We start from the raw sequence: 461,373 nt of genomic DNA, 5'->3' as shown, positions 1-461,373 counted from the left end.
TCGGACTCGGACTGTTCTTGGGGGGACTCATCCCCGCCGTGAACTCGCTGATCCGCAAATATACGCCGGACGGGATGGAGAGCAGGGCCTATAGCTTCAACAGCAGTACATTAAGCCTCGGCAACATGATCGGCCCAATCGCTGGAGGAGCCTTGTCGGGTTATATCGGCATTCACGGCCTGTTCCTCGTTTCTGGCGCACTCATGCTGCTTAATGGCATTTGGGTATGGCAGACACTGCTCAAGCGTAGGTATACGAAGGGCATGTCATGACATGACTTAGAAGATTGGCTCGTCCGCAACAGAAAGACGCCTGCAGGTCCGCTTGATCAGCGACCCACAGGCGTCTTTCTTATCATGTATGGATTATCCTCGGACTCTCGCAATCGAAAGACCGTCGTATCCCGGCAGAATTGTGCTTTCCAATCTGGCGTCGCTCGCTATCCGTTCATTAAATGAACGTACCGCAAGGACAGCAGGTCCCTGCTTGGCTTCATCTGTCGTGCGCCCTCTAAGCAGGATGTTGTCGCCGACGATGATTGCGCCAGGATTGGCCAGCTCCAGCGCATAATCCAGATAGATCGGGTATCCTTCTTTGTCTGCATCGATAAAGAAAAAATCAAAGGATCTTCCTTGCTCTTTCAGCACGGCCAGACTTTGTTTGGCATCGCCTACGATATATTCGGCTACACCGCCGAACCCCGCTTCCTCCAGGTGCCGCGCGGCAATATCCGCATAATTCTGCAGCAACTCAAGCGAGACAAGCTTGCCTCCATCCGGCTGCCGATCCATGCCGCGAGCCAGACAGATACCGCTATATCCGCCTAATGCGCCGATCTCCAGCACACTCCTCGCTCCGCTCATTCGCACCAATAAGGTCAGCAGTCTGCCATACCCGTCCGCGATCGAGATCGACGGCATACCCGCCGCTTCGATGCCTGCTTTGACCCGTTCAAGCACCTCGTCAGCTTCATATAATCCGTCTACATATTGTTCATTGTCTGACATTCTCTCGTCCCCTTCTAATTCGAATTTGTAATATTCCCGTCACATGTCCTATACTTAATTGTACGTTTTAATAAGATACGTGACAAGAATCAGGAAAACACGCAGCAACACAGCGTTAGTTCCCGAAATTAATCGGAAGTGAGTGTACGTTTATGAACCAATTGCAATTAATCGCCACCGCTCCAATGGGGCTTGAGGCTATCGTAGCCCGAGAGCTCAAGGAGCTGGGTTACGAGAATACCCAAACGGAGAACGGACGCGTCAACTTCACCGGCGGACCGGAGGATATATGCCGTACCAATCTGTGGCTTCGTTCCGCAGGACGCGTGTTAATCAACATCGGACAATTCAAAGCCACGACATTCGACGAGCTCTTTGAAGGGACAAAGGCTCTTGATTGGTCCGCTTGGATTCCAGAAGACGGGGAATTTCCGGTTAATGGACGTTCCCACAAGTCGCAGCTATCCAGCGTACCGGCCGTGCAAGGCGTCGTCAAGAAAGCTGTCGTGGAGTCGCTGAAGGCGAAATACGGTACCGAGTGGTTTCCAGAGGACGGACCCAAATACGAAATCGAAATTTCGTTGCTGAACGATGAAGCTCTGCTCACGTTGAACACGTCTGGCTCTGGTCTTCACAAACGCGGTTATCGATTGGTTTCCACTGAAGCGCCGATCCGCGAGTCGATGGCTGCTGCGCTTGTCCAGCTTAGCCGCTGGCAACCCGAGAGACCGCTCTATGACCCGTTCTGCGGCTCAGGCACGATGTTAGTCGAAGCCGCCATGATCGGCTGGAATATTGCGCCAGGCTTGCGTCGCACCTTCGTGAGCGAAGGATGGTCTCAAATTACGAAACAGATGTGGGACGACGCGCGCGATGAAGCTTATGACTCCGTTAAGGACGATATTCCGCTCCAAATTGCAGGCTCCGACATTGATCCCTATGCGATCGAGGTTGCCGAGGCAGCCATCAAACGGGCTGGCTTCGCCAAAGAGATCAAACTTAGCCTCGCGCCTGTCGCCAAAGCGAAACCCCAGGGCGATTATGGTGTCATCCTGACGAACCCGCCTTATGGCGAGCGTCTCGGAGACGATGCATCAGCAGAAGCCGCGCTTCGGCAATTCGGTCTGACAACATTACATTATCCAACTTGGTCAGTATTCGCCATTAGCCCGTCTACGCAGGTGGAGCATTACATGGGCAGGAAAGCAGATAAGAAACGCAAGCTGTTTAACGGACGAATCCAGTGTGACTTCTACCAGTTTTTCGGTCCTCTTCCGCCAAGGGAGAAACGTCATGACTAATCAAAGCGGCGGCTTCGGTCGCCTGCTTGCTTGGAGCCTAAACCGGCTGGACCGTTTGGTCGCGGCCGATTTTGTTTTGTTTGCAGGCGCTATGGTATGGAAATTGTATTTTTTCTCGAAGCTGTTATCCGTGCAATACATGGATATGACAATTAAGGATGCCATGATCGAGACGGGCGCCGTGCTGCTCCTTGCCTTCTGGACGCTGCTGTTGCCAACCAGAGGACGGATCGTGTCGCTTATAGCATTAAATTTGGTGCTGTCCTTCCTGCTCTACTCCGATGTTATCTATTACCGCTACTTTCAGGATCTTATCACAGTTCCCGTCCTGCTGCAGCTTAGTCAAGTCGAATCGCTTGGGGGCAGCATCGCTTCTCTGCTCAGCGCGTACGATTTGTGGTTATTCGCGGATATGGTCATCATTCTCCCTTATGCCGTCTTTGTGATCTGGCGTGGACGAGCTGTCCTGCGTCCGGCTCGACTTCTTAAGCGCGTAACTTGGAAGCGTCGCACCCTGCGGATCGGGACATCCATGACGGCACTAGCCCTCGGGTACATGCTGTTTGCTGTCAATCTCAACCATGCGACGGATACATGGGCCAAAGGGTTATTCGAGAAAAATTGGTGGAACTTAAGTATCTACAACGTGGCTGGAGGCCTTGGTTTCCATGGATATGATGTCTATCGCTACGCAAAAATCAACTGGCTAGGCGCAGAAACCGTGACCGCCGCTCAGAAGTCGGAGACGGAGCAATGGATCGAAGAACGCGGAGCTCGTCGAGGCACGGTAGAAGACGATCCGCTGTTCGGCGCTTATGCAGGCAGCAACGTCCTTATGGTGCAGGTCGAATCGCTGCAGAACTTTATGTTAGGCGCATCGATCGGCGGAGAGGCCATTACGCCCGTCCTTAACGGCTTAATGAAGGAGAGCGCCTACTTCAGCAACTTCTACCATCAGACGGCGCAAGGCAGAACGTCGGATGCCGATTTCGCCACCTCCTGCTCCATGCTGCCGATGAAAAGCGGCTCCGTCTTTATCCAATACGCGTCACATGACTTCGATTGCCTGCCGGAGACGTTGAAGGAAAACGGTTATTCGACGGATGTGTTCCATCCGTATCAAGGCGGCTTCTGGAACCGCAATGTCATGTACAAGCAAATGAATTACGACCAGTTCCACAGTCTCAAAAGTTATACGCTGGATGAGCCGCTGGGATGGTCGCTTGGCGACAAATCGTTTTATAGACAAACGATGGACAAGCTCGCTGCGATCCGGGAGGAAAATGGAGAATCGCCGTTCTATGCTTTCTTGATATCGCTCACTAGCCATCACCCCTACCGCATGCCGAAGAAGGAAAAGTTGTTGAACCTCGAGGAGCTGGAAGGTACAGCAATGGGCGATTATCTCCAATCCGTCCACTACGCGGACGCTGCGCTGGGTGAGTTGGTCGATCGTCTCAAGAAGGATGGACTTTGGGAAAATACAATATTCGCGTTATATGGCGATCATGACAACTCGATTACCGACTGGAGCTTGTACGAACGTTTTGTCGACAACGCTACTGACCCGCTCGTACAGGAGATGACGATCAAACAAGTTCCGTTCCTGATCCATTTGCCGGATGGCGCATATGCCGGCACCAGAGATACGGCAGGTGGACAGCTCGATACGACGCCAACCTTGCTTCATTTGCTAGGCATCTCGGCTACCGATCGTTACCTGCTAGGGATGCCGCTTCTTACGGATTCCGCCACAACTGAGCGTCTCGTGGTGCAGCGCGACGGATCTTGGACGGATGGCTCACGTTATTATATCCCTTCGAAGGATGGGTTGCCCGCCAACGGTCGTTGTTACGATATAGCGAGCAGTTCCCTCCTTTCCACCTCTGATTGTCTGGACGGTACGGCATCAGCCGACCTTGAGCTTATGATGTCGGATCGAATCGTCATTGGCGATCTGCTCCCAACATTCAGGCTTAACGGAGCGGTTGAAGCCACTCAAATGTCCGGATCGAGGGAATAACGATTGAAAAGAAAGGCGACGCCGGATCTGAAATTCCGGTGCCGCCTTTCTTTTCATGCTTGATTGTTAGATCGATTGTTCTGATTCGACAACCAATCCAGCACATCATTAATATGATTTACCGGGACGACAGTCAGATCCGGCGCGGCCGCCCTAGCAGCCTCTTCTCCAGCAAGCGGGACAAAGAATACATCCGCCTTCGTCCGACTGACAGCATAAGCCTTCTGTGGTATGCCGCCCACCATGCCAACGGAGCCATCCGCTTCGATTGTGCCAGTACCGGCGATGTGCAGCCCTTTCGTCATGTCGCCAGGAGTCAATTGATCGATTAGCGCCAGCGTTAACATCGCGCCGTGTGACGGACCGCCTACATGTGCCATGTAATTGTTGTATGTTACTAGTCTTGGTGTATCCAGCTTCACCTCAGGCTGGATAGAAATTCCGAAGACGGCACGTCCTGGGTTGTCTGCCGAGGCAGCAGCCGTGACGGTTGTCTCTACCTCTTCGTTACCTCGCCGCAACGAAACGATTACAACGTCTCCCGCCTGGATTTCGGATTCCATCTTGGCGATCAGCTCATCTACCTTATAGATCCTCTCCCCGTCAAGCGCATCGATAATGTCCCCCGCTTGCAGATGACCATCGGCCGGACTATCCTTGACGATGGCAACGATACGAACGCCGTCCGGTACTGCGCCTTTGCCAATACCAGCCTTCTCCATGGCAATCGCTGATGCGACCTTGTTCGCATCCTGCTTCATCGCAACGACCTGCGCGTACGTTTCCGAGAGTGGCGGCTCATTCTCCGGGATCGGCTGGAATTGGTATTGCGGGAACAACGCTCCATACAATCTGTCCGCGAGTACCGCAGGACGATCGAATACAAGCACGCCGTCGATCACCCCGCCAGCCATTCCTCCCTCAATCGCCGCATATCGATTCAGATTAAGCGTCATCCCTGGATAGGTCACATTGTAGGATGTCGGCCAGACCAGCAGCACAAGCGCAGCTGCCGTCCCTGCAAGCCATGTCACGCTGCGCCATGGGAATCTCCGGCGATAGAGGACATCTCCGGCGATAAGATCACCGAACATCAAGATGGCGCATATCACAACTCCGCCAATTCCAAGTTCAAGCTTGTCCGGTGCAGCTGCGATCAGAATGGCCGTCGCCAGATTAGCAGCGGCTATCACGCCTCTGAATAGCTTCAACACTCGACTTGGACGCATCGTCCGTTTATCCATTCTGTATCTGTACAACGCCCCCGCACACCAACACAGCGGCACAATAGCAAGTCCGAAGAAGAGATAGTCGATCCACTCGATCCACTCCATCCCCCCGCCCGTCACGATTGGCGCCGGTACCCAGATCAGCTCAGCTGCTATCAAATAAACAAGTCCTATCAGCAATCCTGCTATGTATAACCCATTACGCGGTGCTTCCCTATCATTTTCGACGTACCTGATTGCCATACCGAACTCCTCCTTCTTGCACATCTTCCTGCATCCCCCGCAGCTCTTCAAAAAAAGAGACAGGAGCACGCCGGTCTCGCCGTCGCATCCCTGTCTCTTGCCCGCAGCATCGTCGCCGTATGACATGTGACTCTATTATTTCTTCAAGTACGTCATCGCTTTTTCGATTGCTTCGTCTTCCGTCGCGCCTTTGACATATCTTCCGTTAATAAATACGAAGGCGTAGCGAGCACACGGCCCGCAATAGGACTTGCAGCTAACCTGCTGGATATCCGCTTCTGGCGCTAGCTTAGTCAACTTGTCCATCGCGGTCTTCATCCGCATGTGCTTGCATTTGTCGCAAATTCGAATATCGTTCACAGCCATGACGAAGCTTAATGATCTCCGTGGTTGCCCTTTGAAGGATTCGTAACGGCGAAGCCTTCTTCCGGCACGTAGAAATAATCGATGCGAATGCCATCCAGGAACTCGTTGTCCTTCTCCAAGATCACATCGATGTCCTTATCCGTGGAAACAACGACGTCATTATCAGTCGGATCGTCCACTCCCATGCCATAGTGGGCATGGTCGCCGTGCGCGTGTGTCACGTAGACGCGAAGCAGTTTTCCTTCATTTTCGGGCTTGTCCAGCTCGAGCTTGATCATCTTGGCCGCATTGCGGGAAATTTTGCAGTTCATGGTCCGACAGCTCCTTCAGTTCTCATAAAGTTATTATAGATGCATCCTGTACCGCAGCTAAATTGCAGCCAGCATATCCCATCAATTATTTGATCAAGTAATATTATACTTCCTGCCCATTCGTACGGCAAACCATTCTGCAATAATCATCGTAAATGCGATATCGTCGATCGGCACGAAAGGCATCACGTCCGGAATGACCCAATACACGATGACCGGAATCAAGAACAGCAGCTTGTCTCGAAGGGCAACTTTCTTGGAGGTCAGCAGCTTATATATAAACACAAACGTATTCTTCCAATGTCTGAGCGAAAACAACTTGCGCATGCCCGCACCTCCCGTCTGTCCATCAACAGCGTTGTTGTAACAGTATACCATAGCGGGGGTAGATCTGCGTAAACGAGGGGAATGTACAGGCATGCATACTAACCACTTCCAGCCCATTCTCATCCGATAGGCGGCACGTGTGCAACTCAGAACTTGAGAGACTCCAGCAAGAGCGGTCGAAGCTCAGCATAAATATTGTCAAGATTGCCGTATGGCAGCGGATTTTCGCCTAATCCCGCTTCTACAGTGAAGCCAGGACGTCGATAGCGATAAATAAACCAATCCTTGTACCCCGCATCGCTGCCGCTTAGCTTGATTGATTGGTAGCCGCTGACCTTCTCCAGACGAAGCGACAGTTCTTCCGATTCTATCGGCTCATAGTCGCGATAATTCCAGTATATCTCCCTGCCCTGCGTATGCAGCGCGATTACCACAGAGAACGAGACGGCTTCCGTTAATCGCGCCATGGCCTGCGCCTCCGGCTCGCTTAGCGGATACGGCCCAGGATAATCGCGCGGCGATGGTCCGTCCACTTCTCTCCGCTTGCATTCTTCTTCCCAATAGGCCGGGAATTGGTCATTCAAATCTACACCTCTTATATTGCTCTTCCAAGCGCTAAAATCACTTAAACCACCGTTCCAAGCCAGCAATTGACTGTATAACGGGTGGCTCTGGTGTACGCCGCGCTGCGCGAGCTCCACGCCATCCGGGTTAACCATCGGTACCGCCCAGATTGTGGTTTCGTTGCAGTAGCGCGCTACGTCTACACCGCCAAGCGGACGTCCCGTCGCATAGCTATGGGACAGCTCCGATATAAACCTAATGAGCAGCGCGGAAGTGATCCATTCGTTCGCGTGGAATGACGCGTTCATATGAATGGCTCTAGAACCGCAGCCGCAGCGAAGCGCCGGGATCGGCTTGCCCATCACGCTCCTGCCGATGCTCTCCGCCGCGATAAAGGGATATCCTATCGCTAGCTGCCGGCAATCCTCCATCATCATTTCGTACGAATAGGTTTGGTTGTCGAACTTGTTCTCTTTCAGGATCCTGCACTCCTTCACGCAGCATAATCGACTCTATCCATCGTATGCGGCGATAGGCGCTCCCATTATAGAGAAATTGTCGACAACCCAAAAAAAACGACTCCTGCCGTATCAACCGATCGTTGATCGTAGAGAGTCGTTTCATTCGCGGGAAAGCTGGCTATGGTCGTCGGTGGCGTTAAATGATGTTGGGAACCTGCCAGACGACAGGCGTTAAATCAATTTGTTCGCCTAGCCACTGCTGCGCAATTTGTTTGAACATAAAGGGATCGCCGCTGCAGAAGAATTGATGAACCGGAATGGGATCATTGGTAGCGAGCTTACGGTTCGTATGCAGGATGGTGCTGATCTCCCGTGCAGTCTCGTCGGCTGAGCTGATCAGAGCTACTTCGCTGCCCATCACCTCTGAAATTGTTTCCGCCAAGAACGGATAATGCGTACAGCCAAGGATGAGACAATCCATGGGATATTGGCGCAGATGCTCAATTGACGAACGAACAACCTGATACGTTTCTTGGGAGCGGAAGTTGCCTTGCTCGACAAGCGGAACAAATTTGGGGCATGCCTCACTGATGATCTGGACATTAGGCGTCAGCTCTCGCAACGCGTTCTCGTAGGCGCCGCTATTGATCGTGCCCACCGTTCCGATTACGCCGATCCAGCCTGTCGTCGTGCGTCCAATTGCCGCTCTTGCGCCAGGATTGATGACACCAACGACGGGTATCGACACTTGTGAACGAATATCTTCCAGAGCAACAGCCGTAGCCGTGTTACAGGCGATGACGATCATTTTGGGCTGAAACTGTATGAGGTATTCGACGATTTCTCTTGTGAAGGCACGCACTTCTTCGGCCGAACGCGGCCCATAAGGCGTCCGAGCCGTATCGCCGAAATAGATGATTTTTTCCCGCGGCAGCTGGCGCATCACTTCCTTTGCGACCGTCAGGCCGCCTACGCCGGAATCAAAAATTGCTATCGGTTGTTGCACATACACACCGCTTTCTTGGACTGGGATGTTGGATGAAGGAGCTAGGGTCAAAATTACCATAACATATGAATAACCCTTCGAAAACGTACCTACATCTTATCGCATAACCGTGTAACGTTCAAGAAAGGAGCAACGATTCCAGGCGCGCCAAAGAGCCGACATCGTCATTCTGACATAGACGTTCGGCTCTTTGCGAGTCAGGCGACTTTCATTATTGCTCTTTGTCCAGGTCTTGATTCTCGTCCGCGCTTGCCGTTACGTATTCTTCCAACTGCTCGACGGATTGCATAACCGTATCCTTTGTTGCTTCCGTAACGGTTTCAACCACTTCGGCACCTGCTTCATACGTTTCTTCGGCTGTTTGTGCAAGTTGCTCTGCCGCCTCCGATGTACGTTCGATAACGCCGTCCGCCAGTTCTTCGGCTGCTTCCACCGCTACGCCAGAGATCGTCGCCACTTCAGCAGCTGTGCCTCTGCCAAAGCTTTTGACATTTCTTGCCATGCTGCTTGCCGCTTGTTTCGTCCGATCGGCTAACTGGATCGCGCTGTTGCCGATCCCCTTTGCAATTTCGCCCGTTTTGTCGCCGACCTTTTGTGCCTGCACGCCGATATCTTGACGTAGTTCCTTGCCTGCTTTCGGCGCAAACAATAGCGCCGCGATAGATCCAAGCACACCTCCAGCTAATGCGCCAAACAGAAATCCTTTTCCTTTATGTGTTGACATGTGATCGTCGCTCCTTTCGTTCTTAGGCTTCCCAGCCTGTTGGTCCAGTCATTCAGAGATACGCGAATTAGCGGCGGCGGTATTGGACGGTGACGGAGTAGGGTCGGGTGATTCAAGCTTGCGACCGGATTGCCACAATTGCCATGCCGTCAGGCCGAGCTCCGCCCACTGAACGGCTGTGTCGACTTCGCTGCGCTTGGCGAGTCTGTCGGCATGACCAGCTGCAGAGCGTGACAACGATGTGGCTACACGTTCGACGGCCGACGTTGTCGCTTCGATCGTGCCGCCCACTTGCCTAGCGGCCTGGAACAACTTTTCGGTCGACTCCACACTTTGCTGCACGGACCTCACTGTCTGTTCTGTTGGTAACAAGATCTGGCTGACCTCGCCCGACAGCCGATGCATATCCTCTTGCACAGCCGCAGCCGAAGCCTGCACCTTTGCCAGCCTCGCGAGCAAAGCGCGAATCGCCAGCAGCGTACCGCCAACCCATACGACAAAAGCTGCCGCGGCCGTCGCGGCAATCCACTCCAGCGTCATCCTTATCTCTCCTCCCGTATAGACAGTGCCCAATCCCGCCTTGATTCATGAATGGGGTCAACAGGGCGAATGCCCATTGCGTAATGACAGTATAAGCAGACTGGGCTTGTCTTGACACAGCCGTGCGAAAGCATACTCAAAAAAATTGCAATAACGGAAATGAGTCAATGCCGCAACAGCACGCAACAGCAAACAGGCTGCCTTTCCCCTCCTGCTTGCGAGAGTCATGGCAGCCTGTTCGATTGAATGTGCTGTATGGGGTTGAAGTTATTGTTTACGGTTGAAGTTATTGTTTAACGGATGAATCACTTTCTTGTGGAACACCACCGATGACATAAGAGCAGCGACTGCCGCCCTTTGCCAAACATTCGGTTCGATTAACCTGAACGTCGAGCAACGATCGGAACAATGAAAGCTCGCAATGACAAGCTTGCTCATACGTTCCTGCAACGTCGGCGATCGGACAATTGTATTCGTGCAGCACGAACTTGTCATCTTCGCCGCGCTCCATCTCCGCCATATAGCCGCTGCTATTCTGAATGGCAGTCAATTCGCTCACCCGCTCCTCCAGTGACTTGCCGGTCATTCTTGGCTCATAACGTTCTTGAAGCTTTCGCTTGCGGCCTTCGAACATTCGGTCAATGAGTGGAGATGTATCCGGATCGACTTCAAGCTCGGCGAGTAGATCGATCGTCAGCGTATGGTAGTTCCGCGGGAAGTAGCGCTCTGCTGCGCTCGTCAGTTCGTAGAGATGGAGCGGCCGACCCTTGGCCTGCCGAATGGGCACGATTCTGATGCTGCCTTGCCGCTCCAGCTCGTGCATGTGCCGGCGGATCGCCATCTCGGTTAATCCAAGCTCCGCTGCCAACATGCCGGCATTCATGCTGCCGCGCGTACGCAGCAGACGAAGCAGACGCCCGCGCGTAGTCCCAAGCGTGGTCGCCCCGCCTTCTTCTTCCATCAAGCCTTCCAGCATCTCTACTCCCCCTTCCCTCGCGTTTGACGCGTTATGTACAATCCAACGATGATCTCCGTTATTGCAATTCCTTCTCCAAATACGCCTCAACAGTCGCTTTGTATTCAGGGAGCAGCTCAGCGAGCTTAGCCGTAAAATGATGAAGCTCCTCACTTGGCCAGTCATAATATTCTTGCACGATCGGTCGGCGCAGCTTGACCAGCTCTGCAAGCGTCTCCGTCATGGCTGCCGGATAAACGCCCTCTGCTCCCGTAATTTCGATGATGTCTTCGTAGCTGCTGGCGTCCCGCATAATAAATCCGTCGATGAGATAACTTCCAACATCTGTAACGATCTCGATAGCCAGATGCAAGGCTCTCTCTTGCGCGAGTCCTTGCAGCAAAGCTCCCTCCCACTCGTTGGAAAGTTTATGCATGGCTTCCGCCAGCGCAGGAATAGCCTCCAGTCTTACGGATATCTGTTCCCGGTTCACATAATACATGTCCATTCCCTGCTTTCCGTTTTACTTCCCGCCTCGACTACCGTTTCCGGTAAGCGACGACTATTTGCGGCTCTTGCGCGCTTTGCGCTTCAGCCAGGCCACCATGATGATGCTGCTAAAAATAATAACAAGCAAATAGGTAAATATTTCGTATACGTCTCTCATATCAGACATTATTAATCCCTCGAACTTTCGTAATCTACGCAGACAGACGCTTCGCGAACCTGTGACATATATTCGATAACCTTCTTGTGGACCGGATGAACTTGATAAATCTCTAGATCGGCCATGCTTTCAAATTTCGTGACAAGCGCGATATCGTACGAACGTTCCGAATGAAGCACATCCACGCCCACCTCTATATATTTCAGCTCGTCGATTTTGCCCTCCATATCGCGCAGAACTGCTACCGCACGATCAACATTCTCTGAGCTTGCATCCTTCAGTTTAAAAAAAACAATATGCGTAATCATGTGCCAAATCCTCCCTAAATTTTGCTGTATTCGGCCGTGCGCATAGCCCGGCATGAGAATCGTCCTTTTGTCACATAATAACCTATGGAAAGACATTACGGCAATCTTTAGTTAAAGGAGCGAAGGCGCGTCATGCGATATACAGTCACCATCATCGCCACTCTTATCGGAGTTGCCATCTGCGCGTTCAATTATACGGGCTACGACATGCACAATATGGTTTTTTTTATGTTTAGCATTCCTGCGTGGTTTGCGGATCTGTTTATGGACATCCACGAGGTCAGCGTCATGCTGCTGTACGTACTCACAGTGCTGACTTGGGCGCTGCTTGGATTCATTACAGATTTGATTATCGCCCGCGACAGAAGAAGGAATCCCAACGCCGCCTGACTCTGCCCAGAAGCGGTCACATAACTTCGAACATTGCCCGCCAACAAGCAAAGGACCTCAATTCCGGCATAACGAGGAAATTGAGGTCCTTCTGTGCGCTCAGTATACATAGAAGTTGATAGTCACGTCGCTGTTATAGCTCCCTTAGGTTCTTGACATATATCCCTTGAGAAGCCGCTCGGATTCCGCCTTGACGAAGCCCCATAACATAAAAAATCGATGATGGTAACCGCGGCATACATATTGTGCATGCAACCCGTCCTTCTCTCTCCTCTCCTCGTAAACCTTGATGCCCGATTCACGAAATTGCTTGCGAGCAGCCGCCAGATCAAGCAGAACTCGATCCTGTACGGCTCTAAGCACCGACTCATAGAAACGAGGCAGCTTCATGCCGGACACGCCGATCGCTCGAATGTCATGATCCAGAATACGCATCACAATACCCAGCAGCACATAACGTTTGACGAACTCCAGCTCCTCTTCCGTCTGAATGGGCGGCACCGTGACGTTGCCCCTTCTACTTGTCAGCGCGGCTTCCTTGTTAGCGGCCATTGCGCTCCTCCTCCATGATCTTCGCGTATATAGACGGCGCACTGCGCGCCAGTCAAAACCCTCCCGAAACAAGAACATCTGTTCTTATTATAGTCAGAATACTCGATTCCATGCAAGGGAAAATAAACCCTACTTATCCTTCTCTTTAAGTATCGCGATCATTTTACGAATCCGTTCCGGTAAAGGCAAGCCCAGTCTCCCGTAATTTTCCGTTATGGAGATCAATTCATTGGCAATATAAAAAAATATGGATGCCCCCATCGTGACGTCATCGGTGTTCAGCAACACATCGATGCGGTGAGCAAGCAAGATCACCAGCAGGCATAAACCCTTGCGCGCTAACCCCCACGCACCGAACGCGCTGTTCAGTCCTTTCCCTTCCTTGATTGATGCTGCAGTACCTGTGACGTAATCCGCCCCCATGGCTATCAACAAAAACGTCAAAGACTCCGACCAGCTTCCAAACATAAATGTTAGTATCGATCCCAGCACCCCACAAGCTGAACTAACCCATACGAGCGGCATTCTCGCCACCTCTTTTCATTTAGGATTTATACTGTACTCTATGCCTCTAATTGCTAGATTGACTGTTGCCTTGTCCCTGTTCCGGCAGCGAAAACCAGATTGGGCCGCCCAAATAAAAAAAGGACTAGCACCATGTGGTGCCAATCCCTATCTCTTATTCGAGCTCATGATACGAAGCTTCGTCTGCGACGCTTTGAATATCTTCAGATGTCACAATGATACAGCGATAGCCGTCATCATGCACCTTGCGCAGTGCACGCTCCTTCATGAAACGCGGACTGCCTTCGTTTGCTTCTTCGTCGTAAACGAGAATGATACCGTCCGACTTGCGAAGCAACAGCTCGTCCCTTGCTTTGAATTGCCAAGGCCCTTCATAAGGCGCCTTGGAGACGGCGGCGTAATAGTCGACGTGACGCAGCAGATCGCGGTAATACTGCTGCTTCTCTTCCTTCCAGCCCTCCTCGGGATTCTGGAATGCCGTCAACACGGATAGCTTAACCTGCGGGTACGACTCCTTCAGCGCAATCACGGCTTCGCAAGCCCACAAATCGACGCCGTAGCCGCCGGGCGTGATGACCCACTCCAGCCCTTCCTCCAGCAGCGGGATAAGCTTGTTCGTAATCGCCTGCTTGATGAACGGTATCCCTTTGTGCTTCTGGCTGAATATCCCCAGCTCGTGCGCGCGATAACCGGTAACGAGAACTGTCTTCATCGGCTAACGGTTGTCGACCTTCTCCGGATACAAATCATGATTCATAAGCCGGTAGCTCGCCATCTCCTCAAATTTCGTCCCTGGGCGCCCCCAGTTGCAGTACGGATCGATCGAGATGCCGCCGCGCGGCGTGAACTTGCCCCACACCTCGATATAACGTGGATCCATCAGCTTAATGAGGTCATTCATAATGATGTTCATGCAGTCCTCGTGGAAGTCGCCATGATTGCGGAAGCTGAACAGATACAGCTTCAGCGACTTGCTCTCCACCATACGCACATCCGGAATGTACGAAATATAAATCGTCGCAAAGTCTGGTTGCCCTGTAATCGGACATAAACTAGTAAATTCTGGGCAATTAAACTTGACGAAATAATCGCGTGCTGGATGTTTGTTCTCGAACGACTCCAGCACCTCAGGCGCATAGTCGAACGGATACTTTGTGCCTTGATTGCCTAGATGCGTAATGCCATCCAGCTCTTCCTTCACTCTTCCTTCCATTCGTGCACTCCCTTCCAACTTCCTTATACGCCTTTTTTGTTGCCCCATACCCAGGTGTGGAGCTGCGGTAATACATGAACGCGACGGAACGCTGCATCCGGCATCGTCTTATTAATTAGCCACTCGTACCGTTCTACGAGGTAGGGCAGCATTCGGGCCGGCTCCGTTTCTGTCAAATTTCCGTTGCCCGCCTGGAGATAGAACGGCACGCCGGGATAACGCCCGTGTACCGCTCTGGCATAATCAAGGTCTGCCTCATCAAAAACAACGACCTTCAGACAAAAGCTGTTGCCGGCAGCCACGAGCCGCTCCACGACGTCGTCCAGCGTCTCCCAACGGGGCGACATACCGGAGCTTGGCGGCTTGGGAGACAAGGTCAGATCGTCGATTTCGACGAACCATGGCTGCCAGCGGCTGCCTTGCGTCTCCAGCGCCACTTGGCAGCCTCGCGCGTGCAGACCCTCGATCAGATCACCAAGCTGGGCCAGAAGCGCAGGATTGCCTCCGGAAATCGTCACATGATCGAAGGAGCTGCCGCCGATAAGCTCCAGCTCCTCCATGACTTCTGAAGCAGTCAATAAGCGGATCTCGTCCTTGCCCGTTCCATCCCAGGTGAAAGCCGAATCACACCAGTTGCAGCTGTAGTCGCAGCCTGCCGTGCGGACAAACATCGTTTTGCGCCCGACAACCATGCCTTCGCCTTGTACGGTCGGACCGAATATCTCCATAACGGGAAGACGTCTTGGTCTAGAGACATGCGAGTCTATCGACTGCGTCGAACTCTGCTCATCAATCATGGCGGCCAGCCTTCCGCTTCGGCCTGTACAGACAGTAGCTCGTCGGCGTCTCCCGCAGATAAACCTGCAAGCATTGCGGACGATTGGATCGCGTGTCCAGATCAGCCTGCACCAGCTCGTAGATCACCCTCGCAACTACCTCGGTTGTCGGGAATCGCTCCGGCGCCGAATTGTCGAAGCACTGTGCGTCCTCGTTCAGCAGCATATGGTCGAATCGGTCATGGATCAACTTCTTAATGATCGCGAAATTGACCAGAAACCCCGACTCATCAAGCTCATCGCCGCCTACCGTTACGTTGGCATAATACGTATGGCCATGCGTGACGCGGCATTTGCCGGCTTCTTCGGAAGGAATGTAATGCGCCGCGGCAAAATGAAAGTCCTTATTTAGTTCATAGCAATAGTCATGTTGAACGGATGGATACGTTTGTTGCAGCATCAATGACCCGCCTCTCTGAGCGCGCGCAAGGCCAAATAATCGTCCAGCCCCTTGCGGCGCAGCGTACAGGCTGGGCAAGCGCCACAGCCATCGGCTGGGATTCCGTTGTAACAAGTGAGCGTCCGCTCCCGCACGAAATCAAACGCGCCGAGCTCATCGGCAAGCGCCCACGTCTCTGCCTTATTCAGCCACATAAGCGGCGTATCCACAACAAATCCGTAATCCATGGACAGATTCAGCGTCACATTAAGTGATTTGATAAACACATCGCGGCAATCCGGGTACCCGCTGAAGTCGGTTTCGCATACGCCGGTCACGATATGTTTGGCGCCGATCCCCTTGGCAAGCACGGCAGCGAATGTCAGGAACAGCAGATTCCGGCCGTCGACAAACGTCGTCGGCAGCTCGCCCTCCTTCTGCTCAATTGCGATATCATCCCGCGTTAACGCATTGGGAGCCAGTTGATTCAATAACGACATGTCGAGGACATGATGTTTAATCCCCAGATGCTTTGCAATTTCGGCAGCGCACTCCAGCTCCAGCTTATGTCTCTGTCCATAATCGAATGTAATGGCTTCGACCTCGGCGAACCTGCTCATCGCCCAGAACAGACATGTTGTGCTGTCTTGCCCGCCGCTAAAGACGACAACGGCTTTCTCTTGTTTCATGATGTTCCCACCTCTCCAAATGTCAAAGATGGAACTTCGCGATCGTCCTGCAGCATAAGAAACGGCGCGTGCGACGCTCCCGCATACGGGAGCGACGCGACGCGCCGAACACAAAAACGACGTCACCAGGTGGGGCAATCGTTTCGTTTTAGTTTTTTATAGAGGGAGTTCGCGAACCTCTCCCGGCAATTGCTGCTATTCGAAGGAATAGACCGATATACCGGATTTCATCTTCAATTGTTCTCTCGTACTATAGCACAGCGCACTTTCGAATGGAATGGAGAGTTTTTCAAAGCCGCTCCAGCTCAGTCAGGGACAAGATCAAATGATCCAGCAGCTCGGGCAAATCCTCCATTTGCTCTTCGCCTATTCCCCTGCCGAAATCCAGCTCGCACATATGCTGGAGACGAGGAGCGTTGTCGCCATACACGCGGCTCAGCGTCTGGATGGGAAGAAGCGGCGTCTGCCAGATGCTGTGGAGACAACGTCCAACAGCATTGCAGAAGTCCTCGGTCCCATCCGACAGCATATGAAACCGCAGCGTCAATCGGCAAGTTGGAGCAGCGCCGGGCTGCTCTAGCAGCTCGGCCGCGAGCTCCTTAAGCGATACACGCAGCAATAGCTCCGCCGTCACGGCCTCGCTTCCCGAGAGGCGGCATGACAGCGACAGCTCTCGCGATAACACCGCCATGTCGATGATATCTCGTCTTCCGACGATATCGATGGTGCGATCTAGGTTATCGAGATCGTAAAGCGCATTCTCCAGCGCTACCTTTACATTCTCGAATACAGTGGGATCAAACATGAGACCTCCAATAAAACGAAATCGGCGTGCCAGCGAGCTTCTCACGTGCTTCCCGCGCCACAAGTCCGGCAATCGCGTATGCTCCACGTTCATTGAAATGAGTATCGTCCTGAGCACCCTCCGGGAACGATACAAATTCACCAGGCAACGCCCACATAAACAGCTCTTTGGAGTCCACTTCGCCAAACTCCTCGTATAACGATTTGCTTGAAGCAGCCAGATCAATCAATGTCACATCCAGCTCCAGAGCCAGCTCGCGCATCGCTGTCAAATAATCGCCGTGTGTATCCACGATGGATCCTCCAACGAACTTACGCCGATGCGGCGATGTAATCAGCACTGGTAATGCGCCTCGCTCGCGAGCAGCTTGTACATAAATGGTCAGCATCTCCTTGTAGCTGCCGAAGGGCTCCGTCGCCCGTGCCGCATCGGCTTTCTGATCATTATGACCGAACTGGATCCACAGCTGATCGCCTGTCTTCAATTCCTTCAAGATCGCATCCAGCCTGCCTTCGTTCATAAAGCTCAACGAGCTGCGACCAGACTTCGCATGGTTGTCGACCGCCACGTCCGCATTGAAGTACAAGGGAAGCAGCTGCCCCCAGCCTGCATAAGGGAACGTTTCCTGATCCGTCACGGTGGAATCGCCCGCGAGATAGATCGTTATCGCTTCTTGCGTCTCTTCAATCTGAAGTGTATTAATGCGCGGCACTTGACCGGAGAAGCTTAAACGAAGTTGCCCGTCCGATACTTTGGCAGTGAATCGTCCAGATGTATATTGGCCCGCGCGAGTCCGCAATTGATGGAACGCGAACCGTCTTTGCCCGTATTGAAGCGTCGTGTGTGTTTCCGTTATTTCGTCGCCGATTGTAACCGATACGTTGTAACAGCCATTAGGCAAATCCACCACAAACACAGCATCCAGCGGGATACAGAATGCGCCGCTTAACCGATTGCCTGTTTTCCGATCGCGCGAACCAATTCGAGCTCCCGGAAGGAAGCCGTAACCGAGGTCTCTATCGTAGTAAGTATCCGGTAATATTTGTTTGTAAGATGTATCCAAGGACTCCCCGATACCAAAGTCGAATTTGTAATTGTTCATCATGCAGCACTGCCTTTCTGCGACAATTTTTTTTACTTTAAATTATACCAAATCATGCCACGCCTTGGTGGACAATATTTGGACACATTTGTGCATGTAAGTACGCCTTCAAACGTTTGCCGATTCCCGTCGAAATCCGTATACTAAGAAGTAGAATTATTTTGTGATAGACTAAGGTAACGTTACAGAGCAAGTCATACAATTGAGGTGACCTAGTGGAGAACAAGGATGAACTGAACAAGGCATACGAAACGATGGGTCTTGAACCGCTGACTTCCAAAGAGGAAGTCGAGAAACGTTACACAACACTGATGCGCAGAGAACGCTCCAGAGCGAAGACACAAGAGGATGAAAGCGCCTCCGACGGGTCAGATTTTACGATCATCACAGCAGCCTACAAACAAATTCTTGCTTATGAGGATCGTAAAGTAACAGATGCTTTCAACGAACAGGAATACGGCAAATATAAAGGTATGGCGGGACAAGCCCAGAAGATGGATCACTTCTGGCGATATTATAGAGTTCATACATTCGTTGCTATTGCACTTATTGCCGCTATCATTTATGGAATTAACAGCTATATCGACAAGCGGGAGCATGACAAATATTTGGCCAGCCTGCCGCCAATCGATCTCGACGTCTCCTTCTACGGCACATTTATGCAGCCCGAAGGCCAAGAGGATATGGCAGACATCAACGCCAATTTGCTGAGTTCATTCCCCGAATGGAAACGCGTAGAGTCCAATATCATCTTTGTGCCGCAGGATGACATGAATCAATACGCCTATCTCCAGAAGGCTGTTGTTACACTGATGTCCGAGAAACCGGATCTGTTTATTATGGATCGTGCCATGTTTGAGTGGATTGGCATGCAGGGCGCATTATTGCCGCTAGACGACGAGCCTGCAATTGCCGGCGCGACCGAAGATCATACGCTCAAGCTCTCAACAGAAGATGTGCCAGAGGAAAAAATTTATGGCATCAGCCTCAAAGATACCAAACTCGACAAAGAACTTCCGATTATGAAATCCGATCTGATCGTCGGCATTCGCATTAACGCTGAACGACCTGAGAAGGCGCTCGAATTCATCGAAGCGCATCTCGAGACGCTGCAGCCGTAACCCACAAACAATAAAGAAAGAAGCTAATCCAACGAGTCGAGGGTAGACTTGTCGGATTAGCTTTTTTTGACCAACCATGCGTTCACTTTTTCATCCATCTCTTTTTTCAAATCTTTCATAATTCCTCTGCTGTGACGAACAAGCCTTAGGTACTTTGAGGGAAACATTTTTTCGATGGATGGCTGATAGGAGTTTCCGTCTTCCGCTTCTGTGTATGCTAACACAGAATAAGTTCCTTCCTTTTCGCTTAGCTGAATGACGGCAGGCAAGGAATGTCCGACTTGCGTATCCAATCCAGTCGATTGATTAAATCCGCCAAAATAGGACCACATATAGACGGTGATTACCCCGTCAGATTCATTCGTGCCATATACGCCATGGACTTCAAATTGTTTTTCTGTCGATTGATATATGGTAGCGTATTTTTGAATAATATGATCCGAAATGATCTCGTTCATTTCCTCGGTTAGTTGGTTATCCCCATCTTGTAAGTTATTTTCATAATGAGAGTTAACCACTTGTCCACTGCAACCAGCCAGCAATAAAGCTCCAACTAACAACAATAATTGGGACGTTAATTTGAATTTCCTTCGCATATGATTGGGTCGCTCTCCTCTCTCGAATTATCCCATTTTATTTTTGCTTCCAATCCGTAATTGTCGCTTTATTATCAATCCAGTCAATGGTATAGCTGTTGTCCTCGTACATGCCCGACGCAAAAACCTCTTGAATAATGATACGTGCCCGGGACCTTTCAATCGTTACATCACTTTCATCCGTTCCTCTGCCGGGCACAACAAATAGATAACCCGCATCACCGTCCGGAATCCTCCAGCCATTATCCGTTTTGTTGTAGAGTGAATCAAAGATCTTGATGCTTAATTCGGGTGCAAAATACGTCTCATACTTCTGGATAATCGAGTCCCTCGAGTCTGTCTCGACTGGTAATTCCCTAATCATTAGTTGTACTTCTTCAAGGAAATGATAAACATCCTCTTCATCCCAAGCTGTGAAATCGTCTTGCCGATTGCCGCTTGAACAGGCTGCCAACACAAGCATACATAATACAATCAACATCTTTTTCAATGGCTCTCCCGCCTTCGATTAGCGTGCGATTAATGTCCATGCGATATAGACGCTAACTAGAGCTGAACTGTTGCAGCAAATATACATTCATTCAATGTTCTACCAATACGAGTCCATCTTAGATGTCGATCAAGCTTGAGGAATAGACGCCGTTCATCATAATTCGAGCGTAATTCGCATACAAATGAAGGGAGACCAACTTGCAGGGAGTGGTAACATGTCCATTCGACGGGCGCTCTTGTGCGTGTCTGCTGGGTTATTAATGGCGATTCTGACGATCGGACTGCTCCCGATTCTGACCATCATCAGCTGGTCGGAGATGATGGGCATCGAGCTGATGGTCACGCCGCTTGCTCTATTCACCAAACGATCAAAAAGGGACTCCAATTCCGATTGTCACGAACAACAGGTACAGCCTCCCCTTCATAGCCACGACATTGACAAAAACCCTTGAAATTTCAAGGGTTTTCTTGTCGGCCAATTATGAATTATGCTTCTACAATTCCAAAAAACATTAGACCATCCTGTAGATCATTATTTACTCTACAACTAGTTTTTTGTCATCATCTCTCTCCTTTCAATTTATAGTCCTGCTTCGTCAACGAAAATCTAAGTTTCCACGTTTAAGAATTCCCGATTATTTTATTTTATCTTCGTATTTCTTCTCCTGCGTTTCCCAATTAATGATGACTGATATTCGATCCTTCTCTATGGCATCAAGTGTCGTATATTCATTACCGTCATTCATCATGGCGTATTCGATGGTAAATTCATTCGTATTTCGCTTTTGGATTTCATCAATAATAATCCCATGCTGCTTCTCATATTCTACCTGATATCCTCCTTTTTCGATCAATTTGGCTTTATAAGCTGGGTCATAAACATTTATGATTTCTGTGCCTAACACCGTCCCTTGCGCAAAGGAAATCTTATCTACTTCACGCAGGTCTTCTAGGTCGCCTTTATATCGATAAGTGATATTAAAATAATGTCTCCCATCGTGTTTAATAACCGTATTCTGAATTGTAGCTTCCCATTGCTCACCCTCGGATTGAAAGATTATGCTGTCTTTAGTTGGCTCTCCACCCGAACAAGCGCTTAATATAAACAGAAAAACAACAAACAGGCATACTTTTTTCACAAGATCTCCCCTTTCAACGAGTTACCTTCTTGCACATAATACGTTCCAATTTTTGGATGGTTGCGGTAACTGTCCACTACATCCACTGATCCAAGCTGCCACGAAGAATACTTCAGTTTACATACATCCCACAAATAGTAAAAGGCAGCTGACCTATTTGGTCAACCGCCTTCATATCAATTCTACCCTACAATAAGCGCATAAACGATGCCGGGACCATGTACCCCAATCGTCAGATCGTTCTCGATGTCAGACGAGCGGCTTGGACCGGTAATAAAATGGACGCCAGCAGGCAAAGCTTCCCGCCCGGCTTCATCCAATCCCACTAAAACTTCGCCAAGCCGCGTCTTCAGCCGCTCCACCGGGATAAGGATAAACAACACCGTAGGCAACAGACTGACAGAGCGCCCCTTTTCCTTCGAAGATGTTACGACGACGGAACCCGTATACGCTACGGCATGATCCGCTTGCACAATGCCAAAGTCGGCTCCCGCCGCAAGCGCCTTCCAATGCTGCTCCGCGTCGCTGTTCCAGACCGATGTCTGCACGCCGGACAGCGCCTCCTCCAATCCGAGATCCGCCAACACGGGATCATCTTGACGGATCAGGTATTTGGCCCCCATCTCCTCCGCTTTGGTCGCAATGAAGGCCGAAGCTTCTTGCATCTCATTCAGCCTTGCAACATGACCGCCAACGGAGAGGAAATTGTCGGTGAACGCCTTAATTTTCTCTTCCTCCGACCAATCCAGCTCGCGCCAGAAGTCCGGGGCTCCCCTGTAGGGATGCTGCGGCGCTTGCGTCATCCGGGGATGCCGCAGACGCTCTGAGATACCATTCATAAACGTGACTTGTTTCTTGCGCGACTGCTCCTCCAGACGGGATAGCCACTGGCTGTGCGTCTCCGTTCTGCCTTGCCCTCTCGACGATGTGCCATCAGCCATGTCAGTGACCCCCTTGCCCTTTGGATTGTTGCTGCTCGCGCGCCTTCTGCTCCATACGCTCGCGCATGGCAGGCGATATCTCGCGCAGCTCTGACTTCAGCTCTTGATCCAGCGTCGCCCAGTTGTCGCGGAACGACTTCTTAGGCAAGCTCGGCGTCACGCGATATGTGTTCCATCCCTTGAGCGGTCCTAGCTTGGTGCGAATAAAGCCGTCACGAACAACAAGCTTCTGACCTATCTTGCCTAGCCGCATCAAGCCGCCCATTACCTTGGAATCGCCCATCACTGCGGCGAAGCCTTGCATCCCCATCCCTTCCAGCTTGCTGCCGTTGCCGCTCTCGACCTTACGGCGACGCAAGTAAACAAGCATGTCATGCAGCGGAATCTTGACCGGACACGCTTCGTAGCAAGCGCCGCATAAGCTGGATGCACCCGCGATATCATCCCATTCGGCGATATTTTTGTTGAGCGACGGCGTCAACACTGCGCCGATCGGTCCACTGTATGTGCTGCCATAGGCATGGCCGCCGATATGGCGGTATACCGGACATGCATTGAGACAAGCGCCGCAGCGAATGCAGTTCAACAGCTCCTGGAACTCGGGATCGCCAAGCTGCAGCGAACGTCCGTTGTCAACGATAATGATATGCATCTCTTCCGGTCCATCGCCGTCGGCCGTCCGTTTAGGTCCTGTGATGCCAGACATGTACATCGTCAGCTTCTGACCAGTTGCGGATCTTGGCAGCAGCGTTGCCATGACCTCAAGATCTTCGAAGGATGGGATAATCCTTTCCATGCCCATCAACGTAATTTGCGTCTTGGGTACGGTTGTGACCATCCGAGCATTCCCTTCATTCTCAAAGAGAACCATAGAGCCCGTTTCCGCAATCGCGAAGTTGCAGCCCGTCATGCCAATATCCGCTTCGAGAAACTTCTCGCGCAGCTTCTTGCGTACGAAGCCCGCAAGCGCCGTCGTATCTGGCGGCAATTCATAGCCAGCTTCCTTCGACAGCAATTCTGCAATCTGATATCGGTTCTTATGAATGGCAGGAATAACGATATGCGAAGGCATCTCTCCCGCCAACTGGATAATGTATTCGCCAAGATCCGTCTCGATCGCTTCGACGCCGATGGATTCGAGCGCATGATTGAGATGGAGCTCCTCCGATACCATCGACTTGGATTTGACCACAGATCTGGCGCCGACATGCTCCGCAATATCCAGCGTCAGCTCCACAGCCTCCTGTGCCGTGTCGGCAAAGTGGACATGGACACCATTCGCTCTGGCATTGTCGACAAACAGATTCAAATAATAGTCCAGATGAGCGATGGTATGAAGCCTGATCTGGCGTCCGCGTTCCCGCCACTCCTCCCAATTGCCATGCTCCTCGGTTGCTTTTTTCTTGCCGTTCCGCAGCCGCTCCGTTGTGAATTTGACCGCCTTGCGCAGAAACTCATCATTCAGCGCCAGCTCAGCTCTCGCCTTAACCGTCGCCCCCGATTTCCCTCCGCTCATGCTCTCTTCACTCCTTCATACAGCAGCTCGGCCAGATGCATGACGCGCACCGGCTCACCGCGATAATGCAGGTTACCTGCGATATTCATCAGACATGCCATGTCGAGGCCAACAAGCACCTCGGCTTCCGTCTCCAGCACATGATCAGCCTTCTCAGTCACCATCGCGCCGGAGATGTCAGCCATCTTGACGGCAAAGGTGCCGCCGAAACCGCAGCAATCCTCTGCAAAAGGCAGCGGCACCAGCTCCATGCCGCGTACACTTTTCATCAGCGCCATCGGCTCGTCCTTCACGCCGAGAATCCGGCTTCCGTGACAGGACGGATGATAGGTTACTTTGTGCGGGAAGGTTGCCCCAACGTCCGTAACGCCCAGCACTTGCACGAGAAACTGGGTGAATTCGTAAGACTTCGCTCGCAGCGCTTCCGCCCGCTCAAGCATGAGGGGATCGTTCTCGAAGAGCTTTGGATAATGATGCAGCATGCCTGTACAAGAGCCGGAAGGAGAGATGACGAAGTCACTGTCTTCGAACGCGTCCAGAATTGTTTTCGCTGAGTCGCGCGCTTCCTTCCAATAACCGCTATTGTAAGCTGGTTGTCCGCAGCAGGTCTGCACCCGGGGGAATTCCAGCGTCACGCCGTAATTAGCCAACAATCTGACCATCGCTTCGCCCACTCTAGGGAATATCGCATCGCTTAGACATGTAATAAATAATGATACCTTCATGGCTGTCCCCACCTGTTAAACCGTCGTAACGGTAATTTGGCGATCCCGAAGCCCTGTTGCGAGCTCCGGACTCAGCCCGTTATCCGTAATGATCCGATGAATGGCGTTAAGTTCTGCCACATGCGTAAAAGCTTGCACGCCGAATTTGCTGGAATCTGCTAACAGCACGACCTCGTCGGCCATGCCGACCATCCGATGTTTAATCCGAGCCTGCAGCTCGTTTGATTCGCTGACGCCGCGGTCCAGGTGGACGCCTTTGCAAGAGAGAAAGGTTCGGTCGACATGGTAAGCATCAAGCGATCGCTCCGCAAGCGGTCCGATATACGACAGGCTTCGTGAAGCGAGTATGCCGCCTGTCGAGATCACTTCGATTCGTTCCTTGCCCGCAAGCTCCATAGCTACTTTAATCGAATTCGTCAACACCGTCAGCGGAATATCCGGCATACACTGTGCCATGTACCACGCCGTCGAACTCGCATCCAGCAGTACCCGTTCATTGGGACGGATCAGCTTGACTGCCTCCTCGGCGATGGAACGTTTCTCGTCCGCACGGACGATTTCCCTCTCGAAATAAGGAATTTCCGGTTGCTGCTCCTTGACGCTTACCGCACCGCCATGCGAGCGGCGCAATCGTCCGGCCTGCTCCAAGCGGTCCAGGTCCCGGCGAATCGTCTCTTCCGTCACCTGGCATAGCTCGCTCAGCTCCGTCACGCGTATACTGCCTCTCTCATTTACCAGCTGTACAATTTTGTCGTAACGCTCAGCAACCAGCATATATCATCCCTCTTCCCGACCTTCATCGATCTCAAAATATATTATTTGGACAATCCAGTAGCCGCTAGGAATTTCGAATATGCTTCGTCCCATAGCTGCTGGTTCTCCGGCTCATAAACATCGATAGGGAACGACTCGCTAACCACTTTTCTGGCTTCCCAGATATCGCCAAGTTCCCCGCCCGTAATCCATTGTACCAGCATATTACCGATTGCGCTTCCTTCTGTCGGACCTGCCCACACGGGCTTGCCGATCGCATCCGCCGTCCATTGGCATAATAATGTGTTCTGAATGCCTCCGCCGACCATATGCAAACCGTTATAGATTTCTCCGGTCAATGATTCCGTTTGTTCCAGCGCATGGCGATATCTGAATGCGAGGCTCTCCAGAATCGCTCGGACAAATGCTCCCGTATCTTGTGGTGCTTGTTGTCCAGTCCGCGCACAATATTCGCGGATTCGGGCCGGCATATCCCCAGGCGGCAAGAACAACTCATCGTCTGGATCGATGAAGCAAGCAAACGGCGCAGCCGCCGAAGCAAGTGCAACGAGCTCGGGGAACGAATAACGAATGCCTGCTCGCTCCCACTCGCGTCTGCATTCTTGAAGAATCCAAAGTCCCATAATGTTCTTGAGCAAACGATAGGTGCCGTAAACGCCGCCTTCGTTCGTGAAATTCAGCTCCTGCGACTTGGCGTCAATGACAGGAGCGCTGACTTCCGTCCCGATCAGCGACCATGTGCCGCAGCTGAGATAAGCGAAGGAGCGATCGCGAGCAGGAACCGCTGCAACAGCCGAACCCGTATCGTGTTCGGCAACCGCGATTACCGGCACCGATTCGATGCCAAGCTCCGCGCATACCTCGGCGCTCAAGCGGCCAACTGGCGTTCCTGGCTGCACAACCGGACCGAACAACGAACGATCGCCTCCGACAGCCTCCAGCAGCTTGTCGTCCCAATCACCCGTCAACGGATTGTAAAGCTGCGTCGTCGAAGCAAGCGAGAACTCGTTGTGCATCTCGCCAGTCAAGAAATAACGAAGCAGCGCCGGGATCATAAGGAAATGTTTGGCTTCGCGCAGGAGCGGAGAATCCGCTCGTTTCATGGCAGCGATCTGATAGATCGTATTAAAGGTCAACAGTTGAATGCCCGTGCGGCCAAATATTTCGTCGACCGTCAGCTCCTCGATCAGCTGCGCCATCACACCGTCCGTATGAGAATCACGGTAATGAATCGGGTTGCCCAACAGCTCGTTAGCGTTGCCGCCAACCAAACCGAAGTCTACCCCCCACGTGTCAATCGCAATGCTGCTTAATACAATGCCTTGATGCTTCGCTTTGAGCAAACTTTGTTTGAGCTCGTGAAGCAGCCTCAAGATATCCCAATGAAGCCTGCCCCCCGTTTGCACGGGATCATTGGGGAAGCGGTGAAGCTCTTCGAGCACGATCTTGCCATCCTCGAGCCGGCCAAGTATCGCTCTGCCGCTGCTGGCGCCAAGATCGAATGCCAGTACGTGCGGCTTTGTCACCAGCTCGCACCGCCTTTGCCACGAACCGCGATATCCTTGCCGTAGCTGGACGCCAAGTAATCGCCCATAGGATCAACCGACAAGCCCTGCTCTTCACGATAGGAGCGCAGAAGCGGCGCTACATCGAATTCGAACGCGCTGCGTACCGCTTGTTCTGCTCCAAGCACGTCGCCGCGATTGGACGCCGCTTCTACTTCTTCGTGGTTGACAAGAAGCGCCTTGGCGAATTGCGTCTGAACGTTTAATACCGAACGAAGCATAGCTGGCACTTTGGCTTCAATATTGTGGGATTGGTCGATCATATACGCAATATTGTCGACACAAGCTTGAATCGCTTCGTCGCGATCATTGGCCGCGCTCAGAATTTGATAGAAGATCAAGAACAACTCGTAAGGGTTGACGGAACCTACGATCAGATCGTCATCCGCATATTTGCGGCTGTTGAAGTGGAAACCTCCGAGACGTTTCTCGTCGATCAAATACGCGACGATATGTTCGATATTGGCACCCGGCAGATGATGACCCGTATCCACGAGCACTTCTGCTTGCGGACCCAGCTTAAGCGCGGCATTGTACGCCATGCCCCAATCCGCCAGATCGGTATGATAGAACGCAGGTTCGAAACATTTGTATTCGATCAGCAAACGCATTTCCGGCGTAAGCGCTTTATACATTTCGCCCAGTGCCTCTTGCATCCAAGCTTTGCGCTTACGGATGTTGCCTTGACCCGGATAGTTGGTGCCGTCCGCGAACCAAAGACTCAAATCTCTGGATCCCGTTTCCTTGGCAATGTCTACGCATTCGAGCAGATGATCGGTTGCTTTGCGGCGGATGGCTGCATCGGCATTCGTAATACTTCCGAGCATGTAGTCATCATCCTGGAACAGGTTCGGATTGATTGCTCCGATAGCCAAGCCCAGGCTCTCGGCATGACTTCTCAGCTTGCTGTAATCCTCAACTTTGTCCCAAGGAATATGGATGGCCACGGATGGAGCCAGCCCCGTCAGCTTATGCACTTGAGCAGCATCCTCAAATTTTTCGAAAGGATTGCGCGGCACGCCTACCTTTTGGAATACTTTGAAGCGTGTACCGGAATCGCCATACCCCCAGGATGGAGTTTCGATGCGAAGGCCCTTCAGCTTTGCTTTCACGTCATTCAGGTTAATCCCTCTTGCAGATTGAATTTCTTCAAAAAACGCATAAGCGCGATCAGTCATATTCGAACATCCTCTCTATATTCACTCTTCTATTTGTGTTGACATTATTTCGATTTAAGCGGATAAGCCATCGTCGACATCAACGCGTTCTCTGCTTGCGTCGCGTCCAATCGGCTATATTGCACGATAACCGGGATATCGCTTTTCACTTCGATCGCATAAGGCACGCCTGATGGAATCCCTACGCCGTTCTTAAGCAGCGAGGTCGTCCGTATATGCTTCGTTCGCCGCGCCGGCACCACGTAGAGTATATCCTCTAACGGCTCCCTATCTTCAAAAAAGATCGTGAATCGCAGCAGCGCTTCTTCTGAGGATGTGTTAAGCACGCATACCGATTCGTGGCTGGTAAGTTCACCAGAGCTGTCTGGCGGTATATAACCGTCCGGAATAACCCAATGCTTCTCTCCCCTAGCTTGGAACATAACCGTTCATCCCCTTATAGGCGGCAGGTCCGTCTTGCGCCCTTGCAGGGTGCAGGACGGACCCTTGCTTACGCCATTATTATCTCGTGAATGCTGCCGGCACGCCGCCATCGATCGTCAGCATGCAGCCTGTTGTTTTGTCCGCTTTGGACGATGCAAAGAATGCAATGCCTTCCGCGATGTCGCGAGGATAGATATTAACAAGCAACGTAGTACGTTTGCGATAATACTCTTCTAATTGATCCGGCTCGATGCCGTAAGCGGCTGCCCGCTCGTTGCGCCAGCTGCCGTTCCAGATCGCCGAGCCTTGCAGAATAGCGTCCGGCAGAATTGTATTTACGCGAATGCCGAATTCGCCGCCTTCTGCAGCAATACAACGGGCCAGATGAGCTTCGAGCGCTTTTGCCGCACTGTAAGCCGAAGCGTTTTTGCCAGCATACACCGAGTTTTTCGAACCGATAAACACCATGTTGCCGCCGATGCCTTGTGTCTTCATCAGCTTGAACGCTTCGCGAGCGACAAGGAAGTAACCCGTTCCGAGCACGTTCATATTCAGGTTCCATTCTTTCAGCGAAGTTTGATCGAACGGGCTCGATGTTGCAAGACCTGCGTTATTGACGATAATATCAACGCCGCCGTAAGCGATAGCTGTCTCCGCATATGCAGCCGCTACTTGCTCTTCGCTCGTTACGTCCATCTTCACCGCAATCGCGCGATTCTCGCCGTACTTCTCATTAATTTCGCCGGCAACCTTCTGAGCACCTTCCAAGTTCAGATCAGCCAACACGACATGAGCGCCTTCGGATACGAGTCTGCGAGCCGTTTCGCTGCCGATGCCGCCGGCGCCGCCCGTAATGAAGGCAACCTTGCGGGAGAATTCAGCTTCAGCCGGTGCCAGAGACAACTTGTAGAGCTCAAGCGGCCAATATTCTACATTGTACGATTCGTTTTCGCTGAGCGAAACGAAATCGCCAAGCGCCGTTGCGCCGCGCATTACAGCGATCGCACGGTGGAACAACGCGCCGCTCACTTGTGACATAGCCCAGCTCTTGCCTGTGTTGATCATACCAACGCCAGGAATAAGAATAACGCGCGGCGCGGCTTCGAACATAACGTCGCCTTCATGTTTATTACGCTCGAAATATTGCGCATATTGTTCTTTGTAAGCTGCGATACCTGCCGTAAGCTTCTCTTTCAGCCCATCTATGTCGTCCGCGTCAGGCGTCCAGTCGATAAAGAGTGGAACAACTTTAGTGTGTACGAGGTGATCCGGGCATGCAGCGCCGACCTGAGACAATTGAGCGGAATTGCTGCCATTGACAAAAGCAAGCACGTCGTCCGCATCGTCGAACGAAAGAATCATTTTTTTGGCATCGCTTACCGCGCCGCGTATCGTAGGCATCACTTCTGCCGCCACCGCTCTACGAATGTCGGAAGAAAGAGATTCGCAGAGCGCGCCGCCGAATAACTTCGCTTCGTTAACACGTGCTTCGATAAACGCCTCAGCTTCGCTAATGATACGGATCGTTTGCGCGTAACAAGCTTCGGATGTTTCGCCCCACGTAACGAGACCGTGTTTCTCCATAATAACAAGCTCGGCGTTTGGATTATTGAGCACGCCTTGTGCGATCATTTTGGAAAGGGTGAAGCCTGGGCGCACGTATGGAACCCATACGAACCGGTTGCCGAAGATTTCTTCCGCCAGCTGACGGCCATTATCCGCACAAGCCAGGCTAATAATCGAATCTGGATGCGTGTGGTCGACATGCTTGAAGGGAAGGAATGCATGAAGCAACGTTTCGATTGACGCACGCGGATGTTTGGCATCGATCATGCAGTTCGCAAGATAAGCAACCATATCCTCATCGGACATCTCCGGAAGTTCGAACAACGGGCGGATATCGTCCATACGCAGACCTGTAAAGTTGCCTGCTTTCATTGTAGCGAGATCGGAGCCGCTTCCTTTCACGTACATCACTTCAATGTCACGGCCACGGAAATCTTGAACGATCGTTTTCGTCGATGTATTGCCTCCACCGTAGTTGCACACTCTGCGGTCTGTACCGATCAAGTTGGAACGGTATACAAGCTCGCTTAATCCTCCGATTTGTTCAGCTGCTTTGGATGATTCCCATAATGATTGCACCATGTAAGCTTACCTCCGAATTTGTTTGTTTTTATTTGTTTATGATTGAACTCAGTATATCACCTTTGTTTGTGTTTGAAAATATGTAGAATCAAAAAAGAACAAAAGTATTTTCATCTACTTTTGTCCGTTCGGCGCTCTGTAGCCCGATTTTTTCGGGCTATCGCGCGCGGCGCAGGCGCTTGGCGCTCTATAGCCCGATTTTTTCGGGCTATCGCGCGCAGCGCAGGCGCTTGGCGCTCTGTAGCCCGATTTTTTCGGGCTATCGCGCGCAGCGCAGGCGCTTGGCGCTCTGTAGCCCGATTTTTTCGGGCTATTGCGCGCGGCGCAGGCGCTTGGCGCTCTATAGCCCGATTTTTTCGGGCTATCGCGCGCGGCGCAGGCGCTCGGCGCTCTGTAGCCCGATTTTTTCGGGCTATCGCGCGCGGCGCAGGCGCTTGGCGCTATGTAGCCCGATTTTTGAGACTGTCGATTAAACAGTCACCAGACTTGCCCTCAACTATCATTCTGTTAAATTTTTGCATTTCATGCCTTTCAACGTCCAACTTCGGTCAAGTCAGCCCGTTTTTCTGTTCCTTTTGCTGCCCTTAACCGTAAATCGGCCACAGTGAGCCAGGGCCTCGCTTACGTTGAAAACTAAGTGTAAGCGAACCCTGCGCGTGTTTCACGATTTGCTTCAGATTTGTCACCACGGCTACAAGCTTCGTGTCTATACGGCGCTTCTCCCGAGAACGTAATCGTGTTCTGCCTAGCCCATTGTGATTTTTCATTTCATTGCATTTCCGTTCAATGTTCGCGCGTTTTTGTAGCAGTGCCTTTCCCGCATCGGTTGCGTTAAATGCTCCTGCTTGCTTGAATTCTGCATAATAGTCACTGATGAAAATGGTTCTCCCGGTCCTTTTGCTCGTGGTACACTCCGATCTGATCGGACAGCTCTTGCATTGGGCTTTGCTGAATATATACTGTTTGCCTGCGTCTTCTCGCATATCGTTAATATAAGCATTTACTTGGCCTTGCGGGCAAGTGACCGACGCCGCATCGGGGTCGTAAAGGAATAAGTCGCTGGACATGAGCCCCTTCGTATTGACGCCAATGGATTTTAACGGCGACACAAGTTGAATGCCGTCTTTAGCCAACGTCTGACGGTGTACCCCGTATCCATACGCTGAATCGCCCAAGACGTACTCCGGTTTGACGTTATGCTCTTCCATCACAACGTTCAAGAGCTCCTGCAGACGGTCGCCATCGGGCTCATTGCCCGCAATCGGTTCCGCATGGAGCACGATGCCATTGGTTTCGGACATGACCACCTGCACCTTGTCGCCAAAGAACTGTAAGGTTTTGCTTTTGAAACCATTTCGCTTCTCTGGGTCGACTGCGCTGCCGATCCGGTCTTTCAGCCGCTTTTTACGCTCGATCTTCTTGAATGGGGTCTTGGGATCATTCGGATCTTCCGGGTACACATTCTCCATTAAAGTCTGGTACATAATCGCTTGAAGCTCTAAAGAATCCACTCGGCGCTCCGGATGGGACCACGACCAGAAGAGGTTGCGGATCGCATCCTTTTCGAACCAGTGTAACAGTTCGTAAGCCATAAGAATCAATTGACTAAACGCAACACCGAGATCCTCCGCGGTCGCATCGGGAGGAAGCTTTGTGGTCAACGGACGCAAGTCAAGCTCCGTTTGGGCACGGTCAAACAAGTGCCGATATGCACGCTTTAGGTGGTTCAGCACGCGGACGAAGGCATGCTTGATGAGGCGATAAGAGGAGCGGTAAACGGCATTGCCCTGCGTGATAAAGGAATCCACAATCCAAATGTCCTTGTTATCGCCCCAAAGCCCTTTTTGCTTCGCTTGCGCGAGAATGTGATGGTGACAGGCATCGAATAAAGCAGAGCCGAGACGGTCGCGATCAAGCCCGATCGTACTGTGGTCGAACCCCATAAAGCTGACCGGAACGCCTAAAAATCGCTTAATGAAGAGATCGCCAATGACGCGCTCCTCCATCTCGCGATCCGAAAGGTTGTAATAGCGCTGGACAACGTGAAGTTTAAATTTGATGGATGGGGCATAGGGTCTAGGACCGCGCGAGGAATACAGATGAGCACAAATGCGGTCAGTGAAGCTAAAGTCCACGAGATCCGCTACTTTGCTCCAAATGGGATGCTCAGGCAACACAGAATAAACCTCGATATCCGCAAATGAAAGCTGCTCAAACTGTTTAAACGCGACTGCCATGACAAATCTCTCCCCTCAGTATAAGTCTATTATACCACGAAATCGGGAGATATTCGGTGATTTATCGAGTAAAAAGGTTATTTTATATAGAATTTGACCATTTTTATTTATAGATTCTTTAGAATTAATCGACAGTCTCTTTTTTCGGGCTATCGCGCGCAGCGCAGGCGCTTGGCGCTCTGTAGCCCGATTTTTTCGGGCTATCGCGCGCAGCGCAGGCGCTTGGCGCTCTGTAGCCCGATTTTTTCGGGCTATCGCGCGCGACGCAGGCGCTTGGCGCTCTGTAGCCCGATTTTTTCGGGCTATCCTATCGCGCGCAGCGCAGGCGCTTGGCGCTCTGTAGCCCGATTTTTTCGGGCTATCGCGCGCAGCGCAGGCGCTTGGCGCTCTGTAGCCCGATTTTTTCGGGCTATCGTGCGCGCGGCGCAGAAGTTAGCGAGTATGTTGACGGTAACAATGTGTTCTAAGAAATTGGAGCGTTACGAAGAGAATCTGTGTCCATGAAAGGCACACTCCAGCAGGTCGACTAGTTTGAATGCGCTACAAAGCCCATTCCAAGTGCAATTGTGGGAAAAGAAAAATTCAAAGAGGAGAAATTCGGAAGTAGTCGGGCAGAATGAAGGGGCATTGATACCCCGAATACTGAGGCCGGTAAAACGGACCCACAATATGCGGAGCCCGGAATTCGGAGCTCAGGAAACGGATCCTCAGTAAGCGGAACTCAGAGCTCAGAAAACGGATCCACGGTATGCCGAGCCCGGAACTAAGAGCTCAGATTGCGGACCCTCATCAATATGCGGAGCCCAGAACTCGGAGCTCAGGAAACGGACCCACAATATGCGGAGCCCGGAATTCGGAGCTCAGGAAACGGATCCTCAGTAAGCGGAACTCAGAGCTCAGAAAACGGATCCACGGTATGCCGAGCACGGAACTCAGAGCTCAGATTGCGGACCCTCAATATGCGGAGCCCAGAACTCGGAGCACGTTAGGTGGCTCTCGGTAGCTGGTGCTCCCCAAACGGAGCACGGAGCACGGTATTCGAAGTGCGGAGTGCTATGCAAGCCTGCCCTCATGTCTTTCGTAGTCGCGCTTGGCACTTGGCGCTTAGCGCTTGGCGTAAGGATAGAAGCAGGCCGAACCCAAATAGAGGATATAGAGATTATAAAGCGGTGATTATTTGCAACGAAGCGTTACCTCAATATCCTGGTTGTAGTTGCCGAAACCTTTGCCAAATAGAGTAACGCCGCCGCAATTGCGTGCCGTCGCGCTGCATGAGATTCGAAATAAGAGCTCCTTATCGTACGACAAAGACAGCTCGCCGATCGTCACGTTGGATACTTTGACACCGTCGATAAACGAACCTTGCGTCGTAATTCGAATCGTTTTCATCAAACCATGATGAATGTTCTTGTACCACCACTCCGGTGTGTAGATGCCGCGATCGCTGCCGAAATTGCCTGGATATGTCCATGTGCCGATGTTGGCGCCATTAATCTGGAACAGGATATCCGTAGGCATATGATCTACCGTGCATGGAGTCTCCGAACAAATCTCGAGGGAAATCTCCAGCAAATCCGGTTTCTCGTTATTCACCATATAATTAGGGATTCGATATTCCACATAACCGGTACCGAACCATAACACTCTTGCATGGACATGCTCCGGATCGGCAAAATATCGAGGATCATCACACATGCCAATCATGTTCGCCGCAGAGGCCAGTCCGCAGGACGGCTTTACCTCGAACGAGGAATAAGCGCCCACCGGCAGCGAAACAAAATATCGGCTGCGCTCCGTCGATGCCGAGCTTCGCTTAAATCTTAATGTCGCATGAGACAGCTCCAGGTGGCAAATCTTTTGCATGCCGCGTTTGCCTGGCAAGCTTTCGGATCTGACGATGCCCGCTTCCTCCAGCATATGAATATGTCTAGTAACGATCGGCGATTTAATTTCGAGCGCCTCGGACAAACTTTTAATATTCATCGGCTCGGTGCCTAACAGCTCAATAATGCGCACACGCGTCGGCGACGAAAAACATTCTAGAAATGTAAGATTATCCGTATTGACTTCGATCTCCATCCTGCGCAACTCTCCTATGTTTGTCCTCTATCGACGAACCCTATTAGATAACTTTAAAGTTACGATTAATAGCATGCTGTACGGCTTGACAGTGCCCGTTCTTACCTATAGAATAAATCGCGTCAACTACATTAGTCAATATTTGATTACCCCAAAAGTTAATTAATCAAGGAGGTTCCCGCATGAACAGCTTTCAATTTCACAACCCTACACGAATAGTATTCGGTGAAGGAGAGACGCGCCGTATCGGCGAATTGACATCTACATACGGACGGAACATTCTCCTCGTCTACGGCGGCGGCAGCATCAAAACCAGCGGACTGTACGACCAGACCTTGCAATATTTGAAAGAAGCGGATATTACCGTCCACGAGCTGGCTGGCATCGAGCCGAATCCGAGACTGACAACGGTACAGAAAGGGATCGACATCTGCCGGAAGGAAGGCGTCGACTTCATCCTAGCTGTTGGCGGAGGTAGCGTCATCGACGCCTCCAAAGCGATTGCGGCAGGCGTGCCTTACAACGGAGAAGTCTGGGACTTCTTTGACGGCAAAGCGCAGGCGCAAGAAGCGCTTCCGATCGGAACGATTCTCACATTAGCGGCAACCGGCTCCGAGATGAACGGCGGCACTGTTATATCACACTGGGAGCAGCAGCTTAAACGCGGCTACGGCAGCCCTCATCTCTATCCCAAATTTTCAATTCTGGATCCTACCGTCACATATTCGGTTCCTCGGAATCATACCGTTTATGGCTCTGTCGACATCATGTCGCATGTGTTCGAGCAATACTTCAGCTTGACGGCAAATACGCCGCTTCAAGAGAGGTTCTGCGAATCCATCCTTCAGACCGTCATCGAAAACGTGGAGCTTGCGCTCGCGAATCCAAGTAATGCTGCTGCCCGCGCCAATCTGATGTGGTGCGGTACGATGGCACTTAACGGCGGCCAAATCAGTTTAGGCATGCAGAACGACTGGTCAAGTCATGGCATCGAGCATGAAGTAAGTGCGATCTATGATATCCCTCACGGAGCCGGCCTAGCGGTTATTTTCCCTAACTGGATGAAATATGTGTACAAAGAACGCCCCGATCGATTCGTCCAATTCGCAGAGCGCGTATGGGGAATCCAGCGTGAAGGACGAACGGACGACGAGCTCGTGCTTGCCGGCATTCAAGCCACACGTGAATTCTTCACGCGTATTGGAGCCGAATCGCGTCTAGCTGACTTCGGCATCGATGCCGAGCATCTCGACCGTATGGCAGAAGAAGCCGTTCGCTTCCATGACATCGGATCCTTTAAACGACTGAACAAACAGGATGTACGGGCAATTCTCGAAATGTCGCTTTAAACCCAACTATTATTCGAACTAATTGAATCAGAGGAGGAACACTGCAATGACAACTGCATTAACGAGCAGCACTGTGCTGCATAATGGTGTGAGCATGCCTTGGCTTGGTCTCGGCGTATGGAAGGTAAAGGACGATGGCGAGACTGAACGTACCGTTCAAGCCGCCATTGAAGCTGGATACCGCCACATTGATACAGCATCGGCTTATGGCAATGAAGTTGGTGTCGGCGTCGGCGTTCGCAATAGCGGAGTCGCGCGTGAAGAGTTGTTTATTACAACAAAAGTATGGAATGCGGATCAAGGTTATGAAACATCGCTTGCAGCCTTCGACCGGAGCTTGGAGCGTCTTGGCATGGATTATGTTGATCTACTGCTCGTTCATTGGCCAGTCAAAGGCAAATACAAGGACACATGGCGCGCGCTTGAATCCATCTACCGCAGCGGCAAAGCCCGTGCAATCGGCGTCAGCAACTTCCAGATTCATCACTTGGAGGATCTCCTCGAATCAAGCGATCTTGTGCCCATGGTTAATCAGGTCGAATATCACCCGCTTCTCACGCAGGAACCGTTGCAGGCATTCTGCAAGAGCAATCGCATCCAATTGACAGCTTGGAGCCCGTTAATGCAAGGGAACCTAGATCATGCAACGCTCGCCGATATCGGTGCCAAATACGACAAATCTCCAGCACAGGTCATTCTCCGTTGGGATCTGCAGAATGGCGTCGTTACGATTCCCAAATCAACAAATCCTGAACGCATCAAACAAAACGGGGATATATTTGACTTCGAGCTGTCCGCTGAGGACATGTCAGCTATTTCTGCCTTAAACCGCAATCAGCGCTTTGGGTCCGATCCGGATAACTTTAATTTCTAAGTCCGCTTTACGTAAGACCGCGGTGCCTTCGGTTTCGCGGTCTTTTTTTATTGCCGTGCTAGAAACTCCCTTGACAGTGCAAGCAAGGCGTGAGTTTTCTGACCAGTGCTCATCACCTTAAATAACGAGATTCGACAAATATCGTCCATTCTCATGCCCGAAAACAAGGATCTTTAATAATTGTTAGACAGACTGTCGTACGAATCTGTGAGAGGTAGGGGCTCAATCCGAGAAGGAAAGTCCACGCCTACTCGACTCAATCTAAAAGAGCCACTCATTATTTTTTCGAATCTGAATATTCTATTTAATTAAGCAATAAATAAAATGTACAATTACTTTCACGTAATCTGAAAGCAAACTACCTAAAACTAGCTACAAATGCACAGCTACTTATTATGGTTTATACAATTCAACGGTAATGCTCTCCCACAATTCTTCATTAATATAAGCACGCAGTTTCCACATACCTTCTTTTGGAAGGTCCAAGGGAGTTGCAATATAATAATTTGCGGACACAGTTTCTGTATTTATACCTGTCACTTCTCTTGCAAGCGCAACATTTTCTTCCAAAACTACTGAATCTCCTGATTCAAGGTGCTCGGCTACTAATGTAAAACTTTTTTCTCCTCCGAGTTCTTCTTCCCCCCCACCCAAATGAAAAACATATATCTTTGGATTATCAGTAATAAAGGAATCATATATAATACTCATTTTTTTTGTGCCAATCATCTCTTTATTTTCAAACATAAAGGTTGGGGAAATACTTGAGCCTTCACTTTTCTCTGATTCATATGAACACGAAACTAACCAAATACAACACATCAGTAGATTTACAAACACCACAGTTTTTTTTAGGCCCTTCATTTTGTTATCACCTCAGATAAAGCAGGAAGGAGCTTCATGTCTTAGCTCCTCCTGCTTCGAAATTAAATATTATAAATCATAGATATCATAAACAATAAAGTTTATTAGATTTGACTGATTTGTAAAACTAATAGAACCCGCTGCTGTACCATAACCTGCTTCAATGCTATAACCAACATTTGTACTCGACCAGGTATGAGAATAGGTAAATTTGAAATTTGCATCTGTGTTTTGCGACGTGTTTTTATGCACGTATACCCACATATGCCCATTACTGGCATCAGAAGTGTATGGGAAATTAGAGGAAGACTCCCTGAATCGATAACCTAATCCACCGTTTAGTTCGACATCAGCGAGTTGAATTAACGTCTGTCCACTTTGATTAGTATTGTAGTTTGTATCTGCAGACCAAGGATACTCTTTAATGTTTACTTCTGCATATCTTTCAGTTTCCAAAGTAAGCGATCCGGCCCAATTCAGAGTCATGAAATCGAAACCATCTGTTGATGGATTATATGTGTAACTTTCATCGGGATTATTGTCCCACAACCAATTAAAAACACCAAACAGCTTATATCTAACAGGATATGTTACGGTAGAGTAGTCCGTAGCCCAGGTCGTAACTGTCATTCCACTGTACGTTTCATCCTCGTAAGCACTGACTTTATTATCTCCTATAATTTTACCGATTTCACTTTTTGAAGGTTGTAGGATGCTTTTGGTTAGTTTTTCTTCATACTCATTTTGATGATTTTTGACTTTCCCCCTAATAATCTCTACATCAGCCTCATCGAGGGGGAGTATTTCACCAGTCTCTGAATCCTTTTTAGTATATACGATGCTTTTTGAAATTGACACGATATCGCCCAAACTTTTCCCGTTTTTATCCAGATCCTCGTATAATGTTTTTTCTTCATATTCGTTTAAAGTATTTAATGCATCTTGTAAATTTAGTACTTTGCTATCTTTATCATACAATTGATAATCCTCTTTATACACAGTGGTATTCTTAGCAGAGACACTTGTTAAACCGAAACCTCCAGATCCAATAAATAAAATCGAAGAAACTGCTACAATTGCAACTTTCATTCCAAGCTTTCGCAATACATTCAACCCCTTAGTATCATTTTGCTCTCCCAATTAATTCGGTTCAAAACATTCCAATAATCAATAATTAATCTACAAACATTTAGAGCAAAAGCATAAAGTTCAATACAACTAATCCATTGTTCTAATCAGCGAATCAATAATTATTAAATTAGGAGAGTATATACATTTTTGCATTCTATATACTTTTTTTGTAAATAGTAATAAACTACCAAAAAATGTCGACAATTGTATGAAAAACTCGAAAATAGTCAAAAAATCAGTTAGTAACGGTGCTCCGCAATTCCTCTTCTTAATAAGTTTGGTCCCGAAATTATGAGGATTACAGATAAATCCTTAGGGGGTACAAGGCGGTAAAAGCAAGCCTGACAACATTAGTAAATATGAAAAAAGACCACTAAATACCCGTAATTTGGGAATAGTTCGACTTTTTCGCTTAACTACAGCATGTACATTTAAAATATTCACTTCTGGCAAATCACTTTTTTAAAATTCAACCAACACCTTCGCATGGAGAAAGCCATTCTCCACTTCCAAGCCCAGGGCCAGCTCATCGAAGCTCCGCCTTGGCGCATATTGCGAACGACGATCAGCTTGTTCGTGGGCATGATCGTGACCCACCTCCTCATCTTGCCGGACGAGACGATAGGAGAAGACGTAGAAATCGACCGCACCGTCGACATCCTGATGTATGCGCTTGCCGGACGGCCGGAGAATTAAATCGGCCACCAGCCGGCAAGCCGAAAAAAACCTCATGAACCGCCCTTTAACAGGGGGAGCATGAGGTTTTTTTGTCGAAGCCTTCGAAGCAACGGTCCTTCCGGCATGGAAGACGGCGATGCGCCTCAGCGCGAAGAACTATGCCCTAATTGGCAACCTCCGGCTTGACGACACCTTTCTTAAGAATCAAATTCGCGTACAATGCGCTTTCTCCCGTCGCTACAACGGCATATGCCCGCTTCGCGCGTTCGTAGAAAGCGAACCGTTCGATCTCCTCGAAAGCATCATCCAGCCCCTCGCGCTGTTGAACGATGGAACGGTACGCCTCCCAGATCGGCGTCTCTGTCTTGTCGCCAGGCATAACGGCCATTAAACCGGCTGGCTGCTCCACGTATTGGTCCAGCGGGAATAATTGCAATATGGCATCGAGCAGCTCGGTGATGCCATGGCCATCGCAGCGCACCAGGCGCTGTGCATGACTTGCCGCCGGGAAATTACCATCGGCAAGTACGATCTCGTCACTGTGGCCCATCTCCATCAGCACTTTCAGCAGCTCTGGTGAAATAATGGGCGGAACACCCTTCAACATCGTTTATCCACCTCTCTAGACTGGCGTTAGAGCCATCGCCGCGAACCTAAGCAGTCCTTACTTCATCTTCTGAAGCAATTGAATCCGATAAGCTTCGCTCTCCAGTGAAGCAATTTCCTCAAATTCTTCTGTCGTAAGCGCCTTGGGCTCGCGAATCGCCTTCGCGATCAGATAGATTTTGGCGCTCTCCTCTACAACCTCCGTCCGGTAATACGCTTCGCGGAGATTGCGTCCAGTCGTCACAAGACCGTGGTTGCCGAGCAATACCGTACTTGCTTGATTGACGACCTCGACATAAGCATCAGCAAGCTTATCCGTTGTCGGCAGCACGTAAGGCAGATACAACGTCTTGCCAACGAGCGCGGCTTGATCCGGGAACATAATGGGCAGCTCCTGCTCGACTAGCGTAAACGCGATGCAATACGGCGGATGCGTATGCACGATTGCTCCGATATTCGGATTAGCACGGTATGCATAGAGATGCATCAGCACCTCCGAAGAAGGACGCAAACCGATATCCGTTATATCACCAGTCTCGATATCCACTTCCACCCATTGCTCCGGCTCGATCTCATCGAGCGCGAAGCCGCTTGGGGACAAATACATTTTTCCTTCATATTTGGCGCTGATGTTGCCACCAGGACCAACTACCAGCTTATTGGTTACTGTTTTGCGTGCGTATTTGCACAATTCTTCGCGTATGGCGGCACTGCTCATGTTGAAACAACCTCCAACGAACATCAAATTTTGATCTAGCGTGGCACAACCTTATATCCCAAGATACCAGCGATGGCATCTGCTTTGAAGCATTACTTGTAAAGCGGTCCGAAATTCTGGCAAGCGCGGAAATCGGCGCTTTCGGCATCTGCCGTACCGAACAGCCCCCATGCGCGCGGACGGAAGATTTGTTCCTCTGTCACATTGTGCATGTTGACCGGAATACGCAGCATTGCAGCTAATGTAATCAAGTCCGCTCCGATATGGCCATAGCTGATGGAGCCGTGGTTAGCTCCCCAGTTATCCATAACATCGTATACCGAGCGGAACGCGCCTTCGCCCGTCAGCTTCGGTGCGAACCAAGTTGTCGGCCAAGTGGAGTCCGTCCGCTTATCAAGCGTATCATGTACATCTTGCGGCAAATCAACGGAATATCCCTCTGCGATCTGAAGCACTGGACCAATACCTTTCACAAGGTTCAGACGGGACATCGTCATCGGCATACCGCCGCGTGTCAAGTAATCGGAGGAATAACCGCCGCCGCGGAAGTATTCGACCGAAGCAGGACGCCAAGACGTTGCATCCAGACACTTCTGAGCTTCGTCGTCGGAAATCTCCCAGAATGGTTTCATGACCGGTTGTCCGTCTCGCGTCTGTTCGCCCGTTCCGTCGAGTGTCGCAGGTCCGGAGTTAATGAGATGCAAGATGCCTCCTTCTGCCGCTCCTTCCAAGCGATGTCCCGTAACGCGTTCAACCGAATCCGGACTCCAGTATGTGCGGACATCCGCAAAGATCTGAGCCGTATTCGTCAGCAAATATCCGAACAGCATAACCGCCCCGTTAAGGCTGTCGTTCTCTGTTGCGACGATATATGGCGCGCGGATCCCGTTCCAATCGAACGATGAATTAAGTATCGCTTCCATGAAATCGCCATTCGGGAAATGATCCGTCCATTGGCGCTGACCTTGGAAACCGGATACGATCGAATTATGACCCATCGCTTCTTCGCCAAATCCAAGCTCTGCAAGACGCGGATTGCCTACCATGAGGTCACGGGCAATTTGGGTCATCTTCACAACCGTTTCCCAATCCTTGTCTTTGCTTTCTCGCGATGTCTGAATATTAGCCGGGTTATTGTCCGGTCCTTCGATACAATTCTCCTTCACCCAAGCGAGCGCTCTCTCGAACTCCTCGCCGTCGTAGATTCCTTCATCCATACGACGCACGAACTCGGACATATCGATGTATTCGGTGCGAAGTCCAAGATATTCCTGGAAGAACGCATCGTTTACGATGGAGCCTGCAATACCCATCGATACCGAGCCCATCGATAGATACGACTTGCCGCGCATGTAAGCAACCGCCAGACCCGCACGTGCAAATCCGATCAACTTGCCTTTGACGTCTTCTGGAATCGATGTATCGCCAGCATCTTGTACTTGCTCGCCGTAGATACCGAAGGCTGGCAGACCTTTCTGCGCATACCCGGACAATACGGCAGCGAGATATACCGCACCTGGACGCTCTGTGCCGTTAAAGCCCCATACCGCCTTAGGAATAGATGGATCCATGTCCATCGTCTCTGTACCGTAACACCAGCATGGAGTAACCGTGATGGACACGCCAACACCAGCTTTAAGGAACTTATCGGCGCAAGCCGCCGCTTCCGCCACTCCGCCGATACAACTGTCCGCGATCACACATTCGACAGGCTCACCGTTCGGATAACGAAGATGCTCCGACAACAATGCCGCCGTTGCCTTTGCCATATTCATCGTTTGCTCTTCTAGGGATTCGCGTACGCCTCTGCGTCTGCCGTCAATGGTTGGTCTGATGCCGATCTTGGGGAAGCCCGCAGTGAATCGCAGGTTATTCTCTGTCATGTGATTACCCTCCAATGGAATAATGTATGAGTAAAATGTTACCGATAACCCTAAATTAACAGCTTGAAGGGTTGCTGTCAACGCTTTCTTTTTAGTATGATAGAAACTAAGATACATCGAAAGGATCTAACAAAATGGTAACGATCTATGATATTGCAGCAAAAGCAAATGTTTCAGCCATGACGGTTTCTAGGGTTATCAATAACTCTGGACGAATAAGTGAAAAAACGAGAGCAAGGGTACGGAAGGTCATGGAGGAAATGAACTACGTGCCGAATCAAACTGCGAGGAGTCTTGTGCTTCAACAGACCAAGCTGTTGTTCTTGCTCATTACGGATATTACAAACCCTTTCTATACCACGCTTGCAAGAGGTGCTGAGGATGCAGCCAAACGCAAGGGCTACCGCCTCTTGTTCGGCAATAGCGACGAAAGTCTTGAGAAGGAAGCCGACTATGTATCAACCATATTGACGACTCGAGTAGACGGCGTGCTGCTTGCGCCTGCCGGCGATCCTTCACTGCCACATCTGGAATCGCTTCGTCGTCACGATGTGCCTTTTGTCTTGCTTGACCGTGAGGTGCCAGGCATCGGCTGCGATATCGTGCTCGGAGACAGCAAAGAAGGTGCCAGACAATTGGTCGCCCATCTCGCTGAAGCCGGACATGAGCGCATCGCCATGGTCAACGGATCTCCCTCCATCTCAAGCGCAAGACTGAGGCTGCAAGGGTATAGGGAAGGCCTCAAGCTGAGTGAGCTTACCTTTCGCGAAGATTATGTGTTCGAGACGAGCTTTGGCTCGCTCAACGATTTATCGGAGATGAATGCTTGGCTGGCTAGTCTAAACCCGCGGCCAACAGCCATTCTGACAGGCAATAACGTGCTCGCCGTAGAGATCATGCGCCTCCTTCATGAGCAAGGTCTCCGCGTCCCTGAGGACATGTCCATCGTATGTTTCGATGATCTCGGACCCTACGCAGACATTGTGCCCTTCCTGACCGTCGCCGCCCAGCAAGCTTATCAGTTCGGTTATATGGGCATGGAAATGCTGATTGATCGCATCCAGAACAAGGAACCCGCCCAGCCGTGGAAAAAAATCGTGTTGCCTGCCGAACTGCTTGTCCGTCGATCTGTTCGGAACATCGACAGGGAGTAACGACAAAGAAGCGTCTACAGTGCTAACTTACACGTTGACCCACAACATCTTCGTCACTCATAACCTTCTATTGGCCCCTCTATGATAGAGCGACGGAATTCAGTCGGCGACACGCCGCGCCACTTCCGAAATTGCTTCGTGAAGAACAATGGATCGTTAAAGCCGACCGAGGCCGCCACCTGCGCGATCGTCAGATCGCCAGAGAGCAGCTTCTCGGCTTTTTTCATACGAATTTTGTTCAGATATTGTTTTGGCGACAGCCCAGTCGTTTCTTTGAATAATTTCGTAAGATGTGCCCGATGATAACCAAGCTTTTGTGCGATGGCGCCTATCGATAGCTGTTGGCCGTATTGATATGACAACATCCTAATAGCCTGATCGACAAGATGTTGCCTGCCGTGAGCCGTATCCTCGATCGGCCGCTCTCCGGGACGTTCCATCACTCTGGCTTGATCTCCGCTCCCGAGAAACATTTCTGTAGCAACCGCGCTGCCTACTCCGTTGGTCAGAGCCGCAGCCCCCATGTCATGCAGGGCAATACGCAGCCACCCCGAGGCCGCTATATTGCAAAGCCCTGGTGTCGTCCCGTAATCTAGGCAGTCCCGAATGCTGTGGAACCAATCCACCTGCTTCTGCATCGACAAACCACGAATGACCGCCGTCTCAGGCGTAAGTCCAATACGAGCCAGCTCCTTCTCTGCCTTGTCTCCCCCGAAACCAATCCACATATAATTCCAGGGATCCCCTTTGTCAGCTTCATATTTGACCAGAATATCCGGAAAAATCAAGAACGCGTCACCTGCTCCAAGCCGATATTTGTACCCCAGCGTCTCGAACGTGCCTTCACCGCTAGTCACGACATGCACCAGGAAGTAATCATGAACGGCAGGACCGACATAATGACCGCCTACCACATCGGCTTCTCCGCTGAACAATACCTCGAGATCCCCCCTCGAAGGAGATGCATTAATCGATATTCCATACTGATAATGTTGCACAGAACCGTCTCCTTCCGCTCGCGTTTATCATTTCATCTTATACTATAGTACGACATTTCTCCATATAATGAACTCTTCTTTCCATATGAATTCGAAGGTTAGCGTTCTATACTGTAAGTGATTACATTGGCTGTGAACTTGCAGGTAGCCATCATTTATCATAACCTATTAGGAGGTTTTATTCCCATGTCCAAAATTACATTCATCGGTGCAGGAAGTACCGTCTTCGCCAAAAACATTCTTGGTGACGTTATGCACACGCCTGCCCTTCAAGGCTTCGAAATTGCTTTGTTCGACATCGATGCTTCCCGTCTCCAAGACTCGGAAACTATGCTGCAAAATATTAAAGTAACGAGCGGAAGCACAAACACCATCAAAGCTTACACGGACCGCAAAGAAGCGCTCCGCGGAGCCAAATATATCGTCAACGCTATCCAAGTAGGCGGTTATGATCCATGTACGATTACAGACTTCGAAATTCCGAAGAAATACGGCTTGCGCCAAACGATTGCCGATACGGTCGGTATCGGCGGTATTTTCCGCAACCTGCGTACGATTCCCGTCATGCTGGACTTCGCCCAGGACATCAACGAAGTGTGTCCGGATGCGCTGTTCTTGAACTACACGAACCCGATGGCTGTCTTGACGAATGTGATGAACACGTATGGCGGCGTTAATACTGTCGGTCTATGTCATAGCGTTCAAGTATGCGTGCCGCATCTATTCGACCACCTCGGCATGGAGTCCGAAGGCGTGAAATGGAATATTGCAGGGATCAACCATATGGCATGGCTGCTCGAAGTAAGCAAGAACGGCGTCGATCTGTATCCAGAGATCAAGCGCAGAGCAGCGGAGAAACAAAAGGAGAAACACGGCGATATGGTTCGTTTCGAGCTGATGAACAAGTTCGGCTATTATATTACGGAATCCTCCGAGCATAATGCCGAATACCATCCGTACTTCATCAAACGCAACTATCCGGAGCTGATCGAACGCTTCAACATCCCGCTCGACGAATATCCGCGCCGCTGTGTCGATCAAATTGAGAGATGGACGAAGATGCGTGACGAGCTAGTAAACGACAAAGGACTGGAGCATTGCAGAAGCCACGAATATGCTTCGTATATTTTAGAGGCAATCGAGACAGACGTACCTTACCGCATCGGCGGCAACGTGATGAATACTGGTCTGATCACGAACCTCCCGAAAGAAGCCTGCGTCGAAGTACCTTGTCTCGTTGACCGTAACGGCGTCACTCCAACGTTTGTCGGAGATTTGCCACCGCAGCTTGCGGCGCTTAACCGCACCAACATTAATACGCAGCTGTTGACGATCGAAGCGGCCATTACGAAGAAACGCGACCATATCTACCATGCAGCAATGCTGGATCCGCATACATCCGCTGAGCTGTCGATGGATGACATCGTATCCATGTGCGACGAGCTGATCGAGGCTCATGGCAGCTGGCTGCCGAAATATAATTAATTCGACTGAATCAATGCGAAACGTAAGCTCCAATAGCAAATAACGAAAGACCGTCATGTGGGTTTACAACAACCCGATATGACGGTCTTTCTTCGTAAAGACAGTTGATTTATAGTTGCGCCTTCCACCCTGCGTCTCCAGGCAGCGGGCAACGCTTCACCTTCAGCTTGGCAGCCACTCGAACGTAACAGCCGCAGACAAGGCAGGTTTCGCCTCCGGACAACTTGGGGCAGGAGCGGCAGTTCGCAAGCCGTTCCTCATAAACAACATCCGGCACGACATGCTGCGCAGAGCGGAACATCGGCGCGGACAGCAAGCGGTCGATATCCGCTTGCAGCCCTCCGAAGGCGGGGTCGCACCCCTTGCAGCCATCGTAGTCGGTTGAAGAACTCATTACGCTGGCCTGCCTTTCCGTTACGACCCAATCCGCAGGACTGTCACCGACATTGGCGACAATGTGACGCGCAAGCTCGTACCTTCTGCCTCAAATCCATAGAACGGTACCGGGGCAACGACAGCGGGCTGTTCAAACGTGTTGTGGGCGTCCATGCTTTGAGCTGTAAGCTCGGTGCCGTTTATGTTCATGCCCGCGACTGCCAAACCGCGCAAATCAATAGCAAGTTCCCCGCTATGGTTTGGATCAACGTTGCACAGACTAATATGAATGTTGCCTTCCGAATCTCTGGACGCGCTCGCCGAAAGTTTTGGGATGCTTTCGCCGCCATACGAATAGTTCTCCCCCGAAGCAAGCTTAAGCTCCAGGCGTTCCGCGTCGTGATGCACCTTGTACATATCGAAGACATGATACGTAGGGGTCAGCAGCATCTGTTCTCCCTCTGTGAGGATAACGGCTTGCAGGACGTTAACGACTTGAGCGATGTTCGCCATACGAACTCGATCATTGTGATCGTGGAAGATATGGAAGTTCAAGCCGGCAACCAGCGCATCGCGAATCGTGTTCTGCTGATACAGGAATCCAGGATTCGTACCAGGTTCCACGTTGTACCATGTGCCCCACTCGTCGATAACGAGACCTACACGCTTCTCTGGATCATATCGATCCATAATAGCGGAGTGTCGCGTGATGAGCTCATCCATACGTAATGTCTTCTTCAACGTCACAAACCAATCAGCTTCTGCAAAGCCAGTTGCGCTTCCCTTATCCGCCCATACGCCAGGCACCGTGTAGTAGTGTAAGGAGATGGAATCCAGATGGCGGTGAGCTTCTCGCATGAGCACTTCCGTCCACTCGTAATTGTCATCGTTGGGACCACATGCGATGCGATGGATTTTGTTGTCGCCATAGTTGCGTACGTAAGTTTGATAACGTTTATATACATCTGCATAATACTCAGGACGCATATTGCCTCCGCAGCCCCAGTTCTCGTTACCAACACCAAAGTAGGTCAGCTTCCAAGGCTTTTCCCGTCCGTTCTTTGCTCTAAGCTCAGCCATCGGAGAGATTCCTTCGAACGTCATATATTCGACCCACTCGGACATCTCCTGTACGGTGCCGCTGCCTACATTGCCGCATATGATCGGTTCACATTCCAACAGCTCGCACAGCATCATAAATTCATGAGTCCCAAAGTGGTTATTCTCCACTACGCCGCCCCAATGCGTATTAATCATCCGTTTGCGCTCTTCGCGAGGACCTATCCCGTCCTTCCAATGATACTCATCGGCAAAGCAGCCGCCTGGCCAACGCAGCGAAGGGATCGAGATTTGTTTAAGCGCTTGCAGGACGTCGTTGCGGATACCATTCGTATTGGGAATCGGCGAGTCTTCGCCAACCCAAATCCCTTCATAGATACATCTGCCCAAATGCTCGGAGAAATGGGCATACAAGTTACGATCCAGCTTGCCCATCGTTTGATCCGCTTGAATCGTCAGCAAATTACTGGTTGTCATCGCTCTAACCTCGCTATTCCATTAAAGTAGGGATGCTAATTGAATTGGTTGTTGGATTAATAACAATATAAATTCAATTAGCTTTTTAGTTAATCCTACTTACAGAATAGTCTGTTATGGTTATTTTAGCAATCCCTTTTTGTTCAGCCAGCTCAAATAATGATTGATTTGCGTGTCCCAATAACCCCAACTGTGATCGCCGGGGCCCTCGGAATAATCAAGCTCGTATCCGACAGCTGAGCAATGATCGCGGAACGTCAAATTCTCCTGGTATAAGAAGTCCTCCGTACCACACCATTGATACAACGGTGGCAGCTTTACACTGTTCTCCCTAGCCCGATTAAGTATCGCCAGCAAATCATTGTCACTGCCTTCAATTGGCGCATCACCGAAGATCAGGCCGAAGGAACGCTCACGCATCTCATCCCTTTTGGTTTTGTGAACAAATGCTGCGACATCAAGCACACCAGAGAAACTTGCTGCTGCAGCGAAACGATCCGGATGTCTGAGCGCCCATTTAAAGGCTCCATAACCTCCCATCGAAAGGCCGGCAACAAAGTTATCCTCCGGCTTGTCCGACAACGGGAACATGGAACGAGCAACAAACGGCAGCTCCTCGCTAATAAATGTCCAGTAATCGCCGCCGTATGCCATATTGGCATAATAACTGCGATGTACATTCGGCATAACTACCGCGATTCCGTAGTCCTCTGCATATCGTTCGATTGATGTTCTACGGACCCAAGTCGTATCGTCATCAGAAAAACCATGAAGCAGGAACAACGTTTTGTATTTCTTGTTTTCCGGCTCCGCTTTATCTCCTCGCGTCTGTTGTGGCAGCAGCACCATCATAGAAGTTTTAAGACCTAACGTTTCGGAGTAGAAATTACATGTGATCAAAGCCAAATCAAATACCTCCTCTAAGCGATTAAAAATGGATACTATCCATATTATGCTAGCAGAAAGGGAAGCGTAGGAAAATGATAATTTGACGACATGATTAGAGTTTTTTCATTTAATTCTCATAAACGCTCAGAATCGCCAGTCAGCCCAGCTTTTAGCTTCTCATTTGCGAAAAAGGGGGTGTTTCAACTGTGATATAGTGATTTTAACAAAAACATGAATCCAGAAAAGAAGGGATATACTGACACCATGAGAAACTTAAACCTGTTTAAACACATCGTAAAAATCGGCACATGCGGCGCTATCGTCTGGTCGGCCATTACGTTCGGCGCAAACGCGGATACAGCTCATGCTGCCACGCCAACCTCGACTGCTCTGATCAATAGCAGCAAACATTACATAGGCACACCATACCTATACGGAGCTTCTGCCAATTCGACTGCAGCCTTCGATTGCTCTTCGTTCACACAGCAGATGTTTGGTGCAATCGGCGTCTGGCTGCCTCGCACCTCTTCGGCTCAAGCCTATATGGGCAAGAAGGTAGACAAAGGCTCGCTCAGTATGGGCGATCTCGTCTTCTACAGCACGAATGGCGGCAAATCAATCAGCCATGTGGCCATTTACGCAGGCAGCGGCAACATCCTTCACAGCTCCAGCAGCAAAGGTGTTACCATAACGAGCATGAATTCAAGCTATTGGAAAACCAAATACGTCACCGCTCGCAGAGTATTGTAATTCTGTTGCGCACATGCCTAAAAGCGGCTTTGCCAATCACCCTTCCATTCAGATTTAGGGTATTGGCGAAGCCGCTTTTATGTTTTATAGCGCGACATTACGCTTATGCGTGATGTCGCGACTTGATTTTGATCCAATCCGGGCTAGCTCCTTCGACGTAACGGCTCGCCTTGGCTTTCCCCATTACGCCCTCCAATCCAAGAGATTCCGTCTTCACGAACAGATCGACTCCTCTCCCGCTTCGGAACGCCATTCTCTTATAATAGTTGTTGTTCTGCAAGATCGCCTGGAGCATCCTCTTACGCGCAAAGAGCGGGTAATTACGCAGATCGATGCCGTCATAATACAGAATATCAAATACGAAATATTGTAAAGGAAGCGTGGACATGGCTTCGCGAATACGCAGATGCCCCTTCATACGGAAACGCTGCTGGAGCGCTGCGAAATCCGTTCTGCCCGTCTCAGGCTCCACATATGCCAGCTCTCCGTCAAGCACGACATCTGCCGGCCTGCGCAGCGGTACTCCGTGGAGCTCAGGATATTGTCTAGTCACGTCATTGCCATGCCTGGTCAGCAAGCTGACTTTGCCTCTCTCCATAACAAGCTGCAAGCGCTGACCGTCGATCATCGGTTCGAATATGTAACGTTCGTCGTCAAACGGCTGATCACTTTCCGTGGCGAGCATAGGTTTCATAAACATAACTGGTGTCACCTCGTCCCCATCTTACCATGTTTATATACACAAATTCCTCGGTAAATACAGGTTCGGCTGACGAATAATACGTTTCCTTTATTCGCATAATACAAGTAGAAAAGGAGGCTGATGATGATGGCAAACAATAATCTTGTTGTACCGCAAGCACGTGCTGCACTTGAGCAAATGAAATATGAAATTGCCGGAGAACTGGGTATCCAGCTCCCTCAAGACGGCTACTACGGCAACATGACAACTCGGGATATGGGCTCTATCGGCGGCAATATTACACGCCGCCTTGTCCAGATGGCCGAGCAGCAAATGGCCGGTCGCCGCTAATTACAGCGACTATATTGTACTGGACAGAGAGCGCCACCTGCGCTCTCTTTTTGCTTTTGACTTCCATTCGTTAAGAAAAATCGGTAAAATGGGATAGAGCTGTCCTTGCTACATAATCAAGTAGTCATTTATGGAGAGAAAGGAATATCCCAATATGATCATTCAACCGAAAACACGCGGCTTTATATGCACGACCGCGCATCCAGAGGGCTGCGCCAAACAAGTTAAGCGCCAGATTGATTACGTGAAAAGCCAACCGGCGCTGCAAGGCCCGCGCAACGTACTTGTTATCGGCGCATCGACAGGCTACGGCCTTGCTTCACGAATCGTAGCCGCTTTCGGCTCCGGCGCGAACACAGTCGGCGTATACTTCGACAAAGCTGCCGAAGGAGCTCGTACGGCTTCTGCTGGCTGGTATAACTCAGCTGCCTTCGAAGAGGCCGCTGCTGCTGCCGGCACAAAGTCTTACAGCATCGTAGGTGATGCGTTCTCCGACGAAATCAAAGCCAAGACAATCGATTTGATCCGTACCGAGCTTGGCAAGATCGATCTCATCGTATATAGCGTCGCTTCTCCGCGCCGCACGCATCCTAAGACTGGCGAGACGTTTGCATCCGTTATCAAGCCGCTTGGCGAGACGTACACAAACAAAACCGTTAACTTCCACTCTGGCGACGTCACGCTGGCAACGATTGAACCGGCTACGGAAGACGAGCTTCGCCAAACCATTGCAGTAATGGGCGGCGAGGACTGGCAAATGTGGATGGACGAGCTCAGCGCGGCTGGCGTGCTGGAGGCTGATGTGACAACCGTCGCATATTCATACATCGGACCAGAAATTACGCATGCCGTTTATCGTGAAGGTACGATCGGAGCTGCCAAAAACGATCTGGAAGAAACGGCAAAACGTCTGAACGCCCAATTCTCGGCAACAGGCGGCCGTGCTTACGTATCCGTAAACAAAGCGCTTGTTACACAATCCAGCTCCGCGATTCCAGTCGTGCCTCTGTACATCTCTGCACTTTATAAAGTCATGAAAGAAAAAGGACTTCACGAGGGCTGCATCGAACAAATGTACCGTCTCTTCTCCGAACGCCTTTATGCAGCTGGCGGTACAGAAGTTGACAGCAAAGGTTTAATCCGCGTGGATGACTGGGAGATGAAACCCGAAATTCAGGCAGAGGTCGCTCAGTTATGGTTGGATCTGACGACCGAGAATGTGTACGAACTATCCGATCTCGAAGGTTATCGCCGCGAGTTCTTCCAGCTGTTCGGTTTCGAAACGGACGGCATTGATTACGAAGCAGAAGCGAATCCGGACGTTGCAATTCCGAATCTGCGATAGAAACAACAAAACGCTGAGCACCGGCAATGTCCGGTCGTCTCAGCGTTTTTGAGAGTTTGAATACGAAATAGAATGATACATACGGAGGGCAATATGCCGAATATTAAAATTTTCGCCGGATCATCGAATCCGGAGCTTGCCGAAGCAGTATGCAAGCAACTAGAGCTGCCGCTCGGCCGTTCGAACATCTCGCGTGCGCAAAGCGGCGAAATCCATGTGTCGTACGAAGAGACGATCCGCAATTTCCATGTCTATATCGTCCAGTCACTGTCGCATCCCGTTAATGAAAATCTGGTCGAATTGCTCGTCATGATCGATGCGGCCAAGCGGGCATCCGCCAAATCCATCAATATCGTCATGCCTTATTACGGATATGCGCGCCAGGAGCGCAAGTCGGCGCCTCGCGAGCCGATTTCGGCCAAGATGGTAGCGGATGTACTTACGACAGCAGGCGCGGATCGTATCATTACGGTTGACCTTCATGCAGATGCGATTCAAGGTTTCTTCAAAATAACGGTCGACCACCTGACGGCGCTCGACCTCATTATCGCATATTTGCGTTCGAAGTCGATCCACAATCCAGTGGTCGTATCCCCGGACGCCGGTCGTGCCACAACCGCGGAGAAGCTGGCCGGATTGCTGGATTGCCCATTCGCGATCATGATCAAGAACAGACCTGCGCATAATCAATCCGAGATTACACACATCATCGGTGAAGTCGAAGGAATGACGCCGATTATTATCGAGGATCTGATCGATACGGGCAGCACAATCGTGAACGTTGTAGAAGCGCTTAAGAAAAAAGGAGCCTACGACGCTTTTATTTGTGCGACGCATGGTTTATTCTCAGGCGAAGCCTTACAGAAGCTCGATCATCCCAACATTCAAGAAATCGTCGTGACCGACACCATTCGTATCGATGGAAACCACTCAGACAAATTTAAAGTGCTGGCTATGGCTCCGTTGCTCGGAACCGCCATCAAGATTATTACCGAGGGCGGCTCTATCGCAACATTGTTTAAGTCAGAATAACGGGTTACGTTTAATTGCCTTAAACCGCCAGAACTTCTGCCTTCAGATCTAGCCAGTCCATCTCTTCCTTCGTCAATTTGATTCGTGAGCCTTCGTCGCAGGACAACAGTTCCTGCGACGTCTGGGCACCAATCAAAGCGCAAGTCGGGAACGGCTGGCTTAACACGTAAGCTAAGGCAATCTGGATGGCGGATGCCCCCTTCTTCTCTCCCAGCTTTCTCGCGCGCTCCAGTCTCTCCCAGTTTCCATCATTGTAGAATACCCGAACCAAATCCGCGTTATCTCTAATTTCCGGCGTGAATCGACCCGTAAAGAAACCTCTCGCTTGCGAAGACCACGAAAGAAGCGGCAGACCTTCACGTTCATGCCACTCGCAGGTCTCTTCATCTGCCGAGACACAACCTGACCAGAACGGCTCATTAGGTTTGGCTAGACTGAGATTCGGACTGCTGAACGTAAATCCTTTTAACCCGTTCGCTGCCGCATATTGGTTAGCTTCCTGAATCCGTTGCCACGTCCAGTTCGATACGCCAATCGCCCCAACCTTGCCGGCATCGATATGCTCATTGAGCGCATCAACGATGACTTGCACCGGAATTTCAGGATTATCGCGATGCAATCCATACAGATCGATAAACCCCGTACGAAGCCTCTCCAAGCTGACAGACAGGTCATATGCAATGTCTTTGCGGCTGACACGTGGTCCATTGGCATCATGATGAGCTCCCTTTGTGAGAATAACGATGGAATCCCGGTTGCCGCGCTCCTCCATATAACGTCCGATAACCTCTTCGCTTTGCCCTTTGCAATAAATGTGGGCAGAATCCAGCGAGTTGCCGCCAATCGCAAGGAAGGCATCCATATTGGCAGACGCTTTCTCATACGCATCATGGTAGAAATAATCAGTGCCTTTCATCAAGAAGGAAACCGGTTTCTCGCAACCTTTTATTTTAATATATTCCATGTACAACACCCTCCTATAATGGTTATCAGATTGTGACTCTCGTTCTTTCTCTTGCGGATTGCAGGCTGGCATCAATTGCTTTCATATTATGGATAGCGTCTTCTGCACCATAACGAAGCGGCTCTTCTCCCCGGATTGCCCGGTAAAGCGCATCGGCTTGTTCCGAATAAGCATTAACATGTTTTACTTCGACCAAACGTCGCTCGCCTCTTGCATGTACATAGAAATCGCCGCTTCCTTCTTTCGGCGTAACGAATGCAGAGGGCACTTCGATGATCCCTTCCGTACCAAGCACCTCGAGCGGATTGCGGAACGCTGCCCACATGCCGCAGTCGAACGTCAGCGACACTCCGCCTTCAAACTCCATCAAGCCGGAAGCCATCATATCCACATCGTCATGCTCTGGTGAGAATATCGCTTGAACGGTAACTGCTTGCGGTTCTTTGCCCAGCAGCAGTCTGGCAGCATTAATCGGGTAACAGCCAACATCGTAGATGGAGCCGCCTCCCCATTCTTTGCGATACCTGACGTTTGTAGTATCCTTCGCATTGTTGAAGGTGAATGCGCTTCTTATTCCGCGCAGCTCGCCAATCTCGCCGGAAGCGATAATATCGCGGATTACGTCATAACGGGGATTCCAACGATACATAAACGCCTCCGACAATTGGACGCCCGCCTTGGTGCAAGCCTCGACCATCTCTTCTGCTTCCTGTGCGTTAAGAGCGAGCGGTTTCTCGCATAACACATGTTTGCCAGCTTCCGCTGCGCGAATCGTCCATTCTCTATGCAGATGATTAGGGAGCGGTATATATACAACATCGATTGATGGATCGGATAATAGTTCTTCGTAGCTGCCATATGCAGTCCCGATGCCATGCTCTTCTGCTGTGCGGGAAGCATTGTCAATATTACGGCTAGCGATTGCCGTTACTTCATTAAATTCGGAAGCTTGTACCCCTGGAATGACGGCACGTTTGGCGATTCCCGCACAACCGAGCACACCCCATTTGAGTTTATTAGCAGTCATTGTCAATTACTCCTTTGCATTTGATTAATACTATATTGTGATTATATGATTACAGCATTAAAATGAAAATAATAATATTTTGAAGTTTTCTAACACAATTTTGTCCTAGAGGTGAAACGAAACAATGATGAGACAAAGCCATTTGTTAACATTGCCGCACAGCCCCTATTTCTGTCTGCCAGAATCCGTCGGGCATTACAGCGATCGAACCGATCATTCCGTTACACGTGAAGCCGGAGCGCTCAACAATTTCAATATTCACTTTGTCGTGTCTGGCAAAGGTTATGTAGAGGTGGATCACATCATTCATACGCTCAGCGCAGGAGACGCCGTCTTATATTTCCCACTGCAATCTAATCGATATTACTCAAGCGAGGACGATCCTTGGGACATACGCTGGTTCCACTTCTACGGCGATAGTCTATTGGGAGATTTTCTGGTCAACCGAGAGCTGCACCGAAGCCAGCTATGGACGTTGCGCCACACCGAGCATTGGATTCAGGCTCATGAAGAGCTGCTCGTCGAAGCGGAGAACAACCGTATGCTCAGACCTCACACATTGTCGACCTTAACTTATGCATTAATTGCCCTGTTCGCCGAACAAGCCGTACCAAGGGAGACTTTCAAATCCAGTTCCTCCGGCAATCGTATATTGGAGCTGCTTCCACTTATGCAGAAAGAAGCGCTGCAGCCCTTCGAGCTTGAGCGCTGGGCGTCACTGACTGGCGTTTCTACCCATTACTTTTGTAAACTGTTTCGTAGTGTCATGGAGATGACCCCGATGGATTTCATAACGCGATGCAGACTGCAGACCGCGAAGCAATGGCTGCTGGAGCGGCGTTCATCTCCCATTGGTCAAATCGCGACAGAGGCTGGTTATCCCAGCATCAGCTATTTCAATAGACGATTTATGGCTCACGAAGGCATGACGCCTACCGCTTACAGATCGTTATTCGGCAATATCGGCAGCAACGGAAAATGATGGTATATTCATGATAATAGACGCAACAAAGGCCGGCTTATGGCCGGCCTAATCCAACGTATTGCAGCCCCGATTCCATTACTTCGTCGCGATTAAGCACATTCCGTCCATCCATGACAATCGTGCCTCTCATCCGCTTCCCAATCTGTTCCCAATCCGCATCGATAAACGCCTTCCATCCCGTCGCAATAATAAGCGCATCCGCACCTTCCACAGCTTCGAGCATAGATCCTGCCCAGACGACACCTGGCAACTCCGGAGCAACTAGCGGATCGAACGCGACAACGGAGCAGCCGCGAGCTGTTAATCGCTTCATTAGTTCTATCGCTTGCGAATAGCGGAGATCATCCGTATTTTCCTTAAATGTAGCGCCTAATACCGCGATACGAGTGTGCTCATTCAGCTGTCCCAGCGTGTTCTCCAGCTTATCGATATAATAATCCGGCTGTGAAGCATTAACCGCGGCCACCTGACGCAGCAGTTTGAGATTAACTTCTCTAGTTGCTGCCGTACCGATCAATGCGTTGACATCCTTGGGCAGACACGAACCGCCGTATCCGATACCCGCCTGCAAGAACTTCCCGCCGATCCGGCTATCCATCCCGATGCCTTGCGCCACTCTTGTAATGTCGGCGCCAAATGCATCACAGACGCGGGACAGCTCATTGACGAAAGAAAGTTTGGTTGCCAGAAACGCATTGGAACCGTATTTAATGAGTTCTGCTTCCGTTGGTCCCGTCCACACGGTTTCTGCATGGATACCATCGTATATGGCACGAACCTTCTGTGCCGCTGCTTCGTTATGGGATCCGATGACGATCCGGTCGGGATGGAGCGTGTCGTGTATGGCTGTACCTTCTCTTAGAAATTCCGGATTGGAGACCACATCGAAGTGATGCTCCAATATACCGCGCTCTAACAAAAATTGCTTAGCCCATACTCCCGTCCCAGGCGGAACCGTACTCTTCATGACGATCGTTTTATGCGTGTGGAGCGTTGTACTGATCGCGAGAAGCACGCTTCTCACATAGATGAGGTCCGCTGTTCCATCCGCTGCTGAAGGTGTTCCCACGGCTATTATAATGACTTCATGCGCGGCTATGCTTGCCATCACATCCGAATCAAACTTCAATCTGCCGACTCCTACATTGTGATCGACAAGTTCTAATAATCCCGGCTCATAGATGGGGATCTGTCCTTTATGAAGCGCACTGATTTTGTTTTCGTCGCTATCGACACAATACACCTCATGACCTAGATCCGCTAATACGGCTGACGTCGTTAATCCAACGTACCCTGCGCCTATGATACAAATTTTCATGAATCCGCATCCTCTCCTGACACCATAGGTACAATATCATGTGCAGAGGCAGAGCCATTGGAAACGGCGTTTGGGGGGATGCTTTACAATTTCTTCATTGTGGTCGCGTGCATTGGTTTGCTATCGCTCTATCCTATCGATACAATAGATAAGATCGAGATACCCAGTAGGAGGAGATCTACATGTACAAGCTATCGCTAGCCGTTATGGCTGCCCTTGTAGCCGTAACCTCTCTCGTCGGTTGCGGCAAAGACGGTTCTTCAAACTCCACGGTCACACCGACATCCGAAGTCGTTACACAGTCTCCTAATCCAACCTCACATAACGAAACGCCCTCTGATCAGGGCGAGCAAGCTATCTGGCAACAGATTAACGCCATGTCAACGAAGGAGAAGGTCGGACAATTGGCCATCATCGGCTTGGACGGCATCTCGATGAATGACACCACGCGATCGTTTATCCGTGATTACCATGTCGGGGGATTTATTTTGTTTAAGGATAACATCAAAGATGCAAGTCAAACGCTGCAATTATTGAATCAGCTCAAAGAAAGCAACGCCAGTGATCCAGAATCTGTTCCATTATGGTTAAGCGTTGACCAAGAGGGGGGCAAAGTAAGTCGACTTCCCGCCGAATATACCAAAACACCGACCGCAAAGCAGATCGCGAGCAAGCAGAATCCCGATTATACCTTTGCCATCGGACAATCACTTGGACTTGCCGTGCGTTCACTCGGCTTCAATATGGATTTTGCCCCGGTGCTGGACATTAATAGCAACCCTGACAATCCTGTTATCGGAGACCGTTCCTTTGGCGCAGATGCCGATACGGTAGCTTCGCATGGCCTCGCAATGATGGACGGTATTACGTCGCAGGGAGTGGCTGCGGTCGTCAAACATTTTCCGGGGCATGGCGATACAGCCGTTGATTCCCATAAGAGTTTGCCTATCGTGAATAAGAGCCTGGAGGAGCTCCGTGGATTCGAGCTGCGGCCATTCGAAGAAGCGATTCGTAACGAGGCAGATGCGATCATGATCGGACATTTGTTAATGAACAAGCTGGATAAGGAGCATCCCGCTTCCATCTCCAAGGTAGTCATTACGGATCTGCTTCGCGAACAGCTTCATTATGACGGCGTCGTGATTACAGACGACATGACCATGAAAGGGTTGACGAATGGCAATGACATTGGTGCAGCCGCAGTGGATGCCATCCTGGCCGGAGGGGATATCCTGCTCGTGTGTCATGAGGATGCATTGCAGAAGAAGGTGCTCGACTCCGTCCTCCAACGCGTGGACGATGGAACGATCTCGCAGGAGCGGCTCGACGAAAGCGTCTATCGCATACTTCGTCTGAAGGACAAATACAATCTAAGCGATGATCGCATTCCATCCGTCGATCCCGCTGAGGTTAACGCCGATATTGCCGACTATCTTGCCCCCTTCAAGGGATAAGCTATTAGTCGCCGATCGCTTTCTCGAAGCGGGTGATATCCGTGTTCTTGCCAATAACAACAAGCATATCGCCTTCGTAGATAAAATCATCAGCTAGAGGCGATACGACAAGCTCGTTGTTTTTTCGCCGAATAGCCATGATATTGCAGCCGAATTTGGCGCGGAAGTTTAATGTTTTTAACGTCTTGCCGCCGAAATTGTTCGGAGCAATAATTTCGACAAGACTATGCTCCGGAGATAACTCCATGTATTCGACCGTATTCTTGGAGGTTACTTGATGCGCCACTCGAATACCCGTATCCCGCTCTGGATGTACGATATGATTCGCCCCTAGTCCCTCAAGTACCCGTTGGTGGTAATCGTTGGTTGCTTTGGCTGTCACGTATGGAATACCCATGTCTTTGAGGATCAGGGTGGTCAGGATGCTTGCCTGCAGGTCTTCGCCAATTGCTACGATCGCATGGTCCATGTTGTGCACGCCCAGCTGCTTCAAGACAGATTCATCCGTAGAATCCGCTTGATATACATGAGAGAGTATCGGCGCAAAATCTTGCACGCGTCGCTCGTCTCTGTCAATTCCCATCACCTCATAGCCGAGCGACATTAACGTCTTGGTGACGCTGCCCCCGAATCTGCCCAAACCGATGACAACAAATTGTTTTTTCATTAACACGCAGCCTTCTTTCTTCTTATCGTATCCTTAAAAATGCGCAACAAAAAACCACAGAGGCGAGTGCGCTCTGTGGTCGTAAACCATACGATCACGAGTGAATTTTCGTTCCTCTCCCGAACAACGCTTACGAGGTTAGCTGTCGGATTCGGGATTTCGAGAATTCCCTACCATTCTGTTCAGAATGGATTCACCCCAGCGGCTGCAGCCGCATTGGTTCCCCCGCCCTTTTTATGAAAAAGGCTCAGCGTGTGGCATATTTGGTTCATCGCTAATGCTACTCCTTTATGAACCAAAAGTAAAAGCTGAAACTCGCAGCCTATTAGCTCGGAATCACCGAAAATCGTTCATTGCAACGTTTACAACAGCCCTTTGATTATCGAAGCGTCGATTATCAAACGTTTGATCCGTTTTTCGCCAAAACACCAGACTCTGGATGCTCGGAAAGTGATGCCGGAGCCGCCACGATTCGATCATGCAAATAATCGACGATATGCATCGCTTCCATCCGGAACGGAGGCTTATGTTTTTCGATCCCGTGTTTCATCTGAAGGAGGCAACCGGGATTGCTGGTAAGCATGTAACGTGCTCCCGTATTTGTAGCATGCTCCATTTTGTGCTCAATAATTTGTCCCGCCATCTCCGGCTGCGTTACGTTGTAGATACCAGCAGAGCCACAGCAGCGGTCCGCTTCTTTCATTTCTACATACGATACGCCGCTGACGCTTTTCATTAGCTGACGCGGAGCGTTTGAGCTTTTCATCACGTTTCGCAAATGGCAAGAATCCTGATACGTTACCGTGCCTTGCTCCGATTCCGCGGCGATCTCGGCGAATGCCGGAATCGTTCCAATCTCAACGATAAGCTGACTCACATCTTTGACACGTTCTGCAAACCATTTGGCTGCTTCACGCATTTCCGGATCAGCGTCTTCTACTAGCAGGTGATCGTATTCGACGAGCAGCGCCCCACAGCCGCCTGCATTGGAGACGATATAATCGACGCCCGCAGCTTTGAATGCCTGCACATTCGTCCTAGCCAACCCGCGTGCATCGTCCATCTCGCCGCTATGCGCATGGAGAGCACCGCAGCAAACCTGTGTATCCGGGATGACAACTTCGAAGCCCGCTTCGGAAAGCAGTTTGACGGTATTGACGTTTGTGCCTGCGAACATCACATCCATGATACAACCTCTGAACAAGGCCACACGGGCAATTGCTTTGCCCTTTGCGGGATAGAACGCACCGATTTGTTCGATGACCCCTTTCGTGCTGGCTTCTGGCAAAATCGCTTCCATTTCTTGCAGATGTTTGGGGAACAGCTTCATGATCCCCGTACCTCTGGCCAGCTTCTGCAGACCCGACTTTTGGTAGAAACCAAGTGTACCTCCAAGAAGTTTAAGCTTGCTCCGACTAGGGAAAACGCCTTTAAACATCACCTTCCTCAGACCCTTGATCGGTAAGCTGTGTTCCGCATGATCTTCGATCGCGTCACGCGCTTGCTCGATAAGCTGTCCGTACTTCACATCGGCTGGGCATGCCGGCTCGCACGCGCGGCATCCTAAACAATGATTCATCTGATCCTGGAACGCTTGATCAGGATCCATAATCCCATCCGCAACGGCCTTCATAAGCGCAATACGACCGCGCGGCGACTCTGGCTCCAGCCCGGTCTCGCGGAAGGTCGGGCATGCCGGCAAGCAGAAGCCGCAGCGCATGCAATTCGTAAGCTGATCGTAGTCAAGCTTGTTCAGGAGCGTTTGCGCCAGTGGATTGGCATGTTTGATCTCCGGTTTCTTGATCATCGTTCCGTTAGCCATGCTGCAGCACCACCCTTTTTCTCGTTTCCTTGGCGAACAACTTGCCAGGATTGAGCAGCCCTTGCGGGTCAAATGCCATCTTGATGCCTTTCATCACTTCAATGCCTGGCGCCCCTACTTTCCACTCCAGATATGGCGCCTTCACGAGGCCTACTCCATGTTCTCCAGTAATCGTGCCGCCTAGCTCGATCGTGGCTTCGAAGATTTCGGCGAACGCCTCCTCTACGCGATGCACCTCCTCGGTATCCCTCGCGTCCGTCGTCGCCGTTGGATGCAGATTCCCGTCTCCCGCATGACCGAAGGTCGCGATGGTGACGTTATACTTGCGCGCGATTTCGTTAATTCGCAGCACCATATCGGCAATTCGGGAACGCGGAACCGTTGCGTCCTCCAGTATCGTAGTCGGACGCAGTCTTGCGAGCGCTGTAAAGGCGCTGCGCCGCGCCGTCAGCAGCTTCTCCGCCTCTTCGCGGCTTTCCGCAACTTCGACGCGGTCGGCAGACTCCATCTCGCAAATTTCGCGGATTCGAGCGATATCGCTTTCTACCGTTGCAGGGTCTCCATCTTGCTCGATTAACAGGATGGCTTCCATATCGCGCGGCAATCCCAATTTCGCAAAATCATCGACTACCCGGATCGTCGGGTTGTCCATAAATTCTAACGTTGCAGGGATAATTCGATTTTCGATTATACGCGAAACGGTACGCGCAGCACCGTACAGATCACGGTACATGGCGATCATTGTTTTTTTCGCTTTGGGAGGCGGGATTAGCTTGAGTGTAGCTTCCGTAATAATGGCAAGCGTACCCTCGGAGCCCACAAGCAGCTTCGTGAGGTCATATCCCGCCACGTCCTTCATCAGTTTGCCGCCTGTACGGAGAATCTCGCCGTTTGCGAGTACAGCTACCAGCCCAATTACATAATCCTTAGTCGTCCCATATTTCAAACCGCGCAAGCCGCCGGAGCATTCTGCAATATTGCCTCCGATTGTGCTTATGCGCATGCTGCTGGGATCAGGGGGATAGAATAGTCCCAAAGACTCCACGTGCGCGATAAGATCAGCCGTAATGAGCCCCGGCTGCACAGTAACCGTCAAATTTTCGGTATCCGTTTCTACGATTCGGTTCATCCGGTGCATGACCATTACGATACCGCCTTGTACCGGGACGGTACCTCCGCATAAATTAGAACCTGATCCTCTGCTGACAAGCGGGATTGCATACTTTGATAATAGCTTCATGATTTGTGATACTTGCTCTGTCGTTTCTGGATAGATGACGCCTTGAGGCAACGATTGAAGCATCGGCGTGCCATCATACGAATGAGCCACAAGCGCTTCCGGATCATCGCGGAAATGTTTGTCGCCGACAATCGCTCTTAATCCTTCTATCAGTTCGCGGTTTAGTTTCATGCATGTACCTCCATAGTAATCGGAATTTATGGATAATAGATCAGGTCATCTGATGACTTTTCAATTATTATAGCTTATGCTTATATTAAAGAACAGAGCAAAATTAAATGAAGGCCCGGCTCAATCGGCCGATCGCATTTATCGTATAGGATGACGGAGGTAACTCGTAATGAAAATCGAAACAGAGAAAGGCCACGAAATCGTTGGCCGCGTTCTGCTGGGGCAAATTCGCGATGGCGAATGGAAGCCAGGTGAAAAATTACCTTCTGTTGTGGAATTGTCGGCTTCCTTCGGCGTCGGCAGATCCACGATTCGTGAAGCGTTAAGCGCGCTAAAAGCGATGGGATGGCTTGATATCAGGCATGGCGGCGGCACATTCGTGAAGAAGGAGCTCCCCCGCGAACGAAGCGAGAGCGGCGACCCGTTTAAGGAGGCTGCCTCCATTATGGAGCTGCTGGAAGTGAGGAAGGTGCTGGAGACCGGAACAGCAACACTTGCTGCACGCAATCGCACCGACGAGGACCTTGATTCGATGAAAGCTGTGCTGCTCAAGATGCGGGAAGCGCTAGACAACGACGATACGACCGCCGGCGAACAAGCGGATGTCGCATTCCATGCCGTCATTGCTGCCGCTTCTCATAATTCGCTGCTAATTGGATTAGTGGACTCCTTGTCGGAGAGGCTTGGGCGGACGATCGGTCAGACGAGGGAGCTTTGGTTCTACCAAGAAGCCTCCACCGCTGCACGTTTGCTAGAGGAGCATCACGCCATTTATGACGCTATTGCAACACGCAACGAAGCTGAAGCGTCTACATTGATTGGGACGCATCTCGCCAAAGTGGAAAAAGTGCTGCGCGAGCGTATGTAACTTCCCTCAACCCTATTCCATTCATACGTGATGCATAGATTACATGGTTACATGAGTCCGATGAGTCCGATATAGTAAATACAGCCTACCTTTTGCCTTATTTTCTGATATAATGGATGGCAACGACATGGGTCTTATGTACTAAGGAGGAGCTTTGAGGAATGGCAAAGTACGGGAAGAGAATCGCAGAGCTGCGCAAAAAAAGGGGGATGAACCAGGAATCGTTAGCTGGATTGCTAGGGATTACAAGAGCTTCATTGTCTCATTACGAAACGGATCGCAGAGAGCCGGACTACGAAATTTTGACAAGGATGGCTAATCTGTTCCGCGTCTCCTTTGATGATTTAATGGGTCGGATTCAGGAAGCCCCTCTCTCCGACCCTTCTATTCATATAACGGAGTTTCTTAATCGCGTTGAGCTTGCCGACGACAGCATTACCAGTCGTTATGAGCTGATGATTGACGGACGTAAGCTAAGTACCGAAGAAACGCAACGTTTTATAGCATTTATTCGTTCGGAACGAGCTGATCGGTTGGGTAAATGATGAGTTTCGCGCCTGTTTCCAGCAATTCTGTTATGGATTCTCGCTTTAAACCTAACCGATCCAGTATATCGCATACGTCTAGGACGATTGCCTGTTCCTTCGATTCGCACACTCCAACCGCCTCTTTCCCGTCCTAATTTGATTGAACGGGTTCATTATACTAACGCAATTCGTTTCCGTAAACGGACAACATTTGTCGAACGGAAAGAAGTTGCGTCGAATCTTCGCGATTACGATCGCATCTATACAGAAACCTTCAAAATCTCGCCCGGAGCGAGCTCAACTCTCTGCCATGTCGGGGACGGACAAGCGCCAAGAGGCGTCAAGCGATCGCTGTCACCCTCTACCAGGAGCTTTACCGTTATTGTCATATCATGTGGATTAGATACGATCAAACCGCTAAGCTCTTCCATCTGCTCCCAGTTGCAGTCTACTCCGTCTAGCGTAACGATTCTGCCGCGAGTTCTATCAACATATATGCCAGGAAGCTCAGCAAAGCTAAGCATCATTGACACCTCGCACCAGCAGGACAGCGGAAGCACCTCACCAACCAACTCCGATCCTTCCCAGTCGCTCATGTTGACTCGCTCGCTCATATAACCTTGCAGCAGGTTATTTCCATCCCAACCCACAATTGGACGTTCATTCGTAGACAAATATTGAGGAAGATGCGACGCAATATCTCGCAGCAGCTCCAAATATTTGAGCTTGCCCGTTGCCCTGTACAACTTAAGCAGCGAATCGCCGGACAATGTACAGATACCAGGAGCGCTATGCTTATTCTGTACGTTGGCAATGACCGAACCTAATGTGCGAATCCCTAATCGTCCAAACGTCGAGTTCTGTGGGAAGCGGAAGTCATAAGCAACGCACCAGGACATCGCTTGATCAGCCGCTTCTTCCGCCCGCTTGCTCCAATGCTTGTCGCCAGTCGACTCCATTAGTACGACAAACGACTCCAGCAGCGCAAATGCAGATTCGCTGTCCGGGCATTGCAATATTTCTCCAGGACCGCCAGTGGATATCCCCTTCGCCGTAAACCTCTCATAATATTGCTCCGCCGATTCAAGTGCAACCTCCCTGTAACTGTGCGCTTCGAAATATTCGGCGCATAACGCCAGACCAGCAGGCACAATCGATCCTGCCGCGGAACCTCCGACCAACAATTCGCCAGTACCTGTGTGCACCCACTGTCCAAAGTCTTTGTATTGATGCCATAGCTTCACGAACGCATCCGCCAATCTTCTAACACTCGCCAGCCATTCGACCGGAATAGGCTGCTCCGGTCGCATCTGCTCCATCCATATCAGATGTTTCATTACAAAATACAAGGCGTCGGCGCTTTTTCGTACAATATGCCATTGCTCGGGGTAATCCCGATCCGGTGAACCGTTAAATTCATCGCCATACCACTCTCCGTTATAGAACACGCCCTGGAAAAACCCGGACTCTGTCTGGCTGCCCAGCATAAACGCTAACGTAGACAGCGCCCTCTCCACGGATAAAGCCGACCCTTCTGCCAGCAGCGCATAACTGGACATCCCGCCGCCAACCCATCCGACTTGCCAATCCTGATGTTTCATGTCAACGGTTCCGACTGAATAATATCCGTATTTCTCTTTCCAGTTCCATGTATTGTATTTGTCCTCCTGAATAGTCCATGCTGCCGAAAATGGCATATAAACTGAAGGGGGCGATACGTTCATTCCTAATTGGCGCACATCGCCGAGACGCTCGAACAGCCCCTCGATGCCGTGACATGGAAATTGAAACAGGCGACATCGTACCGTGACAGACTCGCCATCTTCAAATCTTCTCCCCCTGTCCGGACTATCCACACGGGTTGTTGTCATCTCGTATTTGGTCTCTGGCCGTATGCCAGGCGCCTGAAAAACGAGCCGCGCTTCGCCTCTGTCCAGACTTTCCTCCACATGCATAGAGGAATCTCCGAGCACGGTGCTTTGATCCGTCATGAGCAGCCACCCCATCGCATTGCCTGCATCATACAGGCCGATCGCCGGGACGCTGGCATCTCCAGTCAACAGATGAAAGGCGGATTGTTCGCCGGTCACATTGGACAACCGAGGTACATCCGTTATATACGGCTTCGCTTGCGGCCCTCTATCTTCTCGTGGCAAGAGCGACCAGCATGGCGCGTAAGCCAGAGGTTGAACGGGAAACCGATTTCCGTCATAGACAGCTCCCGGAACCAACACATAATGTGCATCCGACCAACGTTCGCAGCGCAACCCCCACATTACGGCGACATCCTCACATCCCTCTAGCGCATGAAATGTGATTGCAAGCTCTAGCCCCTCCTTATCGTCAATTCTCCCTTGGCTGTCTACGCTGATCTCCCACATCTCGCCTCCAGGCAATTTCGCGCTCCCTTTAGCGGCATTCCAGCTAACGTTCGTTCGGCTGACTTGCCTGCTCCCCTCATATCGATTAACGCACATCTCCATATGCATGCCCCAACGCTCCAATGACTTCCTCATCGCTTCCAAGTCCCTCAACCGCCTCTCTTCGCTTGACCTTACTGATCGTAACGTTATCATGATGGATTTCATGGGGTCTACTGTGAAAAACACGATTCAATGTACTTTATTGGAATGCTCTTGCACCCCTATCCGCAGCCATTTATAACTGAATATAGAAGAGATAATTCGGGGGAGGACTAATCCTATGAAACATAATTACTATGTATCGACGGAAGGCAATGATAAGTATTCCGGATCAGCAAATGAGCCGTTCCGCACTATTAACCAAGCCGTACTCCATGTGCGCAGCTTGCTTGAATCCGAATTACACGAGCCTGTAACCGTATATATTCGCGGCGGACGTTATGAGCTGCATACGCCTTTATGTTTCGACGAGCGGGATTCCGGCACGGCCGAGTGCCCGGTCACATATCGCGCTTATGCTAACGAGGAGGTTGTCATAACAGGCGGTCGAGCGCTGACCGGCTTCGTACGATACGATGGGAACATTTGGAGAGCACCTTTAGAACGTGGACACAAAAGCTCAACAATCTATGCAGATGGCACAAGAGTACTTCAGGCAAGATTGCCTGCGACTGGCTATTATGAAACGGATTGTATACCTGCAGAGGATGACGAGGCTAGACAACGGGGCATTCATATCAGGGAAAGCGACGATGTCACATTTGAAGCATCTCAAGACGGACTCTCCGTTTTTGTCTGGCCCGGTGACGGTGAAGCCAATTGGTTCTCGGAGACAAAAGCAGTTTCTGCATATCACGCGGAGGATCGTTATCTGACATTCAAGAGCCCCGCTACTTGGCCGATTGGTTACGGATCACGGTATTATATCCAGGGCTCGCTGTCATTCTTGCGCACACCTGGTCAATTTCACTTCGATCGCAACGAGGGCTTCATCTATTATTGGCCGGCGAACAATGAAGTCGATCCTAATGAGCAAACCGTTATCATCCCTGAGACAACGCGTTTACTGCATATAGCCGGATCCGCACCGGAGCTCCCAGTCACCGGACTTATCTTCCACGGACTGACCTTTTCCTGCACAGATTTTTTCCCCGAATACCGAATGATGCAGGATAATATGGAGCTGGAGGAGCATCGTGATGGACTTGTCTATATCACCAATGCTGCCAACATCGTTATCGAGCATTGCCAATTGCTGCAGTCTGGCAGCAGCGGCATATTCCTTGATCGAAGCGTAACCGCAACGACAATCGACCATAACGTGATTAGAGGATTCGGTGGTATCGGCATCAGTCTCTGCGGATATGCGCCGGGAGAAGGAGCGTTCGACCATCCTAAGGCAGCTGATCTGAATAACCATCACCGTATCACGAACAACATCATCGAGCAGGGCGGCGAGCTTGTCGGACATGGCTGCGGCATTCTGCTCTATCAAAGCGGTCATAATGTCATTGCGAACAATCGCATTTCACATATGCCGAGATATGGAGTTTCCATGAAAGGATTGCGACAAGGCGCGATGCCGCCATCTCTTTATGGAATTCCCGTGACTTGGGACAATCATTGGGACTTCCTCCATACCCGGAACAATTGGATCGCATACAACGATATCTCCTCTGTGATGGAAGACAGCCAGGATGGCGGCATGATTGAAGCATGGGGAGTTGGGCGCGGCAATGTCATACACGGCAATGAGCTGCATGATAGCGGCATCCACTTCTCCTTTGGCTTCGGCATCTATCTCGATGATGCCTCGGACGACTTCACAGTCAGCAATAACGTCATACGGGGGCTGTACAGCACGGGGAACGGCAAGCTATGGATGTTGATCTTCTCCAAAGGAATTGGCAATCGGATTCACAACAACCTATTAGTCGACAATCCGATGGCGATATCCGCAATCGGCTCTCAGGAAATGGTTGGCGAACAAAATAAACATATCGAAATCGCTTCCAATATCGTTTATAATTCGGGGTATCTCTATTACTTTGTCAATTACAGCAATGAGCGTTTCGCTTATGCCGATCGCAATCTGTATTGGAACGAGGATAAACCATGCCTAATCGCCGGCGAGCTCCCGCTTCCGTCTATTGGGCCCGATGAATTGGACAGGGAATTGTACGATTGGGAGGCTTGGCGTACACTCGCGCAGGGAAGATATGATCAATCATCCGTTCTTGCCGACCCGCTGTTCTTGAGCCGGCATACAGGCGATTACCGCTTAAGACCGGATTCGCAAGCCTACCTTCTGGACTGGAAAGACATCTCTATTGAAAGTATTGGACCGCAATCGTAACGTCCGAATGCAAGCTCGGCTTAACCATCACAAGTTACAGGGGGGCTTGAATCGAATGAAAGGTTTCGGCTTTTATAAGTCCAAAAAATATTTGCAGCGCGTCATGTTGACCATTATGACCTCCATGGTGCTTATCCTGGTCGTATCGTCTATCACGAATACCTACATGATGGAAAAATCAGTTAAGCGCATGCAAGAAAACTCTAACTTGAAGGTATTATCGCAAATTCAATATAACTTGGCATACATGAACGATATGATCACCCGTCTGTCTAACTTTGTTTATCGCGACAACTTTTTAATCCCGCTCATGTTCAGTCAGGACCTGCCCAAGATGGACCTCATTCGGGGACATCGCCAGATGGCCAACATTATGGAAAGCACTTCCTTCCTTGATTCCATGGTGATCTATAATAAGGCGCAGGGCGAATTGTACGGAACCAGCGTCAATTTCATGCTGGATGGCGGCATAACGAAGGACCGCGTCCGGGACAGATTGCTCGGCGAGTATCCGCAGCCGACGAATAGACTGATTCCCATCAGTCTGAGCAATAATCCAGCTGCCATCGATACGTTCGCTTTTATCGTAACCGACTCGTTAAAGTCGTTTACGCCTAACCAATCCGCCATTATTTTGTTCATAAAGTCGGACTGGGTATTCGACAGCCTCAAAAAAATGAATGTCGCCAGTTCGGGCGACCAGGGCGAAGTGTATATCCAGACGCAGGACGGCAGACTGCTGACATCCGACACCAACGCGTCGTATACAGACGCAAAGGATCAAGGGGAATTAATGAACCTCGTTCAATCCGACAAGGCTACCGGCTCATTGACCTCCGGATTCGTCATTGGTGATGTCGCGAACAAAAGCAGTATGGTGACGTATATGGATGACGGCTTAGGCGCCTGGACCATTCTGTATATCCAGGATTACGACTTGCTCATGTCCGAAGTGACGAAGTCTCGCAACAACTCGTTACTCCTTGCCGGCATCTTTCTCCTTCTCGCGATTGCCTTGTCCATCTGGTTATCCTACAAACTGTATCATCCGATTGAAAACATGATTAAACAAATCAATCCATATCTCGGCGCAACAGAACGTAAAGTGGAGCCAATCGTTCGCGACGAACTGGGTTATATGAGCGAGAACTTCAAACAACTGTCCGCCAAGTTAAAGGAAATAAGCTCGGAACAGATCGTTAGCAAATATTATGTCCGCAAGTTTCTGACAGACAGCTTATTATTCTCGCATATCGATATGCAGCATCTCATCGACAAACATCAACTAAAGATCGGTACGCGCGGGGAACTGCTTGTTTGCGTCCTTAAGTTTGACAACTTTGCCACATACGACAGCAAAGCTGCCAGCTCGACGAAACTTCTATACAATTTCGCCATCGTAAACATCGCGGCGGAGATAATGGGCCAATCCTACCCGTGCGAAGCGGCGGAGATGAGGGGCGATCACTTCGTTCTTATTCTGACCAGAGGCAATGACAGCCCAGATCTCGGGCTCGATGGAATTGCCACTAAACTAAAGGAAATTCAACTCACGATCAACAATTATTATGGCCTGTCGCTCACTTGCGGAATCAGCGATCCTATCGAGCAATTCCCTCTGCTCTCCTCTGCTTATGCGCAGGCGCTTCGCTTGTGCCAATATAAGCTCGTGAAGGGGCATCAAGCGATTATAACGACTAACGACGTTCGAGCCAATCTGGAGAGCAAGCAATCGGATCTGCCGGAAACTGTGATGCGCAAGCTTTCCGAAGCGCTTAAGAAAGGCCAGCTTACCAATGCGGGCGGCGAGCTGGAGCGCGCCTTCTCGTTCATTGCCGAATGCAATTATGACGACATGGTTCGTGCGGTATCCAACATCGCATTCCTGCTCAAAAATATCGCTGGCGAAATCAACGATAATCGAATCGTCTCCTTCACCATCGACATGGAGAATTTGCACCAGCTCCTGCAGGAGAAAGAAACGCTGGACGAAATGTATGTTGCCTTGTTGTCTATTTGCACACAAATTTGCGAGGGACAACGACCTGCTAATATGGAACGCAACGAAATGATGCTCGAAACCGTCAAGGAGTTGATCGAACAACGTTTCTCTGACATCAATCTAAGCCAGCAGTCGATTGCCAGCACAGTCAAACTTTCGTCGGCTTATATCGGCAAGCTATTCAAAGAATCCTATCAATTATCCATTACGGAGTATATTAACGAGGTTAGACTCACACATGCTCAGAAGCTCCTTGAAGGCGACAACTATACGATATCTGAAATTATGGACAAATGCGGATACGCCAACCAAAGCTACTTCTTCCGCTTGTTCAAAGGTAAAGTAGGAAGCACGCCCAAAGAATATCGCATGAAAAAATCGATTTCCTAACCCTTCATGGAGAAGGTGCTCGAAGACGCTAAAGACCTTACTGTCTATCGTAATAGACGGAAAGGTCTTTTTTGTCGATTGCCAAAATCCAGCTAATCCCGCATAAACACTGCTCTTTCGCCCCTATTTCAGTGAATCGAATATTATACACTTCTCCATTACAGCAATTCGCAAAACCTATTCTATTCAAGTTTGTTGCCGGCATGGCATGATGGGCTCAAGACAACGAGCCGCAACTTACGGTTATAAGTCACATGGATGGAGGAGATGCACAGTGGCCAATTGGCTCTACAAAGAGTGGAAACATTTAATCAAAAATCGGGAGCTTCTCGCCCTCTCCTTACCGGGTATTATCTATAAGCTAATAATCGCTTATATCCCGATGGTCGGGCTGATCCTAGCCTTCAAGTATTTCCGATACGACCAAGGCATCTTCGGTAGCAAGTGGGTTGGGCTAGACAACTTCGAATTTCTCTTTAAAGCGCAGGACGCGTTCCGTATCATACGTAATACGTTGCTGTACAACGTGACATACATCATATTGGGTACCGTTGTCGCGCTTATCCTAGCCCTGCTGCTTAACGAGCTGCACGGCAAGCTGGTCAAAATTTATCAAACGACGTTGTTCCTTCCTTACTTTATCTCGTTCGTCCTTGTCGGTTATATCACTTCCGCTTTCCTGGACCATAAAGCAGGTTATCTCAATACGATCCTTGAATGGGTTGGCATGGACCCGCATAAGTGGTATCTGGAAACGACGCCCTGGATCTTCATCTTGCCGATTGTAGCATTATGGAAAGGGATTGGATTCTCTACACTCGTCTACTATGCAGGCATTACAGGGATCAGCACCGAATATTACGAAGCCGCCAGACTTGACGGCGCATCACGGATCCAGATGATGTGGCGCATCACATTACCTTTACTGAAGCCGCTTATTATCATTTTGTTCATCTTGGGACTTGGCAACATCTTCAGAGGCGACTTTGGCCTTCACTACTTTGTTCCCAATAATGTCGGCGTCAACTTCCCGACAACGGATATCATCGATACCTACGTATACCGGGCTCTAACCAAGCTTGGTGACATCAACTCAGCAGCAGCTGTTGGTTTCCTGCAATCGGTGGTTGGCCTTGTAACTGTGCTTACAGCTAACTTCATCGTTCGCCGAATCGATCGAGACAGCGCGTTATTCTGAAGAGAGGAGATTTGCAGCTATGCCTACCGCCAAACGCTTTAATTTCATGAATGGCTTTATCACCCTGTTTCTAACGATTCTTTGCTTGATGGTAGCGCTCCCGTTCGTTCTCGTTATCGTCATCTCCTTGACATCGGAGACGAGCCTTGTCCAGAACGGCTATCAGTTCATACCGAAACAATGGTCCATCGAAGCGTATCGCATTACCTTCGCCGAACCTGATCCTCTCATCAGAGGATACTTGGTCACCATCTTAATTACGGTCGTCGGCACAGTCATGTCGCTGCTGCTGACAGCAATGACGGCGTATCCCATATCGCGCCGAGACTTCCGGTATAACCGTCCCATTACGTTCTATATCTTCTTCACCATGCTGTTTAATGGGGGCTTAATCCCCTTCTATATTCTGATGACGCAATACCTGCATCTCAAGAACTCATTATTCGCATTAATCGTTCCCGCCCTGCTTAGTCCATTCAACATCATGATTATGAAGGGTTTCCTGGATAAGATCGGCAAAGAGATTATCGAATCCGCCAAGGTGGACGGCGCTCGCGAGATACGTATCTTCTTTAGAATTATTCTGCCGCTGTCGACGCCGGCGCTTGCTACCTTGGGATTGTTTATCGCTTTCGGCTATTGGAACGAATGGTATAACGCGCTGCTATTCATTGATAATGACCGATTTGTCCCGCTGCAGCTCCTGCTCGTCCGTATTCTGACACAGATTGAATTTCTTGCGAATTCGCCGCTGGCTCAGGTTGCCGATAAGCTGGCCTACGCGAATTTCCCGACAATGTCGGTACGTATGGCCATGGCCATATTGGCTGGCGGTCCCATGCTCATAATTTTTCCTTTCTTTCAGAAGTATTTCGTGAAGGGTATTACAGTAGGTTCCTTGAAAGGATAAGGAGCGACTACTGAGCCGAATATAGAATACAAACATTGGAGGGTTCAAAGTGAAAAAAACAAAAACGACAGTATGGACCAAATGGTTGGCGCTCGTTATCTGTATGGGGCTGGTAGCCGCATGCTCAAACAACAATAACCCGCCGGCTGCTACTAATGCGCCTACTAAAGGCGCCGAACCAACGGCGGCAGCCACAGAAGACACATCATTACCGGAAGTAAAGCTTACCTTCATCTATCCTGTCGCATCGGATCCTGGTCCGGACCAGAAGCTCGTCAATGACGAAATCAACAAATATCTGAAAGAAAAAATTAACGCAACCGTTGATCTGAAGCCGCTCACCTTTGACGAATATGAGCCTAAGCTTAATGCCATGCTTGCAGCAGGCGAGAACTTCGACATCGCTTGGAGCTCCAAGGGCTGGCTTGGCAACTACCAGCCATATATCGACCGTGGCGCCTACCTCGAAATTACTGACGAGATGATTGACAGTTATGCCAAAGAAGCACGCGCTAACATTCCGGACAAATTCTGGCCAGACATGAAAGCCGTTGACGGAAAAGTATACGGTTTCCCGATCTATCAAGTGGCCGCCAAAACCAAAAGCTTGGTTATCCAGAAACGTTTTGTAGACAAATACAACCTGGATTTGGCTTCCATCCAATCTTACACAGATATTGAACCGTTCCTGAAACAATTGAAAGAAAACGAGCCGGATATTATTCCGCTTGGACTTGCGCAAAACTCATGGGGATTGTATTCCAACCGCAATGAAGTCGGCGAAGGAATGTCTGTCTCTTACAAGAAAGACGATGCATCGCTCAAAATGGTATCCGGTCTAGAGCAGCTCGATAGCAAAACGGAGTATTATAACACGATGAGAGCATGGTACGAAGCGGGTTATATTAATGAAGATGCACCAATCATTGCGAACATTAACGATTTGAAGGCAAAAGGTAATGTAGCGGTAGGTCTCGAGTTCACCTCCAAGCCGGGCGGCGAAGTCGGCGAAATGGCAGTTAACGGCGGCAACGAAGTCGTATATGCCCCAATCGCGGACAGCTACTTTACAGGAATCGCAAGCGCTATGCATGTCATTAACAAAGGCTCCAAAAATCCGGAACGCGCACTTATGCTGCTTAATTTGCTCAACACCGACCAAGTACTATACAACTTGATTTGTAACGGCATCGAAGGCAAACACTATACGAAAACCGATGGACAATTCATTGAACCTATCAAGGATTCTGGATACGCACCTAACGGCGACTGGGTATTCGGCAACCAATTCAATGCTTACCTGAAGCCAGGTCAAGCGCCAGACACGTGGGACAGAACGATCGCTTTGAACGATAGCGCCCTCGTCCCTGCTTCCAGCGGTTTCGGCGTCAATGAAGAAAGTGTCAAAGCGGAAGTTGCGAACATTACAGCCATCAATAACGAATATCGCGCTGCGCTCGAAACAGGCTCTGTTGATCCGGTCAAAGTGCTGCCGGAATACCGCGCTAAACTAATCGCCTCCGGTCAAGAGAAATACGATAATGAAATCAACACGCAATGGGAGCAGTTCAAGAAGGATAAAGGCCTCGGACAATAATTATTGTTAGCTGTCCAACCATCTGGAAAGCCGCTGATCAGCCTTTGCTGACGGCGGTTTTCTTCTTTGCAACGAATCAATTATGAACAATGTTTGACAAATGATAAAACCGTATGTAAGCCGTATGTATAGACGACACTGCTTCTTGAAAAAATAGCTAATAAGTGCTAGAATCTGAATTTAGGTGAGCCTGTCATGGAAGGAGGTTATGGGGCATGCATAAATGGATTATGGCAACATTGCTTGGAGTGGCCGGTCTGATGGCCGTATACCTGCTCACGTTTAATCTCCCAGAGAAAGAGGAGCACGTTGCCGAAGAAGAATTTACTGTTCCTGAAGTCACTGTAGATACGGCGGCGGCTGAAGCATTCTACAAAAGCAATTGCATGGGTTGCCACGGTGATCAATACCAAGGCGGCATGGGTCCTGCACTTGCCAAAGTAGGCGGCGTTATGACCAAAGAAGAAATCTACAAAAAAGTGCTGAACGGCGGCGGTGGAATGCCAGCTTTCGAAGGCAAGATCACTGATGAAGAACTGATCAATCTTACAACATGGCTGTCTGAGATGAAGTAATCGTTCTCACAAGCCACAAGCCCTGCTAGGTCCTGATGGACAAGCAGGGCTTATTTATATGTGCAGCACGTTAGGGGCTCGCCTAACGCTTCTCTGCAATCAACACAAAGGGATGTCCCAGCTGGACATCCCTGTTTCAGCTATCTATGCACCTGCTTCAGTCTTCTTACTGGTCAGTGCGGATATGCCGCATCAAACTCCAGCCCGCAAGGTCCACCATTTTCGTTGATATCCATATCGACAGCCGTCCCATCCTCCTTATAGAGAGGTCTGTAGAAGCCGCTGATCTTCGTAGCGGACGAATTGGCGTAGTGGCAGATGAACGCACGACGGAATCGATCCTTTGTCCTGTTGCGATACGAGCCGTGGATCAGATTGCCATTAAAGAACAGAACATCACCCGGATCCATTATCGCTGGCACGACAGCGCGGTCTTTGGGCGGCTTCACATAATGTGTCGTAAAGGATTCGGATTCGTCAGCGAGCTCCGGGCAACTGATGTCATATTCACCTGTGCGCGGAACGACCAGCAAACCTCCATTATCCATATCCGCCGCATCAACGGCGGTCCAAGCCGCGATACAATTACCGGGCTCCACCTGCAGATAAAAGTTGTCTTGATGCAGGGCCTGCCCTCTAGAGCCCGGCGGCTTGTAATAGAACATACTTTGCGCCGCATATGCCTCCTCGCCATACAGATCACGCAGCACCTCCATGACAGGCGCATGCAGCATATACTTTTTGGCTGTTTCGTTATACCGATGAGGATGCATCACCCTCGGAAAACGTTTCAGTGGATCATCCGCGCCTGCCTCCAGATCGGGTTCGAAGTATCCTGGAATCGTCTGCTTGCTGATTTCCTCGAACGTATCCGTAATATCTGTTAGCTCTTTTTCCCCAAACAACCCTTTCACCAAGAGATAACCTTCCTTGCGGAAATGTTCTAGCTGGTCCTGGCTTAATACACGAAGCTGCTTACTCATTCCTATCTCCTCCTCGATTGTTATCGCTGTGGGATTGATTTCTTCTTAGATTCATTATAGAATTTCGAATCATAAGGAGGAATGATCGTAATGGTCGATAACCATAACGATTCTGCTATTCATACATATGCCCCAGCGCCCGGCGTGCTCGTCTCCGGTCACTTCTCGGAGCCTCATGGCTATGAAGTATCTCGCCCTGATGGCACAAGAGACTGGCTCATGACACTGACGCTTAGCGGTCGCGGCGAATATTCGCTGCACGGCGAACGATTCGGCTGCGAGGAAGGTGATGTTGTCGTATTGCCGCCTGGCATCCCGCATCATTATTACACGCCGCATGATAGCCGCTGGGAATTTGTATGGGCACACTTCAACCCGGAGCTGCGCTGGATGGAATTGCTGCGTTACCCTCATAACACGTATGGCGCAATGCGTCTGTCGTTAGGCGCATCCTCTGTGTTTGAACGAACCTCAAGCGCCTTCATGCGGCTTGTTCGTGAGAATCGGCATACCGGTCGATATGCGGAGCTGCTGTCGTTGAACGCATTAGAAGAGGTTCTCGTTCATCTTGCGGGTTTCTCTAGCGCGGACCAACGTCTTGATGCCAGGGTATCCGAAACGCTAACCTATTTGACCGATCATCTCAACGCTCCCCACACGGTCGCCGAACTGGCATCACGCGTCTCATTATCGCCCTCGCGTTTCTCGCATTTGTTCAAGGAGCAGACAGGTGACTCCGTCATGGAAACGCTGCTCAAGCTCCGGCTTAAACATGCTGCAAGACTGCTGGAGCATACCCCCCTGCTCGTGTCGGAGATCGCGGGCCTCACTGGCTTCCAGAGCCCGTTCTACTTTACGAAGCAGTTCACGGCATTATTTGGCTGCAGTCCGACGAACTATCGTAAGCGAACATAAAAAAAGCCCTTTCCTTCTGCATGAGGCAAAGGGAAAGGGGTTTTCGTTTAAATGTCTCGTGCGACGCGGAAACCGCAGTTACCGGTAGAGCTATCCGGCGTATTGGAGCTGCGCGCAGCCACTCGATACCGGTTGCAATAGGAGCGATGACAGAGATAAGAACCGCCCCGCATCGAACGTTTGCCAGTTGGGACATCATACCTCGGATTATGGACAGCCGTTATTTGGTGATAACTTGGCGTATACCAGTCCGAACACCATTCCCAAACATTCCCTGCCATCTGGTATAGGCCATAACCGTTGGGCTTGTACGAGTGCACCGGCGCTGTACCGACATAACCATCGCTTGCATTGTTCTTAACCGGGAACTTGCCCTGCCAGATGTTGCATTGATGCTCGTCATCCTGCTTCAGCAGATCGCCCCAAGGATACGTCTTGCCTTCAAGTCCGCCTCTAGCAGCATATTCCCATTCGGCCTCCGTCAGCATCCGAACGCCTGCCCAGCGGCAATAGGCCTCAGCGTCGTTCCACGACACATGGGTAACCGGATGATCCATTCGATCCTCAATGGAGGAATCAGAACCTTCAGGAGCAGCCCAATAGGAGCCACTCACGACAAGCCACCAAGGTACGCCTTGCGGGACGGTCTCCACCTGCTGCCGGGTTTCCTCCGAAGCTAGCAGATGGAAGACAAACGACCAGCCGAACTTCTCAGCTTCTGTACGATACCCCGTTGCGTCCACAAACGCTTTGAACTGACCAATCGTCACCGCATACGGCGATACGAGGAAAGACTTCATCCGCACTTCGCGTACGGGACCTTCACCGTCATTAGGAAATCCCTCTCGCGTGTCAGTCCCCATCCGGAACGTTCCTTCAGGAATAAGCACCATATGATGGTCGATATCTGGTTTCACTTTGCTTGACACTCTCCGCTCAAGCGTTACGAAGTTATGATTTGCCGGTTGTTCTTGCATGATATCCGATCGAGTTGCCGCGCAACACGAAGGCAGCTTGTCTTCGCTCATGGACCATCCCTCCAACTCCAACTTACATTCCGTCATTCAACTAACTAACTATATAAAGCTATCCCGATTAATCCGGACACGATAATAATCGTAAGCGGATGTTTGCGGAACAGGATTAGCGCCAATAACGATCCGCCAAATATTAACAATTGGCTTAGCGTGAACCACGAGATGGATGACACCAATCCATTACGCACTGCGAATACGACTGCTGCATATAGAATAAGACCTGTAATGACCGAACGCAACCCGTAAAGTGACGATTGCATCCATTTATTTTGATGAAGCTTAAAGAAAAGCGCCCCTACTACCACAATAAGCACGAACGAAGGCAATACCATTCCGATCGCAGCAACCAGCGCACCTCCAATCCCCGCCTGATGCATACCAACGAAAACAGCCATGTTGGTTGCGATCGGCCCCGGCGACATCCCGGCTACTGCAATCATGTCTGTGAATTCACTCACTGTCATCCAGCCATGCCGCTCAACAACTTCCTGTTGGATAAGCGGGATCATGGCGTATCCGCCTCCGAAAGCTACGAACCCGACCATTAGAAACGTCAGAAATAGCTCAAGCAGTATCATTCTGTTCCTCCTAGCCATACTAAATCATATAATCAAAAATTTGTTCCTTCTGCTGCAATGGTTGTTTAGCCGAACGTTCCCGCCCAAGCTTCGCTTTGGCCGACTGAATGACGATTCCCGCTGCCGCACCGCCTATGATCACCAGCATAGGATGAATATAGTTGCTGCCCACGAACAGCACAATTACCGTCGCGCAGATCAGTACTGCCGACGATTTGTCCACTAACGCTTTTTTGCCATATTTAATGGCAGCGAACGTAATAAGCGCTACGATTGTTGCTCGAATGGACATAAATGCCGCTTCGACCTTTGGATTATCCTTTACTTGCAAGAAAACAAATGACAAGGCGACAATAATCAGAAAAGTAGGCAGCAGCATTCCCAATAATGCAGCGATTGCTCCTCGAATGCCGGCCATTCGGTAACCGATAAAGGTCGCGGAATTGATGGCAACCGCACCGGGGATGGATTGAGCCACAGCGAATATATCAGCAATGTCATCGCCTTTCAGCCATTGTTTCTTCTCTACGACTTCCCGTTCCATTGCCGGCATCACCGCAAAGCCGCCTCCGAATGTCGAGGGGGCGATCTTAAGGAATGTTATGAACAACTCCCCTATCATTTTCCCCGTGCCCGTCATGTAGACCCTCTCCCTTATCCGTCTTCCGTGTTGTTGATCTATGAACTAGTATATCATCTTTTTTTCATTTTGGAATTAACTTTTCTTTAAAAGGGCTATAAACTTTAATTATGATGGTTTTTGGCCTAATAATCAGTCATTTATTCTGCTGTTATCTCATGAGATTACTTGGTATTATGGAGGTTTTTTTCATATTGCAAATAAGTCATAAGCTGCAATTGTATTCTAGCTAGCATGTATTTTTTAGGATATGATGAATGGTAAATGTATATAAAGATATAGGAGAAGTAGGGATGAGGATGGACCAGCACGCTACCAAACAATCCGTCAAACAATCGGTTTACCAGCATATTGCGCATCATGGCGTCGTCTCGAAAGCAGACTTGCTTCCTAGTTACGCGCTAACCTCCAGCACAATGAACCGTCTGCTCGAAGAATTAATCAGCGACGGATTAATCGCTGAATCCGGCTTTGGGCCGTCCAATGGCGGACGCAAACCTATACTATATCGTATCAACCAAGATTACGCGTACGTATTCGGGCTCGAAATATCACGATTTTATTCTACGTTAGGTCTATTCGATATGGGGATGAATCCCAAATCCTTGGTACGATGGCGGATGGATGAGGACATGACGCCTGTACACTTTGTGGCTCATGTTGCCAGTCGGATCAAGGCTCTACTCGCCGATCACGGTCTCAGTGAACAAAGAGTCATCGGCATTGGCATTGGAGCCGTAGGTCCATTGAATCGCGAAGAAGGATTGATCCTTAATCCGTTATATTTCCCGGCGAAAGGCTGGAATAACGTACATATCTGCTCACTCATCGAGCAAGCAACCGGCATCGCAGCAACGCTGGACAATGGCGCCAATACAGCCTTGATCGGTGAGCATTGGGCACTCCGGCACGAGCGCATCGAGCATATGGTTTATGTTCACGCCGGCATCAGCATGCGTTCGTCCATGATGTCGCATGGACGTATCGTATACGGCTCTGTCGATATGGAAGGTTCAATCGGACAGATGATTATCCAGAGTGATGGCCCTAAGCTGCACGAAGGAGGCAACTACGGCGCACTCGAGGCATATGTTTCCGTGCAAGCCCTCGAGAAGCAAGCGCGCTCGGATGCCAAGACGGGTCGAGGCGACTTGACGGATATTTATCATATTTCTGCCGAGAATATCGGTTACGACACTTTACTTAGGGAGTTGGCCCGCGATAATACTTATGTATCCGAACTATTCTTGCGAGCCGCACGTTATTTCGGGATCGGGCTGTCAAACGTCATCAACCTATTCCACCCACAGACGATCGTACTCGGAGGCACCTTAGTTAATTCGCATCAACGTTTCTTCCAGACTGCCACCGAAGTCGCCAGCAGCAATGCTTACCATTACCCGGAATATGTACCGATCTTCACCAAAGGCGAGCTCAAAGAAGATGCCGTCGCAACCGGGGCTGCTTTGATGGTATGGAAGGCCATGTCGATCTAACGAAGCTCGTATCCACCTATTCAAAACAAAATCCCTTCCCCTTCTGTCCGGCGGACAGATAGAGGAAGGGATTTTTGATGGGATGTCATCAGGAAACTGGGCTCTGAACTACTTCATATAAATAAATCTCTCGCCAGGGGCGAACAGATGAATGCGCGAGCTAGGATAGTGTTTGTACATATAATCGACGAAGTACGCCGGATTCTCGTCGTTATGGGCGAATAAGCCATAGTGCATTGGAACGGTCAGCTTCGCCCCGATCGCCGCAGAGAGATCTGCTGCTTCGCGGTAGTTCATGTTTCCGACGATTCCTTTCCGCTTCCGCGTATAATCACGGCCATTGATCGGAAGCAATGCGATATCTATACCTTGCGGCTTCAGCCAGTCCTCCAGCTCAACAAACCCGATGGTATCCCCTGCATGCAACAGCTTCAGTCCACCGAATTCGACCACATAGCTTAAATAGAGATGTTCTCCCGCTTCGTCCAACTCGAACTCTTCATGTTTCGCAGCATGCGCACGTAGTGTGATACCAGATTCATCCTCCCCCAAATGAAGAATCTCCTCATGAGAAATACCGATGAGCTGATCATCACTGAACCCCCAGTCCTGCATAAGGCTAAGATGCGCTCTTGGCACTACAAACTTTGTGTGCGCTGATCGTCCGATTTCGGTTAACGTCAGCTTGTCCATATGATCCTCATGATGATGAGAGCAGATGACATAATCCACGTCATGACATTCCTCTGGCAGCAGCGGAGATACAAACGCTCTGTTCCATGGCGCACCTGCCAGTTGGAACACCCAATCGGTCAAGTAGGGGTCCAATAAAACGGAAGTCCCTTTCCATTTCACAAGAAAACCCTCTTGACCGAGCGACCATACGGCAAGCATATCGTCTGGCAGCGAAGTCGCTTTGAATTGTTGAAAAACGGACTTTTCCTGTTTGCATTGCGGATCTTGTGTATTCATGCACATCCTCCTCAGACGAATGGTATACTATGGGTGAATCTATCATATTTGTAGCTAGATTGAAAGGATGACTATTGATGACTACTTTCCATAATCGGCAACTGGATATCGTGAAGCTTATCGCTGAACGAGCTTGCTCGCTGCCGCTGCTTTCCAGCGGACTTTGGTTTCATGGCGATATCCGCGACAACCTGTACCATGCTTCTTATCTGTATGCTGCTGCAATTGATGGCGCACCTCTCCCTCTTGACCATAAGTCCGCTATCGAAACCGCGACGTCCGTGCTGCTCCAAGTGCTTGATCTCCAAGATCACAATCCCGAAAGCGCTACATATGGTCATTGGCCACTTCATCTTGGTGATAAGCCGGCAGATGCGCCTAAGCATATTCTGCCTGTCGAAATTATGAGCTGCCTGCTTTCTGTGTTCCGAACTTCTTACGGGGAAGAGATGAAGTTAGAGTTGCGTCAAGCGCTGGACACTTCCATCGATCATATGTATCACTCTCGTTATTATGATGCGCCTCTTCATATGTACAATCATCATGAGGCCAAACATACCGCTGCCGCATTAATTTTCGGCACGATCCGAGATGACGCAGCACTCCTTCAGACAGCAGCCGAGCGCGTTCGTTCCACGCTAACGCAGCTGGAGACACATGGCATGTCGGAATACGGCATCTTGCCTTGGTTCTGGCATTGGACGCAGTCTTATTCGGCTGCATGGCAGCTTGTGCAAGACGATGCCGTTAAGGAAGATATCGAACGACTATTGAAGTGGCTTTGGCAAGAACGAGCAGACTATTACTTCCATGGCGCTTGGGCAGGGCCGCATTCTCGTTCGCTTCCGTCGGATGCGCCGACTGACCGCTGCGCCGCATTCGACTATGTCCAGTTTGGCGATTTCGAGCTCCCGATGTCGGTCCATCGGCCGGAGTATGCCGGGCTGCTGCTTTACGAAATCCCAGAATATATTCGCCAATCCGCACTGAATCGATCATATCCGCTTGAGATCAAACGTCATTATCCCGCTTCTGCAATCGAAACCGGGACACGACGGAGAAGCGTTGTCTTGCTGGATGAGACCTTTGCGCTCGGCGGCATGCTGGATCGTGTTGTCGAATTCGATAACGAGCAGCATCGTTGGGATATCACCTTCCCAATTGCCCAAGGCGCCGTTAACCAAGCCTACTTCGCGCACCCTGCGGCAAGTGGAGACAAGCTGCGCCACAGCAGCGGTGCAGAAGACATCGCCATCGAAGGAAACTGTTTAATCGCCCTCTACCAGCCGACATCCGATGCCGATCATGATCGACCGATCGTGGGTATCCTTCCACCGGGCGAGTGGATTGTTGATGAGCGAGCGATCTACGGCCAAGTTGGCGCTGCATTACTCGCCTTTCATCTCATGAAACCAATTGCGTTAATAGCTAGAACCGGCGATACAAGCGGCTTTGATGTCGAAGCGCTGGAAGGCGGAAGCAATGGTGTGATCGTTGAGGCGATTTCTCAGCGTCATGCAGCAACACTTGGCATCCATTCCCTGGCTGACTTTGTCGCAAACAGAGGTGCCAATGCGCCTAAGTTCGTCGCAGAGCCACTATCCGCATCGTATATCGGTCTCTCCGGCGCTACTATTAACTTGACACATAGCCGTGGATGATATGTCAAAGCTATAGTTTAACCGATCATTACCCGATCACGCTCTCCTTCGCGAACCGCTCCTGATACATTTGAGGGAGATGCTTGATTTTGTAGTTAATGGTGTCTAGACTGCTTCTTAGCTCCTCCATCTGCTCCTCCACTCGTTTCTTGTGGTCGAACAGAATTTGCATCCCTTTTTCCAGTACAGCATCGTTATCCGTGCAATGCTGAATCAGGCTGCGAAGATCCTTGATGGACATCTTCGATTGTTTCAGACAACGGATGAGGTCGATCCAATCGATATCCTGTTCGGAGAAGATTCGTGTTCCGTTCCGACGGTCTATGAATGGCAGCAGCCCTTCCTTGTCATAATATCGAATGGTATGAATCGACAGTCCGGAGCGTTCGGCCGCCTGCGATATGGTATAAGTCATATTACATTACCCGCTTTCTATATGATTACTAAATGTCTAGAGGTTACGCCAATGACCATGTGATGTCAATTCATTATGAATTGATATTGACCTAGAGTCCACTCTAGCGTTTATGTTGGTATAGAAACGATAACGAAACAACGCCGAAAGGGGCACTACTCCCATGAAAATGATTCCGATCGCGAATACAGATATTCAGGCTTCTAATCTTATTCTAGGCTGTATGCGCATTAAGCAGCTCTCCCTGCAAGAAACAGAAACTCTCGTACGTACTGCAATGGAAGAGAATATCAACTTCTTCGACCATGCGGATATTTATGGCGGCGGAGAGTGCGAGACTCACTTCTCACAGGCTATCGGAATGAACGCGAGCATTAGGGAACAGATGATTATTCAGAGCAAATGCGGTATACGCAAAGGATATTTTGACTTTTCCAAGGAGCATATCTTAGCTTCCGTCGATGGCATTCTTGGGCGGCTAAACACGGATTATTTGGACATTTTGCTGCTCCACCGCCCTGACGCCCTTGTAGAGCCGGAAGAAGTAGCTGAGGCATTTGATCACCTGCAATCCAGCGGCAAGGTTCGCCACTTCGGCGTTTCTAACCATTCGCCACTTCAGATCGAGCTGCTGAAGAAATTCGTGAAGCAGCCACTGGTTGCGAACCAACTGCAATTCAGTATCGCGCACACGCCGCTGGTTGACTCCGGTATCGCGCTGAACATGAACATCGACCAATCGGTTAATCGCGAAGGCGGCATCCTCGATTACAGCCGACTTCACGACATAACGGTTCAAGCTTGGTCGCCATTCCAGCAAGGTTTCTTTAATGGACCTTTCCTTGGTGACTTAGATAACTATCCCGAGCTCAACACCTATATCGACGGCCTCGCCCTCAAATATGGCGTTACCAACACGGCGATTGCCGTCGCATGGATTACTCGTCATCCGGCCAACATCCAAGTTGTACTCGGTACAACTAACGTCGGTCGTCTCAAGGATTCCTACCAAGGCTCCGATATCCCTATGACGCGCGAAGAGTGGTACGGCATCTACAAAGCAGCGGGTAATATCGTGCCTTAATGATATAACGGAAAGTAATTCTTGACCCACTAAACAACAAAGAACGTTCGAAAGCTACCCCATTGGAGGGCTAGTGACGAACGTTCTTTTGGTTTAATGGGACGGTATTGCAGACGTTAATTTTCGAACATTCGAACATTCGGACATTCGAACATTCGGACATTCGAACATTCGAGGAGGAGCATCATTCCTTTATCCATTCACATGCTCAAATTTCCGTACATATGCAGATAATGCAAGCATGGGCCATATGATGTTATTGCTAGGGTAATGCGCGTACATGCTTCCCGGTAGCATCGCTCCGGTCGGGTATGTGGATGCCCAACCTCCCGCACGCAATGATCGCAGCAACGACTCCACTCCCCTCTCCATCTCTGGACTAGGTTTATGGTGTGCAGCAATCAGACCGCTTAGAGCCCATGCCGTCTGAGAAGGCGTGCTCGCGTTCAAAGGTACGTATCGTTTACGCACATCGCTGACGCAGCTCTCGCCCCAGCCTCCGTCTGCATTTTGAATGTCGTATAACCAACGTATGCCTTTGGTTATCGCGGGATGATCATTCGCGAGACCGACAGCCAGCAGTCCTTGCAAGGCCATTCCGGTACCATGAACATAAGCAATCCCCCATCTGCCATACCAGCTGCCATCCCGCTCTTGACGCGACAGCACCCACTTCACAGAATCATCTACCCATTGATGCCCGATCGTCATCTCAAGCTCATGACCTACAAAATCAAGCACTCTGCTCGTTAGATCGATCGTCGAAGGATCGGAAGCAATATCAGACTTACCGTCAAAGGTGAAAAACAAGTCCGTTATCGAGCTTCCCCGTTTCTCGAACGCCGGCCAGCCTCCGTCATCATTCCGCATCGAAAGCACAAAGTTTAATCCCCTCTGCCAGTTAGAAGTCCCATTTTCTAATCGAGTTACGAAAGGTCGAGTCGCTCTAAGCGCGGCAACGCTGTCGTCCACATCGGGGTAGATCGTGTTCACATCCGAGAAGCCCCAGCCTCCCGGTTCGGTATGCGGACTTCTACGAATCCAATCACCGATACGAGTCTGTTGTCTTGCGCTCAGATAAAGTGCTGCATTTTCTAGCGCAGTCGACGTTTCGTATGAAGGCAGACCAGACCCCAGCAGTGCAGAGCTGATCATCGCAGTATCCCACACCTCAGATGATGCCGTCTGAATATGAGCGCGATCCAAACATTGAAGAGACAAAATCCCACTCAGAAGTCGATCCATCAATGGCGATTGAACAGGCTCATGTAAGGCCATCATAGCTAACGCCATCAGAATTGTCGAAGTCGAATAGGTTAGCAGCGTGCCATTAGGTTCAAGTCTCTCCATCATAAATTTTTTGGCTTGATCCATGGCGTTTGGTGAACCTACAACAGGCAAGCTATCAAGCGGTAACGCCGAAAGAAAAACATTAAGCGCGGAGATCCATGTATGATCGTTGGCAAACGACCGCTGTCCATCCGTGAACAATCCTCCCATATCCGGCATCCATTCGTTCCTCGCCGAGAATTGGAGATTCGACATCATGAGTGTAGGGATCAGATGCACGCGCGCGTGTCCCGACAATGAGAATAGATCGAGTCCCTTTTGTGAGAAAAAAAGCTCAAGAGGCAGCCGTAATTGCTTCGGCCACTCTACTTGACCGGTCGCGGCGAAGATCACCTGCGTTAGCAGGCTTTTGGCATTGGTGAGACCTCCTTTGGAGTGAATAAATTGTCTGGCCTTTTCCATTGGTGCATCCGTCATCGTGTAGAAACCTGCGCAAAGAAGCGCGTAATATGCCTCCGAGGTCGCCTCCAGGCTGCCCTCATCGTCATGATACAGCTTCCACGCTCCGTTCGGCTGCTGCAGCGATGCAATCCGGGCGGCGATTGGTCTTATAAAAGCATCATCTCTCCGCCTTAGCGCAGTCAACAATACGATCCAATAACAATCCGTCGAGATCCCCGTGTCCAAGCAAAGACGCCACGCACCATCCGATGATTGCGAAGCCATCGCTCCCATCGCGAGTGTCCGAATCCCAGCCTTGAGCTCATCAAAGTCCATTCCCGACTCATCCTTTGCCGATTTCGTTGCTATATGTATATGCGGGCAAAGGCGGAGATAGGCGCTATCCATATGTCGCAAGGAAACGAATCCATAGGTATCAGATCCAAAAGTAACGAACCCCTTTCTTCGAGCTCTTGTTTCCGAACTTCGAAATACGTATACTGGAATCAACTGACGAAGAACGTCCGATTCCATTCTTTTTAGAATGGGATCCGGGCGTTCTTTTTTTGTGATCAAGAGATGGAGGGAACGAACATGACATTCGATGTGGAGCATGCGATTTTTTTGAAGCTACATTTGAACAGCAGGACTGGGGAGCGACGAGGAAGGCTCGCTAGAGGGCATCGGCATGCCGAAAAGTTATTTTGCGAAAAAGTGTGGTGGCCCTTCTACGGTAGTTTCGAAGGATCATTTCATTCGCTTATGACGATGTTGCCAATCGACCTGAACTATGTATGACATTGCTTAAGCTCGTTCTAGGGATATCACCCAGCTCACCAATTGATTCTGCTAGTCTGAACATTAGCCAGGTAACCGATCGCGAGCTTGTCCGGCTTGCTTGTGTGCTTGCCCGCCCTTTGCGACCGATCGATGTATCTAATCATCTCAGCATCAATCATCGCACCGCCGTCAAACTATTGCAGTCCTTATCGCATCGAAAACTATTCATCCCAGTAAGCGGACCCCAAGGCAAATATACGGTCCAATATGCAATGCAGCAGTCGGCGCTACGGTTGCTGTGAAGGTGAAGAGGGGCGGTTTGTATGGGCGGTTTGTATGGTGCGGATATTGAGGACAGAGTTACAGTAATGGGATGAGGAAGTAGCTGATGCTAGAGTAATTTATGTTACTGTTCTTAGGTTCACATCGAATCCAATCATATTTCGGTCATGTGCAATACCGCTTTATCATAAGATTGTTGCAAAACATACAGGATTCTCGTCAGCACACCTGAATTTTATCGATATTCCTGCATTGCGTACATCAAAATTGGGATATTTAAGTCGCTCGAACGAAATACAAAGAAGAATCCTGCACAAAATGCTGGATTCTTCACAAATATGGGTATATTCCTGGAATTTTGCTGTACAGAATACAGCATTATTACGGAGACGCATCTTCCGCATACATTTCAGCAATCCGAGAATGCGTCACTACTTGAGCAGCCTGCACATGTATATACCTCGCTCGTCCTGCGATTCTGCAAGCCAGGCTTGCACACCTTCACCCCGCACCCACTAATGTCCAGTCCCAGCAACTAACCGCTCAGCTCCACGCCATTGCGCCAAGCATGCTCGCGGTATTGGCCCGGAGTTTGCCCTGTCCACCTCTTAAATGCGCTCTGAAAGGCGCTTGGCTCAGAGAAGTGCAGCGCGTATGCAATGTCCCCAATGGAGATGCCGGGCATTCTCAAGTACCCTTGCGCCATTCCTTTGCGTACCTGGATGGACAGATCGTTAAACGATGTGCCCTCCAGCTTGAGCTTATGCTGCAGAGTGCGCACACTCATGCCCAGCGCTGCTGCCGTTTCCTGGACGGTAGGGAAATACGTTGGCAAGCACTCCCGCATCCAAGCCATAACCTTCTCGCCTGTACCATCGGAAACCTCCAGCGCCAATTGTTCCATTGTGTCCTTAGCCATACGCTCGAACACGCCAAGCTTCTTGGGATCGGAATACAGGACTGGATACTCGAGAACTTCTTTCGGTAATCGCAGTGCCGTCGAATGACTGCCGAAACGCGGCAGCCTGCCAAACGCCTCTTCGTAAGGAACAAGATTGTCCGGCGGATGATGTTCGAAGGACACATCGTGCAGCTCGATTGTTCGATTACTCAGTTTGCCTATCATCTTGTAGACAGAGGCCGTCATATCCTCCGCGCAGTGTCTCGACAGCCCCCCATTCTCACGATTCTGCAGCCGCATCACAAGGAGAAGCTCGTCACCGACAACCTCTAGTAAGATATTAAAACCACTGCATAACAAATCGTTATATCGCATGTAGGCAGCCAGCGCATCTCCAACCGTACGCGAATGCATCATGACGTAACCGAGAATCCCCATATCCGCAAAATCCGTTATCTCACCTTGGAGCAAGCCGAAATGTTGATCGTCCACAAACGCAGCGGCAGCCAACATGAGACGTTCCAGCTCCTGCGAAGGAATTCGTGCTTCCGGATTCCGCAGCAAATCTGTATCCAGCGAGACGGACGCACAATATATGTCGGGATCACCGCCCTTATAAACAATCGTCTTCAGGATGGGATACACCATCGTAATCGCGATATCTGTTCGTGTCAAACGCACTCCCCGCCTTCTATCTTGCGTAAATTCGCAATACAAGTTGCGTTTTCGATCATCAACATAACCCTCCGTATGCTTTATGCTACTTATAGAAAACCGAATAACTATGCGGAGGTTACACACGATGAGTCAATCAACCCAATCAAACATATTGATTATTAACGGTCACCCCAATCCCGACAGCTTCTGCGCGGCGCTTACTCAAGCGTATAGAGCTGGCGCGATCGCCAGCGGTGCGCAGATTCGCAGCATTGAGCTAGGCCAAATCAACTTCAATCCCAATCTGAACTTTGGTTACAGCAAACGTACCGAGCTGGAGCCTGACTTGCTGCAAGCGCAGGAGCTCATCCAATGGGCGGAACATATCGTGTTTGTTTATCCTACTTGGTGGGGTGCTATGCCCGCTTTATTGAAAGGGTTCATCGACCGAATCTTTTTGCCTGGATTCGCCTTCAAGTATCGCGATAATTCGCCGTTCTGGGATAAGCTGCTTGCAGGAAAATCCGCACACCTAATCGTAACCTCGGATACACCGTCTTGGTACAATCGGTTTGTCTACAAGAACGCAGGCCATAACGTCATGCGCAACAATATTCTGAAATTTTGCGGGATCAGCCCCGTCCGTATCACGGAGTTTACGCCGATCAAATCATCCACACCTGAACAACGAACGAAGTGGCTGGAGCAGACTAAGAAGCTCGGTGCCACATCAAATTAATTTATGTTTATACCACTTGTCGCCTTTGTAGCGCCAGTAGAACACGATGCCGCGCACTGCCCATTCGGCAACCATAGCGACCCACACGCCCATCAGGCCATAACCAAGCGTAATACCAAGCACATACCCAAGTATGATGCGGAACAGCCACATCGTCAGCAGTGCGGTGATCGAAGTGAATTTCGAATCACCCGCTGCTCTCAGCGCGGCCGGCATAATAAAGCTGAGCGACCACAGAAGCGGCTGAGCAATCGAGATGAGCAAAATTAACGCAAAGATATCGGGTACTATTTCCTCCGGCGGAGCGTACATATGGACAAGCAACGGGAAAATCGCGAGCAGGACGATCGTTATGAATACAAAAAAGACATTGGACAACGAAAGGAATGATGAAATAAACTTCCTTGCGTCTTCTACATTTTTGCGTCCAATTGATTGCCCTACTACCGTAACGATCGCCGCCCCTAACGCCACTCCGCCAATCTGAAAGAGCATCGACAGCGAGCCGGCAATGGCATTGACCGTAATCGCCATCGTTCCAAGGTGGACGATAAAGGTCTGCGTCAACAGCTTCCCGCCATTAAAGAAAATTTGCTCTGCGGCAAATGGAAGTCCGATGTACATAATTTTGCGAAGCAGGGACAAATGAGTCTGAAGCATATGTTTGAGCTTGAATCGCAAGGTCTGGTTGAAACGCACAAGGTACACAATGGACACAACCATACCGAGAACACGCGCAATAATTAGCGAAATAGATAAACCGACAATCCCTAGATCAAACACCTTGATCAACACGATATTCAGCACGAAATACGATAAATTCAAAACGATCGATAACATTAAACATGCTTTGGTCTCCGCAACGCCGCGCAGCGCGCCTGTTACCCCCTGATAGATCGCAACAAACGGATAGGAGATACAGCTCCCGATCAAAAATATTTTGGCGTTATGCAGCACCTCTGCATCCGCTCCGCCGAATAGCGCCCCAAGCAACGGTGTATGAAACACGATAACAAGAGCGCTGATGACAACAGAGATAATCGCCACGGACGAAATGGATTGAGAGGCCGCCTTGGATACCATCTCTTCGTTGCCGCTGCCCTTATACTGCGCGACGATGACCGTCCCTCCCGTCGCGATCGCAATGAATAAGCTGATCATAAATATATTAATGGAGTCGACCATACTAACGGCACTGACCGCAGCAACACCAGACGAGCTGACCATTGCCGTATTCATGATGGCCATTAATACGATAAAGGCTGAGTCGACAAAAATCGGAATAATGATTGCGAAAATTTGTTTAAAATCCATAGAACTGCCGCTGAAATGTCGGTTTAACAGCATCACGCTGCTCTCGCGCAGTCTTGTTGTCAGGCCTTGCACGGTATCATCACTTCTTTTCTTATTCGATAGCCGGCGATGTGACTCAACTCGGCTTTCTCAGTATAACAAAAAAAGCGGAGCTCTCCCCGCTTTTCATCTAATTAATTCAGCCAGTAAGAGATATGCCCGATTAATATGTAAGTTCCTCGTCATTTCAGCAGCTTCTTGTCCGGTTTGCCGGCTGCCGTGTATGGGATCTCCTCTACCAGAACAATCTCATTAGGCATTTGGAATCTTGCGATTCTCGGGCGGAGCCACTCCACGATAGCCGAAGGCTCCAATTCGGCTTGTTTCACAGGTTGCACAAACGCGATTAGCCGCTGCCCGAACATCTCATCGGCTCTCCCTATTACGATAGCATCTTCAATCATGGGATGTTGAACGATTATCCCCTCGACATCCCGAGGATACACATTCTCTCCTCCAGAGACAATCATATCGTCGCTTCTGCCATAGAGCGTATACAGCCCGCTCGACTCACGAATGCCAATATCTCCGGAATCGATCCACTTTGCTTTCCCGATAATCCCGATCAGCCATGCAGGTCGCGATTGAATACAAAGCCGCCCTGCTATACCGTCCCGTACCTTCTTATCGTGTTGATCGAGCACCATAAGCGGAACACCGACTATCTTTCGTCCGATTGTGCCTGCATGCTGCTTCATCTCCTGCGGAGTAGCAATAGTCGTCAACCCGCCCTCCGTCGTCCCATACAAATTGTATAACACCTCGCCTAGCTGCCTCATTGTCTCATCGGCCAGCTTACCGCTTAGCTCTGCTCCCCCCGAAGCAATGCATGCAAGTGAGCGCAGCGCGACTGGATCATGTTTTAGCATTTTACGCAGCATCAAGGGAACGACCGTCACGATCTCTACTTCATGTTCGCGAATGAGCTGACAGGATGCAGCAGCCTGAAAGCGGGGCGTCAACCAGATTCTGTAGCCGAGCGCTATAAACAGGAACAAATTAGCAAGTCCAAATCCATGCGCGATCGGAGTGGCGATATACACCGTGCGACAGCTCAAATACGGGAGCTTCGTCAAAAGCGCATGAAACGGAGGTAAATATTGGAATAAAGAAGGATGATGCGGAACACGCTTGGACTTGCCTGTCGTACCGCCTGTCAGCAGCATGATGCGGCCCGAGGCGATCCGCTGCGGCACGATATCCCGCGGCTCCTCGTCACTCTCAAGCCCGCTTATAACCTCTTCCACATAAACGACTTTGCACGTTGCCATTGCCGACTGCCTTAAGCTCTCCTCATCTAGCCCCTTCTCCCCGCCAACCAAAAGCAATTGAAGATCATTGTCTTGCACCATTGCCGCCAATTGACTCTGACTGAGATCTGGATGAAGCAAATAAAGCTCCGCCCCCGTCGCAGAAACAGCGAAGATCGTTTGCACAAGCGTCAAGCTGTTATGTCCAACAAGTCCTACTTTCACGCCTTTTCCCACATCATATTGATGTCCCAACCTATGTGTTAGCTTCAAACAATCGTCAAATAGCTGACGATAGGTGATTGAAGCCCCTTCCATCTCAATTGCTGGGCAATCGCCATACCTTCGCTCAGACAGCTTCAGCAGTACCATGACATTGGGACCGTAGCGAATCATTGCGGATATAAGATGCCATATGCCGGCAGAGCTTAGCAGCTTCATGCGGTACATAACCTTAATCAAAAAGATGAGCCCCATTACCTTTTCTCCTTTGCACGGAAGCTGGCCGGAGCAATCCGTTCCCATAGCCCTCTACCCCATAAAGACGCCCATTCACAGACGGGCATCCACCATGGCCGAATCCTCATCCTGCGCGTATAGATCGACTTAGCGATCAGCTCCGCAGCATGCTCGGCGTTCATTGCCGGCATTTTGGCATACTGCTTTGTAGGCTCGATCATCGGCGTGCGTACCAGCGGCAAATACACCGAAGTCGTTGCTATACCGTTCGCATTGAGCTCTGGAGCAGCGGATCGGAGCCATACATCAAAGGCTGACTTGGACGCTTGATACGCCGCCCACTTTGGGAAAGGGATGAGTGATGCATTAATGGTGCTTACGTTGATCATTTGTCCGCTTGATTGCTGAAGCTGCGGTATGAGTGCCAACAAAAGCGTAACAGGTGCCGTATAGTTGATCGCCATCGTCCTTGCAAAGTCATGAGGACGGTCTAGCGAATCCATGATCGATCGACGAATCGACAGCCCTGCATTACTTACGAAAACATCAAGCGTCAGCCCTAACCGATCTACAAATGCGAGCAACGCCGACAACTGACCTTCATTTCGCAGATCCGCTCCAAAGATAGAAACAGCTCGCATTGATCGATGCATCATGGAGTCACCTGTTGATGTCGTATAGGTTTCACCTTCGCCTGTCCATACGCCGATCGGGTCTTTTCCAGTAATCTGACAGGCGATTTCCCGCAGCTTTATGACGTTTCTGCCAGTCAAGATGAGATGGACCTTATAGTGGCCAAGCAAATAAGCAAGCTGCTCTCCGATGCCCGAGCTCGCCCCTGTGATTAGCACTGTTTTCCCTTCCAGCGCATGCTTCAGCTTCTTCTTATCGAGCGAAGCACGGGGAAACAGCAGCCGCTCAAGCAAGGTATAGTCTCTCATGAGGGCAACCTCCTAGTCTATTCGTTCAGCTATCCTCCCGTACGATTGCGTATAGCAACAAATCCTGATGAGTTCCTTTATGTTTCACGACTTTGCGCATCGTGCCTTCATAGGTCATGCCCAGCTTCTCCATGACTTTGGCGGAGCCGATATTCGGAACGAGGCATCTGGCTTCGATTCGGACAAGCCCCATATGCCGGAAACCAAAATCCACAATTTGTTTCGCAGCCTCCGTCATAAGACCTTTGTTCCAATATTCTTTGGACAAGGCATACCCCAGCTCCGCACTTGCGTGTGCCGTCGACCAATGGACAAATCCACAAGTGCCGATAAACGTAGATGTCGCTTTATCCTCGACTCCCCACGGGGCCAGCTCGCCATTCGTATATTTATTAGTCAGGTGTTCAATAAAGCCCCATGTATCCGCCATCGTCTGGTGAGGGTACCACGTTGTAAACTCGGATACGTCCGGATCGGCGCAATAACGGAACATATCCTCCGCATCCTCCCGCGTCACCGGGCGCAGCCTCAATCGTTCTGTCTCCATCACTGGAAATGTTCCGAAAACATCCTGAACTTGCATCGTAATCGCCTTCCTTTCTAACTTTAAGTATTCAACCCCACACAAGAAATCCCTTTTCTTCGACTTATAGAACGATGTACGAATAACGTGTATCATGAAAGCTACAACCCATGTTTTGATGAAGGAGCGAAACCAGAATGCCCAGATACATTGATCAATTTGTACACAACGATCTAGAACGCGCACGCCTCGAAACGTTCGAAACACTCGCAGCGACGTTTGCCGGACGCGCGTCAGCTCATGACAGGGCTGGATCGTTCCCTTTCGATAATTTTGCCGATCTGCAAGCAGCCGGCTACATGAAATTAACTGTCCCTACCAGTTACGGTGGTGATGGCATAAGCCTATACGAGCTTGTTCAGATCCAGGAACGGCTCGCATATGGCGATGGTTCGACCTCACTTGCAGCAGGCTGGCATATTGGTCAAATTTTTCATTACCGTGAGTCCGGCAAATGGCAACCGGAGCTGTTTGCCAACTTATGCCAATCGGTCGTGCAGGACGGCACGATGATCAATACATTTGCCAGTGAAGCCGCTACGGGCAGTCCCAGTCGGGGCGGCAAACCCCAGACGGCAGCCGTGCGAACCGACGGAGGCTGGTTATTGACCGGTCGCAAGACGTTCAGTACGCTGTCGCCCATCCTCGATCGGTTCGTCGTTTCGGCTTACATTGAAGAAGAAGATGTCGTAAGCGAATTTTTAGTCAAGAAGTCCGCAGAGGTCTCTGTCGTTGAAACGTGGGACTCGCTTGGCATGCGAGCGACGGGCAGTCACGATGTTGTTTTGTCAGACGCGTTCGTACCTAACGATGCTCGGATCAAAGGACAAGGGATAGACGATGGCGGAGGCTGGCTTCTCCACATTCCGGCTTGTTATATGGGAATCGCGCTTGCTGCAAGAGATTGCGCGTTGTCCTTCGCGCGTACGTACCAGCCTAATTATACAGATAAGCCCATTGCGTCGTTCCCCGCTGTGCAGGCAATGATCGGAGAGCTGGAGCTTACACTTCGGTCTGCGAGAACGAACCTGTATGCCATTGCGGACCGTTGGGACCGGATGCCTGACGAACGAGCAGCCATGAAACCTGAGCTGGGTATGGCCAAATACAATGTGACCAACGGAGCCATTCGAATCGTCGATTTGGCGATGCGCATCGTCGGCGGCACCAGCTTGTCGCGCGCTAACCCGCTGGAGCGGTATTACCGCGATGTCAGGGCCGGCCTTCATAATCCTCCGATGGATGGGAGCGTTATCCAGAGCTTGGCAACCGCCGCGCTTATGGATTCATTTTCCTAGTTTGTGGTAAAATGAATGAGGTTTCATACATGGTGTTCCAAGGGGGATTTATAATGGGATTGTTCGACGGATTAATGGGCAATGCAACAGAACTCCAGATGGAGGATGTGCAGAAGGAGTTCGGTCATGTTCTGGGCAAATCAGAGCGCTTCGAGAAGGCTTATAAGCTGATTCGCGATTTATTTATATTCACGGACAAACGTCTTATCCTTGTTGACAAACAAGGCCTCTCGGGCAAGAAGGTCGAAATTCATTCGTACCCATACAAGAGCATCACGCACTTCAGCATCGAGACAGCAGGCACATTCGACATGGATGCTGAATTGAAAATCTGGATTTCCGGTTCGGCATTGCCGGTCCAGAAGAAGTTCAACAAAACGCTTAACATCTATGAGCTCCAAAGCGTATTATCCGACTATGTGCTGAAATAATATCATCGATTAGCAACTGCAATGATCATGATCCTCTTTAAGCGTAATAGCAATAAGGCAGCCCCTGACTTCATCGTCAAGGACTGCCTTTCTTATATGCCACGAATTAGTAAATGTACGTTTCCAGGAAGGAATTGCGGAACTTGCCATTCGGATCACAGTCTCGAACAAGCTCTCTAAAAGCAGGCAGCTTGGCATAAGACGCCTTTACCTTGGATGGCTCCATCGTAAAGAGCTTACCCCAATGCGGTATCGCGCCAAACGGCTCCAGCTTCTCTTCGATTAGAGGGAGCAGCGCACGAACAGCCGCCCAGTCGGGCTTCCATGTGAAATGTAGAGCGACGGTATCTTGCCCATAACAAGGGCTCATCCAGAGATCATCAGCTTTAACCGTCCTCATCTCAGAGATGTAGAGCAGCGGTGAGATTAGGCCTGACAACCCAGATAACGAGGTTAACATGTCGTAGGCATAACGCCGTGGCACAAAATATTCGCTTTGCAGCTCTTCACCCGCACTTGGCGTAAAGACCATTCGGAAATGAGGAAGCCGCTCATGCCATGGCCCCTCGATTCCGAGCTGATCACTGCAATTCTCTGCTGATACTCCGAGTACGGGATGCCGTTTCACAGTGGAGCCTAACGCGCCGTAATAACGTTTGGCGTCAAAGCTCAATAACCCATCCCCTGCCGGGACGGCTTGCTTGACCCATACTTGATTGAAGCTCGAGTCCCGCCAATCCGTGAACAAACTAACGCTATAGCCAGATGAAACTACCTCTTCGAATTGCGTCTCTAGCGCGTTGAACGGAAGATCCTCGAACACATGCTGCATCATCTCAAACGCCGGAACAACCTTCAGAGTAAGCTTCGTTACGACACCTAACGCGCCAAGTCCAACTGCAGCGCCCGCCAACCTGCTGTCCCCATACGACAACTGAAGCAGCTGTCCGTCTCCCGTCACAAGCTCCATGCCGCATACGGCTGTCGCCAGATTGCCGTGTCTGACGCCAGAGCCATGAGTAGCCGTCGCGCATGCGCCTGCCACCGTGATATGCGGCAAGGATGCCAGATTATGCAGCGCATAACCTTGCTCGTGCAAATAGCAGCATAATTCTCCGTATCGAATGCCGCCCTCAACGGTAACAGTCATGTTCTCCTTGTCCAGCAACAGAACCCGGTTCAGTCTCTCCAGGGACAGATGCACGGCATCCGTATCTGCAATACTATTGAACGAATGCCTGGAGCCAATTACTTTAACTCTCGCGTGACTTGCAACCAGCGCTTGTACCTCTTCAATGTTTTCAGGAAGGTGGCATTCTTGTGCGCCATAGACGAAGTTGCCAGCCCAATTTTTTCTTCCGCTCATGATGTACATGTCCCCCAAGGCTCAATATGCACGAAACTCAACTAATCTGCCATTTCAATCATAGTGTAGCGCATAATCGGCAGGTTGTCCCAATTCGTTATTAGTTAAAATGAGCCTCCGCCGCATAATCGATCGTTCCACTGTTGGATAGCGGACTTAATCGCAGGAGTTGCGTCAGGAGGCGTTATCGCGCATACCTGACCGGGCTTTCCCCATTCTCTAAACGTTAAAATCGCTTGAGTAGACACTTGTTGTCCGTTTATGTCAAAGATGAGGTCCGCGTGCCCCGTATTATAGCTGCCGTCGTCATACTCCGCCTTCACATTATCATAGCCTACTAATTTCAAAGCGGCTTCATCTTGAAGCTTTTTCATTTCAGTCGGCCAATCTTCATCCATGGTATCTCCTGCGAATAGCTTGGCAGCCTCATCAAACTGCTGTTCCCTAATCCGGTCCAACAATGCTTCGTTATTCTTCTGGATCAGCGAAGGATTCCATAACGCACCAATTGAGTTGTATCCGATATAAAACAGAACATAAATCGCAGCTGCAGCAATACCGAGCTTTACCATCATTTTCATGGATCGATACCATCCTTTCTGTCGAGTGCGGATTCCCATTGTTAAACGCTGTTTCCCCCGCTCCCGATATGCGCGTCGTCGCCATGCAAGATTCGTTGCGTGGTTCTTTTACGCTTGTTTCAGTTTAATTGATTCTTATTTTTGTTTTTCATTTCTTCCCATAACACCGTTCCTTGATTGTCTACCTCGTAAGTCAATTCAACAGTAGCTTTCGATTTAGGCACAACTCGCTTTTTTTCATCATAATGGTAACGAATCAATCTCACTCCACCATAATTACAATAATCGTCCGTGAAGATTTCAATCGTTGGGTCTGATTCAGATTCTGTGAGCGGCAACTCATCCTCATCATGTAAGAGTCTATGAACCACTTCGTCAATACCTACCTGCTTTCGGAATCCCCATTGCAGCCTGCGATATTCAGTATTATCGTAATCCCATATGGAGTGTGATAACTGAATGAAAATGGCTTCATTCCAAAGCTCTTCCACTTTATAAACATCAATAAAGCTTAACAGAGCTTGCCGTGGAATGTATTGAAAATATTCTTTACCGAACCACATCATCCAATGAGCACCAAACCACAATTCTTGATAGAAATGAGCATGCCCTGGCAAAGATTCTGTGTCGACCATCATATCATTCTTAAAGTCAGGATGAGAAATAATATTAATGCCCTCAACAGGCTTATTCTGATATTCATATTGTTTAGGATCGGTGTTATTTTGCCAGAAATAGTCATCAATAGTACAAATTGACCCCACAATACCGGAATGATGTTCAAATAGTTGATTAATAAACATCTCCAATTTGTCCTTCATTTGTTCATAAAGTTCCTTTGTTAACCGACCTGAAATCGATGAATTATTCAAGCTTTTCTTAAATTCCAACTCGTTTTCAACTTCTTTATCACAGAAAATCACTGTGAACTGGTCTCTCTTTAATTCCTTATATAAATTTTTCAGAATAGAACTTTCTTGATAACGTATGAATTTCATTTTTGTTATCATCGTTCCATATACTTCTGATGGTTCAAAGTACAAAATTTCCTTAATCCACTTTAATACATTGTCTTGAGAGAACTCCATTGAGTTCACAGTTATTTGGAAACTAACTAAATTATTTGCCATATCAAAATTCCCTCACTCTGATATTAGTCCCTTGCGAATTCCTTAAAAGTGAACTGATGTCAATTTTTCCTGCAAACCCTTTTGGTACCACAATGTCTAAATACTTATTAGAGTTAGACACTAACTTTTTGTCAATATAAATTTTTGCTGAACTTAATTCGTTGATATAAGATCTAAGGTTCGAATATAACGAAGAACTTGAATACAATCGGGGATCAATAGTTTTAACACTTACAACCTTGTTCCCTTTTTGAAAGTCAATAACAGGAAAGTATCCTCCATTTAAACTTCCAACTTGGAACCAATCGTCGTATTCTGTTTCATCTAGGTATTCTTCTATAAATTCCCCTCTATGTGTCGCTGACAATTTGCCCCACACAAATTTTGACGTCGTCGCAGTAGTACCTGATTTTACAACTTCTTCGACAATCTCTTGAAACATTTTTAAACGGCCAATTTTTTTACCAACTGTCTTGGCACGTTTGGACACACCTTCCCAGTAACTTGGGAACTTTAATTGTAAGACTGTTGGTCGTTCAAATGGTGAAACCTCGAACTCTTTATTTCCAGTCGGATCAATATATCTAAGGGGATTATTTTTTACATACGTATAGAGATTTAAACTCAGCGGATTATCAATCTGCCCCTCATACGTATCCTCATTCAAAAACCGCCCTACACTTGGATCATACCATCTAGCTCGGAGATATTGAAGCTTGGTTTCGTCATCCCACAGCTCACCACTGTATCGGAATGGGTTATGAACTTTTTCATCTGTTGTCAGTGGATTACCCCAGATATCGTAGCTGTACTCGTTCAGCGGATTCCCGAACTCGTCTCTGATCTCAACGACATCTCCGTGGCCGTTGTACAACGGATACACTTTCGTTCCATCCGCGTACGCGATCGCTTCCATCTGGTTACCGCGAATGTACTCCGCCTTCAACTTGGCAACGCCATCCACGACTGTTGCTTCCGCGATGATTTGGTCCCCGTCATAGTAATAACGAGTTGTTTCGTCGTTCTGTGTGCGCTCGATAAGCAAGCCGTCTCCGTTATACTTATATTGGACTGTTGTGTCGTCCGTTTTCACTTCAATCAGACGATCCAGATCGTCGTATTGGTTCTCCATGACCGTCGGAGGAACAAGACTTTGTTCTGAAGTCATCACTTGGCGATTGCCACGTTCGTCGTAGCCATACTCTTCGGCAAATTCCGAAGTCGTAAGGGTCCGATTCAATGCATCGTAGGTGAAGTTATCTGTCTCGCCGTTCTGAGCGCGGTTAATAATGTTCTTATTCCCATCGTAACCGTATGCGTAGCTGTTCAGCGGAGCTTCGTACTGTAGATGCTCCATTCCGGTCAACTGCATGCCATTGAATGTGCGACTGCTATTAACACCGTTGCCCGCATTCGTCTGCTTCGGCAATCCGTTCTGGTAATACGTATATGACGCATCCGGCGCGGATTCGTCCGTACCTACTGTCGTCAAGCGGTTCAAGCTGTCATGCGTGTAATACGTCGTCGCTCCGAACGGGCCTGTCATCTGTGTGCGATTGCCGTTCGCATCGTATTGCAGGTTCAAGGTGTTCTTGTCTGGGTAGGTCATCTCTTCCAGCAACTCGGTGTACGGGTTGTACTTGTATCCTGTCGTGCCCGTCTCGTCCGTCATGCTCAGTCGTTTGCCCGCTTTGTCATACGTATAGCCAATCGTGACTTCGTCTGTTGTCCGAGAAGTTAGACGGTTGCGCGAATCGTAAGCATAAGAAATGGTTTCTCCATTACGATTAATTTGCTTAACCAGATTATTGCTATGCACTAACGGGGAACATTAGTTCCATAACACAACCACGACGAGGCTGCCGAAAAAATCGGCAGCCTTGTTAAACTATTGGGTAATAGAGCATGACGTCATCGAAATGATTATGTGGAATTATTAGGTAAAATAACGCAACGAAATAGAATGTATATGCGTCTAATATGTGAAGAAACGGGGGGTATGCATGATACGAACTAAGATAACGATCGGAGTGCTGCTTGGTATCATCGGGGTGTTGATATTGATCTTGGTTATTCATTTAACGACTGACAAAAATGCGCTTGAAAGAAAAGATAGTATCCTTCACCATTTCAACAAGGTGGATGTAGATCGTTTAAATGAGATGGTTCAGCGCCATAAAAATGGAAAAGGCGACTATCTTATGCTCATTCCACCGATTATCGACGGTGGTTACTGGATACATGATGTGCATTCAAACGGCAGGGAGATCACCTGGTCCATTGATAATACCAGGGATGGAATGAGTTCTGAGCAAGGAAAGCAGGTTTACAGATGTAAGAGAATCAGCATGGATGAGACAAAAGTTCATTACGTGTATACACTTGATCAATGTGACAATGAAGGTGAAAAGAGTATACCAATTTTTAGCCTCCTCAAGGAAGAGGTTTTACGCTCAATGAAACAGCGATAGTCTAGGAGTACATTATCATTATATGAAACATACGATGAGGAGGAGGATTTATGGCTTACAATTTCTATGGGCTAGACCATGTTCAATTAGCAGCCCCAGAAGGCTGTGAAACAGAAGCTCGTAATTTTTTCTTCAACCTATTGGGTTGGATGGAGATTCCAAAACCTGAAATACTAAAAAAGCGTGGAGGCGTTTGGTTTCAATGCGGCATTCATCAAGTACACGTCGGAGTCCAAAAAGATTTTGCTCCAGCTACAAAAGCACACCCAGCATTTCACGTTCAGAACTTGGATGAACTGCGTGAATATCTTTCCCAAAACAATATTCAAATCATTGATGATGATGCAAGGGCAGATGAAGGTGTAAAACGTTTCTATTTAAACGACCCTTTTGGCAATCGACTCGAGTTTCTAGAATGGCTTTCATCGTAAGCAAACGAGCTTCCGGTGGTATCCTCGCGGTTACTAATGATCAGATAAACTCCCTTGTACATCCTTCATTTTATCTGAATACCATTTCCGTTAACAAACAGAGAGGACAAGCAACATGCCGTCCTCTCAAACTCGCTTGCTTATGCTGTTGTAGGTTAAACCTTTTCACGGTCCGAACGTCTCTAAAGGAACCGACAAGGAACCGACAAAACGTTAACGCGCGAGCCGTCCTTGGCGCTGTACTCAAACAACTCCAACATGAGCGTGCCATTAACCGGCTGCTGTGCGGGCGGGATCTCGATGTCGATCGCGAATGGCGACCAGGCGGGAGCTCCTTCAGCCACCATATGGTGACCCTCCAGGAGATAGTTATGGCCATCCTCGACAGTATAGTTCATGACGGCCTCGAACACTCTCGCTTCACCAGACACGATGTAATGTCCTCCCGAGCCGTTAATGCTGATATTGCAGATTGTATTGTTGCAAGGAATGGTAGCCACTCTTAACGTGATGTTGACGCGCCTCAACTTCTCATCCCATTTGACTCCCGCTCCAAGCGTAAATTTGATGATACTGCCACTGGCTGAGCGATAACAAATCGATGCCGATGGCGATCGTATTCATGTACGCATCTACATCGTTTAAGCCGCTTTCTATTTGGTTCATGTACAGACTAAGCCTAATTTTCAGCCACCCGAACCTCAATACCCAGACCCTCTATGGCATCTACCCATTCCTTCGGACAACCAGCATCTGTAATCAGCATGGATATCTCTTCAAGCTTAGCAACTCTTGCAAAAGCAGACAGCCCGAATTTGCTATGATCCGCAACTAGAATGGATTCTTCGGCCCGCTGCATCATTTTCCGGGAAATTACTGCTTCCGCCAGCTGAAAATCAGTTAAGCCATCCGTCAGTGAAATACCGCTGCCAGATATAAACGCTTTGTTCACTTTAAACTGATCTAGAAACTGGTCAGTCAACGTGCCTGTCACCGCCTGGAATGCTTGACTGACTTCCCCGCCTGCAAAAATAATACGCCCACGAAACGTTTCCATCGCTAGGTTAATAATCGGGATAGAATTCGTAATCAGGGTGACATTGGTTTTATCATTTAAAAAAGGGACAATTTCGATCGCCGTTGTGCCATTATCCAGCATGATCGTTTCACCATCTTGAATCAAGGATGCAGCCAGCTTACCGATTGCTGCTTTTTCTGGTTTCATCAATTGAACCCGATTTAGAAAAGGTGGCTCAACGAGCTCCATGCGCATTTTGACTGCACCTCCGTATACCTTGCGCAGCTTTCCTTCCTTTTCCAAACGATCGAGGTCCCGACGCACGGTTTCTGTCGAAACCATGAGTAACTCTGCCAGGTGATGCACCTGAACTTTCCCTTCCATGCCCAAATGATGCAGGATAGTTATCCTGCGATCTTCATAGGTTAAAGACATAACAGCCTCCTGATATGACCAATATTTTATGTATGTTGTTGTTTTATGTTGTTTTCATAATTCTAGAGGTTGATAAAATGGCTGTCAATTGCGTTAAACTATTCACCTGGATTGCCAGTTGACAGTTTTGTCTGAATGGATATACAATTGTCATGAAACAACAAGAATCTTAATTAAAACAACATAATAACACAATTATATAATTTCAGGGGGCCATGATCATGCTCAACCAGCAACCGTTGACCTTTCGCGAGGATCGTACATTTACAATTACTCAATTTACCGATATTCACTGGAAGGATAGCGGTGAACTGGATCAGCAGACACGTCAGCTTATGGAAGATATTCTTGATGCTGAACAACCGGATCTTGTCGTATTCACAGGTGATGTCATCTACACAGGTCGTGTAAACCCCGGAGATGCTACTAACGTAGATCCGCTGCAAGCCTTTCAAGGCGCTGTCCACTCCGTTGAAGCACGCGGTATACCCTGGGCTGTCGTGTTCGGCAACCATGACACCGAATCGATTATTACACGTGAAGATCTCATCCATGCGGTGCTCGAATACCCGCATACGGTAACGCAACGCGGGCCAGTGGAGATTAGCGGTGAAGGCAACTACAGACTTGCTATCCAGGATGCTGCAGGCCAAAGTACATTCAACCTGTACTTCTTCGATTCAGGCGCTTATTCACCAGTCCCTCATATTAGCGGGTATGATTGGATTCGCAGCGATCAAATCGAATGGTACCGAAAGGAATCGTTAAAGATTCGCGATGCTGCAGACACGCAACCGTTGCCTGCACTCGCCTTCTTCCATATTCCATTGCCAGAATACCAACAGGTATGGGACACGAAGACCTGCTATGGACATAAGTTCGAACCCGTCACTTGCAGTCAAGTTAACTCCGGTTTGTTCACTTCCATGCTGGAAATGGGTGATATCATTGGAACCTTTGTCGGACATGATCATATCAACGATTATTGTGGCGAGCTTCATGGTATTCGCCTCTGCTATGGCAGAGCAACAGGCTACAATACTTATGGCAAGGAAGGTTTCCCGCGTGGTGCACGCATGATTCGATTGCGCGAGGGTGAGCGTACGTTCGAAACATGGCTGCGCCTTGCTGATGGCACTGTCATCCATAATCAACCCGAACATCCGCCTACACTGTAATCAGACATAAGTTTGGAGCTGACGCATGTTCACTGTATCGATTCTACTTGTTATCGCATCCGGGCTTGCACATGCAATCTGGAGCTTGTTTACCAAAAGCAGTCTGAACAAGGGCGTCTTCCTATGGTCTATCCTAATGGTAACGACAGTTATCCTGTTTCCTTATCTAATCATAGAATTAATGTCCAAATCATTATCGTTATCTGCTTACGGACTACTCCTGTTATCTGCCTGCTTGCAGGCGATTTATGCCTTATTGCTAGCTCGCACCTACACGATGGGGGACTTGTCGCAAGTTTACCCCATTATGCGAGGCACCAGCACGTTATTTATCCCTATTATTGGTGTCCTGCTTCTACACGAATCCCTATCTCTCCCGGGATGGTTAGGGATATTATGTATGTTGATCGGGTTTGTTTCACTCAGCGGTATATTCGGAGGGCTGCGGTCTTCTTCACGCTTGTCTGTACATTCGATGAAACCCTTTCTAATGGCGCTGAGTGTTGGCATGTGCACAACTTGTTATGTTCTTGTCGATAAACTTAATCTCGCGCATATCTCTCCCATCGCCTTATTAGAAGTAACGAATATCGGATTTGTCGCCGGGCTTACCCCCATCGTTATCGCTTCCAAGCAACTGCGCAGGGAATGGAAGGTAAACTACAAAATGATAGGACTTGGCGCCATACTCAATCCTGCCTCTTATTTGTTATTTCTGTTCGCCATGAAATACGCTCCTGTTGCCCATATTTCTCCTCTTCGTGAGATCGGAACTGTGTTCGCAACCCTTCTGGGTATCTTTATCCTCAAAGAGAAACAAGGCATGTTGCGAATTCTTTGCTCTATCCTCATTTTAATAGGGATATTAATCATTAGCTTCTGGGGCTAATTGTTCAATATTGATTCGACCGACGATATTAAATATCGTCGGCTATATTGCGTATCAAGCTTGTCCCCTTTAATAGAAGCTCGAATGTCCATTCATTCTACTCCAGTAGTCGCAAATAATCCTCTCTCTCCTTTCCTTCCAATTGACGAAATGCAACGGGAGACATCCCCACCACTTTATGAAAAACCTTGCCGAAGTAACTCAAGCTGCTATATCCGCATTTCGCAGCAATAGCTGTAATTGGCAGTTGCTCGTCACGAAGCAGTTCCGCCGCTTTCTCGATCCGACGGTTTCGAACATAAGCCATTGGCGTAGTTCTAAAGTATTGAGGGAACATCTTGCAGAAATAATATTTGTCTAACTTGGCCACGTCCGCCAGTTGCTCTAAGGACAAGTCATCTTCAAGGTGCAACTGGACATAGTCAGCTACCCGTCGATAGGACAGCGGAATCTCTGTTGTAATTTGTGTCCCTCCGTCTTGCAGGTATCGTTGAAGGGAAAGCAGCCATTCATAAATTCGCAGCGAAAGATCAAACCGATCACGAAAATTGTTCGCTGCTGTATCCTTGTACAGCCTCCAGAGCAGTTGTATAGGGAACGCATCCGGATTCAGTTTATACACGTAACCAAAGCTTTGTATGAAATCTTGCCGAAACCACTCATCTCTCATGCCCTCAAATCGAATCCAGATAAACTCCCATTGTTCCCCAAGCGAAGCATCAAACGAATATTCATGATCACTCGGAATGGAAACAAAGAATGCACTCCCGCCTGGTACCCTATAGTTTTCTTTGCCGATACGAATTTTGCCGACCCCATTTAAAGAGTATTGAAAGATATAGCCTTGCCCGCCACGTTGCAAGCCATGCCATTGATAGCTCTCTTGATTAACGATGCTATGACCCATGGAATAGGGTTTAAAGAGATAAGAATTCCCTTCATCCGAATATTTAAACCCAAAGGATTTATGCACAATATTTTACCACCTTTAATCAAAATGTTACTGTATATTCGGTATTTCATTCACTGTATCATAGATATTATATTACCATAATGGAGGCTGTTCATGATATGGAGATTAAAATTTGGAACGATTGTTATGTTCATCTCGAAGATACCATTCTACGTATCGGGAATGAACGTATTGAACGAAGCTGGTCATTTGCAAACGGTTATCCTGTAAATCTCTCCCTATTGGATAAGAAAAACGGCAGTGAATGGCTTCATGCTAGTGCTTCATCCAAGATGCCGATGTTTCAACTTTCCAGCTTATCTGATTCTGATCACATCCATTCTGTTTACGTTTCAAGCCAGATCGATAATGATTTTGGCGTGGCTGAACCGTATTTGCAGACGGATATTGACATGCTGGATGTGCTCAGCAATCCCATACTTCGTTTAACCATTAAAATTTCTCCGAATGCGGCTTTTATTCGTCAAGAAATTTCTGCTGGTTACAACGAAATGACAGTATCACATAAAAAAAATGAACAAGAAAATATGCGATATGTAATATGGACGGCAGATAATCAGAAGGAAAAGTCATTCATTTCAGAAAATCAACTGCAACTGGATGATAATAACAAGCAAAAAAACCGTTCCAAACTTGATTATTGCGATCGCTTCGCTCTGCGAGATCTCCATTGCCGCTGGGAGGCTGTTCAATTCCTTGACCAAACGGATACAAACAACAACTTAGTTCATCACGATCAAGGATTGCTCTATGTGAACGAGAATCGCAGCATACCTGGCAATTTGCTGTTTCTTAACAAAACGCTGCAACCGAGCGGCTTGCTCCTGATCAAGGAAGGTCCGACCTCATTAAGTGAATTCGGCTCTGATGGACTGAATTTCCGTTTTCATGGCATGTCTGTATCGATTGAGGGTACTGGCATCACCGACACGGATCTGTTGACTGGAGAAAGGATCGCCTCTTACGGAACGACAATAGGGGTGTATGATGGAACTTCAATGGGCGGAAAGTCCTTGATTTACGATTATCATCGAAGCATTCGCGCATTTCATCCGAAAAGAGACAGCTTCCTGATGAGTAATACTTGGGGGGATCGTTCGAAGGATGGCGCCATTAGCGAGTCATTTTTAATAAAGGAACTGCATAAAGCGGCCGAGCTCGGATTAACGATCATGCAAATTGATGATGGATGGCAGAAAGGAGTAACACAGAATTCTTTACATGCGGCTACGCAAGCCCATGGCGGACTATGGAGCGATTATTATAGTGGGGAAGGCGATTTCTGGGAGGTTCATCCCGTTCGATTCCCGAATGGTTTGACTCCGATTGTCACGCTAGCTCGTGAATTGAACATCGGGATAGGACTATGGTTTTCCTTGGATTCCGTTCATGATTATGTCAATTGGGAAAAGGATATAGCCACCTTGCTTCATCTTCATTCAACTTATCAGATTATCGCATTTAAGCTGGATGGAATTGAACTTCGCTCCAAGCTCGGCGAAACCCGCTTATTGAACATCATGCGTCAGGTTACTTATGCGACGCAAGGAAAAGTGGATTTCAACATCGATGCGACCGCACAGAAGCGGCAAGGCTACTTCGATCAAACCCAATACGGCAGCATTTTCCTGGAGAATCGATATACCGATTGGAGAAATTATTATCCGCACTGGACGCTTCGCAACTTATGGACCCTTGCGCCTTATATTCCGACCTCCAGGCTGCAAATGGAGTTTCTGAATGTAAATCGCAACAAGGCGAACTATGAAGGCGATCCATTAGCGCCTGCTGCCGTGGGACAAGTATACGCATTTGCTGCTGTTGCTTTCACCAATCCCTTAGCCTGGATGGAGCTCTCTGCATTGGATGCTGACCAAATAACTGGCTTGTCCTCAATCATTTATGGGTTGAAGCCCTATCATTCGGATATATTGGCAGGTCAAGTGCTCCCGGTTGGAGACGAGCCTTCAGGTGTAAGCTGGACGGGGTTCCAGAGCATAACTAGTCCTACAAGCGGATATTTGCTCATCTTGCGTGAACTGCATGCAGATGATTCGGCTTTCATCAAGCTATGGGGAGTAGATCAAAGGATGAAGCTCACAGCGATATTGCGGATGGATGAGAAGGATCAAGTGGTCATCTCGGATTCCCATGAACAATTGGCATTGGAGCCAGATGAGCGAGGAGCTTTTGTATTCTCGCGGCCTGCGCCATTTACATTTGCCATTTATAAGTACGAGATGTAAGGCATAAAAAAGGGACTCCTGCATGACCTTGGGAGTCCCGAACCTACAATTATTTATAATTTTTATTGTGCATAATTTCGTTTGTTGCCCTTCGAGCGATACGAGTTGCGATAAGTCCGTCCAAGCCTGTCGGCATATCACCAGCTTGACCGGATTCAAGCGAACGAGCAAAAGCATCGTACATTCCATAGAAATTTTTTTCTTTGGAGAATGGATATCGAGTCGTTCCTGTTGAATTCCGCACCTCGAATATCTTGGGTTCGCGATCATAACGAATAACTCCGTCTGTTCCGATCAGCTCATATATAAAACTCGAAACCGGCTCTTTTGCCGTAAAACAGTACGAATAACTCATTTCGACCATCGTATGTGCTTTATTGGCATGCTTCATATGGAGATACATATGGTCAGGCGCTTCATACTCATCAACCCAGGCTCCTTCAGAATGCTGGATGGATACATCCGAATTCAGCCACCACCGAGCAAGATCGATCTGATGTACACCACAGTCAACCATAGGACCGCCCTCCATCATTCGTCCTGCGCGTCTTTCGTTTAATTGTTGAGGGATGTGGTCTTGATTGGCAAATTTTCCATGAAAATTCCAGATATAGCTTAACCTCAGGGAGCGCACTTCCCCAATCGATTTGTTTTCTACTAGGTTTTTGATGGTTTGAGCGACTGGACTAAATCGATAATCAAATGCGGTAAATAACATTAACCCTGCATCTTCCATAACCGCGATCATTTCAGCAGCTTCTTCGTCGTCCATAGCGAGCGGTTTCTCACACAGGACATGTTTGCCATAACGCGCAGCATCTAGTACATTCTGATAATGAAAAGGCGCTGGAGATGTAATGATAACGGCATCCATTCCTGATTGGAAAAACGGCTCTGCATCATGAAACACTTGTACATGATGTTTATTCTGCAGCTCTTCCTTTCGAGAAGTATCCGGTTCATATATAGCAATTAGTTCAAAATCCTTTGAATCCATGATAACAGGAATATGACCGTAACTGGCAACCGCTCCACAGCCCATCAAGCCCAACTTAAACATAATTTCCCCCTCCTTTGATCAAGCTCACTCGGCTAGAATGGCATCAATGGCATCCAGAACATCGCTCGACAGAACGATTCCCGATGCCGCGACGTTCTGCTCCAATTGCTCCGGACGCGTCGCGCCCACAATGCATGCCGAGATGCCCGGCAGCCTGAGGTTCCAGGACAGCGCAAGCTGGGACAAGCTAATGCCGAGTTCTTCAGCAATGCTGATCAGCCCTTCTATCTGATCCAGGTGGTGATCCGACAGCAAACCTTGGCTCTTGATCCACAAATTATGCTCCGGATTGGCTGCTCTTGAGTTGGCCGGAATTCCCTGTCCCTTCCGGTATTTGCCGCTGAGTACACCATGGGCAAGCGGAGAGAAGACAACTTGTCCGATGCCCAGATTCTCGCTGCACGGCAATATCCCCGATTCGATCCGACGTGTGAACATGTTATATTCCGGCTGATTCACAATGATACGATCCAGCCCGAGTCTCTCAGATATCGTCGCCGCCTCTGCAATCTGCGTTTCCTGCCATTCGCTGATGCCTACGTACAAGACCTTCCCCTGCGTAACCAAGTCGTCCATTGCCCGCAGCGTTTCGTCCAGCGGTGTATCCGCGTCATAGCGGTGGCAATAATAGAGATCGATATAATCAACACCAAGCCTGCGCAGGCTCGCCTCGCATTGCTCCATAATATGTTTGCGCGACAAGCCCTTCTGATTGGGCTTATTCCCCATATCATAGAACACTTTCGTACCAAGGACGTAGGTGTCACGCGGAAATTCAGCCAGAGCCTTGCCCATTACGCTCTCCGCTGCGCCCGCGGCGTACATATTGGCTGTGTCGAAATAATTAACACCAAGCTCATAGGCTCTATGGATGACCTTTGCCGCAGCAGCCGCATGTGCAGGATCATCATAAGTCAACCAACTGCCTAACGCGATTTCGCTGACCTTGAGGCCGCTATTGCCTAGTTTCCGATATTTCATACTGCGTTTTCCTCCATATTGCCGTTATTATGTGGTCATACGCGGATTATATATTATACATCCACATCAGCAGGCTCGATGATATAGCTTATGCCTTGGCGCGCCTGGAACCGAATCGTTCCGTGTTCTTTGTTCGCTGTCATGGCAATTGGCATGCCTTCGCAGGTTACCTTCAATGCTTCGGAGCCAGCACAACAAACTTCACACCAGCCTTCCACTTCAGGAAGAATTGTTGCCTGTTGCAGCGCTCCAGAGCTCCACGATATATCGATCGAGAAACCTCCCCGTGCGCGCAGACCCCTCACTGATCCGCTTGCCCAAGCTCCCGGAAGTGCCGGCAACAGCTCCAACCGATCCTTGTGCGATTGAAGCAGCATCTCGGCCATACCAGCGACGGCTCCGAAATTCCCATCGATCTGGAACGGCGGATGATAATCTAGCAAATTCGGATAGATCGAAGATGTTAACAGATGATGCAGGTGCTCGTACGCCGTATCGCCCTCATGCAGCCTGGCGAAGAAATTAATAATCCACGCACGGCTCCAGCCTGTATGGCCGCCTCCGTTCATCAACCGTTTCTCGAGCGTCTTTCTGGCCGCTTCGGCTAAGTCTGGTTGCTCCTTTGGATGAATCGCCTGGCCGGGATGAAGGGCAAATAGCTGTGAGATATGCCGGTGACCTGGGTCAAATTCTTTGAGTTCCTCGAGCCACTCCTTGATTGTTCCATCCTTCGCAATCTCCGTTTTCGGAACTTGCGACATCGCAATTCGCAGCTGCTGCAAGAAGCTCTCTTCTTCGCCAACCAGCTCGCCAGCCTTCAAGCAAGCATCGAACAGCTCAAATGCGATCTGCGAATCCATGGCTGGCCCCATACAGATGGAGCCCGTTGTACCGTCAGCCAATATAAATTTGTTCTCCGGTGAGAGCGATGGCCCCGTGATAAGCCTTCCGTCCGCATCTGTCACCATGTATTGAAGCAGAAACTTCACTGCATCCTTCATAATCGGATATGATCGATCCTTTAATTCCTGTAAGTCCAGGCGATACCGATAGCGCTCCCACATATGAAGCGACATCCAGGCTGCTCCCATTGGCCAGATTGTCGCAGTTGTCACAACACCCTCTGGATGCGTGTTCCCCCATAAATTCGTGCAATGATGAGCAACAAAACCTTCACAGCCATACATTAGCTGGGCGGTTCTCCGACCATACGGCACCATTCGTTCAATAAGATCGAACAAAGGCTCGTGGCATTCGGAGAGATTCAAGACTTCCGCAGGCCAATAATTCATCTGCGTATTGATGTTAATTGTATATTTGGATTCCCATGACGGAGTAAAGCTCTCATTCCAGATACCCTGAAGCGTAGCCGCTTGTGATCCTGGACGCGAGGATGAGATAAGCAAGTACCTGCCATAATTAAAAAACAATTGTTCAAGCTTGACATCCGCTGCCCCATCGGCATAGCGGCGCAGGCGCTCATCTGTAGGCAGATGCTCGGATTCGCCGTCCTTATCCAACGCTTCGTTATGAGATAAGGATAACGCCATTCGATCGTATTTCTCTTTGTATTCCTCGATATGCGCTTGCTTCATATCATCGAAGCCACGCTCAGCTGCCGCATCCAATCTGGACAAGCATACTTCTTGGTACGCTTCGCCATGATAGAATGACGTTTCCGCAGCGAGCAAGATCGTCGCCTTCCGAACGCCTTTCGCATGAACGAAATCGCCGATTGTTCGTACTTCGCCGTCTACGGCAACAACTCTCACAGCTGCGCAGAATTGTACCCCGTTCGTCCCGCCGTTTCCTGTCATCATAACCGTACGCCCGTCGATCTTGACAGAACCAGCATCATATGGTCTTCTCATCAGATGCAAATCGAAGTTTAAGCCCTTCGGATCATTGGTTTCTGTCTGAATAACAATAACTTGATCGACTGCACTGCTGAAATATTGTCTCCGATACTCATATCCACCGCTTGTGAATGTCGCTTCAGCCATCGCAGAGCTTACATCGAGCTTTCGGTCATATCCGCCGATCCCCGTCTGCCCCTGCCTCTGATATCTGATAAACAGGTTGCCAAGCGGCACATACGGCTGCATGTACTTCGGAGTCGGCATCATGGCCATTCTGGCCAATTGCTCGGCTTCTGCTTGCTTGCCTTCCTGCAGCAAACGTCTAATCTCCGGCGTCCATTCACCCGCATCCGGATTATCTCCTTCAATGGGGCCTCCGTGCCAGACGGAGTCCTCATTCAGCGACAGTCGATCCTCCTCGACACCGCCGTAGACCATCCCTCCGAGACGTCCGTTGCCTATTGGCAGCGCATCTTCGAAAGCTGTTGCCGGTTTCACAAATTGGATATTGGTCGAATGTTCTGTCCTCACGTTCATCTAGTCGTATTCATTCCTTTCAGCAAAGGGCATTTGTGGATTCCATTTTACTTGGCGAGAGGAATAACCATATTCCATGTATGTCGTCCTCTGAAATCTCCTTCTCCATCTGCAGTCGCGGCAAATAAATGCGTTGGGCTTCCGTTTTCAAACAATAGGAACGGTCTTTCGAAATTCCCCATTTTGCTTATTGTTCCATCATCCCAAACGATCTCTCTGGAATACGATTTGGCTGATTCATCAATTACCCAACTTACACCATCTTCGGAGAACGCATGGATCCCGCCGTGTCGTTCGCCGCACAGATTCCCATCCATATCCTTGGCAATCAACTCATAGCCTTGCTCCGTTCTCCAGACAAAAGGATCTTCGATATGCACCTTCTCTGGTGGAAAAATAGGCTCTTCGCTTAATCGTCGGTATGGCCCTTCATAATGGTCGGCCCACGCAACTCCGATTGTCATTTGTCCATGTACATTATTCATATAGCGTCTTGCCTTATAAATCATCAGAACCGATCCGTCCTCATGAACATAAGGAGCTGGATTAGAGGTTAGAAAACTATCAAACTTGCCTGGTCTGACATCCAGTACAGGACTGTCTAATCGTTTCCATGGACCGAAAATGCTTGTGGAGGTAGCTAGACCGATCCTTTTATTGGCTCTTGCCACAATACATCTTGGGTCATCCAAGTCATATGTTTCGCCAGGAAGAACATCTGGGAGCGGATGCGTCGACCCCATATAATAAAGGAGGTACGTGTCACCATGTTTCGTAATATGCGGATTATGTGTGCTTCTTCCGTCCCAGTACTCTGCTCCTCTAGCGGGCAGAACCACCTCAACGAAGCGATATGGGCCTTCCGGCGTCTCAGAAACAGCACGAACGATTTCGGAGTGAACAAGCCAGCCTGGATGCATCGGCAAGTGCTTGGGCCATCGGGAAGCAAACATGTGATAGTTGCCGTCCTCACCCTTGACAACAGAACCGCACCATACCCAGTAATCATCCATTCGGAAGCCGCCACTTTTAGGCGCAGGGTTAAAACGATTATGCAAGCTGCTTTTTTTCAATTTTGAATCCTCCTCGAAGGACTAGCCAACAACATAGATTGACCATTTCCCTGAATAATCATCATTGCACTCCTGACGATTGATTTGACCGAGCAGCAGAGATATACCATCGTGATGATCCTTGATAAAATTGGTATAAGGAATATGCGTGGCACCATTGTCTAATGGTATTCTTGTTTCGGACTCAATCTCCCAAGTCGTTCCATCGTCCTTAGATTGAGTAACGATAAGACAATCATTCAAATAATAAGCGGCTTTTATCACTTGATCTATGCTGCTGTAGACCATATCCTTAAGGTCCCATGTACGGCTGTCCATCGTGCTCAATACCCATGTTACGCCATCCCATCTGGCTGTACGGATTTGTTTGCCTCCCATTTCGGTGCTGCTATAACCGTAGGCGACAATAGGAAATCCATTGAGCGGATTCGACGTACATACAGGACATTGCGATGTATGACTGCTTCCTTCGAACGGCTCCGCAGTTTCAATGAGACAATGCTGCAACATTGAGCTATAGTCAATGATATTTCCCAAATCCGTTCCATCGGCAGCGCCCAAACGCCCGGTTGATGGGTAAAAATATGCAAAGAAGGTTCCTTTACCTTGCTTGGCATGACCTTTAGGTCCCCCCCACATGGACCATGTAAGGAGTATCCTCTCTGGAATTGCATGCCTGGCGGGTTCATATACAGCACTACATCCGTAAACCTCATCAAACTTTAACGGGTCATTTTTGCCGCTGTCTATAATTGTGAAAGGTTCTGACCATGTGGCTCCGTTATCCATCGATTTCATATAACGATAGGTGCGATACGGGTAAGTAACATCATCATTCCTCGAATAAAATATATAGATAGCGTCCCCTGCCGTAACCGGTGCTGGATAGCAATTGAAATCGGTAGATATAGTCTTCCGGTTCCACTCTCCGTTAATGTCTGATCCGAGCGGCATCAATTGGTAAAGCTCACTCGAATGTTCCGCGTAAAAAATAATCGGTTTTCCATTTGGAGCTTGAATCAAACCAGGATAGTTATGATAATCCCATGTTCCATGCATATTATTTTCGATAACCTTCGTGCTTGAGCTCCATTCCATCTTCATATGATCATATCGTTTCACATAAATATCCATGCCCGGACCGTTCCATGCGATGAGAGTATCCTTAGTGTCACTGCTGTAAAAGCCTGCTCCAATAGGTCTTTGACAGCCATAACTCCCGTTATTGTCAATATGATGTAAGGTTAGTTGCTTTGTCATACGAAACGGCTCCTCCTAATCTTAGAACGTACCATACCCTGATGCTTCAGTTTCTATAGATTTCTCGATAGGCTTGAGGCGTTGCATCATAATACCGTTTGAACAACTTGATGAAGTAGTTCGCATTCGTATAGCCAAGACGCTCACCAATGTCGTACACCCGATCATTCGTCTCGATCAACAAGGTCGCCGCTTGCTTCATCCGTTGCTTGTAGATATAATCCGTAATCGTCTCTTCCGTTTCACTCTTGTACACCTTGGACAAATAGTCTGGGTTAAAATGAAACTGCTCGGCTACCCACTCAATTGTTAATACATCTCCCAAGTGCTCGTCGATATATTGTCTGATTTGATCCACAATGGTTCTTCTGTTGTCTTGCCATTCCTCTATCGCATAAGCCGTAAATTCTCTTAATAAGGAGAAGGACCACTCTTCCAGCTGTTTAAGAGAGATGTCTGCTGCCATATTGTTAGGTTTGATCAAGGACTGTCCAACAATATCATCAAGCAACACACCATTCTTGTGAGCGATGTGTGAGAAAGCATGCGAGATATAGAAGTAGAGCTCCCACACATATTCCTGAGATGAGAAGCTGCCTGAATTAAATTTTTCAAAGATCGTCTGAAGCTTCTCAGACGCTTTGTCCCAAGCACCGGTCTCAAGCAGCTGCAGCAACGACGGCTGTTCATTCAAATAATTGATGTGCACAACCTTGCCCAGGCTCTCCTTTTCCTTGATTTGAATCATTAAACCTCGATCCTTGCCGATTCGTCTGCGGAAAGCAACGAGTGAGTCCTGATAAAGCACAGGCAAATCGTCAGCGAATGTGCCGAATGGTGAAATCGCGATAGAAAGAGAAAGCTTGAGCAAGGATTGTACAATCTGCTTCCATTCATCAACCTTGCGTTCAAGCAAGGCTGCCCAATGCAATTGTCCTGATTGCTGAAATTCGTGTTCATCAGCCGCAGGTCGAAATAACAGTACGACAAAGTCATTTGGATCCTTGCATATCCAGTTATGAAAGTGCTCTGAAGTAATTTCTTCCACGATATTACGAACCGCATATTCGAGCAATTCCCGACTTTTCAGATCATAGTCATGCTCGTCCCATTCAAACCTCATTGTAACGAGTGCAACAGGATCGCCCGGCTGGAATTGAAGTTCGTACAGCTCGAGCCTCTCTTGTAATTGATGCTGGTTAAATCTTTTCCCGCTAATTAATTCCTGCATCAAGGAGCTCTGCAACAAAGATAAATTGGATTTTAAGGTTTGTACAGAATTCCGATATGCGACAACTTCCTTCCATTCCTGCTGGATCATCTCCATGACCCTCTCAACCACCTGTTGTAAATCGTCATCCTTAACAGGCTTAAGCAAATAATCCAATGCCCCATATTGGATTGCTCGCTGCGCATACTCGAATTCGTTATATCCGCTAATGACAATTATTCTGGTCTTCAAGGAGCGTTTATTCACTTCTTCAATTAATTCCAGTCCAGATAAACCCGGCATACGAATGTCTGTCAGAAGCAGGTGTATCGTTTCTTGTTGCAGAATTTCCAGCGCTTCGAGACCTGAATAGGCCGTAATCACTTTTTGAATGCCATAGTTAGCCCAATCCAGAGATAACGCTAAACTATCGGCTGCGTGTTCTTCATCATCAACGATTAGAATCTGGAACATGACCTGACCTCCAATACAGTGTGGCTATCATTCCCACAGGGTCAGCTGCTTCGAGACGAACGCCTGCGTCATCGCCGAGGCGCAGCTTCATCCTAAGATGTACGTTCTGCAGACCGCATCCCCCAGATGACTCGGGATCATTTGGTGCATTCATCCTTCCGCTGATTTCATCTAGTAACGCATCGGAGATTGACACTCCGTTGTCTTCAACCCTAATGAAGCATTCATCATTGTGAACTCCTCCCACAACTCGAATAAACGAGCTTCCAATCCGATGCTCAATGCCGTGAATGATTGCATTTTCTACTAAAGGCTGTACGATTAGACGCGGCAGATGCAAATCTAACAGACTGTCAGAAATATCAAGCTCATACTCCAGCCTCTTATTCCGCATAGCCTGTATTTCAAGATAATGGGAGACAAGACTGATTTCCTCACGCACCGTTGGTGTCTGATTATCCACTCTAGTCGTATAACGAAAGTAATCGCTCAGATGATGGGCCATCGCAATAACCTCTTTTTCCTGATTCAATTTGGTCATGTTAATAATAAAACTCAACGAATTGTATAAGAAATGAGGATTAATTTGCGATTGCAATTGTTTTAGCATGGCTTCTCGGGAACGGATCGTTTCCACAAAAACTTTATCCGTAAGATCTAACACATTAGTTGCCAACTTCTCAAAATTGCGATTTAAAAATTGAAATTCATTAATGGAGCCCGCTGCGGAATATAACAAAGCCTCATCCTTATTTACTTGTTGCGTGTTTCGTATCAATTGTTTTAATGGCATTTGGACATTGCGATAAAGCAGCATGATTGCAATGATGCCTAACACGAGAAAAAACGATACAAAACCATAAAACAGCTTTTGATCCCAAATAATCGGATTTAAGAATTCCGACACAGGAACAGAACTAATTAAATACCAACCCAGTGTCTTCGATTTGGCATAAAATACAATGTAGTCATTAGACTCGATACGAATTGTCAGGTGGCCCGAATCTGCAGTCGGTGTTTCTAACGTGTTCATGATGGATTGGATATGTCCCCATTCCGGAGATAACGAACCTATGATTTGTTGCCCATCTGTTAAGAAATGTACGCCGTTTCCTTTCGCTTTCAATTGACTCAGCAGATTTGACAAGTTGCGGGCATCAATACTTGTTTCGACAACCGCTTGGGATATCTGATCTTCTCCACTCGACGGATACCCGATTTGACGATAAAACTCGCCTGTGCCGTTAACTTCCCGGTACTCCCAATTCGCTGCAAAGTGATTGTGCAAATATTGTTCATCATACGTAATATAGGACGAATTCGTGGAAACAACCGTTCTTAATTCCGAGAAAAATACACTCACTGTGCTCGACCAATTCGTGGATGATTGCTGCAAGATCAGCTTGCTCCACAAATCGTTTTCAATTTTAGCTTGATTGTAATAGGTTTTGAACAAATAACTGTTCATCATCTCCATTACGGTCGGGTCGCGGCTTAGTGTTATGCTGCTGGTTGTAATTTGATCAAATGTCGTATCGATCTGTTGAAGGAAGAAAGCCGAACCATCCTGACTCGACTTTGTTAATTCCTTCTTAATAAATTGTACACTCCGTTGATGGGAGTAAAAGTACATAACAACAATGCATAGCACCAAAGGAATAATAATGAACAGAATTTTCGTGTACGTATTTATCTTCAATCTCATCGTGTCACTCCATATTCCATAATCAACTATTATCCCTTAGTTTATCATTGTTGTCTGTGAGAAGAGAATGTTACTCCTTAACTGACCCGAGCGTCATCCCTTTAACGAAATAACGTTGCAGGAATGGATACACAATTAGAATAGGAACCATGCTGATGAATATTTGCGCCGTTCTCAGCGTTCTGTCCGTCACATTGAGCAGCTTATCAGGATCTACATAGCTGTCCGTTGCAACTATATTAGCTCCCGCGGTCATCTGCTGAAGCAAAGTAGCGAGCGGATATTTCTGAATATCATTCAAATAGATGAGTCCGTCAAACCAAGAGTTCCATTGACCAACCAAAGCAAACAGCGACAGCGTTGCAATCGATGGAAGGGAGAGCGGCAAATAAATCTGGATCAAGGATCTAAAGTATCCGGCACCGTCTATAAAGGCTGCTTCCTCAAGCTCCTTCGGTATACCGCGAAAGAAGTTCATCATGAGAATCATATTAAAAACATTGACCGCCGATGGGAGAATGAGCGCCCAAATCGTATTCTTAAGACCTAAGTTAATAACGAGCAAATAGTGAGGAATAAGCCCTGCACCGAACAGCATTGTGAATATGAAAAACCACGAGTAGATCGAACGTCCAGGGAAAACCCCATTATCCTTAGATAGCGGATAAGCGGCTGTTACACAGAACATCATCGTAATTGCTGATCCAAAAACAGTCCGAATAACAGAATTAAAGAACGATCTTACATAATTGTCATTGCTGAAGGTGACTGAATAGGCGTCCCATGTAAAGTCAACCGGCCAAAACGAAACAATATTGGCGGTTGCTGCTTCTTTCGAGCTTAGAGAGATCGATATAATATGAAGAAATGGAAATAAACAAAGTATAGCAATTAGAACCATGAACGTCATATTCAAGATCGTGAAAATACGGTTTGAAGTAGATTGATAGTGCATAAGTTGCCTCCCGTTAAAAAATGCGATAGTTCGCGTACTTGTAAGCCAACCGGTAAAAGACAACGAGCAAAATGGTGCTAATAACCGATTTGAACATGCCGAATGCAGTGGAGAAGCTGAACTGGGAGCCCAGAATACCTTGACGATAAACAAAGGTATCAATAATATCTCCTTTGTCGTACACAAGCGGATTATACAAATTAAATATCTGATCAAAGCCGGCGTTCAGAATGCTGCCAAGCGACAATGCACCAAGCAGAACCGTCATCGGCATGATCGATGGAATCGTGATATGGAGCGTCTGTTGCCACCTATTTGCACCATCCGATATCGCCGCTTCGTAAAGCTCAGGATTGATTGCAGTAATCGCTGCTAAATATACAATCGTAGAGAAACCAAATTCCTTCCAGATATCACTCGAGATGATCGTAAATCGGAACCAGTCTCCGTTCTGAAGAAAGGGGATTGCTTCAAATCCGAGCCAAGTTACAAATTGATTAATTAAACCGTTATTAATGGACAAAATATCGGTCAAAATACCGCCCAGAATAACCCAAGACAAGAAGTGCGGCAAATAAACAATTGTTTGTATCGTTCGTTTAAAGGCCATGATCCGAATCTCATTCAAGAGCAATGCGAACGTAAAGGGAACAACTAGCCCGGTAATGATTTTGCTGAATGCGATGACGAACGTATTCCAGATGACTACTTTGCTATCCGGGTATTCAAATATAAATCGAAAATTTTCCCAGCCTACCCAAGGTGAATTTAATATCCCAAACCACGGTTTATAATCTTGAAAGGCTATGATAAGTCCGCCCATGGGGATGTATTGAAAAATAATCAGCATAATGACTGACGGTAAAACAAGTAAATGAAGCGGATATATACGCTTAAATTTCATCCCTATAGCCTCCTTCGCAATCCATGTCAATAGCTTTGTTCTCTTTTGGAAAATCGACTGCCGCCAACATAGGAGGGCGGCAGCACGATTCAACTTGTTTTACTTACTGTTTTTGTACCACTCGTTAACCTCAGCTGTCACTTCGTCTCCGCCGGCTTTATTCCAATTTTCGACGAATGTATCGAAAGAATCCAAAGGCTGCTCGCCGTATACGATCTTAAGGAACGTTTCACGTTCCATCTTGAGCAACAGCTCACCCTTTTGCTGCATCGTTTTTGTTGGTTGGCCTTGGAATGCATTTTGGAAGCCTTGTTTGGCTTTAATCTGGCCATCAATAGCAAGCGCTTCTTGTCGTGCTTTTGGCCAAGTCACCACGTTGAGTTCTGTTGGGGTTACCGGTGTTTTACCAGCAAGCAGATCGATATACATTTGTGAATTGTCTACAGGGACTGTGTAATTTTTCACCAGCATATAGTTACCCGCACTGAAGCCTTCCGGTTTTCTGAGATCTGCCGCTTTATAGTCCGGCTTTCCATCGACCATCTTGTAATCAAGACCTTCCTCGAAGCCGTAATAGAACTCCGAGTCCTCTGCATATGGCTTCATCATTTTATCTAAATAAGCAAAGAATGCATCCATATGCGCGAAATCTTTGTTAAACAGGTAGGCGTGGTTCGTTTTCGCCGCTGCCGTACTGCCAAACAATCCGTCCGGACCTTCCGGAATCCGGTAAGCCTTCACTACGCTAACATCCATGCCGCCTTTTTCGAATGTAGTGCTTGGGACGTAAGTAGGACCTACATAAATACCGGACTTTCCTTGTGTGAAGCTTTCTCCAGCTTTTGTGTTGTCAAGCGTTCCAAAGGCTTTATCCAAGTAATCCTTCTCGAACCACTCCGACAATTTGCCAAGTGCCGTTTTCACAGAAGGGTTGATGGAACCATACTGCAGGGTGCCGTCATCCGCTTTATACCATTGCTCTGGCATTTGTCCATACGCGCCGAACACAAAGTCTGCAGTGGCGTTCCATGTGGCAAGGTTTGTTTTACCCGAAAGCGATATCCCGATTGTATCTTTTTTGCCATTGCCGTCCGGATCCTGGTTCACGAAGGCATCCATGACATTCTCAAGCTCAGCGATGGTCGTTGGCGCTTTGAGGTTCAACTTATCGAGCCAATCCTGACGAATGAACATGATCGAATTGACAGCGCCATCCGTCATAACCGGAAGACCATAGCGCTTACCCTCCTTTTGCACGCGTATCCATAAGTCAGGATCCTTGGCAAATGCCTCCTTAAGCCGCTCTGGTGCGTACTTATCAAAGGCTTCTGTAATGTCCATGAATTTACCAGACGAGATGAAATCATCAATAAGCTCGTTGTAGACCAGCATCACATCCGGCATTTTTTCATTGCCAGCAAGCATAAGCTTTTGTTTCGTCGTATAAGCGGTATTATCATTAACGCTCCATAATGTCTCCATCTCAATGCCCAGCTTCTCTTTGGCCCAACGCGTGTGGAAATTGTCGTTCAACGTATCTCCCGCGGGAAACTTATTATCGGCCCCGATGTTTGGCGATACCGTTGTGATCTTAACTGGAGGATCGAACTTGCCGCTTGCGTTGGTTGGCTGACTTGATTCAACCGGCGCAGTGCTGCCTTCCGGCTGCTTTGTCGCGTTGGCATTGTCGTTATTGTTGTTTCCTGACGAACATGCCACCAACATTGAAACCGCAGTGCCCAGCACAATTGCTGTATTCAGTACCTTACGTTTCTTTAACCTCATATGATTGCCCCCTCAAATGATTTGAAAAGCACTCTTTAATCATAAGATCTTGATACGAGGTAATACATAGAAACAATCCGATATCCATGCTATAATTCCGTCTTTGTATCGAATTCAAGTATGGTTTTCCCTAATTTCTTCAAGATGTACCAACTCTGTTTACTATGTCATTTAGAATCTTGATCTATGCTATACTTAATTCCGTCACTTAACTTGGAAGGGAAGAATAAGCCTGTGAGCAAGAATAAAATTATAGCCGCCGCGATCAAGCTGTTCTCGGAGCTAGGCTACCATCGCACAAGCATGGACGATATCGCGAAAGAGGCAAATGTGGCCAAAGGCACGCTCTATTACAATTACAAAAGCAAGGCCGACCTGTTCGAAACGATTGTTGGCCATGGCTATGAGCTTCTTACGAGCGGAAGCCAGGATGTACTGCGCGAGGACCAGCCCACAAATCGCCAAATTGCTCAAATCGTGAGCAAACATATTGAGCTGTTCCTCCAATACAGACCCCTGATCCACATCATTAGTAATGAAACGACGAACGGCATCGAGCCGGAAATCTTGCAACGCATAAGAGAGAAAAAACAAGCGTACATACGTTTTTTGTCAGGCGTATTGGAGCAGGGAATCCAGGATGGATCGCTTAAGGCCGTGAACAGAGAGCTCGCCGCCAGCAGTATGCTTGGCTTGCTCGAAAGCGCTTGCGCTTATTATATCGAGCAGGAAGGAAAGCTTTCGCGGGAGGAGCTTGAAGCTACCATCAATGCGTTTATTTTGCCGGCTTTGTTGAAGCACTAAGCTTGTAAGGGATTGATCGTTCTGACCTCATTTGAGCCATTCGCAGCTTTTTTCTTGTGAAGCTCTGCAGATGATCGGAAGTTACGATCATCTGTGGCCACAGCGAATAACGACGCTAATCCGAGATTTTATAGTCTGCAGCCCCTGTTCTTTTCTCGTTCTCCTGTTGCATAATTGGGATTTCATTGACATTGGACACTGCCCTGCGATATTATGAAACTGACCAGTCAGTCCAAAAACAGTATAGAAGGCGGCGATCCATATGAATCAGATTCAAACCATTAAAGAGCGCTTTGTGGATGCAGAGGGACGGCAAGTCATCCTGCACGGCATGAATATGGTGTGCAAAAACAAGGCGGATGGGTACATCGGCAATTGGACCGAGCAGGACTTCTTGAAGCTGAAGCAATGGGGGATGAACGTCATTCGACTCGGCATGAGCTGGGACGCCTTGGAGCCAACGCCGGGACATTATGACGATGCCTATATTGAACGAACACGTGCCATTATACAGCTCGCTGAGCAGCATGACATTTATGTATTCCTGGATATGCATCAGGATCTATACAGCTCCCTCTTCAGCAACGGAGCACCGGCTTGGGCAACGCTTACAGACAATCATACTTACGCCAAGACCGAGGTATGGAGCGACGCCTATTTGTTCGACGGAGCGGTTCAAACCGCGTTCGACCACTTCTGGCGCAACTCTCCTGCTCCCGATGGCATCGGCCTGCAAGATCACTATATCTCCACTTGGTCTTATGCCGTGCGTCAGTTACATGACGCGCCTAACTTAATCGGATACGATCTCATGAACGAGCCGTTCATCGGTACCGATGTTCAGAACATCCTCGGAGCATTGTTCGGCGCATTTGCTGAGGTCACAGCGGAGCAAACTGGAGAACCTCCAATGAATATGGAGCAATTACTTGGACTCTGGATGGACCCCAGTCAAAGACACGAGGCGCTTAGCCTGATGAACAATGTGGAGGTGTATCGCAGGCTGATGGAGCCAACTGCGATTGCACAGGCTCCATTCGAGCGGGATGTCCTGACTGCACTCTACCAGAAAACGCGCGACGCCATTCGAGAGGTCGACCGTGAACGCATGATCTTCCTTGAAACCAACTATTTCTCGAACATGGGGGTGGAAAGCTCCATTATGCCGCTCGTCGACTCTAGCGGTGAAAAGGATTCGCAGCAGGTCTACGCCCCGCACGGCTACGACATTGTGACCGATACGCCCGATACGCATTTGGCAAGCCAAGATCGCGTGAGCTACATCTTCGAGCAGCATGAATCGACGCGCAAACGGCTCGAGATGCCCATGCTCGTCGGAGAGTGGGGAGCTTATTACGGCTCCCAGAAATCCGAACACGCATCTCTTCATATTAAGCGCACATTCGAGCGTCTTCTATGCAGCGATACGTATTGGAGCTATATGCACACGGATATGGACAAATATTCCTCCTTCAAAGGCGTGCAGCGCGGCTATCCGATGGCAACAGCCGGTATTATCGAACGATATAGCTACGATGAAACGTCAGGCGGCTTCAGCATGGACTGGCATGAGGATGGTTCAATATCCGCTCCGACGCTTGTGTATCTTCCGACATTCGCAGCAAATGCAGCCTGTGTAACCCTTACCTCGCCTAGCATGTACGAATGGTTCCCGTTTGAAAACACCGAGGCCGGCATTCTCCAAATTGCGTCTGCCGGAGGCGGCAAGCGACGGCTGCGGATCGGATAAGGACGCCAGCATTCATGTGCAAGAGGCTGTCTCTGGACTACGTTGGGGCATATGCTTGAGACGGGGCACATTGTATGTAGATTTTTACATACGTTGGGGACATCTACTTGCGTCGGGGCACATTGTATGTAGATTTTTACATACGTTGGGGCATTGTAGAGCTTCCGGTTCACGTCCTCCCCTGCTTCATGCCAGCGTTTAAAGGTATTGGAGGCGAAGGTGTATCGCAGATCATAAAGTCTTGGCGGTTTTGCATTATCGCAAAATACCAACGGACGGATCAATTGAAACGCATACTCAAACGCGCGCGTGTAAGATGTGCTTGTTATCGTTCTTAACCATGCTGATCACATGAAGTCCACGATTCAGAACTTCCTGAATGAGTGGCGCATGGATAAACCAGCTATCCATGAGAACATAAGATGCTGTCATCCCCACATGAATCGCGCTGTCCAGCATTGCCGCGATAACTTGTGGGGCAGTGAGAAGTGCTTCTTGACGGCCTTTGAAGCCCGAGGTTCTCCTGTCAACTGTCGGTCTTCTTCCCTGATCGGATCGGTCAACACTTACGCTAGTATTTTGCTTCAAGAGGGCTTACACAAAATACTGGACAGACCCCTATTGTGAGTATTGGCTTAATTACTTGTATTCAACAGTGGATTAAACCAGTCGCTCTAGTGCGCACCACCTCCTTAAAATAAATATAAAAATGTCAGGATCATTTATTGTGAAATAATAGAACTTGAGTTAAAAATGAAATTTAACTCATTGTGCTTGTTGAAATAGAAGAAAATTTGACTGAAATCAATTTGTTCGGACTTATATGCGGGGCAACAGCTATTTATATATGCGCTGATTATATCGTCTTCAGAGTATCCTACCTTCTCTAAAAATTGTCTAGATGTTAATATTTCTCCATTTTTTGAATCATAATAAAAAGATTGAACATTGTTCATAGGATTATATGATCCATATGCTGAGGATATAGTTGAATAAATAGCAATGCTATATACACCATCAAAATCAGCAACATAATAGTCATACTGATACCATACATATTCATATCCTTCAGCTGTTTGACAGTCATCAATATGTTCATATTCTTGAATATGAACATATTCAGAATTGATTTTTTCATTCACTTGGTCGGCATTTGGCAAATTATTATTCAGATTAGGCAGCCTAATATCAACCCTGCAAGTACCATAGTCATCCAAATGTACTTCAAAAGCTGTTTCAACGACGGATCCCCTCATTTCTGGGATATCACTGTTGTCTCTTGTATGATTATTCGTCGACGTTTCTTCACAGCCTGTAAGTAGCATAATCCCTGTAACTATTAAAAGCATTGTAGCTAGCAAACGATTCACTAAAAATTTCTTTCGTGGAAGTATATAACGATCGATGCGTAAGTTTTTCATTTAGGTTACCTACCTTTTGCAAGGCTCCTGTGGCCTCGAATTTGAATGAAGAGACTCTACAATGAATAACTTGTGTAATGACGCTTGTGAAGGGTAAATGTAACAGCTTTCATTATTTTTTAATAGGTTTTGTGTTTCCGTACTATAATGTGAGTTGTGTCAATGGAGATACTATCATGCCCAAAATTGGAATGTCAACTCAAAAAAACATAATTATTTCCATGAATATACTAGGTGGGTCGAATGGTTAATGTTAGTATAACTCTACTGCATTTAACATTTAGTGTTTTCATCTCATAAGGAGCTCCGTTTGGCCAGTTTTTCTATCAATTATTTTTTCGGAACCGCCAGTTAAGGCGAGAGCATTACTCCCCCACTACCAATTCCTCAATCCACTCGACATTTAGCAGTAATTCAAAGATTGGAGTTGTAAATGGTGCGAGTATATGGAAGGAAAGGGAGTCGTCTTACCGTGGGAGGTCTCATGGACGTGAGGAGATAGAGTTTCGAATCACGGTTGAAACAAGATTTATCATGAGAAGTCAGCACCGACGGCTTCCCCAATCAGTGTAAGAGCTTGCTCGCGATCTGAGGCACGGATCATTCGTCCTCGTTGTCCCCCCAAATCGCTTGGGCCTTTATTGGCAACAACAATAAGGCGGCTGTCTCGGCGAGTGCCGCCTCTTTGCACTTCAGCTCACGACTTAACGCTTTGTTCTCTTGTTCTTTCGCACGTAGTTCCTTCAGCAACTGGTTGGAGTGCGCAGTAACGCCTCCGTTAGCTTGCATACACGCATCGCGCCATGCTTCTACTTGTTCTACGTGTAACCCTTTGGCACGACAGTATTCGGCCATCTCGATCTCACTTAATGCTGCTGTTTCCACCACGATGGTGAACTTATCCATCGTGCTCCATCGCTCTGTAGATGCACCTGCCGGCATAATCGTTCACTGGGCTTTTGCCGCGTTCCTCCACTTGTACAACGTGGTTTCAGATATACCCGTTTCTCTGACTAACTTACTAACAGATTCATTATTTCCGTTATTCCCACTATACTTTGAGATAGGGGTTACGACAACTATTCTGACAGAGGGGGAACTCGCTTGCTTATGCTGTTGTAGGTTAAAACCTTTTTATGGTCCGAACGTCTCTAAAGGAACCGACAAAACATTAACGCGCGAGCCATCCTTGGCGCTGTACTCAAACAACTCCAACATGAGCGTGCCATTAACCGGTTGCTGTGCGGGCGGGATCTCGATGCCGATCGCGAAAGGCGACCAAGCGGGAGCTCCTTCAGCCACCATATGGTGACCCTCCAGGAGATAGTTATGGCCATCCTCGACAGCATAGTTCATGACGGCCTCGAACACTCTCGCTTCACCAGACACGATATAATGTCCTCCCGAGCCGTTAATGCTGATATTGCAGAATGCATTGTTGCAAGGAATGGTAGCCACACTTGACGTGATGTTGACGCGCCTCAGCTTCTCATCCCATTTGACTCCCGCTCCAAGCAGCTCTCCTACCGCGAGGAGTGGCACATAGGTACTTCCTTCATAATTGAGAATTGGCAATGTTTCGTCCCAATAAGCCACACCATTCACATATACGGGATATGTTGCCTTCTTCAACCAATAATTCGACGCATCCTTTGCCGCAAGTGATGGCAACGCCGTCATCAGCAGTGCGCCTACAAGCAAACCGATCATGAAGCCTCTCGATTTCTTTAGCAAGCTCGCCCCTCCTCTTAAACGCATACTCCCACATCGATCATTAAACATTCTATGCGGCAGCATCACCCATCCATGTGTAATGATGTGACACTGTCTGCTCCCACCACTTGCCACTTTGCACAAAATCGCATATAAACAAAGTAAATACCCGCCTTGAAACGATGGAGTAGGAAGGCTATGCTGATAAACATATAAGATTAGAATGGAGCGTGCCTGCCCTATGTTCCGCAATCGACTTTCTATTAGCAGTTGGAGTCTGCACCGCTGTCTCGGTCCGCTCTACTGGACCACATGGGACGATTCGTCGAAGACGCAGTCTATCTCCTTGCAAGAGCAGCCCGAACTTATGTCTCTGCTCGACCTGCCAGCCGAAGCAGCTTCGCGAGGTTTATCCTACCTGGAATTATGCCACTTTCATTTCCCCACGCGCGAAGAAGCTTATCTGACTTCCTTACGATCAGCATTCACTAATGCCGGAATCACCTTTCACACCTTGTTGATCGATTATGGCGACATCTCATCTCCTGATCCCGTAAGACGAGACAGCGATCTCTCCTACTTAAAAGGCTGGATTGAAACCGCAGCGACAGCAGGCGCTGCAGCGGTCCGAATTGTTGCCGGAGAGCAGCCGGCAGGCGATACCGAGGCGATTCGTCGCAGCGCGCTCAGCTTGATGGAGCTAAGCCGATATGCCGCTCCGCTTGGCGTCCGGGTCGTCACCGAGAACTTCCGCGATCTGACGTCAACGGTCGACAGCTGGCGCGAGGTGCTTGGCGAGACGAACGGGGAAGTTCCAACGATCGTGGACTTCGGCAATTTGGCCAAATCAGAGAAGGAAGCGGGCATCATCTACGGGGCGCCGATTGCGCACACCTTCCACGCCAAGCCGGAGTATCTAGACAATGGCTCTGTTAATGAGGAGTCGCTGACGAAGCTGCTTGTACTTGCCGGTTCAGGCAACGAAGAAGCGCCGATCTCGATTATTTTTGACCGGGATGGCGACATGTGGGATGGGATCGAACGGATTAAGGCAATAATTCTGCGCCAAGGACAAGTCTAGTTATTCTCCTGGAACAACCTGGTCCAGCTATCATTCACTGAAACGAATAGCAAAGACACCTGCTTCCTTCGCATGGCGAGGAAACAGGTGTCTTTGTGTTTCTATGGTGCTTGTTGTTGGATGCTGGATTACGCCATCCGCACCAAGCTGTAATTTTTTTTGCCTTTGCGAATAATGATGAATCGGCCGCCGATCGCTTGGCTGTCCGACACTTCAAGTGCCAGGTCGGTTACACGCTCGCCATTCATCGAGATCGCGCCATTCGTAATGTCTTCGCGTGCCTGGCGCTTGGACGGCTCGATACCTAGATCGACGAGCCAATCGACGATGTTTTTCGCTTCACGCGAGGATTCGAACGTCGGCATTTCCTTGAAGCCTTGCTCGATTTCGTCGGCAGTGAGCGAAGCGATATCACCGGTAAACAGCGCTGCCGTAATCCGTTTGGCTTGCTCAAGGAGCTCCTCGCCGTGTACGAATCTTGTCATCTCTTCCGCCAGCTTCTTCTGCGCTTCCCGCTTGTGAGGTTCGGATTGCACCTTCTCCGCCAACTCCTCGATCTCTTCTTTGGAGAGGAACGTAAAGTACTTCAAATATTTGACGACATCCCGGTCATCGGTATTCGCCCAGAATTGGTAGAATTCGAATGGCGTCGTTTTGTTCGGATCCAGCCAGATCGCGCCGCCGGCCGTCTTGCCGAATTTCGTACCGTCGGCTTTGAGCATCAGCGGAATCGTCAGGCCGAACGCCTTCGCTTCGCTGCCCTCTTTCTTCCGAATCAGATCAAGTCCGCTCGTAATATTGCCCCATTGGTCAGAACCGCCGATCTGCAGCTGCACATCCTCGTTCTGGAAGAGATGCAGGTAATCGAGCGACTGCAGAATTTGGTACGAGAACTCCGTGAACGAAATACCGCTCTCGAGCCGGCTGGATACTACATCCTTTGCCAGCATCGTATTGATGCTGAAGTTTTTGCCGTAGTCGCGCAGGAACTCAATCACGTTGATCTTGTGCGTCCAATCGTAGTTGTTGACCATACGGATATTGTTGTCGCCATCCGTCACGAACAGCTTGCGAAGCTGCGCAGTAAGCGCGTTAACATTGTCCTCGATCTGCTCCAGCGTCTGGAGGGAGCGCTCCGAGGTGCGTCCGCTAGGATCGCCGATTGTGCCTGTTGCCCCGCCGATCAGGATGACTGGACGGTGACCGGCAAGCTGGAACCGCTTGAGCACCATGAATGGAATCAAATGACCGATGTGCATGCTGTCGCCCGTCGGGTCTACACCGCAGTACAAGGAAACAGCTTTTTCGTTCGTCAGTTCGCGAAGCCCCTCTGCATCCGTTTGTTGATTGATGGCATCGCGCCATTGTAGTTCGTCGATAATGTTCATTCGTCATACACTCCTTTTTGTTAATTGGGACAAAAACAAAAAAACGCCCCCATGTCTATGAAGACAAAGGGACGATCCGTGACCGTGTTACCACCCAGATTGCATCAGCTTATTACGTCCATGGACGCATAAAAGATGCCGCTCTTGGCGAGTTATCGTTCACCATACCGCTCGGCATTACCCGAGATGCTCCAGAGTGTATTTCGCAGGCTTAATGTGTGCCGGGTTCCATCGCCCCCCGGCTTTCTGAGACAGGGACTAAGCCGCTACTGCGCTCATTCTACGCATTGGTTTATCAAATTACAGCAAGTATATTGAATCCGTAAGATGATGTCAACCTTTATTGCCTTAATTGCCTTTATTGCCGGTAACCTGGACAGATGCCATCATTGCCGCTGACGTCTTGCTTCCGAAGGCGAATGACCATAATACCGCTTAAACAGCTTGCTGAACGTATAAATATCAGAGTATGCAAGCGCTTCCGCCACTTCGGACACCGTCATCGCCGTTTCTCCCAGCAAGTGGGCTGCACGTTCCATCCGAAGTTTCGATATTGTTTCTTTGAGCGTAAGTCCTGTATGGCGTTTCATTAGCGCGCTGACGTACCGAGCAGATAAGCCAGACGCGGCGACAACTGTTTCGTAATGGATCTCCTCGGATAGTCTGAACCGAATTTCATTATGGACGGTCTGGATGATCTGGTCGACGTAATAGTTGCGAGCAGGCTCATGCTGCCGATCCATCTCCTTCAGCCATCTGGTCAGAATAAGCTTGAGCAGCAGATCATATTCTGCCTCGTTCGCGGCATCGGCTTCTTCCCAATAGGTCATATCAACGAGCTGATGCAATAACGGCTCCAGCCTGTACGTATCCCGAATGTACACGCAGCGCTGTTCCGGCAACGGATCATGCCACCCCCCGGTCTCAATCTCTAGAAGGTTTGTCATTGCAAAATGGCAAAAGAGTACCGTAAGCGGATCATCTTGACGATGGCTCGCATGAATGACATCCCCAGGACGAAGTACAAAGAATGTGCCGGACCGAATCTCATGCCGAAATCCGTTGATGTACATCTCTCCTCGCCCTTTAACAGCGTACCACAAATCATAATCCGCAAGCGGAAGCGGCTGCCACGACCAGTTCGGCTCGCAGCGAGCTTTGCCTCCTATACCATTGAGCGCCAAATGAAGCCTGCTCCATTGCCATCCCTCGTTACCCTCAATCGTGACATCTCCCACTCTCTGCTCCCCCTTCCCTACACCAGAAAAATTCGATAAAGAACCCCTATTCCCTTTATTCGCCCAACAATAAAATATAGCATTTAAGTCCAAATTTAACCGCTACCGGTCCATTCCTGATTCCCTCCTGCTTTGTTAATCTGAATACACAAGAAACAATCCATTCATGGAGGCGAACATAACCAATGAAACGAACAGCCGTAAGTCAGGAATCCATCAACGCCATGTTATACAAGTATGACAACGTGCATGTAAGTCTAAACGGGATTGATGCGCTTGAGAATGAACATTTAAAGGGTTATAAACAATCAGGTTTTCTATCAATCGATGGTTTGTTAAATGAAGCCGAGGTCGAACAATCGAAGCAAGCGCTAATGGATCTCCTCCATGTGGATCGGAAGGGAGCGAAGCTCCAATTCACCAAATCCGAGAGCCAATTAAACACTCCGGAAGAACGCGACCTATCGATTCGCAAAATCTATGAGTTCGTTTCCGTCGAGGATCGGCTGCGCCAGATCGCTTATCATCCCGACTTGATAAGTATTATTCAGCGTATTTTCGGCGAGGAGCCCGTATTGATCCAGGATATGGCGTTGCTTAAACCCCCGCATGGCGGCGGAGAGAAGCCATGGCATCAAGATATGGCATATGGCGGTTTAACGTATACCAAAGCAGCTATCGGCGTCTGGATCGCGCTGGATGAAGCGACTGCCGACAACGGATGCATGCATATCATACCTGGCTCCCACCAAGAAGGCGCAACGCCACATTATGCGATCCGCGATTGGCAGCTATGCGATTCGCAAGTGCCGGTTAACCGAGATGTCATTGTACCTCTGAAGCCGGGAGGCGCCCTTTTCTTCCACGGCATGCTGTACCATGGCACCCCATCTAACCTCTCGACGCTCAAGCGGCGGGCCTTGCAATTCCATTACGTGCCGGCATCGGCAGAGAGAGTATCGCCGCAAGAATACAAGCGGATGTTTACGAACGAACTGAGCGGCGCGGAGTGTTGATCTGCGACAGAGGTTAGTCAATGGAAAGGTGAAATTACAAAAGGAGCAGGCATCCCCTCATGGGGTGACCTGCTCCTTGCTCGTATTTCAAGCCTTTACGGCACTTGCATCCGCATACACGAAGCCGAGTCGACGCAGCCAGCGTTCGCACTGGACTGTCCATTGCGCGGTGTCAGGTAGAGCCTCTGACAACCCGACGCCATGTACGCCTTCCTCGTAAATATGCAGTTCGAATGGCACCTTAGCCTTGCTTAGCGCCAAGGCGAACATCATGCTATGCTCCGGCGGAACCGCCGTATCCTCTGCCGTATGCCAGAGGAACGAAGGCGGTGTCGCTTCTGTCACAAGAAGCTGGCTGGACAACGCGAGACGCTGCTCCTGCGTCGACTCTTCGCCAAGCTGCGCGGTAACTGAGCCGAGATGAGAATATGGCTCTGCGAACGAAATAACAGGGTAACACATCACAAGCGCATCGGGACGAGAGCTTTGCCGTTCGATTGGGTCGGTCGAATCCGCATCTCCGCTGTCGAAGCGTGTGCCAAGCGACGATACCAGATGACCGCCTGCGGAGAATCCAAGCGTCGCGATACGGTCCTCGCGGATGCCCCATTCCGCTGCATGGTGACGAGCTAACCTCACGGCACGCTGGCCGTCAATCAACGGAACCGGATATTGATAAGGATATACGCGGTATTGCAAGACTGCCGCCGAGATGCCAATGCTATTGAGCCATTGTGCGATCGGATATCCTTCATGCTCCGCTCTCCTCCGGTACGCTCCGCCTGGGCAAATGATAACAAGTCCCGCCCGTTCTGCCTCTGGCACGAGGTATACCTCCAGCGTTGGCTCATGAACTTCAGTGATCCCCTGATGCGACGGAGCCCCATCTTCCCATAGACGATAGATCATGGATTTATTCTTCCTTCATCCACTGGAAATGGAATTTGCCTGGCTGATCCACACGTTCGAACGTGTGCGCGCCGAAGTAATCGCGTTGTGCTTGCAGCAGGTTAGCCGGCAGACGCTCCGTACGGTAGCTGTCATAGTAGGCTAATGCCGACGCGAAAGCCGGAACCGGGATGCCTCTTGTTACAGCCGTCGCGATCACATTGCGCCATGCTTCTTGGTAATTCGTTACGATGCTGCCGAAATATTCGTCCAAGAACAAATTTTTGAGCTCTGGATTACGGTCGTAGGCATCTTTAATATTTTGCAGGAAACGCGCGCGGATGATACAGCCGCCGCGGAAGATCATCGCGATGCTGCCATAATTCAAGTCCCAACCATACGCTTCGGATGCCGCTCTCATCTGTGCGAAACCTTGTGCATAAGAAGCGATCTTGCTTGCATACAACGCTTTGCGCACGGCTTCGATGAACGCTTGCGCATCTCCGTCATATGCAGCAACAGAAGGTCCGCTCAGCACTTTGCTTGCCGCTACGCGTTCTTCTTTCATCGCGGAGATGAACCGGGAGAATACGGATTCTGTAATGATCGAAAGCGGAACGCCAAGATCAAGCGAGCTTTGGCTCGTCCACTTGCCTGTTCCCTTCTGACCTGCGGAATCAAGAATGACGTCGACCATTGGCTTGCCTGTTTCCGCATCGTATTTGGAGAAAATGTCTGCGGTAATTTCAATCAGATAACTGTCGAGCTCGCCGTTGTTCCACTCTGTGAAGATATTGTGCAGCTCTTCCGCACTAACGGAAAGCGTGTCCTTGAGCAAATGATAGGCTTCGCCAATCAGCTGCATGTCGCCATATTCGATGCCGTTATGCACCATTTTGACATAGTGACCCGCTCCGTCGCCCCCGATGTACGTGCAGCACGGATCGCCGTCTACTTTGGCCGAGATGGCAGTCAGAATCGGCTCTACGAGCTCATACGCGTCGCGCACGCCGCCCGGCATAATAGCCGGTCCGTTAAGCGCGCCCTCTTCGCCCCCCGATACGCCTGCTCCGATGAAACGGAAGCCCTTTTCTTGCAGCTCCTTATTGCGTCTCTGCGTATCCGGGAAGTAGGCATTGCCTCCGTCAATCAAGATATCTCCTTGGTCCAAGAACGGGAGCAATTGTTCAATCGTTGCATCCGTTGCCGGACCTGCTTGCACCATAATCAATATTTTGCGAGGAATCTCGAGCGAGGACACAAACTCTTCCACGCTGAAGGTGCCAACGAGATTTTTCCCTTCCGATTCGGCAAGTAATTCATTTGTTTTCTCCGGCGAACGATTGTACACCGAGACAGAGAAACCTTTGCTCTCCATGTTCAATGCAAGGTTTTTACCCATAACCGCAAGTCCGACTACTCCGATTTGTTGCTTACTCATGGCATTAACGCTCCCTTTTCTCTATTATTCTTGTCCAGCTGCTGTCAATTGCTTAACAGGCTCCGCGGCATCGAACCACCAGCGGTAACCATCCCTTGCAAGCAGCTCATCTGCTTGTGACGGACCGTAAGTTCCAGCCTCGTAACGATACAGCGGCACGCTGTTCTCTTCATAGGCTTCGAGGATCGGCTGCACCCAAGCCCAGGACGCTTCTACCTCATCCCAATGGGCAAAATAAGTCGCGTCGCCAAGCAGCGCATCATGAATCAGGTTCTCATACGCTTCCGGCAGATCGCCATGGCCAGGATCGATATCAATGCGGATCGGCTTAACGTTTTCTTTGGCCGTTCCATCCATCGTATTGAGCTGCAGCGAGATGCTCTCGCCCGGACTCATCTCGATGACAAGCAAATTCGGTTCAGGTGTGCCTTCATCGCCGTTCGTGCTTTGTTGCAGCGCCTCTTTGAACTCTATGACAATGCGCGTCGATTTCTCCTTCAGACGTTTGCCAGTACGGATATAGAATGGAACCCCGCGCCAGAAGGAATCGTCGATCGTCAGCTTCGCAGCGACAAATGTGTCATTGTTCGAACCTGGCGTTATGCCTGGCTCGGATGTATAGCCGGCAACAGGATTCCCGTTAATCTGCCCCGCTGCATATTGACCGCGTACGACGGTTGCGCTGACGTCTGCCTTCTGCAGCGGCTCGAGCGCCTCCATAATATGTTTTTTCTTGAAACGAACCACGTCGGCATCATTGCCGACAGAGGTACGGATCGCCGTCATCATCAGCAGCTGCAGCATATGGTTCTGGAACATGTCACGAAGCGCGCCTACATGGTCATAATACCCTGCCCGTTCTTCTACGCCAACCGTTTCGTTTGCTGTGATCTGTACATTGGCTATATTACGGTTCGTCCAGAGCGCCTGAATGATGGGATTACTTTGTTGAAGCGCCTTGAAGCGCTGCAGCATCGGCTTTCCTAGGTAATGGTCGATACGGAATATTTGCTCTTCTACAAACGCTCGACCGAGCATCTCGTTAAGAGCTCTAGCGGTTTGCAGGTTATGGCCGAACGGCTTCTCGATAACGAGACGTTTCCAACCGTCGGCTGCCCCCAGTCCGCTCTTCTCGATGTTGGCTGCGATCGTCTCGAAATATTCGGGACCGACAGACAAATAAAACAGTCGGTTCGGAGCCAACTCAAGCACTTGCTCGCGGGTCTCAATCTTATGCAGCAGCTTGCCGTAGTCGTCCAATATGTCGATATTCAGCACGCTGTAGCTGAATGCTTGCAGGAACGACTCGATCTGAGCTTCGTCATGGTCCTTCCCTCTTGCATAATCACGGATGGATTGCGCGACATTGCCGCGAAACTTCTCGTCAGACCAGTCTCTGCGACCTAATCCGATTAATGCAAATGCAGCGGGCAGCTTGCCACCCATAAATAAATGAAAGAGGGCTGGATAGATCTTGCGTTTGGCCAGATCACCAGTTGCCCCGAACAAAATAAAAGTAGTTGGTTCCATGTTCCTTCTCCTCCCGTCAAGCGCGATCTATCTGTAGCTTTGACTTAACTATAATACGTAGCTAAGCCATACAAGTAATTAATAGTTTTCGGAGGAGCTATAGATATTGTCTATGGTATTTACAACAAATTAACGGCCATCATGACCTTTTGGATCCGTTCCACAAACTCTTTCTTGCCACAAACTTATAAAATGGGCCAAAAAGCGGAATGGTAAAGAAGTGCTTTTATATACAAAGTGACCCATGGGGGAAATTGGAAAATGGAAATGAATCTCGATAACATGCGAGAGCATGCCCACAAGCTTGCACTGGAGCATGATGCGAGCGGCAATCGTGTCTCTTCGAAGGTGTTGTGGAGACGTATGGAGGAAGATATACGCCAGCTGCGCGGCTATATCGCGGCAATCAACGAAAGCTCTACCGTATGCGAGCAGCCCGCGGACGAATGGCTGCGAGACCATGCAGAGTTTCTGGAAGCTGAGCTAGCCGGCATCCGCGAAGCCCTGGCGGACTTTCCCGCCAAGGAGCTGCCCGCTCTTAAGGGAACAGATTTGACTAGAGCCGCTTCGATCTGCAGCCATTATCTGGCGCTGACTGACGGCTTACTTGATGACGGGATGCTAGAAGCTTACCTCGATGCCTATCAGGATGTGGCCGTTCTGACGACGGCAGAGGCTTGGTCCTTATCGCTGTTCCTGCAGATGGAGCTGCTACGTAAGCTTGCCATGGTCGTGGAACCGCTGCGAGAACGCCGGCTCGTCTGTCTGCAAGTGGACCGGATGTTAGCCGGCATCCCCGCATCGGAACTCAATCCGGAGACATTCAAGGCCGCGCTCGACCGGGAGCAGATCGAGTTGCCGCTTTCCGGTGCGATGACCGTTCATTTGGTCAAACATCTCCGAGATCACGCCGAGGACTCCGCGCATATGGGCGAGTGGCTGGTTTGCAAGCTGGAGAACCCTCCAGAAGATTTGGACGCCATCCTTTCTTACGAATACAGGCTGCAAGCCGAATACCAGGTAAGTGCAGGCAACGTCATCGGAAGTCTGCGCAAGTTATCGCGCTGGGATTGGAGCGTGCTTTTCGAACGAATCAGCATCATTGAACGAACGCTTCGGGGCGAGCAAGCGAATGACTACCCGAGATTGGACAGCGGGAGCCGCCATACGCTCCGACACCGTGTGGAACGGCTAGCCCGCCGCATGCATGTGCCTGAAAATCTAGTAGCTTCGCAAGCAGTCTCCCTTGCTGATGACCGTTATGGAGCCTTTCGTGCTGAGGAAACAGATACAAACGCATCATTGCCTCCTAGGGAAAGTTATGCGGCCTATTATTTGCTGGAAGCACGCGGCATGCGGCGGCTTCAATCCGCCCTCAAGCAATGCGGCAAAGCTGGCGCCTTGCCAGAGGCAGGCTTCAAAAGACGGGCTTCCGGCATCTATTTGCAGCTTGTAGCGCTTGGCACTCTAGCCGCTTTGCTTGCCATGCTGACGTCAATTATAGCCGGGATTGATGAGCCTATTGCTGCGGGGGGACTAGCTCTGGCATTCGCACTGCTGCTCATACCGGCAAGCGAATGGTCCGTTACTCTTGTGCACTGGCTCATTGAAAGAGTCACGGTCCCTGACCGCCTGCTGCGTTACGACTTCTCCAAGGGAATTCCGCAAGACGCTAATACGATGATCGTTATTCCCGTCATATGGAGCAGACTTGACGATATCGCTGCTACTTTAGAGCGCCTGGAGCTTCATTATTTGGCCAATCGTGATCCACAACTGCGTTTCGCGATCTTGAGCGACTTTCGGGACACCCGCGAAGAGCGCCTAGCAAGTGATGAGCCAATGATTCGGGCTGCCCTATCCGGCGTGGAGCGGCTCAATCGCGACTACCCCGGCACCCCCTTCCATCTGTTCCATAGAGGCCGGCGGTGGAATGCCTCCGAAAACGTATGGATGGGCTGGGAGCGCAAACGCGGCAAATTAGAGGAATTCGTTAAGCTGCTCAGAGGCGATACGCGTACCAGCTTTGAGAGAAGAGCCGGCGACGATTCGGCTCTGGGCCATATCCGCTATGTGATCACACTGGATGCGGATACCCGTTTGCCGCTGGAGAGCGCGCAGCGCATGGTCGGCGCCATCCATCTGCCTTACAATCGACCAAGACTATCGCCAGACGGGATGCAGGTCATCGAGGGATACGGCGTGCTCCAGCCCCGCATCGGCATGACCTATGAGAGCGCGCGCAAGTCGCGTCTAACGGCGTTATTCGCCCATGAGGCCGGACTGGATCCTTATGCTTTTGCCGTATCGGATCCCTATCAAGATGCTACCGGTCAAGGCATCTTTACGGGCAAAGGCATATTCGACGTTCAAACGTTCCATCATATCCTATCCGGCCGATTGCCCGAAAATCGCGTATTAAGCCACGATCTGCTGGAAGGCGGCTTCTTACGCACCGGATTGTTGTCCGATATCGAGCTTATCGATGATCATCCGCCAACCTTTCTCTCTCAGCAGAAGAGGTTGCATCGCTGGACACGCGGCGATTGGCAGCTATTGCCGTGGCTAAGAAGCAAAGCGAGCAGCGCGTCGGGAGAACGAATCCCGACGCGATTATCGCTGCTTACGCGCTGGCAGATCGCGGATAATATGAGACGCAGCTTGCTGTCTCCCGCCCTGCTCGCCATGTTTCTGCTTGCCACCGTCCTTCCCGGACCAACGCTGGCATGGTATACAGTTGTATGCCTGACGTTGCTGCTTCCTGTGATCCGCCAACTATTCACGCCTTCCGTCTGGCTGCAACGACCAGGCGCATTACTGCGGACTGCCGCACATGCCTGCCTTACGTTATTGATCCTGCCGTTCCAAAGCGCGATGTTGCTGGGCGCAATCATGAGGACTCTGTTCCGGCTGCTCTTCTCGAAGCGCAAATTATTGGAATGGACAAGCCAATCAGAAGTAGAGAGACAATCTGACAAAGCAGGCGCTCCTCCAATGACGGGTATGGGCGGCGGGTTCCTGTTTGCGGCCATTCTCGCAGCCAGCATGCTGCTTACAGCGAATGAGTCTACGACACTCCGCAGTATCGGATTTGCAGTCGCCATCCTTTGGTGCGTGACTCCACTCGTCATTCGGTGGCTCGACGGCGCGCCGGCTCGGACAGACAAGGACTTTACGGCGTCTCAGCGTGAGGATCTGCATACACTCGCACGCGACATTTGGGATTTCTACGAGGATTTTGTGACAGAAAAGGATCATTGGCTCCCGCCCGACAACGTACAGATCGAGCCGGACCGCGGGATCGCGCACCGTACTTCGCCAACCAACATCGGGATGTATGCATTATGTGCGGTCGCTGCGAGGGACTTTGGATTTATCGATACGAGGGGACTCGTCGAGCGCTTAGAGCAGACGATCAGCACGATCGAACAAATGGAGAAATGGGAAGGCCATCTGTACAACTGGTACGATACAGAGACGCTTCGTCCTCTCTTGCCGATCTACGTATCAACCGTTGACTCGGGCAACCTGGCAGCTTCCCTCATGGCTGTCAGAGAGGGATTGCTGGAATGGCTGCAAGCCGACTGGGGCGGCAAGGCGGGCGGCGGCAATGACAACAGAGGCAACGAGGAGCACTGGGGAAGCGGACGATCGGAGGTTGCGTTCGCCAATGAGCTTGGCTCAATAAGCAATTCCGAGCTCATGAGGCGCGGCAATGCACTTGCTTCACGAATAGATGTGCTAACCAGAGAAACAAACTTCAAGCCGCTGCATGATTCCAAAACGAATTTATTCTCGCTCGGCTACCATGTCGGCAGACGCGAGCGGGATGAGGTGTTATACGACCTATTAGCTTCGGAGGCTCGGCAAGCCAGCTTCGTGGCTATAGCGATGGGTCAAATCCCCGTCTCACACTGGAATGCGCTTGGCCGGACCATGACGAAAATTCGCGGCAACGCTGCACTGCTCTCCTGGTCTGGCACGATGTTCGAATATATGATGCCCTGGCTGCTCATGCGAACATACCGTGATACCGTATGGGATAGCACTTACAAAGCCGTCGTTGGGCGGCAAATCGATTATGCCAAGCAGAAAGGTGTACCCTTCGGCATATCTGAATCGGGATACTTTGCCTTTGACCATCAGCTCAACTATCAATACAGAGCATTCGGCGTTCCTGGTCTGGGCTTCAAGCGGGGGCTGGAGCAGGATCTCGTGCTTGCGCCTTATGCAACGATCATGGCGCTGCCATACGCACGCGAGGAAAGTATTCACGCGCTCGCAGAGTTCGAGCGTATTGGCGGTCGCGGTCGATATGGATATTACGAGGCGCTGGACTTTACTCCGCGCAGACTCCGGCAAGACGGCAAACATGCCGTCATCCAAAGCTTCATGGCGCATCATCAAGGGATGAGCCTGCTGACATTGTCCAATCTGCTGCTGCCGCATTCGATGATCGACCGGTTCCATCGCAATAAGGAAGTTCAGGCGGCTGAGCTGTTGCTGCAGGAACGTATTCCGGAGAAGGCTAAGCTGATTCGCCATCCCGCTCTGCACAGACTGGAGGATGATCGCGAGAAAACGGCGTCGCCTGCCGATCCGATTCGGGAATTTTCTTCCCCGCATACCAAGGTGCCGGAAACATGCGTGTTATCCAACGGTCGGTTCAGCACGATCGTCACAGCAAGCGGGAGCGGCTACAGCAGCTTCGATGGAATGTCTGTTTCGCGCTGGAGAGAAGATCCCGTGCGTGACTCATGGGGCTCCTTCGTCTATATCCGAGATGTTGCCACCAGCGAAGTTTGGTCCGCATCCTATCAACCGTGCCGAGGCGAATCACCGGATCAACGAATCCGGTTCGAGCTCGGCAAAGCAACCTTCGAGCGAAGTCACAACGAGCTGAACGCCAAGATGGAAATCTGTGCCTCGCCGGAATTCGACGCGGAGATCCGCCGAATTACGCTGACGAATAATGGGTCACAAAACAAAATGGTCGAGGTAACGACATACGTCGAGCTCGCTCTCGCCAATCCTATCGCCGATGATGCGCACACTGCATTCAGCAAGCTGTTTATCCGCACGGCGTACGACGAAGGAAGCGGCTGCCTTGTCGCAAGCCGTCGCAAACGCGAAGCCAAGGAACAAGCGCTTTGGGCCGCCCATTCTCTCATCTCGGATGGCGCAAGTCATGGCTCGCCCGAATTCGAGACTGATCGATCCGCCTTTATCGGTCGAGGTTTCGAGCCGAGGCTGCCGCAGAGCATCTCTTCCAGACTTAAGGGCAAGACCGGATCCGTTGCCGACCCCGCGTTCGTCATGCGTCGTCATGTTCAGATCGAACCCGGCAGTGAGGCGGTGTTATATGCGGTCACTTCGGTTGGCGAGAGCCGTTCTGTTGTGATCGAAGCTGCCAGCGCCTTCGGCAAACGGGAAACCGTTGAACGTGAATTCCAGTTGGCATGGACGCGCAGCCGTATCGAGCTTCGCAGCCTCGGTCTAGATCTCGCCGACGCTTACGACTTCCAGCGCTTGGCCGCGCAGGTGCTCTATACGCCGCCGCTCAGCGCCAGCCGAAGCGCCAGGATCGAAGCCAATGTCAAAGGACAACCAGGTCTGTGGGCATATGGTGTGTCCGGCGACAAACCCGCCGTCGTTGCCGAAATCGATAATCGCAGCCGGCTGCCTTTTATTATGAAGCTGCTCTCCTGCCATGAATATTTGCGGAGACTTGGCATCCGCTTTGATCTCGTCATCCTGAACTATTCCGAAGAAGGATACTCGCAGGAGCTGCAGGATTCGCTCAGCCGTGCGGTGGAGCATGGCGTCGATCGATTCGGTGCAGGCCATGCCAATATTCGCGTTCTTCCAGCCGCCCAAATTCCGCAAGAGGACTTGACGCTGCTGCTTGCATTTGCTCGATTAACGTTACGCGCAAGCGGCCCGTCCATTGCCGTACAGCTCAGACTGCCAAGGCGCGCAGGAGAGACCCCTGACAGCGTCCATGCAATGAAACGCGCAATTGAGCGCGGACCGCTGCGCAAAGCGCGGGCTGGTGAAGCCGAAGTCGATACCATTGCCGATGCGATTGCCGAAACGTTGGAACCATCGTCGTTTAATACTCAAGATGCGTCAAGCTCGAGGTTCTCATCAAGCGGCGGCGTGTCGCTTGATGCCAAGGAAGTGAAGTTTTATAACGGCTGGGGCGGCTTTGCGAATAACGGCAAACAATACAAGCTCCAGATCGACGGTGAACATCATCTGCCCGCTCCCTGGATTAATGTGCTTGCGAATCCTGGATTTGGAGCACTCGTATCGGAGCTTGGCACGGGGTACACCTTCTGGCGCAATAGCCGGGAGTGCAAGCTTACACCTTGGTCGAACGATCCGGTACTCGACGAGCCGGGGGAGCTGGGTTTCCTGCGAGACGAAGAAAGCGGCATCCAGTGGACGCTTACGCCTTCCGCTGGGAGCAACCCGTCACCGTATGTGGTAACCCATGGACTTGGGAACTCCATGTTCGAGCATGAGCGCGAAGGCATCCGCCACTCGTTTGATCTTTATGTACCAATGGAGGATCCCGTCAAGATTATGCGGCTTCAGCTTCGCAACGAATCGCCAGAACCAAGGAAGCTTTCGGTCACCTATTATGCAGAGTGGGTCATTGGTGTACAGCGTCAGTCCAATGCCTCCTTTATTTCATGCGAGTGGGACGAGGAGGCCCAAATCTTGACCGCTCAGAACCGGTACCAGGATATTTTCCGCGAGGCTACACCTTTTCTCGGTGTTTTCCCACAGCAACCACGGGAAGAAGAATCAGTCACTTGGACGGCCGATCAGCTAAGCTTCGTCGGCAGGAACGGCAGCGTATATCAACCTGCCGCCTTGAACCAGAACCAATTGGACAAACGTGCCGGCGTTCATTATGCCAGCTGCGGAGCCGTTCAGCGCAAGCTGACCCTGTCGCCTGGCGAGGAACGCGAAGTCATTATTTTGCTCGGCTGCGCAACGTCGCGAGACAATGCCGCCGAGCTTGCATCAAAATATGCGAACGCCAGCCAGTGTGATGAAGCCTGGCAAGCCACTTCCCGTTATTGGGAAGATACGCTTGAACAGATTGTCGTCGAAACGCCTTCAGAAGAAAGCAATATGCTCCTGAATGGATGGCTGCTGTATCAATCGGTTGCATGCAGAATGTGGGCCAGAACAGCGTTCTACCAAGCGGGAGGAGCCTTCGGGTTCCGGGATCAGCTGCAAGACTCGCTTGCGATCCTGCACACTAGACCCCAGCTGACGAGGAAACAAATTCTGCTCAGCGCCTCCCATCAATACGAAGAAGGCGATGTACAGCATTGGTGGCATGAAGAGACAAGCCGCGGTATCCGTACCTTGTTCTCCGACGACCTGCTATGGCTGCCTTACACGGTCAGCCGCTATGTCGAGCATACCGAGGATCGGTCCATCCTGGACGAGCTTGTACCGTACATTACGAGCGAAATTCTGAAGGAAGGCGAGCATGAGCGATATGAGGAAACGGTACGCTCCTCTCGCAGTGGTACGATCTATGAACATTGTACGAAAGCGATCGACAAGTCGCTCTCCCGCATAGGCGAACATGGTTTGCCGCATATCGGGGTTGGCGATTGGAACGATGGCATGAATCTCGTCGGAGATGAGGGCCGCGGAGAAAGCGTCTGGCTGGGTTGGTTCCTGTGCGAGGTGCTAAGTCGCCTGGAGCCTCTTTGCGAGTTCTGCGGCGATACAGAACGAGCCGTCCATTACAAACAGGAACGGGAGAAGCTCGCCGCCTCCATTCATGAACATGCTTGGGACGGCCAGTGGTACCGCCGAGCATTCACCGACGCAGGCACTTGGCTCGGATCGCTATATAATGACGAATGCCGGATCGATGCCATCGCACAGTCTTGGTCCGTTATCTCTGGAGCAGCGCCGGCGGATCGCGCATTACAAGCGATGCAATCCTTCGATCGCGAGCTTGTCGATCGCGAAATGGATGTCATCCGTCTGCTCACGCCGCCATTCGACGTGACCGAGCCTAGTCCAGGTTATATTCAAGGTTATCCGCCGGGCATTCGCGAGAACGGCGCGCAATATACGCATGGCGTCTTGTGGGGTATTGTCGCATGGACGAAGCTGGGGCGCGGAGACAAAGCATTCGAGCTGTTCCGGATGCTCAACCCCATCAACCATACACGAACCGATCGCGAGGTTCGCACCTATTATGGCGAACCCTATGTCATGGCCGCAGATGTCTACACGGCCGAGCCGCATCGCGGTCATGCGGGCTGGACCTGGTATACCGGAGCATCAAGCTGGATGTATCAGAGCGGAATTGAATGGATTCTCGGCTTACGCAAACGCGGGAACCGGTTGTATCTCGATCCCTGCGTGCCACCCGACTGGCCTGGCTTCAAAGTAAGCTATCGCTTCGGGGAGACCCGTTACCAGCTCGAATTCCACCGCGACAGTACGAACGCAACTGACACTATCCTTGCCGGACCAGACACCTATATCGATCTTCAAGAAGTCGGCGGCGAACAACTTATACGAGTCAGATTGACTTAACGTAGAAGGGCTTCTCCATGGTCATCAACCTGATGACTGTGGATTGGCCCTTCTTTCATCCCCTCTGCTGTTGTCGAAACAACGATAAGAAGATCTACATGGGTAAGGTGTCGGTGTTGGTTATAGCTGGATGTTCTACAAAGAGAAGGACGGCAGCACGACGCATTGGCATAACGGCGGGACATACGGCTCCAGCAGCTTCGCTGCCTTTAACCGCGACAAAGGCAAAGGCCTTGTTGTGTTATCCAACCGGGGTGCCGATCTGTTGAGCCAGATCCCGCTCGTCGGCATGCGTAAGATGAATGTAGACAAGCTCGCTCGTAAGCTGCTCGACAGTCTTTACCGTTTACCCGACTAATAGAGCACAATATTAGTATAAGAGCAGTTCCTTTGTTCATCGACAAGATGCTGAAAGGAGCTGTTTTTTTGTTCAAAAGAAAGCATCAACTCAATACGATTATCTTCGATTTAAGAAAACGTCAGTGGTATTACATTCTAGTTCTAAATACCTATATATGTTTTGTCGAAAAATGCCGAATAAGGTCGTATATGAAAAAAGGAGTGGCTGCCATGTCAAAAATTCGCAACCTTTCGCTTTCCGTTAAATTTACCTTGATAATTTGGCTGTTGCTCGTGCTTGTACTAGGCTCCAATCTTAATTCCAACTTAAACCAACTAGAGGAATTAAGCATGGAAAAGGGAGAATTAGAGGCCAAATACGCTGGCGTAAACTATGCAACAGATGTGCAAAAGCGTATGTCCGATGTAGAAGCAACTCTACAATCGTTTGCAGAGCTGCTAGCTACTTCGAGAAAAGATCAGTCTTTTTCGCGGGAACAGACCGTAGAACTTCTTAAGCATGTAATAGAGAGCCGCGAAAATATTTTCGCCATGTATACACTATGGGAACCCAACGCATTCGACGGCAATGACGTCAACAATAAGAACAAGGCGATCTACGACGATGAAACCGGTCGTTTCATACCTTATTTGGTGAAGTCGTCTAATGGGATCATTATCGAACCGCTCGCCGAATATATGACCGAAGGTACGGGCGACTATTATTTATTGCCTAAAGCAAACAAAGAACTCACGTATATCGATCCATACCTCTATACGATTGCAGGCAAAGAAACACAACTTATGTCGGTCTCTCAACCGATACTCGATCAGAACGGCAATTTTCTGGGTATAATCGGTATCGATCTTTCACTGGATGAGCTGCAAGAAGAAGCTCTTGCATACACACCTATGAACGGTTATGTGTCGCTAGTCACGGAGCAAGGCAATTATGTCACAAATCCGAATGATCCAGAATCCATTATGCAGCCTTACAGTGACAACCCGGAGAAGGAAGCGTTATGGCAGGAAGTCAAAGCCGGAAATACGTTGAAGGGCTACACCATGAATTCTTCCGGCAACCGTGTCCTACGAACCTTTGAGCCCGTTGCATTACCAGGCTCGAAGCAAACATGGTACGCCATTTCATCCGTTGATCAAACCGAAATCATGGATAACTACTACACTGTCCGCACTACAGCTTTCACCACCTCCATTGTTGGGATTCTCCTCTTGGCGATCATTATGTCGCTTATGGTTAAGTTCATGGTATCACGCCCGTTGAAGCTGCTTTCAAGTAAGCTGCAAATTATGGCGGAAGGCGATCTTACACAACGGATGGAGATTAAATCAGGTGACGAGATCGGCATCATGAGCGGATACTTTAATGTCATGACCGAAAAGCTTAGAGATATGTTCCGCCGCGTTTCTGATCTCTCCATGGCCGTTGGAGCAACGTCACAGCAGTTGACGGCAAGCGCAGAGCAGACCAGTCATGCCGCTCAGACTGTAGCGGAATCGATCGGTCGGATCGCCGAAGGCGCGGCTGCCCAGAACGAGCAGGCCATGGAATCGTCGCGTACGATGGTCGAGATGACTGCAGGAGCGGAACGTATCGCCAGCTCATCTTCCTCTGTGTCAGCTTCAACCGATGATGTTACGGAACAAACCCGGTCTGGAAGTGTACAGCTTCAAGGCACGGTCATTGTTATGGAGGAAATGGCCCTGTCCGTACGGGAGACCGAAGAATCGATCCGCCGTTTAGAACAACGTTCGGTCCAAATCGGCGGCATCATCGAAGTGATTACAGCCATCAGCTCGCAGACCAATCTGCTTGCGCTTAACGCGGCGATCGAAGCGTCCCGTGTCGGCGAACATGGGCGTGGCTTTGCCGTAGTGGCAGCGGAGATCCGCAAGCTGGCAGATCAGACCCGCAAGGCCGCCGATGAGGTTAGCAGCTTAGTATCTGCCGTACGTGAGGATACAGATAACGCGTCTCGCAGCATGGCTGTCGGCAACGTCAAGGTTCGCAGCGGTCTATCCAGCATTACAGAGAGTCAAAGACTCTTCACTACCATTCTCTCGGAGATGACCTCGGTCAATGTACAAATTCAAGAAGTGTCCGCTGCTGCTGAGCAGATGTCTGCCAGTACGGAACAAATTTCGGGCAACGTCACTCAGCTGTCTTCTCTCGCGACGGAGGCGGCAGCAAGCTCCCAAAGCGTTGCCGCGGCATCCGAGGAGCAGCTTGCATCTATGGAAGAAATATCAGCCTCCTCCTCGCAATTGAGCAAGATGGTCGAGGATTTGCTGGAGCGGCTGGCCACATTCAAAATCTAATGCGAGAAAAAGGCGCCCTGGGGAGAACTCCCCGGGGCGCCTTTCATTCTGTCCAATTCTATTGAATAGACAATATTTTCAATTAAGCTCTCAATGTTTTCAGAGCGCCGCTCCATGCCACAACTTGATCAAGCATCGAGTTCACGTTCGCTTGATGCATATCGGCTGGTTTGAATGTAGAGTAGTTCTCGAAGTCTGTGAACAAAGACAATGTAGGATGATTCCGAACGTCTGCTACGAGCAGCTCGCCAAGGATGCCGCGAAGATGTTCTGCCGCACGCGCTCCGCCAGTAGAACCGTAGCTGACGATACCTGCTGCTTTGTTATTCCAAGCCTCACGAGCAGAGTCAAGCGCATTCTTGAGCGCTCCGGAAATACTATGGTTGTATTCCTGTACGATAAATACGAATCCGTCCAGGCTGTTCAGCTTCTCGTTCCAAGCGGCAAGTCCAGGTTCTTGACCTGTGCCTTCACCTAAGAATGGCAGCTTGTATTCTGCAATATCAACGATTTCGTAGGAAGCGTCGCCGCGTCCGTCAGCAATCCCTTTCACCCATTCTCCAACTTGCGGGCTTACACGCCCTTGACGTGTGCTGCCGAGAATAATACCGATATTAAGATTAGACATTCCACTACCTCCAGGTTATCATTTGTTATTTACTTTATAATACATAGTAATTATACATTTGTTTCCCCAAGATAGGAAGTAGGAACTTTAAATAAAGTGCGTGTTCAAAAAGTTCGGTTTTCAGCACCGAGAAGATTGGATGAAAGTAGAAACTGAGGCGCGGAGCGTAGTGGAAGCTACGTGAGCACCGGAAGTTTCACTTGAGTTCAAGATTCGATGTAGCGTGTCTTCATTCTCCGTTACTTCGTGTAACCTCCTCACTCCACTTCCATAATCGTTCTGCGGCTTCATCATCTGCCGCTTTGCCCGATAAAGATTGCATCCGTTTCTTATAGTAGTATTGACCGCTAACACCGGCAACCTCCGGGCTCAGCGATAAGTATAAGGCCGTCTCCGAGCCTTGTTCGGGCGTCAGGAAAAACGGCTTCAGCAGGGCATGAACGCTCTTGCCAAATCCGTTGTCGCGGTTAACGCCTATACTGGTTGCTACTGCTCCAGGATGGAGCGAATTGACCGTAGCAGACGTTCCCTTCAGTCTCTTCGCCAGCGATCTTGCGAACAATATATTCGCAAGCTTGGATTGTCCATACCCGCTAGCCACATTAAAGCCCTTAGAGAAATGGGGATCGTCGAATCGAATTTTACCAGCCTTGTATGCGCCAGAAGCAACAACAACGATTCTGCCTTGCTCGGCTTGTTTCACCTTGTCCAGCAGCAGCATCGTCAACAAATAATGCCCCAAATGATTGATGCCAATCATCGATTCAAAACCATCCTTCGTGAGTTCCCGCTTGAGGCTAACGACACCTGCATTGTTGACAAGAACGTCCAGCGCGTCGCCGCGCGCGTTAAATGCTGCCGCGAATCTACGAATGTCAGCCAACGATCCTAGATCACAGATCATGAGTTCTGCGCTGCCGCTGCCTGCGTTCTGCTGCACGCTGCTCAGTGCCTGCATACCTCTTGCCTGATTACGACAAACCATGATGACATGCATCCCAGCTCGTGCGAGACCAATGCTTGTTGCGAGTCCCATACCTGAATTCGCTCCCGTAACCATTGCGATCTTCTGCGTCATACCAGCACCTCCGACTCTCTCTATTGATTCTCAAGAATGCGCTCCAATTGCCGCATCCGGGAGATCGCATCGTACAAGTTCCACTTCGTCTCCTCCACCACATACGATCGGCCGCGCTGAACGGCCGGTATTCGTTGCCAAAGCTCGCTCTGAAGGAGCTGCTCCGTCGCCTCACGCGAGGAAGCGTTATTCGGCATTGGAACAATCACGACATCGCCTGCATACCGGGTCATATCTTGGCGGTCGATCATCCGATAGGCTTCGCCTGCGGCTACGATCTCCTGTACAGGCTCTGACAGAATCGTTCGATCTATGCTGTGTAGAAGCTCGGACAAGCCGAGACCTCCCATGACGAACCACTTGCGTCCGCGATGACAGAGAAATACCGATACTGTCTCATTCTGACTCCTGAATCCTTGGATTACCTTGCGTGCTTGTTCGAGCTGCAATTTGTACTTCTCGATAACCTTGGATGCGATCATCCCTTTATCTAACCAGTTTCCTAACCTTTCAATCCGTTCAACAAGCGAGTTATGCGAGTCATATACAATGGTTGGAGCAATCGAGCTAATTTCATTATAGATACGTTCATCCATATTCGAAAGCACAATCAAGTCCGGCTCCAGTCTCTTCGCTTTACCAAGACGAAGAGGTATCCCGATATCTTCGATACCATCTAGACCGCCATCCTCCTCCGTTAACCATGAATCCTCCAAGCCATACAAATTGCTCGCGATCGGCCTGATGCCAAGCGCCAGCAAGTCACCAATGACCTCCCCGTAGTACAGTATCCGCCTTGGCTTCACCGGGATTCGGACTTCACGGCCCGCATCATCCGTAATCAGCTTACTTCCTCTCATTCGCTGGGCGTATTGCCTTGGCGCGATCCCCACGATCTGCCTGAATCTACGGTTAAAATAATATTCATCCTCGTAACCAACGCCGTGTGCAACCTCTCGCAAAGGTTCATCTGTAGCAACGAGCCTTTCCTTCGCTAGTTTGATCCGTATTCCATGCAAGTAGTCAAGCGGCGATGAGCCTGTTAATTGTTTGATCATCGTCGCGTATTGCCCTGGCGTCGCACCGGCTTCTTCTGCCAATTGCTTCATATTCAGTGGGAGCCGGTAATGCTCTTCGATGTATCGAATAGACCGTTCAGCCGATGTCAACGACCCGCTTGCTTCTCCACCTGCAGAATTATGTTCAATCAACATACCCACTAATTCCATAAACTGCTGTCGACGCCTGAACCAAGCCATGCTTGAACCTGCTCTAGCGATCTCCCCAGTCCCTTTGCCTCCTTGGCCGCTCTCGCAATCAGTATTTGCCGTCAATTGTTCGAACAGCTTGATGGCACGCATATAGGGGAACAGCCGCCAATTATAATGGACGGGACTAATCGGGTCCGTATAACTCGTTGCAGTTTCGACATGAATGAATTTGAATTTCAATTGATACATCGATACGGACTCGCCCGAATAATTGGCAACATACCAGCTCTGACCCGGTGGCAGCATGTAACAGCTTTGCTCGTGTGCAGGAATTAGCCGATCATCCGCGTAAAGGCTGCAATCGCCAGCAGCAACAAGCAGCAGCGAATAATAGGTATCGCGCTGATCTTCCGTCACCTGGTCCTTCTGCAGAACCCAAAGCTTCGCTTCCAGAAAGTGAAGGAGCAAGGATCGGAATATATTCAAGTCTACTTCTTCGTCGCTCATCCGGCATCCCTCGATCCTACATTCTAAATTGATCTAATTGTAGGCGATCAAAAGCCGCATATCAACTAGATGATAAGCGGCTTTTGATAGAGTTGCGATATTAATTGGATTTCAATAACGTCTGGGGCAGCTGTTCAATCAACCATTCGCGCGACTTTGCATCGCTATACGCTTCTAGCAGGCCGAATGTATAGATCTTGTCGTTCTTGACGGCTTCCAGCCCGCTCCATACTTGACTTTCCTGCAAGGACTTTAAGTCATTGACTGCCTCGTCCGCCACCGGTGTAAGCAGGAAGATACGGTCACCTGCATATTCGGGAAGCTTCTCGAAGCTGATTTCTACGAAGCCTTGTCCAGCATCCATCGCTTCTTGTACCAGCGCAGGTGTCTTAAACCCTTTCTCTCCGTACAAAATTTGCGACAAGCCCGTATTTGCCATTGCGAACAAACGATTGCCAGGATACATCGTCAGGACGGTAGCCGTCTCTTCTTCGCCAATTCCGCCGTCACGGATTGTTTCCCACATCGCGTCTTCTTTGGTATGGTATTCCGCCAGCCATTGCTTCGCTTCCTCTTGCTTGCCAAGAAGTTGTCCAAGCTTGGTCAATCGCTCATCCAGCGAGCCGAATGTGTCAAACGTCACTGTAGGCGCGACTTTGGAAATAAACTCATATTGCGCATCATCCGAATTACCGAAAATAATAAGGTCCGGGTCCAGTAATGTCGCTTGTTCTACGCTGAACGGAAAACCGACATCCGTCGCATCTTTGAAGTACTCTTCGCTCAACGTGCCTTCAATCGAGCTTAACATAATACCAACCGGATTGACCCCCAGCACAGCCAGGTCACCAGTCGTTTCGCCATGGAATATAATACGGCTAGGATTTGTCGGAACTTCTACTGAATGACCGGTCCAGTCCTCATATACCTGTGTCGCAGCTGCTGTGGAATCTCCGCCCTCTGGCTTTGCAGTCTCTTGCACCGGCACATTGCTCTCTTTGGCTGGCGCATCATTGTTTTGGCTCCCGCACGCGGACAGCAAAACCGTCATTAATGCGGCTGCGGTAAGAATCGTTACCCATCTTCTTGACTTACTCATGACTAAACCCTCCATCAATCTAATTCTCATATTTCAGATAATGATAATCATTATCTATGAAGCTATCATACGAAAATCATATTCTCTCCTCAATGGACAAATGAAAAGAAGCCATTTATTTTGTCCATTCCTTCTTGATCAGCAGCTGGATATTGCGTTATGCAAATAAAAAAGCGGCATACCTGAGTTCGAACAGGTTCATGCCGCTTCATAATAGATTGAAGTTTTCAGCTTTAGTGAATATCTTTTTTCTTAAAGTTTCCGCCTTTGACCTCGGCTACTTCGTACACCATGATGAATGCATTTTCATCGATTTCCCGAATGATTTCTTTCATTTTACTTTCTTCCAGGCGGTTAATGACGCAAGTAATCTCTTTGAAATGTTCATTGGTATATCCGCCTTGCACGGAAGTGTATGTAGCGCCGCGCCCTAATCGATTACGTATCGTTTCGATCATAATTTCAGGCTCTTTGGTAATGATTTTGAACGTTTTGGCTCCGCTCAAACCTTCTTCGACGATATGAATCACCTTCGAAGCGATAAAGTATGCAATACCCGACAGAATCGCTCCTTGCAAGCCGAACACGCTGGAGACGACAATAAATACGAATACGTTCAAGAATAGAATCATATCGCTTGTTCCGAAGGGCAGCTTGCGGGATAGCAGCACCGCGAGCATGTCGATGCCGTCCAGCGCACCGCCGTTCCTAAGCGCGAGACCCATCCCGAGACCGATTATGATACCGCCCACGACGGTGACCAGCAACGTATCCCCTTCGACAATCGGCTTCACATGGTGCATGACCATCGTGCCTACGGCAAGTGATGCAATGCCAATCACGGAGTAAATCGCAAAACTTTTGCCGATTTGCTTGTAACCCAAGTAGACGAACGGTATGTTAAGAACTCCAATCAGTAATCCTAGCGGCAGCCCGAACAACTTCGAGCCGACGATGCTGAGGCCCGTTACACCGCCGTCGGATACACTGTTCGGAATTAATACGGCTTCAAGACCGTATGCCGTAATAAACGCGCCGAGCATTACGACGAGGCCTCGCAGTATCAAGTTCACGACGGCCGGTTGTTTGTGTCTTGTCTTCATTCTTACCCTCATTTCTCCAATTTCGTTGCTGAATTTGATCATATTAGAAGCAATAAACAAGTGATTTTCTCATTAAAATTTTAGAGATATGATCGAGCATTGTCAATTTTAATGGAATTATATAGTTGATTAGGTGATCATGCGATTCAATTACGTTTCAGTTAAATACCTCCCACCAATATCCATCTTTCATCACGAACAACATACCGAACATGCCTAACGTCCTGGTCGTTATTTTCGCACCGTTCTCATGTTTGTATTTTTTCTCGTAGGAAGCATATCCAAACGCATTTCTAAAATGTGAAGATGTAAAGTCTACTATGGCTCCATCCTGATGACAGAGCTCTCCAGAAGACTGATAGGTGCATACAATTCCATATTCTTCTTCGATAAATTGTTCGAATCTCTCCCGTGAAGGTACGGACATTAGCGTAAAGGCTATTAGAGTGACGGCTATAACGGATGTCCACTTCGCCCATTGGTTTGTTTTATTACTCATCATACCCTCCTTTAAGGTCTCCATTTTCATCTATTACCTCGCCATGAGTTATTCGAGAGGTTGGGTTTGACACCGCCAATATAAAAGAAACCGTTCCTTATGTAAATGGACACTTGTATGTCCATTATACGAAGAAACGGCTAATTAAAGTTTAACTGGCAGTGCTGTTAAACTGGTTTGTGCTAATTATTCAGCAATGCCCTTGATACTCTCAAGCGGCTTGGCGTTGCCGTATTTCGGATAGTCGCGCTGTACAGGCGCAGCCCACTTCACCGCATTGGAGATAACCTTCCGCACCTGCGGATTGTAGTAAGTAGGATACGTTTCGTGGCCCGGACGGAAGTAGAACACCTTGCCTGCACCGCGGGTATAGCAGCAGCCGCTGCGGAACACCTCGCCGCCCTCGAACCAACTCACCATTACGAGCTCATCAGGCTGTGGGATATCAAAGTGTTCGCCGTACATCTCTTCATGAGCCAATTCGATGTATTCGCCGATGCCTTCCGCAATGGGATGTCCCGGATTGACGACCCAGATTCGTTCTTTCTCGTTCGCTTCGCGCCACTTCAAGTCGCAGGATGTGCCCATTAGCTTTTTGAAGATTTTAGAGAAATGCCCCGAATGCAGCACGATGAGCCCCATACCCTTTAAGACGCGGTCATGTACACGATTAACAATTTCGTCCTGCACCTCGCCATGCGCCATATGCCCCCACCAGATCAGCACATCCGTATTGTCCAGCACCTCGTTCGTCAAACCATGTTCTTCGTCATCCAGGGTTGCAAATCTGATGTCGCCTGACACCTCGAGTCCCTCAGCGATTACGGTATGCATCCCCTTAGGGTATACAGCAGCGACCTCATCGTTTGTTTTCTCATGGCGGTATTCATTCCATACTGTAACGTTTATCGTTTGAGTCATTGTTATCGTCTCCCCCACTTGGTTTAAACTCCCTCTATTGTAGCGGAGAACGTTTTCAAGATCGATTTCCGATTCGATTAAATTATTACAGTATTCTGTCATGAAGGTGGTCGTAATCAGAAAGAGTGTTATGATAGACTTACGCGAATCTGCATTCCGCCATTCTTACATTCAGGGGGATTTGAACCGATGTATCCCGACATTAAGCATGAACAAGTGATTTATCAGAACGCTTTTCTCGCGCTTCGAATTTGGCAGATCGACGGTACCGAGAACGTATCGGAGGAAGTCAAGAAGCAGACTGAGCTAGACTGGCGACAGAAACGTTATACGGAGTGGCATTACCATGAGGAGGTCGAATTGCTTTTCATTATGAAAGGGGAATTGACGGCCTTCTGTACAGAGGAGCAGCTCGTGCTGCGCAAAGGCGATATCGCCATTTTCGGATCCAGCGAGCCGCATCGGACCTTGCAGACGAAGGAAGGCAATTTGAGCTACTTGGTGTTCCAGATCAATCTTCGTAATTACTGGGATCAGAGCACGCTGAACAGCATGCGATACTTCACGGAGATGATTCGACCGCTCAGCACCCTTAATTACATTTACAGAGATGATCGAGATGTGCGCAGACGTACAGGTGCATTAATACGCGATATTTATAAGGAAATGAACGAAAATCAAGCAGGATATGAGCTAGCCGTGGCTGCGCACATTAAATCCATTCTGCTGCTATTAGTTCGTCACGATAGTCAGAGAAAACTTGATTACAATGATATCCAGCTTACTAATCGTCTGCAGCCGACGATTGATTATGTCGAATCAAGACTTGGGGACAAGCTCTCCATCGTCGAAGCAAGCGGGATGGTCAATATGAGCTACACCCATTTTATCAAAACCTTCAAGAAGACATTTGGCATGTCCTTTACCGATTTTGTCACCTATAAGCGAATCAAAAAAGCGGAACAGCTGCTGCTTACAAGCGATCTCAGCATTGCGGAAGTGGCACAAACGGTAGGCATCTCGAACATTGGCCACTTCTACAATTTGTTCCGCCGACATAATCAGTGCTCGCCCAAACAATTTCGTGAGCAGCTGCTGCTAAGCGGTGAAGGCTGATATCACGATGTCGACTCGATTGTGTTGACTACAGCTCAATCAAGTGATACATTGTGTATGCACGATATACACAATGTATAAGGAGGTTTCCGAATGCTTGCATTAGACATCCAACGATTAAATAAGAAATACGAGCATTTTCATTTAAAGGATGTTTCTTTTCATTTGGAGAAGGGTTATATCATGGGGTTCATCGGCTCCAACGGCGCAGGAAAAACAACAACCATCAAGGCCATCTTGAATTTGATTAACAAGGATAGCGGCGAAATACGAATTCTGGGCAAGGATTTGATTCAACATGAGTTGGAATTGAAGCAGGAAATCGGATTTGCTTTTGGCGACATCGACTTCTATACACGGAGCAAAATAAAAACGTTGACGAGCGTGATTAAGCGGTTCTATCACAATTGGGACGATGAAGCTTATCACGGTTATTTAACTAAATTCCAAATCAACGAAAACAAAAAAGTAGCTGAATTATCCACAGGCATGAAAGTGAAATATAACCTGGCTCTTGCTTTATCGCATGGCGCTAAGCTGCTTGTACTCGATGAACCTACGAGCGGACTCGATCCGGTCGCTAGAGATCAGTTGCTGGATATCTTCCAGGAATTGGTTGAGGACGGCGAGATCAGCATCCTGTTCTCGACTCATATTACTTCTGATTTGGAGAAATGCGCGGATTATATTACGTACATCGATAACGGTCAAATCATTAATAGCGATGAAAAAGAAACGTTCGTGGACAGCTACCGTTTGGTCAATGGGAAGCAGGAGCAGCTAGAGGAGATTGCAGATCAATTGATTAGCTACAAAAAAAATTCTTTTGGTTTTATTGGGCTTATCCATACCAAGGACCTGGACCCTGCTCTGGATATCAAATCAACTTTACCTAGCTTGGAAGAGATCATGATTTATATCTCTAGGAGGGGGTCTTCGCATGTATAACTTACTTTGGAAAGAGCTGAAACTTGGCGTCAGTCCCTTCTTTTATGCCATGCCCTTCTTAACTGGCGCGCTGACGTTGATACCAGCTTGGGTATATTTTCTGGTGCCGCTCTACTTTTGTTTCATTACGATACCGAACATGTTCGGAGGCTACAAGTCTCAGAACGATCTCATCTTCTCCAGCCTAATGCCCGTTACAAGAAGAGACATGGTGAAAGCAAAAGTGCTCGTCATCGTGATTCTGCAATGCCTGCATCTCATTGTTGCAATCGGATTTGGCCTGATCAGTGTAAGTTTGTATCCGAATCTCATCTATTATTTCTTTGAGCCCTCTCTCGCGTTCTGGGGACTATGTTTTGTCATGTATACGATCTTTAATCTATTTTTTATTCCGATGTATTACAAAACGGCTTACAAATACGGATCGGCTTCCGTTGTTTCCATTGCATTCGCTATGTTGTTTGCTGTTGGAGCCGAATGGCTCGGCATACAGAACAAATCATTTGCAGACCTTATCAACGGAACGGGAAACGCGATCTCGGGTACATCGTTTATTCTCTTGTTCCTTGGCATCATCATATTTGCGCTCGGGACATTCATTGCTTATCTGATAGCAGCCAAACGATTTGAGAAAGCGGAGATATAATGAATATCGCGATTACGAACACATCTGACAAACCGATTTACCAGCAAATTTATGAGCAAATTAGTGCGCAAATCCTGAAGGGCGAGCTCGTAAGCGGATATGGTTTGCCACCTATCCGGCAAGCAGCTACGGAGCTTCGTGTCAGTATCATAACCGTCAAAAAGGCTTGGGAAGAGCTCGAACGGCAAGGTCTGATCGATACAGTGACAGGCAAAGGCTGTTTCGTTGCCGAGCTCTCCCCTCAAGAGATGCTTCAAAAAAGAAAAGAAATGATTATGAAGCAATTGGTCATCGATAGCTCTTATTACAAGTCCTTCGGATTTACGCTAGAAGAGCTGTACGAGCTTATGAAGGAAATTTATTGATTCCGATTATATTCGTATCCGATCGCTTGCAAGAAGCTGCGCGCGAGTAAGGCATGCCCCGATTGATTAGGGTGAACGCGGTCCCATGCAAGCGTTGCCGGATACAGATGATCCAATACCTTATTGAATGCCGCTTGGGTATCGACAAACTTGGCATCATATTTGTCCGCCACTTTCTTAACAATCTCGCCATACTGATCCATCTTCCTCCGCATCGCATCCGACGCATTAGGCTCAATATAGAACGGTGTCATTAATACTAGTCCTTGAAGTGCCGGCTTGGTGCGTTGCACGAGCTCCTCGAGCGTAGCTTCGTATTCTTCGATATTTACATGTTTTTCACTGTGACCCGGCAGGTCGAATTGGCGCCAGACATCATTCGTGCCGATCATGATCGACAGCCAATCCGGCTTCAGCTCTAACACATCCGTCTCCCACCGCTCCTTGAGATTACGCACCGTATTGCCGCTAATGCCCATATTCACAACTCGAATGCCATACTCCGGATATGTAGACGTAAGCAATGCTTCAACCATGGAAACATACCCTTTTCCAGTGGCACCGAACAATCCTTCACCGATAGGTCTTGCCCGTTCGCAATCCGTAATGGAATCACCAATCATAATCAACTTTGATTTTGGTCCCAACAACATGTCTTAACCTCCTTTGGTTATTGGAAAAAGAATACTACAATCCTCGCGATGCCTCAATCATAAATTTGTAAACGCATACTAAAATGTATACATCACAAGCAAAAAAGCACCTTCAAACATAAATCCTCATCTTTCATCAAAAGAAAGAGGATTTATAATGAAGGTGCTCACCTATAATGAGCTGCATATCGTTGTTATGATAACAACGATGCCCCAATCGAATAACCAACTATCGCAAGCAACAGCACAGTGATATGGTTTAACGAGAAAATGAACATCGATCGCGCCCACTTGTCCTCTTGCTTCTGGTGGAAGCCTCTAATACTTAGGATTAGCCACGCCAAGCTAAGAAGCGCGTTCAGCACGGCAATATACGGATTAAAGGTCCAGAACATGAAGCTGCTAAAGAACAGGGCAACCAAATATACGTTCATCTGCAGGTAAGTTCTGCGAATGCCTTTGACGACTGGCAGCATGGGTACATTAGCTGCGCGGTATTCTTCCATACGGCGTATACCAATCGCATAAAAATGCGGCATCTGCCAAATGACCATCAACAGGAACAACGCTACAGCTCCCGGGTGGAAGATGTCCGGCGAAATAGCCGCCCACCCAATTAGCGGAGGCATCGCGCCAGACAAGCTCCCAACCTCCGTATTATAGATGGTTCTGCGTTTCGTCCACATCGTATACGGCACAACGTATAGGAACAGCCCCAGAAATCCCATTAGTGCTGACATGGGAGAAGCAAGATACAACGAGACAAGACCGCCTATTGCAATCCAGCTCCCGATCAGAAGCCCGCTCCAAACATCGATGATCCCCGAAACGGTTGGTCTTTTTTTCGTCCGTTCCATGATACTGTCGATATCGCGGTCGTACAAATTATTGAAGATCCCCGCGGCGCCGATCACTAATGCCGAGCCGATTAAAGCCAGCGTGATATGACCGATTTTATCCATAAAAGAAAGGTCATGAACGAACAGCGCCATACTTAGCCCTGCGATCATTGCGATTAGATTCGATTTTACGATTCCAATCTTTATCGTTTCGAAGAGAACCTTCGTGACTGATATCGTCGGAACAGATTCGACACTAACGGAATTACCTTGAACGCGCATAATGGTAACACTCCCTTAACGTAGTTTGCTTCTTTTAGGTTAGCATATACCATCTATTTTTGTACCGATTTCCTCACAACCCTCATGATTCTGCCATAAAAGTGTGTCGCTTGTGTGAAAAGCTATTCGTTCTTCATTTTTCGATTCCATGATAAAACGACGGAGAGGCACTAAGGGAGCCTCTCCGTCGTTCCTTTTCAATGAAGTTAGTTGCACTGTGCGCTTGCCAGTTCTTTGAATTCTCCCGGTGTCATACCCGTTGCTCCCTTAAACGCTCGGATAAAATGGGAAGAGTCATTAAATCCGGTTCGGGCAGCGACCTGGGTTACGGATTCATGGGCTCGATTCAGCATCAACATGGCCCGGTTAATTCGCTCTTGCATGACATATTGATGAGGAGTATAACCGGTGAAGTGTTTGAATATTTTGAACATATACGATTTAGAAATGTGAAATCGACGCGCCAATGCTGTCATATGAAGAGATTCGCAACAATTTTCTCTGATATACGCCATAAGCTGTAGAGTAATCTCCTTCATCTCTGTTGAGGGGCTCTCTTCATTCTCATTTGATTCATGAGTCCCGACAAGTAATGGGACATCCTGAATGAGCAAGCTCCTCGAATAGGATCGGTAAACCTTCCTTCGCAATGTGCTCCCTTGTTCATTCGTCAGACGATTCTCCAGCGTTTGCCATTCTCGATTCATCATACATGCCTTAAACTTTCAACCATCATCAGTAACGCCATTGATTGTCCATATGGCATCGGACAAACAGGGATATCTTTGTAATATTGCAGCGTCTCGCCCATCCGTGTTCCATAGGATACATCTCTTACCGTCCCGTCTTGATCGATACGAGACAGCACGGCGTTCAGCGCCTTGCGTCCCACTTCCTCATATCGTTTATCTAGATACCCCATTCGAACAGCCTTCAAGATGCCATAAGCAAATCCGCTTGTTGCAGAGGACTCCACATAAGAAGTCGGATCATCTAATATGGTGTGCCACATTCCGTCTGCTGCTTGCAGCTTTTCTAAAGCTATCACTTGTCTCTCCAAAGAAGTGATCAGAAATTGGGCAACTCCTTCCGGCAGCGTAATCATCTCCAGATAGTCTACCAATCCTGCCGTATACCAAGCGTTCCCTCTGCCCCACAAAGCATCTGCGAAATGATGATTCCCATCAAAAGTGAACCCGTGAAAAAACAATCCAGTCCTCGTATCGGTCAAATACTTGAGATGAACAAGGAACTGTCTAATACTCTCTTGGTAATACATTTCCTCTTCCAGAAGTGCGCCCATTCGACCGACAAACAAAACCGTCATGTACAGTGTATCATCCCACAATTGCGTTTCATTAGGTCCGTCGATCGTCGCATGTGCGAATCCCATCTCTGCTGTTCTAGGGATATCCTCCATTGCGAAGCGCAGCCACTCCTTGCACAATTGCAGAAAGTCATCACGACCTGTCTCTTCATACAGATAGCTAAGCGTAAGCATGGGACACATCGTGTTAATGTTTTTGGCCGGGAGTCCCTCTTGCATCCGTTGTTCAAACCAATGAATCAAATACTCCAGTATCCCCTTATCCTTTGTTTCCTTGTAATACAAATATAAGGAGAACAAACCGACACCTTGAGACCAATCCCACTTATCCATGGATATAATGCTTACTGGCGTATTTTCTTTGAATCCTGCCTTCAACTGAAGCATGCCCTGTATGATTTTCTGAATATGACTTTCGATTACAACACGATCCAGCAAGTTTGTCTTCAACCGACACACTCTCCTTTTACAGGAATATAGCTATTGGTTCAATTCATCCAGTTCTGCAACTACTTTATTCCTCTAGTCAAATAATGAAGTCCACGATCCACATCATCCAGAATGGAAGTGATATGCTCCAGCCCGATCGAAAGCCTTATCAATCCTTGCGGAAGCCCTGTATTTTTCGATATTTCTGGAGTCACCCAATCGCCAGGGAAATTCATCAAGCTCTCGAAGCCGCCCCAGCTGGGACCTACTTCGAATAACGTCATAGCATCCGCCATTTGGGAAAGCGGCAGGATAGGTTTCTTAGGGATAAAACTAAGGAGCCCGCTATAACCAGACATTTGGCTCTTCCCTAATTCATACTGCGGATGCTCCTCCAGTCCGGGATAATAAACCGATTCGACCATTGGATGTTCTTGCAGAAACCTAGCAACCGTCATCCCATTGCTCGCATGCTGAGCCATGCGCAGCGGTAAGGTACGAAGTCCCCTTGTTAACAGCCATGCTTGATGCGGATCCATAATAGCGCCATATAAACCTCGTTCATTATGCATTATGGAGGTTGTTAACTCTTTTGACCCCACTAAAACTCCGCCAATAATATCGCTATGTCCGCCCAAATATTTGGATGCGGAATGAACTACTACATCAATTCCGAATGTCAAGGGATTCTGATATAGCGGAGTCGCCCAAGTATTATCGATCATCGTCGCAATCCCTTTACTTTGAGCGAGCTCTGCGATTTGGCGCAGATCCTGCAGCACAAATATATTGGATACGGGGCTTTCCAGATAAATTAATTTAGTCTCTGGTCTGATGGCTCTTTCGATCTCTTCTATTGAATCTCCCATTACAAAGGTACTTTCCACGCCCATCTTCTTCAAATAGGTCTCGATAAATATTCGTGCCGGCGAATATAAACTTTTGAGCGAAATTATGTGACAATCCTTCTCTACAAAGTGCATAATACCCGCTGTAATAGCCGCCATGCCTGAGGAGAACGCTAGTGCATGCGCCCCCTCCTCCAGTGCAGCTATCTTGGCTTCTGCTACCTCTATCGTAGGATTAGAGACTCGAGTATACGTATAACCGTAATTTTTTGTTTTACGAGTGAAGAGCGAATTTTGGAAAATGGGCGGTACGATGGCCCCCATATGCCGTTCGTAATCGTCACCTAGATGCTGGCAAATATCTTCTTTGCGGTTGTTTCCTTGATCAGCATGAAATTTCATTGCCATCCTCCTCGCTCTACACGTATTGCCGATTCATTGTGAACAATGCATGAAATAAAGTACCTTTACCTCTTCTTCTGACTAGAATGCCTGGCCGCTGCTTCTCCGATGTGTATTCGTAACCGCGGAACAGATAAACCTCCGTATGAGGGCTGCCTTCCATCTGCAAGGTGATGATCTTGTTGCCTGTTCTCCACTGAACTTCCCAATCCGTATCGAGCCTCGCCCATCTGACATCAAGAAGATGTTGATAACCATCCTTATCGCCTGGACTTGCACTCTCTGCAACAGAAAATGAAGGGTGCAGTTCCCCCGCACAATGAAAGACCCAATCCATGGTATGTTCCTCGTTGGTTATGACACTAAACTGGTCGACCAAGCTCTCGCCTTGAAGCTTCAGCTCCCGGACATAATCAATACCAGGATAAACCTCATTGCACCTGAATCGTGCTTCATTATTAAGTGGATCAAACCTTTCGACAGTACCACGAGGACGTGCTGTTTGATCTACGCCATCAATAACTACCGTATTGTGGGCCACACTCTTGCGTTGCCATTCTCGGAATAAGGTTGATCCGTAGCCGCTGTTCGATAGATCATAGGAGACAACCTCCTGATCGAAAGCGAGCTCTATATTCAACGCATCCGGATGCGAGTGATTTCTCTGATGAAACCCGAATTTAATAAACAACTCAATTGCTTCATGTCTCAACATACAGAACTGTATGTCCGAATCACAGCGCGACAATCTGCGATCTTCAGGCATTGACTCATATCTGTCTTTGCCGAATAACAAGCGCTGAATCCAGCCTTTCGGAGTACTCTCGCACATCCCACCAAACGCAAATGATGGAATGTAAAGTTCTCCATAACTACACGACAAGGCATGTTCATAACTCGAGTCTTCGTACATCGCATTTATCCATTCATATTGCCCCGCATAAGCGCTAAAGGAAACAAGCGGCCAGCTGTCATTGGGGTTGGGAAAACGACCGTTACTGAATGCGAGTTGAACGGGATATTGGTACATCCTTTTGACCGTTTCTTGCATGTCAGGAATCTCTTTCGCATACTCTTGCGCAAATTGCAGGACGTAGAGAAAAGGTTCAGCGCAATAGAAATGATAGTGCATCGATCCTTCCAGCCAAAAACCTTCCTTGGTGACTCCCTTCGCTAATTGATTGGCAAGCCCGAATTCGCTATTGATGGCTTTATTAAAAAACGACTCCTCTTCGAAGAACATCCCAATCATGGCCGTGGCGGACATCATCCAGCAAGGTATATTATTGATGCTTAAACTATGGGAGTAGAGCAGCTCTGCTTCGGGTAGAAACAGGTTAACCTTATACTTCTCCAGCTCCTCGGAGCTGAACTGCTCTTTGACGAGCTGCATGCCTTGTAATAACCAGATTACGCCAACCGCATCACACAGATCTATTCCCACCAGCTTTCCCACATAACCATTAGGGACCTCTACTTTCAGCTCCGTATAATGATCACTATAGAAAGAAAGTACTCTGCGAATAAACGAGACGTACTTCGAATCCCCATGCAAACGGTATAAAACAGCTGCATAAAACACAGTTTTGTTCACTTCATCGCGGTATAAATAATTCCAAGCTTCATCATATTTGCTCCCAAAATTAGAAAATCCGCAAGAATCGCAGATATGATGGGTTGGCTGCGCACGAACAAACGGTATTTTGGTAAAACATTGGCTGCAAAAATAATGATGCCCCCATCCTGAAACGCGATTCGGATGGTCCTCATAATGAATCAGCCATTCTTCCGTTTGTTCTGCAATCTGATTATGTATAGATCGCGCCCATTCGAAGTTCTCCATTCGATGTCTAACTTTCTCCCAGCTGATCAGTTCGGTCATCCCGATATTCCCCCCTGATAATTACCTCACGCGCTGTAATCGAGTGATCCTGATCTCCCAGCCGTCTGCTCGCGCATCAGCATCACTAACTTCGATTTCTTGCGGCAATCGAAGCTCTATCCATTTGTGATCATTTTCTTTGTTCCATTGCACATCCATTCTTCCGAAAGGAGTAGGAACAGAGCCTTCGGCCCACATGAGATCTGTTGATGGCGGATTAAGCTTTATCGCCTTAAATCCCTCCTCTAGACGAGTGATTCCAAGCAAATATTTGCCCATTACATAAGCAGGGGCAGCCGACCAGGCATGCGCGAAGCTCCTCGTATTGGGATAGGTTTCCCATGCCGTCGTGGAGCCTTGGTGCACCATCCCTCCCCATACTTCACGTATGCGATCGAGCACAAGATCCAATCGGCCAAGCTCTACCCACACTTCAAAGAGGTAGAACGACATAAATGGTGATACAATCGGTACCCAATCCGCTGGAGCATGAATGAGCCTTCCTTCTGTTAATGCCAACCGCTCTCGATCAATCGCATCGAATAGATACAAAAGGATATGAGTTTGCTGACTAAAGGTTTTGCTATATTCACCTGAGCGATATTTCCCATCTACATAAGCTTGTTTATCCTGGTCCCACAAATGTTCTCCAAGCGCTGCTCGTAAATTCTTGGTGATCGTGTTCCACTTCGAAACATCCTCATATTTACCAACAGTCTCAGCGATCTCCGATGCTACTTGACAGCAATACGCTAATCCGGCATGCTGCGCTGTTCCAATTCCAACTGAAGGGATGTCCAAGTCCGCCCAATCAACCAAATTCCATGCGCTTATATCGAATAAATGATCTTCATTGATAAATTGGCAGTAATGCTCGAGCACTTGGGCTAATTGCGGATAGATGTGATTGGCAAATGAACGATCCGCGCTATATGCGATATATTCCTTACATGCGATGACCCAACTGAAGGTCCACATCGGGATGACCACCTGCCAATCCGTAGGCAGACAGGCAAGCAGAAGCTTGCTTTGATCTCTGGATCGTGGCACTAGCTCTAGACTGTGCTTGACCAACTCATACGTACCGTAGATATAATAATTGACCAGAGCGCTTACTCGGCAGTCACCAACCCAGAACACTCGCTCATAGGTCGGGCAGTCAACAAACGTATCCTCTGTACATACCTCGGATGTATGCCTGCTTATCTCCCAAATATCGTTTAACATTGGATCCGAGCATCGAAAGCCGATATAATCATTAACGGGATAGCCGGACTGCTCTACCGCAATCTTATATACTAGTACGGGCGCTCGCTGCTCACGAATGGTTACCATTAAGTATCGAAAACCCATACGTGATAAGCATTTATAGGATTGTCTACCTTCTCTCGCATAATAACGAAAAGCATTATTTACGCCTGACGTGTATCTTACCTCTCCCTTTACTACAGCTTCGAACCCGTAGACATCAATGACCGTTCCCTCTTGTGCTTCAAGTTCGATGATCACTTGCCCTACATATAGTTTCCCCAAATCAATAATGAGCTCTTGATCCCCGCCATATAAAGGAACAGGTATGCTCGCAGGTCGATCATGATCAAATAACATACGATCCAACTCACGATTGATTGTATATGCAGCCAACGTCTGCTTTCGCAACATAAGCGAATAAATCATTAAATTTTCCATGACATATACGTTATCTACATTCTTTGCAATCCCCTCATAATACAAAAAATCCTCTAATGTATTTACTTTCCCTACCTCTACGAAGGCCGCTTCCTCTTTGTTGAGCCCATTATTTTTATCTACACCGCCGAATAATGGATGATAACCATCTGCTATAGCCTCAATCGTTTGGTAGGGTCCAAAGGTAACGAACGCTGAAGATCGGCTATCAGAATCTCTATTAAGTGGATGGACGAATGTGATTTCCTCCTCGAAATCCCACTCCATATGGCTAATGACGTCATTATGTAACCCTGCTATCTCAACTAGGAACAAATGACGACCTTGTTTAAGCTCAATAGAATCACCCGACTTATACCACTGATCATCTATTTTGAATCTCCCTTGAAGGCCATTCCACGGCGTGTGGGCGAAGCTCATTCGTCCTGTTGTATCCTTCTCTACCTGCACAGCCGACGCAAAATATCCGGTAAATATTTTCACATTAGCATCTCGATGATCTGGGAAGAAATTTTCCCTCAAATTTAGAGACAACACCTTCTGAATCGGGCGAACTTCGGAATGAGCCATCACTTTCCTTGGCTGGATTACTTTCTTTGCGAATGGCTCAATTGTACGCGGATATAAGGTTCCCCATGCCCCTTCGCCTCCTCTGCACACATGCTTCGCCGCAGTCCAGTCGGAATCATCATATTCGCTGTCGAGCCAGCTCGCCCCCCACTTTCTTGCATCATAAACCTCCAACCATCCGATATTCACATTCCTTTTCACCACATGCTGCATGTAACCTGTATGAAGATGTGCCTTCCAACGTTCATCGGATGCGATGACATGAGCCGTTCCATCTATCATCTCTAGATGAAGCTCCGCAAGTAAACCGGACCTATTCTCTATATACGAATAAGTCGAGTGTCCTGAGTGTGAAACGATTGCTGCAATTGTATTATTGCCGTCAATGAGGAGATGCGGAATGATGTATTGTTCGTAATACCAATGATCCGAACTAGACCTAATTGGTCCCGAACCAAGCTCCACGCCGTTAATCCATACATGAAAGCTGGTATCCGCACTGATAGATAATACCGCTTTGATAATGTTGTATTTGTTGATTGAAAATACCCGACGAAAACAAACGTAGGTGTTAATCGGCTGAGCTGCATCATCAATCCATACCCAGTCTGCCTCCCAGCTCCTCATTGGCTTATCCTCCCATTCATCGCAGTATTGTCTCTAATGCTGATTGATTGGTATGTCGTACGAGTTGAAGCAGCAGTTCCTTGGCTTGTGCATAATCATCCGTATGAATAAGCGACGATGAAGTGTGCGGATACCGCGTGCATATCCCAATCACTGCCGATGGCACGCCTATACCGTGGAGATGAGTCCGACTCGCATCGGTAGCCCCTTTGCCCACGTAATATTGATACTTGATTCCATAAGAATCTGCGATATCCGTTACAAATTCGACCAAGCCGCGATGAGTAATCATGCCGGCATCAAGGATTCGCAACAGAGTTCCCCCGCCCAATCGACCGAAAGACATCGGATTTCCATCGATGTCATTGGCAGGACTTGCATCTAATACATAAGCAATATCCGGCTGAATTAATTGCGCGGCAGTCTGAGCCCCCCGCATTCCAACCTCTTCCTGTACGGTGGCACCGGCAAATAAAGTATTAGGCAATCGTTCATCCTTTAATGCCTGTAACAGCTCGATTGCGAGACCTACCCCATATCGATTGTCCCATGCTTTGGCCATGATGATCTTGCCGTCTGCAAGTGGAGTGAATGGACATACCGGCACTGCCTGTTGGCCTGGGCGAATACCCATTTCTTTGGCATGATCAGCATCAAGCGCGCCTATATCAATAAACATTCGTTCGATACCAATTGCTTTCTCGTGTTCAGCCGGTTCTATGGACGGCATTCCTATTACACCGTTCAATACTCCATCGCTCGTTACAACCTGCACTCTAGCTGATGGAAGCACCTGAGATCTCCAGCCGCCAAGCGTTGCGAACTTCAACATACCGTTCGGAGTAATTCCGGTTACCATGAAACCTACCTCATCCATATGTCCCGCAACCATGATTTTCGGGTTTCCAGAGTCTCCCCGCTTCACCCCAAATATGCTTCCCAATCGATCGGTGATGATCTCGTCCACAACAGGCTCGATCTTCTCTCTTACAAACGAGCGAATCGTGGCTTCATAACCTGGCGCTCCAGGCAGTTCTGTTAATGCTCTGAACAGATCGAGTGAAGCCTGATTCATCTCCCGTTCCCCCTTTAATTGGCTGATTACAAGGTGTCATTTAGAATGAAATGAAGGAGATGGATAAACACCATGTGTTTATTCATCTCCTCCGCGAATACCAGCTACTTACTTGATACGGCCAATTGCCTTCAAGCCTTCAGTAATTTCTGCATCATACGTAGTTCCGCCCATTTTTTCCCACTCTGCGAGCAGGCTGTCATATGCCGCATTAAAATCTTTGGCAATGATTACTTTTGACAGCTCTTCGAATAACATCGTTTCTAATGCGCTTGTATTTTTTTCACCGAAAGGACGTTCGTTTGTCAGGGTTGGTTGGAATGTCCCATATTTACTCATGATTTCACGGTACTCCACTACTTTTTGGGCATACGTTTCACCTTTATCTTGATATTGAATCAGCGCCACATCCGAAGGATACCAAGGCAGGCCAAGGCTCATGATCTCAAGATCTGTTGAATACCAGGTGATGTCATTCTTTTTCTTTTCTGCATCTGTCACCACACGGACTCCTTGTTGCATGGTGTAATGCTCCCCTTCAAATCCATCCATCAAAGTAACTTGCACCTCAGGATCGGACATCCAGTTCAAATATTTAATGACTGCATCGGATTTCTCCGAGCTTGTCTTCGGAACCATAATAAACATGCCATAAGGAGCACCTACATTGGTAATTTGTTGTCCGTCTGGAGAAACAAACGGTTCTACCGTAACCCAATTCACATCAGGGAATTTCTCTATCATCTTCAAATCCAGGTTATATGCTAATTCATTGGAATCGATGAACCCAACGCTTCCGGCAAGCACGTTTTCTTCATGCTTCTGTGAGTTAACATCTGTAATAAACTCTCTCGGAATAAGACCTTCTTTGTACAGCTTATTCATAAATTCAAAGTGGCTGCGTCCTTCCGGTGTCTCGATGATCGATTTGAATTGACCGTCCACGATATTACCCGAAGCTAGATAAAGCTGGGTAGCGGGTCCATCATTATCCACTCCGGAGCCAAAGCTTGTTCCGTACATAAAGCCTTTGCCGCCCTGACCGATTGCAGGAATCGAATATGGAATCACATTTTCTTTTCCTATACCGCCTGGATCTTTGTCCTTAAATGCTTTTAACACCGTATACAATTCCTCCAAATTAGTAGGAACTTCCAAGCTCAATTTATCCAACCAGTCTTTACGAATACTCATTGCGGGTCCGGATTTATTCGGCTTTTGGGCCATAACCGCATAACGTTGACCATCATAGGTCCCAACTGCCTCCATCGCTACTTTGTTGTGAACCATGATGTCTTGACCGTACTTTTCGATCGAAGCATTAAGCGGAGCTAATCCCCCTTGTGATGCAAACTTCATAAATGTATTCAAATCATACGTGAGAATGACATCCGGTGCTGTTCCTGACGCCATCCAAGCGCTAAGCTTGGCTGATTCCTCTGAACGAGGCAACGGAACATATTCGACTTTAATGCCTAACGGCGCCACTTGCTCGTTAATCCAACGTGTCATGATCGTATCCGTAATTTTTTGGCCTTCAGGCGCATTGCCTCGTTCCCAAATCGAAACCTTGATGGTTTGCATCTCTACAGGCTTTTCCGTCTGTTTGTTGCCGTCACCAGAATTTGTTGCCGTGCTGCTGCTAGTCGGCTCGGATTGGCTGCTAGCATTATTCGAGTTACTGGAGCAAGCCGAAATTACGAATACCATGACCACTGCCAATAGAACCGATACAACATTTTTTGTCATTTTCAACTTTTTTCCCCCTCAATTTTTTTTACCCTTTAACAGAACCAATCATGACACCCTTCACAAAGTACTTCTGGAGCCAAGGATAGATCAATAGGATTGGTACTGTAGAATAAACAATGGTAGCTGCTTTCAGCGATTCTTGGATGAGATCCAAGCCAAGCTCTTCTTGCAACGTTTCCATCGAGGTATCGATTTGCGATAGCAACAAGATATTTCGTAACTTCACCTGCAAAGGATACATATCCGGGTTATCGATATATAACACGGCTGAGAAATAGCTGTTCCAATGACTTACCGCATAAAAAAGTCCAATGGTTGCCAAGGTTGCTTTGGAAAGCGGCAACACGAATTTCACAATGTACATGAGATTGCTGCAGCCATCCATCGCTGCCGATTCCCTGATTTCTATCGGAAGATTACGAAAGAAGGACATCATGATAAATACATAAAAAGCATTAATCAAACCTGGTATAATAAGTGACCATAGTGTATTAATCATGCCTAATTCCTTCACAAGCAAGAAAGAAGGGATCATACCGCCGGAGAATAACATCGTAATCAAGATAAAATTGATTACCGGAACTCTACCTTTTAAGTCTCGCCTGGACAAAGGATACGCCGTAATAACGGTAAAGATCAGATTCAGCGTTGTGCCTCCGATAGCCAATACGATGGTAATAAGCAAAGACCGAAATATAATTTCATCCATTAATACCGCTTTTATCGCATCAAGCTGAAATTCTACCGGCCAGATAAAAACTTGCCCCGTCTTAATGGCATACTCGCCGCTAAATGCGGTTGCGAACTGATTCAGGAAGGGAAACAAACAGATAAAGGTAAAGCCAGCGAGCATGCCGTAATTGAATATGTTAAAGATGACATCCCCGCGGCGATATATCTTGTTACTCGCCGGGCCTTTCCGTTTCCCTACCATAACCCTTCCCTCCCCATCTTCCGCACGCTGTAATTTGCCCCAAGTATGAGTACTAGATTAATTAAGGATTGAACCGTATCTACTGCAGTGGTGAGACTGAAATTCCCTTGTACAATGCCGAATGAATATATAAAGGTGGAAATGACCTGTGAGATATCCAGAACGACTGCGTTCTGTAAGGCAAAGATATGTTCAAATCCAATGGAAGTCAGGTTGCCGATATTAATAATTAACAAAATGATGATCGTAGGCATAATCCCTGGGATTGTGATATGAAGTATTTTCTTCAATCGTCCGGCACCATCAATCTCAGCCGATTCATAAAGCGCAGGATCAATAGATGACATCGCAGCCAGATATAGAATGGTGCCCCATCCTGCGCTTGCCCAAATACCCGAGCCCACATAAGAGACAATCCACCAGAAAGGCTCAACCATGAAGAAAATTTCTTCCAACCCTACCTTACGAAGCATCGCATTGATAATACCGTAATCGGGGGACAAGACGTTATACACGATACCGCCAAGAATAATCCATGACATAAAATGAGGAACGTAGAGTAAAGACTGTGTAACACGTTTAAACCATTTCACTCTAATTTCATTGAGCAACAGCGCCAATATAATGGGAGCAGGGAATCCGAATATCAGTGACCATACATTTAACATAATCGTGTTTTTGATCATCGGCCAGAAGCTCGGAAGCTCTACCATTTCCTTAAAATGGGTAAGTCCGGCCCAGTCGCTTTCCCATAAGCCTTTGAACATGTTGTAATCCTTGAATGCAATAATATATCCCGCCATTGGTATGTAGCGGAATATAGCAAAAAAGACGATTCCAGGTATGAGCAGTAAATACAAATCATAATTCTTCGACCACTCACGGCGAATTGTCTTCCACATTTGCGCTTTCGGTGGAGTAACAGATTCGTGTGTGACAGCTGCTTCTGGTTCCATACCGACTCCCCCCTGATCTATCTGGCTATATCTTTATTTAACCAGGAAATGAAAGCGCATTCTATTCGATTTTTTTAACATTATATTCGTTATTCGATCCTGTTCAAAAAAAAACATCCTCCTATTACAGTTTGTTTCGATACTCTTGGGGCGAGATATGTTCATACTTCTTGAACACTTGATAAAAATAAATATAGTTATTAAAACCTGTAAGATCACCGATCTCCGCAATTCGCTTAGTCGGATCTCGCAGTAATTGTTTCGCCGCCTGGATACGGGTGCGTGTGACCATATCGACAAAGCTGGCTCCAACCTCTTTGCGGAACAATCGACTGAGGTGCCCCGAACTAATATGGAAGTGCTCAGCAACAGTATTAAGACTAATATCATGGCGGTAGTTCTCATCAATATAATGCAAAACAGCCTTTATCAAAGACCCATAGCTCGCAGCATCAGTGGTTTGTTGCTCCACGAATACATCTAGCAAGGAACGAACATAACTTGCGGCTTGTGCCATGTCGTTCAAGGCGTTCACATAGCTCAACATTTCATCCACGCTCTGATTTTTTATTCGTTCATTATTTGATTTCTTATAATATTGTTTGGCAATTGTCAGACATAGCTCATACACCAATGCTTTGGCTACTGTGACGTTGCCTGCCGCATAAGTAGATATAGAAGTCAAATAGAATTCAATTCTGGCATACATTTCTGATGTGGTATCCGTCGTCAGATAGATGTGAAATTGCTCCAGCTCATGCAGAATGGAAAGTTTAACATCGTTTCGCTCCGAATGATTATGCAAATTAAAGAAATGACGGCTTAACTGACCCGAAACTGCTTCATATTGCTCTTTTAATTGCTCAATCGAATGAATAGGGAAGCTGCCTTTAAGGGGATACCCTTTCACTGACCATTGATCCATCACTTGTTTGACTTGGCGTAACCGGTCATTTAGTGTTTTCATGATACTTTGCTTTGATATCTTTTGCGGGAATAAATAAACATACACGATCTCATCCGATTGGTAGAATTGAAAGGATTCATTTATATCTTGGTTCTCGAGAGCTAACAAAATGTGATCGCAAGCAGCCAGCACTTCTTGTTTGGGAGCCGCTTTCTCTGCTGCCACTTCAATTTCGGATGTATAAGTATCTTTAATTATTATAAGACCGAAGCGATAAGCGCTCAGATTCGTTGAATGGAAATCAGTTCCGTTAAGCGGTAGATCCTTCTGACCAAATAGAAGTTCCGATATCGCTTGACGTTTAGCCGCTATTAACAAACGTTCCTTCTCCTGCCGGTTCTGGCGCTCTTCCATTAGCTCCATTACCGCTTTAGACACTACAGCCTCCAATTCTGCATTATTAAGAGGCTTCAACAAATACTCCATTACACCTAAGCGAACACATTGCTTGGCGTAATGAAAGTCTTGATAACCGGTAATGACTATGACCTTGGCGCTTCCTAGATACTGAATTGCATATTCTGCTAGCTGTAAACCATCCATTTCGGGCATTCGAATGTCTGTGATAATAATGTCGGGTCGATGCTGCTCAATCATAAGTTTCGCCGCCAGCCCATCACCTGCGCTCGCTACCAGCTCACAATTGAGTGCAGTCCAATCTATCGTTTCAACAATTGCTCTTCTAATCAACGGCCTGTCTTCAACGATGATTACTTTCATTGCCAATGATCATGTCCTCCCTTCTAGTCTTCGGCAGGGTAATGATAATCTTAGATCCTATTCCAGGTTCACTGCTGATCGATACACCATAACTCGGCCCGAACAACAGCTGAAGCCTCTTATGAACGCTCTTGACGCCTACACCTGTTCGATGAGGTTCAGTCGGGGCAGTATCCGTATTTTCATGAATGAGCTTCCGGATGAGCTCTTCTGTCATACCGACACCATTATCCTCAACTTCTATCTTAAGGTCGGCATCTTCCAAGCTGCATCGAATGGCAATCCGTCCAATTCCTGATTTCTTTTCGATACCATGCACAATAGAGTTTTCGACGATTGGCTGCAGGATAAATCTTGGTACTGTCCAATCCAATGAAAATTCATCCAATTCATAGGCGACCTGCAATCCAGATTCATATGTAATGCCCTGTAGTGTTAAATATCCTTGAACGAATTCGATTTCTTCACGAAGGGCAACGAAGTCTTCTTTTCGATTTATACTTTCTCGAATCAGCTTCCCTAGCAGGTAAATCGAATGGCCTATTTCCTCTTGTCCTTTAATTTTGGCTAGACTATGGATGGACTCTAAGGTGTTATACAAGAAATGAGGATTCATCTGCGCCTGCAGAGCCTTATATTCAAATTCTAATTGCTTATAGACGGCCCTTTCCTTCTGGACCTTCTCATGACTCGCTGTTTGGATGAGTTCTTTAATTTTCGTCCCCATAAGGTTGAACTTTTCTGCAATGACTCCGATCTCATCGCGACTATTGATGCGTATAACTGTATCCAAGGCACCAATAGATAAAGTCTTCATACTATTAACTAATATATATAATTTCTTCGTAATGGATCTGGCTAATATCGCCGCATTTAAGAAGGCAGCTACAAAGGCGATACAGAACGTAACTACAACCCAATTCTGAATGGTTTTCATATACGATGTGAATTGCTCGAATGAAATGATATTAATTAAAGTCCACCGACCATCATCGGTTTTATTCTCAATGGTGATATACTTGTTGGCATCAAGCTCAAACTCGGATTGCTTCCCTTTTTCTGACGCTTCGAATAACGCAGCAGAGCTTTCACTATTATAAATCAGCAGCTCATCCTGCTGGTTGGCAAACATGATTTCCCCTGACTCATCGGTGCTTGGGTAGATCGACTTGAAGTAATCACTTTCCACACCAAGCACGAGCGTGCCGCAAAAAGCAGAGGTTTCGAGATCATACATGGCCCTTTTTACGAATAACAGTTTCTCGTCGCCCTGACTCCAGATCGTCTGACCACGCTTCGCATCCAGCGATAACGCTTCCTGATCGGTCAATTCAAATTGTGCAAGGATGGGATTAATCGAGGTTCCAAGACGAAATTGTTTATAATTCTCGCCATCACCCGTATAGATTGCGGCATACGGGAACATCTCATACTTATAGACCATGCGATATAAGAATTGTTTCATCAATTGAACTTTAAGTAGATCCTTGTACGTATCTTGATCCTTATCTGTAACAATCTCGCAGAAAGCCGAGTTCGAATATTCCTGGAAGGAAGCATCTTCAACATCTTGTATCTTTTGCTCGAAATTAAGCGCTACCTGATCCAACAGCAGCGCTGAGCTTTGAGAAGTCATTGTTTCTATCGCATTGGAAGAAGCATAGTAATGAATAATACTGCTTAGTGTCAAGGAGAGAGAGATAATGATAACAAACGATATTAGAAATTTAGTTCTTAGCTTCAAATCTCTAAACTGACTCCACAATCGTTGTTTCATTGTATCCCCCTCTAGTCTTGAACGCCTATGTCTGTTATCGAAGCTGTACCCAAATCTTAGACTCTCGGCTTCGATTCACACCTTCAATAAATCGGATTATCTCTAATGTCTCTTCAGCAGACACATCAACTTGTCCATTACGGAACATGTCAACTATACGTTCTACTAATGTAGCAACCATCGGCTTCTTGCTGTCCATGGATTGGATGGGTTGACTCCTGTTCGCGTAATGCAAAGTCGCTCCATAATGATAATTTCCTGTTCGGTTCCCTCGCACTGTACCAAATCGACCATCCGTCCATTCGCCAATGGCGAACTCATACAACTCATTATTAGTCGCGTGTACCCTCGTACAATTAGTCCCCAATACCCGGAACAGCATCTCCGCACCATGAATGCCATACCAGAACCATCCTGGATTCGTAGGCTCGAGCGCCATTGGGGTGTAACAGTCGATCCCGATCACATTCGAATCTATCTTAAGAGCTTCTAATAGCGGATCTAGGTATCTTAGCACGGAGCAACTCATAATCGGAACCCCATATTCTGCCGCGATCCTGTACATTTCTTCAGCCTCTTGCAGGCTGCAAGTAAACGGCTTATCAATAAATATCGGCTTGCGATAAGAAACGATCGATCGAAATTGGGGAAGATGGACGCGACCGTCTACGCTCGTAATCAATAATGCGTCGCATGCCTCAGCAACCTCCTCCGGCCGATTCAGCAGCCCAACGCCGTACTGTTCTTCGAGCTGCTTTGCAAACCCATCCACTCTGCTGTAGCTTGCAGAGATATCCGATGAACCGCCTTTATAACCAGCTATGATACGAGCTCCTGGCACATAATGCGGATGCTTACTATCATTCAGTACCTCTGCGAACTTTATGACATGTGAGGTATCGAGCCCGATTAGACCTAGCTTCAGTGACTCAGACATGATCCTCACCCCGCGCGGCGTAATGACGTACTTTCTCTTCGTCTACAACAATGCCGAGTCCGGGCTTATCCGGGAATGACAGCTTTCCTCCCGCGACGGTAAGACCAGCTACTATATCATCTTGCAAAAATTGCGGACCGTTCCATGCGCATGGCAGCTTCACGCCAAACGCACATGCTAGCTGCAGATTGGCGGCCATTCCAATGCCGGTTTCAGTCAACCCGCTGCATACTGTCATTAGCGGCGTATGTTGCGCGATCTCCATACAAATTCTCGATGGAAACAGACCGCCATTGCGGCTGGTCTTGGCCACGTAGGCTGTGATGAGATCTTGCCTTACCCATTCCATGAGATCTCTTGGCGTGACGATTGGTTCGTCCACGCCAAGTGGAATATGGATTCGTTGTTTGATTACTGCCAGATCTTTCAACTGATTGGCAGAGATCGGTTGTTCCAAGAAGTCCAATCCATTCTTCTCAAGTTCCGGGAGAATTCTTATCAATTCATGAACTTTGTACCCGCCATTCGCATCTCCCCAGAGAAAGCTGTCTGGAAACCTATCTTTCATCCATCTGACCTGGATGGGATCGAATGCCGCGTCTGTACCCAGCTTTAGATTAAAATGGTTGTACCCCTGCTGCACACCTTCTTGCGTTGTACGCTCCAAAGCTTGGATATCAGTGGCGCTGACTGTCCAGCTTAAGGTTGCTTCAACCTGGGGCTCATACCCCCAGAGTCTAGCAATCGACAGACCTCTCTCATGTCCTAATAGATCGTGCACGGCAATATCAATACTGCTCTTGGCGATCGGTTGCGCAGATGAGAAGGTTGGGGCCACTACTTGATTCATCGCTTGATGCAAACCAGCGATATCATTTGCGTCTCTTCCAAGTATAGCTGGAATGAAATACGTTTCCAATGTGCTGACCACAGTTTCCATTGTTTCGGATGACCACAATCGGCTTGGCGAACCTTCTCCCCAGCCTACATGACCTGCTTCATCCGTTAACTTGACTAGCACCACTGTGCGATTATTTTTTGTACCTCCGACACTTCCCCGGGATGTTTTAAATAAACTTTTCATAGGGATATAGATAGGGAATATCTCTGCTTTCTCAATTTTCATGGACGATACCTCTATCGGATTTCTTGACATGTTCTAGTATGCCAGCAGATGTATACCAGGGATCAGACGACGAGATAGGCAGATGGACCTTGATCCCCAAAGTTGCCGACTTGTAGATTGCAGTAATAGCTTCGATTGTACGCCTGCCCTCGACCCCGCTGACAGAAGGCTCTTGATGGGACTGAATAGCCTTAAACAAATCATAATAGGAATCGCAGTGATTAGGTTTAGGTGTATCTAGTTCTGGTGTATAAGACGACGCAATGGTCTGCAGCTTCTCCACTTCTTCCTTATCCATCGAAGCTCCTCCTTGCGGTGTCTGCTTGACGGCATGCAGCGATAATGGATACCCTACATAATGGCGCTGAGAAGAAAAGCTCATCGTATGACCTTCTCTCACCGTGTTTAGTGAACAGCTTGCTTGAGCCACTGCGCCGTTATCAAAACGGAAGATCGCCAGCGAAAGATCCTCTACCTCTATATCATGATTGATAGTGTCCATTTCTGCTTGTACACTCGATAGCGGGGAATTCATCAGCCATAAAAATAAATCCAATGTATGAATCGAATGATTCATCGTGACTCCGCCGCTTTCCGTCTTGAATTTCCCTCTCCAAGGGACATCGTAATAATGGCTTCCCCTCCAATAATTACCGCTCATCTGAGCGAACACGACAGGTCCCATTAGATCAGATGTCAAGATTGACTTCATCTTTTGTATATCTGGTAAAAATCTTAATTGAAATACAGTTGCGAGCTTTCGATTATATCGTTTCGCCGCTGCGATCATTTCATCACAATCTTCGAGCGAAGGAGCCAACGGTTTTTCACATAAAACATGTTTCCCATGCTCAAATGCTGCAATGGCGGGTTCCTTATGGAAGAATGGAGGTGTACACAACGAAACAACCTCGATATCTTCACGCAGAAGCATTTCCCTGTAGTCTGTGTATACGGCAACATTTTCTCCGGCCAAATTTGCTGCTTCCAATGCCTTCTCCATCGAGAGATCGGCGACAGCTCTGACTTCAAACATTTCCTGCAACAGTTTACACGATTCAATATGTCTTTTGGCTATGATTCCGCATCCGATTATGCCTACTCCAATTTTCCTAGTCATTACGCATTCATCTCCCATTCGCAGCCGGCTTCAACCGCTGTTTTATTTCTTATCTTACAATAAAAAATAGAACATTTTGCCTTGCAGCTGTAATCAGAGATTATTATACAATCAGTCAAAAAGACCCTTAACCACATCGAGGCCACTAAAAAGGCTAATTCTCATTCATAAAGAATGGAATTAGCCTTTGTTTTGTGCATTATGATAACAACGGTGCGCCTATCGAATAGCCAACAATCGCTAATAACAGTACAGTAATATGGTTTAACGAGAAAATGAACATCGATCGCGCCCACTTGTCCTCTTGCTTCTGGTGGAAGCCTCTAATACTTAGGATTAGCCATGCAAGCCCTGCGATCATGACGATTAGATTCGATTTCACGATTCCAATCTTTATCGTTTCGAAGAGAACCTTCGTGACTGAAATCGTCGGAACAGATTCGACACTAACGGAATTACCTTGAACTCGAATAATGGTAACACTCCCTTAATGCAGTTTGCTTCTTTAAGGTTAGCATATACCATCAATTTTTGTACCGATTTCCACACAACCCTCATGATTCTGTCATAAATATTTGTCGCTTGTGTGAATAGCTCGATTGCTTTTCAAGGTTACACTGCTATCCTCTATAATTTTTCTAAGTTTGTTATAGATCCCTTTGGCTATTCGAGAGAATCCCAAATCATTGGGGTGCACACCATCAACCGTACATTCATCGAATCGGCTGCCTAGCAGCTTTTCTCCATCTATGAAAAATAATCGATCATCACCCTCATGGTTTAGCTTCATCACCATTTTGCGGGCAAACGTCCTCCGCTGTCTCCTGTCTGTTCGTTCAGATGGAATGATGAACTCCTTAGCATATACAATACGAGAGACGACCAAGACAGGAACTGATGGATGATGTCGCCTGCAAATGGCTAGAAATGTTTCTAGCGTCTCTCTATAGCGCTCTGTTGTACAATTCGCCTCATAATCGATAATAATGGCATCCACATGCTCTATTGTCCCTATAATTTCGGCGATCTGCGCTTCTCCTCTTCCATTGCCGGAGAAACCTAAATTAATCACCTCGCGCGATAACATACGTCCCAGCTGCTGGGTATACGCTAGACCCGGTCGACTGGCACATGCTCCCTGGGTAATCGATGTACCATAACAAATCAATCTCCCTCTATGCTCCAATGAATCGTCTCTTTCTATCGAAGCATGCGGCGGCAATCCGACAGCAACTTCCAGCACTTGCTGATAAAGAGGAAAGTTAATCGTAATGGTTTGGTTCGTATCCATATTCTCTCCATCAAACATAAGCGCTTCGTAACATTGTCCATCCCACTTGATTCGACTAGTTCCTACATATCGTTCTTGTCCAACCTCTCCGATATAAACATCAAAGCCACTCTGTCCTGTAGCTGTCATATGATCCATTTGGGCATATGCTCCTGCCATAACGCGAATTGCTAACCGATTCGTATTGGATTTGAAGCGGATTTGTCCACCTGCTGTCAGATTTGCCAGTTGATCGATGGCTTCCGATAATCCATGTATGTTTAGAGGGAGTCTTCGATAGACTCCCTCCTCGTTCAGCCAAGGAAAACCGTACACTTGAAGCGGCAGCTGGAGTGGCGAATGCCAGCTCCAATTCCCCTGCAGTCCACTAATCTCCATATGGGTTCCTCGCTTCGCATGTATTGGCGATCTTACTTCGTTGAATTATACCATTCGTTAACTTCTTGCACACTTACATCTCCGCCAGCTGCTCTATACTTGGCCTGGAAAGCTTCCAATTCCGAGATAAGCTCACCTTTTGAAATAAACTTGACTGTTTCATCGTTTTCCATCGTACTTAGGGCCGAGTTGTTTTTCGAATATTGTTCCAGATATGGCGCCAAGCCGATTGGATTGGTGTCTCTGATTTCTGCCGGCTCCGTTACGTTCAAATATTCCCATGCTGCAAATAAGCGCTCATCCTTACGCACACGAGCCTGCCAATATTTCGGATAATTTTCTTCATCGGAGCCCGTTAAAAAGTTATTGGCATAATTGCGCTCATCGTTGAAGATTGGAAGAATTGGCGTATATGCTCCATCTTTAAAGGTGTAATGAACATTCTCTTGTCCGATCGTCACTTCTCGGAACACATCTTTGTCCAACTTGGCGTTGATCCACTTGATGGCATCTTCGGGATTTTTGGATGCTTTCGGGATGAACGTCAATCTGTCGAAACCAGAAGGCTCCGGTAATCCAAATTCTCCATTTGGACCTTTTAACGTCGGCATATACACCATCTTGGCATCTGCGATATTGCGGACAAGGGCATCGGACAGCTTAGGCACACTAGCCCAGTTGACAGCGATCACGCCAACTCTGCCGCTTGTGAATTTCTCTTGTACGGTAACTGCTTGGTTAATTGCGAATTCTTTGTCCAATAATCCTTGATTAAACAGATTGCTCATGTAGGTTAGATAATCCTTATAACTCGGATCCAGCGCGCGTGGCAGCAATTGACCGTCCACTTCGTTCCATGTGTTCGTAAGACCAAATGCACCTGCGATATTCACTTCGATTGCGCCATCCCCAGGCATGGACATCGGGATGTTGAGGTCGCCGTTCCCGCCTGGATCCTTTTCTTTGAAGGCTTGCAGCACCGCCAGAAGCTCGTCTGTTGTCGTCGGCATCTTCAAATCCAGTTTTTCCAGCCAGTCTTGACGTATCATCAACGAACTGGCTACATTATTTAGTGTTTTGATCGGTATCGCAAACAATTTGCCTTCAATCTTGGCCGCTTCCAGCGATTCCTCAGATATACTTGCCTTTATATTGGGACCGAACTCGTCAATAAGCGGGCCTAAATCCAACAACGCCCCACGTTTGGCATAATCAGAATACAACGCCTTATATTCACTTGTGCCTGGGATGGTAATCGCATCATAGGGCTCTGCAGAAGCAATAAGCAAATTCAGCTTTTCTTGCACATTCTCCTGGGGCAGCATGTCGTATTGTACCTTGTATCCTGTTTTCTCTTCCAGCAATGTAGCGACAGGATACGTATTATAATCTTCATTCATCCATGAACTCAACGATTTTAACGTTGGCTTTGGCCCTTCTGTCGGCGCGCTAGTCGCTGCTGACGGTGCTTGACTTCCCTTCGGACCCTCGGTTGCAGACGATGATCCGCCAGAATTCGAAGAACAAGCGGTTACCGCTACTGCTAACGAACCAACCAAAAGCACTGATAAAGATTTATTCAACCACTTTCCCATTCAGAAACCCTCCCATATCTCATTTATACTACAATTTATAACATTAACTCATGTAGGAATACCTGCATGAGATTAATGAGCTGCCTGCATACATTCTGCCGCTACCCCTTAACCGATCCAATCAGTACTCCTTTGATAAAGTGCTTCTGCAAATAGGGATACAATAATAGGATCGGGATGGTGGATGCAATGACGGTCGCTGATCGGATATTGTCTGCCGACAAATTCATCATGTCATCTTGAGACAATTCGATTCCAGCTGTTGCAGATGCCGCATTCAGCACAACTTCTCGCAAATATAATTGCAACGGCTTCAGAGCTGGATCGTTGATATAAATCATCGCGCTAAAGAATTCATTCCAATAGGATACCGCGTAGAATAATGCTATGGTAGCCAGCACAGGCCCGCTTAGCGGGAGCAATATCCGGAACAATACGGTGAAGGTGCGAGCGCCGTCTATTCTCGCTGATTCCTCCAGACTTTCGGGTAGACCTTCAAAGTAGCTTTTGATCACCAGCAGATTAAAGACACTAACCAGTGCGGGCAGAATAAGCGACCATACATTGTCGATGAGCCCGAGATTGCGAATCAGCATATAATTCGGGATAATGCCCCCGTTGAACAGCATCGTAAAAATAAATAGCAGCATAATCGTGCTGATGCCAGGCAATCGCCTCTTCGATAACGGATAAGCGGAGATCGCTGTAATCAAGAGAGAGAGGAAGGTGCCTGCTACAGTAATAAATACTGATATCCCGAACGATCGCAGGAAGTTCTTGGAGGTGACAACAAATTTCATCGAATCCAGCTGGAACCCAACTGGGAACACACCAACTTTGCCAGAAATAACGGCCCATTCCTCACTTACTGATTTGGCGAGCACATTCAGAAAGGGGAGCAAGGTAATGATCGTTAACAGCACCAACGTACCGTAAATGACAACATCCAACACAATATCATGAACAGATCGCTTCATCATAATCCTTCACCCCCTACCAGATGCTTCGTTTCACAATCTTTCTGCTCAAGAAGTTCCCTGAAATGATAAGCAAGAATCCAATAACGGAATTAAATAATCCTACCGCTGTACTAAAGCTATAATCCATCTTGCCGAGACCGATTCGGTAGACATAGGTGCCGATAACATCTCCTGTTTCATAGACAACCGGATTATATAAGGTCAAAATTTGCTCCGTGCCAGCTTCTAACAAGTTCCCAATCCGCAAGATGAACATAAGAACAATGGTTGGCGCAATGCCAGGCAAGGTGATAAATATCATCCGTTGAATCCGGCTAGCTCCATCTATGGCTGCCGCCTCATATTGCTCCTGGTCGATACTGGCGATCGCTGCAATAAAGATAATGGCATTCCAGCCCGCTTCCTTCCAGCCTGCTGTAAAAACAACCGTGCTTCGGAAGTAATCGTTATCGATCAAGAAGGAGATCGGTTCTCCTCCAAACCACTCAATAATACCGTTCACAATTCCGGTTGAAGGAGAGAGGATATTCATAAATAATCCGGAAATGATAACCCATGATAGAAAATGCGGCAAATAAATGATGGTCTGCACACTGCGCTTAAACCACATTTTGCTAATTTCATTAATGAACAAGGCTAAGATGATCGGAATAGGGAACAGCAGAAAGATCTTGTAAACGCTGATCAACAGCGTATTGCGGAACACTTGCATAAATTCATCCGAATGAACAAGCTTCTGGAACTGCTCTAACCCCACCCATTCGCTTCCCGCTATACCGTCAAAAATATTAAAATCCTGAAAGGCAATTACGATTCCATACATTGGTGTGTATTTGAACAACAATAAGAAAGCAAGAGCAGGAAGCAGCAAGATATACGTATCTAGATTCGTGCGGAATAACTTCCACTTATACCTCATCCCATTATTCGGCGGATTTGAAGGACTGGATTGTTTTATCTGTGCAGTTGAGTGGCTCATCGTCTACCTCCATCATCATTTTCTCTTGTCGGTAGCTTCATTATAGTGAACCCTCATTTCCGTTAGTAGAAGGCAAATCTTCAATTTATAGTCTATTTCTATACTGGTAATAGGATTGTCCAAACATGCAGAAAACGCTCGTACCCCGATCGGGGTCGAGCGCTTCACCTCAACGATTTGTCTGTTGGAGGAGTATACTTGACTCTAATCCATACCGTTGTTCCTTCGCCAAGCTTCGATTGAATACGAAGACCAGAGGCATTTCCTCCAAAGAGCCTTATCCGTTCATTCACATTATAAAGACCGTAAGAGCTGCCCCCGCCATTTTCTTGAAATGATACATTTGGTTCCAGGAGGAGGGCTCGCGCCTTTTCTTCTTCAATCCCGATACCGTCATCTGAGACCGTTAGGACAAGATAATCGTCCTCCTGGAAAGCTCTGATGATAATCAAGCCATGTTTGTTCTTCACCTTTCGAATGCCATGAAGCAATGCATTCTCCACAAGCGGCTGCAATGTTAATTTGGGAATGATGTACGCTAGCACCTCCGGATCAGGTTCAATCCGATAATCAAAGGTGTTAGCGAAACGATTCATCTGAATATCCAGGTATACTTGTGCAAGATGAAGCTCATCCTTCACGCTCATCGTATCTTGCCCTTTGTTCAAGCTGAGACGGAAATATTGTGACAACGAATCGATCATAAAGCTGATGTCTTTCATGTTATGACCGATGGCCATCCAGTTAATGGTATCCAGCGTATTGTATAGAAAGTGCGGATTGATTTGCGCTTGCAGTGCGCGAAGCTGTGCGCCTCGTTCTTGCACCTGTGCCTCATAGGTCTGTTCCATTAACATATGTACACGATGGACAAGCACCTCTACACTTCGATCAAGCTGCATCAAGCCGATATCAGGTATTGGATGTTCACCGAACCTGTCGATTCCCTCCTTGCGAATAACATGAATAACATCCAGGATTCGTCTGTTCATTTGGCGAACGATTACCGTAAGCAATACCAGAACGAGGATTAGAAACAATAATAGAAAAGCAACCAGTGTAGCGATTCCAACGCCTTGATTCAATTTCACCTTCGTCGTAATATCGGAAGCAGGCACTTGAGCAACAATCTTCCAGCCCTTAGGCTCAATTGTAGCGTATACCAAATATTCTACATGACCATTCAGCTTAAGCTTAGCTTTTCCTTCTGTTCCTTGCGAGATGACCTCCAGCATATTATCCGATAACTGATTGCCTACCTGAGAACGGTCAGTGTGAGCAGTCACTTCGCCTTCCGGATTGACCAGAAACACCTCTTTATGTTCTGTCAGTTCAATCTCAGATAATATGTCCAGAACCAGCTTCTCGGACACATCAAGAATTAGAATCGCAGCAACTTGATTGAATTGTCTGGGGTTATGAAGAAATCGAGCAAGGGAGAAGACGGACTTCTCCCCAAGGTCGATATACGATTGTTTGTATATCCCCGTCCATACGAGCCCTCCTTGGGAGTCGAGCACCTCTTGGTAATATCGCCAATCCTTTAATCCCTCCAGGGAAAAGAAATTGATATGTTCATTGGCTAATAGATTGTTGCTATCCACAAACAAGCGTAATCGAAAGACATCGTTATTCAATTGAATGTTACGAACCAGCTTCCTAATTTCCTCTACCTCTTCTAGCCTGTCAATGACAGGCGCACTGTTATCATTCTCCAGAAACTCATAGAGTTCTTTGTTCATCGTCAAGGTATTGACGATTTCTTCTACGTTTCCGAATCGGTACGATAGGTTAATTCCAGCCTGTTTCATCGTTTGGAGCATGGAATCTGAAACTTCCTCCTCCAGAACGGATGTAGAATGTTCGTAATAGGCATATAAGATCAAGGTTGAAGGCAATACAATCAAACAAAGATATGCGACCAACCAGCGCTTGGGCAATCCTAAGCGCCTGATCCACAATCGGATTTGCCTGATTATACGGGCAAGGAACTCATGAGATGCCATCATCGCAATTTTCCGGATTGTATGAGATTACGATAGGTGCTTGGAGACAGTCCAGTAATCTTCTTGAACAGCTTACTGAAATAGCTGGGATCCGCATACCCGACAGCATAACAAATGTCATACATCTTCTGCCTTGGATCAGCCAGCTTCTCCTTTGCCCTTTCAATCCGATAATAGGTTATATATTCATTCACCGTCTGCCCTGTCTCTTGTTTAAACAACAGACTCACATACGTATCGGTTAAGAACACTTCCTTGCCGATTTCGTTAACGGACAGATTATTATCCGAGTAACGAAGTCCGACGATCTCCATTACACGATTCACCAGATTGTCCGCTCGCCCCGCTCGTTTCTCTCTAATTTTGAGACAAACATCAAACAGAAAAGAGTCAAGGTGTTGTCGAAGCTCATCTATGGTTTCCAATCTGAACAGACGTTCAACACGTTGAACCTCACCTTGATCCCAATCCTCTTCGTTCAAATTGAACTCCAGCAGAATTTGTCCGGCTAACAGCATAATCTGCATCGTGACATTCCGACAGTATTGAAACCCATAACGTCTATTTCTTGCGAGCTCCCTAAACAAATGATCCAGCAATGTCGAGAGCTGATTTGTATCCGCTCCTTTTAGAATCGTTGTAACTTCCATCCGCTGATCATAATCGAATACAGGATAACTTTCGTCTCCCGTCTCCATACTGTCTAACGTATATATCTGGTTTTTTCCCAGATACCATTTGCTCTCAAGAGCTTGTTTCGCTTGAGAATAAGACTGCTTCAAGCTGGACAATTCAGAAACGCGTCCGCCTATTCCAATTGTCACTGTAATCTTCAGCCATAGCTGCAAATTGTCACGGATTTCATTTGCTAATCGTACCAGGTGTTCTTCTTTCACTTCCGCCCTAAAGCCTTCGAATTCATCGCCATCACGGCACTCCTGCAATAACGATTCTTCCGGATCAACATACAAGAGACCTACGAACTCACCCTCGCGAAACTCAAAAAAGATTCCATGAAAAAAACGATCCTTCAGCTCCTGGCAAAGCTTCTGTATCGCATAAGACAGCAATTGCCATTCATATTCAGAATTACATTCTCTAATATCAACCAAATTGTCTACCGTCACAGCCATTACCCAGTATGAAGACGATTGGGGCAGCTTTATGCCGAGAAAATCCATCCTCTCTTGCAATCGCTGCGGCTCCCAAGCTCTGTCGTTAATGAGAGACATCATAAATTTCTCGCGAAGCAAAGGCATGCTTTCTGACAGCTTCGAATGCATGTCCTGGGTCATCTGACGTTTCTTGCTCTCCGCATCTAGATCGGCAACTACCCGTTCGATGACCATGTGCAATTCTTGCAGATTCACCGGCTTTAGGATATAGTCGATCGCATTAACCTTCATTGCCGATTTCAAATATTCTGAGTCATCATGTCCACTGACAAATACGATCTTAATATGCGGGATCCGCCGTTTTATTTCCTTCGAAAGGGTAATGCCATCCATTATTGGCATACGTACATCCGTGAATACAATATCCGGAGTCCATTGATCAATAACCTCGAGCGCCGTATCCCCATCATCCGCATCACCCATGAATGTAATTCCATATTGTTCCCAGTTGATATAATTACGCATACCATGTCGAACGGTTGGCTCATCATCTACCACAAGAAGCTTATACATTGGTCATGACCCCCATCCTAATAGGATTACAATATTATTATAAGGGTTTATAGAGGACTTCAAATATATAATTAACCACAAATATCTGGTCGTATTCTATATTCATGATTTCGTAACAATAGATAGTTATTCATCCGTCAACAATGTAAAGCTGATAGATCGTCACCGGCTTGTTCGCATGCTTTCCCGATTATTGAATACATTAGAGTATTCGATAGACAGGAGGAAACAAGTCATGTCACAACATGGGCAATCGTTTATGCGTGGGACACTCGTCTTATCTGCCGCTGCCTTCATAAACCGAATTCTCGGTTTTATCAGCGGCATGTATGTCGCTCGCGTAATGGGTGCCGAAGGGATAGGCATCTTAATGATGGCGCATCCGCTCGTTCCGCTCGTCATTACAATTACGGAGCTTGGACTGCCTGTGGCCATATCCAAGCTGGTGGCAGAAGCCCACGCTCGCGGCGAACGAACGAAAATAAGGCGAATCCTGCATGTTTCACTTGCTGTAACAGGTTTCTTGAGCGTTGCGCTCACAACCCTTACGCTGCTTGGCTCCGAATGGATCGCATCATTATTATTAAGCGACCAACGCGCATACTACGCCATGCTTGCGATAACGCCAATTGCGCCAATTGTTGCGGTTTCTGCTGTATTAAAGGGCTACTTCCGCGGCATGCAGCAAATGAAGACCATTGCCGCATCCGATGTGCTCGAGCATACCGTCCAAATCGCCTGCGTCCTTGCGCTTGTTCATATGCTGCTGCCTTACGGCGTTGCGTATGCAGCTGCGGGTGCGATGGCCGCCTCAGTAGTAAGTGAAGTAATCAGTCTGTTGTTCCTCGCAGCTAGCTATAAGCTGTATGGAGAACCGAAGCAACCTGGCGAAACCTGGTCGGGACATTTGAAGCAAGGAAGGCGCACGCTCGGCGAGCTGCTCCAGATCGGATTACCCACAACCGGCCATGGCATTATTCATTCGTTATACAGCACCTTGCAGCCGCTTCTCATTACAACCAGTCTTGCACTTGCTGGCGTCAGCACTGCATTGGCAACGAAACAATTCGGCTTGCTGGCCGGCTATACATTCCCGCTGCTGTTCATGCCTAGCTTTATTACACAGTCCCTATCTACTGCGCTCATCCCTGCAATTGGCGAAGCTTCGGTGAATAAGAACAACCTGCTCATCCACGAACGAATGAATCAGGCAATGAAGCTGGGTCTGCTGATTGGTGCCCCAGCCACCGTCATCCTGTACGAGTGGGCCACTCCACTTACGACACTGATCTATCAGGCTCCAGAAGCAGGATTGCTATTGAAAATTTTAGCGCCGATATTTTTCCTGCACTACTTTGATGCCCCGCTTCATGCCATTCTGCTCGGTCTCGGCCGTGCCAAAGCCACATTATGGAATTACATTATAGCCACCGGATTCAAGGTGATCTCGATCTTCGTATTGGGCAGCCAATTCGGGATAAGCGGCGTTGCTTATGGCATCGGAATTGGCATTGTGATGCAAACCTTGCTTAACTTCCTGTCCATCTCGGGCTCGATCGGATTTTATTGGAGTATCCTGCCTTATATAAAGGTGGGACTCTGTATGCTGCTGATGGCGATAAGCGGACATTGGATCTATGCCAATCTATCCCATTATGATATACCGCTTATATGGAGCCTGGTCACTTCAGTCATTTGTTCTTTGTTCATCTATTTGATTACACTCATCTTGACGGGCACTTTGAATTGGAAACACACGCGTCATAGATTCTCGATTCCATGGTAACCATAACGACAATCAAGCCCGGAACGTTAACGTCCCGGGCTTAAGGCACTGACTCCGCCAAATACGATATAATCGTTAGTGCTCCGCGGCTTTCGACTCTCCTTCGATCTGCCCGATGCGCAGCTTCCCGATGAGCGGCTTCAGCGTAAGGCCTTGAACGATCAAGGAGAACAGCACAACGCTGAACGCCAGCACCAGCACATCCTCGCGCCCTTTGAAATCATGCGGCAGACTGAGTGCCAGTGCGATGGACAGGCTCCCCTTGAGTCCGCCCCAATTCAACAGCAGCTTCCATGATAACGGAAAACCCTTGACGGGCTGCAGGCTCGCAAACGTCGCGATCGTCCGACCAATAAGCACGATGGCGATCGCCAGCGCGATCATGCCAAACTTGTCGGAGAAATCGATGTTGCGTATTTCGAGACCGATCATCAGGAAAATAAGCGAGTTGGCGATTAGTGTAACAACATCCCAGAACGTGTTGATGTTCATCGAGGTTGTCTCCGACATGCCGATCTTCTTACCATAGCTGCCAAAGATGAGGCCGCTTACGACAACCGCGATAACGCCGGATACGTGGAAGTGCTCTGCGATGAAATAGCTGCCGAAGAACAGCAGCGCTGAGAAGGCAATTTCCAGCGGATAATCGTCGTACAATCGAATAAGCTGCGAGAACAGATAGCCGAGCACAGCCCCTACGGCGATGCCGCCCAAGCCGAACTTCAGGAACAACAAGACGCCTTCGCCTACGCCCACCCAGCCCATCTCTACGTAGGTTAGCAAATAAATAGACGAAATTTGGAACAGCACAACTGCAATCCCATCATTAAAAAGCGATTCACCTTCGATAATGGTGACCATCTTTTTCGGAACGCCGAGCGATTTGAAGATGGAGATCACGCTGATGGGATCCGTCGCACTCATAAGCGCTGCGAACGTAAACGCAACCGCAAGCGGTAAGTTAAGCAGGTAATAAGCCCCTGCAGCAATCAAGGCGAACGAAAGCAAGGTACCGATGAAAGCAAGACCGAGCACAGGCTTGCTCTGCGCCTTCAACTGACTGAAAGGAAGCTTCAAGGTCGCGTCGCCGAGTAAAATGGGCAGGAACAGCGAGATGATGATGGACTGGAACACATGCGACTGCGTAATAAACGCCTCCGCATCCTCCATGAACGGAATGTGAAAGAGTCCAAGCAGCAGGCCTACGAGCACCAGCGCTACGGAATACGGCCAGTTGATTTTTTTGGAAATACCGATAACTCCGACCGACACTGCAAGCAGAATTAGAATTTGAATAAACACTTCATTAAAGTGATGCATGTTGTAACCCCCCATAAAAGCTTGAAACGGCCAGCGCATCTCATAGATCGTCAGCCATTCCTGATTATACAGGAATATGGCTAATTTTGGTATGCAGGATTTAATTTGATACACTCCTGCATAGACTGCGCTTGCGGAACAAAAAGAGATTATCCTCATATGAGAACATGCCGAAGCACCATCATCATGATGGAGCTTCGGCATGTTATAATCATTAGTCGAATATCGATATCGTAAAACTACTCCCAATATTTACGTATAAAATAAGTCGGCGTACAGCTCCAGGCATGGCAATAGCTGTTGATCAAATTGCTTCCGTACGGGGAAAGCTTCTTGTCTTCGGGGTTGTACAGCTCCCAGAACGTATCCGCTCCGTCCTTCACCATCTCGCCCCAATAGGAACGGATAACCTCCCACGCCTTATCCTTCAGTCCGCTTGCAAATAATGCCTCTACATAGTGGTGCATCATATACGGCGTATTCATGGCTATCGACGGGGGACTGGCATGCAGGCGGTCCATCAAGTCTGCGTTTTCATTCTGGTCCATGACACCTGCCAGCGTCAACCACACCTGCGTAGCCCAGGATATTTGCCTGTCTGCTCCACTTACGAACATGCCAAGTTCTTGATCCCATAGATGCTTGATCGCAGCATCGGAAGTATGAGCGACTTGCTGCGTAATCCAGGCTTCCTCATGAGGTCGATCCAGAATTCGGGCCAACTGAAGGGCTTGCTTGAGTGCATAGATCAGTACACCTTGCGCCGGACCTTGTTTATTTAAATCATCATGCCAATCGATAAAACACCACCATGAAGGATCGTCCATGACGATACCTCGATGATCTAACCGATCTACGCTGATCCTTAGTTGCTCCATCGCGGTGGGCCACATCAATATCGTCGTCTCCATGTCCTTCGTCGCCTCATAATAATCCAAGAGACACGATACAAAGAACAAAGAATAATCGAAGAGCCTGGTATCGTCGACATGCGGCTTCGGCTTCTCAAATACGCAGGCACCTACAGCACCGTCCTCCAGCCTCATCCCCGCAAACAAAAACAAGCATCGCTTGACCAGCTGTTGATCACGGAATGTCAAATAATTCGCCTGCGCCTGCAGCCGCAGATCACCAATCCACAATCGCCGATCTCGTTTAGGGCCATCCTCATAGACGGTTTGCATACAATCTTGTAGTGTCTTAATGGCGATTCGGTCCATATCGGCGAGATCTTGTGGCACATGATCGCAAAGCGGAGCTACCAGCTCTGCATCGGCAGAAGTAACGGTTGTACACGTAATATTCGAAATCTGAACACGATATTTCCGAGATGCATCAAGCACCACAATCTTCATGTACCGGAACGAATATCTTCTCGGCAATCGAATGACCGCCGGCAGCACATCGACAAAGACCTGTTCTTCCTGGAGCCAAGAACTGCTAAGCCATCCTGTATAGTTCTCAAACGGCTCCCCGATTTCACAAGGCATTTCTCCGAAGATTAACTTAAGTTTGAGTGGAGCGTCCGGCGGACTGCCTACCGCCTTCACCTCGAAGGAAACATATCCGACGAGATGATCACCAAAGTCGGCCGTACATTCTTCATTCTTGCCGAAGGACAGCTTCTGTAGTGCTGTATATTCGTCAGTTACGTCCATTCGCCAGCCTTGCAATGCTTGATCATCCGGTACAGCCCTCACGAGAGTCTTCGGTGAAACTTCCAGCTCTCGGAGATCAGGAGTCAAACGCTCAGCCTCCTGTACGAACTCTTCTATGATTAGCGTCTTGCTCATCCGATCTGCTCCTCCTTGCAATACAACTCAAACTTCCGACTTAACATGATATCGTGAGAAGAATGGCCAATCATTACTTCAAAGGCATGATCGGCAACTATCCAGCTGCTTTGAGTCGTACTCCAGACCGAGAAGGCTCTCTTATTTAATTCGAAGACGATCTCTTCTGAACCATTGACAGGTATCGGAACCTTGCGGCATGCTTTAAGCTGCTTCGGCGCTTCGCCCGAGCTCTCGGAGAAACCTACATACAGCTGTGGGACACAGATGCCATCACGATCTCCAGTATTACGCACGCGGAATGACACCCGGACAACATCATTCGTTTGTTTTACATCTAACCCTTCATAGATGAAAGACGTGTAAGACAATCCATGCCCAAAGGGGAACAAAGGCTGCTTCTCTTTGGCATCATACCAACGATATCCCACTAATAATCCTTCTGAATAAACAGAATTCAAACCAATTCCCGGGAATTGACTCGATGTGGATGCAGGAACTTCTTCCTCCATCGCTGGAAACGAAAGAGGAAGTCGTCCGGACGGATCATGTTCACCAAATAGAATTGATCCAATCGCATTGCCGCCTTCTTGTCCAGGGTACCAAAGCTCTATAATGGCCTTGACTTGATGCGCCCATGGCATTAGAACGGGACCGCCCGTATTCAGCACAACAATCGTATTCGGATTGGAGGAGGCAACAGCCTCAACCAAACGGTCTTGCACACCCGGCAAAGCTAAGTTTGGCTTATCATAATTTTCGGTCATGAAATCATTGACAAACACAATGGCGACATCCGACTCCTTGGCAAGCTGAGCCGCCTCTTGGATCAGCTCATGGTTTGAAGCAGCCACCCAGTGCAGAGCAATACAAGACAAGGCTGGCGGCGCTCCATCGGATGTGAAATGGATTTCGACCTCCGCCAGCTCACCCTCATGCAGCATAGCTTCCGCCATGCCATAAAAGGCTTGTCCTTGCCAATTGTCTAACAGAAGCTGGCCGTTGACGAATAAGCGACTGCCTCCTGATGCCGGCAGATAAAAGGTGTGTATCTTCGTCGCAGCCGGCTTGATGAACCCTGTCCACTTAGCCGATTTCGGCATTGGCGAATCGAATCCCCATACGATGTTCAATAGGTCAAGCTTTTCCGTACGTACAGGATTGCCTGACAGATCGTTGGTCTCAAAATATGTTGCCGTCAGACCGCTTAAGTAGGATTCGGCCGGAATAACAAGATCCTCATTCGGAGAGCCGTACATAAACCTTGGTCCCGCAGGTACGGGAGTTGTGCCCAAAGCGTAAGTTACCTCTGCATGACTAGCATGATGTTTGATCCCGTCTATCGGTGACGTTATTGAATCAGAAACAACGTGTGCGCTCCCGCCGCCAGAGGCTATCATTCTGTTAGAAGCCGCTTGACCGATGACCGCAATTTTTGTTGTGTTGTTTAACGGCAATATATCATCCTCGTTCTTCAGCAGCACAATGGAGTCTAACGCTGCTTGACGTGCTGCATCTGGATGATATAGCGGAGGAGACGAGTTTACATGTTGCTTTTCAAAGTGACCTGATCGGAACAAGGTGCGCAGGATTCGGCCCGCTGCCTCGTCGATCTTCTCACTCGGGATTTGCCCGCTTTCGACGGCACGCTTTAGCGGCTCGCCGAAATAACGCTGGAATGGAAGCGTCAGTTCGTAATCGAGTCCTGCAAGCAATGCTTCGGCTGTACTTTGCGTCGCCAAAAAATCAGAGATTACAAACCCTTCAAAGCCCCAATCCTTCTTTAATATTTGAGTAAGAAGCTCGTGATGTTCCGTTCCGGCTACTCCATTAATTTGGTTATATGAAGCCATCACGGTACCCGCTTTACCTTCTACAACCGCTGCTTCGAAAGCTGGCAAGTAGATTTCGCGAAGTGTTCGTTCATCGATCATACTGTTCTGAATGAATCGATCCGTCTCTTGATTGTTTGCGGCAAAATGTTTTACATTCGCTATGACCCCTTGATCCTGAACGCCCTTTACAAACTGTGCCCCTAGTATGCCGGACAAATAAGGATCTTCTCCATAGCTTTCGAATGTACGGCCATTTAAGGCTGATCTCGCAATATTGACGGTAGGTGCAAGCAAAATTGTGATTCCACGGTTTCTACTCTCTATCCCTAATACCGATCCGTAGTTGTAGGCTGACACCCTATCAAATGTCGCGCCTAACGCAATCGGAGCAGGCATTTGTGTACCTGGTGCAGTTGCGCCTTCCCCGCTTGTCACCCCGCCAGGTCCATCACTTAATTTGATAATTGGCAGGTCAAGCTCGAGAGACGGCTCTCCTCCATGCATCATCGCTAATTTATCATCCAGAGTCATCGCATCAAGCAACAATAATGTTCTCTCATCTATGCTCTTCTGCTGATCCAGCCATGGTTTATCCATTGATAAGGCTCCTTCCGTCTATAGCTAGCCTTTTACAGAACCTGCAGTCATGCCTGCTACGATCTTCTTGTTAAAGATCAAGAACAGGACAAGCAACGGCAGCGTAATAAGCAGTATGTTCGTAAACAACAGGTTCCATTGCGAGACGAATTGACTCGTAAAGTTATATAAAGTCAACTGAATCGTGGCATTGTCCGCTCCTGGGAAGAAGTATAGCGGATTCGTAAAGTCGTTAAAGATGAATACAGATTGTGTAATGACAACCGTTGCCGTTACAGGCTTCAATAGTGGAAGAATAATGCTGAAGAATAATCTCCACTTGTTATAGCCGTCCATAACGGCCGCTTCATCAATTTCCCTGGGGATGCCAACCATGAAACCTCGGAACAGAATGACGCAGAATGGGAAGCCTAGCGCAACTTCAACTCCAACGATACCGGCTAAAGTCTTGAATAGGCCGGTCTCTTGCAGCACCCAAATGGTAGGGACGACGGCAGGCGGGATGATCAAGCCTGCGAAGACGAAGAAGTTAATGAAAGGCGTCGCTTTGTCCGTTCTGCGTTGTAGCACAAAGCCAGCCATGGCCGAGATGACGACCAGAATGACGATGGACAATACCGTAATTAATGTACTGTTGTAGAAAGCCCTAAACAACATATAATCTCTCGCTTGGATTACTTCGACGATATTGTCCCAGATATGAATCGTTGCTGGCCACTTCATATTCATTAGAGCCGCATCTTGCGGATTTTTCAAAGCATTGACAATGACGAAATAGAGAGGCACCCAAAATAAAAGGATCGTCATGGCTATAGCTGCAATTTCTACCCATAGATGTTTGATGCCTTTCATTACAGATCCACCTCTTTTCGGTTCAGATACATCTGGAGCGGGAATGCGAGAATCGTTACGAACAGGAACAAGATAACGTTACCTGCTGTCGACAATCCGAAAAATCCGGAGATGTATTGTTTATAAATAATCGAAGCAATAACATCTGTCGAGAAGCCCGGACCACCTTTGGTCATAGCCCAAATCAAGTCAAATTGGCGAAGACCGCCAATAAACGAAAGAATAATAACAGTATTCATAGCAGGGCGGCTCAACGGTACAATAATGTTCCAGAACTTGTTCCAGTTGTTTCCTCCGTCGATTTGCAGTGCCTCGTAATACTCTTCGGGAATGGATAATATACCCGCGATAAAGATTACCGTTGCGAAACCTACTCCTTTCCACACATCTACGAAAGCGACCGACAACAGAGCAATGCTCGTATCACCGAGCCAATCCGGCCCCGAGATGCCGATGAAGCCCAGCGTCTTGTTAATCAAGCCTTGAGATGGATGCATCATTTGGCTAAAGGCAATACCAACGGCAATTGTGCTGATAAGCGTGGGAAAGAAAATGACTGATCGCAAATAATTTTTGGAGCGGATCTTCGAGGTTAGAAAAACCCCGAGCAATAAACCGCCGACAACCTTTAACACACAAGTAACGACTGCGAAGATCAGTGTGTTCTTAAAACCGATTCGCAAAGCGGTTTCTTCGAAAAATGTCTGATAGTTTTGCAGTCCGATAAATTCCCAGTCCGAGAGTGTCCATCTCGTAAGACTGAAAAAGAATGACAGCACTGTAGGCACGATGAAGATTGCCAAATAAATAATTGCCGCTGGGATTAGAAACGTATAGGAGTATGTTCGTTTCAGCACCTTGGACATCTCATCCACTCCTCTTTTTCTTGGCGTAATCAGTCGGCCCTGCATGGAAGCAGGGCCGACATCATTGCCATCTATTTATTTCCAACCTTCTAGACCAAGCTGTTGAGCTTGCTTTTCTACATCTTTGTCATAGCCTTTCGCCGCCTTAAGCGCGTCACTGATTCCAGCTCCGACTTCAACCGTAAATTGCGGGAGATTGGGACCTTTGATCGGGCTTACGAATTCCAGCGCAGCAACCGTCTTATTGTCCTCGAAGTATGGCAGCATATCTTTGACGACTTGCGCGACCTCATCGCCGACATCAACACCCTTAACAGCCCATGGGCCGACAGGCTTGGAAGCGCTGGACCAAGCGGCAATGCCTTCAGGAGTAGTTAGGAACTCTAGGAACAGCTTAGATTCTTCTGGATGTTCTGTTTGTTTTGAGATATAGGCGCCGGATGGCATCCAAACCGTCAGACCATTCTGCTCCGCACTGTCGCCAGGCTGAGCGAAGAAACCGATGTCGTTCATTAGATCAGGGAAGTTTTGCTCAAGCACCGGGATGGCGAAGGTCAGCATTGGATAGTGAGCACCTTGTCCTTCCGCAAGCATTTTCAAACCTGTGTCGTACGTTGTTGCCAAGTAGTCTTCGTTCTGAAAGCCCTTCTCGTCGAGTTCTTGCAGTTTCTCGAAGCTTCTAAGCGCAGCTGGTGTTGTCGCGTATTTCGCTTTGTTAGCCGTGTAATCATCAGCGAAGGTAGGACTCTGGGCTTGAACATTGTAGTAGTCTGCAAGTACGACAAGCTGAGTAGTCCAGCTGTCTTTATAAGTCCCTATAACAGGCACTTTACCTGCCGCTTTAAACTTCTCGTTGTTCGCCATCAACTCGCTCCAAGTCGTCGGTACTTGGAGACCGAGTTCTGCATAAACCTTCTTGTTATAGAACCAGCCGCCACCCATTGTCGAACCTGCTGGAACTCCGAACAGCTTTCCGTTCAATGCGACAGTCGGCTTAAATGAATCAATCACGTTGTTCATGAAGGGTTCATTAGTGAGATCCATAAAGTTTTGCTCTGGATTCAAAGCGTGCATAAGGGAACCTGAGTTGTAGAAGAATACATCATTCATATCGCCTGTAGACAAGCGAGTTTTCACAAAGTTATCTCCCTCAGCTCCTGGAGGACGAGTTTCATTTTCCACCGTGATATGCGGGTATTTGGCTTGAAAAGCGTCAATCACGGCTTTGGTGACATTAACGAAATCCTGCGTATTGTCCGTTAGCAACGAGATCGTTACATTCTCAGCAGTCTTTTCGTCTGTGCCTCCATTGCTCGCAGCAGCGTTGGTGTTTGCATTATTCGAGTTTCCGCAGCCAGATAGAACACTAACAGCCATGACGGTACACAAAGTAAGCAAGAGAAGACCTTTATTATTTTTCAAGTTTGTTTCCCCCTGATTATTCAAATTTATAATTCCAGCTCAGAGCCCGGGTTCTCTGTTGATTTCATTATAAGCGCTTACAACTGATGTTCGGGACTGCCATTTTTTATGGATTAGTGTCCGTTTTTTTTGGTTTGCCAGACAAATAGGGACCCCTAGCGGATCCCTACAGCTCTTCTTTATATTGCCCTGGCGTTTGTCCTGTATACTTCTTGAATACTTCTGCGAAGTGACGATACGTGCGATAGCCTACGAGCTCACTAACATCATTCACCTTCGTTCCTTTGCGCAACAGCTCCTTGGCATGCTCCATTCGGTAACGCGTCAAGAATTTGATATAGCTTTCTCCTATCACTTCTTTGAACAACACACTTAAGTACGTAGCGTTCATATTCACATGTTCAGACACTTCATTCAGCGACAAGTCCCGTGCGTAGTTTTGCTCGATATATGCCTTGGCTCGTTCGATCGACCCGTGTTTCGTGGATTCGTTCGTCATTACCCCATACTCTTTCTGCGCTTCATAATAGCTTTTGGTCAATTGTTCAATGTTAGAATAGGTACCGCCAATTCCGATTGGGAGCGGTCCTGACAACGAACGGATAACTTCCCATAAGACGACTTCAGGCTGCTCGAAATGAAGAAGCAGCGCTAAACGTTCATCCCCCTTTTGAGAGATAATAAGTCGGAAATTCGATGTTTTGGGCCACTCCAGCCCTTCCGCAAATTTGATGACCGTAATACTCTTTATATTGTCGAAATCCAACCCCAACAGCTTCTGCCATTTAGGCAATTGCTCCAGCTTGCCTTGAAGAAGCTCATGTGTAGTGTCCGCTAGCATTTCGCTTTGCGATTCCTCCAATTGCTTCTTCAGCGTTTCTTGCTCCTGCTTCACAAGGTTGTGCTGCTGGATCTTATAAAGCGCGTTCTCGATACTTTGAATCGATATGGGCTTCTCCAAATAATCGATCACGCCTAGCTTTATCGCACTTCTTACATATTCAAACTCGTTAAATCCACTGAAAACAACGCAATACGTATCAGGCTTCTCGGCTATGATCTTCTCGATCAATTGCAAACCCGTCATCCCAGGCATTCGGATATCGGTAAATACGATATCTGGCTGCGTTTCACGGAAGCATGAGAGTGCGGCAATGCCATCCATAGCCGTGCCTGCCAGCTCTATACCATAGGTCGACCAATCGATCATCATGCGCAAGCCTTCTAATACGATATACTCGTCATCAAATACAACCGCTCTCAGCAACTTATGTCCCTCCTAGATGCAGTCTTAACACAACGCGAGTCCCCTTATTCACCACACTAGTAATATGCATTGAGCTGGACGGTCCATAGAACATCGTTAAACGCTCTTTCACGTTTCTGAGCCCATACCCCTCTTCTATTTGCTCCGAATGTTCAATGCCTACCCCATTATCCTCGATCACAAATTCCAAATAATCCCCATCTCTTCTCCCCTTCAATGAAACGCAACCGCTACCGACCTTCGGCTCGAGACCGTGGTAAATCGCATTTTCAATAAGAGGCTGCAGCAATAGCTTTAACATTTCCATCGCTTTAACAGTCGGCTCCACGTCTTCCAAGTATTCAAACCGATTATTATACCTAATATTTTGAATCGTCATATAGTGATGAATATGTTCCAGTTCCTTGGATATGGGAAGCGTATCTTTTCCTTTATTAAGACTTAATTTGAAGCTCTGTGACAAAGCTAGCGTCATTTGCGCTGCTTCTTTATGTTTCTTCAAAGTAGCCATCCAATAAATAGAATCTAAGGTATTATACAAGAAGTGAGGTTTAATTTGAGCTTGCAGCGCTTTTAATTCAGCCTCCCGTTCGCGTAGCTCCGTATGGATCAACTTTTCATTCAACTCTTTATTCTCGGCGGCAATCCGTTTAAATGTCTCACCGATCGCTCCGACCTCATCATGATCAAATGTTTCGTTGAACTCACGCTGGCCGCGCGCCCACTCCACCATCATCTTCTTCACTTGCAACAGCGGACGTGTAATACTACCCGAAACGACATACGATATTGCGATGGCAACGAAAGCGATACAGGAAGCAATAATCGCAGACGCCATTCCGATACGGTTAGACTCTCTGAGCAGCTCCTTGAGCTCGATGAGATGAATAAAGGACCAACCTGTCGTTTCGTTGCGATATGTCACCGTTAAGTAGCCTAGTTCCTTAAACGCGTTTACGACATGAACAAAATCTCCGTTCAATACGTCTTGCAGTTCCTTGCTTCGCGGAAATTTAACAACTTCAATTTTCTCTTGCGAAGTATCCAGTGCAATAAATTCTCCGCCGTACTTCTGACTACCGGTAAAGAAGGAATCAAATATGGATTTCGAAATATTAATAACAAGCATACCGATCGGCTCTCCGCTTATGCTGCTCGAATCTCGGAATAATTTGACTGTAGAGAACGTCTTTGCCGAATCACCAAAAACATCCTCGCTAAAGAAGATAACTTTGCCATTGCCCTTCATTGCCCGTTGATACCATGCAGACTTCTCAATTTGCTCAGACTTATCTGCCCCCTTATATATTCCCGTATTATCCGAACGTCCAAGGCAATAAGCCTCATTATTCAAGTCAAGGAGGCAGACGGAATCCACGAACACGGAATTAATAAAACCGTTATTAATGATCTTCTGCAGCTCATTCACGAGCACGTTTTTGAGTGCTGATCGTTCTGGCTGTAACGATATATTATGAAGTTGCTTCAAATTGTCCCTAATGCTGTCATCAAGAATGATGGAACGGTTTAGATTGATCGCATTCCGAAAGGTGAGATCAGCAACTTCGCTGGAAGTTCGAAGATGGTCTTGATTCGTCTGCGTATTCGATTCCAAGATCGTATCTTTTGCGACATTGAACGAGATCAGACCAAGGAGAAACAACGGCGGGACAGATAATAATATCATCGTTGCCAAATATCGGCTTCTAATTTTCCTAAACCTAAAAATATTTTTTGACTTTTTCGTCATAGTCTTCATATTCGCTCCTAATCGATAGCATGTAAGGCCATAATACCACTTTCTATAGGCTTTAGCTTTATACTAACGATTTGTCAATCCGGCGGTAAGTGAAATCTTTTTGGATCTTGATCCGATTTTTTTGGATTCAGCGAATCGATAATAACAAAGAGCATCTCATTCAAGGTGAGGTTTACCTTGAATGGGATGCTCTTTGTTCAAATCGATTTCAGGTGTTATGTCGAGCGGCGTATTCTCGTCATTGGGTGACAGTAATAGAATTCGATATAAGCCTCACCGGCCCAAGCAAGCCGGACGGCAGCGACTTTCCGTCATAACGATTGGCCAAGCTGTTCGTCACTTCGATGCTTAACACATTAGCACCCGGCTTGAGTGTATGACCTACTTCGTAGACATAGGGGCTCCACATGCGCGAGCCAAGCGCGATACCGTTCAACCAAACGCGCACGAGCTCATGCGCCTCGCCAAGATTCAGCTCGACCCTTACTCCGCTTGGATGCGGCTCACATTGAAACTCCTTCTCGTAGGTGACTGAACCGGAGTAGTGCTTCATGTCCTCCCATTGCGTCCATGATTCAAGCCTTTTCATTTCACCCTTGCACGGACCGCTAGTGATCAGCCAGCCATCGTTCATCTCCGCAATTACAGTCTTCTTCAATCGTACTGGCAGCTTGGAGTCTACATCTTCCTTCTTACCACTGTTCGGATTCACCGCGATGATAAGGGCTTCTCTGCGCTCGATGCGCACAAAGATGATCTGCTCTTGCCCGTTTCGCTCGGCAGCAGCCACTTCGCACTCGCCGCTCCATGGCCGCCACAATTCCGCTACACCTAATTGGGTCGTACACAGCTTTCCTTCATATGTTTCTTCACCTTCGTTGACGATCACGCAGAAGCTCACACCGGCCTTGGTCACTCGACTGATCCGAATATTAGCGCATGCAGGCTCAAGTCTGTTTTCCATACGTAGATGATTCAGAAGCTCTTGCGGAATACTGTTGGCCTGCGTTACACGCACCTGTCCGATATCCTTCGTCTTGACGCTCCCGTCTGAGTCAAGCAATTCTATAACGAGCCCGCCCTCCTTACAGAACGTATGGAGCCGCTCCCAGCTTGTTAAGGACAATCTTTCGCCTTCTTCGATCAGGACGGCAGCATATCGGTAACCGGCGATTTGAATTTCGCCGGACTTGTAGTTGCAGGACACATCGAGAAGTACTTCCTCCAAATAATTGAATTCAATTTGATGCTCGAACAGCGGCTTGGCTACTCTCCAAGATAACGATGAGGCTCTGGCCAGCACAGCCACTCTGGCTCCGTTCATACTGTCGGTCATGAGCCAGCTCATCCGTTTAATATACCTGGAGAATTGCGCATATTCGGGCCACCAAATATTGTGAGGGCCGACATCCGGCGGGCGTTCATCCCTGCGCTCGTCCCGAATGGAATAATAGAATGCATGGGGCGCAATCAGATTGACACCGCGTACGAACAGCCAGTCCAAATACCACTTCATGTTATCCGCGCTAAGCGACCAGCCGCCGTCGATTCCGCAAACGCCAAAAACCTCGTTCAGATTACGTCGTCTGCGCCTATGACGCGCAGCATCGGACGAGCATTTGCCCATCGTGCTGTGCGCACCCGTCAGCGCTTTGCCTTCTTCTGGCGCAATGTAGCGCCAAACCACATCCTGTCCAGGGATGTGGAAGTGCTCAAGCAGACCAATATCGTCGCTTGCTGCAGGGTGTCCGGTTAGCGCGACACCGTGCACAACGCACCACTCCGCCAACTGTCCGTAGTAGATGCTGGACATTCGATCACGTATAGCAGAATCGAATACGTCGCGAACGTATGCAGTTTCCGTGCCCGCTTCGAACCACAGGGCAGGCAAATCCTTCTCCCTGCAGCCCCCAAGTAGAAATTCAGGAAGGAAATCTCGAGTCCATGGCTTCATGCCTTCGACGTGATCTCTGCCAAGCAAATCCGGTTCGTCGGTGAACATGGCGATAATCGTCTTGCCGAAATACGGTTCCAGCTTCTCATAATATTTCTCATGAGTAATTGCAAGAAACGTCCGCACAGCCTGCGCGTTCAGTAAATCTGCAGCTGCTGGAACCTCAGGCTCCCCGTCGTCTTGTCCAGCATGAACGCCACGAATCGTGCCTCCCGAATACGTATCAACGAAGAGCAGCACGGACCAGCTGCCCTCTGCCAGAGGAGTGAATCGCACGACATCGTCTTCTACATCCAGAATAATCGTGCTCTCCGGATCAATCGCACCATCAGACAGCTTACGGACGGCTTGAGCCGATACGATCGACTCTCCCATGGAGAGCGCAACTGGAATCTCACACTCGCCGCTATGTGCCGCACATGTAAACTCCCGCAGCATCAGCCCACGGCTCGCATATTCGGGATTCTGCTTCACGACCAAGCCGCAAGCCGAGCCCGACGGATACATGCCTTCATCGTACAAAATCACTTTCATGCCCAACTTGTCGGCTTCAACCACCGCCGTCCTGACGAGCTCGAAATACACCTCCGACAAATAAGGAATATCCCGGGACAGCCCCAAACGGGGATGTATTACAAACCCGTCCACTTCCTTGGCGTGAAAATCGTGAATTTGCCGCACGATTTCCTCCTGAGTCAATGCATCGTTCCAGAACCAGAACGGAATGGGACTAAACTCGGTTGGCGGGGATAGAAACTGCTGCTTTAAACGTTCGAATTCATTCACCGTATTCACCTCGTTCATCAATCGAACCATCAGTATCCTGCCTCTATCATCATTCAAACTATAATCCCGGTTTAATCTCCTTACAACCCGAATTTCTGCTGAAGCCTTTTCGCCAATTCATCATCGGAGAGTGGATTTCGGTGCGTATTCTCCAGATAGATATATTTCTCCGTCTCCGGCATCAGAAATTGTTTATACCACAAGAAAAAATCCGGGCTGTCACCATGCATCCTCAGGTATCGCCTGAGTGTGTCCATATTAATCACTGTACTTTCGATATTTGTTAGCCAATCGGCCTGATAGAAATTCTCCCATGGTCCATATTCAGCTTCTCTTAGCACATCTATTCCACGAGTGTACAGCTTCATCGCTATCGATGCGTGGACAAAAGCTTTGGCATAATTCTGTTCTGCATACGCTTGATAAGCATCTCCCAATGCTTCGAAGCCCTCGCAGCCGGAGAGATGCAGTTTCACATGATAGAGCAGATGAGTACGCAATCGGATGCTTTCTTCTTCAGACAATCCTGACAGCATTCGTTCGATACGGGACTGAAGCGTGCGCCAATCGGAAGCCGCTTCCGAGCATTTCTTTCGGAACCATTCAACCTGTTCATCAAAGCTGACTTTACCGGTAGCCCAATACAACCGTTCAAGCGGTTCATCGCGCTTGCCTTGCAGCCAATGCCCCACAATTTCGCGTGCAGGATGATGATAAAACTCATCACCGGCGCGATCGTCCTCATTAGGGCCATACGCAATCGCACATTCCGCATATGCTCGATGCAGCTCCGCTATCTCATCGTGATTCGAGCTATACATGCGACGCACAAACGCAGAAAGATGTTCGTCATCGTTCACACTCCCGTAATTCCACAGCTCCCGCATAAGATCGAGTGTGTACACATGCTGCCGAATATTGCCGCTGTTCACGAGCAGATAGGAAGATGCGCCTGACTGAAATGCCCCCTCCAGCTCCTTCTTAATAAAGCTTGCCGGCATTGGAAATAAGGTTAGATGGTTTGAAGCCTGCAGGTCATGAAAAGTAACATGATAATAAATGCCATGATTACCGCGATCTTCGATCGTCGGCAGAGATGGCACTCTAAGATTGTGGTTATTGTGTCTGCGAGATACCATCTTGCCGTAACCGTTATCCGCCCAAATCCGAATAATGTCATCCGGGATGTCTATGCATCCTGCCTTGTACAACTCGGCGATTTCGCCATACAAAGCGATGCAGCAATGTGGATTATGGACCTTGCGCCGAACCATCTCATATTGCTTGCGCACAACCTTGCTGATCATGTCGCCACGTTTTTCCGGGGTGTCAAAGGCAGGATCCTGTGCCCAGAACGGCTGATCGCCTTGACCACGGAAAGAGAGCACCCAGACGATATTCTGATCCTTCTGCTTGTCTATCGCTTCTTCCCACAATGCCTCAAATAATTCCGGATGCTGCTTATAGCTGGCTTGCTTGCCGGGGTACACGCGAAGGAACATCTCCGCCCCTAACGGCTCGGCATGATGATGCGTAACCCATAACCCCATCTCCGAAGCAAGCTCGGCATGCATGCCATGCTTGGGCAGATCGGTGCCTGGAATTACCATATTGCCGCCGCAACGAAGCAACGCCTCGAATACAGGCAGCCATACCTCCCTGCCCATCGGATATTCTTCCTTCCAGCCGATCAAACAAACTTCGTCGTTCACAAACCAGCCTCGGAAACGTACAAACGGCTTGGAAGAATCTATGTTTACCATCGGAATCTGCACGCTATCCTGCTGCGCAGGTAATCGATCCATCCAGAACCAAAAGGGATCAACACCCAGAAATCTGCGGCTGAATTCCAATAAGCCATATACTAGACCCAGGTCATCATGCGCAATGATATGAAGTGTCTTATTGTCTTCATATTCCACGAATCGAAAGCCATACGATTCGGGCCACTCGCTGCATGTATCTTCTTTTCTTGCATAACGAATTTCGATTTGCACCGGACAAGCGTTGTCTGGTGCAAGAATTGGCTTATCGCCAAATACGCGCTGATGGTCTCTCGCTACCATTTCCCATGCATGCCGAATCGGCGCTGACGGTTCTTCAGGCAGTCGATAATAGACATTACGATGAATTGTAAGCATTCCTGAACAATCCCTTTACGATTAGAATTAAGGATAGGGGCCATCAACCGAGGCCCCCATCTTCTATCTTGCGATTAGTTCCCTGCCACTTGCTTATACCACTCGTTGACTTCTTCTGTAATTTTGTCCCCGCCCGCAGATTTCCATTTGCTGACAAATGTATCAAAATCACTAATTGGCGCTTGACCATAGATGATTTTGGTATACGTTTCGAGCTCCATTTTGTCCAAGAATGCCAATTGTTCTTTCATCGTCTTGGTAGGGGTGCCTTGGAACATCTCCGGCATGCCGAATGACTTGGAATCAAGGATAACCTGAGCTGCTAGCTTGTTGCCATCCGGCTTGAGGGACAATTGCTCCATCAAGGTATTCGTCGGCGATTCTCCAGCGTTGAGCGCTGCATAATATTCCATGCGTAAATTCGGAATTCGAGCTCCGTTAGTCGTCATGGACAGCTTATCCATGTTCGCGTACGCACCTTCCTTGATTTCTCCCTCATTAATATCAAAGTAATTTCCCTTCGGGATCGGTTGATCGAATGGTGCTTGGTAAGTCGGGAATCGATCATACATCCAGTTCTGATACAAGAAGAACGCATCCGGATGCTTGGATCCCTTGCTAATCAGTATCGCACCAGTTACCATAGGATTCTCTCTGAAACCTCTCATTCCTTCTGCACCTGCAGGCACCTGAATAGGTTGGAAGTTTGCATTCGGATCATTTTTAACCGTGTCGCCAAGCGGCCATTCTGCCAGCCAATGTCCGCCGAAGATCATACCTGCCTTACCTTGAACGGCAAGCTCCGAGGCTTTATTAATATCGTAGACAGCTGCTTCTTTCGGCAGATAACCATTCTTATACCAGCGAGCCAGCATTTCAAGTGTCTCTCTTGCCCCTGGCTGTACAGAGCCATATTGCAGTGTTCCGTCACTCGCCACATTCCATTGTTTAGGCATTACTCCATTCGCACCGAATAAAGGATTAGTATCAGACATATAGGATACATAACCATCCTTCAAGCCGATCGTAAGTCCGATGGTATCCTTCTGTCCATTGCCGTCCGGGTCTTGGTTTGCGAAAGCATCCATGACCTTCTCCATCTCATCCAACGTTGTCGGAGCCTGCAAGCCCAGCTTATCCAGCCAATCTTGTCTAATCCAAAGCACATCATCATTCTGATGAGCCTCAATCAAGATCGGAAGCGCATATCTGCCGTCTTCGCGAGTATAGGGCAGCCAAGCATTAGGCGACTGCTCAACGGCTTGTTTCCATGTGTCGCTGGCATATTTATCGAATAGAGAGCCTACTTCCAGGAATTTGCCGGAGTCGATCAAATCGTTGACAATATCTCCATTCGCCATGACGATGTCCGGCATTTTTTCTCCGCTCGCCAGCATCAAGCTAAGCTTGGAATCAAACGTCTCCTTCTGAGTCGTCGTCCACGGATATGAAATTTCAATATTGAACGTTTTGGACAGCCATTTCGTGAAATGGTTGTCATTCTCGTTCTCGCCCGGTTGATAAGTTACATCAGCTGGCGTAACCTTCAATTGCGATATTTTGACCGTTTCGCTATACTTATCGCCCTCAATGGGCACCGACCATAAACTCTCGGCAGAACCTTCGTTTGCTGTTGCATCAGGCAATTGGCTTGTAGATGACTCTCCCGCATTGTCTTCGTTATTGCCGCAGCCAGCTGTCAGAGAAGCGGCCAGCATAGTTGCCAGACCCGCAGCCACCCATTTCTTTTTGTTTTGCATCCCTTTTGAACCTCCCATTTTTTTGTTCCCTTCATGTAAACCGCTTACAACCCGATTATAGGTGGTACATATCTGGCGCCGATATGATAAATGCTTTGGATCATAGCACTTTGTCTAGCTCATTATTCTTTTACCGAACCGATCACAATGCCTTTCACAAAATATTTCTGAAGGAATGGATATACGACCATAACCGGAATCATAGAGATAAAGATTTGTGCCGCACGGAATGCGCGGTCGGACAGAAACTTCAATTGCTCCGGGTCAATGTTCGGATCGTCGGTCGTCCGCTGAATGAACATCGTCTGCATGAGCGAAGCAAGCGGATATTGCTCAGGAGAAGACATGAATAGCAGTCCATAGAACCATTCATTCCAATAATAGACCATCGTAAACAAACTAATGGTCGCGATCGCCGGCATCGATATCGGAAGGTAGATCGATACGAGTGTGCGGAAATGTCCCGCTCCGTCGATTAGCGCTGCTTCCTCCAGTGCTGCCGGCACGGATGAGCGGAAGAAATTAAGCAATAAAATCATACTATAGACATTGACGGCCTGAGGCAAGATAAGTCCCCACATCGAATTAAGAAGTCCAACCTTCTGTACGACAATATAAGTCGGGATGAGGCCGCCGCTAAACAGCATCGTAAATACGAACAACCACATCCATACCGTTCTGCCTTTGAATCGTCTGGAATCTTTGGATAGTGAGTAGGCAGCTAGCAGCATAAGCGTCATGCTGATTACGATGCCCAATATCACTCGCTCAATGGAAGTTGCGATTGCTTTGAGAAACAAAGCATTGCCGAATACTTTTTCATAGTTTGCGATATTGAAGTCAACCGGGAGAAACGTAACCTTTCCGCTGCTGATTGCCCAGCTGGAGCTAAATGACATGGCCAATACGTGAAGGATCGGCAGCACGCACAAGAGTGCCAGACCAATGAGAAATATATTGTTGCATATACGAAAAATTCGATAGGTTAAGCTTTCATGATACATAGTTGCGCGCCTCCTTAGAAGATTCGATAATTCGCAAACTTGTAGGCAAGACGATAGGAAGTGACGATCAGCACAAAGCTCACGAGCGACTTGAACAATCCGACCGCTGTGCCAAAGCTGTAATTTCTCTCCGTCAGACCAACACGATACACATAGGTATCAATAATATCACCTGTCTCATATACAAGCGGATTATACAAATTGAATATCTGGTCAAAACCAGCATTCAGAATGCTGCCCAGTGACAAGGTCATCACGACGACAGTAATTGGAAGTACTGATGGTATCGTAATATAGAGCAGCTGCTTCCATCGGTTAGCGCCGTCAATGACGGCTGCTTCGTACATCTCCGGATTGACGCCAGACAATGCCGCAAGGAAGATAATCGCAGAGAAACCAAAGTCCTTCCAAATATCGCTCACAATAATCGTTACTCTAAACCAGTCATTGCTGCCAAGGAAGAAGACCGGTTCATAGCCAAGTGCTTTCACGACTTGATTGACGATCCCGTACTCAGGCGAGAGAATATCGATTAGGATGCCGCCCAGCATAACCCAAGAGAGGAAATGCGGCAAATACACAAGCGTCTGTACCGATCGTTTAATAAAAGCTCCCTTGACTTCATTAAGCAGCAAAGCAAACGTAAAAGGAACGATCAAACCGGTCACGATCTTAATGGCGGCGATGATTAACGTGTTCCATATGACGCGCCTTGAATCCTCGAACTCGAACAGCATACGGAAATGCTTCAGGCCAACCCAAGAGGAGTCTCCTATCCCAATCCAAGGTTTGTAATCCTGGAAGGCTATAACGATGCCAAACATCGGGATGTAGTGAAATATAAGGATGGCGATAAATCCCGGCAGTATCATTGCATGAAGCGGCCAATTTCGTTTTAATTCTTTCATACTCGATTCCCCTTCCACGTCATTGTTGTCATAGCTTCATTGTAGTGGGGTTGCCATCCGCCGGAATATGATAAATGCTTTGGTTTATGTCCTTTTATAAAGAAGAAGGGGCGCTCCTATTGGAACAGCCCCAGAACACGTCAGTATGTCTTACTCATGAATATCAAGCTGCTCAACGTTCTTATATGTCTCATTTTCCTCCAGATGCGACAGGCCGTTTACCTCTGACATCGTTTCCATAACGATCTTTCGTTCCTTACAATCTAGCTTTCATTGTAAAAGCCGTCTAGCGCGCCCGATATACGAAATTATGTGGATCATAGCACTTTCCTTATTGTTCTCTGTACTTTTGAGGTGTGCATGCGTAATATTTCTTGAATACTCGGATGAAATATGATGTATTCTGATAGCCTACGTCCTCCGCAATTTCGTTAATTTTGCGGTTCGATTTGCGCAGCAGCTCCGCGGCATGCTCCATCTTGCGCCGATAGATATATTGGCTGACGCCTTCTCCCGTCCATTCCTTGTAAACGGACGAGAGATAAGCGGGATGGAGGTACACATTATCCGCCAGTGATTGAAGGGATACATCCTCGTTCAAGTGTCTGTTCACGAAACGATGAACCTTATCGATGATAACGCTTCGGTCATCCGATACCTTGGTCTCGAGCGCCTCTCTAATGATGGCAAAAGCTCGAAATGCCCACCCCTCCAGCGCAGAGAGCGAAGCTGCTTTCTCCGAAAGCTCTGAACGATAAATCGATGCTCCAAGCAGCTGCTCAGGCTGCCTCCCGGATTTATGGATTATATAGAAGAACGCGTTAGCCATAGAATGATAGGCCTCCAGCAGATGTCCTGCAGTAACCTGATCACGTTGCTCGATGTCCTGTATGATTGCCTTCATCTTCTCTACACAACGATCCCAGTTGCCGCCTTCCAGCAGATGCAATAGGCTCGGAGGAGCATACAGCTGCTCCAACGGAGTTCCGTAGCTTTCTCGCTTGTCGTCGCCCCCCTCCTCATCAACCCAAAGACCGCCGCTTGTCCGCACATGAAGACGAAGCTGCCTGAGCGAGGCTTCGTACAGGAGCGGGATATCGATCGGAAACTTGCCTACTCTTCCCACCATAAGTGATATACTGCCTTGCAAATAATCAGACACCTTCTCAACGATCGTTGATCCTGTCTGCTCCAGACTAATGGAACGGGAATCCTCTTGCTCCGAGGTCGTCGCCTTTGATTTCACGATATAAATCCGATTTCCAAGCTCATCCTTGCTTGTTGCGAAGTCGAAATGCTCGCTAAGCAGCTCCGAGACGATATTGTCAATGGCAAAGTCCGCCAATTCCGTCGATTCGCCAAACTTAAGAAATTCGCCGTCGGCACGCACGACGAGCAGCCTGCAATTTCCCCCCGCTGACAAAGGGATTCTCAGCTGCTCCATCTTCTTGCGCAGCATTTCTTCGTTCGGTACCTGTCCTCTCCATAGCTCTCGCAAGAAATTTTGCCTCAGCAGAGGCTCATGCTCACGGAGCGAGCGCATAGCGTTCTGTACAGAAGAAATTTCATGCCATTCCTCGCGGATCATAGCCGCTACCTGCTTTACTTCCTGCTGTACATCTTCGGCACGAGCCGGCTTCAGCAAATAATTGACGGCTTGATGCTTCATTGCCTGCTGTGCATATTCGAAGTCCGCATGCCCAGACAAGACGATACATTTGATCTTCTTCCCATTCAATCTTCGGATGAGCTCAAGTCCAGACATCCCGGGCATCTTCACGTCGGTTAACACAATGTCGACTTCCTTCTCGTCGAGAATGCTCAGTGCCTCCAGCGCAGAATACGCATAATATACATCCTCGATGCCTGCTGCCTCCCAATCGACCGCGGCCAGCAAATAATCAATCACGTATGACTCGTCGTCAACCAGCAGTATGTTCACGCCCTGATGTCTCCTTCCTGTTGCTGCACAATGCCTAGCTTTAGAATGACGCGGCAGCCTCCGCCTGCGGGTGTCTCGAACTCAATACCCGCAGCTTCGCCATAATGGAGCTGCAAGCGCTGGTTAACGTTAAACGTGCCGCAGCTCTCCGATTGATCTGCTGCAGGCAGCTGCCAATCGCCCGCCAGCTTCGCCTGCTCCTCTTCGGTCATACCCGGACCGTTATCCTCAATCACAATCCGCCATTTGCCAGATTCCAAGTATCCTGCGATACGGATTAGGCCGTCACCTTCCTTAGCTTCTATCCCGTGCACAATCGCGTTCTCGATGATGGGCTGCAGGATCAGCCGCGGGACCTCGATCTCAAGCATCTCCTCCGGCACTTCGATGATATAATTGAACCTTTGATTGCGAAGATTATGGATGCGCAAATAGCTTTCCGAAATCTTCAGCTCGTCCGCAAACCGCGTATTCTGTTTACCTGTATAGGTAGCGTAACGGAAATATCCCGCCAAATTCATAACCATATCGGATGCAGCTTTCTTCTTATCCAGATGGATCATGCTTTCCACGAAATAAAGCGAATTATATAAGAAATGCGGGTTGATCTGCGATTGGAGCTGCTTGAGCCTCGCTTCACGAGAGCGAATCTGTTCCAGATACACCTTCTCGATCAACTCTTGAATCGTTCCAGCCATTCGATTAAAGGACTGGAATAAATAGGTGAAATCATGACCCTTGCCAATACGAAGACGAATCGAATATTCGCCCTTCTCGAATCGTCTGACGACCTTCAGCATATCCGACACTGGAATTTGCACATAACGGAAAATCAAATATCCCGCCGACAATGCAAACAAGAGCAGCAGACACAACGTCATGTAAAATATAATTCGACCTTGTTCGATCGGCTCGGAGATCACATTCCTCGGAGTAAGCGTAACCAGATGCCAGCCCATCGACTCAATTTCATTGTAATTCACCAAATAAGAGCCTTGCGCAAGCTCAAGCGTCATGCTGCCTTGTGTAGACAGCTCCCCGGAAGGTCTGCTCGCTTCCCATCGCTCCAAAGCATCCTGCGGCAGCACGCCTTCCGAGATGACCGGTTGGCCCGGGGCATACAAGAAAGCATCGCCTTGCTGCTCGTTCTTGAATTGCATCAGCATATCCATCAAGGTATCATGCGAGATTCCCACCTGTACTACAAGCTGCGGTACGTAGTTCTCGTTCGAAGAAGTGAACGGGAAAGCCACGTCCCATGTCAAAAACTTCCTATTCATAGGTCCAGCCGACAGCTCTTGAAGCTGCCAAGCCGATATTGGCTTAACCGGTTCTGTATATTCATCCGCATCTGCTACGGTGAAATTAGCATAGATACGATAGTGGTTACGTGGTGAAATAAGAGCAAGCCAATCGTTCCAGTCATTATTGGAATTGAGGAATATCAGCTTCTCCAGCAGCCTTTGCTTAAGTTGAAGACGCTCCCACTCGTCCAGTAGATCGTAGTATTTGAATAGCTCGACATCATCATCGTTTGATAATAAAAAAGCATTTTCTTTTAACCGCTCCAAACGCGAGTTCAGTTGACTGACAAAAAACAAAGACCGGCTCATGTTTAGTGATTCAATCTGTTCCGTCAGACTTCCCTGCGTTCGATAGTTGGAGTAAGTATACACGCCTACAATCGGAATAAATAGGCAAATGATAAGCAGCATGATGCGGCGAAATACGTTGCTTTGTTTCATGGCTCCTCCCGCAGACGTTGTCGAATTCATCTATTATAAGGGAAACGGATAACAATCCAAAATAATAAAACCTTTAGATGATAGACACATCTAAAGGTCTTTTGAAAATTCCCCTATGCCAGGTCGACGACTACTTTCACCGTTCCTTGCGCATCAATTGCTTTGTCGAATGCGGATTGAATATCGATCAGCGGATACACTTGCGTCACCAGCTTGCCGATATCAGTTTTGCGCTCATTGATATGTGCGACAACCTTGACGATATCCTCATGCGTATATCCACTTGCGCCGATGATGTTGACTTCCTTGCTCATCACTTGCGCTAGACTGATCGGGACATCCTGCTTATATACGGCGATAACAGCGATCCGTGCTTTCGGCTTCACGATTTGCATGACCTGCTCGAACAATACAGGAGCGCCTGCAGCATCGACGAAAGCATCCACATTCGGCATTTCCCTGCCATATACGTTGACCGTGCCAAAATGGCGGCTTAAGCCTTCTGCAAGCGACTCTTCCTTCGTATTGACTGTTTTGGCGCCCAATTCGCGCGCGATGGCGAGACGGAACTCGTCGATATCGGCTATGGCTACGTTGGTGATGCCTTCCCCGATCAAGCTAATCGCCGCCGAGATTCCGATCGGACCCGCGCCAAGAATAACTATGTTCTCGTTCGGCTTGGGATCCGTGCTGAAAGCGCCATGAAAACCAACGCTCATCGGTTCCATCAACACAGCTTCGCTTGCGCTCACGTCGTCCCCGAACGCATACAGATTATAATTCAAAGCTGCGTCTTCGATGAGGACGAATTGCGAGAAGCCGCCTATTTCAAGAGAATAACGCCGTCCTGCCCGCTTCGCCGTAATCGGGTTCACACCAACTCGCATGCCAGGACGGATGTCTTTCACTTCCGAGCCCGCTTCCACGACTTCGCCAAACAGCTCATGGCCGAACTCCTGGCCAAACCGGATGCCCATTTCGTTGCCCGCTTTCACAATATTGATATCCGTCCCACAGATGCCTCCGCACAGATTGCGGATTAGCACATCCTTCGGTCCGACTGCGGGTATGGTACGTTCCTCAATTCGTACATCTTGTTTACCATGATAGATCGCAACTTTCATTCTGATCTCCTCCTGATGGGTTGATGGTTATATTGGTTAGATGGGTTAGATGGTTAAATGGTTAAATGGTTAAATGGTTCACATTGGCTTCATATTCTTCATGTTCTCGAGCAGCAATCCATTCATAAATTCCACGGGCTCATAAAAATCACGTTCATTCCATTCCATGATCATTCCGAGGATCGCGCTGGCATGATATGCAGCTTGGAACTCGCTGAGCCGCATATCCATAGGTAAGGAGGCGAGCGATTGCTTAACGATTGTTTTGACCCGCTCGAAAAACATCCTGTAATACGAAAATCTCGATGAGATACTAAAAATGTAGCGATAGACATCCTTGTTGTCGTGTACGTGGCGGAACAAATCGATCATTTGCGGCTGCAGCATCGCATCCTCTGACGAGCGACGGCGTCTTGACGTTTCGAACAGAGACGCTTCCCACTCGGCCAATAAGTCCTCTATCATTGTTTCAAGCAGCATAGCGACGCTTTCATAGTGCAAATAAAACGTTTTTCTCGTAATGCCTGATAACCCGCATAACTCCGTTACCGAAATTTTTTCCAGCGGCCTTTCATTTAGAAGTTGAAGAAGCGTGCTTCTTAGACTGCTTTTGGTTTTTACAACACGCAAATCTTGTTCATTCATGCTTCATCACCTCACTTTATTACACACTTGTATAATAAAATTGTAATTCATCTTGTCTATGAGGTCAATAGCTGCGACGCTCGAGCAGGGCGTACGATAACAGCAACAAGCCTTGCGTTAAACGCAAGGCTTGTTGCTGTTCGTATTCAGTCGCTGACCGTACATCCGTCATTCGGTACAATTATTTCCTTTGACCGATAATCAGGGTATCGGCATTCACTTGCAGCATAGCTATTGTGGCATGCCCCGCTTCGTTGCTGACGACCACAGGCTTGATAATGCGGCGTTCCGCAAGATCATAGGCCACAAGATCATAGCCCTTCAGGTCGAGCTTGATCTCAAGTCTTATCGCATACGGCACGTAGACAACAAACAAGGAATCATCCTCCTTGCTAGCCATCCGGATGCCTTCATACGAGGTGACAAGCTTGTCTTGTGCCGGTTCAAGCCCGAACATGTCGTATTGTTCATACAGATGTTTGCCATACCCTACATCCCATGCGCCAGGCAAACGCATAGCGGTATCCCAATCATACGGCGTCTTGGACCAGTGTTCGTTGTTGAAGGTGGATCCTTTGCGATGCCAGCACCAGATGCCATGGGCGCCATACGTAAAGCCGACCTTCGCGCCTGCAAGCAGGCTGGACCAGAACGCCAAGCGAACGGGGAAAGCGTCGAATCTGCCATAGATGTTGCCATGCCCATGTCCTTCGTACAGCGGCTCTGCATTCAAGATCGGTTTCTTGACAGGCTTGGCACGGAAAGCCTCCGCCAGCTCATAGGTCATTTTTTGCATGTCTAGGAGATGGCCGGACTGATACGTGTAGAAGTCAAGCTCAGGACTATTCACAATCTGGTCCGGAAGGTCGCTGCTGCAGCCTGCGATATGCATAGCCGTCAGCGCTTCGGGTTCGAATGCCTTTACATACTGCATGACTTGCATATAATGTTTGGTCGCTTCTTCGTTGCGGAAATCAGTATCTCCGCTAATAAAGTAGATGGGATTAAATTCATGGAACGTGTCTACAACTTTTTTGGTATACGCTTCTAGACAATGGAACGGAATGACATGGGAGCTGCCCGTTTGATCCGCCATCCAGTTTCCTGGAGCATAGTTGCCCCATAACACAACCAGACATGGCTTCATACCGCGCTTGTCCATCATTTCGACCATGTGACGCGCACGCTCGAAGAATGCATCGTTAATGCGTTCGAAATCCCATGACCCGTCCGGATTGGTGTGGAATGGCGTCAAGTCGATATAGCTGTCGCTTGCATCATGCAAGATAGGCAATACGGAAATCTGCATCACATTAAAGCCTTGTTGCTCCCGATAGTCCAGGAATGTCTCCCATTCATCAAGGCGAGCGTTGGAGAAGACGCTCCAAGCGGTATCCGCCAGGTAAAAATATTCTTGTCCGGTTTGTGTAACAAAACGATCGTTGTGTGGTGAACGTTGAAGCTTCATGAGCATTGTCCTCCTTTGATTCCGTTGAGTTGGTTATGAGAAATAAATGCGTCGAGCCGTACCATTAAAGACGTCCTCCTGCTGTTCGACGGTTAATCCGCAGGTTCTCACCTTGGCGATTTCCGTTCCCGCATTGTCTGCGTGGTCGGTACCGAACATAAAACGATCCGCACCTACTTCATCGGACCAGTGCTTCAGATTAAAGCCTGCAGTCCAGGTAATGTCGGCCGTCAGGTTGTCATGACGCCGCATAGCCGCAATCGTCTCTCCCGCCATGATCATCATGCCGCAGTGTGCCATTACGATTTGCACATCCGGATACCGCTCGGCTGTTTCAATCAGGTTGGATGGGTTGGCAAAAGGAATGCCTGCGCCCGTATGAACCATAACAGGAATGTTCAGCTTGCGAGCGAGCCCCAGCACTCTGTTGCCGGCTGCGCCGTTCGGATTGACCGCATGAGCGAAGGTATGAATTTTCACTCCGATAAATCCAAGCTCCTCCACACAACGGCGAAGCTCCCTCTCGTAGACAATCTCCGGCAAATGCGGATTGGGATTCGCCATCCCAAAAAATTTGCCAGGGTACGTCTTGCAAACCTCCGCAATCACATTATGCTGAATGACAACACGCTCTAGATCATGACAGGAGGCTGGCTGAAGAATGGTACGCGATATGTCGAATTGATGGTGCTTATCGAGCTGCTCCTCCAGCGTGAAATCCTCATCAAACACATGGTCATAGCCCAGATGGGCATGTACATCAATGATCATTACATCCCATCCTGTCCTAAAGAAATAGTTTTGTGAGCTTTTGCGCTCTCGTACACCGAGAAAATCATCTCAAGTGTGTGCAGATTATCTTCACCGCTCGTCTGGAACTCCGATCCGTCATTCAGGCATTGAATGAAATGAGACTGCAAGCGATAGTGGCTTTCCTCATGATCCAGAATGGCATGCTCCAGTACCGTCCGTTCGCTGCCACCATCCTTGGAGACGACAGTAATGCGTCCGTCGGTATACAGCTTCAGCGTACCCTGCTCCCCGTCAATGACAAGCTGCTCCAGATGGACCGGTCCGACTTTGGAGCCAAGCGGCTCATCAAGCTTCTGCCGTGTCGCCCAGCTCATGTCCATGAAGCCATAGAAGCCTTCATGTCCGAGTACGACAATGCCGCTGTCCTCCCCCTTCACATAAGGGCTGATGCTGGCTGTTTCCGCTGTCAGTCTAAGCGGCTGACCGAACAGAAAACGCCAGGTGTCGAACCAGTGCGCCCCCATCTCGTAGAACAACAGCCGCGGCATATCCCGGAAGAATGGCTGCGGCAATTCAACATCCGGTGCCATGCGAGGCGTATAATAATCCGTATGAATGTATCTTGCCACATGAATCCGGCCAAGCTCTCCGCTGTCAATGATCTGCTTGATGGTTTGGAACGGCATCAGCCAGCGCCAGTTTTCTGTCACCATTAACCTCACGCCTGCCGTCTTGACACATTCGACCATCTGCTTCGCATCCTCAACAGACGATGCGAACGGCTTCTGGCACATGATCTGCTTGCCTGCTGCCGCTGCCTTGGCAACAAATTCAAGATGAGTTTCGGTGCCCGTTACAATATCTACGATATCGATGTCGGCTTTAGCTAACATTTCGTCTATGCTTGGGTATAGCTGACTTTCATCCAAGCCAAATTGCTTGGCCTTCTGAACCATCTTCTCCTTCGAGCGATTGCAGAGCGCCGTAACGGTTACACCCGGAATACGAGCCCATGCCTTCAAGTGCTTGTCCGACCAGAACCCCGTCCCGACGAGTCCTACCTTCAACATGGCAATCCCTCCTACTTCTTATCCAGATGAAGCATGAGACGCAGCACTTCATCCAACGATTCTTTCGTAAACACTTCTTTCCAATCCGGCTTGAATATTTTCTCGTAGCCGTAATCAATTGCGATTTTGGCTGCATCAGAGAACGGATTGACATTATTAAAGGCAATCGCCAGCGGAATTTGGATATGTCCTAGCATAAATGAACGTGCCGCCGCTTCGGGAACGCCCATCTTGATAACCTCATCCATCGCTTCCTTCATAATACACGCCGCTGCTGCCGCAACAACCTCGGCGGCCGCAGGCTCCAGAAGCGCCATCTGCTCAACGGTGATCCGATGGCATACAACGACCGGCGCAAACATACGCACGCAGATTTGCTCTGCAATCTCGAATTTATCCATGTCGCCTCTGTGAAGCGCGATTACGATATCCTGCTTCGCCGCAATACCGCCAAACATATCCTTGCGCGCCTCCGGCGAATCCTGCTCCTCGAATAACGCCGGATGACAGGGATGCGTAACGACATAGGTGCAGTCCTCCCGCATGGCAACCTGGTCGGCATAAGCTGCTGCCGGGTCCAATAAAATAACAGTCGCTCCCGATTTCACATCAGGCATAATACCTGTCGTAATTTTGCCAATCAAAGCATCCGGAACGGCCAGAATAACATAATCCGCATGTTGCAATGCCTCTTCGTTTGGTGTAACCCGCATCCCGTTTTCTTGTATACGGGCAATCCCAGCTTCTGCTTGCTCGCACAACATCAAATTATAGTCATGTTTCCTTAAATTGTTCGTAATTCGAGTACCCATCTTGCCGCCTGCTCCAATAATGGCGATGTTGATCTGTTGTTCATGTGTCATTGCTGCACATCTCCTTTGCATTCGCAATCAATTTCATTCCAAATCCTATTCCAAAATCCTTTATTCCAACACAGTATATCAAACGTACATATTGTATTCAAGATGTATACAATCAAAGAACATACATAGTACAATGTCATTTGCATTTCATCGTTATTCTTGGTATTGTTAGTGCACATCGCGAGTATTCGCAAAGAATTGAATTCACTTCACGGAGGCATATCGATGAAACTCGGACTAAGCTCTTACACATTAACATGGTCAATTGGCGTCCCGAATTATGACAAGCCTTTACATCCGCTTTCCGGCATCGGACTTATCGAACGTGCTGCCAAGGAAGGGCTTGGCCTTGTACAGATTGCGGATAATATCCCCTTGCATCAATGTACGATAGAAGATCGGGCAGCAATGAAGGCGCGAGCAGATCAATTGAACATTGCGCTGGAAATCGGCACCAGAGGCACTGAGCCCACTCATATGGTAGAATATCTAGAAATCGCCATGCAGCTTGATTCGCCAATTGTTCGCACCATTATTACGACACCCGATATGGAGCAGGCATACCAAGATTTGCGCGAGGTTCTGCCGAACTACGAACGGAACAACATTACAATCGCCGTCGAGAATCATGGCATGCATACAACTTCCGAGCTGATTCAATTGTTCCAAAGACTGAACAGCCAACATATCGGCTGCTGCCTCGACACAGTCAACTCGTTTAGCGCATTGGAGAGTCCCGATACCGTCATTGAAAAGTTGATGCCGTATCTCGTTAATCTGCATATTAAGGATTTCGACGTTAAGCGAGTCGATCACCAGATGGGCTTTGTTGTACTGGGTACAGCTGCCGGCCATGGACGATTGGATATACCATCATTGAAGGTGAAAGCCCAGACGTCTAATTCTCATGCAACTGCAATACTGGAGCTGTGGACGCCATTCACCCAGTCGGTTGAGCAAACCATTGAGTTAGAAGAACAGTGGCTGAACGATAGTATGCATTACTTCCGCTCCATCGCATTTCAATCATAAGGGGACAACCTATGAACACAGTGACACTAAAGGACAAAGCATATACGGAATTGAAGCAGCTGCTGCTAGATGGCGACATCAGCAGCAGCGAGCAATTAACGGAAAAGCATCTGGTCGAACAGCTTCAGATGAGCCGCACTCCCGTTCGATCTGCATTGGATCGATTGGCTGCGGAGGGTCTGCTTGCCTGCACGCCAAATCGCGGATACAGCATTCCCGAACTTTCCTTGCAGAAGGTAAGCGACTACTTTGATTACAGAATTGCATTAGAATCTCACATTGTATACAAATTAGCGAATCGGAGCTTATCACCTCAGGAGGAGAGCTCGCTCCGCAGCAACTTGGAACAACAGCTTGATGCAGTAGCCAAAAAAGATTATTCATCCTTTACCAAATGCGACCTCGCCTTTCATCAGCTGCTCGCACAGATTTATGACAATGCCGAAATGCTGGCGATGGTGGAAAATCTCCAAGACCGCCTCTATCAAATCGGGTTGAAGGTGCTGCGCAGAGACCATACCCGCATTGAAACTTCATATGAGGACCACAGACAGCTGCTAGAGCTCATCCTTGCCGAGGATGGCGAAGCGGCTAGAGCATTGATGGTCAAGCACTTGGAATACGGGGCTAGAATCTTAATTGTCTAGCCCCTTTTTCTTTTGAGCTTTCTAGTTGCAAGCCCTATGATTTGCCGATTATCGATAATCCTGCGGTGTCATACCGACTAATTTTTTGATGAAAAACCCCGCCGGAGAAATCAACTCCAGCGGGGTAAATAGTTTGTATTCATATGATGACAAATCATATTCCTTCTATATTCCAATGGCGTAATACCAATAAACTTTTTGAACTGACCATTGAAGCAGATTAATTCGACTCACTCCATACTGACCTGTCCATGAACTCAACCTACGAGCTCCAAAAGCTGCTGTTGAATTTCGCCTTCACCTGATCCGTCATCCACTCGTTCACTTCCCACAAGTCCGCAACCGGCTTGTTACTGAATGGATCGGTCGGCATGTAGCCAGGTGGGCCGAATTCGGCCGTGAAGGTCGCCACCTGCTTGCCCGACTCTCTCTGAAGTGAGAAGATACGCTCCCACCAGCCAAAGAACAAACCCAGCTCCTTCTCGAAGTAAGGCGATGCCGGATGTGGCACTTGAGGTCCTTCCGGGAAACCGATGCGGCCGTGAACATGCACCGTCCTCCTCATCGCAAGCTCGAGCGCTTCCTTCTGATCCTCCAGATGAGACTCGCAGACGTTCATCCAGTGACTGAAATCCGCCGTGATCCGAAGCTCGGGAAATTGGTTCAGCAGCCTTGCAGTCGTCCATGGAGTGAACATCGCACGTCCGCGATGCGTTTCGTGTCCGACCTGAATGCCAGCCTTCTGCTCAATCTCAAGCGCTTGCTCGTAGAAGCGATCCTGGTCAGACTCGCTCATGCTGTCCTTGGCGCTATGGCAGACGACCAATACCGGATCGAAGCCTGCGGCACGTTGTATCTGCTCCTCGAAGCTTCTGATGTGATCCCCATTTGTGAATGTCTGAATAATATAAGATAATCCGTTCTGCTTAAGTGCCTGCTTGAAACCCGCCTCGTCCTCGAGACTAGGCATCGGAGCTTCGACACCCGTATAACCCGCTTCAGCGGCACGCTTCAGCAGCGTCTCATACGTTCCTTCAAGTCCCCATAATGCCTTGAATACATGTAACTTCAATTCGTTCACTCCTTCGTCATGCCCATTGGCATCATCATACCATTGTCCATGCCCATCATCGATAGGCTTTGGCCAACCTCGTCCTCATCCGTGAGATAGACCTCCGTACCGAAAGCAGGCTCCGCATACGGCTGCGAAGTGCTTCCTCTGGCCAGAATTTGGCGGTAGTTGCCAGAGTCGCCCTCGAACTCGTCATGATCCCACGGCACCCAGGAACGCGCGTTGCAATAATGGCATACGTACGAACGGCGATACCGCTCCTTCGTCCGGTTCGGGTACGAACGGTGAAACAGATGCGAATGGAAGAACAAGACGTCTCCCGCGCTCATCCTCACCGGAATGGCTGGAGGATACTTCGCTACAACCTTAGACAATGTGTTCACTTCATCGTTTATATTACTGACGTTCTGTACCGCCTGCAAGTCGCTGAAGGAGTCCAGCGCGTGAACATTGCCTCCCCCGATACCGTCGGGAGGATACACCGGCTCATGATTCGAACCCGGCACGACCCACAGACAGCCGTTCTCCTCATCGACCTCCTCCAGTGCGACCCAAGCGCCGAGCAGCGTGTCGGGATGCGTCCGGATATAGCAGGAATCCTGATGCCAGCCTTGACCGCCCTTCCCCGGCGGGTTCAAGAACATCATGGATTGAAGCGCATACACGTCGGGCCCAATCAGCGCTTCCGTTACGTCGAGAATGCGCGGGTTCAGCATGCCTCTCTCTGCTGCCGCATTGACGCGGGATAACATATGGATTCTTGTTGCGGTGGCGAATTCATCTTTTAAAGGATCATTGCTGTTCGCGTTAGGTTTCGATACGGGCTTCTCGCTGCTTCGCCTGGATTCCTCCGCCAACTCGAACAGCTCGGCGACTTCCTGCGAACCCAGCAAGCCGCGAACGATCAAATAACCATCTTTATGATATTGCTTATACTGCTCTACGCTAACGAGGTAACGGTCAGCTCTTTGCTTGGATTTCGGATAATAGAACTTCCCCATCTCTAGTGCCTCCCTTATACAATGACTAATGACACACACACCTTCATTGTAAGGGAAGTACTGATATCATCTCCATGGCACGACACCTGCAATTGATGGAATTATTTGATATGAGGATCATGAACAATAACAAGTCGATTGGCCAAATAACGTGTATCAAGAGCCGTCACTAACGGTTCTGCAGTATGGCGGTACAAAGGAGCGTTGCAGCGCCTGATATACTCCGAGGCCGTAATGCCTCGTATTTTCTTGTACATTTTTGAGAAATGATGCTCGTCCTTGAATCCTACTTGATATGCAATTTGTTTGATCGTCCCTTCGCCTCTCAGCATCCAATCCTCCGCTCTACGGAGTCTCAGATCCAGCAGGAATCGCTTTGGCGTCATACCGACAGAAGAGGTGAATATGCGGGTGAAATGCTCATGTGACCACCCCGACAGTGCCGCAACCTCCTCAATGCTGATCCTCTCGGCAAGCCGCTTGGTCATAACATCGATCGCTTGCTGCACAGGGACTGGCAGACTCTCCGCAGCATTGGGCAAATAATCGCCCGATGAAACCAGTTCGTCCAGAAGCGTCATCGTCAAGACCGACAGTCTGCGATGCCAATACTGAGGCTGATGATTCGCTGTCCAGAACAGCTTTTTCATGAATCCGGGAACTAATGGATTGTGACTGATCGGGAAAACCGAAGGCCCCTCCAGTATGCTGCTATACCATGGTTCGTTGTTTCTTAGTTCGGAATATTCGAAATGAACGAACAAATGACGGACGTTTTTGTTGGGATCGAAACGGTATTGATGTAAATCTCCCGGCCTCGTCAGAAGGATACAGGGCATGTTCAGATCAGTTGACTCACCGCAGACGGTATACGTTGTGCCCGTTCCTTCGGGGAAATACACGAATTCAAAATCCGGGATCGTGCGAGGACCGAGCACAAAACCCGCTTGCACCCATAAATCCCCTACAGAATGAATACGGGGCAAGCTCATTTCGTTCCTTTCCGTCATTGCCTCGTCCTCGCTTCGATGAATGATTGCTCCCGGAGCTTGTCTTCTACTAATTCCTTCATATTGACAATCGTGGAGCATCTGTTCATCTCTTCGGCTGTTACAAGTTCCTTGACTTCACCATCTGCTCGAAGAAACACGCAGGGATATGCCGTTACCGGGAGGTCCGCGGGAAGCTCATCCAGATGAAGAAATTGAACAGTATATGCTGTTCGCAACTTATGAATAAACCTCTTCCACTCTCGCTTCATGCCAACAGGACCATAAGTAATGGCACATAGTCGGCAACTATAGGTCTCAGGCGACAGATATTTGTGAACGGAATCCATAAGGCCATTAACGATTCCACTGTTAGCATGATAAACAAACACAAGCTCAGCTATTGCGAACACCTTCTCTATGTCCGATAATTGTGTTCATTATATCATACTACAGGGTGCTGCTATGATCCCTTTCACCCGAAACAAAAAGAAGACATCTCTACCCCAATCATGAGTAGGATGTCTTCTTTTGGGGTTTCTTTCGGCTGTCCTGCAACGTTACTTTACATTAAGGATTTATGAACGCCAGCTTAAGCAATAAACGGTCTAATGTTACAGCTGCTTCGCCACGAGTTGCGAGATGGTCAGGCGCAAATACAGAATCTTGTTTGCCTAACATCAAACCAGCTTGAACCGCTTGCGTAACGGCAGCTTGTGCCCATTCACTTATTTGATGCGCATCCTGCCACACCATGCTCGATGAAGCTGTGCGATTGGACAGGTTATGCTCCGTTACTTGTACATAACCCATAGCTCGCACAAGCATCATAGCCATTTCCTCGCGTGTAATGGTCTGATTCGGCTTGAAGCTGCCATCCTCATAGCCATAAATGAGGCCAGCGCTTGTGCCAGCCATAACCGTTGCGGCAAACCAGTCCTCCTCACGAACGTCAACGAATGAGCCGCCGGCATCGTCTGCGGATAGTCCAAGTCCGCGCACTAGCAGCGCGTTAAACTCCGCTCTTGTGATGGAACGATTCGGACGATAATCGCCTTCCGGATATCCAGTTGTCAATAAGTTGGCTGACAGCCGGTTTATTGCATCCTGTGCGAAATGTCCTTCCAGATCGCTGAATGACACCTCAGGCGTGCTCACGACTGTATAAATGCTGTTGCCATCCCTTTTCAGCTCGGCAATTGCACCTCCGTCCTCCCTATGGATAACAGTCGGAACAAAGCTGAAGGAATTGTCAGCAGGATGATACAGCACGCCGGTAAGGCGAGAGGTATCCGTATTGGAATCAAGCTTAATAAATCGAGACAAGTAGCTGCCTGGGAAGCTGTTCAGCTCTTTGACCTGGTTGCCCGCAATTACCTCAATGCTGAAATGTACGGCCGGCGCTGCTACTTCCAACCCGCTGCGTGCAGCAGATTCCAGCATGGACGTTCTTACTGAGCCTTCTTCTATGATCTCCATACGGATCTGAAGAGAAGCATCTGCCGCTTCTACGCCTAAATCTTTCAGCGCTGCCGTCCAGTCTACCGCATCCAGGCGCAGATCATAAGATACTTCTTCAGATTTAATAGTAATCGTCAAATCTCCCAGCTGGGCACGCAGTATGTCGAGGGACGCGACCGGAATACTTACCGCCTTGCCAGCTGCTTGGTCCGTCATATTGACAATAAGCCTTTGTTTGTCCGCTGGCATATTCTTGAGACGTTCAACGGTCCGTTCTACCTCGGTCTTATCTTGCAGCACCTTGACTGCAGCCTCTTGTGCGCCTGGAGCTTGCGGGGCGATAACGGACTCCAGTCCCTCGTCCACTTCATTCCAGGTCTCTGTATGGCCATTGCCAGGTGCAGACGGAATACTATTGTCATCTGGCGTTGTTTCAGGAGATTCCTCTTCATATTCAAACACTAAGAGTGGCTTGAAATTGGATTCTTTACTAGACAGGGAGACCAGTGCCTCCTGCGTGACCGGGTTTAATCGGAAGCTGATCATCGTTTCGTTTTGCTCCAGTTGATTCAGCACGTACTCTGTCACATCGACACTTACCCATTGCAATGTTTTGTTGAATGCAATATCTCCTGCTTTATCGCCAAGTTCAGGCACATTAGACCAGTTAACCGCATTTTCGTTCCACTCCGCAGAGGTTCCGAACAATTCGGCCCAATATGGCTGATCGCCAAGTGCGCTGTTTGGATCATCTTTGACATTGCCATATAACTTCAGCACTACTTTATCCGGCAATTCTGTTATACCCGTGACATCGAACTTGAACAGCGGGAGCCTGATGTAATCAATGCCTTGTGGATTAGTCGATTTCATCGGAAGCTCAGCAGCGCTGCCATAGTTGCTGCCCGCATATTGACCTCCCCGAATATAGCTGTCAGCCGATGGAATCATGGAAATTTTATTGGGGTCGGTGACTGTCACTGGCACACGTATCGACTTGGTCGTATGATTTATTGTAGATTCGATACCGATTACGGCATTGCCTTCGCTTACTCCCGTTACCACTCCACTGGCGCTCACAGCAGCAACCGCTGGATCACTTGAATAGTAGACTGTGGTGGATGAGCCCGTCGCTGACACCTCCGAATTGTCGCTAAGCAGCGCTTGCACAATCCATTGTGCCGCTTCCTTTACCTGCAGCTGCTTCTTACCTTCAACCGTCAGGCTCTTCACCGTAACTTGGCCAGCATCAGGGTGAGTGACGCCATCAATCTGCACTTCAGTAATACTGTTCCAGCCATTGGCTGTATTGCCATAGCCGACAATTCGAATATACTTGGCGCTAGGTGGCTGAATATGGTCTGGATCGTTAATATTCGCATTGAGAGTGAACGTCTCCAGCTCCGACGTTGCTCCCCCGCTGCGGCCGCTGTATACCTTCGAATAATGGACACCATCCAACGAAGTTTCGATATCGAAGATCGTTTGTCTCGTATGACCATTAAAGAATGCGATCCCAACTTCCTCGATGGTTCTAGGCGTTTCTCCTAAATAATAGCGGATCCACTGCGGCGTATTGTTCTCATACATGGCCGACCACCGGGTCGACAGGCTGCCATCCAGCGTATTCTCCGGTGCATTGCCATCGCTGCCGTTAGCGGTTACGACTAGCGTCTTGCTTATCGCATAATTGAAATGCACATGATATACGCGCTCCGCAAGCGATTCGTCATGCGAGGTTACTGTAATTATCGCAGTACCAGGCAAACCCGCTGCTTGCTCCATCTCAATATGAATATTTGCATCTGTGCTTGACGCAGTCACGATAGGCGCTGCTGAAGCGCTGTCTTCAACCGTCACATCGTACGTATATTGACCAGGAGCAAAATCGGGCAATACAGTACCGTCGACCGACAAACTGTCCAACTGAGCAGGCGTCTCTTCGTTCAGTGTCCAAGCTTCCAAATCTGCTACTGCCGGCAGTTCAGTCGGTAATGACTCCCCTTCTCTTAATGGCACAAACCAAACGGCAAGCTGGAGTTCGCTGACGTTCTGGGCATGAATGGCCAGCTTCTTCAGGCCCGAACGATCATATTCACCGCTGCCGGTAGTGTCTGGCGAGCTCAGGAGCGGTTCGGCATCGCGCAGCGTGAACGAGAGCCCTTCCTCCGGTGTCAATATACGCGCCCACAACCGCTTGTCGCCAAGCGTAAGGATCGCGGATTGCCCGTCTTCCGCTACCTTCACGTTTGTTCCGGTATGCATAAACCACCATACGTCGGATGGCTCCGTAAACGACATCTCATCCTGCAACAGCACTTGTCTGCGATGATCAAACAATTGAATGCCTCGTTTGACGGAGCCCCCCGAATCTCTGACCTCATCATAAACCGGAGTCAAATCGGATATGGCATACGCCTCGTCATCGTCGCTGTTCATCGTATCGATCTTTGCCGTGCCGAGTAACGTCTGCTCTTGCTCGGTCCCAGCATTAATCACAAGTACATTTTGCCCTTCCGCACGTTTACGATAGTAGTTCCAGCGCCTGCCGTCTTCCCCTTCGTCAAAATAATTCGGTACTGCATAGCTCTCGGCACCCAGCTCCTCGGCCCAGCGTACGCCCAGTGCATCCAACACAAATGTACCGACATCTAGATCGCTGTGCGTCACATTGTTAGTGCCCGCTTTAAACCCGACATAAGTGGCATTGGGCTGCTCCCAGCCGCTGCGGAAGGAAACGCTCTCAACATTACGGAAATAATCATCGAGCGGCAATTCCGCTTCAATGGGACTCTGCGACGAGGCAAACGGATTATAATAAATGATATCCTTGTAATCCCCGCTTGTCAGATTGCTCTCTCTCCATCCATTCAGCACAGGTTGATTGAACTGTTCGGCAAGCCAGAAGAACTCAGCCGAACGCACCGTCCCATTGCCCGCATCGCCAAAGTGGAAGGACTTGTCCGTTGGTCCAGTCATATAGATCGGGAAGTATCCTGTATTGTTTATGCCCTCAAACTCCTCCAACCCAAAGGTGGTGCCAAGAGCAGACTCCAGCGACGCCATATATTCCACCAAATACTTGATCGAGTAATACCAATACGTTACGCTCTCTACCCAGCCGCCATCCGGTGCGAATTCGGCAAGTGAAACTTCCATGGAAGCAAGGCCGCTGTCAATTACTTCTTGAGCCAGCTCCGGATATTCATCGGCAATGGCGAGTGCGCCCATACCAAGGCCGCCGTTGGCAACCAGGTTCCAGTTGCTCTTGGTCGATAACCAGCCATGACGATTCCAGTCGCCTGTTGCGCCGCGGTACGTTTCAAGCCCAACATTCAGACCTTTGTTCAGCAAGGCGGTTCTGACTGTCGTCCGCTGCTCCGCGCTCAAATAGTCATATAGCCAATCGTAGCCGATGGCTACAGCAGCTGTCATCTCAGCCGTGTCGAGGAAGTGGCCGGGATTCCAGTCTGGAAACGCCGGTGATGATACCGCCTCCAGCTCCTTCCATGCACGTTCGGCATATTCGGTCGCTCCCTCCAGACGGTATACCATTGCGAGCTGCATAATACGATCTTTGACGGATCGGCTAATAGGAAGCAGTTGATCGGCGCTTTCCTTGTTGTACGTATTCACTGGCGTATAAAGCAGTGCCGTCGCATCACCCTTAACCTTGGTGTACCACTCCAAGTAAGGCGATTCCGTCAATCGATTTTGCATAATCTCCCAATCATCCGCTGTTGCGAGCAATCGTGGATGCTCAAGCTTCAGCGTTTCGATTCGGCTGTAAGCGCTTAAATCAATGGTGCCATTTAATAACTCTGTTTCAATTGGAAGCTCAATAGCTCCACCTGACAAACCCTTTAACGTTCCTGCAGCTACTCGAATACGATTGTCGCTTCCGGCCAGACCTTGTTGCAGCGTTATGCTCAGCTGATTGCCGTCCGTAATGGCAACGGTATCCAAGTCGCTCAGCGGCGAGAAGTCCTCCCCATCGCGTGATAGCGCTACGCCAGCTTTCAGATCAGCGGTATTTGCTTCAATGTTCATATCGAAACCAAGGATAATCGTCATAAAGTCGGCAGACACCTGTGCACCCGTGTAGGCAGCAACAGCAGGTTCAGTAGCCGGCTCATCCGGGATGTACGTTATCATTAACCGCGGCTGTTTGTTAGCGCTTACGGCTGTCGGATGATCTTTGGCATATAGAATAGCAAAGCTGGTATTAGCGCCTTGCAACATAATAGACGCTATGCTGTCACCCATATGTTCAGCAACAATATAATTGGTGATGTCCCACTCAGCGGAGCTATCCTTTACGACGGTCTTTGGAGATGCAATTTGTTCTCCTGCTTCATAACCTGAATTCCAGGTCATATTCGTCTCGGTCCATCCGTCACCCAGCCCCGCAGACGTTTTATACAAACCGACCATTGCACCATCCACTGAATCTGATTTGGCGTGCACCTCGAGCTTTGCCTCGGTAATAACACCGTTAAGCCCGCTTAAATCAAATTTTAATAACGATTTTTTTTGACCTTGCGGATAACCCGGATTATCGCGAGCAAGAAGCTCGTTCTTGTAATTGAAATTGCGATTGCGTTCATCCATGTCTGTATTGTAGAAACCCGAAATATAGGTGTCATCTGTCGGTATTAGGGAAACAACAACCGGTTCGGCAGCTCCAGCTTCATCGGCATAGATAATCGTCGGGCTCGTGAATAGCTGCGGCACCGTAAGACAGACGGCGAGAACGAGCGCGACATAACGCCGCGCCGCTCGTTTCCTGTTTATGTTCATCATCATCCTATTAACCTCCTATTAATGAAGGAATCACGTAATTATTCAAACCAATTACCAGTATTTTGTCGTAGCACCGCTCAATACAGCTACCGCCTCGGCGAAATAATAATCGCCGTAAATCAATGAGCTGTCGATATATTCGCCTTGTGTACGATGCTGACAAGCATGAACAAGCAAGCCCTCATGCTCGGGATGATCCTTGGTCGAATAGTGCTCAAACAACGTATGGACAATACGCTCCGCTCTTTCGCGGTAACGTCTTCCTGCTTCTTCATCCACATGACGCACAAGCTCCAACAGACTTGCAGCAAATACCGCTGCTGCAGAAGAATCCAGCGGCTCCTGCTCGGGATTCGGCACCGAGAAGTCCCATGGAGGCACATCTTGATCGCCGGTTAACACCAAATAACGATCGGCAAGACGCTGAGCCAATTTCAAATACTTTTCATCCTTTGTATAGCTGTACAAATAGGCATAACCGCCTACTGCCCAGGTTTGACCGCGCGACCAGCAGGAATCATCGGCATAACCTTGTACGGTGCGGCCTCCAACCTTGTCGCCCGTTACCGGATCAAATACATAAGAATGGAAGGTTGTTGCATCCGGTCGCACAATGGTTTCGGCGCATGTATCCGCATGCGCAATTGCAGCCTCATAATATTCCATCTTGCCGGTCTCCTGATGGGCCCATAAGAGAATTGGCAAATTATACATGCAGTCAATAATAATGCGACCTTTGTTCTCTTCACTGAACGGGTCGCCAGGCACCCATACATTCCAGGCTTGAATGAATTTTCCGTTCGCATGATAGCGACTCAGCAGCTGATCCGCCGCATCAAGGCCAATCCTTCTCGCAGATTCGTCGCCTGTCAGCTTGTAGTCAGCCACATACGATAGCTGGTAGAGGAATCCGATATCATGATCCAGCGTATCGGCCTGTTCATACAATCTTTTCTTTAATGTTCTTGCGGAGATACGGGCATGATGAAGATAGCTTTCTTCGTTCGTTTTTTCGTAGCATAACATAAGCATCCCGGTCCAGAAGCCCCCGGTCCAGAAGCCATCCTGCGCAAATTGATAGCGGCCGCCTACGGTTGCAGTCGGCAATCGTTGCTCGAACCGCTTGGCGTTGCCAGCCACCTTGTCCACTATAAAGTCCATCATTTGTTCATAGTTGCCTGCTGACATTTCTCGTTCCTCCACACTTACATTTTTCTATATTTTAAGGAAGGATCAATCGATACCGATTGATCCCCCATTCTGTACTTATTGTTTTTTGTTTGTGTTGTACCAGTTTGTCGATTCTTCGATCCAAGCTGGGTATTGTGCTCTCCAGTCTGTAATGAATTGATCAAAGAGATCCGTAGAATCATTGTTCAAGACGATCTTGGCTGCAACTTCATAGAAGCTGGTATCAAAGTTGTCGAGGATCGTATTGTTAGGCATACCAACCGCTGGATTCGGAATACCTTCTTGTCTTGCGATTTCGAATGCTGCTTTACGCTTAGCCGCAGCTTCCAGACTTAGCTTGGTTTGCTCGATTTTTTCATTGTAGCCGTGCATTTTGAAGATCATATCACGCCAAGCGTTCGGCTTGTCCTTCTCTGCATCGTATACATATTTGTCTCCTTCTACTGTATACGTGTCGCCCTCGATACCCATCTCGGTAAAGGCTTGACCTTCTTCGCTTTGCAGCCAGTCCAGCATCTTGATTACCGCTTCCGGATTTTCGCTTGTTTTGAATAGTGTATACGTCTTCAGGACTGGAATCTGCACGCGTCCTACAGGACCGTCATAACCAATGCCTTGCGGTGTCGGGATCGTGATGACCTCTGGCTTCTCATTCGGCAAAGCTTTGTTCAGCTCGTCTTGCCATTGCCATGCAAACTCAGCCACATGGTTCCATGCTCCGACAACACCCGACTTGATCTTCTGTTCCCAGTTGGCGCGTTCGTTCGTCAGGAAATCAGGATCAAGAAGCTTCTCTTGATACATTGTTTGAATAAAGGCCAGCGCTTGCTTCGTATTAGGTTGTGCTGCAGAATGAATCAACTCATCTTCGTAAACTGCATATACGCCAAGCGGTGGATTTACGCCCCACATACCGAAGATATTATCGCCCCATGAGAAGTTTTTGCGCATCGAGAAAGCAATTTCATCCTTCTGGTTGTTGCCGTTAGGATCGCCATCGCGGAACGCTACCAGCATGTCGTAGAACTCATCCGATGTTGTAGGAATATCTAGCTCTAGCTTATCGAGCCAATCCTTACGCACAAAAAGGAGACGTTCAGCGGAAGCATTGCCAACCTGCGGCTGAGGAATCGATACGATTTGACCATTCACCGTTACAGCATCCCAAGCCTCTTGAGGAATGTTTTTCTTCAGGTTAGGGCCGTATTGATCGATAAGATCATTTAGTGGAAGCACCATGTCCGCTTCCATCAAGCTAGCGCTAGGCAGGCCGCCGAAGTTCATGTATACGTCCGGATATTCGCCGCCCGCAAATTTCATGTCCAAATTTTTGGTGTAATCCGCATGAGGCAAATATTCGATATCCAGCTCGGTGTTCGTTTTTTCCATCAAAAAATCAATCGTTGGATTGTCGCCTTGCGGAATCTGCTGGCCGTAATCCGATACAAACATCTTCAGCTTTGTCGGCTCCATTGATTGTTCTGCATTTGTTGCTCCCGCAGTCGAAGACGGTTGGTTTCCTGCTTCGTTGGCATTGTTGTTGCCGGATGCGCATGCTGTTACGGAGAAGGCCGTGACGGCTGCCAGCATGGATAGATATAACTTCTTGTTCATTTCTGTTCCCCCTGTTAATAAATTTGAATGTATATCAAGAGCGTTGGCAGAACCTCTGCCTGAACGCCGCTTAATACCGGTTACTCCTTGACCGAACCCAGCATGGCACCCTTAATGAAGTGCTTCTGGAGCAGCGGATACAGGATAACGATCGGAATGGTGGATACCAGAATGGTAGCCATTTGAAGACCTTGCGGTGACACGGTTGTGGCGGATTCGCTAATCGAAGCCATCGTCTCGTTCACATCGGATTGTACGATCAGACTATATAAGTACAGCTGCAAAGGCCTGATCGCTTGTTTGGTAATATACATCAGGGCAGTGAAATAATTGTTCCAATGTCCCACTGCGTAGAAGAGCAGCAGCGTTACCATAATCGGCTTGGACAACGGCACGACGATTTTGGCCAAAATGCCGAGCTCCGACATGCCGTCCATCTTGGCGGCGTCGAACAATTCCTCGGGCAGCGATCGCATAAACGTCACGCACAAGATCATATTAAAGGCGCTAAGCGCTGTAGGAATAATGAGCGCCCACACCGTATTCAGCAGACTGAGCTCCTTGACGACGAGATAAGTCGGGATAAGCGGCGCCTGGAATATCATTGTGAATATGACAGCCAACATAATAAAGCGTCTGCCACGGAGCCACATTTTGGATAAAGGATACGCCATCAGAATGGTCACAAGCATATTGAGCAGTGTGCCCACCGTCACCACAAAGATCGTCACGCCAAACGCTCTCCAGAATATATCGTTTTTCATTACTGCATCATAATTTTCGAAACTGAATTCAACCGGCCACAGCAATACTTCGTTTCTTATCAACGCTTCGCTGGAGCTGAACGAGCCTGCGATAATGTACATGAACGGCAGAATCACCGACAGACATACAAGAAGCAGAAATCCCGTATTAAACAGATCAAATACCTTTTCGCCAAAACCTTTTTTTATCGTGGAATGCATAGAGAATCACTCGCCTACCTTTCTATAAACCTAATACAAGCCTTCGCCCGTAATCTTCTTGCTGAATCGGTTGGCAAGCACCAGAAGCGCGAGACCTACGACTGATTTGAATAAACCGACAGCTGTCGTCAAGCTGTACATGGACTGTCTAATTCCCATGCGGTACATGAACGTATCGAGGACATCGGCTTGTTCAAAGGTGGCCGGCGTCAAGAATACGTACACCTGCTCGAAGCCGTTATCCAGTACATGTCCTACTTTGAGCAACAGCAGAATAACAATGGCTGGCATCATGCCGGGCAAGGACACATGAATGAATTGCTTGAATCTTCCTGCTCCATCCATGCTCGCCGCTTCATACAGGGATGGATTGATGCCGGCAAGCGCTGCTAGGAAGATAATAGCGCTCCACCCCATCTCCTTCCATATCCCCGTCGAGACGATAATGGTACGGATGTATTCGCTGTTCACCAGGAAGTTCATCTTCTCGCCGCCAAAGGTTTCGATCAGCTGATTAACTAATCCATAATTTTGCGAGAACAACATCGTACTTAAACCGCCAATGAGTACCCAAGAGAGGAAATGCGGCAAATAAAGCACGGTCTGCGCGAATCGTTTGAATGCCATTTTACGAATTTCATTAAGCAGCACGGCCAGTAGAATCGGCGCCGGGAATGCAAATATAATTTGATAGAAGCTGATAATCAATGTATTGCGCAGCAGTCTTGTAAACTGCGGGAAGGTAAGAAATTGCTCAAACCATCTCAAGCCTACCCAATCGCTCTTCATAAAACCTTTAAATACGTTAAAATCCTGAAAGGCAATGACGCTGCCCAATAATGGAATGTACTTGAATACGATTAAGTATAGTAATCCCGGAACCAGCATGAGATACAATGCTTTATGAATGCTCATGAATCTCCATATGCTGTTGCGCTTGTTGTTCAGCGCTACTGCTTGTGTCTGAGTCGGTGTCTGCGGCTCCACTCCCATTCCCCTTTCCCTTCCTTATCCATAGTCGTTTGATGTCTATAGGTCTATTGTAGGGATAACGCTTACAGCTCTCAATCAGCGATATTCCGATTTATATGGTCATGTTAAGGGAATGAAATGTAACTACAAACGACCGCCAAAAAAACAAACTCCGGCACAACGAATTGTGCACGGAGCTTATTGCAGCGACTGAGGCGAGCTACTCGCGTTCCAATCTTTTTTTGTATTCAACAGGACTCAGACCATAATATTCCTTAAATAACTGGGAGAAATGCGTGCCGTTCTCATACCCGATCTGCAAGGCGATTTCATATCCCTTCAAATTGCTGTTCAGCAGCAGCTCTCTCGCTTTCTGCATGCGAACCTCGATCAGATAGCTCCAGATCGTCATACCGGTCTCTTGCTTGAAGTAATTCGCAAGATAGGTACGGCTCATAGAGACTTCCTCCGCCAAATCCTGCAAGCTCAGCTTCTCGGCAAATCGCTCAGCGATATAAGACTTCACTTGCTCAATCACTCTGCGATTTGTATGAGTCATAACATCCCTCATCGTATCAAACAGCTGATGCGCGCCTTCCTCCAGCCTGCGCACCGCACACAGTCGGAAGTATCTTCTCGCCTCGCTATGGAGAATCGGATCGTCACCCAGTATCCAGTCAGTGCCTTCCTTCAACGCCAGCTTCACCCGATTATCCTTCAAATCCTCCAGAATGTAATGCAGCCATGCCATTGATAACGGCTTCAACAAATAATAACGGTTGCCAATCCAGCTCTCCAGCATGTCTAACGTATCTACGACAAGCAGCGGCAATGCTTCAAACTGAACGGAACGAATCAAATGAACCCATCGATGATGCATATCGCGACTCTGGGGAATATGTTTGATAAGAAGCTCAGCCGCATGGCCAACTCTATCCTTCTCAATAGTCTCCACCGTTTGGGTCAAAGATTGTTTGAGGAGGTCCGTATCGATTGGCTTCAGAATATAATCTTTGGCGCCTAGCTGAATGGCTTGTCTCGCATAAGAAAATTCATCATAGCTGGAGATGATCATACACTCCATCCACGGAAAATCGTCCTTGATCCGTTGAATCAGCGTCAACCCATCCATAATGGGCATGCTGATATCCGTGATGCAGATATCGACATAATAATTGGATAAATATTGTATGGCATCTTCCCCATTCTCCGACGCTCCCATAAGCAAGAACGAATCGCTGAACGAAGCGACTTTTTTGCCAAGACCCTGCCGAATTAACACTTCATCATCCACGATGTGCACTCTATACATGTTGATCTCCTTCCAGCGGAATGACGATTCGGATTTGGGCGCCCCGATGAGCTGGTTGATCGACAAATAATCCCGCTTCCTTGACATTGCGATAATACATTCGGATGCGGTCATGTACGTTCAACAGACCGACATTGGACAGCTTCTTAAATCTTCTCTCGTCATTGATTACATTCAATTTGTGTTCAAGCTCCCTAAATGTCATGTCATCAAAACCCGGACCATCATCTTCCAGCGTAATTTCCAAATAGTTAGTCGATAATACTTTAGCCTTTAACTTGATATGAATAGGCTTGCCTGTACGCGAGACGCCATGTTTAATAGAATTTTCGGCGAGCGGCTGCAGGATGGCCTTCAGGCAAGGATGCGTCAGCGCCTGCTCCTCCACATCCTTGGTGTACGTCACTTTGGCGCCGAATCGGATTTGGGCAATATACATAAAGTTATCCAAGTGCTCAATCTCATCCTTCAGCTCCACTCTCTCACTGCGGTAATTGGAGGAGTATCGGAACATCTTCGCAAGAGCAATGGTCGCTTTCTCAATTTCCGGAGCATCGGCAAGCGCTGCCATATTATTAATAGATTCCAAGGTGTTGTACAGGAAATGTGAGTCGATCTGCGATTGCAAGGCAGATAGAACGGCTTCCTGCTGAATGCTCTTGGAGTCGGCTAATTCCTGTACCGTATCCGTTAAATTGGATAACATTTTATTGTAAGCTATGGCCACATCCGCAACCTCGTCGGTCCCTTTTACTTCGAGGTAATGATCAAATCTTCCCATCGGCGTTTTCTTCAAAGCTTCCCTAAGCTTATACAGTCGCCTCGTTACCGAAGAGGATACAATTACGACAAGCAAGATAGCGATGCTGACACCGACAGCTGCAATAATGACGGTCATATCCCTAACAGTATAAATACTTTTGGCCACTTCATGGAATGGTACAACAAAGACGGATTTCCATTTTGTACTCGGTACGGTATCATAAATGATAATTTGTTCTTTATTTTCATCGAAAAAAGATCCGGACTCGCTCACCTTCATTTGCTCCCATATTTTGGGCTCCATCTGTTTTTGAAAATAAACAGATTCCGGATGGACTGCGTAATTCCCCTTCTGATCCACCAGCATGCCATGTCCGGTCTCACCTATCTTGATTTCACTTAGGAGTTGTTTGGGACGGTCAAGGGAAAAATCTGCAACGAGGTATCCTTGCTTGTTGCCGGAGTATATACGTTTCACGAACGTCATGACCGGCATAGCGACCGATTTACCCGTTACGTCGAGATACATATCATTCCAACGTGAAAACAGGATGAATTTGCCGCTGTTCTCAAGCTCTCTGATCCAGGATTCGTCTAGAAGCGCATAGTTCGAATCAATAGCGTAATTTTTGACGTATTTCATTTGCTTGCCAAGATCATCTGCGATGACAATGGACAGCAAATCGGGATGTCTTGCGGAAAAGGACAGAATATAATTGTTTTCGATTCGTTTATATGCTTCATAGTTGAGATAGGTTTGGCTTTCCGAATAGCCCAGCCAGTTCACAAGCTCCGGACTTGTGCCGACCATCAAAAAAAACTGGTCATAATCAGAATAAATCTGATTCAAATGCATGTTCGCTTGCGTCATAATCTGTGAGCTGATCTCTACAACATCTTCACGGATCGTCTTGGACGTTTCGTAATAGCTGACTGCCCCAATCAAGGTTACGAGAAACACGTTAACCGTTATAAAGATCAAAATGATTTTCAGCTTTAACGAACGTTTAATGGCATCTATCATCTGTTCTCCGTCCTTTAGCTGTAACGTACTCTCATTATCTTAAGCAATAAGCGTATAGTCAATGTCATGAGCTGGGTAATAGGGGCGCCAAAGATCGATCCATAACATAGCTATACATATCCGAATATCCCTATCGAATATTCATAGCACGGGATATGGGAATCTAATGCTTGAATTTGCTGTCAGATCCATATGTCCTTCAGCTTCCACCAATCCCAATGGACCATATCAACCTCGCCATCAACTGATTGCAGCAGCATCCTATTATACCTTCCTAATGGATAGATGCGGTTCGTTATGACGGCTTCCCCCCCTTGAAGGAACAGTTCTATACTGGAACGATCTACAAACAGTTGCAGATCGAATGACCATTCGGGTCCAATGGCACACTTGCATATGCTTGTTTTATGATCCCCGATTTCAGCGTGAAGAATGTCCATCGCAACAACAACATGCATGGTTTTCCGATCAAGAGCGAATGTCATACAAATTTCTTCCTGGCAGTCAGCATCGCTTACAAGCCTTACATGGAATAGACCCGTAGGCAGGGAGCTGTTAGTCCATACCCATTGCATGTGCACTTCAAAACATTCTTCAGTCCAAGTAAGATCAGCGGTAACCGACATCTGCTCGGCTATCAAACCTGCTTCATCCCTGCGCCCTGCTTGCCTTAGCTGCTGCAATTCCGGCAGAGGCTTAAACAAAGGCTTGCCATCCGGAGCAAGCTCGATCACACGCGGTATCGTGAATGCGCCTGACCAGCCATGCTGCTGTGTCGGTTTGTCCCCTGTCCAGGAATCCATCCAGCCTATTACAATTCGTCTCCCCTGGTCGTCCTGGAACGATTGCGCAGCATAGAAGTCGTGGCCATAATCAAGATCCCCCCACTCTTCTGTGAGAAATTGTCCTGTGGCCGTATGAAACCTTCCTCTCTTCCAAATGTTCCGATGTCCCGGCATGTTCATGGGAGACAAGATCAATACATGATGATCCCCAATCTGGAATAAATCAGGACATTCCCACATATCTCCTTCGTCCCCGTCACTTTCGGCCATCACTCCGCTATAATGCCATGAACAAAGGTCCTCCGATCGAAATAAAAGGATTCTCCCTCTTCCTTCCTTACTAGAGCCCACGATCAAATGCCATAATCCATCCTGCATCCACACCTTGGGATCACGAAAATTATACAGATCTCCATCCGGATTGAAGCCAATAACCGGATTTTGTTTGTACTTCTCAAAATGGATGCCATCCTCAGATTGTGCTGCGCATTGTGACTGAATGTTATCCTCTCCGTTTATATTGCCTGTATATATAAGTGTCAGCTTGCCTTGATTGTCGACAGCGCATCCCGAGAAGCAGCCATCGCAATCATAGCTTTCGTCCGGATACAACGCGATAGGAAGATGACTCCAATACACACCATCTTTGCTAATGGCATGACCCCAATGCATGGCTCCCCAATAAGGTGAGAAGGGATGATGCTGATAGAAAAGGTGATAATACCCTTTAAAGTAGATGAGTCCGTTAGGGTCGTTCATCCAGTTGGCCGCCGGCATAAAATGAAAGGACAACCGATAACGGTCAACCAGACTGGACGATTGTTCCGATGATAAGTTATGCATCATGAAATGATCAACTCCGCTATTGGTTTTCACTGCTTATTTCACTGCTTATTTCACTGCTAAATGAAATGAGGATGACGAAGCTTATGCTTCGCCATCCTCGAAGGTACATGCTAAATGACAGTTCTACTATTCATTCCACAGCTTGATTCGCTCGGCAAGCAACGTATTAAACGACTCCTCAAGCTCAGCTCTACCTGCCTTATCAATATCTTGCATCAGTGAATCCCAGACACTGTCAAACTTATCCGGCTTCGCCATGATTGCTTCTGGTACACGTTTCTTAATAAGATCCAGAATACGCTGCATTTGAACATTGGCGTCAGAATCCTGAGGAATATTGATTTGCCAAGCAGCGCCATATTCCTTCACAGGGAAGTCCTCGACCGACGGGAACAAGTCCATCCACAGCTTGGCGTCGTATTGTTTCAGAACTTCTTTCTCCACATCCGTGTAATTGGTCTCAATTTGCTCCGGGGACTTGATCGTAAACGTCTGTCCTGTCGAATCCTCGGCTCCGTCACCATACTCAGGGAACGGATAGTTGTAGACCGAGATTCCTGTTTTCTTCGGATACTCAGCGTCCTCGAGACGTTTCTTCATTTCTTCATCCGAGATGACACGTTTGCCGTCCTGGACGGTGTAATGAACGCCCTCAATGCCCCAGTTGTTCAAGATTTGAGCTTCCTCGGAAGCCATCCAATCCAGGAACTTGATTGCGCGAACAGGATCCTTGGCCGTTGTCGAGATGCCAATCCCCCAGCCTGCCGAATAGCCGGCGGTTTGGAAATCCGCATATTTCATATCCGCTGTCAATGTAGCTGGATATACGCCATACATCATGTCATATTTGCCGTTTTGTCGCAATTGATTCTCTGCATTCCAATGCTGCCAGCGTGCATCTGCCAAGCCTACCACCTGACCGGAAGCGATCTTCGCCTCGTAGACATCAAATTTTTGAGTAAAGCTTTCTTTGTCCAGCAAGCCGATATCATTCATGTGATTCAGCCAACGGAAGTACTCCTTCTCTTCCGGTCTAGTAACGTGCAGCGACGCTTTCTTGGTGCTAGGGTCCACATACCATTCGCCATCATCCGGGCCGCCCGTTCCAAGCACAGCGGGATTTGTCACTGTGATGCCGAAGCGCCAGTCATCTGCCAGTAAACTTAATCCGATGGTCGGTTTGCCGTCAGTCGTCGGGTTATTGTCCACGAAGTCCTTGATAACCTTTTCATAATCCTGAAGCGTATTAATTTCGGGATAGCCTGCCGCCTTCACAGCACGATGCTGGAGCTCGAAGCCTGTTTTCGGATCCCACTGCTCACTGTGGACACCGAAGCTTCCGATGTAATAGATTGACGGATCGTCAAGGCTGTATCTTAATCGCTTCATGTATGGGCCGTACAGCTTCTTCAAGTTCGGCGCATGCTCCTCGATCAGATCGGTCAAATCCAGCAGCGCGCCCGCTTCTATGAGAATATTCGATTCTCCCTTTGCGAAGATCAGATCCGGATATTCTCCACCGGCCGCCATTATGGATACCTTCTGCTTCAAATCGCCGACTGGATACTCAATATCCAGTGTGACGCCTGTTCGTTTCGTAATTTCTTGACCAACAGGGCTTTGCATGTTTTCATAATTCGGATTGGGATCCGCACTGAACATTGTCAGCGTAATCGGTTCCATTACTGCCTCTTCTCCGTTCTCACTCGGGCTGATCGTCGCCGTTGGATTAACTTCTTTCGACGGCGACACATTAGAATTGCCATTGCTGCAGCCGGCCAGCATCATCGTTGCTGCTGTCCCCAGTGCAAGTACTCTCCATCCAAGCTTCTTCATCCTCTTTGTTGCCCCTTCCCCTTTATCGAATGTGGATATATTTCACAGATTCGCGAGGCGAATCTGGCAATCCCGTCCTCAGCTCTTGACTGCTCCCAAGGTCAGTCCCTTCACAAAGTATCTTTGTAGGAATGGATAAACGATTAATATCGGAACGGTAGCGATAATCGTGACAGCCATACGAATCGATTCAGGCGATACTCTTGTAGATGCTTCAACATTGCCGCTGCGGAAGGAATCTGCAGATTGCGATGCGGTAGTGTTGCTTAATATTTTCATCAGCTCATATTGCAATGTTGTCCATTCGTCCCGCGATGAGTTGTATAGGAAGGTGTCGAACCAGGCGTTCCATTGACCAACAGCGATAAACAACGCGATTGTAGCCAGCACCGGCTTGCATAGCGGTAGAATAATGCTCCAAAAGATACGCATATCGCCAGCCCCGTCCAGCTTCGCGGATTCCTGCAGACTGATCGGCAGTCCATCCATATATGATCGAATGACGAACACATTCCAGGCGTTAATCATGACAGGCAGAATGTAGACCGCAAACGTGCCAATCAGATTAAGCTCGCGCATCAGCATATATACCGGAATGAGCCCGCCCGAAACATAGAGCGTAATGGCGAACATAAAGGATACCTGCTTGCGGAAGATAAAGTCCCTGCGGCTAATGACATAAGCAAGCATGGACCCGCAAAACACACCAATAATCGTGCCCAGCAATGTTCGCAGTACCGAGTTGCGGAAGGCGGTGATCAACAAATCATAAGCGAAAACCGACTTGTAATTGTCGAGCGTAAATTCCCTCGGCCATAGCTGGATGCCTCCGCGAATCGTATCGTCGGAATCATTAAAGGAAATGGCCAGCACATTGAGAAACGGATACAACGTCGCGGCTGCAACAATGATCATATATAGAATCAAGAAGCTGTCGAATATACGATCTGACCAGCTCTTCCCGATGCCTGACAGCATCTGTTTCCCTCCTGTTCTTCGAAGCGTCAAATGACGCTTTCCTTCGTAATTTTCTTGAACACATAGTTAGCTGTGAGCAGCAGTATAATACTTACGACGGAATTGAATATCCCGATGGCCGTACCGAAGGAGTAACGTCCCAATTTGATGCCGTAATTCAAAATATACAGCTCAAGCACTTCGGAGTAATCGACCACTAGCGGATTGCTGAGAAGAAACTGCTTCTCGAAGCCGATACTCATCAGCCAGCCGATGGAAAGGATAAAAACGATCATAATGGTAGGCCGAATGCCAGGCAGCGTAACATGCCACATTCGCCGCATCCTTCCTGCTCCATCCACTGTCGCGGCCTCATATTGCTCCTGATCAATGCCGGACATCGCCGCTAGAAATATAATGGAGTTCCAGCCTGTCTCCTTCCACATATCGGATAAGGTGACAACCCACCAGAACATCTTCTCTTTGGCCATAAACGGTATCGGCTCGTCGATCCAGCCCATAAACAGGAGAAGATCATTAAGCGCACCGCCTTGCGTGGACAATAACTTGGTCACCAATCCCGCCACAATAACCCATGAGACAAAGTGGGGCAGGTAAGCAATCGTTTGAATCGTCCGCTTGAACCACATCAATCGAATCTCGTTAAGCAGCAGGGCAAACAATATGGGAACCGTAAAACCGACCGCCAGATTCATAAGGCTCATCGCGAGCGTGTTGCGTAATACCAGATAAAAACGATCATCCGCAAACAGTTGTACGAAGTTAGCGAAGCCTACCCATTCCTGCTCGGCGAATGCACGGCCTGGTCGATACTTCTGAAATGCCATGACCCAGCCCCATAAAGGCAAGTACTGAAAAATAAACAGCCATGCAATAAAGGGCAAAGACATGAGCATCAAATACCGTTGTTGCAGTATCTTTTTCATCGAGCTCATTCTCTCATCTTCCTTTCCGTTCCAAGACACTGGTGTAAAGTGTTTACTTGCTATAAATCTATTTTATGTAATTGTGATTTTTTTGGTAGGTTAACATTTTAAGGCAGATGGCACGATTTCAACCAGCTATCTCAAGCCGCTTTCCCTCTAAAAATAAGCAGCGATTCTTCATTGCTGAAGAATCGCTGCTCTCGTCATGTCACTTATCCATGGATGTCCTTGCTATAGCCTAGACGCAGCAATCTGTCTACGATGACTGCAGCTTGCGCCCTCGTGGCGTGATGCTCCGGCTGGAAGGTGCCGTCATCCATCCCCTTCAGCACACCCTCCCGGTACAAAGCCGAAATGCTGTCGATTGCATAAGAAGCGATTAATAAGGAGTCGCTAAATGGCAGCTCCTCTGACTGCAGCTGCAAACCGGCAGCCCTCAAGGCTCTGGCTGCCATAACAGCCATCTCCTGTCTGGTTACAGCCTGATCCGGTCTGAAGCTTCCGTCTTCAAATCCATGCAACAATCCCATCTGGGTCGCCGCTGTGACTGCATCATAGTACCAACTGCCGGAACTGACATCTTTGAAGGCTGATGTCTCTGCCTGCAACGCTACAAAATCAAATGAATAGGCCAGCATTGCCGCAAATTCTGCGCGTGACAGCGCTTTGTCCGGATCGAACTTCCCTTGACCGGTTCCTTGCAGAATGCCTCTGCCGCTCAGCGAATAGATGCTGTCAGCAGCCCAGCCGGTATTGGCCACATCATGATAAGCATTCCGGCTTGCGTCACCTAGCTCGAACGCACCCAAGCGCTGCGGATAAAAGCTGATCTCCTTCGATGCAGCATCATACCAGCTATGCTTGATCGGCTCCATCCCGCCGTCCTGATTGACTGCATAAAAGATAGCCATCTCTCCATTGAATCCGCTCTTAGTCGCCGGCATTGTTATGGTCACGGCGCCATATCGAATATCCTCCGGTTTCACTCCACCAAGGCTTAGTGTAACGTCAAGCTTCGGCTCTGTGCTCAGCGTGGTTACCGTATCCGCAGACTTGTATTCGGCTGATGAACCGGAGATAGAGAACTCCAGTTGACCTTCTGCATGGCCTTGCTCCATCAGCCATTCGACTGAAAGCCTTACATTGCCGTTTGGATGTTGAATAGTCAGGTACGGAATGCCATGGTCCTGTATGGACTGGATGGCTTGCATCGGCAGCTGCAGTCGAACGGTCTTGCTATCCGTCGCGGACTCCAGCTTGATCGGAAGTGTAGGTGCGCCGGCTATTAATTGAGCAAGATCCGAGATGAGCTTCTCTTGAACAATTGCCAGCCACTCTCCGCCACGCAGTACAGGCTTCACCTTAATGGCGCCTTGCTCCAGAATTGCTTGCGGCTGCTCTGCCGGCATATTCGGAGTGTCGGTCGGCAATATGACAGGTGTATCTTCTCCTTTCTCATAGACCTTTACATAATCAATATAATGATATTGAGGCAGCAGGGTTGAACCATCCGGCACACCGGATGCAACGCCGCCAACCGATGTATTAAGCAGCAGCATCATCGGTATGTCCGTCATCCACTCTGCATGATTAGCTTCATGCCACAGGATATCGTCAACATAGAATCGGATGCCGTCGCCATCCCAATCCACGGCAAACACGTGATAATCCTCGGAGAAGTCTTCGCCCACCAGCGTATAACCGGTTTCTCCATTGTTAGGCCACGCGCCATAATGGTAGGTCATCTTGTTCTGATCCGTCAGATGCCCCAATACATCCGTGACATCCATTTCGGGCGGCCATCCGCCAATACAAGGATCGACGCCAGAGCAGACATTGTTGAGCAGGAAATGGGAAGCACGCAGCCCCTGTCCTTCAGGAAGCTTGGCCCTAATCTCGACTTTGCCTTCCGTCAGTGTCATCTTGTCTTTTGTATTCACACCGCCCGAGGTAAAGCTTCTGCCCCCGTAATTCCGGCTCTGCGTCCGCAGGACGAGGCTGCCGTCCTCGACATACACATCATCCGGTGCAAAATACTGCAGCTCCTGATTGACATTGGAAGGCGCATCCACAATATTCCACTTCTCCGTATCCACCGTATCTCCGTCGAAATCATCGGACCAGACAAGCTCCCAGCTCGTATTGCGCGGAGTAACGGCATCCGTCTTCACCTCAATTACATTGCTTGGCGGGGAGTTGTAGTCCTCTCCAATTGCCCTTACGACGAACTGATAGCGTTGCTCCGGCTGCAGGTTGCTAACGATAAGCTCCATCTGATCGTTATCGACCGTTCTGATCAGACTCCCGTCTTGATAAATCTCGTAGCTCTCAATATCCGCTCTCTCGGACAGCTGCCGCCAGCTCAAGGTAACTGAATTAGCTGTCTTGTCCGAGGCTCGCAAGCGCGGCGAAGACGGCACATCCCCCAGATTGAACCCGTATATCTTGACATAATCAATCTCCATCGCGCCATCCAGGAATAACGCCATCGGGTCGGCAGCAATATGAAGCTGATCCGTGTAGGTGTGAACGACTTCGCCATCCACACGCCAGCTCAGACCGTTAGGATTCCAGTCCAGCTCGTAGATATGGAATGAATTCTCGCCTTCCCCTTGTTCCAGCTGATTCACGTCAGCATCGGAGTCCAGCTGCTTGTAGCTGGCGGACAATACGTCATCCTGTTGTATAAAGGCGATGCGAGGAGCGTTCACTTGCGGCACACCTCCGCTGTTCCCCTTATTCGGCATAAGTGAAATAGAAGAAGCATGGCCTTCCGCCGGAAGCAGCTTCGCCTTGATCTCGACTCGGCCGTACAGCATCGAAACCTTGCCTGCCGTATGAATCATCCCGCTGAGCGGCGTCTCTGCCAGCAAGGAGTCGGTCAGCACTACCTTCCCATCCTCTACTGCTGTCATGGACGGGTCGTAATAGGTGGCCTCTGCTCCGCTTGACCAGCCTTCTGCCAAATTCCAATCGTTCCGGTATACGCCATCACCCAAAAATTCTTCATAAAATACAAGCTCGCCTGACAAAGGCATGATTGCTCTCTGCAGCTTGTTGTTCTCCTCGTCGCTCTCCATAACGACAGAAGTAGCATCTACTTCAAACCTGACATGTACGATCTCTCTGTCTACTATCCAAGAGCCGCTTGTCAGGTTAACGGACTGTCCGGGACCTAAGTCAAGTGAAACCGTCTCACTCAGGAATGGTATCGTTTCTCCGACATGCGTGAAGGTCATCTCCACCTGTTCGTTTACCCTGGATGCCCCCGTATTCTTCACCCTTACCTGGAATTGAACAGCATCTCCGATTGTATAATCGGACTTGGTGATGTCCACCTTGTCCACCGTCAGATCAGGGGCCTGACTCCGTTTCCACACCCTTACCCAATCCACCTGTGCTGTCTTTGTTTCAGTATCCTCAAGAGCAGGATCACCTGTCCAATCGTTGCCGACATGCACGTTAAGTACTGCATATAACGCTTTGCCAACATTGTTGGCGGTAGTTCTTCTCAGCTTGCCGTCCACATACCACTTGATTTGGGTATCCGTCCATTCGGCACCGTACACATGATATTCCTCAGTTAAGTCAGAAGGTGAGTTCCAGCTTCCTCCGTCGGGCACATGCGTGCCTGAGCCGTTTCTGTAGTGCTGGGTCATATGGACATCATCCGGATCATTGCCAAGCACTTCCATAAAGTCGATCTCCGGCGGCCACATCTCCTCCGTCTTCGCCCAGAAGGCTGTCAGGAAGCCATCGCCTGGAGCCGCTTTCATTCGGGCTTCCCAATACCCGTATTGCTGACTGAATTTGCCGTTGGTCTGAATCAATCCCGAATACCACTGGGAATCCTCTACATCGGCCTTGATTGTTAGCGCGCCGTCGCTCACCTCAATATTTTGTTCGCGCAGCACCTCGTCGCTATGCTCGGCCGTCGTTCCCCAAGGCCAATGATAATTCCATTTGGTCTCGTCCAGACTGCTCCCGTTAAATTCGTCCATAAAGGTTAAGGTCCATCCGCTATCCGGCCCAACGGGCTGAGATACCTTGGCGAATGGCACGCCATATACATTGTTGTTCTCGTCGCTCTCATCCACTGCCTTGTATCCATTGCTGTTGTCCGCCATCGCCCAGACCTCAAAGTTTTCTCGGTCTACGACCCAGCCATCGCCAGTGGTGACCACAATCGTCTCACCTGCAGCCAGGCTGTCGACGCTTGCCCAATCCAGGTACTGACTATTATCGAAATTGGACTGGTTCCGAAGCTTGACGTTGATGCCAAACCAATTTGTCGCATCGGCTTCACCTTGATTTTTGACCGTAATGATAAACTTGACTCTGTCATTCACTTCATAATTCGGCTTATCGAGCGCAATATCCGTGATAACCAGATCCGGCAAGGAAGGTGCCGGGGAGAAGGACTTCATAAGATCATTATTGCTTTCGTCGCTTTCTGTAATGACCCTGGAACCAAAGCTTTCGTCGGCCATTGCCCACAGCTCGAAGGTTCCCCCTGTTTCTTCCCACAATTGTTCTGTAATGAGCCATCCATCGTTAGTAGCCACTGTTATGGATTGTCCCGCTGCAAGGCTATTGACCCCTGTCCAGTCGAGGAACTGGCTCTCGTCGTAGGTTTCACCGGTTTTCAGGCGCACATTGACTCCAAACCACGCGCCCGCGTCCGCATTGCCCTCATTATGGACCGTTACCAGGAATTTGACTTTGTCGCCAACCTTATAGGCAGGCTTGTCCAACATAATATCGGTGATGACGAGATCCGGCATCGCCTCCTCTGCCTGGACGGTCGATACCGCGACAACATTCCAGGAGCCCAGCATAAGCAGCATGCATAATCCGTAAATCATCCATACCTTCAGGCGTTGTCTACCTTGCTTGCTATTGCTTGCTTGCACGTTCATGTACACTCCCCTTCCTTCTTGCATTCATCGTTATGAAGGCGTTTACTCCTTCACGTTAATAATAGTAAAGAGGACGACCTCTATTGTGTAGGTCAACATTTGAACCTGAATGGCACAGTCTTAACCTGAAAGAATGAAATAGTTAAGAATGTTCTATCCACGTTAAATAATTGCCATTTTCATCCACATTTTCACCCGCTACACTGAAAACATCCTGCGCAAGGAGGTGACAAGCAAGGTGTGTAAGCGTATTCACAAATATGATGGAGGTGCATGAAAGGATGAATCTCAAAACATGGAAGACCCGCTTAAAGCTTATGACTGCGGCAGCAATGCTGCTGTCGACGGTCATGATTGCCGGAACAGCAAATGCCGCCGGCAGCTTCTCGAATGGAACGTTCGATAATGGCACTCTCTCTCCATGGTCAGGCTATGAGATCGGCACCACGAATAACGGAGCCTATCAAGGCTACAGCATGACCATCCCAGGAACCAGAGAAGCCGTACAAACCGTAACAGGTCTATCCCCGAACACGTCATATACCGTGTCGGCATACTTAAAGGTAGGCGCAGCAGGAGACAGCATTACGATTGGCGCACGCAACTACGGAAGCTCCACTTCCACCTCCTCGACCAGCGCCAGCTATACCCTGAAGAGCATTACTTTCACTACCGGCTCCAGCAACACATCTGCTCAGATTTTCATTAACCGCTCCACGGCTGGACAATGGAGCTGGGGATATGCAGACAACATAACTTTGACCACTTCCGGGGGAGGCGGCGGCATACCTCAGCCCTCCGGGCCCTCATCCGGCTGGACGTTGACATTCAATGACGAATTCAACGGCAGCTCGCTGGATACCACCAAGTGGAATTACAACTGGACATGGGGCAATACGGCCGATCATAGTGATGAAGTGCTCCGCTCCTCCAACGTGACAGTAGGCGGCGGATCACTTGCCATCAAAGCCAATAAAGAGGGGAATACTTGGTATTCCGGTTTAATTCAGACTAATGGTAAATTTAATCAGCAATATGGATACTGGGAAGCCAGAATCAAATCTGCGCCCGGAATCGGATTCCTCACTGCTTTCTGGACGAAGACCGAAGCGGTATGGCCGCCCGAGATCGACGTCATGGAGGTGCTGGGCAATGATCCCTTCAAGGTGCACATGACACAGCACTACATCAATTCTTCGAGCAATTATGTCGGTGACGGCGGCAACTGGACCTCTCCTTCAAGCTTCGCAGGCGATTACCATGTCTATGGGGTAGAGTGGAACGCCACGCAAATTAAGTGGTATGTAGACGGCGTGCTTCGCAGAACGACGTCTAACTTCGTTAATCAGCCTCTCTATACGCTGCTTAACGTACATGTAGGAATGGATTGGACCGGAGACCCGCAGGATTCCAATACGAGATACGCATATGTCGATTGGGTGCGCGTTTGGCAGAAATAACAAAATAAAAGCGGTGCAGAGGCAACCTTCTGCACCGCCTTTATTTTGTTCCTTCATTTATATATTGTCGCGATACTCCTGTGGCGTCATCTGATATTGCCGGCGGAACAGCTTGCTTAAGTATTGCGGATTCTGATAGCCAAGCGAGGTCGCAATCTCGTATATTTTCAACTCGGAATGCTTGAGCAGGTATGCCGCCTTCTCCATCTTGAGCCGGTATACGTATTCCGTCAGGCTTTCGCCCGTTTCGAGTTTAAAGATACGTGAGAGATATACGGGATGCAGATCAATTCGTTCTGCAATATCATAGAGAGACAAGTCATGTCCTAGCTGTTCCATAACATGATGCTGTACCTGCTCGATGATGGACTGTCGATTGCCCTTCATATTGTCGGTAAAGTGGGCCTTCAATCGACTCAGTGACTGGAACACCCATTCCTTGACTCTTGGAATCGATGACAGTGCAGTGCCGTTGAACAGCATGGTATGGTCTTCTCCAATCAACGAATACAACCGCATGCCATTCTTGTGAGCCAAGTAAGAGAAGGCGCCGGTCACTGCGAAGAACACTTCCATAATATGCTCAACAGAATCGGACCACTGCTGCTCCAATTCCGCAAATATTTCATGCAACCGCTCTTCGAACGCCTCCCACTTCCCTGCATCGATATATTGGTGCAGAAGCGGCGGCTCGTAGAGACTTCTAATCGTAGACGTATTCTCGAACTGAGGCGCCTCTCCGCCTGTAATAAACAAGGCTTCTCCATTGCCAGCTTTCTGGCGAAGTATGGACAAGCTTCTATCATAACACTCCTTAATGGCCGTTCTGTCCATTGTGAACCAGGTCGATACCACCACGGATACGGACAGCCTCAAGAACTGCTTCACCTTCAGCTGCAGCTCGGCTGCCTTGCTCTCCAGCAGTGTCTCAACAGCTTCGGCGGCTCGCGCCTTCACAATAATAATCTGCTGCTCATGCACATCCTTGCCCAGCCACACATCGTAATGCTCGTTCAGAATTTCCTCTGCAATATTACTGATCGCATATTCCATTAAAGGCCGATGGCGAACATCCATCCGATCCGGATTCATCTCGACACGTATAAGCAGCATCGCAGCACTCTCGCTCAGTTGAAAGGGGAGATGATATAGGGTCAGACGCTCCGACAGCAATGTGTCGGAAAGTCTATGCCCGGCTAACAAATCCTGCAGCAAATTGCTTTGAAGAAGCGGCAAATGATCCCGGATCGTAGACAACGCCTTCTGCTCGGAGGCAATCGTAAGCCATTGCTCGCGATGCTGTTCGCAAGCCAAAGCAATAGCGTCCATCAATTCCTCGTCGGTGGCCGGTTTGAGCAAATATTGTACAGCATCCAGCGACAGCGCTTGACGTGCGTATTCGAATTCTGAATAACCGCTAAGCAGTATACACTTCGTCTGCTTCGACAGCTTGCGAATCTCTTGAATCAGTTCCAGACCAGACATGCCCGGCATTCGAATATCTGTAATGACAATATCTGCAACCGAGGTTTTAAACAGCTGCAAGGCATGCTCTGCGGAGTAGGCCTTGAATACTTGATCCACCTCCAGTTTTGCCCAAGGCAGCGTTTGCTCCATTGCTTCAACCAGATGCCGCTCGTCATCTACAATCATAACGGAATACATGGATCATCTCTCCTTGCTATACCTTGTAATGTTCTTCCGGCAATGAACTGAGCTGAAGTACGAGACGAGCGGAGAAGCCTCCCAGCTCGGAATCGCCGAAGCGAAGTCCGCTTCCCTCGCCGAATCCGTATCGCAGCCGTTGATGCACATTCCATACCCCACAGCCCATGTCCTCTCCCAGAGGCTCCTCAAGCTTGTCATGCAGTGCCTGCATAGCCGTGCTTGACAAACCTTTGCCATCATCATCGACTTGAATGAATATGTGGTCATCCTCTCTCCAGCCCTTGACAACAATTCGAGCTGCCTCCGGCTTCGATTCAATGCCATGAATGACGGCGTTCTCGACAAGCGGCTGAACAATAAACTTCGGCACGACAATGGTTAGCAGCTCGTCTGGGAACTCGATGTCATACGTCAGACGACTCATTCTCATCCCCTGAATCTCCAAATAGTTGCGGATTAATTCAATCTCATCCGACAGCCTTACCTCTTGATTCTGCACCTGTGTACCATAACGATAATATTGTCTCAGATGATAGGACATCGCTTCAATCGACTTGTAATCCTCCAATTTGGCCATGCTGTTCATGAATGCGAGACAATTATATAGAAAGTGAGGATTGATTTGCGATTGCAGCTGCTTGACCGTAGCTTCCCGCACACGTATTTTTTCTTCATATACTGTTTCGATTAAAGTCTGGATTCGTTCCGCCATTCGATTGAATCTTAAGAACAACACCTTGAACTCATTGCCGGAATGCTTGGACTGAATGCGGTGCTTGTAATCCCCTAGCTCCAATCGCTGCGTTCCGTTCATTAAGGATTTGATCGGAACAACGACTTGAGTATAAAGCAAATAAGCTGCAGCTACACTGAGCATAAACAGAACGGATGTGGAGAGGAGAAAGCTGTTGCGGCTTTCGTTGACAGGAGTCAGCACCTTCTCGACCGCCGTGTAGTCAACCAGCAGCCAGCCTAGCTCCTCTGAAGGAACATAGGTAACCAGATATTCCTGCTCATCTATGGATACATGCTGCTTGCCGCTTTGCTCTATTCCAATTGTCTGCAAGCGGTCTTGCAACTGAAGCATTACCGACGAGGGACTGCCAGTAACATGAATGGTTCCGTATTGCGGATGGTACAGAAAAGGATCATTCCGGCCGGTTTTCTGAATAGAATTCAGCAGCTTGCGAATATTGGCCTCCGTAAATTGCGCCTCCAGCAGAAACTTCAGTTCATTCAATCCTTTGGCTTCCACCGGATGGGCTATGCGATATCGAAATGAGTAGTGGAGGTTTCCATTCTGTTCAACGGCCTCCGCCTCCCAGCGATATAGACGGTCCAGATCGGCATCCGAATAAGCGGCATTCGAGGTGGATTTGGAAGAAATCGTCGCGTTTAAGCTGGGAGAATAAAAAATCAAGTCATTATCCCAGCTGCTGGAAATGCTTTGAAGCACCAGCTTGTCCTGAATTCTGCCAAGCAGCGTCAAGTGGTCATACTCCAGCAGCTTGCTCTCCAAATAAATACGTTGATACGCACGAATGTCGGGATCTTCTTTCAGCGTCAGCAGCATGGATGCAAGCTGCTTCATATTCGTATCCAATTGCTCGGCAATGACGGACAGCTGAGTTAATTGCGAATCGTTGATCTGATTTTCCATTGTAGAGACGCTAACCTGGTAGGTATACGAGTACAATGTTAATGTCGCTGCAAGCAGCAAAATAAACATCAACATAATTTTCTGAAAGAAGCCCCACTGCCTCCACATGTCCATTCCTCCAATGACGCTCGAAGAGACCGTTCCTGGGAACGATCTCTTCCAACTTCAGCACAGTCTTTATTTCACACCATTCTCATCATACCACGCATTTACTTCCTCAGTAACTTCCTTGCCTCCGCTGCTCATCCATTCTTCAACAAAGCTGTCGAAAGCGGAGAGGTCTTTATCTCCGTACACGATTTTGGCGAAAATATCTTTCTCAAGCTTCTCCATGTACTCCCACTTCTGCTTCATCGTCGACGTGAACGTGCTCTTGAACATTTGCGGCATCGTGATATCCTTCTGATCCAAGACGATTTTGGCTGCTTCATAAACTTGCTTCGGCGCCGTGCTTGTATTCATAATTTCGAAAGGTGTCTGCGGCAATACATTAGGGTCGACAAATTTGGCCATTGTCTTAAGACTCAGTGAAGGAATACGCGCTCCGTCAAACGTAAGTGTGTACTTGTTCGCCGAGATCGCTCCGCCAGGCACTTCCTTCTCCGCTTCCGTTGCGCCTTCCTTCATATAATAATCATAACCGTTGTGCATGCCGTGCTCGAACTCGCCGCCTACTTGCGGATTGGCATAATGATCGAACAGGAAGCTCTGATAATGGAAGAAGGCTTCCGGATGTTCCATGTCCTTATTAATCAGAATAACGCCATTATTGACGTTCGTGCCATGACGCCCCATCTTGCCATCCGGGCCAGCCGGGATTGGATATGCACGATAATCTGAACCCTCGACATTTTTTTTCACGTCCTCGAGTGGCCACCATGGCATCCAGTGCGGTCCTACGATAATGCCCGCTTTGCCTGCTGTCCAGATTTCGGAGCCTTTGGACTCGTCCCACAGCAGCACCTCCTGCGGCATATATCCTTTGTCCAGCCAGCCTTTGATCGTATCTAGCGCTTGTTTGGAGCCTTCGTTCACAGAGCCGTACTCCAGCTTGTCTTCCGCTGTCAGGTTCCATTGGTTCGGCATCGTGCCGAAGGCGCCGAATACCCAGCCAAGATCCGACATCCAGGTAGTCCAATTGTTTTTGACGCCGGCCGTCAGGCCGTAGGTGTCCTTCTCGCCATTGCCGTCCGGATCCTGATTGGTGAATGCGTCCATGATTATCTCTACATCTGCCAGTGTTTTGGGCGCCTCGAACTTAAACTTCTGCATCCAGTCCTCGCGAATCCACAGCACAGGATCGCCATTATACATATAATCAAGAATCGGAACGCCATATTTCTTGCCATCCTTCATGTAGGGCTGCCATACTGTTGGATCCTCGTTCATCGCGTCCTTCCAGGATTGCGAAGCATATTGCTCGAACAGGTCGCCTACCTCCATAAATTTGCCGGATTCCAGCAGTGTATCAATAATTGCCGCTTCGTCGCGCAGCTGCAAGATATCCGGAAGCTTCTCATTGGACGAGATGGCAAGACGCAGCTTTGTATTAAAGGAATCATTGGCGCTTGGCGCCGTCCAAGCATATTGAATATCGATGCCAAGCCGTTCCTTGGCCCATTGTGTATGCACGTTATTGTCAATCGTTTCCCCGTCTCTGAACACAACATCTGCACCTACTGGTCGTGCGACGGTAAAGGACACAGCAGGCTCATACTTATCTCCGTTCATCGGAAGCGTCTCAGCCTGCCCCGCGTCGTTGTTTCCGTTGCCTGCGGCGTTAGTTGGTGTACTGCCACCCTCGTTGACATTGTTTGCGCAAGCCGAAACAACGGACAACATCGTTAACATCGTGATTGCTTTGACCCATCTCCGTTTTGCTTTCATCTGACCAAACCCCCTGCTTGAAATGTGTGAACCGGTTACATGCCACATTATAAGAAATCAGATTCGACAAGAAAATGGCTATGTTTTAACCAGTATGGGACAAATTAAACCCCTAAAGTTCAGAGGTTAAAATCGTGCCATTCGTGTTATGAACGAAACCTGTTCACAGCAAGCCCGACCGACTTATAATTTCGTTGACGAAAAAACACCGCAAGGGATAAAGGAGCGCATAACTCATGAATCAACTACAGATTAAACCGCCAGATCAAACATCAGTGAACACCGTCGTCCGCAAACGCTGGAATTGGAATCGAAATTATCCCCTTCATATGATGTTGATCCCTGCCGTCCTTCTCACCCTCCTGTTCGCCTATGTCCCCATGCTTGGCCTCATCATGGCCTTCCAGGATTTCAAGCCATGGCTCGGCTTTACGGATTCGCAGTGGGTGGGCTGGAGCAACTTCGAATTTATGTTTGAAAGGAAGGACAGCAAACAAGTCATCGTCAATACGCTTGTAATCGCTACTGCCAAAATTATTGCCGGACTCATCGCGCCGATTGCGTTTGCCTTGCTGCTTAACGAGATCAGGAAGGTAGCGTTCAAGCGGACACTGCAGACGCTTGTCTATTTGCCCCACTTCATGTCTTGGGTCATATTGGGCGGTATTCTGATCGATTTGCTCTCCCCGGAGGGAGGACTCGTCAACCGCTTTCTAATGAGTGCATTCGGCATAGAGCCTATCTTCTTCCTGGGCAAAGGAGACTGGTTCCGCTTTACGATCATTCTCTCGGATGTATGGAAGGAGTTCGGCTTCTCCACCATCGTATTTCTTGCCGCTCTGGCTGCCGTTAATCCCTCGCTTTACGAAGCCGCGGAAATTGACGGCGCAGGGCGCTGGAAGCAGACGCTTCATGTGACACTGCCCGCCATTATGCCTATAACCATCGTAGTGGGGACTTTGTCGCTTGGCAACATCCTGAATGCAGGCTTTGACCAAATTTTTAATCTGTACAATCCGCTTGTATACGACAAGGGCGATATCATCGATACATTCGTCTATCGCGTTGCCATTCTGAGCGGCGAGATGAGCTTTGGCACAGCCGTCGGACTTTTCAAGTCAGTCATTGCGTTCGTTCTGATTGTCACCTCTTATCGACTGGCTTACAAGTACGCCAATTATCGCATATTCTAGGAGGATATATCCATGTATCATAAGAGCTTATCCTATCGGATATTCAGTGTATTCAACCATGCCTTTCTACTGATCATTGCCTTGCTCTGCATTCTTCCGCTCATTCATATTTTGGCTGTATCATTCAGCGGAAGAGAAGCCGCAGGCGCGAATCTGGTCACCTTCTATCCCATTAACTTCACGCTTGATGCATATGAGAAAACAATTGGCAACAGCCAGTTTCTAAGCTCCATCTGGATCTCGCTTCAGCGGACCTTGCTGGGCACATCCATCGGCATGGCTCTTGTCTTTCTTGCAGCTTATCCACTCTCCAAAGAAGAGAATATGTTCCGAGGCCGCAGCTTGTACGCCTGGTTTTTTGTATTCACCATGCTGTTCTCGGGGGGCATGGTTCCAAGCTACATTCTCGTTCAGAAGCTGGGATTGATGAACTCCATTTGGGCGCTTGTGCTGCCCTTTGCCGTCAGTGTCTGGAATATGGTGTTAATGCTCAATTTCTTTAGGGGCATCCCTAAGGAGCTGGAGGAAGCAGCCTTTATGGACGGGGCTAACCACTTTGTCACCTTGCTTCGCATCTACTTGCCGATCTCCATGCCTGCCATTGCGACTTTATCCTTGTTCACCGTCGTCTTTCACTGGAACGACTGGTTTAGCGGCATGCTGTATATGAGCGACTACAGAAACTATCCGCTTGCTACATTCCTGCAATCCATTATCGTACAGCAAGATTTCAGCAAAGTGAATGTAAGCCCAGAGGAATTAAAAAACATATCGCAGCGCACGGTGAAATCCGCTCAAATCTTTATTGGCGCTCTGCCCGTGTTGATCGTTTATCCATTCTTGCAAAGATTTTTCGTAAAAGGAATTGTGATGGGCGCGGTGAAGGAATAACCGCGTATAACAAAGCGGATGAGAATGGCCGATACCTGAAGAACATTGTGAAATTGCGGCTGAGGTGTGTAGAATCATTTCCGCAGGCTTACCTTGACTAGACGAAACGAGCTGTCCCTCGTGGATAGCTCGTTTCGTGTCATATTCAGGTAGTACAGGCATCGTCGACTTGCTCAATTTATTCGCTCCATAGACAAGCCTGCGCCTTCGCTATTCGCCGAGACTTAATACAGCGGGAATTTCTGACGAAGATCCTCGCGATGCAGCACGCTAGAGTCTTCACGGATATAATGACAGACATAGGAGCGGCGCCAGCGGTCCTTGCTTCTGTTGCGATTGGAGGAGTGAATAAGTAGCTCGCTAAAGAACAGAATGTCGCCCTTCTCCATGACAACCGGAATTTGCCTGCTCGTGTCCACCCCTTCTGTCTCCTCCGTCCATGATTCATGCTCCTCGAGATTTTTGACCGCACCATGTGGCAGCAGTCCGAGCTTATGCGTGCCCGGCATCACCCACAGGCAGCCGTTCTCCTCGTCCACCCTCTCCTCCATAGCCGTCCAGGCCGCAATCATCGTCATCGGATCGTTTTTAATATAATAATAATCCTGATGCGAAGCTTGACCCGGAGAACCTGGCTCCTTGTAGAAATACATGCTTTGGACGCACACCGCTTCCCTGCCCATTAATTGTGCAAGCGCCCCGCGAATGATCGCGTTTTTCATCAACTGCCGTGAGAAGCTGTCATGCTTATGCGGATTAAACAATCGAAGCGAGTAACGCTTGCTCTCTTCCACAGCTGCCCAATCGGGCATAGGATTCTGGTTGCGAAGGTCATAAATGTGTCCATTAAAGGCATCGATTAAATCCTCGCTCATACCTTTCTTGAATAGGTAATACCCGTTTTCCCGAAAAAATGTAATATGCTCATCAGTCAGTGGTTTCATTGGCGCTACGAATGTATCCTTCATGCTTACATTCCCCTCTCGTTATCGTATAGTGAAGTTACTCATATTGTAGTCCCGCCTCTTGGCTAGAACAATGGCTGCCATTAGCATGATTGTGTCTGTAATTGACATCCTTGCTTCACGGAATTACAATGAGCTCAACATTACTAGGAGGAACGACACATGACCGCGTATCAGACACCCGGTTTCTCTCTCGATCACGTCAATTATGTGACCTCGGGCTCCATCGTCTATCCGCCTGGCGGGAAATTTGGACCACGAATACAGCAAGACATCCAACTCGTCATGCTGTATTCCGGAAGTATGTGTGTATCAATCGACGGAAATGTCCTGGAGGCTGTCCCAGGTCAAGTTGCCAGGCTGTTGCCCGGCCATCGGGAGGAATTTATCTTTGCAAAGAGCGAGGAAACCTGGCATCGCTGGATTTCCATTCATGTCGACGGGGTCCCGAAAGATATTCTTGAGGCGTTCGCCGCTCTGCCTCCCGTTCTTCCTCTCACCGAAGAGATGAACCGTCTTGTCGATCTTCTTCTGTCCGTGCAGCTTACGCATCCCAGCGATTCTCCTCTCGTTCGCACGTTCGGACTAGCCGCGCTTCTGCTGCTTCCGTCCGAATCGGCCAAATTATCAAGCGAGAAGGAGAAACATCCCTCCGTCTACAAAGCGTTGCAATGGATTCGTGAGCATTATGCGGAGAATATATCCCTGCCTGACATCGCTGCAAATTCCGACGTCTCGCCAGAACATCTCGTCCGGTTGTTCCGGCGGCATGTACAGACGACGCCTGTCCATTATTTGTGGACGTGGAGAATTCAGCAAGCCGTCAACTTGCTAGTCCACACCGGCTTGACAGTAACGGAGATCGCAGATCGCTGCGGCTTCAAAACGACGCATCACTTGGCACGCATGATGAAACAAACAACCGGCATGACAGCCTCCCGTATTCGCGAAACATCATGGCTAGGTCTCAGAACGCCTTCCGCGAGAAAGCGCTAAGATTTTCATAATCGGCTGTTTGTGCGAAAACGTTAAAACACAGTATCCTTGCGAAATCCCTGTATCTCTTTCTGCTTCTATTGTCCTAGACTGATCCCTTGGATAATTAGCACCTTGACTTCAACGGTTATATGGGAGGCAACCGATATCGTCAATTGGAACGAGCAGGAGGCGAATCGCTGGTATTCGACTGATATCAAGCTCACGCTACTCCAGTCGATTAAACAAGGTGACGAGCAGTTGGTCAATCAGCATTCGATGGATCAATTCGAACAGGAAATGAGTCAATGTGTTGTCGATCTTTGCCGTCATGCCAAGGAGCGCAAGGAAGAGGAAATCACTGTCACCATCCTTTATCAGTCGCTCCATCAAAGAGATGACCGGAACTACCTTTACCGATTATGTGTTCGACCTGCGTATCGAGCATGTCAAAAAAGAGCTGCTGCAAACAGAAATGTCCGTAAAGGATATTATTACCGGCGCCGGCTATATTAATGTTTCGTATTTCATTGATCGATTTAAGAAAAAGGAAGGTATGACACCGGGGGAATATCGTAAAACGGGACGGCAGCAAGACCGTATGTAGTTGAAAGGGAGTAATAAATAACGACCCGCCAAAGGTCACTTTTTTCAAAATGTCCTCTTGCGGGTCGCCATTCAAGTACGCGATGGATGAACTTCAGTGGATTGAATATCGCATCTAGCCTTGCATTTCCGTATAAATCTGGAAGGTCACACCGAACTTGTCGGTGACATCGCCGAAGCCGGGGCTGAACGATTCCTCGCTGAATGGCAGGTTCACTTGGCCGCCTTGCCGCAGCGCTTCGAAAATCCGTCTGGAATGCTCGATGTCGTTTGTTGTAATGCAGATCGTCACTCTTTTGCCCGCTTCAATTGGTGAACCAGTAGGAGAATCCGAGAACATAAGCTCGGAATTTCCTACCCTCAGCTTGGCATGAGCTACAAGTTCTTTAAGCTCCTTCGTAAACGTGTCCGGCATATTCGGCATATCTCCGTAGGTCGCGAGGGAGAGTACTTCCGCTCCAATTGCTTGCTCATAAAACAGAATGGCATCCTTCGTCCTGCCCTCTAACGTAATGTAAGGTGTAAGTGATACGGTCATCGTTTATTCCTCCTTGGGATTATGAAATCGTCTGCTTCCGCATTCATAGGTATAGACGATTCAATCGCCAAGAATTCATCGGTGTTCCAAAAATTTTTTTTTAACAAGCAAAAAAGGAGGCAAAGCAAACCGTTCAAACAGCTCCGTATCGATGAAATGGTGCAGATGCGCTATCTTGCCATCCTTCATCTCTAACAAATGAATCGCCCACGGCACCAGGGTTCCGTCGCTTCCGTCCGGCACATACTGCGCAAATGCGGGACAATCACCGTTCGCCCTGACCGGCAGCAGGCGTGAGCCTACGCAATGCTCCTGCGTAATCCGATAAAATGTGGACAAATCTTGTCTTCCGCTAACCCACATCGTAAATGGAGGCATGGATATACTGCCGTTTTCTTGGAACAGCGTCACTAAGGCATCAACATCGTACTGCTCGAATGCATCGACATAACGCTGCAGTAGCTCTTGATCCGTTTCGTTGTCCAGCTCCTGCAGGGAATCGAAACGAAGCTTGGCGTTTGCCAAAGTCGCACGCGCCCTATGCAATGCACTGTTGACTGCGGGCACGGTCATTTCCAGCGCTTGCGCCGTCCGGATCGCCGGCCACCGGAATATATCCTGTAGTATCAAGACGGCTCGTTGACGGGGAGGCAGCTTTTGCAAAATTGCGATAAACGATAGTCGAATCGTCTCTTTGCTCACGATGATGTCCGCAGGGTCGCCAGCGGAATCGGGAGCCGGCCAAATCCATGAAGCTTTAGGCTGGTTATCCTGTGGCGTCGTGATGTTGGCGGCAGGTCCAGAAAGATCCATCGGAAGCGCCCGGCGCTTCGCGCTTCTCAGCCGATCCAGACAAACATTCGTAACGATTCGATAAATCCACGCTTTGCGCAAATTTTCCTCCCGCACCTGATCCCAGCTCTGCCAGACGCGAATCATGGCATCCTGCACCGCGTCCTCCGCTTCGGATATAGAACCCATCATCCGATAACAATAGCCCGTAAGCTCGGGACGCAATTCCTCAACCATATCCAGTTGCGCATGGGCTTGACTCATTTTCGCCTTCCTCGTTTCAATCATTATTTGATATTCAATCACGATATTGCAGCTAGCCCTGACTATATAATTGAGTCTAATTTTTGTCAAACTCTTTCGCTTTCCGAGTTGGCGTGAGTGAACGGTTGTTTCATTTGGGCTATATTATTGAGCTTGGCGGATTGTCGGTAATGTGCGTTAATCGGAAATTGCCCTCCTTAATTAGGGAGGGCAATTTATGTAGCGAACCATTGAGCTACGGCAGGACAAGCTCCTGCCCTGGAAAGATGTGATTTGGATTACGAATCTGATCTTTGTTCAGTTCATAAATCTTCTCCCACAACGTTCCGTCATTCAACGTTTTCTTTGCAATTTTATACAAATTATCCCCTTACCTCTCGCCAAATTGTTTACGCTTGCGGAAGGCGGCTTCTCGAGCTTGATACAAACGATCGTTATAAATTCTATGCTTGAGCATGTCAATGGTTTTTTGAGTGTTCCATTGACCGAGCTCCTCAACGGTATCCAACCGTTCTCTCCAATTCGACGTTCGATTAGCTGTCGTATCTGAAGTGGTCAATTGCCTGCAATCCAAGCGCCAGTGCTCCGCATAAACCGGCATTGTCTCCTAATGCGGGAGGAACGATATAATCATCGATGTGATCTAGAACGGTCTTGTCACTAACATAGCCATTCAAGTTTCTTTGAACCTCTGTGCGGATCAAGGGGTAAAGCTGCTTCTGATGCATGACGCCGCCACCTAGAATGATCTTCTTGGGGGACAACATAAGAATTGAAGCTGTCACTGCTTGTCCGATATAGTAAGCTTCCATTGACCATGCCAAATGGTCGGCTGGTATATCACTGCCTTTCATATTCCATCGCTTCTCGATCGCCGGACCGGCGGCCATGCCTTCCAGGCAATCCCCGTGATACGGACAGTTCCCTGCAAATTGATCTTCCTGATGGCGCCTTGTTAATAGATGCCCTCCTTCCGGATGCACAAGACCGTGAACCAGCCTCCCTTCCGCGAACACACCTACGCCGATTCCAGTACCTATCGTATAATAGATACAACTGTCCAAGCCTCTGGCAGCACCCCACATGGATTCTCCAAGCGCAGCGGCGTTGACATCCGTATCCCATCCGAACGGTACGTCGAACACTTGCTTCAAGCTCTTCAAGAACGGAAAGTTCGCCCAACCCGGCTTCGGAGTTGTCGTTACACATCCATAGTAAGGGCTGGCTGGATGGATATCAATCGGCCCGAAGGTTCCGATTCCGATACTATCCACATTCTTGTGTTCAAAATAGGAAATGACTTGCTCGAGCGTTCTTTCCGGCTCTCTTGTCGGGAAACTTATTTTATCTTCAATGATCCCTTGTTCATTACCGATGCCACAAATAAATTTTGTCCCCCCGGCTTCAATAGCACCAATCCTCATCTTAGCTCTCCTCCCCAAATTTAACGACGAATATAAAATAGCTCCCATCCTCAAAAAGGACAGGAGCCAAGCGGCGCCACCTTCATTCTTACTCGTCAAACGTAGTTCAGCTCATATACATGCCACCATTGATATGAATGGTATGCCCCGTAATATAACGAGCCAGTTCGGATGCCAAGAACAAGGCGCTGCCCGCAACATCCTCCGGCGTGCCTTCTCTGCCAAGCGGGATATGCTCAACTGCCTTATTTCTGGCGGCAGGAGGCGTGAAGGTGTCGTGGAATGCAGTCTGGCCGATAAATCCGGGAGCCAGCACGTTCACGCGAATGCCGCTCGATGCAAGCTCGGCCGCAAGTCCTTTTGAATACGTCTGAACCGCCGACTTGCTTGCGGCATAGATTTGCGCGCCGCTTCCCCCTCCGTTAAGGACGGCAACAGAAGCCATGTTGATGATGACGCCTCCGCCGATTCGTTTCATCCCCGGAATGACCTGTTTGCAAGCAAAAACAGTGCTCTTGAAATTGACATCCATCACCGCATCATACAGTTGCTCCGTCATGTTCTCGTTTAATCTGCGTTCAATTAAGTGACCAGCGTTATTGACGAGAATATCGATCGGCTGTTTAAATACATCCTCGATTTCGGTTACCAGACGTTCTATTTCGGCGATGTTGGACATATCTGCTCCGAACCGCGCTGCTTCTCCCCCGTTGCTCACAATTCCGCGGACGACATCCTCAGCTGCTTCTCCGTTGTTCAGATAATGCACCGCCACCTTCGCGCCGGCTGACGCCAGCAACTCGGCTATCGCTCTTCCAATCCCCCCGCTTGAACCTGTTATGAGCGCCAGCTTCCCTTTGAGACTAATCTCCATACTCTCATGCATCTCCCTCCATATTGCTTGGCCGCTATCTCACTCGAATTTCGACTACCTCCGCATGGCTGCTGCCGTTCGTAGCGGTGATCACGAGGCGTATGCGATCTGCGGCAACTGCATTGTCCAAGGCATGCACACGCTTCCGCTGACGGTTGTTACGTTCTTCGAACAAGGTCAACCATCGACCGTCTTCGAACCGTTCGATCCGGTAATCACGGACAAGCTCCGGCATGACCTGGAAGGACGTGCGATGATGATGCAGATTGATCAAATCCTCGTTCACATCATCATTAAAGATCAGATGGATTTCCGTAATGGGCACGGCTTCGCTCCATTGCAGCTCAAGCCATGGCTCGCTGCCGTCACGCATGCTCTGCGACAACCACATGTGCGGTCCCCCGTATGGACGCTTGTACCCGTCAATCACCTTGGCGGGGTGGAATGCCTTCGTCTCGTTAATCAGCTCGAAGCAGAACGGCTTGCGTACAACCCGCTTCATATTCCATTGAACGACAGGCTGACTCTGATCGAGCGATTCCATGCCGCGCGCGACGTTCAGCTTCTTCTCGCGTACGAAAGACAATACGCCCGTTTGCGGGGTGTGCGATAAGTGCAAGCTGACCTTCTCATTCTCGCGTACGATCAAGAAAGCATTTTGTGCTTCTGTCGGATTCCAGTTCAATTCGAACGACACCCATTGCTTCTCGCCCTCAAGTACGGTTTGAACGCAATGCGCCTGCCTGTTTACCGGGATATAATTCTCCAATTTACCGGTATCCCACAGCTCAAGCGTAACGGTCGTGTCCTCTTCAGCATCAAGCAGCAGACGAATCGTTCCGATTCCCGAATCGGCCGGCAAGATCAATCCGGCGTCGCTGATCAGACGGAATTTCTCATCTGCTTCCGTAACTGCAATTCGGTCCATATAGCTGGAAGCGGTGACCGCAGCACGCAGACAGAGGTCATCAGGCGCGGTATTGCGCAAGCCGATAACCGATGCATCCTGCCACAGCAAGGTTTGCTGCAGCTCTTGCATATGCTCGCTGAAGAGTGTTCTTGGCGTAATCTCCTTTGTTGCGCATATCGCCGCTGCGGTGCCTGCCGCTTCGCCCATCGTCGCGCATGTCCCCATGACGCGCGTCGAACCGAAGGCGACATGAGATGCGCTAATATTGCGTCCTGCGAACAGCAGGTTGCGAACATTGACGGAGTACAGGCTTCGGAATGGGATGTGATAGATCCCATCAGCGTGATAATGCATGGACGTATACCCCGACGCATACATCCCCTCAGGCGGATGCAGATCGATCGACCAGCCTCCGAACGTGACCTTATCCTCAAACTGCGTCTGTTTTTCGAGATCCTGTTTGGTCATAACATAGTCGCCGATAAACCGTCTGTATTCCCTTCGACCCGGGACGCTGCCGACCCACTCCAGCGTCATATTAGCCGCATCGAATTTCCCCGAGTTCTTGATGTAATCCCATATCCCGTAGATGACTGCCCACAATTCGTCACGAATCCGCTCATTATCATGAAGCGTGTCCAGCTCTCCGCCCCATTCGATCCACCAATAATGACAGCCCGAGTCGCCGCTGTTCAGTACCCGTTTCATCGGGATCGGCGTTTCTGTAATATCCTTGGCGAAGCTTGGCGGGATATATTTCACCGGATGGCCGGCATCCTTCGTATAGAATAGCAGCGTGCTGCCAAGCGTGATGTCATCTGCGACTTCCGGGGCCCAATCTTCGCCGTACTCCTCTCTTGATTCGCGCCCGATCCGATACTTGGCTCCAGCCAGAAACCCGACAAGGCCGTCGCCTGTACAATCGAGGAAGACCGGTCCCTCGAAGCGGATTCTCCGCTCTGAACCCATCATCCAGCCGGTAACCGCATGAATGACCCTTTCATCCTCATCGCCATCCGCTTCCACCTCGTGAACGTCAGTATTCAGGAATAACTGGATATTCGGTTCGCTGTATACCGTCTCCAGCACGATCAGATCCCATAGATACGGATTGCCGTCCGGGTTCCGGTATTGATTCTCCACGAACATCTCGCCCATGATCCCGCCTTCACGCGCATACCGGTTCACGCCATGGCCCGTAGCTCCTACTACCCATACCCTGACCTCGCTGCTGGAATTGCCGCCCAGCACGGAGCGATTCTGAATCAATGCCACCTTCTTGCCTAATCTGGCAGCCGCCACCGCAGCGCAGACCCCGGCCAACCCTCCGCCTACGACCGTCACATCACTTTGTACTGTTTCATATCTCATTGATTGAACACTCCTTAACCGATGTCGAAATTGCATATTGATCGACGGTGGAGCTATTAAGCTCTACACCGAGTCCCGGACCGTCCGGTACAACCAGCGCGCCGTCAGCGAAAGCAGGAAATGGCTCGATCAGCGCTTCTCTGAGCGGATTAAGCAATCGATTATATTCATAGAGATAAGCGTTGCCGTACGCTGCCATCGCTTGGACGGCCGCCGCAACCTGAACGCCCGAGCCTACTCCGTGAAGCGCGATCTTCACCGAGAATGCTTCGGCGAGCTTGGCTATATGATCCAACCCCGTGAATCCGCCTGCACGTGTCACATTCGGCATGATGATATCGACGGCGCCTAACCGCAGCATGTCCCGAAAGCCCTGGGGAGTGAATTCGTTCTCGCCGGTCGCGAGCGGAATCCGAATGGCGCGATGGATAGCGAGAAGTCCTTCCGCATCTTCCGGCGGAATGGGTTCTTCGAACCATAGGATATTGAACGCCTCCAATTCCCGCGCAAGCGTGATCGCCGTGCGTACGTCGTAAGCGCAATTCATGTCGACGAGCAGCTTGACATCTGGTCCCACGGCATCCTGCACGGCTGCAAGATGCGCAAGATCCGTCTTGATCGACCGTCCTGCTTTCACCTTGACGGCACGAAATCCTTCATTTACGTATTCCAACGCTTTTGCTGCCGATTCTGCCGGATTATCAAAAAAGTACACAGGACTTGCGTAGCAATCGATTCGTTCGCGATGACGTCCGCCAAGCAACGCATGGATCGGCATTCCCGTCATTCGTCCCTTCAAATCCCAACAAGCCATGTCGATGGCGCTCATCGCCTCCATGGCAAAGCCCCTCGTGTTGCCCATTCGGTTCAACGTGCCGTACATCCGATCCCAATGCACGGACGTGGCGAACGGGTCGGCACCGATCAGCATCGGCGCGAATACTTCCTCGATGATGACCGCAGGAATGCGGGGACTTGGCAATCCCCAAGCTTCGCCGACTCCGACTAAGCCGTCGTCCGTCGTGATCCTGATGAGTGTGCTCGCTTGGCCGAACCGCGGCCTTGATGCGAAGGAAGCACCAGGGAACAGCAGAGACGGCGGCACCTTATCGCTCCCTCCGAACAGCTTTGCGAAGCTGGCTTCCAGTTGTACAACTTCTATTCGCTTAATACGCATAGACACTTCGCTCTCCTTTAAACGGTTAGCCTTTGACCGCTGTACTCGATATGCCTTGAATGATGAATCGCTGACCGATCAGGAATACCACAATCATCGGGATAATGCCCGCCGTGGCTGCCGCCATCATCCCGTTATAGTCGACGTAATGTTCGTCTATGAAATTTTGCAGCCCTAGCGGGATCGTAAACAGATCTTTATCCAACAGGAATACCAAGGCGTTCTCATAATCATTCCAGTGCCAGGAGAAGTCGATAATCGCGAAAGTTGCAAGCGCCGGCTTGGCCAGCGGGAGCATCAGTTGGAAGAAAATCCGAAAATGCCCCGCTCCGTCGATCATCGCGGATTCGGAAATATCCATCGGAATGCCCATAAAAAATTGTCTCAGCATGAACACGCCGAATATCGTGAACATCCCTGGCAGAATTAAGGCAAGATGCGTATTGTAAATGCCCAGCCAATCGAACATGAGAAATTTCGGCACGAACAAGATTTGGGGCGGTATCATCATCATGGACAGATAAAAAATGAAGATTGGCCCCCGCCCCGGAAACTCGACCCTGGCGAAGCCATATGCGGCGAATGCCGCAAGCAGCGTGGCGCCAAACATGCTGATCAGACTGATTTTAATCGAATTCCAATAATAGACGGCGAAGCTCTCTCTGCCCGTCCATACCTTGATGTGGTGATCCAGCAAGAACTCGGAAGGAATCCAGCGAATCGGGTACAGAAATACCTCCTGCGGACTTTTGAACGAAGCACTGATCATCCACAGGAAAGGAAGGATCATCGCAATGCCGAAGACGAGCATCAGGCCGGTAAGCAGCAGCTTCTTCAGGCTGTCCTTGCGCTGTGTTGTCATTGTAGCCATCCTAATCTCCTCCGACCATTAGTAGTGAACCCATTTTTTCTGCGCTGCCCATTGAATGCCGGTAATAATCATGATCAACAAAAACAAGATCCAGGATATAGATGCGGCATATCCCATCTCGTAATAGCGGAACGCTGTCTTGTAAACGAAGAGCGACAGCACATGCGAGCTCGTTCCGGGTCCTCCATGCGTAATCGCCTCGATGATGCCGAAGGCCTTGACGGTTGTGATGAAGCCCGTAATGAGCAGGAAGAGCGTGGTTGGACTGACAAGCGGCAGCAAGATGTGCCGTACCGTCGTCAAGCGTTTCGCTCCGTCAATCTTCGCTGCCTCCAGCAGCTCTGGCGATATCTCCTGCAACGCGGCAAGATAAATGATCATGTTGTAGCCCAGCAGAAACCACACCCAAATAATATCAAAGGCGAACATTGGCGTATCGATCGTCGAGAACCAGCCCGGCGGGTTTGCGATGCCAATCGAGCGCAGGAAAGCATTAATCGGGCCGTCCTTGGCATGAAACAGCAGCATCCACACAAAAGCCACCGCCACGCCGCTCGTAATGTAAGGCAAGAAATACATGGCGCGCAGCATATTTTTCAGATAGACGCTCTGGTTCAACAGGACAGCCACAATAAAAGCGAGAAAGATACTGAGCGGAACGGCAGCCAGGAACAACAGCGTATTAGTCAACGAGTCATAAAAGACGGGATCCTGAAACAACCGGATAAAATTATCAAAGCCGACGAAGTTGGCGCTGCGGGTCGTAAACTGCCAATCCGTGAACGTAACCGCTAGCGAAAACATGGCTGGCAAGAAGAAAAAGAGGAGGATTCCCAGCATATTAGGCGCAATAAAGAGATAGCCGACGAGCTTCTGCCTTTTCATCCAACTGATTTTCAAGCTTGGTGCCTCCCTTCTATCTAATCGTGGAGGGAGCGGCAGCGCCGCTCCTTACACGACAGAGCATCGATTATTTGGACTGCTTTATAAAGTCGTTGTGGCGCTTGACGATATTGGCCACGGTGTCGTCAAGCGACTGTGCATGCGTGAAATACTTCTCATATTCTTCCTTCCGCATGTCGATCACTTGCTGCTCCAAGTTCAGCGTGAACTTCTCCAGGTCGTCCCGCAGCAGCACCTTTTTGACGGAATCCAGGTCGTAGGTGTCCTCCACACCTTTCAATAACAGCTCTAGCGCCAATTCGCCGTCCGCATCCTTAGAAGCCGGCAGTCGTCCGCCCGCCGCCTGAGGAATCATGCCGCCATCCGCATACCACTTCAAGAACTTCCAAGCCGCTTCGACATTTTTCGAATTGGCATTAATCGATATGGCGTCGCCAACGCCTCCGATCGTCTTGAAGTCGCCTTGCCCCGCAGTCACCTTAGGAATCGGTGCGAATGCGATCTTGAAGTCGCGCGGATAGTCCTTCAGGTTGTTGGCGAAACGGAATATCCATTCGCCGGCATAGAACATGGCAGCCTTGCCGCCAAGGAAATCGGCTTCGATCGGCATTTTGTTCGAGATCTGCTCGCCCATCGGCGGCGTTGTCTTATCCTCGAACATCATTTCATGCAGAATTTCCAGATAACGGCGTGCGTTCGGATCTCCCAGATTCGACGTCCCGTCAGGCAGAATGTTGCCCTTGGCAGTGGTTGAGCCGTCCATGATGAAGTCCAGTTCGCGCAAGGTCTGCACCATACCCCATCGATCATCCGTCCCGAGCTGCTTGGCGTAATCCTTAACATCCTCCCAAGTCCAGTCATATGGCACAGGCAAGCCTGCTGCGTCTAGTGCGTCTTTGTTCAACCACATAAAATAAATGTTCTTCTTCGTCGGCATCGCATAATATTTCCCATCTACCTGCCATGTCTTGGCATCGGGGCCGATCTTGTCATCGATGTCGTAATCGCCGAATTGGGCGAGGTCGACGGCGTTGCCGGCCTGCACCCGATTCTCCAATCTTGGGAGCAAATAGCTGGCATAAAGATCAACGCCCTGTCCGGTCATGAGAGCGGTGTCCAGCTTCAAATTGCCGGCGTCGTCATTCACATATCGAACGTACTCGACCTGAATATCGGGGTTCTCCTTGTTCCAATTATCAACGACCTCCTGCGGTCCCGCTTCGGCAGGTACGCCTCCCCAGAAGGTCAGCTTGATCGGCTCGCCATCCCCCTTGTTCCCAGTCGATCCGGATTGCTTCTCATTGCCGGCTGCTGTAGGCGCAACCCCGTTATTGCCGCCCATGCATGCGGATAACAGCAGTACGTTCAGCAGCAGTACGAGTGAGATAAGGCCAAGCTTTGATTGTCTCTTCATTTACAACCCTCCATGTAATTGTTGTTTTACAATTACACTATAACAAGCTGACCGATCTCGAATAATGAATAGATCCTATGTTTGAATGGAACATATCACTCGTGTTATGCAAGTGGATTGCACAAAAAAACCCGGCATCGCCGGGTCATTGAAACATATTATTGTCCAAGCCATTGATTATGCCGCATGGCCATCCGTTCCATCGTCTCATCCAGACTCTGAAGACCGATGAGATATTTCTCGTATTCTTCCTGCCGGATATCGATCACCTGCTGATCCACCTTAAGCTGATAAGTCGGATAATCATCGCCGAGAACACGCAGCAGCGAAGGGACGTCATACAGATGTTCCCTATCCCCAAGAAGAAGCTTCAGGGCCTGGTCCCGGTCAAATGCGCGGCTCGCCGGAATGCGGCCTCCGCTGATCGTCGGACGCATCCCTTCATCCGCATACCACTTCAGGAAACGCCATGCCTCCTCTTGATGAGGGGAACGAGCGTGAATCGATATGGCGTCCCCCAAACCCCCTAACGCGCTGTAGCCGGTCTGCTCTTCTTCGATTCGCGGTTCCGGCGCAAAGGCGATCTTGAAGCTGCGCGGGTACTGTTCCGTATTATTGGCGAAGCGGAATATCCATTCACCGCCGAAGAACAGACCGGCTTGCCCGCTCAGGAAGATCGGTTCGACCGGCATCTTGTTCGCTATCTGATCGCCAAACTGAGGCGTCGTCCGGTCCTCGTGCATCATCTCGTACATCGACTCCAGATAGCTGCGAATGTAGGCATGGTCGAGATTGGAATTCCCATCCGGCTTAACGTAACCAAGCAACGACATCGAACCGTCCATGGGATAATGAAATTCGCGAAGGGTCTGTACCATTCCCCAGTCGGCGTGACCTTGCAGGATCCGTGCATAATAGCGAACATCCTCCCATGTCCAATCCACGGGAACGGGCAAGCCCGCTTGATCGAGCAGGTCCTTATTCAGCCAGAAAAAATGACGGTTCTCCTTCGTCGGCATTGCATAATACCGTCCGTCGATTTGCCACTCCTTGGCCTCTGGACCCATCATATCATCGATGTCGTAATCGTCGAATTGATTGAGATCCAGCGCCGTACCCGTCAGAACGCGGCTCTCCAGACGCGGGATCGTGTAGCTGGCGAACAAATCGATGCTTTGCCCCGTCATAAGCGCCGTATCCAGCTTCATATTCCCCGAATTGTCATTGACATAACGTACATACTCAACCTGAATGCCCGGATTTATCGCGTTCCACCTGTCCACAACCTCCTGCGGTCCTGCCTCAGCGGGTACGCCGCCCCAGAACGTCAATCGGACAACGGGTTCCTCCCCCGGTACGGTATCGCCGAGCCAAACTTTTCCGGACGAATCGCTGCAGCCCGCCAGCAAACCTATAATCAACGCGAGCAAGCATAGCCCGTATACCTTGTTCGCCATGAGCCGACTCCCCTATCGTTGTCCGACATTTTTCCTGTAGTCACCTGGCGTAAGCCCGGTAAGTCGCTTGAATATCCGGTTGAAATAATTTGTATTCATAAAGCCGACTTTCTCTGCGATATCGTTGATCGACAGGTTGGTTCGCTCCAAATAATGGACGGATCTTTCGAATCGGATCTTATGCAAATAACGAATCAGCGTCTCGCCTGTCTTCTTCTTGAACAGGTTGCTTAAATACGTCTCATCCATTGCTACATACTTCGCCATCGACTTGACCGTAATCTGCTGTTCGTAGTGCTGCTGAATATATAGGCGGACCTTGTTAATTTCGTGGTGGTCCGTCTCATCCAGCGTCCGATCAATCCAATGCCGCATATCGGATTTCATATAGGCGGACAGCCGCTTATAGAGCTCCTCATGGTTGACGGCTGCAAGCAAGCTCTCCCGTCGATACTCGGCGCTTTCCGCAATTCGTCTGAAGGTCGCTTCTAGTCTGCCAGCTGTTTCCACCACCGCTTGCAGGGGCATGAGCTGCTCCCTCATCCGGTCCCACATATTCTCTAGATGCCTCTCGCAAGCGTCGATGTTACGCTGCTCGAATAACCGGATCAGTTCCAGCTCCAAGCTCCAGGTTGCCGCATGCTTCGGCCCATCCTGGGAGCTGCCCTCGTAGTCTACTGCCTCCTTGCGTCCTGTATACCAGCATTCGCCAAGCTGTCTCATCATGCCTCTCCATACCTGTTCCAGATGACTCGACTTTATCGCAGGCGAGAGGATCATTGCGTACGGAACGACGGCGCGAGACCGGAATTGAACCGGACGAATCGACCACAGGAAGACGGTCGTTATGCCTGTCTCGGTAAACAATTGCGTCGTATAAGCATGTCTTGAATCTATCAAGTGAAGCGCTCGCAATTGGTCGATCGAAAACGAGGATTGCCCGTGCAGAATCACGATCATCCTAAGCGTCGATTCGCGAGCTCCCCTGAACGGCTGGCCCCCGCCTGCATGTTCCTGGGCGGGGGCGACGGAATGCCGCATCTCCTCCCATATTGCCCTATAATACGTCACGGCTTCCGAGTTGCTGTCAGTCATCGCATGCTCAAGCTCGTCATGTATCTTGCATAATGCCTCGCGCAAGGACTTCACGGTCATCGACAGCTTCAAGATGTAGCTGGAAGCGCCATATTGGAGCGACTTCTGTACATAATCGAATTCATTCATGCAGGTCAGCATAATAAATTTGCTCCCGATTCCGGCTGAACGGGTCTTCACCAGGAGCTCCACGCCGTCCATAAACGGCATCATGATGTCGGAGATGACCAGATCAGGCGATTCCGATTCGATGATCGTGAGCGCTTCCACGCCGTTCGAGGCTTCACCGATCAAGCGCATGTTCATGTCATCCCACTGGATAATCTCCTTAATCGACTCGCGCAGGAAGAGCTCATCTTCAACGAGCAATACGGTCCAAGCCATCTTCGTCACCTTCCTTGTAAGGGGTAGACAGCAATAACGGGAGGTAAAGACTTACGATCGTACCTGACTCCCTGGTCGTCAATTCGAGCCCTCCTTCAGAGCGGAACAGAATTCCCAGCCGTTCCCTCAGGTTGGTTAATCCGATCCCCGTACGTGATCTCATCTGCCGGCCATCGCCAGAACGTTCAGCAGAGACACCGTTGTCCTCGACCTCGATATGGAGCCGCTCTCTTGCAGCATATACACGAATGGTAATCCTTCCGTCGCCGTCAAGGTTCGCAATTCCGTGATAGATCGAATTCTCGACAAGCGGCTGCAGCGACAGCTTTGGGACCAGCGAATAGACCAGTTCGTCCGGCACATCGTATTCGATCTGAAATTGATTGTTGTACCTGAACTTCTGAATGGAAACATAGGCCTCGATCAGCTTCATTTCGTCACTTAGATGAATCAATTCGATGTCCGTGTTGAGACTGGTCTCGAGCAGCTTGCCAAGCGAGATACAGATCTCGACGATGTCGTCGTCCTGTTTGCGCATGGCGATGAACTTCACTGTGTTTAACGTATTGAACAAAAAATGGGGATTCATCTGCGACAGCAGCATCTGAAATCGAACCGCCTCCCTCTGTACCTGCTCTAGCTTGAGCTTGTGCACCATTCCGTTCATGTCCAGGATCATCCGGTTGAAGGCGCGTGTCAGCTCGAGAATTTCGCCTTGGTAGCCATGCTCTGGGACGTTCACCTTCAGATTCTTGTCTACGACGTCCGTCATCTTGTTGCGAAGAGTCTGCAGCGGTCTCGTGATGGAAGAAGAGATAAACAGCGTAATGCCCACGAACAGCAGCACAATAAACAGGAAGACAGTAAATGCTTGTTCCTTCAAACGCTGCACGTCCCGGAACAGGACCTCCTGAGAGACTGAATTCGCGATGAACCAGTTCAAGGCAGGCACATAGCTGAACGTAACGATAGTCGAAGCCTCGGGGTCGATAAAGGAGACGCTCCTTCCTGTCGACCTGTCTCCTTCCAGCATCCGTGTCACCGTATAAGTCGAGATCGGCTGCTGAACGTCGGATTGGAGGATTGTCGTTCCGTTTCTGTCAAGAATATAATAGGCTTGGGGCAGATGGGACCGTTCCGTCATGCTGTTGAACCATAGGGTATAATCGATGCTAATCCGGGCAAGGCCGTATGAATCCCCGCTCGGTTCGCGAAGATGTGCGATTAGGGATAACAGCCGAGGGCTGCTCGAGTGGTCGGAAAGCACGTAGTTTTTTTCATTGGTTACCCATTGATAAGGGGAGGATGGGCTCATCTTCGAGCGTGCATCCGATAGAAAGTCATCATAATCCAGCCGCTCGCGCGGCAGGTAAGAGGTATAGATATGCCGATGATAATCGGCCAGCGTGTAGTGAACCTGAGGGGAATGATACAGGAACAACGTATTGTCGATCGTATTCATCTTTTCTTCGAGCAGGTGCTGCCGATCGAGCGCATGGACTTCCTCCGGCGACCTGAACAGGCGGACAATGCCTGAATCCTTCTCCAACAGAATAAACGCTTTCATCACGACGGACATCAGTTCGTCGAGCGAAGCGTTCATGTCTTCGATTTCTTGCTGGTTCTTCGCAATCAATTGTTCCTGCATCGAGTTCTCGATCATCTGGAAAACGTACAGGGACAGCGCAGTCAGAGGGACGAAAATAAACAGCATAAAAGCAAGAAACAACCGATATTTCAAAGAACCCGGTATGAATCTGTTCATCGCCATCGCCCCTCTGCCGTCCGAACTATCTCTAATATATCAGATCAATCGGTTTGAGAGGAAGATAAAGCTAAACAACTAGGATTCGTTCCATGCTATTCTGTGAATCCTGCTATCCCAGCCGAAGGTTCATGGCTGAATTTGCACTTTATACTGATCGGGATCGCGGGGGCCGGCCAAGAACTGCGCAGCTTCTTCCAATCCGATTGTATCGGAGATGAGCGGCTGTACCAGAATGCGACCCGCAGCGAGCCAATGCATCGCAGGGACGAAAGTATGGTTGATCGCCATCGAACCGAGCAGCGTCCAATCCTTCTTGAAGAGCTCAAAGGGGCTTAGCGGTATTTTCGCCTGCGGATCGGTTACCCCGAACTGCAGATAGGTGGCAGCAGGACCCATAAATGCGAAGGCTCGTTCGATTACGGCAGGTATGCCTGTAGCTTCAACTACGACATCGAAACCGTGAGGCGCAATCTTCTTCATCCGGGACGGATCGAGATCGCTGCTGAGCACAGTGTGAGTTGCACCGAGCTGCATCGCCATACTCAGCTTGCGCTCTGATATATCGGCCGCGCAAAGAATCGATGCGCCCGATGCGGACAGCGCTTGCACAAGCTGTTGTCCCATAGCGCCTGCGCCAAGCAGCAGCACCCGACTTCCGGCTCGAAGCTGCAGCCGGTTCATCGCATGGACGACGCAAGCCATCGGCTCGATGAACGCCGCCTCTGCGAATGTCATGCCCTCGGGAATCTTCAAAGCGTTCCGCGCGGGCACCTTCACGAACTCGGCCATGCTGCCGTTCAGCGTGACGCCAATCGCCTCGAACCGGGAGCACTGATTGCCTCGATTGGTCAGGCAGAATTCGCAGCTCCCGCAAAACAAATTCGGATCGGCGCTGACCCGGTCACCTGGCGCGAATCCGTCGACACCTTCTCCCACATCATGCACAGTTCCGGAAAATTCATGACCCGGAATGAGCGGATACGGCGAGATGTAAGAGCCTTCGAAAATGTGGATATCTGTGCCGCATATTCCTGTTCGCTCCACTCTAATCGTAATCTCGCCGCTTCCTGGGCTTGGATAAGGAACCTCTTGAACGACCGCTCGATGCGGTGCTTCTATTACCAATGCTTTCACGTCGTTACCTACTCCTCAATCGGCCACGAATTTGATCGCGTCCCCGATAACATAGTCGTTATTTCCTGCATTTGTTAGCTCAACATACCCTGTGGTGCCAGCCGCGAACGAGTGCGTGCCGAGCAGCACCCAGCTTCCGCCCGGAGACACCTGCTGGTTCACTGCATAGGTCTGGGAACCTCCGCTGTAATAGACGGTGAACGGCGCGTTGGTCGCACGCTTCGAATCGCCGTTCGGAATGCGGTAATAGACTTTATAGTCGCCCCCAGCGGGAAGATTCGGTCTAAAGCGCAGCTTGACCGACCCGTTGCCTGTCGCACGGTAGTAATAATCATCGCCGTAATAATTGTCCATATGTGTAGACGTTGTCCAGGAACCGATCTTCTCAGCATCTGCATTGTCGACAATCACTTCTTCCGACAGCGCGAATTTTGCCGTGAACGTCTTGCCTTTCGCATTCAGCACATCCACTGTCAGCTTGATTGTAGGGGCCAATTGATTAACGACGATGCCCGGATCGGTTAAGATTGTGCCGGCCGCGCTGCGCTTGATTTCGAGCTCGATCGTACCTGTATGAGCTTGTGTAGGATCGGACACCGATACTTCCAGCTCGCCGGCAGAAGTCTTCGTCATCACCGCTGCCTTCCTGTTGCTGGATAGATAGTCCGTCCCGTCGTCCTGCACCCAAGATAACGAATCTGTCCAAAATGCAGCGCCGACAATACCGAGATTTTGTTCCTTCACGGCCTGCACAGCAGGTGTGTTGGCAAGCACTTCAATATCCGGATTACTGGCGTAGCTGCTCACTTGACTGCTGCTTTTGTTCGGGAGAATGACGTATTCATAGGCCGCTCCTGTCGGATCTGTGCCATGATCGAATAACAGCGTCATATAGTTACGCGTGACCGGCGTCGTATCCCTGAAGGCAGCATTGTTGTTGATCTGGCTCCATTCGCCCGTCCTTGCTTCCCGCAGGCCCGTCAGTGCCGCCGGCTCGGGAAAATAATAGCCGATATCCGATCCAGCGACATGACCGGCCAGATGCGCCCAATCGACGTTCGTCATCGTCTCCGTCCAGCCAAGCGTTGTCGGTTTCGCTGTGCCATTCACCGTGAAAGCGTTGTTGCCTGCGCTGCCGAGCTTGCGATTCTCGACGATCGTCTCGACCGCCTTCAAATCCGACGATACGATCCCCGTCCCCAGCGCAACGATCTCGTCGTCGAACATGAACCAGGACTTCTTGGCCTCTAGCGTCTTCCCATAAGGATGAAGCTCCATGCCCGTGACGCCGTACAAACCTTGCATCGATACTCCGCCTACCCAATTCTTGTCGCTGTACTTGCTCGCGCTTACCGTCGTATTCCGCTGCACCGTCGTCCCCGGCAGCCGGTAGGAGTCTACCGTCGGCCAGAAGTCATCGCTGAACTGCGCCAAATCCTGATTATACAAGTAGGTCATCCCGTCGGCCGTATGCCAGCCCTTCATGTTCTCGTTGTTCATCAATTCAAAATTGCGCGTACGCGTGCTGGAATGCATGCTGATGCCGAAGCCAAAGCCAGGTCGCAGATGCACGGCTCTATCCATCCTGGGGAACTGCTTGTACATGACGAGTTCCCCGCGCGGCGTTACCGAGCTGTTTCCCGTAATCGACTTGCCGAGCGTGATCATGTCAAGCGTTGCATATTCGAAGAAATCCCTGTATGAATCCTCCTGAATCCAGTATTTGGCCATACTGCGAAGCCGGTCCGCATCAGACAAAGGCGCGATCTGGGACAAGCGGATAACCGCCTCCATAATGCGATGGCCATAGACGTGATCCTGGTAGATTTTACGCGAGATGTCCCTTCCCCGGGTCATGTCCATGACCAAGCCCTTGTAAATGAACGGTTCGTACGAATCGTAGATAAACGGATAGATGTTGGCCCGATCGCTGTCCGTTACCTCCCATGTGGAATTCTCCAGCAGATAGATCACCGCCGCCATGTCTCGAATCAAAGATGCGCCGTATCCGCCGGCATACGAGTATGAGCCGTGCTGAATGAAGGATCCGTCCAGGTAGAATCCGTCCGAGCTGGTCACGTAGTTGAATACGTTGCTCATGCCGTTGCGCGCTGCTGCAATCTTCGTCCCTTCCTTAACGATAACGCCGCGAACGCCTACGACTGTCGCTTTCCACACACGATTGGCGCCGTCCATCTGGACGTTCGGCGAGAAGTGATTCACCGTGTTCATGAAATTGGCGATTTGCGTAGCGCTTAACTGATCGTACAGGAGTACGACGATGTCATTGAGCCGCAACGGGGCGCCTATCTGCCAATCCCACCAGTTGCCCCCCGTTTTGGTCGCATTATACTGATTGGCATACATCCAGTCCAAGGCGTCGACAAGGTCGGCCAGCAAGGCTGAATCGTTCTCAAGCGCCGAGCCCTTCACCGCATAAGCCAGCGCCATTTCCCTCAGGCGATCGTAGTTGCTGGTCACATTGCTGGAACTGCTGCCCGTGATATCGCTCCACAAGTATGTCCGCGTCGGCGACGTATCCATGCTGTCCCAACGCGCTTGCGCGGCTGCAGTGATCGAGCCCACCCGTGCCGCAATGTGCGGGTCGCTCGTGCTGATGCCCGGTCCCCCGGTCAGGGTGGTCTTCCACTTTTCCCTCAGATCATCAAATTCATCCGCTGCATGCACGTTCTGTAGCGGAGGAACCCCCAGCATGACAATTAGCATGGCAAACACGATCCCGTACGTTAGCGGCAAGCGATACATCCATCTCATTAACCCACATCCTCTCATGAATGGTGTGTCTGTTTGTTACTAGATGTCTTCACCTGCAAGTATAGAGATCGGATGGCTGCTCCGTAAGGAACAGAACTTGTGTATGTATAGTACATATTCATTCATTTAATTATCCCTTAATAGTGCAAGTTCAAAAAGTCCAGTTTTCAGCACCGAGAAGATCGGATGAAGCTAGGAACTGAGGAGCGGAGCGTAGTGGCAGCTACGTGAGCACCTGCAATGTTTCCGAAGGAAACATACTTCGTAAGCATCTGCTTAGTTTCGGCTGAATTTGATATTCGACGTCGATTATGCTACTCGAGTTTGCTTCGTGATCAAAATTGGGCTTTTTGAACAACCTCTAAAAGGAGATGCTGCATTTTAGATTTAGGGCGGTACAAGCACCTGCCTCGGTATACAAAAGAAGCAGCTCTTCAAAGATATCTTTCTCGTCTCTGAAGAACTGCTTATCCTTATCGCCAAAACTCAACCTCTATCTCACTCAAGATCAGATCTGATTTTTTCAATAACCGCTCCATGTTCGTTGCGACTTCGGCGCTTGTGATAACATCCCTAGTTCAATAATCAGCACGTTAGCCCCATCCGCTCCAGCAACAACGGATAGGCCGAATCGTCATCGCCTACCCTTTGCTTGATGGCAAGCAATCTCCGTTTGGCTTCTGCGATAAGCTCCTTGTATTCGGGTCGACCATAGACATTGTTCATTTCATTGGGATCCTTGCGCAAATCGTAATATTCCCACGAAGCCGGCGTTTCCTCGTTCGTTGCGCCCGAAGCATCCAGCGGGAGCCCGTAGAAGAATATAATTTTGTAGTCTCTCGTGCGCAAGCCGAAGTGCGCCGGGTTGTCATGATGAGTCAGATGCATCCAGTATCGATAATAGACGGCATCCTCCCACTCCGACAGCTCGCCATTGACCAGCCCTCTGAAGCTGGCTCCGTCTACTGGGTTCACATACGCTGTACCGGCGTAGTCTAACAAAGTAGGGCCGATATCAATATTGCTGACGAGTGAATCGATGATTGTGCCTGGGTCGATTTCCTTCGGATAACGGATAAGGAACGGCATCTGCATCGCTTCCTCATAAATCCAGCGTTTGTCGATATAATCATGTTCGCCGAGAAACATCCCTTGATCGGATGTATAGATGACAATCGTGTTGTCCAACTGACCGCTCTGATCCAAATATTGTAGTAATCTGCCAACGTTATCATCGATACCCTTCACTACGCGCAAATAATCTCTCAAATACTTCTGGTAGGCAGCCTTGGTTCTGCCTTCCGCATCCAGACCGGCCAGCTCGAGCGGGCCTGTCGGATATGCCGGGTCGCTCTGCCGCAGAACGGCGTTCCGCTTCGGATTGCGCTCCGACACGGACGTTCCGTAATCTCGGGAGCCTTCGGAGCGATGCTGCCGATCCTCCCACAGGCTGTCGGGCTCCGGAATTTCGATTCCGTCGAGCAGCTCCTCATAGCGGGGATGATATTCGAAATCATCATGCGGCGCCTTGTGGTGGCAATGCAGCATAAACGGCTTGGAGCGGTCCCGGGCTTCCAGCCAATCCAGACACTTGTCCGTGATGACATCCGTCACGTAGCCTGTATGGCGCTGCCCGGTATACAAATGATGGATGTTCGTTATCGACGACCAATCAAATCCAGTCTCGACAAAACAAGGGTCCCAATACGTTCCTTGACCGGACAGCACATCGTAATGATCAAAGCCCTGCGGCTCGCTGTGCAGATGCCACTTGCCGATTACAGCCGTTTCATATCCCGCATCCCGCATCCTCCGCGGATATGTTTCGAGCTCGGTGCTCAGCGTATCGCTTAACGTCTTTACTCCGTTATGATGCGAATACAGTCCCGATAGTATGGTCGCCCGGCTCGGGGTGCAGATCGCATTTGTACAGAAGAAATTGCGGAATAGTGCCCCCTCCTTGGCCAGTCTATCGATATGGGGAGTTGCGCATACATGAGCCAGTCTGGAGCCATATGCGCTAATGGCGTTAGCTGCATGATCGTCTGACATGATAAATAATAGGTTGGATCGATCATGAGATTGAGATTGTGTCATATCTGTCGTCCTCCGATACGTATTGGAATGCTAGATAAGAGAATGGCGTCGTCCCTATCGATGCCGATTACACACCGCCGTCTGCCGCATCTCGCTGCCCCATGCCCGCTCGGTTCGGCTCTGCAGGCTTTAATGCCGAAGCCAGCTGCCTCATGTTCGAGGACTCTGCATGAATAACCAATTCTCCACCCTTCAAACCTCCAGCTTCAGCAATTAATCGAATGTCACCGCCTGCTCCATCGACCCGCACCAGCACTTGGCACAATCCCTGGAAGGTGCTTCGGCAAGGCTGCTTATCATCCTCATGACTTTCCGGATTGCCATTGCCGGTGCCGATTAACTCGCCGGGGCCTTCAACAGCAAACGTCAGGCGAACGTCACTATTGGGAACAATTCGACCGGCTGCATCGGCAATAGCGGCTTGCACGATACATACATCTTCATCATCTGCAAGAAGGGCAGTCCTCTCCGAGCTCAGGAGGATCTGGGCAGGCTCGCCTGTGGTCGTAATGATCTCCGTCATCACAAGCTCTCCATCCCGGTAACCATGTGCCATTAATTCACCGGATTCATAGGCAACCTCCCATTCGGCATGTCCGTGAGCCGGCACCTTCCGCCTTCCCTCGCTCTTGCCGTTGAGATACAGCTCAATCTCATCCATATTGGAGAATGCCCATACATCAATGATCTGCCCTTCGCTCCCTTGCCAGTTCCAATGAGGAAACAGGTGAAGCACAGCGTTGTCTGTCCATCTGGCCTTATAATAATAATAAATGTCTTTCGGGAAGCCGCATAAATCCAGGATGCCGTAACGGGAGATGACGCTCGGCCATTCGTAAGGGAACGTTTCTCCCCGATAGTCAAAGCCCGTCCATACGAACAGTCCCGCCACAAAGTCGCGATCCGCCGCAGCTTTCCAGGTCTCCTCCGGCTGCGAGCCCCATACGGGATAGGTTTCCCCGTAAGCGCTGACAAGCCCTTCACGCTTCGGGTTGGACCAGACAGCGGTTACTTTCCCATGCTCGGACAGGTTCAAAGAGAGCTCGGTGGACGATTGCCGATAGACTCCGCGAGTCGAGAGCGTGGATGCATTCTCGGTACCGGTAAACGGCAGGTGCGGATACGCCTTGTGAAACTGATCGTAAGCCTCCCAGTTCCGCTTCATCATATAGTTAAAACCATGAACATCGATATGGAAGCCGTTCTCTTCATGATACCAGGTAAGCGGCAGCCAGTCGGCATTCATGCCGTATGTGCATTTGCGCGTGGGATCCAGCTTATGCGCAAGCTTTTGCATCGCATGCAGAATACGGACACCGAAGTCCTTGCCTTGAATGTTCATCTCTTCATTGCCGAGCGACCACAAAATGATCGATGGATGATTCCGATCTCTGCTGATCAGACTTCTTAAGTGGCTCAGTCCTTCACTTGTCGCATCTGTCTGGCGCACCTCATCAATAACAAGCATGCCGAGTCGATCGCAAGCTTCCAGAATGGCAGGAGAAGGCGGATTATGCGACGTTCGGTATGCATTGCAGCCCATCTCCTTCAATCGCTGGATACGGAATTCGTTGACAGCTGCTGGCACTGCCATGCCCACACCGGCATGATCCTCGTGGCAGCATACCCCCTTAAGCTTAACCGGCTGTCCATTCAGCAGGAAGCCTCGCTCGGCGTCGAAGGCAATCGAGCGCACGCCGAACACCGTTTCATATGTATCGACAGCCACGCCTTCCATAATGAGCGAACTCTTGAGGGTATAGAGCTTCGGTGATTCAACTGACCATAGGCAAGGAGCTTGCAGCATAACCGTCTGCTCCAGAGTCAACGTATCGTCAGCAGCGATGACTGCTGAGGTTACCACTTCTCCCGCCGGCATTCCGTCTGGCCCGAGGATAACCGATTGCAGCTCGAAGGAGACGGCTTGCTCGTAATGGCTAGCCACTTCCGTCTCAATAACAACTCGCGCACTCTGGCCATCAGGATCAGGCTCGGCCTTCACGAATGTTCCCCAATGCGGGATGAGGAGCGAGTCCGACAGCACCAGCCGAACATCGCGGTAGATGCCACCGCCCTCATACCACCAGCCTTCGCATTCGCTTGCATCCACCCGTACCGCGATGACATTGGGCTCCCCGACACGCACAACCTCAGTAATATCATAGGCAAAGCTGGTGTATCCGCTCAGATGCCGGCCGACATAATGGCCGTTCACCCAGACGGAGCTGTCCCGAAAGACACCGTCGAATTCGATGCTCAGACGTTTCACCGCCGCATCCTCAGGACATACAAACGTCCTGCGATACCAGCCAATGCCTTTGGTCAGCGACCCATGCGATGCAGGCACCTTGGCGTCGTATTCTGCACGCTCCAGCACAAAGTCATGAGGAACGCGGACATCGCTCCAGTCCGAATCGTCATACCCCCATTTGGCAACCCCTTGGTTGCCGGATTTGATCCAATGAGGTTTCGTATATCGCTCCTTGTGCACCGCATCGTAATTGGTTGCGGCCAGGTCTCCGTAATGAAATTTCCAATCCGCATTCAAGCTCCATATCTTTCGCACAGTTATCCCCCATTTCCATAATCGCGCCAAAGCAAGCGCATACATATCCGCTTCGACCTCACATAATGCCTGTCATCCTTCTATCATAATGTGTTGGCCGTTGGCTCTGTAAGTGTCATACTCGACCTCTGATGAAACGATTACGACTATTGCAGAGCGATACAGGGCAATTGACAAAGGGGTAAATCGTAACCTATCGTTAGTAGATAAACCGCTTAAGCAGGAGGATCATTATGAAGATGCTGGAATTCATCATTCCGCCATTGCCGCAGTTTATTACTGTCGGTCACTCCTGGTGGAAACAAGGGCATGCGCATTTCCAGCGCAGCTGGGGCATATATGACCTCATTATCGTCACAAACGGGACGTTGTATATGACCGAAGACGACCACCCTTACACGATTGCGGCCGGCAGTATGCTGCTGCTCGAGCCTGGACGCACCCACTTTGGACATCTGCCATGCGAGCAGAATACCGAAACCTATTATATTCACTTCAGTCATCCTGTTCCTCCCCGTGAATTAAACAGCGGCGGCTTCGAATGGACGGAGTCCCTTCAACAGCCTACTGACGACGATGCCTATCCCGGCTCGCATGCGATGTATCTCCCCAAGCATGCGGAGGTTGTCTTGCCAAAATTGATACCGATTCTGGATCGAATGGTAGAAATTCGTAATCATATCTTTATCCGCAATGCGCTGGAGCTGCATACGCTGACCTCCCAGGTGTTGCTTGAGCTGCAGCAGGTCATCCATCAGACAAAGCCGATGTCCAGATCACTGGAGCTGTGTACCCGGATTGCACGCTACCTGGAATCCAACATGCGAGAGCCCTTCAGCTCGAAGAGACTGGAGGAGGAGCTGCACTTTCACATCGACTACTTGAGCAGATGCTTGAAGAAGCATACGGGTATGACCCCGCTGCAATATCAGCAGCATATCCGGATGGAACGAGCCAAACAAATGCTGGCCCATACCATGACGAGTGTTCAGGAAATCGCATATGAGCTGGGATATGAGCATAGCAGCTACTTTATCCGCACCTTCCGCAGCAAGGAAGGCATCACGCCCGGCAGCTATAGAGAGCGCTTTCTTCTAGGCGCCAAGTAAAGCGGGGCTGCCACCTTCGTAGTCTATCGGTCACCATCCTGTCAACGCAAATCGCCATGCGCAGTCCTCAGACTGGCACATGGCGATTACTGTTGTACATATTGCGATCTACTTGCCTTTTGAAACTGTAATTTGCGTTTCCGCCATCCGCTGATTGCCCGCTAGATCTGTCACGGTATATACAACGGTGTACACCCGTTCCTTTGCTTTCGGAGATAGCTCGGCTCTGAGGTTGAATTGCAGATCATGGGTGCCGAGCTCCGCATCCTGAATATCATCTGGGCTGTCACCGCCGAACAACCCGCTGTCCGGCTCACTGCTTGTTATCGCAGTCAATTGTATGTCTCTTATTCCAGACATTTCGTCTATTGCATGAAGCTGAATCGTAATATCTTTCAGCTTTTTATTAGGTGCTCCCAGATCCGCGAGACTAGGTTCGATGGTGACATCAGGAGCTATCTTATCGATTGCAATCGTACGGACTTGTTCAGGCTCGGCATTACCGGCCTTATCCTTGCTGTAGAAGGCTAATGTAAACATCCCGTCGGTCTGAATCTCGATTTCATGCTCATAACGGCTCCACTCCCCGTCATTCAACCGGTAATATGTACTTTCAATACCGGAGAGGTCCGATGCCTCCAATTGCACTGCGACATTCGATCGATACCATCCGTTCTCCTCTGTACCTTGAATATTGGCAACAGTTGACGGCGAGCTCGAATCAGAATCATCTCCAAGAGCATACTTGTTGAGAAGCGCCACCGTGCTGACGGTCCCGTTCTGCTGCGGAAGCGAAACCACAATCTCGTTCAAGGCCTTGATGTCGGATGCAGGTATGTGGAAATCTGCATACCCGAAGAAACGTCCCGGTTTATTCGTATAACTGACATCTCTTTCATATGGTTTGCCGTTTACCATGACGCTCATCGGAACATTAAAACCATTTTCTCTGCCGAACGATACCCGAAGGACAGAGGATTGCAATTGTTCAACTGGAGCGGCTATCTCAAAAGCGGCAGGCTGTCCTGTTGCCTTTAACATCTCATCCGCGTAATACGTTTGTTCCAACAAAGTATCGGTCACAGCTGGTGCTCGATCCAATGTTATTTTAATGATGGACGTTTCTTCTACTGCCATGGGCAAATTGTTCAAGTCCGGCCGTTTTTTTGTTTCGTAATAAAGTTTGCCTTGCTCCAGATACAAACGTCGCTGTTCAATATCGTATATTTTGGCGTCACCGAGATCGATATTCAAATCCAGATCAAGGCGCTGCGGGTTCATATTGTTGACGGCGATGTAGATTTCCTTTCCGCTTTGCGTTGCATGTACATAGACCTTGTCGTTATTCGCTTCAATTGGCAGCAGATCTCCTTGATAGTCCTTCCAGAATTCCAGGTAATACTTCAGTGGAGTAGGAACGCCCAGACTGCCGTCCTCTTCGTACCGGAAGAGCATATCCGGCGAGCCCTTATCCCACCACTTAATCGGCAAGAAGAACGGCACAACCATATCAAATTCATTGGCTCGATTCATGTAACGAATCATATAAGCGTTAAAATTTTTCAGCTGAATCCAGTAATCAATATCACTCGAGCCTGAATGCAATGTGCCTGTTTCCGAAATGACCATAGGTTTGATGTTGTCGGTTATGGTCATATGATTTCGGAGCAAATCAAGAACCGCTTCAAGTCGACCTGTCAAATACCCGCTGTAGTTTGCGTCTGTTTCATTTAATACCAGGTCCTTGCCTTCATAGAAATGATGGGAATAATAATCAAGATGGTCCTTCGTCAGATCCATAAATCTCATTTGCTCTCTTGCACTTGCGAATACGCTCGTATCCAGAGTCATATTAGCGCTGGCCGGCCCGCCTACCAGTACCTCGGGACTGCGTTCCTTTATTTTGTCAGCCGTTATATTATGAAAATCGGCGAGCAGTTTCCAGGAATCAAAGGCAGGATCATTATGATAAATCCACTCCGACCGAATGGTGGATTCGTTCTTCACTTCAATATAGGCAGGTCCTCTGCCATCCAGCATGCGATTGTAGGCTTCTGTATAAAGGGAGGCCAGTTCCGCCGCTGCCTCGAATTTATCGATGGCCGGTGTTCCCCTTGGATTATTAGGCATATTATCAGGCCAAGTCCAAGTCGGCCAATTGTCGTAGGCGATAACGTATTTCATGTCCGGGGCGTATAACTCATCGTATTGATTGATTAATTGCGAATCGGGCTCAAAGTGCTCCTGGAAGAACGACTCGTCCGCATATCCTTCACGCAGCGGATCTTCGGTCAGCAAGGGGTCGCCCGGCTTATGGCCGATCTCAAGCGCGTCTCTGAACTTGAACATTTGCCTTCCCGGCAAGAACCCTCTCTCTGACAAATACGGCGCTATTTCGTAGGTGACCGGCTCTCCCAGCGGATTGGCGTACACTCTACGAAATTTCTCATCCTCCATACGTGTGATTCCGTCAATACTGCGTCTCGTTGTGGCGTCCACATTGACCTCAACAGGCAATACCGGCTTATCCTCTCCCAAGATGCCCCATGCTCTGACATCATATGTGGAAGAAAGTCCGTTCGGCTCATTCAAGACAAGACTTGTCAGCGTTCCCGTTCCTGTCAGCCTGAGCTTGTAACCCTCGTACTGACCTGGTTGAATCTTAATATGAAAGGGACGTCCCATAATGATGGATTCCGAGCGGAAATATTCGCTTAATTTTTCCTTGCCGGTCGGGCCCTCCCAATAAACCTCCAAATTTTTGATCTGGCTTCCGTTCAGATTCAGCTCTCGAAAGAAGCCTGCGACTCGCACAATTTCAGGAGGCAGCTCGATGACGGTTTCGCCTTCAACCGCACCAATCTCGCTTTTAATGGTAATAAGCCTGACTCGCTTCTCGCCGTTATTCACTTGTGTTATATATTCAATCGGGTAAGTAGCAGCGAGGCCTGCGATGGAATCATAATTATCCTTCTGGAGTTGCACATCCGGAGGCAGCTCATATGACATCGCGGCGCCTCTTGTTTGCGGCAAGACCAACAAGCTGCAAATGATCAACAGCATCAAATATCGTTTATACATCATAAATTCCCCTTTCTCTCATTCAATTAGCACCTTGTGCTCAACGTAGAATAACCCCGACGTACTCATCCTCGTTCTCGGCAGCAGAACTCTCGGTGGTTGTCGGGGTTATCCATTAACGCTTACTTTTTGTATCGAATATCGTACGCCTCCTGCATAATTTCCAGGTATCGTTTAATATTCATATTGCTTAGCTCGTTCAGGTAGCTATCCCAGCCGCTTTCCAGATTGGCGTCTCCCATAATAAATTGGACCAGCATATTGTCCACATAATCGCTAATGGTTTTCTGCAGACCTAGCAGCTCCGAAGACTGCGCTTCATTAAAGATGAGCGGCGGAACCATAACCGATTCATCACGGAACGGCTCATAGCTTTTCGTCGAAGCATGCAAGATGTACTCGACGTTATTCTCCCGATCATTGATAGCCTCACCAATACGGAAAGCGACCGTCCGGTTTGTCGGATTCGCCTGGTTCCAGTTGTGATTGGCGATCTCATTTGTTTTCTTAAGCCGGACAAACGTGGCTTGATCACCTTCCAGCCCTTGCTCTCCCGCTTCGGCTTTTTTCCAGTCCTCACCTTCTATGCCGAACAAGGAGAACATCTGTACATCCAGATCATAGAATGCGTCTGCCAGACGTACGGCAATTTCAGGATGCTTGCTTGTCGCACTCACTACAAAGCGGCCGTTGACATTGCCTTTTCTGTTCTGTGCGTTGACATATTGTGTGCCAGCAGGGCCCTTGAGCGGCGGTACGACGACATAATCCTTCCATCTCGTATTGTCGGAGATCGGGATCGGACTGCCGTTCGGAGCAGCGCCCAGAATAACCGCATCCCCGTTCGCGCCAAGCTGCTTCAGCTGATCGCCGTCCTGCACGAAGGCTTCGGCGTTTATTAATCCTTCATCGAACAGCTTCTTCATGTAACGCAAGCCTTCTCTATATTGCTCTGTCATAAACGCCGCATTAACAGCTCCGTTATTCATAAACAACCGTCTTGTCGTATCGCCGTTGATGAAATCGTAGTACACGAATGCGTTCAGCAGGAACCCTTCAACCGAGCTGTTCCACCCCTTCGGCGATCCCGACAGCGGAATCTCATCGGCTTTGCCGTTACCGTTCGGATCCTGTGTCTTGAATGCCTTGAGCACCTCATAGAGCTCGTCTGTTGTTGTCGGCATTTCAAGCTCCAGCTTATCCAGCCATGGCTTGTAGATCCACAGCTTCCCGGAGTAATAGCAATGGTAGCATTCGTTAATATCCGGCATCGTATAGATGTGACCGTCATTAGATGTGATTGCCGGCTTAATATGCTCTTGCTCTGCAAATATCTTTTGCGTGTTCACGGCATGCTCCTCTATCAAATCCTCAAGAGGCTGAAACACACCTTGATTGCCATAAATCTCAAGCTGCGCGTCTGTTATGCCCATGTTCATGAAGATATCGGGATAATCACCGCTCGCCAGCGTCAAATTTAATTTCTCTTTCATATTGGATTCCGGTACGGTCTCCCACTCCAGATGAACATTTGTTTTTTCTTCCAGCCACTTCGTAAATTCATTCGTCCGATAATCCTCGACGTCCGGCCGAACAGCAGCAAGCACCTTTAACGTTACTTTCTCTTCTACAATCGGATAAGTGCCAGGAGCAGTCATACCGCTTTCCTCTGCTTGATCCGTCCCTTCCTTATCTGGCTTCGAGCCGGAGCCGCCCCCATTGGAGCAGGCAGACAATATCAAACATAAAATAACGAATGCAAAAGTCCATTTTTTATTCATTTTTATTTCCTCCCTGTTTTTTGCTGTCCCCTTGATACATCTTTAGCTGCTGCAGCATACCCCGTTAGACCATTTCCTGCAAGCTCATGAAATAGGCATCACCCCTTTCCATAGACTCATTCAAGAAACCAATGTTACTCCTTTAATGATCCAATCATGACACCTTTGACAAAATGCTTTTGTACGAACGGATACAAGACAAGCACGGGTCCTGCGGCGACCACGATCAACGAATATTTGAGAAGCTGACGCAAAGCATCCTTCTCCGCCATTTCAACGGCATCCGCTACCATGCTCATATCCACCTTGTTCTGCACGAGAATATCCTTTAACACAATCTGCAAAGGGTAAAGCGATTGATCCTTCAAATAAATAAGCGCATTAAAATATTGATTCCAATGTCCAACTGCATAAAACAAACTGATAACAGCGATAATGGGTGCCGATAGCGGCAGCACGATCCTCCACAGGAATCGGAAATCATTGCAGCCATCCATCTGCGCCGCCTCCAGCAGCTCGCCGGATATCGTCACCCGGAAATAGGTTCGTGTGATGATGACGTTCCACACACTAAGCGCAGCAGGGATAATGAGCGCCCACCTTGTATCGAGCATGCCCAGATCCTTGACAAGCAGATAACGTGGAATCAGTCCTCCGTCAAACATCATCGTAAAAACAAGCAGCATCATAAATAATCTGGCTCCATAGAAGTCTCGCCGGGATAACGGATAAGCGGCCATCAACGTTAAAATTACATTAAACACGGTCCCTACAATCATGTAATAGAAGGAGTTCATGACAGAAGATATAATCAGCTTGTGCTTGAAGATCGCTTCGTAGCCTTCCAGCGTCGGATTAACCGGCCAGAGCCATACTTTCCCGGATACGACAGCCTGGCTATCGCTGAAGGATGCGCTTACAATGTAGATCAGCGGGTATAACGTAACCAGAACGGTTGCGGACAATATGAAATAATTAATCCAGGTGAACGCCGCATCCCCTCTTGATTCCTTAATTCTTTGTCTTGAATGTGCGATGCTTGGCATGTATGATCCTCCTCACCAAAGACTTTCCTTGCCGACCACACGTGCAATTTGATTGACGGTAATCAACAGTATTAAATTAACGATGGACTTAAATAATCCGATCGCGGACGCATAGGAGAAATTTAATCCATCCGAAATGAGACCTACCTTGTAAACATAAGTATCAATGACTTCCGAGGTAGTAATATTGACGGGGTTCTGCATGAGATAAACCTTCTCGAAGCCCGTCTGCATTAAATTGCCCATCGACAGGATCAGCAGAATAACCATGACCGGCATAATGCCGGGAAGGTCGATATGCCAGATCCGGCGCCACTTATTGGCTCCGTCAACGACGGCGGCCTCATGCAGCGTCGGACTGACGCCTGCCAGTGCAGCCAAATAAATGATGCAGCCCCAGCCTGCATTTTGCCAGATGTCTGAAAGCACATAAATGGTTTGGAACAGCTCGGGTTTGGCCATATAATGAATCGGCTCCACTCCGAATAAAGACAACAATTGGTTTACGATGCCTGTACGCGGATCAAGAAACTGTAGCAGCATGCCGACCATCACAACTGTCGAAATAAAATGCGGCGCATAGGTAATCATTTGCACCGTCCGCTTAAATCTGGCCTGTCTGACATAGTTCAAGCAAAGCGCCAAAATAATCGGTACCGGAAAACCGACGATCAAATGATAGAAGGCCAGTCCGATTGTATTTTTGAGCACCCTCCAGAAATCATAGGAGCCAAAAAACCTCGTCATGTGTTTCATACCGACCCATTCACTGCCTGTTATGCCTTTGACGGGTATAAAATCTTTAAAGGCAATTTGAGCGCCATACATTGGCCAATACTGAAAAATAATCAGATAAGCCAGCGGCAAGGAAAACAATACTAGCAGCTGCCAGCTTTTTTTTGCACCCTTCAGATGCTCAGCCAGCAGGCGCGACCTTATCCTTGATTTGGTTTGCATGGGTGTAACCGTTCTCATCCTGTTGTAGTCCCCCTCTTCCTTTCGTATTGCTCGTCGACACCCTGATCATAACGGGATTGGCAAGATTTGCGCTATCTGCAATTGCCAATCCATTATGCAATTGACTCACAAAGTCATTCTTCATTTGATTTTTCATTCAGCATTTCCAACCATACAAAAAAAACAGCCGCTAGATGCGGCTTATAAGGATTGTTACGTGGACTAACCCCGTCATTGCCCCGACAACGCACGATAGTGGGAAGGTGTTACGCCGTGTATCCTCTTGAATGCTCTGCTGAAGGAATTCAGTGACGAATACCCGACATTGTCTGCGATTTGCTCAATATTCAAGCCCGATTCTCTTAACAGCTCCTTGGCGGCATTCATCCGCTTGCTGTTCACATAATCCGAGAAGGTGCAGCCTGTGTACTCTTTCACGAGCAACGACAGATAGGTCTCAGAAATTTGAAACTGGTCGGATAGCAAGGGCAAACATAAGGAAGGATCTGGATAGTGACCATCCAGGTAACCGACAATTTCCTTCATCAGTTCTTCATTGCGCAGACGCTTCTGTTCATTGACTCGATTGGCGATTTGATGGAACACTTTCTTCAGACGCTGGAAGCAAGCATACGTATCTGCTGGCGCATGAGGCAATTGCAGCAGCGTCATCATATCCTCGCTCTCATCCTCGAACATTTGCCATCCGGCTTGATCCATAAACTTGAGTGCCGTACTGAGCATTTCGGACATGAAGAGCCTAACAACAGGGCCTACCAACGAACGCTCTACAAAGTTCTCGAAATACAAGCTGTCAAGCGTGCTGTCGAGCTCCTCCTTACTCCCGCTGCGCAAATAATTGAGCAGCTTCTGCTCCAGATCGAACGGATAATAATACGATTGCGGATGTCTTGGCAAATCATCATAGAATGACATTGTGCCCGCCGAGTGCATCCCGAAAGACATAGCGATCGTCGCCTCTTCGAAGGAGGCCGACACATCCATCAGCGATGCACATGGTTTTCCTATCCCAAACTGTACGGTATGCTGGAAGCGCTCAAGAAACAATGCTCGAATAGCTTCCAGCTTCGCGGCAAGCTCTTCCTTCCACATATAAACACTCTCGGCATGACCTGCATCACCTGCATAAATAAAGGCCAGCTTATTCTCGCCAATGTCAAGCAAGCAAGCGCGTTCTCCCTCCAGCTCGACAATACACTCCCGCAATCCCGCTTTCTCCATATCCAGCTTCTCTAACGCACCTTCATCTATGGATTCCAGAATGTAAGGAAGCTGAACGATAATGACGGAATAACTATCACCGTCAAGCGGGATGTCCATATGATGCATAACCGACTCCAGCTCCTTCTGCCCGGAATAGGCGCCATCCAGCAATCGTTGCAGGAATGCCGCCCGCAGCATCGGTTTTTGCTCATCGATATTGCGATGCAGCCGTTCATTATACGATTCAAGCTGGAATACTGTCTGAATGAGCGCTTTTAACGGTCGGCTGTTGCGATAGGCGAACAGGACAGAGGCAATACCGCCAATAGCCAGCATGCCGATGATAATGACCGCAGATATTTTTTTGACATAGAACACCTTTGACAGCACAATATGCTGAGGCTGCACAGCAACCAACCGCCAATGACCATCGTCAAGTCCGATGGAGGTCACGAATTGGCCGGCCATCTGGGGATCATCTCCGTACTGGTCCGCTGCAGTTTGCCATTCACCGTCTCCGGCTCCGACTCCGGCTCCGACTCCGGCTCCGGCTCCGGCTACACCGGCGATGATGCCTCCCTCCTGATTGGCCAGATAAGCGTAGCCGCCTTCGGAGAGATCAATGGAGCGCAACGCAATCCGGATAGCTGTACTATCAATAAACAAGACAATATGCGATAAGTAATAACTGGGGTAGCCAATAGTATGAATATACGGGATCAGTCGAAGCTCTCCATTCGTGCTCTGAAACTTCATCTCCGGCAGCATCTCTTGATAATAGAATCGATCCTCCAGCCCTCCAATAAACGACTGAATAGACTCAGTCATCCCCTCATCGCCTGATGCTCTAGATAATAAGCTATGTTTGTCCGGGGAAATGATAAAGCGGCTTTTCGTGTAATAAATATAATAGCTTTCAAGGGTCCGAGTCGTGATAGCCGAATAGTTTTTCAGCTGCTTCTGCAATTCCAGCAGTCGCGTAATACTGCTGCGGTCGTATGGATTTTCGGTCTGCTGCATCGCCAGCACCTTTGGATCTTGACTCAAACTGATTGCAAGCTGGTTGGTTTCTGCAATCTGCCGATCCAATTGCTGCTTGGCCAGCTGCAGAACGGCCTCATTTCGGTTAGTCACTTCTTCCTTGACGACTCTGCTGGTCTGCTGATACATGATGACGGATACCAGACAGGCTAGCAGGAGCATACAGAGATAAGGTATAAGAAATTTGAACACCGGTCTCCCGCGACGATTGGACATGATCTCCCCCCTTTGATTCATTTGTATCACATACACAAAGAAAGCGTTATCATTTTTTAGTAAAACGCGAATGCTTCCCACACATTCGCGTCCGTTCTACTAAGCTAATCTAATCCATCCCGATTCGGAAGCCTACGGGATACTTCGTTGGCGCTAAGGAGGACACATCGATTTGCAGCCCTTCATCTGAAAGCTTCCACTCCAGCGCTGTTTCTTTTCCCAATGCTTCTACGCCAGTAATAACGCTGCGGAAATGCCGTGACTGCGCAGAGAGCGAACGGATCGTAACGCTTCCACTCTCCGGGAGCTTCATGACAAAAGCATATAACCGACCATCCTTGAATGTGAAACGGATGTCCTCGTCTGTGTAAGGGCTTCGTTTGCCCTCCGTATGCATCTCCTCACCCGATTGGGTCGGGCCTTCGCCATATATTTTCCAGTGGGTCGTATCATAGATCCCTTCGCCGTTCACGGCAAGCCAATCTCCAATTGCCAGCAGAATTGACTCGTCTTCCTCTGGAATTGTCCCGTCCGCTTTGGGTCCCACATTCAGCAGCAAGCAGCCGTTCTTGCTCACAATATCGATCAGATCACATACGATGTCCGCAGCATCCTTGTATTGGTTATTGACACTGTGCGACCAGGAGTTGCGAGCGACAGAGGTGTCCGTCTGCCATAGCTCAGGACGAATGCCATTAAGTTGACCGCGTTCGATATCGAATACCGCAGTGCCATGCATAAAGGCGTCCAGCTTATAATTAATCGCAACCTCTATTCCCCACTCCGCTGCCCGGTTGTAATAATATGCCGCGAACTTCTTAAGATACGGCTTGAAGCGGACATTCATGATCCACCAATCAAACCAGACAATGGCCGGCTGGTACAGATCTACAAGCTCGCACGTTCTCAGCAGCCAATCGGTGAGGAAAGCCTCATCCGGTCCATCTCCGTGGATCGTCCATTGCGGATCTCTCGGCTGCGCCGGGCCGTACAAGCCGCGGTAGCGATCATCACACACATCGGAAGCAAAGGTCATCCCCCCGTCATAGAACCACCAGTTCTCCGCCCGATGAGAGGACACGGCGAACTTCATCTGCTGCTTCTGCACCGCTTGCTTGAGTTCACCGATAATGTCGCGTTTTGGACCCATCTTCACAGCATTCCACGGCGACAATTGACTATCATACATCTGGAAGCCATCATGATGCTCTGCGACAGGCATCACATACTTCGCTCCTGATCTGCGGAACAGATCACTCCAAGCCTCCGGATCAAACTTCTCAGCCTTAAACATCGGGATAAAATCCTTATAACCAAATTCATGCTGCGGACCATAAGTCGCAATATGATGATCAAACATACTGACATCCTGCCGGTCTCGTCTCCCGCTGTCCTTCAAATACATCTCGCGAGGATACCATTCGTTCCCATAAGCTGGAACCGCATACACTCCCCAATGAATGAAGATGCCGAACTTTGATTTCTTGTACCAATCGGGTATCGTGTAGCCGCTTAACGATTGCCAGTTGTCTTGATAAGGTCCTTGCCGGATCATTTCCTCTACCTTTTCCATATCCATCCTTGTCATTCTCATCAGCCCCTCTTCTGTAACTAGCATAGCCCTTTCGACGTTGCAGTGAGAAGAAGCGATCCCGACTTCCGATGGTCAAATACCGACTTTCCATCAACTCGTCTATCTTCGGCAGCATCGCTACTTTCGCAAGCGGCCCGCTCTTTGACGAAACAGACTAACAGCCCATAAGATGCAGGGGATAACAAATGTATTCAACGGATACACCGTCATTGCATACAGCTTGGGAAACACAACATTCACATCATAGATGGATCCCGGCACCATTGCCAGAATCGTTACTATCAGAGCGATTATACATATCGTTAATTTCCAATTGCTCGTACCTAGCCACTGGGTAATTCCGTATCCTACTACAAACAAATACAGAGATAACTTAATAAACACACTCGCCACCCATATTACAATAATAAGGACATCTATATTTTGCAAAAAATCAGATAAAGACAGCATTTTGGCAAATTCAAAAAAAGGGTACCACATATTGGAGGCTATATTCGGGTCCAAGCTGCCCAATACGACAAAAATGGACGTAGTCATAAACAAGGTGGATACGGCAATTGCCAGTGCGGCGATGGAGGGCCCCTTATCCGGTTCCTTCATAAACGTGAGAAGCATCATCATCATGATGGAGTCACTAATAAATACAGCGGGTGTCAGCCCGCCCTGAAGAATTGGCCGCCATCCCGAGTCAGAATAAACGGGTAATATCGCTTGTACGTTTATATGATTCACATTAAGAAGAATTGTAAGGACAATCATCATTAATACGATAGGGCCCAGCACTTCGGACAGTCGACCAATGACTTCAATTCCTCCGGAAGCGGCATAGAGTGCAAGGAGTACAATGGATATGATTAAATAGAGGAGTGGCGTTCTGGGCAATATCCCTTCGATAATAATAAATTCGGCCGCTTGACGCGGAATAATGGCAGCCGTCGACACCCACATAATAAAATAGGGGATTACAATAATTGTCCCTGCCCAATTGCCCAGAATTGTCCTGCTGTATTCAACAATCGTTTGATTGGGATACTTCAAGCTAAGTCTGGTTGCTCCATATACACTCACAATACTCAATCCCCCCCCGACTAGAAAGGAAATCCAAGCATCCTGCTTGGCTACTGTAATCGCAGGTGTCAATGTAAGCAAGATTGCCATTCCAATATCCATTGTGCAGAGAATCCAGAATATTTGTATGCCTGAAACGCGAAACATCGTATATCCCTCCTGCCGGTTTAAGCTTGTCCACGCCGCCGCTCGCGCCGCAGCCATTTCTTGGCGCCATGAACCGTCAACATCAACAACGGAATAACAAATCCCGCAAGCAAGTCTACCGATACCATCGAGCTCCCAAACGCCTTTACTTCACCGATATTGGCGAACAGCAGCAAGGACAGCACCATAATAATCAAACCGGTTGGGAGTACTAGCGGTTTGTACTCTCTGATGCCTAACCACTGAGAAGCGCCCAATACTGCGACATAATAAAAGATGCCAATTTTCAAAAAAGCACCAATGACCCACATCCCCAATACAAGCGCGTCAATCCGTTCCAGAAAATCGCCTACCGAAATGATTTCTACCATATTAAAGGTAGGAAATTGTAAAGTTTTTATCAAATCAGGTCCGAATATTGCCACAAGAAAAATAATTAAACTGTATCCAAATGCCGTCACAAACAAAACGGCCCTAATCGTATCTCTTTTAATATGCTGTTGATCGGCAATAAGAGGAACAACCATCGCCATCCACGTCAATTCACTATATCTAGAGATTGTGGGTAAATTGGCCTTTATTAAAGTGAGCAAATCCGTTTCCCAGGTCGGAATAACGTATGTCCATCGGGCATTCGGGATAGCGAGCATCATCAGCAGGATCAGTCCGAGAAAGATCATCGGAACCAGCACCTCCGCACAACGTCCCAACACTTCCGGCCCCATATATACACAATAAGCTGTAATCAGCAATATACCGCATCCGATGACCTCCTGCGGTGTTTGGATATAAAACCTCGAAAGCAGAAAATCATTAAAAATTCTGAGTGTCAGTGCCGCGTTGAATATAAAATAACCGATATAGATACCCCCGACGGCTTTTCCGAGAAACCTTCCCAGCAGGATTGGGCTATATTCGACAAGCGTTTGGTTGGGATATTGCAGCCATAATGAAACGAATACCAGCACATACGGTACAATGAATACAAAAAAAACGAACGTTGCAGGAAATAAATCGCGTGTGTTGGGAAGATCGACTACAGCGGGAATGAACACCAGAGAAATAATAAACCGGCTGTTCACAAACAACCAGAAAACCTGCCTTGATGCCAGTTTGGACACTTCCATTGTATTCACCCCTTTTGTTCATATGGTATGCCGACAGCATAATAGATCAGCTCATGCATTCAACTTGAGCTGACGCCGCCATTGCTTCCATTGATGCAACACTAACAGCATCAATGGAAGCAATATACAAAACAGAATATCAACAAAAGTCATCGATCTCCCTAAGCTTCTAAGCTCAACGGCATTGTCAGCCAACCACATGGACGCCAAGCCACCTAACAACCCTATAGGTAAAATAATGGATCGAGGCCGCTTTAGCCCTGTCAACTGCGAAGTGGCAAGTACGGTTGCATAATATAAAATGCCAAGCTTCAAAAAAGCTCCGCAAACCCAAATCCCTAATGCAAACACCTCAATTCGATCCAAAAAATCACCAATAGATGTCATCTCAACAAGCTCCAGAGTCGGAAACTGCAGCCGTTGGATAGAATCCGGACCAAATACTGCAACCATAGTACCTAATAGCGCAAGCCAAATGATTCTGAGGAACAATACGCCGCCTACCACAACCCGGATAATCTTGTGGTTGCCGGAAACAAAAGGCATAATCATCGCCATCCAGGCGAGCTCATTCCATCTTGATGAGGCCGGAATATTGGTCACTAGTATGGAACCTACGCCATGATCCCAGATCGGTATCGTTTGCTGCCAATTGCCATCATGAGCGGCCAATCCAACAAACACGAGGATACATAAAAAGATTATAGGAGCCAAAACCTCCGCACAGCGACCCAGCACCTCTAACCCCATAAAAATGCAATAAGCAGCAATGGCGATCATACTAAAACTGATTATCGCTGGAGGCGTCCGCGGGAAAAAGTTTGTAGACATAAAGGTTTCGAATATTCGCAACGTAATGCTTAAGTGAAGCAAAAAATAAATCAGATAACACATGCCTATCCATGTTCCCAGATATCGGCCTGCAATCGTTTTTGTGTATTGAACCAAGGTTTGATTCGGGTAATGAAGCCATAGCCGCACAAAGACAACTGCAAATAACAGATCCATCGGCAAGTTCAGCAGCATAGCCGGTATAACGTCTGTGCTCGTGACCATCTCTGTAAATTGCGGAATAAACACTAGCGTAATAATAAAACGACTGTTGACATACAACCAGAATGTCTGACGCAAAGATATGACGGGTGAATCCATTCTGAACCTCCTTCCCCTCTGTTGCTCTATAACAGCCATATCGTTTGGCTACTTCCCTTGGGAAAGCCATTTCGTTACAGGCTTGAAGACAACTTCAATCCCTTTGGCCGGATTAGGGAATGGGAGGTGAAACACGAGTATGACTCCCAAGCTGATCCCCGCGAGCAAGAAACCGGAGAATACCGCCAGTTCCTTCCAGCTCTTTCGCTGAATCAATGCCGGAACCTCTATCCAGATCATTGCTGCAGCTGATAACAAAATAAACACGAACATGGCTATGCCCCTCTATTCCCTAATTTCAACCGATTTTGAAATCATGCCAACTCGTCGTATTTTGCAATGCACATCGACAGTCACATCTACCTTTGCATAACTATCGCCCCAATTACTTTCTAGCTCCTTCCATCTTTTTGGATCCTTTCGATGAAATGCTTCTCCGAAATGAAGAATATCCGATTTCATTTTTTGTGTTTTGTGAACCGATCTCATAATCCGCTTCTCAACATCCTCTGAAAGCAACTGCTCCAGTTGCTTGATCGTTGCCGGCTTCGATATATCTATTCCCTTGCAGTTCATCTCCTCGATGACGCTCTCCTCATGAATCTCAATCATCATCTTTAATGAATCATCTCCCTTCGCATATGAAGGACGCAGCTTTTTCTTGGATCGATCGATGCGGAATACCACCTTGTTATTCTTGTCGCCAGGGCAAGCCGCAACGACGGCGCCTCCTTTCACCTCTCCAAGCACCCACAAAATCCCACGGCTTTCAGCTGAATTCAGATAACCCGCTAGCTTGTCTTTATGGAAAACCGCCGTGCCGCTTAACCGCAATTGTTTTGTTTGCTTAGTGCTGATGTGCTCCGTATCTTCGGCATGACCGGTAGAATCAGATGCTTCATTCAGCTTTTTCTGTATGCCGGCACTTTCATTAATCAGTTCAATCCGGGAAGCAACTGCCGATGCGGATTTGCTGGACAAATCACTCATAAAGTCTTTGCGTTGAACGACTCTCACCGCAGAGGATTGATGAAATTCATTAATCATATTCTTGATGCCAATAGCCGTTAATTTCTGAAGATCAAGCTTGGCTTCCAAAATTTCTTTTGCCGTCTTCGGGGCAACAAGCATCCAGGAGGTACGGCGAAACTGCGGATCCCTCTCGAAATAATCGAGAATATCATGAATCCCGGACCTTGCCAATTGATCGCCAATTACAATAATGCTGTTATGAGAGAAGAACAGACGGCGCGGCGAGTCTTTGGAAAAGTTACGTACCGCATCATACACCGTCTCCCCTTCAGCCGTCGTAACCACAAACGGTCTTTGCTGTCCGCCACCGCCCATATCCTTCTGCATCGCAGAGGGATTAACAATTTGAGCTGTAAGCAGGATATCATCCGTTCCGTTCAATTTATCTATGCCTAGCCCGATCACAATCGCTAATTTGTCAATTTCTTTTCGATCCCAGCATGCAGTGGAGGTTAATACCAGCATCAGGATAACAAAGAACATGACGACTCGTTTCTTAATCATCCGGATTTGCTCCTTCCTCTTCTCCGAATTAATGCAGTCAGCAGCAAACCTAACGGTATGCCTGCCTCAAACAGGATGAGGCTGTATGACGGCCAGGTCACGGACAGAAAATCGACCAGTTCGATGATGTTGCCGTATAACCAAATGGATAACAGCATAATCAACAGCCCACAAGGAAAAACAAGCGGCTTGTACGCATTCAATCGAAACAATCGAGCAGCAACCAGAACAGCGGCATAATAAAAAATCGTTACTTTCAGAAAAACGCCTAATATCCATAGGCTACTGATCAACCATCCCACCCGCTCGAGAAAATCATCTATTTGAATAAATCGTGCAAGCTCAAACATCGGATACTGCATCCTGGCTACCTCCGGGGAGCTAAACACACCAATTGCAATCAGCACCGCAGCTGTCAAGATAATTCCTATCAATGAAATACTTTGAAGCACAATCTTATTACTGTCCTTCCTGCGTTTCATATGAGGAATTAGAAAAGCGGCCATGACAACCTCTCCAAGCCAGCTGAAAGGTGTATATGCGCCATGCAGAACGGCTTTTGGTTCCTCTGGAATTATAGGGAGAAATCCGCTCCAGTCGACATCCAGGATCGTGCATAGCAACACGAACCCAATCATTGACATCAAGATTGGAAAGATGATTTCCGCAAGACGGGAGATCACCTCGAGGCCACATCGAACCGTTATTGCCGCAAGAAACAAAATTGTGCCTATCAGCACGGGGAGAGGTGTTTCCGGAAGCACGGCGGTAGAAAGATATTCCACATATTCTCTTAATACAATAGAGCTGCCATGAAGGAAAAACCAAAAATATAGGATGGCAATACACATACCTAATATCCGCCCGACGATGTCTTTGCTGAACAGATCCAACGATTTATCTGGATAAAGGGAGGCAAGCTTTGTCACAATCAGCGAAAGTGCTAATCCGGCAGCTGTTGCTGTCACGGTCGACAGCCAAGCATCTTCGTTAGCGGCTGCGGCCGTGATCGCCGGGACAAACAATACCGCTGTCGGCAATATCGTAAATACGATAAGAAACATCAATTGCCGACTGCTAATCTGCACATTTTCAATCATTGATATATACACTTCCCGTCAGGATGAGCTTGGCGGTTCCGGCTTGGGCGTCTGTTGCCGTGTACGATTGTTGCGGCTGATCATCCCCGGCCTCTTCTTCATCTTCCACCAAGGAGCGCGGAAGACAACATCCTTCATTTCGTCGCTATGAAACGGTGCAATGGGCGAAAAGTAGGGAACGCCGAATGAACGAAGCGTGCATAGATGAATCAGGATGGCAAGAATACCAAGCATAATACCGTAAAAACCAAGTATTGAAGCGAGCACCATCATCGGAAACCGCAGCAGTCGGAACGTAATCGCAATATTGAATGCCGGTATAGCGAATGAAGCAATAGCCGTGACTGCCACCACAATAACCATCGCCGACGAAACGATACCCGCATTGACGGCGGACTCGCCAATAACAAGCGCGCCCACTATACTAACCGCTTGACCAACTGGTCTTGGCAACCGAACACCGGCTTCGCGCAGCACCTCGAAGGTGACCTCCATCAGGAGCGCTTCAACAAATGCAGGGAACGGAACACCTTCCCTGGCACCCGCTATGCTGATCAATAAGGGCGTTGGAAGCATCTCTTGATGATAGGTCGTCGCAGCAATATAGGCAGAAGGCAAGATAAGCGCCAGTAAAAAAAAGAAGTATCGGATGACTCTAATAGCAGACGCCAACGGATAACGTTCGTAATAATCTTCGCTAGACTGCAGAAACTGTACAAATACGGCAGGCACAATAAGGACAAAGGGCGTACCGTCTACCACGATGGCAACCTTGCCTTCTAGCAGCTCGCCCGCAACCTTGTCCGGCCGCTCCGAATGTGCAATTTGCGGAAAGGGAGAATACGGTTGATCCTCAATTAATTCCTCGATATAAGCGCTCTCGAGAATAGAATCAATATCAATCCGCCGAATACGCTGACGAACCTCCTCTACAACCTTCTCATCCGCTACCCCCTGAATATAGGAGATAACGACATCTGTTTTCGTCAACCTTCCTATCTTGCAGGCTTCCATCTTCAATGCCGGCGTCTTGACAATTCTTCTGATCATAGACGTGTTTGTGCGGAAATTTTCAGTAAAGCCCTGTCTAGGGCCTCGAACAACCGCCTCTGTCGCCGGCTCAGAGATCGCCCGCATCTCTCCCCCTTTGACACTGACGGTCAGCGCGGCACACTCCCCATCAATAAGGATGACGCAGTTTCCAGTCAGCACACCATTAACGATATCCGTATAACTGGATTGCTGCTGCGCATTAGCAGTATGGAGCAGGCTCGTTCGGATAGAAAATAATATATTGGATGATTCGATGTCGTTCGCATCCGCATCCATAAGCGGAGTTAATATATCTTCATTAACCATCATCGTATCAACGATCCCGTCCATCCATACGATCGCTGCAGCACGTTTGGGCACCGAATGGATTTCAAATTTGCGGAAGATGACATCGCTGCAATGTAGAAACATCTGCTCGATCACTTTCAGATTGTCAGACAAGGATGGGCTCAAGGTTGATTGCTGCAGCGCAGCCTGATCATCGATAGACCTCTTCTTTTTTTTTCCTCTTGAAGCAATTGATTTGAGATAGCTGCTTAGCTTCCTTCTGCGCATGGCTTCCCATCCTTTCCTGCAATGTTGTATAGAATGCCCAAAATAATGAACATTATTTGGCATCTTTTGTTCAAACAAAAAGACGCAGGGCGATTGGCCGCCTTGCGTCTTGGTAGCGTAAAGAAGTTTGTGTAAGTCTATAGGTATATCCATTGGGACGATGGGGTGATGGGGTGATGGAGCGATTCTACATACAATGGGCCTGGATCCAGCCTAGTGGCGCCAACGTATGTGAAATTCGCCTAGATCCAAGTTCCTTGCGGTTGTCTGTCAATCTGTCCCCAGAACCGCTGCCCTGCCGGATGCTCGCGATCTCCTGAAGTATAGCTGTGCTCTATCAGTGCGTTCATCAATTCTTCCGCCACTCTCCAAGTCTCAGACTGACCGATCAGATTGTTCTGTTCCAAAGGATCATCGCTCAAACGGAACAACTGTGACTTGCCTCGGTATACGATCAGCTTGTATTCCCTGCTCTTTACGGCTCTGACAAGGTCGGCATAGGCCAAATACAGCTTATCCCGCTCCGGCATCATACGATCACCCTGCAACAATGGATTCAGACTCGTTCCTTCGACCGACGAAGGAATGTGAACGTCTGCTAACTCGCACAAAGTAGGAAAGATGTCGGATAAATAGACAAATTCATCTCTTAGCAGACAATGCGGAACAAGTGGTCCCGAGAAAATCAGCGGCACTCTGACGCTATGCTCATAACAGCTTTGTTTGCCCATTAGCCCGTGCTGACCAACCGCCAGTCCATTGTCTCCTGCGAACACAATGATCGTATTTTCGTAATGCCCCGTTTCCTTGAGCGCACTGACAATATCGCCGATCCGATCGTCCAGATGCGTAATCATGGCATAATATTCCGCAAGATGTCTGCGAATTTCCTCTTCAGTGCGCGGGTAAGCCGCCAGCCTCTCATCTCTTATGTCACGCACACCGTAATCGAAAGCATGCTCGCTCGCAACATTGTCAGGCAACGTCAATAATGACGGATCATACAGATTCCTATACTTCTTCGGCATGCTGCGAGGATCATGAGGAGCCATAAACGACACATACAGGTAAAAAGGCCTCTCCTCCCTGAACCGATGAATCCAGTTGACGGCTGTATTCGCAAACAGATCCGTTGAATGAACGCCAGCCTGAACCCTGTCTCCAAGCCGATATTCCACTTCGTTTGACATCATGTAGTCTCTTATGATCGGAAGTGCCGCCGCGTATTGACCATCCGCGTGATAATGGCAAGCAGGCACGTTCCAATGATCCTCCATCCCTCCAAAAAAGATGTCGTCTCCGTCACTGAAGCTCCGGTTAAAGGAGGTTGTACCGTTATGCCATTTTCCAATCCCGAAGGTGGCATAACCGGCATCACGGAATGTCTCCCCCATCAGAACATGATCGTCAGGTATGCTTCTTCCATCGTCATGAATATGAAAGAGTGTTCTCCCTGTATGCAGCATCGCACGGCTGGGCATACAGACCGCACCTACCGTTCCGCCTGGAATATGCGCTTGCGAGAAGGCTGTACCCTGTTGGATCAGCTGATCCAGATGCGGCGTTTGAATGTCGTCATTACCCAAAGCGTGCAGGGTATCAAATCGTTGGTCGTCAGCGAACAGGAATACGACATTGGGCTTGTCGGCTTTATGCGCTTGCTGCCTATCCTGTCTAGTCATGTTCGCGTACAACCCCCTTCTTTAGAATCAGGTTGCCGTATTGCGCACGTTCTCCCGTTGCAACAATGGCATACGCTGACCGGCTGCGTTCATAGAAGCTGAATCTCTCAAGTGATTCCAATGATGAAGACAAACCCGTCTTCTTGTTCAGAATCGCTTCGTAAGAGTCCCAAATCGTTGTCCCTACTGGATCACCAGGGACTAGGGCCATAACCGCGGATGGCTTCTCCACGTAATCGTCCAGCGGCATCACCTTGACAATCGCTTCCAGCAGTTCAACAATGCCCAGGCCATCACATCGTATGAGTCGTTGCGCATGGCTTGCTGCAGGAAAGTTGGCATCAGCCAGCACCAGCTCATCGCCGTGTCCCATCTCTCTCATCACCTTTAACAAATCCGGCGGCAATAGGCCGGGAATTCCGATTAGCAAATGTATTCCCCCTCTCTCATCTGTTCCCAGCATAGCCCTTCGATGGTACATATAGAAGAATCAATCTCGACTTCTAATGTTCAAATACCTACTTCCAATATCTTGGAAAGGAGCCCATATATCGAAACCGCAGCTTCTCCACGCGTTAAGTAGACATGAGCCTCATCCTGGAGCGGCAGATCAGGACCAGGAAGTCCCGTAACCCTGATCGCATTGCCCAGCATTTCAGCGGCTTCTGCCCAGGTCAAGCTTTGCATCGGTCTGAACGTATCATCTCCATATCCTCGAATCAGTTGATGTTCAGCAGCGGTACTGACATAGACGTTATACCAACTGGTTGCACTGACATCCTTGAACGGCTGCTGTGTCGAGTCCAACCTTAAGCCCAGCGCTCTCACGAGCATAGCCGTAAATTCGGCGCGGGTTATTCGTTCTTCCGGTCGGAAGGTTCCGTCTGGCAACCCCTTCACAACTGTTCGGGACGCCAGACTCTGGATTTCTTCTTTGGCTGTCGTACGAATGATATCCATCAAGCGAACATTATGCTCGACGAGTGTGTAGATACTGTTGGTCAAGCTTTTGATGCTTGCATACCACTTTCCTTCACGGAATATCATGTTCGTTGGCACATGACGGACGCTGCCATCACGTTCCACAACTACAGCAGTAGCCACTTGTGCGGGATCAAGGCCATCCGGCAATGGAATTGTCCGCTCTACATAAGTATGGAACGATCCCAGCTCCATCACTTGTTGACCATGCAGCAAATGAATGACGAATACGATTGGCTCGCCGATTGACTTCAAAGCTTGAGCATCCGTTGCGGCTTCAATACCCCTCTTCTCCTCCACTGTCAGCTTGGCAATCCGGAGCTGCACCTGGAGCTCCTCCACTCCGGTTTCACGGGATCCTGATTGCTTAAGGAGCGACTTCCAGCTCTCCGATGCGATGATCTGCTGTACAGGCAGCCGATAACTTGCCATATCTGTCTGGAAGTCAAGTACTGCTTGTTTGTCAGCCATAGCGGTTAGCAATAGACCATCCAATTGGCCAATCACAATATCCGTGCTGCTGTTGAGCTCCATCGTTACAACAGCCCCGTCATCCACCGAAGCCAAACCCTCTATTAATCCTTTACGGCCTGGATAGACGGTTGCCGCCGTTTGCCCTTCGATGAGGGACTTCACAACTGCTCCACCTGCAATCACCTGACCGTTCATGGACCACTTGACCTCATTTGGGTCAGGGGACGGTGTGTGGGTATATACCGGCGGCATGATTGCAGCGACTGAGCTAAGCGTCAAATTACCCGTCATCCCCATGTTTTGCCACACTTGATCAAGCGGGTCGTTCCAGCCCATATACCCTTGCCTAACTCCTGACGGCACTCTCGCATCATTGACTTGTATATCAAATCCGATTATTGAGCCCGCTGACGCACCGCTCACCCACGGGAGAGCCATCTCTACAACGTAGCCGTCTTGGGTCTGATGAACGGATTGTCGGGCGCCCTCAGGTACGTTGATTCCAGAGCTGCGGCCCGTGTAATCCACATTCCACTTGGTATCGTTGCCGTCATACGGCTTGGATTTCTCATTACCGTAGTCCACATACACTTCGACGGAATCGTTTTTATACGTCTCGTTTGGTTCCACTCCCGCAATATCCGCATCCTTCACTTCCGTTCGAATATACAGAAACGACTCATCCCAAAGCGTCTTCGCATTTGCTGTGATTGAAGTGCTCCCGCCTTTGACATGCAGCGAACCGATCTCCTTCGCTTGGCTCCATAACGGATCTGGGATCGAAGCATTCAGCTCGGGTGAGCCGCGTAACGCCTCTGCAGCCTTGACCGGCGGCTGCTCCATCTCCGGCTCATCCGAAATAGGCTCGTTAGATCGCCAGACCCTCATATATTCAATGACATAATCTCCGTTTGGACTTGCCATCGAGGCTTCCGACGGGAGCCCTGCCCAAGTAAATGTTTCCATATCCATAAAAATATATTGATCCTCATGGAATACATCGTTGCGAATTTCGCGAACCAATTCCCCGTCATAATAAAACCGAATCCACTTGGCATTCCAATCCAATCCATACACATGGAAGTCTGCTGTAAGATCATCCTCCGAATGATAAACGCCTGGGTTAGCGATGTCCTTGGACCAGTCCCCACCAGCATAATAATGTGTGTTCATAGGCATTTCATAACCGCTGCCGGGATTGACGGTCGAACGTCCTACCGTTTCGAATACATCAATTTCCGTTTCGCTGCCCTGCAGCCAAAATGAGCTTGTAATAGAAACAGGGGCGGCTTTGGCTTTGATTTCATAATAGCCGTAGCCCGTCTTTGTTTTGGACTGGACAGCCGCTGTCGTATATTTCTCATACTGTGGGCTATTGGGACTCAGCGCCGCATTGGCTTCCGCCATCTCAGGTATCGTTTCATATTTGGCTGTTAATATTAGTTGATCATTCTCTTGCCGGATGTTGCGCGATGAGAATATCGAGGGCTGTCTGCCTAACCAATACGTATGATGATCATTCCATTTATTCAAATCTAGCGCTTCACCGACGAATTCATCGGAATAATCCAGACTGTACTTCCAGCTCCGAACGTTGTCCGAATCGGATAACGGATAAATGAAGTTATCGACAACATTTTCCGTTATGGGCGGCGGCTGTGATTCAACCAGAAGCTCAAAGTCATCGGCATAGATCGTTCCGGAACCGCTTTCATTATACAGATAGACCTTTGCGGACGTTTGGACAGCACCTGTCTTAAACATCATTTCGTATAAGCTGTAGGTTGTCCCGCGAATAAGAGTATAGTTGTCCTCAGTACCGTTATGCTCCTTAACACCAAGAGTGGCTCCAGCGCTAGTCCCTAGCTTGGCGTACACAGCCAGCTTGTATTCGGTATTGGACTGTAGACCGGATATCGGGAATTCAATCGCCCCTTGCCCGGTATACGCAAGCGCGTACGTTCCGGTATAGGCCTGTTCCGTCATAACAGCTGCCGAACCGCTTCCCCACTTCGCATATCGTGCAGGCAACTGTCCCGATTCAAAGCCCCCGTTCTCAAACGCATTCACCTTGCTCGCCTCCTCTGCTGCAGCCTGTGATATGGGCATCCCCAATAGGCTTAGGAAGAGTGCTGCAACAATCACGGAATGAACCGCTTTCGCATTACCCCATTTTGTCATGTTTATTTCACCTTTTCACAGTTATTTGTGCCAGGCACGAATATAATCCACCTCGAAGATGGAATTCAAGCTGTCTCCCGGAAGTCCATCCCATTCAAATATTTCGGTATCCAAAAAAATGTATTGATTCTCATACATAAACGAATGAGATTTTGTATGAATTAGTTGACCGTCGAAATACCATTTAATATGTGTCTGGCTCCACTCCACACCATACGTATGGTAATCTCCAGCTAGCCTGGTGTTTGTTTGATAGTCGAATGGATCTGCAATATCATTGGCCCAACCGTTACGGAAATCATGAGTGTTAGTTGGCATTATCGTATCCTTATGAGCGTTCCTCGTTGAATTCCCTAATGCTTCAACAACATCAATTTCCGAATAATCTCCTTGCAGCCAGAAGGAGCTTGTATGCGAAGCGTCTGCCGCTTTCATCCTTACTTCATAATAACCGTAAGGCGCTTTTGTCTTGGATTGTATGACTGCAGCTGTAATATAATTATCGTTTAACATCGTTTCTCCAGATGCTGCGACTACCTTACGGACGACAGATACTTCATCTCCGTAGACAATTCCGCTTCCTCCGGCGTTGTATACGTACACCTCAGCACTTGTATTTGTTGAACCCGTCGTAAATTCCACAGTGCCGAGCGACCAGCTTGAGCTGGCTACTTCTTTCCACTTCTCACTGCTACCATAATTTTTAACACCTACATTCACTTTGCTGCCCGATCCTTTTTTCAACCATGCCGAAAGCTTGTAAGTCGTATTGGGCTGCAGACCTGTAATGATTTGCACAGCAGCCCCTTGACCATTAATGACAACGCCATACAAGTCGCGATATTTTGCTGAGGTGGATGCTGATTTCGTCCCTGAACCCCAAGTAGACCAATTGGTCAGATTGCCTGTTTCAAAGCTTCCATTTTTGATTAAATTTTCGTTTTTCGTTCGGAGCTTAGCCGAGCCATTACTGATCCAGACATTTGCTGGGTCGAATTGAGAAGGATTTCGTCCGCTCCAATACGTATGTTCATTATGCCATTTTGTTGTGTTCAGTGATGAGCCGCTGAATTCATCACTAAACGTATCGTTTACAATCCATCCTCCCGTATTGCCGGGATCGGAAGCTGGCCACGATGCCGCAGCCTCAGAGAATTGGACGCCGAAGCTGGCAGGAGCAGTCCCTAATGCCATAATGAAAAGCCAGAAAACAATCTTTCCCTTCAACACTCTTGTCATCGTCATCACTCCATTCATACCTTTTATGGTAAGCGCTTACTACTAACACATCACCCCGCTTCTTCATTTATGTAATCTATTGTAAATGAATCAACGAACCTCCAAAATTCACATTTTCGACTATTTATAGCAGGATAACTACTTCCGGATGACCAGCATGTTGGAATCAAATCCAATCCCAACCGTTTATCGTTACATGGTGCTTCTCTCCGCCTGCCTAAATAAGCAAGAGGCCTCCAACTAGAGGCCTCTCACAATCTTCCTTATAGATTAAATCAAATCAGATTTGTCCAGCAGTCTACGGACAACCTCAGCCACTTCGGTTCTTGTTCTTTATTGTTTATAGAGCCTAATTTTTATCCATTATTCAAAAGTAAGTTTTTTAGTATAATTATTTCGTTGACTCATGTTAATATTAAAGCCAACAATATAACTCCACTTCCCATTCATATTATGAGTAAGGCCCCAATTAATACCTTCTAATGGATCATCATTATCAGAATAATCATTCGGTCTATAAGGGCCTGTTAATCCTGGAGCTTCTTTAATTACTGCCATAATTTCAAAATTAATTCCATCCTCAGCGAACTGTATTGTATTTCTTTCGATTCCCTCTTGCCTGAGTAATGCAGCCATTCCACTTTTATACTTCCACAGACATGTACCGTGACCACTGTTTGTGACTGGATTATATTCTGATTTTATATAGGGTCCCATTGGATTGTCAGCGATTGCGAGCCCCCACTTTGTTTCTCTTCCACCCATATAGAGTTCTTCACCCATACGTTCTCCTTTATAATATAAAAAATACTTATTTTGATAATGAAATAACCTTGGTTCCTGAACAGTATGACTATCAAAATCTCCTTTTTCAACTACCACAAATCGGTTATCTTCATCCCCTGCCCATATACCATTGTTTGCAGGACTCAAAATTGGTGCATCCGCTTTCTCCCATGGGCCCTCTGGTGAATTAGAACTTGCAATGGTAATAAATTGTTTAGAGCGACATTTATACTCTCTGCTCATACATTGATACACTAGATAAAATTTATCTTGGCATACAAGTATATCTGGAGAAAATACACTACGATCATCATAACAACCTTGCTCACCCCTAGGTATGGCCAGTCCGATTTCAGTCCACGTCTTTCCATCGTCAGATTTTGCATACCAGATTTCCGCCAAATCCCATGGTACTACCTTCTTGCTTGATTCATCCAAACCAAAGCCATAATGTTCTCCATAAGATTTTGTATACCAAGTGTAATATATCCCGTTATGTCGTATTACACCACTAGGTGAGATCCTATGAACACCTTCTTCCATTCCTAACCCGTCGACTGGCTCTAGTCGAAAATCACAAAACCATTCATTTCCTTTATCAAAATAACCTCGTTCGATGGCTCTTTTCATTGCTCTACTTATTTTTTTTTCAACCTGACTCATCTATACCCTTCCTTTCAATCAGATGCAATTATTCAGATCATAGTTGGTTGTATCCATACTCGACCAAACCAATACGTTCATTGTTTGGGCCCTTAATATGAATCGTTCTTCGACCGCTTGGAAAAAAATCCGGTATCCCTATTGGTGCCTCCTCCTCGATTGCATAACCTGCCGATTTAACTACTTCTACTATTGCATCGATTCCATGTACCTCAAGAGCAAAATGATCACCATTGGTATTACCTAAATCCTGTACCCAGCTCAAGTCCGCAGGTTTCACCAGCATTAGGATACAAGATCCAGCACGAAGAAACTTAAACTGCATTCCATTTAACGTCCCATTTTTTAATACATACTGATAATAATCATCAAAACCTAAAATTTCAGTATAAAACCTAATCGACTTTTCCATATCTTTAGTGTGTATGCAAATGTTAGCCAAACCTTTAACGATATAATCCATCGTAATTTTCTCCCTCTACACTTATATTTATATTTTCTATTGATTCTTTAATTTTTTATTGTACATATATCTTTGTGTGTAATTAATATCGAATCGAAGTATGTAATTCCAATTACTTGTAACATCATGGCTTAATCCCCATTCCATCCCCTTCAGAGGTTCAGACACATCATCTGAGCGAAAAGGTCCAGGCGCTTCTGGCGGATTATTAATCACTGCCACAATATCAAAATTTATGCCATCCTCAGCATACTGGACTGTATTTTTCTCCACTCCATCTGTTCGAAGAATCGCAGCAATTCCGGACTTGTATTTCCACAAACAAGTTTCATGTCCGCTATTAGTAATCGGATTATATTCAGATTTTACGTACGGTCCTGTTGGATGGTCAGAAATTGCAACCCCCCATTTAGTCTCACGTCCCCCCATTTGAATTTCTTCACCCATCGTCTCCCCCTTGTAATATAAGTAATATTTCCCTTGATAATGAAACAAGCAAGGGTCATGAACCTTTAAACTGTCAAAATCCCCTTTGCTCACCACCGATAATCGATTATCCTCATCCCCTAACCATATACCGTTATCGGCAGGACTTAATATAGGTCTATCCAGTTTTTCCCATGGTCCAGCTGGTGAATCAGAAAATGCTAAAGCAATATGCTCTTTGGATCTTCTTAAATAGGGGTATTGAACTGTTTGATATACTAAATAAAACAAACCATTACTTGCTAGTATCTCTGGAGTAAAGACACTACGATCATCATAGTTACCATGAGGGCCTCTTTGAATTGCAACACCTTTTTCTTCCCATACATATCCATCTACCGATGTTGCATACCAAATTTCAGACATATCCCATTGGAACACCTTATTGTTGAGATCACCAGAACCAAATCCTGTATGAGAGCCGTAAGATTTTGTATAGTATGTGTAATAGAATTTATCGTGAAATATAACGCTACTCGGATCCCTTCGATGTACTCCTTCTTCAAGGGTAAGACCAGAGGCCGGTTTGGTTTCAAATGTACACTGCCATTCGCTTCCTTTATTAAAATAAGCTCTTTCACGTGCTCTCTTAGTAGCAGAGCTCTCTTTTCTATTAATCAACTGAATCCCTCCATCATTTAACTAGTTCATTCATTAGCCCTTTACACTACCTGAAGTCATTCCTTGAATTAAATACTTTGAACCTAAAGAAAATAAAACCAAGATGGGTATCGTCCCTAGGGCAAGATATAATATTTGAGCTGCATAATCACTTCTATGAAGCGAACCAATCATTGCAATAGAAAGCGGAATAGTATACAACGATTGGTCATTTAACAATACAAGTGGTGTTAGGAAGTCATTCCAATTCCACAGAAAAAACAATAAAAACAACGTAATAATAGCAGGCTTAACAAGTGGAATGATTATTTTAAAAAATGTATTCATAATGCTACTTCCATCTACTCTTGCTGCATCTAAAACCTCATCATGGATTGATGCACTAATATATTGTTTCATCCAAAAAACACCAAATCCATTTGCCATAGGTACAATTATTAAAGGTATTAATGAATTGCCAAGACCAAACTGTTTCATTTCAATAACAAATCCAATAAGCCCTACTTGAGATGGAATCATAAGTGTACCTAAAATAAACAAGAATAAAATACGATTTAATTTAAATTCTAATTTTGCAAAAGCAAAGCCCGTCAGAGTACTGATAAATACAACTCCAATACTAGCTGTAGTCGCAACTATGAGACTATTCTTATAATAAACTAGGAAATCGTTCTCAAATACAGTGTGTAGATTATTTAACAAATAATTACCAGGTAATAACTTTAGTCCGGTAAACAACTCCTCATTCACATATGTACCCATAATCAACATTATATAGAAAGGAAATAAAGAAACAGTTGTCATTACAGCTAGAAATACATATACAAGTATTATTCCAAATTTAGATCTTCTCTCAGAAATATACTCACCTCGCATTGTAATCACCTCTGTTCATTATTCTCATAGTAAATAATGAAAATATGAATATTAAGACAAATAATCCAAATGCCATTGATGAACCATAACCAAATTGAAATTGACTAAATGTCGTGTCATAAAAATTCATAACAATTGTCAAAACAGAGCGATCTGGACCTCCTAGCGGAATGCTTTGTGTAGAATCAGCTGTAAATAAAACTTTAGGTTCATCAAAGAGCTTTAAATTAGCAATAATACTCATCGTCACTACAAACGTCATAATAGGTCTAAGTAACGGTACTGTAATGACTCTGAATGATTTAAACCATGATGCTCCGTCGACTTTCGCTGCTTCATATAATGAATTTGGAATGGTAGATAGACCTGTCAGAAACATAACCATCATATAGCCATATGCACTCCAAAATGTGAGTAGCACTATTACGACCCTTGCCCCCAATTCCTCCCCCAACCAATTTATAGGAGTTTCGATAATACCTATTTTTGATAGAATTCCATTAATCGATCCATACTTCCATTCGAACATAATTTGAAACAGCATCCCCACCGCAACGGGAGTCGTTAAATAGGGAAGAAAATTAAACAGCTGCAGCGACGACCTTAGTTTGTTTGTAAAATCTTTCAAAAATGCTGCTAGAAATATCCCTGTTATAACTTGAAGTGGAATCGTGAAAACCATTATCAACAATGTATTCCCAACTGATTTATAGAATAATCGATCTTGTAATAACCTCTGGTAATTCCCCAACCCAACATAAGTCTTTTCCCCTATGCCATTCCAGCCTGTAAAACTAACAAAAAATGAAAAAACAATAGGGTATAATTGAAATAAGATATATATAGTAAAAAACGGAAGTATCATAAGATACGGTACATATTGTTTTTTCAAATCAATACCAACCTTCCTATTCCTTATGGATTAATCTGGTTGAGCTGTGTAACTCAGCGTAGTAATATCTATCTGTTACGCTGAGTTACATCATCCTAATTAATAATAATTACTCAGCTATTAAATCTGGAATTTTGGTCAAAATATCTTTCGACACGATATCTAACATTTCATCAACAGTTAGAGTACTTTTGCTATTATTGAGTGCATTTACCGCTAAATTAATTGCATCCTGAAATTCTTTATCGTGTTCTGTAACAGGACGTGCTGGTTTTTGAGTGACTACAATGTCTGATCCGAAATATTTCATAACATCCTGTCCACCGAATTGTGGTTCTTCCTTACTGTAAAAATTCACTTCTGGTTCATATAAACGTTTCAAGGGCGATGTATAACCTTTGCCATCTCTTCTTACAGTTGCACCTTCCTCGCTAAACATCATCCAATTTAAATATATAGCTGCAGCTTCTTTGTTTTTAGCAAGTTTCGGAACTGCCCAAGCAGCTCCCCCCCACGGAAAGCCTCCTTCAGGAGGAACCATAATTCCCCATTGGTTTTTACTTTCCGGGTCATTTGGCTTAATAATCCAGGTGGGTCCCCAATCAGGTAACGGCATGAAAACATGATTTTGTTGAGAGATAGAGGCTGAATGCGCAGGTGTACCTGATATGATCGTGTCTACAATTCCAGCTTCCTTCATCCGAATCAACAATTCAAACGATGTACCAAGCGATTCCTTCAGATTCAGCCTATTTTCCATATAGAATGGTGCATTATTTTGACCCTTTAACATGACCATAGCATCAGATAGACTTGGAAGCATAAATATCTTACCATCTGACTTTTCCTTTATTTCAATACCTCTTTCAATAAAGGCATCCCAAGTTGGCAGAATTGATTCTAAATCTTTATTATCATCCGTTCCAAAAAATTCTTTGGCCAACCCTCTCTTATACCCCAAACCTGCCATCGATGGCCCGCCATCTAAAGCTACGAATTCACCTTTTTCGTTTGAACCCAGCGGAATCATAAAATCAAACAATTGAGAAACATCAATGTTATATGGTGGTTTCGTTAGATCATCCCACACATCAAGTGATAACAATTTCCCCCTAACACCCATTTCAAGCCATATAATATCAGGCAAGTCTGATCCAGATGCAAGTGCAGTTTGTAATCGAACAGGAATCTCTTTGGAACCAATGACATTATGTTCAATTTTGATGTTTGGATACATCTTATTAAACTCATTAATTGCATAATCGTCTGGTTCAGCCTTCTCCCATGTCCATACCTCAAGTGTTACAGTTTCGTCTGAATCTGACCCTTTGGATGTTTCACTAGCAGAAGTTCCACCAGAATCTTCCTGTGCGTTTTTTGTATCATCATTCCCACTACAGCCTGCTACTACGAATAACATCAAGCACATTAGTAATAATAGAAATTTACCAATCATAGTACTTCGATCAAACATGTAGTACTCCCCCTCTTTTTGATTTCCTCCAGCATCACTAATCGTTGTCAATCGATTATCGTGGATAGAGAGAGCAACTCAATCCAGGTTATCCCGTTTTTAGCATTTTTTTAAACATAATCTAAAGTAAGCGATTACAAATTTCCGTTGAATCCCCCCTCAACATTCTATGTGATTAGAAATGTACAGAACAAACCTTGTACTCTGGAAAATTAAATCATTGTAGTGATGACTTAATTGTACAGTACCAAATACTTAATGTCAACAATTTCGGAATAATGACTCGATATTATATTTAATCAAAATTTTTTCGGAACAGATTCTAATGTTAGTTTAAAAACTTCTCATGTTCCATCGTCTTCACCAGAGCTCGACTCACACTTATCCTTTATAGGTATTTAGTCGATTATCTGGATCGATGTTACTTCCTGCTGATTTGTCCCCTCCCTTTTGAGAGTTACTAGTCAAAAAAACTGCCCAGAAGAGTTAAGAATCAACTCCTCCAGACAGCCTCAAACCTGCCGCTATGCTACCGTTATCCATAACGATTTGAATCGGTTGGTACGATTCAACTCCCGCAGGAGCTGCTCTGTCATCGTACTAGGTATATTTGCGTGATCAGATACTCCCATAGCTTGTTGTTACCATTCGGCATAAGACCCATCCTCGTTGCGCCAGATCGGCGAGTGCCACTGATGACCCCTTGCGGCAGCCTCTCTCACCGCTTCCTCATTGATTTCGATGCCGAGACCCGGCTTGTCGGACATATGAACGTACCCGGCCTCATACCGGAATACATGCGGATCCTTTAAGTAGCCAAGCATTTCGGTGCCCTGGTTGTACTGGATGCCCAGGCCTTGCTCCTGAATCGCAAAATTAGGCGTGCTATAGTCGACCTGAAAGCAAGAGGCCAGCGCGATCGGTCCAAGCGGGCAATGAGGCGCAAGACTAACATCGTAAGCTTCTGCCATGGCAGCAATCTTCTTTGTTTCCAAGATACCGCCGGCATGGGATAGATCCGGCTGAATAATATCCACATACCCATCCTGCAGCAGCTGTTTGAAGCCCCAGCGCGTATACATACGCTCGCCTGTTGCAATTGGCGTATTCGTTATCCTAGCAATGTCCCGAAGCGCTTCGTTATGCTCTGGAAGTACTGGCTCTTCAATAAACATGGGCCTGCACGGCTCCAGCTCCTTTACCAGAATTTTGGCCATCGTCTTGTGCACTCGGCCGTGGAAGTCAACCGCAATGCCTACATCTGGACCGACTGCGTCCCTTACCGCTTGCATCCGAGCTACCGCCTGATCGATTTTTTTGTATTCGTCTATATAATGCAGCTCTTCCGTTGCATTCATCTTCAGCGCCTTGAAGCCTAGCGCAACCTGATTTAAGGCGTGAGCAGCTATATCGCTAGGCCGGTCTCCGCCAATCCAGGCGTAAACCTTGATTTTGTCCCGCACGGAACCACCAAGAAGATCATAGATCGGAGCGTTGTAATATTTGCCTTTAATATCCCATAATGCTTGCTCAATACCGGAAATCGCGCTCATAAGGATGGGACCTCCCCGATAGAAGCCGCCGCGGTACATGACCTGGAAGTGATCCTCGATCTTGAGCGGGTCCTTGCCAAGCAGGTAATCCTTCAGCTCTTCTACCGCTGCTCTGGTCGTCGATGCTCTACCCTCCAGAATCGGCTCTCCCCAGCCCTCAAAGCCCATGTCTGTGCTGATCTTCACGAACAGCCATCTGGGTTCAATCTGGAATAACTCTATATCTGTAATTTTCATGGTACTTGCCTCCCTCGAGCTTCAGCTTGCAGTCAATTTTGAAATACAGCTGTGCGAATAGGAAATGAGCCTGCGGTCCACCGACCGCAAGCCCCTCTCCTTACTTATAATTCAAGTAGACGACACGCTTCTGCATGTAGCCTTCCAATCCATATTCGCCATCCTCGCCGCCAAGTCCGCTCAGCTTATGACCGCTATGGTAGCCCTGCATGCCGCCTGACATGCCCTGGTTGACGAATACTGTGCCCACCTGGAGCACATCCGTACCGTGCATCATCTTCTTCATATCGCTTGTGAAGAGGTAGGCGGACAAGCCCAGCTCACTGGAATTGACGATGTTGATCGCCTCCTCGAAGCTTCCGATCGTAACAATCGGCAGCACCGGGCCGAATATCTCCTTCTGCGCCGCTGCCATATCCGGTTTGACATCGACGAGGACCGTCGGCTCGTACCAATAGCCTTTATCGAAGATGCCGCCGCTTGGACGTTTGCCACCCACCGCTACTTTGGCCCCTTGGGCGACCGTTTCTTGCACGATAGCGTCGATTTTCGTCAGATCGTTGCCATTGGCCTTAGGCCCCATCGTAACTGTGCTGTCGAAGGGATCGCCGACTTTGATCGCTTTCATATGCTCCAACAGCTTGGCTGTAAAGGCCTCCGCCACCTTCTCGTGAACGAGCACCAGCTCATTGCATACACATACCTGGCCGCAGTTCGCGAATCTTGCCGTGACTGCCGCTGCAGCCGCTTGGTCAATGTCCGCATCCTCCAATACGATGAACGGAGCCTTGCCGCCCAGCTCCAGCGACAAAGCGGTAATATTGTCCGAAGCAGCTTTGTAGATTTGCTGACCTGCGCGCACGCTGCCGGTTACCGTTACCATCTTCGTAATTGGACTGCTCACCAGAAGCTGCCCCACTTCGGCGCCTGTGCCTGTCACGAAGTTTGCGACGCCAGGAGGGAAGCCCACCTCATGAATCAGGTTAAAAAATTCGGCCGATGCGATTGGCGTCAGCTCATGCGGCTTAATAATCATCGTATTGCCCGTTACAAGCGCCGGGCCGAGCTTTCTTCCGATCAAGGCCAGCGGATAGTTCCATGCGCATAAACCGATGGTGACTCCATATGGAATCTTGCGGATTTGCAGCATTTCCCCTTCCTTATTGGAAGGCAGAATATCGCCTTTAATTTTGTTGGCAGATTCCACAGCGTACATCATATACGCCATGGTATCCTCCACTTCGCCAAGCGCTTCTCGGTATGTCTTGCCCTGCTCCATCACAAGCAGCTTGGCAAGAAACTCCTTTTTCTCCTTCACCTTCTCCACCAGCTTCACCAGGTAAGACGCGCGCTTTACAGCGGGCAGCGCCTGCCAAGCCTGCTGTGCCCGCTCAGAGGATTCCAGCGCCCTCTGCACATCCTCGGCAGCGGCATCGCTCACCAGACCGATAACCTCTTCATTCGCGGGATTATGCACCTCGACCAGTCGATCCGAGGCGGATTCCACCCATTGACCGTCTATATATAACCGATAATAATCCTGTCCATTACGATTGCCCTTCATCATCCAAATCCATCTCCCTCATATTAAGTGGTAAGACAACAACGCCTTTTCCAGCTGCCTTCCTTATTGTCCCTTGAATTCCGGCGCTCTCTTCTCCTTGAAGGCCGCCTTGCCTTCCAGCGCATCCTCGGTTGTGAAGCAGAAGGAGAACAAGCTGTTCTCATATTGCAGCCCTGCATCCAGCGGCATATTCATAGCCGCACGAAGCGCAAGCTTCGCGTTCTCGACAGCAATTGGACTATACGCAGCGATTGTGCTTGCCGTCTCGTAGACCAGCTTCTTCAGTTCACCCGGCTCCACGACCTGCTCTACCAATCCGCAGCGCAAAGCCTCCTCCGCCGACAACAGCCCCCCCGTCAACACCATCTCGTTAGCTTTGCCCGCTCCAACTATTCTTGGTAGCAGCTGCGTACTGCCGCTGCCCCCGATCCAGCCCAGCTTAATTTCTGCTGCTGCGAACTTGGCGCTCGAGGAGGCCATACGAATATCGGCATGCAAGGCAAGCTCCAGTCCGCCGCCAATGGCATACCCGTTGACCATCGCAATGACGGGCTTGCGAATGCTGCGGATCGCCATACAATAATCATCCCGATTACGCAGATCCCATGGGCTGCCGTAATCGTCCAGCACCTCAATATCGCTGCCGGCAGAGAAGCTCTTCTCGCCTTCGCCTGTCAGAACGACGACCCTTACGCTTTTGTCCTTGTTAATCTCCTGACAGAGCTGGCTGAGCGTCTCGCCCATTGCCCGGGTAACGGTATTCAGCTTGCCCGGCCTGGCAAGCGTGATTGTCCCTATATAATTGTCAATCTCATAACGAATATCGTTATTCCCCATCGGCTTGACCCCTTCCATCGTTCTCTACCGAACCGTCGAGGCCAAAATCCACATTGATTTGAATCGTGTGCTCGCCGACAGGAGGCGCTCCCTTGCGATGCGTAAGAAGCCGGCCATTGACCCTGGCGGGATATCGGGTCGTCTTAAACACCGCGCCGCTTGGCCTTACGACCTCCTGGAACATATCCAGCACTTTAATTCCTTCATGCTGGAGCGACTGCTCCCAATCGAACACCTCTGCGCACCAATAATCCGCCGGCTCCAGCATACTCAGCCACTCGCTTGTGGGTCTTGTCTTCAGATGACGATTCAATGTCTTCTTAATGAGATCGCGCTCATTGAACCAGGATGCCTGCTCCGTATATTGAAGCAGCTCCTCGCATTGCAGCAGCTCGCCCAAAGTCAGAATGGAGCCCATGGCGAGCGCAATATATCCATCCCCTGTTTCATAGATGCCATACGGCGCGCCCAGATAGGCATGCGCATTCCGGAACCCGCTACGTGCGGGGAGCTCTCTCGGCTCCTTGTTCATATAAGCGCTGAGCACTTCGAATTGGAAGTCAAGCGCGGCCTCCATCAGACTGATCTCCACAAGTCCTCCGACACCCGTCTTCTCCCGCTTATAGAGCAGTCCAAGCAAAGCCTGAACGAACATGGAGCTAGTGTGCAAATCAATTGTAGCCAGGCCAAAGGGAACCGGCGGCTGATCACCGTCTCCGTTCAGCCATGCAAGGCCGGACATCGATTGTACAAGCAGATCTTGACCCGGCTTGTTCTTCCAAGGGCCTTCGCCGCCATAGCCGGTAATGCTGCCGTATATCATACCGGGATTCAGCTTCTTGACCGATTCATAGTCAAGACCCAGCTTCTCCATCGCGCCGGGACGGAAATTTTCTATGATGACATCCGCCTGCTGGATCAGCCTCTTCACTCTCGCAAGATCGGCAGGCTCCTTCAGGTTGGCGGCGTAGCTTTCTTTGTTCCGATTCATAGACTGGAATACGGTGCTTTCTCCATCTACCCGAAGATTAGCCAGAGTGAGCTGACGGCTGCCATCACCCGTATTCGGCCTTTCAATCTTGATAACTCGCGCCCCCAGATCGGCTAATCGAAGCGCAGAGACTGGGCCCGCCAGATATTGACTGAAATCCAGTACAACAATATCCTCCAGCAGCTTCATCCTGCTCACACCTCCGCTTCTTGATGCTCTCGTCTAATTTGCATGTGCATCTCGTTTAAGGTTTGAATAACAGTCGCCCTTGCCGGCTCCTGATTGATCAGACGATAGCGAATCAGATTGCCCGCCTGCTCCTGGAAGCTGATGTAGCCATGGAATCGCGGTCTCATGGAGCCGTGTCTCAATGTCTCCAGCGTGTTCTCGAAGAAGCCGCCAGACAGCCGGTTCACCTCGGGATCCAGCCACGCCGCCACATGGCCGGGCTGGCCGTCATTCAGGAAAAATGATGAGCGTTGGAAGTCTGGGGAGGCTGCCATCACGACGAACCTCGCAGCAATATCTGCATGCTTGCATTGCGACGAGATCGCAAGCCCCACGCCGCCGATCATGCTCCCCCTCGGCACACCGCTGTCAGACGGAATATTGCCGAAGCTTGCAACGGACGGCCTGAAGCCGGCTCTGGCATAATTCGAGTAGCCATAAATAAGCGGAATGTACGCTATCTCATTGCTGTTCCCCATGAGATTCAACATCTGTATAGGATCCTGATGAACCGATTGCGAATGAACATACGGCATCAGGCTTTCCATAAGCGCGAGCGCCTGCTCGCCAATCTCCATAGGGAGATCGAGGCCCTCACTCCAATACGCCCGTCCCGACAGCTGCGCGCATAATGTGAAGAAGGTCGAATACGCATGTACCGGCACAAGGGGGAGACCGATACACTGCCCCTTCGGCAGCTTCCTGGCAATGCCGAGCACGTCGCTCCAGCTTCGAGCTGGCTCCAGTCCTGCTTCATCCAGCAAGTCCTGCCTATAAGCGCTTACTTGGGCTGCGGCATCCACAGGCAGCGCCCACTGCTTTCCTTCATATGTGTAGCTTGCGTAGCTTAGCCCTGTCGAATGGAGCTCCTGATCCTGCAGGAAGGCTGCCTCCACCCGGTCATTCAAGGGCAGCAGCAGCCCCTTTGCAACCGCTGTGCCGATATGAGGGTGATCAATCATAATGAGGTCATACGTATCTGCCAGCAGCTCAAGCGGGTACAGCTCAAAATCGGCCAGCGATCGTGCATCCCATTCAATCTCGACATCCGGCTCCAGCTTGCGGAATGCCTCTGAGGCGGCTATTAGCGGGTTCAAGCCGCGCTCATGAGACCATGTCATTCCTTTTAATTTCAACTTCATCACCATCTTTTCAACGTTTAATCATCTACTATGAACAGCTATGCGTGAGGGAGCCATCCCATATCGACGGCGTCGTTATGCTCTCCGATGCGCGGTGCTCCTCTGGAGGACTTCAGCCGATGGCCATTCAGACGAATCGGGCAGGAGAGAGCCGTCATTCGGGCTCCGTTGCTTCTATATATATCTTGGATCATGTTCAGCTCGCGGAACGCCTTTTGGTCCAGAAGCTGCTTCCAGTCCAACAGCTCCTCGCAAGCGATGCCGGCCCTCTGGAGTTGAGCGCACCAGTAATCCGCAGGCTGTGTTGTCAGCAGCTCCTCCATGCGGGCAGCAGTCGCTTCGTTACTGAAATACGCAGCGAAGGGAGCAGCGAGCGCTTCGGCCAATGTATGCAGAGGCATATCTCCAAGCGCAATATATCCCGTAGCCGTTGGATACAGTCCCTTCGGCCAACGTATGGATTCGGAAGCTCCTGCAGCTGTGTCTGGGCTCCTCCACGTCATGCGCTTCTCCTCCCAAATCTCTTGCATGGCATCCAACGTGGAATTCAGCATATTGACCTCCACCAATGCGCCGTCGCCATGAATGGATCGACGCACAAGAGCCGCCAGGATGCCCTGCACAAGATGTGCGCCGGTCATCATATCTGCGATGGCTAGACCGAAGGGAACAGGCCTGCGTCTCAAATTGCCGCGGTGCAGCCAGGGCAGACCAGTAAGCGCCTGGAGCAGCAAATCCTGTCCGGGTCTGAGACGCAGAGCGCTATCCTGTCCATATCCGCTTATAGAGCCGTAGATGAGACGCGGATTTATGCCCTTAACCTCTTCATAGCTGAATCCCAGCTTCTCAATGACACCCGGCCGGAAGTTCTGGAGCATCATATCCGCATGGCCTAACAGCTTCCGCACCTTAAGCCGATCAGAATCAGACTTCAAATCCACGGCATAACTTTCTTTGTTCCGATTAATGGAATGAAACAGCGTACTGTCCCCGTCCAGCTCCAAATTGGAAATATACAGCCTTCTGCATAGATCCCCGCCGTCCAGCCGTTCAATCTTAATGACTCTCGCTCCCAGATCGGCTAATCGCAAGCCGGCATACGGACCGGACAGAAATTGACTGAAGTCAAGCACAAGCAAGCCCTCCAGCGGTCTAGGCATCATGATGGTTCACTCTCGCTTCAACTTAAACTGTAGCTGCAGCACCTATCGCAGCTGGAATTCTTCCTCGATCCGGCTGTTGTCCTCGCCCGCCCGCACAATGCCACGGCTGCTCCCCCTATGACTGCCATCGATGGTAATGGGACAGCAAGTGGTCTGGAAGGAGCCATGCTCCGCCTGGACGCTGTGCACATCCATCAAGGCCACGAGGCCATCATGCTGGAGAAGCTCATCAACGTTCTGTACCTTTGCGCACCAGTAGCCGCCTCCCTCCAGAGCGGCCGACCAGGCTGCCGCCGGCTTGCTTATGAGATGATCGGCAATTCGCTGCTTAATCTCATCCCGCTCCAAGAACCAGCTCGCAGGATCTCTATAGGCAGACAGAGCGTCGCACTGCAGCAGCCTCCCCAGCTCAAGCACAGAGCCCATCGCAAGGGCGAGATAACCGTCAGCTGTCTCATAGATGCCGTACGGGGCTGCCAGATAAGCATGCGCGTTGTTGACCATCCCTCTCTGCGGCAGCTTCCCTCCATCATTAAGATGAGTGGTCAACACCTCAAATTGATAATCAATCGCCGACTCCAGCAGGCTAACCTCGACCAGCATCCCCTCTCCCGCCTTGGAGCGGTGTACAAGCGCGGCCAATATGCCTTGCACAAGATTGGCGCTTGCGAACATCTCCACCGTCGACAGCGGGAACGGGATAGGGGGATCATCCGCATTGCCATTAAGCCAAGGCATGCCGGTGAGCGCTTGCACAAACAAGTCATCATACGGCTTCGTTTGCCAATTCCCCTCTCGGCCGTAACCGGTCATGCTCGCATGAATAAGCAGAGGATTAAGTAGCCGTGTTTTCTCATATGGAAACAGAGATGGCTGAGAACAACGGGCAGGCGGACCCTCGATCAGAACGTCTGCCTCGGCAATGAGTTTGTTCAGCCTATCGATCTCGACTGCATGAGCAGTACTGAACCGAAATCTCTCCTTATCGCGGTACAAGCTGACCAGCGGGAGCGGCTTATCCTCTGCCTCCTCGATTCGGACGACACGAGCCCCAAGATCAGCCAGTCTTACTCCTGCGAAAGGACCCGCTAGCTGCGTGCTGTATTCGACAACGAGTAATCCTTCTAAAGGAAGCAAACCGTCCCTCCTCAGCAATGGAAATGACAGACCTCATAAACAAGGGAAGGGATAGAACAAACGTAATCGTATGTTCATCCCTTCCTCCTTTAATTCCAACAGATTTGGTTACTACCTTGCCTGATACTCCGCATTACTCCAGCTCCCAGAGCTCCGGATTGTAGCGGTAATAGCTGCTGCCGTATTCATCGTGCAGCTTCTTGCTTTCATCGAGATGCTCATTGCATAGACGCTTGGCCTCCGCCTGATCGCCAATAAGCAGCTTGTATTCGTTGCTTGCCAGCATGCTGCCCCCTTGCTTCAGATGGAGCGTAACCGTGAACTGGCCAACGGCATCGGCATCAACATTCCATCCGATATCGCTGAATTTGGCAGAGCTGTTGGACGCGACCTGCGCATCAACCGCCCCGCTCTGAACGATCTCGTTCTTATGATTGCGCAGCGTCCACTCCAGCACGGTATCCCCATAGTCTTCATGGTAGTCGTTGACAATCCACAGCTCGCCCTCGAACGTCTCGCCCGGATTCCATCTTCTCTTGGCAAATGCCAAGCTTGGCAGCAGCGGCTGATAGCTTGTCTTCACATAGTCGAAGCTTAATTTCTTCAAGCCATAATAATCGACGAGTCCCCACTTGATGTCGGGCCAATGTGTAATAAAGTGGCACAGTGACACGCCGCTCATCCGCGGCTTCCGTCTCCGGTACAATTCAAGCGCATATTGCAGAATGGTGCCATGTGCAATCTGAGTCGATTCTACAAATTGCTCCAGTGAATCCATTCTCTTATCTCCGAACACTTCAATATTCAGTCCTTGGAGGATATAGATATCCGCCCAGTGATAGCCCCAGCTTGGTCCCATCGGCCATAGCTCATTCTCCGGGATAAACTTCTTCAGGCTTTCGATCGAAGGCGCCGAAGCAGCCGTTAATTCAGGAATAATGGAGCAATCGAGCGACGGGTAAAATTCCTCCATAAAGTTCCGGCCGCCGCCGTAATAATGCTCATTGGCATGCTGGGATTCCTTGGGCTTGAAGCCCATGCTCTGGCCGAATTCATTGCTGAGCGGCGATGCCAGTCCGTAAGGCACGGATGTATACTCACCAATTGCAACACCGATCGCTTCCATTAGCTCCTTATTGCCGCTCTCTACATGGGCATCCGTGAAGAATACTTCTTCTCCGCCCATCCAATATATATTTGAAGGATGATTGCGGCGCAGCTTCACGATCTCAATACATTCCTTGGAAACCGACTCCACGAACGCCGGATCGTTGGAGAACGCTTGCGTGGAGAACGTAAAGTTTGTCCATACCGTGATGCCAAGCTCGTCGCACAGCTTATAGAAGGTCGGAATTTCCGGCGGATGCCAGCCGAAGATTCGCAGATTGTTTATGTTGCAATCCTTCACCAGCGTCAGCAGATGCTCGTATTTCTTCGTGCTGTTCCTTCCATATAAGAAGGAAGGCTGACCGCCCCAGCATGCGGAGCGCAGGAACTGACGTTTGCCGTTAATAACGAAGGTCCACGGATATTCGGATTCCTCTTCTGTGAAACCCGGGTTCTTCTCCATCACAATTGTCCGGATCCCGATTCTATCCTCCATACGATCGAGCTCCGAGCCATTGCTCTGCACGCTAATCTCAAGATCGTAGAGATGAGGTGTCCCCATATCCCACGGCCACCAGAGCTTTGCGTCTGCAATCTCCACACTTGTTTCGGCCACATGGCTGCCGGATCGAACAGCAGCCTCCACCGTATGCGTAATCTTCTCCGAGACGAAGTTATGACCCTTCATCGTTAACTGAAGCTGAACCGTCTTCGTCTCCGTAGACATGTTGTCGAGCTCTACCTGCACATGTACTGCGGCGCCCCCATCCTTAAGCTCGGACTCCGTACGATAATGGACAATACGCACGTCCTCCGTAGCAACCAGACGTACCGGACGCCAAATGCCGAATGGCACCAGACCGGTGAAATAATCGCCGGAGAAGTTCACCTTCTTGCCGCCGACATTGCGGAAGTTCTTAGGAGGCGGATCCAGCTTGACTGCCAATTGATTGGAGCCGCCAGCCCATTGATCAAAGTTCAGATATTCGCTGACCTCGAAGGAGAATGGCGAGAACATCCCCTCATGACTGCCCAGCAGCTGGCCGTTCAGCCATACGGTACAGCTATAGTCGACGCCTTCGAATTCCAGATGAACCTTCTTTCCCTTCATATCCCCCGAAACGTTGAACCTGCGAATGTACCACCATTCGTACTCCTGCACCCACTTCGCCTTGTGCATATTGCGACCGAAATAAGGATCCTCCAATTCTCCAGCGCGCTGAAGATCGGTGTATACGTCCCCCGGCACAGATGCGTAATTCCAGCTAAAGATGACACCCTGACGCTCTGCCGGGAGGATATGGAATCCTTCGCGTTCTCCCTCTCCAACTCTCATCTTTTCCATCTGCCAGAGCTTGCCGCTTAAATCCTTTACTACTCTTGACATTCCATAGCCTCCAATGCCATTTCTGAAGTTATATACAGAACAAAGATCCGAAATAATTATTTATTTTATAAATTACGGAACGTTGTTCCATTTTTATAAATTATACAATCGCATATGCTAGGCGTCAATACCATACCGTATTATTCATCTTCCTTAAACACAGGTTTTAAGGTGAACTGGAAGTCGAATTGCTTCTCGTTCAGCTGATATTTCTCCATCAATTTAGGACCACAGGCATGAGAGCCTACTCCGCTCATCTTGTAATCGAGCTGAACAATCGTTTCCCTGCGCTTCTGCAGCTCGTACGTATGCTTAGCCGCCGCCAGATCCTGAGGCAAGTAGTGAGAGACATTCATGGAGAAGGACTCTTCGCTGTCCATCAGCAGCCCCATGCCAAGCTCGTTGGATACGATGGCCCATTCTGTACCCCATCTGGAGCCATTCTCCTGTGGCATCACGTAACGCTCGCCCATCTCGTCTACCCGCTGCAAATATCTGCCCTTGCGAACACTCTGCCGCTTGTCCACGTAGCTTTCATGAGGACCGTAGCCGACGTAATCCACCGTGTTCATGGCTGCCGGCATCCTAAGCTGCAGCCCGAAACGAGGCAAGAAGTCAATCTCCTGCTTTACCTCGACGCTTGTCTTAACAGTTACCGCTCCCCCCGCATCTATATGCCACTTTGCCACTCCCCGCACAATCGGCTTGCGTGTGTAGAGACCCAAGGAAAACTCGGTCGTGACCACAACCTCTTGCTCACTTGGCTGCTCCCAGTCGCAACGATACACCTTCATACCGGCATGCTCCAGCCCTTCATACTCCCATCTGGAGACGAGCGGCCTGTCATTATCCAGCGGGGCACGCCACATATTAAAGGATAGCGGCTGCTCCAGCAGCTCCACGCCATGGCGCGCCAGCTGATCCGGCACACCTCGCCGCAGATCAAAGGAATAAACGAAGTCAAAGCCTGATATCCGGAGCTTGCGATCCTGCTCAAGCACCAGGATGGAGCTTCTAGAAGTTTTGTTCTCGTATGGCTGAGGAGCCAGACTTGCGTCACTTGCCGTACATTCGAATTGCTGGAACATGATTTCATGACCGCGATCCGCCCACATACTCTGCTGCTCCTGGCAGCAGGTTATGGTCAGCACAACCGCTCCAAGCGCACGCAGATCAGATTGAAGCGGAAGCTGCACTTCTTCGCCTGTATGCGGAGCCGTTTTCAATCCGCACAGCTCGCCTTGCTCGATGAGCAACCCCTCACGCTCCAGCTTCCAGTAGAAGACCAGATGGGAGAAATCAACGAAGTCATACAGATTACGGATACGCAGCCTTCCCTCCTCCAGCTTAATCGCTTCGATTCGAACCGGCGCTATCACCTGCTTCAGCTCCAGCAGACCGGTATGCGGCGTACGATCGGGAGCTACAAGTCCATCAATGCAGAAATTGCCGTCATGCGGCTTCTCGCCGAAGTCGCCGCCGTAAGCATAATATCTTTCGCCGTGCTCCGTCTCCCTTTCAATGCCGTGATCGCACCACTCCCACACACAGCCGCCCATTAGCTTCGGCTCAGCGTAGATGACATTCCAATAGTCCAGCAGATCGCCGGGTCCATTGCCCATCGCGTGGCTGTACTCGCACAAGAACAGAGGTTTGTTATTCGCCTCATCCTTCGCATAAGCCTCAATCTCTGGAACAGAAGCATACATCCGGCTCTCCATGTCCAGTGCGCTTGTATCCGGATGACCCAGGTACAGAGAAGCGGCTCCTTCATAGTGAATCGGCCTTGCGCTGTCCCTCTCTCGTGTCCACTTTGCCATCGCAATATGATTGGGCCCATATCCGGACTCGTTGCCCATCGACCAGATCACTACACAAGGGTTGTTCTTGTCTCTCTCCACCATGCGAACCGCCCGGTCGACGAAGGCCTCCTCCCAATCCGAATTATTCGACAGCTGATGGAAATCCGAATATGATTGCATCCCGAGACCTTTGGCCATATTGTCCCAGTTATCGGCGATCGCCAACCCGTGGCATTCCAGATCCGCTTCATCTACCACGTAGAAACCGTATTCATTGCAGAGCTCCAGAAATCTGGGATCATTGGGGTAATGCGAAGCCCGAATCGTATTGATATTGTGACGCTTCATGACTTGAAGATCGTTGATCATATGCTGCAGAGGTATGGTCTGGCCAAGGCTTGGATGCGAGTCATGACGGTTGACGCCCTTCAGCTTCACGGCAACACCATTCACTCGGAAGACGCCCTCCGAAATCTCCACACGGCGGAAGCCGACTTGGAAACGAATCACCTCATCACCGGAGGATAGTAGAAGCTCATACAGCACCGGCTGCTCCGCATTCCATAGCTTAGGTTCCTTCACCTCCATATGAAGCTGACCAACTTGCCGTATTTCGCCTTGCACGGTAGCGATTTCCTTGCCATTTGGATCACGCAGAACAGCTTGTACAACAGCATCGCCGGTCGTCTCGATCTCCAAATTCAGCGCTGCCTCTTTGTCGTCATTCAGCAACGTTGTACGCACAAATACATCGCGAATATGCGCCTTGTCTCTCGCGAGCATATAGACATCACGGAATATACCGGTATATCTCCACAAATCCTGATCCTCAAGGTACGTGCCGTCACAATATTTCAGTACCATAACCGCCATTCGGTTAACGCCTGGGACGAGATGCGCGCCGATACGGAATTCCGCTGGAACCCGGCTGCCCTTGCTATAGCCCACGAAGCTTCCGTTCACCCACAAATAGAAGCATGCATTCACGCCCTCGAAGACCACATATTTATCCTTACTCGCCCATTCCGAAGAAAGGTTGAAGTCTCGGATGTACAGCCCTGCCGGATTATCATCCGGGACAAACGGCGGATCGCATGGAATCGTGTAATTGAGATTGGAGTAATGCATTTGATCGTAGCCGTTATTCTGCCAGCAGGAAGGAACTAACAGCGAGGACCAGCTTGCTGCATCAAAGTCCGCATCGTAGAAGGTATCGCGCACATCCTCTACGCTGGCATGATATTGAAATTTCCATGCGCCGTTCAAGGTCTGATAATAAGGGGAGCGTCCTCTCTTGCGCGAGGCGGCTGCTTCGACATCTCCATACGGAATAAAATAAGCTCTTGGCTTTTCTCGGTTTATATGCAAGGTGCGAGGGTCTTCCCAATATTTGTCGAACTCTAACAACGTTATCACTCCTACTTTTTGTTATGCTGACCAGCCAGGATGAGACGAAGAGCACTCGTTTCCGGAGGACCCGAGTGCTCTAAGTGTCATTCAGCCTGTCAAGGTATCAGTTGCCGGCTCCGGATATCCATGCTTCATAGTTGAATCTCACTCTGCCTGCAATCCACTCGTTCACTTCCCATAGCTCCGCTACAGGCTGTTGCGTGTAAGCAAGCGTCGGCATATAAGGGACAGGTCCGAATTCCGGCGTCATGGTGCTGACGGCTTCGCCCTTCGATTGACGACAGCCGAACATTCGTCTCCACCAGCCCTCGAAGCGCTCCCGCTCCACATGCCATTCGGGAGCTGCGGGATGCGGAACCTGCGGTCCTTGAGAGAAGCCGATTCTGCCGTGAATATGATAGGTGTGAGCGATAGCGAGCGTAATTTCCTCTTCCATATCATAAAGAAGCGATTCGCATACATTCGTCCAATGGCTGAAATCCGCCGTAATCCGTAATTCCGGGAACTTACGCAGCAGTCTTGCCGTTGTCCACGGCGAGAACATAGCCCGATGCCTGTGTGTCTCATGCGCAACAACAAGCCCGTTGTCAGCCTCTATCTGGAGCGCAGCCTCGAAGAAGCGATCCTGTTCATCGTCGCTCATACGATCACGGGCGCTGTGCGCAACAATGAGCTGCGGCTGGAAATCGACGGCTCTCTCCACTTGCTCCTTGAAGGACTGAATATGATCTTCACCGCCGGTAAAAATCTGGGCGATATAAGCAAGCGAATAAGTCTGAAGCGCTTCACGGAAGGCTTCCTCCTGCTCGGGCAGTGGCATTGGCGCTTCAATGCCGGTATATCCCGCATCTGCCGCTCGTTTGAATTGCTCGCGGTATGTGCCTTCCATCCCCCAAAGCGCTTTATAGAGATGTAGTTTCATGCATATATCTCCCTTCGCAGCCCTGCAGTCGCAGCTGTATGTCGAATGTTATCTGCCCATCCAGCCGCCGTCCACTGTGATAATTGTGCCCGTAACATAATCCGAAGCGGAGGATGACAGATAAATAACAGCTCCGTTCAGATCCTCCGGTCTTCCCCAGCGAGCTGCAGGTATCCGTCCCAGAATAGCGTCATAACGGACAGGATCCCCTCTCAGCTGCTCCGTATTATCCGTCTCGATGTAGCCGGGCGCAATTGCATTCACCTGAACGCCCTGCGAGGACCATTCATTGGCAAGCGCCTTGGTCAGCTGTCCTATGCCGCCTTTGCTGGCCGCATATCCCGGTACGTTGATTCCGCCCTGATACGTAAGGAGGGAAGCGGTGAATATGATCTTGCCCGCTCCACGCTCCAGCATGCCTTGCCCAATCTCCCTCGCCAATACAAATTGGGAGTTCAGGTTCACTTCAATGACATGATCCCAGTAATCATCGGGATGCTCCGCGGCCGGCTTGCGCATAATCGTACCGGCATTGTTCACCATAATATCGATATCTCCATGCTCGTCCTTCAACTTGGCGATGAAAGCATACAATGCCAGGCGGTCGCTGAAGTCGCAAGCATAACCTGAGAAGCTTCGTCCGGCCTTTGTAACCTCCCGCTCTACTTCGCTGCCCGACTCCTCCAGCGTCGCACTAACGCCGACGATATCTGCGCCAGCTTGCGCCAGTGCAATAGCCATCGACTTGCCAATGCCTCGCTTGCAGCCTGTCACTAAAGCTTTCTTGCCTCGCAATGAAAATAATTCCAGCATATCCATTCCGCTACCTCCCGCTTAATTGCACGCAATAAGAACCTTCATAACGCCGCTCCCGGATTCCATCTGCTCGAAGCCCGCTTGAATCTGCTCGATCGGATAGACTTCGCTGATCAGTCGGTCAAGCTGCAGCTGGCCGCTCGCCGCAAGCTGGATCGCTTGCTCAAAGTCCTCGTGCTCATACACCCGTGCACCGAACAGCTGAAGCTCTCTCCAGAAGAAACGATGCAGGTCCACCGGGACAAGCTTGCTGAATATGCCTACGATTACAATTCTTCCTCTAACTTTAGGAAGCTTGGTCATCACCTCGGCGCCAGCAAGCGAAGAGGTTACCTCGAACACAACATCTGCGCCCTTGCCGCCAGTTGCCTCCTGCACATATTCGGCCAGATCAATTTCCTTGGAGTTGCAGGTTTCGAAGCCAAGCTCCTCCAGCAGCTGGAGCCGATATGGATTAATCTCCGCCACGACAACCCTTGCGCCAGCGGCGCGGGCAACAAGCGCGATCAACGTGCCGATAGGTCCACCGCCGATCACAACGGCATATTCGCCAGGCGCCACCTTGCCTAGTCGAACATCATGACAAGCCACGGCCAGCGGCTCGATCATCGCGCCATGCTGCAGGCTGAGCTCGTCCGGCAGCAAATGCAGCGTGCTTGCAGGCACGGTCCAATACGATTGGAAGGCTCCGTCCGTCTCGATTCCCATGAACTGAAGGCGATGGCAGATATGACTGCATCCATCCTGACAAGCCGGACATTCACCGCATGGGCCCAGCGGCTTCACCGTTACTTTATCCCCTGGCTTATAGGCCGTAACCTCATCGCCAACTCGTTCAATGACGCCCGACATCTCATGACCTATGACTTGCGGCTTCATCACGCGATGATCCATATGACCGTGATAAATATGCAGATCCGTTCCGCATATGCCCGTATAAGCTACCTTGATTTCTACATCCCCAGGACCAGGCTCTCTGCGCGAGCCTTTGCCGACAACCATCGTTTTGTTCCCTTCATAGAACGCCGCTTTCATCCTATCCACTCCCTGTTCGATAATTAAAATAATTGCTTATACGGCTGCAGCAGCTCCCAGCGGAACTCAACACCCGTGCCCGGCACATCCGGCGCTACGGCTCTGCCGTCTTGAATAACAAGCGGCCGCTTCGTATATTGATCGATCGGGAAGCTGTGAACCTCCAGATAAGAGGCGTTCGGCATCGCCGACATCAAGCTGACATGCAGCTCCTGCATACCGTGTGTGCACACGGGCAGGTTGTAAGCGTAAGCAAGATTCGCAATCTTCAGCCAGCCTGTTATGCCTCCAATATTCGAGGCGTCAGGCTGCGGGAAATCAATTTTGCCGCGGGTGATCATATTGACGAATTCATAGACCGTATGGAAATTCTCGCCTGCCGCGATCGGCAAGCCGCCCTCCGAACCGATACGACGGTACCCCTCGTAATCATCCGGAATTGTCGGCTCCTCCAGCCAGAAGATTTGATGCGGAGCCAACAGCTTTGCCGCTTTGATAGAGGTTTCGACCGACCATTTCATATTGGCATCTACCATAAAGGTTCGGTCCGGTCCAATCAGCTCTCTCACAGCAGCCACCCGCTCGATATCTTCAACCAGACGCTCTTGACCGAGCTTGATCTTGACGGCCTCGAAGCCCTTATCCATATATCCCTTAATATTGTTCAGCAGCTTCTCCATGGTGAAATTGAGATCAATCGCTCCTGCGTAAGCCTTCGTGGAGGAATCGTTGCCGCCAAGCAGCTTCCATAGCGGCTCGTCGCAGCTTTTCCCGCGAAGATCCCATAATGCAATATCGATTGCCGAGATGGCGAACGATGCAATTCCCCCGCGCCCTACATAATGAATCTTCCAGTTCATCTCTTCCCAATGCTTCTCGATGCAGCTCGCGTCCTTGCCAAGCAAGAACGGCTTCAGATCATGCTCGATCATCTGACAGACCGCTCTTCCGCCAACGCCTCCGGTGTAGGTATAACCAACACCTTCACTGCCGTTCTCCAATACAATCGTGACGGTAATTAATTCAAAGTGCGAATGAATGCCATGCCGCGCATCTCCCAATTGTTCGGCCAGAGGCACGAGAAAATAATCGGTTTGGATATCAGTTATTCGCTTTCCATTAGCCATATTCTTCACCCTCTATTATCAATGATCAGAACTCGTTCGTTCCAATTAATGAAATGTTATTACACAAATTTATTTAAGTCAACATAAAATCGGAACAAACTATCAAATAATAAATGAGATTGACTCATTTCAAAACATTAATTAAAATAACGGAATAGAGATGAAATGAAAGAAGGTGCTTCCTTTGAGCATGGATACCAATAAAACGAACTCCACGTTAGAGCGCGCATTATTCCTGCTTGAGCAGCTCGCCTCGAATAAGGGCGGGGCCGGAATCGGCGAATTGTCGGAAGCGACTCAGCTTCCCAAGAGCACGACACACCGCATACTGGAAACACTCATGAAGGCGGGCTTTGTTATGCAGGAGCCGTCAACGGAGAAATATTTTGTGGGATTAAAGGCTATCGAGATTGGGATGGCGGGGTTGCATAATATCGATTTAGTGGAGGCTGCGATTCCCCATCTGCAGGATCTGGCTGCCCAGACAGGTCAAACCGCCTTTCTCGCGGTTTACAATGAGGGTGAGGTCATCTATATCTATAAGGTAGACGGAAGCGCATCCGTTATTATGAATGCGATTCTTGGCTCAAGGAACCCTGTACATTGCACGGGTCTCGGGAAAGCCATTATGGCTTACTTCTCGCTTGAAGCTGTCGACAAGATTGTCACGGAGAAAGGGCTGCGGTCATACACGCCTACGACAATTACCGACCATCAACAGTTCCTGCAGGAGCTAAGCAAGATTCGGCAGACAGGCATTGCCGTTAATCGCGAGGAATACGATGACGGCTTAAGCTCCATCGCAGGGCCTGTGTTTAACTACACTGGCAAAGTAATCGCGGCAATCAGCGTTGCAGGGCCAACCGCTCGCATCTTCGATAAGCTGGATGAGCTGGAGGCACACGTAAAGGAGAAGTCCTCGCTCATCTCCAAGCGACTGGGCTTCGTACCGTCCATGCGCTCCGTTTACCTCTCATAATCTCAGGAAGGGACGTTGCCCGCGGGGCAACGTCCCTTCCCTATATATGTGTTTGGGCAGCATCGTTTGTACGATATTGTAACGAGCGGGGACATACAAGAAGCCGAGCGTCGTCTGTAAGAACGCTCGGCTCTTCCTCTTAGTCCTTTTGCTGCTCCGCCTTCTTGCCTAACCAGAGTACCTCCGGGTTGACCTTGTTCGCATAATGATGTTTGTAATCCTCTACCGTTCTGAACTTCAGAATATGATTCCACTTCGAATGGACGTTATGGCTCAAGCCCCAGCGAATGCCCTCAAGCGGACTGCGCTCCGTATCCGCTGTCCGGAATGGACCAGCAGCCTCTGGCGGGTTTTTGATAACAGCCTCAATCTCGAAATTAATGCCGTCATGTGCGTATTGAATCGTATTTTTCTCCGGTCCGTCTGTCGACAGAAGTCCCGCCATGCCGCCACGGTAGTGCCATAGCAACGTCTCGTGTCCGCTGTTGGTAACCGGATTGTATTCTGACTTCACATATGGACCTTCCGGATGATCGGAGATCGCGACGCCCCACTTTGTCGTCCGTCCGCCAAAGGTCATTTCTTCACCCTTCTGCTCGCCTTTATAATACAACCAGAACTGGTTATTATAATGGAAGAGAACGGGATCATGCACCTTCAAGCTGTCGAAATCCCCTTTGTGCTTCACTGTCAGGCGATTATCGTCATCCCCGAACCATTCGCCGTTCATGGCAGGTCGGAGAATCGGAGCATCGGTCTTGCGCCACGGACCTTCTGGCGACTCTGCGACTGCCATTGCAATATTTTCGTATTTTCTGAGCAGATATTGCCCTTCAATAACTTGATACACAAGATAAAACTTGCCGTCATGATGTAGAATTTCTGGCGTGAACACGCTCCGATCATCATAAGAGCCCTTTGGTCCTCTGCCGACTGCAAGGCCTTGCTCGGTCCACGTGTTGGCATCCGGGGAGGTTGCGTACCAAACCTCGGACTGATCCCAAGGGAATACCTTGGCATCTGGATCGCCCGTATTGAAGCCAACAGCTGCGCCTACGGACTTCGTATACCATACATAATAAAGATCTCCTACCTTGATCACACTGCTGGGATCACGGCGATGAATCCCCTCTTCATAACCCAGGCCTTCAATAGGCTCGTACTTGAATTCACAGAACCAGTCTGCATTTTTGGTATATTGTTTGCCTCGTATCGTTGCAGCGCTTTCTTTTTTCATCATTCAACCTTCTCCCTCACAGATGTAGATGTAGATGTTATAAAACATTAAATCATTTATTGACTATTAGTCAATAAATTTCGGAACTCATTTCATTTTTAATGAATGTCTAAATTATAACGCTCTCTTCTATTTTGGTCAACAATTCAGATCAAATTCAGCTGCTAATCAAGCGAACCCCTTCCTATTAGCAGGAAGGGGTTCGCTCTTCGCAATTCAAACCTTATACATCCTTCTTATATACAACCGGGTTAAGCTTGCTAGCCGCCAGATCGCCAGGAGCAAGATCAGGAAGCCAGCGCTTCAGATCGGTCTTGCGCGCGTTTGAATCCGGCTCGATAACCTTCGCATCATCCGCGTAATAGATAATAGTCATAACCTCGCGCATGGTGCTGGTCGGATTGCCCGGTGCGCTGTGCAGCGTCCAACCGTAATGCCAGGTTGCATCGCCTGCTTCCAGCGCGCCGTAATTTTCGACCTCAAGCCCCTTCGCCTCGATAAATTGACTCAGCGTTTTTTGGGATTCATCGGAGATGGCCAGCTTGCTGATGTAGCCAAACTCATGAGAGCCATTCGCGAAGTTCATCGAACCTACTTCCTCAGATACAGGGACAAGCGGCATCCACATCGTAACAAAGTTATTTGTATCTACCGGCCAATAAATTTGATCCTGATGCCAAGGCGTAATACCGCCTCCCGGCTCCTTGAATAAGGCTTGATCATGGTAAACCCTTACACCGTCTACACCTAGCAGCTCAGCAGCAATCTTGGCGAATCGGCGTGCAAATACGAAGCGTTGGATCTCTTCAGATTTCTCCCAAATGTTCGAAACTTGGATAAAGGCCTTGCCGTAAGTATCCCGCTCCTCAATCGGCTTGTCCTGATAGTTCAGTTCTTTCACTTTCTCGCCGATAACAGAACGATATACTGCAACCTCATCACTCGTAGCCACCTGACTCAGCTTGATATGTCCCTTTTGTTGAAACTGCTCGATTTGTTCATTCGTCAGCGCATAATCACTTGTTAGCTCTGGCAGCTTATTCAATTCCGACATTCTAACACACTCCTCATATAGTTGTTCAACTCTTGATATTCCATATGTTATCATGGGTACAGCCCATTGTATTTGAACGATCGAGAACAATAGTTGCACATTACCGACTTATTGAACTTTATTGAACAGGAGGAGATTATGGTGCAAGCCGTATCGGAAACCAGACGCTTAAACCCGGTTGTTCACTGGGCGCAGCAGCATCGGCAGGCCAAGGAGCGTCTCATTGAACGGCGTATTCGAGATTTTGAGCTATTGTTATTGGAGCATGGAGAGGTCGAGGTACAGATTGAATCCGAGGCGCCGTTCCGCGTTCAGCCGGGACAGTTCTTCCTGCTGCCCGCGAAGCTTAGACACCGTGTAGAAGTGCTGTCGGAGCCAGATGCGCTGTTCCTGGGCGTTCACTTCGACTTCTACGATGAGCTGCATATTACGAAGGACGAAGATATCATTGTTTCCGTTGACATTGATGGAGACGATAATTTCTGCACCATGCATGATTCCACGGAATTTCTTGAATGGATGAATGCCGGCAGTCTGTATGCGACCTCCGAGGTTTACAGCGTGCTCGAAGCCATCATTCATGAGTTCACTCATCGGCCAGCAAGTTACATGATGTGCTGTCAAGGCTTGTTAATGCAGCTGTTCGCCCAGCTGTCGAGAGCGTTCCGGCATCATCAGCATAGATTGGGTGCGAGCGCAGGCATGCAGCGGGTTATTGCTGAATTAGCCGCAGCTATCGAGCAGAATGCGGGGGAGCTGTGGTCCAATGAGCGAATGGCGGACATGCTGAATATTAATGTGGATTATATGGGGCGATTGTTCAAAAAATGTACAGGTCTCAGTCCCAACAAATTTATCCAGCAAATCCGTCATTCAGAGGCGAAACGGTTGCTCCGCGACACAAACGATACGATCGAATGGGTGGGACATACGATCGGCTACTCCGATGTGCATTACTTTGTACGGATATTTCACAAATGGGAGGGTATGCCTCCCGGCGAATACCGCAAGTTCTGCAGGCTCCTGTAGGTAGGTTCATCTGTGAACAGCAGCAGTACCGGGAATATCTCCGCTGCCGTTTATGTTGAATTTATGTACCAGGGATATGATGAACGTCAGTGAACTTGTATGTTTCACTGTCTATTTATCCCATAGGAGGCGTTATGCATGTTTTACGGATTATTGTTGTTTGCTCACCTGGCAGGTCTCATGGTGTGGGTAGGGTCATTGATTGCAGTTATCGTCATGCTGCTAATGCTGAGAGGACAGTCAGGACAAGCCGGTGCCAATGAAATGTCGGCTCGCATCATCGGCATGATCAATCGTCTGGCTCACCCTTCCTCTGTCATCGTACTGCTTAGTGGCGTCACCATGATTATCAAGCTTGATCTGGGCTCTAACAAGCCGTTGTGGCTCAGTGTCATGGAGCAGGCCGGGGGAACCGTCATCTTGTTGTTTTTAATCGTCGCTGGTATCATGAGCAGCAAGCTCAAGAAACGATTGCGGGCTCAGCCATCCGGCACCGTCGGCATGTCCCGTTACTTAACGACCATGGCGGTTTCACTCACCGCAATTTTGACCATTGTTCTGATTGTCAGCTTGAAGCTATAAGGCTGAAGCTATACAATGACAACACAACGAAGGACAGCTGCCAGCTGTCCCCCTTAGGGGGCTTAATTCATGAAGCTATTAGTCGTAGACGACGATGTCCATATCCGGCAGCTTGTATCCATCCATCTAAGACGGGAAGGTTACGCCGTCCATCAAGCAAACCATGCCGAAGAAGCCTTAGCCATTCTGGAGGAGCATGCCGTTGATTTGGCCATCGTCGATGTGATGATGCCTGGCATGGATGGTTTTACACTAACCAAAATTTTATCGGAGGATTTGCGTATCCCCGTCATTCTTCTAACAGCCAAAGGGCAGCTTGAGGATAAGGAAAGAGGGTTTCTGTCAGGCTCCGAGGATTATATCGTAAAGCCATTTGAGGTCAAGGAGCTGCTGTTCCGGGTAGCTGTCGTGCTGAGAAGAGAACGGCGGGCCTTGGAGAGTCAGTTGAAGGTCGGCAATGTTGAAATTGATCGACATCACTTCGAGGTGGCCATTGACCAGGAGACGATCCTTATGCCGCTGAAGGAATTTGAATGCTTGGCTTTTCTTGCTGAGCGCGAGGGTAGAATCGTTCCCCGCTATGTATTAATGGAGCATGTATGGGGAACGCTTCACGATGGAAGCGAGCAAACGCTGAACACACATATGAACCGCATCCGTGACCGTCTGAAAAAATATGGGGCCACCATTGAAATCCAGACGATTCGTGGAATGGGCTACCGTCTTGAGGTTGTTCGATGATGAATACATTATATCGCAAGCTGCTGGTTGCCACTTTAATCATTATTGCCATCAGTCTAATCGCAGGAGCTCTCCTCGCTAATCTGGTCTATATGTTCTCCACGAAACAAAAGATCGACCAACATAACATAGACATGGCGTTGGAAATTGCAGCAACTCTGGAGCGTCATCCCTATCCCTCAAGCTTTGCAGACTATCTCGCATCCATCGGCAAGCTCGGTTACCAGATTGCTCTGGTTGACAGCCAAGGCGCAATGACCTTCTATGGACAACCGTTCGCCAAGACAGAGTTGCCAAGTGAAGCCTTGCGTGTGTTGACTCATCATGAAATTTATCATGGCATGAGCCATTTCTCCAATGAGCTGCTTTTGTTTGGCCATTTCTCCAATGAATTACGTAATACAGCAGGCGTACCGATCGAGCTGGAGGGTGAAACCTATGGCTTATTCCTCCGTCCGAACAACAAGCTTCTGTTCTCGGATATTCATATGATTCTTATCTGGTTTGTTGTGATCATCGCTTTCGTCAGCGTCATTGGCGTGCTAGCGTTCGCCAAGCGGTTAATTCGTCCAATTGTAAAGCTGACAGAAGCGACACAAGAATTGACAAGAGAAAATTTCAACTATCCGGTGCATATTGAAAGCAATGACGAGATCGGGCAGCTCGCCAGAAGCTTTCAATTTATGCAGAAGCAATTGAAGCATAACGACGAAGCAAGAAAAGCCTTTATCAATAACGTGTCCCATGACTTCCAATCTCCGCTAATGAATATTCAAGGATATACGGAGCTTATGAAGACCAGCGAAGGCTCATGGGCGGAGCGTCTCGACTACCTTGACATTATTAATCAGGAAGCCAAGCGGCTCTCCAGCCTGACCAGGCAGCTGCTGCTCTTGACATCGCTTGATCAACACGCCTACCCGATGAAGTATTCTGATGTAGCCATACACGAGCAGATCCAGGATACCATCCGGAGACATCAATGGCGTCTGCAAGAGCAATCCATTGAAGTATCCTACAAGCTTCCCCCCATCGTCATGAGAGGTGACGCCGAGCTTCTAGAGAACGTGTGGGAAAACCTGTTCACCAACGCGATCAAATATAACCTGTACGGAGGCGCAATCTGGATTCATATTGAACGAACCCGCGATTCGATATTGGTTGTGTTCAGAGACTCCGGGATCGGGCTCTCCCAAGATGCTGCCTCCCACATCTTCGAGCGATTCTACAGAGTTGATGCAGCGCGTCAAAAAAACGGGACAGGACTCGGCTTATCGATCGTCCAACAAATCATAAAGCTTCATAATGGCACCATTGCCGTTAGCAGCGAACCAGACAAAGGAACCGCCTTTACCCTCAGATTCCCTGTTGGTTAAGGCGGATCAAGAACATTTGCTTTATGCAGGCGCCGCCGCATAATGCCAGGTTTCCGTTTGACGCAGCAGTACAGCAGCATACGCCCGCCCCTTAAGCCCCTACTCTTGAAAAGTGGAATGGTGTGGTTCCGCGCCATGTCTGCGCCTCTATCGAATATGCGAGTTAACATACTTATTTCAATCGTTTAACCCTATCATATACTCGGCCCCAGATGGTTGTCCAATAGGACTAATATCTTTATTATTCTACTTTACACCCGCCAATAATGATCATGCGGATAACGGAAGGTTGTCGGCTGCTGGTGCCCGGCAAGCGCAAACCCCTCGGTAGGCCGATATTCATAGGGAACCTCATCCTTCGAATATGGAGCCTGCTTGCGTTGTTCAATACAGCCCTTCAATACATGTTGCTTTAAAGTCAGATATTCAAGCGTATGAGGTCCCCACTGCGCTTCAATTTCGCCTGGGCGAAATTCATAATAGACCGTTCTGCGAAGCGCATTGCCGTCACCTTCCGGCGATCCATGCAGCACCATGATATCATGGAAGATAACATCTCCCGGATTCATTGGGACCGGTATCGCGTCTGAAGTATCAAACCCTGGACGCGAGCATCGCTCGTCACATGTTTCCTTGTCCCACTTGTTGCTTCCCGGAATGACCCATAGGCATGATTTGAGATCCGCCTGATCCAGGTAAAAATCAACATTAAATATAGGTCGGCTGTCCGTACATCCTTCCGGAACTGCCCAGTCGCGATGCCAAGGCACAACAGCACCTTCGTTCGGCACTTTGACAACCATGGAATCCCATGTCGGTATAAAATTTGGACCTTGCAGCTTCTCCACCGATTTCAATATAAATGGATGACCTAACAATACCTTCATCGGGTCGCTCTTATCGATCACATATTCGATACGCTTCAATATGCTCCGTCCTGATTTGCCTCCCCGGCTATACATATAATCCGGATCATGATCCACGCCTGCAATACCTTTGTCGTATTGTTGCTTCATCTCATCCTGCACCATTTTCAGTTCCTCGCCAGCAAGTGCATTTCGTACAATGAGAAACCCATTATCCAGAAAAAATTGTGCTTGTTCATCAGAAATCACCGATTGTTTACTAGCATCTGCTTCAAGAATTTGATACGCTGAAATTGTCATCTACACCAACTCCTTATCGTGTTTCTTCCTCCTTATTTTAGCAAATTGTATGTATTTGTATTTAGTAAAAAGGCAGAATTAAGTTGCCGAAATCACACTCTATATCATTACGAGTGACAAGCTGATAGCACAATGGAGGTGAACGATTGAAATCGCTTCAATTAGAATTATTGTCGGCTGAGCAATCCAGAAAGGCCATGCCTGAAATCTACTTTCCTCCCTTCATTACGCTTGCTCATCACTTTAACGCACCACGGAATTGGGGGATTCCTGGGAGAGCATTAAAGCAATTTCAGTTCCAATATGTCATGGAAGGTTTGGTTGAATATACGATTGCAGGAACAACTTATATGACAAAACGCGGGGATTTGATCCATCATGCGCCGGATGAATGGCATGAAGTACGCACCTTGCATAACGAAAGTTATGTGTGTCTCTCCATCGTATTTCATTTTGGCGAAAGCGCCTTTCCTCTTCAAGAGTTGTTCAGCAACGAGCATTTCCTAGGAAATTTCTCGAATCACCCGATAGAGAATAAGCTTTCGCAGTTGGTTGCGCTTTATCATCAACCGGGCTTGACGAATCAGCTCTACTGTCAAGGCTTATTATTGCAAATTATTCACGACGTTGTGGAGTGGAGAACGGAATATAGGCCGAGATCCAAAGCCTACAAGAAACAAAAGCCACTGCTCGTACTCATTAAAAATCATATCCTTGCTCACTATTCAGATGACGTATCACATGCCGATCTTGAGCGTATTTCAGGGTTAAGCAGAAACTATATCATCTCTATATTCAATAGAGAATATGGAATGACCCCTTTCGAGTATCTCGGGTGGATTCGGGTGGAGCGAGCAAAGGAGCTTGCTATGCAGACTAACTTATCTATCGGTGAAATTGCGGAAAAGGTCGGTTATGCAGACGTGCATACATTCGGGAGAATGTTTAAGAGAAAAACGGGGATGAGTCTCAGCCATTTCTGTGCATCCATCACAACCAATAGCTAGCTAACGATGACTATGTAGGAGCAAACTTATGACGAATCAGCCCATTCATGAATCGTATAATCTAGAGCTTCATCAACTGGAGAGAGCTTATTATCCTTCCTTAAACGTACAAATGCCGAGAACGGCCTATTGGATTGTCAGTTATATCCTGGAAGGGGAAGTGACCGTCACTACGCCGCTCGAACGGTCCATAGCAAAGCAGGGAGATGTCATGATTCATCCTCCCGGCATCGCGTTCTCAGAAGAATCATCGACCAGCGGCATACATCTGTGGATGATGTTTCATGCTAAGAACGCCTTCCGGATTGATCTATTGTCACAATATCCTGTGCCTAGAATATTAACGCTTAGCGACAAGCAGCACTATCAAGCCTTGTTCGCCAAGCTCGATGAAGCCTGGAATAACAAATCGCTCTCGTATCGAGACCTGATCGCGGCAGGATTTCATGCGCAGTTGTTAGCCTGTATTCTCGACAGCTGGCAAGCTGCCGGGATGCCTTCACGACCACAGAACGCCACAGAAGATGATCGATTACAAACAATCATTCACTTTCTCCTTGCTCATTATGAGAGCAAGATCACACGCGAACAATTAGCAGAGCTTGTCCATCTTCATCCTGTGCATCTCGATCGCATCTTTCAACAAACATTCGGCAGCACACCTATTCAAATGCTGAGAGAGATCAGACTACGAAATGTGAAGCAGCATTTAGAGAGTACTTCACTGCCGCTATCGGAGATTGCCATAAACTGCGGCTTTGGTGACTCTGCTTATTTGAATCGGTCTTTCCATAAGGCCTTTGGAATTACGCCGGGACAATATAGAAGCACGGCGCAATTGCAAACCAGCATGTATAGGCAGAATACGGATCAAAAACAATAAATGCATTGAACCTGACAAAACCTGTAGACACTGTTTATTGCTGGGCTTGAACGAACAAACGATACACACACTCTTCACTTTCCTGATAGCCCACGCGGATCGCTTTTGCGCGCAATTGGTTTTCCCCATTCTTAAGGAATAACGGACCTGTGTAGAGGAGCCATTGCGCGCGCTCCCCCTCATCTACAGCATAAGCGATGGAAGCTCCTTGTGTAGCGCTTATCAGTGCAACATACAGGGGTTGATCGAATTGAGCCGTATTTGTAATCGGAGGAACAATTGCCCCTTTCTCTTGTTGGATCGGATATAAACGCGGTGGCGCTGTTCGAGGCTGCTTCCCTCCTGGCCACATTCTCTCGACCATCTCACTCTCCGTCTGTTCCCCTAGATCGCCAACGCGACACATCCAATTGTCCAGTGCCTCACGAAGCCTAACCAGCTCCTTCCTGGCAGATGGATCCTGGGCCAAATTCCGAAGCTCGTGCGGATCTTGTTCACAATCATATAATTCCTCAACCGGCCGACTCGTCTGCAGCATAAGAGATTGGGTTTCATTCAAGGAGCCTTCTTGATGCAATCTCCACATCTCTTGCCAGATCGGATGTTGATGACTGTACGGAATCCATTGCAAATAAGGCTGCTCCGAGCAGTAGTTGCGTATATATTTGTACCTCGTATCCCTCACTGCTCGAATACGATCATACGACTCATCATAACGATCTCTTGTCGCATAGATGTACGTTCTTTCTGTTGCCTCTTCGCCAATAAAGACATTGCCTTGCATATGCCATGGAATTTGTGTTCCTGTGAGAGCAAGCACAGTCGGCGCGAGGTCCACCAAGCTAACCATGCGCTCATCCACACTGCCAGGCTTCAGATGCTGAGGAGACCGCACGATCATCGGAACATGAATGCCCGCATCGTAGGGCCAGCGCTTTGCTCTTGGCAATCCTTCTCCATGATCGCTCCAGAGGAATACAATCGTATTCTCAGCCAGTCCATCCTCTTCTAATTGTTGTAGTATTTGGCCTACCCTCTCATCCGCCTTGGCAATATTGTCATATTGTTTCGCAAGCGCTTCTCTGCACTTAGGCGTATCAGGCAGGTACGGCGGAAGCTCAACTTGATTACAATCCGTTTGTATTCCCGCTTCGGAAGCGAGCCACATGCCGCTCTCATGTGTCATCTCTGGATTAAACACAGAGAAGAAAGGTTGTCCCGGCTTACGATGACGCCAATGCGCCTCATGACCAACCTCGTCCCAAGCTGTAATTGGACAATCAAATTGATAATCCGTCTTCTCATTATTCGTGCAATAATAACCATTCGCTCTCAGATACTCCGTGAACACCTTCACATAATGAGGCAGCACGGCAGAATACGGGGTAGGCAATTCAGGGAAGTGTGGGTTAACATGCTGGGTTCTCATATGCATCGTCCCTATGGAAGTCGGATACATCCCCGTAATGACAGCCGAACGACTGGGTGCGCAAACACCAGCTGTCGAGAATGTATGGGGAAAACGACATCCTTCCGAAGCGAGTTGATCGATGTTTGGCGTTCGTGCCAATGGATCGCCATAACAACCGAATCTCGGACTGGTATCCTCTAGTGATATCCATAACACATTGGGGGTTAACCCTTTATCCACTGCGCATCTCTCCTTCATTGCTCTTCATCAGATTTGTTGATCTTCTAGCAATGGCTGGAATAACAATCGTAACCGATGTCCCAATGCCAATTCGACTAGCGATACGAACACCAAATTGTTTGCCATATTGAAGCTTAATGCGTTCATCCACATTTCGTATGCCATACCCGATGCGTACATCCGAAGCAGCGAATATGCTAGCTATTGTCTGTTCTTTCATCCCAATGCCGGAATCCACAATTCTGAATACGATGGTATCGCCATGTTTCCTTGCGCTGATTGAAATCTCGATTCCTCTGCTCACAATGGCATGCTCCAATACATTCTCTACAAAGGGCTGCAATATGAGCTTCACCGTTTCATATCCATAAATGTTGCAATCAATATCATCATAAATAATGAGATGATCACGATATTTGATTTGCTGAATTTCAATATAGGCCATCACTTGTTCTAATTCCTGTACGACCCCTATTACATTTTCTCCATTATTCAAGGTCAAGCGGTAGAACTTCGCAAGCCCTCGGACCATACGTTGTAATTGATCGATCTCCCCTATTGTTGCAAGCTTGCCGATAGACGATAACGTATTATAGAGGAAATGGGGATTGATTTGGGTCATCAAAGTCTCGAGCTCCGCTTCCTTCTTAAGCGTATTCGCTAGATAGACTTCATGAATGAGCATGTCGATCTCTTCGCCCATCTCATTAAACGCATGAGCAATTTGGGCAAATTCATCTCTGCCTTTCATGAATCTCACTTTCCTGAACTCTCCCGAACGGAAATGATCAATGGATCTAATAATTCTCCGCGCTCGTTTGGCATAATAGGAAGAGATGAACCAGCCTGCAATGACTAACAAGATACCCGCCAGCAAACAAATGGTGATGGTAATTTTCTGAACGCGGTTAGCTCCCTTCTCAAGCAAAGCATTCGGAACAAGCGCGACAACAGACCAACCTGTCTCATGTAAGTTCTCTTCGATCATGAGATAGTCATCAGCTGTCTGATTAATCATGATCTCTTTTGACTCCTCCGTTCCACCTGAGGAGAATAAGGTTTGTCCGTCCTCATCGAATACATAAATCCGGCTTCCCTCACCAATTCTGACATTGTCGACAGAATCCAGAATACTCTCTAATTTTACAATCGCTCGAACAAAACCATATTGATTCTGGTTATTAAAATCCGTTAATGGACGAAGCAATGAGATTTCGTCAAATTGCCTGTCGCCTTCAATCTGCTCCCACTCATATTCATTTCCCCTATAGCCCTGACTATTTGTTCCGTTCTCAGTCTTCCATGGCAGGTTCCTATACCAAGGCTGCGTCGTTATTCTCTCCATATGAAGCACATCGTACCGATTGTAGGTGGAAACAGGATCAACCGATACTCGTTGCGGGTAATTATAGATTTCCGGAATAGACGCATTATCCAGATACAGCTTCAAAGTCAAAGGATATCTGATATTTTGCAGGAGATTCTCCAGCGTAGGCAGGATGATGTTGACTGTAGTGTCATAGCTGTACCACCCCTGTTCGTAGGAACGTAACGCCTTCTGCATTTGCGTATTACCGAACAACAAATCCGAGATATTTTTTGCCTCATCCGTTTTGTCTACAATATTATTCCTGATCTGCTCCAGCGTGCCTAACACATTCTCTCTCGTTTGATCTCTTATCGAATGCACCGAAGATTCATAGGCGAAGATGCCGATTGCAAGGACAGGAATAAGACCGAAAATGAGGAAAAACACTAACAAAATGACGCCAATCGATGAAAGGCGATGTCTTGCGATCACTCTTTTGATCATAATAAACCTCTCGTTTGGCATTGTTTCCTGTAATCATTGGGAGTGACACCGATTAATTCCTTGAATTGCCTAAAGAAGTACGTAAGATTTTTATAGCCTACGCTGTCTGCAATTTCATAAATCTTTAATTTCGGATTTTTCAGCAGCTCGCAAGCATGCTCTAATCGAACCCGTATCAGATATTCGCTGAAATTTTCATTCATTTCTTCCTTGAAGAGATGGCCAAGATAATTCGGAGAGAACGAGAATACATTTGCTACTTCCTTGAGCGTCAGATTGACTTGCAGATTTTGTTGAATATACGCCACGATATCAATAATTAATTTATGATTACGATTCATCTTCTTGCGATGCAGCAGTTCAGAGATCTCGAAGCAACGACGACGCAGCCAGGATTCAATGTCATCAACCGTCTCAAAATCATACAAAATATTCAAATGTTCAAAGTCAATGCCAAGTATGCTTTGAAGATTTTCATTTAATTCACTTAAATTTGTATCTAATCTTGCCATGATATGAACCGTAAAGTTGTGTACCGTCATTCGTGTGCCCAGTCGATTCACAAGCACAAACAGCTCGCTTAAATAATCGCTGATGAACACCAGTTCATAATTGCGCATGGCCGTAAACAAGTGTTGCAGAATTTCTTCCAAGTTGCCCGCATCTCGGATCAAAGTGTCTTTTGTGTCTCCCTGACGAAGGATACGATTTTTCCCACAAAACAATTTTGATAATAAAATAGATTTTGTCTGATCAAAGACTAGTGGAATGCTTTCAATCTCTTTCGCAGGTTCTGATACCGCTATTGTGACAGTAAACGGTCCCAATTTGCGGCATAGATCGACGATTCGCTGAGCGAGGTTATTATCTTCGTGTATGCTATACACAACACAAAGTTTTGTTTCCTCCAGTCTGCACACGAAGATCATGTAATCATCCTGAAGATACGTCATTAATTGTTCGATCCAGGAATGAATAACATGCTTTCTCTGTTCCTCTGCATGTTTGCTTACTTTCAGAGAGACATCATCCGCTTCCAGGATAGCCAATTCATAACCAGAAGGAACAGCGTGACCCCCTGTTCTTCTAGCGATAAGATCCTTGACCGTTTCATTAAGCGGACCTCCTTCTAACCAGGAGATCAATTTCTCGTTGCGAAGCAATGGCAGCGATTCCTTCAGCGTATGCTCCATTTGTTCTCTTTCACGCTGCAAATCGAGCCTTAATTGAATGTCCGTCAAAGCTTTATTCAATTCTTCCTCATCCACTGGCTTCAGGATATAACCATGAGCCCCCAGTTCTATTGCATGTTTGGCATATCGAAAATCCTCGTAACCGCTCATAAATAAAATTTTCAGCTGTGGATCCCGATCAAGCGCTTTGCGAGCAAGCTCTAGTCCAGACATATTAGGCATTTTAATATCCGACACCAGAACATCGATTTTCTCATGCTGCAGCATTGCCAAAGCCTCAAATCCCCCTACGGCAACTCCTGCAACAGTCATACCATACTTGTGCCAATGGATGTGCTTCTCCATCCACTCCAGATCCAGGAACTCATCATCTACCAGCAATACACGATACATACACACACCTCGCTCATGGTTGCGGTTACATCTTTGAAGAAGAAAGAATGAAACAAAAGGATATACCTAAGTATACCCTTTTCGCTTCATCCGTTGTCTTATATTAGTTGGTTTTCAATAGATTTTCATTCGCTTGCAGCTGATTGTTTTTAAACGCCAGCAGCTTATCGTACCCCTGGCTCATTGAGGCTTCATGGGCTTCATTCAGTATTTTCTCTACCTCTTCATCGCTCTTCGCGAAGAGAGCCTTGGCAATGTATTCCTTGTACATATCGTCCAGCGTTGTTTTAATAATTCCCTCTTCGGAATCGGGAGCTGGATGAAGATTGTAATAAATTGTGCCGTCCTGCGAAGTTTTCCAGGTTACATTCACTTGCTGCACTTTGGTCCAATCCCTTTGATCTTCAGGCAAGGACATGTCAACAAGGGCGCTTCTGTCATCAACGTATGCGGTGTTACCAGCCCAGTTCCATGAACCCAGCTTGTCTTTGTCTTTGTCTGCTTGCGGCGTAGAATCCCAGGTTGCATTAAAAATGGGATATCCATCCGCATCGGTCTCATCCCAATAACGTCCCTTAGGTCCGTATGTCATGGTATTCTGACCTTCTATTCCAGTCAGCCAATCCAAATAAGCAAATATGCCCTCTGGATTCTCTGCGCCTTTTGTAATAATGTTTACATTCCAGCCCAAGGTGATGTAGCTGTTAGGGAATACTTTATCAGCCCCTACGCCTTCTTTATGAATCGGCCAGATAACTTCATAACCCGCCTCTGGATCAGCTTGCTTTAAGAGATTATGAGCTTCTCTCATATCTGTACTGGTGACCTGAATAGAAGCGAAAACAGCAACCTGACCATTATTCAGCTTTTCTTTCACCTGCTCCGTTTTCTGAGTAAGCGCATCTTGCGTAATGAGCTTCTCGCGAAATAATTTGCTTGCATACTTCATGGTGTCTACAAATGCAGGTTCTTGATAGATGGAGGTCATCATCCCGTCCTGATCACTAGCTTTCTGATTAGTAATGAATGCAGGGGAGAAGCCTTCCTTCATACCAGATGTCATCATTTCAATACCTTGTGCTTGCGTGTCCACTTCTAACGGAATCACTTTCGGATATTTCTCTTTCACTAGCTTTAGGTAAGCATACAGGTCGTCAAACGTCTCAAGCTTGGGAGAACCAAGCTCCTTGTGAATTTTTTTGTTTATCGCATACCCCGCATTCCCGTTTGGTCTGGATGTATACCAGTTCGGGAACATATATAGCTTGCCGTCTGGCGAGCGAAGCAGATCTAATGTTTCTTTCCCTGCCCATTTCACTAAATTTGGATACTTATCCAAGTAGTCATCAAGCGCAACCAGCTTATCCGCTTCACGCAACTTCTCCACATCGGCTCTCTCAATAAGCAACACATCCGGCAGCTCATCTGCTACCATCATTGTGCTCAATTTCTGTACGGCTGCGCCGCCGGATTGAATGGGATCAACCGTTACATTCAGATTCTCTTTAATCCATTTGGAGCTTGGATCTGACCCCCACTGCTCGTTATTCCACCAATCATAATGAGCATAGAAGCTGAAATGAAGTGGTTCTGATCCTAATTCGAATGCAGTGGATGCAGGCTCACTTGTTTCGGCGTTTGAAGGAGACGGCTCAGCAGTCGCTGAAGATGATTGATTATTTCCTCCTGAATTTGTACAAGCCGATAATACTAGCGCAATACATAACATAATACCAAATGCGTGTGCAAACTTCTTATTGGTCTTCATATTCTTACCCCTCTCTTCAATATAACGTCTATGTGAAGCTGTATGCAGCTTATCACCGATATGACCGATCATCCACTAACCCTTAAGTGAGCCTACAAGTACTCCTTTGACAAAAAATCTTTGCAAGAATGGATACACCATAATAATTGGCGCTGTTGCCACAACAATCGTAGCCATACTCAGAGATTGCGAGGTGACAGTTTTTGCTCTTTCAAGGGCTTGCAAAGCAGAAGCATTCCCTCCGGTCGATTGAAGCAGCATATCCGCTGACACATTCGAAATGAGAATTTGCTGGAGAACAGACGATATTGGCAAGAGGTCCGAATTATTAATAAAGATAATGCCAGAGAACCAATCATTCCAATGTATTACTGCAGTGAAAAGCGATAATGTCGCAAACACCGGTCCCGAGACAGGCACTACGATCCGAATGAAAGTACTGAAGTAGCCGCAGCCGTCAATCTTGGCCGATTCTTCGAGACCATCAGGCAGCTGCATGAAGAAGGTTCGGAATATAATCATATTCCATACGTTCATAGCTGTCGGAATGACTAGTACCCAGAACGTGTTGTTCAGGCCAAGTTCATTGTTAAGGATGAAGGTCGGAATTAACCCCCCGCTGAAGAACATTGTAATGATGCAATAAACCATATAATAATTGCGGAAGATGACATCTCTGCGAGACAGACCATACGCTAGCAGAGATGTGACAGCAATGGATAACAAGGTGCCAACAACGACTCTGAGAACAGAGATGACGAACGCATTCAAGATTCGTCCATCATTAAACACGACTTTATAATTATCGAGCGTTATGGCTCGCGGCCAAAGCGTAATGCCGCCTAGCGATGTGTCTGCCCCGGAATTAAACGAGATAACAAGCGTATTCCATACGGGATATAACGTTACGAAGCCTAAGAGAATGAGAAGAATGTATATACCAATTTGAAACATCTTTTCGCCATATGTTAATTTCATGACAATGTGCAGCTCCTTCCAATGACTACCATAAGCTATGTCCTAACCGACGTGCGAATCGATTGGCTGCAACAAGTAGTAGGATGTTGATTAAGGACTTGAATAAACCGGCAGCTGCTGCATAGGAGAAACGTTGGTTCTGAATGCCGATCCGATACACATACGTATCAATGACATCGCCAACCTCTCGCATGATCGCATTCATACCATTACTGGTAAGCATCAGAATATCCTCAAACCCCGCATTCAGTAGATTGCCTATTTGCAGAATCAAGAAGATGATAATAATCGGCATGATGGAGGGAATCGTGATGGCGAATATTTGCCTGGACCTCGATGCTCCGTCTATGGAAGCGGCTTCGTAAAGGCTTGGATCTACTCCGGCGATGGCGGCCAAATAGACAATGGACGCAAATCCAATCTCTTTCCATATATTCGCTGCAATAAGTATCTCCCAGAAATAATTAGGTTTGGAGAGCCATGCGACTGATTCATCTATCCATCCTAGCTTCAGAAGAATTTCATTGAGCGACCCGGTATCTGCCGAAAGAATAGTAAGAGCGAAACCGCCTACTACTACCCATGATAGAAAATGGGGCATATAAGTAACCGTTTGAATAAATTGTTTGAAATAACGATTTCGAATTTCATTCAGAAGCAGCGCCAGTATAATAGGAGCCGGAAATCCGAATAGCAGCTTCAATCCGCTAATCACTACCGTATTTCTTATAATGCGCCAGAAATCAAGCGAATTAAAAAACATATCAAAATGTTTCATTCCCGCCCAGGGGCTTTCTAAAAAACCTTTAAATAGATTGTAATCCTTGAAAGCGACGATCACGCCATACATGGGCACGTAATTAAACACAAGCAGAAATAATAATCCCGGAAGAATCATCAACTGGATTTCCCATTGACGCATCCATCTCATCCCTATTGAGGGTTCCATTCTGGATCTTGAAGTGTCCGAATGTCGTTTGGCTGCCGTCGTTTTCATCTCTACACTCCTCATAATCTGTATACATTCATAGTACAACAGTCAAAGCTTACGCAACAATTCAGATAAACAACGAAAAGTTTACTATTGCAACGCAAATATAGCACTACCTCCGCAAATAAAAACCCTCCTAATAATAGGAGGGTGGAGGCGACAGACCGGTGAAAGGTCCAATGAAGAGGTTTTCAGACACGCCTAGTTAAATAAAGTCAACTCATAGAAATCAAGCCAATCCGGTACGCCCTGTGTAAGCTCGATTCTTACGTATCGTTTGGTCTGCGGGGCAAAGGTAATCTCGAATGCATGAGGCGAGCCTGATGCGGTTGTCACCTGAGTCCAGCTGCTGCCATTATCCGAGACCAGAAACTTAAAGGCTCGAGGATAGTTAATATTGGTTGTTAAGACATGCAGCTTCCGGAATGTCTTGGCCGAGCCCAGATCAATCGTATACTTCATCCCATTGTACATCGAAGCGCCTGAAGTATATCTAGTATTCACGTTGTTATCGATCGCTTGACTCGCAGGCAAAGAAGCATACTGATTCGAAGCCGAGGCCGTCCAACCTGACTTGCTTAATGCTGTGAACACATCTGTAGTCGTTATGACATTCCAATCTGTAGTTGTGAAGCTTCCAGATCCATCAGCCGCCTCTAAGCCTGCCGTAATGCTGCCTACATAGTCGGTTGCTGCCGCCCATCCCTTCTGCACAGTGAAGTCCCAGAAGTCATCCAGTTTCACAGTCAGACTAGAAGTCTTGGACGCGCGATAGTAATGGACAATTTCATAATTTGAGAGATATTGCACGTACACCTTCCATACCACACCATATGAATCTGTCATATCTTGAATATATGCGCCTCCGGAGAGGTCCTTATAATCTGGATGAATCATAATGTCTGAGGTTATGTTGTTCCCATTAATAGCATTGCTGTTATGGGTCCAGATCTCCCAGTAATTCTGCCATCCTGTGCTGGTAATGGTGCCGTTGGCGAAGCTCCATGTGCTGGTTGTAGACGTATTCCCATTAATCTGTAGTGGCAGATTGGAGTTCACTGTATTGGTATTCCCCGACCAGGGCCAAATTCCACGATTAATCTGAATGCCCATGCCTCCAGATCCGCCATTAAATTGATAACTGCCTCCCCAGCTCGTATTACTGTTAATCCAGTTGCTGATCGTTCCGTTCGTCGGCCAATTATAAGTGTTATTAAGCATACAGTTCGTACCGTCCGAGCTGCATGCGCCAGCCCATGGGCCGTTAGACGTTGTTGCATTGGCGACTGTAGGAACGAAAGTTAAAATCATCGAGAACATAATAATAAACAGCACACTTTTATTCTTCATCACACGCCTCCTAAATTGGACTGATCAAGGAAAACATAAGCCGGTATATCCCTTGAGCAGCTTGGATTCTTGTGGCATTGGACATTGGAGCGAACGTTCCGTCACCCATTCCATTCAATAGATGAAGATATTGAGCCATCGATACAGCGTCCAGTGCCCAGGACGAGATCATATTCGCATCCGAATAGGCTAGTTGCTCCGGATTAGAATGGCGCTCAAGCCCATCTATCTCATGTTTCAGCGCATATGCGCGAACGAGCAATACTGCCATTTCTTCACGGGTTATTGCATCATTTGGACGGAATTGCTGGTGTAAGTTACCTTGAATCAACTTTGCGTCATATGCTGCATGAATGGCTTCCGAATACCAAAGATTGTCCTGAACATCCTTGAACGGTTGATTGCCATCCCTAGCTTGCAAATGCAGCATTCGTACTAGCATAGATACAAATTCTGCTCTTGTGATACTTTGATTCGGTGCAAATGATGTATGGTCGATGCCCTCAACAATTCCGTACACACTCAACGTTTCAAGTGCTGGATAGCCCCAGTGTTGATCAGAGATATCATCGTAGAGCTTGTTGAATTGAACAAAAGCGTATGAGCTGAAATGCTCAAAATCGGCACCCAACGTTTGCTCATCTATGGTTCGAGCGACTTGAACAAACTCCCACTGCATGGCCTCCTCGTTCCAATAGTACACATAGACTGCTTTATCGTTCATGTATAATGCTGCATCCAATTGTATAGCGATTGGTTCAATAAATTCATGTACTTGATGCACAACGCCTTGCGAATCAAGTAAAGACATTTGCAATTCATAGACCGTGCCTGTTTGTCCCTGCTGAACTGGCCCGATATCTTGCAGTTGCTTGGACGTTACTTTTTTCTTAACCACTGTAATGGATATCGCTTCAAATTTACTTGCAGCAACGTCTGGATTCAGTATTTCTTTCCATACAGCAGCTGGAATCCCCAGCTTCAATTCCTTGAACTGAATCGTCATCGAGTTTCCTTGTATTTCTGTAAGCTTCTTGATCGAAAACTTGACCTCCCGCTTACCTTCAGGCGCTTGAACCCGGTTATCACCATCGCTTGTGCTTTCAATGAGCCCATCATCATATACCCGTTCGTCCACTTCGGCTGGCGCCGATGCAGTCGGGGCTGGCCATGAACCTGTTGGCGTTGGTGTCGGGTCCGGCGTCGGTGTTGGTGTCGGGTCCGGCGTCGGTGTTGGTGTCGGCGTTGGTGTTGGTGTCGGCGTTGGTGTCGGCGTTGGTGTTGGTGTCGGCGTTGGTGTTGGTGTCGGCGCAGGCACTTCACCAAACACTCTGAACTCCACAATCTCGAACTGATAGTACGAGCCGCTATGCTTCACACGAATGTACCTGTATTCATTCAAGTCAGAGGGATTTAATGTCCAAGTTGAGGCGAATGGCATCACATCATTCCCCTGTCCGCCAAGCTCGACATACTGAGCGAAGGACGCATCATTTGATGCTTGAATCTGAAACTCCTTACGCTCTCCTTCATCACCGCGGTTTGCTTCATGTTGACTGAATACGAGCTCCACTCGTTTGATGGCATAAGATGCCTCCAGATCAACCGTAAACAGATGCGGCATCTGCTCCCAATTGGCTGCATATTTTGTGTCTAATCGACCATCCACAGCAAATCGAGGCCCGAGATCATCGCTATACGCTTTACTGCCTGTAACAGGTTTTCCTTGGGCCAAATTGCTAGTTAACGAGCTGACATCTGCAACTGTAACCGTCAACCTATCCTTTGTGCTGAGACTGCCGTCGGAAGCCTCCAATTGCAGGGTATAGGAGCCTGGAAGAGAGAATGCAGCAGTGGTTTGCAATTGATGGACCTGGCCGAAAGTAACACTGCCTGGCCCCTCTATCTGAGACCACGTCGTCGTAAGCGTACCGGAAGGCAACGTCTCATCACTTGCTGCACCCGTTAAAGAAGCAGTGGTCAATAAGGTGACTGACTGATCGTCGCCTGCTTCGACGACAGGCGGGTCATTCAGCTCCGCAGATCGATATTGAAGCTCCGTTGACCCAAAGTGTATGGCCCAATAAGCTGCATTCGTCGAAGCAAAAATAATCTTCACAACATTTGTTCCTTCAGGCAATGCCGCATTGGATAGCTTCATGGATTTCCAACCGTTAGCTGTATCTATCGCTGTTGAGGCAGTAACGGTTACAGATGTCCATGTCTGCCCATCGACTGAGCTTTGCATAGAAATATAGTCTAATGGATTCGATATCGTATAGCTGTGATAATAAATTTCGCTCACGACAGCGGTTAACTGATCTTGTTGATAGACCATCTCCGCACTCGCATCCGTTGACTTCCAGACGGTATGTGTATCTCCGCCATAATTAGCTCCTCCATCATCGATGGATAGATTTTCAGAATGAGATTGTACGATTGACCAGTCGTCGAGAGGATCGGTCACCGTAACAATGGTAACAGATTCACGATTAATGGATAACGAATACACTTCTTGCTGACTATTGTCCTTAGAGATCACCGTTATCGTGAACACATTAGCTCCCATATCCAATGGTAAGGAAATCTCTGAACCGGTGATGGCTTCTCCATTTACTTTAATCGTCGCTTCAGGATCCAAGCTTTGAAGTGACAAGTTCACCTCATCGACATCAGCCTCCACTCTAGCTGAATAGTCCGCAATGTTGGGATCGAATGCAGGAGATAAAGTCATCTCGCTCGACGTCATCAGGGATAACAACGCATTGTCTGCTGTCCTCGAACCGAATACACGAATCTCAGCAGCGGATAATGGATTGGAGCCCACAGCCGTCTTCTCCATCCGGACATAACGATATCCGTCCATGTCAGGTACATTAGCTATCCATGTGCCTTGATGCAAGAAATCGTCTTCCCCCTGGGTGCCTGTAATTTGATAGGTTCTGAACAAAGGATCATTGGATACCTTAACCTGGAACAGGTTGCGGAAACCATCCCATACGGCATCTTGCTTCTGAACAACCTCGACTCGGTTAATCGCATAGGCAGCCTTCAAGTCCAGTTGCACCCACATGGGACTATTGAAGGAAGAGGACCAAGCCGATTCCACATCATCATCCAGGATCAAGTCTGGGGTATAATGGCTTGAATATGAATCTGACGCAGTCGCCGTAACGTCCTCTACCAAGGATCTATTCGGTCCCAATTCTGCATGCTCGACGTTAACCGTTACACTGGCGCTAGTGACCTCAGCCTCATCACTTACGGCTAACTGCAGCATATATTGTCCCGGTTGTGAGAATGCAGCCGTTGTCCTGGCAATATGCGCATTGCCGAATGTAACATCTCCAGGCCCGCTTAACTTGCTCCATTGCAAAGTGAGCTCCGAGGAGAAGGGCATACCGTCATCTGTTACAGCAGCTTGTAAGGAAATCGTATCAGCCAATGACGCATTCATCTCGCTTGAAGACAGCGTGACAGAAGGCGGCTGATTGACACCTGGCGTTGGAAGGGCATTCAGGATCGAACTGAATTCACTTTCAAGTCCAGCATGATTGATAATAGTCTGTACAGCCGGAGGTCGATTGTCTGAATCGAATAGAATTGTACCCGTCACACTGTTATTCGTTCCTTGCTCCTTCACATCATCTGATGTCGTGTAATTATTGCTCACTAGATGATCGGATGAACTTGTCTGGAAGAACAGCCAGTAATGGAAAGGTTTCTCTACCACATTTCCGCTCACAATTACATGATCGCTGTTGTTATCAAGATAGATGGCAGAGTAGTCACGGTAGGAGGTGCTCACATAGTTATCCTTAATCTCATGCGGCATGGACGTGGAGCCATCTCCGAATATATAGAGTCCACCTACATCATTCAGCCGCTTGCCAAAGTTATACACTTTATTGTTGTACATCTTAATGCCTTCATATTGTTCATTTGTAATCGAGGCGATGCCTGACCAAGGAATATCGGCTATATCATTGTGACTAATGGTTACACGGTCTACGTAGAACGTTTGAATGGCAGGTGTTCCTCTATACTCTTGACCGACATTCCTAATCGCATTGTTCGTTATTGTAATATCGGTTGTAAGGCCCTTACGCCAGTCTCCAATCTGTTGCTTGTTAGACAACCAGGCATGACCTGCATAAATCGCTGTATCAGAGGTGTCATAAACTGCGTTGCGTTGTATCACCGTATTGTGAACGCCTGTATATAGACCGATCCCCATTCCGCCCGTATGAGCGATGATATTATCCTCAATTCTAATATCAGTTGCAGCATCCACATGAATAGCTGCGGGCACAGTTTTATACAATTCATCATTCGCTGGGCCGTCAGGCTTCTCCAGCCATTGCGCTTGATACGTAATGTAGCTATCACTCTCCGGTGCTTGCCAAGTCGTATACTTCATTGTTAAGCCTTGAATGACAATATCATGAGCAGGCGAGCTTGCATCCGTGCCACGAACACGAATAATCTCCTCAAGCTGGGGAATGGTCACATTGGCATTCGCTAAATCCTCTCCCGCTTCGGGATAATAATAAAGCGCTTTCACATATTGGTCATAGAACCACTCTCCAGGTGAATCCAATAATTCAATCGCATTCTCCAAATAAAAACCAATGCTCGGTTTCACCCGCTGGTAAGGAGGCGTTAACGATAAGGCTGCGATCGAGAAGTAAGGCTGCTTCATAGTCAATTGATAGTCGCCATCATTGTTCTTGTCCAGACCTCGGACGGGCAGCCAGAAGTCTTTCCATTCCACCGCAGTATGAACCTGCATATCTTCAGGATGGGAGAAGTCCTTGTTCTCCAGTTGCTCGTTCGAAACGACGTACCCATCCTGCACTTCAGATGTTGCAGGATCATTATAATAATCTCTGCCTATAATGGGAGTCGTCGTTCTCGCTCTTATCTTGCGCGCGTCATTGACATACAACTGTCGGAAGGGCGCAATCTCCTGATTCGTTAAGTCCAGCTTATAATAGCTTTCACCTTGCACTTGCTCCCAGCTGCTCGGCAACCGTTTCCCTCCGCTTAGAACGGGATGCTCGCCAGGATAAGCTTTGTAGATGACTGGCGAATTGGAGTCAATTCCTGAATCAGTCGCCCCAAGCTCCAAAGCTTCCTGTAATTCATACAGCCCGCCCCGAATCATCACTTCTACCGCTTCGGTGCTCGTCTCCTTTACATCTTGTACCGCTTCCTTGGCACGATTAAGCGTTGCGAATGGACCATCTGTGCCCTCCTGATTCGGATCTGCCAGTTGGCCGCTCCATGAGTCATCTCCATTAGTCGCCACATAGAAGATGTTCACCGTCGGTGAAGCCCATACCTTTGACTGTGATGGCGTAGGTGCGAGCATTCCAATGATCAGCATTGGAATCATAAGATAAACCATAAAGCGTCTTGAAGCACACTTCCAGAGAGACCTTGCAATCACGAGATAACCTCCTTTATCTGTAATAAATGACTCCTTAAGCGTACGGGATTCATGCTTTCATCCACAATTGAACTAAGCAACGAAAAGTTTACCTTTCCTAAGGGATTATTTGTGCGCAGCCACAAAAAATAGCGCCTTCCGAAGAAGACGCTATTACGTTAGCGCATATCTATTCTAAATGTTCAACTGCACCTTTACACCCGTTCTAGCACTCTCGATTGCGCCAAGCACCATAGCCATACTCTTGATATTATCTCTGCAATCCGTTTCTGCCGATCGCTTCTGCTCCAGCGCCAAGAACATCTCATCAAGGCAGCCTCGATGTCCCTCTTCACCCTTCCAATGATAGGCTGCCTCCACCCGTTCTGTCTCATAGGTGAACTTCCCAGTTTGATCTATATTCCGGACAGCTTCTGCCTGAATGTATTGCTCGCCATCCCAGAGAGCCGTTCCCTTCTCTCCGCTGACCCTCCAATTCGATTGCCACGAGGTCGGCATCCCCTCTGAACACCATGATCCGCGATACGAGAATACAGAGCCGTCTGACATCTCAAAAATACAAACAGCCATTGCATGGCCTTGGTACCATGAGCCTTTTGGATTAAATTCTTGACAATAAACGGATACCGCATCTGCACCAGTCAAGAAACGAGCAGAATCGAAGGTGTGAATCGCCATATCCAGAATAAGCGGACTCTCCATCGCATCTCTAAATCCGCCAAAGTGAGCAGCCATGAAGAAATCTGCACCTACATGTCCAATTGCACCGATCGCGCCCGAATGTAAGAGATCGCGGTAGGCTCTAATATTCCTGTCGAATCTGCGATTCTGCATCACTGAATAAGTAACTTCACTCTCATTGGCTAATTGCACGAGTGCGAGCGCTTCATCCATCGTTGCTGCAAGCGGCTTCTCGCCTAGAACATGACAACCAAGCATCATCGCGGTACGACACACTTCAAAGTGAGCATCCGGCGCTGTTACATTGAATACAACATTCGCTTGCGTCTCCTTGATCGCTTCTTCCACATTTGTGAATACGTCACAGTCCAGACCATGACGAAGCTTCGCGTTACGAGCAGAGTCGAGAAATAGGTCGACTAATCCAACAATACGAATATCTTCACGAGAATTTGCATATTCGATCCAGGCATTCGACATATTCCCGCATCCAACAACAACTACATGATATTGACTCATTGCAACTCCACCTTTTATCTAGGATTAGGAATATAAGATCCGCCACGGCAAGATTTCAAATAATTCAGCGCATGCACTTGACCCGTCATCTCCAGATCACCTCGATAGATCGGATCATGATAGCCTTCAATATCAATGACTCCTTGATATCCACCTTGCTTCAGTATCGTAATAATATCCGTCCAGTTGCTGTCGCCAAATCCAGGTGTCCGATCCCACGCGAATTTTTTGGGTCCATGTATGCCATACTCTTTGACAATATCCCAAGCAATCGTTGCATCCTTGCCATGAACATGGAAGATCTTCGGAACCCATTTGCGCAGCTGCGGTATGGGATCAATTAGACTAAGCAATTGATGGCAAGGCTCCCATTGCAAGCCAATATTTGGATCGGGCAAAGTGTTGAACATCATCTCCCAAGCGGTCGGGTTATGAGCCACATTCCAATCCCCTGTATGCCAATTGCCTCCCATACTGCAATTCTCGAACGCCAGCCGAATTCCCTTATCCGAAGCACGCTTTGCTAATTCTCCGAACACTTCTCCGAATTTAGGCATGGATTGGTCAATAGGAACATCCGGAATTCTACCAGTGAACCCGGAGACGATATCAGCTCCGAACAGATGTGCATGGTCAATCAACCGCTCCCATGAAGCCAAGGTATCTGAATTATTCGCATGACCCGTTAATGGATTGCCGAATACGCCTATTGTAGATATCGTAATATCATGTTCTGCTATCGCTTCTTGTACAACCTTAGCTGTCTCTGCCAGATCTACATCACCCGTTGTTTGCCAGAACGTAATGCTGAAGGATTCAAATCCATGCTTAACAATTTGCGGCATCACACGAGCCACTTCCCACCCGTTTACCAAGGTACCGATTCGAATATGCGGATGCAAGATTGTTCATCTCCCCTAAATTAGATAAGATGTAAAGAATAAGCCCATTATATCGTCACTGCATAATTTGTTCTCTATCCGATCTTCAGCTCTTCTATCCCTATTTTAGTGAATGGAGCGATTTCATTGACTTCCCCTCAATCCTTGAAAGAGAATACGACGCTTCTTAACAAACAATATCCCATTAATGTATTCCGCAATGCGCATGCAAGAGGATTACAGCCCGTAATGATACTGGGACTTCATTGGCATGAGCATTTTGAATTGATCTATATGACAAAGGGGAAAGCGAATTTCCATATAGATAGCGTTTCTTATTCGGTGAATGAAGGAGATCTATTAATTGTTCCTCCTGGGGGCATGCATGTTGGATATCAGGATGGAGACGAAGCAACCGAATACATCGCGGTTGTATTTAATCCCACCTTATTGCTTCCCAGAGAGATCGATCGCTCATTCGAGCTCTATCTGAGACCCTACTTAGCAAATGAAGTCCAATTCCCTGTTTACTTTGCTGCCGATGACGCTGCTTGGCGTGGTATTCACCATTCCTTAAGCGCTGTCATTACCGAATTCGAGGAGAAACAGCCTGCTTTCGAAATAACAACAAAAGCCAATCTGACGCTTATGATGGTTCAATTGACCAGAGCCCACCCACTTCCCGAGAAGGAGGTCAGACCATACAAACAGGATCGTCAGCTTCAACGATTCAAGCCGCTCTTTCAATACATCGAAGAGCATTACCACGAGAAATTAACGATCGAGATGGCTGCAAGCTTTCTCAACCTGAATCCCAATCACTTCTGTCACATATTCAAGCGAACAACGGGTCAAACCTTCATCGAATATGTCAATTATATGCGTATGAACGAAGCCCAGCGTCTTCTGAAGCAAACCGACTCCACTATTACTGAAATTTCAGATCGTGTCGGTTTTGGTAATGTTAATTATTTCACCAAGATCTTTAAAGCCTTTAATGGAATAACGCCAACTCACTATCGAAAAAGTTGATTTACCCATTGTTAAACTCCCCCGATTTCGCTCGCCGCTAGCAATCTATGATTGAATATTACGTCAAGCAACATGTTGAAAAAGTACAATACATTCGCTTAACCCCTTCATTGTTCCGTTCCCCAATACGATCCATAATGAGGACATCAACAACATTCAAATCGCGAAGGGATGATATACCATGGTAACGGAACAGATGAAGAAAGAATACGAAGAGCAAGGCTTTACCCTCTTTCATGACCTATTCTCAACTGAAGAAATGGAGCAATTGACAGCCAGCATTGACAGACTCGATGAAGAGCGCGAAGCTGAGCTCGACAAATTGGGTCAACAAGGCCTAAGCATACCGAAGCAGATAAACTTCAATATCCTTCTGAACCAGAAGGATCCCGTTGTCAAAGCCTTTGTTATGCAGGACAAGATGGTTGAAATCACAACTTCGTTAATGGGACCTGATGTTAAACTCTACTGGGATCAATCCGTCTACAAGAGACCAGAAGCCAATCGGGATTTTCCATGGCATCAAGACACAGGCTATCAGCCGATAGAGCCGCAAGTTTATATAACCTGCTGGCTTGCTCTGGAGGATGCTACAATTGAGAACGGATGCATCTGGGTAATTCCAGAAACACATAAGCAGGGATTAGTGGAGCACAAAGATACTGAAGTAGGCAAACAATGTTACTTTGGCGAGGATCCTGGCTTGCCTGTGGAATTAAAGAAAGGAAGCATGGCTGTTTTTAATTCCTTGCTCTTCCATCGCAGTACACCGAACATGAGCAACACGACACGAAAAGGCTTTATTATGCAATATTCTCCAGTTGGAGCCTATAACCCGGTAAGTGGTGAAGTGTATAATAACGGACCAGATGTAGCGGTTAACGGTCACGCTGTGTAAGACGGAATCTTCGGCATACATTCCGGATATACGAAGGGCTGTCTCAGAAGAAGGCTCTCGCACTTGATGAAACAGCTCACGTATAGGTACTAAACAAAGATGGCGGTGCTGAGGGAGTTGTTCCCGGCACCGCCATCTTTGGTTTTCGGTCTATTGCTGCCTTCTGGAGCAAGATGATACTTGGGATTACGCGGATCCGAGCTTGTGCCCTCAACGTATGTGAATTTCTACAATTGAAATAAAGCGCGAATTGCTTTCCCATAATAAGGCGAAGGAATTGGGCCGTGCAACAGCGGATCACCTGTTAATTCCATCCACTCGCGCAGCTGGTTCAGCAAGCCCTGTCTCACCTCTTTTAATTCAGGGTGTTCAGCTAGATTTAGCATCTCTAGCTGATCCTGATCCAGATCATAGAGCTCAACCTGCGGCCTGCCCTTCAGTGTTTCCTTCAGCATGACGGGATAAATCGGACTCTGTCGGATGTCGCCAGGCACATCTATTTTTGTGCTTACTTCAAAATTGACAACCAGCTTATGCTGCTTTGTGCGAATGCTGCGTATCGGCTCATATTGAGTATGATAGGTCTTCTCGGAATAGATACACGCTTGCGGCTGATATTCTTCGCCTCTTAGAAGCGGCCAGAAGCTATGTCCATGGAGGTTATCCGGTTGATCCATTCCAAGCGCCTCAAGCATCGTCGGAACAATATCGACATTGCTGATCAGTTCCTCGTAAACTCGCCCTCCATCTAGACCTGCTGCAGGCCAACGCATAAGCAAAGCCGTTTCGATTCCGGGATCGTAAAGGGTAGATTTCGCTCGCGGCATAGCAATGCCGTGATCGGTTGTGAAGATAACCCAAGTATTCTCCACGATTCCTAGCTCCTTGAGCGAATCAAGGATAATGGCCACTCCTTCATCCATTTGCTTAATAATTCCCTGGAGCGCCGCGACATCTTGCCGCGATTCCGGACAGTCCGGAAGATATGGAGGAATAGCTACCCCTTTGGATTCATCTGGAACAGCGCCTTCCCAATTGAATGGACGATGTGGCTCAAAGAATCCTACTTCCAGGTACAACGGTTTGTCTCCGCTTGTCTGTTCCTTCAGAATACGTGCCCCTTCCTCTCCCATTCTTCTAGCTGGTCCCGTCTCCACTAACACATCATACCCAAGCCGTGCAGGTTCCCTTGATACATGCTGTACGCCAACAAGCGCCGTTGTATATCCATCTCTCTGCAGCTTGGCTGCCATATGCTCCTCGCCTTCATGATACTCCCAGCCAAAGTTGGCATGCGTGAGTCCCATAATGCCGTTAGCGTGGGAGAATCGACCTGTATGCAAGGCGGATCTGCTCGGACTGCAGAGTGGCGAGGTGCAGAAGCTCTTGTCAAATCGCACACCAGATGCAGCCAAGCTGTCTACGGCATCGCTGGACACCGTGGATTGACCATAGCAGCCTAAGTGTTTGCCAAGATCATGCGTTGTAATGAAGACAATATGTGGTTTGTTAATCATCAACATCCCTGCTTTCCTATTTCCCTGTACAACATCTTCTATCAGTATAAAATATCCTCTGCCGGCACACGATGTACTTTAGAGCCACATGTTGTCTCTTGGCGACTGAATTAGGCCTAGGCGCATATTATCTTACATTCCATTAATCTGTCGTTTCATAGGTTCATCCATTGATCTGTAGTTTCATAGGTTCATCCATTGCCAACACATATCTCACACCTTGAAGCTCGACCTGCAGTGGCTCCCTCCTCGTGCAATTTACAACAAAGGCAGCCCCCTCAGCATTTCGTTCGAAGCTCACACTGACGATACCGCCGAGAATTGGCAAACGATCCAAAGAGAAGCCGCCCCAGTCTGCGGGAATATGTTTAGGATCAAGCACAAGTACGCCTTCTTTCGTCGGGGTAATCCCGCAGATTCGCTCGATCAGCGTGCTTGCCATTAACCCGCCCCACAGAAAGTGGGCCGCATTATAACCGTCTCCTGTAAGTGGATTATAATTCTCATAAGCGGTAACAAAACCTTTGTGGGTCATCAGATCTATCGTCTTGTGGAAGAGCATGTCCCCTACATCTGAATCATAATGATACAAGCCCTCAGTTACAAAATAATTGAAATAGAACCATACCGGTCCTCTCCAATACGAATAGGCTGGATTAAAGTCAGCATCATCCGCAGATAGGGTAGGGAGTGGGAAGCGCGTCCAGAACCGGTTTTCGTCCAATAGATGTTCATTTAACCGCTCATATTGCTTCGAGGTAACTAATTGAATGTATAACGGGAAAAATCCTGCCGGAGAATATACCGGTATATGTTTCCCTGTTTTCACATGCAAGTCGAAATAGAAACCTTCTTCTTCGTTCCATAACTCACGCTGAATCGCTTCCCTTGTTCGACGCGCTTGTTCCAGATAACGATTACCCTCCTCTTGCTGGCCTAATTGCTTATATAGCTCACCGATGACCTCATTCTGTTCTACCCATAACACATTAATGTCTACGCCAATAATCGGAAAGTCCCACCAACACGGCTCTGCATCCCCGAACAGCGTATAAATACGATTACCCCAGCGTTTGGCATTATCCTGACCGCTGTCGGACCATTTGCGCACAACAATGAGATCGGGATATTCTGCCTCGATTTGATTCTGTTGGAACCAAGCATTGTACTTGCACAAATACGGAAGCAATCCTTCCGCAAATGACAATGAACCCGTCGATTCCAGGAGCTTCTTGACAGCAAAACCGAAGGCTGGAGGATGCGTCCCTCCGATGGCATCATCAGGGACCAAACTTATATGTAAGTTCTGTCTCTTCGACCCATGTTCTTCAAGGAATACATTGACACCATAGGGCTGAGCTGAATTGGTAATACACCCGTTATCCCACTGCATATTGGCCATGTTCAGCATGGATCCCTTGGCAAGCCTATGGCCCTCAATCCACCGTGAGGCAACCGCATGAAACGCATAATCCCACATCCAGAACCCCCAGAACGTCTGCTTGGCCATCATCGCTGGATAGGAGATCAGACCTTCCGGCAAGATTTCACACATCTGTTGATTTATAAAGGTGAAGCTTGCGAAACTCTCTAACGATTGATCGGGCATATGGATAGATGGCAGCTGTCGTTCAAGCTTCTCCCATGCCTGTAACGCTTTGTCCAGATAAAGCTCCGATAAAGTACCGGATTGACTAGCAGCTTCTTCTTCAAAGGCATCTACGATTCTCCCCTCCGCTTCATCAATCCAGGAGCAGCGATACATAAGCTCTCCATCTCCTACTCCTGCCGGGTCTGCTTCGAAGGCATTCCGAGAAAACTCGAAAAACAGCTCAACCCTTGTCGTATTGGAAGGGATATCAAAGGCATAATCCGTTATATCTTGAAACCACTTCCGATTGGAACAGAGAACTTCCTCACCCCCTACACGGATAACTGGATCGAACTGCCTCGTTCCCTCCCAAAGATTCATCCGAATCCGGTACATCATAGGTTTATGCTGCTTCGCAGCCTCTGTGACCTCAATCCCATTATGCAATACACGAACTTGACTACATCCCAAAGTGTGCCCCAGCATAGGCAAGGAATGATTCAGACCGGCACTCATCTCCATCATACAAGCGACTTTATTATGAAGAACCGTATGTCTTTGTCTTATCAGCTGCCCGTTGATTTCATATTTGCTTTGAATTTCGGAAGTAAGGAACTGTCTCTCCAATAAACGTACAGGGCTATCCAGAACCTCTGGAACAGATGCCAATGGATGAGGAATCCACCCATTATGACCCGGATCTTCATTAAATGATATTCCAATACCCGGTCCTTGCAAATTCACCATTGTCGAATTGTTCCCTCGCACCATTATGGAAGGAATGCCGAGGCCGCTTTCATTGAGCATAATATAAGATCGGGGATAAGACAGGAAAGGGGTCCTTACCAACACAGCATGGCCTTTAAGCTGTTTAAACCTCCTTATAGCGGATAAGGTTGACGTTCGATTGGGAATTGCGAAACTCCTTAAGGAAATACATCACACCCTTTATGAGCAACCCTCTTATTATGAAATCACCGTCAGCATTCACTTTCGGCGTCTATTGTTGTTGCTGCTGCCACATATTCCAGATCATATTCAGGCGCGTAAAAATGATTTTCGAGAGATTGAAGTTGTCCTATCCTATATTGAGAATGAACTGACAAATAACATTTCCGCACGCAATGCGGCTCTTCTATCAGGCTACAGCTATCACCATTTCGTGAAACGTTTCAAAAAACACATTGGTGTATCTTTTGTTGCTTATGTGAATGATCGAAGAATGAAAAAAGCAGAGCGGCTGCTGCTTACAACCGATCTGCCTATACTCGCGATTGCCGAACAAACCGGCATGCCGAAACTTGCCAATTTCTATAAAGTGTTCCGAAAAACATTCGGAAGAAGTCCCTCAGCCTTCCGAAAGCATTTGAATGAAAAATGGTAGGTTCCATTTGGAGGACAGTAAAGACGTCTGACATTTACTATTTCGTAAACCCATCATTAACAACTATATTTATATGTTGACTTTATATATAAAAAATTATTACAATTAAAACAGTTGCAATTATTGTGGAACCTTTATTGCAATCGCTTGCACAATTGAGAGGAGGAGACATGAGATATCCCAATATCCGAGGTTGTCTGTCGGAATGTACACTGTCACGTCATTAGACAATTAACTTTTGATCAGGAGGTAATTCGGATGCATAAAAACAATTTGTTCAAACAAGTATGCTTGATCATTATTGCTGCAATTACACTGACGGTTTTCCAAGTTCCGCCTACCGCCAAAGCAGCCGAACCACAAACCTTTCAAGGCTTAGGCAAAGCGGTTTATGCAGGCAAGACTTACTTCGAGAACAAAATCACGAATGCGACGAAGGTGCTCGTAACGCCAAACGATTCGCTTATTTCGATTCAATCAAAGCTTGATGCAGGAGGTATTATCCAATTCACTGCCGGCACCTACCACTTGGGCACCATGAAAATCAATCGATCCAATACTCGAGTCGAGGTCGACCGGAATGCCGTCTTCAATATGAACAGCAATATCTTATTTGATATCCGTCCGGCAACCGTAACATCGCCAAGGATTGAGAATGTTGAAATCGCTTCCATCGGCCCCGGTCGCTTTACCGTTCATACGAACGGTAATATCGGTGGTGATAAACGTCCTGTTCGATTATCCAACGTGAAGAACTTTGCTGTATCAGGCATTCAAATTGCCGGAAACTACGAAGGACAACCTTTTATCGTTCTGGCTCCCTATCAGGACAGCAGTCCCGGTACAATCATAGTCAATGGCAAACAAACTTATAATCCGATCTTCGGACTCGTCCCTTCATATGGTGTGATTCAAAATGTAGGGGCAACCCGTATCCATGGAGGATATGCCACCGTACAAATATTTGGCGGGAACAACGTTCTTATGCGCAATATTGATGGAGATAATGGCGTAACAGTACGTTTAGAGCCGGGAAGTGGAAAGGATAGCGACTATATCAGCATGTCAGGACCGGATCTTGGCGCTCTTCACAACATCGCGTTAGTTAATATTAGCAATAGCAACGGCTTTGCATCTGTATATTTGAAGCCGCATGCCAAGATTAACCATAACATTACTCTTGCGGATATATCGGCCGTTAACAGCGCATTTGCCATTCATGGGGATGTGGCTGAGTTCAAATCGGATGACGAGGTTACGGTAACCTATGGCGGCAACACCTATCAAGTTCACAGACAGAGAGGACGTTTTGAAAACATTAAGCTAAAGGGTGCCATCTCGCTGACGCAGCAAGGAACCAATAAATCTGCCTGGTTCGCGATCAGCGATTTACTGTACATAGACTACAGCAAACGAGACGGGGCGGGTAATTATTCAGATTACGCCTCATCAATCGAGGGTTCCAAACGCTTAACGACTCCCGTTGTGCCCGTGCTTCTCCTTGCGCAGGAATACCGGTCTGATACCGTGTTCAGTGTTGAACGCGGAAATTACACCATGGACTTAAACGCTGCCGACATTCAATCCATAGGCTTTACTCATTCCTTAGCTACCGATGGCGGCGTGTTGTATAGAGAAGATGGCAGGACCAAAACAAATAAACCTTTGACAGCCGAACAAATTATGGAGTAGAACCTTCAATACAACCAAGCGATTTGCAAGAGACTGTGTCTCGAGCAAATCGCTTATTTCGTATGGCATGGTATTGTGTTGCATGGCATTGTATTGCATAGCATACTTCCTGCTTGCCCCGCGAAGTAAAGTCGCATACTATAGAAATACGAATCCGCAATACTTTGGAGGATATCCCCTATTATGACGAACAAAAAATATAAGGCCCCCGCAGCTGAAAAGGTGTTGGATATTCTCGAGCTCATGGCAAGGGAAAACAAGGCGTTCTCTGTTACGGAGATCAGCAACGTCTTATCCATAACGACGAACTCTGTCTTCCGGATACTGAAGGAGCTGGAAGAGAAAAAGTACATTCAGAAAAAAGATTCGGACAGCACCTATCAGCTGACCGGCAAGCTGTATTACCTGGGCAGCTCTATTGCCAATCGGATCACGCTGAAGGAGGTGGCAGAGCCCACTATGCGAGCCCTGCGGGACGAGACGAGGGAGACGACCTTGCTCACGAAGCCAGGTGCACTTGGCAGAACGCTTGTCGTTGATCAGCTGGAAAGTTTGGAGCCGATCAAGTTTCTCTCCACTGTTGGATTGGAATACCCTTCCCACACCTCGGCTATGGGCAAGGCAATGCTGGCGTTCAGTCCGGATCTGCTGGAGCAGTATCTGAATCATCACGAGCTTGAGCCCGCAACTCCAGGCTCTATAGTCTATCCGGTCAAGCTTAGAGAAGAAATGGAGCATATTCGCGCACAAGGCTACGCGCTCGACATGGAGGAATCCTGTGAGGGACTTCGTTGCATCGGCGTGCCGATTCTGAATGCGGCCGGTCAGCTAGAAGGCGCTATCGGCGTGTCCGGACCCATATTCCGCATGTCGAAGAAGACGATGGACCGTTATATTCATCTCACCGTGAAGCAGGGCTCCCTCATATCTGAGCAGCTGGGACATCGACAGATTTGAGCATATCAAGCCGATAAGGCGCATATTCGCGCTTTATCGGCTTGATTAGCTATTGCTATATGTTTTAGATTATTGGGTAAGTCACTATATGCTTTAACAATCTGAACAGAACGACGGACGCCTGAGCTCTAGTCGCATACTCCTTCGGGGCGAAGCGATCGTCTCCCATTCCAAGCATTAAACCGTTTTGCTGAACAAACACCACACTGTCTCTAGCATATTTTGCAGTCTCATGCGAATCCTCGAATGTTATATTACCCCCGGCAGAAGCCCGATGAATGTCCTTTGCTCGAACAAACCTTTCTATTATAACAGCCATTTCCTGACGAGTGATGGGATCGTTGACACCAAATGTACCGTCACCTCGACCCTGTGCGATTCCTCGTTGATAGGCAGTTGTAACCGAGTTCGAATACCATTGCCCGTCTTGGACATCCGTGAAAGAGCCCTTGTCACCCGTAGCATCAAGATCATCCATGCCCATCAACATATGGAGGAACTCTCCTCTCGTAATAACTGCGTCAGGCTTGAATAAGTTATAACTGTACCCTTGTACGATTCCTCTCACAGCCAGCCCCTCTATGCTGTCTTCAGCCCATGAAACCGATGCAAGATCATCGAATGTCGCTGAAGCGGTAGCAGCTGTATATGGGCTGAAATGGTGTACCCGAACGATAACCTTTCCGCTTTTCTCATCGTATAGGCTATTCTTAATGACCTCCAAGGAGCCTTTCTCATTGAGGTGATACCCCACTATTCGATGCAAGGATGTTTGATCCGTATTGGATATGTCCAGCTGAAGCTCTACTTCTTGATCTCCAAATTCGTGAATGAGCTCATCATCGATAGCCAGCTCGACGTCATAAACGGGATTGCCCTGCAGTGCTTGCTTTATGTCTGCTTTAAGCTCATCCTCGGGTACAAGTCTTACGGACAGCTTAATCTCTGCTGAATTCTCCGCATCACGGAACAAGCTTAGAGGGAATATGACGGTTGCAAGCCCCATATCAAATGCAATTCGTTGAACCGTCTCATCACCCGAAGCGAGAAGACCTGAGACAGGTAAGGTTAGTTGAACCTCCTTCGTATTCTCCGGAACATCCACCGAGATACGCATAGTTCCGTTCCCGGCGTAGACTACTTCATTCAAAAGGTCTGCTTCGCCGAGGCTCACCTTTACGCTCTTCTCAACATTCTGAGGGGCTCCTTCATTCCCGTTTCCGCTGCCTCCATTATCTGAATCACCGGATTCAGGCGCAGCCTCTGTGTAGATTTCTAGCAGCAATACGCCTTCAGGCTCCAAGGACAGGGAAGAATCTAATGATTGTCCAGTCATCATATCCTTGATCGTCACTATGTTTCCATTCACAGCCTTTAGTTGGAGGTCAGATCTGTTTTTTCCCATGTTGACTACAGTCATGACATATCGGTTCTCTCCATCTGGCTGAACTCTCCAGAAGCTTCCCTTCTTCAAGCCGCCGTTCTCTTCTGTGAGTCCAATCGCAGGTTGGGCGCTGGTCGGAAGCATATTGAAGATGGACGCCAGCATGGATTCCGCCGAACCGTCCTCCAAGTGGATGAGCGTTCCACTGCCCGCTTGAAGCGATTGCGTACGTAATTGGTGATATTCATCAAATTTCAGACTACTTTGATCCATGATGACCGTTCCGCCCTGATCCAAATAACGCTGCAGTGCTGCAAATTCCTCATTCGTCACTTGCTCAGTCTTGTATACAGCAATAACGTCCCATTCGTCATGATCTCTCTTGTCGATGATATTGCCGGTAGCAAAACCAATAGGTACCCCTTCGAATACCATCGGCTCGTATACCTCGAATAACTCATCCATGTAATGGGCGTTATCGATGGCAGACGTTTCGGAATAGAAGACACGGACCGGTTTTCTCTGGTTCTGGAAAGCTGTCATTTCCTCAGAGAATGCATTCATATCCATCATCGTCTGCGTCAATTCATTGGCTACTCGCGGCTGCTGTGCTACACTTGCTGGATAAGACTTGCCGAGACCGCCCGGCATATCCGCCGCATCGATCAACCGCTGCTCGATTGATCCGTCCGCATTTCTCCCCCAGAACCATGTCAAGCTGGCATCCATCCCCAGCAACGTAGTCAACCAGAAGGTCGATCGCACATATTCAGGCTTCATATCTACCATTCTGAATTGCGTGGTGGATAAGCTATGTAGCTCAGTATTAATATGAGCCTTCTCTGGAGATACGGATTGCATAAAGTCATATGCCATAAACATTTCCTGCCAGAAGAACGAATAGTCGGACTCCCATCCTTCGGGTTCATTGCCAGCCTTCCAATCTCTCTTGCGGAATTTGGAATCATCGCCGATCATACCCGCCATCTCCGTAAGCGCTTCCAGATCGATGCCATGATCCCGTGTCCCTTCAGTAAACACATTGGGCATAATCTTCATATGTGTTTTCGCATCTGGATTATTACGCACAATGCCATCATTCAGAAAGGTGAGCCAGTCTGTTACTCGATCCATATTGAAACGCGACCAGTCAAACCACATAGGTGTGCCTCGTTTGCTGACATCCATCGGAATTTGAATCGTTACTTCGTCAAATTCGGCATATTGGGTTCCCCAAAGCTCGTTCAAACGATCGATAGAAGAATGTTTGTCTTGCAGCCATTCTCTGAATTTGTCTACGGTATAAGATGAGATGCCTTCCGGAATCTTGGCCCAGCTGTCGTTCGCCGTAAACCAATGCGGCTCATTAAACAGCATATATCCGAGCTCTGTATATGGCTTGCCCACAGTCTCCGGTACAACCTGATCAAAGATGCTGTTCCAGATGTTTCTAAGCGCCGGATTATCAATATCATAATTGGCATATTGATAGTTTCTTCCAATTCGCATTTCCGGACCAATGCCTTCTCCCCATACCGACTCCCATTGACTGTCAAACCCCCACCAGCTGCTAGCTGGATCATTGGCTTTGTAGGGAACGCCGCTATGCCACAAGTTCAAATAGCCGATATTCGTATTTGGCCGCTCTGTTAAGTCCTTCATTCGTTCCATGTCAATCGTTCCATCTGGGTTTTGAAAGTTTATACTTAACGCCTTCGGGTGATCCACATTGCCTAAATGATCGTTATAGAGTCCGGAATCCATCGTGGATTGGTTGAGCGGTTTGGAGAAGTAGTCATATACAAACACAGGTTTCCCATTCGTTTCGAAGGAACTGCCGTTTAAAGCTATGTTGTTCCAATCCATTTTCGGTACCGGCTTGCGGACGATTTCGCCGTCAAGCACCTTCTGCAGCTCGGATATAGCCTTATCGAGCATGGCGATGACTTCCATACGTTCAAAATCAGGCAGCTCGTTCGCGAGTTTATCCCCTTGCCCCTTGAACAACACCATCTGCTCATACAGCTTGGCATTCAGAGCGATATGCTGCTCGTCCCAATCGGCAAACTTGAGGAATTGCTCCGACATCCATTGGACAGTTTCTTCTCGTGTAATGTCTATGCCGCGCTCCTTAGCTGCGGCCATCCTCTCTTCAAGCGCAGCCAGCTTTGTCTCCGCTTCGGCTTTCAACATTAAATCTGGCTCTGTCGGAGCGTTAACAATCGTAATGGACAAGATCTCTTTAATTGATTGATTGATTCTTGCCTCCAATTGTACAGATCCAATCCGTTTTGGAATAATTGTACTCGTTATACCCGAGCTATGTTTCTCTGCGGCATAACCTGGAGCTTCATCCGTGTCAAGGAGTACCCAGTTTATAACTGGATTTTCAATTGGACTTTCGTCATCTCTGTATACAACAGCGGATACCGTCCTGCCTTCATTTCCCTCTGAGAGAGCCATCTCTAGTTGGGTAAGCTCTTCTCCTTCTTCATCAAATAATTTCACGGAAGCGGCATCCTGAGGACTGCCCGGCTCCTGGGTAGTAATCGTTACTCGATAGACTACTATTCCATGTCCATTCTTCATTTCAATGATACTGCCTTCCTGCATAGCAGAAGTACTAATCGCAAATACCGCTTGATCCGCATCCTCTGTTATGGGGGATACCGCGATATCATCTAATACAGCCGTATAGCCGGGTGATGGTTGCTCGGGATGCTCTGCAACCTCATCATTCGTCACCTCGATGGATACGGATGCCTTGATCCCGCCATTGACTCTAGCTTCAATATCGACGGTCCCAGGACGCTTGGGAAATATCGTCACCTCGTTATCCACATTTGTTTTGGAAGCGGCATATCCCTGACCCACATCTGTCTTAAGAATAACCCAATTAATTAGAACATCGTTCATTACATTGCCGTACTGATCATAGACTAGAGCTTGTAAAGTTCTGCCAGGTTCTCTATCGGCCATGGACAATTGAAAATGCTGTGCGAGGCGACCCTCTTGCGTCAGCAGCACCACGTTTGTCGGTCTGGGACTGGGCTGCCCCGCCCCTTCGCCACTCAAGGTTTTGTCATATCGCAAATACAAGGTGTCATGAGCCGTGTCTAGCAATCGAATCGTACCATTGTTAAGAACTGGCCTTCCGTTTGTCATGTATTCCTCGTAATCCCACATCAGCTTGCTCGTATCCTCTGCTGCAAGAACAACAGGGAATGAGCTGAGCAGCATACTTACGACCAACCAAATCGCAATCGCTTTCATCTTCAATTTAATTCCTCCCTCAAGTTTGTTGAGCCCGGATAATCATCCGGGCTCTATTACCCACGCAGTCCTTTCAGATAGCTAGCATTCTGACAATGACCTGTACAACCTCCTCTCGTTTGGTATCCTCAAGCGGAGCAAATCGACTATCGCCGCGTCCTTGCATCCAGCCAAGCTTCAACATGTCACGGATGGCCTGCTGCGCCCAGTCACTGGCTTGCATTAGATCTATTACATCTACGGCATCGTTTTTAGTTTCATCATGGTCTGGGCTAAGCTTGGATTTGGCGCGCATGAGTACTGCAGCCACTTCTTGTCGTGTGATAATATCGTCAGGAGCAAACCGATCTGTGCTTTTGCCGGTTACAAGACCATTCTCGTAAGCAACCCTAACTGGGTAGGCATACCAATCTGAAGCATCAACATCTATGAACGGAACAGCTTGATCCTTCTCAGCGTTTAATCCAAGCGCACGCACAAGCAATGCTGCAAACTCGGCCCGTGTTACGCTTCGTTTCGGCTGGAATTCATCTGCTGACACACCGGTTACGATCCCTCTGGCAGCCAGAAGCTCAATCGCAGGCGCAGCCCAATAATCCGCAGGTACATCCTTGAACGTTTTCTTATATTGCAGGCCTGCATAGGTGCTGAAATGCCGTACAGCAGCAACCAGCATTCCATCACGAACGCTTCCGCCTACATATTCCAGCGTGCCGTCCTCCTTCATGAAGTACATGCCAAGCTGAGAAAGCTTCGCCGTCCCTTCGTTCAGTCTCAAGGATATCGTAATCGGCTCCTTGAAGCTGGGCAGCTTGATCTCTTTGCCGCTCTGATCCACAATGCTCAGTGTGAAGTCTATGATTGGCGTAGCTGCTGTCAATTGAACACTGCCAGCTGCCATCGCCGCAGCCACAAGTGACTGTGCCCTGGACTCAGTCAGCTTATCAAAGGAAACGGCAACAAAAGCTCCCTCGCGTGCAGCTAGCTCCACCTTCGAAGTCAGGTCCTTCAATACGGAGGCCGGTATATCAATGGCAAGCCCGTCAGCGAGCAATTGCAGCTTGCTCTGGCTTTGAGCGCCAAAGGATTGAGCCGGCAGCAGCACCTTGTTTTTGTTCGCCGGCACGCTCCATTTGATTACGCCGTCAACCGCCTGAGGATTGCTAATCACTTCAACCTCTGGGTCTAGTGTCGACACGGGAGGCGCTGGAGTTGCAGGATGATTAGGCGCAGTTGGCTGCTCCTTTTCATGCACTTGAACCTCCAATAACAGAACACCTTCCGACGGAAGCACGAAGTCAGCAGCCATCTCCTTCCCGGTCATCATATCGGTAATGGTCACGGGAGACTGATCCGCCATCGCGATTTCCAGCTCGGCGTTATTTTTTCCTACATTAATAATCGTCATGACATACGAATGGTCGGATGCCTGTACAACCCGCCATATTGCTCCCTTCTGAGTTAAGCCGTTGGATTCCTTCAGCTCTACTGGAGAGAGCTTGTTGGCCGCGCCCAGCATATCCAGTGCTTCATCGGCCATAGCCGTCACATCGCCGTTCATCGCAATCAATGTGCCATTGCCGGCTGCAAGCGACGCAGTCCGCGGCTGACGATACTCATTGAAGGCCAAGCTTTCACCATCGATAATGATCGTGCCGCCCGCATCCAAATAACTTTGCAGTGCGGCGAACTCCGCATCCGTTACGTTCGGGGTCTCACGTACAACAATGACATCCCAAGCAGAGTTCGGCTGCTTCTTAATGATACTTTCCGTGGCAAAGCCGATCGGAACGCCGTCAAAGTTCAACGCTTCATACAATTCGAACTGATCATCCATATAATGTTCGTCTTGAATCGCTGAAGTTTCCGAATAAAAAATACGAATTGGCTTCTCTTGCGTCTGGAATTGTACAATTTCCTCCGAGAACGCATTAAGATCCATCATTGTTTTACTCAACTCGTTCGCTACACGCGGCTGCTGGGCAACTGTCCCCGGATAAGATTCCAGCAAGCCCTGCACCGTTGTATTCATCAGTCGATTCTCAATGGAGCCGTCCGGGTTTCTGCCCCAATACCAGGTAAAGCCTGCGTCCATGCCCAGAACGGTTGCCAGCCAGTAAGTAGAACGGACATATTCCGGCTTCATATATAGATCTCTGTATGCGACTGTGGAGAGGAAATGCACCTCCGAATTAACATGCGCCTTCTCTGGACTGACAGAATGCATGAAGTCATAAGACATGCCCAGCTCCTTCCAGTAGTACGCATAATGCTCCGTCCAATCCTCCGACGATCCCGTTGCTTTGAAGTTCACCTTGCGCGTCTTCGCATCGTCGCCGATGATCTCCGCCAGCTCGGTCAAATCCTCAAAGTTAATACCGTGCGTGCGATTGCCTTCGGCAAACAGGTCCGGCATCAGCTTCATATGTGTATTGGCATCCGGATCATTAGCTTTCACCTCATCATGCAAGAAGGTCAGCCACTCCGTGCCTCTCTCCATATTGAAGAGGGATACATCATATCCTGCCGGCGTGCCCTTGTACGATTTGTCCAGCGGAATAACGCATTTTGCTGCCGCATCAAAGCTAATAAAGCTGGTGCCCCACAACGCGTTCACCACATCTATTGTTCCATGTCGATCCTGCAGCCAATCAGCGAACTGTTGGAGCGCAATATCCGAAATCCCCTCCTGTCCGTTCGCTTTCTTAGCGACGGCCCAGTGGCCCTTCTCCAGAAACCAATGCGGCTCATTGGCTAACAGGTAGCCAAGCTCCGTGTAGGGCTTGCCGGATGTGATTGGTCCTGTATTGGCAAGCACATCTTTCCATATCGATCGAATAGCGGGATGATTAATATCATATTTGGTGAAGGTTGTAATGCCATCACGCATCGTATCCCCATTCTGACTGACCGCCCAAGCCGGAGCTGGGTCATGCCATAAGATGGTATAGCCCATATTGCTTGTAGGGCGATTCTGCAGATCCCCATATTTATCCGACGTCGGCGTACCATTGCTATCGCTAACAAAGCTGGGATTAATGGAACGAGGAAGATCAATACTGCCGAGATAATGGTTGTAGAGTGTCGTATTATCCTTCGATACATCCAGCGGCTTGGAGAAATAATCATGCAAAAACACAGGTTTACCGTTGCTGTAGAAGTTGCTGCCTTGCAGCGTTACACCATCCCAATCCACAAGACGCACAGGTCTCCTTGTGACCGAGCCATCCAGCACTTCACTTAATTCCGCAATGGCCGTTTCCAACATGGCAATAATTTCAGTTCTTTCAAATTCAGGCAGCTCCGCGGCCAATTCCTCCGGAGAACGTCCTCCAGGGCTGTAGGTAGGAATTACGGCGAACATTCTTTTGTTCACAGCCATGTTCTGCTCATCCCAGTCTGCATATTTGTCGTATTCCTTGGCGAACCATACTGTTCCCTTCTCCCGCTCCGCATCCAGATTTCTGGACTCTGCTTGAATTATCAGCTCTTCGAGCTCCGTGGTTCTCGTAGAAATAAGCGTCTTAAGCTCGCTCGCGGATAACGCTCCATACTTCACGACCATCTTGTCGATAATGGCACCGCTTGCTGCAATGACATCCATATATGCCGTCTTGCCGTCTGCCGAGGTTAACGTCACTCTCGCCTGTCCGGAGCCAGCGGCTCCTGCTGTCAGATAGATGCGCCCCTCCTGCAATTCCGCCGTCACAACGCCTTCATCAGACGAAGCAGCAACTGTCGCTACCAGTCCCAGCTTGGCTTCCGTATTCTGAATGCTTGCATCAATTAACTTCCCGTAGGAGACAACGTTTATTTCCTTTGGAATGGATGCAATAACGGTAAGAGTTGTCCCCTCCGCAATGGTGGCGTCAGTGGTCAGAGCGACAATAAGCGGTTTGAGCACTTGGGCCGAGCCTTGCGACAATTCCAATCTGCTCTTGGCATAGAGCGTCAGCACCGAGTCTGCATCCAGCGCCAGCAGGCCTGTCGGTCCAATCGCCTCGCCCTTTCCTTTGATATACAGCGCGCTGCCCGGCATGAATTGAACCGCTCCAATGCCTCCAGCACCTACCGCGCCATTGCCGATAATGAAACCTTCATCACGGAAATCCTGAAGCTGTCCCTTCACCGTTATGACACCATGTACCGTCATCTGGGCTGTGTATTTCAAGCGAACATTTGCAGGCACCGTCATATTTTTGGTGATTGTAACCGGCTTGAACACTTCAATGACCTGGTAGGTGATACCGTTAACGACTTCGTTATTAAGCGCTCTGACGACCTCTTCCCCACCGGTCTGGAAAGCCTGTATGGCCGAAAGCAACTGACCAGCCGTTGTCATCTCTGCAACAGGAAGTCCTCCCGCCCCCTTGGCGGCAACAAATTGTGTTGTCGCAGCCTCCAGCTCCGTCCGTGCATTGCCGTAATCTGCTTCCGTCGAATCCGAATCCATACGAACGGCAGCTGCACGCTGAATGCTGGCTGCATATTCCTCCTTTGCAGCAGGTGTTACCCATAGGGTATCGGACCCGATATCCTGTCCATCTATGCTGGAGCCAGTGTAGTCGCGATGGGCCTCTGCGATGGCCAGCGCCTCTGTCAGCTGTACTTTGTTAAGACCCGCCGGGAAATACGCAACTCCCTCTCCGATATTCGCGATCGAGAAGTTGAAGGTTGCTTCATCCGATACCGTTATTTTGGCGAATACCTGGCTTGTCACCGGCTTAGCCAAGGTAATCATGCCTGCTGCAAGATCCAGATGATGATTACCTCGAACGGCCACTCTCGTGTCGGCTCCCAAGCGGAAGATGCCGCCTGCGCCAATCACCTCGGTTCCCTGCTGATAGTAGCTGCTTCCCGTGTAGAAGTTGACCTTCCCTGTACCCGTTCCGATTAAACCGCCTGTGCGTAATTCTGCAGCCCGGCTGTCCTGCACAATGCCATAGATATCAAGGCTGGCGTTGACTGTTGCTTGTGCGAAGAGCTGCAGCTTCACGCCGCTTGCTATAGACATCTCCTTATCCAGCACAACAGGCTCATACAGCTCAGCCGTATTGCCATTCAGCTTCACCTTGGAATCATCAATTGTGAGCGCTTGCAACATTGCGACCAATTCACTAGCCGTCGCAATCCGAATGACACCGTTGCCCGTCCCCTGCTGCCTGGCAGCATCAAAGCTGCTTGAAGCTGATGCAAGCTGGGTGACGGCGCTATCTGCCTCCAGCTGGGACACACCGGCTTGATCCCTTACCGCTGTCGCAGCCACAATAGCGCTTTCATATTGATCCATAACAGCCTGGCTCACCCACATGCCGGGTGCGGTTATATCGGTGCCGTCCTCGCTGACGGAGACCGATGCCCGATTTGTGTTAGCTCCGGCAATGGCTTGATTGAGAGCCGTCAAGTCCGCTTGGCCCGGCGGCGTCGTTGACTGCACAATACCTTCCGCAATCGTTCCGTTGACCACCAGCGTCGCGCCATCCGCGACAAGAATGCTTTTGGCCATATCGGCTGTTACCGTCTTGCCTGCAGGAACCGTAACTGTCCCAGAGGTAATCAGGAATCCATTTTCAGCCTTTAATGTCACGCTCGCATTGGTGCCTAGCATGAAATAACCATTGGCGCCTACAACCTCTACGCCCTGCTGGTAATAGCTGCTTCCCGCTTGTAGGACGATGGAGCCTGCTCCTGTCCCTACTATGCCGTTTCTGCGAAATTCAAGCGCACGACTGTCCTGAAGCTTGCCATATACCACAATGGCACTTTGAATGCTCATCTGAACAAAGCTTTGCAGCTTGATTCCACTTGGAACGGCAAAGGACTCATTAAGCGTGACGGGAGTGCTTACTTGCACCGTTGACCCCGCGTCTGCTAATTTGATTTTTGCCGGATCTCCACTCGCATCCATCTTTGTCTTCAGATAGTCCGCAAGCTCCTGGGCCGTGGACAGCTGCGGTGATGCAACGGATAGTGCCGGTGCAGCCAGCGCGCTGATCATGAACATACATAACAATAAGACAATCGATTTCCTCATAATGGGCCTCCTCGAACCGAAAGACAGCCGTCATCCATGCTTTCGCTAATTCCGGCTGCCATCGCTTCTATCTCTTATTCGTCTTCCTTCATAACGGGGGCAATCTGCAACTTGAAGGCAAATTGTTTGTCACTTAGCTGATAAGCCTCCAGCAGATCCGTTCCGCAGGAGCTGGAGCCGATACCGTTCATCCGATGATCAAGGTGAACAATCGTCTCCTTCCGCCGCTTCAGCTCATGCGTATGCATAGCCAAGGTCATGTCCTCCGGTGTATAATGCAGCGCCTGGAAGGAGTATTCGCTCCCCGGGCTTGTGAACATCAGACCCATGCCAAGCGCATTGCTTACCGTCGCCCACTCTGTTCCATAACGTGAACCGTTCTCCTGCGGCACCACATAGGATTGATGCATGTCGTCAACGGTCAATGCGTATTTCCCTTTCCTCACGCTCCGCCGCTTGTCCACATAGCTCTCATGAGGACCATAGCCGAAGTACTCCACCTCTTCATGGCCTCCAGGCATGATCCACTGCAGGCCGATTCGCGGCAAATACGGCAGCTCCTCGCGAACCTTCATCTCGGTCACGACTGTAATGACGCCTGCACCATCGACCTCCCAGATCGCAGTTCCCCTCAGAATTGGCAGCTTGATATAGCCGCCAAGCGAGAATTCGACCTCGAATCTGACCCGTTCAGCAGTGGCCAGCGTCATCTCGGCACGGTAAACCTTGGTCTCGATACGATCGTAGCCCTCCTGTCTCCAGAACACCTTGATCTTGCGATCATTGTCTGCCGGTGCCCGCCAAATATGGAATTTCGGCATGCCTTGCAGAAGGGGAACTCCATGCTTGGTCACTTGTGTGAAGGAACCCGCTTGGAGGTCGAATACATGGAGGAAATCAAAACCTGTAATTGCTACCTCCGTACCGTGTGTCCGGACAGTCATAGATGAACTCCAGGCAATCGTCCCCTCTTGCTCCACGGACAAGTGAGGGGCCGGCAGCTCGAACTGCTCGCTGGTCAGCTCATACCCTGCAGCCGCCCAAGGCGCATCGCTGCGCTGCATAACCGTTACATGCAGGAACCAGCGTCCGCTTGCAGCCGGGGATGAATAAGGCACTTCGATGATCTCAGTCTGCTTGGGCGCCGTATGGAGAACAGGCAGCACGCCCTGCTGGATGGTCTCGCCGTCTCGTTCGACCTTCCAGGCCATCAAACATTCCGACAGATCGATGAAATCATATCGATTCGTGACACGCAGCAGCCCCTTCGTCAGCTCCTCCGCCTCCAGCAGCACAGGCGCGATAACCTTCTTCAGCTCCAGCAGATTGGTATGGGGAATTCGGTCCGGACTGACCAGCCCGTCGATACAGAAGTTCCCGTCATTCGGCATTTCGCCGAAATCACCGCCGTAGGCGAAGTAAGCCTCTCCCTCCGGCGTCACACGTTTAATCCCGTGATCACACCATTCCCATACGCAGCCTCCCATCAGCTTCGGATAGTTGTAGATGACATCCCAGTAATCCTGCAGATCGCCGCAGCTATTGCCCATGGCATGACTGTATTCACATTGCAGCAAAGGTTTGTTCAAGCTCTCATCCGTTGCATAATTCAACAGCTCCTGAACCGTTGCATACATACGGCTGTTGACATCCAGACAATCCGTATCGGGATGCCCGTTGTACTTGAGTGCTGCCCCTTCATAATGAATCAATCGGGAGTGATCGCGCTCCTTGGTCCATCTCGCCATTGCAATATGGTTGACGCCATAACCCGATTCGTTGCCCATAGACCACATGACGACGCTTGCATGGTTTTTGTCACGCTCCACCATCCGAATCGCACGCTCCAGGAATGCAGCCTCCCAAGCCGTATCTTTGGCCAGCATATGATAATCACCGGCGGGCAATACACCATGACACTCCAGATCCGCCTCATCGATCACATAGAAGCCCAGCTCATCGCATAAATCAAGGAAACGAGGATCATTGGGATAATGAGAGGTTCTGACCGTGTTCACATTATGTCGCTTCATCAGATGCAAATCTTGAATCATATGTTTAAGCGGAATCGTCTGGCCAAGCTCAGGATGCGAATCGTGTCGGTTGACGCCCTTCAGCTTTACCGCTTGCCCGTTTATCAGGAACACGCCATCCCGAACTTCAACCTTCCTCATTCCCACTTTGAAGTGAAGCACCTCATCGCCGCCGTTAACGAACAAGCTGTAGAGATAAGGACGTTCCGCATGCCATAGCTCCGGCTGCTCCACAGTCAGACTGAACGTGGCGGAGCCATCGATCGTTCCTGATGCTTCTCCCCGCTTCACTCCGGAGGAATCAACAAGCTGAATGGATACGTCTACAGAGCCTAGCGTGTCGATTGTACATTGCACAACGGACTGATCCAGATGCTCTGACAGCTCCGCCCGATAGAATACATCACGAATTCGGCTCTCGCTGCGGGCCAGCAGGTAGACATCCCGGAAAATGCCAGAATACCGCCAGGCATCCTGATCCTCTAGATAGGAGCCATCCGACCACTTCAGCACCATAACGGCCAGTCGGTTGCTGCCGCTCCTGAGATAAGGCGACAGGTCGAACTCTGCCGGCATACGGCTTCCTTGGCTATACCCGACGAAGGAACCGTTTACCCACAAGTAGAAGCAGGAATTGACACCCTCGAATACGACGTGCTTTCGCTTGTCCAGCCACTCCTCTCGAACCTGGAAGTCCCGGATATACAAGCCTGCCGGATTGCGATCAGGTACGAATGGGGGGTCACAAGGGAAAGGATAATTAACATTCGAATAATGCATTTGATCATAGCCGTTTGACTGCCAGCAAGAAGGCACGATCAGATCATCCCAGCCGCTGACATCGACACCGTCCTCATAGAAGGCGTCCTTTACTTCATGTACGCTGTTATAGTACCGGAACTTCCACTGTCCGTTTAATGTTTGATAGAATGGAGACTGCCCTCGCTTAGCCGACTGCGCCGAGCGTTCATCTGCGTAGGGTATATAATGCGCGCGAGGCTCCTCGCGATTCACATGCAGGACGTGTAGATCGTCCCAATATTTTGTCAGTTGCAGCATAACGTTCTCACCTCAATTAAACTCAATTAAATCTTGATTACACCGAATATAAATGGAACCTGGAGAGCAAGCTCCAGGTTCGTCATGCTGCCAGACGACTATTTACTTCGCTTGGTAAGCGTCATAATACTTTTGGTAAATGGACACATACGTATCAATGTTCATCTTCTTCAGTTGAGCGATATAAGCATCCCAATCCGCTTGCGTGAAGCCGTTCATAACAAATTGTGCAAAGTTCGTGGAATAGAAGCCATTTTTCTCGCCCAGGTCCAGCTCGATTGGAGCCAGCGTCTCGATGTCTTCTGTCGTCATAAGCATGGATGGCAAAATTTCTGTTGGCGCGAAAGCATCGTACATATTGTAATAAGTGCGCTTCTCATCCGCTTGAGCATCGATATAACGATCTACCATTTCCTTCAGCACAATCGTTACTGCACCGTTGCCGGGTGCTTCGGAATGCTTGAACGCTCCGAACGCCACACCTTCTGGAGCAGGAAGCTTCTCAATGGAACCGTCCGCATTTTCTTTGGAGGTCAGACCGAACGGACCGGATTCGAACTGGAAGCTTTGTTTCTCATCATAGATGCTATCGATCCACTTCATCGTAACCTCAGGGTTCTTGTTGCTGCTCGTGATTGCGAACGAGCCGATGCTGAAGCCTACAGGCATACGCAGCCAGCCTTGCTCGCCATTGGCGCCTTTGAGCGGCGGTACAGCTACATAATCATGTTGGACATCGCCGAAGATGGAGCCAAGCGAATAGCTGAAGAATGCGCCAACCTGCGGCACTTCACTGCGAATCTTCGTTTGGTACGCGTTCAAGTTGTGCGTGAACACCTCTTGATCCATTAAACCTTCTTGGTAGAGCTTGCTCATGAATTGAAGATAGGTCTCATATTCCGGCTGCTCTGGCGCATATTTCACCTTGCCGTTGTCAATATACAAATGATTGCGGTTGTCGTCATTCGGGATGCCGAAGGCGCCTGCCATTGCGTTAGTGTTATTCTGCGAGTTATTGCCGAAGACAAAGGAGAATGGGATCTCATCCGCCTTCTTATTGCCGTTTGGATCCTTTTCCTTGAACGCTTTCAGCACATTGTAGAACTCGTCGACTGTTGTCGGCATTGCCAATTCAAGATCATCCAGCCATTTCTTATTTATAAACATAGCCGAAGGAATGCCATTGAAATCACGTTCTACCGTTGTTGGAAGTGAGTAGATATGTCCATCCGGCGCAGTCAACTGCTTCTTGAATTCCGGACGTTGCTCGAATACCTTCATCAGATTAGGCGCATGCTCCTCGATAAGCTCATCCAGCGGTATTAATGCGCCTTGGCTGCTCAGCTTGATCACCTCTTCATCCTTCAGCACGCCTCTGCCGAAGAACGCATCCGGAAGCTGACCGCTGGCGATCGTAATATTCTTTTTCTCAACCAGCTGCTCTGTGCTGACCATGGTCCATTTCACATTGACATTGGTTTGCTCCTGCAGCTGCTTGAACATCTGCATCTCGTTGTAATCCTTTTTTACCTGCGGATCTGTTGCCGCGAATATACTCAGTTCAACCGGCTGATCAAGAGGGAACTTGATGGCGTCCTCAACCGGCGCGTTGCTCTCCTGAGGATTTGCGCTCTCATTGCCGCCATTGTTTCCGTTGTTGCCGTTGTTGTTGCCGCCATTGGAGCACCCCGCAGCTAACATTGTCATCGTTACAAGCATTGCCGTACTGGTTACGAACCATTTTTTTCTCATTTTTTTTGACCTCCTATATAGTAGTAAAGCATCTATTCATGAAGCTCAGTTAACCTTTCACCGAGCCGATCATGACACCTTTGACGAAGTAGCGCTGCAGGAACGGATACAGCACAAGAACGGGAAGGCTGGAGACAACAACCATACCATATTTGATAAGCTCGGATACCTTCTGCTCCTCTGCCGCATCACCCGAGGCGTCAATGAGGTCCATCTGTGCTTCGCTAATGATCAATATTTTGCGAAGCACGATTTGCAGCGGATGCAGGCTGGCATCATTCAGATAGATCAGTGCCTGGAAGTAAGAATTCCACATCGCCACCGCATTAAACAGGACCATAACCGCGATGATCGGCAGAGATAACGGCAGCACCATTCGCACGAAAAACTTGAAGTTGCCGCAGCCGTCCATCATTGCCGCTTCCAGCATTTCCTGGGGAATATTAGACTGGAAGAAACTTCTTACGATGATGAGCTGATAGACACTGACCGCACCGGGTACAATCATGGCCCACATTGTATCGACCATGCCAAGCTCCTTGACCAGCAGGTAGGTTGGGATGAGCCCTCCATGGAAGAACATGGTGAACAAAATAAGCATCATCAGTGTGCCTGCCATAGGAAGATCCTTTCTGGACAAGGCATATCCGCCTGTAATAATAAGTGAAACTCGAAAGATCGTACCGAGTACGGTGTATATAATGGAATTGGTGTATCCGTTCCAAATTTCCGCATCTCCAAAAATTCGCTCGTATCCGATCCACGAAATATCTTGCGGAATAAACAGCACCTTCCCGGCATTGACCAGATCAGGATCGCTGAACGAAGCAATAATTATAAAATACAACGGATAAATGACGATGCCGAGAATAACAAGAAAGAATACGATATTGGTCCAATCAAATAATTTATCACCTTTGCTGCGACTCCATGTTTCCATCGTGTTGACTCCTCTCTACCATAAGCTGTTCTGGCCAAAGCGCCTCGCTATGAAATTAACTGTCAGCAGCAGCAAACAATTGATAACCGAGTTAAACATTCCAATCGCAGCGGAATAGCTGTACTGTGCGCCGATCAGGCCGGTCTTGTACACATATGTCTGGATGACCTCTGCCGAAGAAACGTTAAGTGGATTCTGCATGAGATACACCTTCTCAAAGCCAACGGACATAAAGTTGCCGACGCTAAGGATAAGCAGCACGATGACTGTAGGCATAATGCTGGGCAGGTCAATATAAAGAATACGTTTTAATTTATTCGCTCCATCCACAACTGCGGATTCATGCAGCTCCGGATTGATAGCAGTTAGCGCGGCCAAATAAATAATCGTTCCCCAGCCTGCATTCTGCCACACACCCGACCACACGAAGATGGAAGCGAACCAGTCCGGCTTAGCCATAAAGAAGATCGTCTCCAGCCCTAGCGTATCCAATAGCTGGTTTATGATTCCGTTTCTTGGAGACAGAAACAAATTGAGCATCCCTACGATGACGACGGTTGATATGAAATGAGGCGCATACGTAACCGTCTGAACCAGCTTCTTGAAGCGTTTGCTTGTTAATTGATTAATAAGCAATGCCAGAATAACCGGTATCGGGAACAGCAGCAGCTCGTACAAGCTGATCGTCAAGGTGTTCGTAAGCACATCCCAGAACTTGTAGCTATCAAAGAATCGGAGAAAGTTGTCGAATCCGACCCATGGACTCCCGCTAATTCCTTTGAAGGGGGCAAAGTTCTTAAACGCGATTTGCAGACCATAGATTGGCCCGTACTCGAATACAGCGAAATAAAGCAGTGTTGGAAGCAATAACAAGTATAACTCGTAATGTCGTTTCCAGCGGTTTAACACATGACTCCCTCCAGTTTCCAAAAAATCCTATTGTTATAAAGCGCTTTCACCAAGGTGCCCAATCATCGTATCAAGCATGGCCACAGAGTACAATCAGCGAGATTTGCACGCATATGCGAAATATAAAAAACGCCCAAAACCGTTGATTTATCAAGGGTTTTGGGCGTTTTTCACTTATTGCGACGAACTTTCGTGCGGTTTCTGCATACGTTTTCTATACTCTCCCGGTGTGAGATGAAGCTCCGCCTTGAACTTGCGGATAAAGCTCGATGGATCACTGTAGCCAATGCGCTGAACAATCTCCGCTATCGTAAGATCTGTCTCTAATAATAGGCGCTTCGCTTCATCAATCCGGATGCCATTCAGATAATCCGAGACCGTCCGACCCGTCTGTTCCTTGAAGTAGCGAGTTAGATAGGAGGCCGATTGGGAGAAATGACTAGCCATGCCTTGAATGCTGAATTGAGAATCACTATATTTGGCATGCAGCAGCTCTATAATTTGCTGAAGCAGCACGTCCTCCCCAGGCTTCTCGCTTTTCTCCAGCAATGGTGAAATGTCGTCCAGCGTCTTCCATACGATGGCATCCATCTGTGCATAAGAGGTGCATTGGGTAAGCTCAATGATATCGGGATATGAGATAGATATGCCCCGATGGGCGGCTTCGCTTGTGACCGCTTTAAGGATTGTATGGACAACGTCGAAATATATATATTTGGCAGACAGCAACGATTGACTCCGTGCGTGAATCTGCACTAACATTCCTTCTACATAACCTCTTATCTGAGCCAAATCGCCTTCCCTTATGTGGAAGCTGAGCATGTCCAGTTCTCTTGCAGGGTATGCAGAAAATTTATCGTCGGCGGATTTCAACTGATCGGGCAGGATGACACGATCGCTTCCAGCTATCAGGTGAAATTGGAGTGCTGTCAACGCACCAATATAAGATTTGGGAAGATCAACAATGTCCTTGTATACCTCGCCTACACCGATAGTCCAAGGCATTCCTGTTTCCTCATCCAATTGCTTATGCCATGCTGACCAAGCTTCCTCATGATGTCCTGCCTGAATCCATATCCAGCGATGCGGCTGTATTGTCTCTACCTGATACATGTCAATCTCATCGGCAACAATCATTCTCCACGGGCATGACGTAGATGACGCTTGAACGGAGGAAATGGCTTGATCATTTGGATGCGCTTGCATACAGACGATTCTGAATGCCCCTCCAAGATGAATACCCAGCTCCTCACAGGAACGGCGGAAGGATTCATCATCACCGCTCTGACCTTGCAATAGCTGGGCAAGCAATTGCTGTCTGCGCGCAGGCTTGCTGAGCTCTACCTGATTCTCCAGAGTCAGACTCCGATTGCTCATATAATCAAATGCTGATCGAAGCTTGTCCAGTCCATGTCGAGACAGTCCATGTCGGGAGCTTCCCTCGGCATGCTGCAGCTTCTCGTCCGCAATGCCGATGAGCCTGCGCAGCGGATTATAATTCACATGCATATTAATGTAGATGATACTGCATCCAATAATTAATATAAGCGCAAGTACAATCGTCGTTTTATATTTGAGCTCATCTACCGGTTTCATTAGCTGTGTCTCCGACACAACGGTGATATACGTCCATCCGCTCGAAGAAGAGGTGATTCTTGAGACATAATAGGGTTCTCCGCCGAGCTGCTTGATTCCGCTAAGCTCCGATTCCGAATACAGCAGCTCCTTCGGAAGCTCCAGCTTATCGGACAACGAAGTAATAAGCTGTCCATCCTGATCCACGATGTATACATTGCTTTGCTCATACGGAAGGAAGGGCTGCAGCATTCGTCTCATCTCATTCTCCTTGATGAGATAGATCAACATTCCCTTGGTTTCAATAGCAGAGCCCGTCTTGGGGACGGGAACGGAATAAGAAATATAGGCATCCTTGGATGTCTCTTGCCCGTCGCCTATAGAGCCGGCAGCTTGAACATGCACCTCGGTTTGCTCCAGAAGCTCCTCGAATTGCTCATAATTCATCCACCCCTTCAGATACATTTGATGGAATACGGGCAATAGATACGTGCTTTGCGACGAAATAAGCAACGGCACTCCATGGGCTTTGTACACAACCTCCGAGAAAAACGTATTGGCATCCGCATAGAGACTGATCTTCTCCTTCGCCTCGTAGACGGCAAAAGCTTCTCCAAGCTGGTCGGGATCAAATTCTCGTTTGACCGACAGCTGAATAGCGATATTCCTCATCTCAGACAACTCGGTATCCATCGTATCTCTAACCTGCTCCAGCATGCCATGATTAGACTGAAGCACTTGTGTCTGGAGCATGCCTACAAAATATTGATAAGCAAAAAATCCGGTAACAAGAACCGGAAGTATAAGTAAGAGCGCATAGGAAATCAGGTATTTGTAGAACAAGGACATCTTGCCCAGCTTCATTATCATGCCAGTGCTGCTCCTTTGCTTCCATAGTAGAATCACAGATCCCGTCGGAAGTGCGATTCTAATAATTTAACATAAATCATTTGTACACGTACAGCATACGCTGAAACAATGATATCCAGTGCGAGGAGTCCTCACACTGGATACTATAGATGTGCTCATGAAGTTATTTAGATATCCGGCGTTCCCACATTCCATGGCACCTCGGATTTTGGTATAGCACGGTACATATGATCTACTATAAATCGATAGCCTTCAAGCTTGTGTACGGTATATTCGGGATCATCCCACAAATTGTGTCGTTCCAGCGGGTCTTTATTCAGATCGTACAGCTCACCATAGCTCCGATCCATATAATGCACGGTCTTGATTCCTCGATAAATACATCCCTTGATGGTTCCAGCCTCCATATAGACGGCATCCCGTACCTTCTTCTCCCCGGAATTGTCCCAATAGCCTGTATAAGCATAATTCGACAGGCTGTCCGGCACTTCGGCTCCGGCTGCTTCCAGGCATGTTGCAGCGATGTCGATATTAAGCACATCGTCCTTCACCTCGAAGCCCTTGAACCCTCGAATAGGCGGCTTGACGAAGAGAGGAACGCGCATCAAGCTGTCCGCTAGACATTGCATCTTCTCCACCATGCCGAAGTCGCCCATAAAGTCCCCATGATCGGAAGTGTAGATTATTAAAGTGTTGTCATAAAGATTATTTTCCTTCATGATACGGATCAGCTCGCCGACCTTCTGATCAATCAAGCTTACATTCGCATAATAGGAGCGTTTGGTCCTCTTGAACGTCTCTTCGAGATAATGTTTCACATAGATATCGGCGTATGAACCCATCTGTTTATGATGGGGCGGCTTCTCATCCAGATCGGAGTAGCTTGTCTCGGGAATCGATAGCTTCTCGTAATCGTAGAGCTCCGCATATTCGGTCCCTTCGCAGTCGTACGGATGATGCGGACCGGAGAACGACAAGGTGAGGAACCAAGGCTTATCGCCAGACTGGGCAGTACGTCCCTTCTTCTCCATCCACGCTTTGCCAAGCTCGCCCAAATAATCATCCAGATGATATTTGGTATCCACAGCCCAGGTCCCGCCGCTAATTAGCGTCTTATTCATGACCCCTTTCCTATCAACGCCATTCTCTGCCAAATAATCCAGGTAAGGCTGAATCGTCTCATCCGCGTAGAAGGCGCTGTGACCGTCAATAATCATCTCTTCATCATAACCCCGTTTAATAGAGGAGCCTGCAAAATGCTGCTTGCCGATAACAGCCGTATGGTAGCCCGCCTCCTGCAGACGGGACATAAAGGTGGTCTCATGAGCCGGAAGCTGCGTAATAAACGTTGGGCACTCGCACTCCGACGGGAATTTCCCGGTCATAATCGCTGCTCTGGAAGGTACGCATGATGGATTGGCGCAACGGGCATTGCTGAAAAACACGCTGTCCGCAATCAACTGATCCATATAAGGCGTCAACACCTCCGGATTGATACAAGAGAAGGTGTCATTTCTCTGCTGATCCGTCATCAGGAACAGAATGTTTGGTTTATTTTGATCGGCGGCCACTACACATTCCCCTTCCGTATCGTAATCCTCTTGACCGTATAATATTCTTCGAGGCTGTAGACGGAGCAATCCTTGCCAATCCCGCTTTCCTTCACGCCGCCATGCGGCAGCTCCACCGAATAATGAGGACCGTTGACGCACACCGTGCCTACCTCAAGCGAATCTGCAATATGAAGGATATCGTTAATATCGGTGCCGAACACATAAGATGCAAGACCAAATTCGGTATGATTCGCCTCTTGAATGACCTGCTCCCGGTCAGAGAATGGCATAATCGGCATAACCGGTCCAAAAATTTCCTCCTTGCAAATTCGCATCGCCGGCGTCACATCGGTCATAATGGTCGGCTCCAGATAGTAGCCCTTGTCGTGACCTACAGGGATGCCGCCTCCTGCCGCAATGGTCGCTCCTTCTGCTACTGCGCTTGCAATCAGCTCCTGAACTCTGGAGCGATGGCCGGCAGATATCATAGGACCCATCCTCGCTTCCGGCTCGCGTCCCCAGCCAAGCGTAATTTGTTTTGCCTTCTCGACAGCTTTGGCTACGAAAGCTTCGTACACCGAATCATGAACGAACACTCGGTTCGGCGACACACAGATTTGACCCGCATTGCCGAATTTCAAATTAACCAATTGCTCGCTTGCCGCTTCCACATCCGCATCAGCAAGCACAATAGCTGGCGCATTGCCTCCTAGCTCCAGAGAAAAGCGCTTGATCGAGGTAGCGGATTGTCCCACGATCGCCTTGCCTGCCGACGTCGATCCGATCAAGGTCAGCATACGCGGAATATCGCTTGTGTTCATCACTGACGCAAGCTCAATCGTATCGCCTGTAATCAGGTTGATGACTCCCGCAGGGAATCCGATTTCCTGAGCGATTTCACCGATCAACAGTGTCGTCAGAGGCGTCAGCGGAGATGGCTTGATAACACAGGTACAGCCTGAGGCAAGCACGGGACCCAGCTTGTAGCCTAGATTAAGCAGCGGAAAATTCCAGGCCAGATAGCCGACAACAACGCCTACAGGCTGCCTCTTCATCAGGCTCATGAAGCCTTGATCCTCATCCTCGATGATTCGGCCATGCAATCGCTTGGCCTCCTCATAATAATATCTCAAGCATCTTGGCAGCATCTCCATATCCTCAATCGCTTGAGCAAGCGGCTTGCCCGTTTCGCTCATGAGGGTATCCAGAATTTGCTCACGCCTTGCTTCTATAGCCTGCGCCAGTCGCTCCATCCATTCTCCTCGCTGCTTCAGCGAGAAGCTTGACCATATAGGGAAGGCTTGCTGTGCCGCTTCGAGCGCCGCTTGCGCTTGCTCCTCCGTTGCTTTCAGCAGAGAGCCCGCTTCTTGCTCAGTTGCCGGATTCTGTACAGCTAATGTCAGTCCTAGACCCTGGACCAGGCTGCCGCCGATATAATGTTTGTACATGTCCCCTCCAGCTCCAATCCACTAATAAAATATAAATATATATTTAAATGATATCGGCGACATTTGGAGATGTCAATGTGTTTTTTGAGCGGCGGATTAATTTGGGAAATCTTTCAGTTTAATTTATATATGATATTGTTGATTAAATATAAAATGTAATTTATAGTTCAAGTAATACCTTACAAGGAGTGATGTCATATGGCAACCGCCAATCGTCCCCATGTTTTTTTCTTGATGTGCGATGAGCTGCGAGCGGACAGTCTGGGGTTTATGGGCAATTCAGTCGTTAGAACGCCTCACTTGGACGAGCTTGCTCAGGATTCTATTATTTTCGAGCAAGCCTATACGAACTGTCCCATGTGCGTGCCCGCGAGGGCCAGTCTCATGACCGGTCGAAATCCGCTCAGTCACGGCATTCTTGACAATGCCATGCGCATGGTAGAAGATGAGCAGCCGCTGCCCGAGCTGCTTCGCAAGCATGGGTATACAACAACGATGTATGGCAAGCTGCATGTGCACCTGACACCGGAGCAATGCGGCTTCGATGAATTCATGAACGGCTCCCCCGATCCCTATACAAGCTTCCTCGGAATCAAGGATGCCGACATGCGGCGGAAATCCACCTTTAAGAAGAATGAAGGCGATATTCCTCTTGTCATTCATGGAAAAAGCCCAACTCATCCCGATCAAACCTCCTGCTCCAGATTAACAGAGGCCTATATTGACCGTATTCAGAGCGTGTCTCATTGTGATCGTCCAATCTTCCATTATTTATCGCTCCTGGATCCCCACACGCCATATATGCCAACCCAGCCATACGCCGACATGTATAATCCTGCGGAGATGCCGCTTCCCGACAATGCCGGACGCACCCTTGCGGACAAACCTATTACGCAGCGCTACTTCCACAAAGTGCGCGGGTTTGACAAGCTCGATTTAGAGGACTATCGCAAAAGCTTGTCCAGCTATTACGGCCTTGTCACCCATGTCGACGATCGTATCGGCAAAGTGATCGCGAAGCTGAAGGAGCTGGACCTCTATGACAACTCGCTCATTATATTCACCTCGGATCACGGTGCGATGATGGGTGAGCACGGATTTATTGAAAAGTGGGGACATATGTATGAGCCAGTCGTCCGAATACCGCTTCTCGTAAAGCTGCCTGGCAACAGCAACGGAGGAATGCGTCATCAAAGCTTCGCCGAAATTATCGATATTATGCCGACAGTGCTTGATGCCGCCCATATCCCTGTTCCCCCTGAGGTTCAGGGAAAAAGTCTGCTGCCGGTATGTCGCGGCGAGAAGACGGTACATCGGACAGAAGCCCATAGCTCCTATTATTGCGGCTCCATCCACACCGAGCCTGCCCTTATGATACGCGACAGCAATTGGAAGCTTACCCATTATCCCGAACAACAATTCATTCACGACAAGCTGTATGGCGATCATTATTTGAAGTATTCCTCCTTCTTCGACGAGCCTCTTGTTGAAGGGGAATTATATGACCTGCAGAAGGACCCTTATGAGCAGCACAATCTGTTCGATGAGCCGGCGTATGCCGAAATCAAGGAACAGCTCCTATACAAGCTGCAGATTTGGAAGGCCGGGCTAGGTACGCTTGCCGACTACCGGGGACTGCCGCAGGCCGATATGAATACGGTCTATAAATTTATTTTGGATCAGACCAACAATTGGACCAAGGTTGCCGATGCCATCCAGGGAAAGAAGGGATTGACCCAATGCCAGAGACAGCAGACCGCCCCTTTGCAGCAATAGGCATATGGCGGGGCTAACAAATATAAGCAACCCTCTGGCAGGGTAAAAAGAGTACTACAATTGTATGGTATTGTGCATGGCTGTTCGTCCCGGAATATCAGTAAAATAAGGGCAGCAGAACATTTCAGATACAACTGGAGGGCATACCGTGGAACAGGATATGAGAAAAGTAAAACCATTAAATATGACCGATGCCAAGTGGACAACAGGGTTCTGGGCGGATCGCTTTCACTTATGTCATGAAGAGATGATTGACTCGATGGAGAAAGCTATTCATGTCAAGGAGAACGGCACCTATATGCCTAACTTTGAGGTGGCTGCAGGGCTTCAGTCAGACCGCCATTACGGGGAGGACTGGTCCGACGGGGATTGCTATAAATTTCTGGAGGCTTGCGCGCACGTGTACGCTATTACGAAGGACGCTGCGCTTGACCAGAAGTTGGATAAATATATCGGCTTCATCGCCATGGCGCAGGATCCCGACGGCTACATCAGCACCAACATTCAGCTAAGCCACAAGAAGCGCTGGGGACAACGCATCTACCATGAAGACTATAACTTCGGCCATCTGTTAACTGCCGCATGCGTTCATCACACTGCGACCGGCAAGACGAGCTTCCTGGAGGTCGCTATCAAAGCGGCCGACTATTTGAACGACACCTTCAACCCTTGCCCGAAGCATCTCATCCATTACGGCTGGAATCCTTCCAATATTATGGGACTTGTTGACCTTCATCGCATCACGGGCAATGAGACGTATATCAAGCTCGCCGATATCTTCATGACAATGAGAGGCGCAGGTTACGGCGGCGAGGATCAGAATCAGGATCGCACGCCGCTGCGGGAAGAGACGGAAGCGACGGGACATGCCGTCACGGCGGTCTATCTATATGCTGGCGCAGCCGATGTTTATTCCCACACGGGTGAAGACACTGTCATGCGTGCGCTGGAGAACATTTGGGACAATATGTATACCCGGAAGATGTATCTTACGGGCGGCATCGGCTCCATCTATAATGGTCTATCCCCCAATGGAGACAAGATCTGGGAAGCATTCGGCACGGATTACCACCTGCCTAACCGGTCCGCCTATACGGAGACATGCGCCAATATCGGCAATGCGATGTGGTCGATGCGTATGTTCAACCTGACCCAGGATCCGAAGTATATGGATGTATTCGAGAAGGTCGTTTATAACAGCCTGCTGGGCTCCATGACGCTGGACGGCCATCATTTCTGTTATACGAATCCGCTGGAGACTAGAAACGGCAAGCTCTTCAACCATCATTCGGCGCAAACGCAGCATTTCAGAACAGAGAGATGGTTCACGCATACATGCTACTGCTGTCCGCCGCAGGTGCTTCGCACAATAGCCCGACTGAATCAGTGGGCTTATGGCCAATCCAGTGACGGCTTGTATATTCATCTGTACAGTGGCAACGAGTTGAATACGGTGCTGTCCTCCGGCGAGACGCTGAGCCTGACGATGAAGTCCGGATTCCCTGCCGAAGAGACGGTGTCGATTACGATCAACAGCTCGCTGGCTGCCGAAACCGCCATCCATCTTCGGATTCCGCAATGGGCTGAAGGCGCAACCGTGAAGGTCAACGGGGTGCAGCAGGACCATACAGTTGCAGGCTCCTATTACGAGCTAAAGCGCAAATGGCAAGCCAACGATCAGATCGAGCTGGTACTCCCTATGGTGATAAAACGTATTGCAGCAAATCCGATGGTCGAGGAAGCTCGAGGACAGGTTGCCTTCATGTACGGACCGTTTGTCTACTGTCTGGAGAGTATCGATCTGCCTGAAGATGCCGTCATTGACCAAATACGTATTCCGATTACTACGCAATTCGAGGCACGATATAACGAGGAGCTGCTCGGAGGCGTCACTACATTACAGGGCACAGCGCTCAAGATCGCGCAAGCGGATCATTCCGACACACTCTACAAGCCTTTTGAATGTCTGGATATGGCAGATATCAATGTGACGCTTGTTCCGTATTACGCATGGAATAATCGGGGTCAGACCGATATGTCCGTCTGGCTGCCTCTAATCTAATACGCTTCATGTCGCCGGCCTTGGACGAGACCTCTCGTTCAGGGCTGGTCTTATTGAAAGCTTCCCTTATCATAATATCCCTTCTTGACATATTCCGTAGGGCTGTAACCTGTAACCTGCTTGAATACACGGGTGAAATAATACGGGTTGTTGTAGCCCAGCTTCTCGCTGATCTGCGAAATATGGAGTCGGCTTTCACTAAATAGACGAATGGCCTCCTTCACCTTAGCCTCCATGATGAATCGGCGTATAGACATGCCCGCTTCTCTCGAGAATACTCTGCTCATATACGAATAGTTTAACTGCAAGGACTCCGCAAGCTGCTCGGACCGAATATCCTCATGGAGATGCCGCTGTACATAGGCTTTGACATCATCAAATAGCTTATGGCGTGTCCGATTAGAATCGATCACGTCCCGGTGCAATTCCAGCAGCAAATCCAGCGTACCGACATTCAGCTTCAGCTTGTCATATACGGTTCCCATCGCAAAGTGATGAAGAAGCTTGTTCATTCGTGCACAGATGCCCTGAAAGTCGCTGACCTTCAGCCGTTTCAGCTCAATGAATTGCGGCAGTTCGCCGTTCAAGTGACTCGTCCCCCAAGCATATGCAGTCTCTGCCTCCACCTCTACCGTCTCATGAACAGGAGGATCCTCCATGCCTGCCGCTCCGAACGTAATCCAATACCATTCGGACCCGGGCAGCGTTTGCGGCAAGCCGTAATGGCGTACACCACGCTTCATAAGGAAAACCTCGCCCGGCGAGATGATATACTCCGTGTCATCTTCGATAATGTGGACAAGTCCTTCCCTGACAACTATCAATACGTCGTGAGGCAATACGCGGTCCATATGGGCCCATAATGAGGTGGTCCTGAACAACCCCACATTATCCACGGCGGGCACCTGATCCGTTCGGAATCTGACGGTATGCTGCATAATCATCTCCTCCTTGTCCTCTTGTTTCATTCCATCGCTCCAACATAAAGAGGAATCGCGTGAACGATTCCTCCATACCAACATCTATATATCCTACCATTGCTGTATCCTAGGATTCAATATGACGAACGAGCTCACGTGCATTGGATGCAATCGCAGCATAATTGTGCGCCATGACATCACCATGCGAAACCAAGCCGCTTCCGGCACCGACAGCAATAGCACCAGCCCGAATATAATCGCCTGCAAGCTTGGGGGTAATACCGCCTACTGCGATTAATTTGACGTTGTTTAATGGTGCAAGCAGCTCCTTCATGTAGCCTGGACCGAAGGTCGTGCATGGGAACAGCTTCACGAACGGCGCTCCAGCAGCAGTGGCGCGAACGATCTCGGTCGGTGTAAGCGCACCGGGGATTGGTATACTGGAGCGTGACAGTGCCAATTCAATCAAATGCTCATCCATGTGTGGCGATATGAGAAATTCGGCGCCTGCTTCAATGGCCTGGATAACATTTTCTGCTGTTACGACGGTACCGGCCCCAATCGCCATTTTCCCTTCGTATGCCTTCCTTATCACACGAATGCCGTCAAGGGCACCTGCCGAATTCAACGTAATTTCGGCCACGCGAACACCGCCCTCATAGAGTGCTTCCATGACTCTAGGCAATCCCTCCAGCGGTACATGACGAAGAATGGCGACAACTTTGCTTCTTTCAATCTGCTGCTGCACGCTTAACATACATTCATCTCCTCTTTATACAACCGGTACAGCCTCGCCGCCCCGTACACGCTTAACCGTGCCGACTCCTCCTCCGGTACAACTCGAACGACAATATCCGGGTAATATTCACGCAGAATGGGTACAACGATGGACGGGAACAAACTTCTTCCATATAAGACGATTTCGTCGACGCCTTGCAGCATCTCCGCCGTCAACATCGCCATGTCCTGGCCTGCGATAACGCCTAACAAGAAGCTGGTCGACACCTGTTTATCCTGTTTGTCCAGCACATTAAGCGTCCGCACCTGGAAGAAAGCGCGGCCCGCTCCATATTGTATTGCCGCCTCTACGCCTTGACGAACCCAATACGGGTCAGGCAACGCTTCTTCGAGCGGGAGTGTGTTGTCCCTCAGCAGTGTATGCTTCATGACGGCCATCATAAGCTCGCCTGAGATGGACGTGCAGCAGCTGACAATACTGCGCTCCTGCATTTTGATCCACTTATGATGAGAGCCGTAATGCATGAACAGTCGTCCCTTGACATGCAGCTCCTCTGGCAATAGACACTCCATGTATCCCAGGAGCTCGGCTTCCTCGCCTCGAATCATATCGCGATCCGTCATTTGTTCTCCCACAAACTTTATACCGGGGACGAACAGTACAGGCTGCGGGAACAGCTCAGGGAATTTATGTCGTCTAATGAAGCCCGCCAATTCCGCAAGCTGTATCGGTCCCGGCAGATGTTCAATCTCCATTAATCCCGCGCTGGAGGTTATCATGCCGGAGGCGACAATGTCATGGACCTCCCTTACAGCCTCCGGCTCGGCCATTACAAGCTCTTCGTAGCTCTCTTTCAATGCTCTCCGCAACGCGGCATTGCTGCCGGATTGTGCCGTATCCCCCGCACCTGTCTCTTTTGTAACGCTTGCGAGCACCCTATCGCCATCAAGCAGTCTCATCCTGCAATTGGTTGTACCGCAATCAATTACGATTACTTTCATTCCATGACCCCCTCAACAAGCCGTATGGATTGATGGCACGCCTCAATCCCTCACTGCATACTTTTCGACTATTTCACGATTGATTTCCACTCCAATACCTGGCCCGTCAGGAATGGATACCATTCCGTCCGTCATCGTGATGGCATGTCCGATCAAATCGGCGCGGAATGGATGAGAGGATACATCATATTCCAGCATCGGCTGCTCCGGGAACAATCCCAGTGGAGTCGGCGCCAAGGAAGCAAGGAATTGAAGCGAGGCCGCGAGGCCAACTCCTGAGCCCCATACATGAGGAACCATCATTGTATTCCAGGCCTGCGCTAGCGTTGCAATCTTCTTGCATTCTGTGAATCCACCGGATGAGCAGAGATCGGGCTGCACAATATCAAGCGCGCCTTGCGCGATCCAGTGGCGGTATCCGAGCTTGCCGAACAAATTTTCACCTGAGGCGATTAACGTTCCCGTTAAATGACGAATCGCTTTGTACCCTTCTATATCTTCCGGCGCAAGCAATTCTTCCATAAAGTAGAGCTTGGAGGATTCAGACTCCAGCAACAATCTCCGAGCCAAGCCCGCATTATAGGCGCCGTTGGCGTCCGCCATCAATCGGATATCCGGTCCCACAGCTTCTCTAACGGAACGAATCAGGGCCAGATCTTCTTCAATTCCAAAACCAATCTTAAGCTTCATGGCACGAAGTCCATTTGCCTGATGCCGCAAGGCCTCCGTTACGCCATCTCCAGGATAGCTTCCCTTAGCCGTCCGATAGAAGCCGGTCGCATATGGCATGACCTGTGTACGGAACGTGCCTCCGAGCAGCTTGCTGACGGGCTGGCCGCAGCTCTTGCCTTTAATGTCCCATAAGGCGATATCAATACCGCTAATGGCATTAACCGCCGCGCCGCCTTGACCGTAAGGACGCGATAGATTGTACATTTCCTCCCATAGCACATCCGTATCATACGGATCTCTTCCGATAATTAGAGGCGCAAACGCATGTCTGATAAAGGCGGCAGCGATTTCCGGCGGCTGCAGCCCATGACACAGACACTCTCCCCAACCGGTAATCCCCGCATCCGTCTCAATCTCCACCAACACCGAGGAACGCTGCTTCACCCAGCCTTGTGAGAAATAAAATGGTTCCTCCAGAAGCGATTTCATGACATGCACCAGAACGTTTGTTATCCGCATCCCGTTTTCCCCTTTGCGTTCAATTATTTCAATTATACCGCCATCATTTGTTATGTCAAATATAATTTTATATATAAAAAGTTTATATCACTCATATTTTTTGTCTCGTCAAGCTCTTATTTACACAATAATCCCGGACAATTGGACAACATAAGGATAACATCCCAACTCCAACTGCAATGAGGTGCGCCATGATTGAATTCAGAAATGTGACCAAATCCTACAACGGCGGTGCTCCGACGCTCAAAGGCATTCATCTGGAAATCAAGCAAGGTGAGCTGGTTACCTTGATCGGACCTAGCGGATGCGGAAAAACGACAACCATGAAGATGATCAATCGGCTGGTAGAACCAACCTCCGGCCAAATTCTGGTGGACGGCAACGATATCGCCAAAACCGATCCGGTTAAGCTTCGCCGGAATATCGGATATGTCATTCAGCAGATCGGACTATTCCCGCATATGACAATCAAGGATAATGTAGCCATCGTGCCGCGATTAAAGGGGATGGACAAGTCTGCCTATCTGAAGCGGATTGATGAGCTGTTGGACATGGTAGGTTTAAACCCGGATCAGTATCGGGATCGATATCCCTCCGAGCTGAGCGGCGGACAGCAGCAGCGAATCGGCGTTATCCGAGCCATGGCAGCAGAACCTTCCATTATTCTGATGGATGAGCCGTTCAGCGCGCTGGACCCCATCAGCCGTGAGCAGCTGCAAGACGAGCTTATTCGGCTGCAGGAGGAAGTTAAGAAAACGATAGTATTCGTCTCTCACGATATGGATGAAGCATTAAAAATTGCGGATCGTATCGTGCTGATGAAAGATGGGGAAATTGTGCAGGCGGATACCCCGGATCGGATTCTCCGGCGTCCGAAGAACGACTTTGTCCGTTCCTTCATTGGTGAGAATCGTTTGAATGAAGGAACCGACATACTTGTCGTAGAGGATGTGATGCTCACGAATCCTGCGATTGTATTCCAATCACGCGGTCTCGCACACGGAGCGAAGCTGATGAAGCAGCATCGAGTGAACAGCTTGCTCGTAACGGACAAAAACCGTATGTTAATGGGCATTGTCACAAAGGAGATGCTGGAGGAGCAATACCATGAGGAAGAGATGCTGCTTCAACATATTATGCGGCCAGCCAAGGCATCTGCTGCCCCAGGTCAACCAATTACAGAAGCGGTAGAGCTGATGAAGACGCATAACCTGAGTCATCTGCCCGTTGTTGACCGTGATGGCCGCCTTGCCGGGCTTGTAACAAACTCCAGCTTAATTGATGCGTTGCTGAAACAGATTTAACGGAGGCGGACTCACATGAATTTTTGGCAAATGATCCAGAACCGGCAAGATGATATCCTGCAAGCTACGATACAGCATATTCAAATTTCATTTGTAGCGCTTCTGATTGCAATCGTCATCTCTATCCCGACGGGCTTGCTCCTGACTCGGTATCCGAGAGCTGCCGGCCCCATCATCGGGCTCGCTTCGCTATTCCAGACGATACCAAGTCTCGCGCTGTTAGGTTTTATGATACCGCTGCTCGGCATTGGCATGACGCCAGCCATCATTGCCTTAACCGTCTATGCCTTGCTGCCGATCATGCGCAATACGTACACCGGTATTGTCAATGTCGAGAAGCCGCTCAAGGAGGCTGGTACCGGCATGGGCATGACGAGCTTGCAGGTCATGATGAAGGTCGAGCTGCCGCTGGCGCTGAGCGTCATCATGGCCGGCATACGTACGGCGACCGTCATGCTGATCGGAGTCGCAACGCTTGCTTCGCTCATAGGGGCTGGGGGACTCGGTGACCTGATCTTCCGCGGCATCTCCACCGTCAATACGGAGCTGATTCTGGCAGGCACCATTCCAGCCGCATTGCTGGCGCTTGCCTTCGACTTCCTGCTGGAGAGAATGGAGCTTGCCGTTACTCCGAAGGGCATTCGTAAGCATGGCAAGAGCAAGTCGAAGCTGAGCAAGGCGCTGGTTGCTGTGCTGGGCATCGTTATGACCTTGCTCGTTGTGACCGGTCTCGTGCAGGCGCTGAACAAATCGACAGACAGCTCCAATACCATTGTAGTTGGAGGTAAAAACTTTACAGAGCAAGACATCTTTGTACATATCATGTCCGCTCTAATCGAAGAGAAAACCGACCTTAATGTCCTTCGTAAGTCGTATCTAGGGGGCTCTCAAGTAACCCATAATGCCATTACTAGCGGAGGCATAGACCTGTATCTGGAGTACACAGGAACCGGATGGACTTCTGTGCTGCAGCAGCAGCCAGTTGGCGGCGAGCCGGAGGAGACGTACAATCGGGTGAAGGAGGCGTACGAAGAACAGTTTGACGTTACTTGGCTGAAGCCGATCGGCTTCAATAATACGTTTACACTCGCGATGCGCAAGGACAAGGCCGAGCAGCTTGGCATCCGCAGCATTTCTGACGCAAAAGCACATGCAGCCGAATTCAACTTCGGCTCAACGGCGGAATTTCTGGAGCGGCCCGATGGCTTCAAGGGACTCACAGAAGCATATGGCATGGAATTTGGAAGCATAAAAGGGATGGACATCGGCCTTACGTATACAGCCCTCAAGAACGGCGAGCTCGACATTATCGGCTCGGATGCGACTGATGGCCGCATATCGGCCTTCAACCTGCTGATCCTTGAGGATGACAAACAATACTTCCCGCCGTATTATGCGGTGCCTATTATCCGAATGAAAACGCTCGAAGCCCATCCCGAGCTGGAAGAGGTGCTGAATCTGCTGGCGGGCAGAATCGACGATAACATCATGTCCAAGCTGAATGGCGAGGTGGATATGAATGGCCGTCAACCAGAGGAGGTAGCGGTGGAGTGGCTGAAGAGTGAAGGATTGATGCAGTAGGATACAGGAGACCAGTCGCTTTCCCCTTGACGAATCTGTATTTTGATAGGCAGCAACGCGAACGTTGACGTTGCTGCTCTGTATTTGTTCGTACAGATCAGGAGTGTCTTAAATTGGGTGGACTTCAATTTTCAATCCAGCAGCTCCACCCAAATAGCGGTACGAAGATGTATGACTTCGCCGGGCTCGATGCCCCTGCTGCCAGTCAGACCGGCATCATAAGGCAAGTTAAACCCATCCGTCACATAGGTATATGGCTCCAACGAAATGGAGGATGACCAATTAGGCTTGAAAACCAGCAGAAACGGAAAGCTCTCATCCGTCTCATAAGCAATCTGATAACCGCTCTCGATCATACGAATGCGGCTGACACGTTCCCCCCCAGCTAACGTGACAAGCGAGCACCCCAGCTCCGGATAGTCTGGAAGCGATATACCTTCCCAATCGTTCAGCTTCTCTACCAGAGCAGTGCGCTCCGGCAATCCGGTCACGAACACCTCATTCGTCACTGGCCATTCATTGTTCGCAGCAACAGTTAGACGTGTCTCTTCAGGCGGCAAATGAAAATACGGATGAAGGCCGAACGCAAATGGCGCCGTTTGCGAACCTTCATTGAAGACGGCAACTTCCATGAATAGACGTCCCTTGTACAACCGATGTGTTACATTAAATTTAAGCTCATGCGGATAGTAGGCCATCATGTCGGCATGCAACGAAACCTCGAATTGGCCTGTCACAAACGCCCCCTGTTCGGTAGAAACACCATAATCGATTACGGTCCACGCCCGGCGGCATAGCTCACCATGCAAATGATTGGGCGGCTCGTTGATAGGCAGTTGGTATCTGATCCCGTTAAACACGTATGTTCCTCCCTGAATTCGGTTGGGAGGAAACAAAATCGGCGTTCCGAAATACGTTCTCGCGTCCGGATTATCGATAAATGCTGTTATATTCGGCGGAGACGACAAGACCGGAATGCCTCGAGAGCTATAAGCTATAACATTGTTGCCCGCTTCCGGCATGACCACTGCAACCGCGTCATGCTCAGAATCGTGCAGCTCATATACCTTTGCCCCGTCCTGCTCCAAAACTCTGACTTCATAATGACTTCGATGCATTGCATTCAACCTTTCCATCTCGTTTCTACAAACTTTCTGGAATGACTATACTCGTCTCCGTATAATAATATTGCTGCTCCGGCCTCTAGCCGCTACCTTCTTTCAGAGACTTGTCATCGTGTCTTGGTTTCGCTTACAACACCATCATACCGAGGATGGGAGGACTTCATAAGGACAATAAGCGACTTCCGATGCTCTGATTTCGACCTGGTTTCCGGCGCGTTGATAGATACATTTTCAAGGGTAACGAAAATAAAGAAAGGTGCCTCAGCACAGTCGCTAGGCACCTTCTGTATCAATAATCATTATGCAGTCGGACCGAAACTCCTCCATCGATTACCAGAGAGGAGCCCGTCATATAGGACGCCTTGTCGCTTGCAAGAAAAGCGACAAGCTCACCGATTTCGGCAGGCTCTGCCATTCTCCCCAATGGTATATTGCGGGTCAGCTCAGCCTCCATACTCTTGCGTTCATCCTTAGCAATGTTGCTCAAATAACGATCCATAGCTACATTCCGCGTCAATCCCGGCAGCAACGAATTGATCCGGATGCCGAACGGCGCCAGCTCCAGCGCAAGACTCCTCGACATCGCCGTTACACCGCCCTTGATCGCCGCATAGGAGCTGAAGCCCGGAAGTGTAACATGAGCATGTACGGAGGCGATATTAATGATGGAGCCCGACCGGTTCCGTCTCATATGCGGCAGCACCTGTTGAATAAGCAGAAACTGTCCCTTCAGATCCGTGCGGAACACAAGGTCCCACTCATCGGAGCTTATCTGCTCCAACGGCTTGTGATAATGTGTACCCACATTATTGATTAATATGTCGATATCACCGAATCGTGAGATGGTCTGATTCACGGCCGCCTGCAATTCTTCCTCTTTGGACACGTCTGTACGTATGAACAGCGCTTCTCCGCCGGCTGCAGTCAGCTCTTGCACGGCCGCTTGACCGGCATGTTCGTCCCAGTCCAGCATGACGACGCGGCAGCCCTCCCGAAGCAGCACTTCGACTATCCCTCTGCCGATTCCTCCGGCGGCGCCTGTCACAATTGCAATTTTCCCCAACATATCGCCAATCTGCCTCCTTGTTCTGAAAGCCGCTTGCGGTGAGTCTCTGTGCAACAAGCCAATTAACCCTTCACACCGGAGAAGGCTACGCCCTTCTCAATATATTTCTGAGCGAACAAGAAAATAAACAAAAGCGGGAACATGGACACAAATGCGCTGGCCATCAACATATTCTGCATGACGCTTGGCTGGTTCTGCAGATCGTTAAGCGCAACGGTAAACGTCCAATACTGCGGTGAGCTGTTGACGATAAGCGGCCACAAAAATTCGTTCCATACCGGAATAAAGGTCATAACGCCTACCGTAGTAAAGATTGGGATAGACAACGGTGTAACGATCTGCAGGAACGTTCTCAGCTCGGAAGCGCCATCAACCCTTGCAGCCTGCAGAAGCTCCCTTGATACTTGGTCGAAAAACCCTTTGAACAGAAAGATAACAATTCCCCAAGCCGAGTGTGGCAGAATAACGGCAAGCAGAGAGTTCACAAGACCCAAGTCCTTCATTAGCAAATACATAGGCAGCAGCAAGGAAATATCGGGAATCATGATCGTTGCCAAGAAGAACATGATCCAGAAGAACTTCCACTTCTTGCTGTCGATCAGGTGGGCAAGCGTATATCCCGCAAGTCCGCCTAATACCATCTGCAGAAGCACACTTGAAATCGTGATGATCGCACTGTTCAAGAAATATTGTGCAAATCCTAAAGCGCCCGCTGTGTCCTGCGCCATCTTGTTGAGCGCTGTGTAGCTGCTGAATATTCGGATCCAATTGGCTTTCTCATTAATCGTTACAACCTGACCCTTTATGAATTCATTGGATTGATAGAAGGTAGAGAATCGACCGGACAAGTCTGATTCGGCAATAGACGGAGTTACCTGGACACTCTCGCCCTCGTCCCCCTCCCACTTGAATTTGGACAGCTTGTTCTCCTGGATAATGGGCAGCTTATTGTCCATCATCTTGTCGTTGAAGATCGTTGTCGGCACAACCTTAGGCTGTCCCACAAAAAACATCGAGGAGGTAGTCTCAGCCGTATAGAGCTTGCGCCCGTCCTTCACGCCTGTGACGGTCACATCTCCGATGCTCTCCCGTATATTCTTCATCCAAGGATACCAGGTTGCCTTCATGGCATCCTTCTCATAGAACACCGGATCGCTCTCATCAATGCCCGTATAATCTATGGTGACATGAATCGACTGCGGAATCGTTGGCAGCCATTTGGGAGGAAATGAGTTAATATCCTTTTCTGTCTTAAGTGAGGAGGCGAACATCCACAGAATAGGGATGAGCGCAAAGATTACGAACGATACTGTTACAATATAGGCCGTAATCTTTAGCGATCTTCCCCCTTTTTCCCTTATGCGAGTACGTTCCATATGATCAATCCTTTTCTGCGGAAATTTTATTCTGAATAATGGTCAGTACCGCAATGACAATAAACATGAACACGGATACCGCACCGGATATACCAAATCGGGATTGCTGGAATGCAGAGTTGACAACAAGCATGGACACCACCGTTGTACTGCCTGCAGGTCCGCCTTGCGTCATAATATAAATATGATCATAAGCAAGCAGCACGCTTGACATAAAGGCTACAAATTGGATCACGATAATAAATTTGATATTCGGCAGAAGCATCGTCCACATTCTTCTCCATGGACCTGCTCCGTCCATCTTGGCTGCCTCCAATATTTCGGTCGGGATAGACTTGAGAGCAGAATAATACAACAGCAGAGAAATACCATTGCCAGCAAACACGGCAGGCAATACGATGGCAAGCTTCGTCATCGTGGCATCGTTCAGCCAAAGATAGGGACCTAACCCAACGAAGTCAAGCCAGTAGTTCAGCAAGCCGAAATCCGGGTTGTACATCCACTTCCAGACAAGAACACCGCCAACAAGCGGCATGATAGTTGGCAATTGATACATAAAGCGGAAGAAGGCATTGCCCTTCTTAATATCGATCAGGAACAAAGCCTGGACGATCGGTATCCAGAAGGTAAGCCCCAAATATAAAGCAAAGAAAATAAATGTATTCGAAATCGCTTGCCAGAACGTTGCAGATTTCAGAAATTCCGTGTAATTGGCGAAGCCGATGAATGTGCCAGGCGGATTGACAATACTGTAATCGAACAAACTAATATAAGCCATATTCAATAGCGGATAGTACTTGAACATCAGATAACAAATCACAGAAGGCAGTAGAAACAGAACAGGCACCCAGCGAATGTTTAATTTTTGCAACATATGTCTCCCTCACCCCAGGAACGGCTATCGGGATTCCCCCGGACGGGGGAATCCCAATGGCTATTATTTTTTAACTTCTTCGTTGTATTTGTCTACGACTTCACGTTGTGCCAAATCTTGCGCCTTCTGCATAACCGCCATTGGATCGACTTTCTCATCCAGCAGCACCTCTTGGACAGCTTTGACAACGTAAGGGCTCAGACGAGCTTTCAGGAAGTACTCCAGACGACCTTCGCCTGCTGCCGCTTGCACATTTTCGATTAGCTCTTGCGGCATACCTTCTACGAATTTAGAAGCATCCACATCGCTTCTTACATTAAGCAGGTTCGGGAAGATGCCGTTATCCATTTGATATTGAAGCAAGCCATCCTGCACTTCCTTCGACATCAGGTATGTGGCATACGTAAACGCCGCTTGTTGCTTCTCTGGTGTTGCCTTCGGATTGAAGATCCACACCGCTCCGCCAACTTGCGCAGGGGATGTGCCGCCAGGTCCAGGTGGCAGTGCAGAGAAACCGATGTTTTCGATATCCATTCCCGAAGATACCATTCCGCCGAACCAGTTGGATGCAGCGATCATAGATGCCGCGCGGCCTTGGTAGAAGTCGTTGGAATTTTCGTCAAGGCTTTGAACGACATTCTTTTGTGTCGCATTATATTTGAACTTCAGATCCTGATAATATTGAAGCGCCTGCACAGCCGGCTCGGAAGTGAAGGTCAGCTTCGCCGTTCCATCCTCTTGCTGCTCCGTCAGATCCCCGCCAGCTTGCCATACGTAATATTCGAAGAACCAGTCGGCCCAGTCCATGCCCAGCAAGGCGTAGCCGTATTGATTTTTGGACGCGTCCGTCAGCTTCTGAGCCGCTTCGCCGAACGATTCCCAGTCCTTCAATGCTGCTTCCGGATCCAGTCCTGCATCAGCAAACATTTGTTTGTTATAGGCAAGGCCCGTTACATACATGAAGTTCGGGATACCATAAATTTTGCCGTCCCTGGTCGCTGCTTGCGTTGCCGAAGGCAAGAACATATCCTTCTCCGCATAGTTGTTCCATAGCTCTGTCACATCAGCTGTGATGCCTTGGTCGATGTAGGATTCCATATCCGGGAACGCATTGGCGTATAGATCCGGCTGCTCGCCGCCGACAACCGCCGTCATGAACTGCTCTCTTTCTTTAGTCAGTGTTTGCATAACGTGCTCGACTTTAATGTTCGGATATTTGTCGGCAAAGTCTTTGAATACCTGTTCCCAGTAAGGTTGTGCGGGATCTCCATCCTGCGGCATGTCCCATGCTACGATCTCAACCACTTCATCTGTTGCAGGCGGCGCTGAAGCCGAATTGCCCCCGCTCTGATTGTTACCGCTTCCATTATTGCCTCCGTTGTTGCCGGAGCACGCTGCCATGAACAGCGATACAACAAGCGTCAGTGCAAGAACAGCCATTAGTTTTGATTTCTTTTTCACTGGTGAATCCCCCATTCGAATGATGTGCTTTACACTTCTTATTGTAGTGAGAATGGGTCCATGAGGCGTAAGAATATATTAAGCTGTTCATACGAATATCTTAACTATAGTCACAAAAAAAACGAGCGAAGGCTAAGATAAAAGCCGCCTCGCTCGCTGAAATTATTGAAATTCAATATTATAAGGGTCTATGACCTCACGCTGAGCTTTTTCCTGCGCTCTAGTGAGGGCATCATACGGGCTCGCATCCTCGTTCAGCAACACTTCCTGAACCGCTGCAGAGACATAAGGACTCAAACGGGATTTGAGGTAGTACTCTAGCCGGCTTTCCTCTGACGCCTTCTGAATATTGTCGACCAGCTCCTCCGGCATACCTTCCGCATAGGCCATTGGATCAATATCTACCCTGACGGACAATAAATTAGGCAGCATCCCCTGCTCCATCTGGAAACGAAGCAGCTCATCCTGTGCGTACTTGGATGTCATAAAGGTCGCATAAGTAAAGGCTGCCCGCTGCTTCTCCTCGGTTGCTTGCGGGTTTAATATCCAGATGCCCCCGCCTACTTGCGCGAGTGACACCCCGGCGGGTCCGGCCGGAAACATCGCAACCCCTATTTCGTCCATATTAAACCCCGACTCTCGCATTTCTCCGAACCAATTGGAGGCTACAATCATCGTAGCAGCCCGTCCGGCATAAAAATCCTTTTTGTTGTCATCCAGACTCTGCAAGGTGTTAAGCTGTGTCACGCCATCCCGAAATCTCAGGTCTTGGTAATAGCTCAGCGCCTGAACTGCGGCATCCGAATTGAACGTCAACTGAACGGTTCCATCTTGATTCTTGCTTGTCAGATCGCCTCCGGCTTGCCAAACATAATACTCGTAGAACCAATCCGCCCACTCGGTTCCGAGAATCGCATAGCCGTATGGATTGCCAGACCGTTCGGTTACTTGCTCGGCTGCCGCCGCAAAGGTATCCCAATTCCGGAAAGCTTCTTTGGGATCGATGCCATTATCCTCAAAAATCCGTTTGTTATAAGCCAAGACGGTCACATACATAAAGTTAGGAATGCCATATATTTGGCCCTCCTGCTCCGAAGCAGCCATTGCAACAGGAGAATATTTTGTACTATCGGGATAATTGCTCCATAATTCTGTAATATCCGCAGGAATGCCCTGGTCAATGTAGGATTCCATGTCGGGGAACGCGGCATTGTACAGATCCGGCTGCTCGCCTCCCGCCACCGCAGTCATAAACTGCTCTCGCTCCTTCTGGAATGCGGCCTCCATATGGATCACACGAATATCGGGATATTTCTGCTCGAACTCTTGGAACATCCGCTCATAATAAGGCTTCTCGGCAGAGCCCGCAAACGGCTTATCCCAAACCACGATCTCTACAATGGGCTCCGGCATTCCGCCTTCCAGCTTCAAATGGGTATAATTGGAGCATGATGTCAGTACCAACATAACCGTGCTTATGATTAACAAGGTTCTTGCGAAGATACCTGCTGCCACGTGGTTCACCCCCTTTCTACGACTTGTGCATGCTCTTATCTCTATACTGCCCTGGCGTTTCGCCAAATCGCTTGCGAAATACACTTCCGAAATATGCCGCATCGTCAAAGCCTACCCTCTCGCTTATATCACGAATCTTCATATCCGTATCCACCAACAATCTGGTTGCCTCCATCATCCGAAGACCATTCAAGAAATCGACAAACGATTCACCGTATTTTTCCTTGAATCGCTTGGAGAAGTAATTGGGATGGATATAGAAGCGTTCGGCAATCATGGCAAGCTGAATTGGTTCGGCGTAATGCCTCTCCAGATAATGTCGGACCGCTTCCATAATTTCTTTTCCTTCGAGATTGTTCGTTCTGGATAATAAGCCGATCATATTCGTAACCAGCCTCTTCATTCGTTCGACAATTTCGTTCCATGCCGTCGCTTGCTGCAGCTCCCGTTGAAGATCCGTCAGCTCGCCGATCGCCCACTGCGAATCCGTCGCATGGGCTAACCAATATTTGTTGAGGAACAAATAAAGATCGATACAGAACCATTCTACCATCACATAGCTGGAGGAAGGCTCTTGCACAATAGCACCCAATCTTCGTTCGATCCACTTGTGGATTTTCTCATTGTCCCACTTGCCCAGCCAATCCTCCAGCAGCTTGACGTCCTCATTGCCGATAAACGACTTGCGCTGCGCCTCCTGACCGGAATGGACTTCGACAGGGGATTGATAGATCCGATTCCCGCCATGCAGGATCGCGTTCCTTGCGATCCGCCTTGCTTCCCGATAGCTCTCTTGTACCTTGGCCATCTGATTCTGATAAGGTCCTACTCCAATAGTGACGCCTAGCTTGAGATACTTCCGGATCCCGAACGAAATCGCTTCCAGCGTATAATTCACCCCGGCGTTGTCTTGTCCCTTCTGAAGGCCAAGCACGTATACCAGCTCAAAGCGCCGCAGCGAATGATGAACTAGGATGCCTTTAATTTTATTGGATAGAAATCGTTCCGTTACAATATTTTTGATCGCGAACCAGAGCAGCTCTTCCTCGCCTGGCCCAAAGGACTGATGTGGAACCTTGAATGGATCCAACTGGAGAACTACCGCAGTAAAGGCCGTTCCATGCTTCGCGAGCTCATCGAGCTCGCTGCTGGCTACAGTAATATCCTCCTCCTGCAGAAATTGGGTTAGCGCCTGCTGGCGAGAAGCTTCCTGACTTGTTTCGGCAACAGTCTTAAGCTCCTGGATCATCTGATCCGTTTGCTTCTCCGCCTCCTTGCGCTCAAGCAAACCCATCAACGTCGTATACAGCTCATCATCCTCCAGCGGCTTTACCAAGTAATTGCTGACTCCGTACTTGATTGCCTGCCTGGCATAATCGAATTGATCGTAGCCGGTCACAATAACCAGCTTTACCTTGGCATCCAGCTCTATCGCATGTTGGATAAATGTCAGTCCGTTCATACCGGGCATATGAATATCCGTCACAATCAGATCAGGCTTTGCGGTCTTCATCAGCTCCAGACCTTTAAGGCCGTCTCCCGCTTCGGCAACGACGGTTACAGGCAGACCGGTTTGACGAATTTTATGAATAATGCCTTGTCTAATAATAGGTTCGTCATCCAATACCATAATTCTCATATCGTTTAAGCCTCCTAATCGGGCAAATAGGTCTTGATCGTAATCGTGAAGGTTGTGCCGTATTCTGCATCGCTGCTGAACGTAATGCCGCACTCGGGTCCATATAACATCCGAATACGAGATTGCACATTGCGCAAGCCTATGGAGGCCGAAGCCTGTTTCGTCTCAAGTCCGGCTGCGGCATCCTCGTCCTGCAGGAGACTATACATCCATTGCTGGCGCTCCTCCTCGATCACCAAGCCATTATTCCATATTTTCACTTGCAGCTCATCATCATGGTGACGAATCGCCTCAATACGGACGATTCCGCCTTCCACACTGTGGCTAATGCCATGATTAACGCTATTCTCGACAAGCGGCTGAAACAATAGCTTCGGAATAGGGACCCGTTCCAGACCCGGCTCCAGATAAATTGTATAATCCAGCCTGCTGTCAAAGCGGATTTTCTGAATAGACAAGTACAGCCGAATTTGCTGAAACTCTGCGTCGAGCTTGGACACATCGTCGCCGCTAATATTGTAGCGGAACATTTTGGCCAGCGATCGGCTAATCAAGGAAACTCTATCATCCCCATGTATGGAGGCAATACTATCGATAATACCTAATGTGTTATATAGAAAATGCGGATTGATCTGAGATTGAAGCGACTTGATCTCCGCGTTTTTTTTCACAATTTCCGTTTCGTACACTTTGCTGATCAAGCGGTTAATTTCCTTTGTCATCCTGTTGAATGATCGGCTCAAATATCCAATCTCATCTTCGCTTCGTACCGGGAGAGTGACAGAATAATTACCTTTCTCAATCGCTTTCATCCCTTTACTAAGCAGCTTAAGCGGTGTGATCGTGCGGGATGAGATAAGTCCGGCTAACAGCATCGAGAACAACAGAGTAAATAATCCGATCCAAATCGTTCGTTTCGTGAAATTGTCGACGGACTCCGTCAAGAGCCGGGTCGGCACTTCCGATAATACAATCCAGCCTGTCTGACCCAGACTGTCATAGACGATCAGCTGATCCTCGTCAGCACCAGCACGGTAGTAGTGCCCCTTTGTCTGACTGCGTACCATAATCAGCTCTTCCTCGGTCAAGATACGCTCTCCACGTTCGGACATGTTCCCCGAATATACGATGGTGCCCAGCTGCTTGTCCACCAGATAGGTACGGCTATCGCCGCCCCCTGCGCTCTCCTCGAGCCACTGCTCCAGCGAATCCGATGACAGCGTGAACAGCATCACACCAATGACCGGCCCTGGCGATGTCAAGGATATTTGCCGGATAGCCTGTACATAGGACAATGTATAACCGGAGGATTGCTCTGACACATTGGGACTGTAATTATCCGAAGGCAGCCATAATCCTTTTCCATTCGCTTCTATCGCAGCATCAGTCAATCGCTGCATTTCACTTTGCGTAATCAAGGTGGATACCAGTCCGCCTACTCGCATGGAGAAGCCGTCAAGCTGCGATATGACCACATTCGATACAATGGGATGATTGTATACGAAATTGGATATTTTGCCGCGATAAGAGCTTTGTCCATCAGGATCGGTCCCCATGCCGCGGACGAATTGATGAAAGTCGACATCTCCGAAGTAATTCCACGCAAAGCTCTTGACGTTCGTCATATTCGCATTCAGTGTAGAAGCGGATTGCTGCGTCATACGCAAGTGGGTATTCACGGCCTCCCCCCGCAAGTCGTTAGCCGTACGGGTATAGAAGTCGAACAAGAGAACAAACACAATCAAGGCGATAATGACCAAATAAGACAATAATATTTTGCGATACAAGGACTTGCCGATGTATCGGGTTATAACATACAATATCCGCAATGCTCCATCCCTCCTTCCGATATCCCATCCTATTATATTGTAAGGGATGAACTACAAAGTGGAAAAGAGCACCACCTTCCAATTGGAAGCGAAGTGCTCAAATCAATGGCAACATACGACATGCTACTTCTGAGTCAATCGAAGATTGTCCACGATAAACGATCCACCGCTTTCCGGCGCATCTTCCCACAAGTATACATTCACAGAAATGATTCCCGACGCGTCAAGCCCTGTTGCTTCCGCTCCCCAGAACCCCTCCTTATCTCCCCATGCAGCCTCGGAGGCCTTGAATTGATTGATCGTAATAGTCCGCGATTCCTTGGCCCCGATTACAAAATAGTAGGTGCGAAGCGCACCCTTCGCATCCGTAATATTGGCGCGCAGTTGAATCGGCTGCATATTCGGATTGGTCACATCGGCGACAATCTCCGGCTTCGCTCCCAAATGCCATGCTGTTGCAGGCTTGAGCTCCACGCCGGAATAATCACTGTCGAGCGTGCCGACCGTTACCTTCATCGCCCGTTCTCCCTCTGTTGCTCCAGAGGCTTCATACTGAACCGTAGCCGACTTGTACGCAGAGACGATGGATAAATCCTCGTCAGCCTCAAAGGAAAGGACAAATGGATTTCCTTGCTCGCCGCTTGCGTCATCCGTCCCCTTGCCTAGAAACTTGATGTCATAAGCTCTTGCGTGAACATCCTTTGCGGCGCTAACCATCTCTTCATAAGGTCTATCGACAACATCTACAAAGCCTAAGTTGTAATTCTCACCATCCCATGCGCGCCCAAGCAGCGGCTGGTCCACATATTGGAACCAATGCGCCCCTACAAAATAAGGATTGCTCAAGACCGTCTCCATATAGTGCGCATATTTTTCGCCGCGATTCTGTTGATCAGCAGCTGAGGTATCTGCGTTAGGTCCAGTCCCGAACATGCCTCTATCGTCTGAGGCGAATGCAAATTCACCAATAATAGCAGGCATATCAAGCTCCTCAAGATGCATCCAGTTTTCTCCTTCAACATCCTCTTTATACACATTGAAGCTGATTACATCCACATACTTCGCAGCCGCCTTCTGCACCTCTTCGCTTGTTCCCCACTCCGCAAATCTGGATCCCAGGTAGAGCGTGTTAGGAAGCTTCGCGGTAACCGCTTGATCTACGATGTGGAAATATTCGTCCGCCAGCAGACTTAGCATCGCCGAGTAGTCCGGCAGCATCCCCTCTGACAGCTGTGCAGGACGATAAGGCTTGCCGAGCGCATCAAAGGAGGTGAAGGCTGTGCCCCACTTATTGTTCAAATCCGCAATCTTGTTCTGATAGGCCGCTTTCAGATGCTCCAGCATCGCTCGTTTGGCATAGCTGCCCTTTGTAGCGCTGTCCATAGCCATAATATTGCTGATCAACGCATACTTGCTTGCTGTATTGGCGGGATTGCCCCATGCGATTTCGTTGTCGATATAGACGCCGATCAGGAACTTGTCGTCCTCTACGCCATACGCCAGAATCTGATCGTCCAGCATGTCGTCCACACTCGTCTTGAACGCAGGATCGAACGGATCCGCTACCGGAGCCCAGCCGCCTCCGCTTGGAATAGTTGCATGCTCTCCCCAATGCGTCCAGCCATTGGCCACATAAGCCATTTGATGTTCCTCGCCCTTACCGAAAAATAACGTCGGATCCGACCAGTTGCCGAGCGAGCTGAAGCCCCAGCTCTTGAAGCGATCGACGGATATATCCTTCCACGCATTCACATAATCCTGGCCATACTTGCGTTCCAGATTGGCTTGATAATGATTGAACAGCCAACCCTCCGTCTGACCCAGCGGAGCTGTACCTACAATTGTCGTATACGTATAATGGTCGCCCAGCTCTCCATCCTTGGATGGAAGTTCTATGAACATGTTCTCCCTACCCGAAACCCATGTATTCATATCATCCAATCGAACGATATCCAGGCCATTTGAGAAGAATAAGTACCCTTCGGGATCAACCAACGTCCACTTGCCCTCATGCTTCGTTACCCTGAAGTGACCGGTTCCCTCCAGCTTCGGACCGTTCAGCCAACCGCCATATTTGCTGGTCTGCAAAGGTTTATCACCGGCCAGTTGATCCGCTTCCTCCTCCCTTGCTGCAAGGAGATCATCTTCGGTATGTACCTTGCCATCCCACTCCAAGCCCGTGTATTGCCCATAGCCGTCCACCAGATCATCCATATAGCTCAGATCTGTATTGGGATCGCCGATGACTGAGATATTATCGAACAGCAGAGTCGATTCCTGCTTCGTATACATTTGCCACAGCTGGAATTCGACAATATGACTTGTGTTCAGGCTCTTCTCTCCCCAGCCGTAGCCAAGCTGGCTGCCGGCAGGATTTGGAGGCAGAAATCTCATGCCGAGATCCAGTGATTCCGAGCCCAAGCTGAGAAAATACTTCTGCGTGCTGTTTGCCTTCGCAACGGCTGCGCTCACCGTAGAGTGGGCAACCCCGTCTGCACTCTTGTCATCGTCCAGACGCAGATAGAAGCTAATATCCTTGTCCGTCGGATTGGTTACCTCAAAGGACAATGCTTTGTTCCTGCCGAAATTCCAGGCTGTTGTCGCCGTGAATTTGACTGTCGGGAAGTCCGCTGCTCCGTAGATGACCTTCAATGCGCTGGAGTCCGTCGCCTCATTACGCACAACCTCAACCGTCGAATCTCCTGTAGCTACGAATGTCGGAATTTCACCGTTCTCGAAATCAAGAACAGGGAAGCCCGAACGATGGGTAATGGCACGATCAAGCGCAGTGACTAGCTCTGCGAACGTAATCTTTCCTTGCGGACGCAGCTTGCTGCCATCACCTACGAATAGGCCGGCGTCATAAGCGGATTGAAGCGCTTGCATACCTTCAGCGGTCATACCGGCCAGATCCGAGAAATGCCGATCAAGCTCTTGGCTTGCAGTCGCTTCACGGTCTAGCAGGGCAGCTGTCAGAATAACAGCCTCTTCGCGCGTAACCTGCTTATTGGGCTGATCGGTGATCATGACACCACTATCGTCATTTGCCTCTACTCCTTGGACAGCCCAAGCCACTATTGTAGCATTCGTCAGCTTGGCAGCATCCATTGCAGCCCATCCCACCGAAGCCTCAATCAGCTTCGCCGTTTCCGCTCGAGACAGATGGCGATTGGGGTTGTTCACCCCTTCCGAATCCGCCTCCACATATCCCTCCTGCACCCAGGCCTGGATCGTAGGATCCGCCCAGTGCTTGGCGGACATGCCGTACGCCTGTGATGAGAATGCTCCAACTACGATTGCGATGGCCAGAACGATCATACTGTACCGCTTCATCCTCTGCTTCCCTCCCATATCTAATTAGCAATTGAGCAAGCTCCTCGGAATCCAGTTTCTTGTGCGAGGCCCGCCGATTGACAGCGGTTACAACGCAGCTTGACCTTCGTTCATCTTGTATTCCGATTCATTTGCCCCTTCATTCTATCTAACTATGGGGGGGATATCGCATAAATATCTTAAGCAAATGCAGGGTAAAACTATAAAAATCGTAAGCCATTGCTACAGAATAACATAAGGAGCAGCGGGGCTTGTCCTGCCAGCCCCCGCTGCTCCTCAATGGCCTTTCTCTATGGCCTTGCACTATGGTCTTGCTCTATGCATAATTCATGTATACAGTTCGCTTCTGGAGATATCCTTCTATGCCGTATTCGCCATCCTCGCCGCCGATGCCGCTAAGCTTGTGACCGCTGTGATAGCCCTGCATACACCCCGACATGCCTTGGTTCAGGAACACCGTCCCGACCTCCAGCACATGCATGGCCTGCATCATCTTGCGATAATCGCTAGTGTACAAGTAGGCAGACAAACCAAGATCGCTTGAGTTAATGATGTCTACCGCTTCCTCGAAGCTCCCGATTCGAACGATTGGCAGCACTGGGCCAAATATTTCTTCTTGCGCCGCAGCCATCTGAGGCGTCACATTCGTTAACACCGTTGGCTCGTACCAATATCCCTTTTCAAACCCGCGGCCCGTCGGCCGCTTGCCGCCCGCTGCGACAGTAGCGCCCTGACGTACCGTCTCCTTCACGATCGCATCTATTTTCTCCAGATCTCTGCCGTTCGCTTTGGGTCCCATCGTCACCGAATCATCGAACGGATCGCCAAGCTTCACCGACTTGACGCGCTCTAGCAGCTTCTCCGTAAACTCATCCGCAATGCGCTCATGAACAAGCACCATCTCATTGCAGATGCAGACCTGTCCGCAATTCGCGAAACGTGCGCCAACCGCCGCTTCCACCGCTTGATCGATATCTGCATCATCCAGCACAACAAACGGCGCTTTGCCGCCAAGCTCCAAGGATAACGCCGTAATGTTGTCCGACGCCGCTCTGTAGATGGCCTGCCCCGCTCTGACGCTGCCCGTCACCGTAACAAGCTTCGTGATGGGACTGCTGACAAGCTGTTGCCCAACCTCCACTCCTGTTCCCGTAACGAGATTGGCTACCCCAGGCGGGAAACCGACCTCATCAATCAGACGGAACAGCTCGATCGAGGCAACAGGTGTAAGTTCATGCGGCTTAATAATCATCGTGTTCCCTGTCACAAGCGCCGGTCCCAGCTTGCGTCCAATCAGCGCAAGCGGGTAATTCCAGGCACATAAGCCTACCGTTACACCGTAGGGCACCTTCTGAATCATGAGCATTTCACCTTGACGGTCAGCAGGCAGGACATCACCCTTCAAGCGAGTCGCCGATTCCGCTGCATACATGAAATAGGCCATTGTATCGTCTACTTCGCCGAGCGCTTCGCGGTACGTCTTGCCTTGCTCCAGCACAAGCAGGCGGGCAAGCTGCTCCCGCTCCTCCTTTATCCGCTCTACCAGCTTCATGATATAACGTGCCCGCTCCACTGCGGGCAACATCTTCCAGGAACGCTGCGCTTTCTCCGAAGACAAAAGCGCCTTCTGCACATCCTCCGCATCCGCATCGCTTACATATGCAATCACTTCTTCATTGGCCGGATTAAGCACCTCTGTCAAGCGTCCTGAAGCCGAATCTGTCCATTGGCCGTCTATATAAAGTCGATAATAGGTCATCTTGTCTTTCGTCACTTTCATCATAACCTTCACCTCTTATTCGTAGGATTGCACCATTCTAACGCCTCCTGGCCAATCTGTTATACAAATATTTTAAGGAATATCTATGAATTTATTAGCTAATCCAGTAATTTCATTCGCAACTACGCCCCTATGGGCTCCACCTAAGATAAAAAAACACGCCTCATTAGTGCGCTATAATGTTCTGCTGGCTTTTCTAAATCGAACCTTCCAAGCAGCCGAACGACCACAGCTTTCCGAGATCGTTATCATAAATCCTTATACCGATAATGACTCGCCTCGATCTTCGACACCAGGCTAAAACGTCAGACGGTAGCTTGAAGAAGGACAGCCCTAAGAGCCTCAAGATATGCGTTACGATAAACATCATTGATTTCACCATTCTTCCCAATGAGCGATACCATAATGTATTTCATCTAAGAGAGGATCGCAACGGGATTTCGTTAACTGATGATCTTGAAATCCATTTTCTTGAGCTATCGAAGCTTGACTATGAACATGCCAGCGCTTCAGAAGGCTTGCTGAATTGGTTACTTTTTCTGAAAAGTGACAATACAGAATATAGGGAGGTGCTCAAAATGCAGGAACCTGCGCTCGGCAAAGCAATGACCGTTCTAGAATTCCTAAGTCAAGATGTAGAAGCTCGGCGCCTTTATGAAATGAGACAGAAGGCATTGCATGACGAGGCTTCTTTGATGGAAGGTGCTCGAGAAGAAGGGGAGCGAAAGGGCAAGCTAAAGGTCGCCAGCAATATGCTCGCTAAGGGAATGGATCTGGAATCCGTGTCAGAGTTGACCGGAATTCCGATTGAGGAACTTAAAAATGTACCTTATTCACAATAATAGTCTGCTGTCAGGGATATCCGTCTTGACAGTTTTTTTATGTTACCGCTTGTTATCTAAGAGGCTTCAATGTAGAAATTTCACAGCTTGTTACCGGATTGTTACCGCAGCACGTTTTCTTTGCATGTAAACCTCTTAAAAAAATTGAAAAACCCTTGGTAAACAAGGGTTTTTCAAGTATGGAGCCTAGGGGGATGTCCGAATCTTGATTATATGGCTGACGAAGCCAATTCGACGAGGACTTTTAGCGGTGAATTCAGACGCCGTGCTCGTCCGTTAGAAGCATATGCTTCGAAGCATCACTTCCACTTCCTGCGCGCGGGCGAACCTATAGGGGTTCTCTCCCCCCAGGCAATCCAAACGAAAAACGCCATCACGATTTGTGATGACGTTCTCTTCGTATGGAGCCTAGGGGGATCGAACCCCTGACCTCATCGCTGCCAGCGATGGAATGGCTGTTCGCTGCAGTCCGATTAAAACCGTGGAAGCTTTATCCTGTCTGGGTTTTTAAAGATCGCTTTCCGATCTATTCGGACGGCGTAGGACGGTAGGGGACGAACTTCGTCCCCATTTCGTCCCCAAGCTACCGGCTAAATAAGACTACTTCTAGGAACGACACTAGCTTCTGTTTTCCAATCACACACGTTGAATAAGCTAGTCTTTGGCGACTTGTTGGGCAACGCAATAAAAGACGCATCGTCGATTCCTTTCCAATGCCATCACTTCTTATCCTTCAACAGATTACGATACTCCGTCGGCACCATCCCTGCGTACTTCTTGAATATCTTCGTGAAGTGGGAGAAATTCCAATACCCCACTGCGGAGGCAATTGCGCTGATCGGCATGTCCGTTTGAGCAAGCATTTCCTTCGCCCTTCTGGTTTTTTCTTGCATGACATAGTCGGATAGAGAGGATCCCGTTTCTTTCTTGAACAATCTTGTCAGATGATCGGGACTTAAGTACACGAGCTCCGCTAACTCTTCTCGGGAAAACTCTTTATCGATGTTTCGAGAAATATAACGGATAACGGACTGAACAACGGTATCGGTCTCTTCCACCGCTAACGCTTGATTCATCGCTTTGCCCACCGCATGCTTCACCCAATTCAGCATATCCATGACGGTCCGTCCCGCCATCTCGGACAAGTGGCCGGATTGTTCATCCCCCAATAATTGATGGGCTTGTATGCCCTTTCCATACAGATATGAATGCACAACCTGCATAAAATCCTGATTAAATTGTTGCAGAAATTTTGCGCCGATTCCTTGGTTTCGTCCTTGATCAAGCAAGTACTCTTCTAATTCATGAATGACGGCTTCCTTAGTGCCGGTCTTGAGCAAGGTGGACAATAAACTCCAGTCAGGCGAGGGAATGCTGGTGTCGATGAGATCGTCTTCACGATATTCAAGCACTTGGTTCACGAACGTCACGTTGTCGCGGTCCCGCTTTCTGAGGCTTGCAACCATGTCGGCCATATCGTGCGATTTCACGGCCTGCCCCAGGTAGCATGACATATCGCAATAGAAGTAACGATTGCATGCTTCAATATATCGATGACCAGCCTCTTGCAATTGCACCAGGCGATTAGACGCCCAATCCGTTTCTCCGCTGCCGGCTACAATAACAAGGAGCAGGTCTTTCTCCAGATGAAAAACGATGCCGTTCCCATGATCTCCGCTTATGATTTCTTCTGCCGTATTCTTAAGAGCGTACTCCAAAATTTTTTCGTCGCGTCGTCTCAACTCTTTATGCCACTTCTGAACGGAGATTAAGATCGGCAGGAAAACCATGTCATCCGTAATCGGAATATGATGACGATCGATCTGCTCGCGAACGGCATTCTGTGTACTTGGCGTGGAATAGTTGATGAGACTCCGCCAGAAATGTTCGATGATCAGGGCATGATGCTTCAGCCAGAGCTGATGGGACTGCTTGTTCCGGTTCACTTCCGTGTTCAGCTCAATCAGGCTTTGCGCTTTCCCGATCGCTTGCTCCAAGTCGTCGGCAAAGACCGGCTTCAGCAAATAATCGACGCTTCCAAGCTGCAGGGCTTGCTTCGCGTACTTGAAATCCGCATGACTTGTAAGAAAAATCGTTTCCGTGGTCGGATAATGCTCGCGCACCCATTCCAATAATTCCAAGCCGCTGCCTTGAGGCATCTCGATATCGCAGAGCAAGATCTGAATATCCTCCTGCTCGAAAATATCCTTCGCCTGCCGAATATTAACGGCCGTGAACAAACGCGAAATACCCAGCTTGCCCAAATCGAGATCCGATTTGACACCTTCGATGGCATGCACTTCATCGTCAACAAGGAGTACTTGATAGGTCATGTCATCGCCTCCATCGCCGGATTAGTCGGAACAACAATTTCCACTGCAGCCCCTCCGGTATCTTTTTCATTATCATAATGGATAGATGCTTCTTCGTTATACAGCAGCTTTAATCGCCGATGAACGTTCCAAATGCCGGTATGCTCGCCTTGATTGTTCTGGACGCTTCTTCCCTCCTGAAGTACTTGAAGCACGTAAGGATGAAACCCGCATCCTGTATCCACAATTCGAATCCTCATGCGCGAGCCTTGCTCCTCCTCCAGAAATTCGATCTTTACAGTTATATGGACTGGCTCATCAAGCGTTACTGCATGTTTGATCGAGTTCTCCACGAAGGATTGGATAAAAAGTGGAGGAATCGCCGCATCGCTTAAATAATCGGGAACGTCGATGCTCCAAGTCAATTGGTCCGGAAATCGTAGCTGCTGAATCTTTAGATAGTTCCGAGTGTGGTCGAGCTCATCCCGAATAGTAACGAACGACGTGTTGCTTCGGAACAAAAACCGGAAATATCGAATCAACGCGACCGTCATCTGGATAATCAGTTCATGATTTTTCACCTTCGCCATATTGCAGATAAGATTTAACGCATTGAGGAAAAAATGAGGGTTCACCTGCAGTTGCAGCCGCTGTAATTCCTCTTTTTGTTTATTCAGCTGTTCTTCGAAAACGTTTACGCGAAGTGTTTGGATCTCCGTCATCATGGAGTTGAAGGAGTCTCCCAGCAGTTGAAACTCCCCCGATGTCTTCCGCATGTCGACTTGAACGCTCCAATCACCGCCTCGAACTTTCTTCATTGCCACTAAAAGGCGGTTCAGCGGCCTCAAAAATGCTCGCCTTAATGCAAACAGACCCACTGGGATGAAGAAGATCGCGCCAATCGTAATGATCCAAATGATGCGCTGTAGATATGGAAGATTAGCCAATATATTCTTATCAGGGATTAATGTCACCAAACTAAAGTTTCCCCTAAGTGAAGATGAGCCTACGATCAAATACTTATTGTCAGAGCCGGATAAATAATAGCTCTCCGATTCCCCGCGCAGCACAACACCATTTTCGTTCACAATACTTGTGTTCGTGATGGGTTCCCCTTCATCGTTCGCCAGAAGAATCTCACCCACCTTGCCCATCTTCAACGAACGTAGAGGCGTGATTAACTGATCGGTCCGGATCCATGCTCCGAGATAAGCGCTCCCTGACTCGACGATATCAATGAAATAATGATCCTGGCCGATTTGATGATACTGCCATCTCTTTGCCGCCTTTTCAAGCGTATTATCCCTTTCGTCAATGAGATCAATGATATAACTCTTAACGCTATCTTTTTCCTCTGTGGAGATTTTTGCGCTGCTAGGAATGTCCATAATATCCTGCCTTTTCTCCTCATATACAAAGAAAGAGCTCACGGTAGGATATAAGGCAATTTTATTTCTAATGGAGTCAAACAAGTAGATTTTCGCCGAGTAGTAGTCGTCATCCGTCTCGGCTTGGCTGAGCGATAACAAATCGGTGCCGATGGCGATCGTATTCATGTACGCATCTACATCGTTTAAGCCGCTGTCGATTTGGTTCATGTACAGACTAAGCATATCATTATAGGAAACGGCAACTTGTTCGCGCACGACTTGGATGGCGTAGAAGTTGTTATAGATCAACATCCCGACAACCGGCAGCGTCATGAGCAGCACGCTGGAAATGAGTTTGTTGCGTAATGAATTCGCTGACCAGTGTCGCTTCTCCAACATCATCATGTTCGACTCCTTATTCCGCATTGGTCCCATCATACATGAAAAGAAAGCCCGAACGCCACAACCCGAATCACTTTCGGTCATGGCGTGTCGGACATGGATGAACAAACAGATCAGCCTTTTACAGCCCCGATCATAATACCTTTAATAAAATATTTCTGGAAGAACGGATAGGCGACGAGGATAGGAAGAACTCCTATGACGGCAATCGCCATTTTCACCGAATCGGTTGGCATTTGTTGCATGGCGCCTCCGGCGTTGCTGCTCAAATTCGTGCTAATAAATTGAACGTCCTGCATAATCCGGTTCAGCAGGTTCTGGATGCTGAAATACTCCGGTTTGGTAATATAGATCATGCCGTTCTGCCAGTCGTTCCAGTACATAATGCTTGTGAACAATCCAATCGTTGCAAGGACTGGCGTCGAGAGCGGCATCACGACGGACCATAAGATGCGATATTCGCTTGCTCCGTCAAGTTGTGATGATTCAATCAAAGCCGGTGGGATGGTTGTCTGGAAGAACGTACGCATCATCATGACGTAGAAACCGTTCGTAAGCAGGCCGGGTATGATGAGTGCCCATATGGTGTTCTTGATATCAAAGATCTGCGTGTACACCAGGTACGAGGGGACCAGCCCGCCATGGAATAACATCGTGAAGAAGACCAAAAACATAATCAGATTCCGATGCGGCGTCTCGCTCCTCGAAAGAGGATACGCAAGAAGCGTCGTAAGAGACAATCCGATGAGCGTTCCGACAACGGTGATAAATATCGTGACGCCATAGGACCTCGCGATATCCGAACCTCTCTCGTAAAGATAGGTGTAGGCCGCAGTGCTGAAATCTTGGGGGATGAAGGAATATCCGCTAGCGATGATGGCATTCTGATCCGTAAATGATGCCGAGATTAGCAGCAAGAATGGAATCACGCAGACCGCGGCAAATAGAAACATTGAGACATGGCTAATCGAAGTTATTATTTTACTTTCCGTTTTCAAATGGGCCGCCTCCTTAGAACAATGCGTTATCTTTGTTGTATCGTCTTACCAAGTAATTCGCCAGTATGACGAGGATGAATCCGACGATGGACTGGTAAACACCTGCCGCGGTAGACATTCCGATATCGCCCGATCCCGTTAAGCCTCTGAATACGTAAGTATCGATGGTAGCAGTTGTCTCGAACAGCATACCGGAATTCATCGGAACCTGATAGAATAAACCGAAATCGGAGTAAAAAATTCGTCCGACATTGAGTAAGGTCAGCATAATAATGACTGGTGTCAGGATAGGCAAAGTAATATGGATAATCTGATGCCAGCGGCTCGCGCCGTCCAGTCTTGCCGCTTCATAGTACTCTTCGTCGATCCCCAGCAACGCGGCGAAGAATACGATGCTGGAATACCCGACGCCTTTCCAGATGTTGACCAATGTCAGAATCACGGGCCAGTATTTCGCCTCGCTATACCACATAATTCCCTCTTCTATGCCAAGCCATGGCAGGATCGTTTTATTGATAAAGCCCGTATCCGCGCTGAGCAAAGCGTATACCAGATAACTGACGATAACCATCGAGATCAAATGCGGCAGCGTGATGAGGCTTTGGTATGCTTTCAGCAGCACCTTGTTCTTAATCTCATTTAACAAGATCGCGCAAGCGAGCGACAAAGCCGTTCCTAACGCGATGAAGACGACATTGTACAGAATCGTATTGCGAGTAATGATGTAAGCGTCTGATGTTTTGAAGAGGTACTCAAAGTTCTTCCAGCCGATCCAATCACTTTGAAGAATGCCTTTGGCGAAATTCACGTCCTTAAAGGCGATGACGATCCCCAGCATGGGCAAGTAGTTATTGAAAAGCAGATAAAGAAGACCGGGAACCATCATAATGAGTAGGGGCAGGTATTTCCTGTATTTATTCTTCGTCTTTACTTTCGGCCCGGCCGATACTGCGGACATCGATGTATGTTGTCCCATATGCGATCCCTTCCTTGTCCTGATCTATTGTATATCCTCATTATAAGGGGATGCATTTCGGCCATCTAACAGTATGACGGCATCTTCATTTGTCGTTTTCCGGCATCATACTGTAGCTTTCGACTATACTGGCTGGCTGCAAGTCCCGTAGCGAACAAAAAAAGGTCAACCGAAAAAAACGGTTGACCTGCTTCTACCTGTTATATCGAATCGCGTCTTCGATGATTTGCTCTGTCCATTTCTTAATCTTGTGATCCCTGTCGAACAACAGGGGCTGGTGCTCGCGGCCGGCACAAAACTCACGGTCAAGCCAGGTCATATCGTCTGCGACGCCCCATGTTAATACGGCATCCACCGTATCTGAATAACGGCGGCATATATCGAATATTCCGCGATACATTTCTGTTTGTTTCCGATGCATCTCCTCGGTAATGGGGGATGACGGAGGATAAACGCGGTCGCGAAGAGAATAAGGATTCACATCCATCTCCGTAATATGAATTCGTAATCCCAAGGCGGCAAATGCTTCTATTGTCCGCTCATATTCATCCAGATTACATTCTACGATATTGACATGCCCTTGCAACCCCACTCCGTCAATCGGTACGCCTCGATCTTTCATTCCTTTCACAAGCTTCAATATACGCTCTCGTTTATAGGGTACAAATTCGTTGTAATCATTGTAAAAGAGTTCCACGTCCGGCGCATGTTTTCGCGCCATGCGAAAGGCAATATCCACATAGTCGGGCCCAATGAGCTCCAACCATTTGGACGGTCGCAAATCATCGCCAGGGTAATCGTTGACGGCCTCGTTTACAACGTCCCAAGAGAAAAATCGACCTTTGTACTGTTCGCAGAAAGCCTGCATATGACGATCGATTCGATCAATGAGCACATCCCTGGAAGCGGATTTTTCCCCATCATGAAATAAATCATCCGGTACAGACATGTGCCAAATCGGAGCATGTGCTCGAAGAGCCAGCTGACGACTCTGAGCATACATGACCATTTCATCAGCCTCTCCAAATGTAAAAACTCCTTGATTCGGCTCCGTCGGTTCCCATTTCATTGCATTTTCCGCGACTGCGCAATTAAAGTGCTTCGAAATAATAGCATCGTGTCTTTGTATGCTCTCGCGGCTAATAGCCGCGCCTACTTTAAAGAACTTTTTGTGCGCTTCATATAAGGATGTCATATATCAGATACTCTCCTTATCGTTTCTTGCCGTTACTCGTAGTCTTCAACCCGCCACTCGTCTAGCCAATCCAAATACGCCATTTTCCCGTCAAAGCGGAACGGCAGCCATACATAGTCGGCCTTGTTCGTATTCTCCTCCGCGTTATAAATCGGCCTTCTCTGCGTTGTCGCCGGAAACGGCTCGCCAGCCCGATTGGGATTATACATAATGTCGAAACCATTGCGGATATCCTCGTAAGGAATAAAACCCGATTCATCGGTAATCCATCGATCTGCCAGCGCGATATAAAGATCTTTTTTCTTCGGATGCTTGAATACCGACGTAATCTGGGAACGGAATGAAGTCTCGGTCGAATCGTTCACATGCGGATTACCCAGAATCTCGAACGGTCCGTGGAACGTTCGAGCGCAAGCCAATTCCGAGGGATTCGGATAATAGCCAGTCGTTCCCGATGTCACCAAATATTGAAGACCTCTACGCTCGAAGTGAGCCGGCGCTTCCCGAACGAACGGAGGATGAATATTAGGGAAATGAGTCGAGTAATATCCCGTTACATCCGTATAATCAGCGGTCAAATCCGCACATATCAATTCGCTATGCACTCGTTCGAAGTAATAATAAGCCTTGCCATCCGACGCGACGACCAGATCGAAATCGCCGGCGCTCATATCCAATGGGCGGAATTTGGTCTTCGCAATCGTGTAAGGACCAAGTAGCCTGTCTGCAGTCATAATGGTCAAGGTCTGAGTGTGATCCTTCTCCATGATTTTCAAGAAGCACACATACTTTCCGGTCGGCTTGTTGAAAATAATATGAGGACGATCCATATGGCTTGTCGGGTGGAGAGATGACGTTTCGTCGTCCTCTACGGGCGGAATAATATTCCCTTCATCCTTCCAATTGTACAAATCCTGCGAAGAATAGCAGCGGACTCCCCAATGCCAGATCCCGCTGCCCGGCACGGTCTTCTCCTTGTCCTCTCCGTACCAATAGAAGGTATCGTTCTCGTAGTAGATCGATCCTCCGTGAGCTTGAATTCGTTTACCTTCCGTATCAAGCCAGACTTGGCCCGGTTTAATGGATGTTTGCATGGTGTTCGCCTCTCCTTTTTTCCATTTCGCTTCCTGTTACAAAACTGTAATTTGCACGGACTGAGGCTTGCAGCCTTCGGCTTCGAAAGTGACTTGTATGATTCCGCTCGAGGTTGGCCGAATGACGGCCAGCGCCAATCCATCATAGGTCGGTTGAGTCGTATCGAAGAAGTTGCCTAACGGCTTCGGATTAGCGGTGCCAAAGCCTTGCAAACAGCCTGGCCCCTCTATTCGGACAGATACTTCCCGATCTGCCAACGGCTTCACAAGGCCATCATCGTCGACAAGGGCAACCGTCACGAAGGCAAGATCGCCGTCATTCGCTTCGATAACCTCGCGATCGGCTTCCGCGCGCAGATTCACCGAGCTTCCGGCGGACTTCAGGATGGATCGACCGGTTTCCTCTCCATTCTTATAGCCCACAGCGATAATTTCTCCTGGCGTGTAGATCGTATCGAATCGAGCGATAAATCCGTTGGCTTCACCGCTCCCCGCCTTCCCCGCCGATGTTCCATTGATTCGCAGCTCGACTTCGTCGGCATCCGAATAGACTTCGACCTGAATCACTTTTCCTTCGAAGCCTTCCCAGCTCCAGCTTGATATCGAATCGCTCCAGCCCCAAGAGGAGATGTTTGCGTTCTTCCCGTACTTTGCTGGTCTCAAGACAGAAATATAGGGTTCTTTCCGCAAACCATAGACAATCTCTCGATAGTAGGACACTGGACGACGTTTTCCCGTAATGTCGATATCTCCGCAATAGGCAGACAGCCAAGGATATTCGCCTACGATCCCATGCCCCTGACTCTGATCATCCTCATAAGCCGTTCTTCCGATTCCGGATTCGCCGAGGTAATCCCAGCCCGTCCATGTAAAGTCCCCGATGACATGACCATTCTCCATCACCAGCTTCCAATTGTTCGCGATATCTTTAGGGAATGTTTCGCTGCCGCAGATGACACGATTAGGGAACAGCTCCTTATCGAGCTCATACCGGCTATCGCCATAGTTCAGCCCTGCGACGTCTACGGCGGCAAAGGATTCCTCGGTCGCTTTCGTCACAAGCTCGTGCTGATTGATCCGCTTCATGATGGCGGACATATCGTTAAAGTTGCCTCCACCCGACTGCCCTTGAGGCTGGGCCGCAGCAAGCTGCTTCATAACCGTGAGAAGCCCGTTTATCGAATTCATGATATACCGGGAAGAATCCATGCCGCGGATCTTCTCCGCAATCCTTCTGCCCCATGCGGCCCCGTGCGGATTACCGCCTTCCGGAATTTCATTTCCGATCGAATACATGATGACACTAGGATGGTTGTAATCTTTGTTAACCATTGCTTCCATATCTCTCTCCCACCAAAGTGGAAAATGCATCGCATAATCATAGGCCGACTTATTGACCGCCCACATATCGAAGCTCTCGTCGACGACCAGCATGCCCAATCGGTCGCAGGCGTCCAGCATGGCTTTGCTCATCGGATAATGCGAGCTGCGTATCGCGTTGAAGCCTGCTGCTTTCATCAATTCTACGCGCCGCTCTTCGGCACGATCGATCGTGGCCGCGCCGATCAAGCCGTTATCGTGATGAACGCAAGCGCCTCGAAGCTTCACGACTTCGCCGTTCAGACGAAGTCCATCGAAAGGATCAAGTGACAGGGAACGAATTCCAAACTTGGTTTCCTCTTCGTCTAGCACTTGATCTCCTTCGAACAGCTTACTCCTGCACGTATACAAATAAGGAGTATCCACGTTCCACAACTTTGGTTCGCTTACATACAGCCGCCCTCGAGAGGTTGTCCGCTCGCCTGCCAAAGCCGTGCAAGGGATCGAATCCGTCGCTACGATCCGTCCGGAAGCGTCGAGAATCTCGGTGACGATTCTCGTGGATTGCAGGTTCATTCCTTCGTTATCGATGGTGGCTTTTACAGCAACGACGGCACGCCCTTCGGATATATCCGGGGTAGATATTTGAATGCCGTCCAGCGCGAAGTGAACCGCGCCGGCAACCATCATCTTGGTATTGCGGTAGATGCCAGTCCCCGTATACCAGCGGGAATCATCATGGCTCCTAGCCACAACCTTGATTTCGTTCTCCGCCCCGTACTTCAGGAAGGGGTCGGCCTTGATATAGAATTGGCTGTATCCGTATGGATGTTGACCTGCAAAAGCATCGTTGATATAGACCATCGCATTCGAGTAGACGCCCTCGAATTCGAAAGTGACTCGTTTATCTTTGTACTCGGCCGGTATAAAAAATGTCTTGTTATAATCATAAGTTCCGTCCGGATAATAGCCTTTCTTCTCGGCGCTTGCTGCTTTCGGATCTCTAGTCCTCGCAACCATCGCATCATGAGGCAGCGTTATCGACTCCTGCGTTCCTGGACGCATATTGGTAAAGCTCGTATGCGGTCCAACGTTCCAGCCTTCATTGAATGACACCTTCATCAACATTTGCACCTTCCTCCACTAGAATAGAAGAAAAAGGTATAGCCCCGTGTGATTCCCTGTTGGGACTATACCTATTTAATGGCGGGGTTCAGCGATATCTGACTATTGGTTCGTCGATGCCCATGCATCTAACTGCTTTTGCTTTTCCGCCATATATTTCTCAATGCCTGCCGCCTTGAGCTTTTCGTTGAATTCTTTTAGCTTGTTTTCCGGATTAATCGTTCCGGTTTCCAAAGCTTTCGTATACTGATCCAACACGTTTCGGATCGCTACGCCTTCATTTTTGACAGGGGCTTCGTCGAACAAGAAACCTAGCGCCTTAGAAGGAACCCCTCTGGAATCGAAATCTTGTTCGATCTTTCTCAATTCCGGATTATCGGACTGGGATAGGTAAGCGAGTCTTTGATTACCCATGATCCACACAAAACTTTTCATGTTGTAACCAACCGAATTAATGTCCAATCCTTCCGGATAGTCGGCTTGGGTCTCCGAAGTTTTTACGTAGTGTTTCCCTTCGATACCCCAGACGAGAAGATTCAGAATATCTTGGTCCGAATACATAAGATTAAGGAACATCATCGCTCGCTCTGGATCTTTTGATTGTTGGGCAATCGTCCAAAGCCCAGTCATGACATTGCCTGTCTTTGCATGGGGAGAAAGCAGTTCCACTCCGACAAGCTCGTGGCCGATCTGGAATTCGATCCCTTCTTTTTGTCCCGGAGCGCTTGGGTAGATCGCACTAAATGTCCGCCCTGCCTTCAACTGATCGTTTGGCAACACCGTTGTCGTCGAGGCATCCTTATTGATGTAACCCGCTTTAAACCATTCGTGTACCCGCGCCAACTGATCGGCATAATCTTGCGTTTCGAAAAGGTTCACGACTTTCAATCCGTTGTCGTAATCAGGTAGGACCCCGATTCTGTCTCCCAAGTCATCGTAATTCGTATAGGAAACGACAGGTCCAAGACCTGCGCTTACGGCGAGAGGAATCATATTAGGTTCGTTGTCTTTAATGGTCTTCAGAACCTTCTCTACATCGTCCATCGTCTTAATAGCCGCAACGTCGATTTGATACTTGTCGACGAGGTCTTTGCGCATGTAGTAATCGACGCCCTTCGCGTAGGCATCGACATACGGGACGCCGTACAGCTTTCCGTTAATCTTCGGAGCATTAACGTATTGCTCCCCGACGGCCTCGATAATGCCTGTTCCGTGTTCCTTCAAGATGTCGTCAATCGGATACAGCTTTCCTGAAGCAGCGGCCGCGTTATACATACCGCCAGCGCCGAAAGTAAAGGACAGGTCCAATTTCTCTCCGCTAGAGTACATCAGGTTCATTTGCTGGCCATAAGCACCAATGCTGATCGGAAGGATATCGACGGTGGCGTTCATCTTTTCTTTTGTCAATTTACTGATTTCGGCTTCGATTTCAGCTATATCCTTGGGCTCCGCGCTGAATATCGGCAAGGCCATCGTAATTTCGTAAGGATCAAGAGCCGAGTTTTCCGCGGCTGATGTTGCTTGTCCCCCCTGATTCGACTCATTTGCTTCATGTGCAGCGTTCCCATTCGTGGCATTGTTGTTCGAGCATGCCGATAGCATGGCCGTAACGAGCGATACCGCAGCTAACACCGTGACTCCCTTTAATTTGTTCTTCATAGGTTCACCCCGAAAATTGTTTTTGTTTTTGTTACAGCTTAAGTATAGCAACCGTTTTCAAGGTCAACTAACACTATTACGGCAATCTGTTTTGTGCTTTTCCGGCAAACTTTCCGTTACTCGCCGCAACAAAGTCGCACGGGTCCCAGCAAGCCGCTAGGCTCAAGCTGGCCCAGCCGCGAGAAGATATCCGGCGTTTCCAATACCAGCGTATTCGTCACTTCAATCGCAATCGAATTGCGTCCTTCCCGTATAAGCTTACTTATGTCGAAGCGATACGGAGCCGCTATTCGAACGCCGACGGATTCGCCGTTCAAATAGATCTCCGCCGTTTCAAACGCTTCGCCGAGATCAATCGCCGCGCGAGCTCCTCTAGAAGAAGACCAGTCGAACTTCGTCTCATACCGAAGCGTTCCCGAGAACGTTGGCAACATCCCGATTTGGCTGACATCCGTTAGAGCATCGATCTCTCTCCAAGGCGTAAAAGCAGGATACTGTTCGGACTTTGCCGTGGAAACCGACCATGGCCCTTCAATCGCGATCGCTTGCGTTACACGCTTGCTCCCATTCTCTGCAACAACTCCATCGGTGAACGCTCCCGATACAAGTACGATGCTCTCCATGGGCTCCAATTGCAGCCTGATAAACATGCCGTTATGATCACTAACACCGTTAGCTTCCAGCAGCTTATTCTCATACGCATCGTACCACAACACTTGTTCCTTAACCGGCAGCCAAATTTCCGTGTCCACTGTATGACTTGGATGTTCATTGAAGAACATAAAGACATCCATTTCCGACTGTCTTACGCGATAACTGCGCAGGAACGGTTCGTATTTCCTGACCTCGGCATCGTATAAGCCTGATTTTTTCATTCTCTCTACGAGATTGCCGAGCGGCACAGTCTCAATCCGTTCGTTCGCGGCCAAGCTGTTTATAACGTTCTGATCCATCTTCCCATCGCTTGTCCGGCTCGGAAGACCGTCAATAAAGAAGACGGGAAGTCCTTGCTCGGCCAGCTCGTTCATACGGACCAACACGCTGCCCGGAAGCGCTTCGCTGTAAGGTACGATCAGGCAATCGAAGGTCTCCTCCAGCATCCGGAGCTTGCCGCTTTGGACTTCGACATCATTCACGATCGCGTCGCAAGGAAGGACGTCGCAATCGATTTGATTCCTCATCAGCTCTTTAACCGGCTTATGGAAGTACATTGAATCTCCGGACCATTCCGCTTCGGCGTGATAGAGAACGGCCGCCGTCGCCACATGGGTGCCGCCGGATAGAAGATGACTCATGCGATTCGTATAATGATTCAAGTATTTGTAATATCGGAATTGCGGATTCTTCCCTCTGGCATAAAGATGCGGAGGGCAGTCTCTGTCCGGGTATTCCTTCGGCGAGAAGGCATGCGGGACGAAATAATTGACGCCTCTGACGAGCATGTGGTCGGTCATCCACTTCATCAGCTTAAGACCTTCCGCCCAGCCATACGCGCCGAACACTTCGGCCATCGTACGGCCTTTTTTCTTCGGGTCCAAGTGACCAAGCGAAGAGGCCATCTTAGCCATCCCGTAAGTAAAGAACTCTGAATCGCCTTCCCCTACGAAGCCTCGCGTCGGAAGCTCGTCGAATCCTGGCCGCAGCTGCCAGAGCACGACATCCACTCCGGACATATCTTGCCCGCCAAGCGCCCGGAAGAAGTGCCCCGCTCCGCTGCCGAGACGTGCATGCACATTGCTGTCCTCGAGCACATGTCCGATATACTCCACGCCACGATCCCGGCACCAATCGCCGATCTGAGCCGTGAAATTTTCAGCGTATAACTTGCTTACCACATTCATATAACTGTAACGCATCTGTGACGCTCTTTCGCCGCCCTCGTGCCAGAGTAACGGCAAATACCTTCTGTAATCTGAGCCGAGCTCCGCTTCCATTAGTCCGTACATTCCCTTGCTCCACGGCAACGTGACCCCTCGTTTGCCCGGTTTCGAGTTAAAGTCCCATGTATCTTTATCATTATAGAAGCCGGGTTCGTCGGAGAAAAAGCCCGCCAAGGTTTTGCCGAAATCGTCGCGGTACCGCTCATAAAATGCCTCATGCACGGTATTGATCAGAATTCGCACGGAATCCGCAACGAGATAATTGATATAATCGGCCTTCTGCGGGTCGCCGCCATGCTCGCTTTCGATTAGAGTGAAGATCCGCCAGTAACCGTCTGGAACATCCCAATACAATTTTCCGTTCACAACATTTTCCGTCAAATCGTAGGACTCTTCCATCAAATCACCAGTGCTTGGATCTCGTCTCACGGCGATGACCCCGACCAAACTGCCTCCGTTGCTGAAGCCCGGATGGTACGGCAAAGGAGCAACCAAAAACGCCGAGTGATCCCGCGGTCCGATGGCATCCACGTGGCTTTCTGATAAGTATAGACGGCGAAGCTCTTGCGGTGCATCCTTTACGCGGCCTGCCGCGTGACCGGTCGGGAAGTGGTCGTCGTCCAGAATCCACACGCGCATGCCGCGCGTCCTTGCTTCGTCCAGAATGGCATCGATATCTTTCCACCATTTGGGTCCGAGATAATCCGGATGCGGCCTGGCTTCCACGCATACAGCACGGATTCCCGATTCGTGTATGCGCGCCATCTCTTCACGAAGAATGTCTTCGTCCTCGCCATGCTGCCAGAAGAACGGCAATATATAATTGTCTTCTTTGCCCAATAGAACATCTTGCAATCTTGTTGACATGGTTCATCCACCCCTTTAATATCTTCATCATATTGCAATGATCAGAGCGCCACTAACAGTTTTGCGGCAATCTCATTTGTGCTTTTCCGGCATTTTCAAAATCAATCAAAAGGCTGCCCTCCGTCATCCTCGACGACTTTCGGACAGCCTTGTATGATTATCTAACGACGACTCTTACACGACTAAGATTCAGCACTTGCGTATACAGGTCGCTTCGATCCCCTTTTCGATTCGATGCTGCGCGCAAAACAGGGAAGTAAGTGCCGGCCTTAGAGAACGAGTAAGTGGCCTCGACCCTCGCTAGCGAGCCCTCTTCGTTAAGGTAAACGAGGGTCGCTTCGATAGGAAAAGTGGCATCCCCTTCGAAATCCCACTCCGCGGAAACTACTTTGCCGGTATTCGGCGGAGCCTCGATCTCGGCTTGGAAGAAAACCGATTCACCGGCGGAAACCTTCGCCCGTTCGCCTCCGTTGGCTCTTAACTGGATAACCGGCTGAATCCCTCCGCGTTCGGCTGCAAGAGCCGGCACGATCACTTGACCGTCGACGACCTCATAATTGGTGTTGGCAGGAGGAGTAACCCCACGTTCCACCCATGAGATCAAATCTCGCAACGCCTGATTTAACGCGGGTACATAGGAGACAATATGAAGATCGTCTCTCGCCCCGTTTGAGCTTGTATCGGCGTGCAGAGCACGATCTACGAACCAAAGACGGAACCGTTCGTCCAGCTTTTCTCCCAATGCTTCCTTGACTTTGGTTCGATACCAGTCGGCTTGCCAAGGGAACGCGCTTTCATCCATAAGTGTCTGAACGACAATCATTTTCCCTTCAAAACATCCGCTTTGAACGGATCCCGCACCCCCGAAAGCGACGGCCGGACCGACCAAGAACGGACGTTGCGGGTATAGCGGCTTGCCTCTGTCGTCTCGGAACTGATCCCACACGCGATATTCACTTGTTGGTACTTGATGCCGGTGATAAGTCTGGATAGCGAGATAGTCCGAGTTGTCCAGCACGATTTCGTCGCCAGGCTTGATTTGATTTAAGCTTGGAACGGACGTGAAAAATCCGAATGCGGAACCGATAGTGGCGATTGTTCCGTCCATTCGACCAAGCGGAACCTTTAGTCCGGCCGCCTCGCCACTAGTCACCCGGATAAAGGCGCCATCCAGGTAGTAATCTCCCTCCGGTACTTTGGTCAGCTTGAAGGAAGGCAGAGATTGCTCCTCCGTCAGCATTTTCCAAGCATCATCTACACCCATATTGACCGCCTTTTCGGAATCCGATTCGTCTGACTCTCGTGGACGAATCACCTCCGTGATTATGGTCTTGTGCTGTAGACGCGCCCGAGAAGCCGTACTGTCAGGGTCGGAGCCTAAGTAACCCGGAACCGTCCAGAAATCCTCGAAATAGGTAGGATCCATCTGCAGGACGGAAGGAAACAATACCGTAAGCGCACCGTCGCCGATTTCATTGTAGGCAAACCATGCTTTAGGCGGGAAACCCATCTTGGTTATTTCCTCAAGCGCTTGTCTTTCTTCCGTGTTTAGTCCCTCATACATATTCCCACTGCCGCCAGGCTCCAACGCATCGATGATAGCAGGGAATTTATCTTTAAGGATTCGCATCGCGTGAACACGAGACGTGAACACATTCGGAATGGCCATCGGCGTTCCGATGACGAATGGAACCGCCCCGTCCCACACGCCTGTCGTATTTTCCATGAAGCTAATGGTTTTGAATCCACCGCCGCTGCCGCCCGAGATATATCCGAAAGGACGATGCGGGCCGAACAACTCCTCCGCTTTGACTCGCGAATACTGCGCCACTGCCGCGCTTGCGCGATATACAAGGGTGAAGTCAGGTGACATTCCGCCCATATTCGTTTCTACCAGATAAGCACCGATGGATAAGGCAAAGCCGATGATATTATCCACGCCCTCTTCCCTGCTTTGAGCCGTGTTTTCGCTTCCCTGAACGGGATATACCGGTTGGAAGAAGCGGCCTTCATAAGCTTCCTTAGGTGGAAAATAGAAAGAAAAACGGGTGTCGTTACCTTCGAAACCCCCGTGAATGTAACGATGCCTCACAGGCGCATCCCTCCACTCGTCGATGTCCACGTATGGGAGCTGAAATTGTGGATCTTCCAACCCGTTATATAGCGAGGCTGATGTTTGAGCATCATTATTATGAGAATTTGTCTCCAATTTAGTTCCTCCTAAGCGAAAACTTATTCTATTCGACAATCCATTTCCTACAGATTGATTAAATTATAGAGCGGCGTTAGACGCGATCGCTATCATAATGGCGGCAGATCGATTTGTTCTTTTCCGACATTTAGCACTTTTTTATGACCAGTATCAAAATAAAAAAATCTTGATTCGTCAATCATAACGACGAATCAAGATTTTTTGATTATCTTAGCGCATCCATCAAATTTTTCAGCACTTGAGCTGCTTGGGCAGCTTGTAGTTGTTAGTTAGGGTTGCCTTGCAGTTAATGCTACTGTCGCCTTAGCTACCAATAGATTTCAAGGCTTTGTTGGAGAAACAATTAGAGTCAGTGAGGTATCTTCCTTATTAGTTAGTTCCCGTTAAACATGCAGGTCTGTGCCGTTTTAACATTTTGGTCATAGGAACTGGCTTTCACATCCCAAGTCACGGAAGCTTGCACATCGCCCTTGCTTGTAGACATAGTGACGGTTGGAGCTGGCCAAGACCAAATTCCATTTTGGCTGTACCATTTGCCTTTCCGGAGAAGGGCAAAGGTTGAATAATTTCTTGAAGCGCTTTTATGCACGAAGGATTCTATGTATACGTTGAAACCGTAGTGGCGGGGATTTCGGCTTCGAACGCGTAAGTGTCTTCAGCAACAGTAAGGCTGCATCTCCAGTGTGCTCATTTTTCAATTGCCTGCCTGCCATTGCGGATTCACCCTGGCCATTTGCTTTCATCCATCCAGGCGGCAACGATCATGGCATTGCGAAGAAATGCGCATTACCTTCAATACCCAGATTTCCAACTACATCCATGAGAAAGGAAAAACCGCTACCCGTCTCGTTATACCAATCCGAATTAGTAGCCGATACATTTCCTTGGATGTCGTACTTTCATCAATTACAATCGAGGGTTCACATAATTATTTAACACCCATGTCTTTTAAGTGCTTTCCCGAAGTCCTTTTCCGCCCGCTATTCGCAGATCCGTCGCAATTCTGATTCAATGGAGAACGAATAATAAAGGGGTCCCTCACGCCGCATTCCCCGATTGAGGATTTTAATACAGGATCAGAGCCGGTATCGTTTCCTGCAGTTCTTTCGGGAATAGATTCGCATGAAGTTCCCAAAATCCATGAAAATGATCCTTCAAGATCTGTTTAACGATCCCTCGTTTCTTCCATGTTTCTCGCTTCTCCATAACGATTCCCCCCCATTTATTTTTTCGACTCGACTATCCACATTTTTTAGCCTCGTATAATTTCCTAAACAACAATAAACCCTTGCTACGCAAGGATTTCAAGGCTCTTAAGTTTGGTGGAGCCTAGGGGGATGTCCGAATCCATATTATTTGGCTGACGAAGCCAATTCGACGAGGACTTTAAGCGGTAGATTCAGACGCCGTGTTCGTCCGTTAGAAGCATATGCTTCGAAGCATCACTTCCACTTCCTGCGCGCGGGCGAACCTATAGGGGTTCTCTCCCCCCAGGCAATCCAAACGAAAAACGCCATCACGATTTGTGATGACGTTCTCTTCGTATGGAGCCTAGGGGGATCGAACCCCTGACCTCATCGCTGCCAGCGATGCGCTCTCCCAGCTGAGCTAAGGCCCCAAATATTGTGGCGACAAGGGATATAATAGCATATCGGTGGCGAGAACGTCAATCAAATTTTGCATCCATACGTCCTATTTAACTTGATTCCCAACATGCCAGTTGACTAACAATTACTAAATAATTCTTCAGAAGGACTTTGCATTTTATTATTTTATCATGTGGCTATAATGTAGCGCCAAAATATCAATTTTTCATTGATATCCAATCATTAAATTTCCTGGCATTTGCAGATTCTATCGAAACATACGGAGATTCAAATGTCGAGAATGCGATTAGATCCTTCACATATGAGCCTGCACAACCAATACTAATCCAGTTATCAAAAAAAGTTTCGAAATCCTCCCCTAACCTCCATCCATGATATTGACCTTCATTTGATAAGAAAATAACCTCGCCCACATTGTATTTCAGATCGATTGCATAATAACTTCCCATACCATCTCGCGCAAAGACGAGCGAATTCGCCCAATGCTGCTTACAATCATCGTCTAAATGCTCTGAGTCTTCTCTCATGACATTGTAATCCATTAATTTGTCTAAATCCCATAAGCCATCATCCAAGAATCCGCCTCCTTGTATCCTGGTTTCATAATCAAGTTTACAAGCACTAGATTCAGGAACATGCCAAAAGAAATGAACGCTCTTAGCATATGACATTAGGACATGCTTAAATGAATCAGGCATTGTGATGCCTAACTTCATCTCAATCCTAGAAATCTCCTCTTCAGTTGCCTTTCCAGCGATCTGTACGATACTTCTTCCGTGCTTCAGTATGGAAGCATCGCTAACGAACTCCATGCATTTAGTCCATGTGGAATAATCAATGATCCCACGACTTTTTCGACTATATGAAGCAGCTCTCAGTTCTTTCACTCTAGGCACATATACGTTCCCCTCAAATCGTATCCAGTGCGGGATTTCCATTTCATCAGATGGCATTTCTAATCTAAAATGGTTATTTTCCTGCAAGAACCCTATCCCTTTATCCGTAATTCTATATTCGACAATAGAAAACCCGCGTCGAATTGAGTTTGAAACTTCTATAAACCCCTGCTTCGCAAGCAGCTTTAGGAAGTTGTTGTATTCATTGCTATCCATTTTATAATATTCATGACCTGGTGTTACACCCTCTTTAATTCGGTCCAGTAGGTTATAGAGTAGTCTCATTTACATCACCTCCAATGAATAGCATACAAAAAAGTTCATCAGATAGTCCAATATGAAATAGCTGCAAAAGCCAAAAAAGCATCCATCTCCCTGGATGCCTTTTCAATACATTCACGAGTAACCTACAAGTCACCCAAACTTGCCCGTAATGTAATCCTCCGTTTGTTTGTGGGACGGGTTCGTGAACACCTTGCTCGTTACATCGGTTTCAACGATCTTACCGTTCAAGAAGAACGACGTCACATCGGAGATCCGAGCTGCTTGTTGCATGTTATGTGTGACGATAACGATCGTATATTGCTGCTTCAGCTCATTAACCAGCTCTTCGACCTTTAATGTTGCGAGCGGATCAAGCGCGGATGTCGGTTCATCCATCAGGACGATCTCTGGTTCCACCGCGAGCACGCGAGCAATACAAAGACGCTGTTGTTGGCCGCCTGACAGTCCCAATGCCGATGAATGCAGACGATCTTTGACCTCATTCCACAGTGCTGCTTGAGTCAAGCTGCGTTCGACGATTTCGTTGAGCTGCGATTTTTTCTTGATGCCATGTGCGCGTGGACCGTAAGCGATGTTGTCATAGATACTCATCGGGAACGGATTCGGCTTCTGGAACACCATGCCTACTTTTTTGCGAAGCTCGACGACATTAACCGACTTGTCATAAATATTTTCGTCGCCGATGCGTACCTCGCCATTGATTTGAACGCCTTTTACAAGATCGTTCATCCGATTGAGCGTACGCAGAAACGTTGATTTGCCGCAGCCCGACGGTCCGATCAAGGCTGTAATTTGTTTCTCGGAGATATCCAGATTGATTTTGTGCAGCGCTTGGAAATCTCCATAGAACAAGTCTAGATCCTGCGCAACGATCTGCGGCTTGGCGTTTCCGGAATCAACGGCATGGCCATTACCGGCTGGTACAGCTCCGCTAATCGATTTGATCTGAGTGGTTGGCACATGAATCATTCCCTTCTAGTCATTGTAGTCTGCCTTTATTTGAACAAGCACATCATTATGAGAAACGTTTGATCAATCTGCGGAACAGCCAGGTTGCCGTCAAGTTGATGATCAGAATTAACACGATCAGCACGGCCGCTGTTCCGAACGCCATATCCATCGCACCTGTTTCCATCGCAACCATGTAGAGATGCAAGGATAGTGTACGGCTTCCGTCCATCAACGATTGTGGAATGAGCAGCGTACCGCCCAATGTTAGAAGGAATGCCGCCGTCTCACCTACGACGCGACCGATCGAGAGAATAATACCTGTAATAATGCCGGGCATTGCCGTTGGCAGGATCAAGCTCTTAATGGTCTGCCACTTCGTCGTACCTAGCGCAAGACTTCCTTCGCGCAGCGTATCCGGTACGGCCTTCAACGCTTCTTCGGCTGTACGAACGATAGTAGGCAATACCATCGTCACACCGGTTAATGATGCGGAGAGGATCGACCAGCCCCCAGTAACAGGCTCCAGCAAGATTACAAAAAATGCAAACCCGAACAAACCGAACACGATGGAAGGAATACCCGCCAATGCTTCCGTTGCGAACCGGATCATGGCCGTAATTTTCCCTTTGGCTGTATACTCGTTCAAGTAAATGGCTGCACCTACGCCAATAGGTGTGGCAATTACCATGGTAGTTACGACTAGATATACGGTACCTATAATGGCAGGGAATATACCGCCTTCCGAACCCATCTTGCGCGGCTTGGAGGTCAGGAATTCATAGTTGATCATGGAGAAACCCTGGCTCAAAATATAGCCGATTATAAAGATCAATACACAAACCGTAAGCAACCCAAGTCCGCTAAGGCAGGCGAAAGCGATTCGTTGATTTCTGACTACGTTGTTCATGGCAATCACTTCCTCCCTTTCCGGCGAACCAGCAGCGTCGTGACGGAGTTAAGCACGAGGATAAACAAGAACAACACGATACCGGTAGCGAATAGTGCTTGCTGATGCTCAGGTCCAGCGTAACCCATCTCTAGCGCGATATTTGCAGTCATCGATCTCGCAGGAGCGAATAATCCAGTCCAATCGAGTGCCGGCACAAGCGGTGTATTGCCGATAACCATAATAACGGCCATCGTCTCGCCAAGCGCCCGTCCAACCCCAAGAATCACAGCAGTAATGATACCGGATTTCGCTGCAGGCACTAGAACTTTGTAAATCGTTTGCCAATGGGAAACCCCAAGAGCAAGTGAGCCTTCTTTATACTCACGAGGTACTGCTTTGAGCGCATCCAGTGAGATGTTGATGATAGTTGGCAAAATCATGATCGCCAATATAATAGCGGCTGTTATGATGGAATAACCCGTTTGATAGTTCGATGGCAAGTAGTCTGCTAAGGGCCCTCGCTCCAGGTTTGAGATCACACCTCGGACGGCGAACATTCCGAACAAGCCGTATACGACGGATGGAATTCCGGCTAACAATTCAACAGCTGGAATAATAATCCGGGATATTCGTACATGGGCAATTTCTACAAGATAGACCGCTACTCCCACGCCCATCGGCGCACCGATCAGAATAGCTACAAAGGTTACATAGATCGTACCTACGATCATCGGCCAGATGCCGTATACCTGATTAGTAGGATTCCATACACTTCCGAATAATACATCAACGATTCCGTATTTGAAGAAAATAGGCATACCTTCGATAAAGATGAAAACTCCGATTAACAATACACTGAATACTGCTGTAAATGCTGTGATGAACAGAAAGGTTTTTACGATTTTCTCTTCCAGGATCCTACTCAACATCAATCCCCCCACGACACGACGGTCAATATGAACCATTCTTTAGAACAAACGCGGAGGATAGCGCATGATCTGCTATCCTCGCGATTGCATGTTTACAATTTTAGAACATTATTTCACTGTTACATAACCGTTATCAGCTACGATTGCTTGACCTTCAGCGCTAAGCACATAGTCGATAAACGCTTGTGTAATCGCCGTGGATTCTTTGGACTCGCCTACCAGGAAGTTGAATGGACGTTGGATCGGATACAGACCGGATTTGATGTTCTCTTCAGTCGGCTCGTGATCGTCAACTTTAACTGCTTTTACGCTATCATTCAGGCCGCCAGTGGAGATGTAACCAATTGCGTTCACGTCTTGGCTAACTGCTTCACGAACTGCCCCAGTGGAGTTTTGGATGATCGCTTCAGCGACGAATGGCTCTTCGCCAAGTACCAGCTCGCCGAATGCATCGCGTGTACCGGAACCTTCTTCACGGTTGATAACAACGATGTCGCCCGCTTGTCCGCCTACTTCGCTCCAGTTCTTGATTTGACCAGTGAAGATACCTTTGACTTGATCTACAGTAAGATTCTCAATATTATTGCCTGAGTTAGCTACTACCGCGATACCGTCGATTGCGATGACGATTGGCTCGATACCTGTTTCTTCGTCTTTGATTCCTCTGGAAGCCATACCGACATCAGCTGTACCTGCTTGTGCTGCTTTGACTCCAGCGCCGGAGCCGCCGCCTGCAACTTCAATTCTCGCATCTTTGTTAACGCCCATATAAGCTGTTCCAAGCTCTTCTGCTAGTGGTTGTACCGATGTAGAACCTGCAAGTGTTACCGTTCCGCTAGCTGCTGCTTCAGGAGAAGGCGATGCCGCTTCCGTTGGTGCATTGCTCGGAGCGTTAGTTGCTGCACCGCTCGTATTATTGTTGTTGTTGCTTCCACAGCCTGTAACAATCATGGCCGAAGTTAGTACAGTTAGAACAGCCCCCGTGAACATCTTACCCTTTAGAAAACTTTTCATTGGTTTCATTCCTCCACCTATATTTTTACTGGCTACAAATTGAATTATAGAGAGCATTTTTAAAGTGCGTATATGCGGAGTGTAAATTCAATGTAAAATGTAAAATGTTTTTCCTCGTTCTCAACAATTGTTCAACAAACGCAAAAAAAGGAGCTGGTCCACGTCGCATAAAGCGAATGGAGAAGCTCCTTCATCTTGATTATTCAATTAATTGTTTCGTTCTCCGCCATTTAACGGATGTTTCGACAATAGGCTGTTCAGTTCTTTCATGAACATATCGATATCTTTGAACTGCCGATAGACGGATGCGAACCGAACATAGGCCACTTCATCAACGGGATACAGCTCATTCATGACAATGCTGCCAATATCGCTGCTGTCTACCTCCGCATGGGCTGTTGTTCTTAGCTCCTTCTCTACCTCGGAGACGATGACTTCAAGACGTTCGACTGGAACTGGACGTTTCTCACAGGCTCGAATGAGACCTCGCAATATTTTGTCCCGGCTAAATTCTTCTCGGCTGCCATCCTTCTTGATGACAATTAGCGGCGTTTCCTCAATCATCTCAAACGTCGTGAACCTCCTGCTGCATTTCTCACATTCGCGGCGGCGCCTGATTGATTTGTTTTCGTTAGCGGGTCTGGAGTCCAGCACCTTGGTGCCGGAGTAATCGCAATATGGACATTTCATGTAGAATGGACCTCCTTTCGTGGAACGAATCAACATTAATTTCTCTGCCATACGTTTCCTGTAATGAAAACTCGAATACGACACATAATACATGTACCAACCGCAAGGAGGTGAACATCAATGGCATCGAACAACCTGGTTGTACCGCAAGCGACAGCTGCTCTGGACCAAATGAAATATGAGGTCGCTCAAGAGCTTGGCATCGCGATTCCGCAAGACGGGTATTACGGCAACATGGCGACTAAAGACGCTGGCTCCATCGGGGGCTCTATCACGAAGCGTCTAGTCCAAATCGCTGAACAATCCCTGTCTGGCCACAAATAATGTTGATTCATTAGTCGTATGGATAACAGAGGTCTCGAAGGTGCTTGTCCTGAAGCGACAAGCCCTTCGGGGCTTCTTGTCTATTGGCATGGTCGGCATTAATCGAATTCCGGATACAAATCCTTGTACTTATTATAATAATAAAAGACCCGTTGTACATAGTGTCTCGTTTCACCAAACGGTATTTGGTCCGAAGATTTCAGCTCTCCGTCCCATTTTTCTTCGTCCAGCCATTTGCGAACGTTGCCGGGACCCGCATTATAGGCGGCGATGGAAGCGACTTTATTATGATCAAATTGCTCATGTAACGTTGCCAGATACCAGGATCCGATCTCGATGCTGACATCTGCCCGATTCTTAAGCATGTCTTCGTCTACAGACTCGAAGCCCGCCTTCTCCACAACCCATTCCGCCGTTGTTGGCATCAGCTGCATGAGTCCAAGCGCACCTTTCTTCGATTCCTTGCCCGTCTCGAAATTGGACTCTGCGCGAATAATCGCAGCAACAAGATGCGGCTCCAGATCGTAGTTCAAAGCGCTTACTCTAATATCTTCCTTGTAATGGATGGGATACATCCAGCGTGCCAGCCAGTCGGACTGGACAAACAATACGGCAATCAAGACGATTAACGTCAAGAACAGCAGCCTTCTTACAAGCTTTCCCTTCCTCTTCCTCATACGAACCCCTGACTATCCCAGAATTGCTGTACCTGTCGCTCCGTCTCCTCTAAGGATCCGCTGTTATTAATAAGCCAGTCCGCACGTTTGCGTTTCTCTTCGATGTCCATCTGCAATGAGATCCGCCTCGTTGCTTCTTCGGGGCTCATGCTATTCCGATCCATCAGACGCTGATGCTGCAGTTCAACTGGCACATAGACAACCATGATGCCTTGATACAAGGCTTCTTGCTTGGTTTCGTACAGAAGCGGAATATCGGCTACAACCAGACCGCCTGGATTCTGTGACTCGAAACTATGTATGCGCGACTGCATGCGTTGACGGATTGCTGGATGTGTAATGGCTTCGAGCTGACTTAGCTTTTCCTTGTCGTGAAAAACGATTTTCCCTAATGCTTGCCGATCCAGCGTCCCTTCAGGATGAAGGATAGCTTGTCCGAACAGAGAGGCGATAGCCTCAAGCGCGGGTTCTCCAGGACGGACGATCTCCCGCGCGACTTCATCGGCATCCACCAACTTGGCGCCTCGCTCTGCTAGCAATCGTCCTACTGTGCTTTTGCCGCTGGCAATACCGCCTGTTAATCCGATGATCATCCGTATCACCTCAGATCATAATAATTTCATAACGCCTAACATGATTAATAAAATGCCTGGCAGCACCGTAATGGCGTGCATACTCTTGTTGGCAGCGAACCGCATGCCGATCCGTGTGCCGCACACCAGAAACACCGCGCTGGATATCGCGATCACAAGCGCTGTCGACAGAGCCGGCAACTCAAGCAAAGCAGCGCCAATCCCGGCGCCGAATGCGTCAAGCGACAACGCAACGCCCAGCATAACAGCTTCCGAAGCGGATATGATTCCGGAGCGGTCAACGTCGGCCGTTTGCGGCTTTCGTAAGATTTGGATAACGAGCCCAAGTCGCTTTAATTCGAGCTTCAAGATCGTCATAGGAGTGGTCGTGACTATCACCGGCTCCGCTGGGATGACCAGCTCATCCGATTCCTTGCTCTTCTTGCCAATCTTCAACTGTATGAGCGCCCAGCAACCAATCACAATGAGAATCCCGGCGCCGACCAGCTTGGCTGCCGTCTCCGATACGAATCCGCCTAACCATCCGCCCGCTTGCATCGACAGCCAGATGATGATGCCGGAGCAGCAAGCGATAATAAACACCGACAGAAACGGAATACGTATCTTCCTTAGCCCATACGTAACACCGACCCCGAAGCCGTCCAGACTGACAGCAAAGGCCAGCGCAAGCATAGATAATACATGTGCAACCACCTTGAAGCGCCTCCCCGCAAGGACGAACGCCGACTATCCCTTAGTGGATAGGGGCATTCGCCTATCGTTCCTACCCACATCATCATATGCGGATAACGGTTCGGGGTGCACAAGCAAAGCTGGGATGGCAGTCCTCTTACGAGCGGACAACCGGTTGTTTCGTTGCTTGGTTACGTGTCCGCTTCGGCGACAAGGGCTGACAACGCTCACAGATATGCGTGCCTCTGCCGCCTACCACGAACTTACGGATCGAAGCTCCGCAAGAAGGACAAGCTTCGTCCTTGCGTCCATACACAAGCAATTGATGCTGGAACATCCCCATCTCGCCTTGTCCATTCACATAAGACTTAATGGAGGAGCCTCCTGCATCAACTGCGCGCTCCAGTGTGGCTCTAATGGAGTCGTACAGCTTTTCCCATTCTATATCGCTAAGATTCTGAGGGCTGCGCTCGGGATGAATACCCGCTTGGAACAACGCCTCGTCTACATAGATATTGCCTAACCCTACAATATGCTCCTGATTGAGCAGAAGCGGCTTGATGCGGGTCGATCTCCGTTCTAGTCTATGGCGCAGCGCATCAAGCGTAAACTCGTCTCCGAGCGGCTCCAGCCCAAGTTTGACAAGCGGCGGCAGCAGCAGATCCTCGCCAGCAGCGAAGAGATGCATCGTGCCGAATTGGCGTACGTCTTTGTACCGGAGATCGGTCCCATCATCCAGATGAAACAACACATGCGTATGGAGCTCCGGCTCTTCATCAGAAGGGAATACTCCGTAGCGGCCTTCCATTCGCAGATGAGAGACCAGGACGAGTCCGTCCAGCACGATCCGCAGAAACTTCCCTCTTCGCTCCACCGTTTGGATGGTACGTCCCGCTAGTGCATCCGCGAATTGTTCGGGTTCGGCGGGCCGTTGTATAATTCTCGGCAGCTTTACGGTGACGGATTGTATCCGCCTGCCAGCTACCAGTTCGATTAATGTTCGTCTTACCGTTTCAACTTCCGGCAATTCAGGCATGTCTCTTCACCTCTGAGCCCATTATACGGCATACGTCATCTTGCCGTCGCTGTTCGTACAGCATGTGCCGCATGCCAAATGTTGCAAGTCTACTTCGCCTCATACCAATTCGACCCATAGCTGACATCCGCTTTGAGCGGAACATCCAGCTTCAGGGCGCTTTCCATCACTTCGGGCAGCAGCTTCTTCATCAATTCCAGCTCGTCGTCAGGTACTTCGAATACAAGTTCGTCATGTACCTGAAGGAGCATCCGGCTCTTCAAGCCGCGCTCTCGCATGGCCGCATCCATCTGTACCATTGCAAGCTTAATGATATCTGCAGCCGTGCCTTGGATCGGCGAATTCATCGCGGTCCGTTCGGCAAATGAACGAAGATTGAAGTTCGATGCGTTGATCTCCGGCAAGAAGCGGCGGCGGTCCAGCAACGTCGTGACGTAGCCGTCCCGCTTCGCGCTGGCGACGATATCATCCATGAACTTCCTTACACCTTTGAAAACGTTAAAATATTGTTCGATAAATTGACCCGCGTCTTTGCGCGTAATACCAAGGTTCTGTGACAATCCGAAATCGCTGATGCCGTATACGATCCCGAAGTTAACGGCTTTGGCGGAGCGACGCATGTTGGCGTCCACTTGCTCCGCCTCCACTCCGAAGACGTCCATAGCCGTCTTGGTGTGGATGTCCATGTCGTTAATAAAAGCTTCCTTGAGATTGTCATCGCCCGAAATATGCGCCAGCACACGTAATTCAATCTGCGAATAATCGGCTGCGAGTATATGCCAGCCCGACTCCGCTGGGACAAACGCCTTGCGGATTCGCCGGCCTTCTTCTAGACGAATCGGGATGTTCTGCAGATTGGGGAACTGACTGCTCAGTCGACCGGTCGCTGCGATCGTCTGGCGATAATACGTATGCACCTTGCCCGTTTCCTCCCGAATTTCCTTCAGCAAGCCCTCAACGTAAGTGGATTGCAGCTTGGACAGCTGTCGGAAGTGAAGAATCGGAGGGATAATCTCGTGATAAGGCGCAAGCTCCTCCAGCACTTCGGCGTCGGTCGAATAACCGGTCTTCGTTTTTTTCCTGGCTGGCAAGCCCAGCTTCTCGAATAGAATCTCACCCAGCTGCTTGGGTGAATTAATATTAAACTCCACGCCTGCCTTGGCGTAGATATCGGTCATGATCGAGGACAACTGGGATTCCAGACTAGCCCCCAGCTTCTCCAGCTCCTCGCGTTCGACCTTAATTCCTTGATGCTCCATGCCGGCAAGCACGCGTGCAAGCGGCTGCTCCAAATCGTAATACAGCGCGTTCATGCCAGATTCCGACAATTCTTCGGTAATAACAGGCACTAGACGCCGCACAGCATCCGCCTTTAGCGCCAAATGGCGGAATAAAGCGTCATGATCCGGCACCTTAAACTTGGCGCCTTTGCCATATACCGCTTCGTCTGACGGCACACCTGTTAGCCCGAAGCGCTCATTAATCGCGCTAAGCGACAATTGCGTATCGGTAGGATTAAGCAAGTATGCCGCAAGCTGAATATCGAATGCAGCGCCGCCTAATGTGAACCCAGCCCAGCTAAGCGCAAGCTCCGACTTATGCAGATCGAAGCCATACTTCGGACGATCCTCGGCTCCTAACCAATCTATGATTTTCGAGGCAAAAGCCTGTCCCATCACATCACGATGAATGACAAACACTTCGTCCTCAACGGATACGGACAAACCTAGCAAATCCGCTTGATGTGGATTCTCGCCAATCGCTTCTATGTATAGGCCATGTTTGTCTGATGCTTCGAGCTTGTCCATCAGTCGGTCAATGGCTCCGGCGTCTCCCTCGGACTGGATTGCGGTTACCTTCAGCTCCGCCGCAGCCGCTTGCGCCGCGGATTCGCTCGCGCCGCTTTCGGAAGCTAGATTCAGCCGATCAAGCAGCGTCCTGAACTCCAGCTTACGCAGCGATTCCCCTAACTTCGCGTTGTCATAGCCATTCCAGCGGAGCTCCTCCGCATCGCGGTCCAGCGGCACTTCGCGGAAGATCGTAGCCAGCTTCTTGCTCATGACGGCGTCGTCCTTATGCGCTTCGATATTATCCTTCAGCTTGCCCTTGAGCGAAGCCAGGTTGTCAAGCACATTTTCTACGCTGCCATATTCGTGCAGCAGCTTGAGTGCGGTTTTCTCACCGACGCCCGGCACGCCGGGAATATTGTCGGATGTATCACCCATCAGGCCTTTCAGGTCAATGATCTGGAGAGGCTCTAATCCGTAACGCTCGCCAATGGCTTCTGGCGTGTACCAATCTACTTCGCTGACGCCCTTGCGCGTCACCGCTACGGTCACGCCCGGCGAAGCTAGCTGAAGCATATCCTTATCGCCCGTTACGACAATGGCTTCCACTCCTCTTTCATCCGCCAGCTTCGTCAGTGTGCCAATAATATCATCTGCCTCATAACCGGATAGCTCGAATTGCGAGATATTAAACGCAGAGATGAGCTCCTTGAGCACAGGGAATTGTTCCGATAACTCGGGCGGCGTCTTCTGCCTACCGCCTTTGTATTCACTATATCCTTCATGGCGAAAAGTTACTTTCCCAGCATCAAACGCCACCAGGACATGTGTTGGTTTCTGCTCCTCGAGCATCTTAAGCAGCATCGTCGTGAAACCGAATACCGCGTTCGTATGATGACCTGCCGAATTCGTAAGCGGCGGCAATGCAAAAAAAGCTCGATAGGCGATACTGTTGCCATCGATCAACATCCATTTGTCCATAGTCCAACAAACACCTCGCTTCCAGCAATTATTGCTTCATCTATTATAGCACAAAAAAAGGCATCCCAAGCGGGAGCCTCCGAAGACTGATCATTGCTGAGCGAAGCCGCGTATCCGATGTCGCGCACGTTTCCGGCCAGACTTATCCGGGGAAAGCGGCAGGTCGTCCGAGAAAGTAGCCTTGCGCGTAAGGGATGCCCATCTGCACAAGCTTTTCCAGCTCTTCTCCGGATTCGATGCCCTCGGCGATCAGCTCCGAGCCGATCTTGCCAGCCACCTCTTGAAGAGTGGTCAAGATATGAGCCTTCACATCGTCGTTATGGATGTGTTGGATAATCGATCTGTCCACCTTCATGTAATCAGGCCTTAACTCGACGATCGATTGCAGAGACGAATAGCCTGCCCCAACATCGTCGATGGCAATTCGGTAGCCCTGACTGCGATAATGCTCCAGCGCTTTCTTGACAGAAGGATAATCCTCAATCGAATTTCGTTCCGTTATCTCGAAGACAACCTGATGAGGTGACAGATGATGTTCCTCAAGCAAGCTAATCGTTCTGCCTGGAGAGAACCTTGGATCTTCCATGATTTGCGCCATTACGTTAATGAACAGTTTCTGATCATTACGAAGCTTCAAACACCCGTTGATTGCCAGCTCACGAGCGAGACGATCAAGCCTGTAAACGCCTCCGTTGTCTTCGGCATAGCGGAACAAATCCATAGGGCCTCCGAACCAAGCGTTCGCTGGCAGCCTGGTGAGGGCTTCGAATCCGAAGGCGTCACCGCTGCGAATGGAGATGATGGGCTGATAAACAGGAAAAATCAATTTGGAATCTACCAGCTCGCGATAAAATCGATCTCGTTGAAGCTGCTCTGTACCGCCTTCGGACTGCGCATGCACAATAGCTTGTTTCATCGCTTGGTAGTACAGATCCTCACTGATCTCTTCAGAGTCACCGCAGTTTAATGCGCCAATTCCCACACGGAGTCTGCCTAGCGGAGCAAGGTTGGATTTGCGTGCCCATTCCTTGCGGAAGTCGTTTTCTAATCGACTCGCTTTATCTAGTACTTGGGCGCTAAGTCCATACTCGGGATGTTCATCGCCATACGGAATCTGCATGAAAGAGATAAACAGATCATTAGCCATCCATTGATACTTGAAATTCAAGACACTCCTCGGGATAAGCTCGGGTATACATCGCTCCACAAAGCTAGTCCAAGCTTGCCATAGCTCGTTAGATGCCTCCTCGCCTCCCTTGTCGCGGAACCCCGAATGGTCCCACATCAATCCGACGACGGACAATTGGTAGATAGGCATCTTACCGGCCTCCCGGTTATACGGCTTGTTGACACTAGCTTCGTGCTGCTCCATGATTACCCTCACTTCTCTCTCGGCTGACTGTTGTTCCATACTCCTGCGACGCACGCACTGCCCGATATCGACTTGGCCCGTTTCTTTAATCTCGCGGCACTTAAGGATATATCCTCAAGCGCCATGCCGCTGCTTCCATCGCATTGCAGCAGTGACAAGGATAAGGTGACGCCTCTCTGCTCCACTTTCTGACCTTCGCGGTTCTCTACGACTGTTATGTCTGATCCTCCGTAATGCCGATGTACGCCATGATCGAATTGCTGGAGGAGCCGTTCGCATATGTATTCGGCATTCGAGGGGTCAAGAACACCAATAAAATCGTCGCCTCCAATATGACCGACAAATGATTGATTGCTCTTGCCGAACTCGCTTACCAGCAATTCAGCCAGGTAGCGGATCAGTTCATCGCCGCGGGCAAAGCCGAAACAATCGTTAAACCACTTGAAGTAATCAAGATCAGCGTACACCACCGCAAATGGCTTGCGACTCGCGAGCCTGCTCGACAGCTCCGCTTCGATGCCCGCATTGCCGGGCAATCCGGTTAGCGGACTCGCTGTGCGCGCCGCTTCGGTTCGAAGCGCCGTCATACAAGCCAAGATGTCGCGAATCGTAGCCGCTCCGCTCACTAACCCGTCCTTGACGATGACTACGATGTCGTAGATCTGAGAATTGTCGCGGGACATCGCCATTTGGGATACAAGCTCGACCGGGGTATGCTCTTCGACGATAAGCGGATCTCTGATCATGAGCCGCTCCACGGAGCGACTGCTGTATAACGCATAACCGAATTGCCCGGCAAGCTGTTGATACAATCTGTCTCGCATGATCAGACCGACGGGCCGACGCTCCTTCACAACGATAACACCTTGAACCGTTGGATTCGTGTCGAACAAATGGGATACTTCTGATACCTTGGCAAGACTATCAAACAAAGGTACTTCGCTTGCCAAATTGCCGATCGTATAACCTCCACCCGCTACCACTTGAGAGTTTTCGACATGTTCACGCATATGCGCCGAACGTTGCTCATTGCCCCTGCCCAGCGCATGCTGCATGCACGAAATCACTTCACCTTCATCTACCGATAGTAAGTCCATGTGCCGGAGCTTTGCAGCTCCGACACCGATGCTCTTACCCGCATCATGCCTTGAATCGTATCTGGTGATGCCATCGCTAGTGAGCAGCAGCCTCCATTGCTCGAGCACACGCTTCTCCACTTGTTCAGCCGTCAAGTCGACATCAGGATGATGAAGCCAATAGAGCACGCCGGTCGTAAGACGCTGCTTCCAGAACAATCCGGGCTCTTGCCCCTCCCACTCTTCCGCTGCGACGACCGCTCCCGCATGATCAGCAGGAAACCGCATGAACAGAATCGTTACATCGCCATCCTGCAAACGTTCTGCAATAGCCGACAACAACGCGCTGTGCAACAATCCCTCTTCGATCTTGCCCACTTCGTTCCCCTCGATCCCTGATGCAACGCACCGCTCTTTAGGTGTTTGGTGATGCCATAATCAATTCCTAGCTTATTGATTCAAATCCGGACGTTCGCTAGTGACCAAATAAACGACGCTCTCGCCAATGTTCGTGGCGTGATCGCCAAATCGCTCCAAGTGGCGGCTTACAAAGCTCAGCAGCGATGCTTGCGCGATATTGCGCGGATTTTCCATCATCAGCATCGTTAGCTCACGTGTAATTTGTCCATAGAGCGCATCCACCTGATCGTCGTCCTTCGCCATTTTGTAAGCAAGGTCCACATTTTCGTTGATGAACGACTGAATCGATTCGTACGTCATCGTTGCGACGATCTCTGCCATTCTCGGCAAATCGATCAATGGCTTAATTAGCGGCTGACCTTCGAGTCGAAGCACCGTCTTGGCAATATCGACAGAGAGATCCCCCATTCGCTCCAGATCGCTTGCAATACGGAAGGAGGAGAGAATCCGTCTAAGATCCTTTGCAACGGGCTGCTGGGTCGCAATAAGCCTCGCTCCCAGATCCATAATTTTCTCTTCCATCGCATTAAGCTGGTGATCGTCCTCGATAACAGCCGCCGCACGTTGCGTATCGACATTCTTCAGTGCCATCACCGCTTCGGCCAGCGCATTTTCCACGAAATTCCCCATCTCCACGATCCATGTATGCAGTTGCTCGAGGCCATGATCAAATTCTTTTCTGACAGACATCATAAGAATGCCTCCTTAGTATGATAATTAAATAACCCAGCCTGTATTTTACGCCCGGAATGTTAATAGAGAATTTCTCAATTGTAAAGCAGAGGTAAAAACTAGCGAAAAAACCTCCAACTGACCTCGAATCATGCCGCTTAAGCGTATGAACGGCGCAGCTGCTCCATCTCCAGAGATACCTCTGCCGCAAGACTATGCGCCACTCTAGCAAGCTCTCCGATCTGCTGCACGCTGCTCCGGTTGTCAGCAGCCGCTTTGAAGATATCCTGATAGACTGCGTTAGCAGCTTCGACGTTCTGACTGCTGGATGTCGTCAGCTTGCGTCCCTCATCCACATGCTCAGACGCCCTAATAATGGATTGCACAAGATTGTTGGTAATCCCCGTAATCTCGATTGCCGATTGTTTGGTTTGATTAGCCAGGTTCATGAATTCGCCTGCTACAACCGAGAAGCCTCTTCCGTATTCGCCGGCCCGCGCCGCTTCGATTGAGGCATTGATCGCCAGGATGTTGCATTGCTCAGCAAGCTCCTTGATCAATTTGGATACTACGCCAATGGAGCTCATCTCCCGCTCCAGCTCCCTCATCCGTTCTTCCTGCATCACAGAACTTCTTTCGATCGTCTGGAACGATTGTTGAATGACGGTGAGCTCGCTCTTGCCCTGCAAGGTGAGATCAACCATCTTCATCGATAAAGACTCGCCGCCCTGAACGGATTGACGAACGCTTTCCACGGCTCCCTCAATCCCTTCGATCCGTTGCTGAGCCGATCGCAGCGTATCCTTTTGTGTTTCGATCGCTTGCTGCTGCAGCTCCTTCGACATGCGAAGCAGATCGCTGACCGCCAGCACCCCCGCGAACTGTCCGCGAGAAACAACAATGATACAATCATAAAGCGTGTCGTCTTGACGAGACATCGCAAGATCGAGAAGCTCGCGCGGGTCCGTAGTTTCAGCGTCAACGATGATCGGATCGCGGTCGGAGAGCTGAAGCGCGGGTTTATTGTAAAACAAAGCGACGCTATATCGATGAGCAAGCTTGTACGAGAAACGATTGCGCATGGCAAGTCCGCTGATGCCGCCTCTCGTACCATTCACCATTACGATACATTCGCATTCCGCATTTTCTTGGAATATATCGAGCAAATCTTTGCATAACGCATCTTCGCTCACGACGGGGGCTTCTCTAACATAATCGATCAATCGGATGGCTGCTCTCTTAGATGCCTCAGAAGTAACAGTAGACCGCGACTCCGCCTTCCGGACAGAGACCTCAGCATTAGACTCCATGTTCTCGGTTTCCGCCATATTGCGACTGGGCATTGTCGTCACCATGATTCCATCCTCCTATTGACAAGTATCAGTTAACCAAATTATAGATACTAAGCATCATCCCGAATTCATCTCACTGTAAACTGCATGTTAAATGTCTAGCGTCAACTAACGAGCCTTGAGCCGGATATGATATAATGAAACCATGATTTCGACCTAAAGGATGAATACGAACATGAGTAAACAAACAGCATTAGACACCATCGATCAGCATGCGGAGTTGTTCCGTGATACGGCGATCGGTATCGGTCGGCGACCGGAGCTTGGCCACCAAGAATTTTATGCAGCTGCACAGCTGAGCAACCTGCTCGAGAACGAAGGATTCGTGGTTGAGCGAGGCGTCCTCGATCTTGCAACCGCCTTCTTGGCCGAATATGACACGGGCAAGCCTGGAGCCGTAATCGCGTTATTATGCGAATACGACGCGCTCGAGGGGCTTGGTCATGCATGCGGACATCATCTCATTGGCACCATGAGCGCCGCGGCAGCCATTGCACTTAAACAAGTGGCAGACACGCTCGGCGGTAAGATACGCGTGTACGGCACGCCCGCCGAGGAGACAAAAGGCGCCAAGGTCCCGATGGCCGAAGCCGGCTTATTCGACGATTGCGATATCGCATTGATGGCGCATCCTTATCATAGCTTCGAGAGGTCCGGGCAGTCGCTTGCTCTGGACGCGATTCGATTCGAATATAATGGCATCGCCGCGCATGCGGCAGCTAGCCCATACGAAGGCATTAATGCGCTAGATGCGGTACTTGCCTTATTCTCAAGCATCAACGCGCTTCGGCAGCAGACGCGCAGCGACGCCCGGATCCACGGCATTATCGACAACGGCGGCGCGGCGCCCAATATTATACCTGACTACGCTTCGGCGAAGTTCTACGTCCGTTCCGCCTCGCGAGCATACACCAACGAGCTGACAGCCAAAGTGCTTCGTTGCGCTGAAGGGGCGGCGCTTGCGACAGGCTGCACGCTTCAAACCAGCTATTACGAATATTCGTATGACGAGCTGCTCACGAATGAGGTATTATCATCTGCGTTTATGAACAATGTGATTGAAGCGGGCATTGCAACCGAAGAGATTCAGGAGGGCAAGGATCATGGCTCGTTAGATCTGGGCAACGTTTCCAAACGCTGCCCCGCCATACATCCTTATGTCAAGATCGTGGAGGAACGACTGGCGCTGCACACCGAAGCATTCAGAGATGCGGCGATGACGGACAAGGCGCTGGATCGTATGATCGTTGGAGCCAAGCTGCTGGCGGCAACCGCCTATGATGTCATGGCTGATAAGGATCTCCGTGCAGCTATTCGTCATGAATTTAACGAGCAGACGGCACAGCAATCATGATGACCCCGGAGAGAACGCAGCAAATTACCCAAACCTGTCTCTTAGCCGGTAAGATCATCCTTCAGAATGGCGGCGAAACGTATCGCGTGGAAGATACGATGGTGAGGATCGCGGCCGCATATGGCATTGAACATTCGCATAGCTTCGTTACGCCTACGGGGCTCATCTTTGCCATTGACGGTTCATCGCATATCACGCGGTTGATCCGAATCTCGGAACGGAATACGAATCTCAGTAAGGTAGCGCTTGTTAATGACGTATCCAGGCGGATTAGCGGAGGACAGCTAGAGCCGGAGGAAGCCCATGAGCTGCTAAGGAAAATCGACGTGGAGTCCAAGGAATACCCAACTGGTCTCAAGGTGCTGGCAGCTGCCGTCGCAAGCGGGTGCTTCCTCATTATGTTCGGAGGCATCTGGCCTGATTTTCTACCCGTATTCGCAACTGGTGGGCTGGGATTCTTATTTTTCCTGTTTATCCACCGGATAGTGCCTATCAAGTTTTTTGCCGAGTTCCTGACGGCTTTGTTGATCGG

Annotated in this window: 353 protein-coding genes, 1 tRNA gene, 1 pseudogene and 2 riboswitches (2 of these 357 cut by a window edge); of the genes and pseudogenes, 77 read left to right on the top strand and 278 right to left on the bottom strand. The window is 48.8% G+C overall.

What is annotated here, in order from left to right; all coding sequences use genetic code 11:
- Positions 1-272, top strand: partial view of an MFS transporter gene (locus ACX1C1_RS17205; RefSeq protein ID WP_458953405.1) — the final stretch only. It extends 940 nt beyond the left edge of the window; 272 of the gene's 1,212 nt are visible here — the last part of the coding sequence; its start codon lies beyond the left edge, outside the window; the stop codon is at positions 270-272.
- A gap of 93 nt (positions 273-365) precedes the next feature.
- On the opposite strand, the gene ACX1C1_RS17200 is transcribed toward ACX1C1_RS17205, so the two are convergent.
- A complete protein-coding gene (locus ACX1C1_RS17200) occupies positions 366-1,007 on the bottom strand; it encodes an O-methyltransferase (RefSeq protein WP_458953404.1) in 642 nt (213 codons plus the stop codon).
- Between the two features lie 152 nt (positions 1,008-1,159).
- On the opposite strand from ACX1C1_RS17200, the gene ACX1C1_RS17195 reads away from it, so the two are divergent.
- Positions 1,160-2,308: a THUMP domain-containing class I SAM-dependent RNA methyltransferase gene (locus tag ACX1C1_RS17195; protein WP_458953403.1), complete on the top strand. Its 1,149-nt coding sequence runs from the start codon at positions 1,160-1,162 to the stop codon at positions 2,306-2,308.
- Positions 2,301-4,331 (top strand): LTA synthase family protein, encoded by a 2,031-nt coding sequence (locus ACX1C1_RS17190; protein WP_458953402.1) that lies wholly within the window; start codon positions 2,301-2,303, stop codon positions 4,329-4,331. The genes ACX1C1_RS17195 and ACX1C1_RS17190 overlap by 8 nt, the downstream gene beginning before the upstream one ends.
- 53 nt (positions 4,332-4,384) lie before the next feature.
- Here the strand turns inward: ACX1C1_RS17190 and ACX1C1_RS17185 are convergent, their stop codons facing one another.
- The 11 genes from ACX1C1_RS17185 to ACX1C1_RS17135 all read right to left on the bottom strand — a co-directional run bounded on the left by ACX1C1_RS17185 (position 4,385) and on the right by ACX1C1_RS17135 (position 12,032).
- Positions 4,385-5,803, bottom strand: coding sequence for a PDZ domain-containing protein (locus ACX1C1_RS17185; RefSeq protein ID WP_458953401.1), 1,419 nt, complete (start codon positions 5,801-5,803; stop codon positions 4,385-4,387).
- A gap of 135 nt (positions 5,804-5,938) precedes the next feature.
- On the bottom strand, positions 5,939-6,169 hold the full coding sequence (locus tag ACX1C1_RS17180; RefSeq protein WP_458953400.1) for a YuzB family protein: 231 nt from the start codon (positions 6,167-6,169) through the stop codon (positions 5,939-5,941).
- Positions 6,170-6,177: 8 nt separating this feature from the next.
- Positions 6,178-6,480, bottom strand: a complete 303-nt coding sequence (locus tag ACX1C1_RS17175) for an iron-sulfur cluster assembly accessory protein (RefSeq protein ID WP_458953399.1) — start codon at positions 6,478-6,480, stop codon at positions 6,178-6,180.
- Between the two features lie 93 nt (positions 6,481-6,573).
- Positions 6,574-6,807: a hypothetical protein gene (locus ACX1C1_RS17170; RefSeq protein WP_458953398.1), complete on the bottom strand. Its 234-nt coding sequence runs from the start codon at positions 6,805-6,807 to the stop codon at positions 6,574-6,576.
- Between the two features lie 146 nt (positions 6,808-6,953).
- Entirely contained in the window at positions 6,954-7,868 is a 915-nt protein-coding gene (locus tag ACX1C1_RS17165; protein WP_458953397.1) for a M14 family metallopeptidase, read from the bottom strand.
- 160 nt (positions 7,869-8,028) lie between these two features.
- The gene (racE, locus tag ACX1C1_RS17160) at positions 8,029-8,838 is read right to left on the bottom strand and encodes a glutamate racemase (RefSeq protein ID WP_458953396.1); all 810 of its coding nucleotides are present in this window, start codon (positions 8,836-8,838) and stop codon (positions 8,029-8,031) included.
- Between the two features lie 211 nt (positions 8,839-9,049).
- On the bottom strand, positions 9,050-9,562 hold the full coding sequence (locus tag ACX1C1_RS17155; protein ID WP_458953395.1) for a YtxH domain-containing protein: 513 nt from the start codon (positions 9,560-9,562) through the stop codon (positions 9,050-9,052).
- A 48-nt stretch (positions 9,563-9,610) separates the two neighbouring features.
- Complete coding sequence (locus ACX1C1_RS17150) at positions 9,611-10,102, bottom strand: DUF948 domain-containing protein (RefSeq protein ID WP_458953394.1); 492 nt, start codon at positions 10,100-10,102, stop codon at positions 9,611-9,613.
- Positions 10,103-10,388: 286 nt separating this feature from the next.
- A complete protein-coding gene (locus ACX1C1_RS17145; RefSeq protein ID WP_458953393.1) occupies positions 10,389-11,078 on the bottom strand; it encodes a helix-turn-helix transcriptional regulator in 690 nt (229 codons plus the stop codon).
- 58 nt (positions 11,079-11,136) lie between these two features.
- Complete coding sequence (locus ACX1C1_RS17140; protein ID WP_458953392.1) at positions 11,137-11,559, bottom strand: DUF86 domain-containing protein; 423 nt, start codon at positions 11,557-11,559, stop codon at positions 11,137-11,139.
- Positions 11,560-11,735: 176 nt separating this feature from the next.
- The gene (locus ACX1C1_RS17135) at positions 11,736-12,032 is read right to left on the bottom strand and encodes a Dabb family protein (protein ID WP_458953391.1); all 297 of its coding nucleotides are present in this window, start codon (positions 12,030-12,032) and stop codon (positions 11,736-11,738) included.
- 132 nt (positions 12,033-12,164) lie between these two features.
- Here ACX1C1_RS17135 and ACX1C1_RS17130 point away from each other — a divergent pair, with 132 nt between their 5' ends.
- Positions 12,165-12,422: a hypothetical protein gene (locus ACX1C1_RS17130; protein ID WP_458953390.1), complete on the top strand. Its 258-nt coding sequence runs from the start codon at positions 12,165-12,167 to the stop codon at positions 12,420-12,422.
- 144 nt (positions 12,423-12,566) lie between these two features.
- On the opposite strand, the gene ACX1C1_RS17125 is transcribed toward ACX1C1_RS17130, so the two are convergent.
- The 9 genes from ACX1C1_RS17125 to ACX1C1_RS17085 form a co-directional block, all read right to left on the bottom strand.
- Positions 12,567-12,974 (bottom strand): hypothetical protein, encoded by a 408-nt coding sequence (locus ACX1C1_RS17125; RefSeq protein ID WP_458953389.1) that lies wholly within the window; start codon positions 12,972-12,974, stop codon positions 12,567-12,569.
- Positions 12,975-13,103: 129 nt separating this feature from the next.
- A complete protein-coding gene (locus ACX1C1_RS17120; RefSeq protein ID WP_458953388.1) occupies positions 13,104-13,499 on the bottom strand; it encodes a phage holin family protein in 396 nt (131 codons plus the stop codon).
- 154 nt (positions 13,500-13,653) lie between these two features.
- The gene (locus ACX1C1_RS17115; protein WP_458953386.1) at positions 13,654-14,211 is read right to left on the bottom strand and encodes an SLOG family protein; all 558 of its coding nucleotides are present in this window, start codon (positions 14,209-14,211) and stop codon (positions 13,654-13,656) included.
- Positions 14,212-14,214: 3 nt separating this feature from the next.
- The gene (queF, locus tag ACX1C1_RS17110) at positions 14,215-14,712 is read right to left on the bottom strand and encodes a preQ(1) synthase (RefSeq protein WP_458953385.1); all 498 of its coding nucleotides are present in this window, start codon (positions 14,710-14,712) and stop codon (positions 14,215-14,217) included.
- A gap of 23 nt (positions 14,713-14,735) precedes the next feature.
- Positions 14,736-15,509 (bottom strand): 7-carboxy-7-deazaguanine synthase QueE, encoded by a 774-nt coding sequence (gene queE / locus ACX1C1_RS17105; protein WP_458953384.1) that lies wholly within the window; start codon positions 15,507-15,509, stop codon positions 14,736-14,738.
- Positions 15,502-15,948, bottom strand: coding sequence for a 6-pyruvoyl trahydropterin synthase family protein (locus tag ACX1C1_RS17100; protein WP_458953383.1), 447 nt, complete (start codon positions 15,946-15,948; stop codon positions 15,502-15,504). The genes queE and ACX1C1_RS17100 overlap by 8 nt, the downstream gene beginning before the upstream one ends.
- Positions 15,948-16,616, bottom strand: a complete 669-nt coding sequence (gene queC / locus ACX1C1_RS17095) for a 7-cyano-7-deazaguanine synthase QueC (protein WP_458953382.1) — start codon at positions 16,614-16,616, stop codon at positions 15,948-15,950. The genes ACX1C1_RS17100 and queC overlap by 1 nt, the downstream gene beginning before the upstream one ends.
- A gap of 142 nt (positions 16,617-16,758) precedes the next feature.
- A riboswitch (PreQ1 riboswitch) is annotated at positions 16,759-16,802 on the bottom strand.
- 103 nt (positions 16,803-16,905) lie between these two features.
- Positions 16,906-17,421 (bottom strand): hypothetical protein, encoded by a 516-nt coding sequence (locus tag ACX1C1_RS17090; protein WP_458953381.1) that lies wholly within the window; start codon positions 17,419-17,421, stop codon positions 16,906-16,908.
- A complete protein-coding gene (locus tag ACX1C1_RS17085) occupies positions 17,414-18,526 on the bottom strand; it encodes a rhamnogalacturonan acetylesterase (RefSeq protein ID WP_458953380.1) in 1,113 nt (370 codons plus the stop codon). The genes ACX1C1_RS17090 and ACX1C1_RS17085 overlap by 8 nt, the downstream gene beginning before the upstream one ends.
- 212 nt (positions 18,527-18,738) lie before the next feature.
- Between ACX1C1_RS17085 and ACX1C1_RS17080 the strand changes: the two genes are divergently transcribed.
- Positions 18,739-19,644 (top strand): J domain-containing protein, encoded by a 906-nt coding sequence (locus ACX1C1_RS17080; RefSeq protein ID WP_458953379.1) that lies wholly within the window; start codon positions 18,739-18,741, stop codon positions 19,642-19,644.
- 56 nt (positions 19,645-19,700) lie between these two features.
- Here the strand turns inward: ACX1C1_RS17080 and ACX1C1_RS17075 are convergent, their stop codons facing one another.
- Together ACX1C1_RS17075 and ACX1C1_RS17070 are read right to left on the bottom strand one after the other, a co-directional pair.
- Positions 19,701-20,240, bottom strand: a complete 540-nt coding sequence (locus tag ACX1C1_RS17075) for a hypothetical protein (RefSeq protein WP_458953378.1) — start codon at positions 20,238-20,240, stop codon at positions 19,701-19,703.
- A 37-nt stretch (positions 20,241-20,277) separates the two neighbouring features.
- Positions 20,278-20,730 (bottom strand): hypothetical protein, encoded by a 453-nt coding sequence (locus tag ACX1C1_RS17070; RefSeq protein ID WP_458953377.1) that lies wholly within the window; start codon positions 20,728-20,730, stop codon positions 20,278-20,280.
- A gap of 217 nt (positions 20,731-20,947) precedes the next feature.
- Here ACX1C1_RS17070 and ACX1C1_RS17065 point away from each other — a divergent pair, with 217 nt between their 5' ends.
- A complete protein-coding gene (locus ACX1C1_RS17065; RefSeq protein ID WP_458953376.1) occupies positions 20,948-21,184 on the top strand; it encodes a hypothetical protein in 237 nt (78 codons plus the stop codon).
- Between the two features lie 183 nt (positions 21,185-21,367).
- Here the strand turns inward: ACX1C1_RS17065 and ACX1C1_RS17060 are convergent, their stop codons facing one another.
- The 11 genes from ACX1C1_RS17060 to ACX1C1_RS17010 form a co-directional block, all read right to left on the bottom strand.
- Positions 21,368-21,871 carry a hypothetical protein gene (locus ACX1C1_RS17060; RefSeq protein WP_458953375.1) on the bottom strand — a complete coding sequence of 168 codons (504 nt, stop codon included), beginning with the start codon at positions 21,869-21,871 and terminating at the stop codon, positions 21,368-21,370.
- A 182-nt stretch (positions 21,872-22,053) separates the two neighbouring features.
- The gene (locus ACX1C1_RS17055; protein ID WP_458953374.1) at positions 22,054-22,812 is read right to left on the bottom strand and encodes a LutC/YkgG family protein; all 759 of its coding nucleotides are present in this window, start codon (positions 22,810-22,812) and stop codon (positions 22,054-22,056) included.
- Between the two features lies 1 nt (position 22,813).
- The gene (locus ACX1C1_RS17050) at positions 22,814-24,328 is read right to left on the bottom strand and encodes a LutB/LldF family L-lactate oxidation iron-sulfur protein (protein ID WP_458953373.1); all 1,515 of its coding nucleotides are present in this window, start codon (positions 24,326-24,328) and stop codon (positions 22,814-22,816) included.
- Positions 24,325-25,053, bottom strand: coding sequence for a (Fe-S)-binding protein (locus ACX1C1_RS17045; protein WP_458953372.1), 729 nt, complete (start codon positions 25,051-25,053; stop codon positions 24,325-24,327). Before ACX1C1_RS17045 ends, ACX1C1_RS17050 begins: the two co-directional genes overlap by 4 nt.
- A gap of 15 nt (positions 25,054-25,068) precedes the next feature.
- A complete protein-coding gene (locus ACX1C1_RS17040) occupies positions 25,069-25,827 on the bottom strand; it encodes a DeoR/GlpR family DNA-binding transcription regulator (protein ID WP_458953371.1) in 759 nt (252 codons plus the stop codon).
- 41 nt (positions 25,828-25,868) lie between these two features.
- On the bottom strand, positions 25,869-27,353 hold the full coding sequence (locus ACX1C1_RS17035; RefSeq protein WP_458953370.1) for a rhamnulokinase: 1,485 nt from the start codon (positions 27,351-27,353) through the stop codon (positions 25,869-25,871).
- The gene (rhaI, locus tag ACX1C1_RS17030) at positions 27,350-28,570 is read right to left on the bottom strand and encodes an L-rhamnose isomerase (protein WP_458953369.1); all 1,221 of its coding nucleotides are present in this window, start codon (positions 28,568-28,570) and stop codon (positions 27,350-27,352) included. The genes ACX1C1_RS17035 and rhaI overlap by 4 nt, the downstream gene beginning before the upstream one ends.
- Before the next feature lie 44 nt (positions 28,571-28,614).
- Positions 28,615-28,992 (bottom strand): sensory rhodopsin transducer, encoded by a 378-nt coding sequence (locus tag ACX1C1_RS17025; protein ID WP_458953368.1) that lies wholly within the window; start codon positions 28,990-28,992, stop codon positions 28,615-28,617.
- Between the two features lie 79 nt (positions 28,993-29,071).
- A complete protein-coding gene (locus ACX1C1_RS17020; RefSeq protein WP_458953367.1) occupies positions 29,072-31,141 on the bottom strand; it encodes a bifunctional aldolase/short-chain dehydrogenase in 2,070 nt (689 codons plus the stop codon).
- 584 nt (positions 31,142-31,725) lie between these two features.
- Entirely contained in the window at positions 31,726-33,378 is a 1,653-nt protein-coding gene (locus ACX1C1_RS17015; protein WP_458953366.1) for a transposase, read from the bottom strand.
- A 1,173-nt stretch (positions 33,379-34,551) separates the two neighbouring features.
- Positions 34,552-35,457 (bottom strand): ArsR/SmtB family transcription factor, encoded by a 906-nt coding sequence (locus ACX1C1_RS17010; RefSeq protein WP_458953365.1) that lies wholly within the window; start codon positions 35,455-35,457, stop codon positions 34,552-34,554.
- Between the two features lie 182 nt (positions 35,458-35,639).
- Between ACX1C1_RS17010 and ACX1C1_RS17005 the strand changes: the two genes are divergently transcribed.
- Both ACX1C1_RS17005 and ACX1C1_RS17000 read left to right on the top strand, forming a co-directional pair.
- Positions 35,640-36,806 carry an iron-containing alcohol dehydrogenase gene (locus tag ACX1C1_RS17005; RefSeq protein WP_458953364.1) on the top strand — a complete coding sequence of 389 codons (1,167 nt, stop codon included), beginning with the start codon at positions 35,640-35,642 and terminating at the stop codon, positions 36,804-36,806.
- Positions 36,807-36,852: 46 nt separating this feature from the next.
- Complete coding sequence (locus tag ACX1C1_RS17000; RefSeq protein ID WP_458953363.1) at positions 36,853-37,680, top strand: aldo/keto reductase; 828 nt, start codon at positions 36,853-36,855, stop codon at positions 37,678-37,680.
- A 393-nt stretch (positions 37,681-38,073) separates the two neighbouring features.
- On the opposite strand, the gene ACX1C1_RS16995 is transcribed toward ACX1C1_RS17000, so the two are convergent.
- Together ACX1C1_RS16995 and ACX1C1_RS16990 are read right to left on the bottom strand one after the other, a co-directional pair.
- Positions 38,074-38,544: a hypothetical protein gene (locus tag ACX1C1_RS16995; protein WP_458953362.1), complete on the bottom strand. Its 471-nt coding sequence runs from the start codon at positions 38,542-38,544 to the stop codon at positions 38,074-38,076.
- Between the two features lie 69 nt (positions 38,545-38,613).
- A complete protein-coding gene (locus tag ACX1C1_RS16990) occupies positions 38,614-39,648 on the bottom strand; it encodes a hypothetical protein (protein WP_458953361.1) in 1,035 nt (344 codons plus the stop codon).
- Between the two features lie 513 nt (positions 39,649-40,161).
- Between ACX1C1_RS16990 and ACX1C1_RS16985 the strand changes: the two genes are divergently transcribed.
- Positions 40,162-40,371, top strand: a complete 210-nt coding sequence (locus tag ACX1C1_RS16985) for a hypothetical protein (protein ID WP_458953360.1) — start codon at positions 40,162-40,164, stop codon at positions 40,369-40,371.
- Positions 40,372-40,516: 145 nt separating this feature from the next.
- Here the strand turns inward: ACX1C1_RS16985 and fucU are convergent, their stop codons facing one another.
- The 3 genes from fucU to ACX1C1_RS16970 form a co-directional block, all read right to left on the bottom strand.
- A complete protein-coding gene (fucU, locus tag ACX1C1_RS16980; protein WP_458953359.1) occupies positions 40,517-40,960 on the bottom strand; it encodes an L-fucose mutarotase in 444 nt (147 codons plus the stop codon).
- Between the two features lie 57 nt (positions 40,961-41,017).
- Positions 41,018-41,677: a class II aldolase/adducin family protein gene (locus tag ACX1C1_RS16975; RefSeq protein WP_458953358.1), complete on the bottom strand. Its 660-nt coding sequence runs from the start codon at positions 41,675-41,677 to the stop codon at positions 41,018-41,020.
- A gap of 92 nt (positions 41,678-41,769) precedes the next feature.
- Positions 41,770-43,560: an L-fucose isomerase gene (locus ACX1C1_RS16970; protein ID WP_458953357.1), complete on the bottom strand. Its 1,791-nt coding sequence runs from the start codon at positions 43,558-43,560 to the stop codon at positions 41,770-41,772.
- Positions 43,561-43,694: 134 nt separating this feature from the next.
- On the opposite strand from ACX1C1_RS16970, the gene ACX1C1_RS16965 reads away from it, so the two are divergent.
- A complete protein-coding gene (locus ACX1C1_RS16965) occupies positions 43,695-44,714 on the top strand; it encodes a LacI family DNA-binding transcriptional regulator (RefSeq protein WP_458953356.1) in 1,020 nt (339 codons plus the stop codon).
- 53 nt (positions 44,715-44,767) lie between these two features.
- On the opposite strand, the gene ACX1C1_RS16960 is transcribed toward ACX1C1_RS16965, so the two are convergent.
- On the bottom strand, positions 44,768-45,712 hold the full coding sequence (locus ACX1C1_RS16960; RefSeq protein ID WP_458953355.1) for an AraC family transcriptional regulator: 945 nt from the start codon (positions 45,710-45,712) through the stop codon (positions 44,768-44,770).
- Positions 45,713-45,898: 186 nt separating this feature from the next.
- Here ACX1C1_RS16960 and melA point away from each other — a divergent pair, with 186 nt between their 5' ends.
- Positions 45,899-47,197: an alpha-galactosidase gene (gene melA / locus ACX1C1_RS16955; RefSeq protein WP_458953354.1), complete on the top strand. Its 1,299-nt coding sequence runs from the start codon at positions 45,899-45,901 to the stop codon at positions 47,195-47,197.
- 109 nt (positions 47,198-47,306) lie between these two features.
- Here the strand turns inward: melA and ACX1C1_RS16950 are convergent, their stop codons facing one another.
- From ACX1C1_RS16950 to ACX1C1_RS16940, 3 genes are all read right to left on the bottom strand, one after another.
- The gene (locus ACX1C1_RS16950) at positions 47,307-47,591 is read right to left on the bottom strand and encodes a DUF6171 family protein (protein WP_458953353.1); all 285 of its coding nucleotides are present in this window, start codon (positions 47,589-47,591) and stop codon (positions 47,307-47,309) included.
- 20 nt (positions 47,592-47,611) lie between these two features.
- Positions 47,612-49,108, bottom strand: a complete 1,497-nt coding sequence (locus tag ACX1C1_RS16945; protein WP_458953352.1) for an alpha-N-arabinofuranosidase — start codon at positions 49,106-49,108, stop codon at positions 47,612-47,614.
- A 120-nt stretch (positions 49,109-49,228) separates the two neighbouring features.
- Positions 49,229-50,014 carry an alpha/beta hydrolase gene (locus ACX1C1_RS16940; RefSeq protein ID WP_458953351.1) on the bottom strand — a complete coding sequence of 262 codons (786 nt, stop codon included), beginning with the start codon at positions 50,012-50,014 and terminating at the stop codon, positions 49,229-49,231.
- Positions 50,015-50,260: 246 nt separating this feature from the next.
- On the opposite strand from ACX1C1_RS16940, the gene ACX1C1_RS16935 reads away from it, so the two are divergent.
- Positions 50,261-50,746, top strand: coding sequence for a C40 family peptidase (locus ACX1C1_RS16935; protein WP_458953350.1), 486 nt, complete (start codon positions 50,261-50,263; stop codon positions 50,744-50,746).
- Positions 50,747-50,849: 103 nt separating this feature from the next.
- Here the strand turns inward: ACX1C1_RS16935 and ACX1C1_RS16930 are convergent, their stop codons facing one another.
- Positions 50,850-51,446, bottom strand: a complete 597-nt coding sequence (locus tag ACX1C1_RS16930) for an ATP-dependent DNA ligase (RefSeq protein WP_458953349.1) — start codon at positions 51,444-51,446, stop codon at positions 50,850-50,852.
- A gap of 129 nt (positions 51,447-51,575) precedes the next feature.
- On the opposite strand from ACX1C1_RS16930, the gene ACX1C1_RS16925 reads away from it, so the two are divergent.
- From ACX1C1_RS16925 to ACX1C1_RS16915, 3 genes are all read left to right on the top strand, one after another.
- Positions 51,576-51,779 (top strand): small, acid-soluble spore protein, alpha/beta type, encoded by a 204-nt coding sequence (locus ACX1C1_RS16925; protein ID WP_458953348.1) that lies wholly within the window; start codon positions 51,576-51,578, stop codon positions 51,777-51,779.
- A gap of 154 nt (positions 51,780-51,933) precedes the next feature.
- Complete coding sequence (fabV, locus tag ACX1C1_RS16920) at positions 51,934-53,124, top strand: enoyl-ACP reductase FabV (protein ID WP_458953347.1); 1,191 nt, start codon at positions 51,934-51,936, stop codon at positions 53,122-53,124.
- Positions 53,125-53,217: 93 nt separating this feature from the next.
- Positions 53,218-54,156, top strand: a complete 939-nt coding sequence (locus tag ACX1C1_RS16915) for a ribose-phosphate diphosphokinase (RefSeq protein ID WP_458953346.1) — start codon at positions 53,218-53,220, stop codon at positions 54,154-54,156.
- Between the two features lie 19 nt (positions 54,157-54,175).
- Here ACX1C1_RS16915 and ACX1C1_RS16910 read toward each other — a convergent pair whose 3' ends face one another.
- Complete coding sequence (locus tag ACX1C1_RS16910) at positions 54,176-55,120, bottom strand: aldo/keto reductase (protein ID WP_458953345.1); 945 nt, start codon at positions 55,118-55,120, stop codon at positions 54,176-54,178.
- A gap of 25 nt (positions 55,121-55,145) precedes the next feature.
- Complete coding sequence (locus ACX1C1_RS16905) at positions 55,146-56,147, bottom strand: Gfo/Idh/MocA family protein (RefSeq protein WP_458953344.1); 1,002 nt, start codon at positions 56,145-56,147, stop codon at positions 55,146-55,148.
- Positions 56,148-56,271: 124 nt separating this feature from the next.
- On the opposite strand from ACX1C1_RS16905, the gene ACX1C1_RS16900 reads away from it, so the two are divergent.
- Entirely contained in the window at positions 56,272-57,129 is an 858-nt protein-coding gene (locus tag ACX1C1_RS16900; RefSeq protein ID WP_458953343.1) for a helix-turn-helix transcriptional regulator, read from the top strand.
- A 37-nt stretch (positions 57,130-57,166) separates the two neighbouring features.
- Here the strand turns inward: ACX1C1_RS16900 and ACX1C1_RS16895 are convergent, their stop codons facing one another.
- Entirely contained in the window at positions 57,167-58,450 is a 1,284-nt protein-coding gene (locus tag ACX1C1_RS16895; protein ID WP_458953342.1) for a UDP-glucose dehydrogenase family protein, read from the bottom strand.
- 182 nt (positions 58,451-58,632) lie between these two features.
- On the opposite strand from ACX1C1_RS16895, the gene nagZ reads away from it, so the two are divergent.
- Positions 58,633-59,904 carry a beta-N-acetylhexosaminidase gene (nagZ, locus tag ACX1C1_RS16890; RefSeq protein ID WP_458953341.1) on the top strand — a complete coding sequence of 424 codons (1,272 nt, stop codon included), beginning with the start codon at positions 58,633-58,635 and terminating at the stop codon, positions 59,902-59,904.
- Positions 59,905-59,908: 4 nt separating this feature from the next.
- Here nagZ and ACX1C1_RS16885 read toward each other — a convergent pair whose 3' ends face one another.
- The 3 genes from ACX1C1_RS16885 to ACX1C1_RS16875 form a co-directional block, all read right to left on the bottom strand.
- Complete coding sequence (locus tag ACX1C1_RS16885) at positions 59,909-60,571, bottom strand: potassium channel family protein (RefSeq protein ID WP_458953340.1); 663 nt, start codon at positions 60,569-60,571, stop codon at positions 59,909-59,911.
- 112 nt (positions 60,572-60,683) lie between these two features.
- Positions 60,684-60,834: riboswitch (cyclic di-AMP (ydaO/yuaA leader) on the bottom strand.
- Between the two features lie 134 nt (positions 60,835-60,968).
- Positions 60,969-62,393 (bottom strand): (Fe-S)-binding protein, encoded by a 1,425-nt coding sequence (locus ACX1C1_RS16880; RefSeq protein WP_458953339.1) that lies wholly within the window; start codon positions 62,391-62,393, stop codon positions 60,969-60,971.
- Entirely contained in the window at positions 62,386-63,804 is a 1,419-nt protein-coding gene (locus ACX1C1_RS16875; RefSeq protein WP_458953338.1) for an FAD-binding oxidoreductase, read from the bottom strand. Before ACX1C1_RS16875 ends, ACX1C1_RS16880 begins: the two co-directional genes overlap by 8 nt.
- A gap of 169 nt (positions 63,805-63,973) precedes the next feature.
- Between ACX1C1_RS16875 and ACX1C1_RS16870 the strand changes: the two genes are divergently transcribed.
- Both ACX1C1_RS16870 and ACX1C1_RS16865 read left to right on the top strand, forming a co-directional pair.
- Entirely contained in the window at positions 63,974-64,672 is a 699-nt protein-coding gene (locus ACX1C1_RS16870; protein ID WP_458953337.1) for a FadR/GntR family transcriptional regulator, read from the top strand.
- A 161-nt stretch (positions 64,673-64,833) separates the two neighbouring features.
- The gene (locus ACX1C1_RS16865; protein ID WP_458953336.1) at positions 64,834-65,217 is read left to right on the top strand and encodes a helix-turn-helix domain-containing protein; all 384 of its coding nucleotides are present in this window, start codon (positions 64,834-64,836) and stop codon (positions 65,215-65,217) included.
- A gap of 242 nt (positions 65,218-65,459) precedes the next feature.
- Here ACX1C1_RS16865 and ACX1C1_RS16860 read toward each other — a convergent pair whose 3' ends face one another.
- Complete coding sequence (locus ACX1C1_RS16860; RefSeq protein WP_458953335.1) at positions 65,460-67,724, bottom strand: hypothetical protein; 2,265 nt, start codon at positions 67,722-67,724, stop codon at positions 65,460-65,462.
- A gap of 178 nt (positions 67,725-67,902) precedes the next feature.
- On the opposite strand from ACX1C1_RS16860, the gene ACX1C1_RS16855 reads away from it, so the two are divergent.
- The 6 genes from ACX1C1_RS16855 to ACX1C1_RS16830 all read left to right on the top strand — a co-directional run bounded on the left by ACX1C1_RS16855 (position 67,903) and on the right by ACX1C1_RS16830 (position 76,650).
- Positions 67,903-69,978, top strand: a complete 2,076-nt coding sequence (locus tag ACX1C1_RS16855; protein WP_458953334.1) for a right-handed parallel beta-helix repeat-containing protein — start codon at positions 67,903-67,905, stop codon at positions 69,976-69,978.
- A 55-nt stretch (positions 69,979-70,033) separates the two neighbouring features.
- Positions 70,034-72,370 carry a helix-turn-helix domain-containing protein gene (locus ACX1C1_RS16850; RefSeq protein ID WP_458953333.1) on the top strand — a complete coding sequence of 779 codons (2,337 nt, stop codon included), beginning with the start codon at positions 70,034-70,036 and terminating at the stop codon, positions 72,368-72,370.
- A gap of 274 nt (positions 72,371-72,644) precedes the next feature.
- Positions 72,645-73,568 carry an ABC transporter permease subunit gene (locus ACX1C1_RS16845; RefSeq protein WP_458953332.1) on the top strand — a complete coding sequence of 308 codons (924 nt, stop codon included), beginning with the start codon at positions 72,645-72,647 and terminating at the stop codon, positions 73,566-73,568.
- A 19-nt stretch (positions 73,569-73,587) separates the two neighbouring features.
- Positions 73,588-74,478 carry a carbohydrate ABC transporter permease gene (locus tag ACX1C1_RS16840; RefSeq protein WP_458953331.1) on the top strand — a complete coding sequence of 297 codons (891 nt, stop codon included), beginning with the start codon at positions 73,588-73,590 and terminating at the stop codon, positions 74,476-74,478.
- 49 nt (positions 74,479-74,527) lie between these two features.
- Positions 74,528-76,075 carry an ABC transporter substrate-binding protein gene (locus ACX1C1_RS16835; protein ID WP_458953330.1) on the top strand — a complete coding sequence of 516 codons (1,548 nt, stop codon included), beginning with the start codon at positions 74,528-74,530 and terminating at the stop codon, positions 76,073-76,075.
- A gap of 215 nt (positions 76,076-76,290) precedes the next feature.
- Positions 76,291-76,650 carry a c-type cytochrome gene (locus ACX1C1_RS16830; RefSeq protein ID WP_458953329.1) on the top strand — a complete coding sequence of 120 codons (360 nt, stop codon included), beginning with the start codon at positions 76,291-76,293 and terminating at the stop codon, positions 76,648-76,650.
- Between the two features lie 173 nt (positions 76,651-76,823).
- Here ACX1C1_RS16830 and ACX1C1_RS16825 read toward each other — a convergent pair whose 3' ends face one another.
- On the bottom strand, positions 76,824-77,633 hold the full coding sequence (locus ACX1C1_RS16825; RefSeq protein WP_458953328.1) for a phytanoyl-CoA dioxygenase family protein: 810 nt from the start codon (positions 77,631-77,633) through the stop codon (positions 76,824-76,826).
- A 90-nt stretch (positions 77,634-77,723) separates the two neighbouring features.
- On the opposite strand from ACX1C1_RS16825, the gene ACX1C1_RS16820 reads away from it, so the two are divergent.
- The gene (locus ACX1C1_RS16820) at positions 77,724-78,548 is read left to right on the top strand and encodes a helix-turn-helix domain-containing protein (RefSeq protein ID WP_458953327.1); all 825 of its coding nucleotides are present in this window, start codon (positions 77,724-77,726) and stop codon (positions 78,546-78,548) included.
- 47 nt (positions 78,549-78,595) lie between these two features.
- Here the strand turns inward: ACX1C1_RS16820 and ACX1C1_RS16815 are convergent, their stop codons facing one another.
- The 3 genes from ACX1C1_RS16815 to ACX1C1_RS16805 are packed head-to-tail and all read right to left on the bottom strand — an operon-like array spanning position 78,596 to position 80,803.
- Positions 78,596-79,576 (bottom strand): formylglycine-generating enzyme family protein, encoded by a 981-nt coding sequence (locus ACX1C1_RS16815; RefSeq protein ID WP_458953326.1) that lies wholly within the window; start codon positions 79,574-79,576, stop codon positions 78,596-78,598.
- A gap of 44 nt (positions 79,577-79,620) precedes the next feature.
- Positions 79,621-80,163: a chromate transporter gene (locus ACX1C1_RS16810; RefSeq protein ID WP_458953325.1), complete on the bottom strand. Its 543-nt coding sequence runs from the start codon at positions 80,161-80,163 to the stop codon at positions 79,621-79,623.
- Between the two features lie 19 nt (positions 80,164-80,182).
- Positions 80,183-80,803, bottom strand: a complete 621-nt coding sequence (locus tag ACX1C1_RS16805; protein WP_458953324.1) for a chromate transporter — start codon at positions 80,801-80,803, stop codon at positions 80,183-80,185.
- 293 nt (positions 80,804-81,096) lie between these two features.
- Between ACX1C1_RS16805 and ACX1C1_RS16800 the strand changes: the two genes are divergently transcribed.
- A complete protein-coding gene (locus tag ACX1C1_RS16800; protein WP_458953323.1) occupies positions 81,097-82,299 on the top strand; it encodes an ROK family protein in 1,203 nt (400 codons plus the stop codon).
- 108 nt (positions 82,300-82,407) lie between these two features.
- Here ACX1C1_RS16800 and ACX1C1_RS16795 read toward each other — a convergent pair whose 3' ends face one another.
- Positions 82,408-83,271, bottom strand: coding sequence for an MBL fold metallo-hydrolase (locus ACX1C1_RS16795; RefSeq protein WP_458953322.1), 864 nt, complete (start codon positions 83,269-83,271; stop codon positions 82,408-82,410).
- A gap of 77 nt (positions 83,272-83,348) precedes the next feature.
- Here ACX1C1_RS16795 and ACX1C1_RS16790 point away from each other — a divergent pair, with 77 nt between their 5' ends.
- Complete coding sequence (locus ACX1C1_RS16790) at positions 83,349-84,932, top strand: hypothetical protein (protein WP_458953321.1); 1,584 nt, start codon at positions 83,349-83,351, stop codon at positions 84,930-84,932.
- 28 nt (positions 84,933-84,960) lie between these two features.
- Here the strand turns inward: ACX1C1_RS16790 and ACX1C1_RS16785 are convergent, their stop codons facing one another.
- A complete protein-coding gene (locus tag ACX1C1_RS16785; RefSeq protein ID WP_458953320.1) occupies positions 84,961-85,347 on the bottom strand; it encodes a MerR family transcriptional regulator in 387 nt (128 codons plus the stop codon).
- Positions 85,348-85,510: 163 nt separating this feature from the next.
- Between ACX1C1_RS16785 and ACX1C1_RS16780 the strand changes: the two genes are divergently transcribed.
- On the top strand, positions 85,511-86,431 hold the full coding sequence (locus ACX1C1_RS16780) for an aldo/keto reductase (protein ID WP_458953319.1): 921 nt from the start codon (positions 85,511-85,513) through the stop codon (positions 86,429-86,431).
- A 192-nt stretch (positions 86,432-86,623) separates the two neighbouring features.
- On the opposite strand, the gene ACX1C1_RS16775 is transcribed toward ACX1C1_RS16780, so the two are convergent.
- On the bottom strand, positions 86,624-88,498 hold the full coding sequence (locus tag ACX1C1_RS16775) for a squalene cyclase (RefSeq protein ID WP_458953318.1): 1,875 nt from the start codon (positions 88,496-88,498) through the stop codon (positions 86,624-86,626).
- Between the two features lie 1,261 nt (positions 88,499-89,759).
- Positions 89,760-90,800, bottom strand: a complete 1,041-nt coding sequence (locus ACX1C1_RS16770) for an AraC family transcriptional regulator (protein WP_458953317.1) — start codon at positions 90,798-90,800, stop codon at positions 89,760-89,762.
- 127 nt (positions 90,801-90,927) lie between these two features.
- On the opposite strand from ACX1C1_RS16770, the gene ACX1C1_RS16765 reads away from it, so the two are divergent.
- Positions 90,928-91,521 (top strand): NAD(P)H-dependent oxidoreductase, encoded by a 594-nt coding sequence (locus ACX1C1_RS16765; protein WP_458953316.1) that lies wholly within the window; start codon positions 90,928-90,930, stop codon positions 91,519-91,521.
- On the opposite strand, the gene ACX1C1_RS16760 is transcribed toward ACX1C1_RS16765, so the two are convergent.
- The 4 genes from ACX1C1_RS16760 to ACX1C1_RS16745 all read right to left on the bottom strand — a co-directional run bounded on the left by ACX1C1_RS16760 (position 91,513) and on the right by ACX1C1_RS16745 (position 96,107).
- Positions 91,513-92,907 carry an MATE family efflux transporter gene (locus tag ACX1C1_RS16760; RefSeq protein WP_458953315.1) on the bottom strand — a complete coding sequence of 465 codons (1,395 nt, stop codon included), beginning with the start codon at positions 92,905-92,907 and terminating at the stop codon, positions 91,513-91,515. The two genes, ACX1C1_RS16765 and ACX1C1_RS16760, sit on opposite strands and share 9 nt — an antisense overlap.
- 149 nt (positions 92,908-93,056) lie before the next feature.
- Entirely contained in the window at positions 93,057-94,601 is a 1,545-nt protein-coding gene (locus ACX1C1_RS16755) for an AMP-binding protein (protein WP_458953314.1), read from the bottom strand.
- On the bottom strand, positions 94,601-95,524 hold the full coding sequence (locus ACX1C1_RS16750) for an SDR family NAD(P)-dependent oxidoreductase (protein ID WP_458953313.1): 924 nt from the start codon (positions 95,522-95,524) through the stop codon (positions 94,601-94,603). Before ACX1C1_RS16750 ends, ACX1C1_RS16755 begins: the two co-directional genes overlap by 1 nt.
- 25 nt (positions 95,525-95,549) lie before the next feature.
- Positions 95,550-96,107, bottom strand: a complete 558-nt coding sequence (locus ACX1C1_RS16745; RefSeq protein ID WP_458953312.1) for a GNAT family N-acetyltransferase — start codon at positions 96,105-96,107, stop codon at positions 95,550-95,552.
- A gap of 137 nt (positions 96,108-96,244) precedes the next feature.
- Between ACX1C1_RS16745 and ACX1C1_RS16740 the strand changes: the two genes are divergently transcribed.
- Together ACX1C1_RS16740 and ACX1C1_RS16735 are read left to right on the top strand one after the other, a co-directional pair.
- Entirely contained in the window at positions 96,245-97,405 is a 1,161-nt protein-coding gene (locus ACX1C1_RS16740; RefSeq protein ID WP_458953311.1) for an acyl-CoA dehydrogenase family protein, read from the top strand.
- A gap of 53 nt (positions 97,406-97,458) precedes the next feature.
- Entirely contained in the window at positions 97,459-97,836 is a 378-nt protein-coding gene (locus tag ACX1C1_RS16735) for a PH domain-containing protein (protein ID WP_458953310.1), read from the top strand.
- Between the two features lie 106 nt (positions 97,837-97,942).
- Here ACX1C1_RS16735 and ACX1C1_RS16730 read toward each other — a convergent pair whose 3' ends face one another.
- From ACX1C1_RS16730 to ACX1C1_RS16715, 4 genes are all read right to left on the bottom strand, one after another.
- The gene (locus ACX1C1_RS16730) at positions 97,943-99,202 is read right to left on the bottom strand and encodes an FAD-binding protein (RefSeq protein ID WP_458953309.1); all 1,260 of its coding nucleotides are present in this window, start codon (positions 99,200-99,202) and stop codon (positions 97,943-97,945) included.
- 104 nt (positions 99,203-99,306) lie between these two features.
- Complete coding sequence (locus tag ACX1C1_RS16725) at positions 99,307-99,783, bottom strand: hypothetical protein (protein WP_458953308.1); 477 nt, start codon at positions 99,781-99,783, stop codon at positions 99,307-99,309.
- 119 nt (positions 99,784-99,902) lie between these two features.
- Positions 99,903-100,913: a hypothetical protein gene (locus ACX1C1_RS16720; protein WP_458953307.1), complete on the bottom strand. Its 1,011-nt coding sequence runs from the start codon at positions 100,911-100,913 to the stop codon at positions 99,903-99,905.
- Between the two features lies 1 nt (position 100,914).
- Positions 100,915-102,732: an RHS repeat domain-containing protein gene (locus ACX1C1_RS16715; RefSeq protein WP_458953306.1), complete on the bottom strand. Its 1,818-nt coding sequence runs from the start codon at positions 102,730-102,732 to the stop codon at positions 100,915-100,917.
- A 184-nt stretch (positions 102,733-102,916) separates the two neighbouring features.
- Between ACX1C1_RS16715 and ACX1C1_RS16710 the strand changes: the two genes are divergently transcribed.
- Both ACX1C1_RS16710 and ACX1C1_RS16705 read left to right on the top strand, forming a co-directional pair.
- Positions 102,917-103,384 (top strand): hypothetical protein, encoded by a 468-nt coding sequence (locus ACX1C1_RS16710; RefSeq protein ID WP_458953305.1) that lies wholly within the window; start codon positions 102,917-102,919, stop codon positions 103,382-103,384.
- A 50-nt stretch (positions 103,385-103,434) separates the two neighbouring features.
- Positions 103,435-103,815: a VOC family protein gene (locus ACX1C1_RS16705; protein ID WP_458953304.1), complete on the top strand. Its 381-nt coding sequence runs from the start codon at positions 103,435-103,437 to the stop codon at positions 103,813-103,815.
- A 182-nt stretch (positions 103,816-103,997) separates the two neighbouring features.
- Here ACX1C1_RS16705 and ACX1C1_RS16700 read toward each other — a convergent pair whose 3' ends face one another.
- The 3 genes from ACX1C1_RS16700 to ACX1C1_RS16690 form a co-directional block, all read right to left on the bottom strand.
- Positions 103,998-104,246 carry a Gmad2 immunoglobulin-like domain-containing protein gene (locus tag ACX1C1_RS16700; protein WP_458953303.1) on the bottom strand — a complete coding sequence of 83 codons (249 nt, stop codon included), beginning with the start codon at positions 104,244-104,246 and terminating at the stop codon, positions 103,998-104,000.
- 100 nt (positions 104,247-104,346) lie between these two features.
- Positions 104,347-104,481: a hypothetical protein gene (locus ACX1C1_RS16695; RefSeq protein ID WP_458953302.1), complete on the bottom strand. Its 135-nt coding sequence runs from the start codon at positions 104,479-104,481 to the stop codon at positions 104,347-104,349.
- A gap of 13 nt (positions 104,482-104,494) precedes the next feature.
- Positions 104,495-105,268 (bottom strand): DeoR/GlpR family DNA-binding transcription regulator, encoded by a 774-nt coding sequence (locus tag ACX1C1_RS16690; protein ID WP_458953301.1) that lies wholly within the window; start codon positions 105,266-105,268, stop codon positions 104,495-104,497.
- Positions 105,269-105,489: 221 nt separating this feature from the next.
- Between ACX1C1_RS16690 and ACX1C1_RS16685 the strand changes: the two genes are divergently transcribed.
- A complete protein-coding gene (locus ACX1C1_RS16685) occupies positions 105,490-106,446 on the top strand; it encodes a metallophosphoesterase family protein (RefSeq protein WP_458953300.1) in 957 nt (318 codons plus the stop codon).
- Positions 106,447-106,471: 25 nt separating this feature from the next.
- Positions 106,472-107,335 (top strand): EamA family transporter, encoded by an 864-nt coding sequence (locus tag ACX1C1_RS16680; RefSeq protein ID WP_458953299.1) that lies wholly within the window; start codon positions 106,472-106,474, stop codon positions 107,333-107,335.
- Between the two features lie 97 nt (positions 107,336-107,432).
- Here ACX1C1_RS16680 and ACX1C1_RS16675 read toward each other — a convergent pair whose 3' ends face one another.
- Positions 107,433-108,308: a helix-turn-helix domain-containing protein gene (locus ACX1C1_RS16675; RefSeq protein WP_458953298.1), complete on the bottom strand. Its 876-nt coding sequence runs from the start codon at positions 108,306-108,308 to the stop codon at positions 107,433-107,435.
- Between the two features lie 98 nt (positions 108,309-108,406).
- Here ACX1C1_RS16675 and ACX1C1_RS16670 point away from each other — a divergent pair, with 98 nt between their 5' ends.
- A complete protein-coding gene (locus ACX1C1_RS16670) occupies positions 108,407-110,554 on the top strand; it encodes an alpha-galactosidase (RefSeq protein WP_458953297.1) in 2,148 nt (715 codons plus the stop codon).
- A 49-nt stretch (positions 110,555-110,603) separates the two neighbouring features.
- Here the strand turns inward: ACX1C1_RS16670 and ACX1C1_RS16665 are convergent, their stop codons facing one another.
- The 10 genes from ACX1C1_RS16665 to ACX1C1_RS16620 all read right to left on the bottom strand — a co-directional run bounded on the left by ACX1C1_RS16665 (position 110,604) and on the right by ACX1C1_RS16620 (position 124,357).
- Positions 110,604-111,614, bottom strand: coding sequence for a Gfo/Idh/MocA family protein (locus tag ACX1C1_RS16665; protein ID WP_458953296.1), 1,011 nt, complete (start codon positions 111,612-111,614; stop codon positions 110,604-110,606).
- A 24-nt stretch (positions 111,615-111,638) separates the two neighbouring features.
- A complete protein-coding gene (locus tag ACX1C1_RS16660) occupies positions 111,639-112,595 on the bottom strand; it encodes an aldo/keto reductase family protein (RefSeq protein WP_458953295.1) in 957 nt (318 codons plus the stop codon).
- Positions 112,596-112,648: 53 nt separating this feature from the next.
- Positions 112,649-114,991 carry a glycoside hydrolase family 95 protein gene (locus ACX1C1_RS16655; protein ID WP_458953294.1) on the bottom strand — a complete coding sequence of 781 codons (2,343 nt, stop codon included), beginning with the start codon at positions 114,989-114,991 and terminating at the stop codon, positions 112,649-112,651.
- 47 nt (positions 114,992-115,038) lie between these two features.
- The gene (locus tag ACX1C1_RS16650; RefSeq protein ID WP_458953293.1) at positions 115,039-116,064 is read right to left on the bottom strand and encodes a glycoside hydrolase family protein; all 1,026 of its coding nucleotides are present in this window, start codon (positions 116,062-116,064) and stop codon (positions 115,039-115,041) included.
- 21 nt (positions 116,065-116,085) lie between these two features.
- The gene (locus tag ACX1C1_RS16645) at positions 116,086-117,324 is read right to left on the bottom strand and encodes a sialidase family protein (RefSeq protein WP_458953292.1); all 1,239 of its coding nucleotides are present in this window, start codon (positions 117,322-117,324) and stop codon (positions 116,086-116,088) included.
- A gap of 46 nt (positions 117,325-117,370) precedes the next feature.
- Positions 117,371-119,008, bottom strand: coding sequence for a response regulator transcription factor (locus tag ACX1C1_RS16640; RefSeq protein ID WP_458953291.1), 1,638 nt, complete (start codon positions 119,006-119,008; stop codon positions 117,371-117,373).
- Positions 118,986-120,713, bottom strand: a complete 1,728-nt coding sequence (locus tag ACX1C1_RS16635; protein WP_458953290.1) for a sensor histidine kinase — start codon at positions 120,711-120,713, stop codon at positions 118,986-118,988. Before ACX1C1_RS16635 ends, ACX1C1_RS16640 begins: the two co-directional genes overlap by 23 nt.
- Positions 120,714-120,783: 70 nt before the next feature.
- Positions 120,784-121,668, bottom strand: a complete 885-nt coding sequence (locus ACX1C1_RS16630; RefSeq protein ID WP_458953289.1) for a carbohydrate ABC transporter permease — start codon at positions 121,666-121,668, stop codon at positions 120,784-120,786.
- Between the two features lie 13 nt (positions 121,669-121,681).
- Positions 121,682-122,572: an ABC transporter permease gene (locus ACX1C1_RS16625; protein WP_458953288.1), complete on the bottom strand. Its 891-nt coding sequence runs from the start codon at positions 122,570-122,572 to the stop codon at positions 121,682-121,684.
- Positions 122,573-122,671: 99 nt separating this feature from the next.
- Positions 122,672-124,357 (bottom strand): extracellular solute-binding protein, encoded by a 1,686-nt coding sequence (locus ACX1C1_RS16620; protein ID WP_458953287.1) that lies wholly within the window; start codon positions 124,355-124,357, stop codon positions 122,672-122,674.
- 234 nt (positions 124,358-124,591) lie between these two features.
- Between ACX1C1_RS16620 and ACX1C1_RS16615 the strand changes: the two genes are divergently transcribed.
- Positions 124,592-125,161 (top strand): TetR/AcrR family transcriptional regulator, encoded by a 570-nt coding sequence (locus ACX1C1_RS16615; protein WP_458953286.1) that lies wholly within the window; start codon positions 124,592-124,594, stop codon positions 125,159-125,161.
- 262 nt (positions 125,162-125,423) lie between these two features.
- Complete coding sequence (locus ACX1C1_RS16610) at positions 125,424-126,911, top strand: cellulase family glycosylhydrolase (protein ID WP_458953285.1); 1,488 nt, start codon at positions 125,424-125,426, stop codon at positions 126,909-126,911.
- A gap of 312 nt (positions 126,912-127,223) precedes the next feature.
- On the opposite strand, the pseudogene ACX1C1_RS16605 reads toward ACX1C1_RS16610, so the two are convergent.
- From ACX1C1_RS16605 to ACX1C1_RS16590, 4 genes and pseudogenes are all read right to left on the bottom strand, one after another.
- Positions 127,224-127,433 (bottom strand): annotated as a pseudogene (locus ACX1C1_RS16605) (transposase); the annotation flags it as partial.
- 200 nt (positions 127,434-127,633) lie between these two features.
- Positions 127,634-128,332, bottom strand: a complete 699-nt coding sequence (locus ACX1C1_RS16600) for a hypothetical protein (RefSeq protein ID WP_458953284.1) — start codon at positions 128,330-128,332, stop codon at positions 127,634-127,636.
- A gap of 600 nt (positions 128,333-128,932) precedes the next feature.
- Positions 128,933-129,274, bottom strand: coding sequence for a transposase (locus tag ACX1C1_RS16595; protein ID WP_458953283.1), 342 nt, complete (start codon positions 129,272-129,274; stop codon positions 128,933-128,935).
- A gap of 192 nt (positions 129,275-129,466) precedes the next feature.
- The gene (locus ACX1C1_RS16590; RefSeq protein WP_458953282.1) at positions 129,467-130,066 is read right to left on the bottom strand and encodes a Gmad2 immunoglobulin-like domain-containing protein; all 600 of its coding nucleotides are present in this window, start codon (positions 130,064-130,066) and stop codon (positions 129,467-129,469) included.
- 220 nt (positions 130,067-130,286) lie between these two features.
- On the opposite strand from ACX1C1_RS16590, the gene ACX1C1_RS16585 reads away from it, so the two are divergent.
- Entirely contained in the window at positions 130,287-131,126 is an 840-nt protein-coding gene (locus tag ACX1C1_RS16585) for a sugar phosphate isomerase/epimerase family protein (RefSeq protein ID WP_458953281.1), read from the top strand.
- Between the two features lie 128 nt (positions 131,127-131,254).
- Here the strand turns inward: ACX1C1_RS16585 and tyrS are convergent, their stop codons facing one another.
- Positions 131,255-132,514, bottom strand: a complete 1,260-nt coding sequence (tyrS, locus tag ACX1C1_RS16580; RefSeq protein ID WP_458953280.1) for a tyrosine--tRNA ligase — start codon at positions 132,512-132,514, stop codon at positions 131,255-131,257.
- Positions 132,515-132,900: 386 nt separating this feature from the next.
- Complete coding sequence (locus ACX1C1_RS16575) at positions 132,901-133,752, bottom strand: helix-turn-helix domain-containing protein (protein ID WP_458953279.1); 852 nt, start codon at positions 133,750-133,752, stop codon at positions 132,901-132,903.
- 185 nt (positions 133,753-133,937) lie between these two features.
- On the opposite strand from ACX1C1_RS16575, the gene ACX1C1_RS16570 reads away from it, so the two are divergent.
- Positions 133,938-134,768, top strand: coding sequence for a phytanoyl-CoA dioxygenase family protein (locus ACX1C1_RS16570; RefSeq protein ID WP_458953278.1), 831 nt, complete (start codon positions 133,938-133,940; stop codon positions 134,766-134,768).
- Between the two features lie 87 nt (positions 134,769-134,855).
- On the opposite strand, the gene ACX1C1_RS16565 is transcribed toward ACX1C1_RS16570, so the two are convergent.
- Genes ACX1C1_RS16565 through zwf form a run of 3 tightly spaced genes read right to left on the bottom strand, consistent with a single transcriptional unit; the run spans position 134,856 to position 138,627 of the window.
- Entirely contained in the window at positions 134,856-135,677 is an 822-nt protein-coding gene (locus tag ACX1C1_RS16565) for an alpha/beta hydrolase (protein ID WP_458953277.1), read from the bottom strand.
- Between the two features lie 4 nt (positions 135,678-135,681).
- Complete coding sequence (gene gndA, locus ACX1C1_RS16560) at positions 135,682-137,097, bottom strand: NADP-dependent phosphogluconate dehydrogenase (protein ID WP_458953276.1); 1,416 nt, start codon at positions 137,095-137,097, stop codon at positions 135,682-135,684.
- Positions 137,098-137,121: 24 nt separating this feature from the next.
- Positions 137,122-138,627 (bottom strand): glucose-6-phosphate dehydrogenase, encoded by a 1,506-nt coding sequence (zwf, locus tag ACX1C1_RS16555; protein WP_458953275.1) that lies wholly within the window; start codon positions 138,625-138,627, stop codon positions 137,122-137,124.
- Between the two features lie 261 nt (positions 138,628-138,888).
- On the opposite strand from zwf, the gene ACX1C1_RS16550 reads away from it, so the two are divergent.
- The 3 genes from ACX1C1_RS16550 (at position 138,889) to ACX1C1_RS16540 (ending at position 149,889) form a co-directional block, all read left to right on the top strand.
- Positions 138,889-147,210 (top strand): GH36-type glycosyl hydrolase domain-containing protein, encoded by an 8,322-nt coding sequence (locus ACX1C1_RS16550; protein ID WP_458953274.1) that lies wholly within the window; start codon positions 138,889-138,891, stop codon positions 147,208-147,210.
- A gap of 130 nt (positions 147,211-147,340) precedes the next feature.
- Positions 147,341-147,568, top strand: a complete 228-nt coding sequence (locus tag ACX1C1_RS16545; RefSeq protein WP_458953273.1) for a hypothetical protein — start codon at positions 147,341-147,343, stop codon at positions 147,566-147,568.
- Positions 147,569-147,780: 212 nt separating this feature from the next.
- Positions 147,781-149,889, top strand: coding sequence for a methyl-accepting chemotaxis protein (locus tag ACX1C1_RS16540; protein WP_458953272.1), 2,109 nt, complete (start codon positions 147,781-147,783; stop codon positions 149,887-149,889).
- Between the two features lie 82 nt (positions 149,890-149,971).
- Here the strand turns inward: ACX1C1_RS16540 and ACX1C1_RS16535 are convergent, their stop codons facing one another.
- The 7 genes from ACX1C1_RS16535 to ACX1C1_RS16505 form a co-directional block, all read right to left on the bottom strand.
- A complete protein-coding gene (locus tag ACX1C1_RS16535; protein WP_458953271.1) occupies positions 149,972-150,517 on the bottom strand; it encodes an NADPH-dependent FMN reductase in 546 nt (181 codons plus the stop codon).
- A gap of 229 nt (positions 150,518-150,746) precedes the next feature.
- A complete protein-coding gene (locus ACX1C1_RS16530) occupies positions 150,747-151,595 on the bottom strand; it encodes an SDR family oxidoreductase (protein ID WP_458953270.1) in 849 nt (282 codons plus the stop codon).
- 20 nt (positions 151,596-151,615) lie between these two features.
- On the bottom strand, positions 151,616-153,313 hold the full coding sequence (locus ACX1C1_RS16525; protein WP_458953269.1) for a helix-turn-helix domain-containing protein: 1,698 nt from the start codon (positions 153,311-153,313) through the stop codon (positions 151,616-151,618).
- Positions 153,314-153,413: 100 nt separating this feature from the next.
- Entirely contained in the window at positions 153,414-154,412 is a 999-nt protein-coding gene (locus ACX1C1_RS16520) for an ABC transporter substrate-binding protein (protein ID WP_458953268.1), read from the bottom strand.
- A gap of 233 nt (positions 154,413-154,645) precedes the next feature.
- Complete coding sequence (locus ACX1C1_RS16515; protein ID WP_458953267.1) at positions 154,646-155,515, bottom strand: YitT family protein; 870 nt, start codon at positions 155,513-155,515, stop codon at positions 154,646-154,648.
- A 157-nt stretch (positions 155,516-155,672) separates the two neighbouring features.
- Entirely contained in the window at positions 155,673-156,014 is a 342-nt protein-coding gene (locus ACX1C1_RS16510; RefSeq protein WP_458953266.1) for a hypothetical protein, read from the bottom strand.
- A 186-nt stretch (positions 156,015-156,200) separates the two neighbouring features.
- Positions 156,201-156,935 (bottom strand): ThuA domain-containing protein, encoded by a 735-nt coding sequence (locus ACX1C1_RS16505; RefSeq protein WP_458953265.1) that lies wholly within the window; start codon positions 156,933-156,935, stop codon positions 156,201-156,203.
- A 189-nt stretch (positions 156,936-157,124) separates the two neighbouring features.
- Here ACX1C1_RS16505 and ACX1C1_RS16500 point away from each other — a divergent pair, with 189 nt between their 5' ends.
- From ACX1C1_RS16500 to ACX1C1_RS16485, 4 genes are all read left to right on the top strand, one after another.
- On the top strand, positions 157,125-158,051 hold the full coding sequence (locus ACX1C1_RS16500; RefSeq protein WP_458953264.1) for an AraC family transcriptional regulator: 927 nt from the start codon (positions 157,125-157,127) through the stop codon (positions 158,049-158,051).
- Positions 158,052-158,144: 93 nt separating this feature from the next.
- Positions 158,145-158,999 carry an ABC transporter ATP-binding protein gene (locus ACX1C1_RS16495; RefSeq protein ID WP_458953263.1) on the top strand — a complete coding sequence of 285 codons (855 nt, stop codon included), beginning with the start codon at positions 158,145-158,147 and terminating at the stop codon, positions 158,997-158,999.
- Positions 158,992-159,645, top strand: coding sequence for an ABC-2 transporter permease (locus ACX1C1_RS16490; RefSeq protein WP_458953262.1), 654 nt, complete (start codon positions 158,992-158,994; stop codon positions 159,643-159,645). The genes ACX1C1_RS16495 and ACX1C1_RS16490 overlap by 8 nt, the downstream gene beginning before the upstream one ends.
- Positions 159,645-160,010, top strand: a complete 366-nt coding sequence (locus ACX1C1_RS16485; protein WP_458953261.1) for a GntR family transcriptional regulator — start codon at positions 159,645-159,647, stop codon at positions 160,008-160,010. The genes ACX1C1_RS16490 and ACX1C1_RS16485 overlap by 1 nt, the downstream gene beginning before the upstream one ends.
- Here the strand turns inward: ACX1C1_RS16485 and ACX1C1_RS16480 are convergent.
- The 23 genes from ACX1C1_RS16480 to ACX1C1_RS16370 all read right to left on the bottom strand — a co-directional run bounded on the left by ACX1C1_RS16480 (position 160,004) and on the right by ACX1C1_RS16370 (position 189,839).
- A complete protein-coding gene (locus ACX1C1_RS16480) occupies positions 160,004-160,663 on the bottom strand; it encodes an SGNH/GDSL hydrolase family protein (RefSeq protein WP_458953260.1) in 660 nt (219 codons plus the stop codon). The genes ACX1C1_RS16485 and ACX1C1_RS16480 overlap by 7 nt on opposite strands.
- 194 nt (positions 160,664-160,857) lie before the next feature.
- Entirely contained in the window at positions 160,858-161,784 is a 927-nt protein-coding gene (gene cyoE, locus ACX1C1_RS16475) for a heme o synthase (RefSeq protein ID WP_458953259.1), read from the bottom strand.
- Between the two features lie 206 nt (positions 161,785-161,990).
- Positions 161,991-162,398, bottom strand: a complete 408-nt coding sequence (locus ACX1C1_RS16470) for a helix-turn-helix transcriptional regulator (protein WP_458953258.1) — start codon at positions 162,396-162,398, stop codon at positions 161,991-161,993.
- Between the two features lie 92 nt (positions 162,399-162,490).
- A complete protein-coding gene (gene bglB / locus ACX1C1_RS16465; protein WP_458953257.1) occupies positions 162,491-163,561 on the bottom strand; it encodes a beta-galactosidase BglB in 1,071 nt (356 codons plus the stop codon).
- 59 nt (positions 163,562-163,620) lie between these two features.
- The gene (locus ACX1C1_RS16460) at positions 163,621-164,790 is read right to left on the bottom strand and encodes a trans-sulfuration enzyme family protein (RefSeq protein WP_458953256.1); all 1,170 of its coding nucleotides are present in this window, start codon (positions 164,788-164,790) and stop codon (positions 163,621-163,623) included.
- A gap of 16 nt (positions 164,791-164,806) precedes the next feature.
- Positions 164,807-166,672, bottom strand: a complete 1,866-nt coding sequence (locus ACX1C1_RS16455; protein WP_458953255.1) for a heparinase II/III domain-containing protein — start codon at positions 166,670-166,672, stop codon at positions 164,807-164,809.
- 21 nt (positions 166,673-166,693) lie between these two features.
- Complete coding sequence (locus ACX1C1_RS16450; RefSeq protein ID WP_458953254.1) at positions 166,694-169,558, bottom strand: family 78 glycoside hydrolase catalytic domain; 2,865 nt, start codon at positions 169,556-169,558, stop codon at positions 166,694-166,696.
- A gap of 16 nt (positions 169,559-169,574) precedes the next feature.
- Positions 169,575-170,633: a M42 family metallopeptidase gene (locus ACX1C1_RS16445; protein ID WP_458953253.1), complete on the bottom strand. Its 1,059-nt coding sequence runs from the start codon at positions 170,631-170,633 to the stop codon at positions 169,575-169,577.
- A 108-nt stretch (positions 170,634-170,741) separates the two neighbouring features.
- Positions 170,742-172,382 carry an extracellular solute-binding protein gene (locus ACX1C1_RS16440; RefSeq protein ID WP_458957704.1) on the bottom strand — a complete coding sequence of 547 codons (1,641 nt, stop codon included), beginning with the start codon at positions 172,380-172,382 and terminating at the stop codon, positions 170,742-170,744.
- A gap of 28 nt (positions 172,383-172,410) precedes the next feature.
- Entirely contained in the window at positions 172,411-173,319 is a 909-nt protein-coding gene (locus ACX1C1_RS16435; protein ID WP_458953252.1) for a carbohydrate ABC transporter permease, read from the bottom strand.
- Positions 173,313-174,275, bottom strand: coding sequence for an ABC transporter permease (locus ACX1C1_RS16430; RefSeq protein WP_458953251.1), 963 nt, complete (start codon positions 174,273-174,275; stop codon positions 173,313-173,315). The genes ACX1C1_RS16435 and ACX1C1_RS16430 overlap by 7 nt, the downstream gene beginning before the upstream one ends.
- Before the next feature lie 124 nt (positions 174,276-174,399).
- A complete protein-coding gene (locus ACX1C1_RS16425; protein ID WP_458957703.1) occupies positions 174,400-175,962 on the bottom strand; it encodes a response regulator in 1,563 nt (520 codons plus the stop codon).
- Entirely contained in the window at positions 175,943-177,739 is a 1,797-nt protein-coding gene (locus tag ACX1C1_RS16420; RefSeq protein ID WP_458953250.1) for a sensor histidine kinase, read from the bottom strand. Before ACX1C1_RS16420 ends, ACX1C1_RS16425 begins: the two co-directional genes overlap by 20 nt.
- Before the next feature lie 34 nt (positions 177,740-177,773).
- Positions 177,774-178,676 (bottom strand): Gfo/Idh/MocA family protein, encoded by a 903-nt coding sequence (locus ACX1C1_RS16415; protein WP_458953249.1) that lies wholly within the window; start codon positions 178,674-178,676, stop codon positions 177,774-177,776.
- Complete coding sequence (locus ACX1C1_RS16410; protein WP_458953248.1) at positions 178,669-179,802, bottom strand: mandelate racemase/muconate lactonizing enzyme family protein; 1,134 nt, start codon at positions 179,800-179,802, stop codon at positions 178,669-178,671. Before ACX1C1_RS16410 ends, ACX1C1_RS16415 begins: the two co-directional genes overlap by 8 nt.
- A complete protein-coding gene (locus ACX1C1_RS16405) occupies positions 179,792-180,922 on the bottom strand; it encodes a Gfo/Idh/MocA family protein (protein WP_458953247.1) in 1,131 nt (376 codons plus the stop codon). Before ACX1C1_RS16405 ends, ACX1C1_RS16410 begins: the two co-directional genes overlap by 11 nt.
- Positions 180,923-181,121: 199 nt before the next feature.
- The gene (locus tag ACX1C1_RS16400) at positions 181,122-181,304 is read right to left on the bottom strand and encodes a hypothetical protein (protein WP_458953246.1); all 183 of its coding nucleotides are present in this window, start codon (positions 181,302-181,304) and stop codon (positions 181,122-181,124) included.
- A gap of 183 nt (positions 181,305-181,487) precedes the next feature.
- Positions 181,488-182,591, bottom strand: a complete 1,104-nt coding sequence (locus tag ACX1C1_RS16395) for an SGNH/GDSL hydrolase family protein (protein WP_458953245.1) — start codon at positions 182,589-182,591, stop codon at positions 181,488-181,490.
- 32 nt (positions 182,592-182,623) lie between these two features.
- Positions 182,624-184,186 carry an extracellular solute-binding protein gene (locus ACX1C1_RS16390; protein ID WP_458953244.1) on the bottom strand — a complete coding sequence of 521 codons (1,563 nt, stop codon included), beginning with the start codon at positions 184,184-184,186 and terminating at the stop codon, positions 182,624-182,626.
- Positions 184,187-184,287: 101 nt separating this feature from the next.
- Positions 184,288-185,166 (bottom strand): carbohydrate ABC transporter permease, encoded by an 879-nt coding sequence (locus ACX1C1_RS16385; protein WP_458953243.1) that lies wholly within the window; start codon positions 185,164-185,166, stop codon positions 184,288-184,290.
- A gap of 13 nt (positions 185,167-185,179) precedes the next feature.
- The gene (locus ACX1C1_RS16380) at positions 185,180-186,145 is read right to left on the bottom strand and encodes an ABC transporter permease (protein ID WP_458953242.1); all 966 of its coding nucleotides are present in this window, start codon (positions 186,143-186,145) and stop codon (positions 185,180-185,182) included.
- Positions 186,146-186,309: 164 nt separating this feature from the next.
- The gene (locus tag ACX1C1_RS16375) at positions 186,310-188,151 is read right to left on the bottom strand and encodes a cache domain-containing sensor histidine kinase (RefSeq protein ID WP_458957702.1); all 1,842 of its coding nucleotides are present in this window, start codon (positions 188,149-188,151) and stop codon (positions 186,310-186,312) included.
- On the bottom strand, positions 188,151-189,839 hold the full coding sequence (locus ACX1C1_RS16370; protein ID WP_458953241.1) for a response regulator: 1,689 nt from the start codon (positions 189,837-189,839) through the stop codon (positions 188,151-188,153). The genes ACX1C1_RS16375 and ACX1C1_RS16370 overlap by 1 nt, the downstream gene beginning before the upstream one ends.
- Before the next feature lie 235 nt (positions 189,840-190,074).
- On the opposite strand from ACX1C1_RS16370, the gene spoVB reads away from it, so the two are divergent.
- Positions 190,075-191,625 (top strand): stage V sporulation protein B, encoded by a 1,551-nt coding sequence (spoVB, locus tag ACX1C1_RS16365; RefSeq protein ID WP_458953240.1) that lies wholly within the window; start codon positions 190,075-190,077, stop codon positions 191,623-191,625.
- A gap of 75 nt (positions 191,626-191,700) precedes the next feature.
- On the opposite strand, the gene ACX1C1_RS16360 is transcribed toward spoVB, so the two are convergent.
- The 21 genes from ACX1C1_RS16360 to ACX1C1_RS16260 all read right to left on the bottom strand — a co-directional run bounded on the left by ACX1C1_RS16360 (position 191,701) and on the right by ACX1C1_RS16260 (position 221,499).
- Positions 191,701-192,945 (bottom strand): cation:proton antiporter, encoded by a 1,245-nt coding sequence (locus ACX1C1_RS16360; protein WP_458953239.1) that lies wholly within the window; start codon positions 192,943-192,945, stop codon positions 191,701-191,703.
- A gap of 239 nt (positions 192,946-193,184) precedes the next feature.
- The gene (locus tag ACX1C1_RS16355) at positions 193,185-194,738 is read right to left on the bottom strand and encodes an alpha-L-rhamnosidase-related protein (protein WP_458953238.1); all 1,554 of its coding nucleotides are present in this window, start codon (positions 194,736-194,738) and stop codon (positions 193,185-193,187) included.
- Entirely contained in the window at positions 194,735-197,170 is a 2,436-nt protein-coding gene (locus ACX1C1_RS16350; RefSeq protein ID WP_458953237.1) for a beta-glucosidase, read from the bottom strand. Before ACX1C1_RS16350 ends, ACX1C1_RS16355 begins: the two co-directional genes overlap by 4 nt.
- Before the next feature lie 24 nt (positions 197,171-197,194).
- Positions 197,195-198,022 (bottom strand): carbohydrate ABC transporter permease, encoded by an 828-nt coding sequence (locus ACX1C1_RS16345; RefSeq protein ID WP_458953236.1) that lies wholly within the window; start codon positions 198,020-198,022, stop codon positions 197,195-197,197.
- A complete protein-coding gene (locus tag ACX1C1_RS16340; protein WP_458953235.1) occupies positions 198,022-198,888 on the bottom strand; it encodes a carbohydrate ABC transporter permease in 867 nt (288 codons plus the stop codon). Before ACX1C1_RS16340 ends, ACX1C1_RS16345 begins: the two co-directional genes overlap by 1 nt.
- A gap of 75 nt (positions 198,889-198,963) precedes the next feature.
- Positions 198,964-200,310: an ABC transporter substrate-binding protein gene (locus ACX1C1_RS16335; RefSeq protein ID WP_458953234.1), complete on the bottom strand. Its 1,347-nt coding sequence runs from the start codon at positions 200,308-200,310 to the stop codon at positions 198,964-198,966.
- 166 nt (positions 200,311-200,476) lie between these two features.
- The gene (locus tag ACX1C1_RS16330; protein WP_458953233.1) at positions 200,477-201,577 is read right to left on the bottom strand and encodes a response regulator; all 1,101 of its coding nucleotides are present in this window, start codon (positions 201,575-201,577) and stop codon (positions 200,477-200,479) included.
- A gap of 1 nt (position 201,578) precedes the next feature.
- On the bottom strand, positions 201,579-203,264 hold the full coding sequence (locus ACX1C1_RS16325; protein WP_458957701.1) for a cache domain-containing sensor histidine kinase: 1,686 nt from the start codon (positions 203,262-203,264) through the stop codon (positions 201,579-201,581).
- A gap of 310 nt (positions 203,265-203,574) precedes the next feature.
- Entirely contained in the window at positions 203,575-206,106 is a 2,532-nt protein-coding gene (locus tag ACX1C1_RS16320; RefSeq protein WP_458953232.1) for a glycosylhydrolase-like jelly roll fold domain-containing protein, read from the bottom strand.
- 50 nt (positions 206,107-206,156) lie between these two features.
- Positions 206,157-208,217: a glycosyl hydrolase 115 family protein gene (locus ACX1C1_RS16315; protein WP_458953231.1), complete on the bottom strand. Its 2,061-nt coding sequence runs from the start codon at positions 208,215-208,217 to the stop codon at positions 206,157-206,159.
- 74 nt (positions 208,218-208,291) lie between these two features.
- Entirely contained in the window at positions 208,292-209,977 is a 1,686-nt protein-coding gene (locus ACX1C1_RS16310) for an extracellular solute-binding protein (RefSeq protein WP_458953230.1), read from the bottom strand.
- A 122-nt stretch (positions 209,978-210,099) separates the two neighbouring features.
- Entirely contained in the window at positions 210,100-210,981 is an 882-nt protein-coding gene (locus ACX1C1_RS16305) for a carbohydrate ABC transporter permease (protein WP_458953229.1), read from the bottom strand.
- A 14-nt stretch (positions 210,982-210,995) separates the two neighbouring features.
- Positions 210,996-211,889, bottom strand: coding sequence for an ABC transporter permease (locus ACX1C1_RS16300; RefSeq protein ID WP_458953228.1), 894 nt, complete (start codon positions 211,887-211,889; stop codon positions 210,996-210,998).
- Positions 211,890-212,220: 331 nt separating this feature from the next.
- A complete protein-coding gene (locus ACX1C1_RS16295; RefSeq protein WP_458953227.1) occupies positions 212,221-213,831 on the bottom strand; it encodes a response regulator in 1,611 nt (536 codons plus the stop codon).
- The gene (locus ACX1C1_RS16290) at positions 213,828-215,576 is read right to left on the bottom strand and encodes a sensor histidine kinase (RefSeq protein WP_458953226.1); all 1,749 of its coding nucleotides are present in this window, start codon (positions 215,574-215,576) and stop codon (positions 213,828-213,830) included. The genes ACX1C1_RS16295 and ACX1C1_RS16290 overlap by 4 nt, the downstream gene beginning before the upstream one ends.
- A gap of 113 nt (positions 215,577-215,689) precedes the next feature.
- Positions 215,690-216,700 carry a zinc-dependent alcohol dehydrogenase gene (locus ACX1C1_RS16285; RefSeq protein ID WP_458953225.1) on the bottom strand — a complete coding sequence of 337 codons (1,011 nt, stop codon included), beginning with the start codon at positions 216,698-216,700 and terminating at the stop codon, positions 215,690-215,692.
- A gap of 78 nt (positions 216,701-216,778) precedes the next feature.
- A complete protein-coding gene (locus tag ACX1C1_RS16280; protein ID WP_458953224.1) occupies positions 216,779-217,345 on the bottom strand; it encodes a TetR/AcrR family transcriptional regulator in 567 nt (188 codons plus the stop codon).
- Positions 217,346-217,526: 181 nt separating this feature from the next.
- On the bottom strand, positions 217,527-218,813 hold the full coding sequence (locus ACX1C1_RS16275; protein ID WP_458953223.1) for an apiosidase-like domain-containing protein: 1,287 nt from the start codon (positions 218,811-218,813) through the stop codon (positions 217,527-217,529).
- A 33-nt stretch (positions 218,814-218,846) separates the two neighbouring features.
- Entirely contained in the window at positions 218,847-219,584 is a 738-nt protein-coding gene (locus ACX1C1_RS16270; RefSeq protein WP_458953222.1) for an amidohydrolase family protein, read from the bottom strand.
- Positions 219,584-220,636 (bottom strand): Gfo/Idh/MocA family protein, encoded by a 1,053-nt coding sequence (locus tag ACX1C1_RS16265; RefSeq protein WP_458953221.1) that lies wholly within the window; start codon positions 220,634-220,636, stop codon positions 219,584-219,586. Before ACX1C1_RS16265 ends, ACX1C1_RS16270 begins: the two co-directional genes overlap by 1 nt.
- A gap of 11 nt (positions 220,637-220,647) precedes the next feature.
- Positions 220,648-221,499 (bottom strand): phosphogluconate dehydrogenase C-terminal domain-containing protein, encoded by an 852-nt coding sequence (locus tag ACX1C1_RS16260; protein WP_458953220.1) that lies wholly within the window; start codon positions 221,497-221,499, stop codon positions 220,648-220,650.
- A 225-nt stretch (positions 221,500-221,724) separates the two neighbouring features.
- Here ACX1C1_RS16260 and ACX1C1_RS16255 point away from each other — a divergent pair, with 225 nt between their 5' ends.
- Both ACX1C1_RS16255 and ACX1C1_RS16250 read left to right on the top strand, forming a co-directional pair.
- Entirely contained in the window at positions 221,725-222,531 is an 807-nt protein-coding gene (locus tag ACX1C1_RS16255; protein WP_458953219.1) for a sugar phosphate isomerase/epimerase family protein, read from the top strand.
- A gap of 11 nt (positions 222,532-222,542) precedes the next feature.
- A complete protein-coding gene (locus tag ACX1C1_RS16250) occupies positions 222,543-223,178 on the top strand; it encodes a GntR family transcriptional regulator (RefSeq protein WP_458953218.1) in 636 nt (211 codons plus the stop codon).
- A gap of 262 nt (positions 223,179-223,440) precedes the next feature.
- On the opposite strand, the gene ACX1C1_RS16245 is transcribed toward ACX1C1_RS16250, so the two are convergent.
- The 16 genes from ACX1C1_RS16245 to ACX1C1_RS16170 form a co-directional block, all read right to left on the bottom strand.
- A complete protein-coding gene (locus tag ACX1C1_RS16245) occupies positions 223,441-224,259 on the bottom strand; it encodes a sugar phosphate isomerase/epimerase family protein (RefSeq protein WP_458953217.1) in 819 nt (272 codons plus the stop codon).
- Complete coding sequence (locus tag ACX1C1_RS16240; RefSeq protein ID WP_458953216.1) at positions 224,256-225,251, bottom strand: phytanoyl-CoA dioxygenase family protein; 996 nt, start codon at positions 225,249-225,251, stop codon at positions 224,256-224,258. Before ACX1C1_RS16240 ends, ACX1C1_RS16245 begins: the two co-directional genes overlap by 4 nt.
- Before the next feature lie 101 nt (positions 225,252-225,352).
- The gene (locus tag ACX1C1_RS16235; protein WP_458953215.1) at positions 225,353-226,261 is read right to left on the bottom strand and encodes a helix-turn-helix transcriptional regulator; all 909 of its coding nucleotides are present in this window, start codon (positions 226,259-226,261) and stop codon (positions 225,353-225,355) included.
- Positions 226,258-226,479, bottom strand: a complete 222-nt coding sequence (locus ACX1C1_RS16230) for a hypothetical protein (protein WP_458953214.1) — start codon at positions 226,477-226,479, stop codon at positions 226,258-226,260. The genes ACX1C1_RS16235 and ACX1C1_RS16230 overlap by 4 nt, the downstream gene beginning before the upstream one ends.
- A 331-nt stretch (positions 226,480-226,810) precedes the next feature.
- A complete protein-coding gene (locus tag ACX1C1_RS16225) occupies positions 226,811-232,507 on the bottom strand; it encodes a CBM96 family carbohydrate-binding protein (protein WP_458953213.1) in 5,697 nt (1,898 codons plus the stop codon).
- 48 nt (positions 232,508-232,555) lie between these two features.
- On the bottom strand, positions 232,556-233,692 hold the full coding sequence (locus tag ACX1C1_RS16220) for a glycoside hydrolase family 88 protein (RefSeq protein ID WP_458953212.1): 1,137 nt from the start codon (positions 233,690-233,692) through the stop codon (positions 232,556-232,558).
- A 78-nt stretch (positions 233,693-233,770) separates the two neighbouring features.
- Positions 233,771-235,309, bottom strand: a complete 1,539-nt coding sequence (locus ACX1C1_RS16215) for an extracellular solute-binding protein (protein ID WP_458953211.1) — start codon at positions 235,307-235,309, stop codon at positions 233,771-233,773.
- A gap of 80 nt (positions 235,310-235,389) precedes the next feature.
- Positions 235,390-236,274, bottom strand: coding sequence for a carbohydrate ABC transporter permease (locus ACX1C1_RS16210; RefSeq protein ID WP_458953210.1), 885 nt, complete (start codon positions 236,272-236,274; stop codon positions 235,390-235,392).
- 30 nt (positions 236,275-236,304) lie between these two features.
- Positions 236,305-237,267 carry an ABC transporter permease gene (locus ACX1C1_RS16205; RefSeq protein WP_458953209.1) on the bottom strand — a complete coding sequence of 321 codons (963 nt, stop codon included), beginning with the start codon at positions 237,265-237,267 and terminating at the stop codon, positions 236,305-236,307.
- 199 nt (positions 237,268-237,466) lie between these two features.
- Positions 237,467-238,558 (bottom strand): response regulator transcription factor, encoded by a 1,092-nt coding sequence (locus ACX1C1_RS16200; protein WP_458953208.1) that lies wholly within the window; start codon positions 238,556-238,558, stop codon positions 237,467-237,469.
- The gene (locus tag ACX1C1_RS16195; protein WP_458953207.1) at positions 238,551-240,344 is read right to left on the bottom strand and encodes a cache domain-containing sensor histidine kinase; all 1,794 of its coding nucleotides are present in this window, start codon (positions 240,342-240,344) and stop codon (positions 238,551-238,553) included. Before ACX1C1_RS16195 ends, ACX1C1_RS16200 begins: the two co-directional genes overlap by 8 nt.
- Before the next feature lie 182 nt (positions 240,345-240,526).
- Positions 240,527-241,975 (bottom strand): glycoside hydrolase family 32 protein, encoded by a 1,449-nt coding sequence (locus ACX1C1_RS16190; RefSeq protein ID WP_458953206.1) that lies wholly within the window; start codon positions 241,973-241,975, stop codon positions 240,527-240,529.
- Between the two features lie 126 nt (positions 241,976-242,101).
- Complete coding sequence (locus ACX1C1_RS16185) at positions 242,102-243,811, bottom strand: ABC transporter substrate-binding protein (protein ID WP_458953205.1); 1,710 nt, start codon at positions 243,809-243,811, stop codon at positions 242,102-242,104.
- A gap of 78 nt (positions 243,812-243,889) precedes the next feature.
- The gene (locus tag ACX1C1_RS16180) at positions 243,890-244,789 is read right to left on the bottom strand and encodes a carbohydrate ABC transporter permease (protein WP_458953204.1); all 900 of its coding nucleotides are present in this window, start codon (positions 244,787-244,789) and stop codon (positions 243,890-243,892) included.
- A gap of 26 nt (positions 244,790-244,815) precedes the next feature.
- Entirely contained in the window at positions 244,816-245,724 is a 909-nt protein-coding gene (locus tag ACX1C1_RS16175) for an ABC transporter permease (protein WP_458953203.1), read from the bottom strand.
- Between the two features lie 203 nt (positions 245,725-245,927).
- A complete protein-coding gene (locus tag ACX1C1_RS16170; protein WP_458953202.1) occupies positions 245,928-250,634 on the bottom strand; it encodes a family 16 glycosylhydrolase in 4,707 nt (1,568 codons plus the stop codon).
- 281 nt (positions 250,635-250,915) lie between these two features.
- On the opposite strand from ACX1C1_RS16170, the gene ACX1C1_RS16165 reads away from it, so the two are divergent.
- Positions 250,916-252,094: a family 16 glycosylhydrolase gene (locus ACX1C1_RS16165; protein WP_458953201.1), complete on the top strand. Its 1,179-nt coding sequence runs from the start codon at positions 250,916-250,918 to the stop codon at positions 252,092-252,094.
- A 57-nt stretch (positions 252,095-252,151) separates the two neighbouring features.
- Here ACX1C1_RS16165 and ACX1C1_RS16160 read toward each other — a convergent pair whose 3' ends face one another.
- From ACX1C1_RS16160 to ACX1C1_RS16150, 3 genes are all read right to left on the bottom strand, one after another.
- On the bottom strand, positions 252,152-253,759 hold the full coding sequence (locus tag ACX1C1_RS16160; RefSeq protein WP_458953200.1) for a response regulator: 1,608 nt from the start codon (positions 253,757-253,759) through the stop codon (positions 252,152-252,154).
- 16 nt (positions 253,760-253,775) lie between these two features.
- Positions 253,776-255,530: a cache domain-containing sensor histidine kinase gene (locus ACX1C1_RS16155; RefSeq protein WP_458953199.1), complete on the bottom strand. Its 1,755-nt coding sequence runs from the start codon at positions 255,528-255,530 to the stop codon at positions 253,776-253,778.
- Positions 255,531-255,599: 69 nt separating this feature from the next.
- Positions 255,600-257,309, bottom strand: a complete 1,710-nt coding sequence (locus tag ACX1C1_RS16150) for an extracellular solute-binding protein (RefSeq protein WP_458953198.1) — start codon at positions 257,307-257,309, stop codon at positions 255,600-255,602.
- 236 nt (positions 257,310-257,545) lie between these two features.
- Here ACX1C1_RS16150 and ACX1C1_RS16145 point away from each other — a divergent pair, with 236 nt between their 5' ends.
- Together ACX1C1_RS16145 and ACX1C1_RS16140 are read left to right on the top strand one after the other, a co-directional pair.
- Entirely contained in the window at positions 257,546-258,502 is a 957-nt protein-coding gene (locus ACX1C1_RS16145) for an ABC transporter permease (RefSeq protein WP_458953197.1), read from the top strand.
- 12 nt (positions 258,503-258,514) lie between these two features.
- Positions 258,515-259,393, top strand: coding sequence for a carbohydrate ABC transporter permease (locus tag ACX1C1_RS16140; protein ID WP_458953196.1), 879 nt, complete (start codon positions 258,515-258,517; stop codon positions 259,391-259,393).
- A 224-nt stretch (positions 259,394-259,617) separates the two neighbouring features.
- On the opposite strand, the gene ACX1C1_RS16135 is transcribed toward ACX1C1_RS16140, so the two are convergent.
- On the bottom strand, positions 259,618-260,361 hold the full coding sequence (locus ACX1C1_RS16135) for a phytanoyl-CoA dioxygenase family protein (RefSeq protein ID WP_458953195.1): 744 nt from the start codon (positions 260,359-260,361) through the stop codon (positions 259,618-259,620).
- 159 nt (positions 260,362-260,520) lie between these two features.
- Here ACX1C1_RS16135 and ACX1C1_RS16130 point away from each other — a divergent pair, with 159 nt between their 5' ends.
- Together ACX1C1_RS16130 and ACX1C1_RS16125 are read left to right on the top strand one after the other, a co-directional pair.
- Complete coding sequence (locus ACX1C1_RS16130) at positions 260,521-261,354, top strand: helix-turn-helix domain-containing protein (RefSeq protein WP_458953194.1); 834 nt, start codon at positions 260,521-260,523, stop codon at positions 261,352-261,354.
- A 289-nt stretch (positions 261,355-261,643) separates the two neighbouring features.
- A complete protein-coding gene (locus tag ACX1C1_RS16125; RefSeq protein WP_458953193.1) occupies positions 261,644-261,940 on the top strand; it encodes a helix-turn-helix domain-containing protein in 297 nt (98 codons plus the stop codon).
- Between the two features lie 114 nt (positions 261,941-262,054).
- On the opposite strand, the gene ACX1C1_RS16120 is transcribed toward ACX1C1_RS16125, so the two are convergent.
- The 16 genes from ACX1C1_RS16120 to galA all read right to left on the bottom strand — a co-directional run bounded on the left by ACX1C1_RS16120 (position 262,055) and on the right by galA (position 285,753).
- Positions 262,055-262,477, bottom strand: coding sequence for a VOC family protein (locus ACX1C1_RS16120; RefSeq protein WP_458953192.1), 423 nt, complete (start codon positions 262,475-262,477; stop codon positions 262,055-262,057).
- Positions 262,478-262,552: 75 nt separating this feature from the next.
- Positions 262,553-263,557, bottom strand: coding sequence for a sigma-70 family RNA polymerase sigma factor (locus ACX1C1_RS16115; protein WP_458953191.1), 1,005 nt, complete (start codon positions 263,555-263,557; stop codon positions 262,553-262,555).
- A 509-nt stretch (positions 263,558-264,066) separates the two neighbouring features.
- The gene (locus ACX1C1_RS16110) at positions 264,067-264,957 is read right to left on the bottom strand and encodes an ROK family protein (RefSeq protein ID WP_458953190.1); all 891 of its coding nucleotides are present in this window, start codon (positions 264,955-264,957) and stop codon (positions 264,067-264,069) included.
- A gap of 106 nt (positions 264,958-265,063) precedes the next feature.
- The gene (locus tag ACX1C1_RS16105) at positions 265,064-265,831 is read right to left on the bottom strand and encodes an SDR family NAD(P)-dependent oxidoreductase (RefSeq protein WP_458953189.1); all 768 of its coding nucleotides are present in this window, start codon (positions 265,829-265,831) and stop codon (positions 265,064-265,066) included.
- Positions 265,832-265,865: 34 nt separating this feature from the next.
- Positions 265,866-268,112, bottom strand: coding sequence for an FAD-dependent oxidoreductase (locus ACX1C1_RS16100; protein ID WP_458953188.1), 2,247 nt, complete (start codon positions 268,110-268,112; stop codon positions 265,866-265,868).
- Positions 268,102-269,289, bottom strand: coding sequence for a mandelate racemase/muconate lactonizing enzyme family protein (locus ACX1C1_RS16095; RefSeq protein WP_458953187.1), 1,188 nt, complete (start codon positions 269,287-269,289; stop codon positions 268,102-268,104). The genes ACX1C1_RS16100 and ACX1C1_RS16095 overlap by 11 nt, the downstream gene beginning before the upstream one ends.
- 25 nt (positions 269,290-269,314) lie before the next feature.
- Positions 269,315-270,151 carry a carbohydrate ABC transporter permease gene (locus ACX1C1_RS16090; protein ID WP_458957700.1) on the bottom strand — a complete coding sequence of 279 codons (837 nt, stop codon included), beginning with the start codon at positions 270,149-270,151 and terminating at the stop codon, positions 269,315-269,317.
- Between the two features lie 27 nt (positions 270,152-270,178).
- Positions 270,179-271,060, bottom strand: a complete 882-nt coding sequence (locus tag ACX1C1_RS16085; protein ID WP_458953186.1) for a carbohydrate ABC transporter permease — start codon at positions 271,058-271,060, stop codon at positions 270,179-270,181.
- A gap of 70 nt (positions 271,061-271,130) precedes the next feature.
- A complete protein-coding gene (locus ACX1C1_RS16080) occupies positions 271,131-272,477 on the bottom strand; it encodes an ABC transporter substrate-binding protein (protein ID WP_458953185.1) in 1,347 nt (448 codons plus the stop codon).
- A 158-nt stretch (positions 272,478-272,635) separates the two neighbouring features.
- Positions 272,636-273,934, bottom strand: a complete 1,299-nt coding sequence (locus ACX1C1_RS16075) for an ABC transporter substrate-binding protein (RefSeq protein WP_458953184.1) — start codon at positions 273,932-273,934, stop codon at positions 272,636-272,638.
- A 12-nt stretch (positions 273,935-273,946) separates the two neighbouring features.
- Positions 273,947-275,413, bottom strand: coding sequence for a response regulator (locus ACX1C1_RS16070; protein WP_458953183.1), 1,467 nt, complete (start codon positions 275,411-275,413; stop codon positions 273,947-273,949).
- Positions 275,388-277,178, bottom strand: a complete 1,791-nt coding sequence (locus ACX1C1_RS16065; RefSeq protein ID WP_458953182.1) for a sensor histidine kinase — start codon at positions 277,176-277,178, stop codon at positions 275,388-275,390. The genes ACX1C1_RS16070 and ACX1C1_RS16065 overlap by 26 nt, the downstream gene beginning before the upstream one ends.
- A 129-nt stretch (positions 277,179-277,307) precedes the next feature.
- Entirely contained in the window at positions 277,308-278,315 is a 1,008-nt protein-coding gene (locus ACX1C1_RS16060; protein ID WP_458953181.1) for a zinc-dependent alcohol dehydrogenase family protein, read from the bottom strand.
- 15 nt (positions 278,316-278,330) lie between these two features.
- Complete coding sequence (locus ACX1C1_RS16055) at positions 278,331-281,090, bottom strand: polysaccharide lyase family 8 super-sandwich domain-containing protein (RefSeq protein ID WP_458953180.1); 2,760 nt, start codon at positions 281,088-281,090, stop codon at positions 278,331-278,333.
- A 585-nt stretch (positions 281,091-281,675) separates the two neighbouring features.
- Complete coding sequence (locus ACX1C1_RS16050) at positions 281,676-283,187, bottom strand: sulfatase family protein (protein WP_458953179.1); 1,512 nt, start codon at positions 283,185-283,187, stop codon at positions 281,676-281,678.
- Between the two features lie 67 nt (positions 283,188-283,254).
- On the bottom strand, positions 283,255-285,753 hold the full coding sequence (gene galA, locus ACX1C1_RS16045) for a beta-galactosidase GalA (RefSeq protein ID WP_458953178.1): 2,499 nt from the start codon (positions 285,751-285,753) through the stop codon (positions 283,255-283,257).
- A gap of 233 nt (positions 285,754-285,986) precedes the next feature.
- Between galA and ACX1C1_RS16040 the strand changes: the two genes are divergently transcribed.
- Positions 285,987-286,862, top strand: coding sequence for a helix-turn-helix transcriptional regulator (locus ACX1C1_RS16040; protein ID WP_458953177.1), 876 nt, complete (start codon positions 285,987-285,989; stop codon positions 286,860-286,862).
- Between the two features lie 108 nt (positions 286,863-286,970).
- Here ACX1C1_RS16040 and ACX1C1_RS16035 read toward each other — a convergent pair whose 3' ends face one another.
- The 36 genes from ACX1C1_RS16035 to ACX1C1_RS15860 all read right to left on the bottom strand — a co-directional run bounded on the left by ACX1C1_RS16035 (position 286,971) and on the right by ACX1C1_RS15860 (position 336,816).
- Positions 286,971-289,946, bottom strand: coding sequence for an OmpL47-type beta-barrel domain-containing protein (locus ACX1C1_RS16035; protein WP_458953176.1), 2,976 nt, complete (start codon positions 289,944-289,946; stop codon positions 286,971-286,973).
- Between the two features lie 119 nt (positions 289,947-290,065).
- Positions 290,066-291,724, bottom strand: a complete 1,659-nt coding sequence (locus ACX1C1_RS16030) for an ABC transporter substrate-binding protein (RefSeq protein ID WP_458953175.1) — start codon at positions 291,722-291,724, stop codon at positions 290,066-290,068.
- A 134-nt stretch (positions 291,725-291,858) separates the two neighbouring features.
- Positions 291,859-292,770, bottom strand: coding sequence for a carbohydrate ABC transporter permease (locus ACX1C1_RS16025; RefSeq protein ID WP_458953174.1), 912 nt, complete (start codon positions 292,768-292,770; stop codon positions 291,859-291,861).
- Between the two features lie 12 nt (positions 292,771-292,782).
- A complete protein-coding gene (locus ACX1C1_RS16020; protein ID WP_458953173.1) occupies positions 292,783-293,745 on the bottom strand; it encodes an ABC transporter permease in 963 nt (320 codons plus the stop codon).
- Positions 293,746-293,958: 213 nt separating this feature from the next.
- Positions 293,959-296,208, bottom strand: a complete 2,250-nt coding sequence (locus ACX1C1_RS16015; RefSeq protein WP_458953172.1) for a helix-turn-helix domain-containing protein — start codon at positions 296,206-296,208, stop codon at positions 293,959-293,961.
- A 109-nt stretch (positions 296,209-296,317) separates the two neighbouring features.
- Entirely contained in the window at positions 296,318-297,796 is a 1,479-nt protein-coding gene (locus ACX1C1_RS16010) for an alpha-L-fucosidase (protein WP_458953171.1), read from the bottom strand.
- 123 nt (positions 297,797-297,919) lie between these two features.
- On the bottom strand, positions 297,920-299,017 hold the full coding sequence (locus ACX1C1_RS16005) for a GerAB/ArcD/ProY family transporter (RefSeq protein WP_458953170.1): 1,098 nt from the start codon (positions 299,015-299,017) through the stop codon (positions 297,920-297,922).
- A 20-nt stretch (positions 299,018-299,037) separates the two neighbouring features.
- A complete protein-coding gene (locus ACX1C1_RS16000; RefSeq protein ID WP_458953169.1) occupies positions 299,038-300,144 on the bottom strand; it encodes a GerAB/ArcD/ProY family transporter in 1,107 nt (368 codons plus the stop codon).
- A gap of 51 nt (positions 300,145-300,195) precedes the next feature.
- Positions 300,196-301,296 carry a GerAB/ArcD/ProY family transporter gene (locus tag ACX1C1_RS15995; RefSeq protein WP_458953168.1) on the bottom strand — a complete coding sequence of 367 codons (1,101 nt, stop codon included), beginning with the start codon at positions 301,294-301,296 and terminating at the stop codon, positions 300,196-300,198.
- A 48-nt stretch (positions 301,297-301,344) separates the two neighbouring features.
- The gene (locus ACX1C1_RS15990) at positions 301,345-301,569 is read right to left on the bottom strand and encodes a hypothetical protein (RefSeq protein ID WP_458953167.1); all 225 of its coding nucleotides are present in this window, start codon (positions 301,567-301,569) and stop codon (positions 301,345-301,347) included.
- A gap of 12 nt (positions 301,570-301,581) precedes the next feature.
- Positions 301,582-302,832 carry a Ger(x)C family spore germination protein gene (locus ACX1C1_RS15985; protein ID WP_458953166.1) on the bottom strand — a complete coding sequence of 417 codons (1,251 nt, stop codon included), beginning with the start codon at positions 302,830-302,832 and terminating at the stop codon, positions 301,582-301,584.
- Positions 302,829-303,932, bottom strand: a complete 1,104-nt coding sequence (locus ACX1C1_RS15980) for a GerAB/ArcD/ProY family transporter (protein ID WP_458953165.1) — start codon at positions 303,930-303,932, stop codon at positions 302,829-302,831. Before ACX1C1_RS15980 ends, ACX1C1_RS15985 begins: the two co-directional genes overlap by 4 nt.
- An 18-nt stretch (positions 303,933-303,950) precedes the next feature.
- On the bottom strand, positions 303,951-305,540 hold the full coding sequence (locus ACX1C1_RS15975; protein ID WP_458953164.1) for a spore germination protein: 1,590 nt from the start codon (positions 305,538-305,540) through the stop codon (positions 303,951-303,953).
- Positions 305,541-305,782: 242 nt separating this feature from the next.
- Positions 305,783-307,222, bottom strand: a complete 1,440-nt coding sequence (locus ACX1C1_RS15970; RefSeq protein WP_458953163.1) for a sulfatase-like hydrolase/transferase — start codon at positions 307,220-307,222, stop codon at positions 305,783-305,785.
- Positions 307,215-307,652: an RbsD/FucU family protein gene (locus tag ACX1C1_RS15965; protein WP_458953162.1), complete on the bottom strand. Its 438-nt coding sequence runs from the start codon at positions 307,650-307,652 to the stop codon at positions 307,215-307,217. The genes ACX1C1_RS15970 and ACX1C1_RS15965 overlap by 8 nt, the downstream gene beginning before the upstream one ends.
- Before the next feature lie 80 nt (positions 307,653-307,732).
- The gene (locus ACX1C1_RS15960) at positions 307,733-310,858 is read right to left on the bottom strand and encodes a sugar-binding protein (RefSeq protein ID WP_458953161.1); all 3,126 of its coding nucleotides are present in this window, start codon (positions 310,856-310,858) and stop codon (positions 307,733-307,735) included.
- Between the two features lie 21 nt (positions 310,859-310,879).
- A complete protein-coding gene (locus ACX1C1_RS15955) occupies positions 310,880-312,097 on the bottom strand; it encodes a family 16 glycosylhydrolase (protein ID WP_458953160.1) in 1,218 nt (405 codons plus the stop codon).
- A 363-nt stretch (positions 312,098-312,460) separates the two neighbouring features.
- Positions 312,461-313,546 (bottom strand): glycoside hydrolase family 117 protein, encoded by a 1,086-nt coding sequence (locus tag ACX1C1_RS15950; RefSeq protein ID WP_458953159.1) that lies wholly within the window; start codon positions 313,544-313,546, stop codon positions 312,461-312,463.
- 37 nt (positions 313,547-313,583) lie between these two features.
- Positions 313,584-314,009 (bottom strand): VOC family protein, encoded by a 426-nt coding sequence (locus tag ACX1C1_RS15945; RefSeq protein ID WP_458953158.1) that lies wholly within the window; start codon positions 314,007-314,009, stop codon positions 313,584-313,586.
- A gap of 36 nt (positions 314,010-314,045) precedes the next feature.
- Positions 314,046-315,116, bottom strand: a complete 1,071-nt coding sequence (locus ACX1C1_RS15940; RefSeq protein WP_458953157.1) for a glycoside hydrolase family 117 protein — start codon at positions 315,114-315,116, stop codon at positions 314,046-314,048.
- 33 nt (positions 315,117-315,149) lie between these two features.
- Entirely contained in the window at positions 315,150-315,992 is an 843-nt protein-coding gene (locus ACX1C1_RS15935) for a carbohydrate ABC transporter permease (protein WP_458953156.1), read from the bottom strand.
- Positions 315,982-316,884, bottom strand: a complete 903-nt coding sequence (locus tag ACX1C1_RS15930) for a carbohydrate ABC transporter permease (RefSeq protein WP_458953155.1) — start codon at positions 316,882-316,884, stop codon at positions 315,982-315,984. Before ACX1C1_RS15930 ends, ACX1C1_RS15935 begins: the two co-directional genes overlap by 11 nt.
- Before the next feature lie 109 nt (positions 316,885-316,993).
- Positions 316,994-318,358: an ABC transporter substrate-binding protein gene (locus ACX1C1_RS15925; RefSeq protein WP_458953154.1), complete on the bottom strand. Its 1,365-nt coding sequence runs from the start codon at positions 318,356-318,358 to the stop codon at positions 316,994-316,996.
- Between the two features lie 641 nt (positions 318,359-318,999).
- Positions 319,000-320,148, bottom strand: coding sequence for a galactonate dehydratase (gene dgoD, locus ACX1C1_RS15920; RefSeq protein WP_458953153.1), 1,149 nt, complete (start codon positions 320,146-320,148; stop codon positions 319,000-319,002).
- 100 nt (positions 320,149-320,248) lie between these two features.
- A complete protein-coding gene (aldA, locus tag ACX1C1_RS15915; protein ID WP_458953152.1) occupies positions 320,249-321,715 on the bottom strand; it encodes an aldehyde dehydrogenase in 1,467 nt (488 codons plus the stop codon).
- Positions 321,716-321,775: 60 nt separating this feature from the next.
- Positions 321,776-322,549 (bottom strand): enoyl-CoA hydratase/isomerase family protein, encoded by a 774-nt coding sequence (locus ACX1C1_RS15910; protein WP_458953151.1) that lies wholly within the window; start codon positions 322,547-322,549, stop codon positions 321,776-321,778.
- Positions 322,539-323,729, bottom strand: coding sequence for a CaiB/BaiF CoA transferase family protein (locus tag ACX1C1_RS15905; RefSeq protein WP_458953150.1), 1,191 nt, complete (start codon positions 323,727-323,729; stop codon positions 322,539-322,541). The genes ACX1C1_RS15910 and ACX1C1_RS15905 overlap by 11 nt, the downstream gene beginning before the upstream one ends.
- A gap of 5 nt (positions 323,730-323,734) precedes the next feature.
- On the bottom strand, positions 323,735-324,910 hold the full coding sequence (locus ACX1C1_RS15900) for an ABC transporter substrate-binding protein (protein WP_458953149.1): 1,176 nt from the start codon (positions 324,908-324,910) through the stop codon (positions 323,735-323,737).
- A 38-nt stretch (positions 324,911-324,948) separates the two neighbouring features.
- Positions 324,949-326,073, bottom strand: a complete 1,125-nt coding sequence (locus tag ACX1C1_RS15895) for a CaiB/BaiF CoA transferase family protein (protein WP_458953148.1) — start codon at positions 326,071-326,073, stop codon at positions 324,949-324,951.
- Positions 326,074-326,115: 42 nt separating this feature from the next.
- Positions 326,116-327,210: a CoA transferase gene (locus ACX1C1_RS15890; protein WP_458953147.1), complete on the bottom strand. Its 1,095-nt coding sequence runs from the start codon at positions 327,208-327,210 to the stop codon at positions 326,116-326,118.
- Between the two features lie 133 nt (positions 327,211-327,343).
- Positions 327,344-329,704 (bottom strand): glycoside hydrolase family 2 protein, encoded by a 2,361-nt coding sequence (locus ACX1C1_RS15885; RefSeq protein ID WP_458953146.1) that lies wholly within the window; start codon positions 329,702-329,704, stop codon positions 327,344-327,346.
- A 140-nt stretch (positions 329,705-329,844) separates the two neighbouring features.
- Positions 329,845-332,922, bottom strand: a complete 3,078-nt coding sequence (locus ACX1C1_RS15880; RefSeq protein ID WP_458953145.1) for a glycoside hydrolase family 2 TIM barrel-domain containing protein — start codon at positions 332,920-332,922, stop codon at positions 329,845-329,847.
- A 97-nt stretch (positions 332,923-333,019) separates the two neighbouring features.
- The gene (locus ACX1C1_RS15875; RefSeq protein ID WP_458953144.1) at positions 333,020-333,838 is read right to left on the bottom strand and encodes a sugar phosphate isomerase/epimerase family protein; all 819 of its coding nucleotides are present in this window, start codon (positions 333,836-333,838) and stop codon (positions 333,020-333,022) included.
- Between the two features lie 48 nt (positions 333,839-333,886).
- Positions 333,887-334,657: an SDR family oxidoreductase gene (locus ACX1C1_RS15870; RefSeq protein ID WP_458953143.1), complete on the bottom strand. Its 771-nt coding sequence runs from the start codon at positions 334,655-334,657 to the stop codon at positions 333,887-333,889.
- A gap of 15 nt (positions 334,658-334,672) precedes the next feature.
- Positions 334,673-335,689: a zinc-dependent alcohol dehydrogenase gene (locus ACX1C1_RS15865; RefSeq protein ID WP_458953142.1), complete on the bottom strand. Its 1,017-nt coding sequence runs from the start codon at positions 335,687-335,689 to the stop codon at positions 334,673-334,675.
- Positions 335,690-335,712: 23 nt separating this feature from the next.
- Positions 335,713-336,816, bottom strand: coding sequence for a mandelate racemase/muconate lactonizing enzyme family protein (locus ACX1C1_RS15860; protein WP_458953141.1), 1,104 nt, complete (start codon positions 336,814-336,816; stop codon positions 335,713-335,715).
- 190 nt (positions 336,817-337,006) lie between these two features.
- On the opposite strand from ACX1C1_RS15860, the gene ACX1C1_RS15855 reads away from it, so the two are divergent.
- Positions 337,007-337,795: an IclR family transcriptional regulator gene (locus ACX1C1_RS15855; protein ID WP_458953140.1), complete on the top strand. Its 789-nt coding sequence runs from the start codon at positions 337,007-337,009 to the stop codon at positions 337,793-337,795.
- A 139-nt stretch (positions 337,796-337,934) separates the two neighbouring features.
- On the opposite strand, the gene ACX1C1_RS15850 is transcribed toward ACX1C1_RS15855, so the two are convergent.
- Both ACX1C1_RS15850 and ACX1C1_RS15845 read right to left on the bottom strand, forming a co-directional pair.
- Positions 337,935-339,035 carry a glycoside hydrolase family 117 protein gene (locus ACX1C1_RS15850; RefSeq protein ID WP_458953139.1) on the bottom strand — a complete coding sequence of 367 codons (1,101 nt, stop codon included), beginning with the start codon at positions 339,033-339,035 and terminating at the stop codon, positions 337,935-337,937.
- 220 nt (positions 339,036-339,255) lie between these two features.
- Positions 339,256-340,086, bottom strand: coding sequence for a phytanoyl-CoA dioxygenase family protein (locus ACX1C1_RS15845; protein WP_458953138.1), 831 nt, complete (start codon positions 340,084-340,086; stop codon positions 339,256-339,258).
- A 138-nt stretch (positions 340,087-340,224) separates the two neighbouring features.
- On the opposite strand from ACX1C1_RS15845, the gene ACX1C1_RS15840 reads away from it, so the two are divergent.
- The 4 genes from ACX1C1_RS15840 (at position 340,225) to ACX1C1_RS15825 (ending at position 343,814) form a co-directional block, all read left to right on the top strand.
- Positions 340,225-341,115, top strand: a complete 891-nt coding sequence (locus ACX1C1_RS15840; protein ID WP_458953137.1) for a helix-turn-helix domain-containing protein — start codon at positions 340,225-340,227, stop codon at positions 341,113-341,115.
- A 138-nt stretch (positions 341,116-341,253) separates the two neighbouring features.
- Positions 341,254-341,697 (top strand): hypothetical protein, encoded by a 444-nt coding sequence (locus tag ACX1C1_RS15835; RefSeq protein WP_458953136.1) that lies wholly within the window; start codon positions 341,254-341,256, stop codon positions 341,695-341,697.
- Between the two features lie 69 nt (positions 341,698-341,766).
- Positions 341,767-342,438 (top strand): response regulator transcription factor, encoded by a 672-nt coding sequence (locus ACX1C1_RS15830; protein WP_458953135.1) that lies wholly within the window; start codon positions 341,767-341,769, stop codon positions 342,436-342,438.
- On the top strand, positions 342,435-343,814 hold the full coding sequence (locus ACX1C1_RS15825) for a sensor histidine kinase (RefSeq protein ID WP_458953134.1): 1,380 nt from the start codon (positions 342,435-342,437) through the stop codon (positions 343,812-343,814). Before ACX1C1_RS15830 ends, ACX1C1_RS15825 begins: the two co-directional genes overlap by 4 nt.
- A 251-nt stretch (positions 343,815-344,065) precedes the next feature.
- Here the strand turns inward: ACX1C1_RS15825 and ACX1C1_RS15820 are convergent, their stop codons facing one another.
- Positions 344,066-344,980, bottom strand: a complete 915-nt coding sequence (locus tag ACX1C1_RS15820; protein ID WP_458953133.1) for a phytanoyl-CoA dioxygenase family protein — start codon at positions 344,978-344,980, stop codon at positions 344,066-344,068.
- A gap of 146 nt (positions 344,981-345,126) precedes the next feature.
- On the opposite strand from ACX1C1_RS15820, the gene ACX1C1_RS15815 reads away from it, so the two are divergent.
- Together ACX1C1_RS15815 and ACX1C1_RS15810 are read left to right on the top strand one after the other, a co-directional pair.
- Positions 345,127-345,987 (top strand): AraC family transcriptional regulator, encoded by an 861-nt coding sequence (locus ACX1C1_RS15815; protein WP_458953132.1) that lies wholly within the window; start codon positions 345,127-345,129, stop codon positions 345,985-345,987.
- A gap of 28 nt (positions 345,988-346,015) precedes the next feature.
- Positions 346,016-346,870, top strand: coding sequence for an AraC family transcriptional regulator (locus tag ACX1C1_RS15810; protein WP_458953131.1), 855 nt, complete (start codon positions 346,016-346,018; stop codon positions 346,868-346,870).
- 34 nt (positions 346,871-346,904) lie between these two features.
- Here ACX1C1_RS15810 and ACX1C1_RS15805 read toward each other — a convergent pair whose 3' ends face one another.
- From ACX1C1_RS15805 to ACX1C1_RS15760, 10 genes are all read right to left on the bottom strand, one after another.
- Positions 346,905-348,521: a sulfatase family protein gene (locus ACX1C1_RS15805; RefSeq protein WP_458953130.1), complete on the bottom strand. Its 1,617-nt coding sequence runs from the start codon at positions 348,519-348,521 to the stop codon at positions 346,905-346,907.
- Positions 348,514-350,334 (bottom strand): cache domain-containing sensor histidine kinase, encoded by a 1,821-nt coding sequence (locus ACX1C1_RS15800; protein ID WP_458953129.1) that lies wholly within the window; start codon positions 350,332-350,334, stop codon positions 348,514-348,516. The genes ACX1C1_RS15805 and ACX1C1_RS15800 overlap by 8 nt, the downstream gene beginning before the upstream one ends.
- Entirely contained in the window at positions 350,331-351,920 is a 1,590-nt protein-coding gene (locus tag ACX1C1_RS15795) for a response regulator transcription factor (RefSeq protein WP_458953128.1), read from the bottom strand. The genes ACX1C1_RS15800 and ACX1C1_RS15795 overlap by 4 nt, the downstream gene beginning before the upstream one ends.
- 103 nt (positions 351,921-352,023) lie before the next feature.
- The gene (locus ACX1C1_RS15790) at positions 352,024-353,688 is read right to left on the bottom strand and encodes an extracellular solute-binding protein (protein WP_458953127.1); all 1,665 of its coding nucleotides are present in this window, start codon (positions 353,686-353,688) and stop codon (positions 352,024-352,026) included.
- 75 nt (positions 353,689-353,763) lie between these two features.
- Positions 353,764-354,666, bottom strand: coding sequence for a carbohydrate ABC transporter permease (locus ACX1C1_RS15785; RefSeq protein WP_458953126.1), 903 nt, complete (start codon positions 354,664-354,666; stop codon positions 353,764-353,766).
- Between the two features lie 25 nt (positions 354,667-354,691).
- The gene (locus ACX1C1_RS15780; RefSeq protein ID WP_458957699.1) at positions 354,692-355,597 is read right to left on the bottom strand and encodes an ABC transporter permease; all 906 of its coding nucleotides are present in this window, start codon (positions 355,595-355,597) and stop codon (positions 354,692-354,694) included.
- Positions 355,598-355,858: 261 nt separating this feature from the next.
- Positions 355,859-357,007 (bottom strand): discoidin domain-containing protein, encoded by a 1,149-nt coding sequence (locus ACX1C1_RS15775; protein WP_458953125.1) that lies wholly within the window; start codon positions 357,005-357,007, stop codon positions 355,859-355,861.
- 10 nt (positions 357,008-357,017) lie between these two features.
- The gene (locus ACX1C1_RS15770; protein WP_458953124.1) at positions 357,018-362,459 is read right to left on the bottom strand and encodes an S-layer homology domain-containing protein; all 5,442 of its coding nucleotides are present in this window, start codon (positions 362,457-362,459) and stop codon (positions 357,018-357,020) included.
- A gap of 174 nt (positions 362,460-362,633) precedes the next feature.
- Positions 362,634-363,659: a Gfo/Idh/MocA family protein gene (locus ACX1C1_RS15765; RefSeq protein ID WP_458953123.1), complete on the bottom strand. Its 1,026-nt coding sequence runs from the start codon at positions 363,657-363,659 to the stop codon at positions 362,634-362,636.
- A gap of 14 nt (positions 363,660-363,673) precedes the next feature.
- Positions 363,674-364,561 carry a sugar phosphate isomerase/epimerase family protein gene (locus ACX1C1_RS15760; RefSeq protein WP_458953122.1) on the bottom strand — a complete coding sequence of 296 codons (888 nt, stop codon included), beginning with the start codon at positions 364,559-364,561 and terminating at the stop codon, positions 363,674-363,676.
- Positions 364,562-364,687: 126 nt separating this feature from the next.
- On the opposite strand from ACX1C1_RS15760, the gene ACX1C1_RS15755 reads away from it, so the two are divergent.
- Entirely contained in the window at positions 364,688-365,572 is an 885-nt protein-coding gene (locus ACX1C1_RS15755; protein ID WP_458953121.1) for a helix-turn-helix transcriptional regulator, read from the top strand.
- Between the two features lie 181 nt (positions 365,573-365,753).
- Positions 365,754-366,470: a phytanoyl-CoA dioxygenase family protein gene (locus ACX1C1_RS15750; RefSeq protein ID WP_458953120.1), complete on the top strand. Its 717-nt coding sequence runs from the start codon at positions 365,754-365,756 to the stop codon at positions 366,468-366,470.
- Positions 366,471-366,697: 227 nt separating this feature from the next.
- Here ACX1C1_RS15750 and ACX1C1_RS15745 read toward each other — a convergent pair whose 3' ends face one another.
- Complete coding sequence (locus ACX1C1_RS15745; RefSeq protein ID WP_458953119.1) at positions 366,698-367,987, bottom strand: sulfatase family protein; 1,290 nt, start codon at positions 367,985-367,987, stop codon at positions 366,698-366,700.
- A gap of 163 nt (positions 367,988-368,150) precedes the next feature.
- Positions 368,151-370,325: an amylo-alpha-1,6-glucosidase gene (locus tag ACX1C1_RS15740; protein WP_458953118.1), complete on the bottom strand. Its 2,175-nt coding sequence runs from the start codon at positions 370,323-370,325 to the stop codon at positions 368,151-368,153.
- Positions 370,326-370,485: 160 nt separating this feature from the next.
- Here ACX1C1_RS15740 and ACX1C1_RS15735 point away from each other — a divergent pair, with 160 nt between their 5' ends.
- The 3 genes from ACX1C1_RS15735 (at position 370,486) to ACX1C1_RS15725 (ending at position 373,611) form a co-directional block, all read left to right on the top strand.
- Complete coding sequence (locus ACX1C1_RS15735) at positions 370,486-370,962, top strand: helix-turn-helix transcriptional regulator (protein WP_458953117.1); 477 nt, start codon at positions 370,486-370,488, stop codon at positions 370,960-370,962.
- A 258-nt stretch (positions 370,963-371,220) separates the two neighbouring features.
- On the top strand, positions 371,221-372,654 hold the full coding sequence (locus tag ACX1C1_RS15730) for a hypothetical protein (RefSeq protein WP_458953116.1): 1,434 nt from the start codon (positions 371,221-371,223) through the stop codon (positions 372,652-372,654).
- A 183-nt stretch (positions 372,655-372,837) separates the two neighbouring features.
- Positions 372,838-373,611 carry an IclR family transcriptional regulator gene (locus ACX1C1_RS15725; protein WP_458953115.1) on the top strand — a complete coding sequence of 258 codons (774 nt, stop codon included), beginning with the start codon at positions 372,838-372,840 and terminating at the stop codon, positions 373,609-373,611.
- Between the two features lie 64 nt (positions 373,612-373,675).
- Here the strand turns inward: ACX1C1_RS15725 and ACX1C1_RS15720 are convergent, their stop codons facing one another.
- The 9 genes from ACX1C1_RS15720 to ACX1C1_RS15680 all read right to left on the bottom strand — a co-directional run bounded on the left by ACX1C1_RS15720 (position 373,676) and on the right by ACX1C1_RS15680 (position 396,441).
- On the bottom strand, positions 373,676-378,268 hold the full coding sequence (locus ACX1C1_RS15720) for an S-layer homology domain-containing protein (protein ID WP_458957698.1): 4,593 nt from the start codon (positions 378,266-378,268) through the stop codon (positions 373,676-373,678).
- 73 nt (positions 378,269-378,341) lie between these two features.
- Positions 378,342-384,302, bottom strand: a complete 5,961-nt coding sequence (locus tag ACX1C1_RS15715; protein WP_458953114.1) for an S-layer homology domain-containing protein — start codon at positions 384,300-384,302, stop codon at positions 378,342-378,344.
- A 74-nt stretch (positions 384,303-384,376) separates the two neighbouring features.
- Positions 384,377-387,394, bottom strand: a complete 3,018-nt coding sequence (locus tag ACX1C1_RS15710; protein WP_458953113.1) for a glycoside hydrolase family 2 TIM barrel-domain containing protein — start codon at positions 387,392-387,394, stop codon at positions 384,377-384,379.
- 102 nt (positions 387,395-387,496) lie between these two features.
- Positions 387,497-389,146, bottom strand: coding sequence for an extracellular solute-binding protein (locus ACX1C1_RS15705; protein ID WP_458953112.1), 1,650 nt, complete (start codon positions 389,144-389,146; stop codon positions 387,497-387,499).
- 49 nt (positions 389,147-389,195) lie between these two features.
- Positions 389,196-390,086: a carbohydrate ABC transporter permease gene (locus tag ACX1C1_RS15700; protein ID WP_458953111.1), complete on the bottom strand. Its 891-nt coding sequence runs from the start codon at positions 390,084-390,086 to the stop codon at positions 389,196-389,198.
- 15 nt (positions 390,087-390,101) lie between these two features.
- Positions 390,102-390,995, bottom strand: coding sequence for an ABC transporter permease (locus tag ACX1C1_RS15695; RefSeq protein WP_458953110.1), 894 nt, complete (start codon positions 390,993-390,995; stop codon positions 390,102-390,104).
- A gap of 174 nt (positions 390,996-391,169) precedes the next feature.
- On the bottom strand, positions 391,170-393,440 hold the full coding sequence (locus tag ACX1C1_RS15690; protein WP_458953109.1) for a helix-turn-helix domain-containing protein: 2,271 nt from the start codon (positions 393,438-393,440) through the stop codon (positions 391,170-391,172).
- Positions 393,441-393,607: 167 nt separating this feature from the next.
- Positions 393,608-395,011, bottom strand: coding sequence for a sulfatase family protein (locus tag ACX1C1_RS15685; protein WP_458957697.1), 1,404 nt, complete (start codon positions 395,009-395,011; stop codon positions 393,608-393,610).
- A complete protein-coding gene (locus tag ACX1C1_RS15680; protein ID WP_458953108.1) occupies positions 395,011-396,441 on the bottom strand; it encodes an NAD-dependent succinate-semialdehyde dehydrogenase in 1,431 nt (476 codons plus the stop codon). The genes ACX1C1_RS15685 and ACX1C1_RS15680 overlap by 1 nt, the downstream gene beginning before the upstream one ends.
- A 198-nt stretch (positions 396,442-396,639) precedes the next feature.
- Here ACX1C1_RS15680 and ACX1C1_RS15675 point away from each other — a divergent pair, with 198 nt between their 5' ends.
- Complete coding sequence (locus tag ACX1C1_RS15675) at positions 396,640-398,217, top strand: sulfatase family protein (RefSeq protein WP_458953107.1); 1,578 nt, start codon at positions 396,640-396,642, stop codon at positions 398,215-398,217.
- Positions 398,218-398,365: 148 nt separating this feature from the next.
- Positions 398,366-400,279 carry a glycoside hydrolase family 127 protein gene (locus ACX1C1_RS15670; RefSeq protein WP_458953106.1) on the top strand — a complete coding sequence of 638 codons (1,914 nt, stop codon included), beginning with the start codon at positions 398,366-398,368 and terminating at the stop codon, positions 400,277-400,279.
- Between the two features lie 50 nt (positions 400,280-400,329).
- Here the strand turns inward: ACX1C1_RS15670 and ACX1C1_RS15665 are convergent, their stop codons facing one another.
- From ACX1C1_RS15665 to ACX1C1_RS15650, 4 genes are all read right to left on the bottom strand, one after another.
- Positions 400,330-401,247 (bottom strand): helix-turn-helix domain-containing protein, encoded by a 918-nt coding sequence (locus tag ACX1C1_RS15665; protein WP_458953105.1) that lies wholly within the window; start codon positions 401,245-401,247, stop codon positions 400,330-400,332.
- 79 nt (positions 401,248-401,326) lie between these two features.
- Positions 401,327-401,956 (bottom strand): bifunctional 4-hydroxy-2-oxoglutarate aldolase/2-dehydro-3-deoxy-phosphogluconate aldolase, encoded by a 630-nt coding sequence (locus ACX1C1_RS15660; protein WP_458953104.1) that lies wholly within the window; start codon positions 401,954-401,956, stop codon positions 401,327-401,329.
- On the bottom strand, positions 401,950-402,939 hold the full coding sequence (locus ACX1C1_RS15655) for a 2-dehydro-3-deoxygalactonokinase (RefSeq protein WP_458953103.1): 990 nt from the start codon (positions 402,937-402,939) through the stop codon (positions 401,950-401,952). The genes ACX1C1_RS15660 and ACX1C1_RS15655 overlap by 7 nt, the downstream gene beginning before the upstream one ends.
- 42 nt (positions 402,940-402,981) lie before the next feature.
- Complete coding sequence (locus ACX1C1_RS15650; RefSeq protein ID WP_458953102.1) at positions 402,982-404,130, bottom strand: mandelate racemase/muconate lactonizing enzyme family protein; 1,149 nt, start codon at positions 404,128-404,130, stop codon at positions 402,982-402,984.
- 191 nt (positions 404,131-404,321) lie between these two features.
- On the opposite strand from ACX1C1_RS15650, the gene ACX1C1_RS15645 reads away from it, so the two are divergent.
- Both ACX1C1_RS15645 and ACX1C1_RS15640 read left to right on the top strand, forming a co-directional pair.
- Entirely contained in the window at positions 404,322-405,434 is a 1,113-nt protein-coding gene (locus ACX1C1_RS15645) for a betaine/proline/choline family ABC transporter ATP-binding protein (protein ID WP_458953101.1), read from the top strand.
- Positions 405,435-405,449: 15 nt separating this feature from the next.
- A complete protein-coding gene (locus tag ACX1C1_RS15640; protein ID WP_458953100.1) occupies positions 405,450-407,015 on the top strand; it encodes a glycine betaine ABC transporter substrate-binding protein in 1,566 nt (521 codons plus the stop codon).
- A gap of 131 nt (positions 407,016-407,146) precedes the next feature.
- On the opposite strand, the gene ACX1C1_RS15635 is transcribed toward ACX1C1_RS15640, so the two are convergent.
- From ACX1C1_RS15635 to aldA (ACX1C1_RS15590), 10 genes are all read right to left on the bottom strand, one after another.
- Positions 407,147-408,133, bottom strand: coding sequence for an aldose epimerase family protein (locus tag ACX1C1_RS15635; RefSeq protein WP_458953099.1), 987 nt, complete (start codon positions 408,131-408,133; stop codon positions 407,147-407,149).
- A 295-nt stretch (positions 408,134-408,428) separates the two neighbouring features.
- Positions 408,429-409,205 (bottom strand): SDR family NAD(P)-dependent oxidoreductase, encoded by a 777-nt coding sequence (locus tag ACX1C1_RS15630; RefSeq protein WP_458953098.1) that lies wholly within the window; start codon positions 409,203-409,205, stop codon positions 408,429-408,431.
- 62 nt (positions 409,206-409,267) lie between these two features.
- A complete protein-coding gene (locus ACX1C1_RS15625) occupies positions 409,268-410,581 on the bottom strand; it encodes a carbohydrate ABC transporter permease (protein ID WP_458953097.1) in 1,314 nt (437 codons plus the stop codon).
- A 4-nt stretch (positions 410,582-410,585) separates the two neighbouring features.
- Positions 410,586-411,455, bottom strand: a complete 870-nt coding sequence (locus ACX1C1_RS15620) for a carbohydrate ABC transporter permease (RefSeq protein ID WP_458953096.1) — start codon at positions 411,453-411,455, stop codon at positions 410,586-410,588.
- 63 nt (positions 411,456-411,518) lie between these two features.
- Positions 411,519-412,916 carry an extracellular solute-binding protein gene (locus tag ACX1C1_RS15615; protein WP_458953095.1) on the bottom strand — a complete coding sequence of 466 codons (1,398 nt, stop codon included), beginning with the start codon at positions 412,914-412,916 and terminating at the stop codon, positions 411,519-411,521.
- 162 nt (positions 412,917-413,078) lie between these two features.
- Positions 413,079-414,431, bottom strand: coding sequence for an extracellular solute-binding protein (locus tag ACX1C1_RS15610; RefSeq protein WP_458953094.1), 1,353 nt, complete (start codon positions 414,429-414,431; stop codon positions 413,079-413,081).
- Between the two features lie 16 nt (positions 414,432-414,447).
- Positions 414,448-416,070, bottom strand: coding sequence for a response regulator (locus ACX1C1_RS15605; RefSeq protein WP_458953093.1), 1,623 nt, complete (start codon positions 416,068-416,070; stop codon positions 414,448-414,450).
- A gap of 14 nt (positions 416,071-416,084) precedes the next feature.
- Entirely contained in the window at positions 416,085-417,899 is a 1,815-nt protein-coding gene (locus ACX1C1_RS15600) for a sensor histidine kinase (RefSeq protein ID WP_458953092.1), read from the bottom strand.
- A gap of 123 nt (positions 417,900-418,022) precedes the next feature.
- Positions 418,023-421,232, bottom strand: coding sequence for an S-layer homology domain-containing protein (locus ACX1C1_RS15595; protein ID WP_458953091.1), 3,210 nt, complete (start codon positions 421,230-421,232; stop codon positions 418,023-418,025).
- Positions 421,233-421,548: 316 nt separating this feature from the next.
- Positions 421,549-423,015 (bottom strand): aldehyde dehydrogenase, encoded by a 1,467-nt coding sequence (aldA, locus tag ACX1C1_RS15590; protein ID WP_458953090.1) that lies wholly within the window; start codon positions 423,013-423,015, stop codon positions 421,549-421,551.
- 314 nt (positions 423,016-423,329) lie between these two features.
- Between aldA (ACX1C1_RS15590) and ACX1C1_RS15585 the strand changes: the two genes are divergently transcribed.
- Positions 423,330-423,854, top strand: coding sequence for an Rpn family recombination-promoting nuclease/putative transposase (locus ACX1C1_RS15585; protein ID WP_458953089.1), 525 nt, complete (start codon positions 423,330-423,332; stop codon positions 423,852-423,854).
- 719 nt (positions 423,855-424,573) lie between these two features.
- On the opposite strand, the gene ACX1C1_RS15580 is transcribed toward ACX1C1_RS15585, so the two are convergent.
- The 18 genes from ACX1C1_RS15580 to nrdR form a co-directional block, all read right to left on the bottom strand.
- Positions 424,574-426,187 carry a response regulator gene (locus ACX1C1_RS15580; protein WP_458953088.1) on the bottom strand — a complete coding sequence of 538 codons (1,614 nt, stop codon included), beginning with the start codon at positions 426,185-426,187 and terminating at the stop codon, positions 424,574-424,576.
- Positions 426,184-427,941: a sensor histidine kinase gene (locus tag ACX1C1_RS15575; protein ID WP_458953087.1), complete on the bottom strand. Its 1,758-nt coding sequence runs from the start codon at positions 427,939-427,941 to the stop codon at positions 426,184-426,186. The genes ACX1C1_RS15580 and ACX1C1_RS15575 overlap by 4 nt, the downstream gene beginning before the upstream one ends.
- Positions 427,942-428,051: 110 nt before the next feature.
- Positions 428,052-428,936: a carbohydrate ABC transporter permease gene (locus ACX1C1_RS15570; protein WP_458953086.1), complete on the bottom strand. Its 885-nt coding sequence runs from the start codon at positions 428,934-428,936 to the stop codon at positions 428,052-428,054.
- A 13-nt stretch (positions 428,937-428,949) separates the two neighbouring features.
- Positions 428,950-429,912 carry an ABC transporter permease gene (locus ACX1C1_RS15565; RefSeq protein WP_458953085.1) on the bottom strand — a complete coding sequence of 321 codons (963 nt, stop codon included), beginning with the start codon at positions 429,910-429,912 and terminating at the stop codon, positions 428,950-428,952.
- Between the two features lie 193 nt (positions 429,913-430,105).
- On the bottom strand, positions 430,106-431,107 hold the full coding sequence (locus ACX1C1_RS15560) for an endo-1,4-beta-xylanase (RefSeq protein WP_458953084.1): 1,002 nt from the start codon (positions 431,105-431,107) through the stop codon (positions 430,106-430,108).
- Between the two features lie 32 nt (positions 431,108-431,139).
- On the bottom strand, positions 431,140-432,201 hold the full coding sequence (locus tag ACX1C1_RS15555; RefSeq protein WP_458953083.1) for a family 43 glycosylhydrolase: 1,062 nt from the start codon (positions 432,199-432,201) through the stop codon (positions 431,140-431,142).
- Positions 432,202-432,237: 36 nt separating this feature from the next.
- A complete protein-coding gene (locus ACX1C1_RS15550; protein ID WP_458953082.1) occupies positions 432,238-434,649 on the bottom strand; it encodes a glycoside hydrolase family 2 TIM barrel-domain containing protein in 2,412 nt (803 codons plus the stop codon).
- 99 nt (positions 434,650-434,748) lie between these two features.
- Positions 434,749-436,305, bottom strand: coding sequence for an ABC transporter substrate-binding protein (locus tag ACX1C1_RS15545; protein ID WP_458953081.1), 1,557 nt, complete (start codon positions 436,303-436,305; stop codon positions 434,749-434,751).
- 116 nt (positions 436,306-436,421) lie between these two features.
- The gene (locus ACX1C1_RS15540) at positions 436,422-439,052 is read right to left on the bottom strand and encodes a glycosylhydrolase-like jelly roll fold domain-containing protein (RefSeq protein ID WP_458953080.1); all 2,631 of its coding nucleotides are present in this window, start codon (positions 439,050-439,052) and stop codon (positions 436,422-436,424) included.
- Between the two features lie 157 nt (positions 439,053-439,209).
- Positions 439,210-441,261, bottom strand: coding sequence for a hypothetical protein (locus tag ACX1C1_RS15535; RefSeq protein WP_458953079.1), 2,052 nt, complete (start codon positions 441,259-441,261; stop codon positions 439,210-439,212).
- A gap of 1,068 nt (positions 441,262-442,329) precedes the next feature.
- Positions 442,330-442,470, bottom strand: coding sequence for a hypothetical protein (locus tag ACX1C1_RS15530; protein WP_458953078.1), 141 nt, complete (start codon positions 442,468-442,470; stop codon positions 442,330-442,332).
- A 339-nt stretch (positions 442,471-442,809) separates the two neighbouring features.
- Positions 442,810-442,882: transfer RNA gene (locus ACX1C1_RS15525), tRNA-Ala, on the bottom strand.
- A 186-nt stretch (positions 442,883-443,068) separates the two neighbouring features.
- Positions 443,069-444,052: an SMI1/KNR4 family protein gene (locus tag ACX1C1_RS15520; RefSeq protein WP_458953077.1), complete on the bottom strand. Its 984-nt coding sequence runs from the start codon at positions 444,050-444,052 to the stop codon at positions 443,069-443,071.
- Positions 444,053-444,181: 129 nt separating this feature from the next.
- Positions 444,182-445,021, bottom strand: coding sequence for a phosphate ABC transporter ATP-binding protein PstB (gene pstB / locus ACX1C1_RS15515; protein ID WP_458953076.1), 840 nt, complete (start codon positions 445,019-445,021; stop codon positions 444,182-444,184).
- Between the two features lie 46 nt (positions 445,022-445,067).
- Positions 445,068-445,910, bottom strand: a complete 843-nt coding sequence (pstA, locus tag ACX1C1_RS15510) for a phosphate ABC transporter permease PstA (protein WP_458953075.1) — start codon at positions 445,908-445,910, stop codon at positions 445,068-445,070.
- A gap of 5 nt (positions 445,911-445,915) precedes the next feature.
- Entirely contained in the window at positions 445,916-446,821 is a 906-nt protein-coding gene (gene pstC, locus ACX1C1_RS15505) for a phosphate ABC transporter permease subunit PstC (RefSeq protein ID WP_458953074.1), read from the bottom strand.
- A gap of 108 nt (positions 446,822-446,929) precedes the next feature.
- Positions 446,930-447,835 (bottom strand): phosphate ABC transporter substrate-binding protein, encoded by a 906-nt coding sequence (locus ACX1C1_RS15500; protein WP_458953073.1) that lies wholly within the window; start codon positions 447,833-447,835, stop codon positions 446,930-446,932.
- 207 nt (positions 447,836-448,042) lie between these two features.
- Positions 448,043-448,525, bottom strand: coding sequence for a transcriptional regulator NrdR (gene nrdR / locus ACX1C1_RS15495; RefSeq protein WP_458953072.1), 483 nt, complete (start codon positions 448,523-448,525; stop codon positions 448,043-448,045).
- 120 nt (positions 448,526-448,645) lie between these two features.
- On the opposite strand from nrdR, the gene ACX1C1_RS15490 reads away from it, so the two are divergent.
- Positions 448,646-448,849, top strand: coding sequence for a small, acid-soluble spore protein, alpha/beta type (locus tag ACX1C1_RS15490; protein WP_458953071.1), 204 nt, complete (start codon positions 448,646-448,648; stop codon positions 448,847-448,849).
- Between the two features lie 98 nt (positions 448,850-448,947).
- Here ACX1C1_RS15490 and ACX1C1_RS15485 read toward each other — a convergent pair whose 3' ends face one another.
- From ACX1C1_RS15485 to ACX1C1_RS15445, 9 genes are all read right to left on the bottom strand, one after another.
- Positions 448,948-449,526: a lytic transglycosylase domain-containing protein gene (locus ACX1C1_RS15485; RefSeq protein ID WP_458953070.1), complete on the bottom strand. Its 579-nt coding sequence runs from the start codon at positions 449,524-449,526 to the stop codon at positions 448,948-448,950.
- Positions 449,523-450,119: a dephospho-CoA kinase gene (gene coaE, locus ACX1C1_RS15480; protein ID WP_458953069.1), complete on the bottom strand. Its 597-nt coding sequence runs from the start codon at positions 450,117-450,119 to the stop codon at positions 449,523-449,525. The genes ACX1C1_RS15485 and coaE overlap by 4 nt, the downstream gene beginning before the upstream one ends.
- Before the next feature lie 15 nt (positions 450,120-450,134).
- Positions 450,135-450,812 carry a sporulation membrane protein YtaF gene (gene ytaF / locus ACX1C1_RS15475; RefSeq protein WP_458953068.1) on the bottom strand — a complete coding sequence of 226 codons (678 nt, stop codon included), beginning with the start codon at positions 450,810-450,812 and terminating at the stop codon, positions 450,135-450,137.
- 136 nt (positions 450,813-450,948) lie between these two features.
- The gene (gene mutM / locus ACX1C1_RS15470) at positions 450,949-451,827 is read right to left on the bottom strand and encodes a DNA-formamidopyrimidine glycosylase (RefSeq protein WP_458953067.1); all 879 of its coding nucleotides are present in this window, start codon (positions 451,825-451,827) and stop codon (positions 450,949-450,951) included.
- Positions 451,828-451,916: 89 nt separating this feature from the next.
- On the bottom strand, positions 451,917-454,595 hold the full coding sequence (gene polA, locus ACX1C1_RS15465; protein ID WP_458953066.1) for a DNA polymerase I: 2,679 nt from the start codon (positions 454,593-454,595) through the stop codon (positions 451,917-451,919).
- A gap of 142 nt (positions 454,596-454,737) precedes the next feature.
- Positions 454,738-456,006, bottom strand: a complete 1,269-nt coding sequence (locus ACX1C1_RS15460) for an EAL domain-containing protein (protein WP_458953065.1) — start codon at positions 456,004-456,006, stop codon at positions 454,738-454,740.
- Entirely contained in the window at positions 455,976-457,421 is a 1,446-nt protein-coding gene (locus ACX1C1_RS15455; RefSeq protein WP_458953064.1) for a GGDEF domain-containing protein, read from the bottom strand. Before ACX1C1_RS15455 ends, ACX1C1_RS15460 begins: the two co-directional genes overlap by 31 nt.
- Before the next feature lie 72 nt (positions 457,422-457,493).
- Complete coding sequence (gene phoU / locus ACX1C1_RS15450) at positions 457,494-458,153, bottom strand: phosphate signaling complex protein PhoU (RefSeq protein WP_458957696.1); 660 nt, start codon at positions 458,151-458,153, stop codon at positions 457,494-457,496.
- Positions 458,154-458,293: 140 nt separating this feature from the next.
- Complete coding sequence (locus tag ACX1C1_RS15445) at positions 458,294-459,490, bottom strand: methyl-accepting chemotaxis protein (protein ID WP_458953063.1); 1,197 nt, start codon at positions 459,488-459,490, stop codon at positions 458,294-458,296.
- Positions 459,491-459,662: 172 nt separating this feature from the next.
- Between ACX1C1_RS15445 and ACX1C1_RS15440 the strand changes: the two genes are divergently transcribed.
- Positions 459,663-460,841, top strand: a complete 1,179-nt coding sequence (locus ACX1C1_RS15440; RefSeq protein ID WP_458953062.1) for a M20 family metallopeptidase — start codon at positions 459,663-459,665, stop codon at positions 460,839-460,841.
- Positions 460,838-461,373: the 5' portion of a threonine/serine exporter family protein gene (locus ACX1C1_RS15435; protein ID WP_458953061.1), read on the top strand. The gene runs 223 nt beyond the window's last position; 536 of the gene's 759 nt are visible here — the first part of the coding sequence; it begins with the start codon at positions 460,838-460,840; its stop codon lies beyond the right edge, outside the window. Before ACX1C1_RS15440 ends, ACX1C1_RS15435 begins: the two co-directional genes overlap by 4 nt.

The organism is Paenibacillus sp. strain BS8-2 (genome assembly GCF_054483835.1).
This window is presented reverse-complemented; position numbering and strand designations above follow the sequence as displayed.

Excerpts from the sequence above, each read along its gene's own strand:
- ACX1C1_RS15740 (WP_458953118.1), bottom strand. The coding sequence starts at position 370,325 with ATGGTGAATTTGCAAGGACCGGGTATTGGAATATCATTTAATGAAGAT.
- pstC (WP_458953074.1), bottom strand. The coding sequence starts at position 446,821 with ATGTTGAGTAGGATCCTGGAAGAGAAAATCGTAAAAACCTTTCTGTTC.
- ACX1C1_RS16320 (WP_458953232.1), bottom strand. The coding sequence starts at position 206,106 with ATGGTTCGATTGATGAACGAGGTGAATACGGTGAATGAATTCGAACGT.
- ACX1C1_RS16790 (WP_458953321.1), top strand. The coding sequence starts at position 83,349 with ATGACTACTTTCCATAATCGGCAACTGGATATCGTGAAGCTTATCGCT.
- ACX1C1_RS15990 (WP_458953167.1), bottom strand. The coding sequence starts at position 301,569 with ATGTTCGTGTTTATTTTGTTATCAGCTGCAGCAATGATCTGGATAGAG.
- ACX1C1_RS17100 (WP_458953383.1), bottom strand. The coding sequence starts at position 15,948 with ATGCTGCAACAAACGTATCCATCCGTTCAACATGACTATTGCTATGAA.
- ACX1C1_RS15750 (WP_458953120.1), top strand. The coding sequence starts at position 365,754 with ATGGTAACGGAACAGATGAAGAAAGAATACGAAGAGCAAGGCTTTACC.
- ACX1C1_RS15545 (WP_458953081.1), bottom strand. The coding sequence starts at position 436,305 with ATGAAGAACAAATTAAAGGGAGTCACGGTGTTAGCTGCGGTATCGCTC.
- ACX1C1_RS16805 (WP_458953324.1), bottom strand. The coding sequence starts at position 80,803 with ATGACGGGCACGGGGAAAATGATAGGGGAGTTGTTCATAACATTCCTT.
- ACX1C1_RS16420 (WP_458953250.1), bottom strand. The coding sequence starts at position 177,739 with ATGAAACAACGATTGTGGAGTCAGTTTAGAGATTTGAAGCTAAGAACT.
- ACX1C1_RS16200 (WP_458953208.1), bottom strand. The coding sequence starts at position 238,558 with ATGTATAGAGTGCACATCGTGGATGATGAAGTGTTAATTCGGCAGGGT.
- ACX1C1_RS16250 (WP_458953218.1), top strand. The coding sequence starts at position 222,543 with ATGAACACAGTGACACTAAAGGACAAAGCATATACGGAATTGAAGCAG.
- ACX1C1_RS15945 (WP_458953158.1), bottom strand. The coding sequence starts at position 314,009 with ATGGATTATATCGTTAAAGGTTTGGCTAACATTTGCATACACACTAAA.
- ACX1C1_RS17085 (WP_458953380.1), bottom strand. The coding sequence starts at position 18,526 with ATGATGAACAATTACAAATTCGACTTTGGTATCGGGGAGTCCTTGGAT.
- ACX1C1_RS17175 (WP_458953399.1), bottom strand. The coding sequence starts at position 6,480 with ATGAACTGCAAAATTTCCCGCAATGCGGCCAAGATGATCAAGCTCGAG.
- ACX1C1_RS15860 (WP_458953141.1), bottom strand. The coding sequence starts at position 336,816 with ATGGCTAATGGAAAGCGAATAACTGATATCCAAACCGATTATTTTCTC.
- ACX1C1_RS16825 (WP_458953328.1), bottom strand. The coding sequence starts at position 77,633 with ATGAGTAAGCAGCTTCGTGTATTAAGCCAGGACCAGCTAGAACATTTC.
- pstB (WP_458953076.1), bottom strand. The coding sequence starts at position 445,021 with ATGATTCATGTGCCAACCACTCAGATCAAATCGATTAGCGGAGCTGTA.
- ACX1C1_RS16520 (WP_458953268.1), bottom strand. The coding sequence starts at position 154,412 with ATGAGTAAGTCAAGAAGATGGGTAACGATTCTTACCGCAGCCGCATTA.
- ACX1C1_RS16950 (WP_458953353.1), bottom strand. The coding sequence starts at position 47,591 with ATGAGTTCTTCAACCGACTACGATGGCTGCAAGGGGTGCGACCCCGCC.
- ACX1C1_RS16050 (WP_458953179.1), bottom strand. The coding sequence starts at position 283,187 with ATGACACAATCTCAATCTCATGATCGATCCAACCTATTATTTATCATG.
- ACX1C1_RS15555 (WP_458953083.1), bottom strand. The coding sequence starts at position 432,201 with ATGCAAACATCCATTAAACCGGGCCAAGTCTGGCTTGATACGGAAGGT.
- ACX1C1_RS16380 (WP_458953242.1), bottom strand. The coding sequence starts at position 186,145 with ATGAGCCACTCAACTGCACAGATAAAACAATCCAGTCCTTCAAATCCG.
- ACX1C1_RS16180 (WP_458953204.1), bottom strand. The coding sequence starts at position 244,789 with ATGCTGTCAGGCATCGGGAAGAGCTGGTCAGATCGTATATTCGACAGC.
- ACX1C1_RS16010 (WP_458953171.1), bottom strand. The coding sequence starts at position 297,796 with ATGACAAGGATGGATATGGAAAAGGTAGAGGAAATGATCCGGCAAGGA.
- ACX1C1_RS16915 (WP_458953346.1), top strand. The coding sequence starts at position 53,218 with ATGCCGAATATTAAAATTTTCGCCGGATCATCGAATCCGGAGCTTGCC.
- ACX1C1_RS17125 (WP_458953389.1), bottom strand. The coding sequence starts at position 12,974 with ATGGCCGCTAACAAGGAAGCCGCGCTGACAAGTAGAAGGGGCAACGTC.
- ACX1C1_RS17055 (WP_458953374.1), bottom strand. The coding sequence starts at position 22,812 with ATGGCTGATGGCACATCGTCGAGAGGGCAAGGCAGAACGGAGACGCAC.
- ACX1C1_RS16570 (WP_458953278.1), top strand. The coding sequence starts at position 133,938 with ATGAAACGAACAGCCGTAAGTCAGGAATCCATCAACGCCATGTTATAC.
- ACX1C1_RS17015 (WP_458953366.1), bottom strand. The coding sequence starts at position 33,378 with ATGGCAGTCGCGTTTAAACAGTTTGAGCAGCTTTCATTTGCGGATATC.
- ACX1C1_RS15645 (WP_458953101.1), top strand. The coding sequence starts at position 404,322 with ATGATTGAATTCAGAAATGTGACCAAATCCTACAACGGCGGTGCTCCG.
- queE (WP_458953384.1), bottom strand. The coding sequence starts at position 15,509 with ATGATTGATGAGCAGAGTTCGACGCAGTCGATAGACTCGCATGTCTCT.
- ACX1C1_RS16285 (WP_458953225.1), bottom strand. The coding sequence starts at position 216,700 with ATGAAAGTTGCGATCTATCATGGTAAACAAGATGTACGAATTGAGGAA.
- ACX1C1_RS16600 (WP_458953284.1), bottom strand. The coding sequence starts at position 128,332 with ATGAAAAACTTACGCATCGATCGTTATATACTTCCACGAAAGAAATTT.
- ACX1C1_RS16885 (WP_458953340.1), bottom strand. The coding sequence starts at position 60,571 with ATGAAAAAACAATTTGTTGTCATCGGTTTGGGCAGATTCGGGGGCAGC.
- ACX1C1_RS16550 (WP_458953274.1), top strand. The coding sequence starts at position 138,889 with ATGGAAATGAATCTCGATAACATGCGAGAGCATGCCCACAAGCTTGCA.
- ACX1C1_RS16435 (WP_458953252.1), bottom strand. The coding sequence starts at position 173,319 with ATGGTAGGGAAACGGAAAGGCCCGGCGAGTAACAAGATATATCGCCGC.
- ACX1C1_RS15765 (WP_458953123.1), bottom strand. The coding sequence starts at position 363,659 with ATGAGTCAATATCATGTAGTTGTTGTTGGATGCGGGAATATGTCGAAT.
- ACX1C1_RS15520 (WP_458953077.1), bottom strand. The coding sequence starts at position 444,052 with ATGAGACTACTCTATAACCTACTGGACCGAATTAAAGAGGGTGTAACA.
- ACX1C1_RS16395 (WP_458953245.1), bottom strand. The coding sequence starts at position 182,591 with ATGGAGATTAGTGGACTGCAGGGGAATTGGAGCTGGCATTCGCCACTC.
- ACX1C1_RS16425 (WP_458957703.1), bottom strand. The coding sequence starts at position 175,962 with ATGAAAGTAATCATCGTTGAAGACAGGCCGTTGATTAGAAGAGCAATT.
- ACX1C1_RS15795 (WP_458953128.1), bottom strand. The coding sequence starts at position 351,920 with ATGTATCGTGTATTGCTGGTAGATGATGAGTTCCTGGATCTGGAGTGG.
- ACX1C1_RS17050 (WP_458953373.1), bottom strand. The coding sequence starts at position 24,328 with ATGAGCGGAGGGAAATCGGGGGCGACGGTTAAGGCGAGAGCTGAGCTG.
- ACX1C1_RS16275 (WP_458953223.1), bottom strand. The coding sequence starts at position 218,813 with ATGAAGCTTCAACGTTCACCACACAACGATCGTTTTGTTACACAAACC.
- ACX1C1_RS15985 (WP_458953166.1), bottom strand. The coding sequence starts at position 302,832 with ATGATTAAGAAACGAGTCGTCATGTTCTTTGTTATCCTGATGCTGGTA.
- ACX1C1_RS16240 (WP_458953216.1), bottom strand. The coding sequence starts at position 225,251 with ATGGGGAAGTTCTATTATCCGAAATCCAAGCAAAGAGCTGACCGTTAC.
- ACX1C1_RS16670 (WP_458953297.1), top strand. The coding sequence starts at position 108,407 with ATGGAGATTAAAATTTGGAACGATTGTTATGTTCATCTCGAAGATACC.
- ACX1C1_RS16630 (WP_458953289.1), bottom strand. The coding sequence starts at position 121,668 with ATGCACTATCAATCTACTTCAAACCGTATTTTCACGATCTTGAATATG.
- ACX1C1_RS16515 (WP_458953267.1), bottom strand. The coding sequence starts at position 155,515 with ATGAAGACAAGACACAAACAACCGGCCGTCGTGAACTTGATACTGCGA.
- ACX1C1_RS16140 (WP_458953196.1), top strand. The coding sequence starts at position 258,515 with ATGTATCATAAGAGCTTATCCTATCGGATATTCAGTGTATTCAACCAT.
- ACX1C1_RS15840 (WP_458953137.1), top strand. The coding sequence starts at position 340,225 with ATGGTGCAAGCCGTATCGGAAACCAGACGCTTAAACCCGGTTGTTCAC.
- ACX1C1_RS17190 (WP_458953402.1), top strand. The coding sequence starts at position 2,301 with ATGACTAATCAAAGCGGCGGCTTCGGTCGCCTGCTTGCTTGGAGCCTA.
- ACX1C1_RS16235 (WP_458953215.1), bottom strand. The coding sequence starts at position 226,261 with ATGACGGAAAGGAACGAAATGAGCTTGCCCCGTATTCATTCTGTAGGG.
- ACX1C1_RS16755 (WP_458953314.1), bottom strand. The coding sequence starts at position 94,601 with ATGGGGCTCATCTTTTTGATTAAGGTTATGTACCGCATGAAGCTGCTA.
- ACX1C1_RS16310 (WP_458953230.1), bottom strand. The coding sequence starts at position 209,977 with ATGCAAAACAAAAAGAAATGGGTGGCTGCGGGTCTGGCAACTATGCTG.
- ACX1C1_RS16840 (WP_458953331.1), top strand. The coding sequence starts at position 73,588 with ATGCCTACCGCCAAACGCTTTAATTTCATGAATGGCTTTATCACCCTG.
- ACX1C1_RS16155 (WP_458953199.1), bottom strand. The coding sequence starts at position 255,530 with ATGTGGAGGCAGTGGGGCTTCTTTCAGAAAATTATGTTGATGTTTATT.
- ACX1C1_RS15830 (WP_458953135.1), top strand. The coding sequence starts at position 341,767 with ATGAAGCTATTAGTCGTAGACGACGATGTCCATATCCGGCAGCTTGTA.
- ACX1C1_RS15780 (WP_458957699.1), bottom strand. The coding sequence starts at position 355,597 with ATGAGATGGATGCGTCAATGGGAAATCCAGTTGATGATTCTTCCGGGA.
- ACX1C1_RS16440 (WP_458957704.1), bottom strand. The coding sequence starts at position 172,382 with ATGACAAAAAATGTTGTATCGGTTCTATTGGCAGTGGTCATGGTATTC.
- ACX1C1_RS17005 (WP_458953364.1), top strand. The coding sequence starts at position 35,640 with ATGAACAGCTTTCAATTTCACAACCCTACACGAATAGTATTCGGTGAA.
- ACX1C1_RS17010 (WP_458953365.1), bottom strand. The coding sequence starts at position 35,457 with ATGGAGATCGAAGTCAATACGGATAATCTTACATTTCTAGAATGTTTT.
- ACX1C1_RS16015 (WP_458953172.1), bottom strand. The coding sequence starts at position 296,208 with ATGTCCAATCGTCGCGGGAGACCGGTGTTCAAATTTCTTATACCTTAT.
- ACX1C1_RS16745 (WP_458953312.1), bottom strand. The coding sequence starts at position 96,107 with ATGCAAGTTCAGGATGTTTTCGGAACATTTCCAGTGATGGAGACAGAA.
- melA (WP_458953354.1), top strand. The coding sequence starts at position 45,899 with ATGTCCAAAATTACATTCATCGGTGCAGGAAGTACCGTCTTCGCCAAA.
- ACX1C1_RS15910 (WP_458953151.1), bottom strand. The coding sequence starts at position 322,549 with ATGGGGAATAACGATATTCGTTATGAGATTGACAATTATATAGGGACA.
- nagZ (WP_458953341.1), top strand. The coding sequence starts at position 58,633 with ATGTACAAGCTATCGCTAGCCGTTATGGCTGCCCTTGTAGCCGTAACC.
- ACX1C1_RS16095 (WP_458953187.1), bottom strand. The coding sequence starts at position 269,289 with ATGCGTATTAAGCGAATAGAAGTTGTACAACTGGAAGCCAGCTTCGCA.
- ACX1C1_RS16130 (WP_458953194.1), top strand. The coding sequence starts at position 260,521 with ATGACCGCGTATCAGACACCCGGTTTCTCTCTCGATCACGTCAATTAT.
- ACX1C1_RS16585 (WP_458953281.1), top strand. The coding sequence starts at position 130,287 with ATGTTCCGCAATCGACTTTCTATTAGCAGTTGGAGTCTGCACCGCTGT.
- ACX1C1_RS16895 (WP_458953342.1), bottom strand. The coding sequence starts at position 58,450 with ATGAAAATTTGTATCATAGGCGCAGGGTACGTTGGATTAACGACGTCA.
- ACX1C1_RS16460 (WP_458953256.1), bottom strand. The coding sequence starts at position 164,790 with ATGAAATTTCATGCTGATCAAGGAAACAACCGCAAAGAAGATATTTGC.
- ACX1C1_RS17135 (WP_458953391.1), bottom strand. The coding sequence starts at position 12,032 with ATGATTACGCATATTGTTTTTTTTAAACTGAAGGATGCAAGCTCAGAG.
- ACX1C1_RS16730 (WP_458953309.1), bottom strand. The coding sequence starts at position 99,202 with ATGAGCGGAAGAAAAAATTGGGCTGGCAACTTCGTCTATGGCGCACAA.
- ACX1C1_RS16030 (WP_458953175.1), bottom strand. The coding sequence starts at position 291,724 with ATGAATAAAAAATGGACTTTTGCATTCGTTATTTTATGTTTGATATTG.
- ACX1C1_RS16065 (WP_458953182.1), bottom strand. The coding sequence starts at position 277,178 with ATGAACAGATTCATACCGGGTTCTTTGAAATATCGGTTGTTTCTTGCT.
- ACX1C1_RS15845 (WP_458953138.1), bottom strand. The coding sequence starts at position 340,086 with ATGTCGGAATTGAATAAGCTGCCAGAGCTAACAAGTGATTATGCGCTG.
- ACX1C1_RS16645 (WP_458953292.1), bottom strand. The coding sequence starts at position 117,324 with ATGACAAAGCAACTAACCTTACATCATATTGACAATAACGGGAGTTAT.
- ACX1C1_RS16830 (WP_458953329.1), top strand. The coding sequence starts at position 76,291 with ATGCATAAATGGATTATGGCAACATTGCTTGGAGTGGCCGGTCTGATG.
- fabV (WP_458953347.1), top strand. The coding sequence starts at position 51,934 with ATGATCATTCAACCGAAAACACGCGGCTTTATATGCACGACCGCGCAT.
- ACX1C1_RS15775 (WP_458953125.1), bottom strand. The coding sequence starts at position 357,007 with ATGAAGAATAAAAGTGTGCTGTTTATTATTATGTTCTCGATGATTTTA.
- ACX1C1_RS15680 (WP_458953108.1), bottom strand. The coding sequence starts at position 396,441 with ATGTACAAACATTATATCGGCGGCAGCCTGGTCCAGGGTCTAGGACTG.
- spoVB (WP_458953240.1), top strand. The coding sequence starts at position 190,075 with ATGTCACAACATGGGCAATCGTTTATGCGTGGGACACTCGTCTTATCT.
- ACX1C1_RS16965 (WP_458953356.1), top strand. The coding sequence starts at position 43,695 with ATGGTAACGATCTATGATATTGCAGCAAAAGCAAATGTTTCAGCCATG.
- queC (WP_458953382.1), bottom strand. The coding sequence starts at position 16,616 with ATGAAACAAGAGAAAGCCGTTGTCGTCTTTAGCGGCGGGCAAGACAGC.
- ACX1C1_RS16385 (WP_458953243.1), bottom strand. The coding sequence starts at position 185,166 with ATGATGAAGCGATCTGTTCATGATATTGTGTTGGATGTTGTCATTTAC.
- ACX1C1_RS15950 (WP_458953159.1), bottom strand. The coding sequence starts at position 313,546 with ATGAGTCAGGTTGAAAAAAAAATAAGTAGAGCAATGAAAAGAGCCATC.
- ACX1C1_RS16690 (WP_458953301.1), bottom strand. The coding sequence starts at position 105,268 with ATGTCTTTAACCTATGAAGATCGCAGGATAACTATCCTGCATCATTTG.
- ACX1C1_RS16595 (WP_458953283.1), bottom strand. The coding sequence starts at position 129,274 with ATGCCGGCAGGTGCATCTACAGAGCGATGGAGCACGATGGATAAGTTC.
- ACX1C1_RS16105 (WP_458953189.1), bottom strand. The coding sequence starts at position 265,831 with ATGGAGATTAGTCTCAAAGGGAAGCTGGCGCTCATAACAGGTTCAAGC.
- ACX1C1_RS15620 (WP_458953096.1), bottom strand. The coding sequence starts at position 411,455 with ATGTTGCAAAAATTAAACATTCGCTGGGTGCCTGTTCTGTTTCTACTG.
- ACX1C1_RS16975 (WP_458953358.1), bottom strand. The coding sequence starts at position 41,677 with ATGAGCAGTGCCGCCATACGCGAAGAATTGTGCAAATACGCACGCAAA.
- ACX1C1_RS16040 (WP_458953177.1), top strand. The coding sequence starts at position 285,987 with ATGAAGATGCTGGAATTCATCATTCCGCCATTGCCGCAGTTTATTACT.
- polA (WP_458953066.1), bottom strand. The coding sequence starts at position 454,595 with ATGGACAAATGGATGTTGATCGATGGCAACAGTATCGCCTATCGAGCT.
- ACX1C1_RS15820 (WP_458953133.1), bottom strand. The coding sequence starts at position 344,980 with ATGACAATTTCAGCGTATCAAATTCTTGAAGCAGATGCTAGTAAACAA.
- ACX1C1_RS16165 (WP_458953201.1), top strand. The coding sequence starts at position 250,916 with ATGAATCTCAAAACATGGAAGACCCGCTTAAAGCTTATGACTGCGGCA.
- aldA (WP_458953090.1), bottom strand. The coding sequence starts at position 423,015 with ATGATGAAAGTGACGAAAGACAAGATGACCTATTATCGACTTTATATA.
- ACX1C1_RS15700 (WP_458953111.1), bottom strand. The coding sequence starts at position 390,086 with ATGGAAACATGGAGTCGCAGCAAAGGTGATAAATTATTTGATTGGACC.
- fucU (WP_458953359.1), bottom strand. The coding sequence starts at position 40,960 with ATGTTGAAGGGTGTTCCGCCCATTATTTCACCAGAGCTGCTGAAAGTG.
- ACX1C1_RS16190 (WP_458953206.1), bottom strand. The coding sequence starts at position 241,975 with ATGATGCATAACTTATCATCGGAACAATCGTCCAGTCTGGTTGACCGT.
- ACX1C1_RS16720 (WP_458953307.1), bottom strand. The coding sequence starts at position 100,913 with ATGGCAAATAATTTAGTTAGTTTCCAAATAACTGTGAACTCAATGGAG.
- ACX1C1_RS16880 (WP_458953339.1), bottom strand. The coding sequence starts at position 62,393 with ATGGCTAACGGAACGATGATCAAGAAACCGGAGATCAAACATGCCAAT.
- ACX1C1_RS15580 (WP_458953088.1), bottom strand. The coding sequence starts at position 426,187 with ATGACCTATCAAGTACTCCTTGTTGACGATGAAGTGCATGCCATCGAA.
- ACX1C1_RS16340 (WP_458953235.1), bottom strand. The coding sequence starts at position 198,888 with ATGTCCAAGGTGCTGAAACGAACATACTCCTATACGTTTCTAATCCCA.
- ACX1C1_RS16530 (WP_458953270.1), bottom strand. The coding sequence starts at position 151,595 with ATGACGCAGAAGATCGCAATGGTTACGGGAGCGAATTCAGGTATGGGA.
- ACX1C1_RS16035 (WP_458953176.1), bottom strand. The coding sequence starts at position 289,946 with ATGATGTATAAACGATATTTGATGCTGTTGATCATTTGCAGCTTGTTG.
- ACX1C1_RS16480 (WP_458953260.1), bottom strand. The coding sequence starts at position 160,663 with ATGTTGTTGGGACCAAAATCAAAGTTGATTATGATTGGTGATTCCATT.
- nrdR (WP_458953072.1), bottom strand. The coding sequence starts at position 448,525 with ATGAAATGTCCATATTGCGATTACTCCGGCACCAAGGTGCTGGACTCC.
- ACX1C1_RS16120 (WP_458953192.1), bottom strand. The coding sequence starts at position 262,477 with ATGACCGTATCACTTACACCTTACATTACGTTAGAGGGCAGGACGAAG.
- ACX1C1_RS16680 (WP_458953299.1), top strand. The coding sequence starts at position 106,472 with ATGTTCACTGTATCGATTCTACTTGTTATCGCATCCGGGCTTGCACAT.
- ACX1C1_RS16450 (WP_458953254.1), bottom strand. The coding sequence starts at position 169,558 with ATGAGGAGCTGGGAGGCAGACTGGGTATGGATTGATGATGCAGCTCAG.
- ACX1C1_RS16210 (WP_458953210.1), bottom strand. The coding sequence starts at position 236,274 with ATGCATTCCACGATAAAAAAAGGTTTTGGCGAAAAGGTATTTGATCTG.
- ACX1C1_RS16735 (WP_458953310.1), top strand. The coding sequence starts at position 97,459 with ATGGGATTGTTCGACGGATTAATGGGCAATGCAACAGAACTCCAGATG.
- ACX1C1_RS15810 (WP_458953131.1), top strand. The coding sequence starts at position 346,016 with ATGACGAATCAGCCCATTCATGAATCGTATAATCTAGAGCTTCATCAA.
- ACX1C1_RS15835 (WP_458953136.1), top strand. The coding sequence starts at position 341,254 with ATGTTTTACGGATTATTGTTGTTTGCTCACCTGGCAGGTCTCATGGTG.
- ACX1C1_RS15720 (WP_458957698.1), bottom strand. The coding sequence starts at position 378,268 with ATGAAAGCGATTGCGATTTGGTTGGTCGTAAGTATGCTGCTCAGCTCA.
- ACX1C1_RS16350 (WP_458953237.1), bottom strand. The coding sequence starts at position 197,170 with ATGGATAAACCATGGCTGGATCAGCAGAAGAGCATAGATGAGAGAACA.
- ACX1C1_RS16375 (WP_458957702.1), bottom strand. The coding sequence starts at position 188,151 with ATGGCATCTCATGAGTTCCTTGCCCGTATAATCAGGCAAATCCGATTG.
- ACX1C1_RS16495 (WP_458953263.1), top strand. The coding sequence starts at position 158,145 with ATGCTTGCATTAGACATCCAACGATTAAATAAGAAATACGAGCATTTT.
- ACX1C1_RS15970 (WP_458953163.1), bottom strand. The coding sequence starts at position 307,222 with ATGACTAGACAGGATAGGCAGCAAGCGCATAAAGCCGACAAGCCCAAT.
- ACX1C1_RS16910 (WP_458953345.1), bottom strand. The coding sequence starts at position 55,120 with ATGGAATATATTAAAATAAAAGGTTGCGAGAAACCGGTTTCCTTCTTG.
- ACX1C1_RS16510 (WP_458953266.1), bottom strand. The coding sequence starts at position 156,014 with ATGAGTAATAAAACAAACCAATGGGCGAAGTGGACATCCGTTATAGCC.
- ACX1C1_RS16815 (WP_458953326.1), bottom strand. The coding sequence starts at position 79,576 with ATGAGCGAAGACAAGCTGCCTTCGTGTTGCGCGGCAACTCGATCGGAT.
- ACX1C1_RS16115 (WP_458953191.1), bottom strand. The coding sequence starts at position 263,557 with ATGATTGAAACGAGGAAGGCGAAAATGAGTCAAGCCCATGCGCAACTG.
- ACX1C1_RS17195 (WP_458953403.1), top strand. The coding sequence starts at position 1,160 with ATGAACCAATTGCAATTAATCGCCACCGCTCCAATGGGGCTTGAGGCT.
- ACX1C1_RS16740 (WP_458953311.1), top strand. The coding sequence starts at position 96,245 with ATGCCCAGATACATTGATCAATTTGTACACAACGATCTAGAACGCGCA.
- ACX1C1_RS16685 (WP_458953300.1), top strand. The coding sequence starts at position 105,490 with ATGCTCAACCAGCAACCGTTGACCTTTCGCGAGGATCGTACATTTACA.
- rhaI (WP_458953369.1), bottom strand. The coding sequence starts at position 28,570 with ATGACTGATCGCGCTTATGCGTTTTTTGAAGAAATTCAATCTGCAAGA.
- cyoE (WP_458953259.1), bottom strand. The coding sequence starts at position 161,784 with ATGCGCGTTCAAGGTAATTCCGTTAGTGTCGAATCTGTTCCGACGATA.
- ACX1C1_RS17130 (WP_458953390.1), top strand. The coding sequence starts at position 12,165 with ATGCGATATACAGTCACCATCATCGCCACTCTTATCGGAGTTGCCATC.
- ACX1C1_RS16775 (WP_458953318.1), bottom strand. The coding sequence starts at position 88,498 with ATGGACTTTGATGAGCTCAAGGCTGGGATTCGGACACTCGCGATGGGA.
- ACX1C1_RS16925 (WP_458953348.1), top strand. The coding sequence starts at position 51,576 with ATGGCAAACAATAATCTTGTTGTACCGCAAGCACGTGCTGCACTTGAG.
- ACX1C1_RS17020 (WP_458953367.1), bottom strand. The coding sequence starts at position 31,141 with ATGGTGCAATCATTATGGGAATCATCCAAAGCAGCTGAACAAATCGGA.
- ACX1C1_RS16850 (WP_458953333.1), top strand. The coding sequence starts at position 70,034 with ATGAAAGGTTTCGGCTTTTATAAGTCCAAAAAATATTTGCAGCGCGTC.
- ACX1C1_RS16820 (WP_458953327.1), top strand. The coding sequence starts at position 77,724 with ATGGTCGATAACCATAACGATTCTGCTATTCATACATATGCCCCAGCG.
- ACX1C1_RS16870 (WP_458953337.1), top strand. The coding sequence starts at position 63,974 with ATGAAAATCGAAACAGAGAAAGGCCACGAAATCGTTGGCCGCGTTCTG.
- ACX1C1_RS16780 (WP_458953319.1), top strand. The coding sequence starts at position 85,511 with ATGAAAATGATTCCGATCGCGAATACAGATATTCAGGCTTCTAATCTT.
- ACX1C1_RS15980 (WP_458953165.1), bottom strand. The coding sequence starts at position 303,932 with ATGATTGAAAATGTGCAGATTAGCAGTCGGCAATTGATGTTTCTTATC.
- ACX1C1_RS16280 (WP_458953224.1), bottom strand. The coding sequence starts at position 217,345 with ATGAATGAACAAGATTTGCGTGTTGTAAAAACCAAAAGCAGTCTAAGA.
- ACX1C1_RS16000 (WP_458953169.1), bottom strand. The coding sequence starts at position 300,144 with ATGGAAGTGTCCAAACTGGCATCAAGGCAGGTTTTCTGGTTGTTTGTG.
- ACX1C1_RS16540 (WP_458953272.1), top strand. The coding sequence starts at position 147,781 with ATGTCAAAAATTCGCAACCTTTCGCTTTCCGTTAAATTTACCTTGATA.
- ACX1C1_RS16800 (WP_458953323.1), top strand. The coding sequence starts at position 81,097 with ATGAGGATGGACCAGCACGCTACCAAACAATCCGTCAAACAATCGGTT.
- ACX1C1_RS16145 (WP_458953197.1), top strand. The coding sequence starts at position 257,546 with ATGAATCAACTACAGATTAAACCGCCAGATCAAACATCAGTGAACACC.
- ACX1C1_RS15790 (WP_458953127.1), bottom strand. The coding sequence starts at position 353,688 with ATGAAGACCAATAAGAAGTTTGCACACGCATTTGGTATTATGTTATGT.
- ACX1C1_RS15540 (WP_458953080.1), bottom strand. The coding sequence starts at position 439,052 with ATGTCAACAAGATTGCAAGATGTTCTATTGGGCAAAGAAGACAATTAT.
- ACX1C1_RS16220 (WP_458953212.1), bottom strand. The coding sequence starts at position 233,692 with ATGTCAGCAGGCAACTATGAACAAATGATGGACTTTATAGTGGACAAG.
- ACX1C1_RS17025 (WP_458953368.1), bottom strand. The coding sequence starts at position 28,992 with ATGTTCCAAGCTAGGGGAGAGAAGCATTGGGTTATTCCGGACGGTTAT.
- ACX1C1_RS17000 (WP_458953363.1), top strand. The coding sequence starts at position 36,853 with ATGACAACTGCATTAACGAGCAGCACTGTGCTGCATAATGGTGTGAGC.
- ACX1C1_RS16300 (WP_458953228.1), bottom strand. The coding sequence starts at position 211,889 with ATGAAAGAATTAAAACGAAATTGGCCGCTTCATGCAATGATACTGCCG.
- ACX1C1_RS16290 (WP_458953226.1), bottom strand. The coding sequence starts at position 215,576 with ATGAAACAAAGCAACGTATTTCGCCGCATCATGCTGCTTATCATTTGC.
- ACX1C1_RS15595 (WP_458953091.1), bottom strand. The coding sequence starts at position 421,232 with ATGAAGCGGTACAGTATGATCGTTCTGGCCATCGCAATCGTAGTTGGA.
- ACX1C1_RS16080 (WP_458953185.1), bottom strand. The coding sequence starts at position 272,477 with ATGAAGAGACAATCAAAGCTTGGCCTTATCTCACTCGTACTGCTGCTG.
- ACX1C1_RS16315 (WP_458953231.1), bottom strand. The coding sequence starts at position 208,217 with ATGCTTACAATTCATCGTAATGTCTATTATCGACTGCCTGAAGAACCG.
- ACX1C1_RS16305 (WP_458953229.1), bottom strand. The coding sequence starts at position 210,981 with ATGTATCATGAAAGCTTAACCTATCGAATTTTTCGTATATGCAACAAT.
- ACX1C1_RS17045 (WP_458953372.1), bottom strand. The coding sequence starts at position 25,053 with ATGAAGGTATCATTATTTATTACATGTCTAAGCGATGCGATATTCCCT.
- ACX1C1_RS16655 (WP_458953294.1), bottom strand. The coding sequence starts at position 114,991 with ATGAACGTGAGGACAGAACATTCGACCAATATCCAATTTGTGAAACCG.
- ACX1C1_RS17120 (WP_458953388.1), bottom strand. The coding sequence starts at position 13,499 with ATGCCGCTCGTATGGGTTAGTTCAGCTTGTGGGGTGCTGGGATCGATA.
- ACX1C1_RS15675 (WP_458953107.1), top strand. The coding sequence starts at position 396,640 with ATGGCAACCGCCAATCGTCCCCATGTTTTTTTCTTGATGTGCGATGAG.
- ACX1C1_RS16195 (WP_458953207.1), bottom strand. The coding sequence starts at position 240,344 with ATGATAGATGCCATTAAACGTTCGTTAAAGCTGAAAATCATTTTGATC.
- ACX1C1_RS15635 (WP_458953099.1), bottom strand. The coding sequence starts at position 408,133 with ATGCATCGAAGTCATTATGAAGTCAGAGTTTTGGAGCAGGACGGGGCA.
- ACX1C1_RS16265 (WP_458953221.1), bottom strand. The coding sequence starts at position 220,636 with ATGTTGAAGGTAGGACTCGTCGGGACGGGGTTCTGGTCGGACAAGCAC.
- ACX1C1_RS15825 (WP_458953134.1), top strand. The coding sequence starts at position 342,435 with ATGATGAATACATTATATCGCAAGCTGCTGGTTGCCACTTTAATCATT.
- ACX1C1_RS16635 (WP_458953290.1), bottom strand. The coding sequence starts at position 120,713 with ATGAGATTGAAGATAAATACGTACACGAAAATTCTGTTCATTATTATT.
- ACX1C1_RS16785 (WP_458953320.1), bottom strand. The coding sequence starts at position 85,347 with ATGACTTATACCATATCGCAGGCGGCCGAACGCTCCGGACTGTCGATT.
- ACX1C1_RS16565 (WP_458953277.1), bottom strand. The coding sequence starts at position 135,677 with ATGATCTATCGTCTATGGGAAGATGGGGCTCCGTCGCATCAGGGGATC.
- ACX1C1_RS16620 (WP_458953287.1), bottom strand. The coding sequence starts at position 124,357 with ATGAGGTTAAAGAAACGTAAGGTACTGAATACAGCAATTGTGCTGGGC.
- ACX1C1_RS16225 (WP_458953213.1), bottom strand. The coding sequence starts at position 232,507 with ATGATGATGAACATAAACAGGAAACGAGCGGCGCGGCGTTATGTCGCG.
- ACX1C1_RS17170 (WP_458953398.1), bottom strand. The coding sequence starts at position 6,807 with ATGCGCAAGTTGTTTTCGCTCAGACATTGGAAGAATACGTTTGTGTTT.
- ACX1C1_RS15690 (WP_458953109.1), bottom strand. The coding sequence starts at position 393,440 with ATGATAATGAAGCTGGGCAAGATGTCCTTGTTCTACAAATACCTGATT.
- ACX1C1_RS16260 (WP_458953220.1), bottom strand. The coding sequence starts at position 221,499 with ATGACACATGAACAACAGATCAACATCGCCATTATTGGAGCAGGCGGC.
- ACX1C1_RS16750 (WP_458953313.1), bottom strand. The coding sequence starts at position 95,524 with ATGAGAGACTATACCTTGCTTGAGCGGCTGCTGTTTCCCCGTGCTTCG.
- ACX1C1_RS15885 (WP_458953146.1), bottom strand. The coding sequence starts at position 329,704 with ATGTCAAGAGTAGTAAAGGATTTAAGCGGCAAGCTCTGGCAGATGGAA.
- ACX1C1_RS16500 (WP_458953264.1), top strand. The coding sequence starts at position 157,125 with ATGTATCCCGACATTAAGCATGAACAAGTGATTTATCAGAACGCTTTT.
- tyrS (WP_458953280.1), bottom strand. The coding sequence starts at position 132,514 with ATGAACATTATCGACGAACTACAATGGCGCGATGCCATCAATCAACAA.
- ACX1C1_RS16865 (WP_458953336.1), top strand. The coding sequence starts at position 64,834 with ATGGCAAAGTACGGGAAGAGAATCGCAGAGCTGCGCAAAAAAAGGGGG.
- ACX1C1_RS16410 (WP_458953248.1), bottom strand. The coding sequence starts at position 179,802 with ATGAAAATTGAGAAAGCAGAGATATTCCCTATCTATATCCCTATGAAA.
- ACX1C1_RS17040 (WP_458953371.1), bottom strand. The coding sequence starts at position 25,827 with ATGCTGGTTGCTGAGCGTTACGACAAAATTGTACAGCTGGTAAATGAG.
- ACX1C1_RS15665 (WP_458953105.1), bottom strand. The coding sequence starts at position 401,247 with ATGAAACAAGAGGACAAGGAGGAGATGATTATGCAGCATACCGTCAGA.
- zwf (WP_458953275.1), bottom strand. The coding sequence starts at position 138,627 with ATGGAACCAACTACTTTTATTTTGTTCGGGGCAACTGGTGATCTGGCC.
- ACX1C1_RS15960 (WP_458953161.1), bottom strand. The coding sequence starts at position 310,858 with ATGACAAAATGGGGTAATGCGAAAGCGGTTCATTCCGTGATTGTTGCA.
- ACX1C1_RS15865 (WP_458953142.1), bottom strand. The coding sequence starts at position 335,689 with ATGAAAGCGGCGTTCTATGAAGGGAACAAAACGATGGTTGTCGGCAAA.
- ACX1C1_RS16020 (WP_458953173.1), bottom strand. The coding sequence starts at position 293,745 with ATGAGAACGGTTACACCCATGCAAACCAAATCAAGGATAAGGTCGCGC.
- ACX1C1_RS15625 (WP_458953097.1), bottom strand. The coding sequence starts at position 410,581 with ATGGAACGTACTCGCATAAGGGAAAAAGGGGGAAGATCGCTAAAGATT.
- ACX1C1_RS16525 (WP_458953269.1), bottom strand. The coding sequence starts at position 153,313 with ATGAGCGACGAAGAAGTAGACTTGAATATATTCCGATCCTTGCTCCTT.
- ACX1C1_RS15745 (WP_458953119.1), bottom strand. The coding sequence starts at position 367,987 with ATGATTAACAAACCACATATTGTCTTCATTACAACGCATGATCTTGGC.
- ACX1C1_RS15995 (WP_458953168.1), bottom strand. The coding sequence starts at position 301,296 with ATGGATTCACCCGTCATATCTTTGCGTCAGACATTCTGGTTGTATGTC.
- ACX1C1_RS16625 (WP_458953288.1), bottom strand. The coding sequence starts at position 122,572 with ATGAAATTTAAGCGTATATATCCGCTTCATTTACTTGTTTTACCGTCA.
- ACX1C1_RS16370 (WP_458953241.1), bottom strand. The coding sequence starts at position 189,839 with ATGTATAAGCTTCTTGTGGTAGATGATGAGCCAACCGTTCGACATGGT.
- ACX1C1_RS16270 (WP_458953222.1), bottom strand. The coding sequence starts at position 219,584 with ATGATCATTGATGTACATGCCCATCTGGGCTATGACCATGTGTTTGAT.
- ACX1C1_RS15710 (WP_458953113.1), bottom strand. The coding sequence starts at position 387,394 with ATGCTGCAACTGACAAAATATTGGGACGATCTACACGTCCTGCATGTG.
- ACX1C1_RS15650 (WP_458953102.1), bottom strand. The coding sequence starts at position 404,130 with ATGCGGATAACAAACGTTCTGGTGCATGTCATGAAATCGCTTCTGGAG.
- ACX1C1_RS15725 (WP_458953115.1), top strand. The coding sequence starts at position 372,838 with ATGACGAACAAAAAATATAAGGCCCCCGCAGCTGAAAAGGTGTTGGAT.
- ACX1C1_RS16355 (WP_458953238.1), bottom strand. The coding sequence starts at position 194,738 with ATGAGCAAGACGCTAATCATAGAAGAGTTCGTACAGGAGGCTGAGCGT.
- ACX1C1_RS15630 (WP_458953098.1), bottom strand. The coding sequence starts at position 409,205 with ATGTTGGGGAAAATTGCAATTGTGACAGGCGCCGCCGGAGGAATCGGC.
- ACX1C1_RS16135 (WP_458953195.1), bottom strand. The coding sequence starts at position 260,361 with ATGAAGGATACATTCGTAGCGCCAATGAAACCACTGACTGATGAGCAT.
- ACX1C1_RS16665 (WP_458953296.1), bottom strand. The coding sequence starts at position 111,614 with ATGTTTAAGTTGGGCTTGATGGGCTGTGGAGCGGTTGCCAGTTACGGT.
- ACX1C1_RS16900 (WP_458953343.1), top strand. The coding sequence starts at position 56,272 with ATGATGAGACAAAGCCATTTGTTAACATTGCCGCACAGCCCCTATTTC.
- ACX1C1_RS16935 (WP_458953350.1), top strand. The coding sequence starts at position 50,261 with ATGAGAAACTTAAACCTGTTTAAACACATCGTAAAAATCGGCACATGC.
- ACX1C1_RS15975 (WP_458953164.1), bottom strand. The coding sequence starts at position 305,540 with ATGCGCAGAAGGAAGCTAAGCAGCTATCTCAAATCAATTGCTTCAAGA.
- ACX1C1_RS16170 (WP_458953202.1), bottom strand. The coding sequence starts at position 250,634 with ATGAACGTGCAAGCAAGCAATAGCAAGCAAGGTAGACAACGCCTGAAG.
- ACX1C1_RS15705 (WP_458953112.1), bottom strand. The coding sequence starts at position 389,146 with ATGAGAAAAAAATGGTTCGTAACCAGTACGGCAATGCTTGTAACGATG.
- ACX1C1_RS17065 (WP_458953376.1), top strand. The coding sequence starts at position 20,948 with ATGTCCATTCGACGGGCGCTCTTGTGCGTGTCTGCTGGGTTATTAATG.
- ACX1C1_RS15575 (WP_458953087.1), bottom strand. The coding sequence starts at position 427,941 with ATGATGATGTTGGAGAAGCGACACTGGTCAGCGAATTCATTACGCAAC.
- ACX1C1_RS16855 (WP_458953334.1), top strand. The coding sequence starts at position 67,903 with ATGAAACATAATTACTATGTATCGACGGAAGGCAATGATAAGTATTCC.
- ACX1C1_RS15785 (WP_458953126.1), bottom strand. The coding sequence starts at position 354,666 with ATGAAATTAACATATGGCGAAAAGATGTTTCAAATTGGTATATACATT.
- ACX1C1_RS16535 (WP_458953271.1), bottom strand. The coding sequence starts at position 150,517 with ATGTCTAATCTTAATATCGGTATTATTCTCGGCAGCACACGTCAAGGG.
- ACX1C1_RS15560 (WP_458953084.1), bottom strand. The coding sequence starts at position 431,107 with ATGACATCCTTATATGAAGCGCACAAAAAGTTCTTTAAAGTAGGCGCG.
- ACX1C1_RS16695 (WP_458953302.1), bottom strand. The coding sequence starts at position 104,481 with ATGAACCAAATAGAAAGCGGCTTAAACGATGTAGATGCGTACATGAAT.
- ACX1C1_RS16485 (WP_458953261.1), top strand. The coding sequence starts at position 159,645 with ATGAATATCGCGATTACGAACACATCTGACAAACCGATTTACCAGCAA.
- ACX1C1_RS16810 (WP_458953325.1), bottom strand. The coding sequence starts at position 80,163 with ATGATACTGCTTGAGCTATTTCTGACGTTTCTAATGGTCGGGTTCGTA.
- gndA (WP_458953276.1), bottom strand. The coding sequence starts at position 137,097 with ATGAGTAAGCAACAAATCGGAGTAGTCGGACTTGCGGTTATGGGTAAA.
- ACX1C1_RS16705 (WP_458953304.1), top strand. The coding sequence starts at position 103,435 with ATGGCTTACAATTTCTATGGGCTAGACCATGTTCAATTAGCAGCCCCA.
- ACX1C1_RS16660 (WP_458953295.1), bottom strand. The coding sequence starts at position 112,595 with ATGAAATATCGGAAACTAGGCAATAGCGGCCTCAAGGTCAGCGAAATC.
- ACX1C1_RS15875 (WP_458953144.1), bottom strand. The coding sequence starts at position 333,838 with ATGAAACTACATCTCTATAAAGCGCTTTGGGGGATGGAAGGCACATAC.
- ACX1C1_RS15850 (WP_458953139.1), bottom strand. The coding sequence starts at position 339,035 with ATGATGAAAAAAGAAAGCGCTGCAACGATACGAGGCAAACAATATACC.
- ACX1C1_RS16175 (WP_458953203.1), bottom strand. The coding sequence starts at position 245,724 with ATGAGCTCGATGAAAAAGATACTGCAACAACGGTATTTGATGCTCATG.
- ACX1C1_RS17115 (WP_458953386.1), bottom strand. The coding sequence starts at position 14,211 with ATGAAGACAGTTCTCGTTACCGGTTATCGCGCGCACGAGCTGGGGATA.
- ACX1C1_RS16505 (WP_458953265.1), bottom strand. The coding sequence starts at position 156,935 with ATGACTCAAACGATAAACGTTACAGTATGGAATGAATACCGCCATGAG.
- ACX1C1_RS16325 (WP_458957701.1), bottom strand. The coding sequence starts at position 203,264 with ATGATATTATTATCTGTCCCGCCGTTGTTTCTCCTTGGTCTGATCTCG.
- ACX1C1_RS17075 (WP_458953378.1), bottom strand. The coding sequence starts at position 20,240 with ATGCGAAGGAAATTCAAATTAACGTCCCAATTATTGTTGTTAGTTGGA.
- ACX1C1_RS17145 (WP_458953393.1), bottom strand. The coding sequence starts at position 11,078 with ATGCTGGAAGGCTTGATGGAAGAAGAAGGCGGGGCGACCACGCTTGGG.
- phoU (WP_458957696.1), bottom strand. The coding sequence starts at position 458,153 with ATGTCTGTCAGAAAAGAATTTGATCATGGCCTCGAGCAACTGCATACA.
- ACX1C1_RS15530 (WP_458953078.1), bottom strand. The coding sequence starts at position 442,470 with ATGGAGAAGCGAGAAACATGGAAGAAACGAGGGATCGTTAAACAGATC.
- ACX1C1_RS16415 (WP_458953249.1), bottom strand. The coding sequence starts at position 178,676 with ATGTCTGAGTCACTGAAGCTAGGTCTAATCGGGCTCGATACCTCACAT.
- ACX1C1_RS17090 (WP_458953381.1), bottom strand. The coding sequence starts at position 17,421 with ATGTTTGATCCCACTGTATTCGAGAATGTAAAGGTAGCGCTGGAGAAT.
- ACX1C1_RS15800 (WP_458953129.1), bottom strand. The coding sequence starts at position 350,334 with ATGATCAAAAGAGTGATCGCAAGACATCGCCTTTCATCGATTGGCGTC.
- ACX1C1_RS15660 (WP_458953104.1), bottom strand. The coding sequence starts at position 401,956 with ATGTTAAGCGTGCAGCAGCAGATTGAAAGAAGCAAAGTTGTCGCCATT.
- ACX1C1_RS16930 (WP_458953349.1), bottom strand. The coding sequence starts at position 51,446 with ATGTTTATGAAACCTATGCTCGCCACGGAAAGTGATCAGCCGTTTGAC.
- ACX1C1_RS15485 (WP_458953070.1), bottom strand. The coding sequence starts at position 449,526 with ATGAGGAAGAGGAAGGGAAAGCTTGTAAGAAGGCTGCTGTTCTTGACG.
- ACX1C1_RS15500 (WP_458953073.1), bottom strand. The coding sequence starts at position 447,835 with ATGAAAAGTTTTCTAAAGGGTAAGATGTTCACGGGGGCTGTTCTAACT.
- ACX1C1_RS16360 (WP_458953239.1), bottom strand. The coding sequence starts at position 192,945 with ATGCATCACTTTAATGAAGTGTTTATTCAAATTCTAATTCTGCTTGCA.
- ACX1C1_RS15655 (WP_458953103.1), bottom strand. The coding sequence starts at position 402,939 with ATGAAAGTAATCGTAATTGATTGCGGTACAACCAATTGCAGGATGAGA.
- ACX1C1_RS16255 (WP_458953219.1), top strand. The coding sequence starts at position 221,725 with ATGAAACTCGGACTAAGCTCTTACACATTAACATGGTCAATTGGCGTC.
- ACX1C1_RS15730 (WP_458953116.1), top strand. The coding sequence starts at position 371,221 with ATGCATAAAAACAATTTGTTCAAACAAGTATGCTTGATCATTATTGCT.
- ACX1C1_RS15490 (WP_458953071.1), top strand. The coding sequence starts at position 448,646 with ATGGCATCGAACAACCTGGTTGTACCGCAAGCGACAGCTGCTCTGGAC.
- ACX1C1_RS15605 (WP_458953093.1), bottom strand. The coding sequence starts at position 416,070 with ATGAGAATTATGGTATTGGATGACGAACCTATTATTAGACAAGGCATT.
- pstA (WP_458953075.1), bottom strand. The coding sequence starts at position 445,910 with ATGAACAACGTAGTCAGAAATCAACGAATCGCTTTCGCCTGCCTTAGC.
- ACX1C1_RS17185 (WP_458953401.1), bottom strand. The coding sequence starts at position 5,803 with ATGGCAATCAGGTACGTCGAAAATGATAGGGAAGCACCGCGTAATGGG.
- ACX1C1_RS15870 (WP_458953143.1), bottom strand. The coding sequence starts at position 334,657 with ATGGATATGCTGGAATTATTTTCATTGCGAGGCAAGAAAGCTTTAGTG.
- ACX1C1_RS16875 (WP_458953338.1), bottom strand. The coding sequence starts at position 63,804 with ATGAAACTAAACCGCGAACTGATAGAAGGATTAAGAGCGATTGTCGGC.
- ACX1C1_RS15440 (WP_458953062.1), top strand. The coding sequence starts at position 459,663 with ATGAGTAAACAAACAGCATTAGACACCATCGATCAGCATGCGGAGTTG.
- ACX1C1_RS16545 (WP_458953273.1), top strand. The coding sequence starts at position 147,341 with ATGTTCTACAAAGAGAAGGACGGCAGCACGACGCATTGGCATAACGGC.
- ACX1C1_RS15935 (WP_458953156.1), bottom strand. The coding sequence starts at position 315,992 with ATGCGAGGTGAGTATATTTCTGAGAGAAGATCTAAATTTGGAATAATA.
- ACX1C1_RS17180 (WP_458953400.1), bottom strand. The coding sequence starts at position 6,169 with ATGGCTGTGAACGATATTCGAATTTGCGACAAATGCAAGCACATGCGG.
- ACX1C1_RS15905 (WP_458953150.1), bottom strand. The coding sequence starts at position 323,729 with ATGAAGCTGCTGGAGGATATTGTTGTACTGGATTTCAGTCAATATCTG.
- ACX1C1_RS16185 (WP_458953205.1), bottom strand. The coding sequence starts at position 243,811 with ATGAAGAAGCTTGGATGGAGAGTACTTGCACTGGGGACAGCAGCAACG.
- ACX1C1_RS16640 (WP_458953291.1), bottom strand. The coding sequence starts at position 119,008 with ATGTTCCAGATTCTAATCGTTGATGATGAAGAACACGCAGCCGATAGT.
- ACX1C1_RS16110 (WP_458953190.1), bottom strand. The coding sequence starts at position 264,957 with ATGAGGATTGGTGCTATTGAAGCCGGGGGGACAAAATTTATTTGTGGC.
- coaE (WP_458953069.1), bottom strand. The coding sequence starts at position 450,119 with ATGATCATCGGATTAACAGGCGGTATTGCCAGCGGCAAAAGCACAGTA.
- ACX1C1_RS15640 (WP_458953100.1), top strand. The coding sequence starts at position 405,450 with ATGAATTTTTGGCAAATGATCCAGAACCGGCAAGATGATATCCTGCAA.
- ACX1C1_RS16610 (WP_458953285.1), top strand. The coding sequence starts at position 125,424 with ATGAATCAGATTCAAACCATTAAAGAGCGCTTTGTGGATGCAGAGGGA.
- aldA (WP_458953152.1), bottom strand. The coding sequence starts at position 321,715 with ATGATGAAGGGCAATCGTAATGGACAGGATTATTATCGGTTATATATA.
- ACX1C1_RS15855 (WP_458953140.1), top strand. The coding sequence starts at position 337,007 with ATGGATACCAATAAAACGAACTCCACGTTAGAGCGCGCATTATTCCTG.
- ACX1C1_RS16215 (WP_458953211.1), bottom strand. The coding sequence starts at position 235,309 with ATGAACAAGAAGTTATATCTATCCATGCTGGCAGCCGTCACGGCCTTC.
- ACX1C1_RS15955 (WP_458953160.1), bottom strand. The coding sequence starts at position 312,097 with ATGACAAGAGTGTTGAAGGGAAAGATTGTTTTCTGGCTTTTCATTATG.
- ACX1C1_RS16985 (WP_458953360.1), top strand. The coding sequence starts at position 40,162 with ATGGAGAAAGCCATTCTCCACTTCCAAGCCCAGGGCCAGCTCATCGAA.
- ACX1C1_RS16055 (WP_458953180.1), bottom strand. The coding sequence starts at position 281,090 with ATGAGATGGATGTATCGCTTGCCGCTAACGTACGGGATCGTGTTTGCC.
- ACX1C1_RS16765 (WP_458953316.1), top strand. The coding sequence starts at position 90,928 with ATGAGTCAATCAACCCAATCAAACATATTGATTATTAACGGTCACCCC.
- ACX1C1_RS16390 (WP_458953244.1), bottom strand. The coding sequence starts at position 184,186 with ATGGGAAAGTGGTTGAATAAATCTTTATCAGTGCTTTTGGTTGGTTCG.
- ACX1C1_RS15895 (WP_458953148.1), bottom strand. The coding sequence starts at position 326,073 with ATGATGCCTAGACCGCTGGAGGGCTTGCTTGTGCTTGACTTCAGTCAA.
- ACX1C1_RS16445 (WP_458953253.1), bottom strand. The coding sequence starts at position 170,633 with ATGAATCAGGCTTCACTCGATCTGTTCAGAGCATTAACAGAACTGCCT.
- ACX1C1_RS17155 (WP_458953395.1), bottom strand. The coding sequence starts at position 9,562 with ATGTCAACACATAAAGGAAAAGGATTTCTGTTTGGCGCATTAGCTGGA.
- ACX1C1_RS16100 (WP_458953188.1), bottom strand. The coding sequence starts at position 268,112 with ATGAGATATGAAACAGTACAAAGTGATGTGACGGTCGTAGGCGGAGGG.
- ACX1C1_RS16345 (WP_458953236.1), bottom strand. The coding sequence starts at position 198,022 with ATGAAAGGCATCAAACATCTATGGGTAGAAATTGCAGCTATAGCCATG.
- ACX1C1_RS16490 (WP_458953262.1), top strand. The coding sequence starts at position 158,992 with ATGTATAACTTACTTTGGAAAGAGCTGAAACTTGGCGTCAGTCCCTTC.
- ACX1C1_RS16970 (WP_458953357.1), bottom strand. The coding sequence starts at position 43,560 with ATGACAGAGAATAACCTGCGATTCACTGCGGGCTTCCCCAAGATCGGC.
- ACX1C1_RS16160 (WP_458953200.1), bottom strand. The coding sequence starts at position 253,759 with ATGTATTCCGTTATGATTGTAGATGACGAGCGGCATCTGGTTGAAGCA.
- mutM (WP_458953067.1), bottom strand. The coding sequence starts at position 451,827 with ATGCCTGAATTGCCGGAAGTTGAAACGGTAAGACGAACATTAATCGAA.
- ACX1C1_RS17150 (WP_458953394.1), bottom strand. The coding sequence starts at position 10,102 with ATGACGCTGGAGTGGATTGCCGCGACGGCCGCGGCAGCTTTTGTCGTA.
- ACX1C1_RS16005 (WP_458953170.1), bottom strand. The coding sequence starts at position 299,017 with ATGTTTCGCGTTTCAGGCATACAAATATTCTGGATTCTCTGCACAATG.
- ACX1C1_RS16405 (WP_458953247.1), bottom strand. The coding sequence starts at position 180,922 with ATGACTAGGAAAATTGGAGTAGGCATAATCGGATGCGGAATCATAGCC.
- ACX1C1_RS16150 (WP_458953198.1), bottom strand. The coding sequence starts at position 257,309 with ATGAAAGCAAAACGGAGATGGGTCAAAGCAATCACGATGTTAACGATG.
- ACX1C1_RS16070 (WP_458953183.1), bottom strand. The coding sequence starts at position 275,413 with ATGGCTTGGACCGTATTGCTCGTTGAAGATGAGCTCTTCCTGCGCGAG.
- ACX1C1_RS16090 (WP_458957700.1), bottom strand. The coding sequence starts at position 270,151 with ATGACAACACAGCGCAAGGACAGCCTGAAGAAGCTGCTGCTTACCGGC.
- ACX1C1_RS16795 (WP_458953322.1), bottom strand. The coding sequence starts at position 83,271 with ATGAATACACAAGATCCGCAATGCAAACAGGAAAAGTCCGTTTTTCAA.
- dgoD (WP_458953153.1), bottom strand. The coding sequence starts at position 320,148 with ATGAAAATTACAGATATAGAGTTATTCCAGATTGAACCCAGATGGCTG.
- ACX1C1_RS15445 (WP_458953063.1), bottom strand. The coding sequence starts at position 459,490 with ATGGTGACGACAATGCCCAGTCGCAATATGGCGGAAACCGAGAACATG.
- ACX1C1_RS16725 (WP_458953308.1), bottom strand. The coding sequence starts at position 99,783 with ATGAAAATGATGGTAAAGCTCGGTATTGCTGCAGCTGCGATTTATGTT.
- ACX1C1_RS17140 (WP_458953392.1), bottom strand. The coding sequence starts at position 11,559 with ATGTATTATGTGAACCGGGAACAGATATCCGTAAGACTGGAGGCTATT.
- ACX1C1_RS15565 (WP_458953085.1), bottom strand. The coding sequence starts at position 429,912 with ATGGGACAACATACATCGATGTCCGCAGTATCGGCCGGGCCGAAAGTA.
- ACX1C1_RS16710 (WP_458953305.1), top strand. The coding sequence starts at position 102,917 with ATGATACGAACTAAGATAACGATCGGAGTGCTGCTTGGTATCATCGGG.
- ACX1C1_RS16455 (WP_458953255.1), bottom strand. The coding sequence starts at position 166,672 with ATGACCGAACTGATCAGCTGGGAGAAAGTTAGACATCGAATGGAGAAC.
- queF (WP_458953385.1), bottom strand. The coding sequence starts at position 14,712 with ATGGAAGGAAGAGTGAAGGAAGAGCTGGATGGCATTACGCATCTAGGC.
- ACX1C1_RS16945 (WP_458953352.1), bottom strand. The coding sequence starts at position 49,108 with ATGACAACCAGTAATTTGCTGACGATTCAAGCGGATCAAACGATGGGC.
- ACX1C1_RS16205 (WP_458953209.1), bottom strand. The coding sequence starts at position 237,267 with ATGGGAGTGGAGCCGCAGACACCGACTCAGACACAAGCAGTAGCGCTG.
- ACX1C1_RS15550 (WP_458953082.1), bottom strand. The coding sequence starts at position 434,649 with ATGTTGATGAAGGTGTCATTCAATGAAGGCTGGAACGTTGGACCGCAT.
- ACX1C1_RS16025 (WP_458953174.1), bottom strand. The coding sequence starts at position 292,770 with ATGCCAAGCATCGCACATTCAAGACAAAGAATTAAGGAATCAAGAGGG.
- ACX1C1_RS15715 (WP_458953114.1), bottom strand. The coding sequence starts at position 384,302 with ATGAGGAAATCGATTGTCTTATTGTTATGTATGTTCATGATCAGCGCG.
- ACX1C1_RS16995 (WP_458953362.1), bottom strand. The coding sequence starts at position 38,544 with ATGAAGGGCCTAAAAAAAACTGTGGTGTTTGTAAATCTACTGATGTGT.
- ACX1C1_RS16075 (WP_458953184.1), bottom strand. The coding sequence starts at position 273,934 with ATGGCGAACAAGGTATACGGGCTATGCTTGCTCGCGTTGATTATAGGT.
- ACX1C1_RS15460 (WP_458953065.1), bottom strand. The coding sequence starts at position 456,006 with ATGGAACAACAGTCAGCCGAGAGAGAAGTGAGGGTAATCATGGAGCAG.
- ACX1C1_RS15900 (WP_458953149.1), bottom strand. The coding sequence starts at position 324,910 with ATGAAGTTGAAATTAAAAGGAATGACATGGTCTCATGAGCGCGGCTTG.
- ACX1C1_RS17200 (WP_458953404.1), bottom strand. The coding sequence starts at position 1,007 with ATGTCAGACAATGAACAATATGTAGACGGATTATATGAAGCTGACGAG.
- ACX1C1_RS15925 (WP_458953154.1), bottom strand. The coding sequence starts at position 318,358 with ATGTTTGATCGAAGTACTATGATTGGTAAATTTCTATTATTACTAATG.
- ACX1C1_RS16905 (WP_458953344.1), bottom strand. The coding sequence starts at position 56,147 with ATGACTGCTAATAAACTCAAATGGGGTGTGCTCGGTTGTGCGGGAATC.
- ACX1C1_RS16430 (WP_458953251.1), bottom strand. The coding sequence starts at position 174,275 with ATGGAACCAGAAGCAGCTGTCACACACGAATCTGTTACTCCACCGAAA.